Source organism: Bradyrhizobium sp. T-1 (assembly GCF_053592855.1).
Genome location: NZ_JBSGOX010000002.1, coordinates 574605 through 981918, shown reverse-complemented (window position 1 = coordinate 981918; position 407314 = coordinate 574605). Strand labels below are relative to the sequence as shown.

Here is a 407314-nt window from a genome sequence, read left to right as displayed (position 1 = left end):
CTTTCCAATCCAAAACGGTTTTTGCAGCTCAGACGGCGGATTACCGTCTGCAGACTCAACACGATTCCCGAGTCGGCGCAAGAATGAAAGGATTAACTTTGCGCGCTCGCTCCTCCAGACCCATTCATCGCCGACCCCCCGCCACCCACAGCCACCTTAGCCGTCGAGGCATTGTGCGCGGCAGCGCCAGCGATCAAGGTGTCACCGGCCGGCGTTGGCCGCATCCTGCCCCGCTTTGGATTAAGCCGCATACGGATCTGGAACTGGCGGGCCGGAGCGCCGCTCAGCCCGGCGGGGCTTCCGTACCGACGTTAGAGGCTTCGCCAGATTCTCAGTACCGGCTATCGCATCACTCATGATTCCCAAAAGGGGACAGCCGCGGCGCCAACCATGAGTTCATCCGCGTCGCGACGCGAAGCTTCGTGCCTGGCTTTTTCCCAAATCCGCCGTGACGAGGAAAGGTGCGGTGCCTTTCTCAACACGATGTCATCACCTACTTTTGCGGCCTCAACATCCGGCATGAGCGACAACGGCTTTGTTATCGCGCCAAGCCTTCGCCAAGGGAGAGAATGGCGGTCACTAGGCCCGGCCACAAAGAAACGGGAAAGACCGAGCGCATTGCAGGCTTCGCTACGCGAGCGGCCACGCGCCTAGGACCCGCTATAACATGGTACCGTCCGCACGCGGCCCGAGGCCAAACCACCCGCCATGACCACGGATGACCTCCTCACCGCCTTAACTCCGGAAGAGGTCCGAGCGGTGAATTAGTTGGCGGGTTTTCTGATGCTCGCCGTTGGTTCAGGGCTACCTGGGCCACCCCGGACTCCTCCTTGGTCGCTCGGGGCTTCTGAGCCTAGCGAAACGAGCGGCAGGTGAACGGACCCCACGCTCCACGGTTGCCACGGCACTGTTGTCAGCTGACAACATGCGGGACAACTAGCGGCAAGGGAAACGGATGACGCCTGGAGACGGCGAATGGCGCTAGCGTTCGCGTTGCGCTGTCCAATCCATCAAGCGGGCAATGGTGCGGCACGAGCGAGGAATGCGCCACCCGCTGCTTGCATGCCGGGCGGGGGGCTGGATGGGTACAGACCGGGCTGAGTGCTGACAGATTAGACCGGGTTGATTCCTGACAGGCAAGGCTCGTCTGATTCGAAGGAGGATCAGGCGATGCCTTTCAGGGAGAGCAGTCCTGTGGAGGAGCGTGTCGCGTTGTTTCGAGAGTACGAGACGGGGGCATTTTCGGTGACGGAGCTGTGCGCGCGGCACGGCGTCAGCCGAGAGACGTTCTACGTCTGGAAGCGGCGTCGGGAGAGCGGGGAGCGGCGCTGGTTCGAGGAGCGCAGCCACGCGGCGGCGAGTTGCCCGCATGCGACGGCGGGGCGGCTGGCCGATCGCATCGTCGCGACGCGGCAGCGGTTTCCGCATTTCGGCCCGAAGAAGATCAAGGCATGGCTTGAGCATGAGCGGCCGGAGGTCGACTGGCCGGCAGCCTCGACGATCGGCGACATCCTGAAGCGTGAGGGCCTGGTCGAGGCGCGTCGGCGCCGACGCCGGGCGATTGCGCAAGGCGAGGTGGCGGCGCCGGCAAGCGCACCCAACGAAGAATGGGCGATCGACTTCAAGGGCTGGTTCCGAACCCGCGACGGCAACCGCTGCGATCCGCTGACCATCACCGATGCGGCGAGCCGCTATCTTATCGAAGTGCGCATCGTCGATCCGACGGGGGCGGGCGTCAGGAGCGCCCTGGAACGTGTTTTCAAGGACATCGGCCTTCCCGCCGCGATCCGCTCCGACAATGGTGCACCGTTTGGATCGACGGGGGCGGGCGGCCTTTCGGCGCTCTCGGTATGGTGGCTCAAGCTCGGTATCGAACCGCGCTACATCCCCCCGGCGAGCCCGCAGGACAACGGCCGGCACGAGCGCATGCACCGCACGCTGAAGGCCCAGACCACGAAGCCGCCCGCGGCAACGGTCGCCGAGCAGCAACGCCGCTTCGATGCCTTCCGCCACCACTTCAACCAGGAGCGGCCACATGAGGCGCTCGACCAGATGCCGCCCGTCAAACTCTGGCAGTCGCCCTCGCGCACCTTGCCACGCCGTCTCGATGACCCTTGGTACGACGCCGATCACGAGGTTCGCCGGGTGCGTCCCACCGGCGATATCAAATGGCGCGGCGAGCACGTTTTCGTTGGCGAGGCGCTCGCAGGTGAGCTCGTCGGCCTCTGTGAGCACGACACTAGCGGCCACCTCGTGCGCTTCTGCGGTCGCGATCTCGGGCTGATCAATTGCGAGCGGCGTTTCCTGCGCTTTGCTCCGCCGCGCGCGCGGCTCCGCATCGCGCAGGAAACGCCGCAGACAGGAGAACAATGATCGAATATTGTCAGGCATCAGCCCGGTCCAAAATGTCAGGAATCAACCCGGTGGACCATGCAACCCGCGCGATTGAAGTACTCGCATACCACGCCACTGCCCCCGAAGGGGCCTCCAACTTTTGGTCGAGCCTCGACAGTCCCAGCGGGGACTAGACTGCACCCCAAACCGACACAGATGGACTGGTCGGGTAAGGCGCTTGAGGAAACTACATTGTTGATCCGGCAATTTACCGCTCGGATGGATCCATCCCGCTCGAGACGATCCCCGCTCGGAACCGGCTCAAGAGCCTTTGTCTCGTAGTCTGCGGTCGGCCCCCGTACTGTTGTCAGCTGACAACATCTTGTGCGATGTGGGGGAGGGCAAAAGAGGCGCGATGAGAAAGCAGGCGAGTCGGCGTTGTCAGCTGACAACACCTCCTAGGTGATCTGCAGAATTCCGACGGGTCGCCCATTCGAGCACTTGTAGCCCGCGCGTCCGGCGAAACATGGTTAATGCATTTTAATGGTGAATCCGACACCAACACTTCGCAGCAAAACGTTGTCAGCTGACAACACAGCCTAGCTCAATCTAGGCCTTTGATACAGGCGTTCTCACGACTGGCCAGAGCGAGTGAAGGCCCGCGAAGCTCCAAATCGAACTACGGTTGGCTAATCGTTCGAACCCTTCTTGAAGAAGTCTCGTAACCGTTCTTTGACCATCCGCCGATACGCCGTTAGCTGGTCGGAACTGAACTCTTCAAGACGACCGTTGCCACGCCTACTCGCCAAATCTGGCTGCTATCTCCGCGAGGGGTAGTTCTCGATATGACCTTCGCACCGCCGCTACAGACTGCCTAATCATGCGCCAGACTCATGCGGGGCCCAGTGGGGGGCCATCGCCGCTTGTAGATGAGCCGCCCAGCAACTGCCCCCGCCGGTAGTAATGATGCCAACCGGGTTGCTCTACAGCTCTACAGGCGGACGGCCGAGGAAGGAGAATAGAGGCTAGGACTCCGACATCGGTTTAAAGACCGATCGGCACTAACGCTTGCACGCTCATCATAGCAGTTGAAGCTATGTCGCTATGACGGAAATTAGCGACATGATAGCTTCCGTGTCGCCGATTCTCATCAAAGTTATCAAGGCGTTGTCTAGTAGCTACAAAATACCAGAACCGTTGCCCTGGTCGGCGATTGCACTTCCGCTCGCAGCCGCGGAAGATGCTTTAGCCCGTCTAGATGAGCGCCTTGCGAAAAGCCCAATCCGAGACGGTTGGATTAGTCGGACGCACTTCACCGACGCATGCGCCACTCTATGGCTGGAAGGCGAACTCGTCCACCTCGAAGATCTCGTTCTTCATGACGCTGGCATGGATGTTCGTGCGCCAACTCACGAGCTGAGCCGAGCTCGCGATGTACTCCGCGCCCGCCGGCGCATTCACCGCGAGGGCCCCGACTGGGCTCTCTCGTCCGTCGGGATCACCGATCTGCGCGGGTTAGCCGGCACAAATGGAATAGAAGAGGAGGACTGCGAACCGCCGAACATCGGAACTACGCATCATGAGGCGGAGCAGGACAGCCATGTGCCGAGAACCCACGACTACTCTTCTGTAACTCAGAGCAATGACGGACTCGCGCAGGCTTTCGCAGAAATCGACGCCGCGATCGCCAAGACCGACCAGATCTTAACCAGCGATCTCCGTCGAATGACCGAGCGGGATCCACTGGTCTACGACCCCGATTGGGACGAAGAAAAGCGTCTTGCCGTCTGGAGACGCGGCCTTCAGCAAAGCAGGAGCCTGCCTCCGACGCTCGCGGCGGCCATTGCCGCGGACAGCTGGCGCAGTCTCGAGCCCCTTCAGCACCGACCCTGGCTTGGCCAGCTGCTTACGTCTGCGCTGCTAGGTCATCGGAGAAAAGCACGCTCACACCTGGCTTGCCTGCATGAGGGGCTGAAGACGATCCCGCGTGAGCGACGCCGCTCGCGCGACCTTGCAACCCGTCTCGTCGCGGAGCTTGAGGCCATCACGGCCGCTGGTGAGATTGGCCTGAAGACGCACGACAGGTGGCTGAACGAACGCACTCTGATGCTTCGAAGGGTGGCCGGCCATCGATCGACGTCGAAATTGCCGGCGCTTATCGATTACGTCTTCAGCCGGCCAGTCGTTTCTGCCGGCATGATCGCAGAAGAGCTGGATATCACACCGCGTGCAGCATTGAGTCTCGTAAATGAGCTTGGTCTGCGCGAGACCACTGGACGAGGGCGTTACCGAGCCTGGGGTGTTCTCTAAAAAAGATAACCTACCCGAGTGCCAGCAGACGACCAATCTGCCGGTTCCTAATGCCCGCAGGATCAACCCCGCCATCGAGAATTCCCGAGACTCTTGAAAAATACAGCTTGCGCCCAAGCGGGCCTCCGCACCGATTGATCCCCTCCTCCATGACTCGGACTCAACAAGAGAGATGGACAAACGGCCGATCTGCCGCAGGCTTCGTTCTCGTGACCTTGGAACGGCCTAAAGTCCTGCTGCCCATGCCGTTGCGGCGCTTGAGCTCGGCGGCTCTCCTAAGCTCAGCCTGCCGCGAACGGACAGGGGACTCGATGCTCGTGACCACCCACAGGCGAAAACGATAGCGGGTGGTGGGCTTGTCGATGGGGCTAAGGCCCATGTATCATCTGCATCCTTTCCTTGGGCTCCGGCGCTACGAGAATGACAGGGTATCCCGACCGCGGCAATCGTATCCCGTTGCGTGGTGTCGCTGGCGGCGATCACCGCGATCGTAGGCAGGAGCCGGGCAGATCAGCTGGCGATTGCCGGAGGGCTGAAGGCTGAAGGCTGCATCATTCATTGGCAGCGGTTTACAGAGTCATGCAACAGCCGCGTTGGACGGCCCATTCATCATTATTTTGCTCGAGCGGGATCGCGCCGATCAGGCGTACGATGGCGTCTTCGTTCAGGAAGATGCCGACCACCTCGGTGCACCGCTTAATCTCGTCGTTAAGGTCCTCGATTGGGTGGTGGAGTGCTGCTTGGTCCGGGGCTGCGGCGAGAAGGTCACATAGGCCAGCACATCGGTCCAAGCCTCGCCAGCAAGCGCGCAAGCTTGGGCAATTTTGGCGGAGCTGGTCGGCGACCTTGCACCATTGCGCCTTTTCTGTCTCCGCATCGTCTGGGCAAACGCAGTAGCAATGAACGCTGAGACGACGCGGCGTCCACTTTTTTGCCGGCATGCGCCGGGGCGTTGTTAGAGGCAATGCCGGAGACGCCGATGTCAGCGTCCGCCGAACGCCCTGAAATAGTGTTCGATCAAAAATTGCTGCAGATCCTCGTCTGCCCGCTGACTAAGGACCCGCTGGAATTTGGCTCGGCCAAGCAGGAGCTGATCTCGCGATCGCGCAAGTTCGCTGACCCGCCCGTTTTCATAATCCGTTAGGCAAAGCGGCGATCTGGCACGGGATTTGATCTCAAGAGCCTGGGTGCTCGGGTAGTGAAACTTTACCGTCGTGGCGAACAAGTCGAGAAACGCCCGGCCACTTCCGGGCCGGGCCCAAGCGGGGATAGAACCCATGAAAATGGTTATGGCAATTATCAAGCCATTCAAGCTGGAAGACGTCCGTGACGCCCTGACCGACATTGGTGTTCACGGTCTCACGGTGACAGAAGTCAAGGGATATGGCCGTCAGAAGGGCCATACGGAAATCTATCGCGGCGCCGAATATGCCGTGAACTTCCTGCCCAAGATCAAGATCGAGGTCGCTGTCGCTTCTGATCAGGTCGACAAGACCATCGAGGCCATCACGTCCGCTGCGAAAACCGGGCAGATCGGCGACGGCAAGATCTTCGTCATCAATCTCGTCCACGCGGTCCGCATCCGCACCGGAGAGACCGACGCCGCGGCCCTTTGATTTCGCGGCCTGGATCTACCTTTCGATAACCCGAGCTTCGGTGTGGTGCCGTGCCAGTTCGCGCGCAGTTCTTCCGGATCGGAACCGTGTTTTTCGCGAGATGCACCGCGGCCTATCGACAGCGGCTCGGGTCGCTGTAGTCCGATCGCGCAAACCGGCGCCGCACTCGCTAGAGCTGGCCCTCGATCGCTTTCTCGGAACCGGAAGCATCGCGTCGGGAGCATTCCTTCAATGCGGCGGAGGAACTCGGGCCGATTGCTGAGCAGCACGTCGTGCTGTTCAGCAGATCGCCTATGCGCCGCATTGCGGACCGTGTCACTAAAGGTACCGTCGCGTTCGCCAACAGTTTGGCACGTTCCAGACAGTAGGCGCGTTTGCGTTCCGACGGAAACGGGGCGGCCGTGTGGCGGTCGGCGATGATGTTTTTGAGCGTTGGGCATTCTCGTGATGAGCGCCACATCTGACCGCTTCCCGCGACAATGAGGCGCGGGAGAAGAATGCTTCGACCATGAGATTGTACCCTCGCGAGCTCCCGGGCATGCATGTAGAGGAGAGTGCCAAGCTACGATGGTCAACTTCTTGCAAAGTCCTTCGAACAACGTCGGCGCGTTTCGACATTCAGTCCAGGCGCCAGAGCATCACGCGGCGAAGTTTTCACAACTTATGCCGTCCCGCTGCAGCGAGCCTCGGGCTTTGACAGCTCGTAGCCGCCGTACTGCCTGAGCTCTTAAGACCAAGCTGCGCATCTGCGTAATCTGTATGCACGGGCTCAAGTGCACTTGCTGCCTGGAGAGCTTTATGCGGATCATCGCAAACCGCCGCTTAAGGAAGCGGGGCTGTCGATGATCTCGCTCGGCGCGACGGGCTATCATGGCGGCCGCTGGAGGCCAACCCGAGGCAATCTTTCCGGCAAATGCGGGCCAAATGTAAGGGCCAAGTACCTCGCGGCTCAAGACAATCCACCGCATCCAGACAAGTGCTAACGTCGCGGGCATTTCGATGCCGGCCGGTTGGCCGAGAATGGACGACGAGCAGGCTAGCAAGGGCTATTGCCTCTACAAAATGGCTGCAAGGGGAAACCACCTAACGCTTGCTCGACCAGAGTGCGCAGCAATTCGGTATTGAGAACACCATGGCGACGTTCGTCCATGCGGCATGTGATGGGGCTGAAATGCCTTACGAGCAAGCGCGGAAGCGCCGCCCACGAATTCAGTCGAACTCAGAGAGTACAATGATGGGCATTCAGACGCCCAACCGATTCACGCTCGGTAACTCCAGCGAGGGCGATCTTGTCGATCCGCTGACCAGGATCGAATTCACCTGCTTATCGAGGTGAATGTCGATTCCGATAATGTGATCCGCAACGCGGTCTCAACGAGACGATGCGGCGTGGTATTGGGCGCGCGATGCCTTGGCGTTCACCGAGCGAATTTGCTGGGTCTGTACCGGCACGCACGCGCCGGCACCTGCGCGCAGTAGTGAACCGCTTGGCATCGTCATCCGGGAGATTCCCAGTTTAAACCTGTTACATCATGCAACTATGCATGACTATCTCGTGCATTTTTTGTCACGTGCATGCTCTGGATTGGGCTGGCTTCGGTCGGCGCGGTCTTCGCAGTCGAGGCTGACGCCAAGGCGGCCTCAGCACTTGCGCAATCGATCTCATTCGTCGCGTTACTGCTCACCAGGCTCACCAGGCTCGTGCAAACAAAGAAACTCGATCCATTCAAGAGCGCATTTTCGAGGCACCCAGCGTACAAGCTTTCGCCGTAGGCGAACCTAATGGCGGTGGCACATTGCCTGCAGGCGCTCGATCTCTAGAAGGACGTCGACAAACTCCACGTGCTGTTACGGCGGCAAGAACCCGCATGCGAACTGGCTAGTTGGAGTGCACCCAATGTCGAAAGAGGAATACAATGAACGGGTCGCAATTCGAGCGCGGAAACATCGTGGCAGAAGAGCTGTCGGCGACGGTCGCCTCGAAAACGACCGATCCGATTCAGGAACACAATTCCCGCCCCAAAGCCGAAGGCCTGTACGATCCGAGCCTGGAGAAGGATTCCTGTGGCGTCGGCTTCATCGCCAACATCAAGGGCCAGAAGTCGCATGAGATCGTCTCGGATGCGCTGAGCATCCTCTGCAATCTCGAGCATCGCGGCGCCGTCGGCGCCGACCCGCGCGCCGGTGACGGCGCCGGCATCCTGGTGCAGATCCCGCACGCCTTCTTCAGCCGCAAGGCCAAGGAGAACAAGTTCGAGCTACCCGCGCCGGGTGAATACGCCATCGGCGCGCTGTTCATGCCGCGCGACACCGCCTGGCGCAACGTCATCAAGAGCATCATCGCCGACCAGATCAAGGCGGAGGGCCTGACCCTGCTCGGCTGGCGCGACGTGCCGACCGACAATTCCTCGCTCGGCGTCACCGTGAAGCCGACCGAGCCTGCCTGCATGCAGGTGTTCATCGGCCGCAATGGCGTTGCCAAGACCGAGGACGAGTTCGAGCGCCGGCTCTACATCCTGCGCAAGTCGATCTCGCAGGCGATCTACCAGCGCCGCGACCGCGGCCTCGCCGGCTATTACCCCTGCTCGATGTCCTGCCGCACCGTGATCTACAAGGGCATGTTCCTCGCCGACCAGCTCGGCAAGTACTACCCTGATCTGCACGAGAAGGATTTCGAGAGCGCGCTGGCGCTGGTGCATCAGCGCTTCTCGACCAACACCTTCCCGGCCTGGTCGCTGGCGCACCCCTATCGCATGATCGCGCATAACGGCGAGATCAACACGTTGCGCGGCAACACCAACTGGATGGCGGCGCGCCAGGCTTCGGTGAGCTCCGAGCTGTACGGCAAGGACATCAGCCGGCTCTGGCCGATCTCCTACGAGGGACAGTCGGACACCGCCTGCTTCGACAACGCGCTGGAATTCCTGGTGCAGGGCGGCTACTCGCTGCCGCACGCCGTCATGATGATGATTCCGGAGGCGTGGGCCGGCAATCCGCTGATGGATGAGAAGCGCCGCGCCTTCTACGAATATCACGCCGCGCTGATGGAGCCGTGGGACGGCCCGGCCGCGATCGCCTTCACCGACGGCCGCCAGATCGGCGCCACGCTCGACCGCAACGGATTGCGGCCGGCGCGCTATCTCGTGACCAAGGACGACCGCATCGTGATGGCGTCCGAAATGGGCGTGCTGACCATCCCCGAGGACCAGATCATCACCAAGTGGCGCCTGCAGCCCGGCAAGATGCTGCTGGTCGACCTCGAACAGGGCCGCCTGATTCCCGACGACGAGATCAAGGCCGAGCTCGCCAAGAGCCATCCCTACAAGGAGTGGCTGGAGCGGACCCAGATCGTGCTGGAAGACCTGCCGAAGGTGCCGACCACGGGCGTGCGATCCAACCTCTCGCTGCTCGATCGCCAGCAGGCGTTCGGCTACAGCCAGGAAGACATCGCGATCCTGATGACGCCGATGGCGGCCACGGGGGAGGAAGCCGCGGGCTCGATGGGCAACGACACGCCGATCTCGGCGCTGTCGGACAAGGCCAAGCCGCTGTTCACCTATTTCAAGCAGAACTTCGCCCAGGTCACCAATCCGCCGATCGACCCCATCCGCGAGGAGCTGGTGATGAGCCTCGTCTCGATCATCGGGCCACTGCCGAACCTGTTCGACCTGCAGGGCATGGCCACCACCAAGCGCCTCGAAGTCCGTCAGCCGATCCTGACCGATGCGGACCTGGAAAAGATCCGCTCGATCCCGGAAGTGGCCGAGTCGCACTTCAAGCCGCGCACGCTGGACACCACGTTCCACGCCGGCCTCGGTGCGGCGGGTATGGACCAGGTGCTGGACGAGCTCTGCGCACGCGCGGAAGTCGCCGTGCGCGAAGGTGTCAACATCATCATCCTGTCCGACCGCATGGTCGGCACCGACCGGGTGCCGATCCCCTCGCTGCTGGCCTGCGCCTCCGTGCATCATCATTTGATCCGCACGGGCCTGCGCACCTCGGTTGGCCTCGTCGTCGAATCCGGCGAGCCGCGCGAAGTGCACCACTTCGCTTGCCTTGCCGGCTACGGCGCCGAAGCGATCAATCCTTACCTCGCGTTCGAAACCATCATCGCGATGAAGGACCGCCTGCCCGGCTCGCTCGACGACTACGAGATCGTCAAGCGCTACATCAAGTCGATCGGCAAGGGGCTGCTCAAGGTGATGTCCAAGATGGGCATCTCGACCTACCAGTCCTATTGCGGCGCGCAGATCTTCGACGCGGTCGGCCTCAAGGCGGATTTCGTCGGCAAGTTCTTTGCCGGCACGCATACCCGCGTCGAGGGTGTCGGTCTTGGCGAGATCGCGGAAGAGGCGGTGCGCCGCCATGCCGACGCGTTCGGCGAGGCTCAGGTCTACAAGACCGCGCTCGATGTCGGCGGCGAATATGCCTATCGCAGCCGCGGCGAGGACCATGCCTGGACCGCCGAGTCGGTCGGCCTGCTGCAGCATGCCGCGCGCGGCAATTCGCTGGAGCGCTATCGCGCCTTCGCCAAGATCCTCAACGAACAGTCGGAGCGTCTGCTGACGCTGCGCGGCCTGTTCCGGATCAAGAACGCGGAGGAAGAAAAGCGCAAGCCGGTGCCGCTCGACCAGGTCGAGCCGGCCAAGGACATCGTCAGACGTTTCGCCACCGGCGCGATGAGCTTCGGCTCGATCTCGCGCGAGGCGCACACCACGCTCGCGATCGCCATGAACCGGATCGGCGGCAAGTCGAACACCGGTGAAGGCGGCGAGGAAGCCGACCGCTTCAAGCCGATGCCGAACGGCGATTCCATGCGCTCGGCGATCAAGCAGGTCGCCTCGGGCCGCTTCGGCGTCACCACGGAGTATCTCGTCAACTCCGACATGATGCAGATCAAGATGGCGCAGGGTGCCAAGCCCGGCGAAGGCGGCCAGCTGCCCGGCCACAAGGTCGACGCCACCATCGCCAAGGTCCGGCACTCGACGCCGGGCGTCGGCCTGATCTCGCCGCCGCCGCACCACGACATCTACTCGATCGAGGATCTGGCGCAGCTCATCTACGACCTCAAGAACGTCAACCCGACGGGCGACGTCTCGGTCAAGCTGGTCTCCGAGATCGGCGTCGGCACGGTCGCCGCGGGCGTCGCCAAGGCGCGCGCCGACCATGTCACCATCGCGGGCTTCGAGGGCGGCACCGGCGCTTCGCCGCTGACCTCGATCAAGCACGCCGGCTCGCCGTGGGAGATCGGCCTTGCCGAGACCCATCAGACGCTGGTCCGCGAGCGGCTGCGCAGCCGCATCGTGGTCCAGGTCGACGGCGGCTTCCGCACCGGACGTGACGTCGTGATCGGTGCGCTGCTCGGGGCCGACGAGTTCGGCTTCGCCACCGCGCCCTTGATCGCGGCCGGCTGCATCATGATGCGCAAGTGCCATCTCAACACCTGCCCGGTCGGCGTCGCGACCCAGGACCCCGTCCTGCGCAAGCGCTTCACCGGCCAGCCCGAGCACGTCATCAACTACTTCTTCTTCGTCGCCGAGGAAGTGCGCGAGATCATGGCCTCGCTCGGCTTCCGCACCTTCAACGAGATGGTCGGCCAGGTTCAGCTGCTCGACCAGACCAGGCTGGTCGCGCACTGGAAGGCCAAGGGCCTCGACTTCTCCAAGCTGTTCGTCAAGCAGAAGGAAGAGAAGGGCCAGAAGATCTATCACTCCGAGCGCCAGAACCATCATCTGGAGGCTGTGCTCGACCGCACGCTGATCGAGAAGGCGACGCCTGCGCTCGACCGCGGCGCGCCGGTGAAGATCGAGGCCAAGATCAACAGCACCAACCGCTCTGCCGGCGCGATGTTGTCGGGCGTGGTCGCCAAGATCTACGGCCATGCCGGGCTGCCGCACGACACCATCCATGTCGGCCTCAAGGGCACTGCCGGCCAGGCCTTCGGCGCGTGGCTGGCGCAGGGCGTCACCTTCGAGCTCGAAGGTGAAGCCAACGACTATGTCGGCAAGGGGCTCTCGGGCGGCAAGATCATCGTCAGGCCGCCGGCCAACAGCGGCATCGTGCCGGAAGAGAGCATCATCGTCGGCAACACCGTGATGTACGGCGCCATTCAGGGCGAGTGCTACTTCCGCGGCATCGCCGGCGAACGCTTTGCCGTGCGCAATTCCGGCGCGGTGGCGGTGGTCGAGGGCGCGGGCGACCATTGCTGCGAATACATGACCGGCGGCATCGTGGTCGTGCTCGGCAAGACCGGGCGCAACTTCGCGGCCGGCATGTCCGGCGGCATCGCCTATGTGCTGGACGAGACCGGTGACTTCGACAAGCTGTGCAATCTGTCGATGGTCGAGCTCGAGCCGGTGCTGTCGGAAGAGCTGATCAACGCCGGCACCTACAACCACTCCGGTGACCTCGAGGCGCATGGCCGGGTCGACGTCTTCAAGAACCTGCTCGACTCCGACGTCGAGCGGCTTCACGTCCTGATCTCGCGCCACGCCAAGGCGACCGGCTCCAAGCGCGCCGCCGATATCCTTGCCAACTGGAAGGAATGGCTGCCTAAATTCCGCAAGGTGATGCCGGTCGAGTACCGGCGCGCGCTGCGCGAACTGGCCGCCAACGCGGACGCCGAGCCGAAAATCTAAATCGGGGCGTAAGAAAACGATCTCATGGTGAGTGGGGCGCGAAGACCGCCTCGTAAATACACAAGGCCGTCGCCGACAGCTTTAATTACCAAATCAAACTGATCGCGATGCAACATTGAGGCGTGTTAGGCCTCGCCAGACGGACCGTGTTTCTTGGCGGCGGATCGAGGTCAAGCGACTGAAGACGCTGGAGGAGGAGAATGCGAAGCTGAAGAAGCTTCTGGCCGAGCAGATTCGATGCGGCTGCCCTTCGCGAGCTCCTTTCAAAGAAGGGGAGGGGGCCCCCCCGCCACGCGCGCTGCCGTCTGCAGGCTGTCATGAGCCTGTCGGTGCGGAGCGCCTGCTCAATCATCAGCGCGGACCGGAAGATGATCCGCTATCAGTCCAGCCGCCCGCTGGATGCGGAGCTGCGCGGCCGGTTGCGCGATCTCGCCACCGGGCGGCGGCGGTCGTTCGGCTACCGCCGGGTGTTCGTCCTCTTACGACGGGAAGCAGAGCCATGGGGGATCAGCCGGATCTACCGGCATTATCGGGAAGAAGCACTCGCGTCCGCAAGCGGTGAGCTCGCCGCAAGGCCGTGGGGACCCGGCCCCGATTCTGGTGCAGGCCAGGCCCAATGCACGCTGGTCGCTGGACTTCGTTCATGACCAGTTCGGCATGGACGGCACTTCCGCATTCTCAACATCGTCGATGACGTGACCAAAAAGTGCCGGGGGGCTGTTCCGGATACGTCGGTCTCGGGCCAGCGCGTCGCCCGCGAGCTGACGTTCGTCGAGCGACGGGGCAAGCTACGGATGATCGTGTCCGACCATGGCACCGAGTTTCACCTCCAATGCCATGCTGCCTGGTGCAAAGGACACAATCATCGACTGGTACTTCATTGCGCCCAAAAAGCCGATGCAGAACGGCTTCATCGAAAGCTCCAACGGCTCGATGCGTGACGAACTCCTGAACAAGACCCCGTTTTCGATCTTGACGACACCCGCGCCAAGATCGTCCGCTGGGTCGCTGACTACGATATCCGGCGCCCTCACTCGTCGCTAAATACCTCACCCAGCGGCCTATGCCGTCCAACTCACCGCAAGGACGACCGGTTACGCAAACCCGACCAGCTCCGCCGATCGTCCGCTGCTACACACGCGCCGCTCAGCGTACAAAACCCTGAGCCTCTAACCGCTGCCGGATGAGTGGCAGGTCATGCCGATTATACAAGGATTGATCTGTCCAGGATCAACTTATCGCCCCGCCGCTCGGGGTACTGCGATGCGTCTCGTTTGGATGCCGAGCCACGAGATGCTTGCGGATTTCCAGGCTGTTATGGCTCAAGCCGAAGGTAAGAACTGCTGAATCGCGCGCTGTTGGCATGTGATCACCAAACAGTTGCGGGGAGACTTGATATGAATGGGCTGCTTCATCAGGTCTGACAGCTGTTTAACTGCATCGATGATCATCACTGGTCGACTCCCGGCGGACCTCCTGATGTGAGGCGGCCTAATGGGCACGTCACCTACGACTCGCTGGAGAGTTTGATTGATTGTCTCACTAGCGACGCGCCGATCAGACGAGTGACTCCTCGCCTTCCGTATTTGAAAGGAACAATCAGGCGTTGGTACGACAGCTGAACTTTGTCGTTCAAATGGGGGCGAAGAATCTTGGCATCGACCTCATCTAGGCGAGGTTGGTGCGTTTCTAGGACGGACTCGTACATACGATGCACCCATCGCCCATATTCATAATCCGGTTGTTCATCAACCGGAATGCCGGGCGCATTCTCCCGCCAGGTCTTGCTGAAGATTTCGAAGCCGGCTCCGAGATCGATAATGGTGAGGCGACCAGCCACGGCCTCAATTGCGGCGAACCTGACCGCGGCTGGGGAGCACAACGCCTTCTTCAGAGCTGTCAGATCGGCGGTTCGGTCCGAACAGTCCCAGTAGGACAAAAGCATGGATAGTGGACCTTGGCAGCCTACCAAAGTCTCAATCGGCATCTGCCTGTATCGAATGTTTGTCGCCGCTCGCTGGCAAGGCTCGCCTAGCCGCTGATTTATATATGTGACCGCTTGCGAACGAGTTGAAAACAACTTGTCGGCGAGGTCTACCGAATTTGAAATGACCATTCGCTCCACCCCAAGGTCGCTGACAAGATTGATCGCCGCAGCAACGCTGACTGGGGTGGCAGTCTCAAACCGGATTCGTATCTGTGCCGACCCGGGGCGGAACAGAGCAACTGTCACGAAACCCATATTATTGATGAGATAACTCAGGAAATCGAATTCGGTCACTGGGTAGTGTAGAAAACATTTACGCAGAGCTGAAGAACATGCGTCCCAAGCGTGGCCGCGATCGTCCAGTACGATTGTCCGCATGAGGGCCTCACGGCAAATCTGAGTGCCATTGTTTGCGCCAACTATGCGACTACAAAACATCGCGCCCGCGCGCTTGCACAGTACCGCCGGCAGCTGGCAGCTGCGAAACAAGATGCCAATCCAATGCAAGCATCAACCTGCCGAAGTTGGTAGCCCAGAATGGGCCCGCACGACGGGACCTCATTGGCTGCGGGACATTCCTACCAGGGCTGGTCATTGATCGTCTGTAGCGGTCGTGTATCAACTCGTGAATGATGAAAACGGTCGGGAAATGGTCGTCTGATACTGAAATCAGTCGCCGAACAACCCGCAGAGAGTTCTTATGCATTTCCAGTCAATATCGCTCATCCCCGACACTCACGACGATCTGATTCTAATCCCCAGGGTCGAGGCGGAGATCGCGCGATATGGCATGAATGAGAGGCTGAGTCGCGCCTATACCGTCCCTTCGACGATCAGCCCGATCCAAGGCCGCTACCGGAGACCAGGATCATTACCGGCGCTGTTGCAGACATGTTTGACGCGCTGGTTGCGTCATTGAGCGATACCCGGCTGGAGCCCGACCTCGATGATCTCCTCTGGCCGACGGTCAACCTGTTCCATCGCGCCGTCGAACGCATCGAGCGCCAGCTCGACGTCAACGAACAGGCGCAGCAGAAGAGCCAGCGCGAGCAGAACGGCTCGGAAGTGCGCTCGGTCGAGCTTGAGCGCCTAACCGCCGAGGGCATCTCGCTGATCGAGCGCCGCAACTGTCTCGAACTCTTCCGCGACCAGGCGATCGAGCGCTTCGAAGTCCACACGGGGTCTGCTTGGCGCCCACGGTCGGGATCACTGGTCAGCCATCGCACGCTCACCGCGGCGATAATCGATTCCCGCGACTTCATCGCAGCCAAGCGCCGCTCGGAAACCGAGATCATGGTGCCGCCGGGTCCGAAGATCGCCCTGACCGGTGGGCTCGACTTCAACGACTATAGCCTCGTCTGGGATCGGCTCGACAAGGTGCACGCCAAGCATCCCGACATGGTTCTGCTGCACAGCGCTTCACCGAAAGGCGCCGAGCTGATCGGCTCCAAATGGGCAACCAGCAAGTGCCACAGATCGCATTCAAACCGGATTGGACCAAACACGCCAAGGCAGCGCCCTTCAAGCGCAATGACGCGATGCTCGAACTGCTGCCGATCGGCGTCCTGCATTTCCCCGGCACGGGCATTCAGGACAACCTTGCCGATAAGGCAAAGCGGCTTGGCATTCCGGTCTGGAAGTTTGGCGGCGCGTGAGCGCCGTCTTGCCGTCAACCGACGAGTGGCGAGGCCGCACCCGCCGTAACTCCGCCTCGTTTTGTTTATACGTCGGCGGCTGGGCTGCGGTGGTGGTGGAAGGCGCGAGCGCTCACACGCGTGCCTTGGAGCCACCACCATGCTCGCCCTCGGGCTTCTTCTCAATATTGCTGGTATCGGCCTATTTGCTGGCTGATCGTTGTGCTAGCGGTCTATGCGCTGCGCTTTTTGTTGCGATCAATATCGGATTGATGGCGTTCAACAGCGGTGCGGGCATTGTCGGCGCACTGCTCGTCGGCACAGTTTGCGCTGTGCTCACACTCGCAGCCGGCCAGCTGGCCATTACCCTTAGCCGCCACGTGGCCCTGCGACTTGCAATTGCGGCCGTGTTCGTCGTTCCCGCGGCCGTTGCCGGCTATCACGTGGTGTTCGCGCTCTCACAGATCGGAGCGCCGTCGCTGGCTTGGCGCGAGGTCTTCGCATGGCTGGGCGCGGTTTGCATCGGCTCGTCAACATTCACGCGCTTGACGCTCATCTCGAAGACCCGCCCGATCGAGCCGGAAAGGACGGGCGGAGAGCCGTCCCGCCCCGTTCTCACGGCCGCGGCAAACGAGGGATGAACTTTCCGCGCTTTTGTCGTCGAACAGGTCGCAGAATAAGCACCCTCGACGATGGATGATGCTCACCAGAGCAGAGGAGGCGGACGGTCCTCTCAGAAACCTTCGAACACGTGCTGGAGATTTCCGATCCGGCACACATAGCTGCCACGGCTGGACCCGCCGCACCGCTTGACCGCTTTGCCGGGACGATGCCGCCCATTCCCGCAGATTGTTTCTCTTCCTTCCCGAACCGTTCCGACCTCTTGTGCAGAGGAACCGAAATTCGCCAAGCTTCTCCCCGGGTTTGAGGTTCAGCACGCGGACGCACGAGGCCTCTTTGATGGCTCGATCTGGCCGAAGACCGGCTGCGCCTCGATCGGCTGAGCCGCAACGCCGTTGCTGCGACTTTCTTCCCCTGGGCTCACGCCCATTCCTCGCGAGACAAGAAAGTCTCTTCAACGGCGTCCTCCGCTGCGCTTCAGCCCGCGAGCGGGTGCGTCGCCGATCGTCCTCGCCCTTGAGATCGCCATCGAGGCCGCGGTGGTCGCGGGCTCGAAACACAACGGAGAAGCAAGATGGCTAATATCGGAACTTTCAAGAAGGTCGGCAATGATTTCCAGGGCGAGATCGTCACGCTGAGCTTGCAGGCTAGGGGCGTCCGCATCGTCGCCGAGACCAACCGCTCCAACGAGAACGCGCCCAGCCACCGCATCTATGTGGGTCGGGCCGAGATCGGCGCAGCCTGGTCGAAGCGCTCCGAAGAGGGCCGCGACTACCTCTCGATCAAGCTTGACGATCCCTCCTTCAACGCGCCGATCTACGCGAGCCTGTTCGACGACGAAGGTGGCGAGGGCTACAACCTGCTCTGGTCCCGGCCGCGCAAGAACGGCGAGTGAGATCCTCCGCCAAGCCCCGCCCGGTTCGCCGGGCGGGGTAATATCTCCATCGGAGAAGCATCTCGCTAATACGCGACACTGCGGTCGCATCCGCCGGTTGTCCGCAACTGCGGGCGTCAAGCTATCCCCGAGCAAAACCCTCGATCGTGCGGCGGACACGCACTTTGCCGGGACCAACGTGGTAGTCTTTTATCACAGCGCCTTCCAGAGCTTGCTCGGCCATGGTGGAGCGGTTGCGCTGGCGCAGGTAGTCGTGCCAGGTGTGGAAGTGATAGCGCTCGATCCACGCTTCTGGGTCTGCCATGTTTTGTGCGATCGACCAACCGTAGGCGCCATTGCGCTGCCTGACGAGCCGAAGCTCTTGCATGGCCTCCCGAAAGTCCGGAGCGTTTTTCTGCTCCACCCGATATTCGATCTCGATCACCACAGGTCCGTCGCGCCCCCTGACCGGCAACCGCACCTGCGGATCTTCGAGGAGGCTTCCCTCTTCGGCACCCTCACCAACAGAAGGCATCCGCAATCGTAGGCCGACCAGAGGAGATGCCAGCATCAGCGAGGCTGCGACAAGCAGCGCTGTTTCAACGCCGGCGATGTCGGTGAGATGTCCCCACCCCCAGCTGCCTATGGCAAGACCGCCGGATGCGGCGGCCTGGTACGCCGCCAGAGACCTCGCGGCAACCCAGCGGGGTGCAGAAAGCTGTACGCCGATGTTCAAGAGCGTCCAAGACAACGTCCACCCTGTACCAGCCAGAACCAATCCGAACGCAGCCATCAACGGATTGTGGCTTAGTGCCAGAGTTGCAATACCCGCTGCCATGGACAGCGTGCAGCATCTCATGGCGGCTTCGCTACTTAAGCGCTCGCGCACCAGCGAGATATTGATCGCTCCCAAAATGGCTCCCAGGCCAAAGGCGCCCAGCATCACGCCGTAAGTTGGCGCGCCACCGAGAAGGCGATCACGTACGACCACTGGCAACAGCGCCAGGATAGCTCCGCTGACCAACCCGAATATGATCGTTCGGACCAACACGATCATAATAGGTGGCGAGTTCGTGATGTACCGGACGCCCAACAGGATGGCATGGCCGAGCCGTTCCGGTGGGAGACGCGACCGCTCACTTGCGCGCTTCCATAGATAGAGCGCGGCGATAAGTGGCACGAACGAGATCGTGTTGAATGTGAACGCGGCTACGGTCCCGGCGGAGGCCACAATGATACCCCCGACTGCCGGACCTACGCTCCGCGCGATGTTGTAGCTGATGCCATTCAACGCAACTGCGGCGGGCAGGGCTTGTGGAGGCACTTGCTCGCCCACTGCCGCCTGCCACGCGGGTCCCAACATCGCGGTGCCACAGCCTGCTGCAAAGCAGAGACCAAGCAAGAGGTCCGGCGTAAGCAATCCCAGCAAAGCGAGTACCGCCAGCGTAGCGCTGGCGGTCAGTGCAATACCGAGTGAAATCAATGCCACGATGCGCCGGTCATGCAGGTCAGCAATTGCGCCGGCCGGAATCGCAATGAGCATCACCGGCAATCCGAGAGCGGTTTGGACCAGCGCGACCTTGTCCGCTGACGATGACATTTCGGTCATAGCCCAGGCCACCCCGACTCCCTGTACCAAACTACCGAGATTTGACACCAGGCTGGCGGTCCAGATGCGGCGGAACGTGCGGTGCCGCAGAGGGGCGGTAATGCGATCGGCCTTGGCAGAGTGGAGGCGAGCTTCAAGGTCAGGCGAGGTTGGCTCAGCTTCCTCGGTCGTCGACCGCTCTTTCGGCTTGCCCGGAGCCAGGACAGGGCCGTTCAATGAGCGAAGCGAATTATCTGGACACACGAAGGTCTGCCTTTCGGCGGACCTTTTCGCGGTCCTACCGATCCCTTAGAATCACACATTATACCCATGCCCGCCGAAGAATTGCAGTGACGAAGTCCTACTTCGCGCCGGATTGCCGCACCGAGAACAAATGCCCGTGAGGCGGGATAAAACATATCTGACATGTGCAGTGGCTCGACGATGAGCTGAGGGCCGCGATATCTGGTTCTCGGCGTCCGGGGGCCGTACTGATCAGTTCTCGCAGATGTCCTGCGGTACGTGCACGCAGCACTGGCCTGGGTCATCACCTGAATGGCCTTAATCTGCAACGGTGAGGCAGCGTTCACATGGATGACGCTGCTAGGATAGACGTACTCGACTGGACGGCCGAGGCGGTGAACTACCGACTCACCCAGTTATTGCGGCCGCGATGCGCAAAGCCGGACCGTTAGGACGTTCCTCATCGTCATACAGATTTCTAAGATTGGTAGCCGACGAGGCATGATGTCGTGTGAGCAGCTTAACGGCTTGCCTATGAAGTGCTACGAACAAGCAGCACCGATTATCACGTCTCGCCCCACATAGCTCCGGCGCCGGGACGAAGCGCACCGCTTGACCGGCTTTGCGGGGACGATGCCGCCCATTCCCGCAGATTGTTTCTCTTCCTTCCCGAACCGTTCCGACCTCTTGTGCAGAGGAACCGAAATTCGCCAAGCTTCTCCCCGGGTTTGAGGTTCAGCACGCGGACGCACGAGGCCTCTTTGATGGCTCGATCTGGCCGAAGACCGGCTGCGCCTCGATCGGCTGAGCCGCAACGCCGTTGCTGCGACTTTCTTCCCCTGGGCTCACGCCCATTCCTCGCGAGACAAGAAAGTCTCTTCAACGGCGTCCTCCGCTGCGCTTCAGCCCGCGAGCGGGTGCGTCGCCGATCGTCCTCGCCCTTGAGATCGCCATCGAGGCCGCGGTGGTCGCGGGCTCGAAACACAACGGAGAAGCAAGATGGCTAATATCGGAACTTTCAAGAAGGTCGGCAATGATTTCCAGGGCGAGATCGTCACGCTGAGCTTGCAGGCTAGGGGCGTCCGCATCGTCGCCGAGACCAACCGCTCCAACGAGAACGCGCCCAGCCACCGCATCTATGTGGGTCGGGCCGAGATCGGCGCAGCCTGGTCGAAGCGCTCCGAAGAGGGCCGCGACTACCTCTCGATCAAGCTTGACGATCCCTCCTTCAACGCGCCGATCTACGCGAGCCTGTTCGACGACGAAGGTGGCGAGGGCTACAACCTGCTCTGGTCCCGGCCGCGCAAGAACGGCGAGTGAGATCCTCCGCCAAGCCCCGCCCGGTTCGCCGGGCGGGCTTTCCGCACATCGGCGCGAATTCCATGGGCTCGGAATGCGAATCTTAATTTTGCGATGGATTCAGCACTAGCCACAGGTCGGCGCCACTGAGATCGGCAAACCCCTTCGCACCGGCCTGTTACGATCAGGGCCATCTCGCTCCAAAGACGGCCCACGCGTTACACAAGCGACGTAGGCGTATATCCCGCGATTGTCGAAACAGAGGGTGTTATTTCTTCTTGCGGTCAAGTCGGGTCGATTTGCGCCCTTTAGGCAATGTTTTATGGATCGTAGCGCCCTTTGGTAATGGAAGGAATAACTCGTTGAGTTGGACACCGAGGGTGTCAGCCAACCGGTCAAGCAAATCAATCGTAGGATTTTCCAACTTCCGCTCAAGACCACTCATATACGAACGATCTATTCCCGCGTCATAAGCCAATTGCTCCTGCGGAATACCGCGATCGACGCGTATCCGGCGTATATTCCAGGCTACGAGTGCGCGAGCTTTCATTTGCGCAGGCAGCCATTTGGTGGCCCATTAAACCACTGGATATGGCCCGACTATTTAAGTAGGCTCTCGATAGAGAGACCGTTCAGCACGCCATCACCAGAACATCCCGTGTCTCCCAAGGAGGTTGCTGGCGCAGCTGAAACGGTAAGACTTTTGTAGGCCGTTGGAGCCGTCGACGTGCGAACAGTGCTGTCCGAACCATCGTCGCACCTGTGGGAAGCGTCCTACCCTCACTTGGGGCAGGTGCTTTGGCTTTTTCGGAAACAGTTACTTCCGCTTGGCCAGTTTTCCTTCGTTTCGCGCCTCCTCGTCCGGCGCGATGAGATCAACCGGAGTGACGCCCAACGCACTGGCGAGCTGGAACAGGCTTACGACGGTTGGATTGCGGCGGCCGCGTTCCAAGTCGCTGATGTATTGTTGAGTAAAGCCGGACAGGTCGGCGAACTTCTCCTGCGTAAAGCGCTTTTGCTTCCGCAGCTTTGCGAAATTCCGGCCGACCAACTTGCGCATGTCCATTCGCGCAAGTTGCGTCTTACATACTATGAGGTTTATCTCCTATAGTATGTATCTGCACCGACCCCGGAATACGACTAAAATGAGACCGCTCGTCAATCGCGCGTCCAGGAACCTTGCAATTATTCGATGTTTGTTGTCAGCCCATGACCAAGTTCAACTTAAATCCCGAAGTGGCCGATGCCCCTCCCGCTGGGGACGCCATGACCTCCTACGACGAACAGCATGTCGTAACCTACATGCGCCTTCTGCAGGCGGAGAGCGAGGGGGCCGATTGGTCCGAGGTCGCTCGGATCGTGTTGCACATCGACTCCGATCGCGAGCCGGAGCGTGCGCGTACTGCATACCAGACACATGTTCAGCGCGCGAAGTGGTTGACCGAACAGGGACGTCTGTTGCGCGGACCTAGATCAACCTAGAATAGTTTTCTAGACGGCTTTGGTTCTGACGACACCTTTTTCTCGGCACTCGGGCGTGGTGACTCACGTGCACCACGTGGTGACAAGCTGGCATCTTTTCCCAAAGGCCTGTTCGCAGCTATTGCGCCGTCATCGTTGTTAGCTCTTTGCAATGAGGCGGATGTTATGGCCCAAGTCGATTGGCGCTCCCCGGACTCCTACGACTACCTGAATAATGCTGACCCCACTGATATCGCTTGGGAGTTCGTGCGTCGCAATCCTGAATACCAACGTGACTACCAGGCTGTGATCGCCAAGAGCCCGACGGGTGAAGTCACCGAGGAATTCAGGAGGAAGTGGGGCATCTGCTTTCGCCCATGACCCGCAGCGGTCCTTTGATCAACAGACAATCTTTTGGGCGCCCGAGGCGCTGCCGGATGTCGTCCCGGTTGCGGTAACGACGTCAGGCGCTGACCCGAGTGCGCCAGATCTACCTCTATTCAACGTCTCGACGGCCGAAATGCGTCGCGCCGCTGATGGGTGGCACGCCGTGCTGCGCATCGGGACCGTGAACCACCGTGTCTGGTTGAAGGATGAACCTTCCATTGGTCATCGCTATGCCGCCAAACTTCCCTTCGATGAGAACTTGCCGCCGCGAGCGCATGCAGCTCGCAGATTGTGGCGCGCGCTCAACGGACGCGCGGCAGGCCCCGCTTTCCACGAACTTTCCAAACAGCGCCGGGATCGCCTAAGGCAAGTCGCGCGTGCGCTCGACGCACGTCATGCCGGTAGCAGCTATCGTGTGATCGCGTTGGCACTGCTTGGAAAGAAAAGCGTCCCAAAGCAAGCCTGGAAGACCCACGATTCCCGTAGCCTCATCATCCGTCTGGTACACGACGGCTTCTCCTTGATGCGGGGCGGCTATTGCAGGCTTCTGCGCTCCGGGCGCAGGAACAAATAGCCTCATCGCGGGGGTGTCGAAACATGCACCCCCGATCTTCGGCATCCCCCTCCGAAGCCCTGCTTCTCCAAGATGACCACACCCACGCCGGCGCCCTCATGGGTGGTGCGCCGCCATCTTGGAGCTCTCAAATGCCCGATCCGACCGCCGGACTTCCTCCGCGTTTCCTGCGCACTCCCGAGGCTGCACGCTACCTCGGCCTGTCTGGCCGCACGCTGGAAAAACATCGCACTTACGGTACCGGGCCGACCTACCGGAAGATCGGCGGCCGCGTCGTCTACGCCTTGGACGACCTGAAAGCGTGGGCCGATCTCGGCGCCAAAACGTCCACTTCTGACCCTGGCAAAGACACGGTGCTGCCGGCCAAAAAGCATTCGCAACTACGTCGTTATGCCGGCCAGGAACACCGCTGATGGTCGCTCTGAAGGCAATCATCATGCGACGCATTCAGCAAGCCGACCGCCATCAGCTTGAGCTTTTCCGCGCCCTGCCGGGAGATCTTGCTCCACGCGATGCGCAGGATCTGATGGCTTATCCATTCTTTTCGCTGGCTAAGACCAAAAGGATCGTGCCCATCGATTTCTGCGCCGGAACAACCTCAATCCGCGTCGAAGCTGTCCCGGAGCACGGCATGGCAACGATCTGGGACGCCGACGTCCTGATTTGGGCTGCCTCCCAGATCGTCGAAGCTCGCGATGCCGGTCTGAAAACATCACGCCTGATAGCCGCAACGCCATATGAGATTCTGACGTTCGTCGGCCGCGGCACCAGCGCACGCGACTACGACCGGCTGAAGGCAGGTCTTGACAGACTTCAGTCAACGACCGTGCTGACCTCGATCCGTCAACCCGCAGAACGGCGGCGGCACCGCTTCTCCTGGATTAACGAGTGGAAGGAAGCCGCTGATGCATATGGCAGACCATTTGGGATCGAACTGATCCTGCCAGATTGGTTCTATGCCGGCGTGATCGATGACGCTCTCGTTCTGACGATCGACCGCGCCTATTTCGACCTGACAGGTGGCCTTGAGCGCTGGCTTTACCGGCTGGTGCGCAAGCACGGCGGCCGGCAGCGCGGCGGCTGGAGCTTCGACCTTGCCCATCTTCATGCCAAGTCCGGCAGCCTCTCGCCGCTCAAGCATTTTGCCTACGACGTTCGACAGATTGTCCAGCGGCAGACATTGCCGGGCTATCGGCTCGTCCTCACGCGCGATCCAAACGGCCGCGAGCGGCTGAACTTCGCCTCGATCCCAAACCTTCCCGTTACGGCGCGCCTGTCGGCGCGTCGTTCGGGACCAATTTCAGGGGACAACCTGTGAATCAGCTCGTGCTATCGGGGACCGCAACCCTCGTGCCATCAGGGACCAGATCATCGTGCTATCGGGGACCGAAAGCGAACCTAAAGGCTTGTGAACGCGCGCTTTCCTGGCCCCCTAACTTTACTAACCAGAAATCCTTCGGATTTCTTCTAACGGAACTCGCTGTTGCCCACATTGTGGAAGAGCGGCAGTGGCACGGACGGTCGAGCTGCCTTCAGGTTCAAATCCCGCAATCGTCCGTCCTCATCACTAGCCGTTGGCTTTTCGAGCTTCCGGGAGAGACAGCATGAGCGATCTCACCGAGGTGGAAGTGCTGTGGCTGGAGAAGCGGATCGAGAACCGGGTTCGATTTGGCCGCAATGTCGAGGAACGGAAGCTCGATCGCCATCGTCGCGTCCTGGCATTTGCTCCAGGCAGCATCTTTGCGTTCGTTCGTTGGACGTCGAATGATTTCGGGACGGTGATTTCGCGCATTGATATCCTGCGTGCCGTCGCCGCGGGTCAGCGCTGCTCGACCGTGCCCTATGTGAAGCCAGGAGGCGACATTCTGCTTCGCCTTTCTGGCTGGCCGAAGGTCGAGCGCGTGCTGCAGATGATCGATGCCGTCGAGGCACTTGGTATCGATCCGGCTGATGTCGCCCCAGATCATTGGCAGCATGTCCACAACCGTCTTTCCGTCAATGAAAGCCCACGTCCCTACACGAAAGCTCGCCATCAGGCCTGGCTTCGCCGGCGGAGGATCATCCGATGAGAGGGCGGATGATGACGCTGCTTGCGATGTGCGGGGCTGCCGCAGCGATCGCCGTAACCATCGTGGAAGGGCGAACGCCGGCCTTCATCTGGAATGCATCGCCGAGCGTGCCCATCGGCCTTTACCGCCTGCGTTCCGCAGAGACTTTGTATGTCACGGAGCTGGTTGCGGTTCAGCCGCCTGAACCGCTGGCGAGCTTCCTCGACCTGAAGGGCTATTTGCCGCTCGGCCTTCCTATGCTCAAACGTATCCTCGCGCTCCCCGGGCAGACGGTTTGCAGAACAGGCCTCGCCATCTCGGTGGACAACATTGCTATGGGTGAGGCGCGTGAGCGTGACGGCCGCGGCCGTCCGCTGCCAGACTGGCAGGGCTGCCGCGTCGTCGGGCCGGCCGAGCTCTTTCTCATGAACTGGCAATCGGATGAGTCCTTCGACGGCCGGTATTTTGGCTTTCTTCCAGCCGCAGCCGTGATCGGCCGTGCGGACCCGGTGTGGACCTCGGAGGAGTGATGAGGTGTGTTCGTCATATTCATTTCACCATGCGCTTGTTCGATGGACCGCAAGGCCCTTTCTCCATTCCGGCTCCTCCATGCAAAGGCGATGTTAGGGAGGAACACCTCCCGCTGCTGAATGGCGCGCACAAAGGCTTTCTCCATCGGGAAGAGGCGCGCAGGAGGACGTACCTGGCACAGTTTGGCGCGCGCCTGTTCGCTGCACCCTTCCTGTTGCTCGTGCTCGCGCTTTGCAGTGCTTCGGTCGCCGAGGAGACAGCAACAGGGGCGGAGCACGAAGGGGCCCAGCCATTCGAAACCTTCATCATCGAAGCTTCACAGCGTTTTTCCATTCCAGTCTCCTGGATTGTCGAGGTGATGGCTGTCGAAAGCACTGGAGACGTTCGTGCCAGATCGCCCAAAGGCGCCATGGGGCTGATGCAGCTCATGCCCGACACCTGGGCCGAATTGCGCCGCCGGCACGCCCTCGGCAGCGATCCGTTCGACCCCCGTGACAACATCCTGGCAGGAACGGCGTATCTGCGTGAAATGCTCGACCGCTTCGGACCGAACGGCGTATTTGCTGCCTATCACGCAGGACCGCTGCGCTATCAGGAGCATCTTGCCGGGCGTCCATTGCCTGTCGAAACCCAAGCCTATGTGAAGAGGCTTGGGTCCGTGCTGGACGTCGATCAGCAACCGACCTGGAAGGCTGGCGTCACGTCATCAGCATCGTCGCTGCTCATTCCGCAGTCAACTCATAAGCCAACTGACATGCCGAGAACGGACGACCGGTCGATAAGGATTGTGCCTTCGGCAGACATCATGAACGCTATCTCCTCGCGAGATATTCTGCGGATCGTTCCAAGCTCGACTGGTCTATTCGTGGCGCGGACCGATTCTCGCACCATGCAATGATCAGAAGCGCGGTTGCGGAGCGGAACACATGTCAGCGAGCGATCGGCGAGAAGTGAGAGGGGCGGAGGTGAACGACCGTAAGCGTCCGGCATCTGCATACGGCATATGGGCGATGCCTTCGGCCCGCGCTCTACTCGTCGCTTCGCTCCTCACCGAGCCACCCTATGGGTGTCTCGGCCCTTCGGGTAACGATCGCTATCGCAAGCGCTCGCAAACAGTGTGCGCTTCGCAAACTAACTGCCACGTCGCGGCTGTTTTTTTCCCAATGAATCGGCCACCAGCCGACGTGTTTCTGCAGGCGCTGTTGGAGGATCCACCACAATGAATCCCAACTGCTCTTTGCCGTAAATCTCCCTCCTTTGCAGGCGAAAAGGCAGGAGATTTGTCTGCTGATCCGTGGACCAGCAGACGAAATGTTCGTCAACTAGAGGAAGGAAGAGCGAGTAACAAAGAACGACGGGCTAGGGCAAGATAAAAGCGGCTCGCCCGTCGAACGCCAAGCCATTGCCATGGCTTGGGTTCTGGCGTGCCGATCGGTCGTGGCGCGTGCCGCGCTTTGAACATTCACAAGCAAATTCAATGCATCTTTCGGTACTGACTAAGATTTACGAGGAAAGAACGACCGTGAATACCAAGGACAGCGAACTTCACATCCGGCCCGGCCGCATCCGCAGCACGCGCGCGCCCAAGGCCAAGAGCTTCTTCAATCAGGTACTGCAAGCGGCGCAGAAGGCGGGCCACACCTCCGCCTCCTCGATGAGCCGCGGAGGACGCGTCGGGCGCTCGACGTTCGGCCGCGGCCGGCTCCAGTTTGCCCGCAACCGTCTGTTTAGCGCTGCGCGCCGCGTGACCGTGAAGGCGCGGGTCGCGCGGCATAAGGGATTGGCATTCGGCTCGGCATCACTCGCGGCGCATATCTCGTACCTCCGGCGCGATGGCGTGACCCGCAGCGGCGAGAGAGCCTCGCTGTTTGACGCCGAACGCGAAGAGGTTGATGGCAGCGCCTTCGCCGAGCGTTGCAAGGGCGATCGGCATCATTTTCGATTCATCATCGCACCCGAGGACGGGGGCGAGATGAGCGATCTGAAAGCGTTCACGCGCGATCTCGCCAGGCAGATGAAGGCGGACCTCGGCACACGGCTCGACTGGGTCGCCGTCGATCACTGGAACACGGACAATCCACACATTCACCTGCTTGTTCGCGGGGTCAGCGACAACGTTGAGGACCTCGTGATCTCCCGCGACTATATCAGCCAGGGACTACGCTCTCGCGCGGAAGAGCTGGCATCCATCGAGCTCGGGCCCAAAGCCGAGCACGAGATCCGCAGGGCTCTCGAACGCGAAGTCTTCGCCGAAAGATGGACACGGCTCGACCGCGAGATCCGTCTGGCTGCCGACGAGACCGGCTATCTCGACCTGCGGCCCGATCGGGAAGGGATATCTGACCCCGAAATCCGCCGCCTTATGATCGGGCGCCTTCAGCATCTGCAAAAGATGGGCCTTGCCTCATCGGCGGTACCCGGTGAGTGGATGGTGGGTTTGGACGCAGAACCCCATCTCAGAGACCTTGCAATTCGGGGCGATATCATCAAGACCATGCATCAAGCGATGACAGAGCGGGGACAGGAACGAAGTCTCTCGGAATTCGCCGTTACGGGGGAAAGAACGACCGCACCGATTATCGGGCGATTATTGGCAACCGGGCTACACGACGAGCTCACCGGCGAAGCCTATGCGCTCATTGATGCGACCGACGGACGGCTCCATCACGTCCGCTTTCGTGGTCTTGAGGCATTCGAACAGGCGCCCCCCATTGGCGGCATTGTCGAAGTCAGGCAGTTCGGTGGGATGGACGAGCAGCGGCCGACGCGCGTGCTCGCCAATCGCTCGGATTTCGATCTTCCCGCGCAAATAGGTGCGCCGGGAGCAACCTGGCTCGACCACCGACTGGTCGAGCGCGATTCGATGCCGCTCGCCTTGGGCGGCTTCGGGCGGGAGGCTCGGCAAGCGATGCAGGCGCGAGCCGAACATCTTGCAGAAGCAGGGCTCGCACACCGAGCGGGAGGGCGCATCATCCTGCAACGCGATCTCCTCAATACGCTGCGGCGCCGGGAGCTAGAGGCGGCCGGTGCCGAAATCGCGGCCGAGACCGGCTTGCCTCACGCGCAAGCCGCAGTCGGTGAGCAGGTCGCAGGAACATACCGAAAGAGCCTGTCCCTCACGTCGGGCCGCTTTGCATTGATCGACAATGGGCTTGGCTTTCAACTCGTCCCCTGGACGCGCGAACTGGAAAAACGCCTCGGCCAGCATGTGACGGGAAGCGTTAGGGATGGCGGTGGGATCGAGTGGAGTTTCGGCCGCAAGCGCGACCTCGGTCTTTGATTTCCTTGGCCAGAGCGTCATTCAGCGAAGGAGAGCCTTGTCGATGTCCGGAACCAAGATCTTGTGGGGGCAGCTCGTGGCTGTCGGCGCGATCGTCCTGCTCACGATCTGGAGCGCGACGGAGTGGACGGCCTGGCGCTTGGCCTTCCAACCCGAGCTCGGTCTGCCCTGGTTCAAGATGTATGGATTTGCGGTCTATTACCCGCCCGAGTTCTTCTGGTGGTGGTTCGTGTTCGACGCCTATGCACCTGACGTATTCACCGAGGGCGCCTACATCGCCGCCTCTGGAAGCTTTCTCTCCATCGCCGTGGCCATCGCCATGTCTGTCTGGCGCGCCCGGGAGGCCAAGGACGTTGCCACCTATGGCTCGGCCCGATGGGCCAAGCTTGAGGAGGTGAGGGCGGGAGGTTTGCTGAGCGCGGACGGGGTTGTGCTTGGCCGACTGGAGAAGAACGACCTGCGTCACGATGGGCCCGAGCACGTCCTCTGCTTTGCTCCAACGAGGTCCGGCAAGGGCGTCGGGCTCGTCGTCCCCTCGCTGCTGACATGGCCGCACTCGGCCATCGTGCACGACATCAAGGGTGAGAACTGGCAGCTCACAGCCGGGTTTCGGTCGAAGCACGGCCGTGTGCTGCTGTTCGATCCGACCAATGCCAGATCATCAGCCTATAATCCGCTTCTGGAGGTCCGGCGCGGGGAGTGGGAGGTCAGGGACGTCCAGAACGTCGCAGATGTGCTCGTAGACCCCGAGGGCTCGCTCGACAAGCGGAACCATTGGGAGAAAACCAGTCATTCCCTGCTCGTCGGGGCAATCCTTCACGTCCTCTATGCCGAGCCCAATAAGACGCTCGCCGGCGTCGCCGCTTTTCTATCGGATCCCAAGCGGCCGATCGAAACGACGCTGAACGCGATGATGACGACAGCACACCTCAAGGACCAGGGGCCGCATCCGGTCGTCGCCTCTACGGCAAGAGAGCTGCTGAACAAATCCGAGAATGAACGCTCGGGTGTGCTTTCGACAGCGATGTCCTTCCTCGGACTTTATCGGGATCCCGTCGTCGCCGAAGTGACAAGCCGCTGCGATTGGCGGATCGCCGACCTTATCGCAGACAACTGCCCCACCACGCTCTACCTGGTCGTGCCGCCCTCGGATATTTCGCGAACCAAGCCACTAGTCCGCTTGATCCTCAACCAAATCGGGCGGCGGATCACCGAGGACCTTCAGGATAAGGATCGCCGTCACCGCGTGTTGCTGATGCTGGATGAATTTCCAGCTTTGGGACGACTTGATTTTTTCGAGTCGGCACTGGCTTTCATGGCCGGCTACGGCATCAAGGCGTTCCTCATTGCCCAGTCGCTCAACCAGATCGAGAAGGCCTACGGCCCGAATAACGCGATCCTAGACAACTGTCATGTCCGGGTAAGCTTTGCGACCAATGATGAGCGCACCGCAAGGCGCGTCTCCGATGCGCTAGGCACGGCAACCGAAATACGCTCCATGAAGAACTACGCCGGCCATCGGCTCAACCCATGGCTCGGCCATCTCATGGTCTCTCGCCAAGATACCGCGCGGCCGCTTCTGACCCCGGGAGAGGTCATGCAGCTGCCGCCGTCAGAGGAGATCGTGATGGTGGCAGGCACTCCTCCAATCCGTGCGAGAAAAGTGCGCTACTACGAGGATGAGCGATTTGCCGAGCGCGTACTTCCCCCGCCAGATCCCGTCAAGATCCGAAGGTCTTCTCGCGCCGACAGCTGGTCAGGGCTGAAGGCCGCTATTCCCGATAAGACGCCCGCGGACATTGGCGGTGGCGACGCTGACACGGCCAATGGCGGACTGCGGCGAGAGCCCGAGCTTCCGGATCACCTCGCCATCGTTAAGGAAACGACGGAGGTCGCGCCGGCCGAGGAATTCGCCGTGCTGGAAGACGACGAAGATGCCGCGCGCCAGTCGCGCCTGCTGCGGCAGAAGATGCGCGGCGTTGCGCGGCAAGCCGCACTCGACCCGAATGATGGCATTGAATTGTGAGAAGATCATGCGCAACCGCATGAACGTCTACTTCCCTCCAGAGCTGTTGGCACAGATCACGGAACTTGCCGATCGAAAAAACATCTCACGCTCTGCAATCGTCGAGGCGGCAGTCAGCTCGTTCCTGTCCCCAGATGGCTCGGACCGGCGGGAAGCCGCCTTTTCGCGTCGTCTCGACAGGATATCGCGCCAAATGCAACGCCTCGAACGCGACCTCGGACTTACCGCTGAAACTCTGGCTCTGTTCGTGCGGTTCTGGTTGACAGTCACGCCCCCGCTTCCCTCCGACGCCCAGGCTGCCGCCCAAGCCAAGGGGCGTGAGCGCTTCGAGGGTTTTGTCGAGACGCTCGGCCGTCGCCTGCAAAAGGGGCAGAGTTTTCTGCGCGAGATTCCCGAAGATATCGTTCGGCAGCCGGCGGACGGAGACAGCAACTGACATCGGTTGTTGAGGCTTTGCGCCAATGTTTCTCTTTCTACGCTAGCCTACGATCCGACGAGCCACGTTGTTGCGTCATCTTCCATCGTGGTTTTTCTAATCGTCCCCATCTGAGGCGCTCGTGGGGGGCGCTCTCAAGCGAATGGGGCTCTCGTGATAATCCAGTCGGCTCAAGCGGAGGCGATCTCGCGCGGCGCGCGCATGCTGCGCAGCGCGCTCGGGCCTGCGGTCGCGCGCTATCTCGAAGACGATGCCGTCATCGAAGTGATGCTCAATCCCGATGGGCGGCTCTGGATCGACCGCCTGTCCGGCGGTTTGGAGGATACCGGCCAGCAGCTGTCACCTGCGGACGGGGAGCGCATCATTCGGCTGGTCGCGCATCATGTCGGTGCAGAGGTCCATGGAGCTGCTCCCCGGATCTCGGCCGAGCTGCCGGAAACCGGAGAGCGGTTCGAGGGATTGTTGCCGCCGGTCGTGGCTCGGCCGACCTTTGCGATCCGAAAGCCAGCGGTCGCTGTCTTTACGCTCGACGATTACGTCGCCGCCGGGATCATGCGCGCCGGTCAAGCCGCGATGCTGCGGGACGCCGTTGCCGGGCGACAGAACATCCTCGTCGCGGGCGGCACGTCGACAGGCAAGACCACGCTGACCAATGCGCTGCTGGTGGAGGTTGCCAAGACCTCCGACCGGGTCGTTCTGATCGAAGATACCAGGGAGCTGCAATGCCTGGCAGCAAACCTCGTGTCTCTGCGAACCAAGGACGGCGTGGTCTCGCTGTCTGACCTCGTGCGCTCTTCACTTCGGCTGCGGCCGGATCGAATTCCAATCGGTGAGGTCCGAGGCGCGGAGGCGCTCGATCTCCTCAAGGCCTGGGGCACGGGGCATCCCGGCGGCATCGGCACGATCCACGCAGGTTCTGCGCTCGGGGCGCTACGTCGCCTGGAGCAGCTCATCCAGGAGGCGGTCGTCACCGTCCCGCGCGCGCTCATTGCCGAGACCATCAATGTCATCGCCGTCCTTTCGGGGCGCGGCGCCGATCGCCGCCTTGCCGAGCTCGCCCGCGTCGAGGGCATCAGTGCGGGCGGCGACTACAGTCTTTCACCAGCAGGAGATCTCAAGTGAACCATCGCCTCCAGACTTCGCAAGCTTTCACCCTGGCCTTGATTGCCATGACCACGACCGCTACCCCCGTCATGGCCGCCGGCTCCAACATGCCCTGGGAGCAGCCGCTCAACCAGATTCTGCAATCGGTCGAGGGGCCTGTCGCCAAGATCATCGCGGTCATCATCATCGTGGTCACAGGCTTGACGCTGGCCTTCGGCGATTCGTCCGGCGGCTTTCGCCGGCTGATCCAGATCGTCTTCGGCCTGTCGATTGCCTTTGCGGCTTCGAGTTTCTTCCTGTCGTTCTTCTCGTTTGGCGGCGGCGTGGTGATCTGATGCAGGAGGGCGTCGCAGGCTTCCTCGTGCCGGTGCATCGCGCATTGACCGAACCGATCCTGATGGGCGGAGCGCCGAGAGCTGTTGCGATCGTCAATGGCACGCTCGCAGCGGCACTTGGATTGGGATTGCGCCTGTGGATCGCGGGCCTGCTGCTCTGGGCGCTCGGCCACGCCGCAGCTGTATGGGCCGCAAAGCGCGATCCCGCTTTCGTCGAGGTCGTACACCGCCACCTGCGAATTCCCGCTCATTTCGATCTTTAGGAACCTTTCCCATGTTGAATCTTGCCGAATATCGCAAGTCGAACACCCGCCTTGCGGACTTCCTTCCCTGGGCCGCGTTGGTCGATGAGGGCATTGTCCTGAACAAGGATGGCTCGTTCCAACGCACGGCCAAATTTCGCGGGCCCGATCTCGACAGCGCGGTACCGGCGGAGCTCGTCGCAGTCGCCGGCCGGCTCAACAATGCGCTGCGCCGCCTTGGCTCGGGCTGGGCGGTCTTCGTCGAAGCCCAGCGTCACTCCGCGGGAGCATACCCGCCGAGCATGTTCCCGGACGTCGCCTCCGCGCTCGTTGACGCCGAGCGCAAGGCCCAGTTCGAGGAGGAGGGCGTCCACTACGAGTCGAGCTACTATCTTACGCTCCTTTATCTTCCGCCGCCGGAAGATGCCGCAAGGGCCGAGCGGCTTCTCTATGAGGGCTGCGCTCGCAACGAAGATGCCGATGCGCGGCAGGTGCTGGCTGGCTTCGTTGATCGGACGGCGCGCCTCCTGCAGTTGATCGAAGGCTTCATGCCCGAATGCCGCTGGCTCGATGACAGCGAAACACTGACCTATCTTCACGCGACGATCTCGACAAAGCGCCATCGTGTCCGCGTCCCGGAGATCCCGATGTACCTGGACGCTCTGCTGGCGGATCAGCCGCTCTCGGGAGGGCTGGAGCCGATGCTGGGAGCGGCGCATTTGCGGGTGCTCACGATCGTCGGCTTCCCGACCGCCACGACCCCTGGGATTCTTGATGACCTCAATCGGCTTGCCTTCTCCTATCGCTGGTCGAGCCGAGCCATCATGCTCGACAAGCTAGAAGCCACAAGGCTGCTAACCCGAATTCGCCGGCAGTGGTTCGCCAAGCGGAAGTCTATTGCCGCGATCCTGAAGGAGGTGATGACGAACGAAGCATCCTCGCTGCTGGATACCGATGCGCACAACAAGGCGATGGACGCGGACGCCGCGCTCCAGGAACTTGGATCCGACGAGATCGGAGAGGCCTTTGTCACCGCCACTGTCATCGTTTGGGATCTGAATGCAAGGGCGGCCGACGAAAAGCTACGCCAAGTGGAAAAGGTCATTCAGGGTCGCGATTTCACCTGCATGGTCGAGACGGTCAATGCCGTCGAGGCGTGGCTCGGCAGCCTCCCCGGCCATGTCTACGCCAATGTTCGGCAGCCTCCGATCTCCACCTTGAATCTCGCGCACATGATTCCTCTCTCTGCCGTCTGGGCAGGCGAGGCGAGGGACCAGCACTTCAACGCGCCGCCGCTGCTCTTTGGCAAGACGGAAGGCTCGACGCCATTCCGCTTCTCCCTTCACGTTGGCGACGTCGGGCATACTCTTGTTGTGGGACCGACCGGCGCCGGCAAATCGGTTCTGCTCGCGTTGATGGCCCTTCAGTTCCGCCGCTATCCCGGCTCGCAGGTGTTCGCGTTCGATTTTGGCGGCTCGATCCGGGCGGCCGCGATCGCCATGGGCGGCGATTGGCACGACCTTGGTGGCGCGTTGTCGGCCGATGATGGCGCACCGATCGCATTGCAGCCGCTGGCCTGGATCGACAATCCCGCCGAACGGGCCTGGGCGACTGACTGGGTGGCCGCTCTTCTTACACGAGAGAAGGTCGATCTTTCTCCAGAAGGCAAGGACCATCTGTGGTCGGCCCTGACCTCGCTTGCCTCGGCACCGGTACCCGAGCGGACGCTAACCGGGCTTTCTGTCCTTCTGCAGTCGAACGTCCTCAAGCGCGCTCTCCAGCCCTATTGTCTGGGTGGGCCCTATGGGCGGCTGCTGGATGCAGAATTCGAGCGGCTTGGGGAAGCCTCAGTCCAGGCATTTGAGACCGAAGGACTGATCGGAACGGGGGCTGCGCCGGCCGTACTCGCTTATCTTTTTCACCGGATCGGTGACCGGCTCGACGGCAGGCCTACATTGATCATCGTCGACGAGGGGTGGCTAGCGCTCGATGATGCCGATTTCGCAGGACAGTTGCGGGAGTGGCTGAAGACGCTCCGAAAAAAGAACGCCTCGGTGGTGTTTGCCACCCAGTCCCTTTCCGACATCGACGGCTCGGCAATCGCCCCCGCAATCATCGAGAGCTGCCCGACGCGGCTGCTCTTGCCAAACGAGCGCGCGATCGAGCCGCAGATCACAGCCATCTATCGCCGGTTCGGGCTCAATGATCGCCAAATCGAACTCCTGAGCAGGGCAACGCCGAAGCGCGACTATTATTGCCAGTCTCGCCGAGGCAACCGCATGTTCGAGCTTGGCCTCGGCGAGGTCGCACTCGCCTTTACAGCCGCATCAGCCAAGTCCGATCAACTCGCAATCGAGCACCTGGTCGCCGAGCACGGCGCCGAGGGGTTTCTAGCGGTCTGGCTTGAGCACCGCGGAGCAAGCTGGGCTATCGACCTCATCCCGAATCTGAAAAATCTGGAGTCATCACGATGAGCCTTCGACGCTTGCGTTTCGCCATCACGATCCTTGTTGCATCGGCTTTTTCTAGCGGCACAGCGCGTGCCCAGTGGATTGTGTTCGATCCCAACAATTACGTTCAGAACGTGTTGACCGCCGCTCGCGAGCTGCAGCAGATCAGCAACCAGATCACCTCGCTGCAAAACGAAGCGCAGATGCTGATCAACCAGGCAAAAAACCTGGCGAGCCTGCCCTATTCTTCGCTTCTGCAGCTTCAGACCTCCATCCAGCGCACCCAGCAGCTCCTTGGTCAGGCGCAGCACATCGCCTACGACGTCCAACAGATCGACCACGCCTTTGCCACAAGCTATGCGCCGGCAACAAGCAGCCAGTCCGATGCCGCGCTGTTTGCGGGAGCGCAGGCGCGCTGGCAGAACTCCGTCGGAGCGCTTCAGGACGCTCTTCGCCTCCAAGCCGGCGTTGTGGGCAACCTCGACACCAATCGCATTCAGCTGTCCGCCCTGGTGAGCTCGAGCCAGAGCGCCAGCGGCGCGCTCCAGGCAACCCAGGCCGGTAATCAGCTCCTCGCTCTTCAGGCCCAACAGCTCGCCGATCTCACCGCGACCGTCGCGGCCCACGGCCGGGCACAGGCTCTCGAAGCAGCCCAACGCGCAGCGGCCCAAGACCAGGGCCGCGAACAGCTGCAGCGCTTTCTGACTCCTGGGCCCGGCTATCAATCCTCCAACGTACAGATGTTTCACTGATGAGGGATCCGAAAACTATCAAGGCGGTGTCGATCGCAATCACCGTCTTTGGCGGCATAGTGGCGATCATCGCATGCACGCTCACGCTGCAGAATCATGCGGGTGAGCTCGAACACCAGCCGATGACCGCCCAAATACCGAGTGTGCACGAGGCTGACCTGATCCGTTGCCGTGCCGTGACATCCACGCAAACTGATGCCTATGAGACTTGCCGGAAGGTCTGGGCAGAAAGCCGCCGGAGCTTCCTTGGGCAGAAGACGGACTCGAAGGGTTCGTCAGTTGGCTCTTCGGCGGAAGAGGCTTTGGAAGCAAAGGATCAGAGCCGATTGCCTCAAGGCTATCTAGCCCGTCCTGCGGTAGGGGGCGACCAATGACCGGCACGGGCATCATCGACCAATTCCTGGAGACTTTTACACGCTACATCGACAGCGGCTTTGGTCTCGTGGGCGGGGAGGTCGGTTACCTCGCAACGACCCTCGCTGCGATCGACATCACGCTTGCAGCGTTGTTCTGGAGCTGGGGCGCGGACGACGACATCATCGCGCGGCTGGTCAAGAAGACGCTCTTCGTCGGGGTTTTTGCTTACCTGATCGGAAATTGGAACAGTCTCGCCCGTATCGTCTTCGAGAGCTTTGCGGGCCTTGGGCTGAAGGCCTCCGGCACCAGCTTGTCGGCCGGCGATTTCGTGCGGCCGGGCAAGATCGCGCAGGTGGGCCTCGATGCAGGCCGTCCGCTCCTGGACTCGATCTCCAGCCTGATTGGCTACATCAGCTTTTTCGAGAACTTCGTCCAGATCGTGGTTCTGTTGTTTGCCTGGGCAATCGTGCTTCTTGCCTTCTTCATTCTGGCCGTTCAGCTTTTCGTGACACTGATCGAGTTCAAACTCACTACATTGGCCGGATTTGTGCTGATTCCCTTCGGCCTGTTCGGCAAGACCGCCTTTGCGGCAGAGCGCGTCCTCGGCAACGTGGTCTCATCAGGCATCAAGGTGCTGGTGCTGGCTGTGATTGTCGGCATCGGCTCAACACTGTTTTCGCAATTTACGTCGGGCTTCAACGGCGCCCAACCGACCATCGAAGATGCCATGACATTGGTTCTTGCGGCGCTCTCGCTGTTGGCGTTGGGGATCTTCGGACCGAGCATCGCAAGCGGGCTGGTCTCCGGTGGGCCGCAACTCGGCGCAGGATCTGCGGTCGGTACAGCACTTGCCGCAGGCGGCGCCGCGGTGGCGACAGCCGGGCTTGCTGCAGGTGCGGCAGGTCTCGCCGGCGGAGCGCTCGTGGGCGCCGGCAGGATGGGCGCAAGCGCTGTCACGGGCACCGCAGCGGCATATCGCAGTGGCGGCCTCACGGGCGTCGCAAATGCGGCCGCCTCTGCAGCAGCAAGTCCACTTCGCAGGATGGCCTCGACGGTTGGCGGAGGCGGTCAATCGACGAGCACTTCAGCTCAGACCGCGAGCGGTAGCCCCACTTGGGCTCAGCGCATCAAGCAAGGTCAGGGCCTTGATCGGGGGGTATCGGCGGCAGTTCATGCAGTCAAATCCGGCGATCCCGGTGGCAGCGGCAGCTCGGTCGATCTCTCCCAGGAAGAGCGCCGATGAGAGGGATTTCCGAGAACGGCGCATGGCCGTCGAACTCCGCTCGGCCTGTTCCGATGATCAGCTGTTCTCGTGGGTCCTCTGCAGTGCGTCGGCTGGGTCGTCAATGCGTCATTCAAGCCTCTCGCATTCTGTCCTTGACGCTGACGCCAGCTCTGATCTGGCAAGCGATCCATGGCCAGATCCCGTCCGACACGTCGCTGCGCCAACGGCCCCTTCTTCTCGGTGTCGCGGGTGCGAAGGCAGGATTGGGCTCGGTTCTTTTGCCGCGCAATCCGGCGCAGCTCCCGGAAGTAAGGGGACTCAGTCGCAGCATTCGCCGCCGGCGGTGCAGAAGCTGCCACATCGTACGGTGCTTGTGCGTGTTCGCGCGCGTGATCCGCATCGAGCAGCCGACATGAGCAAAACGCCGTCTGCTGCCGGCTCGCTACGATGGATCAGGGATACTCAGGGGAAGTTCAATGTTTAAGAGATCAGCAACGCATTATGGCCGCGCGCCGGCGGCACTCACCCCTTATCAGAAGGCAGGTCAAGTCTGGGACGAGCGCATCGGCTCGGCCCGCCTGCAGGCGAAGAACTGGCGCTTGATGGCGTTCGGCTGCCTTGCTCTGTCTTGCAGCCTTGCCGGCGGGCTGATCTGGCAATCGACACAAGGAACGATAACGCCGTGGATCGTCGAGGTCGACCGGCTCGGTCAAGCTCAGCGGGTCTCGCCTGCAAGTTCCGACTACGACCCGACGGATCCACAAATTGCCTGGCACCTGGCGCGGTTCATCGAAGATGTGCGCGCCCTGCCATCCGATGCCATCGTGCTGCGGCAGAATTGGCTCCGGGCCTACGACTTCACGACCGATCGCGGGGCCGTCGCACTCAATGAATATGCCAGGGCAAACGACCCATTCGCCGGGCTCGGCAAGGCGCAGATCTCGGTGGAAGTCTCCAGCGTCATACGGGCCTCGCCCGACAGCTTTCGTGTCGCATGGATTCAGCGCGCTTACGAGAACGGCTCGCTCGCCTCGACCGAGCGATGGACAGCCATCCTGAGCATCGTCATCCGAACGCCGCGTGATGCCGATCGGCTGCGCAAAAATCCTCTCGGAATCTATGTGAATTCGATCAATTGGTCCAAGGAGTTGGGGCAGTGAAAGTATATCCTTGCGAGTTCAGGACAGCGCCAATGAAGAGGGGCATCACTTCCGCAGCCGTCATGCTTGGCTGCATGCTCAGCGGCTGCTCGACCTTCATTCCACCCGAAATCAGCTATGACACAGATGTGCCGCCGCTGCCTGTGGCGGCAGCGCCGGCGGATGATCGTCCGCGTCCCCTGCATGTGCCTCCATCCTGGAAGCCGTCGCTTGGCGGCAAGCCGGGCACCAAGGAGGATGTCGAGCCGGTCAACCGGATCGAAATCGCCAACAGTGCGGCGCGCGTCGAGCCGAGGCGGAGAGGCTATTTCAACGCCGCACAGATCTACAGCTATAGCCCGGGCGCGCTCTATCAGGTCTATGCCGCGCCGGGACAGATCACCGACATTGCTCTTGAGGAGGGGGAGCAGTTGACCGGCTCCGGCCCGCTCGCAGCCGGCGACACCGTGCGATGGGTCATCGGCGACACCGAAAGCGGCAGCGGCGAGGAGCGCAGGGTGCACGTGCTGGTCAAGCCGACGCGCGCCTCCATCGAAACCAACCTCGTGATCAATACTGATCGGCGCACCTATCTCCTCGAGCTCCGCTCGCGCGAGAAGCCCTACATGCCATCGGTCGCGTGGTACTATCCGCAAGATCGGATCAAGCGGCAGCAATTGACTCCTGTTCCGCTGCTCCCAGAGCTTGCACAACGGCGCTTTCGGTATGCGATCGAGGGGGACAATCCGCCGTGGCGCCCCCTTGCAGCCTACGACGACGGCCGAAAAGTCTACATCGAGTTCTCGCAAGGTATCGTCCAAGGCGAAATGCCGCCGCTGTTTGTGCTCGGGCCTGACGGTAAGAGCGAAATCGTCAATTATCGCACCTTTGGCAGCGTCCTGATCGTCGACCGCCTGTTTGCGGCTGCCGAACTGCGGCTTGGTGGAGAACATCAACAAAAGGTTAGGATCGTCCGCACCGACGGGAGGTTTTCGTCATGACGGAAGAACACCGCGAAGATGAGACCTCCCCGGACGGCGAACAGGAGACAGGTGAGCTCGAGGATGGGTTTCGGCTCCGGCCCGAATACCCGAGCGTCACCCGCTTGTCTCGCAAGGTGCTGCTGACCGGATCCGCGCTCTGCCTGGCGCTGGTCGCCGCGGCGGCGACGTGGGCGCTCCAGAAACAACGGCCGCGTGAGGCCGCTTCCGAGGAGCTCTATCTGGCTGAGCGTCACAATGTTGCTGAGAGCGTCACAGCGTTGCCGCCGGACTACTCGAAGGTCACCCCTCCTGTCCCCCAGCTTGGTCCACCTCTTCCCGGCGATCTCGGCAGACCAATCCTGGCCGCCAAAGGCCAGATCGCCGCGCCAGGCGCTGCGGCCGACCAGGAACAGCAACGCCGTGACCAGGAACAAGAGGCGGCTCGTGTAAGCCGACTGTTCGCCTCTACCAATGTGAGGGACACGGCAGCGTCGAGCGGAGCCCAAGCAGGTGGCGCCAATGCTCCCTCCCTGATCCCCAGCAGCGAGGATGGGTCACTGCAAAACGCTCAGGACCGGAAGCTCGCCTTCGTAAATGCGGCCACCGATCGACGAACGACCAGTCCAGACCGCCTCGTGAAGGCGCCATCACCTTACGTGGTGCAGGCCGGATCGGTTATCGCCGGGGCCCTGATCACCGGCATTCGCTCCGATCTGCCTGGAATGATCACAGCTCAGGTAAGCGAGAATGTTTATGATACGCCCACCGGGCGCTTTCTCCTCATCCCCCAGGGCGCCAGACTGACTGGCATCTATGACAGTCAGGTGAGCTTCGGCCAGAGCCGCGTGCTGCTCGTTTGGACCCGGTTGATCATGCCGAACGGCCGCTCGGTCGTCTTGGAGCGCCAACCGGGGACAGACACGCAAGGCTATGCCGGCCTTGAAGATCAGGTTGACAACCATTGGGGTGAGCTGTTCAAGGCGGCGGCGCTGTCGACCTTCCTGGCTGTTGGCTCGGAAGCGGGTGCAGGTTCCGATGCGAGCAATAGCAACAGCGCAATCATTGGTGCCCTCAGGCGCGGTGCATCAGATTCGCTGAACCAGGCCGGCCAACAAGTGGTCCGCCGTAGCCTCAATATCCAGCCGACCTTGACGATACGCCCGGGTTACCCGGTCCGCGTCCTGGTCAACCGTGATCTCATTCTTGAACCTTATAGAGGCTAGCCGCATGCCTAAATTGAAGATTGCAGCGCTTGTGGACGATCGGCCTGTCAAAATGACGGTCGAACTCGCGGCCCATGTTCACCGGGATTTGCACGTCTATGCCGATGTGCTGGCGAAGCAAACCGGACAGGCCGTCGAACCTGCCAAGCTCATTGGCCCGATGTTGGCGCGCTTCATGGCGACAGACCGGGCTTTTGCGAAATCAAAACGTCAAGCCCGCTCTTCCCCTCCTGAAGAATAACATTCTCTCAGAAGGGCTAGGAAGTGGGCGACAACAGATCTTTCATCGCCGGTTCTGACATGAGCTGACATTGTGATCCGACTGGGTCCCCTTGCGTCGTGCAGTTCGCGATACACCACCCCTGGGAATCCGGCGTGAGCTTCGGATGCCAATAACGGCGTGACGCCGCGGCCAATGCTGACGAGACTGGTCAGCTTGCTGCGGCTCACGTCGCAGGCTTCGATTAAGGCCCCGTTTCCATGAGCCGCCAGTTTGCAGACCAGAAGGTCTTCGACTTCTCTTGCGGGATCATCGCGGCTGACGAGAACGGTTCGACTGTGCAGATCGGCGCAGGAGACCGACTCGTTCTGAGCTAACTCATCATTCTTGGCGAGTGCGATGAGAATACCTTCACGCCATAGGGGAAAGGCCGCCGTGAGCAGCATGGAAGATAGACCGTCTGGCGCGATGGCGATATCGAGCGAGCCCGTCTGAAGCGCGATCAGGAGTTCCGGCATGACGCGTTCAAGGACGGCGACCTTGATTTCCGGATAACGGCTTTGAAACTCGGCGATCGCAGGTGTTATTCGTCCTGCGGAGACGAATGGGCAGAAGCCGATAGCCAGGTGATCCGCCCGCTTGGACAGGGTCAAGACTGTCGCCTTCGATAATGAATCGACCTGCTCGATGATAAGCTTTGCCGTCCTCAGGAATGTCGTACCAGAGGCTGTTGGATTCATCCCGTATCTCGATCGCTCGAACAAGCGGGTACCAACCAGGCATTCCAATCGTCCGATCGCCCGACTGATGGCCGAGTGTTCGACACCCAGCACCCTGGCTGCGCTCCGAATGCTGCCCGCTTCATTGACTGTCACAGCAACGCGCAGATGTTGTAAACTTATTGGATTGGATATTGGTCGCTGTGTCTGACAGGCAAGGTGGTCGATTGGAGGCATTTACAAATCAAGGTGCGGCGATTTAAGTCGGATGAGTTCTGCGGGCAGCGAGCCGGCAGTCAGGCGGCGTGCGACAGGACTGGAGTCCAGAGAACTGGGCCGGCGAGTCCACCGGCCGCACGTATCCTGTCCAAAGCATTGAGCGTGATTTCCAGGTGGCCGGCGACAGCAAGCGTGTTTCCAATTTCACAAGGCGATGCAATCCGGCGAAGCGGCCATCCTGCGCGCCTCAGAATTCGCTCCATCCGGACGTCGGTGACTGTGACGATGCTCGTGAGCTGTCGAGACAGACCAAACTCAATCATGCCCGCGAAGAGTTCGTAAGTTGCCCTCGCAAGCCCGTGTGCCGCCTTCGGAGCATCTGAAGGAAGATCAACTGCAAAGCGGCTGCTCTCCCACACATGAGGATCCGATGGGGCAGGGCACTTTCCCAGGAGCACAGAAAAGGTGTCGCGGATCATCGTCGGGCCGGTTGTCGGCAAAAGGCGAACCGACCCCTGCACCAGTCCCTCGACCGACGTTTGGACGAGATATACCGGACCTAGCGCGTCAAACTCGTCGGTCTCCATCTCGCCGGAACTGTGAACGCTCCAATCTAATCTTTGCTTGAAGACGCGATGCCGCAGCCTGTGCATGGCCGCTAGCGTTTGGGAGAACGCGCCGTGAAATGGTTCGGCAATCAGTTGAATCATGACCCCTCCTGTCCGGATTTCGACTATATGGGAGAGCCGGGTGCAAATGGCACCACGTACAACTAGAGGGGCGGCGCGGCCCTAATCTTGCCTAACTGCCTTAGCAGCGCCAAGTCGTGAAGTCGCTTCGGCCAATGTCCTCACGCCCAGCTTGTTCTTTGCATTATTCAAATAGGACTTCACGGTATTTGGCGATATCTGCAGGATCTGCCCAATCTCCCATGTGGTCTTGCCCTTTGCGACCCAGTCGAGGCACTCCATTTCGCGACGTGAGAGTTCAACGTTAGCGATCATCAGTTCATGAGAAAGCTTTTGCCGCACGCGCCGGTCGAAAGAAATGGCCATGAACTGGAGGACCTCCGAGCGGCGCTCTATGCTCAATTGAAATGCTCGGTCATTCTGGTCGGTGGCAAACGTCAAGGCGGCCATGGAGGCGCCGTTGTGGATTGGAACGGTGAATCCCAATCGGATCCCACACTGAGCAGCTTCGTCGAGCAAGCTTCGCTGCGCCCGAGAAATCAATCTATGAGGTTCCCTGTGGTCCCAGCTAAAGGGCTCCGTGGTCTCCAGCGCACGCTCGATAATGGGGTCGAGGCGCTCATAGTGACTGCGCACATAATGCGCAACCCAATTGGCGGGATACGTGGAAATCACGAGGGCGTTCTCACCCCGTCTCTTCGGCCAGGCCAGATAAGCCAAACATGGCAGCTCAAGTGCGCGTCCGGTGACCGCCAAGGCGTCGCTAAAGCCATCAGCGTGGTTCGCGTTGATCAGCAGATTGAGAAAATTTTGGAAGATACGGTGCGTGCTCATTCGCATACGATTCGGTAGAGAAGATGAGCGACGTTACGAGTCCCTTTGCTGCGTAAAGGCAAGTTGTTCGAAAGTCTCGCGACGTCACACTGTTAACCGACCAGCGATCGAGCTGCACCTATTCAGCTCACGTCCACTTTCGACACGGCGCAACCGACATCACTGTTCTGGGCGGTTCTGTAGGCGAGAACCGCCAAAGAGCGCAAGGACGACAAGCCCTGATAGTTTGGCGGTCATCTTCCACACACGCAACTACACTTAGAGGCCGCAGTCCTGCGCTCATCGCAGAATTTGGCAGGATAAATGCGCGTACGCCGGGATTCTTCGCGGATTTACTCCCAAAGTGGTCCTACGTTCTCTACGGCAGGCGAGGCGGGGCTGAGGAAAAGCTAAGAGATAATTTTTCGTAGGCAGACGGGGCCGTGCGCGTCAAGCGCCGCCCAGCGTTCTGCTCGCCGTCCAGTTGGAGACTTTTCTATGCGTCGTCGAAGCGGCCTTTCGAAAATGCCTACACTTTTGCGATCATTGCTCTCGATCGCCAACTAAGGGGACGACGGCAAGAGACGGGGTTCTGAAGTGCATGAATTGATCAGGCAGACCGCCTGCAGTGTTGTCGAAAAATTGCGGAATGGCGAAGTAAGCCCCCTGGAGCTGCTGGACGCGCTGGAGCAGCGGATCGGGCAAGTCGACGGCAAGCTTAACGCGCTGCCCATCCTTTGTTTTGATCGCGCGCGCACACATGCTCGTACGCTGATGGAGCGACCTACCGGCGCACGTGGGCTGCTGGCCGGTCTTCCCGTTCCCATCAAAGATCTGATTGACGTTGCCGGCACTCGCAACACACAGGGCTCCCCGATCTTCAGGAACAAAATAGCTGAGACGTCGGACATCTTGGTCGAGCGCATCGAGCAGAATGGTGGTGTTGTTTATGCAAGATCGAACACCCCCGAGTTCGGAGCGGGGGCCAACACGGTCAATGAACTCTTCGGAGCAACGCTCAATCCGTGGAATCCAGCTCGCTCTGCTGCTGGCTCGTCCGGAGGTGCCGCGGTTGCGATCGCCGCCGGCATGGCTTGGGTTGCGCATGGCTCTGACATGGGGGGCTCACTCCGAAATCCGGCGAGCTTTTGCGGTGTAGTGGGTCTTCGGCCGAGCTTGGGCCGAGTGGCCCGAACTCCCAAATCTAAAATCGACCGCAACCTCGGCATACACGGACCAATGGCGCGCAATGTCGAGGACGTTGCGCTCCTGTTGGACGCAATGAGTGGTGAGCATCCTGCCGATCCACTGTCCTTGCCGGCACCCGCAGAATCGTTCCTGACGACCACGCGCACGGCAAAGAGACCAAGACGGGTTGCCTATTCGGCCGATCTGGGCATTACACCCGTGGATCCTCAAATTGTGGAAATTACCCGCGGCGCTGCAGCGCGCTTCGTCGAACTTGGTGTAATCGTCGAAGAAGCTCACCCCGATCTTCGAGAAGCTCAAGAGTGCTTCCACGTTCTCCGCGCATTCGATTTCGCTATTAGCAAAGCTGCTCTACTTCGAAGCCATCGCGATCTGCTCAAGCCGGACGTCGTTTGGAACATCGAAGAAGGGCTGAAGCTTTCTATCGAGCAACTCGAACGCGCCGAGGAGCAGCGAGTTGCCATGGTGGTGCGCGTACTTAAGTTTTTCGAGAAGTACGATCTTCTCTTGACGCCGGCAACAATCGTAGAGCCTTTCCCCGTGGCCAACAGCCACGTCATGGAGTGCGACGGCAGACAATTTGAGAATTACGTGGATTGGGTTGCCATCGCTTTTGCAATCACCCTCGTCTGTTGCCCCGCGATGTCTCTGCCCTGCGGTTTCACGAGTTCCGGCCTTCCGGTAGGCTTGCAAATGGTCGCTCCCCCTCGAGCCGACGGGCAGTTATTGGCCGGTGCTAAACTGCTTGAAGATAGTTTGGGGCTACTCGGCAGTACGCCGATCGATCTGGGGCTCGCAACATGAATGGCACAATCGCGGTTCTCGGCTGCGGGCTTATAGGCCAAAGCTGGTCGGCGCTATTCACTGCCTATGGTTATGACGTCGTCGGCTGGGATCCAGCGCCAAAATCGCAGTCCCTGTTGCAAGAAGCGATTTCTCGATGTCAGAAGCAGGTTTTTCGTCCCTCGGAACTTGAATCAGGCCTTGGTTCCTTTCGCCTTGTCGAGACACCGGAACAGGCGGTTTCCGACGCCTTTTGGGTTCAGGAAAACGCACCCGAAGTGCTCGAGTTAAAAGGAGAGCTCTACGGCCGCGTTGAGGCGGCAGCCCATCCCGATACGGTACTCGCAAGCAGTACATCCTCTCTAACTTGGTCACAGCTTGCCACCAGCCTAAAACGAACCTCGCGATTCATTACTGCTCATCCCTTCAATCCTCCACACATCATGCCGCTAGTGGAGATTTATGGGGCCGATGCTGATCTTCGGACGACGGCTGTGTCGTTCTTTCGCGGGCTCGGCCGCGAGCCAGTTCTTTTAGCCCGCGACGTAGTAGGGCACATCGCCAACCGGCTTGCTTCAGCACTCTGGCGTGAAGCGGTCAACTTAGTCGCCGAGAATATTGCTGATGTCGCCGCTGTCGACGCGGCGCTCGTGCATGGACCTGGGCTGCGCTGGTCAGTGGTCGGTGCACATATGGCCTACCACCTTGGTGGGGGTCCTGGGGGAATTGAGCATTACCTGCGACATCTCGGGCCTAGCCAGGAACGCCGATGGGCCACGCTAGGTCAGCCACAGCTTACTCCCGATGTCTGTACCCGTCTGGTCGCTGGCGTCCATGCAGAGGCGGATGGCAGATCGATTTCCGAATTAGAAGGTGAACGTGATCGCGCACTCTTGAGACTCCTTGCCGCGCGGAGTTCAATTTAAGCATATGGACAAGCTCAGCGTGGGTTGACTTCAGCGACAATTGGAAGACAACCTGTACATCCGAGCCGGCGCTCGCAGGACTGACGCGCCGTTGACATTGGCCAAAGCTGTTGCCTGACGGCGCTATCAAGCGTGAATTGCACCAAACAATCATCATTGCCAAGCCGCCGACGGCGCGTGGCACGCTCCCTCAGTCTGAGCTGCTGCCGGTTTGATGGACACCGAGATTAGGTGTTTCATGAAGCCGGAGGTGGGCGATGAAGAGACGGAAGTTTAGTCGCAAGTTCAAGATCTAGGCGGTCAAGCTGGTCCGGAAACGCGGGGTGTCGGTGGCACAAGCCGGCCGCGACCTGGACGTTCATGAGAACGTTCTGCGCAAATGGGTCAAGGAGTTCGGCTGCTGATTCCGCTTGATGTCGCCCACCATTCCGGGATGATGTCGCCCGGGGTATCGCAAGAGCGAACCCGGGGTGACGAGGCCTCTTCTGGCTCCGATACGGTCCCGCCTTTCGTTGCGAAGGGGGACCTGGATGCCGACGGAGAGGCTTGCGATGCGCCATGTGCGCGATGTGATCAGATTGAAGTCGGCTGGGATGCCGACCCGCGAGATTGCGCGGCGGTTGGGGACGGTGCCTTCGACGGTGCGGTTGACGATCCGCCGGTTTGAAGCGGCGGGGCTGACCTGGCCATTGCCCGACGGCATCACCGACGCTGTGCTGGAAGCCCGGTTGTTCGCCAGCGCGGGAGCCGGTCTCGGCACCCGGCGTGGCCATCGCCGGCAGGCGGAGCCGGACTGGGCGGCGGTGCACCGCGAGCTCCGGCGCACGCACGTGACGCTGTCGATCCTGTGGGAGGAGTACATCGCGGGCGAACCCGGCGGGTATCGCTATTCGCGGTTCTGCGAGCTCTACCGGGCCTGGGAAGGCCGGCTGTCGGCGACGATGCGCCAGTCGCATGCAGCCGGCGACAAGCTGTTCGTCGATTATGCGGGCGACGGCGTGCCGGTGGTGATCGACCGGTTTACCGGCGAGCGGCGCACCGCGCAGATCTTCGTCGCGGTGCTCGGCGCATCGAGCTTCACCTGCGCGCAGGCGACCTGGACGCAGGGGCTCGCCGACTGGATCGATGGCCACGTCGGCGCCTTCGAGGCGATCGGCGGCGTGCCGGCACTGCTGGTGCCGGACAACACCAAGGTCGCCGTGATCAAGGCCTGCCTGTACGATCCGCAGATCAACCGCAGCTACGCCGACATGGCGGCGCAATACGGCACCGCCATTCTGCCGGCCAGGCCCACGGCGGCCACGGGACAAGGCCAAGGTCGAGCAGGCGGTCCTCATGGTCGAGCGCTGGCTGCTCGGACGGCTGCGCCATCGGACCTTCCACAGCCTCGCCGAGGTCAACGCGGCGATCGCCGAGTTAATGACCCGGCTCAACGAGGAGCGACCGATCCGGCGGCTCGGCGTGACCCGCCGCAAGCTGCTGGAGGAGATCGACCGGCCGGCACTCAGGGTCTTGCCGGAGAGCCCTTACGTGTTCGCCGAGTGGCGGATCTGCCGGGCCAGCATCGACTACCACGTCGAGGTCGAGGCGCATTACTACAGCGTCCCGCATCGCTTCGTCCGCGCCGAGGTCGAGGTGCGCTTCACCGCCCGCACCGTGGAGATATTCCACAAGGGCGAGCGGATCGCCGCGCATCAGCGCATGAGCGGCAACCACAAGCACACCACCGTGCCGGAACACATGGCGTCCAGTCATCGGCGCTACGCCGGCTGGACCATCGAGCGCATCCGCAAGGAGGCCGCCGCGATCGGGCCGGCCACCGCCGCGCTGTGCGACCTGATCCTCGATGAACGCACGCACCCCGAGCAGGGCTTTCGCACATCGGCGCGCACCTACGGCTCAGTCAAATCGATCCTCGCCAACAATCTCGATCGGCGGCCTTCACCCAAGCGGCCCGCGGACGACGCGCCGATCCTCCATCCCAACAACCGCGGGCCGCGCTACTACAACTAGGAGATCACGCCTTGCTCACGCATCCGCCCCTCGATCAACTCTACACGCTCGGCCTGCATGGCATGGCGAAGGCGCCTTCGCCGACATCGAAGCCGGCGGCGAGGCCGCAAGCCTCGGCCACGCCGAATGGCTCGCGCTCCTGCTCGAACGCGAAGCGTCGCTGCGACGCGACAAGCGGCTGTCGAAGCGGCTGCAATACGCCAAGCTGCGCCAGGAGGCCTGCGTCGAGGACATCGACTATCGCACCCCGCGCGGCCTCGACCGCAGCCTGCTGACGATGCTGGTCGAAGGGCAATGGATCGACGACCACGCCACCTTTTGATCTGCGGGCCCTCCGGCGTCGGTAAGAGCTGGCTCGCCTCAGCGCTCGGCAACAAGGCCTGCCGCGACAATCGCTCCGTGCTTTATCAGCGCGTCCCACGGCTGTTTAGCGATCTCGCTTTGGCGCGCGGCGACGGCCGCCACTCCCGCCTGCTGCGCGCGCTTGGCCGCGTCGATCTCCTCATCTTTGATGGTGTGGACGGCCTCACCTCAACGGCATCATAGTGCCAAGGCGTGGTCGCCAGAGCGCCACAAAGAAGGGGGACCGTCCGAGATGAAGTTTATTAGAATAGGCGTTGATCTCGCCAAGAACTATTTTCAGATTAATGCGCTGTCTAGTGAGGATGCACCAGCCGTAAAGCGCAAGCTGACGCGCCGGACGATGCGCGAGTTCTTCTCGAGGATCGAGCCGTGCCGCGTTGGCATGGAGGCTTGCGGCTCAGCCCACTATAGGGCGCGCGAACTGAAGGCCATGGGACACGATGTGTCTCTGATGCCGCCGGCCTACACAAAACCCTATGTCAAGCGAGGTAAGAACGATGCCGTCGATGCGGAAGCCATCTGTGAAGCGGTCTCGCGCCCTGCCATGCGTTTTGTGCCGATCAAGAGCGCTGATCAGCAAGCGACCCTGATGTGGCACAAGACGCGCGAGCTGCTGGTCAAACAGCGAACGATGAGCGTGAACGCTCTACGCGGCCATTTGGCCGAATTCGGTCTTGTCGTCGCCAAGGGCACCGGCCGCGTCGACGAGCCTTTAGGCCTCGCAGAAGGCGATGCGACTCTTCCCGACGCCGCTGTCCTGGCCGCGAGGGTTCTCGGTCAGCAAATTGATGCGCTCGGAGGCGCACTCGATGATTTGGAGAGGGAGATCGCCAAGGCTCACGCGCTCAGCGAGACGAGCCGTTCGCTCGGAGAAATTTCCGGCGTTGGCAAGCTTGTTGCCTCGGTAATTACAGCCAGTGTACCAGACCCAAGCGTATTCAATTCGGGACGGGATTTTGCTGCCTGGCTGGGTCTGACGCCCAGGCAAATTTCAAGCGGGGGTAAACCAACTCTCGGAACCATCACCAAGGCGGGTAATCGATATATAAGGAAGTTACTCGTTCTCGGAGCAACATCGCTTCTAAACGTTGTGGAAAAACGCCGCGGCGGCTTGCGCGACTGGATTGTCGGGCTTTTGGCTAAAAAAGCCGGCGCGGCTTGTGACCGTCGCCCTCGCCAACAAGCTTGCTCGGATCATCTGGGCAATGATGAAAACCGGAGAATGCTTCCGCACCGAGATGTTCGCCAAACTTTGAGTGTCGGACAGCCGCATCGAAGAGTTATAAGCTTGGTAAGTGCAAGAAAGGCATGATGAAAGACAACGGTCGCCACCGAAAACCAGGAAAACCCGACCAGTCGTGTGAGCCTCAAAGCTCGCATCCTTGATGTGACCCCTTGGTTGTCGGACTTCATCAGGGCCAGCGGAGATATGATCCGCGCTAAACGCCGGACATACGATCGCAGCCGTCCAAGTCGTTCGAAGTGCCAAATTGTGCTTGCCATCAGAGGCCGTCCACATACGACGACTGGGGCCTCGAGCCGCTTGACGCCGCGGCCCGCCACGACCTCCTGGAGATCCTCGAGGACCGCTACGGCCGCGGCTCCACCATCGTCACCAGCCAGCTCCCGATCGATCAATGGCACGCGCTGATCGGCGAGCCGATGACTTCATGATGCCTCCTCCTTCGAACGCTTGGTGTGTTGTACTCGATTGCGAAGCTGACTGATTTGTTCGTCTGAGAGCTCGATCTGCCATGGCTGGCCTTTGGTTAACTGACGACCTGCCAGCATTCCGCGCGCGAGATAGTCGAATACCGTCTGCGGGGTTACTCCAAGCTCAGCCGCTGCGCCCTGAATCGAGAAGCTGCCGTCGGGCCAGCGCATCGGATTCTTGTCTACGCCGTTGATTTTGACCGTGGGAATGCCCCAGCGGGTGCGCAACAGCCGGACGTTCTCGCCTTTGAAAGCGCAGCCTCGGGCCGCGACAAAGCCTTCCTGATTGAGGATTGCCGCGATCTCGGCATCCATTTTATGTTCAGCATTCAACTCGACGATCCGTCGCCGCAACCGATCAATGTCAATGTAGTTGCGGTAGGTATGAACGCGCCGTTGTACGTGATGCTCGCTGGTTGTGGCGGTCTGCCAGACGACGGGCCAAGCGAGAAGCGTCGAGGCTCACCACAAGGCCGGCGTTGCCAAGGCCGATCTCGGCAATGAGCTTCTGGAAACCATGACGATCCACAGCGCCAGCTCCGGACTTGCCCAGATCCTCGTCAATGACCTGGACGCGCTCCGGCGGCCAGCCCAGACCGATGGCCCGATCGACGAGGCGGTACTGCAGCTCGGTGCTCTCCTGGTGCTGGCGCACCTGGTTCACGGATGACTGCCGCACGTAGACGTAGGCCAACTTGGCTCGGTGTGCGGTCGTGAGCCGCTCGTCAGCGACGGTCGAGCTGATCAGCACGACCCAGTCTCCTTCCGGCCGTGCCGGGAACCGCTTGCATTCGCCGCAGCAGCGTGGCGAGGATTTGAGCGATCTGGGTTTGCGTCGCGGTCGACAGATTCGGCCACAGGCGCGGAATGTCGGCCGTCGGACGGCGGGGTGGATTTGCCAATATCGGCAGGGGTCGATACGCAACGCGACCTGGAAGCGGTCGGTGGGTCATCGCGAATCACCTTCTCGTCGAGAAGGCTCAGACTCGCGCTCAAATGTTGCATCAATGGGATCAGCGTACGGGCACTGATGCGCGGCAGATCGGCGGCGTTCGGGCGAGGCGTGATCGGCGTCTCGACAAGATCCGTCGACGCGATCCGAACTGCCCGCGGCCGGCCGTCCGGCAGCGCGACAACGACGTAGGCGGGACCGCCCCCGACCGCTCCTTCAGCACCTCAAGCCGGTGCCCAAAAAGAAAATGATGCGGGTCAGTGATCGTGACGTGAGACACGACCCGTTCCAAAATAGGGGCACTCTGTTGTGTTTGGTGATCCCACCTACGCCGACGCCGTCCTCGACCGCCTGGTCCATAACGCCCACCGGATCGATCTGAACGGCGAAAGCATGCGGCGAACCCGCAAACCTGACCGAAAGGCCTGAGCCTGTGGCGCTGTGGACATGCCGCTACGCTTGGACAACGCAAGAGCGTTGCCCACATGCCCACAGCAGGAACAACAGAAAAACCCGCCCGTCGAGCCGCGATTCAAGATTGACCACGCGGCTTCGCCGATGCCAGAAACCAGACAGCCAGAACGCCTCGCGCCCCGGGCGACATCAAATCGGAATGGTGGGCGAGATCATCTCGGAATACTGGAGGGTTCAAATAGGTCCCGCGTCGCAGATCTCGCCGCAAGTCCAGCGCGGGACCTATTTGAAGCTGGATTGAACGAAGCCGCGTCTTGTGAGCGAGGACCTATGGGGGCTCGATCTAGGCGCCGGTAGGCGCGATTGACCCGATGTCGGGCCCGCGAGCGAGTGTGGCCGCAGATTGCCGTTGATATTGGCAGCAGAGGATGCCGGCGTCGATAGCGTCGAACGGCGCGTCAAGCCCAAGCGGCTGACTATCGCCCGTTCGCCGCGCGTTGTGAGCGTGCTTGATCGTTCCGACGGAGAACGTCGGCATGGCGATGCCTGCAGTGGGAGCGAACAAGTCGAGGTAGTCGGTCATGATGTATCGCAGCGAGGTGCTGCGCGTCGCGGCGTTTGCGCACGCGGCACAGGCCCAATCTCGACCATGCGGCCTCCGCAGATGGGGCACAAGTCGAGGCGGTGACCAATGAGGATGGCGCAGCGCTCACGATAGTCGACAGCTTCGGCAGGCGGAGGCGGCTCTGGCGCCTTTAGCGCCGCTCGGATGCGCGCGAGTTTGGCGACGCGGCAGGCGTTCGCCAGGAAGCCAAAATGACGGATGCGGCGAAACCCCTTCGGCAATACGTGGAGCAGAAAGCGACGAAGGAACTCCTCAGTGTCGAGCGTCATCACTTTGGATCTGTTGCCAGCGCGATAATCCTTCCACCGGAAGCGGACGTGGCCCTGGTCACAGGTAAGGAGCCGGCCGTTGGCGATTGCAACGCGATGGGTGTAGCGCCCGAGATAGGCCAGAACCTGTTCTGGTCCGCCGAAGGGACGCTTGGCGTAGACGACCCACTCGACCTTGCGGAGGGCGGTTAGATGGCGGGCGAATGCCGCTGGCTCGACGAGGTGCGCGAGATGGCCGAAGAACTGGAGCTTGGTGCCATTGAACGCCGCCTGCAGGCGCTCCAGGAACAGCCGACGATACAATCGTGACAGGACGCGAACGGGAAGGAAGAAGCCGGGGCGACAATGAACCCAGCTTCCATCAGGGGCGATCCCGCCGCCTGGCACGAGGCAATGGGCATGCGGATGATGCGTCAGGGTCTGGCCCCAGGTATGGAGAATGGCGATCATCCCGGTCTCGGCACCGAGATGCTTCGGGTCGGCGCTGATGAGACGGATCGTCTCGGCTGCTGCCTTGAGCAGGATGTCGTAGACCGCCGTCTTGTTCTGCAGCGCGATGGCGGCCACCGGCGCCGGCACGGTGAAGACGACATGGAAATAGGGGACCGGCAGCAGGTCGGCCTGGCGCTCGGCGAGCCATTGGGCGCGCGCGAGCGCTTGGCACTTTGGACAGTGCCGATCGCGACAGCTGTTATAGGCGACGCGGACCAGGCCGCAGTCGTCGCACCGCTCGACGTGGCCGCCGAGCGTCGCTGTGCGACACGCCTCGATGGCCGCCATCACACGGCGCTGATCGGAGGACAGCCGAGGACCCTGCGCGGCACGGAAGGCGCCGCCGTGGCGGCGGAGGATGTCCGCCACCTCGAGCACGGGGCGCATATGCGCAGCTCAGTCGGGTGGGATCACCCTGACGGAGAGTCCATCGAATGGGCTGGTCGTGCGGGCGAGCAGGTTGGTCGCAACCTGAGCGTAGCGCGCGGTCGATCCCAGGTCGGCATGTCCGAGCAGAACTTGAATGATGCGAATGTCGATCCCGCTTTCCAGGAGATGGGTCGCAAACGAGTGCCGGAGCGTATGGACAGTAATCGGCTTGGCAAGCCGAGCGCGGCGGCGGGCGGCGCGGCAGGCCGCCTGGACGCAGCGGACGCTGACATGTTCACTTGGGTCTTGGCCTGGAAATAGCCACAGCCCCGGTCGGGCTCGCATCCAGTACGTACGCAGAATCTCCAGCAGTCGCGGAGAAAGCATCGCGTAACGATCCCTGCCGCCCTTACCGTTCTCGATGTGGATCAACATTCGCTTGCTGTCGATCGAGCTCACCTTCAGGCGGACGACTTCACTAACCCGTAAGCCAGCCGCATAAGCCGTCGCCAGCACGACGCGATTGCGCACCCCTGTAACCGCGTCCAGGAAGCGCTCGATCTCTTCGGCACTAAGCACGAGCGGGAGCTTGTCGGGCTTCTGGCCACCAATGATCCGCTCGAATGCCTCCGTCTGCCCGAGTGTGACGCCGTAGAAGAACCGCAGCGCGCAGGCCACCTGATTGATGTGGGACCACGAGCGCTTTTGGCCGATGAGATGTAGTTGGTAGGCGCGGACCTGCTCGAAACTCAACCGGTCCGGGGCATAGCCGAAATGGCGGCTAAACTTTGCGATCGCATAGATATAGGATTGTTGAGTCGACGGCGACAGATTGCGGACCGTCATGTCCTCGATCATGCGCTGCCGAAGAGGGCTCATCGTAGCCATCTGGGTCTCCTGTCTTGAGAGGGGTGGTGCGAAGACCAACATCCTCTCAGACAGGACACCTCAGTTCAGCAGGTTTGCCCCCTACTGCCGCGTAGCGGGTTCGTTCAATCCTGGGCGAGATCAAATCGGTACACCCCGGCGAGATCATTGGAATCAGCAAGTTCGGCTCCGACCCGGTGCAGGCCTTTCCCGGTCACGGGCAGATGAAGCCGGAGCAGCAGGAGATCGAGCGGCTGCGCCGTGAGGTCGCCAAGCTGAAGGCCGAGCGGGATATCCTAAATAACTGTCCAGCGTCGTGGCGCGCCTGCGCGGGATAGAAACAGCCTTGTGCTATCCTTTAGCTCGGAGGGTAGCGGCCGTCAGCTTATTGGAGGCACTGTCCCCGTTAAAAAACGTGGTCCATGGGCGCATGCGGACTTGAGAGTGGTGACGCCGTTTCGACGGCGATCCCGATTAGGAAGATGACAAATTGGCATAGCCCTGACCCTCCAGCCCATCATCGGACGGAGGAGTTGCGATGCCTAACAGGACAACCGACCGCGGCCCGGACCTAAAGCTGGTCAACCTCAGCCCGGCCGCTATCGATATCGGATCAAAGATGCACATGGCCGCGGTAAACCCGGCCTGCACCGACAAGCCAGTGCGTGCATTCGGCACATTCACGCAAGACCTGCATGAACTGGCGGACTGGTTCAAGATGTGCGGCGTGACCAGTGTCGCGATGGAATCCACTGGGGTCTATTGGATCCCAGTCTACGAGATCCTAGAACAGCGCGGGTTTGAGGTCATTCTGGTCAACGCGCGGTACGCCAAGAATGTACCTGGCCGTAAAACCGATCTCAGCGATGCCGCTTGGTTACGCCAGCTCCACTCCTATGGCCTGTTACGGGGCAGCTTCCGACCGATGCCGAGATCGCAACGTTGCGAGCCTATCTACGCCAGCGCGAGCGGCTCGTGGAATATGCTGCCGCCCATATCCAACATATGCAAAAGGCTCTGATGGAGATGAACCTGCAGCTCCATCATGTTGTGTCGGATATCACCGGCGCGACCGGCATGCGGATTATCCGAGCCATTGTTGCAGGCGAACGCAATCCCGACGTCCCGGCAACCTATCGGGACGTGCGCTGCCACTCATCGATCGAGACGATCCGCGCAGCGCTCGTAGGCAATGACCGCCACGAACATGTTTTCGCGTTAGCTCAATCACTGGAGCTCTACGACGTTTATCAGGCAAAGATGCTCGACTGTGATCGCAAGCTCGAAGTCCTGATCAGTGCATTGAACACCAAAGGAGCAAGACCGGTCGGAAACCTAGCCAAGCCGCGCGTAAAGACCAAGCAGGTCAACACCCCCACCTTCGATGTCAGGACCGCACTGTACAGAGTGCGGGGCGTCGATTTGACTGAGATCCACGGGTTGGGTCCGTCGCTCGCATTGAAGCTCATTGGCGAGTGCGGTATCGATCTAACGGCATGGCCGAGCGCCAAACACTTCACTTCCTGGCTCTGCCTCGCACCCGGCAACAAGATCTCCGGCGGCAAGGTGCTGTCTTCGCGCACACGGAGATCTTCAAGTCGCGCAGCTGCGTTGTTGCGTTTGGCAGCCACAACCGTGGGGCGGAGCGAGACAGCGCTGGGAGCATTCTATCGCCGGTTGTCAGCACGTGCGGGTAAATCGAAGGCGGTGACGGCGACGGCTCGCAAGATTGCGGTTTTATTCTACAACACACTCCGGCACGGCATGAGCTACAAGGATCCTGGCGCCGACCAATATGAGCAGCAATATCGTAGCCGCGTCCTCGCCAACCTACAGCGCCGGGCGAAATCGCTAGGCTTCGTGTTGCAGGCCATCCCGGGCGACGCCAATCCGGCTGTTTCTTAGGAAGGCCGCAGCCTACTTCGCGAAGGAAGCGACATGAAGTTCCCCTTCGTTGCGAAGCACCGGACGATCTGGCCGGTGGCATGGCTATGCGATGCGCTGGGGGTGTCGCGGTCGGGCTTCCATGCTTGGCTGAATCGTTCGCCCAGCGCCAGATCCCGCAGCGACGAGGAGCTCGGCGGCAAGGTCAAGGCCAGCTTCGCCGCCAGCGACCGCACCTATGGCGCACGCCGAGTGTGGCGCGACCTGCTCGCCGAAGGGGCGGATTGTGGCCTGCACCGGATTGAGCGGCTGATGCGGCTGCAAGGCTTGCGGGCGCGGCCGCGACGTCGGCGCTTGCCGAAGGACAGCGGCGATCGACAGCTCGAGACCGTACCGGCGAACCTCCTTGACCGGCAGTTCGCCGCCGAGCGTCCCAACCAGAAATGGATCGCCGACTTCATCTATCTCTGGACGGCCGAAGGCTGGCTCTATGTCGCAGCGGTGATCGACCTGTTCTCGCGCCGCGTGGTGGGCTGGTCGATGAGTGCCGCCATGACCGCACAGCTCGTGACGGACGCATTGTTGATGGTCGTCTGGCGACGCGGCAAGCCGGATGCGCTGTTGCATCACTCCGACCGGGGCAGCCAAGGCGGATTCAAGCGGTCGTCGCAATACCAATTGTGTTCACTCACGATAGCAACTCGTCAAGGGCCTCTGCCGGCGTTTTCCAACCCAGGGTTTTTCTCGGTCGAGCATTGAGGGCCGCGGCCACAGCGGCGATCTCGTCGGCGCCGTGGACGATAAGGTCGGTGCCTTTCGGGAAGTACTGACGCAGCAGCCCATTTGTGTTCTCGTTGGTGCCACGCTGCCATGGGCTGTGCGGATCGCAGAAGTAGATTTGGACACCCGCGTCGATCTTAAGACGATCGTGCTGAGCCATTTCAGCTCCCTGATCCCAGGTCAGCGAACGACGCAGCTCTTCGGGCAAGCTGATGATGGTGCGCGTAATCGCGTCGCGCACCGCTTCAGCTCCGTGCCCTGCGAGAGTAGGCCCATTCTTCATGCGCGGAGCTTCGCCATGCCCCGCAAGCCGGGGAAGATGCAGCAACATCGTGAAGCGCGTCGTACGCTCAACCAGCGTGCCGATCGCCGAGCTGCCAAGACCAAGGATGAGGTCTCCCTCCCAGTGACCCGGCACCGCGCGATCGGCCGCTTCGGCGGGGCGTTGACTGATCATGATCTCCGGCGAGACAGAGCTCCTGTCTCGCCTGCGTACGCGCGCCCTGGGTACCCGCAACACGCGCCCCGTTCGCAAGCAGGCCGACAGTTCGCGGCGTAGCGCTCCCCGCCCCTGAACGAAGAGGGCTTGATAGATGGCTTCGTGGCTGATGCGCATCGTCTTGTCGTCCGGGAAGTCGATCGGCAAGCGTCGGGCAATCTGCTCTGGGCTCCAAGCCCTGGCCCATCGCCGATCCTTGCGCGGGCGGGCGGCCCTTCCACGGAACGGCGGGACCAGGAACGGCAGCGCCACTCAGGGTCGTGACGACGCCAGCCAGCGCTGCTCCCCATAAGTGCGCAAGGTTGTGTTGAGCGCAAGCTTGCTCGGTTTGGGTCGACGGGCCGATCGCTCGGCGTGCCATTGGGCTGTCGACGCACGATACTCCAGGCCGCCGCTGCTCGTCGCGGCATTGCGTCGTAGCTCACGGGAGATAGTCGAGACGGATCGGCTAAGTCGGCGCCCGATCTCGCGGCTCGAAAGGCCCTGAACGCGAAGAAGTGCAATCTCCTCACGTTCCGCAAACGAGAGGTACCGCCCGGACGGCGGCTTGGTCGAAGTACTGAACATCGCTGGTGCCATGCCGCCCGCGTCGGAACAATCTGGTTCCGACAGGCTGCGACATACCAGCCGCCAATGCAGCATCCTCGCTGGTCATCCCCTGCGCGATCCCCAACCAAAATCGCTGGAGTGCAGATCGCCCCGCTACCGGCGGTCGTCCCCGTGACGGCAACGGCGCCCGTCCAGAACGGTGTGATCGTCGCTTTCGAATCCCATCGCAACCTCCTTCGTTCAGGTGTTGCGACGACCGCTTGAATCCGCCCAGTACACAAGCGAGCAGTTCCAGCGCCTGATGGCCGACAACGGCATCGTTTGCAGCATGAGCCGCTCCGGCAACGTCTGGGACAACGCGGCGATGGAAAGCTTCTTCTCCTCGCGCAAGACCGAGCGTACGGCCAACAAGATTTATCGAACCAGAGACGAGGCACGCGCCGATGTGTTCGACTACATCGAACGATTTTACAACACGACGCGCAGGCACTCGACCATCGGCTATCTCAGCCCGGTTGAGTTCGGGCGTAAGGTGGGATTAGCTTGACCGGGTGTCCATCAAACCGGCAGCAGCTCAGTCACGTGTTTCTGTTTAGAATGCACGAGCCGCTCAACAGACACGCCAGATTGTTCATCCATGCGACGCCTTCGGAGCCACTTGATCTAGGACTGACAAAGCCTATAGCGCGCCAATCAGGATGAGAGCGCGTATTGCCTCATGTACTGATGCTCCCGGGTGCGATCGGTTGCCTCATTTATTTTGCTCCTGGCTTGAGTTGAGGAGGAGACCGGGTGCGGAGATGGCCGGGGTTTCGGAGCGCCCGGCCTCCTCCGCTGGTACCTCGCACGTCATTGGAGTGTTGTGACCTCGTACCCTGGCGGCATTTTCTCGCTAGGAGCGAACAGCAGCGCGTTCGCTTGCTCGCTGCGCCAGGATTTCAGCCGACGTTGAAGCGTTCGAAGAAGCTTGTTCGGATAGGCTCCAGGATATTCCTCCTGCAAGCGCGAGAGCAGTTCGCTGCCAGTCCGCCAAGGCTCGGTTTCAAACCATTTTCGCAACTCTGGCGTTGCTCGGATGTGCGGGTCGGGACGACGTCGGCCTCTCTCCGCCTTCACGAGTGGCCGATCCGTCGGTCGCATAGCTCCGTCCTTCCAGGCCGTGCGCAGGCTTGCCAGGAAGCGATCGATCGATTGCGATGCCGCAGCAGGATGGCCGATTGGTTGGGTGTCCCCGAGGACCGCGAGGCGCTCCTGCACGTCGCGGATGTCGCGCAACAACGCGACTGGATCGAGGGCGGCATAGATTTCTTGGAGATGATGGCGGACAGCGTCAGGCGTGCGGGCGTCCGCTGCCAGGCGCTGGTGTGGTGTAGCCGGCGCGCTGTATGTCTTGCGTACACGGGCACCGTCGCGCTGCTTGGCTATCAATTTGAACGAGGGTTGGAAGAAGTTCACGAACAGCCGCGCCGATCGATAGAGTTCAGCCAGCAGCTTGGCCGCTTCCAGGCGCCCTCGAACCGACGATAGCCGACTATCCTGCGCACGACGGCGCCGTTCTTCTGCTCGACGAACGCCTGGTCATTTTTTCGGTAGGGCCGGCAACGCGTGAAGACGATGTTGGCCGCCTCGCAGTAGGCTTTCAGCGTCTCGTTCATGAACACGGTATCATTGTCAGTATCGAAGCCGAGCAGCGCAAAAGGCAATTGTTTGCGCAATTCCGTCAGCACCGTGCTCAACAGCGTTTGTTCGCGCACGATCAGAGGAGCGCACTCCGTCCAGCCGGTAGCAATGCCGGTGAGCACGAGGGTCTGGATGAAGCTGCCGCGCGCAGATGGACCGCTATGCGCGACAAGGTCGGCCTCGACGAATCCGGGCGCCGGATCATTCCAATCTGCCGACGTCCTTATTGGAGCCCTGCGACGCAGGGAATGCGTCGCGTGCCGCTGTCGGGCGACATGGAAAATTGACCCCCTGACGACACGAGGAATTGCCCCCCTCGCGACACGGTCAGAACGGGGGTTTTTATGCAGCGACTCAGTTCAGGTCCTCTGCGGTTCAAAGATCCGCGGAGGGAGGCCATGCTGGAGCCGGACGAGGTTTCGGCGATACTCCGGCTCAACGAGCTGGGGTGGGGTAGCAAACGGATTGCCCGGGAGCTCGGGATTAGTCGCAACACGGTGAAGGACTACGTGGCGGCCGGCGGCTGGACACCCTATCGGCAGCCGCAGCGCAAAAAGGCGCTCGATGGCCAGGAGACCTGGCTCAAGGAGCGCCTGCGGCAGCACCACGGCAATGCCGATGTGATTCGCCAGGAGCTGGCAGCCGAGAAAGGCATCATCGTCAGCCTGCGCACGGTCGAGCGGGCGGTACAGCGCTATCGCCAGGAGCTTGCGGCCGAGGCGCGCGCGACGGTGCGGTTCGAGACACCGCCCGGCAAACAGCTGCAGATCGATTTTGGCGAGCGGCTGGTCGAGATCGGTGGCAGCAAGGTTCGCGCCTACCTGTTCGTCGCCACGTTGGGCTACTCGCGCCGGCACCATGTCAGAGCATTCCGCAACGAACGGCAAGAGAGCTGGTTCGATGGCCTGGAAAGCTCCTTCGTGAAGTTCGGTGGCGTGCCCGAGGAGGTACTGTTCGATAATGCGCGTGCGTTGGTCGTGGAGCACGATGCCGCGATGCGCACCGTCGTGTTCAATGACAAGCTGACCGCGTTTGCCAAGCACTGGGGGTTCCGGCCACGGGCCTGCGCGCCATATCGAGCCCGCACCAAGGGTAAGACCGAGAATGGCGTCGGCTACGTCAAACGGAACGCGGTCGCCGGCCGCACCTTCCCGAGCTGGGAAGCCTTTGAGGCGCATCTTGAAGCTTGGACGCGGGAGATCGCCGACCTACGCCAGCATGGCACGACTGGCGAAGCACCAATTGAGCGCTTCAGGCGCGCTGAGGCGCACGCGCTGAAGCCCATCGCTGGGAGGCCGCCCTTCCAGGCCGCACGTGAACTGATCCGGCGCGTGCAGGCCGACTGCGCGGTCGAGATCGATGGCAACGCCTACTCTGTGCCATGGCGGCTGATCGGCGAGACGGTGAGAGCGACGATCGCCGATGGCGTGGTGCGCATCCACCACGGGATCCATGAGGTGGCCGCTCATCCGATCTGTGTCGGTCGGCGCCGTCGCGTCGTTGACCCTAAACACTTTGAGGGCCTGACTGGCTTTAAACCGAGCCGTGCTGGCGAGCTCGCGTTATCGCCTGTCGCGCCGCCGTCGCCGACGCTGCTGCGGCCACTCGGCGAGTACGAAGCGATTGTGGGAGGGGGCTTCTGATGCGAGCCATTGTCCCCGACCGCCTGAGCGATATGCTGACGCGCCTGAAGCTGACGGCTGTCCGCGACCAACTGGATGGGTTGTTGGATGAGGCCGGTCGACAAGAGCTGAGCCTACGCGAGACTCTGGTGCTGCTGTGCGAGCGCGAGATCGCCCGCAAGGATGAGCGGCGCATCGAGATGACGCTCAAACTTGCTCGCTTCCCGTTCGTTCGCGATCTGTCGGGCTTCGACTTCTCGGCCCAGCCCTCGCTGGATCCGAAGCAGATACGCGAGCTTGCGAGCGCCCGCTGGATCGCCAATGGCGAGAACGTGCTGCTCCTTGGGCCACCTGGCGTTGGCAAGACGCACCTTGCGGTCGCGCTTGGGCGCGAAGCGATCCTGGCTGGGCATTCCGTTCAGTTCGTCGCAGCCACGACTGTCGTTGCGCAGCTTGCCAAAGGTCACAGCGAAGGCCGGCTCGAGGAGCGACTCGCGCAATTTGCCAAGCCAAAGCTCCTGATCATCGACGAGCTCGGGTATCTGCCCTTTGAACCCGATGCCGCGCATCTGTTCTTCCAGCTCGTTAGCCGTCGTTACGAGAGAGGCGCGATCCTGCTGACCAGCAACCGCAGCGTCGGCGAGTGGGGCTCGGTCTTCAGCGACCCCGTGGTCGCCACCGCGATCCTTGATCGTCTGCTGCACCACAGTCACGTAATCACGATCCGCGGCGACAGCTATCGCTTGAAGGAGAAGCGCCGCAGCGGACTTCTGCAGAAGCCCGCTGTACCAGAAGCCAAATCGGAGAAGAAGTCGTGACGCAAGCCGCTCGCTCGCTACAGCGCTATGAAGGGCGCGCTTCGCGAGCGGCTTGCTTCAGTCCTGCAAACAACAAGGGGGTCGCTTCCTCATGTCGTTGCGGGGTCAAATCCGGACGTCGCTTGACAGCCGCCGACGCTTGCGACCTAATCCTTCTCGGACCCCCACCAATGCGCGGTCGATCGTCGCAGCGCTCATTGCCAAAAGTTTGTCGCGGATCTCGGGGGTAAGGTCGAGGTGGCCATGCCGTTCCATCGCCTCAATCAACGCAGGCATTAACGCCTTCAGCCGCTTCCCGCAGATCCGGTCTGACGCCTCCCAAAGGAGCACGAGCGCGTTGTGTTCTACCTCATTATACATTCGACGTCGCGCCCTTCGGCTTGGGCGCGCGTCTTCCTCACCTCGAAGTAGTCGCATCGCCTGCTTGCGATGGAATCCGGTGATGTCGACGAACTCGTCCAATATCCGCGTCTTCTTCGCGCGATCCGAACGCCGATAGCGCGCGCCTGCTGCCGCCGTCAGTTCCTTCCGCGTTGCCATGCTTAGCCACCCCATCTTCGCCCCCGCTCGCTCCCGATCCAAGGGAGCAATTTACGTGAGGCAACGGCTCAGCATTTGGTAACAATTAGGGCGAGACAATGCGGAGTCTCACCCTGATCGCCGCCGCGCAAAAGCCAACCGATCGGAGGACGAGGCAAGGCTTAGGCAGTTTATTTTTGCTGTGCGAAGAGCCTTGGCCTCACACGTCTGCAAATGAAGGAGGCCGGCGCTCACACCACGCTTTTAGGCCCTCTCGGGCATCAGGTGATGTTAGGCTTTCGAAAAACTTCGCATTGATCTCGACCGGGTCAGCAGTGCCTCGACGAATTGAATTGAGCGACGTCTTCAGGCCCCGGAGAGAAGCCGGCGAACGCTGGGCGAGCATCCCGGCAAAATGCTCTAATCGCGCTTCAAGCGCATCCGAAGTACACACCTCGGTAAGATAACCCATCTGTAACAACGTGATGCTGTCAACTTGCTCGCCTGTTAGAAAAAGGCGTTTCGTTTGCGACAGGCCAAGCCGCTCCACGTAACGTCGTAAACCAGAATAGTAGTACTGAATACCGAGGCGAGAAGGAGACATTTGCAAGAGACATCCCCGCGTTCCGATACGAAAATCACATGCAAGCGCGAGGTCAGTAGCGCCTCCGTAAATGTTTCCATTCAGGCCGCATATAGTAGGAAAGGGGCATTCTTCGACAAGATCGCACATCGCGGCGAACAGGGCTGTACATGCCGCCGCACGATCACTCGACAATGTATCCAGGTCAAATCCTGAACTAAAACTTGGACCTTGAGCCGTTATCATTAGTACTCGCACGCTCGACTGCCGAGCCAAAGTCGCGACGATTTCAGAGAAAGTCTCGATGTCTGTTGGCTCGAACCGATTGTGCTGCCGAGACCGGTTCAATTGAATTCTCGCGATCCCTTTTGACACATGCAAGGTCGGCAAGTTCCCGAGCTCAGATGCTTCTTCATTCCTTTGTTTCCCTGCTGCGACCTCACTTCCAAATTTATTCATTCGATTCCCTCGACTGGCGAAACCTGCGCTGCAGGGACGGGTAGGTGAGGCGCGGTTGTCAACGATGAAGCACAGAAGCTTCGGCCCTATGCCCTCAGCCCCTCCGTATTCTTTTTACGTTGACAGATATTTTTTTTACATTCAATAGAATATCTCGGAAACTGGCCCTGCCGGCAGCGCGGCGAGGAGAGGCGTAAGTCATGTCCAACCGCAATTTCTATGTCCTGGTTGAGGGGAGGGCCGAGGCAAACCCGACAGACGTGCTCCTAGAGCTTGAGAGCGGCGAAACGCTATCCGCTCAGTGGCTGCACAAGCTCTGTGGTAGCTATGCCAGCGTCTTCCGGCGGCTCGGATGTGCGGTCGGTGATCGCGTGGCCGTCCAGGTCGAGAAGTCCGCACATGCTTTCGCGCTCTATCTTGCCTGCCTCCGTGCTGGGCTCTGCTATTTGCCCATCAACACAGCTTATCGCTCAGCTGAGTTGGCCTACCTTCTAAAGGACGCGCAGCCTTCCTTCCTTCTCAGAGGACCAAATACGGAAGCTCTTCCCGACATGACGGTGCCTCGGTCAACCAAGGTCTTAACGTTTGGCATCCGGGGTGAAGGAACATTCGCATCACTTGTCAAAGCAGGAGAGACCTCGTTTAGCACCGTCGAACTCAATGGTGCGGCTCCCGCAGCTCTCCTCTACACCTCAGGCACAACCGGCCGGCCCAAGGGTGCTCTGATCAGCCATGCTGCGCTCTCGTACACCGCTCAAACGCTGAGTCGATTGTGGGGCTTCTCGTCTTCGGATGTTCTGCTACATGCGCTGCCGATCTTCCACAGCCATGGTCTATTCATCTCATTCAACGTCGCGCTGGCAGGCGGAGCGCGAATTCTCCTGCAAAATAAATTCGATGTAAGTCCAGTGCTCGACGCAATTCCTCGCTCAACCGTTTTTATGGGAGTGCCAACTTACTATCATCGTCTATTGACCTGCCCTTCGCTGGCCAGCTCTCTTTGCCGAAACATGCGACTGTTCATATCCGGTTCGGCACCACTATCGGCTCCGATGCATCGCGATTTTGAAACTCGGACAGGGCACCGTATCCTGGAGCGTTATGGTTTGACCGAGGCAATGATTCTCTGCTCGAACCCCCTGGAAGGTGATCGTCGACCAGGTTCGGTAGGGCTACCGATTCCCGGTGTTGATTTGCGTATTGCAGGCGAGCGAGATGAAGCTCTGCCTGTCGGACAAGTAGGTATCATTCAAGCGCGAGGACCGGGGCTTTTCTCCGGTTACTGGAACAATGCTGAGCAAACCAAAGCCGAGCTCACAGCAGACGGGTTCTTCCGTACCGGCGACATGGGTCTCGTCGACGAGAAGGGATACGTCTCGATTACAGGCCGCGCCAAGGATCTCATCATCAGCGGCGGATACAACGTCTATCCCGCAGAAGTTGAGGCTGTAATCGATGAACTGACTTCCGTTAAGGAGTCAGCCGTTGTCGGAGCAACTCACGCGGATTTCGGAGAGTGCGTCGTTGCCTTCGTAATTGCTAGCGATAAGAGCGACCCACCGAGCGAAAGCGAGGTGATTCAGCAGGTCAAGCGAAACATGGCAAGTTACAAAACCCCCAAGAAGGTCATCGTAGTCGATGATTTTCCACGGAATGCTATGGGAAAAGTCTTGAAGAAGGAGCTCCGGACGACACTAGCGGACTTTCCCACGCTTGGCTCGGATAACGCCAATAGATAATCGGCCTCCCTAGGCTAACTGGAGATTGCACACTTGTGCGCATACCATCCCGCTGAATTTCAAGCGCTGACATTTCATGATGCGGTACCCGCCTTCAGAGAAGGACGAGATAGCCCGCGCAAATACCTTGAGCGCTGTCTCGAAACGATCGACGCTCGCGAGCCCACCGTGCGAGCTTGGGTCGAAATGAACGTGCGAGAGGCGAGGTCCGTGGCTGATCGATCCACAGCGCGTTACCTCGCGGGACGAGAGCTTTCGACCATCGATGGCATGCCGGTCGGGATCAAAGACCTCTTTATGACAAAGGATATGCCCACGCGTATGGGATCTCCCTTGTTCAGAGACAATCACACTCATCAAGATACGGCTTGCGTCCAGGCATTGAGAGCCGCGGGCGCCATCGTGCTCGGTAAGACAGTGACGACGGAACTCGGCATGTCCTACCCTGGACCGACTACCAACCCGTTCAGCCATCGCCATACCCCCGGCGGATCGTCGAGCGGATCGGCAGCGGCCGTCGGCGCGCGGATGATACCTGCGGCAATCGGAACGCAAGTGGCTGGCTCGGTGATTCGACCAGCGAGCTTTTGCGCGAACTATGCGATCAAGCCGACAATGGGCGCCATCCATCGTGGGGAGCGTCTGGCACTTAGCCAAAGCCACGTGGGGATCCATGCTGGCGACCTTCGTGACATGTGGCATGTGTCGATTGAAGTCGCAAAGAGATCAGGCGGCGATCCCGGCTATCCCGGCCTTTACGGTGAGACAACTCTTCATCCGGCAACCCGGCCACTACGAGTGATTGTGATGGAGGCCCAAGGTGCGGCAGAATTGGACGACGATTCCAGAGACGCATTTGAACGGTTCCTCACTCAGCTTCGCCACGCCGGCGTCCACACCATCGACAGAACCAACCACTCGCTGGTCGACTCGTTCGAACGTGCCATCGACGAAAGTCTTGAAATTACTCGTGACGTTTGTGCCTACGAGATGCGCTGGTCACTGGAGAACCTTGTAGAAAGGTTTGGCGGAGGGCTGAGTGACAGCTTGACCTCTCGTCTGGAACTCGCGAGAAAGATGAGCATAGATGACTATCGTCAACTACTCGCCCAGCGCGATAAGGCAAGAGCAGCCCACGCCGCAATTGCTCATATCGCCGACGCTATCGTTGCTCCGTCCTCCGTTGGACCAGCTCCAAAATTAGACAATCAAGGACTTGACTCGGGCATCTCACATACAACAGGCCTGCCGAGTTACAATGCTGTTACCTCCGTCTTAGGGGCGCCAACTATCACGCTTCCGCTTCTTGCGGTGAGGGGAATGCCTCTCGGAATTCAGGTTATTGGCCAGCAGCATACCGATCAGCACCTTGTAGGTTTAGGGCGTTGGATCAGCGAGACTATTCCGGCGCGATCGGTCTAATCTCTGCTGGCTCATTCTGAGTTCGACCGGCATGGGCCCTTGGCGAGGTAAATTCGGCAGCATCTGATCTCGGGCCCGTATGTTCGTCGATCGTCTCACCATAGGTAGGGGAAGTAGCGCCTAGGTTGAGCGCCGGGCCGGCAAATCGCGTGCTCCTTCGAGTATTGTTGGGCTAAAGGTTCGAGCCTTTGAGCTACCGGTTGACGAACCGGTCCGCCTCTCGTCGCGATACAATTGCGAAACTTTTCGCTATCTACTCGCGGATCGTGGTATGAACTCCCATACCCGCGGGCAGGACCGTGCTCAAATTCAACCGAACTAGCGAAATCGCCAACTGGATCAAGACCGAAATTGATTCCGGTGCTTTGCAGCCAGGATCCAAGCTTGATGAAAAGCAACTCTCCGACAGGTTTAACGTTTCGAAGACCCCTGTCCGGGAAGCCCTGATACAGCTGGCATCGCGTGGCTTGGTAGATCTGAAGCAGCGGAGGGGTGCGACCGTCTCGGTTCTGAGTGCGGAGCAAATTGTCGCTATGTTCGAAGTTATGACGGAGCTTGAGGGAATGTCTGCAAGGCTGGCCGCGGCGCGAATGCCGACGGACCTACAGGCGCGCCTCCGCGACATACACTCTCGCAGCGAAAGCGCGCTTCACAATGCGCAGCTGTACGATGCAATTAATAAAGAGCTCCATGAAACTATCTACGAGGGTGCGCAAAACTCATATTTGGAACAGTCGATAAAAGAGACCCGCGCTCGCCTGCGTCTCTATCGTCGGTACCCATTCCAAAAACCAGGTCGCATTCAACAGTCCTATCAAGATCATTGCTCAATTGTGGCAGCGATCACCCGAGGAGATGCCATGGCGGCTGCTCAGGCTATGCACGATCATCTCACGACTGGCGGACGCGTTTTCGCAGATCTCGTGGCGGAAGCCGCTCGTTTTGCGAATACACCTGATAAGGCGGCGGGATAACCCCGCCCAATTGCCTCCACCTACTCGGCAACTCTTCTCGTCTTCTAACCCGCGTGGCGCGATATGGCGCGAGCAGCAATGTGGAGCACGAACTATCACCGGTCACATAAAACCTACTGATCAACTCAACCGACGAATTGATGATTTTCTCGCTTGCCGATGACACATCGATCGGATCGTATTACATCATCTGCTTCACCTTCCAGGCGCCATCCCTCGCAAATCCCACAAGGGCTGCAGGAATTCTTCAAGTCGGCAAGAAAATGCGACGCAAATCTCTGTACGATACTAGTATCCTAAGCGCATGGAATATATCGGAGACGACCTCGCGGGGACCGACAAATGACGCTCCAATCGAACAGTCACAACAGCCCGCAAGCGATTGGCGCTACTCCAGTACACGAGCATCTCTACCATTTCCATCGCCGCGATTTTCGTGCCGGGCGGCTCTTCTTGTTGGCCCGTAGGAAGCGGGCACGCACAGAGACGGGCCAACCGCCGATGTTGCTCGCCGTAGCGCCGGCGACACAAAGGCGGCAATCACCGCGGCTGAGCGCTCATTTCCGGTCCGCCGAATTCTTGCCTGCAAAAGCGCAGCAATTCTGAGGTCGTGGGCCGGACTAATGCGGAAGAGCTGGCGCTTCTGGTCGCGAGCGAACAGGGCCAGTTATGGATGAACCCGCGATAAGAAAACACTCTTGTGAACGAGCAACAGGCAGCCCGCTCTTGATCAAGGCTTTCCAACGAAACTTGGCTCATAGGCCGACCGAAGGTCGGTCTCAAGAAGCGCGAGTCGCCGTCACATGATAGGCCCAGGCCCGATGGAACGATCCTTGCTAGATTGATCGGAAGGGTAGATCAAACCCAGGAGCGATACATGAAGAATTATGACGGCCCCATTGACCCTCAAAAAACAGCATTGCTAGTTGTCGACCTGCAGAACCACGAGATTTCTGAGGAAGAACAGCGCAAATATCCGGAGTACGTGGACCGCGTGAAACATCAGATCGTGCCGAACGTCCAGCGGCTACTGCAAGCCGCGAGGTCGTGCGGCGTGGAAGTGATGTACACGGTAATCGAAAGCCTCACCAAGGATGGGCGCGATCGTTCGCTTTGCCACCGTAAGCTAGTCATCCCAAAGGGGTCATGGGGAGCTCAGGTAATTCCCGAGATAGCGCCTGGCGAAGACGACATCGTCTTACCAAAGACAGCTTCTGGGGTATTCAGTTCGACCATCCTGGAGCGGGTTCTTCGTAACATGGGCATTGAGGAGGTAATTGTTGTTGGCGTTTTAACGGATCAATGCATCGATATGGCGCTGCGCGACGGTGTAGATCGCAGCTTCCATATGATTTGCGTCACCGACTGCTGCGCCGCCTATACTGAAGAGAGACACAATTACTCTCTTCGTATGCAATATGGCGCTGTCCGGAAAGTGACGACGGAGGAGATTGTATCGGAACTCTCAGGCAAGTTATTCGCCCGAAACAGCTGAGATTTCCCTTCTTGAGATTCCCTCAGTAAGCCGAGCGGTTTGTTTTCTGTCTCTTTTCCGCTGAGCAAGAGATGCAAAACGAGATCCTAACGTCTTACCCCTGAGAGGGAATCTCGAAGAGCTGCGTTGAAGCGTATGACACGCGCGTCAACGTTAACACCTGTGGCGCTTGTGCATTGCGGAGACTTCGGATGCGAAAGAGCCTGGTTTGCGTGCTGCGCAGACTATAAACCGTAGATCAAAAGCCATGCGACGAGGAGATGCAAGCCGTGCCGCGTAAACTTCCCAACACGCCTGTTGATGTCTGGCGCACAACTCCGGAAACGTTGGACCTGGCGGAAAACGCCAAGCGATTTGGCTGGTGGGATTTTCCGCTCGAAAGCGCTGCAACAGATTCGGCAGAAATGGATGGAATTGACCGCGCGTACTGGTTCTATAAAAGCGCGCGCCCAATTACGAGAACATCACGGGATGTTTCTGATGCGTTGTTCTTGAACGACAAGTCTATTGTGGAATTACCGACTGCATTTCGAAAGCAGCAGACTGCGACTCTGAGTGCACTGGGGGATCTGATCCAGGCGCGCGGGCTAGAACACTCTAAGGATCTTTTGTTCGAGAGCATCGAAGCCGCTGTCTTCAATGCCGATATCTCTTTCGCGAATTATGAATCTGTGGTGGCAGACGATCATGTCGTGAGCGAGGCTATAGGCGACGGCCGCTCTTCGATGATGTGTTGCTCATCGGCCCAATATTCCGCATTAACAGAACACCAGGGTAGACGTTTCACGATTCTTAACCTCGCGAACAATCACTCATTGGACTTGGGCGTTCAGGGTCTTCGAACCACTCAAGAGCTCTGCAGAGCGAATGGGATCATTGAAATCGGCGCCCCTCGATGCGCCGAGGAGTACGGCCGGGGCACGGTTTTCACGAAGAGGGGCATCAGGTTCGGGTTCGTGTCGGTCACATTCGGTCTCAATGGGCGACCCCTACCCGACGGTGAACATTATTGTGTGCACGCGTCACCGCTCATGTCCAAACGTGTCGTGGCCGATCTTGAGCTACTCAAATCGCAAATAAGGAGCTGTAAACATCAGAATGCCGATGTCATCATCGCCTCAATCCATTGGGGCTTCGAATTCGAGTTTTTTCCAAGACGAAAGCAAATTGAGCTCGCTCATGCGCTTGTGGAGGAAGGCGCCGACATAATTTTGGGCCATCATCCTCACGTAGTTCAGCCGATCGAGTACTACCGCACTACACGTGATCCCAACCGAGTTGCGGTCATCGCTTACTCCTTGGGTAGCCTAACTTGGGACTGGTATACGGCTCCACATTTAATTTTGAGCTTGATGCTGAACTTTCAGTTCGCAAAAGGTGATACAAGTGCAGGAAGCCGTACTTACATCGAAAGTGTCACCGCTACTCCTTTGTTTAGAAATATCTTCTACAGGGGCGATAACAAAGTGATGCGCATTGAACAACTTAGAGACCACCTGGATGCGAAAAATGCCGACTTCGGTCACTTAGAACAAATGCAACAATACGTAGACTTGATTTCGGGCCGCGGAGCCCCGGTTTGACGAGCTCGCGACAGCCTCTCATCCAAATGCTCTCCGCCATCAGGTGCGACCGTGAATGTGTAAGCGGAGTGACCTGCCACTGAATGTTCATCCAGCGGCAGTTAGAGTCTCGGAGTTTTGTGCAGCGAGACCGAACTTTGGACCACCCGGAACTAGAGTTTTGCGCCTCTGATCACGTTGGCGGGCTGGTGTCGCCGACGTGATTTTGCAGCAAAATCGGCGGCCGATTGCCGATCGCCCCGTGGGGCCGTTCTTCGTTATAGTATCTTCGCCAAGTCTCCACCTTTTGCCGGGCATCCGCAAGGGACAGGAACCAATGGGTGTTGAGGCATTCGGCCCGGAAGCGGCCGTTGAAGGCTTCGATGAAGGCGTTGTCGGTCGGCTTGCCGGGTCGTGAGAAGTCCAGCGTGACGCCGCGCTGGTAGGCCCAGAGGTCAAGATCGCGCGACACGAACTCGCTGCCTTGATCGACCCGGATCGTCGCCGGGAGTCCCACTTCATTGCAAACCCTTTCCAGTACCTCCACGACATCGGTGCCGCGGAAGGTGAGCCGCGGCTCCAGTGCGGGCGAGAAGCGGGAGAAGATATCGACGATCGTGAGCACCCGGAGATTGCCGCCGGTGGCCAGCTGGTCATGAACGAAGTCCATCGCCCAGATCTCGTTGACCCGCGTCGCGGGCCGTCGGTCGTCGCGCAACTTGGCCTTGACCCGGCGCTTGGGCGATTTGTTGCGCAATTGCAGGCCCAATTCGCGATAGATGCGACGGGTCTTGTTCTGGCCGTGACGCCATCCCTCGCGGCGCAACAGCACATGGACGCGGCGATAGCCGTAGCGGATGCGAACATGGCAGATCTCCTTGATCCGAGCTTCGAGGGCCGCCTGGCCGGAGCGACGAGATTTGTAGTGATAGGTCGATCGATCGAACTCGAGGGCCTTACAAGCCTTGCGGATCGAGACCTGCCACTCCCCGCAAACCTCATCGACGAGCTTGCGCTTCCGACCAGGCTTCACAGCTTTCGGCGGATCACGTCCTGCAGCATCTCCTTGTCGAGCGATAGGTCCGCCACCAGCTTCTTCAGCTTGGCGTTCTCGTCCTCGAGCTGCTTCAACCGGCGCATCTCGGTCGGCAGCAGTCCGTCGTACTTTTTCTTCCAGTTGAAATAGGTCGCCTGGCTGATCCCGGATTTGCGGCAGATCTCCGCAACCGGGACCCCGTCGTTGCCCTGCTTCAGGATAAACGCCTTCTGGGCGTCCGAAAACTTCGAGGCCTTCATCGTCGTCCGCTCCTCCCAGCCGAGGGGATTCGGCAGCGCAAGACTCTAGCCAAAATTGGTCCAGTTTGCCGGCCTCAGGTCAGCGGTAGCTGAAGCGCCGCCGCTCGTTGGCGAAATCGCGCAATCGGCCACGCAGAATTGCGTCCGGCGGGCGGCTGGAGCGATAGCGGATCATCTGTAAGCGCGATTTTCTCCGCACGCCGGCGGTTTTGATGGACTGCCTTGAATCGGGCGATGCGGGGCCGTTCAGGCGGTGGCGGCTTTGTGGAAGTTGAAGGGCAGCAGGTCTGCAATATCGGCGTCGCCGGCGCGCTGAGGCGATTCGGTGAGGACGTGGCGCAACCACGCTAACGGCACGACACGTGAGGCGCGGCAGGTCAGCATCAGGCTATAGACGACGGCGCTGGCCTCGGCTCCGTCCACGGTATCACTGAACAACCGTAAGCGGTACGAGCAGACCACGGACCTGGCGTGGACGGCCTACGCGCGCCGCTGGAAGCGCATAGGCATCCAGAACTGCCGCAGGGCCTCAACGGCTATTGGAATGTCGCGCCAGGCGTTTTGAGCGACGGGCAGCGTTGCCAGCGTATGGCGGGCCGGGGGTAGCAAGGGTCGACCGGCGTCATCGATGCAATGGACCAGGATCGGCCGCAGCATAAGGTGTTCGGTTCCGTTCGGGGAGAGAAGCCGCGACCAGACGAGAAGCCGAAGCTTCATGACGGCGTGGAAGCCCATGCACCAGGGCTGCGGGTCGACGTCGCCGTCCGGCGATCGCAGGAACAGCGGCTCGAAGCTCTCCGGTCTCGTCGACAGCGTCTCGCTGATCGCGTTGTGGCGCATCAGCGTGGCAGCGATCGCCGAGAACTCCTCGGTGTCGTGATTGAAGGCGTCGGGATCTACGCCAAGGAGCGGGCACACCCATTCCTCGGAGGCCATCGAGACCGGCCCGGCGACGACAGCGGCCACTGCGCCGTCGAGCATGGAGAGCGACGTCGCCCGCGGATGCCGAAGCGTCGGCGACCTGGCGCGCTCGCTCATCCATTGCCCGAGCCGCTCGAATGACATGGCATAGTTCGCCATCGTCGTCTTGCGTGCTTTTCGCGTTCCCCGCCGTTGCTTCGGCTTCGTCATGCCACGGCTCGCTTTTCGGCTTCGCGTGCGGCCTTCCAGTTCCAGGCCAGAAGTTCGTGCAGCTGGTTGGCCTTCGCGGCGCCGCTCACCATGCGCTCGAGAACGTCGACGAGATAGGCCTCGGGGTCGAGGCCATTCAATTTGGCCGTGTTAAGAAGCGAAGAAAGTATCGACCAAGTCTCGCCTCCGCCTTCGTCACCACTGAACAACGAGTTCTTTTTTCCGATCGCAATCGGCCTGATTGATCGTTCGACCGTGTTGGTGTCCGCCTCGAGCCGCCCGTCGTCCAGGAATGCCGTCAGGCCCTGCCAGCGTTCGAGCATATAATCGATCGCCTTGATGAGCGTCGAGCGGCGGGAGATCCCGTCCTTCACCGCGATCAGTCGAGCCTTCAACGCCTCCATGAGCGGCTTCGTCTCGGCCTGTCGCGCCGCGCGGCGTTCCCCGGCGCCGAGACCGCGGATCCTCTCCTCGATCGCGTAGACGGCTGCGATGCGCTCGATGACCTCCGCGGCGAAGGGTGAGTTCGTCGTCTTGTGCACCCTCACGAAGTTGCGGCGCGCGTGAACGAGACAATACGCCAGCTGGATCTGCCCGGCACCTTCGCATCGCCCACCAGCGAGGCGTAGGCGGCATAGCCGTCGACTTGCAGCACGCCTTCGAAGCCGGCCAACTGCGCCACGATCTCCTTCTTGCCGCGACCGTCTGCGAACACGTAGGCGACCGCCGGCGGCGCCGGACCCTTCCACGCCCGATCGTCCGTCGCATGCGCCCAGAACTGGCAGATCCTCGTGCGGCCGCGTACCGGGTCGAGCACCGGCATCGGCGTCTCATCGCAGAACAACCGCTCAAAGCCGTGCATGGTCTTCAGTTGCAGGTCGTAGAGGCCCCTGACCAGCCACGCCGCGCTGCCCATCCAGCGCGCCAGCGTCTGACGATCGACGACAACACCTTGGCCCGCCAGGATCTGCGTCTGGCGGTAGAGCGTCGATTGCCAGGCATATTTGGCCGCGGCGATATGCGCGATCAGCGCCGTCGTCGCCATGCCGCCCTCGACGAGCCGCGCTGGTGCCGAGGCCTGGACGATCGGGCCCTCACAGGCGCGGCAGGCATATTTGGGAGGGATCGTGCGGAGTACACGCAACCACCCGGGAAACCGAACCGCAGAGTCGGAGATCGCCCCTTCATCCGGTAGGTGGCCGCTGAACAGCGCCTACGATTCACGTGACTAGTGCGCCAAACAGCTTGCTAAGACGTTCCCGTTCAGAAGCGGAAGCCGGCCGCGGACGGTATCCCCAAAGGGCCGGCCATCAGACACTCGCTTGCTCAAAGCTCGATCCCAAACCGGAAACTCACGCCAGACGTAAACCGGCTGTCGGCACATGATGAGATAATGTGATAAAAGGCCCGCAGTTCAGTGGGATCGGACGTTCCTAACCCAACGGTCACAGGACCTATAACGAGACCTAGACCAGGAGCAGGGAATATTCAGCCGACTGTCGCAATCCTGCGCAATCGCTGGGAATACGCGTAATTGCTGCAGAGGACGCCCTGAATTCGCAGCCCACGGCAGCCCTCGGCCGGCAAACTGCAGCAAAAAACGGCCGAAGCCTGTCCGATGTGATAGCCCACATCTAGCGGCGCAGTTTACCCTGCGATCAAGAGAGGAATGTCCCAAATGCCGAAATCCACTGCGCGCTGTTTCATTCACAGACCAGCCCGTCTCAAGCGGCGTTTTGCCGCCATAGCAAGCGTGGCGGCACTACTAATGACCGTCTCACCCGGGGGCGCGGAAACGCTGAAATGGGCTCGGAGCTTGGACGTTCAGACTCTAGACCCTCACGCCTATAATGAGAACGTGACCTTTGCGTTCAATCGGCAGATGTACGAAGGCCTTGTGGAGCGCTCCGACGACGGAAAGCTCATTGGAGTACTAGCGACCGAATGGCGGATGTTGCCTGATCACCCCGACGTTTGGGAGTTCAAGCTTCGCCGGAACGTTACGTTCCACGACGGCGCACCATTTAAGGCCGACGACGCCGCATTTTCAATCCAGCGAGCTATGGCACCAACCTCGAATGTGCGGACCTATCTGGCTGCCGCCGCGGTTGAGGAAGCCATCGCGAAGGACGACTACACCGTGCAGGTCAAGACAAAGGGACCCAGCCCTCTTCTGCCCGAAAACTTGGCAAGCATCTTCATAATGAATAGAGCATGGGCCGAGAAGAACGACTCCGTTGTTCCGCAGGATTTTAAAGGCGGGAAAGAAAACTATGCTGCTCGCCATGAGAACGGCACTGGCGCCTATCGCCTTGTAAGCCGAGAATCGGATCGCCGTTCGGAGTTGGAAGCTTACGATAAATACTGGGGTATCGGCCAGTTCCCAATCGATATCGATCGGATCATCTATACCCCTATCCAGTCGGCCGCGACGCGTGTATCCGCATTGATCAGCGGAGAAGTTAATTTTCTCCAAGACGTCCCCCCCCAAGACATTTCACGGTTGGAGCAGAATGAAAGCCTTCGGGTGGTTCGCGGCCCAGAGATTCGCACGGTTTTTTTAGGCGTCAATACAAGCGCGAACACACTTGCCAGCGGGGAAGCAAAGGGAAATCCTTTCGCCGACAAGCGGGTGCGCCACGCAATGAACATGTCCATTGATCGTCTAGCGATCAAGTCGGCAATCATGCGAGGGGAGTCGGTTCCGCTCGGTACAATCATTTCGCCGATCGCCGACGGCTATACGGAAGAATTGGGTAAGTTCCCAAAGCTCAATATTGACCAAGCCAAGCAGCTTATGGCCGAGGCAGGTTACCCCAACGGATTTTCGGTCACTCTAAACTGTCCAAATGACGGCATGGTGAACGACGAGCGCATCTGTCAGGCCGTGGTGGCAATGCTCGCCAAGATCGGTGTCACCGTGCATCTCGATGTCCAACCCAGCGCAGTCGTCTGGCCTCTAGTTCTCAATAGGAAGACCGACTTTTACCTGATGACGTGGGGCTCATACGATTCTCAATTAATCTTCGATAATCTCGTCCACTCTCGGGGCGCCTGGGCTGCAGCGAATTACAAAAACCCGGAGATTGATGCCAAAATTGAATTACTCCGGTCGGAAGCCGATCCTCAAAGACGTAAAACCATAATCGCCGAAATTTGGAAGACCGTTCAGGACGAGTGTTTCTATCTACCGATTCACGCGCAGGTGTTGGCGCGTGCAACGCAGAAGAAGATTCACGTTACGCCAAACGTTGGTAATCAGATCTCCGTGAAAACCATCAAGGTGGACAAGTGACAGGTTTCTTTCTGCGCAGATTGCTGTCCGTGTTGCCGGTGATGCTGATGACGGCGTTTCTGTCGTTCGCCGCCTTTCATTTTATCGGCGATCCGCTCCAGAATATGGTCGGACCGGAGGCGACCGCGCAGGACCGCGCGCGGCTAGCGGCGGAACTCGGGTTCGACCGCCCCTTTTACATCCAGTTCTTTCGTTTTATCAGTTCGGCACTCCATGGGGACTTCGGCATTTCCACTCGCGTTGGAAGGCCGGTGTTGGATTTGATCCTGGAGCGGCTGCCTGCGACTCTGGAACTAGCTATATTATCGTTTATATTTGCAATGATAGCGGGAGTCGCCCTTGGCGTCGTGACAGCATTGCGGCCGCGCTCCATATTATCGGGCTTCAGCTTGACGGTCTCGCTGATCGCAGTATCCCTGCCTAACTTCTTAATCGGCATCGGCCTCATCTACGTGTTCGCGGTCAAACTTGGCTGGTTGCCGTCCTTCGGACGGGGCGACACGGTGAAGATCGGCTGGTGGACCACCGGGTTACTGACTAAGACCGGCTGGCAGGCTATCATCCTTCCCGCGATTTCACTGGCCACCTATCAACTCACGCTGATCTTGCGTTTAGTCCGCACTGAAATGCTTGAGGTCATGCATTCCGATCATATCCGGTTCGCACGCGCGCGAGGGCTGCCAGACCGGCTCATCTATTTTTCTTACGCTTTGAAGAACACGATGATTCCGGTCGTCACGGTTGCAGGTTTGCAGTTGGGATCCATCATCGCATTCGCCGTCGTTACTGAGACAGTATTCCAATGGCCAGGCGTTGGGCTGCTCTTTATTAATTCCATTAGATTTTCCGACGTCCCAATCATGGCCGCATACCTTCTCATCGTGTCGATCATTTTCGTTACCATCAACATGGTCGTGGATTGCGTCTACTACCTTCTAGATCCTCGCCTGCGGACGGGAGGAGTAGTCAGATGACCATTCACAAGCTTTCCGCATTGTTTAACTCTGATATCGGGCACTCTTACATCCGTTCCCCCAGAGCAGTTCTGTCTACGCTCGCACTGCTAACTCTCATTGTCGCGGCCCTGGGAGCTCCTTTATGGGCACCACAGAACACTCTCGACGCCAGCACGTTCGATCTGCTTTCGTCAAATACACCGGCCTGGAGCATCAATGAGTTCACGAACCGCTTCTACGCTTTCGGCACAGACGATCAGGGACGTGACGTGCTTTCAGCGACCCTTTATGGAACACGGGTTTCACTCCTAGTGGGCCTTGCCTCTGTTTTGGTTTCAATGTCGATCGGCGTCAGCTTAGGCCTGATATCCGGTTATTTCGGGGGACACATTGACGCAGCGATCATGCGTATCGCAGACATCCAGTTGTCCATCCCCGCCATTTTTATTGCGCTCCTTATTTCCGGCTTAACGCGGTCGCTACTGCCACCGAGCGCGCGCGAAGCCCTTGCTGTCTACATGGTAATATTGGCGATTGGAATTTCCGGATGGGTCACATATGCCCGCACGGTGCGCGGCGCCGTGATGGGGGAGAAACAGCGAGAGTATGTGCAGGCAGCCCTAATGATAGGCCTTCCGACGGGCACAGTGCTGGTACGGCACATATTGCCAAACGTGCGTCGACCGATCCTCGTGATCGCGACAATCTCACTTGCGCTTTCAATTATTACCGAAGCCACGCTGTCCTACTTGGGCGCAGGTCTGCCCCCCACCCAACCATCTCTTGGAACATTGATCCGCAGTGGGCAAGACTTTCTTTTTGCTGGGCAGTGGTGGATCCTGCTGTTTCCTGCCGCCACCCTTCTTACACTCGCGCTGGCCATTAACGTCTTGGGCGACTGGTTCCGGGATGTAATCAACCCAAGGGGCATCTGATGACAACAACTGCCCAGCCTTGCGTTCTTTCCATTCGGGGACTTAGCGTCGACTTTCCTAGCCGGCATGGCGCCTTGCAAGCCGTATGCAACGTCAGCCTAGACATCGCGCCAGGCGAAATACTCGGCATCGTCGGCGAATCGGGCGCGGGCAAATCGACCGTTGGAGCTGCCATCACGGGCTTACTACAGGCTCCCGGCCATATTAGTGCGGGCGAAGTTCGGCTTTCCGGAGATATCATCGATGCGCGCGACGTTAAGGCGATGCGGGCGTTACGCGGCAAACGCGTCTCGACTATTTTCCAAGATCCACTGACCAGCTTAAATCCACTTTTCACAATTGAGAGACAACTGGTCGACACGATCCGAACTCATCTCGCCTTATCACGCAGCGACGCAAGGATCGAGGCGGTGCGTCAGTTGGAGGCGGTAGGGATTCCAGAGCCAGCCCGGCGCGTGAAGAACTGGCCACATGAATTCTCGGGTGGCATGCGACAGCGCGCAGTTATCGCGCTTGCTCTCTGCTCACAACCCGAACTCATTGTCGCGGACGAACCAACAACTGCGCTCGACGTGACCGTTCAGGCACAGATCTTGAAGCTAATCAAGAACTTGGCTCGTGAACGTCAAGTGGGTGTGATGCTCATCACCCACAACATGGGCGTGATTTCCCAGGTCACTGATCGCGTCGCGGTGATGAGGGCAGGCGAAATCGTCGAACTAAACGACACTGCGGCTGTTCTTGGAAATCCATGCCACGAGTACAGCCAAGCATTGATTTCGGTTGTGCCGCGCGGCGACATTAAGCTGCATCGCTTTCCCGTGTCTGGCGCCGCTCGAAATATCGATGCGGCCATGCAGTGGCTGCTGGAAAGAGACATGCCGCAAAGTTCAAGCCAGCCGGAGGCACTTGTAGAACTCCGGGGTGTGGAGCGCGTATATGGGGCGACAGGCATGTTCGGTGGTTCCGCTCGGCGAGCCTTTAAGGCCCTGCACGATGTGAACCTGAGTATCCGCCCCGGAGAAGTCATGGGCCTTGTTGGCGAATCCGGCTCTGGAAAAAGCACGATCGCAAGAGTCGTTGCTGGGCTTGCCCGCCCGAGCAGCGGCCAACTGATTTATGGCGGAAAAGATGTTTATGCAGCCAGCCTTGAAGATCGTCAAGATATTCGGCGTCAAACTCAAATGGTGTTTCAAGACCCGTACTCGTCTCTGAATCCACAGATGCGCGTGGGCGAGATTATCATGGAGCCAATGATTCACTTTGGACTAGTAAAGGATAAGCGAGAGGCCGAACCGATAATGTTAGAGCTGCTGAAGGCCGTTGGTCTGGAGCCCACCGTCGCCCGCCGTTATCCGCACGCCTTCTCAGGCGGTCAGCGACAACGTATTTCAATCGCACGAACCTTGGCAAGTCGCCCGCGGTTCCTCATCTGCGATGAACCTACCTCGGCACTCGATGTCTCGATCCAGGCGCAGATCCTAAATCTTCTGAAAGACCTTCAAGAGAATCTATCGCTGACGATGTTATTTATCAGTCACGATCTCCCTGTCGTGCGTCAGATTTGCGACAGAGTTACAGTACTACAGAATGGGCAAATTTGCGAAAGCAGCGAGACGGAACAGTTGTTCAAAGCGCCGAAGCACTCTTACACAGCATCGCTCTTGTCCATGATACCGAAGATGCAGACCCCAGAGTGGATCGTCAAGCCGTCTGAGATCCCATCACAGTCCATCTGCTAGCCCCGGACGCGTCCGCCCGGGTTGTCAGATATCTGATGGTCATGCGGCAGCAGCCGATGGCTTTATACGCCCGCCGTACGCTCATCCCGTGGGCAACCATGAGATACGCGACAGCTTTCCGCTTGCCCGCGGGCAAAAAGCGGGCTTCGTGCCCGAACCATTTATCGCGAACGGCGTGCGCGGATCTCGTCATGGCCTGGCTGCAACAGCAGTCCACTCGCGAGAGGCCGGATACATTTATGCAATTGGAAGCGTCATTTTTGCTGTTACGAACCCTTGCACGGACCGGGGCGGACCATACATTCTTTCCCACGAGATCCTTGGGCGCCGCATTGTCCAGCACGGCATCAGCCACCAACCGCTTCAGCCGTGTGTTCTCGTCCTCCAGCGTCTTCAGCCGCTTGGCCTCCGACACTCCAGTGGCCTTCCATTTGTAGATGCTGGGGTCGCTGACGCCGCGCTTGCGGCACAGATCGGCAACCGAAACCCCGGCCTCATGCTCCTTCAAAATCCCGATGATCTGCTCTGCCGAAAAGCGGCTACGCTTCATGCTCTGGTCCTTGTTTGGGCCAGCGCGAACTTCAATCTGGATTAAGCCTGTGGGGCAAGGTCATTCACGTCCTTGAGGGTTATCCTGATCCGGACGGCGGTCGTGTTCAGGCTCATGCTGCCAGCCTCGGATCGTGCGCATGCATCCTGTAGGTCGATGCCCAGGGAGGCAGTTTGTCCAGTCGCGCCGCAGGCCAGCCATTGATGAGTTTTGCGAGCACGCCGGAGAGCCAGGGCTAGGCGCTGACGACATTGAGCCTACACGTTTCAATGAGCGAGGCCAGCAATGCCCAATTATCGGCACCCTCGTCGCACCCAGCGAACAGGGCATTCTTGGCATCGAGTTTGATTGGCCGCATCGCACGCTCGACCGCATTCGTGTCCATCTCGATGCGCCCGTCATCAAGGTAGAGCGTCAGGCCGTCCCAATGGCGCAGCGAATAGCGCAGAGCCTTCGCCGTGTCGCTCTTCCCCGCAAGATGATCAAGAGTTGCCTCAAACCACTGCTTCAAGGCTGCTGCCAGAGGTCTGGCATGAGCTTGTCGACCCGCGCAGCGCTCGGCAGCAGAGTGGCCCCGAAGTGCCTTCTCGACCGCGTTGAGCTGGGCGATGCGCTTAAGGGCCTCGCGGCAAACTGGAGCTGGCGCCGGAGCAGCCTCACGCGCGATCTTCACAAACTAGCGCCGTAGATGCGATCAGCAGAAGGCGAGCGGCCCAGACAGGGCGCCCGCACGCGTCTCCCGGGTCATGGTCTTGTAGGCCTGATAGCCTTCGCAATAGATGATACCGCGATAGCCCCAATCAGCGATGGCTTTGGGTGTCGCGTGCGAGGTCGGCCGTCCCGGACCGCGTTTTCCGTCGAGCGCGGTGCGCCTGCGATAGCTCTCGACTGTAGCGCGGCGATCTGGGAGAGAGGTGCGCGACAATCTGGATGAGAATCTGGTGTCGCGGCGGATGTGATGATCCGCGGGTTTGATTGACGCGCGCAAGTGCTTTGTCAGGTTGATTGTCGCGGCGCGTCAATCAGGGGCGATATTGGCGGGTGTGGCGTATGACGCTGGGCGTCCAGGTCCCTTTTTGCGCTCAGCGGCCTCGCGGCGTCGGTAGCTTTCGACATTCATCTCGAAGATGGTGGCGTGATGAACGAGCCGGTCGACCGCGGCGAGCGTCATAGCGGGGTCCGGGAAGATCTTCCCCCACTCGCCAAAGGGTTGGTTGGCTGTGATCAGCATGGAGCGCCGTTCGTAACGGGCGCTGATCAGCTCGAAGAGCACACTGGTCTCGGCCTGGTCCTTGGTGACGTATGCGAGATCATCGAGGATGAGCAGGTCGAACTTGTCGAGCTTGGCCAGCACGCTCTCGAGGACGAGGTCGCGGCGGGCCTGCTGCAGCTTCTGGACGAGATCTGTGGTGCGGGTGAACAGCACCCTGTAGCCGTTCTCGATGAGGGCGAGACCGATCGCCGAGGCGAGATGGCTCTTGCCGGTGCCGGGCGGGCCGAACAGGAGCAGGTTTGCGCCTTTCTCCAACCAGGTGTCGCCGGCGACGATGGCCATGACCTGAGCTTTGGAGACCATCGGCACGGCGTCGAACTCGAAGCTCTCGAGGGTCTTTCCGGGCAGAAGGCGGCCCTCTGTGAGGTGCCGCTCGATGCGGCGGCGATCGCGCTCGGCCAGTTCGTGCTCGGCGAGCACAGTGAGGAAGCGCGCGGCGGGCCAGCCCTCCTTGTCGGCCTGCTCGGCGAACTGTGGCCAGATCACCTTGCTGGCGGGCAGTCGCAGCTCGTTAAGGAGCAGGCTGAGCTTGGCGGGGTCAATCGAGGCGCTCTTCATGCTGCGTCTCCCAGGCTGGCGCCGATGAGCGCTTCGTAGGCCTGAAGCGGCGCCAGGCGGACGACTACGTTGGGTAGGCGCGCGGGATCGGGCGCGAAGCGGGCACGCAGCGCGGCCATGTCGGGGAGCCGGTGATTGTCGAGGCAGATGGACAGCTCCTCGGCCAGTTCGCTCTCGCAGCCGCGCTCGTGGGCGAGGCCAAGAAGCTCGACCATGATGCGGCAGGCCTGGCGCTCGGGCAGACGCTCGACGAGGAGATCGAAAGTCCGCCGGTAGGCCTCGCGCGGGAAGAGCCGATCGCGATAGACCAGATTGAGCAATGCCATCGGCTTCCTTCTGAGCGAATGGATGACGTGCCGGTAGTTGACGACCTGGTCATGCTTGCCGGACGGGGAAGCACGCCCGCGCGGCAGCGTCATGAGATGCGTGCCGCCGATGAAGACATCGAGCCGATCGTCGTAGAGGCGCACGCGCAAGCGATGGCCGATCAGGCGCGAGGGCACCGTATAGAAGACCTTGCGCAGCGTGAAGCCGCCTGAGGAAGTGACGCGCACGCTGAGTTCCTCATAGTCGGTGGTGCGCCGCTCAGGTAGCTCCCGAAGCTGGGCGCGCTCGGCATCGATGCGCTTGGCGTTGCGGGCATTGCGGCGGCCGACGATCTCGTCGACGAAGCGGCGATAGGAGGCGAGATCATCGAAGTCGACGGTGCCACGCAGCAACAGTGCATCCTCGATCGCCCGCTTGAGATGGCCGTGCGGCCCCTCGATCGAGCCGTTCTCGTGGGCGATGCCGGCATTGTTGCGTGACGGTGTCATGCCGTAATGGCTGCACAGCTCGTTATAGCGGCGGGTCAGGTCCTCGCGCGCGTCCTTGTCCAGGTTGCGGAAGGCGGCGGACAGGCTGTCCGAGCGGTGCTCGCGCGGCACCCCACCGAGGGACCAGAGTGCGTTCTGTAGGCCTTCCGCCAGCGCCACGAAGCTCTCGCCGCCGAGCACGACATGGGCGTGCTCGAAGCCGGAATAGGCGAGCCGGAAATGATAGAGTCGGTGGTCGAGCGGCTGACCGGCGATGGTGATGCCGAACGAGGCCACCTCGGTGAAGTCCGACAGACCGAGCCTGCCGGGTTCGTGCGCCTGGCGGAAGATGACCTCCTGCTCCTCACCGTGGATGGCACGCCAGCCTCGGATGCGCCGCTCCAGCGTCCGGCGCACGCCCTCGCCCAACTCGGAATGGCGCAGCATCATCTCCTCGAAAATGGCCACGGGCCGGATGCCGGGCGCTGCCCGCAGCAGCGGCACGACTTCAGAGTCGAAAATGTCGGCGATTGGATCGGGACGCCGTCGTGCGCGCGGCTCCTTCTTCTGCGAAGGTAGTACTGGATCCTTCTCGATGCGGTAGGCCGTTGCCACGCTGATCGACGCCTTCGCCGCGGCGACAGGCGTCGGATGGGTCTTCCTGAGCTTCATGTAGAGCCTTCTGTGGTTGCCGCCCGCAATGCAAGAAGTTTCTGACCCTTTGGCGTGTGATCGAGTGCGGTCTTCTGTCAGGCCTTCCTTTACGGCATTTTCAGAAGCCGCTGGCCGGTATGGTGATCCGCGGACCAGGTCCAATTCTCATCTCCGAGCACGTCGGCTCTTTGGCTCTAGCTGGTTTCCTGATCCAGATCTGTTCGATCGTTGCGCCCATTCGGGTCGTCGCCTTCTCACACCCCCTTCGCCAACGTCAGGCTATTTCGTGCTGCATGCAGTCATGCCGTCACTGCCTGCGCTGGGTTCCGATAATCCTCCTTCCGGGTGAGCATGGCCCAAATCGTCCGAGCCATCTTGTTCGCCAAGGCGATCGCCACAAGCATGCGCGGCTTCCTCGCCAGCATCTGCGCCAGCCAGGATCCGCTAGGGATCGACTTGCGCCCGAGCCAGTTCAGCCGCGACATCGCCCCAACGATGAGCAACTGGCGAATGTCCGCCTGTCCTTCCTTCGAAACGCGTCCGAGCCTTTCCTTTCCCCCTGAGGAATGTTGCCGTGGGACCAAGCCGAGCCAAGCCGCGAAGTCTCGGCCACGTCGAAAGGCCGCCATGTCGGGCGCGAAAGCCTCGATCGCGAGTGCGGTCAGCGGGCCGACCCCCGGCATTGTCTGCAGCCGCTGCGCCGTGACCGTCCGCGTCGCCAACTTCTTGAGCTGCTCTGCCTTGGCATCGATCCGCTCCGTCTTGTAGGCGATCTGATCAATGAGACTCCGACATTCCTCGCGGACCAGTTCTGGTAGATCGCTGTTCGGATCTTCGAGGATTGCGTCAATGCGTTTAAGTTGTTCGATTCCTTGCGGGATGATATGGCCGAATTCGTAGAGAACAGAACGCAGCGCATTCACCAGATCGGTGCGCTGATGAACAAGGCGCTTCCGAGCCCGAAAGAGCACTGCCCTGGCCTGCTGTTCTTCCGATTTCGGCTCGACGAAGCGCATCTCGGGGCGCTGTGCCGCGATCACGATTGCTTCGGCATCAGCCGCGTCGTTCTTTTGGCGTTTCACAAAAGGCTTCACATATTGCGGAGCGATCAGTTTCACTTCATGGCCGAGCTTGACCATCTCCCGTGCCCAATAGTGGGCGCTGCCACAGGCTTCCATCACCACCACTGCCGATGGGTGGCCCGCCATGAACTTCCGAAACTGAAGCCGCGACAGTTTCTTTCGAAATTTCAAGTGTCCCGCCATTGACGCCCCGTGGAGCTGAAACACATTCTTGGCTAGATCCACTCCGATCACCGTATCCATCAATTTGCCGTCCTCTTCGCTTCGGGGTTCAAACACTGCGTTCTTGGCACATTACGATGCCGTCTGGGGAGGGCGGCAACCATCCCATCTCAATTGATGGACGGTTATGTGGCGGCCGGGCACAAAAGTGATTCCTCCGAATCGGAAAAACCACCGGCATACCGGCCGACCGCGACCACCTGAGGCCTCGAAAAGGCCGCCGCCGCTGGACGGAAACTCCGGTCGGGCTACGCCCTCCCGACGTTCCCGTCCAGTGGCGGCATTCTCATCTGGATTGACGCTGCACTCTCACTTTGATCGCCGCGCCGCACTTATAGCGCGACAATCAGGATGAGAGCGCGTATTGCCTCATGTATTGATGCTCCCGGGTGCGATCGGTTGCCTCATTTATTTTGCTCCCGGCTTGGGTTGAGGAGGAGGCCGGGTGCGGAGATGGCCGGGGTTTCGGAGCGCCCGGCCTCCTCCGCTGGCGTCTGCCACATCATTGGGTTGTTGTGACCTCATGCCCCAGCAGCGTTTCCTCCGTAGGAACGAACAACAACGCGTTCGCTTGCTCGCTGCGCCAGGATTTAAGCCTACGCTGAAGCGTTCGAAGAAGCTTGTTCGGATAGGCTCCAGGATATTCCGCCTGCAACCGGGAGAGCAGTTCGCTACCAGTCCGCCAAGGCTCGGCTTCAAACCATTTTCGCAAATCTAGCGTTGCCCGGATGAGCGGGTCGGGACGCCGCCGGCCTCTTTTCGCTTTCACGATTGGCCGATCCGTCGGTCGCATAGCTCCGTCTTTCCAGGCGGTTCGTAGGCTTGCCAGGAAGAGATCGATCGGTTGCGATGCCGCAGCAGGATGGGCGATTGGCTGCGTATCAGCGAGCGCCGCGAGGCGTTCCTGCGCGCCGCGGATGTCGCGCAACAACGCGACCGGGTCGAGAGCGGCATAGATTTCTTGGAGATGGTGACGAATCGCATCGGGCGTGCGGGCGTCGGCGGCCAAGCGCTGGTGTGGCGTTGCCGGTGCGCTGTATGTCTTACGCACACGAGCACCGTCGCGCTGCTTGGCCATCAGTTTGAATGAGGGTTGGAAGAAGTTCACGAACAGCCGCGCCGATCGATAGAGTTCAGCCAGCAGCTTGGCCGCTTCCAGGCCCTCGAGCCGACGATAGCCGACCATCCTGCGCACGACGGCACCGTTCTTCTGCTCGACGAACGCCTGGTCGTTCTTCCGGTAGGGCCGGCAACGCGTGAAGACGATGTTGGCCGCATCGCAGTAGGCTTTCAGCGTCTCATTCATGAACACCGTATCATTGTCCGTATCGAGGCCGACCAGCGCAAAAGGCAATTGTTTGCGCAATTCCGTCAACACCGTGCTCAACAGTGTTTGTTCGCGCACGATCAGAGGAGCGCACTCCGTCCAGCCGGTAGCAATGTCGGTGAGCACGAGGGTCTGGATGAAGCTGCCGCGCGCCGATAGACCGCTATGCGCTACAAGGTCAGCCTCGACGAACCCCGGCGCCGGATCGTTCCAATCTGCCGACGTCCGTATTGGAATACTGCGACGCAACGAGTGCGTCGCGTGCCGTCGGCGCTTGCGACCTAATCCTTCTCGGACCCGTGCCAACGCGCGGTCGATCGTCGCAGCACTCATTGCCAAAAGTTTGTCGCGGATCTCGGGAGCAAGGTCGAGGTGGCCGTGCCGTTCCATCGCTTCAATCAGCGCAGGCATTAACGCCTTCAGCCGCTTCCCGCAGATCCGGTCTGACGCCTCCCAAAGCAGCACGAGCGCGTTGTGTTCCGCCTCATTATAGATCCGACGTCGCGCCCGTCGGCCTGCGCTTACGTCTTCCTGGCCTCGAAGTAGACGCATCGCATGTTTGCGATGGAATCCGGTGATGTCGACGAACTCGCCTGGAAGCGGCCGAGCTGCTGGCCGCACTCTGTCGATCAGCGCGGCTGTTCGTAAACTTCTTCCAACCCTCGTTCAAACTGTTAGCCAAGCAGCGCGACAGTGCTCGTGTACGCAAGACATACAGCGCGCCGGCAACGCCTCACCAGCGCCTGGCAGCGGACGTCCGCACGCCTGAAGGGTCAGATCGCCGCGGAAAGCCTTGAGCCGGGTGCGATTGCAATCGATATCGCCCGCCGCCATGGCTGCCGGACACAGCAGGTACATGACTGGCGACGCCGGGCGCGTTCAACAACTGGTGCTGCCGGCTTCGGCAGATGCAATATCGTTCGTGCCTTTGGTGTCGGAATCGTCGCCACCGGCGGCTGCGGAGCCTCCGCCAGCATACACTTCGATACGCGGCGACAATGGTCCTCTTATGTCGTCCGAATGGTCTCCACTATGAGCACCCTTGCCGCCAATCCCAATTCGTGCGCGCTGCGCGACGTCGTCGATGCCGAGCAAATCCTCACTGCAATGCGTCGACTCATAAGTCAGCACCGCCACCTTTGCAGACGGGGGAGCTGGCGCAGCCGTTGCGAGCATCGATGCAGACGTCGCTAAGTGCTTGAGCGCCTGCGCTCGGCGTGCGAGAAATCGCTGTGATCCTACTCGAGTGGGCTAAATTTCCATTGTCGCACCCGCAATCCGCCGAATGAGCAAACTTCCGGTTTTTGACATCGTGGTCCTGTACCGGGGTCGTGGTCGAGTAACTCAGCCATTCGGCTTCGCCCTCACAGATCCGGGCGGGCAGACTTCCCGCACCCGGCTCTTCCCGAGCGTAACCCGCGTCATATGCGCGCCTGCGCCCTCGAGTGATGCGTGGAACGGAAAGACGGAAGCGAGCCGTCAGGGTCTCGAACTCCGGCCATCTCTTGCGCGAGATGATCGGCTTTGCTGCCCAGCGGCTGATGGAGCTGGAAGTCGAAGGCCAGGTCGGTGCAGCCTACGGCGAGAAGAACCCCGAGCGTCTGGCCCAGCGCAACGGTGAGCTTCGACCGGACCTGGGAGACCTGGCCGGCACGGTCGAGCTTCGCATCCCAAGCTGCGCAAGGGCTCCTACTTCCCGGGTTTCCTGGAGCCGCGCCGGATGGCCGAGAAGGCGCTCACCGCCGTGGTCTGTCGATTCCGAGGTCATCGCGCGCACCGTACCGATTTGATGGCGCGCGGAGTTCCGAAATGATCGCGCGCTTCGTTGCGGTCATGGGCGCATCCAGCTTGTCATTCCCGCTAGCGACGTGGACCGAGCAGCTCGGCGACTGGATCGCGGGAAACGACGCGGCCTACAGCTTTTTTGGTGACGCGACGCAACTGCTGGTGCCCACAACGCCAAGATCGCGGTGATCGAGGCCTGCCTCTGTGACCCCATAGTCGACCGCAGCTACAGCGATATGGCGCAGCATTCCGGCACGGCCGCCTCGCCCGAGAGATAAGGCAAAGGTCGAGGCCTGCGGTGGGAATCATCGAGCGTTGGCTGCTGCGGCGGTTGCGCAACCGAACTTTTTACAGCCTGGCCGAACTCAACCGCGCGATCGCCTAGTGGCTGGCCAAGCTCAATGACGAACGGGTACTGCGTCAGTATGGCCGCATACGGCGCCAGCTTTCGAGGAAATTGATGCGCCAATTCTCAAACCGCTTCCGGGCCAGCCGTGGGTCCATGCCGAATGGCGGGTCGGGCTCGACTATCACGTCGAGATCGAACAACACCATATTCGGTGCCCTATCGCTTCGCCCGCCGCTGAGTTAGACTAGAAGCGCGGATCAGCGCACGAACGATTGAACCCTCCTTGGAGGCGAGCGTGCATATGCGTGGCAGTGGCAACGGGCGGCACACGACGATCAGCGCCACATGCCCTCCAGCCACCGGCGCTATGCGAGTGGACGCCGGCAAAGATCTGCAGGGAGGGAGGCCGGTCCGGCCCGATACTGCGCTAGTCGACCGGATCATCGAGGACCTGAAGCGAAAGATCTTAACCATGCCCGCCAACAGTTATACTGGCTGACTCGTTCTGCTCGCTACGAATTCATGAGAATCTCCGCAGCCAGCTCGCCGAGCGCCACGTCAGTCGTGGGCCGTAGCGGAGCGCTTTTGGTACAGCCAGCATACCCTGAGCGGAAAGCAGCGGATCGATGTAGGCTAGCGCACCTCCTATTGCGACATCCCGCACGATGAGGGTAAACGAGGTCACCGCGTAGATGCCCTCGCACGCGACGACCGTTCCAATGGCGTCCCGGATTTCCGCGCCTCATGTGCTCGGCTGTCCACAATACCGGCCGATGCCTCGCCTTGCGTGAAAGCCTGGAGCTGGGGTACGGAGCTGCGACGTGTCGCAATGATATTGTCATTTGCAGCCGCAATTATTTTGAAGGCCGGCGCCATATTTGCCCAAAGACCCACCATTTCCTTCGGCAGAGGCGCGAACGAGCAGCGCTGGAGCGGCCGATCGACTGGAGAGCATTCAGGGAGCAGGGCGCAGGCCTCGGATAGAGGATGACCAAAGAGCTGAGAAGCTGACGGCTCCGGGGCCGTGATGGTAGTCCCGATCGACAGGCGCGCCGTTAGCTTGTTTTGGTTGTGCAGGGCCTCTTCCGAGGCCCTGCGATCCGGCGCCCGCCAGGATCAGATGCTCTCAGATTGTGCGCATCGGACGACAACCTTGCAGCATTGCTGCGCGATAGCCACGCTAGTCGCTGCTCCCCGCCTACCCGACCTGCTACATTGACTCAAGCGTCAACTGGAAGGCCGCGAAGATGAAGAGGACTACAAACACAAGCGCAAACAATCTGCTTTCCAGTTCCGAAAAGGACGTGGTGATCGAAATGCGGCATGCTATGCATCGCGAGCCGGAGCTTTCCAACAACGAGTGGAAAACTCAACAGCGGATCCGCGAAACGCTTGAACGGTTTGGGCTGTTCGATGCGAAGACCTTTCACAAAACCGGCCTTTACGTCGACATCCACGGTTTAGCCTCCGGGCCGCAGCGCTCCGTCGCCATACGGGGCGACATCGATGCCTTGCCGATCCAGGAAACCCGGGACGACTTGTCCTATCAGTCCCGGGTCCCAGGTCATATGCATGCGTGCGGTCATGACCTGCATGCGTCGATCGCTATGGGTACCGCACTTGCGTTTCATCGGATGCGAGAGAGCTTTTCTGGCAAGCTTCGCGTGTTTTTCCAGCCCGCCGAGGAGGCGGAGCCACTCGGCGGACGATCAGTGGCTGAGCAGGGCCTGCTTAGCGGCTTCCACGCTGCTGTTGGGTTCCACGTCAAAACTGATTTGCCCGCGGGGATGTTCGGCGCACGCCCAGGCGCTGTGACACAATCCGCCGATCAGTTCGCGATCACACTTATCGGGACCATGGCCCACGGCGCGAGGCCGCATGCGGGCGTGGATGCAATTGCGATGGCCGGGGCATTCATCAATGAGGTCCAAAAGGTCGTGTCGCGGGAAATGCCCTTCGATGACGGGGCGATCGTCACAATCGGGACGATTGCAGGTGGCGAAGCCACAAATATCATTTGCCCGTCAGTTACGATGACCGGAACTATCAGAACAAGCCGTTGTGAGCGGAGAGAGCTCCTGGTTCAGCGCGTGCGAGAAATAGCTGAAGGGGTCGCGACGATGCACCGCGGGAAAGCGGAGTTCTCCCACAAATTCGGTGAACCGCCGGTCATTAACAACGACGTGATGGTTGACAGGTTTCGGCGGCTGGTGGTCGAGACCGTGGGCAAAGACAAGTTTTCCGACCTGAAGTCGTCGAGCGCAGGCGGCGGCAGCGACGATTTCGGATTCTACTCCGCGTGCGTGCCCTCGATCTACTTCTGGTTTGGCAGCAAGGAGCAAGGCAACGAGTCCGGCGTGCACACGCCAACTTTCGGAGCCTCGGACGATCTGCTCGTTCCGACAGCTGAGCTCGCGATCAGGTACTGCTTGGAGATGCTGAATTCGTAGCGGCGCCGATGTACGATCCCGCCACAAATGACACGAAAAGATCCGCCGGCCCGCCCTCGATCCACGCGAGAGAACGACCCACTCTTTCCAGAAGGAGTTTGCACATGGCAATGCCTAAGGCTTCGCAAGCATTCGCCCGCGGCGGGTATCTGCGGAGATTATCCGCCGTCAAGTCGGAGATAGAGCGGCGAAGGTCGAAGCGGTGGTCACGGCTCCGGCTAACATCATATATCTCTCCGGATACACTTCGAGGTCGGGCTATGTTCCGCGGGGGCTGGTCGTGACTTTAACGGATGAGTAGCCGACCTTCCTGACGCGCAGAATGGTCTGGCCGGCGGCGATCCATCAGATGTTTGTCGATCGCAGTCGTGTCACTGGTTATTCGGAGGCGCTCATCGCTACCCCGAACGGGAGGAGACCATCGACTTCATCTTGGACGATGGCGTCGGCCGCAAATGGACCGGTCTGGAAGAACGGCTCTTGCCCGCTGACAGTTAAGAAGTTCAAATCTCGCTCGACAGGCGCGAACATCGTCTACTGCACTAACGCCGTGACCCGGATCCGCGGCGTGAAATCGGACTCGGAATTCGCGATGATGCGGGAAGCTACCGCTATTTCCGACGCCGGCATGCTCAAAGCGAGAGACGTTATCCGCTCAGGCGCGCGCGAGGCCAATGAATCCGCCGAGGTCATTGCAACATTGGTGCGCAGCGCTAACGGCAAGCCCAGCACGGATTTTGCGGGCCTCTTCTTTGCGCTGCGCACGCATCTCCACGTGTCACATTCGCTGGACCGAAGACGTCTTCCAGACGGGCTCGCAGAGCAATTTCGAGTTCAGCGGCGGGCGTCATGGCTAGACCTCTCCGCTGATGCGCACGATGTCGCGATCGGTAAGCCGTCGGATCACATACGCCGGTTGCATGAAGGGAACGTTGCCAGGTTGGAAGCTGCACTTGCCGCCGCCAAACCCGGCAGGACCTGCAGCGACGTCGCCATAGCTTTCAACTCCAACTTGAAAACGCGATGGCTTGGTGAAGGAGTCTCGGTGCGGCTACGCCGTCGCGATAGATTGGACGGAACCTACAGCTAGCTTGAAGGACGGCGATAACACGGTCCTCAAGCCGAATACGACATTTCACCTCATGCTTGAAAACTGGATCGATGAAGACGTGGTTATGTGATCAGCGAAACCTTCCGCATACCGACGTTGCAGGTGAACCATTCACGAAGTTGCCGCGCGAGCTATTCGAACTCTGACGCGCAATCCGCTGCGGCCTCAGCGATTCCAGGCCTGCCGCTAGTGCGTTAAGGTCTCTCAAAGGAGAACAATGGGCCACTCTCGCTCGCAGCACTCGCCTTCTTGCACGAGGACACCGGTTTTCAACACTAGGCGTCCGCAGATAGGTGGCCCGGTCGCGGTGCTGATTGCGCCGAGCCGTAGTCCATCGCAATATCCCGGGCTCGCGCCTGCGCTCGTCATCACCAAGACCGAAGGTGGACGCGATCGTCACAATCGGAAAGGCCGCTTTCGAGCGATCATTGACAGCCGCTCCATGATGCTCACAATCTCTGAGCGTATCGTTGCCATTCGATCGGCGAGCCCTGGCGGCATGCGCGCGTTGCTGGGCAACTGTTCCGCCATAAATATCCGCCGGGATTCATGCAGCTTTTGCGTGGAGCGGGACAGAGGGGATGTTTCGCCCAGAGCCCCGTGGAGGAACCGAAGGCCGTTAAATACGTGAAAATCGCTGTGCGAAACTTCCTTTGGATCGATGTGTCGGCTGCCACTGTGCCGATTGCGGCGCCAGGAATAGCAAACCATCACCATCTCGCGCACTCTGCTGGAATTGTGCGCAAGAACGCCGAGGTTGCTGAATTTCTGCGTCGTTCGCCGGTCCCTTCTCAATTTCACCGCGTGGTTCCGATTAGAAGTGGTTCAGCAAAAGCGGAGATTGCAAGATGCAAGTCGGTGTTCCCAAGGAAATCAAAACACACGAATATCGCGTGGGCCTGACCCCTGGAGCTGTCCGGGAATATGTGGCTGCCGGCCACCAAGTATTGGTGGAGGCCAATGCCGGCGCTGGCATCGGGGCAAGCGACGAGGAATACCGGAAGGCCGGTGCAACAATCGCCGCGGCTGCTCGGGAGGTGTTTGCATCGAGCGAGATGGTAGTCAAGGTCAAGGAGCCGCAGCCGTCCGAATGGGTCCAGCTCCGAGAGAATCAGATCCTCTTCACCTATCTGCATCTGGCGCCCGATCCGGAGCAGGCAAAAGGACTGCTGAAATCGGGTTGCACAGCGATCGCCTATGAAACCGTCACCGACTCGAACGGGGGCTTGCCGTTGCTTGCGCCAATGAGCGAAGTCGCGGGCCGGCTCACGATCGAGGCTGCCGGCGCGGCCCTAAAACGGTACAGCGGCGGGCGGGGGTTATTGATCGGCGGCGTGCCTGGCGTTCAGCCCGCTCGTATCGTTGTCATCGGTGGCGGTGTCGTCGGTACGCATGCCGCCCGAATGGCAGCCGGTTTGGGTGCGGAAGTCACCGTCATCGACCGTTCGATCAACCGCCTTCGCGAACTGGACGAGCTATTCGAGGGCCGCGTCCGCACCAGGTACTCGACCATCGACAGCGTTGAAGAGGAAGTCTCTGCCGCAGACGTCGTTATTGGCGCCGTGCTCGTCCCAGGAGCCAGTGCACCGAAGCTGGTGTCGCGCAAGATGCTGAGCTCGATGAAGCAAGGCTCTGTGGTCGTTGACGTCGCGATCGATCAAGGCGGTTGCTTTGAGACGTCGCGTGCCACCACCCATGCTGATCCAACCTACGAAGTCGACGGCGTGATCCACTATTGCGTTGCCAACATGCCCGGTGCAGTCCCGCTTACCTCAAGTCAGGCCCTCAACAACGCAACTTTGCCTTTTGGCTTGGCTTTGGCAAACAAGGGCTTTGCGGCCGTGCTTGAAAATCCGCACTTGCGCGCTGGCCTGAACGTCTATCGGGGCCGGTTGACCTACAAGGCAGTGGCAGAGAGTCTCGGCCTACCATTTTCACCGATCGAACAGGCTGCGGCCTGATCTCCCAGGCCCCCTAGGGGCGTTTCCTCCCTAACTTGAAGGGGCCACCCTTGGAGTGGCCCCTCCTTTTTTTGCTTTCAAGCACCATTCTGGCACGTAATTCGACCAAGCCCACTGGGGCGAGTTCGTTAGGCCTGTTTTGGGTTGAAGAGGATTGTGAGAAGTCAGAATTGTCAGAGCTTTCGGTATGGTTCTCATTCTTTCACGAGTGCTCAAAACAGCTGGACCGTCGGGACGTCGCGATCAAAGATCGCTTATCTGTCCGGTGGCATTTCGATTGGAACTGCAAACCCCGATTTTACGCGGTCCATGATGACCATGGTTTTGAACCCCTTAATATCGGGGTTCTCGTAAAAGAAGCGTCTGGTGAAAAGCTCGTAGTCCTCCATCGTGCGAGCCGTTATGTACAGAACGAAGTCTGCATCGCCCGTGACATAGAAGCCATTTACGACTTCACTCGACGTTTTGATGGCCTTCTTGAATTTGTCGATGATATCGGAGCGCTCCCGCTCGAGATTCACGAGGACAAGCATCTGAATCGGCCTTCCCACTGCTCTTGCCGAGACGATGGACACATCCGACTCAATGATTCCTTCCGAACGGAGCCTCTTCAACCTTCTCTGACACGCCGTGGGGGAAAGCCCCGCCATTTCGCCAATGACCTCGGACGTGAGGCGATTGTTTTTTTGCACGATCTCCAGGATGCGTGCATCTATCCGATCGTAACGCATAGCGGTTGTCTCCAGCCCTAAGCTGCGTTTCGTCGCAAGGCATCAATGCTTTGCAGGAATTCATCCCGCGCACCGAAAATGCGACGCAAATCTGTTTGCGTCACTAGTATCCTGATTACTCCAGCAATTTCAATAAGTGACGGCGCGGGAGTTTCAAAATGGGTGTTCAAGGCTTTCGGCACAGACGCCCGGAGTGGGGTGGCCTCGCTATGCGGCACCTTCGAACTCTCAGACGACGAGACTTTTTAGCGGGGGCAGCGTTCATCGACGGCAAGTGGACGGACGGCGGGCAGAAGGACGCGGTTGTCGACCCCGCGACGGGGGAGGAAATCGCGGAAGCTGCCCGTTGCTCGGCGGCCGACATGGAGCTGGCAATCGGAGCAGCAGAGAAGTCGTTTGTTGCATGGAGGCGTCTGCTGCCCACCGAGCGAGGAGTGATCCTCAAATCTTGGGCGTCCCTGATCCGCGGCCATTCAGAGGATCTCGCCGTTCTTATGACCAGCGAGCAAGGAAAGCCTCTGGCGGAGGCACGCTACGAGATCACATATGGCGCGGGCTTTCTGGAATGGTTTGCCGCTGAAGGCGAGCGCACCTATGGCGAGACCATTCCGAGTCACAAAGCGGGAAGCCTGCTTCATGTGCGAATGCAGCCAATCGGTGTTGCGGCGGCGATCACGCCATGGAATTTTCCAATCGCGATGATCACGAGAAAGGCGGGAGCTGCTCTTGCCGCGGGCTGCCCGATCGTCGTGAAGCCGGCTCCCGAGACGCCATTGTCGGCCCTTGCCCTGGCTAGGTTGGCCGAAGAAGCTGGTATTCCGCGTGGCGTATTTCAGGTGCTTGTCGGTGATTCAATCGAGCTTTCGAAACCACTGTTGCGCGATACGAGGGTGCGAGCTCTTTCGTTTACTGGTTCTACCGAAGTTGGGCGCCTGCTTCTGGCAGAGGCGGCACAAACCGTGAAGAAAGTGTCGCTTGAGCTGGGGGGCCACGCTCCGTGCATCATCTTTGACGACGTCGATGTCGACAAGGCGGTTAAGGGAGCGATGGACGCAAAGTTCACCACTTCGGGCCAGGACTGTCTCGCCGCCAATCGCATCTACGTGCATAGAAAGATCTACCGCGCCTTCGTCGAGGCGTTTGCCACCCCTATTTCTCAGCTCAGAGTCGGGCACGGCCTGGAAACGACAACTGATATAGGGCCGATGACAAAGCTGTCGGTTGCCAACAAATGCAGGGCCCACATCGACGACGCCGCAAAAAAGGGGGCGCGGGTGTTTTGCGCCGACAAGGGCGCAAGTTTGGGTGCAAACTTCGTTCCTCCGACGTTGCTCAGCGATGTCACCGACCACATGCTGATCACGCATGAAGAAACCTTCGGGCCGGTTGCTGCCGTGCTCCCGTTCGATTCTGAGGCGGAGGTTGTATCCAGGGCGAACGCCAGCGAAATGGGGCTGGCTGGATACATCTACACAAACAACCTTCGCCGGGCGCTCCGCCTTTCTGAGCAGATCGAGTGCGGCATGCTCGGAATCAATACAGCTTCCTTTACTGGACCGCCCATTCCGTTCGGAGGCTGGAAGCAGTCCGGACTCGGACGAGAAGGGTCGAAGCACGGTTTAGCAGAGTACATGGAACACAAATACGTCTGTTTCGGCGATTTGGCGGCATAGGAGAACTATATGATTGATATCAAGACCATCGCTGAGCGAGATCGTTCCAGTGTTCTGCATCCCTTCACGCAGCTGAAGGATTTCGCGAGCGGCAAGCTTGGCGATCCCACAATCGTCACAGGTGGTAAAGGGATATCCATTCGGGATGCGGAGGGCCGAACATACATCGATGGCTTTGCCGGTCTCTACTGTGTCAATATCGGCTATGGGCGTACCGAAGTTGCCGAGGCCATCGCAAGGCAGGCCTATCAGCTCGCATATTACCACACGTACGCTGCTCACACGACCGAAGAGCTCGCAAAGCTTTCGCATCGCCTCGTGCAAATGGCACCGGGAAACGCCAGCAAAGTCTTCTACGGACTTTCCGGATCGGATGCCAACGAAACTCAGGCCAAGCTCGTCTGGTATTACAACAATCTGCGTGGTCAGCCGAAGAAGAAGAAGATCATCTCTCGCGAGCGCGGTTATCACGGGTGCTCGGTCATTTCTGGATCAATGACGGGAATGTCGTTCTATCACGATCAAATGGACCTTCCGTTTCCGGGTATTCTGCACACAGGCACTCCCCACCATTATTGGGGCGCTGAGCACGGGGAATCGGAGGAGGCCTTTTCTCGTCGGCGTGCGGCCGAACTCGAAGAGCTAATTGTGCGGGAGGGCGCGGAAACGGTCGGCGCGTTTATTGCCGAGCCTGTCCTTGGTACCGGAGGCATCACACCGCCGCCCAGCGGGTATTGGCGGGAGATTCAGGCCGTACTCAGGCGGTATGACGTTCTTCTCATCGCCGATGAGGTGATCTGTGGATTCGGGCGAACCGGGGCCGACTTTGGCAGTACTCTATACGGGATGGAGCCGGATCTCGTAACGGTCGCCAAGGGGCTCACCTCGGGCTACATGCCGCTCTCGGCAGCCATCGTGGGGGAGAAGGTTTACTCTGTTATGGAGGGGGCCGCCGATCGCGTTGGCGCATTCTCACACGGTTACACCTACTCGGGTCATCCGATCGCTGCCGCCGCCGCCAACGCAGTGCTCGATATCGTTGAAAAGGAGCAGCTCAGCAATCGCGCCAGGGTGGTCGGCGCGCACTTTCAAAAGCGGCTTAAGGAAAGGTTCGCTCAATTGGAGATCGCTGGCGAAGTTCGCGGCGTCGGCTTGCTCGGCGCTATCGAGTTTGTCGCGGACCGTCACACGAAGCGACGGTTCGACGCCCAGCTCAAAGTCGGCGCCCGCATCTCGAAGGCTGCTCGCGAGCGGGGACTTATTGCTCGGGCAATGCCGCATGGCGATATTCTGGGTTTTGCTCCGCCTCTTGTCGTCTCGGAAGGCGAGATTGATGAGATTGTCGAGCTTGCCTATCAGGCAACCAGGCAAGTCATTGACGAACTCGCCAGGGAGCCCGCAAGCGTTTAGAAACTCCGCATTCCACGCCCGGCACGTGTCGCACATCGGGCGCGCTTCATGAGTGAAGGTCATCCTCACCGTGAGGCGACCCGATCCGTTCTGAGCTAACTCAAGTAGCACCGGGCCGCCGCGGCAAATGCCCAGTTACACGGACTTTGTCAATCCTAGGAACTACGTCCGAATGGGGCAGGTCGCGCGCCCTAACGACCCAATGGTGGTGCGGAAGGTGCTGGCAAACGCGAGCGGAGAGATCTTCTCGCCCTTCGACTGGGCGCAAGCCATTTATCGCACCTCTGGCGGCGGTGGCCCTTCAGTTCATCTGAAGAAGGAGAGCAGGTGACTCTGTGGTATTCCTCCGTTGCGGGCCGTCTTGTTTGACGGACGCGAACGCTGCAGGTCCTACGGGTAATCCTGGGAGAAGCACTATGCCGATTTCGAGGGGCGGAGGTGATCACATCGGCCGAGCGGCGGCGCCGGTGGTCGCAGGATGAGAAGGAACGGCTTGTTGCAGCACTGGGCGAGGATGTGACCGAGACGTTGGGAGATCCCGCGCCGGTTCAAGGTCATCGAGACCGTGCGAGAGAAGTTCACTTGCCGCGATTGCGAGAAGATCAGCCAGCCGCCGGCACCGTTCCATGCCACGCCGCGCGGCTTCATCGGTCCGCAATTGCTGGCGACGATCCTGTTCGACAGTGGGGTCGAGGACTGGCGCGCCGCTTAACCAGTTTTCCCGGTCATGCACGTTTCCAGCCCCCGCCACATCGCACGCAGCATGCAGATTTCCCGCACTACGCGCTCCCATTTGCTTCATGACAAGGCTTATGGACCTATCATGTTGGAGCAGCTTTTACTTCGGCGGCACTCGCCCGGTAGCCGTTGAACAGCTTCAAGGTGTCGTACAGCCACGAGTTACTCCACTGCTTCCAGCCGAAGCCCTTTTGTTTCCGTGCCTTCGCCAGATGGCGTCTGACCTTCCTCTCTACCCAGTCTCTGATGTAGGGAAGCATTTACTGGAATCGCCTATCCGGAAGTAGTTTACCCATCCTCGGAGCTTTGGATTGATCAGGCTTATCACCCGACTAATCGGTTGCGACCGATAGCTGCCAAACACTTCCTTGAGCCCCCGCAGAAGCGCCGTCCGCTTTTTGAGCTTGGGCGTGTAATACGGCCGCATCACTCCGCGCAGACTGCGGAGATAGCGGAAGTCGATTCCCAGGAAGCCGAAGCTCTCGCCTCGGGCCAGGTCAACTATGCGACTCTTCTCATCATTCACCTCAACCTGTAACTTGGCGAACTCCTCCCGCAAGCGCTTGTTTATAGCGCCGAGCAGCCAGTCATGTCGCTGGTGGGCATAGATCAAGACAACCATATCGTCAGCAAAACGTGCATATTCGATATTGGTGTACTTGCCGCGACGTGTAACTTCACGTGCTCGCTCCAGCATCTTGTCCACCTCATTGAGGTAGAGGTTACTGAGCAAGGGTGAAAATTACGCCGCCTTGCGGAACGCCTTTCTTGCCAGAAGCTTTCAGCACAAGCCGCAGAAGATGCATGACGTCCCCATCATCAACCCGCAGGGCTACCTTCTCCAGAATCCGATCATGCCGGACGTTGTCGAAGTAGGCCCGCAAATCAAGATCGAGAACCCGCGTCTTCCGCTCAGCTATTGCTTTAGCAACTCGCTTGATCGCTTCATGTGTTGTCCGCTTGGGAACGATCCCGGTTGGAAATCCGCCTCGAATACAGGTTCGAGTATGAGCTTGAGCGCCCCTGTACCTCTCTGTCGCGGATAGCCGGAATCGACAGAACGCGGACCTTGGAGCCCCCGTCCTTCGGTATTTCCCGCTTCCTTGATGGAAGTGGCTTATAAGTGCGCTCGATCAGTTCGTCTCGTAATTGCTCGAGCAGAGACTCCACGCCTCGCGCTTCGATGGCTTCGAACGTCACCCCGTTATAGCGCGACAATCAGGATGAGAGCGCGCATTGCCTCGCCTTAATTGTTACCGGATGCTGAGCCGTTGCCTCACGTAAATTGCTCCCCTGGATCGGGAACAAGCGGGGGCGCAGATGGGGTGGCTGAGCATGGCAACGCGGAAGGAACTGACGGCGGCGGCGGGCGCGCGCTATCGGCGTTCGGATCGTGCGAAGAAGGCGCGGATATTAGACGAGTTCGTCGACATCACCGGATTCCATCGCAAACATGCGATGCGTCTACTTCGAGGCCAGGAAGACGTAAGCGCAGGCCGACGGGCGCGACGTCGGATCTATAATGAGGCGGAACACAACGCGCTCTTGCTGCTTTGGGAGGCGTCAGACCGGATCTGCGGGAAGCGGCTGAAGGCGTTAATGCCTGCGCTGATTGAAGCGATGGAACGGCACGGCCACCTCGACCTTGCTCCCGAGATCCGCGACAAACTTTTGGCAATGAGTGCTGCGACGATCGACCGCGCGTTGGCACGGGTCCGAGAAGGATTAGGTCGCAAGCGCCGACGGCACGCGACGCACTCGTTGCGTCGCAGTATTCCAATACGGACGTCGGCAGATTGGAACGATCCGGCGCCGGGGTTCGTCGAGGCTGACCTTGTAGCGCATAGCGGTCTATCGGCGCGCGGCAGCTTCATCCAGACCCTCGTGCTCACCGACATTGCTACCGGCTGGACGGAGTGCGCTCCTCTGATCGTGCGCGAACAAACACTGTTGAGCACGGTGTTGACGGAATTGCGCAAACAATTGCCTTTTGCGCTGATCGGCCTCGATACGGACAATGATACGGTGTTCATGAATGAGACGCTGAAAGCCTACTGCGATGCGGCCAACATCGTCTTCACGCGTTGCCGGCCCTACCGGAAGAACGACCAGGCGTTCGTCGAGCAGAAGAACGGTGCCGTCGTGCGCAGGATGGTCGGCTATCGTCGGCTCGAGGGCCTGGAAGCGGCCAAGCTGCTGGCTGAACTCTATCGATCGGCGCGGCTGTTCGTGAACTTCTTCCAACCCTCATTCAAACTGATGGCCAAGCAGCGCGACGGTGCTCGTGTGCGTAAGACATACAGCGCACCGGCAACGCCACACCAGCGCTTGGCCGCCGACGCCCGCACGCCCGATGCGATTCGTCACCATCTCCAAGAAATCTATGCCGCTCTCGACCCGGTCGCGTTGTTGCGCGACATCCGCGGCGCGCAGGAACGCCTCGCGGCGCTCGCTGATACGCAGCCAATCGCCCATCCTGCTGCGGCATCGCAACCGATCGATCTCTTCCTGGCAAGCCTACGAACCGCCTGGAAAGACGGAGCTATGCGACCGACGGATCGGCCAATCGTGAAAGCGAAAAGAGGCCGGCGGCGTCCCGACCCGCTCATCCGGGCAACGCTAGATTTGCGAAAATGGTTTGAAGCCGAGCCTTGGCGGACTGGTAGCGAACTGCTCTCCCGGTTGCAGGCGGAATATCCTGGAGCCTATCCGAACAAGCTTCTTCGAACGCTTCAGCGTAGGCTTAAATCCTGGCGCAGCGAGCAAGCGAACGCGTTGTTGTTCGTTCCTACGGAGGAAACGCTGCTGGGGCATGAGGTCACAACAACCCAATGATGTGGCAGACGCCAGCGGAGGAGGCCGGGCGCTCCGAAACCCCGGCCATCTCCGCACCCGGCCTCCTCCTCAACCCAAGCCGGGAGCAAAATAAATGAGGCAACCGATCGCACTCGGGAGCATCGATAGGTGAGGCAATACGGAGTCTCACCCTGATCGCCGCCGCGCACCCCGTCTATTCCCGGTGCGCCGTCGTTTTCTTTCGCCATCTCATACGCTGCGCGCAGGGTCTCCATCTTGCACACGTGGACGTATAGACCCCAGAAACGCCAGGACGGTTCAGCCTTCGCCTTGACGTATAGTCTCCGCCTCAGGTCTTGCAAATCGATGGACGCCTTTATCATCTCGTCCTTGCCTTCCTTACGTTAGAGACATCACAAATGGCAGGGACCCTTTGCTCCACGGGAGTTACTCCGCTTCATCGCTACTCCAGTCCCGGCCGCCACCTTCTCATCTTCGGTCGATTTCCCGGGATCTCCGGTTATACGACCTACCTTCTTCCGGCGATTTCTCTCCGGGATGAAGGCTTCTCCAGTTGCTCGGCATGTCCTTGTCACCGTGCTGTCGCTTTCACCCCGCCGAAATGACCCGTCGTGTCAGTTAGCATTCGATGGATCATGCTGCCTTCGCCCCTAAACTGCAGGCTCGACTTTCGGTTTTCAGCATTTTCGAGGCCACAACGCGTTCTCTTTTGATACGGCCCGATGACTCGTGGTCTCCCCAAGGGAGTTTTGTCGATAGGCTTCAAAGGTTCTATTTCTATCTCCTCTGCTACCCACACTACGGGGAGCTAACTTTTTCCCCGGCAGGACTTACTCCTGCTGAACATGCCAGCCTTCGCTGGACGCACAGTTCGGCATGCATATCCCGCTCAACCAAGTGCGAGAGGATCGACCTGCCATTGTCGACGCTCGCTGACCAGGTCGGCCACGGAACCTTCGCCATCATGCCGCTCTTCCAGCTGATCGAGCGTCATGTACTCGCAGTCGAGCGCCTTCATGGCGACGACACCACCATCCGCGTCCTGGCGAAGGGCAAGTGCACGACCCGCCGGAGCTGGAGTTATGGGCGGGATGACCGGCCCTTCGGTGGGCCGGCGCCGCCGGCTGCGGTCTATTACGCCTCACCCGACCGGCGAGGCCAGCATCCCCAGAGGCATCTGGCCGCCTTCGCCGGCATCCTGCAAGCCGATTGCTATAGCGGCTTCGAGCCGTTGTTCGACCCGCAAAGGAAAGCGATGCCGATCACGCCGGCATTCTGCTTCGCGCATGCGCGGCGGGGCTTCTTCGAGTTGGCCGATATCGAGAAGAACGCCAGGGTAGGCAGCAAGGGTAAACCAGCTCCCCGATCGCGCTAAGCCGCTGCTCGACGACATGCACGCCTGGCTGCTGCGCGAGCGAGAAACCCTCTCGCGCTCCTCCGAGGTCCTGAAGCCCACGAATTACATGCCAGGCGCTGAGCCGACTTTGCCCGCTTCCTCGACGATGGCAGGATCTGCCTCAGCAACAACGCCGCCAAAAGAGCGTTGCGCGGCATCGCCTTGGGAAGGCGCAATTGGACCTTCGCCGGCAGCCTGCGCGGCGCCGAACGCGCCGCCATCATGCTGACGATGATCACCACCTGTCGTCTTAACGATGTCGATCCCAAAGCCCGGCTCTCCGACGTCCTCGCCCGGATCGCCGATCTTCCCGCTTCGCGTCTGCGCGAACTGCTGCCTGGGAATGGAAGCTCCCGCGCCAAGCCGACTAACTGTAACCGGCATGAGCTCCCACGACCGCAGTGATCATTGAGCGCGGGCGTAGCGGATCGGCATCCAGTATTGCCGCAAGGCTTCGACCGCCGCGGGAATATCGGCGTGGGCGTTACGCAGAAATTTCTTGGTCTCGCGGCCGCTTCGTGGTGGTCCAAGCAGCGGTCGGCCCTGATCGTCGCGACAGTGCAGCAGGATAGGTAGAAGTAGGCCGTGATTGACGTTGCCGGTGTCCAGCAACGGTGCCCACGCCAATAGCTTGAGCCGCATCGCGGCGTAGAAGCCTTGGCACCATGGTCGCGGATCCACGTCTCCACTGGGTTTACGCCGGTGCATCGGCGCGAACCTGTCGGGTGCGGTCGAGAGGGTGTTGCTGATGTCGTTGTGACGCAGGGCGACAGCCGATATGGCTGCAAACTCCGGGGTGCCGCTGTGGTTGAAGGCATCGGCATCGATGGCGAGCAGCGGGCAGATCCAGTCGAGTGGGCTCATCGACACCGGTCCGGCCACGATTGCGGCGACGTAGCCGTCGAGCATGGGGAGATTGGTGGCGGCAGGTTGCTGATCGACCCGAGCCTGCAGCCATCGCTCGAGCTCCTCAAGTGGCATCTCGGCTGCGGCCATTGACGACGCTGCTTTATGACGACGCGGGCTCATGCCGCGGCCTGTGCGGTGCGCTGGCGCGCCGCCTTCCAGTGCCAGGCGAGCAGTTCGTGCAGTTGATGGCTCTTGGTTCCACCGGAGACGATGCGCTCCAGCACGTCGGTCAGATAGGCTTGCGGATCGAGCTCATGGAGCTTTGCGGTGTTCACGAGCGACGCGAGGATGGCCCAGCTCTCGGCACCACCTTCGCTACCGCTGAACAAGGCGTTGCGTCTTCCCATGGCAATCGGGCGCATGGAACGCTCGACCGTGTTGGAATCGACCTCGACGCGGCCGTCGCTGAGAAACAGCGTCAGTCCGTCCCAGTGATTGAGCGCATAGTTGATCGCCTCTGTCAGCTTCGATTGGGAAAACAGCTGACCTACCATCTCAATCAGTCGCGCATTGAGCGCCACCATCAACGGGGCGCTCCTGGTGCGGCGGGCGGCCAGCCGCTGCTCCGCACTGCTGCCGCGGATCTCTGCCTCGATCGCATAGACCGCCTGCAGCCGTTCAATCACGTCGCGCGCGAATGGCGACTGCGTGGACTTGTACACCTCGACGAATTTGCGTCGAGCATGGGCGAGACAAAAGGCGAGCTGGATCGCGCCGCCATGACGGCGGGCCAGCGCCTTGTAGGCGGCATAACCGTCCACCTGCAGAACGCCGCAAAAGCCCATCAACTGTCCGGCGATCTCCTCGGTGCCGCGGCCGTCGGCGAATACGTAGGTAACCGCCGGCGGCGAGGGGCCACCCCATGGCCGGTCATCCATAGCATGCGCCCAGAACTGGCAGATGCGGGGACGATGTCGTCCTGGATCAAGCACCGGCATCGGCGTCTCGTCGCAGAACACGCGCGGCGCAGCCTGAATGATCCGCAGCTGCAGCTCATAAAGGCTCCTGAGCCACAAGGCGGTACGTTTGACCCAACCGCGAGTGTCGCGCGGTCAAGATGGATGCCGTGGCCGGCCAGGATCTGAACTTGCCGGTACAGCGGCAAATACCGGGCGAACTTCGAGACCACCACATGGCTCACGAGGGCCGTCGACGCCATGCCGCCCTCAATCAGGCGCGGCAGCACTTTGGCTTGGACCACGCCATCGGTGCAGCCGCGGCAGCCGTATTTGGGACGGATCGTGCGCAGCACGCGCAGGAGCGCCGGGATCACTCCAACACCTCGCTGACGTCCTCGCCGATCTTGTGAAGCTGGCCCTGGCAGCACGGGCAGGCCGTCACCTCCGGCTCCAGGACCTGCTCACAGCGCGGCAGATGCTTGGGCAACGCGCCGATGTTGCGGCGCGCCTTCTTACGTAGCTTATCGGACGGCTTCACCGCAGGTGCATCGTCGTTGGCAGCTGCCGGCGGCGTGACACTGGTCTCAAGATCGTCAAGCTCAAGCTCAAGCTGCTCGGCCACGAGCGTGGCAAGCCGTTCCGAGCGCTTCCCGAAGATCATCTCCTTGAGCGTCTGCATCGCAACACGCAGCTTCTCGTTCTCGGCGTCGAGCGCGAGCACCATCTCTGTTAGAGCGGCGGGATCAGTCGAGAGGACGTCCGGGCGAATCGCCATAAATGGACCATACATCCGCGCGGCGCAGGCTCCAGCGAAATCCTCTCCTCTCAGCCGACAACGGCCGGCTGCTTCACCGGCTTGGGCGAGACGCGCGTCCACTCGAGTCCGTCGAGCAGCATCGCGAGCTGTGTCGCAGTCAGATGCACCACGCCTTCGCGGATCGGCGGCCAGGTGAAGTGCCCCTGGTGCAACCACTTCGTCATCAGCACCATGCCGCTGCCGTCCCACGCCAGAAGCTTCACTCTGTCCGTGCGTTTGCTGCGGAACACGAAGACGTCCCCACAACACGGATTCGCACGCAGCGCTTCGCTCACCAGTGCCGACAGCGTATGCACCGACTTGCGGAAATCGACCGGCTGTGTCGCCAGCACCACCTTGAGGTCAGAGCGTAGCGCAATCACCGGATACCCCGAAGCGCCGCCAGCACGGTCGACAGCGTCGCCAGCTCAACGTCCGGCTCGACCCGGATGCGCGCCCCGTTCACCTCGATCTCGACAACTCCGCAAACCTTGGCCGGCGGCGCGGCGATCTCCAAAGGCCTCGTCTGTAGCCCGGAAATACGTTCATGCTCGCCCGCTGTCCCGCGATCGATCCCCGGACCAATTTGGATTGGCACGAAGTTCGGTGCCTTGCCCCCCACCGCCGCCGCAACTTGGCGGCGCCACACCGTAAGCAGCCCGCGCGAAACGCCATTGCGCCGCGCAACCTCGGAGATGTTCGCACCCTCCTCAAAGCTCTCCGCCACGATCCGGGCCTTCTCCTCGCTCGTCCACCGACGCCGTCGGCGCTCCCCGGTGATCACTGAGCGTGCTGCCGGTTTGATGGACACCCCGTTAAGCTAATCCCACCTTGCGCTCCATCTCGACCGAGCTGATATAGCCGATGGCCGAGTGTCCGCGGTGTTCGTTGTACAACAACGTTTGAGAACGGCCACAGGACCGTTCTTCGCGAGGTTCTTTATCGGCATCATCCATGGTTTGGGCGCCGAGTTTGCGTTCATGGAGCCGTCGACAAGGCTTTGATGTTGTTTTTCGCTGCACCTTGGACGGATCGCAAGGAGATCGTTGGCTGGAAGTGCCAGCAGGGATGTTCGACCGGACGGCATGCCCTGACGCCGAGCTTTTGACAGCTCAACCGTTTGTCAGCATCGATGCGCTTGCGGCGCTTTCTGCGCTTCTCGATCTGGCGTTGAAGGATCGAACGCCATCAGCTGCCCTGCTTTCTGGCGCATCCAGAGGCTCTCACGGTCAGAATCGGGGAGCGACTCATGTCACGCCAGACGGCAATGCCAGGGAGCGGATACCGACACAATCAACAACCGCGGCCGCAGCAGATGGATCTGTTCGGGAGCGGCCTGTCGAGCGGCGCCACCGGTGCGCCCACATGGTCGGAGCTTCCGGCGGAAGCGCAGGCGGCCCTTACGAGTCTGATGACGCAGTTGATCCTCGACCATGCCGCGACGACAGCGACGCCGCGCGCGAAGGAGGTCGGTCATGATCTCTGACAAGGTCAGGCCTCATCATCTGGAGAAGGGGATACTTTACGTGCGTCAATCCTCAGCACATCAGGTGCTACACAATCGCGAGAGCGGCGCGTTGCAATACGCCATGCGGGACCGACTGACGGCACTCGGATGGTCAGAGGTTGAAGTGATCGATGATGATCTCGGTCGCTCAGCCGCCGGCGGCGTACAACGCGCCGGCTTCGAGCGGATGGTAGCGGAGGTTTGCCTCGGTAAAGTTGGTGCGGTTTGCGCCCGCGAAGTCTCGCGCTTCGCTCGCAACAGACGGGATTGGCAGCAACTCATCGAGATGTGCCGCGTGGTCGATACCGTTCTGATCGATCAGGAGACGATCTACGCGCCAAGGCACGGTAACGATCGCCTGTTGCTCGGGCTCAAGGGCAGCCTCAACGAGTACGAGCTGGATCTGTTGCGCCAGCGCTCGCTCTCGGCCCGCTACGAGAAGGCGCGCCGGGGCGAGTTGGTTGTGGCAGCGCCCGTCGGCTTCGTGAAGGCCGGCGACCGTTATGAGAAAGATCCGGATCGGCGTGTCCAGGAGCGATCAAGCTGGTGTTCGACAAGGTCGAGGAACTCGGCAGCGCGCGACCGTTCTGCTGGCTCCACGAGTACAATCTCGATCTGCCGGTGAAGCGGACCAACGGCGCAACGGCCTGGCGGCGACCGAGCTACTCCGCCATCCACCGGATCATTGAGAACCCGGTCTACGGCGGCGCCTATGCCTATGGTAAGACGGCTGTCGCGGCGGGATACAGCGCCGTGGGTGTGAGCGTGAAGATCCGCCGCAGGCGCGGAGCGAATGGCTGGCGCTGAAGCCCAACACCCACGACGGGTATGTGAGCTGGGAGAGGTTCGAGGCGATCCGCACCATGGTCAGCAGCAACGCTCCCACCGGTCGGCATCACGGCGCGCCCAAGCATGGTGACGCGCTGCTGGCCGGTCTGATCCGGTGCAAGCGCTGCGGTCGCAAGCTCACACTCCGGTACTCCGGCATGAACCACCATATCCCGCGCTATAGCTGTAGCCGCGCCTGGATGGACAATGGCGGCCCTCACTGCATCGGCTTCGGCGGACTGCCCGTCGATGATGCAATCGAGGAAGCACTGCTTGGCGTCATCGGTCCGGGCGCTATCGCCGCCGCAACCGCTGCCGCCAAGGAAGCCAGGGGAACGGCGCGATCAGGTGCGCGATGCTCTCAGTCGCGATCTCGAAGCGGCGCGCTATGCCGCCGACCAGGCTTTTCCGGCAATACGATGCCGCTGACCCCGCGAGCCGGCTGGTGGCGGGCGAGCTTGGAGCGCGCTGGAACAGGACGCTCGCTCACGCAGCGGAGGTCGAGGGCAAAATCGCCACGCATAATGCGGCGATGCCTGCCCCCATTGCTGATCCAGCCTCGCTCGGCGTTCTGGCCTCGAACCTCAGAACGGTCTGGGATGCGCCGACGACGGATGCTCGCCTCAAGAAGCGCATTGTGCGCACCCTCATCCATGAGGTCGTAGCCGATATCGATGATGCGGCCTCCGAGATCGTCCTCGTCGTCCACTGGGTTGGCGGCGTTCACAGCGAGATACGCCTGCCCAAGCGTGAGCAAGCGCGCTATGAGGCCACTCGGGCTCGTCGGCGATATGAGGCTGTCGATCCCGACAATCGCCTGGTCGCCGGCGAGCTGGAGCGACGTTGGAATGAACGTCTGCTGGCCGTCCGCGCGCTCGAGGAAGAGCGCGGTGCACTGTTGGCCAAGCCGGAGAGTCCTCTGAGCGAGGCGGATCGCGAGCGGCTGCTTGCGCTTGGCTCCGATTTGGAGCGGGCCTGGAACAGTCCTGGGGCGACGCCTGCCACGCGCAAGGGGATCATCCGAACCTTAATCCACGAAATCGTTGTATGCGTCGGCGATGCGGCAATTGAGCTTGTGATCCACTGGCAGGGCGGCGATCACACAGCGCTAGAGACCAGAAAGAACCGCACGGGCCAACACCGCTGGAGCACATCCGCAGATGTCATCGATCTCCTGCGTGTTCTGGCACGCCAGATGCCCGACGGCACGATCGCGGCGGTCCTCGACCGAGCGGCAAGTCGACGGGGCACGGTAACAGCTGGACCCGCGCCCGCGTTCGTCACTTGCGCAACCAGCAAGCTATCGCACCCTACCGGGAAGGCGAACGCATGGAGAGAGGAGAAATTACTCTGGATGAAGCCGCCGCTGCGTTGACGGTCAGCCCATCGACGGTTCGCCGTCTGATCGCGGAGCGAAGCTTGCCCGCGCACCAGCTGTGCAAGGGCGCACCCTGGGTGATCAAGGCGCCTGATCTGGAGCACCCCGAGGTCAGGAACGCCGCGCAGGCGCGGCGCTTCCGGCGCCCGTCGTCTGGCGATCTCCGCCAAAGAGAGCTTGAACTATAATGGCATAACGAGGTGGGCAGTATGAATCGGACTCGGGCGGCCCGAACAGGAGCAAATTGGCACCCTTACCCAACCAGCTGTCACCGGCGGCGAGCGCCATCACCTGCGCCTTGGAGATCATCGGCACGGCCTCGAAGTCGAAGCCGCCGAAGGTCTTCCCAGCAGACAGCCGCGCCTCGACGAGATGGCGCTCGGTGAGCCGGCGACCGCGTTCGGCGATCTCGTGCTCGGCAATGGTGGCGAGGAAGCGGGCCGCTGGCCAACCTTCCTTGTCGGACTGCTCGGCAAATTGCGCCCACAGCACCTTGATGGCCGGGAGGCGGAGCTCGTTGAGCAACAGATTGAGGCGCGCGGTATCAACGGTATTGGCTACGCTCATGCGGCACCTCCGATCTCGGCAGTACCGATGAGGCATTCGTAGGTGGCAAGGGGGTGCGAGCTGCACCACGACGTTCGGCAGGTGGGCGGGTCAGGAGCGAAGTGAGCGCGCAGCCGGTTAGGTTCAGGCAGTCGGCCGGCCTCGAGGTCGGCGGTGAGCTGATCGGCGAGTTCGGTCTCGCAGCCGCGTTCATGAGCGAGCGCGAGGAGATCGACCATGATCCGGCAGGCTTTTTTGTCCGGCAAGCGTTCGCGCAACCGATCGAAGGTCTTCCAATAGGCATCGCGCGGGAACAGCCGATCTCGGTAGACCAGATTGAGAAGCGCCATCGGCTTGCGCCGCAGGGAATGGATCACGTGCCGATAATCTCGAGACGATCATCGTAAAGGCGCACCCGCAGCCGGTGACCGATCAGGCGCGATGGCACCGTGTAGAACACCTTGCGCAGGGTGAAGCCGCCGGACGATGTCACGCGGACGATCACCTCTTCGTAGTCGGAGGTGCGCCGATCGGGCAGCTCCTGCAACACCACGCGCTCGCTATCGATCCGCTTGGCGTTGCGGGCATTGCGGCGGCTGACGATCTCGTCGATGAAGCCGCGATAGGTGGCAAGATCGTCGAAGTCGACAGTTCCGCGCAGCAGCAAGGCATCCGCGATTGCTCGCTTCAGATGACCGTGGGGCCCTTCGATCGAATCATTCTCGTGAGCAACGCCTCGATTGTTGCGGGAATGCCCCATGCCGTAATGGGCACAAAGGGCCTCGTATCGCTGCGTCAGATCATCCCGAGCATGGCAATCGAGATTGCGGAATGCGGCCGACAGGCTGTCGGTCCGATGCTCCCGCGGCGCCCCACCGAGCGACCAGAGGGCATTCTGCAGGCCTTCGGCCAGGGCAACGAAGCTCTCACCGCCAAGCACGACGTGGGCGTGCGCGAACCCGCAATAGGCCAAACGGACGTGATAGAGACGATGATCCAGCGGTGCGCCGATTTGTCGCCAGTGATGCGTCGCCTGGTGGGCGCTCGCTTCGCCGATCTCCGCCGCCTCGAAGAACGGATCCGCGAATTGACACAGGAGATCGAAGCGGTTGCCGATCGAGAGGACGTCACCCGCCGGCTGATGACAATTCCTGGTATCGGCGCATTGGGTGCGACCGCCGTACTTGCCGCGATCGGTGATGGGCTGCAGTTTCGCAAGGCCCGCGACCTTGCTGCCTGGCTGGGGTTAGTGCCCAGGCAATACTCGAGCGGCGGAAAACAGACGTTGCTTGGCGTCAGCAAACGCGGCAACCGTTATCTGAGAAAGCTTTTGGTGCAGGGCGCGCGATCCTGCTTCCGGCATTTGGACCGGACGCGCGATCGCCTAGGAAGCTGGCTCGACGGGCTCCAGGCTCGGATGCATCCGAACAAGGCCGTTGTCGCTCTAGCCGCCAAGATGGCCCGCATTGTGTGGGTGGTCTTGAACAAGCCCGGAGCACTCTACGAACGCAGAGATCCTGCCTTGCCTGACGCTTCTGGCTTCGATTGCAAGGCTCGGGAACAGTGATGACGAAACAGTGGATCAACATGCCGTAAGCCCTGTGCAAAAAAGCGGGCTTCCTGCCCGAACTATTTATTGGGAACGGCGTGCGCGGATCTCATCATGGCGTGGCTGCAACAGCAGTCCACTCGCGAGAGGCCGGATACATTTATGCAACTGGAAGCGCTGCATCGCGAATCCGTGCCAGATGGTCGGCTCGAGGACACGCCTGATCAATCAGACGCGGGCTTTCTGCCTCGAGTACGGTGTACCTTTGCGTCAGGGTGCCGGAATATTCAATCTCGAGTTGCCGCGCGTTTGAATGACGAAGGAAACGCGCTTGAAGATCCACTTGGTCCTCCTCCTTCACGGCAACGAAGCGCATTGTCGGTCGCGTAGCGGCCTCAGCGATCGCCTCGGCGTCGATGATATCGTTCTTGTTTGACTTCACGTAGGGCTTCACGAATTGCACGGGGATCAGGCGCACCTTGTGACCAAGTGCCTGTATCTTCCGGGCGAGCCACTGTGGACCGACGCAGGATTCCATGCCAACTATGCTTGGTTGTGCGCGCGCAAAGAACTGAAGAAGGGTGTCCCCTCGAAAGCGAAATTTCTGAACAGGTGTGCCGTCGCAGCTCAGGCCAACGACGTGGAATAGGTTCTTGCCAATGTCGATTCCATAGACAGCCGCGGGTCGCGGCAAATTGCGATCGGCCATGATACTCTCCTCTTTAGTCTGCCCTTCCTATGATGAGGGAGGAGGACGGGGCGGTCCATCCCATTAATGGTGACGCCCGCGGGCAAGCGGAAAGCTGTCGCGTATCTCATGGTTGCCCACGGGATGAGCGAACGGCGGGCGTGTAAAGCCATCGGCTGCTGCCGCATGACCATCAGATATCTGACAATCCGGGCGGACGATGCCGTCCTACGGCAGCGCATGCGGGCGATCGCCCACGAACGCCGTCGTTTTTGTTTGTCGGCGCCTGCACGTGCTGCTCAACCGGGAGGGCTACCTGGTCAAACCACAAGAAGCTGTTCCGGGGAAGAGAGGCTTGCGGTACGCCGCCGCGGCGGCCGCAAGCGGGCCGCCCTTGGGACCCGGGCGCCAATGACGGTGCCGATGGCCCGCAACGATCGCTGGTTGCTCGACTTCGTGTCGGATCAGCTGACCTGCGGCCGCCGCTTCAGCGTCCTCACCGTGGTCGATGACTGCACCCGCGAGTGCTTGGCGCTAGTCGCCGATACCTCGCTCTCCGGCATCCGCGTGGCGCGGGAACTGGACCGGCTGATGTTCGAGCGCGGCGAGCCCAGGATGGTGGTCAGCGACAACGGCACCGAGCTCACCAGCAACGCCATCCTGACATGGGCCGATCAAAGCCCCGTCGGTTGGCATTACATCGCGCCGGGCAAGCCCATGCAGAATGCGTTCATCGAGCGCTTCAATGGCCGGCTGCGGGACGAACTGCTCAACGAGACGCTGTTCACGTCACTGGCGCAGGCCCTCGTCGCGCTCGGATGCGGGCGGGCCCACTACAACGACGCACGACCACACTCTCAGCTCGGATGGAAAACGCCGTCCGAGTTCGCCGACACCTGCCATCCGCGACGGGATCTGGCGCTGTGCGTTATGCCGAAGGCTCTGCGCCAGCTCCCGTCGCTCCCCCAACTGGGCAAATCCAACGACCGGGGCGAACTCAGGGCTGGATAAAACTTGGGGCAAGGTCAGCACGTGCGGATGCAGGTCAATGTGTTGGGTGCCGAGCGTCGGCGGCGATGGAGTTACGACGAGAAGGTCCGTCTGTCGAGGAGACGTTTGCAGGCCGGCGAGACGGTCTGCGGCGTCGCGCGCCGGCATGGGGTGGCTCACGACTTCCAGCTCTTCGAACGTCAGCGCCAACTGCGCTTGCGGGTAAATCCGCGCACCGTCGTCGGTTTGCCACAGCCTCTTCCGCCGCCAGCTCGTCCCCGGTGGCGTCAGATCTGACGCTTTAGCTTGGCGATCTGCAACTTCTGCTGCGCAATCAGTGCCTCGCATAGCTTGCTGTTCCGGCAGGCGCGCCAAGCCGCCTGGGCGGTGATGCGGTGCCAGCTCTGGTTCCTGTCGAGATCACACGTGCACCGGCATCGATCAGCACGTCGCAACTGGCGTCTTCGCCTCCTAAGCAACGCGCAACGGCTGGAATCATCGAGATCGAGCTTAGCGGCGGCTGTCGTGTTCGCGTTGATCGCGACGAGCTGCAGCGGGTTTTTGAGCTTCTGCGACGACGATGATCCCGCTCCCGAGCGGCGTCAGGGTATGGATCGCGACTGGCCACACCGACATGCGTCGGGCCATGCAAAGTTTGGCGCTTGCGGTTCAGGAAAGCTTGGAGCGCGATCCCCATGCCGGCGATCTCTATATCTTATGGGGCCGCCGCGGCCTTCTGGTCAAGATTCTCTCGCATGACGGCTTGGGCATGTCGCTCTATGCCAAGCGCCTGGATCACGGCAGGTTCATCTGGCCGTCGACGTCGGTCGGCGCGGTGTCGATCTCGGCAGCGCAAATGGCTTACATGCTCGAGGGCATCGACTGGTGGACTCCCCAACTGAGCTGGCGGCCGCAGAGCGGGGGCTAATCCAGGAAAATCCTCATATTGCCGACATTTGGGAGTCCCAATGCATTCAATCTGTGATTCACTGCGTCGCATGAATGCGGATCGCGACGCCGCTCCGGATGACGTTGCCGCCCTGAAGGCGGCGCCGGCAGCCGAGCGCGCTAAGGGTACGGAGATCGCCGCCGAGCTCGCGGTCGCCCGTGCGAAAGCGTCGGAAGACGCGCCGAGTGGCCAGACCTTCCCGGAGCACCTGAACTCAGGACTGGATAACACTTGGGGGCGAGGTCACGATAAATGTCAGTGGCTAGTTTGATGATGTTGTCGCAGCCGCTACCGCCGGGAATGTCCGAAGTTTTGTGTAAGCGATTTCTGTGAAGGTGGGTTTTGCGTTTGAGACATTGAAAGCTGGCATCGACGGCATGGCCGATAATTCTGCTTGGCCGGACCGAGCGGTCAAGCCCCGAAGCCGCGCAGCGGCGCGCCGCAGGCGCGGGGCTTGACGGCGAAGGTTCGGTCCAAACGATCATGGTCGGCGCCGTGATGTCGGTTGTGATCATCAGCGCGCTGTTCCGGGAAACCGCGCGCCGAAGTGGATGGCGAACTGCCCCATCGCGGCAGTCCATTCAACCGGTCGCCGCCAATAAACGCCAGCGTTCCTGAGGGCGAGATACAACAGCTTGAGCGCCGCCTCGTCGGTCGGGAAGCTGCCGCGGGTCTTGATGATCTTGCGCAGCGAACGATGTAGCGCCTCGACCCCGTTTGTCGTGTAGATCATCTTTCGGATGCCAGGCGCGAAGGCGAAGAACGGCACTACGTGCTCCCACGCTTTGCGCCAGATCTGGCCAATGGCGGGATAGCGCTTGCCCCATTCGGCCTCGAACTCGGCAAGCCTCAGCGCCGCCGCGTCGGCACTCTCAGCCCGATAGATCGCCTTTCGAGGGCAGGATCGCCTTGCGGTCCTTCCAGGAGACGAAGGCAAGGCTGTTACGGATCAGGTGCACGATGCAGGTCTGCACCAGCGTCTGCGGGTAGACCGATGTGATCGCCTCGGGAAACCCCTTCAGCTCGTCGACGACGGCAATCAGGATATCGTTGACGCCGCGCGCCTTGAGTTCGTTGACGACCCGCAGCCAGAATTTGGCGCCCTCGGTCTGCTCGATCCAGAGCCCGAGCGTCCTTCTCGCCATCGGCATTGTAGGCGAGCGCAACGTAGACCGCCTTGTTCTTGACCAGCCCTTCGTCGCGTATCTTGACCCGCAGCGCGTCAAAAAAGACGATTGGGTACACGGCGTCGAGCGGCCGGCTCTGGCATTCCCGGACCTCATCGAGGACGGCGTCGGCCACCCGGCTAATGAGATCGGGCGAGACCTCGGCGCCTTAGAGCTCGGCCAGGTGGCCCTGGATCTCCCGCACCGTCATGCCGCGGGCATAGAGGCTCAGGATCTTGTCGTCGAAACCATCGAACCGGGTCTGCCCCTTGGCGGTCAACTGCGGCTCGAAGCTGCCGGCCCGATCGCGAGGCACGGTAATCTCGATCTCGCCATCCTCCGTCAGGATCGTCTTCGAGCTTGTCCCGTTGCGGCTGTTGCCTGAGCCCCGGCCGGCAGGATCACCCTTCTCGTAGCCCAAATGCTCGGTCAGCTCGGCTCCAAGTGCGCGCTCGATCAAGGCCTTCTTGAGCTGCTTGAACAGCCCATTCTCGCCGGTCAGGTTTTCGGGCTTGCTGTAGTTCGCAAGAAGCTGGTCCAGCAGTTCAGGGGTAATCGTCGTATCGGTGGTCATGTGAGTCTCCAATTAAGGTAAACTCACAGAAACCTCCTTACACATCGTTCCGGACACCCTCCTACCGCCCCGCTCGCAGAGGAGGTCCGTAACGCACAGAGCCGTGGCACGAGCCACTATCGGTCGCAGCTATTTTATCAGACAAGACTCTGCATAAGAGTCGTTGAGGTCCGCGATCGCCTTGCGGATGGCCCCGTTGAGTTCGTCAAGCGAGAAGAAGCGCCGGTTCCGCAGCCGCGCCAGCACAAACCGCTGGACGATCTGCACCGCCACTTCCACCTTCGCCTTGTCGCGTGGTTTGCGCGGACGCGTGGGCAGGATCGCGGTGCCGTAGTGCTCGGCCAGCTCCTGGTAGGTGCGGTTGATGCCCGGCTCATAGCGACAGGTGGCGGTGACGCCGGCCTTCAGATTGTCGCAGACGATCGCCTTCGGCACGCCGCCGATCGCGCGCAACGTATTGGCGTGCAGCCCGATCCAGTCGGCCAGCCCTTCCGACCAACGCGCCTCGGCAAAGGTGTAGTTGGATGCTCCTAGCACCGCGACGAAGACATGGGCCAGCCGCTGCGCGCCGGTCGCGGCGTCGAACACCGGCACCGTGTCGCCCGCGAAGTCGACGAACAGCTTCTCTCCAGGCCCATGCGTCTGCCGCATGGTCGGCGAGATCGCCTCGCTCCATTCCCGGTAGAGATCGCAAAACCGGCTGTAGCCATAGCCGTCGGCGTGCTCCGCGCGATATTCCTCCCACAACAGGAGCAACGTCACGCTGCGCCGCTTCAGCTCCCGGTGCACCGCCTTCCAGTCGGGCAACGGCCGCGCCGGCTTCTCCTCGAATGTCGGCGGCGTGAACAGCCGGCGCTCGAGTTCGCCGTCGTCCATCCCTTCCGGCACCGGCCAGGTGATGCCGATCACGGCAGCCCGCCGCAGATACTCGCCAACCGTCGATCGGCTGATGCCGACCGTGACGGCGATCTGCCGCTCGCTCACGCCAAGGGCGTGCCGCAGTCTCAAAACTTCTCGAACCTTCCGCATCGGCGCTCTCTCGGCGGGCATCAGACCTTCCCTTGCTTGGTCGCAAAGGTGGGCTGGTCCGCGATTCGATCGCCGTCTTCGAGAGCGTCAGGCGGTCTCAACAGGGTGGCCGGCTTCGATCGGAATGGGTGGCCGACTTCCGTCGGAATCGGTGGCCGGATTGCGTCGGAATACTGGAGGGTTCAAATAGGTCCCGCGTCGCAGATCTCGCCGCAAGTCCAGCGCGGGACCTATTTGAAGCTGGATTGAACGAAGCCGCGTCTTGTGAGCGAGGACCTATGGGGGCTCGATCTAGGCGCCGGTAGGCGCGATTGACCCGATGTCGGGCCCGCGAGCGAGTGTGGCCGCAGATTGCCGTTGATATTGGCAGCAGAGGATGCCGGCGTCGATAGCGTCGAACGGCGCGTCAAGCCCAAGCGGCTGACTATCGCCCGTTCGCCGCGCGTTGTGAGCGTGCTTGATCGTTCCGACGGAGAACGTCGGCATGGCGATGCCTGCAGTGGGAGCGAACAAGTCGAGGTAGTCGGTCATGATGTATCGCAGCGAGGTGCTGCGCGTCGCGGCGTTTGCGCACGCGGCACAGGCCCAATCTCGACCATGCGGCCTCCGCAGATGGGGCACAAGTCGAGGCGGTGACCAATGAGGATGGCGCAGCGCTCACGATAGTCGACAGCTTCGGCAGGCGGAGGCGGCTCTGGCGCCTTTAGCGCCGCTCGGATGCGCGCGAGTTTGGCGACGCGGCAGGCGTTCGCCAGGAAGCCAAAATGACGGATGCGGCGAAACCCCTTCGGCAATACGTGGAGCAGAAAGCGACGAAGGAACTCCTCAGTGTCGAGCGTCATCACTTTGGATCTGTTGCCAGCGCGATAATCCTTCCACCGGAAGCGGACGTGGCCCTGGTCACAGGTAAGGAGCCGGCCGTTGGCGATTGCAACGCGATGGGTGTAGCGCCCGAGATAGGCCAGAACCTGTTCTGGTCCGCCGAAGGGACGCTTGGCGTAGACGACCCACTCGACCTTGCGGAGGGCGGTTAGATGGCGGGCGAATGCCGCTGGCTCGACGAGGTGCGCGAGATGGCCGAAGAACTGGAGCTTGGTGCCATTGAACGCCGCCTGCAGGCGCTCCAGGAACAGCCGACGATACAATCGTGACAGGACGCGAACGGGAAGGAAGAAGCCGGGGCGACAATGAACCCAGCTTCCATCAGGGGCGATCCCGCCGCCTGGCACGAGGCAATGGGCATGCGGATGATGCGTCAGGGTCTGGCCCCAGGTATGGAGAATGGCGATCATCCCGGTCTCGGCACCGAGATGCTTCGGGTCGGCGCTGATGAGACGGATCGTCTCGGCTGCTGCCTTGAGCAGGATGTCGTAGACCGCCGTCTTGTTCTGCAGCGCGATGGCGGCCACCGGCGCCGGCACGGTGAAGACGACATGGAAATAGGGGACCGGCAGCAGGTCGGCCTGGCGCTCGGCGAGCCATTGGGCGCGCGCGAGCGCTTGGCACTTTGGACAGTGCCGATCGCGACAGCTGTTATAGGCGACGCGGACCAGGCCGCAGTCGTCGCACCGCTCGACGTGGCCGCCGAGCGTCGCTGTGCGACACGCCTCGATGGCCGCCATCACACGGCGCTGATCGGAGGACAGCCGAGGACCCTGCGCGGCACGGAAGGCGCCGCCGTGGCGGCGGAGGATGTCCGCCACCTCGAGCACGGGGCGCATATGCGCAGCTCAGTCGGGTGGGATCACCCTGACGGAGAGTCCATCGAATGGGCTGGTCGTGCGGGCGAGCAGGTTGGTCGCAACCTGAGCGTAGCGCGCGGTCGATCCCAGGTCGGCATGTCCGAGCAGAACTTGAATGATGCGAATGTCGATCCCGCTTTCCAGGAGATGGGTCGCAAACGAGTGCCGGAGCGTATGGACAGTAATCGGCTTGGCAAGCCGAGCGCGGCGGCGGGCGGCGCGGCAGGCCGCCTGGACGCAGCGGACGCTGACATGTTCACTTGGGTCTTGGCCTGGAAATAGCCACAGCCCCGGTCGGGCTCGCATCCAGTACGTACGCAGAATCTCCAGCAGTCGCGGAGAAAGCATCGCGTAACGATCCCTGCCGCCCTTACCGTTCTCGATGTGGATCAACATTCGCTTGCTGTCGATCGAGCTCACCTTCAGGCGGACGACTTCACTAACCCGTAAGCCAGCCGCATAAGCCGTCGCCAGCACGACGCGATTGCGCACCCCTGTAACCGCGTCCAGGAAGCGCTCGATCTCTTCGGCACTAAGCACGAGCGGGAGCTTGTCGGGCTTCTGGCCACCAATGATCCGCTCGAATGCCTCCGTCTGCCCGAGTGTGACGCCGTAGAAGAACCGCAGCGCGCAGGCCACCTGATTGATGTGGGACCACGAGCGCTTTTGGCCGATGAGATGTAGTTGGTAGGCGCGGACCTGCTCGAAACTCAACCGGTCCGGGGCATAGCCGAAATGGCGGCTAAACTTTGCGATCGCATAGATATAGGATTGTTGAGTCGACGGCGACAGATTGCGGACCGTCATGTCCTCGATCATGCGCTGCCGAAGAGGGCTCATCGTAGCCATCTGGGTCTCCTGTCTTGAGAGGGGTGGTGCGAAGACCAACATCCTCTCAGACAGGACACCTCAGTTCAGCAGGTTTGCCCCCTACTGCCGCGTAGCGGGTTCGTTCAATCAGTGGCCGGCTTGCATCGGATTACGCATGCTGGGGCCGGCAGCCATGGCGACGGGCGACGTCTGTGACAACCGCCCCCAGCTCGAGGCTTTCCGCGGCAATCTGTGCCTTCAATTCATCCGGCCACCGCTTGCGACCTGCGCCAGCGAACACTTCAATACGCGGTGACAACGGTCGTCTTATGGTAAGCGCGAATTTCTCCGCACCTTTTGCTTTTGAGTGCCGTGATGCATGAGGTGTCCACCAAAATAGGTGGACACTGAACCTCCTCCGAATGAGTGGACACCTGTAGTAGGCTCGTTGAGCCCGGAGGTGTCGAATGGAACGTCAACGTCGGTCGTTTACCGAGGATTACAAGCGTCGGGCCGCCGAACTGGTCGCGTCGAGCGGTCGCTCGATCGGGTCGGTTGCTAAGGAGCTCGGTCTGCGGGATTCGGTGCTGCGACGGTGGGTAGATAAGCTCCGGCAGGAGCCGGGATCGGCGGCGTGGCGACCCACCACGCAGGCGACGCCGATGCCGGCGGACCAGGCTTCGGAGATCGCCCGCCTACGTCAGGAGAACGAACGGCTGCGCATGGAGCGCGACATTTTAAAAAACTGTCCAGCGTCGTGGCGCGCCTGCGCGGAATAGAAACAGCCTTGTGCTATCCTTTAGCTCGGAGGGTAGCGGCCGTCAGCTTATTGGAGGCGCTGTCCCCGTTAAAAAACGTGGTCCATGGGCGCATGCGGACTTGAGAGTGGTGACGCCGTTTCGACGGCGATCCCGATTAGGAAGATGACAAATTGGCATAGCCCTGACCCTCCAGCCCATCATCGGACGGAGGAGTTGCGATGCCTAACAGGACAACCGACCGCGGCCCGGACCTAAAGCTGGTCAACCTCGGCGCGGCCCTATCGATATCGGATCAAAGATGCACATGGCCGCGGTAAACCCGGCCTGCACCGACAAGCCAGTGCGTGCATTCGGCACATTCACGCAAGACCTGCATGAACTGGCGGACTGGTTCAAGATGTGCGGCGTGACCAGTGTCGCGATGGAATCCACTGGGGTCTATTGGATCCCAGTCTACGAGATCTTAGAACAGCGCGGGTTTGAGGTCATTCTGGTCAACGCGCGGTACGCCAAGAATGTACCTGGCCGTAAAACCGATCTCAGCGATGCCGCTTGGTTACGCCAGCTCCACTCCTATGGCCTGTTACGGGGCAGCTTCCGACCCGATGCCGAGATCGCAACGTTGCGAGCCTATCTACGCCAGCGCGAGCGGCTCGTGGAATATGCTGCCGCCCATATCCAACATATGCAAAAGGCTCTGATGGAGATGAACCTGCAGCTCCATCATGTTGTGTCGGATATCACCGGCGCGACCGGCATGCGGATTATCCGAGCCATTGTTGCAGGCGAACGCAATCCCGACGTCCCGGCAACCTATCGGGACGTGCGCTGCCACTCATCGATCGAGACGATCCGCGCAGCGCTCGTAGGCAATGACCGCCACGAACATGTTTTCGCGTTAGCTCAATCACTGGAGCTCTACGACGTTTATCAGGCAAAGATGCTCGACTGTGATCGCAAGCTCGAAGTCCTGATCAGTGCATTGAACACCAAAGGAGCAAGACCGGTCGGAAACCTAGCCAAGCCGCGCGTAAAGACCAAGCAGGTCAACACCCCCACCTTCGATGTCAGGACCGCACTGTACAGAGTGCGGGGCGTCGATTTGACTGAGATCCACGGGTTGGGTCCGTCGCTCGCATTGAAGCTCATTGGCGAGTGCGGTATCGATCTAACGGCATGGCCGAGCGCCAAACACTTCACTTCCTGGCTCTGCCTCGCACCCGGCAACAAGATCTCCGGCGGCAAGGTGCTGTCTTCGCGCACACGGAGATCTTCAAGTCGCGCAGCTGCGTTGTTGCGTTTGGCAGCCACAACCGTGGGGCGGAGCGAGACAGCGCTGGGAGCATTCTATCGCCGGTTGTCAGCACGTGCGGGTAAATCGAAGGCGGTGACGGCGACGGCTCGCAAGATTGCGGTTTTATTCTACAACACACTCCGGCACGGCATGAGCTACAAGGATCCTGGCGCCGACCAATATGAGCAGCAATATCGTAGCCGCGTCCTCGCCAACCTACAGCGCCGGGCGAAATCGCTAGGCTTCGTGTTGCAGGCCATCCCGGGCGACGCCAATCCGGCTGTTTCTTAGGAAGTCGATCGCGATCTTCGTCGGAACCCGGACATGAGCTTCCGCTTCATCGAAGACCATCGCGAGACCTATCCGGTCCGCCTGATGTGCGCCGTGCTCGAGGTCTCGCCGGCCGGCTATTACGCCCGGCGCGAGCGCCCGGTGAGCGAGCGGGCAAAATCAAATGCCACGCTCCGGGCAGCGATCCGGCTGGTCCATCAAGACAGCAGCGGACGCTACGGCAGCCCCCGCGTCCATGCCGCCCTGCGGGCGCAGGGCCGTGGTCCCAGTCGCGGTCGAATTGAACGGATGATGCGTCGGTACGGTATTCGCGCCATCATGGCACCGCCGCGCCGTGTGCGCACCACCGACAGCCGCCACGGTCTGCCGATCGCACCGAACCTGATCGCGCGGGACTTCACCGCGGAAGACCCGAACCGGGTCTGGCTCGCCGATATCACCTATATTCCGACCGCTGAAGGTTGGCTGTATCTGGCGGCCGTCATGGACCTGTTCAGCCGAAAGATCGTCGGCTGGGCCATGCGGGATCATATGCAGGTCGAACTTGCATCTGCCGCCCTGACGATGGCGATCCAGCAGCAACTCGCGCTCAAGTCCAGAGCGATATCTTCGCCTTCATCGAGGGCTTCTACAACCGAACCAGGCTCCATTCCGCCATCGGATATATCCCCCCGATCGAAATGGAGCTAAAAGCCGCTTAACCCGTCCACTTTTTCGAGGGAAGATCAGGATCGCTTATTATGGGCAATACACCCGCTCAGCGCTTTATCCGTTGGCGCGCTACATCAACCAGACGTTAGGTATTTGGTTGAAGCGAAAGTACAAGCGCTTCCATCACCGTTTAGGACGCGCGCGTCTCTTCCTGGAGAAGATCGTGCGTGAGAACCGCAGGCTCTTTGTGCATTGGCAACTCGGCGGTGGCGGCAAGCTTGCCTGATGGGAGCCGGGTGAGGCGAGAGTCTCACGCCCGGTTCTGCGAGAGGCTGGAGGTGAAATCCCTCCGGCCTACTCACCCCACCATCCGGATCCTGGCGAAGGGCAAATGCACGACCGGCCGGATCTGGACGTATGTGCGGGATGACCGGCCGTTCGCCGGGCCTGCGCCGCCGGCGGCGGTCTATTATGCCTCGGGCAACCGACGGGGCGAACATCCTCAGATGCATCTGGCCGCCTTCGCCGGCATTCTGCAGGCGGATTGCTATGGCGGCTTCGAGCCGTTGTTCGATCCAAAAAGGAAAGCAATGCCGATCACTCCGGCATTTTGCCTGGCCCATGCGCGGCGGGGATTCTTCGAGCTGGCTGACATCGAGAAAGCCGCCCGGGAAGGCAAGGGCAAACCGGTCTCCCCGATCGCGCTGGAGGCGGTCAGGCGTCTTGACGCCCTGTTCGAGATCGAGCGCGCCATCAACGGCCGTGGTGCCGACGAGCGGCGTGCTGTGCGCCAGGAGCGGAGCAAGCCGCTGCTCGACGACATGCACGCCTGGCTGCTCCGCGAGCGAGAAAGCCTCTCCCGCTCCGCCGAGGTCCTGAAGCCCATGAACTACATGCTCAAGCGCTGGGACGGCTTCGTCCGCTTCCTCGACGATGGCAGGATCTGCTTGATCAACAATTGCGCTGAGCGTGCATTGAGAGGCATTGCCTTGGGAAGGCGCAACTGGACCTTCGCTGGCAGCCAACGTGGCGCCGACCGTGCCGCTATCATGCTGACGATGATCACGACCTGTCGCCTCAACGACGTCGATCCCAAGGCTTGGCTCGCCGACGTCCTCGCCCGGATCGCCGATCTTCCCACCTCGCGTCTGCGCGAACTGCTGCCCTGGGAATGGAAGCTCCTTCACCAAGCCGGCAAGTCCGCCGATCAGCAAGCCGCCTGACCTTCACGCAACGCCATCGTAGAACTCGCCGTGCTCGCGCGCATGCGTCAATCAGGCGGCCTTCGTCGTATGCGTACGCTCCTCAAGCGGTGGAATTGGTGAAAGCTCCTGTCGCGGCTTAGCCCCGGCGGATACCGACAGGCTTGGCACCACGATCGATGATTTCGGCGCGAAAGCCGTCGCCGTCGTACCCTTTGTCACCAATGAGGGCAGACATCGGTGGCGCGAGTTCCAAAAGGGCCGGCGCTGCGGCTATATCTGCATCCTGGCCTGGAGTGAGATGAAATGCGCAAGGTCTGCAGTCAGGGTCGCTCAGCGCATGGATTTTCGTGGTCCGCCCACCGCGCGAGTGGCCGATCGCTTGTTCATGCTCCCCCCCTTTTCCGCCGCTCGCCGAGCGATGCGCTTGATCGAGGTGGAGTCGATGGATAAAGTCACGCCGTCCTTGCCACAGCGGGCGAGCGCTTCAAAGATCGCCTGCCAATGTCCACGCTTGGCCGAGCGATTGAACCGATTGTAGATCGTTGTGTAAGGACCGTAGTCGGGCGGACAATCGCGCCAGCGTGCGCCGCACTGAAGCATGTGAATGATACCGCTGATGATGCGCCGATCGTCATCGCGCGCCGGGCCGGTCTGGTTCATCGGCAGATGCGGCTCTATCTGAGCCCACTGCTTGTCGTTAAGCCAAAACAGCCCTTTGCGCATCGAAGTCCCCCGTGCCGAATCAACTCGGTGCGAGGGAATCAGAACCGGCTAATTAGGTACAGACCCTAAATCCAAAGATCAAATCGCTCAAGCGGCGCGCTGCACGGGGGTCCGTCAGTGGCGAACAAAACACGCTTGCTTAGATCCATAATGATGGCGGAAAGGGTACTATTCGGATACTGCGTATCCTGGTTCGGGTGACAGCAAATGGATGCCGGGTAAGAGAAATGGTCTTTGAGGCCCAACAAAATATGATCCACATCCACCTGCCCGAGCCTTGAGCGCAGATGTCGACCAAAGCGACGGGACCGAAACGGACTGTCGGGCACAAAGCGCTCCCATTCTGAAGGTATTCGTGTTCCCGGCTCAAAATGATTTGCGTGTGAAATTACCCCATCCTCAGGATAAATGTACCGTTTGTCATTGGGGGAGCTCTCAATGTTGATAATCTCGCCATCAGCATGGCCAATCAGGTAGTTCATAGAGATGTTTCGATCAGCGCGGATAATCGCGCTTATCGCGCGGTCGAATGTCGGCGCCTGAAGGATGGACCGGCACCTCAGCTTAAACGGGGCGGTCATGAGTGCCGAGCCATCAATAGGCGAAACCAAGCTGTTGCAGACTAGCCCGATCCCAGCTTCATTCAGTCCCGCTATGGGGCCGGCGCAGCCTGCTTCGAAGATGCCCAGCCATTGCGGGTTAGCGGGCGTCACTACTTTGCCTACAAAAAGGGTGCCCCGAACTGCCGCTTGCCCATCGATCGTTTGCGCCAGCATTGTTGTATTTTGCGCGGTTACCTCGGGCATTAATCCGGCAGACGTGCAGCCATCCAAAATCCCATACGATAGATCGGCGGCTCGACGTGCCATCAGGCGTAGCCAAATCTCATGCCGGACGTTAAGCATCACAACCGTATAGAGGGGCATAAAGGCAGCGTCGGCAATTCCCCTCAGCTCTTCAACGTAGTCGGGTCGTAGATCTTCAAGGAAGCGCAACCAACCAGTTGCTTCAGCTTGAATTTGCGCAAGATTAGTTCCGTTAGCGCAAAAGCGTTTTAAATAAAAGTCAGCATTGGCCGCGATTTCCGATCGCATCAGCTCTCCTTGCTGCTGTCCCCTTTCGCGGGGTATCGCAGTAAAGACGGTAAGCTTAAGACTCATTGAAAGATCTCCTTGCATTGGTATGTCCGCTTCTACGCGGTGGGCGGAGCGACGCGATAACTCGGATCGAAGTCGTGAGCCTTGTACGGTGACCCGGATGGTGTATAGAGATCCGATGGAGAGGCTGCTGGTAGCTGAAGTGCTTGGCACGCTCATTAACTCACAAGCGTATGGCATCTAGTCTAGAGAGCGGCAATCGGTGGGGCGTTAGCTCAAGACCTTCGTCGCCGGTATTGTTCCGGCCCGCAGCCCGCAAATGCAACGACGTTAGACGATCAGTTCAGGTCCGGCGTTACGTCTAACAATTGCTTAAGTTCATAGCCTGTCATCCAGAACAGCCAATCGTTAGCGACGATATTCTCTTGCACCAGGTGAATGTCTGCTCCGCCTGGTTCATTGTGAACCGGATCATAGACGTTCTTATCCAACGACCACCGCCCAGCTAGGCCACAGAGAAAGTCGGGAGCCCACATCGCAAGACTGACGCCACGCATAGTCCCCGTCATGATCTTGAGCAGGCCCGAGCCCCTGAAGTCGGGGCGGATCCAGATATCCCCGTGGTACACCACTTTACCTGTAATGCTGCGCGCCATCTGAGCAGTACAAACGCAGCGATCTTCAGGATGTGCATCTATCGTCGGATTCGCATAGAAGAACTTCAGCGTTTCGAGGTGTGCTGCAAGGGTGGTTTGCGACAGGTCATAGAAGCGCGCGGCCTCGACGAGCGCCACTTTGTTTTCCTTATCAAAACCCACAAGCCAATACCCTTCGCCCGTTCGAATCGGTGAGCGGTCTGGCCGAAAGATGGGATAAGTATTGGGTTTGTCTGCTAGCGAGGCTGTGATCGCGATGTACTCGTTGAAATCACACCCAATGGAAAGCCTGATGCCCATTTTCGCGGCCGCGTCATCGTAAACCTGGAGAAAGCGCAGCAAGGGATTCAAGGTGTATGTCATATTTGTTAGTCCTCTGTGTGAGGCTGGTTGTATCCTTTTATCGATCCTCACTGCTCGGCCGCAAGAGATTCCTGCCTATCTACTCTTGTAGGGTGAGTGATCTAGGCCGACCGCTCGTAGCTAGGAAACGTTCTCTTCCTGGATTGCCTAAGGAAAACCATGCTGTGAAAGCGACGGCCGTGCGGACGGCATGTCCTATCGTTAGGAGCAATAGGATTGAGGCGACGCCGATCCTATGCCAGGATCATGCGTAAACTCGGCGTGAGCCGCAACGAGCTGTTCGCACAGATCGACAAGCCGGCGCTCAACGCCCTGCCGCCGATGCCATATCAGTATGCCGAGTGGAAGAAGTGCCGAGTCGCGCCCGACTATCACGTCGAGATCGCCGGTCACTACTACTCGGTGCCCTCGCGTCTGATCCGCGAAGAGCTCGAGGCGCGCGTCACCGACAGGACGGTCGAGATCCTGCACAAGGGCAGCCGGGTTGCCAGCCACGCCCGCTCTGACGTACCCCAATGCCACACCACGATCCCGGAGCACATGCCGAGCGCGCACCGGCGTTATGCCGAATGGACCCCGGCGCGGATCAAGCGAGAAGCCGCCAAGATCGGCCCTGCCACGATCGCTCTCGTCGAAGCAATCATGAAAGCCAAACCACACCCCGAGCAGGGCTTCCGGGCTTGTCTCGGCATTTTGCGGCTCGCGCGCAGCTACGGCTCGGCCCGCATCGAGGCCGCCTGCCAGCGTGGCAACGACATCGGCGCGACCACCTACGGCTCGATCAAGTCGATCCTGCAGCACGGGCTCGATCGCGCCTACGCCAACGAGAGACCGCCAGACGGCCCACCGATCCGACACGGCAATATCCGCGGCACCGATTACTACCAGTGAAGAAAGGAGAGACGATGTTGACACATCCCACCCACGACCGCCTCGTCGCGCTCGGGCTTACCGGCATGGCGAAGGCCCTCGACGAACAGCAGCGACAACCCGACATTGCCGCGCTGGCCTTCGAGGAGCGCCTCGCACTGCTCGTCGACCGTGAAGCGACCGAGCGCGAGAACAAGCGGCTGGTTGCTCGGTTGCGGTTCGCAAGTCTCCGGCAGAACGCCGTCGTCGAGGATATCGACATGAAGGCGCCGCGCGGGCTCGACAAGCCGCTGTTCCAAAAGCTCGTCGCTGGCGAGTGGATCGACCGGCATCAGAACCTGCTCATCATCGACCCGACCGGCGTCGGCAAGAGCTGGATTGCTTGCGCCTTGGGCCACAAGGCCTGCCGGGACAACCGCTCCGTGCTTTATCAACGGCTGCCGCGGCTGTTCGAGGCGCTCACTCTCGCGCGGGGCGACGGCCGCCACGCTCGCCTGCTCAGGACCCTGGCGCGCGTCGAGCTTCTGGTCCTCGACGACTGGGGACTTGCCCCGATGACTGCCGAGCAGCAACGCGACCTGTTGGAGATGATGGAGGATCGCCATGGCCGCGGCTCGACCTTGGTGACAAGCCAGCTCCCGGTCGAGCATTGGCACGAGCTCATCGGCAACCCAACCATTGCCGACGCTATCCTCGATCGCCTCGTACACAACGCCCACAGGCTCAATCTCAAGGGCGAGAGCCTGCGCAAAGCCGCCGCCAAGCGTCAGACGCTTGACGACGAGCCCGCCAACTGACCTGATGACGACGTCGTCGCGAGACCCCGCCTCGGCAGGCGGCCGGGATCATCGGAATCCACGGCCGGCTTCAATCGGTACAGGCGGCCGGCTTCGCCCGGAATCCGCGGCCGACTTCGTCGGAATACGCACCCAGCAGGTGCACGACTGGCGACGCCGGGCACGTTTGGGCCAGTTGGTGCTGCCGACTTCGGAGACGCTGTCGTTCGTGCCGGTGGTATCGGAATCGGCGCTACCGGCGGCCGCAGAGCCGACCAGGTCGCCGGAAGCAGCCATTGTGACGGTTGAGCTCCAGGGAGCACGCGTGGAGGTGCGGGGGGCGCCTGGCCTTGCTGTGTTGAGCGACGTGTTCTTAGCGCTTCGACGGACACGTTCATGCTGACGCCGCCCGCGAGCCTCATGCTTTACGTGGCGACGCAACCTGTAGACTTCAGAAAAGGTGCGGAGGGCTTGGCGCTGTTGGCGAAGGAGACGCTGGGCCATGACCCGATGAAGGGTGTGCCGGTGGTGTTCCGTGCGATGCGCTCTAACCGGGTGAAGATCGTCGTCTGGGATGGCAGCGGCCTTGTGATGTACTGGAAGCGGCTCGATGGCAGCGGCTTCAAATGGCCTCACATTGTGGCCGGCGTGATGCGGATGAATGCCGCCCAGCTGTCGGTGCTTCTGGCTGGCATGGATTGGACGCGCATGCATGCGCCTCGCGACGCACCGCCGAAAGCACTTGCGTAAAGATACAAATCTTCGCTGCATCGGGGCGCGAAGCATGGCAGACTCGGGGCAATGAGTGATTTGCCTGATGAACTGCCGAGCGATCCGGCCGAGTTGCGGGTCTTTGCCGCGGCTCTGCTGGATCGCTGCGCCAGGCTCGAGCGGTTGCTCAAGCTTGCAAAAGATGCGCAGTTCGGTCGGTCCTCGGAAAAGCTGGACGCTGATCAGCTGCAGTTTGTTCTGGAGGATATCGATCAGGCCGTCGCCGCCCTCGAAGCAGCCGAAGATCGCCCCAATCCCAGAGTTTGCGAGAAGAGAGCTGCCGCGCGCAGAGCCAACAGGGTTTAACTTCCGTGGCATTTGCCGCGCATCGTCGAAATCCTGATGCCAGCGGAGACCAGTTGCCCGTGTTGTAACGGCGACCTCTTCGAGATCAGTCACGATGAGAGTCAGAGGCTCGATGTCGTTCCGGCGCAGTATCGCGTCATCGTAACCCGCCGGCCCAAGCTGGCCTGCCGCGCCTGTCACGGCGTCGTCCTCCAGCAGGCTGCGCCCGAGCGACTGATCAGGGGAGGATTGCCCACCGAGCGGCTGGTCGCGCATGTGATCGACGCCAAGTATCATTGGCATTTGCCGCTTTACCGCCAGGCGCAGATGTTGGCGACCCACGGAATAGCGCTGGATCGTTCCACGCTCGCCTTCTGGGTCGGCTATGCGGCCCAGGAATTGAAGGCATCGTCTGCGCCAGCTTCTGCTCGCCTCCTCGAAGCTCTGTGTCGATGAGACTCCCGCACCGGTGTTAGATCCGGGGCGCGGCAGGACGAAAACTGGCTACTTCTGGGCGCTGTCACGCGATGACAGGCCCTGGGCCGGACCTGACCCACCTGGGTGGTTTACGCTTATGCACCGGGCCGTGGAGCCGTCCGGCTTGAGGCTGCTCGAAGGCTATCGCGGCATCATCCACTGCGACGGAGCTTACAAGACGATGATCCGAGAGAGGCGTGCGGACGCCCTGTCCGGGACGCTCGCCTTCTGGTCGCATCTGCGGCGCCAGTTTGTGAAGATCGAGCGCGAGGCTTCGCCGGCGCCAGCTCCGGTTGCCCGCCAGGCTCTTGAACGCATCGCCCAGCTTTACGCAGTCGAGAAGGCCCTCCGCGGCCGATCGGATGCGGAGGGCTGTGCCGGCAGGCAGGCGCATGCTCGGCCTCTCGCTACAGCCTTGAAGCAGTGGGTTGAGGCCAAGCTTGATCACCTTGCACCGAAGAGCGACACGGCGAAGGCCTTGCGTTACGCGCTCCGTCATTGGAGCGGCCTGACACTCTACCTTGATGACGGGCGCATCGAGATGGACACGAATGCTGTCGAGCGTGCGATGCGGCCGATCAAGCTCAACGCCAAGAACTCTCTTTTTGCCGGGTGCGACGAGGGCGCCGAGGATTGGGCAGTCCTGGCTTCGTTCATTGAGACAGCCCTATGCCGCGCGCGGCATAGGGCTGTTTATGCCGCCCGCCGAACTATGCCGAGTCGGGTCGTTTTCCCCAGATTTCTGGCTGACCGGCGTTTGGTCGGTTCGGCATAGTTCGTTCTGTGCCTCCGCTTTCAACAGCGGAGAACAGGAAGATGGAAGTTGAAAAGTACTTGGGCAGAAGCCGGCTGTACCGGCGTCTCAGAAGCGGGCCGCACGGACAACTCGTCGAGCGCTACGCCGCTCGTCTCATCGAAGAGAGGCTCGTTCGGCACGGCACGTGGCGTTGCCTCAACGTGGTTGGCGGGCTCCTGAGTTGGATGGCGGGCCGTCGCTACAAGCTGGTCGATCTCGATGAGCAGGTCGTTGAGCGGTACCTCCGGCATCGAGGCGGAAGGCAGTCTATCCAACCCGGTGACCGGGCCGCGCTCAAGCGATGGCTGTCGGTGCTGCGCGAGGAAGGCGTGATCGCGCCGTCGGTGCTGCCGCCTCTCACCCCGCACGAACGGATCTTCAAGGAGTTCGATGCCTACCTGCGATCAGAGCGCGGCTTGGCCCCGAGGTCCATCGTCCGCCATCTCCCGGTCATCCGCAGGTTCCTGCACGAGGTGTGCTCCGGCGGCGCCGCCCTGGGCAAGATCAGCCAAGAGGACGTGATCCGCTACATTGAGCGCCACGCCCAGGATTGGAGCCCGGGAACAGGCAAGGCGATGTGCTGGTCGTTGCGCGCCTTTCTCCGTTACCTCCACCATCGGGGGCTGAACGCGCGCCCGTTGGCGGATTGCGTTCCATCGATGCGGCGATGGAAGCTCGCAACTCTGCCGACCTATCTGCCTGCGGCACAGGTGCGGAAGGCTCTCGACGGTTGCGACCGAGAGACAGTGATGGGACGGCGGGACTACGCCATTCTGTTGTTGCTAGCCAAGCTCGGCCTGCGGGCCGACGAGGTCGCGACGCTCACCCTTGATGATATCGACTGGCGCGCCAGCGAGATACTCGTTCGCGCCAAGGGCCGACAGCGTGCACGGATGCCGATACCGCCAGACGTTGGCGCGGCCATCGTTGCATATCTCCGCAATGGCCGCCCAAAGTCGTCGTGCCGACGATTGTTCGTCCGTACGCTCGCGCCACACGTCGGCTTTGCTTCCGGATGTGCGATCACCATGATCGCCAAGGCCGCTCTCGATCGCGTTGGAATCGAAGGTTGCGCACATCGCGGCGCCCATATCTTCCGACACAGTCTCGCTACCGAGCTTCTCCGATCTGGCGCCACCTTGTCGGAGATCGGACAGTTGCTGCGGCACGAGAACCACGACACTACCCGGATTTACTCGAAGGTCGACATCGATGCGCTGAGAACATTGAGCCTGCCCTGGCCGGGAGGCGTGCAATGACCAATCTGCGCGCCGCACTCGATAAGTACCTGAGCATGCGCAAGGGTTTGGATACAAGTACGAGCACCAGACCCGTCGGCTCGCCGACTTCGTCGCCTTCATGGAGAAGCGCAAGGCGAGGATCATCACGACGAAGCTGGCCATGGAATGGGCAACGCTGCCGCCCGATCGTCATGCATCCTGGGCGCTGCGATTGAGCGACGTGCGCGGGTTCGCGCGCCATGTCGCCAACTTCGACCCGAGAACGGAGGTGCCGCCCGTCGGCATGCTGCCCGGATGGAAGCGCGCCAAGCCCTATGTTTACAGCGACGCGGAGATCGATGCGTTGCTGACGGCAGCGCTGGCTCTGCCACCAGCGGACGGGCTGCGCCGATGGACCTACCATGCCTTGTTCGGGCTGATCGCGGTGACGGGCATGCGTATATCCGAGGCGATGGGCCTGGAGCGTGATGACGTCGACCTCGACGCCGGCGTGCTGACGGTCCGGCTGACCAAGTTCGGCAAGTCGCGGCTCGTGCCATTGCATCCGACGACGAGAACCGCGCTGCGCGACTACGCCCACCGGCGCGATGCGCTGCTCGGGTCACGCTGCGGCTCGACCTTCTTCGTTGCCGAACAGGGAGGCCGCTTGCTGCACCAGTACGTTCATCGCGTCTTCTGGCGATTGTCCAGAGAGATCGGGCTGCGGCGCCCAGGTGATCGTACCGGGCCACGCGTGCATGACTTCCGTCATCGCTTCGCCATCCGGACGCTGCTCAACTGGTATCGCGAAGGCAAGAACGTCGAGCAACAACTCCCAGTGCTCTCCACTTACCTCGGCCACGTCTGCGTGCGCGACACTTACTGGTATCTCTCGGCCTGCCCCGAGTTGATGGAGGAAGCCGCGCGGCGTCTCGATCGGCGATGGGAGGTGACGCCATGAAGCCCGCTTGCAATGTCGCCACGTTGATCGAGCGCTTCTTCACCGAGCGCCTCATGCGCCAGCGCAATGTTAGCGGCAACACGATCGCCTCCTACAGAGACACGTTCCGGCTGCTGTTCATGTTCGCTCGGGTGCAGCTGCGCAAGTCCCCATCGGCCCTGACGCTCGCCGATCTGGATGCAACGTTCATCGGCGCGTTCCTCACCGATCTCGAGGTAACGCGCGGCGCCAGTGCGAAGACGCGTAACCTGCGTCTGACGGCCATCCGATCCTTCTTCAGGTTCGTGTCCTTCGAGGAACCGGCACACAGTGCGCTGATCCAGCGCGTGCTCGCCATACCGAGCAAGCGTCACGACAAGCGAAAGGTGCACTTCCTGACGCGCCCCGAGATCGAGGCGGTTCTCGCAGCGCCCGATCGAACGACGTGGCTTGGCCGCCGCGATCACACCTTGCTGTTAGTCGCGGCCCAGACAGGCTTACGCCTCTCAGAGCTGACTGGCCTTGACCGGGATGCCGTCCACCTCGGGTCTGGCGCACACGTGCGATGCGTCGGTAAAGGGCGGAAGGAGCGGACCACTCCGCTGACCACACTCGCTCGGTGTGCGCTCCAGGCATGGCTCAAGGAACCGTTGCGGAAAGGAGCAACAGCGTTGTTCCCGAACGTGCACGGGGGCCGGCTCAGTGCCGACAGCGTCCAGTCCCTGCTGGGAAAGCATGTTCGTGTCGCTCACAAGAGTTGCCCGTCTTTGAAGGCCAAGAGCGTGTCGCCGCACGTGCTGAGGCACAGCGCTGCGATGGAACTGCTGCAAGCCGGCGTCGACTGTTCTGTGATCGCGCTGTGGCTCGGTCATGAATCGGTCGAGACGACGCAGACGTACCTGCACGCCCACCTCGCCCTCAAGGAAGCTGCCCTGGCGAAGCTCAAGCCGTACGAGCGCGGCAAGCTAACCCGCTTCCAGCCGAACGACCGCCTGCTCGCCTTTCTGGAGGCGCTCTGAACGACCAGACTATGCCGAATGGAATGGGGCTGCCCTGCACGCGATCGGCGGTGCCAGCGTGACAACGGCGTGCCATACCAACTCCGTTCGGCATAGTTCGGCGGGCGGCATAAACCTGTAAGCTCAATGGCGTCAGTGCCGAGCACTGGCTCGCTGATGTTCTCGCCAATCTCGTCAATGGTTGGCCTGCGGCGCGACTGGACGAACTGCTCCCTTGGGCATCGATCTACACGATGCTTCCATACGATCCGAGGCTGGCGGCATGAGCCTGAACACGACCGCGGTCCGGATCAAGGTGACCTCAAGGACGTGAAACCGGAGGTGATGCGTCGCCTCGTCGTACCCGTCACCCTGCGCTTGGATCGGCTGCATCTGTCGCTTCAGGCGGCATTTGGCTGGACGAACAGCCACCTCTTCGAGTTCTTCGCTGGTGAGGTCCGTTGGGGGATTCCAGATCCTCACAACGATTACGCCCACCAGCCCATGGATGCCAGCAAAGCGCGGCCTTGCGATGTCGTTCGCGAGACTGGCGCCAAGACGATCCATTATCTCTATGACTTCGGCGACAGCTGGGACCATGTGATCAAGCTCGAAAAATGGTTCGAGAACACCACGACGGAGGGACTTCCCTTCTTGCTCGAAGCCGCCGGTCGTTGTCCTCCGGAAGACGTCGGCGGTGCGCCGGGTTATGCCGAATACCTTGAAGCCATCAGAGACCCTGCCCATCCGGACCACGAACATATGCGCCTCTGGGGTCCGGCGCGGTTCGATCCCAACATCGTCGACCGGAAGGCGCTCGAAGCCGCCGTCAACGCGCTGTCCGACACATGGAAACCGCGGCGACGCGCGACGCGAACAAAATAGGCGTCAAGGGCCAGTCAAAAGCCGCAGAACTGCGCTTACGGTTAAGGCAACGCAGCCGCGGATAAAATGTCCTCCAAATTTCGTAGTCCGATTCGCGGCGCATTGATCAGAACAGCCATGTTTCCGGGCCTGTGCTGATTCTTCCACATCTTCGTATGCGCTCGCGCAACTTCCTCCCACGGCAGGACCTCGCTCATACTCGGGTCGATTCGGCGATCGAGCACAAAACGGTTCGCAGCATTTGCCTGTTTGAGATTCGCGAAATGAGAACCTTGAATTCGCTTCTGGCGCATCCAGATATAACGGGCATCGAAGGTAAGATTGAAACCTGTTGTGCTGCCGCAAACGACTACCATGCCACCGCGCTTTACGACGATCGTCGAGACGGGGAATGTTTGCTCACCTGGATGCTCGAACACAATATCGATATCGCGCTTTCCAGTAACATCCCAAATTGCCCTTCCAAACCGCCGCACCTCCTTGAGCCAAGGCCCGTATTGAGGTGAATTTACTGCCGGCATAGGGCCCCAGCAATTGAATTCAGTGCGGACTATAACACCCTTTGCACCAAGCGATCTTACATAATCGGCCTTAGTCCGATCGGAAACGACTCCGATTGCATTGGCGCCGCATGCTGTTGCAAGCTGCACTGCAGATACCCCGAGCCCGCCCGTAGCACCCCAAATCAGCACGTAGTCGCCAGCCTTTAGAATGTGCGGCGGGTGTCCGAACAACATCCGGTAAGCCGTTGCAAGCGTTAGCGTGTAGCAACAGGCCTGCTCCCAGCTGAGGTGAGCTGGCTTCGGCATCAATTGCCGTGGCTGCACGCGGCAGAACTGGGCGTAAGAACCATCAGGCGTCTCGTATCCCCAGATCCTCTGGGAAGGTGAGAGGAGCGGTTCGCCACCATTGCAATCCTCATCATCCCCGTCGTCCTGATTGCAGTGGATGACCACCTCGTCCCCAACCCTCCACCGGCGCACCCTTGCTCCTACCGCCCAAACCACTCCAGCCGCATCCGATCCGGCCACATGATAGGAGCATAGGTGCACATCAAAGGGGGACATCGGCGCCCCTAACGCCGCCCACACTCCGTTATAGTTGATGCCTGCAGCAGCGACCATGACCAATACTTCATCCTCGCCGATCGGCCAAGTCGGCACCACTTCTACCAGCATCGAACTCTCTGGCGGCCCGTGGCGCTCGCGCCGTATGGTCCACGCGTACATACGTTCGGGAACGTGTCCGAGGGGCGGCACTTCGCCGACCTTGTACAAATCCTTCTGGCGGGAGGCCTGTCGTGATGTATTGGGGTCCAACTTCAACTCCTCTGCGCTGTGATGTGGTGCGCGGGCAGAGTGCTCTCCGCCTTAGTACAGTCGTCGGCCTGCGCAGCCTCTCCAAGCAAGCAGCAATTAACGTGCCGCCACAGTGAGAGGAGTAGACGGAGGCAAACGCTTAACGTGGACACGATGCAAACGGGACAGCTTCACCTTGCACCAGGATCGTCGACCGCGCCTGTCGAGGCTGCACGAAACGCTTCCATTGGAGACTTCGACTTCTAAGTCTATCTGCCACCATCCTAGCACTACGACGTCGGTAAGTCGGAGTGGACACCTCATCGAACGGTAGACCCATCCAGCCGCTTCGTCGCGGCCACAGTCAGCGTAGAGAGGACCAATCAACCCTTCTGTCATCGCGCATCCCGAACTGACGACCTTGCGACAGAGGAGATCCATGACGGCAACCAATTGTAGCTAGCGACCCTCAAGCCGAGGGCCCACGGGCAGAACAGTGCCTTTTCAGATGCGGGGTTTTGTTCCGTCTCGAGTCCTCTCAAATCCTGCGTCCTGACTTCTCCCAATAAGGATCTTTCAGCAGCCTCTTGAATAACTTGCCAGACTCTTCACGCGGAAGGCTGGTCCGGATCTCGATTATTTTCGGAATCTTGTAGTCCGCCAACACCGTCTTCAACTTCTCGCGGATGTCATGGACTCTAAGCACCTCCCGTCGGCGCGGTTCGATCACCGCCATCAGTGCCTCGCCAAAGTCCGCGTCCGGAACGCCAAACACAGCACAGTCTTGAACGCCCGGTATCATATGGAGAGCCGCTTCGATCTCCGCGGGATAAATGTTGACACCGCCTGAGATTACAACCTCCCGTTTTCGGTCACAAAGAAATACATATCCATCAGCGTCGATATAACCGAGGTCACCGGAAGCAGTGAAACCGTCGTCATCGGCCTCGGCAGAGCTCCCAGGTCGATTGTGGTACTTGAACTGTGGGTACCATACGTTGCGTGAACAGATTTCTCCTATTTGTCCGGCCGACAATTCTCTTCCGTCTGCACCAATCACACGCAGCTGAACGTGCTCTAGCGGCTTGCCGACCGTTCCCGGCTTTGCAAGTGATTCTCGCGAACTCGCAAATGTTACCGCACCGGCCTCCGTCGAGCCGTAGAACTCGCATATAATGGGGCCCCACCAATTTATCATGGCATTCTTCACGATCGGGGGGCAGGGCGCAGCCCCGTGGACTACGTGTCGCAAGGACGCGAGATCATAGCTTCGTCGAATACTGTCGGGCAGCTGCAGAAGGCGAATAAACATAGTCGGCACCATCAAGATGGTGTCGATCCTCTCCGCCTCTATCAGCCGCAACAACTCTTCAGGCTCGAACCGCGGCATCAGCACAAGCGCACCACCGCGGCGGCTGAACCACATTCCAAATAAATTCGGCGCTGAATGATAAAGCGGGCCTGGGAGTAGCGCGCGAGTGCCAGATCCATAGACTATGGCTCGCATTTCCTCCAATCCGATCGCCTGCTCGCTGGTTGGTGGGCTACGACGCACGCCTTTAGGACAACCAGTCGTTCCTGAGGTGTAGATCATCGTCATCGGCTGCCGCGCGGGCGCTCCTGCAAAGAGCGGCTGATCCGCTATCCACTCTTCAAAATCCCGCGCGAAGTGCGGCACTTTGAGGCGCGTCCCTTCAATCTTGTACGCCTCTGCTACTTCGGGCGGCGTCGGAACGCTTAGAATTGGCAATCTGCTAGCGAGATCGGCATCCAACAAATGCAAGAGGTCCGCGTGGCCTATTAGCAAACGTGCTCCACAGTCGGCCAGAATGTACCCGATCTCCTGTCGCTTGAAATGCCAGTTTACAGGTACTGCAAGGGCTTCGGCTCTCATGATCCCATCGGTAACTTCGACGAATGCGATATCATTCCGCATTAAGATGCATACACTGTCCCCTTTCCCAATGCCGAAGCGCTTGAGCCCCCCAGCAACGCGAATTGCGCGATCTGAAACCTCAGAATGACGGCGGCGCCTCTTACCTGAGATAATACCCCGAAATCGTTTAGACGGCTGATACATCGCTCTTCCTTTAGTGGAGAAGGGCGACGTCGACGATCCGGCCGTTGGCTGGACATGCCCGAGACACGTGCCCTGCCTTGCCTCAGAGCAAAGCGCGTGCCGATTTCATACAAATTGGGACAGTGTAGAAACGCAAGAGACACCTCAGCTGCTCTGACAACTACTATGCTTTTTCTGACACTCGTGTTTGTCCGCCGCACGCGGGTACCTTTTCATCCGGCTTCACCACTCTGGAGCCCGCGTCGACATTATGGCAAGGCGCGTCGGCCCCCTTTTCCTGCAACACAAGCTCGCAATCGGAGAACTAAACTCAATCCCATTCGATGTGTTGGAATCGGCTTACTGACCGGCGACGACTTATCTGATGTCGGTCCACAGACTTGGTTGTCCCAATATCGCGATCATGATGATGATGGAGATCGACCTGAAGTCGCTGACGAGGGTCGAAATACAGTGCAGGCTAGCTGCGAACCCGGGTCGTGTTGGCTTTCTTGCAGAGGGCAGAACCAGAAGGAGACGACCACATGGACCTGAAGTCCGAAATGGGAGAAGTGGCGGCGCCCGATTCCCGCATCGAAGCCGGTGATCGCGCGAGGGAAACTGCCCCAAGACGACCAACCATCGGAGTTTTCGCGGCACGGTAAAGGCCAGCGGCGGCCGGTATCGACATGCACCGCATTCGCCGGCCTTCCGGCTCCCCGCGCCTCGGATCAGAGAGATTCAGGCTCGACCGATCCGTACGTCTTGATCGACATTCGCGATGCCGTCGGATTTTAGGGCTCCCCAAGGATCGTTTCGTGTGCGGACACACAGTAGTAGCCTCAAGTCATGCTTTGGGCCGCAGCGCGCCGATGTTGCCGATGCGTCCTGGCCACCCAGCCGCAAGGAGCCATGACTACAAGCTGCATGGCGCCAAATCGCTATTCACGTTTAACATTGCGAGGCAAACGCCGAACTGGCACTGCGAATAACCCGAAAGAAACACCTAGATACTACTCAGTAACTGGTTTCAAGTTATTATTACAGCCGCCTCAGGCTTTGAACCGCAGGAGGTCATGGCCCGAAGCTGACTTGAGGCTTTAATCGTTAGGTTGTTTGGACCACAAAGAGTTGACCGTGACACTCTGCGCGGCTGGTTGGATTGACCGCAAGTGCCAGCCCTGAGTGACCCAGCAGCCCCGCTCTTCCCAACGGGGACTGTCGCAGATGCGACAGCTGTCCGCCTCATGGCGCCTTCCCTTCGGCAAATTCACTCAGACTTTCATTGTGGCACAGGTTTTGAAAGGACTTGCTCATCTGCCGGGACGGTAGAAAACGCCCCAATGACAGAGCACTACCTTACGGCACTTCGGCGCATCCTACACTGCGCACTTAACCTCAAGACTAGCTGGACAGCGTTAGCGATACTTTCTTGGAGAGAGAGACGCACCAGCGCGCGGCGCTCACTATGGCGGCTTCCGTACGTTCATCATGTCTTCTTCCAAACCAACATGCACCTTAGCACGTTGATCGCGTTTTCGTTGTCAACGGACACAGGCTCGCTTGGGCCTACCAATGACGGCACTAGCATCGAACCGGGGCACCGTATCCTGAGGGCTGCGACGCACCTGGTTCTACCTTCTTTACAGAATCAACACCTTTTGCACTCGACGCCCAACATCGCGGGACCGTGGGCTCGAGGCGGGCAGGCGTCTTCACCGAGCACGAAATACACCAAATGAAGCAGCTTTCTGCCTTGCGTCGCAATCCAAGGACACGAACGGTTTTGAGTAGATTCGCTGTCGAGCTCCGTGCGACCGCGGTGTTGGCTTGGCCAATGGCACTGGCGCAGCTTGCTCAGGTCGCAATGATGGCGACGGATCTTGCCTTTGTTGGTCGTCTTGGGCCCCGGGAGCTCGCGGCCGCAGCATTGGCCACCACCCTGTATGTCATAAGCTTCACGTTCGGCGCCGGGTTACTGACGCCGATCGCACCTTTGACGGCACAATCTCTTGCCGGCAAGGGTGCGGCCGATGTGCCGCGTGCACTGCGCATGGGGCTTTGGCTGGCCCTGCTTTTCTCGTTGCCTATTATGGCTGTTTGTACGGCAGGCGAACAAGTTCTGCTCGCCCTCGGTCAGGAACATTGCGCAGCACGGCTATCTCAGCAGTACCTGCTTGGACTCGCGTGGGGCGTGACGCCAGCGCTGTGGTTTCAGGCCATTCGACATTTCATGGGCGCAGTGGGACGGCCGCAACCGATCTTCCGAATTACCCTGGCCGCTATCCCGGTCAACGCGGCCATTGTTTATCTTCTGGGCTTCGGAAAGCTCGGGCTGCCACCACTAGATCTTCTTGGCGTCGGCATTGCGACCGCCCTCGTAAATTGGGGCATGTTCGTAGCAGCTCTATGGCCCGCAATAGCTTGCCGCCCGTTCCGCGACTACCAGGTGCTTGCGCACCTGTGGCACTTCGACTGGCCGCTCCTACGAGCGATCATTTTGATCGGAGCGCCGATCTCGGTAGCAGTCATCATGCAATACGGCGTGTTCGCCGCCGCCGCACTCCTTGTAGGTAGGATCAGCCCGAGCGCGCTTGCCGCTCATCAGATTACGATGCAGATCGCCACAATCGCCTACACGGTGCCCTTCGGCATCAGCATGGCGGCCGCAGTGCGGGTCAGTCATGCGGTCGGGCACAATGACGCCTCCGGTATCAAGCGCGCAGGCCTGGCTGCGATCCTGCTCGGTGTTTTGGCCTCTGCGCTTGTGACGGTTGGGGTCATTGCGACGCGTTTTCGGATCGCCGCGTTTTTCTTAAACAAGTCACTGAACGACACGGACACGGCAATCGGACTGACGTCATCCCTCCTTATGGTTGCCTCAAGCTTTTTCGTAGCTGATGCAGCGCAGGTCATTGCGGGTGGCGGGCTCCGTGGGCTGAAAGACACGGCAAAACCGCTTCTGTTCGCAATCTTTGCGTACTGGCTAATCGGCTTCCCGGTCAGTTTCGCCTTGAGCTGGGTCTTTGGTGCAATTGGAGTCTGGATCGGGTTATCCGCCGGCGCAATTACCTATGCAGGTTTCCTCGTCACCCGTTTTCTGTTGCTGGCAAGTCGCTTTACTGTATAGGCCGCTCCTATGCCTCTTAAACCCAAGGAGAAGATTCCGTGCTCGCGCGTGCCTCCGGGGTGAACTTCATGTTCGGCCTTTAAGCAATGAAACGCTGACTGCAGCAGCATTTTTAGCGTTTCGACGGGAGATACTCTCATTACGAAGGCCGCCTTACGAATCGGAGGAGGCCGCCGGCCACGAAAACAGTCATACAAAAACGGGGTTGCACACCGTCCTCACCATGAGCTTACCATCGGGGCTCCCAGTGACTGAATACATCCGTCACAATCTGAGCCCCGATGGTAAGCTCACGGTGCGGGCGTCGAAACTAGCGGCCGGGATGACGCAGCCGGAACACCAGGACGAATTCCTGTGCGAAGTCCCGGAGGGTGCGAAGTTCGTATGGGATCAGTAAATCGAGGGTGTGAGTGACGCTCGATGTAGATGTGATCTGTACTGCGGCCATATTCCATAGCTCGTGTGGCAGCGAGCGAACGGGGCCTTCGTTCAGAACCGTCGCTCATATAAGAGCGCGTATTCCGCTTTTAAATGACAACGGGCAAATATCCCGGCCTCCTCGGTTGTTGATTTACTCAGCGCAGCGGCAGGGCGCTATTTTCGCGCCGTTGGCGCACGCGCAACAATAGTCCCCTTCCTACAAGGAAAGAGCGATCATGGCTAAAGTCCCTCCATTCCATTCGATCAAACCCTATTCAACGAATGTCTATCATGACAACGACAAGTGCACTGAAGGCAACAACATCGAATGGCAGTATCGCCTTCTGGCGCAGCCGGTCGGCCCCGTTGCGAGCCACTGCATCCGGCTTGCCTGACTTCAACGGTGGTCGTGGTGTACGGCGCAAGCAGTCCCACGCTTCGTGATTATCCAATGCGGCACCGAACAACCTTGTTGGGGAGCACGTCCGCTTCCATCACCATCGGAAGCAATATTCGCGCTTTGGCGGCCTTCTTTCCGGCGATAGTTAGCGCAAAACGCCGACAAGTCGCATCCGATATGGATTCTAGCCTGCCCGAGCCGCCCCTGTCTTCAAAGGCTCGGGTCCTGTCGCAAACGCAACACTATAGCGACCGTATCGCACCACGCTCCTCGGCGGCAGGTATTCTAATAAGTTGGGCAGTTCCGAGGTCTGTTTGGGCGAGCTACGAGATCGGTTTGCCCTTAGCAAGTCGGCACATGCAAGACAACTGTGGGTCCACGCTGCTTCAGGCCAGCCTTTGGCAAGGATTTCGCAGGAGATCCCAGCAGATATTGCCGGATTCGCCAAGAGAGCCGATGCCCATCAATGATGAATTGGCTGCCATGCGTAGTCATCGTAACCGCATTCACCGCTACAGCCAGCTCCTGGAACGCGAGCTGCCAGAGCACGATCGCAGCTATTTGGAAGGACGCTTGTCTGAAGAATGCCGCGCGCTTAGACGCCTGACAGACGCCGTTTTTCCCATCGCGCTTGGACTCCCGCGCAGAATTACTCTTTCCGTACGGTCAGCCGAGTAGAGTAGGCGGCTAGCACGTGGCTAAAATCCAGGTCACGCTGCCCGACTGTGCCATACCGTAAACCCAACGGCTCGCCACTCGTAAGCTAGTCCCCCGTGAAGTAACGCGAACAGCCTGAAGTTACGGGCTAGTTCGAGGAATGCCGGCGATTGATTTTGCCGGCAATCGCGATGGCGAGGCCGATTTCCTTGCAAGATCGAATGAGGTATTCCGTCGAATTCAATCGTGATCCTCTGCTCGTCGGAGTGCATGAGCGGAGGTTTTGATGCGGCCACGGGAGCGGCGCGAGACCGGCGAGCAGGATCTGTTTCGCTCCCTGCTCGATCAGATCATCGATAGAAAGCATTCGCTGGCGACGCTGGCGCGCACGGTGGATTGGGGCTTCCTGGAGCAGGCGTTCGGAATGGTCTACACGGACGGTCCTAGCCAGTCGCCGCTGCCGACGCGCTTGATCGCAGGGCTCGGGATCCTTAAGCACACCTATGACCTGTCCGACGAGGTCCTGTGCGAGCGCTGGGTGGAGAACCCCTATTACCAGTTCTTCTGCGGCGAGGAGTTCTTCCAGCACCGGCTACTGGTGTTCGATCACTCGTCGTTGAGGCGCTAGCGCAACCGTATGGGCGAGGAGCGGCTTCAGGCCCTGCTAAGAGAGCCTGTCGGTTGCCGTCAGGACCAAGGCGATCGAACCGTCGGAGTTCTCCCGGGTGATGGTCGACACGACGGTGCAGCCCAAGAATGTGATGTTTCGGACTGATGCCAAGCTTCTGAACCGAGCGCGCGAGAAGCTGGTGCGGCTGGCGCAGCTCACCCGGGTGCGTTTACTCCAGTCCTATGCGAGGGTGGGCAAGTTCGCCCAGATAAAACATTAGCGCTACGCCCATGCCAAGCGGTTCAAGCGTGCCAGGCGGGCGCTGAGACGATGCGTACCTATTTCGGCCGGGTAATGTGTCATTGTCAAGCTCACATTTTTGAACTCTCCAACGGCAAGGTGGTAGCGCTCGTGCCGTCGCAGCTGGTCAGGGTTGCGGAGACGGCACGGGCGCGGGTGATACATGGTTTGCCGGCCAGGCTTGGGATCGCTCGGACCGGTTGACGTCGTCGCTGGGGTCATGGTCCTTTCCGAGGTCGCGCAGCGCCTCATGATGATGTCCGGGTCGGGTGCCTCAACGTCTGCAGCGGAGTACGGTCAAGCCGCCACCAGCCGAATGAACGAGGTCGCCACAACACCGTCCCAGCTGGACATCGCCAGTCCGGCGGACCGGACCAGGAACTTCACAAATCGGATCAGGCTTCCTTCGCCTGGCCCCAGTCGAACGATGTGCCGTCTACCCAGATACAGTGAAGAACTAGGGCGATCTTCCGCGCGATAGCAACCTTTGCCTTTCTCATGCCAATCCGCTTGGCAAGCTTCATTCCCCAAGCCTTGAGAGAAGACCATTTCTTCGTCCGATAAAGCAGAACTGTCGCCGCTTCGAACAGGTAAGTTCGGAGAAGACGGTCGCCCCATCGGGATATCTTGCCATTGATATCCGTTTCGCCAGACTGACTGCGCCGCGGTGTAAGACCCAGATAGGCGCCGACGCTCGATGCTGATCGGAATCGCGATGGGTCATCGATCGTATGCCGGAACGTCAAGGCAGTCACCACACCAACACCAGGAACCGTCATTAAGCGACGCGTCGTCTCATCCGACCTCGCAAGCTGTCGGACTTCATCGTCGAACTTGCTTTGCTGCTTGCAGATCTGCTCATGGATCGACAGAAGCGGCGCGATCACACCGAGGAGCTGATGACCGTCAGCCAACAGGTCACGGACCAGATTGCGGAACTGCAGGCCTATCGCGCGTGGAAACAGCAGCCCGGATTCTTTGATCAGGCTGCGGACCTGGTTTTCGATATCTCGACGAATGGCCACGAGCCGGGATCTCGCGACGAGTATCGCGCGAATCTTCTGACTTTCCTCGCTCTTGACTTTGACTTCTCGATACCAGCCAACTCGCACCAGTTCGGCCAGACCTCGAGCATCATTCTGATCGCTCTTGTTCATGCGTACCGACAAGGCCGCGTGGGCATGCCGAGCGTCGATGCAAACCACCGGAAGATCGACCCTGCGAAGTTCATGCCACAGCCAACTCGCCATCGCGCCGGTCTCAAAGCCGATGCGCTCCGCCTGTGGCGCCCGCTTGCGAAGCAGTGCCGTGAGCGCCCCCGGGTCGGACTTGGCCTTCCCCTCGAACAAGACCTCGCCCTCTTCATTGACCACGCACATCGAAGTTTCTTTTTGCGATACATCGAGTCCGACATATTGCTTCATGACAGGTTCTCCGAATCGGTTGATTGCGAGAGCTCGATTCTAATGGAGCTTTTCGTGCCCACGAGCGCTGACCGCAATTACGTCATCGTTTGCAATATTGACCCCCCGTATTGCCTCACCTGAGGATGTTACTTTCGCTTGACGGATGTAGACCCCACTGTCAGCCGGTCCGAGGTTGCGTCATTGCTCGCAGGATCGGAGGGACTGGGGGACGTCGCGGAATGCCCATCACACGCAGCGGCGGCCCCAGTCCCGGGATCACCGGCCAGTGCCGCACCCTCAGCCGTGCGCGGGATGATCGTCTCGGCTGCTTTGCGTCTGAGCGATCGCAACAATCGCTGCACGATGGTGTGCTGCGGCGGACCGAATTGTTCGGGGCGTTGTTCAGCGAGGCGACCGAGAATTGCCAGCGCGGTTAGACGGGGCTCGGCCGCCAGCCAGCGCTCGATGTCGGCGAGGTGCGGATCGAGCATTGATGGCATTCTCATGCGCTTTTTGTATGGCTTGTGCAGACGCCGATGGATGATGCGCTGCTCCCCCAAATGCACATCATTGCCGAGCCTCTTCGCGAACGCTGCTGCGTTCGTTGTCGGTACCGGTGGGCTGGCTGCTGCCACGAGCTTGCCCGCTCGGGCGTCGACGCGCGTGCCGAGCTCCGCCTGGGCGTCTCTCATCTCGGCCAGCAGGGCCACAGGATCGAGCGTGCGATAAAGCTCTCGAAGACGCCGTTTGACGACCTTGCTCAACCTCGGATGCGCCAGTGCGCGTTCATAGGGCGTGGCTGGAACATGATAGCGCTTGATCACTTTGGCGCCCTCGCGTCGCTTGTCCTTCAGCTTGGGGAATGTCCGAAGTTTTGTGTAAGCGATCGACGACGGCAATCAGGATAGAAGGCAAAGGTAGCCGTTGCCCGGAAGATCGCCGTAATCCTGCACTGTATCTGGGTCGACGGCACATCGTTCGACTGGGCCAGGCGAAGGAGGCCTAACCCTATTTTTTAAGTTCCTGGTCCGGCCTGCCGGACTGGCGATGTCCGCTGGGACGGTGGTCGTGGCGACGGCTCCAGCATCTGCTGGTGGGCTTCGATCGGAATGCTGCTGTATGTTGGAGGGCTCTCGAAAAGATCCCCCTGACGACGCAGTTGCCCAGTGTCGCCCGATCAAGCCGCAGGCCCTGGCGCGCATAGATCTCGGACTGGCGGTAGAACGGCGTATGGTCGCCAAACTTGGAGACGATGTAGCGCGGCAATCTGGGTAGGAGGTGCGCGGCGATCAGGATGGCGAGGCAGTGTCGCGGCCTGATGATGATTGCCGCGATGATTGTCGCGCGCAAGAGTTTTGTTGAACTCTGATTGTCGCGCAGCGTCAATCAGCGACGGTTTTAGGTGTCGCGTGCGATGGCGGCCGTCCTGGACCGCGTTTTCGTTCGAGGGCGGTCCGTCTGCGATAGCTCTCGACGTTCATCTCGACGATGGTTGCGTGGTGAACGAGGCGATCGATAGGCGAGGGTCATGGCGGGATCCGGGAAGACCCTGTTCCATTCGCCGAATGGCTGATTGGCGGTGATCAGCATCGAGCGGCGCTCGTAGCGTGCACTGATGAGCTCGAACAGCACGCTGGTCTCGGCCTGATCCTTGGTGACGTAAGCGAGATCATCAAGGATCAGGAGATCGAAGCGATCGAGACGATTGATGGCCGCCTCGAGGGTGAGCTCGCGTCGCGCCAGCTGGAGCTTCTGCACGAGATCGGTGGTGCGGGTGAAGAGGACGCGCCATCCGTTCTCGATGAGGGCCAGGCCAATCGCTGCCGCCAAGTGGCTCTTTCCGCCGCCGGGCGGGCCGAACAACAGCAAATTGGCGCCCTTGCCCAGCCAGCTGTCACCGGCGGCGAGCGCCATCACTTGCGCCTTCGAGATCATCGGCACGGCTTCGAAGTCGAAGCTATCGAAGGTCTTTCCGGCGGGCAAACGTGCTTCGACAAGGTGTCGTTCGATCCGACGGCGTCCGCGTTCGGCGATCTCGTGCTCGGCGATGGTCGCGAGGAAGCGGCCGGCCGGCCAGCCTTCCTTGTCGGACTGTTCGGCAAATTGCGCCCACAGCACCTTGATGGCAGGCAGACGGAGCTCATTGAGCAACAGATTGAGGCGCGCGGCATCAACCGTGTTCGTTACGCTCATGCGGCACCTCCGGTCTCGGCGGTACCGATGAGGCATTTGTAGGTCGCAAGCGGCACGAGCTGCACCACGACGTTCGGCAGGTTGGCGGGATCGGGGGCGAAGTGAGCACCTAGCCGGTTGAGGTCGGGCAGTCGGCCGGCCTCGAGGTCGGCGGTGAGCTGACCGGCGAGTTCGGTCTCGCAGCCGCGTTCATGAGCGAGCGCGAGGAGATCGACCATGATCCGGCAGGCTTTTTTGTCCGGCAAGCGTTCGCGCAACCGATCGAAGGTCTTCCGATAGGCATCGCGCGGGAACAGCCGATCTCGGTAGACCAGATTGAGAAGCGCCATCGGCTTGCGCCGCAGGGAATGGATCACGTGCCGATAATCGACGACCTGGTCGTACTTGCCATTGGGATGCGGCCGCCCACGCGGCAGGGTGACGAGATGGGTGCCGCCGACGAACACGTCGAGACGATCATCGTAAAGGCGCACCCGCAGCCGGTGACCGATCAGGCGCGATGGCACCGTGTAGAACACCTTGCGCAGGGTGAAGCCGCCGGACGATGTCACGCGGACGATCACCTCTTCGTAGTCGGAGGTGCGGCGATCGGGCAGCTCCTGCAACACCATGCGCTCGCTATCGATCCGCTTGGCGTTGCGGGCATTGCGGCGGCTGACGATCTCGTCGATGAAGCCGCGATAGGTGGCAAGATCGTCGAAGTCGACAGTTCCGCGCAGCAGCAAGGCGTCCGCGATTGCTCGCTTGAGATGACCGTGGGGCCCTTCGATCGAGCCATTCTCGTGGGCGACGCCTCGATTGTTGCGGGAAGGCCTCATGCCGTAGTGGGCACAAAGGGCCTCGTATCGCTGCGTCAGATCGTCCCGTGCATCACGATCGAGATTGCAGAATGCGGCCGACAGACTGTCGGTCCGATGCTCCCGCGGCGCCCCACCGAGCGACCAGAGGGCATTCTGCAGGCCTTCGGCCAAGGCAACGAAGCTCTCACCGCCAAGCACGACGTGGGCGTGCTCGAACCCGCAATAGGCCAAACGGAAGTGACAGAGACGATGATCGAGCGGGACCCCCGCGATCGTCACACCCAACTCGCCCATGTCTGTGAAGTCGGAGAGCCCTAGTTGGCCAGGCTCGTGGGTTTGGCGGAAGATCACCTGCTGCTCCTCGCCGTGGATCGCCCGCCAGGCACGGATACGGCGTTCCAGGGTACGACGGATACCGCTGCCGAGATCCGGATGACGTCGGAGCATCTCCTTGAACACCGCCACCGGGCGTAAGCCAGGGGCCGCCTTCAGGATCGGGACGATCTCGGTCTCGAACACCTCGCTCAACGGGTCCGGTCGTCGCCGGCCGCGGGGCGCCTTCCTTTGCGATGGAAGTCGGGGGTCTCTCTCGATCCGATAGGCGGTCGACGTACTGAATGACGCCTTGGCCGCCGCCACTGGCGGGCTATCGGTCTGACGGTACTTCATGTAGAGCCTTCTGTGGTTGCCGCCCGCAATGCAAGAAGTTTCTGACCCTTTGGCGTGTGATCGAGTGCGGTCTTCTGTCAGGCCTTCCTTTACGGCATTTTCAGAAGCCGCTGGCCGGTATGGTGATCCGCGGACCAGGTCCAATTCTCATCTCCGAGCACGTCGGCTCTTTGGCTCTAGCTGGTTTCCTGATCCAGATCTGTTCGATCGTTGCGCCCATTCGGGTCGTCGCCTTCTCACACCCCCTTCGCCAACGTCAGGCTATTTCGTGCTGCATGCAGTCATGCCGTCACTGCCTGCGCTGGGTTCCGATAATCCTCCTTCCGGGTGAGCATGGCCCAAATCGTCCGAGCCATCTTGTTCGCCAAGGCGATCGCCACAAGCATGCGCGGCTTCCTCGCCAGCATCTGCGCCAGCCAGGATCCGCTAGGGATCGACTTGCGCCCGAGCCAGTTCAGCCGCGACATCGCCCCAACGATGAGCAACTGGCGAATGTCCGCCTGTCCTTCCTTCGAAACGCGTCCGAGCCTTTCCTTTCCCCCTGAGGAATGTTGCCGTGGGACCAAGCCGAGCCAAGCCGCGAAGTCTCGGCCACGTCGAAAGGCCGCCATGTCGGGCGCGAAAGCCTCGATCGCGAGTGCGGTCAGCGGGCCGACCCCCGGCATTGTCTGCAGCCGCTGCGCCGTGACCGTCCGCGTCGCCAACTTCTTGAGCTGCTCTGCCTTGGCATCGATCCGCTCCGTCTTGTAGGCGATCTGATCAATGAGACTCCGACATTCCTCGCGGACCAGTTCTGGTAGATCGCTGTTCGGATCTTCGAGGATTGCGTCAATGCGTTTAAGTTGTTCGATTCCTTGCGGGATGATATGGCCGAATTCGTAGAGAACAGAACGCAGCGCATTCACCAGATCGGTGCGCTGATGAACAAGGCGCTTCCGAGCCCGAAAGAGCACTGCCCTGGCCTGCTGTTCTTCCGATTTCGGCTCGACGAAGCGCATCTCGGGGCGCTGTGCCGCGATCACGATTGCTTCGGCATCAGCCGCGTCGTTCTTTTGGCGTTTCACAAAAGGCTTCACATATTGCGGAGCGATCAGTTTCACTTCATGGCCGAGCTTGACCATCTCCCGTGCCCAATAGTGGGCGCTGCCACAGGCTTCCATCACCACCACTGCCGATGGGTGGCCCGCCATGAACTTCCGAAACTGAAGCCGCGACAGTTTCTTTCGAAATTTCAAGTGTCCCGCCATTGACGCCCCGTGGAGCTGAAACACATTCTTGGCTAGATCCACTCCGATCACCGTATCCATCAATTTGCCGTCCTCTTCGCTTCGGGGTTCAAACACTGCGTTCTTGGCACATTACGATGCCGTCTGGGGAGGGCGGCAACCATCCCATCTCATCTGGTGATCTGTGATGTGTCGGCCGGGCACGCGAGTGATTCCTCTTGGCGGAAGAACCACTTGCATAATCCCGACCGGCCGCGATCACCAGTCGGCGCGGTCCTCCTAGGGATCGCGCCGACGCTGGGCTCGTAACTCCGGTCGGGCTACGCCCTCCCTACGTCACGAGCCCAGCGAAACTCTCTCACCTTGATTGACGCTGCCTTCCATCCTGATCGCCGCGCGACAAGACGATCACGTGCGCAATGGCCGCTTCGGTCGGCGGCCCGCTGAGTACGACGTGCTCCGGCGCATGCGCCTGCACGACAGTGCCGGAGTAGCGGCGGCAGATGTATTTCGGGCGGCGTGTGACCAGCACGCGCCATTGCGCCGGGATCACGTCAAGGCGCTTGCTGACGTCCTCGCCGATCTTCGTCATGGTCCGCAACCGCACGGGCAGAGCGTGCTCGCAGGCTCGATGATCCGTTCCACGCGCGGCAAATGGGCAGGCAAGCAGCCGCGATTGCGATGAGAACCTTGATCCGGTACGCTCCGCGATCGGCCCTTGATCACAGCCTCGGCTCTCTCCTGCGCCGCGTCCAGGATGCCTTGCGCGATCTCCACGTCTTCCAACGGTAAATGATACTGATCTGGCCGCAGCTTCTCGGATTTCGCGCCGAACCTGTCGCGCCGCAATTCGCCGAGGATGACCTCCAGCCGACGCTGCGCTTCCTCCGACGCCGCCAGCGCCCCCTGATGCTCGCTCAAGGCCGCCCGCGTTTGCGCCAAAAGGGCTTTCAGTTGTTCATTTTCGTCGCGCAGCGCCGCGATGCTCATGCGCTATTTCGAGCACATCGCCGCCGCGCGTGCCACGCTCAAAATAGCTGCCGAGTCATTCTGCCGCAGTTATCCCGCCGCCTGGGGGCGCCGTGCTTCTTCCGGGCGGACCAACCTCCAATCCAGCCCCTCGAACAGTGCCGCGAACATCGCCGGTGATATCCGCATCACGCCGTCTGCGATCGTTGGCCAAACGAACTTGCAACCTTCAAGACGCTTGTGCACCAACACCAGGCCCGTTCGATCCCAGACAAAAGTCTTGATCCGGTCCGCTCGTTTCGATCGGAACGCGAAGGCGCCTCCGCTGAATGGATCAAGACGAAGTATCTCCTGCACTTCGCCGTAAGCCCATCGTGGCGACAGTGGAAGTCGATCGGCCGGTTGCAATGTAACTCTTATCAGCAGCGGCCGCGATCATCGTGACGCTCGCACCTTGCGGATCACCCCGGACAGCTGCTCGCCATCTGTCGCCGTATCCGTCTGCAACACGACATCGTCGATTGCGGCGTCTCAAGCTTGATCGCGGAACTTGACACTCCTCCGACGCATCTCCCACGATCAGCGGCGCGAATGTCGGATGCGACTCGGATAAGTCGCCGAGAGTCTGTTATCCCGTGTCGCGGTGGCCGAGGGGCGCGCAAGCACGGAGCGACGCGCTAGCAGATCTACGATTGGCGACGGCAGTTTCGGGAGCGAGGCGTGTTGCCGCCGTGCGAGGCGGCTCTCAGCCTCCGAACGCACGCGGCGCCCCGAAGGTCCTCCAAGAACCTCCAGCCGGCTCACCGACCTCGCCGATGAGACGTCCAAATGGACATCCTTTTTGCCGTCTAATCCCATCTAAACCTCGATCCAAGCCGGACGCTTCTTCGCACAGCTATCCGCTCTCGCTAAGCGCTTACGCGCTCTCGTTCCGCATTCAACAAAAGCCTATAACGGCGTATACATCCGGGCCGCAGCCGGCACGCACTGTCAGCTATCATTTGCTACACGAGCCAACACGCAACATCGAGCGCCGCAGGCGCCTTCGTTCGCCTCGAATTCCGACGCCTGCGCGCCATGCTCGCACTATCTCTTCACAACCTGACACTACGTCAGGTTCGGCTCTGCTATCGTCGAGCTCTGTTGCACTTCAGGTACAGCAATTCGCGTAAGCGCTGATACAACGGCCACACTGGGGGCCATTAAAGAGAGTAACAACCGAAATGAAAAAGCAGTCACTCGTTTGCGCGAGCATTCTTGCGATGGCCGCTGCGACGTCCGCGTCTGCCGCAGATCTCGCCGCGCGTCCCGCATTTCCGAATACGCCGACGCCCAGCCCGGCTGTCATCGCGCTCTACGACTGGAGCGGCTTCTATGCCGGCGTCAATGGCGGCTGGGGCTCGAGCCATAACTCCTGGGATTTTCTCGGCTCTATCCCCGAGGGCTCTCACGACGCAACCGGCGGCACAGTAGGGGGCCAGATTGGATATCGTTGGCAATTCGGCAATACCGTGCTCGGACTCGAAGGGCTGGGCAACTGGGCCGATCTCAGCGGCTCAAACGTTAGCATTGCCAACCCGGGCACCACCAATCACACAAACATCGACGGTTTCGGCTTGCTGACCGGCCAGATTGGCTATTCGGCCGGCAACGTACTGCTCTACGCCAAAGCGGGCGCGGCTGTGGTAGGGAGCACTTATCGGATCACTAATTCGGCTGGCTTTCTGGGCGACGCGGATACCACACGTTGGGGAGGTACGGCCGGTGCCGGTCTTGAGATTAGCCTAACACCGAACTGGTCAGCTGGCATCGAGTACGACCACGTGTTCATGCCGGCTAGTGACGTTAGCTTCGCAACAGGACTAGGAAACGACCGCATTCGTCAGGACTTTGATCTCGTCACCGCCCGCCTCAACTACAAGTTTGGCTGGCCACTCGCGAGCAAATAAGGATCTCAGTTTCTCAATCAATGATCGAGGGCCCCGGCGCCTGCCGGGGCTCTTTGTCCAGGGTCATCGTCCTGTATCGCCGTCGGCCTTTCAATAGGTGTTATCAGCTCTCTTGATCCATGAGGGCTGCGTATAATTAGGCTCGCTTCGCCCGGCGATCACGGTCTGGCCTCCGACGAGTCCCTATATCGCCGCCTCAAGCTCGATGTTGGAAGCTTGATATTGCCACGGCGAGCCGTCCGGCATCGGCAACAGTGCGCATGCCAGCCGTATTCAAGCCGCGCTTAGTGAATGGCCTCCTGACCAAACCGCAACAGCGTCGCACCGGCTCGACGATTCTCCCTCGCTCGACGAGGGACTACCAACGCTGAGAGGTTTAATATTCCGCATGGTGGAGTATGTCACGTGCACCAGCCATATTCATGGACAAAGTGAAGGTGCGATCATGAATAACTCTGCCGACCCCTCACGTACTCTTCGAACGTTAGAAACGTTGGAATCCAACGTTCGCCTGTACTCGCGTCTCTTCCCAGCGTGCTTTAGTCATGCGCGCGGGCCCTTTCTGCTAAGCGAGACGGGCGAACGGTTCATCGACTTCTTTTCCGGGGCTGGAGCGCTCAATTACGGCCACAACAATCATCAGCTAAAGGCAGCTATTACAGAATATCTGGGATCTGATGCTGTCGTTCACGGCCTCGATATGGCCACTCCGGCCAAGGTCGACTTTATGGAGACTTTCAACTCAGTTATTCTTCGTGAGCGGGGCTTGGATTATCGATTTCAATTTACTGGACCTACAGGTGCCAATGGCGTTGAGGCGGCATTGAAGCTGGCGCGTAAAGTAACCGGGCGCCACAACATCATTTCATTCACACGTGGTTATCATGGCCTCAGTCTCGGCGCCGCGGCTGCGACCAGCAGTCGCTTTCTTCGCGAAGCCAGTGGAGTCCCCCTGTCCGGCGTCACGATAATGCCCTATGATGGTTATCTTGGAGATGAGATTGATACGGCGGAGCACCTGCGGAACATATTGCTGGACTCTAGCAGCGGCATCGATGCGCCAGCCGCCATTCTCCTTGAAACAGTACAGGGGGAGGGCGGCATCAACGTCGCTCAAAAGGAATGGCTACGATCCGTACAAGCCCTAGCGGCAGAGATTGGAGCCATATTTATCGTCGACGATATTCAGATGGGTTGCGGCCGTACTGGCGATTTCTTCAGCTTTGAGTTCGCCGAGTTGTCACCAGATGTCGTAATATTGTCGAAGTCCTTAAGTGGATATGGTCTGCCGTTATCCATGTTGTTGATCAAAGAGGCAATTGATATATGGGAACCGGGAGAGCACACGGGCACCTTTCGAGGAAATAACCTAGCGCTTGTCTCTGCAACTGCAGCTTTGAATATCTACTGGCGCACTGAGATCTTTTCGCAAAGCATTTATCGACTGGGAACGCTGATGCGTCACCGGCTTAATGCTATTGCGCGCGCGCATGGAGACCACTTCACTGTCCGCGGCCGCGGAATGGCGCTCGGCTTTGATTGCCGAAATACTCACCTCGCTGAGACTGCAGCACGCAAGGCGTACGATAGGGGCCTCATCATTGAACGATGCGGCCCGGCGGACGAGGTCATCAAATTCTTTCCTCCGCTAACGATCGACCCGGAGACGCTGACTAAGGGTTTGGACATCTTTGAAGATAGCTTAGCGGAAGCAGCCCCGCTCTGACATGACATCTGCATCGGGCCTCGCTGCCTCGGCGAGGCCTCACGCCAGACGCTTGATCACCGCGGCAGGCTAGCACCTGTTCCGCATCTCGCTGGTGCTACACTTCGAGTACCACGACCGTCTAACTCTTGTTTCTCCCTGAACATGTTCCAGCTTCAGTCGACTAGCTCCCTGGGGACGGGCCTAGTCGTCGGGCAGGTCGCCTACCCGCATCACACTGCGGCCCAGGTCAACCTGGACTCGGATACGGATACGCTAACCGCCCGCACTCACGGTGAGCCCGGCTACAGAACCAGTAGGCTAACGAAGGCCGTTTGCATGTTGGGCGCGCGGTAATTGGTTGCGCATCACTTGCCTGGCAGGCACCTGGCAGATCGTGCGTTCTGGCGTTGCGTAACTCAACTGCCCAGTAGCGGAATGCACTTATCGAAGGATCGGTCCGCTCGGCGATGGTCATCGTGACAAGCCATCTCAAGACTTCTACAAGGGAGGTGAAGTTGCCGCTGACGACTCATTTCCGCGGTGAGTAGCCGGCTCTCCCGACCTGCAGCGCGGTATATCGCCAATCAGGAGGTGATGGCTAGTGAGGTGCTTCCACCCCACTAGTGCGGAGCTCTGCATGGACCCTCTGAGCACAGTAAGAAGCGGCCTCAAGATCTCGCAATTCGTATGTCTTTGGCTTGGACCCGGTGAGCGCTAAAACAACAATCTTCTGCGCACTCCTCACGGGGTGGATGCCTTCCCGATGCAGAGCGGTAAGCGCGGCCTCCGCGTCATGCGTCAAATACCCCTCGGGGCTTTCATCCTGCTCGAGATCGATCCACATGATACCAAGCCTTCGTAAAACGTCTTCAGCATTACGTTTTTCGAAGACGCTTTGAAATGCAACCCGTGTTGCTGACGGGTTGATGACCACGCAAACCCCGCCTCCTGCGTCAGTCACCAAAGTACCGGCCATCTCATTCGGCAGTAACGATTTGCAGGAGATGGCTATTCTCCGGCCGGCAGCATAGTCGATTGCGCCATGGTGAAGCACTTTCGCCCCGCAGCGTGCTATCCGACTTGCGTTGGCATAGGAGACTGTCGGGAGCAGCCTTGCTTGCCTCACAATCCTCGGATCGGCGGAGTAGATGCCACAGACATCCGAGTAGACTTCGCAAACGCCACTTCCCACCATATCGGCGGCTATTACCGCAGTCAAATCCGAGCTATTGCGGCCGAGCATTGAGACCCGTCCACCTTCATCCAGACCCTGCGCTCCGGCAAGGATTACCACGCGGCCATAATCGAGCGCCTTTAGCAGCGGTTTGTTGTCGACCTCCTCGATGACCGTCCTACCTAGAACCAAGGATGTCTTGATTCCAATCGAATAGCCAAAGAGCGATGATGTCGGCACCGAGTGTCTTTGCAATGCTGCCTCAAGAAGTCCAGCGGAAATCATTTCTCCCGCTGTCAGGACGGTGTCCAAGGCAACGGTGCTGCAGATTTCATTCACAGAGAGCGCTAGAGACTTCAGTACGTCCGTCTGGCCGTGCATCGCGCTAACGACGACCACGACTTGCCGCGCGTCATTTGCAAGCCTATCTACTATATGTCTGGAGACAGCGCGGTACGCCTCCGCATCACGAAAGCTCGATCCCCCACACTTCATTACTTTGATTGACATGCGCCGTGGCCCAACGTGCGAGATCACTTGCTTTAACTCACCCGGCGCCGCATTAGATCAGACGACGAGCCGCTTCGCGCGCTCGACATCCGGCTGCTTCTTGAGAGCTGCTCCTCGCGCTAGGCTTGTCATCGTCGCAGCAATAGCTGTACCACGAGATAGCTCACGATTAGCGCCGCCCGGCATCTCGCTGGCGGCTTGGGCGTGTTGCGGCAGCACAGGACGATGCACCTAAACAATGGCGCGCTAGTTGCCTGAGACCTCCATCCCGCGTTGTTCGATGTCGCCCATCTTGATTGTTGCGGTTGCCACAAAGGTCGATCGGGCCGCTAGTTCACACACCGCAGCGAGCTCCGTCGTACTGCATCACTACCTGAGATCATCAACAAGGGACATGAGCGGCATCCGGCGTACTGGCTTGGCACACCTCTTGCTGATGCTTCCACTGAACAGATCTCGGGAGGCCTCTTGCTCAGTCCGTTGAATGATGTCCGGCACGCCGCGTTGTTGCTGCCCGGTCTCCGGCACTTGCCGCCCCAGACCTGCGATGGAGCGACGTGTTTCGCCCGGTTCACTCGAACGGGCGACCCACTGCGCCGAGCCAGAATTTGGCCAAATACGGCCTTGCACGGAAGAGCTCGCCTCTGGGAACGCGTTCCCAAGATGGTGCTGCGACCGCAGCGGCAAGCGGAGCGTTGCAAAAAGCGCTCCGGACCCTATGCCACCCTCGGCGGGGACAGCACCAAGCGATTATATGCGCTCTACCTCAGCCCGGGCCCCGCCGGGACACAAAGCCCTCGCTTTTTTTCAGCTGGAGCGACCACCGCCGGTAAGCAGTCCGGTCCTGCGCCTGTTAACAATCGAGGCGCGCCAATCGTGTCAGGCCAAGAACGTATTGTGTGGAAAGGCCGGACGATGACACACGCCTGCGGCGTAGGTCGCCGCGACAACTTCGATGCGAAACCCGGCAAAAACTATGGCCTCTGGCAATCAGAACGCAGATTCTATTTGCCAACTGGACAGTTCATTGTCGTGGCGCCCTCGTCTCGGTTCACCAGAACCAGACTATCAACAGCAGGCCGCATCCTTGGCCTCCCCACAGGCGGCCATCAAACATTCTATGAAGATAGAGCGAGAGGGGACTCTGCGCCTGTAGGGCGGGAGATCGCCTTGCGCTTCCATATCCACAACCGTCTGCGTGCCGAACATCAATTGGTAACTCGCATACAGACGCCGTACATCAGCCGGGGAGAGACCTTACAATGAGCCTGGGATATCAGCAGAATGTTCGGCAATCGCAATCAGCCGTACTATCGCCGCGCCTGGCGAAGGCGATAAAGCTGCTGAAATTGTCTAATCTCGATCTGGCTGATTTCGTGGAGGAGGAGCTCGAGTGCAATCCATTGCTGGAGCGCGACATAGACATGCTGACGCAAGAGGATGCCGGAACAACGACCGACCTCTTCAGCGAAGCCAGCGGTCCGGACGACGCTAGTGATCTTGACAGCGACGCGTTCGACAATAGCCAACAAGACGGCTTGAGCGTAGACCCTGGCACTCGCCCCGAGCTCGACGCGGCGCCCAGCCCGGAGCTTGACGATCTTCATTCCGAGCCATTTGATGAGGACATTCCTCAGAATTCGGACCAAGATCGGCTGGACGTCGGCACAGAGGCGTCCCGCAGCCGATCTTGTCAGGAAGACTATAATCTAGAGGCGTGCGTACCGAAAGAGATCACCCTCCGCGATCATTTGACCGAGCAGCTCGGACTCGCGCTGACGTCGCCCACAAAGCGACTCATCGGACGCTATCTAATCGACCTCGTCGATGACGCCGGATACTTGCCGCAAGACCTAGGAAATGCCGCCAAACGGCTGGGGGCCTCGCAAACAGATGTTGATCTCGTTCTGGCAACATTGCAGACGTTTGACCCTCCTGGCGTCTTCGCTCGTTCTTTGAAAGAATGTTTCGCGATCCAGCTGCGCGAGCGCAACCGCTATGACCCAGCGATGCAGGCACTGGTTGAGAACCTCGCTCTTGTACCTGAGGGGGTTCCTGCCCTGCGCAGCGTTTGCGGAGAGAGCGATGAGGACATCGCCGATATGATTGCGGAACTTCGGTCACTCGACTCGAAGCCGGGACATAAGTTTGGTTCGGTGCGCCTGGAACTTTTGATCCCAGATGTCTTTGTTCGCCGGGGTCATCACCACAATTGGGTAGTCGAGCTGAACAGTGAAGCGTTTCCCAGCATTTCGCTGAATCAGGTTTATTATCGCGATTTCAAGGGCAAAATGCGCAACCGTAATGACAAGGCCTACCTGGCCAATAAGTGGTCTGATGCACGCTGGCTGGTAAGTTCACTTGAGAGACGTGCGAACACAATCTTGAAAGTTGCGAGCGAAATTGTGCGTCAGCAACATGACTTTTTCTCCTACGGCGTAGAGCATCTACGACCCCTCAATCTGAAAGCAGTGGCCGACGCCGCGGGGGTGCATGAGTCCACCGTTTCACGCGTAACGAACAACAAGTACATGGCCTCCAATCGTGGACGGTTCGAGCTCAAATACTTCTTCAAACCATCCATTGCTTCAGCCGTCGGCGAGACGGCTCACTCGGCAGAGGCTGTTCGCCACCGCATTAAGAGGCTCATCGACTCCGAGGCCCAAGCATCAGTGCTCTCAGATGACGCAATCGTCGAGCTATTGCGTTCCTCTGGGATCGATATAGCGCGCCGGACGGTCGCAAAATACCGTGGCAAAATGGGCATCCCTCCGTCCGTGGAGCGACGGCGCCAGAAGCAAGCTGCTCTCGGCTATGTTTCCTCAACGACTCCGCTCAATTCCCCAGACCGTACGGAGGCGGCTTGATCCTATTGAAGGATTTCGTTCACAGCGGCGGAGAAACGCATAGTTGAGCTGTCAGGCAGGACCATCAAGCTTGCTAGGCGCCGGGGATTGCCCCCAACCGCCTAAAGCCCTTAGATTGAAGACGGCCAATTGGGGCGTTAAGTCGCCCCGACGGCCGTTCTGCTAGGCTCAGGGGCAACGGCTGCATCCTTTCGCAGCCCCGATGGCCCCGCGTGAGCGTGATCCTCTCTCAGGCTGCTACGCGATTTTCATAAGCAAGAAATGGGTTGACTGGTTTAAGCAGGGCATCCGAAGCATCGATTGGAGCTCTGCCGCTAAATTGCTTGGTCAACCCTGCACTGATGAACCATAAGATGCCATCGGCGAGCATCCTGTGGGACGCTTGAACACTTCGTCTCACAAGATCGCCGTGTTGATGCCTAGGCCGCTCCTCGACGGGTAGATACCGCGCCTCAAATGCTGAGAAACGAAGAGACGTTCGATCCAATTGACGCAAGCTCCGCTGCCAGCACCCTGCCGGGGCATGGTGTAGCTGACGGTAGGTTACCTGCGATTTTCCGGCAGGCGGGTCGGAAGGCATCAGCCTGCCACGTCGGGCAGACCGACGATGAATTCATCGCTTAATGGCGCGATGCTTTCCGGCGTCATGTAGCGGGCGCCTGGACCGCACATTCGTCGTTCTGCTCGACAGGGTCGCATCGATTAGGTCGGCGATTGCGTCTCCGTTAGGGAAGATGCCGACGACCTCGGATCGCCGCTTGATCTTGCCGTTGAGGCGCTCGATCGGATTGGTAACCGGTATTTGAGTTTCTCGGTGCCGATGTCCCGCTGCGATATTCAAGATAGTGGCGTATGGTGCAACCATCGGGAGAGAGGCACCGGGAGCACCAAGGTGCGGGCAGGCCGATGCATACGATCAGCCACGAGCTCGGGTTAGTAGCTGGCCGCCTCTGCGACCAGCCCGGTTGCGCTGAGAGCGCGCATCCGTAGTTGTCGTGTCGCCCGTAGCTCCCGTCATGTGGTCTGATTTGGCAGGAGGTGCAAGTGCGACGGGTGATTGACATCGACGTCCGAACCTCGGAGAGGTGGTGGTTTGGGAGGATGGCAGCCTCCGACATGCGGGCCGTATTGATATAGACGCGGACTGCGTTGGACGGTTTTGGCAAGACCCTGCTGGCCAGTGATGCGGTGGTGGTCGAAGCGACCGCGAACAGAGTGGCGGTGTCGCCGGTTCTGGCGTCGTTCGTGGCACGCGTGATTGTCGCCAATTCGCATCAGGTGAAGGCGATCGCCCAGGCTCAAGTCGAGACCGACAAGATCGATGCCGGCACACTCGCGTGTCTGCAGGCGCCCGCGGCACCTGCCGCAGATCCGGACGCCTGACGCAGAGACGGAACGCAAGCGTCGGCTAGCGGCGCGGCGCTACCAGGTCGTGCGGCATCGCGCGGCTCAAGAACGAGGTGCAATCGATCCTGCACGCGCACCTGATCCCGAAGTGCTCCAGGCCTGCTCGCGGTCCCCGAGATCGTCCGCGCCACTTGTCGGGCCAAGCGCGCGTCCGCCGGGTTTCAGCAACGGTGCGCTTGATCTAACACCAGGCAGTACGATTATTGTTAGTTTTGCGCCAGCTGCCCATGTTAGATGTCCAACGATGGCAGCATGGGCGCTGCAACTGCTGCCGCGCATACCGTCATGGACCGCCTACATGCGGCAAGAGCCTCTCCCTCATAGCGCCAGGACCTATCTCAGGAGATTGAGCGTCACTCTCAAGCTTCTGGGCAACGGCCCAAATGTTCTGCGGCCGAGGCAATGCTGCGAGCAGGAGCATAGTCTCTCCCACACTCCTACATCACCAGAACCAAAACGGCAGAGCAACCTAGTCGGCAGTTGGTCCCGTTGTCATAAGGCGCGGCACGCTACTTGCTTAACGGCCAATGAGAATAGATGCATTGGTCTCTCGCGAGAACAGGTGCTCGATGACTTTTGTCAGGATACTTCTGCCAACACTTTGGCGCCGAGGCGCTGCAATCGCAAGCGGCGGTGCATCTTATATCCGAAGTAGCGACATGAGCTCTCGCTTGGATTCCATGCGAGCGGCCACAGCTGCCCCCACTAGCGCCGTGTCCGCTTTCACCGCCGTAGATCTCATCCAAACCGACCGGCGCACTTGCTCGACCGCTTTGCGCCGAGCGGTGCGCCTGACGGCGAATGACGGTCACCACCACCTTTCACTCTTCTTCCAACCTGCGTCGCTCGGACATGCGATAATGACGCCTTGCGTTGAGCAACGGCAAGCTGACAGTGCACCAAAGTCCGCAATCTTGTCGCGCCGCGATCGCACTTTTCATGGAGCACAAGCGAGCGCATCAAGTGAGATACGCAATTGTATGGCATACCGACGGCTTTTTACCTTCTTTCGCAATCTTACATTGTTCTACAGCGCCCTTGCGTGCGGCATGAGCTTCGCTGGCTGAGTGCGTACTTTTTGTTAGCTTTTGAAGACGCCGGAGTTCGACACATGGCAACAGGTATCGTGAAATGGTTCAACGCAAGAAAGGGATATGGCTTCATCAGACCGGATGACGGAGGTCCGGACGTATTCGTACACGCCAGCGCGGTCGCAAAAGCCGGAAGAAGCGACTTAGCCGAAGGCATACGAATTTGCTACGAGCTCAGGACCAGTGCGGCAGGCCGAACCTTTGCAGAGGACCTCAGCATCCCCTAGACCCTTTGTCCGCCCTGTGAGGTGACGGGCGGCCCCGCGGCAAGCTCCTATCGAGGGTTGCGCCGGATGGTCCGGCGCCGAACCCCAAGCATGGGGAGCGGGCCTGATGAACCATAGCATTTTCGTAGGGCTGGATGTACACAAGGCAACGATTTCGGTTGCGATGGCCCAAGGAGTGCGCGGCGAGGAAGTTCGCAACTTAGGGATCATCCTAATCGCGCCGACCAATCAACAAGCGGGCAAAGAGCCCAGGTCAAGCTGTGCATCCTCTATCACCCCTTGTCGGCGGCCAGCAAAGCCGGGGTGATCGTCACCACCGCCATTGCACGCGAGATGGTCGGCTGCCTGTGGGCGACGCTCTTCAAGTAAGAACTCGGCCCGGCCGCGTGTGAAGAGCGCTGGTCGAGCGTATCGGTGCCAGGGCGGGAGGCAGGGCGCGGTGGGGACTCCTCGTATGAGCCGGCATTGTCGACGCTCGCTCGCAGATCTCGCCGCAAGTCCAGCACGGGACCTATTTGACGCTGGATCGAACGAAGCCACGTCTTGTGAGCGTGTAACTATGGGGGCTTGATCTAGGCTGTAGCGCGGCAATCTGGGTAGGAAGTGCGCGGCAATCAGGATGGCGAGGCGTGTCGCGGCCTGATGATGATTGCCGCGATGATTGTCGCGCGCAAGAGTTTTGTTGAACTCTGATTGTCGCGCAGCGTCAATCAGCGACGGTTTTGGGTGTCGCGTGCGATGGCGGCCGTCCGGGACCGCGTTTTCGTTCGAGGGCGGTCCGTCTGCGATAGCTCTCGACGTTCATCTCGACGATGGTGGCGTGATGAACGAGGCGATCGATAGCGGCCAGGGTCATGGCGGGGTCCGGGAAGACCCTGTTCCATTCGCCGAATGGCTGATTGGCGGTGATCAGCATCGAGCGGCGCTCGTAGCGTGCACTGATGAGCTCGAACAGCACGCTGGTCTCGGCCTGATCCTTGGTGACGTAAGCGAGATCATCAAGAATCAGGAGATCGAAGCGATCGAGACGATTGATGGCCGCCTCGAGGTTAAGCTCGCGTCGCGCTAGCTGGAGCTTCTGCACGAGATCGGTGGTCCGGGTGAAGAGGACGCGCCATCCGTTCTCGATGAGGGCCAGGCCGATCGCTGCCGCCAAGTGGCTCTTTCCGCCGCCGGGCGGGCCGAACAACAGCAAATTGGCGCCCTTGCCCAGCCAGCTGTCACCGGCGGCGAGCGCCATCACCTGCGCCTTTGAGATCATCGGCACGGCTTCGAAGTCGAAGCTGTCGAAGGTCTTTCCGGTGGGCAAACGTGCTTCGACAAGGTGTCGTTCGGTCCGACGGCGGCCGCGTTCGGCAATCTCGTGCTCGGCGATGGTCGCGAGGAAGCGGCCGGCCGGCCAGCCTTCCTTGTCGGACTGTTCGGCAAATTGCGCCCACAGCACCTTGATGGCAGGCAGACGGAGCTCATTGAGCAGCAGATTGAGGCGCGCGGCATCAACCGTGTTCGTTACGCTCATGCGGCACCTCCGGTCTCGGCGGCACCGATGAGGCATTCGTAGGTCGCAAGCGGCACGAGCTGCACCACGACGTTCGGCAGGTTGGCGGGATCGGGGGCGAAGTAAGCACGTAGCCGGTTGAGGTCGGGCAGTTGGCCGGCCTCGAGATCGGCGGTGAGCTGATCGGCGAGTTCGGCCTCGCAGCCGCGTTCATGAGCGAGCGCGAGGAGATCGACCATGATCCGGCTGGCTTTTTTGTCCGGCAAGCGTTCGCGCAAGCGATCGAAGGTCTTCCGATAGGCATCCCGCGGGAACAGCTGATCTCGGTAGACCAGATTGAGAAGTGCCATCGGCTTGCGCCGCAGGGAATGGATCACGTGCCGATAATCGACGACCTGGTCGTACTTGCCATTGGGATGCGGCCGCCCACGCGGCAAGGTGACGAGATGGGTGCCCCCGACGAACACGTCGAGACGATCGTCGTAAAGGCGCACCCGCAGTCGGTGACCGATCAGGCGCGATGGCACCGTGTAGAACACCTTGCGCAGGGTGAAGCCGCCGGACGAGGTCACGCGGACGATCACCTCTTCGTAGTCGGAGGTGCGCCGATCGGGCAGCTCCTGCAACACCACGCGCTCGCTATCGATCCGCTTGGCGTTGCGGGCATTGCGGCGGCTGACGATCTCGTCGATGAAGCCGCGATAGGTGGCAAGATCGTCGAAGTCGATAGTTCCGCGCAGCAGCAAGGCATCCGCGATTGCTCGCTTGAGATGACCGTGGGGCCCTTCGATCGAACCATTCTCGTGAGCAACGCCTCGATTGTTGCGGGAAGGCCGCATGCCGTAATGGGCACAAAGGGCCTCGTATCGCTGCGTCAGATCGTCCCGTGCATCACGATTGAGATTGCAGAATGCGGCCGACAGACTGTCGGTCCGATGCTCCCGCGGCGCCCCACCGAGCGACCAGAGGGCATTCTGCAGGCCTTCCGCCAGGGCGACGAAGCTCTCGCCGCCAAGCACGACGTGGGCGTGCTCGAACCCGCAATAGGCCAAACGGAAGTGATAGAGACGATGATCCAACGGAGCACCCGCGATCGTAACACCCAACTCGTCCATGTCTGTGAAGTCGGAGAGGCCGAGTTGGCCAGGCTCGTGGGTTTGGCGGAAGATCACCTCCTGCTCCTCGCCGTGGACCGCCCGCCATGCACGGATCCGACGTTCCAGGGTACGACGGATACCGATGCCGAGATCCGGATGACGCCGTAGCATCTCCTCGAACACCGCCACCGGGCGTAAGCCAGGTGCCGCCTTCAGGATCGGGACGATCTCGGTCTCGAACACCTCGCTCAACGGGTCCGGTCGTTGCCGGCCGCGGGGCGCCTTCCTTTGCGATGGAAATCGGGGATCTCTCTCGATCCGATAGGCGGTCGACGCACTGAATGACGCCTTGGCCGCCGCCACTGGCGGGCTATCGGTCTGACGGTACTTCATGTAGAGCCTTCTGTGGTTGCCGCCCGCAATGCAAGAAGTTTCTGACCCTTTGGCGTGTGATCGAGTGCGGTCTTCTGTCAGGCCTTCCTTTACGGCATTTTCAGAAGCCGCTGGCCGGTATGGTGATCCGCGGACCAGGTCCAATTCTCATCTCCGAGCACGTCGGCTCTTTGGCTCTAGCTGGTTTCCTGATCCAGATCTGTTCGATCGTTGCGCCCATTCGGGTCGTCGCCTTCTCACACCCCCTTCGCCAACGTCAGGCTATTTCGTGCTGCATGCAGTCATGCCGTCACTGCCTGCGCTGGGTTCCGATAATCCTCCTTCCGGGTGAGCATGGCCCAAATCGTCCGAGCCATCTTGTTCGCCAAGGCGATCGCCACAAGCATGCGCGGCTTCCTCGCCAGCATCTGCGCCAGCCAGGATCCGCTAGGGATCGACTTGCGCCCGAGCCAGTTCAGCCGCGACATCGCCCCAACGATGAGCAACTGGCGAATGTCCGCCTGTCCTTCCTTCGAAACGCGTCCGAGCCTTTCCTTTCCCCCTGAGGAATGTTGCCGTGGGACCAAGCCGAGCCAAGCCGCGAAGTCTCGGCCACGTCGAAAGGCCGCCATGTCGGGCGCGAAAGCCTCGATCGCGAGTGCGGTCAGCGGGCCGACCCCCGGCATTGTCTGCAGCCGCTGCGCCGTGACCGTCCGCGTCGCCAACTTCTTGAGCTGCTCTGCCTTGGCATCGATCCGCTCCGTCTTGTAGGCGATCTGATCAATGAGACTCCGACATTCCTCGCGGACCAGTTCTGGTAGATCGCTGTTCGGATCTTCGAGGATTGCGTCAATGCGTTTAAGTTGTTCGATTCCTTGCGGGATGATATGGCCGAATTCGTAGAGAACAGAACGCAGCGCATTCACCAGATCGGTGCGCTGATGAACAAGGCGCTTCCGAGCCCGAAAGAGCACTGCCCTGGCCTGCTGTTCTTCCGATTTCGGCTCGACGAAGCGCATCTCGGGGCGCTGTGCCGCGATCACGATTGCTTCGGCATCAGCCGCGTCGTTCTTTTGGCGTTTCACAAAAGGCTTCACATATTGCGGAGCGATCAGTTTCACTTCATGGCCGAGCTTGACCATCTCCCGTGCCCAATAGTGGGCGCTGCCACAGGCTTCCATCACCACCACTGCCGATGGGTGGCCCGCCATGAACTTCCGAAACTGAAGCCGCGACAGTTTCTTTCGAAATTTCAAGTGTCCCGCCATTGACGCCCCGTGGAGCTGAAACACATTCTTGGCTAGATCCACTCCGATCACCGTATCCATCAATTTGCCGTCCTCTTCGCTTCGGGGTTCAAACACTGCGTTCTTGGCACATTACGATGCCGTCTGGGGAGGGCGGCAACCATCCCATCTCATCTGGTGATCTGTGATGTGTCGGCCGGGCAAGCGAGTGATTCCTCTTGGCGGAAGAACCACTTGCATAACCCCGCCGGCCGCGATCACCAGTCGGCGCGGTCCTCCTCGGGATCGCGCCGACGCTGGGCTCGTAACTCCGGTCGGGCTACGCCCTCCCTCCGTCACGAGCCCAGCGAAACTCTCTCACCTTGATTGACGCTGCCTTCCATCCTGATCGTCGCGCGACACTAGGCGCCCGTCGGCGCGATTGACTCGATGTCCGCGAGCGAGTGTGGCCGCCGGTTGTCGCTGAACTGGCAGCAAAGAACGCTGCCTATACCGGGACGCGACTTGCACGAGCGGCTCAGGCGCCACAGTTTGCTCGTTTTGACCGATGGCGGCGACGGTGCGAGGAACGCGATGCTCCAGCTGAAGCGGCAGGCCTGCTGTAGAGTGAGGGCAGCTGTGCTACGTCTGATTATGGGATCAACACCAGAACGCAACTGACGTCCCCGTCTGTCAGACTCGGGACAGTTGTCGCACTAACATGGCGTCGCGACGCTCTCGCAATGGTGCTCAGAATCCCCTAACTCATTTATACGTGTCAGAACTGTCATGCTCCCGCCGATGGCATCGGACTTGCTGATCCTCTCCTTGAGAGGCTTGCCCGGAGCTACTCCGGGGAGGTTTATTTGGCCCTGGAGGGGAATTGTAAATGGCGGAGAAGGCGTGCTCGAGATGCGGTCGATATCAATAAGATCAGGCTACGCGCTGACCAATACGTCCATTATCCAAGATACTGTTCGACCGATCCCACCTTCGGGCGCTCACGACCGCCTAAAACGGTAAAGCATGGAGCGCGCGGTGATCTTGGCACTCTGCGTGGCCGCTCTCGCAGCCGGTGGAGTGCTGCTTTCGTTCGCCAAGCAAGCGCTATACGTCTTGGCATTGGGGTAGGAAAGTAGCGTAGCGATCATGTGGCTGTGGCACTTGATTGGCGGCAGCCAATATTTGGATCAGCAGCACTGGCTGCGCAGGCCGCCAGGCGGGAGCTTTTTGACGACATCTTGGAGCCGACTGTCGAAACGACCGTGATAAGGAGTCGAACGATGAGCAGCTGGAAGTCCCTATTGAGCTGTACGGTGGTGGGAGTCCTGATGGTTGTCCAGTTGGAGCTGGCGACGGCAGCGCCGATGCCGAGGAGTGTCGGAGTCGTGCAGGCCTTTCCTGGAGGCACGACCACGATGTCCCCTGTCTCTCACTGCAACTGCGAACGGAGGATCTCCAGTCTTGCAAGAGCCGAACTCTTCCGTGGCGCAAGTACGAGCGGCGGCTGTTATGGCCCTTATTGCGTATATGCGGAGCCGCCTTATGGATACCCTCCGGTCAGTTATGGCTGCAGTCCGTACCATACCGGCCCGCGGTCGTACCCGTTCCGCGCATATCCCTGCCACGGTTATAGGCACGGTTGTTACGGACGCCACTGTTGTTATCGCCAGTACGACTGCCCGGATTTGTGACCGACCGGCGAGACGAAACTGTCGGCTACTGGTGAAGCGGATCTATAGCAAGGAGCAATATAAATGACCCCGATGTATGGTCCGGCCGTGCGTTGCAAGTGGTTTCGCCGAGCTGGCGGTGAGCGGTCTTGCATCAATGTATCCGGCCTTTGATTGGAGCATTTGCTCCGGCCACCATGGATATCAGCGCGCGTGCGTTCTCGTTAGCGGACAGGCCTCGATTGGACCATTCGGGTCACCAGTGTTCGCATGCGCCGGGAAGACCGAACCTCCATCTCGTCTCATCCTCTCGCAGACCTCGGCTGGAAATTATTGATAGGGGCTTACGTCATCGCTTGCTCCTCATTTTGCTCAGTTCCTTTGTTCGAGCCAAGGGCCGTTCCTTCGTCCCGGCCCGCAGAACGTCGATCGCGTCGCGCGCAGGGGCGGTCAAGGCCAGCCGTCGCGCTTGGCTTGCGGCTGGCTCCGGCGTTGCCAGGCTGCGCCTTGACCGCGCCCAGCACGGCGCGAGGATCAAGCGGGTCGGACGCCTGCATCGTCAGTCCTCGTCAGCTCGAAGGCGCGTCCTTTGGCCAGCACCGCCCAGGCGATGCGGGCAAGCTTGTTGGCGAGCGCGATCGCGAGCACGTTGTGGTGCAACCGCCTTTTGGCGGCTTCGATCCAGGACTTGAGCCCATAACTTTCCCAGTTCTTTATCCTGACCAGCACAACGCACGCCGCCTGCACGAACAGAACGCGCAGGTAGCGATTGCCGCGCCTCGAGATTTTGCCGAGGATCGTGCGGTCTCCCGTCGAGATCTGCTTGGGCAAGCCAAGCGCCGAAGTCGCGGCCTTTGGAGAATACGTCTCCGGTGCCGATCGCGGCCACCATGGCGCTCGAAATGATCGGCCCGATGCCAGGCACCGTCATTAGGCGCGAGCATGCCTGATCTTGACGGGCCAATGCTTCAATCTCGCCGGAGAGGCCATCGATGCGCTGATCCAGCCGGTGCCAGTCGCCTGCCAGCTCCTCGATGACACGCAACATGCGTGGCGACAGGGCATCGGCGCGCGTCGCAAGGATGGTGGGCAGTTCGGTGCGCAAGAAGCCGATACCTTGGCGCACGGCGATCCCGCGCTCCAACATGAAGGCGCGAATCTGGTTGATGATGCCGGTGCGTTGCGATACCAGCCGCTCGCGCACCCGGTGCAGCGCCTGCAGATCCAGTTGCTCCGCGGTCTTGGTCGCCACGAACTTCATCGTCGGGCGCTGCACGGCTTCGGCAATCGCTTCGGCGTCATTGAAGTCGTTCTCCTGTCCCCTGCTATAGGGGCGGACATATTTGGCCGGCATCAACCTCGCATCGTGACCAAGCGATGCGAGTTTGCGGCTCAGGTGATGTGCGCCGACGCAGGCTTCCATACCGATCAGGCAACGCGGCAGATTTGCGAGCCGCGCCTCCACTTGCCCACGCGGTCACTTTTGACGCAGAACGATGGCGCCGCGCGCATCGTGGCCGACGACGTTGAACGAGTTCTTGCCGATATCGATGCCGATCACGGCGATCGCGGTATTGGGTGTCTGAGACATGGTGTGCTCCTTGTCTTTGCCGCCCCTTACCAGCTTCGCTTGCTGGCGGGGGCAGGAGGCCCATTAGCGGAGCTCGGAAGAGGAGGCGAACATGCCGTCGATATCGGGAGAATCAGGCTCCGCGATGACCAATATGTCCGTGAGTTTATTCGAACCTGATAACGACGTTCCAGGCGGCAAGCAATTGTAAAAGAGAACGCATGGAACACGTGGCGTCTAGGCACTCCGGGGCGTCGCTCTGTCGAGGAATGTCTTGGCCATCTCGCTGTCAGTCATGCAGGTATACGTCGGCATTCATCTCCAGTGCCGGATCGAGGTCTGCATCCAGGTGCATCTCCGGCGCCGACATGCTCCGGCAACACTATCCATGCCTGTTGCGAGTGACTGTCGAGTTACGAAGAACTCATGACCGCACATGGACGCATGGAGCACGCAGAGCATGCTTTGCTGATCGCCGTGCTGGCGCTATTCCGGTATCCTGGGCGATCTCGGACAAGCTCGGTAAGAGTGCACAAACCGAAGCGATCAGCAAACCTGTGGACGCCGTCATCGACTGGGCCTTGTTCATGGCCAAGACCAGCCGCCGCACAATGGTGGAGATGGTAGCTGAGCTGGAATCTCCTGCGGCGTCTATGTCACGCGTTCGCCGAGCTTCGACAAGCCAGGCCGATCGCCAGGACGGGCACTACGTTGGGGCCGGCAGCAATCACGCCCTCCCGCTCGATGCCGTCGGGAGCGCTGACCTAAGCGATGTCAGGTTGATACTTTGTGCCTCCGTTATGAAAAGGCTTGAATCGCACCTAGCGTCACATTGTACGATCCTGGAATGAAGTCGAGACCTCTGGTGAACCAACGCCGGCTACTCCTTAGCACCTGGGATGGCATACTTGGCTGTGGAGTTCTCGTATCTGTTCTAGTGGAAACCGGATGAAACGCGCGCTTTTGACTACGGCCGCACTGCTTTTGTTGGTAGGCACTGCTTCAGCCCGCACGCAAGAGGGCCCACCGGAAGGCGCGCAGGAGCCCCCCGCCCGGGAGACTCCCTGGGACCCTGATGACCCGGGTGCGGCGTGCCGCCGGGTGCCGGTTCCTTGTTCTGAGGAAGAGAGAATTAAACATCCAGGCCGGCTGATTTGCGGCCATCAACGGCGCGGCAACTGCCGCACCTGACAAAGAGAGCCCGCCGACGACCGTGCAACTTGATCGATCGGCCGCTATTTGGACTTGTGTTAGTTACCGCCGTCCACATCGAGCCTCGACGTCAGCACACCGAGGCCTACTCACCGCGCCGCAACCTAATCTCGGCAGAGGCTACACTTATCGATGCGGAGATTCCGTTCCGGACAGCAGGGACCATAAGAGCCCGTCGATGGGGATAGTGCTCTAGGGTTGGGTGATGGCTCCGCGACAGCTGCAATGTCGCGGTCGATCTCTTGCGCAAGCGAGGCCAGTTCGCTCCTCGCAGTATCCACGATCCATTGATCGAGACCGAAAGCATCTTTGCCCCCATAACAAAGCCGTGAGCCGTCGAGCGAGCTCGCCGGCGGTGACGAACTTGCATTCCAGATGACTACTGTCCTGACTCACAAGTTCGCAATCGTAAAATCGCATTGGATTCGCTTGGTTGTGCCAGAGCTGGGTGCTGGAATAGCGACGAAGGATTTGATGTCGGTCCAGCTACTTGCGCCCCTGATATTGAGCGATGATGAGCGTGCCGCACTGACGTCACTGACGAAGCGGCGGAACACGGCGCAGGCGCTGGCTCTGAAAGCCCGGATTGTGTTGACCTGCGCGGAGGGAGGACAGAACAAGAAAGTGGCGGCCAAGCTGCGCCTGGAGCGGCGGGACGGTAGGCAAGTCGCGCCACCGTTTTTGTAGAGCAGCGCGTGGCCGGGCTTCACGACGAGCCGCGTTCCGGGGCTCCGCGCACGGTTGATGATGTCCGAATCGAAGTCGTGACCGTGCGAACGCTGGAGAACTGCCCCGCCACGCATTGGAGCTCCCGCAGCATGGCAAAGGCGAGCGGTCTGTTGGTGTCGACGGTTCAACGCATCTGGCGGGCCTTCGGGCCAGCCGCATCGGATGGAGACGTTCAAGCTCTCGACAGACCCGTACCTACTGGCCAAGGTCCGCGACGTCGTCGGCTTTACGTCTCGCCGCCGCAGCACGCCATCGTCCCGTGTGTGAGCGACAAATCCCAAATCCAGGCTCTGGATCGCAGCCAGCCGATGTGGCCGATGCGACCTGGCCAGCCGGCCCGAAGGAGCCATGACTACAAAAGGCATGGCACCACCTCGCTGGTCGCGCCCTCGATATTGCGACCGGACGGGTCATCGGCAAGTGCTACCGACTTCACCGCGCCGCCGAATTTTGCAAGCTCCTCGACGAGACCCAGCCCGCGCCGGCTCGACGTCCATCTCGTCATGGACAACTACGCCACGCACACGACCCCGCTGATCCGGCGATGGCTAGTTAAAAGGCCGCGTTGGCATGTGCACCTGACCCCGACCAGCTCGTCATGGCTCAATCAGGAGCGCTTCTTCGAGCTCCTGACCGACAAGAACATCAGGCGCAGCGTCTATCGGAGCATTGCCGCCGTCAGGGCCGACATCGCTTCATTCATCGAACGGCACAACGCCGATCCAAAACCATTTCCATGGACCAATTCAATCGAGCGCTTCTGCCGATCCAATGCTCTGGTTCAGGACACTAGACTTGCAGCAGCACCCAGTGTGGGGCTCTGCGCATTTGGCCATAACGTTAATCATGGGCATGTACTCGAAGAGCGACCAAACACAGTTCGGCCCGCCGAACGGAATCGAGGCAAGAATGTGTCGACCCACGATCACGAGGATAAGTCTGGCCAGACCGCCCAACTGCTCGCAACGGCCAGGCCACTGAATGCCGAAGTGATACTTCATTGAAAACAAGAACGCCGCGGCATTGCTTGGTCGATTTCGGACAAGTCTGTCGAATTAGCCACACATCGGTGTCGCAACGGGTGAATACATAAGCCTTCCCTTCACCAGCCACGTGACTGCCGCCGGTCAGGATCGCGGTCGCTATACGGACCTCGTTTGCGATGGCACAACTATTGCTACCCCTTTACTCTGACACTCCATCTAACAATCGAGGAAGTACATGAAAGAGGCCTTCTCCGTAAACGAGAACAAGGACGAGTGCGTGGACGAGTGCGTCGACGAGTGCGTGGACCAGTACATGGATCACGAATTCCATCTTAATGCTGCGCTGTGGGCGCGGAGCGGCACGACCTTCCTCCCAGTCTCTGACGCTTCCTTGGAATTGCCAGCAGGTGCTTATCGCTGCCGCGAAAATAGTTGCACCGTTTTTTTCGAAAAGGTGCCGACTGTAACTGACACGCTCTTGAACTTGCCGGACACCGCCGCGGAGAGGCTTTTGGTCGAGTTCGACAAGTTCTGGGCTCTGCGCGAGGAGTACGTCGAGTACGGCTTCACGCACAAGCGCGGCATGCTCCTGTGGGGCCCTCCCGGTAGTGGCAAGACCTGCGCAATCGGACAAATGACACAGGTCGTTGTCCGAGATCATAATGGCGTAGTTGTCTTTATCGATCGCCCGCAACTGGCTAGCGCGTGTGTCGGTCTGCTGCGTCGCATTGAGCCCGAGCGGCCCGTGGTCATGGTTATGGAGGATCTGGACGAGCTCGTGGAAAGATGGGGCGCTGAGCACTTTCTTGCGTTGCTCGATGGCAACGCGCAAACTGCGAACGTGCTGCACGTTGCGACCACCAACCACCCTGACCGTCTGGACAGGCGCTTTGTCGATCGCCCTTCTCGCTTTGACACCATCATGGAAGTTGGTATGTCGTCCGCCCAGACCCGCCGCGCCTACTTCAAAGCCAAGGAGCCATCGCTTGACGATGCTACGCTCGACCGCTGGGTCGAGCAAACCAAACGCTACAATATAGCACATCTGCGAGAAGTCATCATTGGCATTAAGCTCTATGGCCAGAATGAGCGATCAGTGTTCGAAAGGTTGAATAGCATGCGTCAGAATCGCTTCGACTGCGAGAGCGAGGACAAAGAATGATGTCTTACTCCTAAGCTATGGCGACGCTGATCCTGTTTTAGGACCCGAATAGCTCGGCCGGAAGGTGGTGGCTCGGCACGCGTCATCCGGGTGTCAACTCGGGGGACGGACAATGGAGCCCTGCCGCCTGAGGCAAACGTACGCTACGCTCCATTGATCCTGACGAACCTCTGGCGGGGGTACGGTCACCCTGCGGCACGTTTCGTCGGGCCTTCCGCTGGCGCTACCGAAGCACGGACGCGTCGATCAAAACAGCGGTCTTCGAGCTTTGAATACCCGGGAAGGAGTACGTAGCTTGATCGTTCCCGTCATTAGTGTGACCGTCGCACTTCAAACATGATGCGGAGCCGAACCATGGCGGATGAGCAGCGAGCTTCTGTCCAAACTGCACGCAGGATACTCTATTTTACAAGGTCCTACTAACCCTTCAGCGTCGCCTTAACTCTTCGCGAAACGAGCAGGCGAACGCGCTGCTGCTTGCATCGGCCGTCAGCACAGCACGAACTGACGACGTCGCAAATGCCTAGTAACGAAAGGAGCCGGTCATTGCGCAACCCCGGCCAGCTCCACGGCCGGCCTTCTCCTCCGTTCCCCCCGGGGGCGAATTTGCACGGGGCAACCACCGCACGTTCGGGAGCCTCCACATACGCTCTCACCCTGACCGTCGCGCTAGGTCGTTCTCGATCCGATCATGAGAGACCGTGAGATATCGTATGGAAGAGTTCACTCCTGCGCGCCTTTTGCTTCGTGGTCTCAATCCAGGAGTGTATAACGATGCCTGCCCTGCGGGCCAGCCGAGAGGCCTCAATCAAAACCACGGCGCCAACTCGCCCTTCGCAAATGCGGCGAGCAGCTTCTCGAACCCGCGACGCGCGGTGCCACCACCAAAGCGACCGAGATCATGGTCGATCACGCTCACCTCGCTCCAGCCAAGCTGCCGCGCACCGTCACCTAAGCCTTACTGCCGGCGCGGTCCACTCGGTTGTTGATAACCTGGTCGTCCGCCGACTGACGAACGTGCACGATGGCCCGGCGAGGAGCGTGCTCAGGCGTGTTCTTGCTCACCGCTGTCCTCCTCATGTCGTTTGCGTCGGTCACCCCGTCGGTGAGCGATTCGGTAGGAAGCTCCTTCAACAGCTCCAGCGTTGCTGGCAAGTTTCAATCGGAATGCTGCTGCATCTTGGAGGGCTCTCGAACCGATCTCCCTGTGAGGTGACGCGCTCGCCACGACGACGTCCCCACAAATGGGACGAATAACCCTAAGAGGAGGATAAAACCGCGTCGACAAGAGCGCGCACCTCCAGCGACCGTCCACCGCAAGCCGCGGAGCAGGGATCAATCGGAAGGACGCGGTGGTGCACCGTCCATGCCGGCAGGAGCGTTAACATCCCATCAGGTTGCCTGATAACTAAATCGGTCTCACCCTCAAGCCGCTTGCAAGGTGACAACGACGACTAACGCTGCGCATTGCGGATGGAACGGGGAGGATCTCAATCGGGCTCCTAGACATCGGCCAACGCTGGTTGCCCCGGGGACTGGCAAGACTAACCTCGCGATCGCAATTGCCCGCAGCTGTGTCCGCGCTGGCGCCCGTGGCCGCTTCTACAAGGACGTCCACCTCCTCAACAGGCTAGGAGCCGAGGTCCGCGATGGCCGCCAAAGACGGCTCGCCGATCACCTGACCCGGTTGGACTTCGTTGTTCTCGACGAGCTCGGCAATCTGCCATTCGCCCAATCCGGTAATCAGCTCCCTGTTCCACCTCATCGGTCGCCTACGAGCGCACTCGTGCTGGTGACCACCAATCTGGTAGTCGGGAATGGCCGAGCGTCCTTGCGGACACACCAAGATGACCACCGCGCCGCTCGACCACCTGAACCTTCATTAGGATATTATCGAAAGCGGAATCGACAGTTGGCGCTTCAACAGTCGGGAAGAAGATCACGCCCGAACGCGCGCTCCCCGCGTCTCCGCAACCCCGAAATTGTGAACGTTAATCGACATTCCGACATTCCGAACTTGACGGCCACTTCTCGCCTTAGGGGGAAAACCATCGCATTCGCGTTCAAGACGCACCGCCCACCGAATCTCCCTTATTCGGCAATAGTCAGGAAGCGGACGCCGGAAGCGTACGACTCGCCCACGCTCAGCCTTTAGGGACCAGGGCCGAGAGTTAAACCCGCCGAAGATGTTCGGCGACCGCTTCATGATCAACGATGTGCGACTTCGCCCGAGCGCCTCAACTGGAAACAGCTTTCACTTGAAACTGCGCAGTAAGATGAGCGCGTCGGCAGGATTTGGCCGCCAAGATTAACTGCACTGAACATCAAGGAGCCTCCGTCAACGCACGCGTGCATCGCAATTGCAAGAGTTCCGATTAGGACGTAACGTGTACCGCGAGTGCAGGCGATTATCTCAGACTCACCAATTCCGTTGAGGTGCTTTCCGCAAAGAGTGGTCGCTTTCATTTCCTTGTGTCGTCAAGTCCTTCGAGCGCTGCAATGAGGCAGTTGATCAATGTCATTGTGGTAAATGGTTTAGCGAGAAGGCAAATACCGCCAGCTTCGATTGCGCGGGCGCGAACTGATCTCTCTGCATTGGCCGTAATGAAGATAAACGGCGTTTGACGACCGTCGTTTCGCATTTGCCGTAGCAGCTCAAGCCCGTTCATGAAAGGCATCTGGATGTCGGCGATTACACACGACGTGGCAGCCAGCACCTCCGAGCGTAGAAACTCTGGGGCGGATGCAAACACTTGAACGTCGTAGCCGCGAGAGGACAGAAGGTTGTTCGTGGCGGCACGAACGGACGGATCATCGTCAATGATCGAGATGAGATGAGGCATTATAAGCGGAAAGCCTTTAGCTGCAGCGCTATCCAACCGAGAGCCGCCGCTCGTACTCAGGTTTGCACGTTTCCATTTGAGCGGGACAGGCCCAGCAACTCAATCATTCTTATGAGATCGGCGAGCGACTTAGCGCCGACTTTGCGCATGGCTTGGCCACGGTGGACTTTGACGGTGATCTCGGCGAGGCCGAGCTCACCCGCTACTTGCTTGTTCAAGAGCCCTGACGCAACCAGCGTCAGAATATCACGCTCTCGCTGCGTCAGACCTTCAAAGCGTGAGCGCACGCCGGCTCGCATCTTCTCAAGCTCTCGCCTTTGTCGATCTCTTTCGATTGCAATCTGGACTGCGCGAAGCAAATCCCGATCGCGGAAAGGCTTTGTCAGGAAATCAACCGCCCCCCCTTTCATTGCCTGTACCGTCATTGGAACATCCGCATGACCCGTTATGAAAACAATTGGCGTATGCATATTCGCGCTAGCGAGACCGGATTGCAGCTCGAGACCGCTCAATCCAGGCAACCGAACATCGAGCACAAGGCAGCTCGGCCCCTCGGGGCGGTCCGCTTTTAATATCTCCGCGGCGGAGGCAAAGTCCTTCACTTTCAAACCCGCCGATTGGAAAAGGTTCGTAAGAGCCTTCCGTATCGAGGCATCGTCGTCGACAATCAGCACCACTGCTTCGTTGTGATCCGGCACCAATTGCGATGCTTGCAAGCGCTCGTTCACGTGCCATCCTTTCAAACAGAACCATGGCAAATCCAAAAAACCTAGATTCTCGGCCTTATAACGGCTCTGCTTGGTCCGGGATGAGGGCCGATTACTGCTCTCGCCCAAAACCTACGGACTTCCGATTATAGGCCCGCTCCGGTATACACAAGTATGACCCGGGCCCTCACTGCTTTCTTCTCGAGCTACCCCTCCGAATTCGGCAATTCAACCTGACGTAGAGAACAAAGCCGCAAACGAGCGCGACCAGCCCAGACTTCCCGCTCAGGACTTCGCCTGCCCGAAGATCACCGTGCTCCGATATTCCTGGCACACCTCGATCGACAGTACCACGTTCCAACATACCAGCAAAATCAACAACCTGAATCCTTGCCGCATGAGGTGGCAAGGTACCTTGCAGCCGCCACTTGGGTTGTACAGGTCGAGGCAACTTGTTTCAGCTGAAACGGCCTGATTGAGGCAGATAGGGCAAGCCGGCGCTCCTGCGACTACCCGCTGAGAGGCGAGCATTTACACCATCTTTGCTTGCATTGCGCATACGTCACACCTTTTGGCGTTGGATTCCGACGCGGTACTCGCAACTGGCTTACCTCCTTAATCTCGGAGTGACGAGAGTGGGGTCGTGTCCCAGGGAGTGGTGTAGCTCATTAGCAAAGCCGCTCGCGACGCGCGCTCCCCCATAGCGCTGTAGCGAGCGAGCGGCTTTGCGAGTGGTCACCGATGATTCGTCGGTAAGGTTTGGATTGCGACAGCCAACCTGACTCGAGGAACCACCGATGACCGACGACATGATGAACCTGCGCACGCTCGTAGAGAAGATCCCCGATGCTGATCTGTTGCGCGAGATGATCGGCTTTGCTGCCCACCGGCTGATGGAGCTGGAGGTCGAGGGCCTGACCGGAGCCGCGTACGGCGAGAAGAGCCAAGAGCGGCAGGTCCAGCGTAACGGCTACCGCGATCGGAGCTGGGAGACCCGCGCCGGCACCGTCGAGCTGCGCATTCCCAAGCTGCGCAAAGGCTCCTACTTCCCCGGCTTCCTGGAGCCGCGGCGGATGGCCGAGAAGGCGCTCACCGCGGTGGTGCAGGAGGCCTATGTCCACGGCGTCTCGACTCGCTCGGTCGACGACCAGATGCAGGCGAAGGGCATGAGCGGCATCTCCAAGAGCCAGGTGTCGCGGCTGTGCGGTGAGATCGACGACAAGGTGAAGGCCTTCCTCAACCGCCCGATCGAGGGCAATTGGCCCTATCTGTGGATCGACGCCACCTATGTGAAGGTGCGCCAGAACGGGCGCATCATCTCGGTCGCGGTGATCATCGCGGTCGGCGTCAACAGCGACGGAAGGCGCGAGGTGCTCGGCATGGACATCGGCCCGTCCGAGGCCGAGACGTTCTGGACCGCGTTCCTGCACAAGCTGGCGCGGCGGGGATTGCGCGGCGTCAAGCTGGTGGTCTCCGACGCCCACGAGGGGATCAAGGCGACCGTGGCCAAGGTGCTCAACGCCTCCTGGCAGCGCTGCCGCGTGGGGTCGTTGAAGAAGTGGCCCATAGATTCGCGCGATGCAGCGACCGGCCTATCATGGCCCTCGCGTCAAAGCCCGCGCTACGGCGCGATCTGAAGCCGCAAACGCATTTTGAGGGACAATCCAAGACAGAATAAGCGCAAGGAGAGCGGTTGCCAGCCGCTTGAGGTTGATGGCGGCGGCCGTCAGGTAGGCCTGGATCTTCATATTCGGTAGACCGCGCCGTACGGCGCGCGCCAGCCCATGCCAAGTTTTGGCTTCGCCGTGGAATCCCTCTGAGCGCCAGCGATGGCGTTGATAGAGATGTCGATCCTGCTTACTCCATCGCTCGCGACGGCGGCGGGCGCGCAGCAGTGCCGGATAATGGTCACCGACAACGACCGCTTTGTTAACCCGCCCTTTGGATAGGCAATCCCGCTTGAGCGGACACCGGGTGCAATCCTTCGCCTTCGCGTAAAAGAAACGGCCGTGCTTGATGGGCCGCGCGGGGCGCAAGATACGTCCTCGCGGGCACTTCAAGATGTCGTTCTTGGCATCGTACCGGAAGCGTCTGAGCGGTACGCGACTCTTGATTGGTTCGGCTTTAGCTGGGATGAGGGCATCAATGCCGCGCCGCTCGAGCGCGCCGTAGACTTTAGCGTAGGCATAGCCCGCATCGGCGGTGACGACCTTGATGTCGATGCCCGTAATCGCTTCGATCTCATCGACTTGCGGCTCGATCATCTCTCCTTCGTTCGTTTGTTCAGTCGTGACCGCGACATCCAGAATGACACCGACCTTGTCATCGACGGCAGTGTGCTGCTTGTAAGCGGGTTCCAGCCGCCGGTTTCGGGCATTCGTAGCCATTGTCGCATCGGGATCAGTCGTGCAGACCTTTTTGTACTTCCCGCTTTGCCGGCCCTTTCTCTCATCCTCGCTTTCATCTTCGCTTTGATTTTCGCTCAGCACATCCACCGCATGCTGCTCGGTGAGGCTATCCCAACTCACGTTGGCGCGGATTAGCGACGCATCGATGTGAACCACTTCGGCTGTTGCGATCTTGGCCTTCAGACAGGCCTGGACCGTGCGTTTAAAGATCCTACGGAATCGCTCTTCGCCCCAGCGCTGGCGGATGCGCGTCAGGCTGGAATGGTGCGGTAGCCGCTCATGCAGGCCATAACCAGCAAACCAGCGAATGGCGATGTTAACCTGAGCCTCTCGGATCAGCTTGCGATCGTGTACGATGCCGGTGAGCAGACCCGCGAGCATCAGGCGGACCGCGGCCTCCGGATCGACGCCCGGCCGACCGTCGTTCGCGCTATAGCGGTCGGAGACCTCTTCCCTTAGCCAAGATAGGTCGAGCACACGATCGACCCGTGCCAGCACGTGCTCATCTGGGACGAGCTGTCTGAGCGAGCCAGTGATGAAGAGCTCCAACTGATCCCGCTCCTTGCGCCCCAGCATCTCGTTTGCTCCGCCAATCGCGAATCGCCGACGAGAACGGAATCAGCCAATTGCAGCTTTTTCAACGACCCCCGCGTGCACTTCATGCGCAACGCGCTGGCGCATGCCGGCAAGAGCGGCCGGCGCGTCGTCTCCTCCTTCATCGCCACCGCCTTTGCCCAGGACCATGCCGAGGAGGCGCGGGCGCAATGGCGGCGCATCACCGACCAGCTCCGCCCCAAGCTCCCGAAGCTCGCCGCCTTCCTCGACGAGGCCGAAACCGACGTGCTCGCCTACATGAGCTTCCCAGCCGCGCATCGCGCCAAGCTGCACTCGACGGATGAGATGGACAAGCGATTTCTTCAGACCGAGACGACGACTGCGAAAATCGCTGTAAGTCCATTCTTTTGTTCGGTCGCGCGGGTCATTCTTCCGTCCCGGCCACCGATCACGCAGCCGCCGCGCGCAGGGGCGGTCAAGGCTGGCCGCATTTGCGGCTACCGCAAGGCTTGGCCATGATCCGCCCGAGCACGGCGGCTGCGTGGAACGGGACTGGCCCGGCTGGAAGTTGCCGTCAGCTGCGATTATGATTGTTGGGCGCGGGCGACCTCGTGGCGAAGCGTGACGCGTCGGCTGCAAGCGTCACCGGACTGCCCTATTTTGTCTTGCCGAACTGAGGCGCCCGCGCGCCGGTTTTTGGCCGCCGCGCTTTCCATTGCGACATGAACCGTTCGTAGCTTCGCTCCGCCTGGGCGGCAATCGACATCTCGCCATCGCGCAGCGCCTTGATGTTGCAGGTATAGGCTGGTCCACGCCGGTTGCCTTTCTGTTGCGGATGTCCGGCTTGAAGTTGCATCGCGCGGGTCTTATTGGCGACCATCGCTGGGCGGGCCCACAGGTAATCTTCGCCCCTTGTCAACAAATGCCAGCAGAGCACAGTGAGCTTCCGAGCCACGGCGACCGCGGCGATCTGGTGGCCACGCCGCGCACGGATGCGCACGAAAAACGCATGCAGTGGACCGGGCGCCTTGGCCGCTGCCCAGGCCGCCTCAACCAGTATGGCGCATGCGTGACTGCGGCCGATCTTGCTGATTCGACCGTGATGGGCGGCTCCCAGTCCCGACTGCCGCACCCTCGGGTTCAGCCCGAAATAGCTCACCAGCTTCTGCGGGCTGCTGAACCGGCTGATGTCGCCGATCGCCGCCACGATCCCGGTAGCGACTGTCACATTCACGCTGGTGATCGTCATCACTCTGTTGACCGCGGAATCGTCGATGGCGTCCTGCGCGATCTCGCGGTCGAGCAGGGCCAAGTCCTCCGCCAGCCGGTCGAGCTCACGAACGTGCCGATCGATCGCCGCGCGCTCATCGTCCGGAAACTGTTGAGCGGCCAGCCACGCCCGGCCGCGGGCATTGAAAAGATCGGCATGCGAGCACTTTGGGATCAGGTGCGCATTCAGGATCGAATGCACTTCGTTCTTGAGCCGCGTGCGATGCCGCACGACCTGGTAGCGCCGCGCCACCAGCCTGCGCTTGCGTTCGGTCTCCGCATCAGGCGTCCAGATCTGCGGCAGGGAGCCCGCCGCCTGCAGGCTGGCGAGTGTACCGGCGTCGATCTTGTCAGTCTTGACGTGCGCCTGAGCGATCGCCTTCACCTGCAACGGATTGGCGATAGTCACCCGCGCCACGAATGGCGTCAGCACCCGCGACACCGCCATGCTATTTCCAGTCGCCTCGATCACCACTTCGTCGGTCGACCGCAGACTCTTGCCCATCCTTCAAGGGCGGCCCGGGTCATGTCGACCCGGCCCGCATGTCGAAGGATGCCGTCTTTCCAGATTACCACCTCGCCGAAGGTTCGGTGAACATCGATACCAATCACGCGTCGCATCTGCGCGTCCTCCCTTCCGTTGATTATTGCGGGAGCGGCGGGCGACACGACAACTACGGACTCGCGCTCACGGCGCAACCGGGCAAGTCGCAGAGGCGGCCAGCTACTAACACGAGCTCTCGGCTCATCGTGTGTATCGGCCTGCCCGCACCTTCGTGCTCCCGGTGCCTCTGTCCCGATGGTCGCACCATACGCCACGATGTCGAACACCGCAGCGGAACGTTGGCACCGAGAACTCTCATACCGGTTACCAATCCGCTCGAACGGGTCAATGGCGAGATCAAGCGCCGCACCGAAGTGGTCGGCATCTTCCCCAATGAAGACGCCATCGACGCCTCGTCGGTGCGATCCTGCTCGACCAGAACGACGAGTGGGCGGTCCAGCGCGGCCGCTACATGACACTGGAAACCATCGCCCCGTTGGGCGATGATCCCGCCGTCAGCTTCCCGGCAATCGCCAGCGACCGATCCGGCCCATGCCGGCGAACGCGGTGACCCGCACTCAGCTACACCACGCCACGGAACACGATCTCGAATTGGTCGCAAATCATAAGAGTTTGTCGCTGATCTCGTAGCTGCAGAACTCCAAGGCCGGCCCCAATTAGACTCGAGCCAGGCTGAGTGTCAGCGCTTTTGGGTTGAGGCGCAAGGGAGAGCATCAATTTTGCCCCACGCATCGTCGCGCGGCTCTGGGCTCTTACATCATCACGCGCCCAATCGAGACCGTAACTCCACGTCCCACTGATTGGGCCGCACGAACGAGTACGGTCCATCAGGAACTTGCTGCGAGGTCCTCGAAGCAGCACAGTTCTTCGAGTAACAGAACGTAACAGCTACTCGTTGCACTACAAGCTTCTACTCTGTTGAAGCGAACCAGCGGACACTTCGCTTCTGATCGAGGCAATCAAAGGCAGCCGCGAGGATGAGCGACGGCATGCCACAATACCCATGCTCCTACCTAACACAACGGCAGACAGCGCTTCGAGATCGCCGAGAGAACAAGTCGATTCGGCTCCATCAACGAGCCCTCGTTTGAGACCCGACAAGCGGTCCTTTGGCACCCCTGCAAAGCGAGCTCGCGAACCAGCCCCTTGCGCGCGGATTAACGGCTCGATCATCCACCGCTAAACGCGCCATCTTCTCGCAGATCACAAGACGTTCGGCGTCACGGAGCATGGAGCGAACTGCGACCATGCAGCAAGGACACAGCGCTTTGCACGGCACGTGCCGCGAATCACAAATAGGTTGGCCTAAGGCCCACTCTCATCTGTTATCGTCTACGATCGTCGGGGCGGTCCGGCAGCAGCTGGTCGTGCCGAACCCGCCCCTAACATCACCACAAGGGAGGCGGGATGGTGATGCTTCTTTGTAGGCAGCAAGAGCCGTGCCTCGACTAACCAAGAGAGAAGAGGGGGACACGCTGAGAGGCGACAAGATGAACTCACTGCCCTGCATGCCGTCGCATAGAAGTAAGTTGCCAAATGAGCGTCGAGTTCTGGCCAAGACTAGATAAATTCCATGCGATGGACAGGCAGCCCGACCACGGAACGCTCTTCTGGCATTTCCTTCGAAGCGAGCCCACCGGCCATGACCACCGTTCCGCAACCATCCTTGTATTTCCCGGGGAGCGAGGCCAGCCGAGGTACGGTTGCGATGGCATTCGCGCAAGCGGTAGTCACCGCTGAGATCAGGAGCGAAACGAGCGGCCGAGGACGGTGGGCCGGCCGAGCCGGGTCCCTTTTCGTACAGAGGCGTTGGATAGCGCGCATGCGACGTTTTTTTGGGGGCACACCTCTGTGCTCCTCGTCTGAAACGAAACACCTCACCGCGCCAGCCGTGCTCGGCTGACTTGAATGAGCTAAAGCGAGAGCCCCTTGGGTCCCAACAACTGTTTGTTTTAGATCGCTCCATAACTAGCGTTGATCTCTCACAATTTGTCTTGGCTCAGCAGAGTGACTGACAAGACGCTTACCTCCCAATATTCCGCTAAAGCAAGGCCTCGCTAGACGGCGTAAATCGCCGCATCTGAGCACCGTATACGCTGGTGTTATTAGCCGCTTGACGGTGCCTTCGATACCGCTGAGAGCGGGCACCACGCTTAGCCCGGGCATGCGGCGGCCAAGAGATCTCACGATAGAACATTGCAGCGCGCCCGACTGTCATGCCCGAAGATCGGCGATCGTCTTTTGAGAACGGAACCCAAATCAACACACCTGATTCAAACGTGCCGCTTAGGTCAGGGTCTCTCGGCCAGAGCCGCTCCTAAGCGATAACGGATTTCCTCAGGAAGTTAGCGAGCTCTGGGCAACTGCGCTCGCGTGGCATCCGATCGATACCCCTTGGGCCATTTCGGCTGACCCATAGTCCCTGTTTCATTGTGATCGCCTGCTCGCGATCACAAGCGAAGACTTCCATCTTCAAGAACAGAAGTCACCGCTCTCGCCCATCAGCTGTGCATTACCCGCTAGTTCTATTGTGCTCCTAAGCACGCGCATCACCACGGCATTCTTAACAACAATCGTAACATGGCGCCTGCATGCAGCTGGTCGACCCAGCGGCACGCAACTTGCTCACCGAGCATAAAAGCGTTGGAGATCCACATGAGCAATGGCTTCGTAGCTTGTCCCCACTCAGACACCGAACAGCGGCGCATACGCAATAGGAACACCGCAAGAAAGCGCGTCAAACCCGGTCATAGAGTTGTGAATGCTCACGACAACCGCGCGACGCTGACCTCGCGATTACCTAAAAAGTTACGTCTTTGCGTTCATCCGAGCCTATGTGGACGCCGCACGCGCCTTAAACAAAGCAGGGCCTTTAGGCAGCACGTCGTTAGTTTTGCTCGCCGGCTTCCGCAGCGCCGGTCCGCCGGATACATCCCGCTCGTCCTGCACGAGTCGGAACAAGCGGCGCATCACACCGTAGGAGCGACGCCACCGCCCGCACCCAGTCTTATGCCAAAGCGCCAAGAAAGGCAGTCGCTACTACCGTCTCGGAGTGAGGACCTACAACCAAGCCCGCTGGTCCTCATCTCGGCGGCCACCGGGAGACGGATGACAGTCGATATCAGTCGGACCGCTCGTCTACCCCGCAATCAACTCCCCAAGCATGAACCCATCGCGTGGCAGCTATGAACTACGACTTGATCAATTGCGCAGCCAACACGCAGTCGCTTTCACCTCTGTTCCAAATGCTGGTAAGCAAAGCAGGAAAGCTGGGCTTCGGTTCAGTAGCATATGCGGCAGTAACATACGCCCCGCCCAAACGCCTTCGTGAAAGTCCTGCCCCCATGATCGCCTCGAACTTTCCATCCCACTGGAGTAAGCCCTACGCAGAACACGAATACGGCAATATAGACCCCGCAATTCATCGATCACGGCGTTTTTCACGCCCAATATGCTGGGAGGAGCTGTCTGCACGATGTCGATTGCTGCCAGAAGAGCAACGCGCACTGGATTTCTACAAAATAGCGGGCTTTAAGCGCGGCATAAGCGTTCCCCTTTTCGCAGCGCAGGGCCATGTATCCGTGGCGCTGTTTGCCTCCGAAAGCGATCGGGCTGATCCGAAAGGCTCCTTACTTCACCTCGCCGCACTGGCCTCTCAATTCCACATCGGTTATGGCCTTATCGCGCCCCTACCAGATGAGAACCGATATCTGAATGTTACTTTCACTCCACGTGAAAAAGAGATCCTCTTGCACGCGGCGGAAGGCAGGTCTTCCTGGCATATCGGCCGGCTCCTCCACATCAGCGGGAATTCAGTCGACTTCCACATGAAGAACATTATGCGAAAGATGGGTACAAGTACGCGCACTGTGGCAATCAGAGAAGCCTACCGCGCCGGCCTTATTCACTACGCTTCCCCAACGAACGAGGAGTGCCGCTTCTCAAAGGGACATACAGTGAAATCGAAGAACCGTACTTTGGCAAGGCAATGAAGCATGGCCGCTGCCGGGTGCCCACAAGTTCAGACGATCCCCTGAGCTTTTCTGGTCCTGATCCGACGGATGCCCGGCGCGCGAACTGCTCAGAGAATAATTCCGGTGCTACCGATCCAACGCTGCGCTTGGTCACGTCCGGCTAAGTGAGAACAACCATAGCTTGCACCCGAAGTGATGGATAGTTCGCTTACAATGCTCGACACTGCGCCGCCTAACTTGCGTGGGAGATCAACACGTTCGCTGCGCCCCGATTTCTCAGGCTCATGCCGCGCGGCAATTAGGGTGGAAGCTCCCCACCCAGATTGTCGCGCTATACAGGCTCACTTGCTTTCAAGCGAGAGGAACGGTTGATGCGACTGCGAACAGATACTCCCGATCCATCATGCGCTCGCAAGTCCCGACTGTTCGCGGATCAATCCTTGCTGATGATGCAAATGCGACGCTGGCACATTCAGGCGCTTCCCCCGGGGTGGCGATAAAAGATGCCGCCGAAGACATGCCGCTCTTCACGAATGAGGCTGGCACGGCCGCCGACTAGCGAATGCATCCCAGAAGTGCTTGTAAGCCTTGGCAAGACCGGTGCCTTCCTGATATTGTTCGCGTAAATAGGACACCGGAGCAAGTATGGCAAAACAGGTAAAAAAGAAGATTGCGCGACGCGAGTACAGTAGAGCGGACGTGAAGGAACTCCGCGCCCATTCAAGGGCCAAAACACCGGTCATTCAAATTGCAAAGCTTACAAAGCGTACCGTTGGGTCGCTGCGTCAGAAGGCGCGAAAACTTGGCTTGCCTCTCGGTCACCGGCGCTAATCAGGGTCCTAACTCGATGGCTCTCTATTATTATCCCTCTCGTAACCACGCCATTGATGATGGCATTAGCTAGTGATCCGCCCTTCAGGGGGCCTGCGCCCGAAGCAGCAGTCGTGGGCAACGACAAACCTTCGCTATCGGGCCAGTGCAATTCTCTCGTGTTCCATGTGGATTGGAACGTGCGGGGTCGTTCCCGTATTCCACAACATCTCGGTAAATTCGTCGCCCCCCGGGCAGGATGCTGCATCTCGTTCACCCTTGAAGGGAAGGGCGCAAATAGAGCTTGAGCCCCCCTAACCCGATTTGGCGGTTTCGCGATCGCATTTGATGTCTGTATCTCGTCTGGCTTGCCCAATCACAAGCGTCACATTATGCAACTCTCAAAGCATGGTGCCCCGCGGACCACACGAGCTCTGCGCCTGCCGTCACGACATCGCGTTTTGACGAGTTGAGTCTGGATTAGTGCGCTGCATCGCTCGGCTCTCACGAGCTTATCGTGGTGCGGTGATCCATTCATGTGTGTCTACCTTACAGCGATCAGGCGCGAGCATCTCCTGCAAATGGGACGCTATTTAACTTGCTCAGCCGCGAATTCGTCTCTCTTATCTTTCTGATATCCCCTGGAGCTCGCGTACGGTTTTCGATTTAATCCACCAGGTGTGTGCGGCTACCAAGTGGGTTTCAGATAGGTCGGGTAAGAGTGGATGATCGCGCTAGCTCCTGTCACCATGCGCACGGCTCTGCGGGGCTGGTTGAGCGATCCACGAGCCGAATAGCCGGCACTAGCCGAGCCGCGGCAGCGAGGGAGAGCCCCGGCAACTAACCGGATCTAGTGACTTTTATCGCGGGAAAGGCCCCCCGTCCGCCAGCGGCGGGCTCGCCACAAAGCCGTGGGACCGTGCCACGACCCTTGTCGAGGCGTGGCCCAACGCGAGCCGTCGCTGGACTTTGTGCAAGACAGGTTCTCCAGTGGATCTCAGGATGGCGCGTCGCCCGCGAACTGACGGCGATCGTCGAGCGACGCGACAAGCCAGGAATGATCGTGTCCAACCACGGCACAAGTGTAAGCGGCAGGGTGAGGCCGTCAGATGGCGTGGTTCCATGGCATAAGGGCGTGGATTTCGCTGCTCAGCCAGCCGTTGGCGATACGCTGAAGCGTGAGAGCAAGCCAGCGAGCGGATCGACGTTGTTCTTCTTCGCTGTCTGCAACAGTGTCGCGATGGTCGCCCAGGTTCGTCTGCCGCCGTCGCTGCCGGCAAACAGACTATTCTTTCTCGTAATTGTTTGTGGCCTGATGGCGCGCTCGACGATGTTGGAGTCGAGCTCGATGCGACCATCGGTCAGGAAGCGTTCGAAGATGGCACATCTGGCGTCACGACGCTAAACGCTTCTGTCCCAAACGGAGGCCACACGGCCAATAGCGATCCGAGTAGCGCTCCGGCGACACTCCCAGATCCTTCGAAGGCCGCGCACAATCCACTGAATCGCTGCGGCGATGACAACAATTCCCGCCCCTAGCGCCGCAGCGATTGCGATTCTAACTGATAGCTCGAAAGGTCTTTCAAACGAAATAAAGTCCATCAAGCGGAACACGGCGCCCTGGATCAGATAAAGGACCAGCGTACGCTGCCCAAGACCTACCGCAACGAAGAGAACCACGCGACTAGAACAGCCAAAGCGCCAGACCTGCAGCAACACTTCCATTGCAATTGCCGAGGCAGATGCAGAGCCAAGAAACATAAGCAACACTTGCTTTGTATCGTGAACCAGTACTAGGTTGTTGTAGGCGTAGGTTGTTTTGTTCCAGTTGAAATAGCACGCACAAGCCATTCCACTAAGCAAGACCATCAAGAGCGATTTGTATCGTGAGATTATGGCCGTCCGCCATTCCTTCGAATGAGCGAACACGACTCCAAGGCAAAAGAATGGGTAAGTGTATCGCGCCAATGGCACTATCGAAACTGTCAACGGAGTGAGGGCAACAAAGATCGCTGACGTGCCAATCACCCAGGCCGATACCCGGCCGCACAACGCGAAAAGACTCCTCATGACGAGGAATGAGGCAAATGTGGTCCAAATGAACCAATATGAGCCTACTAGCTCCTTCGCAAGGTCAAACAGTACATCACGCAGGCTTGTTGGCACTGACCCCGTAGCTAGCTTGAACGCCCCCAACTTGATTGCTTCGAGAAGCGTGCCGCAAAATAGCGCCGGCAGCAACAATTGCTTCACACGATCAGCGACGCTGCGCGACAGCGACTTGTAAACTAGCGCTCCGTGGGACAAATAGCCGCTTATCGCCATGAAGAGCGGCATGTGAAACATGTAGATGAACTTGAAGTAAGGCGAATGCCAATATTCGTTATTTCTACAAATAACGTATTGTATCAAATGTCCGATGATCACCAAGATGATGAGCATGCCTTTAGCAAAATCAAGGCTTAGGTCTCGCGGCGCTCCTTTGAGCGCCTGCGAACTACACTCGGTTGATTGTGCTGAGCAATGAAACATGATGCCTCGGCATGCGATTTACGACCCGCGGAGCGCCAGTTGGGCTGACCCGATCGGGCTCGAAGGCTTCCCGACCGATTGGTGCACCCTCCGACGAAACTGACGTAATCATTGCAACGAATGCGACAATTCCGCCGTTCCGTTCCTCGTCTTTGCTCATCTTTCCAGATTGGTACAATCGGTTGTATTGATGCGACACATCCAGATGGTGAATGATGTGAGACGATCGCCGCCCGGCCACCGTTACCAGAGCTCTTGCACAATTAGTCGTCTTGCTACCCGCAATCAATCGGCTGCGTTTACGCACCCCATGGTCTCCGCAATAATAAGGCTCTCCTTGAACAGTAACACTCGTGGCACGCAGTTTGCTCTTTTAGGGCAAAGCTCACGAGAATAGGGGAGGTCCGCATGCACACTTCGTCTGCATGATCCAGATGCCCGGGAATAACCAGATTCCTCATCCCGTTACTATCATGCGCCACGCAGCCTGATCGATCTCGAAGAAGAACGCAGTCTTCTCTAGCGAGGCGCCCTTAGACATTGGATGCAGGAACGTGAAATAGTGAAGTACCTGCGCTTACGCCCACAGACCCTCTTGGCGGAACGCTGCGACTGGGAGATGAAGGTCGTGATTTTGGATCACCTAGACTGGGAGCGTGTAAGGCAGCTATTGCCCGCTGACCGGTGGCGACGAGGCTGCGCAAAAACAGCTCAATCGCTGGCTCTTTTTGGTTTGATCCACGACAGCCTAAAAATACTCGAATGAACTCGGGATCGGCCTGAGGCGAAACCGCTTAAGCCGCCTTCCTGAGCACGCCCACATGCCCCAATAACATGCCGGCCACTATGCCTCACTGGCGCTGCCAACGCCAAAGCTCGTTCTGCACACTGGGAGCCGATCGCCAGGAAGGATGGAGACATGACCAAACCCATTGGAGGCGTCGGGCGCGCCGAGCAGCCGCGTGCCGGAGCCCGCTCACATAAAATGCTATATGTCCAGGTTTTGGCGGCAATTGCTCTCGGCGGCATCGTCGGCTGGCGCTGGCCGCACCTGGCCACTAATGACTGGATCAAGGCGCTGGGCGAGGGCTTCATCAAGTTGATCAAGATGGTGATCGCTCCGATCGTCTTCTGCACCGTCGTCTCCGGCATCGCCCATATCCATGATGCCAAGAAGGTCGGACGCATCGGCGTGAAGGCGTTGGTCTATTTCGAGGTCGTCTCCACCTTCGCGCTCATCATCGGCCTCATCATCGGCAATGTCGTGAGGCCGGGCGCGGGCTTCGGCAGTGCGGCGGCCAACGCGCAGGCGGTCGCCAACTACGCCAAGCAGGCCGAAGGCCAGAAGTCGGTCGACTTCATCCTGCACATCATTCCCGACACCGTGGTCGGCGCCTTCGCGCAAGGCGAGATCCTGCAAGTGCTGCTGTTCTCCGTCCTGTTCGGCTTCGCTATCCTGGGGCTCGGCGAACGCGGCCATTTGATCCGCAGCTTCATCGATGATGCCGCGCATGCGGTGTTCGGCGTGATCTCGATCGTAATGCGCGCGGCGCCGGTCGGCGCCTTCGGCGCGATGGCCTACACGATCGGCAAGTTCGGGACCGGCGCGATCCTCAATTTGATGGGCCTGATCGCGACCTTCTACGTCACTGCGGCCCTATTCGTGCTCCTGGTGCTCGGCATTATCGCGCGCCTTGCCGGCTTCTCGATCTTCAAGTTCCTCGCCTACATCAAGGACGAGCTGCTGATCGTGCTCGGCACCTCGTCCTCGGAGAGCGCGCTGCCGTCCTTGATGGAGAAGCTGGAACGTCTCGGCTGCTCAAAATCGGTGGTCGGCCTCGTGGTGCCCACGGGTTATTCGTTCAATCTCGACGGCACCAACATCTACATGACGCTAGCGACGCTCTTTATCTCGCAGGCGCTCGGCTACGATCTGACGTTCAGCCAGCAACTCACGATCCTGCTCGTGGCGATGCTGACCTCGAAGGGGGCCTCTGGCATCGCCGGTGCAGGCTTCATCACGCTGGCGGCGACGCTCGCGGTCGTAGATCCACGGCTCGTGCCGGGCATGGCCATCGTGCTGGGCATAGACAAGTTCATGAGCGAATGCCGCGCGTTGACCAACCTCTGTGGCAACGGCGTGGCCTGCGTGATCGTTGCCTCGTCCGAGGGCGAGCTCGACCGAGAGACCTTTAATGCGGCTCTGAGCTATTAGTTGCAGCCGTTATGGCCGTCATCTCGCACCCTGTCATGGCGCGGCGGCCTGCACGGTGCACAAGTTGGTATGAACATAGGTCTTGAAACCGAGCACCGGAGCCGTTCACTCGGCAGTATGTCAACGGCCATTGATGCCATCTTTGTAAGTGACGTGCCATCGTGGTGTCGCACATCAACTTAGAGAGGGCAGGGCATCGGGTCCCCACCTAAGTTTGAATGACCATAATCATCGCGAGTGCGGGTGGCCCCGTACGCCCGGCAGCACGCGGCCAGACCCCAGGCGCCACCATCGGACGGTGATTGCGCGTGTGTTGTATTTAAATGACCTTTTCGCTGGCCTCTGGAGGCCAACTATCCATTAGCCAAATATAGCCCATCATTGAAATCGATTGTACAGCCGAGGGTGGGCCGCGCAATAGTAAGCAGCAGCTCGGTGCGAGCTCGCAAATAGAGATCCCTCAATGAATATTAGGGCGCAGAACGCTACCGGAAACACGATTGTTGATACGCTCCTATTTGCCTACTGCTTGGCCAGATCTCACCGATTGTGGACGCTCTATCCAACCATAGGGTTGCCTGTCTCGCCTCCGATCGCGTGCTCTCGGGTAGCCGCACCGTTTCCTCGACCTCGCAATTTCCACTTGTGAACGCGGCTCTGAGCCAAAGGCTACTTACCCCGGTCAATGATCCGCCAGAGCCTCGCAACAGAGCTGCCATTGCCCTCTCAACGTTGTTACTCGTTACTCGACGAGTGCCCTTATTGAGCAACCCGCCAGCACCTCCCAGGCTCCTGGTTCCACCGGTTAACACACATCGCAACGAAAAGGATAAGGACAGATGCTAGAGTCGTTACCTACACTGGAAATACACCAGAAGATCGTTTCTCATCTTCGGGTCACATGCCCGGTTATCTTGGACATTGGATGCAATGATGGTAGCGACACACAGCGATTTCTTGAGCTGTGTCCAGACGCCAGCGTATACTGCTTTGAACCTGACCCTCGCGCAATAGCTCGCTTCAAGGAGAATAAGCGTCTGGCTCGACCCAACGTGGCGCTCATGCAGCTCGCCATCAGTGATCGAAACGGTACCATCGAGTTTCATCCGAGCAATGGGGACGGAGATGCGAGGGGGTGGGACTTATCGGGCTCCATACGTAGACCCAAAAATCACCTTTCAGAATATGATTGGGTTCGCTTTGATGACTCGATTCTGGTCGAGACCCAGCGACTGGATGACTGGAGCGGCGAAGCTGGTCTCAGCGGCCCTGTTGATCTAATCTGGATGGATGTTCAAGGAGCTGAGTCGGACGTAATCGCTGGCGGTCAGAAAACCCTGGGCAGAACACGGTTCATCTACACCGAGTATAGTGACCGCGAACTGTACGAAGGCCAGCTTTCACTGCGCTCCATCCTTGACCTCCTTCCCGCGTTCGAAGTGGTTACTCTGTATCCGCGAGAGATTGAGGGCGACGTTCTGCTTAGAAACAAGGTGCTCCGGTCTGTTTGAGGAAAGCCACGCTCGGCAGAGTGGATGACCGACATGCGCGGTTCGCGGGCTTGTTTGTACCGCAGCACTCCTATCGCGGGGCCGACGATGAAGTGGCAAGTTGCCGAAGCTTTGTTTGCATACCGCCTAGGGTGGCTCGTTGGCTATCCAAAGCGCGCCAGGATACGGCTCAGACAATTCCCAGCCCGGAGGCATGCATGGGCAGATCGCAGGTGGCGCATAGATCGATGCGTTCCCGTGGGAGATGCTCCGCCAGTGGCCGGCGGGCTGGCTTGCGGCGCTCGAACGATGGCACCGCCATCTTGTCCGCAGCCACCTGAGACCGGTCTGGACTGCCCAGCTTTTTCCTCCAGGCCAGCGAGCTGCAGCTCGAGCCAGTCCAGCAATGCGCCTCGCTCCGGAGGACTGTCCGAACTGCTCGTGCTGGAGCTTCTTGAGCGTGAGCTTCTCGATCTCTCGATCAGCTAGGTCCCCGCTTGCCTTCCGCCCCGCCGGCGAACCGGACTTACGTCCGCCGCGCAGGCTGTCTGCAGCGTCCGAACCGCTGATCGCGCAACCGATTTAACTCCATTGAGCGCGGCAACTCCAAGATGGTGGTCAACGACAACAGCGAGGCCGACAGCAATGGCATCATGTCGTGGGCTGATCAGAGCCGCCTAGCCTGGCACTAAATGGGGCCCGGCAAGCCTATGCAGAATGCGCATCGAAGACTTCAATGGCCAGCTGCGGGGCGAGCCGCTGTTTACGTCCCTGCCCAGGCCCGTGTCGTGCCTGGGTGCCGGCGGGCCGATTACAACGACGCGCGACCACACTCCCAGCTCGGATGGAAGACCCCGTTCGGGTTCGTCTTCACCTGCCGGGATCTGGCACTGCGCTATGCGAAGGCTCCGCGTCAGCTTGTCGCGCGGCGATCAGGATGGAAGGCAGCGTCAATCAAGGTGAGAGAGTTTCGCTGGGCTCGTGACGTAGGGAGGGCGTAGCCCGACCGGAGTTACGAGCCCAGCGTCGGCGCGATCCCGAGGAGGACCGCGCCGACTGGTGATCGCGGCCGGCGGGGTTATGCAAGTGGTTCTTCCGCCAAGAGGAATCACTCGCGTGCCCGGCCGACACATCACAGATCACCAGATGAGATGGGATGGTTGCCGCCCTCCCCAGACGGCATCGTAATGTGCCAAGAACGCAGTGTTTGAACCCCGAAGCGAAGAGGACGGCAAATTGATGGATACGGTGATCGGAGTGGATCTAGCCAAGAATGTGTTTCAGCTCCACGGGGCGTCAATGGCGGGACACTTGAAATTTCGAAAGAAACTGTCGCGGCTTCAGTTTCGGAAGTTCATGGCGGGCCACCCATCGGCAGTGGTGGTGATGGAAGCCTGTGGCAGCGCCCACTATTGGGCACGGGAGATGGTCAAGCTCGGCCATGAAGTGAAACTGATCGCTCCGCAATATGTGAAGCCTTTTGTGAAACGCCAAAAGAACGACGCGGCTGATGCCGAAGCAATCGTGATCGCGGCACAGCGCCCCGAGATGCGCTTCGTCGAGCCGAAATCGGAAGAACAGCAGGCCAGGGCAGTGCTCTTTCGGGCTCGGAAGCGCCTTGTTCATCAGCGCACCGATCTGGTGAATGCGCTGCGTTCTGTTCTCTACGAATTCGGCCATATCATCCCGCAAGGAATCGAACAACTTAAACGCATTGACGCAATCCTCGAAGATCCGAACAGCGATCTACCAGAACTGGTCCGCGAGGAATGTCGGAGTCTCATTGATCAGATCGCCTACAAGACGGAGCGGATCGATGCCAAGGCAGAGCAGCTCAAGAAGTTGGCGACGCGGACGGTCACGGCGCAGCGGCTGCAGACAATGCCGGGGGTCGGCCCGCTGACCGCACTCGCGATCGAGGCTTTCGCGCCCGACATGGCGGCCTTTCGACGTGGCCGAGACTTCGCGGCTTGGCTCGGCTTGGTCCCACGGCAACATTCCTCAGGGGGAAAGGAAAGGCTCGGACGCGTTTCGAAGGAAGGACAGGCGGACATTCGCCAGTTGCTCATCGTTGGGGCGATGTCGCGGCTGAACTGGCTCGGGCGCAAGTCGATCCCTAGCGGATCCTGGCTGGCGCAGATGCTGGCGAGGAAGCCGCGCATGCTTGTGGCGATCGCCTTGGCGAACAAGATGGCTCGGACGATTTGGGCCATGCTCACCCGGAAGGAGGATTATCGGAACCCAGCGCAGGCAGTGACGGCATGACTGCATGCAGCACGAAATAGCCTGACGTTGGCGAAGGGGGTGTGAGAAGGCGACGACCCGAATGGGCGCAACGATCGAACAGATCTGGATCAGGAAACCAGCTAGAGCCAAAGAGCCGACGTGCTCGGAGATGAGAATTGGACCTGGTCCGCGGATCACCATACCGGCCAGCGGCTTCTGAAAATGCCGTAAAGGAAGGCCTGACAGAAGACCGCACTCGATCACACGCCAAAGGGTCAGAAACTTCTTGCATTGCGGGCGGCAACCACAGAAGGCTCTACATGAAGTACCGTCAGACCGATAGCCCGCCAGTGGCGGCGGCCAAGGCGTCATTCAGTGCGTCGACCGCCTATCGGATCGAGAGAGATCCCCGATTTCCATCGCAAAGGAAGGCGCCCCGCGGCCGGCGACGACCGGACCCGTTGAGCGAGGTGTTCGAGACCGAGATCGTCCCGATCCTGAAGGCGGCACCTGGCTTACGCCCGGTGGCGGTGTTCGAGGAGATGCTACGGCGTCATCCGGATCTCGGCATCGGTATCCGTCGTACCCTGGAACGTCGGATCCGTGCATAGCGGGCGGTCCACGGCGAGGAGCAGGAGGTGATCTTCCGCCAAACCCACGAGCCTGGCCAACTCGGCCTCTCCGACTTCACAGACATGGACGAGTTGGGTGTGACGATCGCGGGTGCTCCGTTGGATCATCGTCTCTATCACTTCCGTTTGGCCTATTGCGGGTTCGAGCACGCCCACGTCGTGCTTGGCGGCGAGAGCTTCGTCGCCCTGGCGGAAGGCCTGCAGAATGCCCTCTGGTCGCTCGGTGGGGCGCCGCGGGAGCATCGGACCGACAGTCTGTCGGCCGCATTCTGCAATCTCAATCGTGATGCACGGGACGATCTGACGCAGCGATACGAGGCCCTTTGTGCCCATTACGGCATGCGGCCTTCCCGCAACAATCGAGGCGTCGCCCACGAGAATGGCTCGATCGAAGGGCCTCACGGTCATCTCAAGCGAGCAATCGCGGACGCCTTGCTGCTGCGCGGAACTGTCGACTTCGACGATCTTGCCACCTATCGCGGCTTCATCGACGAGATCGTCAGCCGCCGCAATGCCCGCAACGCCAAGCGGATCGATAGCGAGCGCGTGGTGTTGCAGGAGCTGCCCGATCGGCGCACCTCCGACTACGAAGAGGTGATCGTCCGCGTGACCTCGTCCGGCGGCTTCACCCTGCGCAAGGTGTTCTACACGGTGCCATCGCGCCTGATCGGTCACCGGCTGCGGGTGCGCCTTTACGACGATCGTCTCGACGTGTTCGTCGGGGGCACCCATCTCGTCACCTTGCCGCGTGGGCGGCCGCATCCCAATGGCAAGTACGACCAGGTCGTCGATTATCGGCACGTGATCCATTCCCTGCGGCGCAAGCCGATGGCACTTCTCAATCTGGTCTACCGGGATCGGCTGTTCCCGCGCGATGCCTACCGGAAGACCTTCGATCGCTTGCGCGAACGCTTGCCGGACAAAAAAGCCTGCCGGATCATGGTCGATCTCCTCGCGCTCGCTCATGAACGCGGCTGCGAGACCGAACTCGCCGATCAGCTCACCGCCGACCTCGAGGCCGGCCAACTGCCCGACATCAACCGGCTACGTGCTTACTTCGCCCCCGATCCCGCCAACCTGCCGAACGTCGTGGTGCAGCTCGTGCCGCTTGCGACCTACGAATGCCTCATCGGTACCGCCGAGACCGGAGGTGCCGCATGAGCGTAACGAACACGGTTGATGCCGCGCGCCTCAATCTGTTGCTCAATGAGCTCCGTCTGCCTGCCATCAAGGTGCTGTGGGCGCAATTTGCCGAACAGTCCGACAAGGAAGGCTGGCCGGCCGGCCGCTTCCTCGCGACCATCGCCGAGCACGAGATTGCCGAACGCGGCCGCCGTCGGACCGAACGACACCTTGTCGAAGCACGTTTGCCCACCGGAAAGACCTTCGACAGCTTCGACTTCGAAGCTGTGCCGATGATCTCAAAGGCGCAGGTGATGGCGCTCGCCGGTGACAGCTGGCTGGGCAAGGGCGCCAATTTGCTGTTGTTCGGCCCGCCCGGCGGCGGAAAGAGCCACTTGGCGGCAGCGATCGGCCTGGCCCTCATCGAGAACGGATGGCGCGTCCTCTTCACCCGGACCACCGATCTCGTGCAGAAGCTCCAGCTAGCGCGACGCGAGCTTAACCTCGAGGCGGCCATCAATCGTCTCGATCGCTTCGATCTCCTGATTCTTGATGATCTCGCTTACGTCACCAAGGATCAGGCCGAGACCAGCGTGCTGTTCGAGCTCATCAGCGCACGCTACGAGCGCCGCTCGATGCTGATCACCGCCAATCAGCCATTCGGCGAATGGAACAGGGTCTTCCCGGACCCCGCCATGACCTGGCCGCTATCGATCGCCTCGTTCATCACGCCACCATCGTCGAGATGAACGTCGAGAGCTATCGCAGACGGACCGCCCTCGAACGAAAACGCGGTCCCGGACGGCCGCCATCGCACGCGACATCCAAAACCGTCGCTGATTGACGCTGCGCGACAATCAGAGTTCAACAAAACTCTTGCGCGCGACAATCATCGCGGCAATCATCATCAGGCCGCGACACGCCTCGCCATCCTGATTGCCGCGCACTTCCTACCCAGATTGCCGCGCTACATCAGCTCCCGTCGCTACGACCCCAATCGGGAATCCAACAGCCAGAGTGTACTCAGGGCTGGATAATCGTTGGGGGTCAGTCAAAGTCTACGGCTGCTGATGTAGTTCCAGAAGTTCCAAATGGGAGTCGCCAAGTTCCATGCCTTTGTCGGAACGAGCCGCCCGTCCAACAGTCAAGCACGGATGACGCCAGACTGGGGACAGACGCCGGCACTGTCGTCCCCGGAATGTCTACTGAAGGAGCAACAACGGCTCACATCTAGGGCCAAGTAATCTCACCCCACGCGCCAAATTGCTACCTCTCGGTAACATGGCATGATCCAATCCGTCGGGCAGGAATGACAAATTGGGGTTCGCTTGCTGGCTGTGGGCCCATCCGGTTTGGACCGTGCAAACCACAGCCACGGCAATCGAGGACGACGAACCGTCCGTGATGACGACTACCGCATCCTGCTCGCATCTCGACAAAAGCTCGACAAGTTCACAAACCTTCATCTTCCTAACCAACTTCTCGCCATCTAACCTCCTACTACAACAGCTTCTGTCTCTCTTTGACATTTCGCATTGCTCGGCTGACTGATCCGCCCTCAGTCGGTCGTCACTCTCCTGTTAAATACAGAGCCCACCTCGAGGTCATCGGACCTCGCCACCTTGCGAGGCACCACCACTCGCTCGTTCAGCGCCCGGAAAGCCCGCCGAATGAGCAGACCTGGAGTACTCACCCGCGCCGCCTGGGACAACCATGCTTCGAACACTTGATGTGCCCGCTCGACTGCACTAGGTGCAGCCGAGCGGGCATCCGCTTCACAGGCGCTCGACCTGGCGCCGCAGCGCCTGTCCAGAGAGGATCATGGGCTTCAGCCCACCGAAAGGTTTATCACTCTTATCCTAAGAGGTTCATGGGCCGCCTCCCGCCATAAGTTCGGACCGGAGAATAGTCGCCGTGTTCAAGGCCGCAACAAGCGGGAGATCGCCAAAGGCCACTTGGCAGAGAAGATAGTTAGCTCCCGCTTGCTCCAGGTGATCAATAAGGACACTTCGCACAGAAGCGGCGGTTCCGACAACGCACAATTCACTTTCAATTGCTGCTTCGAAGGTTGGCGGAAGGTTCGGAGGGGCAGGTACCCCGCTGAGATCATAAAGGACCCTAAAGCTCGTGAGCCATCTGTCGTAAGCCGCTGCAGCTAGCGAATACGCATGAGCTTCCGAAGTGTCTGCTACAATCATGCGAAGCAAACCGACAAGCGGAGCCCCTCCGCGCCAATTGCACGCGCGGTACGCGTCAGTCGATTTCCGAACCATAGAGGCCGGGCCAATGCTCGCGATATTGGCACCGATCTCAGCGGCCGCTCGCGCAGAGCCGGGCTGGCTCACGGGAATCCAGGTCGGTGGATGGGGACGCTGATAAGGCGTAATTGCTAACGGCACTTCGTGGAGGCGATAATGCTGACCTTCGTAGGACAAGGTCCCGCCTCGCATCGCTCTGGTCAAGATCTCCATTCCTTCGGAATACAGCTCGCGAGCGCTCTCTGCGCTAACCCCGAAGTACCCCAATTCAATCGGTAGAGAGCCCCACCCGATACCGAGCTCAAGACGACCGCCGCTCAAATGATCCAGCATGCATGCCTCTTCATAGGCCCGAAGGGGGTGCTGAAGGCTTAGCAGCATGACCATCGGCCCGATGCGGAGCTGCTTCGTACGCTGCGCAACGCTCGACAGAAATACGTTAGGCGAGGGCGATCGCCCGTGCGGTGTGCAATGGTGCTCGGCAAGATGGTACGCGTGGTATCCCAACCGGTCACACGCTTCGGCCAACACCAGTCGATCGTTATACTGCTGCGATAAGTCGAGACCGTCTTCGTCCAAGTGGTCAAAGATTCCAAGCCGTATTCGACGTGATACATTTGTCACGTTAGTCCTCCCGATTTGACGAAATCGTTCTCATTAATCAGATCAGCCCCCCAGCAATGCCACTGACCACAGATAAACAGGTGTCCATCTGCTCCGCCGCACCTATTGAGATTCTTATGAAGCCCCCAAGGTCCCCCTCGGGAAACACCGCAACGTTCACATTCTTCCTCTCTAAGGCTTGCTGCCACCATCTACCGTCGTACCCAAGCGGTACGCGAGCCAATACAAAGTTTGCATGTGATGGCAGGACATAGAATCCAAGCGCCGACAGCGCCACCATAGTTCTCTCCCTTTCCTGAACAATGCATTCAATGCACTGATCGTAGGCATTACGATGCTCGAGGATGCTGACGCCAACGGACTGGCTAATCACGCTCATGTTGAAAGGGTTCTGTATGCTACGCAGTCTTGCAATCACCCGCGGGTTACCGAGGCCAAAGCCGATGCGAAGGCCCGCTGCAGCGTAACTCTTCGAAAACGTCCTTAGCAGCAGAAGATTCTGATATCGGTCGATCAGACCCAGTGCATTGTCTGGAGCAAAGTCGACATACGCCTCATCGAGCACGATAAGCTGATCCGTTTCAGCGACCAGTCGCTCAATTTCCGCGATCTGAACGAATGTCCCTGTTGGGTTATTTGGGTTGGCGAGCACGATGAACTTTGCGTCTCCTGCCGCCTGCCGAACACTTTGGCTCGCCGGCAGAGCATTGTGATCGGCCCAATCAACTTCAAGCAAGCGCGCTCCGTTCACCGCCGCCAATTTATGATTGAACGAAAAGCCGGGCGACAACATTCCGACAGTATCGCCAGCGGCAAGAAACCCCCGGTAAATAAGTGCGAGAATCTCCGATGAGCCATTTCCTGCGATCACCTGCTCGACAGAGACCCCATAGGCTCGCGCGGCCGCTGATCGTAAGCCGCCGCTGTCCTCCTCCGGATACCTATTGTGGGTTCCAATCGCGGCAAACGCAGCCCGCATGACTACGTCAGGCATCGGGAACGGGTTTTCGTTCCTGTTGAGGTTCACGCATGGCAGCGAGTACGCAGCGATCCCGGCGGATCTGCCTTCCGCGAGACTCCTGTCTGCCATAGCATGTCGATGAAGGTATTCCTCGTCACCTGACATCCAGATCCTCCTCTATGCAGCCCGACATCCGCCTGCTGCCGCAGGTCGCGCTGCTTTCCCTATCTCTGTTGCGGACCAGCCGCACCTCACCTCTTGGTTTGTTCAAAGCCGGTCACAGTGCCCCACATTGGGCTCTATGGGTTCGGTTGAAGACACTCGAGGCTGTCACACAGCAAGGCGTCAAAATGCAGCCCTAACCGACAGCATCTAGCGCGATCGCCATAGCCATTGCTTACCAATCGAGCTCACTCGGCACGCCTGTGCGCTTCCACCTTTTCCGTGTACAACCTGACCCTGCGGTCGATTCAAGTGGTTTATCCCAAGGCCGCTCCTGCAGACCGACATTAATCAGCTGGAAGCACACACAATCCGAACCAATAATGCCGCCGTTCACAGATCACTCCTTTCGCCACAGGGCCGCCAAAAGCAAACCGCCTGCCCCCCGGCCTGTTCAAATGACCTGTTGAGCCTCTGCCGCTGAATGCCGCACCGATCAGAAACAGCCCGGTGCCACACCGCACATTGGCTCCGGATATTACCGATCTCCCTTGTTGCACCCGTGAACCTCCTCCGAATTGATGGACACCTGTAGTAGGCTCGAAGAGCCAGGAGGTGTCGGATGGAAGGACGTCAGCGTCGGTCGCTTACGGACGACTACAAGCGGCAAGCGGTTGATCTCGTAACATCGAGTTGGCGCTCGATCGGATCTGTTGCCAAGGAGCTTGGCTTGCGAGAGTCCGTGCTGCGGCGGTGGGTGGAGCAGCGAGGGGTTCGGCTGCAGCCGACGGCGGCGGCGCGGCGCCCCACGACGCGGGCGACGCTGCCGTCGGCGGACCACGCGGCAGAGATCGCGCGTTTGCAGCGAGAGAACGAGCGGCTGCGCATTATGCCTGGCGCTCGCGCCCGGGGAGCCGACGATCTGCTGCCAATCGTGACCTCGTCGACGACATCAGGCGGGTCCACCGCGACACCCGCGGGCGTTATGGCAGCCCGCGTATCCATGCCGAGTTGAAGGATCAGGGCCGCGGGGCGAGCCGTGGTCGCATCGAGCGGTTGATGCGGCGTCACGGCAGCAGGGCCATCATGGCGCGGCCACGTCGGGTGCGGACCACCGACAGCCGCCACGACCTGCCGATCGCCCCCAATCTGCTCGACCGCAACTTCATCGCCACTGCGCCGAACCGGATCTGGCTGGCCGATATCACCTACATCGAGACCGATCAGGGCTGGCTCTATCTGGCTGCCGTCATGGATCTGTACAGCCGCAGGATTGTCGGCTAGGCGATGGCGGATCATTTGCGCGCCGAGCTGGCCTTGGCGGCGTTGCGGATGGCGATCGCGGCGCGGCGGCCAAGTGCCGGCCTGATCCACCATTCCGATCGCGGCGTTCAAGGCGGATTCAAGCGGTCGTCGCAACACAGATTGTGTTCACTCACGATAGCAACTCGTCAAGGGCCTCTGCCGGCGTTTTCTAACCCAGGGTTTTTCTCGGTCGAGCATTGAGGGCCGCGGCCACAGCGGCGATCTCGTCGGCGCTGTGGCCGCTCAGGTCGGTGCCTTTCGGGAAGTACTGACGCAGCAGCCCATTTGTGTTCTCGTTGGTGCCACGCTGCCATGGGCTTTGCGGATCGCAGAAGTAGATTTGGACACCCGCGTCGATCTTAAGACGATCGTGCTGAGCCATTTCAGCTCCCTGATCCCAGGTCAGCGAACGACGCAGCTCTTCGGGCAAGCTGATGATGGTGCGCGTAATCGCGCCGCGCACCGCTTCAGCTCCGTGCCCTGCGAGAGCAGGCCCATTCTTCATGCGCGGAGCTTCGCCATGCCCCGCAACCCGGGGAAGATGCAGCAGCATCGTGAAGCGCGTCGTACGCTCAACCAGCGTGCCGATCACCGAGCTGCCAAGACCAAGGATGAGGTCTCCCTCCCAGTGACCGGCACCGCGCGATCGGCCGCTTCGGCGGGGCGTTGTCGCTTAAACTCGCTCCTCTAGGCGGGGGCACCTGAGAGCTTCTCCGTGCCCGGGCCGAGGAGCCTGCGTTTTTTCAAGTCTCCGGTCCTACGCGCCCCAGGTCCGTCTCCGTTCTGCCTCATAGCAGCCAAACCCCTTTGTAAGGAGCCGCGCCGACGTGACGGATTTGAATACAAGCTAAGGGACCACGTTGCATATGCCAGGCCGCATCTATACTCCCGAAGACCTCTTAATGCTCGGACGTCTTCTTGATGAGGCCGTCGTTGCGCTCCCCGATTGCATGCGAACTCCTGCGAATCGCACAGCACTCGCGACGCTCATTCTTGAACGCACGTCCGCCGCGGACGATCTGCGTTCATTTGTCAGGCTGATGCAGCTTGTAGCGCCCTCAACGTAGTTCAGGCCGGATGCGCTATTAGCGCAATATTGCGCTACATGGCCTGCCGCAACACCCGCGTATCGCAAGCTTCGTTCGATCTACGACACGCCGCCGCCCTGCCAGGCAAGCGGTCCGAAAGCGCTTGAACCTCCCCTGGCGTCAGGTTGTACAGGTCCGGCTATGAACAGGCCTTCATTCTATAAGCGTCGGTGGCGGCGCATTGGTGAACTTGCAGATGCCACCGGCGTCACGGTGCGGGCATTGCGTCACTATGAGCAGACAGGACTGCTCACTGCTTCTCAGCGTACGTGCGGCGGCCATCGCATGTACGACGCCGACAGTTTGACACGCGTTTACCACATAGTCGCACTTCGCCGGCTCGGCCTTTCGCTTCAGGAAATCCGGAGCGCTCTTGAAGGACGCTCGTCTCTTTCGCGTTTGTTGAGCGAGCAGCTGGAACGTGCAGAGCGCGAAGTGATGCGCGCAACCGCCGTCCGCGATCTGCTGCGCCGCCTCGCTCAGAATGTCGACGCAGATGTCCGGCTAGACGAGCTACCCAACCATCTGAACCGACCTCCGGGTAAAGTCGACATGTGAGTACCTCTGCTCGAACGGCGCGCTCGGCGGCAATCAGAGTGGGGCCGTCGCCTGTCTGGACGCCGCTGCGCGACACCGTTTCCGACGACCAACAAGGGCATGCGGGTCATTTGCTGCGGCCAACCCGTGTCACGTGGAGGCCAGTAATTGAAGGCTTAGCGCGACATGCTCCGCCGCGTCTGAACGGCCCCAATTGGGGGACGCGCTACTCAGGAGCCAGGCTTGGTTCCTCCTGTGACGAACCGAGGCGAGCGGCTTCCTCAAGCAAGACCTGGCGCATCCACTTGCTTGCAGGCTCATTGTTGTGCAGTGCAGGCCATTGCAGCGTCTCCGTAAAGCCAGGCAACGGCAGGGGAAGCTTTGCAACGCGCAAGGGTAGCGATTTTGCGAAATGCCGCACCAACGTTGCCGGCATGGTCGCTACCCGGTTCGTCCCGACGAGCATGTGGGGCATCATGCTGAAGCCCTGAACCACGACCTCCACGCGCCGCTTAACTCGATGCTCCTGCATGAACCATTCGTCGATTGACGGGACGCGAGAACGGCCGAACCGGACAGCAACGTGCCCCATGGACATGTAGCTTGAGAACGTCAGCGGTCGCGCCAATCGCTTGTTGGAACGGCAGCCCACGCAAACCAGCGTCTCATCAAATAGCGTGGCCTTCGGATGCTCATCCGTCGTGTACACGTCGGGAAGAATGATAAAGTCGACCGCACCCCGCTGAAGGGGGTGGTCGAATGGATCGGCCAGTGGCATCAGCTCGAATTTGATGCCGGGCGCCTCTCGCGCGACGCGCTCAATCACCTTGCGAATAAGCACGATAGCCGCGAAATCGGACATGCAAAGGCGAAAACGGCGATTTGATTCGTCCGGCCTAAAGGGCTCGCGAGACGTGATGGAAAGCTGAATGTGCAGTAACGCTTCGCGAGTAGGTGAGGCGAGAGCCTCTGCGCGTGGGGTCAGGACAAGTTCACGGCCGCTCATCGTGAACAACTCGTCCTTGAAATACGCACGCAGGCGGGCGACCGCCGCACTCATTGCGGGCTGGCTCAAGTTGATGCTGCGTGCTGCTGCCGTCAAGTTACGCTCTGCTATCAGGGCATCAAGAGCGACGAGCAGATTTAGATCTAGGCCACGAAACCGCATTGTTCATTCATCCGCAGTGTAGATGTAACTCATCTAAACAATCGATTTTACCCGCGCGCGCCACGATGGAATAAAAGTGACGTGTCCGACGCAACACGTTAGATTTTGGAGACCACGATCGTGGCGCTGCGCATTGAACATAGTGAACCGCGAATCATAGCGACACCGCCCCAGGCATTTCTTGAAGCTCACATATGGTCTCAGCCCTGCAGACCCCTTGGTCTCGCGACCCAGTTATCAAGCGGCAATGGGCTCTTTACAACGATCAATCGGACAGCGCGCCCCATCCAATCGACACCACCATGCGTGCCCCTTGCAAACAGCAACAGGCGCTATCCCAGTTCGAGCGCGCCATGTCTTACATTAGTAGCCCGTACCAGTTCACACATTCAAACCACCTCGATCACCCCATCAAACATCTTTAAGGCGAGTAATACATCAGAGGTGCTTTGTCTCGCAACTCGCAGGACGCCGATATGTCCGCGAAAGGACGCCGATATACCATCGTATATTGTACAACCTGACCGCACCCACCTTCTTTCTAGCAGGATTCCTGTAGGGCTCCCGCGGCCTGCTACGCATTGCGCCGCATTCCCAAGTCGTTCTTCGCCGAACCGCAGGAGAGCGCCTGCAGCAGCCCCGTGCGCTCGATTCCGTGCGCACCCTGCTGTAGCGCCTCACCTCATGCATACACGGCAATGAAGCCAAACGTAGGAGATGGGTCGATGCGCCCCCCAATACAGTGGCGGACGTGCTGGGAGAATGAGTTGGAGCTATCGGATCATATCCAGCTCTCGGCATTCTTACGAGCGGCTTACGGACCGACCGGAACGTTCAATGCACGTCCCTTTGAGGGCTATCGGAGCTGGGCGGGTGCGAGGCCCGAGCTCCGATGTGTCGGCTACGACAGCAGGGGCGTTGCGGCTCATCTTGGCGCGCTGCGACGGTTCATCAAGGTCGGCGATGCCGACGTGTTGGTGGCCGAACTCGGATTGTACGCGGTACGCCCCGACCTAGAGGGTCTGGGAGTGCCACACTCTGTACGCGCAATGTATCCTACACTACACCTGATGGGCGTTCCTTTCGGATTTGGCACAGTCCGTCATGCGCTCAAAACGCACATCACGAGGTTGCTCGATCGCCCAGGGCTGGCCTCGATCATTCCGGGTATACGCGTCCGTTCTACGCTGGCGGAGGTCTATCCTGCTTTGCCGCCCACGCGAACAGACGACGCTCTTCTCGTCGTTTTGCCTGTCGGAAAGCCGTTGAGCGAATGGCCGCCCGGAACGACAATTGAGCGAAACGGGCCCGAACTGTGACAGGCCTCTCTATGCACTTAACAAGCGTTGGCGATGGCAGGCAGTATGCTGACTCACCAAGCGTCCACTTGACGTTCGACGACGGGCCGCACTCTTTTTATACCCCGCACATCTTAGACATCCTCTCCCAACATAACGTGCCGGCGACGTTCTGCGTCATCGGCAGATATGCAGCAGAACATCCGCACATTACGCGCAGGATAGTTTCCGACGGACACGAACTCGCAAACCACACCATGAACCATCCCGATCTCTCGAAATGCGAGCCAACGAAAGTCGCGTCGGAGATTGCACACGCGAACTGTGCCATTAAGTCGGCTTGCCCGGAGGCTCGGCTCCGACATGTGCGTGCGCCATATGGGCTCTGGACCGAACATGTGCTCTCCTGCGCCGCGAGCGCTGGGCTCGGCGCACTTCACTGGTCTGTAGACCCTCGCGACTGGTCTCGGCCTGGTGCGGATGCGATCGTCAGCGCGGTACTGAGCTCCATCCAACCTGGAGCCATTGTTCTTTTGCACGATGGCTGCCCTCCCGATGAACGCAATTGGGGTCATGATCAAAGGCTGCGCGATCAGACAGTATGCGCCGTCAGCCAGCTAATTCCCGCATTGCACAGTCGCGGCTTTGCAATTCGTCCCATTCCTCACTTTCACTGAGACCAGAATGAGCCTGCTTGTGACCGCCAGCACTGCCGCGATTGGATCATACACAATCCTTTCAGCGTTTTATAAGAGCGCTCAAATGATCTATGCAATAAAGAGCCGGGCCTCATCGCCGCCACTCACGGACGTCGATCACGAAACGATGCCCAGTGTCGACGTTATCGTTCCTTGCTACAATGAAACGCCAGACACCCTGTCGGCGTGCTTAGGCTCGATTGCCGCCCAGGATTTTACTGGACGACTGCGCGTCTATGTCGTTGACGATGGCTCTCAAAACCTCGCTGCTGTCAAAGCTGTCCACGACGCTTACGCGCAAGATACACGATTTCGCTTTATCATTCTGCGAAAGAACGTAGGCAAGAGGAAGGCGCAGATTTGTGCCATCCGGCAGTCATCTGGAGACCTGGTTCTCAACGTCGACTCTGATACGACGCTCGCAGTCGATGTCGTCACAAAACTAGCAGCTAGCATGCACGAGCCGGAAGTTGGTGCCGCTATGGGCCATCTGGTCGCGACCAATCGGGATCGCACTTGGCTCACGCGGCTCATCGACATGGAGTACTGGCTTGCTTGTAACGAAGAACGCGCTGCACAAGCCAGCTTCGGTGCTGTTATGTGCTGCTGCGGACCCTGCGCCATGTATCGCCGTTCGGCTCTTACATCGCTGCTCGACAAGTATGAAACGCAATATTTCCGCGGGAAGCCCAGTGATTTCGGCGAGGATCGTCACCTCACAATACTTATGCTGCAGGCAGGGTTTCGAACTGAATACGTTCCAGATGCGATAGCCGCAACCGTCGTTCCCGACAGGCTCGGACCTTATTTGCGTCAACAACTACGCTGGGCACGCAGTACGTTCCGCGACACGCTGCTAGCACTGCGGCTGCTGCCTCATCTTAATGGCTATCTCACATTAGATGTTATCGGACAGAACCTTGGCCCTCTTCTTTTGGCTCTGTCCATAATGACCGGGCTCGCTCAGCTTGCGACCACGCACACCATACCATGGTTGACGATCGTTGCTATTTCATCGCTAACGCTGATGCGGTGCACCACAGCGGCGATTCGTGCTCGTGAGGTGCGATTTCTTGGCTTCGCGTTGCACACGCCAATCAATCTGTTCCTAGTGCTTCCCTTGAAAGCCTATGCATTGTGTACATTGGATAACAGTAACTGGCTCTCCCGTACGACGCCTCCGGCATCACTCTGCGGGGCTCCGGAAACGATCCACGAACGTGACGCCTGTCACCATGATGCCGCTCGGCGACAGCCGGCAGCGCTGGCGGTCACCGGGGAGGGGACCACCCGTTAAGGCGCTCCAACGCTCGGCCTGTGATCTAGGACCGCGCTCAAACGCGGCGAAAACAAGCGCACTAAAGTAAGGAAGGGTGAATGACATTCGATAAGGTACTGCGCTTGCTCGAGCGGGAGATGGAGGCGGACGACCCGTGGCGGCTCAACGCGAACCCATTCGAGCAAGAGCGCCACGCGCACTTGCTCCGTCTGTGCCTCGCGGAAGGCGCGGTCGGTAACGCGCTTGAGGTGGGTTGCGCAGCGGGCGTCTTCACGGCAAAGCTGGCGCCCCACTGCCAGCAACTCGTAGCAATCGACGTTCTGCCGCGTGCGATCACTCGAGCAAGGGAGCAAGCTCAATGGCCTCATATCGCCTGGCACATCTCTGACGTGCGGGACCTCAACGCAACTAATCCATTCGACCTGATCGTGGTGGCGGAAGTGCTTTATTATCTTGAAGATACCGGCCAGATGGGTGACGCCATCGAGAAGCTCACGCGAATGCTGGCGCCCAGCGGACGGCTCGTTTTCGGATCAGCGCGTGACGCCTCTTGTCAGCGTTGGGGGCATCCTGCGGGTGCCGAAACAATGCTTGATGTTTTGAATGAACATCTGGTCGAGACTGAGCGCGTACAATGCCGTGGCGCGAGCATCGACGAAGATTGTTTGATTGCGTCTTTTCGCACTAAGTCGAACTTGCCAGACTAGTGCATTCGCTGCGGCGAACACGGAGTGACTATGCGAATCTGTGGAATCAAGCTGACACATGACGGAGCGGTTGCCGTTGTGGAAGATGGGCGCTTGCTCTTCTGCATAGAGCAAGAAAAGAGAGCCAATAATCCACGCTATCAAGCCATCACCGACCTCTGCGCAGTCACTCTCGCGCTGGCCGAACACGGCTTAAGGCCCACGGATGTTGACCGATTTGTCATCGACGGCTGGGACGGGCTGACGCACTCGCAATTTGATGTCCTAAGTGAAGGGGTGCCGCTCACCATTAAGGGAGCGCCATATATCGAGTCCCACGAAAACACGCTCCTCACGCCCTATGCCGGGTCGGGCCTCGTCCTCGATCGGGTGCCTTTACGTTATCATAGCTATGCTCACGTAGCCGGCCACGTGGCCGGCGCTTACTGTACCAGTGCTTTCGCCAAAGCCCGAGCCCCTGCATTGTGCTTAGTGTGGGACGGCTGCATCTTTCCGCGCCTGTATCATGTAGATCCGACCGGAGCCCGCTTCCTCGACACTCTTTTCCCTTTCATCGGCCATGCCTATGCTATCGCTGGGCAGCACTTCGGGCCCTATCGTCAAGCCAGCAGGGCAGGCTGGGATCTTGGTGTCGCAGGTAAGCTTATGGCGTATATCGGGCTAGGCGCTCTCGATGAGGGCATTCTGGCAGTCTTTCAAGAGATGTATGAAGCGTGTCTAGCCGGTCCTTCCGAGCGTGCTCGCGCTTACCGTGCCAGCATAAACGATCCTGAAGCCTTACTTGCCGCCACTGACTGGTTTTTCGAGGCATGCGGTCGTCGGCTCACCGGTACGCCTTCCGAAGATGTACTCGCATCTTTTCACGTTTTTCTGGAGCGGCTGCTGGAGCAAGAAATAGGACTTGCTCTGCTACGGCACTCAGGTCTTCCGGGCTTACGGCACCTGTGCATCGCTGGAGGGTGTGGACTTAATATAAAGTGGAATAGTGCTCTGCGCGCGACGGGATTGTTTGATTCAGTTTGGGTACCCCCGTTTCCAAATGATAGCGGCTCAGCAATTGGCGCGGCTTGCGCCGCCATGGCCGAGCCAAACGCTTTGACTCCTTTGGAGTGGTCAGTTCACAGCGGACCGGCCTTGACCGGAAGCAACCCATCAGGCCAATGGGAGGCTTTGCCCTGTACCATCGTAGAGCTTGCGGCTCTCATCGCTACAGGCAAGCCCGTAGTGTTCCTCACCGGCCTCGCGGAGCTCGGACCCAGAGCACTCGGCGGCCGCAGTATTATTGCGGCTGCAACCTCCAAGGAGATGAAAGACCTTCTGAACGATATCAAGCTACGGGAACGATTTCGTCCCGTCGCTCCTATTTGCCTCGAGGACCGGGCTGCTGAAATTTTCGATCCCGGCAGCCCAGATCCTTACATGCTCTTCGACCATCAAACCCGTCGCGAATGGCGGACAAAAGTTCCCGCTATCGTGCACCTGGATGGTTCTGCCCGATTGCAAACAATCTCCCGAACGTCTCCGCAAAAGATCGCTGCTCTTCTGGTCGAGTATGAGAAACTTACAGGAATTCCGCTGCTCTGCAACACGAGCGCCAACCATCCTGGCCGGGGGTTTTTTCCTGATGTTGCTAGCGCTTGTGACTGGGGTCGCGTCGACCATGTTTGGTGCGACGGCTTTCTCTGGCAACGATCCGTCGAAGCTGGTCTGACATTATCCAATTCCGCTCTGGTCACTGACTAAGACAGCCTATGTCCAATCCAGCGATTCAACTGACTGACGTCCAAAAGACTTATCATGATCGAGGCGTCGTACGGGGTCTGACCTTTAGCGTCGCTAAGGGAGAGTGTTTCGGGCTACTCGGTCCAAATGGGGCGGGTAAAAGCACGATCGTTCGGATGATCCTCGGCCTCATATCGCCCGATGCCGGCCGGATCACTGTTTTGGGTGAGCAGGTGCCGGCACGCGCCCGTTTGGCGCGCGCGGGCATCGGCGTCGTCCCACAAGTTGATAATCTCGAGGATGCGTTCACTGTGCGCGAAAATCTCCTCATATTTGGACGGTACTTTGGACTGAATACGCGCGAAAGTGAGGAGGCTGTGCCTTCGCTGCTCGAATTTGCGCGACTTGAGGGTAGAGCAGAGTCACGGGTCGCGGATCTGTCCGGCGGCATGAAGCGACGTCTCGTGCTGGCCCGTGCCCTGATCAACGATCCACAACTGCTCATCATGGATGAACCCACGACCAGCCTCGATCCCCACGCCCGCCACTTGATTTGGGAACGCCTGCGTCTTCTGCTCGCTCGAGGAAAGACTATCCTGCTGACGACCCACTTCATGGAAGAGGCTGAACGACTTTGCGATCGCCTCTGCGTGCTAGAGAATGGACGTAAGATCGCCGAGGGTGCGCCCAATGCTCTGATCGACTCTCAGATTGGCTGTGATGTCCTCGAGGTCTACGGCGGAAACCCACTCGAGCTCCGTGCGATAATAGAGCCTCACGCTTCGCGCATCGAGGTGAGGGGAGAGACGCTGTTTTGCTACGCGCCGGATCAGGCGGCGGTGCGGCTTCGGCTTCGTGGATGCACCGGTCTGCGCCTTCTGGAGCGGCCGCCTAACCTGGAAGACGTCTTCCTGCGGTTGACGGGACACAGGATAGACGCATGAAGACGATATCCAAAGCAGCCTTGCCATCGGACGCACTCAGTTGGATCAGCGTGTGGCGCCGCAACTATCTGGCATGGAGGAAGGCCGCCGCTGCTTCGCTGCTTGGCAACTTGGCCGACCCGTTGACCAACCTCTTGGGTCTCGGCTTTGGGCTCGGCCTGATTGTCGGCAATGTAGACGGTCACTCATATGTCGATTTCTTGGTCGGCGGAATGGTGGCAACCAGCGCTATGACCGCGGCAAGCTTCGAAACTCTGTACGGAACGTTCGCTCGCATGCGCAGCCAACGAACCTGGGACGCAATGATGTGCACTCCGCTCACGCTGGGTGATATCCTCCTCGGTGAATTGGTTTGGGCAGCAAGCAAGGCCACTTTGGCGGGCACCGGAATCGCGCTTGTTGCTACGGGGCTTGGCTATGGCACCTTATTATCCACGTTCTATTGTTTCCCCGCTCTCGCCCTCACCGGCCTTGCGTTCGCGAGCGCGGCGCTCGTCGTTGTCGCGATTGCCCCAAGCTACGACTATTTTGTGTTCTACCAGACTCTCATCTCGACCCCTATGGTGTTCCTATCCGGGGCAGTCTTTCCCGTTGCGCACCTTCCGCCCGCTCTCCAGTTGGCTGCAGCCGCGTTACCTTTGGAACATTCGATTGCGCTAATACGGCCTGCAATGCTCGGGCTACCACTCGATAGCATCGGCGCGCATGTTGGTGTCCTTTTCGCTTACGCAGTACTGCTCTTCTTACTGTCGGCAAAGCTATTTCGGCGACGCTTATCACACTGACGATGCCCAGCCGCTTAATGAACGCACACCCTGTTTCTCGGCCTGCGCTTGCCGGCCTATTCGCGTTCAACGTCGCGGACGTTTCATTACCCGGCCGCCCTAAAGATCATGATTACTACCACACTTGCTGGAGGATAGAATGCTGTGTCTTGGATTGAGCGGCGGATTGGATAAGGTCCATGAATATCGACCTGCACTCTCGCACACATTCTTGCATGATGGCGCAGCTGTCATGGTGCGTGACGGGCGTGTGTTAGCCGCGGTTGAAGAAGAACGCCTAAACCGAATTAAGCATTCCAACAAATTTCCCGCCCAGGCCATCCGCTACTGCCTGGCTGCTGCGGGAGCGCAATTAAAGGACATCGATCGCATCGCATTCTATGCAACCGAGTCCTATTGCAACGCGATGCTTCGGCTTTTGTTTGGTTCGGAGACGCAGAGTGGCATCCCTCTCGACGCCAGAACCCTTCTACAGCTTATGCTATCGCAGGAGTTTGATACAGAGATCGAGCCATCGCGCTTGTCATTCGTCAGTCACCATCATGCGCATGCAACAAGTGCTTTTGCTGTGTCCGGCTATGACGAAGGTCTAGTCTTGGCAATCGACGGCGGCGGTGATTTCCTCTCCGGGATGGTGGCCATTGGATCGGGAAGTCGTCTTACTCAACTACATACCTTCCCAGAGGACGGTTCCCTCGGATTGTTTTACTTAGAGGCAATCAAGTGCCTCGGTTATGGCTTGTTCGACGAGTACAAGGTTATGGGCCTTGCTCCGTACGGGGACTCCTCGCGTTTCCGAGAACTATTTCAGCAATTCTACGAATTAAAGGAGAACGGTGGCTACAAGATACATTTGAACGACATCGCTCCGGCGTTAGAGCACGACATACACGTTCGCGGCAAGGGAATGCCGTTCACCCAAGAGCATAAAGATGTTAGTGCAGCCTTGCAGGAGGCCTTGGAACGTATTGTTTTTCATGTTCTCAGGCATTACCGTGAGGTGACCGGCATGAAGCGGCTATGCTTGGCTGGTGGTGTCGCCCACAACTGCACCATGACCGGTAAGTTGCTCTATACAGGACTATTTGATGATATCTTCGTGCAGCCCGCGGCGCACGATGCTGGATGCGCACTCGGCGCTGCTCTCATGGTTTCCGAAGAACAAGGACGTCCCGCACCCCGTGAGCGGCTTCAGCATGTCTATTGGGGCCCGGCACTTGGGGATGACCATGCTGTAGAGCGAGAGGTTGCTGCATGGCGCGGGCATATCGACGTGCAAAGAAGCGCGAACGTGGCGAGCGTGGTAGCTGAATGGATAGCCAACGGTTCGGTTGTTGGCTGGGTCCAAGGCCGCTCCGAATTTGGACCGCGCGCCCTCGGTAACCGCAGCATTGTTGCTGACCCCAGACCAGCAAAGAATAAGGACCGCATAAACGCCATCGTTAAAAAACGCGAGGGCTACCGGCCGTTTGCACCTTCCGTATTGGAGGAACATGCCGCTGAGTTTTTCGATCTTCCTAAGACCGCGGGAGCTTTTCCGTTCATGAACTTTGTCGTTCAAGTTCGTGATTGCAAGCGAAGTGTGCTTGGTGCGGTTACGCACGTCGATGGTACAGCACGGCTGCAGACGGTGTCACGTAGATCGAACCCGCGGTACTGGGAGCTGATTAATCAATTCCACAAGCGGACGGGCGTCCCTGTCCTCCTCAATACATCTTTCAACAACAATGTCGAACCGATCGTGCAGTCGGTTACCGACGCAATGGTCACGTTCCTTACGACAGATCTTGACGCCCTCGTGATCGGATCGCTTCTCATCACGAAGCGCGTCGCCACGCCGGAGGACTGGGCTGCGCTCCGCGTTTCCTTACCGGCCTACACTTCACTTCGCCGTACCCCGGATCACGTCACCGCAGAGTGTCGGGAGATCGTCTGCGAGACTTATACCACCTTCTCCGATGGCGGCGCTGTGCGCATCTCGCCCGATCTATTCGAGTTGCTGCATGGAATCAAAGGGGACGCCGCCCTCGGCGAGCTTCTCGCTCACGTAAAGGGCGAGCGGCGCGACGCAATCATCCTTGAACTTCGGCAGTTGTGGGAAAAGCGCCGCATCTGCTTGCGTCCCGCCGCCAACAATCTGGGAGATCTGCGCGATCAGGCGCATGCGACTTGATAGGTATCTCTTTGTCTAGCTAGCGAACGGCAATCCATAACCGACCTCTTGGTCGCGAAGCGGACAAGCTCTCGCAACCTAACATACGGCTCGCGACGGCCTGGCGGACGATAACACTGCCGGTACTTTCCTGCCGTCCAGGGTGAGCAACTTATTCAACTGCCGGAGCAATGGATTCAAGATGACTCATCAACAGCGCTTCGTCATTTCCAGGCGTCGCACCGGTTTCGGCGATTGCTTATGGTCGCTCGCGTCAGCCTGGCAATACTCCAAGCGAACAGGGCGCACTTTGGTCATTGACTGGCGCGGATCTTGCTATCTCTCTGACCCCTTTACAAACGCCTTCAGCGTGTTCTTTGAGCCGCTCGACAACATCTCGGGCGTACCCGTTATCTGCGACGATAAGATCAATCAACTCTGCTTTCCTGGGCCGTTTTTTCCACATTGGTGGAACAGGCCTGCAATTGACGGCGTTTACCGGTCGGATGACCAAATTTTCCACGAGCGTGATGAGCTGCGCAGGTTGTTGGTAACGTCAAGGGATATCCAGGCGAATACTATCGTTTGTGACGCTTGCTTAATGTGGGGCTGTGATCAGGAGGCCGAGCGCAACATATTCCAAAGCATCACACCACGCCAGGAGATCAGGCGTCGCATCGACGATGTTTACCATCGAGCGTTTGAGGGGCACGATGTAATCGGGATACACGTTCGGCACGGGAACGGTGAAGATACTATGGGTCATAGGCCTTATTGGACCGACCCACGAGTCGCTATGGAGCAGGTATGCGCTGCAGTTGAACGGGCAAAAGCATTGCATCATACACGACCGACAAGGCTCTTTTTGTGCACTGACAGTCCCAGCGTCGCTGATCACCTTTCGGCTGTCTATTCTGAGCTCTTCAGCATTCCCAAACGCTTCCGAGCGAACGATGCTGGCCCGCTGCACACTGCAGATCTTGGAGTCGAGGGCGGATTCGCTGCTCTCGTGGAAATGTACCTCCTGGCCTACTGCCATACCGTTATCCGATTTCCGTCGACAAGTGCTTTCTCGCGCTACGCAAGCCTAGTCGTCCCCCAAGTAATCGAATTTAGCTTGGACGATCCAAGCCACTTGATCTTAGCCGAAAGGTCATCCGCCGAGCACGCGCCAGATGCGCGCTCTCTCGCCGGTCCTCACGAGCGGCGGCCAGCGAAGCCGGCCTTTTGATGCTTGCCACAGGACGTCAAGCCCCACCAGCGCCAAGAAAGGCTTAAATGAGCCTAGCACTTACTTCAGCAGTCACCAGGTACAACGCCTCGGTGCCATATCTGGACATCGGTTCGAAGCCATCCAATGGACTCCGCGCGAAGCGAGGGTGCGACACTGCTGTCGTAATGTCTCACCGACCTATGCCGTTCTCCGACGGAGCCGGCTCGGTTCGTATCCCAAGCACCTTGTTTGGTGAAGGCGAGTGCTGCGGATGAAGGTGCGGCGGGAGTAGATTTCTCAAATGAGTTACCGATGCCCATACCTGGAGATAAGGTGGTCACACATTGTGCTGGACCTCTCTATGCACACGAGGGAAGGGCGCCGAGCTCACCTCGCGCGGGTTGATGCCGGATGCAGGCCTCCCAGGATCGTTAATTCAGGCCCCAACGTACTTGGTATTCCTTGCTGCTTTCACCACACAGCGCCTTGCCAACTTCTCCACGGCTGAGAGATGGTGGAGCCAGGGCGCGCCGCCACACTTCCCCGGAATATGAGCACTAGCGCCATAGTAGGTTGACCACGCCGGACGATATGTCAGAGGGACAGGCTTCGGCCGTTGCTGGAAGTCGGTAGGCCCCTGAGGCATTTGGGAGCATTTGTGAATATGGCTGAGCGCGTCGCTCTCATCACCGGCGTAACCGGGCAAGACGGGGCTTATCTCGCCGACTATCTACTGTCGCTCGGCTATGTTGTGCACGGCATCAAGCGCCGCTCGTCCTCGTTCAACACAGCGCGCGTCGATCACCTTTACCAGGATCCGCATGTCGGCAAGGTCCCGTTCCTGATGCATTACGGCGACATGACGGATTCGACCAATCTGATCCGCCTGATACAGCAAATCCGGCCGACTGAGATCTACAATCTCGCCGCCCAAAGCCATGTTGCCGTCAGCTTCGAGAGCCCGGAATATACCGCTAATGCGGACGCAATCGGGGTGCTGCGCCTCCTGGAAGCAGTCCGCATTCTTGGAATGGAGAGGCACACGCGGTTCTATCAGGCTTCGACCTCGGAGCTTTATGGCCTGGTGCAGGAGATTCCGCAGAAGGAGACGACCGCATTCTATCCACGCTCGCCTTATGGCGTCGCAAAGCTGTATGGCTACTGGATTACGGTAAACTACCGCGAAGCCTATGGCATGTTCGCCTCCAACGGTATTCTGTTCAACCATGAGAGCCCGATCCGTGGCGAGACCTTCGTGACCCGCAAGATCACGCGTGCCGTCGCGCGCATCGAGGTCGGCCTGGAAGATGCGCTCTATCTTGGCAATCTCGAAGCCAAGCGGGATTGGGGCCATGCCCGCGACTATGTGGCGGGCATGCATTTGATCCTGCAGGCCGATAAGCCAGACGACTTCGTGCTTGCCACCGGAGAGATGCATTCCGTGCGGGAGATGGTCGAGCTGGCCTTCGCGCAGGTCGGCCGCCGCATCGAATGGCGGGGCGTGGGCGTCGAGGAAACCGGCCTCGACGCTAGAAGCGGCAAGACCGTGGTCCGCATCGATCCGACCTATTTTCGCCCCACCGAGGTTGATCTTTTGGTCGGCGATGCCAGCAAGGCGCGCACCAAGCTCGGGTGGAAGCCAAAGCGGAGCTTTGTCCAACTGGTTCAGGAAATGATGGCGAGTGATCTGGCCGAAGCAAAACGGGACGCCGACAATGGCAGCCACTTCCTTTGAGCTGAAGGTCACACGCGTCTACGTCGCCGGTCATCGCGGCATGGTCGGCAGCGTGCTGGCGCGCCGGCTCGCGCAGGAGGAGGTTGAACTTGTGACTGTCGACCGGCACGGTCGACCTCTGCAACCAGGCCGCCGTATTCGACTGGTTCGCAAAGAAGACGCCGCAAGTCGTTTTTCCTTGCCGCGGCCAAAGTCAGCGGTATCCTCGCCAACAATACGCGGCGCGCTGAGTTCATCTACGATAATATTGCCATCGCGCCGAACGTGACCCATGGCGCGCATCTGAATAGCGCCGAGAAGCTGATGTTTCTTGGCTCCTCCTGCATCTATCCGAAGCTGGCGCCACAGCCGCTTCGCGAGGACTCACAGGCCAGCTGGAGCCGACCAATGAGCCCTACGCCATGCAAAGATCGCCGGGATCAAGATGGCCGAGGCCTATCGCAGCCAGTATGGCAGCGACTTCGTCAGTGTAATGCCGACTACTCTGTACGGCCTTGGCAACAATTGTCATCCAGAATACAGCCACGTCGTAGCCGCGCTGATCCGGCGCTTTCACGAAGCGACGCTTGCCGGCGCGAAAAACGTTGTGGTCAGGGACACCGGCTTGCCACGCGCAAATTCCTTTATGTCGACGACATGGCGAATGCCTGCCTCCGTTTGATGAAGCGCTATTCTGAGTCCGAGCTCGTCAATATCGGGAGCGGCGAGGACATCATCATCGCCGAGTTCTCCCGCCTCGTCGCCGAGGTCATCGGTTATCGAGGCGAGATCAGCTTCGACACCTCGCGTCCCGGCGGCATGCCACGCAAGCTGCTCGATCTCCGCCGCCTTGACAAGCTCGGCTAGCGGGCGACGACGTCGCTTCGCGACGGCTTGATGCGCGCCTATGAATCCTATCAGGCGTTCACTCGGCTCCCGCCGCAAACCTAGATACGATTACCACAAGCAGGAGTTAGCCGCAGGGAGCAGGAACGACATGCCACACGAGGCTGCCACGCGGTCGTGGCGATGATGCTCACGATCATCTAGGCGCTCATTCTATCGCGTGATGCCTGGGTCTCGGTGTCGTTCGACTCGTCCTGCTGTCCCATGACGCACCCCCTCAGGGTGGAACCGCGGACGAGCTCTATCCTGAGACGCCGCTCTGCGATTCGCTTCTTGGCAACGGTAGTAGCAATGAGAGGCGCTCCGTGGTTGCGGACCAACGCGCACCATCGCCTTACACTCCCTCGTTTGACCTTCTCGCCATTGCGACGTGCCGGTTCCAGACTCAACCGCCCTGACGGCCCTCGTCAGCGGACGTTTCGTAATCGGCCATGCTGACATACCGGGCGCCCTCCAGTGGAGACACGGGATCAGTCGCATCAAGCCGTTGAGCGAACACGCGGAGGACCGCGTCACCGGCCGCGCAAAGCGCCTTTGCCCGACCGCCTCACTCTGCCATTTTGCATGCAGCCTGTCAGTAAATCACTCTAGGTCGACGGCACCAATGCTTCGTCAATAGGCCTCCGACCGTGAAACCACCGCTTACGGGCGCGGTGTTGACGGCTCGAGGCGACCGAGTCAGCCGGCCATTGCGAATGCTTCGTCAGCGTCCTGCGAATCCGGCACAGCTTTAAGCGTCGGAGCGACGCGCTGCGGCCAAAGGAGGTCAAGGAGCACGACGACCTCGCAAACCAGTCTGGTGCCTGATTACGTGTCTCGAGCGAAACGTCCCGGCTCCTACAGCTGCCTCTACAGCTGTTACGGCCATTGTTCTCGCGTAAATCACAGTACCCGGACCTCGTCCGAACGCACTTTTGCCCGACTACGGCTGAGCTCGCATGCCGCGCCTCTCGCAGCCCTCCCAATGGGCAGCAGCGCGCTGAAAGCGATTTGCGGTGGCACCTTCATCGGTACACCAGTCCAGGACGAGCGGAGCGAGCTGCATGACCACGACTTTGAAAGAAGTCCGATTGTCACCAATCGGAAATGGCGGCCCTCGCAGCTTCGCCGAACCTGTTCACCTGAGCCTAGATGCTGCCCGCAGTAGGGACCGGCATGGACGACAGACGACCTGCTATCTCTGAAAGCACTCGAGGATCATTTGCATAAGATGCGCCAATATGGCGCACTCCTTGCGTTAAAGGACCTCACATATTCAAACTGGCGACGCTGCACCGGAGCAAATCTCTCGTCCAGGGCTGACTCTTTAATCATGGTTGGCCTTGTCGTCGCTGCACGAAACGTTGTTAGGTCCGCGACAGCGCAGGCGCCACGGCCGGCGTAACAACGATCGGCGGAAACCGGACAATATGACTAGCGACATTTTGTCTTCAACATCACAGTTCAAGTCACCGGGAGCGGAGGCCTCTCGCAGCGACGCTCAATGGGCACACCCGAAAGTGCCTGAGATCCTGCTGCGCATAGCGGAACAACTCGCCGCGCCCTTTCGGCTCGAGCTTCGGCTGGAGGCCGTCGTCGCGTTAATACAGTCTCAGCTTCAGATGCAACATTGTGTGGTCTGTCTGCATGCCGGTCACAACGCTCCGGCGATTGCCGTGGGCGCGGGCTGGACTGAAGGGAGCGATCAGCGTTTTCGACTCCGCCTGCCGCAAGGAGCTGTCGAGCGCGTGCTCAATACGGCCACACCCCTTATAATAACCCCTACGCAACCGAACAATTCCCAGACCACAAGCGATTCAGGTTCATCTGACGCCACGGCACATAGTCGATTGTCGTTCATCGCCGTTCCAATCGCTGTCGAGAGCACGACCGTCGGGGTGCTCTCGGCCGAGCTGTTCCGGGACGGGTCCCCATCGTTAGATCCCAATTCACACGTGACCCTTCTCCTCGCTATCGCGAACATGCTCGGCCACTTTCTGAGGTCATACCTCTCCACGGCCCACGATGACAGCGAGCCGCCTCTTGCGACCGATGGCAACCAGACAACGTTGCCGCAGGATGATCAAGCCGAAGCGGACCGCAACCTAACGCTACCTGGCGTAGTTGGTCGCAGCCCGGCCCTGCGCAAGCTCCTCCGCAAGATCAATGTGGTCGCTAAATCAAATGCAACGATACTCTTGCGAGGCGAGTCCGGTAGCGGAAAAGAGGTTGCTGCACAAGCGATCCACGACCTATCGCCCCGAGCCAACCGCCCATTCGTCAAACTAAACTGTGCGGCATTATCGGAGACTATTTTGGAATCTGAGCTGTTTGGACACGAGAAGGGCGCCTTTACCGGAGCCATCAATTCGCGCAAAGGGCGCTTCGAGCTGGCTGACAAAGGCACGCTGTTTCTCGACGAGATTGGTGAAATCTCACCTTCTTTTCAAGCGAAGCTGCTGCGAGTGCTACAACAGCAGGAATTTGAGAGAGTCGGCGGTACACACACGATAAGAGTTGACGTTCGACTCATAGCAGCGACTAACAAGGATCTAGAGGTCGCCGTTTCGCAGACACAATTTCGCGCGGATCTCTACTACCGTCTGAGCGTCATCCCTTTGCTTGTCCCACCATTGTGTGAGCGCCGCGACGATATTCCGTTGCTCGCTACTGAATTTCTTCGCACGTTCAACTCCGAAAACGAGCGCTCGTTGACTTTCGAACCAAGCGCGTTCGACGTATTGAAAAGTTGCGAATTTCCCGGCAATATTAGGGAGCTTCACAATTGCGTTCAGCGGACTGCCACCATGGCGGCCGGTCCAGCGATTAACAGTCGCGATTTCGCCTGCAAATCCGATGGTTGCTTCTCCGCTCGACTTTGGAAGAGTAAGCAGCCGCTATCGATGCCGTCACAACCGCTGCCGCATACGGGGCCATGCGATGCTTCATCCGAACCCGCTCACGGAACCACGCTCTCGCACCTGCAGGTTACGAGAGGTGAGCGAATAATTGATCGCGAGCACCTTATCGCGGCCATGGAAAGGGCGGGCTGGGTACAGGCGAAAGCAGCACGGCTACTCAAACTGACGTCGCGCCAAATAGGCTACGCACTCAAAAAACACGGAGTCGAGCTAAAGCACTTATAATCACCCTTGACTGCAACCGGGGGATCGTTTGAAAGCACAGGTTCACGCTTCAGCTTACCGGGCCACTAAGGCACGAGCAAATCACACGCAGACTCCGCCGGATGCTTCTCGTAAGATAGACCGCTTTCAAGGCAGAGGCGCAGTTCAACCGATCATCTACACCACGGTGCGCCAGCGACAGCTCACACCGTTGCTCATCTGATGCTTTCGTGTGGCGGCCCACCTTGACTAACCACTTAGCGACTCTGCTCATCTAGCACCCGACCACACTGGTTCAATGAATTCGCTCCGCCAGGCGCCTTTACTTCGACGATACATCAGGCCCCTTAGGCTGGATACTCGCTTGCAATCCGACGCCACGTACATCTCCTGGACACGCTGCTCACCGTGCGTCGAACGCCGGACGTAACCGACCGCGCTACTTAGTGTCAGCCAGCGCCAACACCGTACGACAATCTATATGATCGCCGGCTCACTTTGATACACCACTCGGCCGCTCGCGGGTTGACAGAACCAAGCGGCATTCCGCACTCACACCGGCCACGTTTGACTTCAGACACGAAGTGATTGCGTTCGCATCAGGTATGGCCGCGCTACAGAGCCGAAAGACGTCGGCGATACACGCCTGCTTTTCCTGTTCCGTGGGTAGAGGCCCGCCGGCTTTGGCGTACATGAATGACAACGAGTTTAGCGCGGCAACAATACTAACCGTTAGCATATAGTACTTGAATCTGTCGCTCCAGCAAGATGAGTTGAGCTGCCTTCGACGCATGATATCCTCTCAAGGTAGGTCGGCTTAGGTGGACACGGTGTGCTATAACGTTTGTAGGTCGCAAGTCGACGACTTCGAGTGCTACCGAGAGGGTATGGCTCGAACGGTTGCTTAGTGGGCCATCGTAACCTGATTGAATCCATCTGCACGGACGATGACCATCAATTCATTGATCCCGGTTTATCGACCGCACGGCCAATCCAAACCACGAGCAGCGCCCCTGTTTGTGGAGCCGCCCGATCTGGCTCACGATGCCCGGTACATCGCCCAAAGATAACACCATTGCGGCCTCGCGCGTCTCGTCTCGAACTGCTCATTTGCTTCACATCGTACAATCTCTCGCTGCGTCCGATTCAACCCCTCTCTTAACCAACTGAGCACATTTGTAAGCAGCCGTGCCCGCGCCCCACACTCGCCGCCCCGGTTCAACGAGCCGGCACCTCAGAGAGTTCTCAACGGCCACCATCATTGCCTCGGGAGCTGTATCTCGCAATCAACAGCCAGCACCGGCCACGTTGGCCTGACTATAGCGCCCGCTTTTCGCAATGCCCTTTCGCTCGGACCTACACTTAGATCGGCGCGGGTCGTGGACAGAGCGCACAGCTGATCCGTTGGATCTGCGCAGGATCTTCTTGATTCTCTCGTTACGTCACGTTGTACGCATCATTCGCCGAATTGCGAAAGGGACACTTCGATGCTTCAGCAGAAATTCACGTTCATCGGGAGCACGCGATCGCGTCAACTTCCATCGCCACTCTCCATTGATCGGCGTGCTTACAACTCAGGTGGGCACGAGCCACGTTCTGACAGTGTGCGCGAGGAGGCGCAGTACGTCTGGCAATTGTGCCTTTCCCCTCAAGAGCGGATAACGTACATTCGAAACAATCGCTCGTATTTTGCTTTTGACAGCTATCGAGAGATGATCGAGGTTGTCCGCGGCCGTCGCTTCAGCGGTTGCGCGCCGCAACTTGTGAATTGGCGCCGCCGATTCAGAGCGGGAGTATGGCGCTTCGCCGCACTGTACTGCCTTGCGACATGGATATTTATTTTTTTTGCTCTCCGCTTGCTTCTCTCCTGATGGCAATACTGCGAGGTTTCCGATCCATAGACCATGAGCGGGCGTACGGCCGTCCGCTCTGAAGCGATTCTCCAGAGAGCCAGGGAGGAGGCGGCGATCCAACATGCGCAGCACCGGAGCGCAGAAAGGTTGTCTGCCCGCTACGACACTATGCGATTGCAACCCGCCCTGCCCAGTCGACTAACAGAAAACGTCAAAGCCGAGCACATCGGCATCTCCTCACAACGCGAGCAATCGCGGCTGCGCTACTTCGGAAACGATGTTAGGTACAGTCACATCTCTTCGGCGGCGGCAGCAATCGCAGCGACGCACTTGATGAAACGATTAAACTCGACTTTGGTTTCAGATGTCCGGCCGAGGATAAGTTTAGCTATATCTGTTCTATGGCATTGCGTCCGCAAACTCGGAGTTAACGCCGATACCGCTTTGTCAAAAAGATGGCCCAATCTCAAGAGCCTTTCCGGCTCATAGATGTCGCTCATTTCTACCGGAGCACGGTTAGCGAAGCGATCCGTCGCCTCAGTAGTGACGCATTTGACTTTGGAAACAATCCCGAGCTGCGCGAGTATGAGTTGATTTGTCAACTCAGTGAGATGGCGGGTTGCTTCGCCTGGCGCTTCACCTCCGCCCACTAACCTGCCAATCTCCGCAACTTGCGCTTCGATATTTTGCCTGAGACGTTCCTGAGAATCGCTCGGGTCAGCCGCATCAGGCGGGTCAGCAAGCGATTCGAGGTGGGGCCGCCGGGAAGGTAAGGGGCTTGTAAACAGTCGCCACCACGACAGATAGTGCCTCAGTTTCGGCAACCACAACGTTAAGGCCTGATCTCCCATGCTGATTTGTTCCGCCGAGGTCGAGTTTCTGGTACTGTTCATCATCATCATCACGTCCACCCGTTATATGGTTCTGTACCAGGACGCGCGCCGTGAGTGAAACGGCTAGTCAGCGTATAACGCACGCCATGCGGCCCCTGCGACCTGAGTACCAGGCTTGATCGACATCAGTGAAATCGATTGTTCTGATAGAGCGCATTCATATTCTGAATTGGTCGGCCGCACTGACATCGAGGCCATGCAGCGAACGCCTCCTCCCACCCGCTCGCGTCTGCCTTTCCCCCAAGACACGCTTTTTGCAAATATGGCAGAACAAATGGTGGTGCAGCATTGCGAGCATGGCCAGCGCTATGCAGTGTTTGGTCCAAGGCGCTCTACGGACGCAGGGAGCGGCGCTGGCCGTAGCTCTGATCCGCCGCAATCGCATTCGAGCGATTAGGGCCGTAACCTCCTGTCCGCGCCAACGTAACTCGTCACGATCTCTCGATCGCTCCGAACCTGATCGCGCTCGACTTCACCACCACAGCTCCACACCGGCTCTGGCTGGCTGACATCACCTATATCCCGCCTGTCGAGTGCCGGCTGTATCGCGCCGCCATCACCGACCGGTTCGGCCGCAAGATGGTCGATCGGCCCATGTGCTATCACATGCGGGCTAACTCCCCTGTGCTGTGATAACGACGATCCGCCAGCAGCCTCTGACGGACTGATCCATGATTGAGGTCGGAGCGAGCAGTACGTTCCACATATCGCGTGCGGAGCCCTGCGGCTGCGGGCTGTACCCGATCGACGCGCCACAAGGGCGACTGCTTCTACAATGCTTTGATGGAGAGCTTGTCCACCACCCTGCCGAGCTCGTTCACGATCGTCAGGAGGAGACTCGTGCCGATGCACCGCGTGTATATCTCCGCGTTCGTTCGTGACTGCTACATTCCCGCCCGGCTCCATTCCACCATCGGATCGCCCCTCCGATCATCGCCTCAAAAGCCAAAGTGGCTACGATCCATCATTTAAATGGGCCCCATCCAAACACTCAATTTTACTAAGCTCGGACAAACGCGCATACGCGAGACGGGCATTCGACAAGCTGCGCGGGGCGCGACCCAGCTGTTTTCTGATCGGTCACTTGAGGGACTTCGATGCAAGCCAATTGCGTAAATAGGTCGTACCCTCCGGGTGACTGCGACGGGCAGACCGGAAGACAAAGGCAAATACGGTCATAGTATGCGGACGTAGCAGTACATTCGGATGGCTAAATGACCCGCCAGCGATTTCGTTCGACTCCGGGAATAGGGAGACGTCTGCGGTCGTCGCTTTCCACCAGCGCACTTCCGCCGGATGGCCATCCGTTTCACCACGCGGCAATTGCACCCGCATCTACAGGTTACGAGACTTGCACAGCCGTAGCGACCGCCCGCACTTGCCTGCCTATGAAACCAATGGAGTGGCAATGGCCGCCCGTTTCCGCTACCTAGCCGCAGTTTTCATACTTGCGGTCGGGCTGCTTTCCGCCGCGTCTCAGGCAAAGGATCGCCGCAATGTTCGCGAACCGGCCGCGCCTAAAGGGGTATGCGCGCGCCTAGACCCGTCAGGTGGAAATGACACTGCCAGATTGCAAGCCGCCATAGACCATTGCGTCCCAAGCGCCGCCGTATATCTAGGCCCAGGGCCGTTCCTTTCGGGTCCAATCGAAATGAAGTCCGGCACAACACTGTGGCTCGCTGGGGGCGCGATACTGACGGCTGTAGCCGACCCAAAAGCATACCAAAAGAGCTCGGGAAGCTGTGGCCACATCGATCGGAGCGGTGATGGCTGTCGGCCCCTCATCAGTTTCACGAAGACTAAAGGCGGCGGTCTCTATGGATACGGTACAATAGACGGCGGAGGCGGGACCTTGATGGCGGGCACGGCTGAGACTTGGTGGCAACTGGCCCGTCGTGCACAAAGTGAGGGCGCAAAACAAAACGCGCCTCGATTGATCCAAATGGACCGTGCTGAGGACGTCTCTGTTCATGGCATCACCTTGCGCAACGCAGCAAACTTTCACATTGCGATGAGCCACGTGGAACGTGCTACCATCTGGGCGGTCATCATTGATACACCCGCTGATGCCCGCAATACCGACGGAATAGACCCAGCCGCAAGCGAGGATGTGACGATAATCCACTCCTTTATCCGCACCGGAGACGACAATATCGCGATCAAGGCTGGCACAAGCGGCCCTGCACGCCACATTTCCATTTTAGACAACCAATTCGGCTGGGGGCACGGCATGTCGATTGGTAGCGAACTGAATTCCGGTGTCAGTGACGTGCTGGTTCGCAACCTGACCTTGGACGGCACGACATTTGGTCTGCGCATTAAAAGCGATCCCAGCCGAGGCGGCTTAGTTGAGCGGGTTAATTACGAGAATATATGTATGAGAAATAACAAATGGCCCATACACTTCGACACGCGCTACGGCCCCTTCGCTGGCAATAACTTGCCACTTTATCAACAGATCGTCCTAAGGCACGTCTATGGGACTGATGGTACGCTCGTAATGCGAGGCTTTGATCAACAGCATCCGCTCGATATTGCGATGGAAGATGTGCGCTTTTCTCCCCGCGCAACTTGGCAAGTGGAGAATGCAACAGTGACCGCGGTCAATGTATTTCCATCTCCGCCAGGTGCCGCCGCTACTCCACATTACGGCGCATCGAACCCGTGCGTAGTTGCCTTCCGCCCGTTCCCTGAAGCCACCAGTAGCAAAAACGGTGGCATTGAGCGCGACCCTCGGGCCGCAGCTCCAATCGATCGCTGACGATCACAAAGGATTGGCCGGTGTAAAAGCCGGATTGCATGGTTGCGGTCAGCTTCGTACCCGCCGTGCTTGGTACGCAACTCGCACCAGTGCTTCCTGATACTCACGCTCCCACACAGATGGTCCCAATTCGGGCCCGCCAAGACAGCCCGTCTGCAGGCCTGTCGCTAATCGGCACCGGCGCGCTGCTATTGCGGGCACTCCCGCTGCGTTCTATCGCGCTTGCGGGATCCAGCTCGTATCGTGCGAGAAGAATGTCTGGAGCGACCATTGCATTGCCTCCCGATCGCTTAGCTGGCGCGCATATCTTTCTCTTCCTCTAGGATCGGCACCAGTACCGGAGGATCTGTATTCAGCATAGTAGGCGTTCATTAAGCGGCGGCTCTTGCCCGGGTCCCATTCCACCCACCCCTCAGCCATGACCGGCGCATTAATCTGCGACGATAAGAAGATCACCGCAGCATAGGGACGCCATGGACGCCCAAGAGCAATGTCGCGCGCGCCCTTGTCGGCTGTCAGCGTGCAATGATCAAACACAAAGGCGCTGTCTTCGTCCGGGAAGGCTCTGCTTTGTGCGGTATAGACGACTGCGTGGTTTGCAACACCGTGTAGCTCACATTGCCTAAAGTAGGCCTTGGCGTTACCAAATATAAAATCGATATGGCCTTCGACGTAGCAGTTTACGAAGAACTGACGACTGGCGTTCCTGTTCGGCCCCTTGTTGACAAACAATGTGTCTTGCGCACCAAGTATTCTGACGTTTGCAAAAACATCCTTGTCGCCGGTGACAGAAAGTGCCACTGCCTGAGATGCTGGATTGCCCGAATTGGCAGAATAGTCGTTCCAAACAGTCAGATTTTCGAGCCGGAAGTTATCGCCCGACGCATCTAAGGTCGCGGAACGGACAGTCCCACCCGCAGTGACGGCGCTATCACCGTAGACAATCACCGCTTCATCCGGCCCACCACCGGCGCCCTTGATATTGACATTGGGTTTCGTCACTCTAACCTTTCCGCGATAGGTACCCGGCGCGACTACTATACTTCCACCAGCCTGAGGTAGCGCGTCTACCGCGTCTTGTATTGACCTATACGCGCCCTTTTCAGATAACGATACCTTCAGTTGCTCGGCATCGCCTGAGCGAACACTCGCAATCGTTGCCATTAATGCGACGACGCACAACACCATCTTCAACTCGATCTCCTCCTGTTTTGGCTTGCGGTGGGGCTTGATTATCCGCTTGCCTGGAATAGCGCAATGACACTGCTCGCGACCACTCTCCCAACCGGCTGAGCTACTCGTCGAACATGGCCGCGCGTATGTGGCGCACTTTAGATTCACGTGACTAGCTAGTCATCTGGAACGCAAGTTCGTCACATTAGTTGATAGCTGAACTTCCTCCCGAATGAGTGGACACCTGTAGTAGGCTCGTTGAGCCTGGAGGTGTTGAATGGAACGTGCACGACGGTCGTTTACTGAAGAGTACAAGCGCGAGGCGGCAGGATTGGTGGTGTCGAGCGGCCGCTCGATCGGGTCGGTCGCCAAGGAGCTCGGTCTGCGCGACTCAGTGCTGCGGCGCTGGGTCGATAAGCTCCGGCGCGAGCCGGCATCGGCGGCGTGGCGCCCCACCACGCAGGCGACGCCGATGTCGGCGGACCAGGCTTCGGAACTCGCCTTGCTGCGCCAGGAGAACGAGCGGCTGCGGATGGAACGCGACATTTTAAAAAACTGTCCAGCGTCGTGGCGCGCCTGCGCGGGATAGAAACAGCCTTGTGCTATCATTTAGCTCGGAGGGTAGCGGCCGGAGAGTGGTGACGCCGTTTCGACGGCGATCCCGATTAGGAAGATGACAAATTGGCATAGCCCAGACCCTCCAGCCCATCATCGGACGGAGGAGTTGCGATGCCTAACAGGACAACCGACCGCGGCCCGGACCTAAAGCTGGTCAACCTCGGCGCGGCCGCTATCGATATCGGATCAAAGATGCACATGGCCGCGGTAAACCCGGCCTGCACCGACAAGCCAGTGCGTGCATTCGGCACATTCACGCAAGACCTGCATGAACTGGCGGACTGGTTCAAGATGTGCGGCGTGACCAGTGTCGCGATGGAATCCACTGGGGTCTATTGGATCCCAGTCTACGAGATCCTAGAACAGCGCGGGTTTGAGGTCATTCTGGTCAACGCGCGGTACGCCAAGATTGTACCTGGCCGTAAAACCGATCTCAGCGATGCCGCTTGGTTACGCCAGCTCCACTCCTATGGCCTGTTACGGGGCAGCTTCCGACCCGATGCCGAGATCGCAACGTTGCGAGCCTATCTACGCCAGCGCGAGCGGCTCGTGGAATATGCTGCCGCCCATATCCAACATATGCAAAAGGCTCTGATGGAGATGAACCTGCAGCTCCATCATGTTGTGTCGGATATCACCGGCGCGACCGGCATGCGGATTATCCGAGCCATTGTTGCAGGCGAACGCAATCCCGACCTCCTGGCAACCTATCGGGACGTGCGCTGCCACTCATCGATCGAGACGATCCGCGCAGCGCTCGTAGGCAATGACCGCCACGAACATGTTTTCGCGTTAGCTCAATCACTGGAGCTCTACGACGTTTATCAGGCAAAGATGCTCGACTGTGATCGCAAGCTCGAAGTCCTGATCAGTGCATTGAACACCAAAGGAGCAAGACCGGTCGGAAACCTAGCCAAGCCGCGCGTAAAGACCAAGCAGGTCAACATCCCCACCTTCGATGTCAGGACCGCACTGTACGGAGTGCTGGGCGTCGATTGAGGCGGTGACGGCGACGGCTCGCAAGATTGCGGTTTTATTCTACAACACACTCCGGCACGGCATGAGCTACAAGGATCCTGGCGCCGACCAATATGAGCAGCAATATCGTAGCCGCGTCCTCGCCAACCTACAGCGCCGGGCGAAATCGCTAGGCTTCGTGTTGCAGGCCCTCCCGGGCGACGCCAATCCGGCTGTTTCTTAGGAAGTCGATCGCGATCTTTGCCGGAACCCGGACATGAGCTTTCGCTTCATCGAGGACCATCGCGACACCTATCCGGTGCGGCTGATGTGCGCCGTGCTCGAGGTCTCGCCGGCCGGCTACTACGCTTGGCGCGACCGCCCCGTGAGTGAGCGGACAAAATCCCATGCCGCGCTGCTGGCCGAGATACGGCAGGTCCATCAGGACAGCAGCGGCCGCTACGGCAGTCCGCGCGTCCATGCCGCCCTGCGCAGGCAGGGACGCAGCGCCAGCCGCGGCCGGATCGAGCGGACGATGCGCCGGCATGGCATCCGCGCCATCACCGCAAAGCCACGCCGTGTGCGCACCACCGACAGCCATCACGACCTGCCGGTCGCACCGAACCTGATCGCGCGCGACTTCACGGCGGAAGCCCCGAACCGGGTCTGGCTCGGCGACATCACCTACATCCCGACCGCCGAGGGATGGCTTTATCTGGCCGCCGTCATGGATCTGTTCAGCCGAAAGATCGTCCGCTGGGCCATGCGCGATCACATGCACGTCGAGCTCGCCTCCGCAGCCCTGACGATGGCAATCCGGGAGCGGCGGCCGCAGGCCGGATTGATCTGCCACACCGACCGGGGTGTGCAGTACGCTTCGCACGCTTATCGCAGCACCCTTATGGAGGCCGGCATGACGGCATCAATGAGCCGCAGGGCCGATTGCTACGACAACGCCCCGATGGAAAGCTTCTTCCATACCCTGAAGACCGAGCTCGTCCATCATCGCAACTACAAGACCCGCGCCGAAGCTCAACGCGATATCTTCGCCTTCATCGAGGGATTCTATAACCGGACAAGGCTCCATTCCGCACTCGGATATATCCCCCCGATCGAGATGGAGCTAAAAGCCGCTTAACCCGTCCACTTTATCGGGGGAAGATCAGATCCAGGTCAATGTGTTGGGCGCCGAACGTCGGCGGGATAGAGTTACTTCGAGTAGGTCTGCCCGGTCGAGGAAATCTTGCAGGCCGGGGAGAGGGTCTGCGGCATCATGCGGCTGGGATGGCTCATAGGTTCTGTTCACATGGTGTCGGATAACGCCCTATCGATCAGGACGGCGCAAATGACTTACATGCTAGCAGGCATCGGCTGGCGGAGTTCCACATTGAGTTAGCAGCCGCAGAGCGCAGGCTGAGCGCGGACTCTGTCGCTTCTTGCATTTTGGTGAATCCCACCGCGTCCAATTGCTTATTCACTGCGTCGCACAAATGTAGATCGCGACGCTGTTCGGGATCCCGTTCCCACCCCGAAAGCGGCGCTGGCAGCCGAGCGTGCGAAGGTTTGGCGATCGGCGCTGAGCCGTTCGCTGTGGCCTACGCCCAACAGCTACCTTACGGAAGAATGTCGGAACCAAAAGAACTCGAGCCATTTTCTGCGGCCACCACAATGTCTGAAGATCCTCGGCATTCATTCAGTTCCCGAGAACTGCCGGGCGCCGGGCCGGCCTTAGCGAGGCACCTATGTTGTATGCCGCATGAGAGCTCAAGCCCGCCGAACTCCCTGGGAAGCAGCGATCATCACTGCAGGATCGATGCGCCTTTGAAGACTGCTCAGAGACGTTCGGCGGATTTTGCCGGCGCGACGATCACGATGTTCGCGCGCCGGGGACCTTCAGATTGCCGATTGCAAGACACAATCGGTGGCTTGATCGGCGCAATAGCAAAATGGCAGCTCCTGGCTCGACGAACCCACGGCTTGACATCTGTACTACTAGCGCCACTCTTTCCGCTCGCTGGCCTCCGGCCCAAAGCAGCTTTTTTAATAGACAACTGTGAGACCTTCTCACTTATGATCAAAACGCCGATTGGCCATTCCACGCCCACGCGTCGAGCCTATCTAGCCGTCACTTGCACATGAACTTCGCCTCCAGCCGAGCTCTCAATGATTGCGCTTCAAAAGCACAAGGCCATAGCGGTCGGCCGGCTTGTCCGCAAGTCAGCGGCAACAACATCTTTGTGCAGCAGGAGACGGCCGTGATGCCAAGACATACACAACTACCAGGAACGAAGGCGGACACCCGATGGCATCGATGACGGTGCGTCGGGACGCTGCGGAGAAACTCTCTCGCTCGTGTCCTCGGGCGTCCTGTAGCGACCGCTGCGGCGCCGGGTACGCCAGCGTGACCCGAATCGGCGCTTACCAGTAAGCTGACAGGATCATACCCAATGAGCGCCGGTTTTCAGTTTCATGTAGCGGCCGTGCCGTGCCGTCTAGACGCCGTTCTGTTCAAGCGGGATCTGTCGACGAGCCTCGCTTGTTGGAGTGTGATGACGCGGCACGCCACGCTCCGAATCAAAGCGGCCCGCCTCGTCCTACACTCTACATGTCGCGTAAGCGACATCGAGCCGCGCACATCGCGACTACCGGCCAGGAGACGCGTGGCCCGGGTCCTGCAGGGCCACCTGCTAGCATCATTAGAGTGCGCCCGCCGAGGCGCTATCAGGAGCTTCGCGTGACCCTCAATCTGCTGGACCGCCAAAATGTAACAGATGGCGCGCCAGCGCCCGCCGCGTGCCCATCTAGCAATAAGCGGCGCACTCAAAATGCCGAGGGGAAGACGCTCGTATTGACTGGTGCTTCCCGCGGTATAGGCCACGCGACCGGCAAATTGTTTTCGGCAGCTGGATGGCGGATCATCACGTGTTCTCGGCAGCCATTCGAGGGTAGCCGTTGTCCTTGGGAAGCAGGATTGGACAACCATATTCAAGCCGAACTTAGCGACTCTCGAGCGTTGCAGCACGCGATCGCGGAGATCAAGGAGCGGCTCAATGGCGGCCCTCTGCATGCGCTTATCAACAATGCGGGCATTTCCCCGAAGGCCGCTGACGGCACCCGATTAAATTCGCTGAACACTCCGGTCGACACCTGGAAGAGCGTGTTCCATGTCAATTTGCTCGCACCCATCATGTTCTCGCAGGGGCTCTTCCATCAGCTAACGCTCGCTTCTGGTGCAATCGTGAACGTCACCTCGATCGCCGGATCGAGAGTGCATCCGTATGCCGGTACTGCCTATGCGACATCAAAGGCGGCACTTTCGTGCTTGACCCGCGAGATGGCGCATGACTATGCGCCTTACGGGATTCGCGTCAATGCTATTGCACCAGGCGAGATCAAGACAGACATTCTGTCGCCGGAGACAGAAACCAATTTGATCCCAACTATCCCGATGCACCGGGTCGGAACACCGGACGAGGTCGCGAAGGTTATCTTCTTCCTTTGCTCGGAGGCTGCCAGCTATGTCACAGGTGCCGAAGTGCCTGCAAATGGAGGGCAGCATGTGTGATCAGACACCAAGAAGAGTTACTCACGCGCGATCGATTAATTGGCAGCTCCCGCATGGAGCGTTGAGCGCTCGCGTTACTCCCGACTAGCAATTCCTGATTCCGCAGTTTCGATCCAACGGCCACGCCGTACGAGCCAGGATAGCGCCGTTGCTCGCACGCCGCGGCGCGACCGCGATGGCACGCCTCTCGCCTGAGAGATACCACGTTTTGGCCCACGTTCCATTCCGGCCGCAGGAACATTTTTTATGAGCTGCCACATAGACGCTAGCCCCGATGCCCAAGGGGCGGCGGCCAGAAGGTGAAATTTATTAAGCGCGGCCTTTATAAAACAAGTCCCGCTAATATGGCTCGACGGGGCATGTCACATTTCGAACAATGCTACGAGTAAGAACATATCAGCACGCGGCTACGTCCACTTTGCGACAATCGGGTGCATCGACGCTGTCTGCCTCCGACCTTTTTCCTTCCTATCCGTCGGCACACTTGTTGCAAACGCCTTCTAATGCAGCCTCGCGTTAATAGATCGCCAGAAGCGCGCGCCGCGCAAGGCGCCCGATCGTTCAAGCACCGCATCCGAGGAATTCGTATGAGCATAGTCACTACCCAGAGCGCCGCGGAGATGAAGGCCCGCAACAAGCAACTGATCGATGAGGCCTTAAAAATCTACCCGGAAAAGACCGCCAAGCGCCGCGCCAAACACCTGAACGTACACGAGGCGGGTAAGCACGATTGCGGGGTTAAGTCGAACCTGAAGTCGATCCCCGGAGTAATGACGACTCGCGGCTGTGCATACGCTGGCTCCAAGGGGGTCGTGTGGGGCCCGATCAAGGACATGATTAACATCAGCCACGGTCCGGTCGGCTGCGGCCAATATTCCTGGGCTGCACGCCGCAATTACTACATAGGCAAGACCGGAATCGACAGCTTCGTCACCATGCAGTTCACCTCCGACTTCCAGGAGAAAGACATCGTGTTTGGCGGCGACAAGAAGCTCGGTAAGGTCATTGACGAACTTCAGGAGCTCTTTCCGCTCAACCACGGCATTACGATTCAGTCCGAGTGCCCGATCGGCCTTATCGGCGACGACATCGAGGCTGTGTCGAAGGCGAAGTCAAAGGAACACAATGGCAAGACCATTGTACCGGTTCGCTGCGAAGGGTTTCGCGGCGTCTCGCAGTCGCTTGGCCACCACATCGCCAACGATGCGCTGCGGGACTGGATCCTGGACAGAGTGTCGCCGGAAGCGACACCCGCGTTCGAGTCAACGCCCTACGATGTCACGATCATCGGCGACTACAATATCGGTGGGGACGCTTGGTCATCGCGTATCCTGCTCGAAGAGATGGGCCTGCGTGTGATTGCGCAATGGTCCGGCGACGGCAGCCTCGCCGAACTGGAAGCAACGCCCAGGGCGAAGCTCAACCTATTGCACTGCTACCGTTCGATGAACTACATCTCCCGACACATGGAGGAAAAGTTCGGCATTCCATGGTGCGAGTACAACTTCTTTGGCCCTTCCAAGATCGCCGATTCGCTGCGCAAAATTGCCAGCTTCTTCGACGAACGCATCAAGGAAGGTGCCGAGCGTGTGATCGCCAAGTACCAGCCGCTGATGGCCTCGGTAATTGAGAAGTACCGCCCCCGCCTCCAGGGCAAGACAGTGATGCTGTTCGTCGGCGGCTTGCGTCCCCGCCACGTAATCGGCGCCTATGAGGACCTTGGTATGGAGGTCGTAGGAACGGGCTACGAATTCGGCCATCATGACGACTACCAGCGCACTGCTCAGCACTACTTAAAGGACGGCACACTGATCTATGACGACGTCACGGGCTACGAGTTTGAGCGTTTCGTCGAGACCATTCAGCCAGATCTCGTCGGCTCCGGCATAAAGGAGAAGTACGTCTTCCAGAAAATGGGCATTCCATTCCGTCAAATGCACTCCTGGGACTATTCCGGTCCTTATCACGGCTATGACGGCTTCGCGATCTTCGCTCGTGACATGGACATGGCAATAAACTCGCCCGTCTGGAAGAAACTCAAGGCACCTTGGAAGGATACTCCAGCGCCAGGCCTAATGGCCGCGGAATAAAGGAATGCACAGATCTGGCTCCGCCTATGCGAGAAGGCGGGCCAACCTAGTCGATAAACCAATCGCCGAAAAGGAGAGTGCCGCGTTGACACAGAATGCCGAACACGTCCTCGATCACTTGGATCTATTCCGAGGTCCGGAATATCAGCAAATGCTCGCCAAAAAGAAGGCGCTGTTCGAGAACCCGCATGACCAAAGGGAAGTCGAGCGGATCAGCGAATGGTCAAAGACGCGAGAATACCGCGAGAAGAACTTCGCGCGTGAAGCATTGACTGTGAACCCCGCCAAGGCCTGCCAGCCACTCGGTGCGGTGTTCGCTGCCTCCGGTTTTGAGGGCACGCTGCCCTTCGTTCACGGCTCACAGGGTTGCGTCGCATACTACCGAAGTCATCTTTCGAGACACTTTAAGGAGCCAAGCTCCTGCGTCTCTTCCTCGATGACTGAGGACGCCGGGGTGTTCGGTGGTCTAAACAACATGATTGACGGGCTCGCTAACGCTTACAACATATACAAGCCCAAGATGATCGCGGTTTCCACCACGTGCATGGCCGAAGTGATCGGGGATGACCTGAACGCCTTCATCAAGACAGCGAAGGAGAAGGGGTCAGTCCCGGCACAATATGATGTTCCCTTCGCTCATACACCTGCCTTTGTCGGCAGCCACGTGACCGGGTATGACAATGCGCTGAAGAGCATCCTTGAGCACTTCTGGGATGGCAAGGCAGGCACCGCCTCCAAACTAGAGCGCAAGGTGAACGGCAAGATTAATTTCATCGGTGGGTTCGACGGGTACACGGTCGGGAACATCCGGGAAATTAAGCGCGTCTTCGAGTTGATGGGAATCGAATATACTATACTCGCCGACAACAGCGATGTCTTCGATACTCCGACCGACGGCGAGTTCCGCATGTATGATGGCGGCACCACGCTGGAGGACGCGGCTAACGCGATCCATGCCAAAGCCACGATCTCCATGCAGCAACACTGCACCGAGAAGACACTGTCCTTCGTCGAGGGGCACGGTCATGAGGTTGCCGCCTTCAACTACCCCATCGGTGTCAGCGCGACGGACGAATTCCTAATGACTGTGTCCCGCATGACCGGCAAGCCGATCGCGAAGGCATTGGAGCGGGAGCGCGGCCGTCTCGTGGACGCCATGGCAGACTCCAGTGCGTATCTGCACGGCAAGAAGTTCGCGATCTACGGCGATCCGGATCTCTGCTACGGGCTCTCTTCATTCCTCCTGGAGCTCGGTGCAGAGCCGGCTCATGTGCTGTCTACGAATGGTGGCAAGGCTTGGGCAGAGAAAATGGAGGAACTGTTTGTTAGTTCACTGTTTGGCAAGAACTGCTCTGCATATCCCGGCAAAGATCTCTGGCACATGCGCTCCCTATTATGCACTGAGCCGGTCGATTACCTGATTGGCAACACCTACGGGAAGTACCTCGAGCGCGATACCGGGACGCCACTGATCCGCATCGGTTTCCCTGTGTTCGATCGGCACCATCAACATCGGTATCCCGTCTGGGGTTATCAGGGCGGCATAAACGTTCTTGTCAAGATACTGGACAAGGTCCTGGACCAGATGGACAGGACTGGAGCGGACTATAGCTTTGATATCATCCGCTGACGTAAATGATTTGGTCTAGCGCCGGCCAGAGCAGGGTCGACGGCCGGTGTCTAGCCAGAAAGATCCACGTCGCGGCACAAGGCTCGCGCGGCGGGTCGAAGAAAATAGGAGATACGTATGAGCGTCGACACGTCCGCCATCGAGGACGTCTTCAACGAGCCGGGTTGTGGCAGAAACGACAACAAGACGGCGGCCGAACGTACTATGGGGTGCACTAGGCAGTTGAAGCCAGGAGAGGCGGGCGGCGGATGCGCATTCGACGGCGCCAAAATCGCGCTACAGCCGTTCACCGACGTTGCGCATCTGGTCCACGGCCCAATCGCCTGCGAGGGCAATTCCTGGGACAACCGAGGCAGCGCCTCCTCAGGCTCCGATCTCTGGCGCCGAAGCTTCACGACCGACATGAACGAAACCGATGTAATCTTTGGCGGCGAAAAGCGCCTTTATCAAGCGATCGGGGAGGTGATCGGCAAGTTCGATCCGCCGGCTGTCTTTGTTTACCAAACCTGCGTGCCAGCCGCGATTGGCGACGACATCAAGGCCGTGTGCAAGGCTGCCGTGGCCAAGTTCGGTAAGCCTATCATTCCTGTAAATTCGCCGGGGTTCGTCGGGTCCAAGAACCTCGGAAACAAGCTTGCCGGCGAGGCGCTGCTTGAGCATGTGATCGGCACTGAGGAACCGGACTATACCACTCCCTACGACATCAATATCATCGGCGAATACAACTTGTCCGGCGAGTTCTGGCAGATCAAACCGCTGCTCGATGAACTTGGCATCCGCATCCTTTCTTGTATCTCCGGCGATGGGAAATATCACGAGCTGGCCTGTTCGCATCGCGCAAAGGCTGCGATGCTAGTGTGTTCCAAGGCGATGATAAACGTCGCCCGTAAGATGGAGGAACGCTACGGCATTCCCTACTTCGAGGGCTCGTTCTACGGCGTGCAGGATTCCAGCAACTCCTTGCGGACGATCGCGCGCATGCTGATCGAGCGCGGCGCGCCGCTGGAGCTTGGAGGGCGTACCGAGGCTGTCATCATGCGTGAGGAAGCAAGGGTACGCGCGGCGATCGAGCGCTTCAAACCACGATTCAAGGGTAAGAAGGTTCTGTTGATCACCGGCGGTGTTAAGTCGTGGTCGGTGGTCGCGGCGCTGCAGGAGGCCGGTCTAGAGATCGCCGGCACCTCCGTGAAGAAGTCCACCAAAGAGGACAAAGACCGCATCAAGGAGCTGATGGGCCGGCACGCCCTTATGATCGAGGAAGCGGCGCCGCGCGACATCTACAAAATGTTGATGAACTCCCGGGCTGATATGATGCTCTCCGGCGGCAAGTCGCAGTTCGTCGCGCTGAAGGCGATGATACCTTGGCTTGACATCAACCAGGAGCGTTCTCAGGCGTACATGGGGTATATTGGCATGGTCAAGCTGATGGAGGAGATTGATAAGGCGCTCTACAATCCAATATGGACCCAACTACGCCGTCCCGCGCCTTGGGACGAAGCGGAGGTCAATCGGCAGACCAACATCCCGCACACGGATTCGCACGCCGCAGAGAATTCCACCGCCGTGCGAGGTCATTCCAGCGCCGCCGGATTCAAGGAACGCGCCAATGCCTCGGGCAGGTGGGTCGTTGGGCACATTTCCGCTGCGCAGGCAACATGCGCCGTCCAGGCGTCGGAATAGGGCGTCTGCCAATGGCCATCGTCTCCACCTCCGAGAAATCCTGCACGGTCAATCCGCTCAAGATGAGCCAGCCGATCGGCGGCTCTTTCGCCTTTATGGGCCTTCGCGGCGCGATGCCGCTGCTACACGGCTCCCAGGGCTGCACCTCGTTCGGCCTGACCCTGTTCGTGCGGCACTTCAGGGAGGCAGTGCCGATGCAGACCACCGCAATGAGTGAAGTCGAGGCCGTGTTCGGCGGTCAGGAAAATGTCGAACAGGCGATACTTAACATCTACAATGGTGCGAAACCGGAAATCATCGGGATCAATTCGACCGGCCTGACCGAGATAAAGGGAGAGGACGTCGAACGATTCATTTACCTGATTCAGCAAAAGCACCCACAGCTCGAAAGGCTTCCGCTGGTTTACGTCTCGACCCCGGATTTCAAGGGCGCGTTCCAGGACGGCTGGGACAAGACGGTCGCACGAATGGTGGAAGTCCTGGTCCATCCCGTCGAGACGGGTCGGGCGCGGGATCCCGCTCGCATCAATGTTCTGCCGGGCTGCCACCTCACGCCAGGCGATCTCAATGAGCTGCGGACGATCCTGGAGGATTTCGGACTGAAACCATCCTTCCTGCCGGACCTGGCCGGTTCGCTCGACGGTCAAATTCCCGATGAGTTCACGCCCACCACGATCGGCGGCATCGGGGTCGACGAGATTGCGACAATGGGGCAGGCGGCATGGACGATCGCGATCGGCGCGCAGATGCAACGTGCGGCGGAGGCCATGTATGCGAAAACAGGCGTACGATTTCGCTTGTTCGAACGCCTCTGCGGCCTCGTTCCCAACGACGAGTTCATCGCGTTTCTGAGCAAGATCAGTGACCGGCCAGTTCCGCTAAAGTACCGCCGGCAGCGCGGCCAACTCGCGGATGCTATGTTGGATGCGCATTTCTACATCGGGGGCCGTAAGCTGGCGATCGGCGCCGAGCCGGACTTGCTCTTCGATCTCTCCAGCATGCTGTACGACATGGGTGCCAATATCGCAGTCGCCGTGACCACAACAGCCTCCCCCGTGTTGCAGCGTATCAGGACGGAGGAGGTCCTGATCGGAGATCTCGAAGATCTCGAGGAACTTGCCAAGACCCACGGCTGCAATCTCCTCATCACCCATTCGCACGGCCGCCAGGCGGCCTCGCGCCTTAACATCCCGTTTTTTCGCGCTGGCTTCCCGATGTTCGATCGTCTTGGCGCCGGCCACCAGCTCTCAGTCGGCTACCGCGGCACGCGCGATCTCATCTTCGGCCTCGCCAATCTTGTCATTGCCGATCGCGAGGCGAAGCACCAGCCGACGCCCGATACTTGGCGAAGCGTTGACCGCGACTTCAAGACCGTCCCGTCCTACCCGCAATAACCCAATAAGGAGAATAGATCTTGAAAGTCGCTTTTGCCACCCAGGATCTGAAGTGCGTGGATGCGCATTTCGGTTGGGCCAAGAACATCGCTATCTACGACGTCACTCCGGACGCTCACCGCATCCTTCAGGTCATCGAGTTCGGTGACGATCTCACGGAAGATGGCCGCAAGGATAAGCTGACGCGGAAAATCGACGCCATCAAGGACTGCACGATCCTTTATGTCGCTGCGATCGGCGGCTCGGCCGCGGCACGCGTCGTTGCCAACAAAATCCATCCGTTAACGGTGATCAAGCGCGAGGCGATCGAGACCCTCTGCATCAAGCTCGAAGATGCGCTGAAGGGCTCCCCACCACCCTGGTTGCGCAAGGCGCTCGGAGGTACGAGCAAAGCCCCCCTCCATTTTGACGACTGCAGGACGCTTCCATGACAGACGCTGCTTAACCCGCTTTCTCCCGCACTGCGACTCGAGTCGGCCGCGCTCGCAATCGAGAAAGCGACTGGCGTCATGATCTTGACGATACTTAGAGATGCACCTCGAAGAATTTGAGCGCATGGACCTGCTCGGCGGCCGGTTCATCGTCATCAACAAACAACCGCGCGACGTGAACCGCTTAGACTTCGACGATTTCGGCACGCTCGCAGCCACGGTTAATATGTCTGTCGGCCGAGCGGCGTAGGCCAATCGGACCTGCACGATCTATCGACGGCGCTTACGCCGAACTTGGCCTCGATCCTGAGCGTCGCGCAGAAGGCTCATGATGCCTTCACCAAGCTTGATCGCAAGCGCAAACAGAAGAGACAGAAAACAGCGCAAAATGATCGCAATCATGTCCTACGTAACCCGCGACGGACGCGCCTGGATACCGGACTATCTGGTATCAATCGATACCCAGAAGTGCATCGGCTGCGGCCGCTGCTATAAGGTTTGCGGCCGGCAAGTCATGACGCTGAAGGGCATCAACGAGGATGGCGAGGTCATCGGCCTCGATGATGATGATGGTGACTTAGAGAGGAAGGCCATGGTGATGCAAGACGCCGGTGCATGCATCGGCTGCGGCGCCTGTTCGCGGATCTGTCCTGCGAACTGCCAGACTCACACCCGGCCGCTTGAACTCGGGCCGGAGTGGACGAACCCGCAAGTCGATCCGCCGCCGTTTTAGGCAGCGTTCTTGGCCTCCGCAAGCCATCTGTCGGCCCGTGGGCGGCTCGGCGCCGGACATCACTGCGACGAACCCGATCGCACCCGTTCCCCCGCGTAACTTTTCTACTTGGAACTGTGAACACACCGAGCCCGGTGAACCTGACGACGGTCTGCTCTCTCGTGCGACCGTGCTCTGAGCCTCGAGGGCTTGTCCTTGAACAGACCGAACCCGCTAGCCGGCGTTGTGCGCCTGTACCACCATGCTCCGGTGCAAGTTGTTTTGCCGCAACCAGTGGGCAGCTCCTGAGCACGTTGTTCTTAGTGCTATGGAGCTTAGGTTAGCGCGGATGTGCTTAATGCCTAAGGCTCGGCAAACGCATCGCCGACAGCGAACTATTCGTCACCACGCCGATCATCGCTTACGACGCCCTGACCGTGACGCCCTAGCTTTGGGGTACGCCACGGCAGCGTTGAGACAACGAAAAAGAGCCGTTCGTGTCTGGTCCGATCGACCTCCAAGAAGGCGACGCGGGATGGGATGATAGTACACATCTATGGACGAGTCCGCCGACAGCGCCAGAGTTAGCGCCGCCGACCTGTCACAGGCGCGATGGTTTTCGGCCGCCTTAGTCCGCCGGCGTCGACGAACGTTTCCATACATGGGATTCCGGACTGCTGTGTGCGGTACGCCCGGTACAGCTGTGCCATTCCGCTTCTCGTGCGCCACCGAGGCCGGTTGTCGCAGATCCGACACGCGAGGCGGAGCAACGGGCGGTGGCGGCGAAATGCCAGTGATTTCCGTCTTCTGTGTGCTCTGGCACGAGAGTTGCGATCTGTTGAACGATCCATAACAGCGGGACGTGCGATGATTGATTTGACGGAGAGCGCGGTGAATGCGGTGAAGGCAGCGATCTCGATGGCGCCGCAACAAACGAGCGGTTTGCGCATCATAGTCGAAACCGGCGGCTGCGCCGGGTTCAAGTACGTGATGGCCCTCGCCGTGGAAGCCAATCCGGACGATACTGTTATCGAGCGTCACGGCGTCAAGCTGTTCGTCGATCGCAAGAGCCTGACGCACCTCAACGGCACCACCATGGACTTCGTCGTGGGTCTAGATGGCTCCGGTTTCACGTTTGATAACCCCAATGTGAACTCACACAACGACTAACGAAGTAGCGATGTGATGCACGCACTGCCCGAGTCCCTATGGAATCAGAGAGCATCGCATCCGCCGTGCGAAGAGCGCACGAGCAGCGGCTCCCGCAACCAGAAGTTCAGATCATGAAAGTCACGATCCGCCGCTCAACGGAGACCGGTCTGTCGATTTACGTGCCGAAGAAGGATCTCGAGGAGCCAATCGTCGAAGCCGAGCACGAGACGCTGTGGGGCGGGTGGATCAAGATCGCCAATGGCTGGGTGCTCGACCTGCCGCACATGGCCTCCGACACCCAGTTGCCCATCACGATCAGCGCCAGGAAGCGGGGCGGAGAGGGATAGGAGTGATGAATGCGCTCGCCCCATACACGAATTCGCCGGCCCCACCCCGGCGCTGAAGCACATCAGAAGACCTCACCAAGTCCGCCCATGCCCCGTGAGAAGGCACCCCTGCAAGCGCCTTCGCCAAGCCACATTCGTTTTCGCCGCTTAAGTTGCCGCCAATCAGAAGAGGCTAGTAAAATTGCGCAACGGGAAGCCCTCTTCGCCGGGCGCTGCCATTTGACCCCGCCCACCTGGCGTAGCCCGCACCGATCTCGGCGATGATCGCTGGTACGGTTTTTTTTATGGCAAGCCGCGAAAGAAGGATGGACCACAGTCATAAGGCGTGCTGCATCGGCTACGGTCTTCACGTTTTTCGCCTGCAGCAGAAAACGGGCAACTCCTGCGCACCTACCGGGCTGTTGAAGAACTCAGCCGCGTCTACAGCGAACGCAAAGTCGTCGCCAATGTGGATCTAGAAGTGGCTCATCGCCGACACATGACAACTCGGTGCGGGGCGATCCGTGGCGGGTGACTTGGCAGCCATCAAGGAAGCCCTTCAGGGCAGCGAAGGCACATTTGTTGTCGGGCTTGTCCTCGAAGGTGAGATGCGCCTCTTCGACAAGATCGAGAAACTCTCTGTCCCGGTTGTCCATCTTGACAATGTTCGTCAGCGACCGGCCAAGCCCCAGCCGAAGCCGTGCACCTTAGCCTTCAGCCCGGTCCCGCGATAAGATTCGGCAATCGCACCAGCTTGTAGGCGGTGGCAACGAAGATAGAGGCCCATTTGGCGCGCTCACCACCATGAAACCTGTCTCTTGCCCGGCAACCGTATTGATCCCGCCGAATGCCTCCCGACCCGCTTGCAGATGCGCTGGCTTACGGCTAGTGACCGACCCAAACTCAGAGCTACGGCCGCTGGTATTCTGTGAAACATGCGCGTCACGTTCATCGAGCGCGGCTCATTGACGAACTCTTCCGCATCGTGGGCCGGCCATTCAGCACGCGGCTCCATCATGTGCAGCGCTGCGATGCATTCGGCATGCCCGCCAGCATGAGGCAGGCGTCGGCCAGCCGGTCGTGGCGGTTCTGCATCAGCCCGTGTCCACAGTGGCGTCCTCTTGCCTTTGCCCTTCCTGCAGCGCGGTAGCGCCTAGCATCGGGACTGGTGGTCGACGCATGGAGGTCCTTCCAGCGTGTTTTGGCTATGGAAGTCGGGCCGGCGGCTCGCCAGAGTCGTCCTTCGGACTGCCGATTGAGCACCCGGCCGCCGTTTTTCGAGAACATCGAACATCCCGGACCACGTCGTCACCCCCGATTGCGACAAACCAGCGGACAGCGGGCGGGTATTCCAGCCGCTCTTCACAAGCCGTTCCGCGCGGATCAAATAAAACGCCTGCAACAGCGTCGCCCGCAGCAGCTTCACTCTGCGAGATCGCAGCCCGTCCAATCGTCGAATAGAGCGCAGCGCAGTCCCGCTCCAACGCCGACAGCGCCTCGTTCACAATCGTTAGAATCGCGGCGGATGATCACGCCGCACCCGCGTCTCCAGATCAAGCTAGCTATACAGCTCGCCCATTCGATTATCGCCGCGACCCAGGCACCATCTCCGAAGTTTGTCGGAGCCGCCAATGGATCACGGTACCACCATCAGCGGCGAGCGACTTTTTTTCAACGGCCTGCTAGAACGCGACGGACGCCCCTACGCTTGGCGGGCGTCCCCCTTCGGCGCGCGACCAAACGCTGTCTTTAGAGCGAACTCCTCTTTGCGCCCTGGGCTTCAATTCGATTCATTTTAATTTGCGCGCGCGGCCAGGTTCGGGCTGACGCTCTGGCTCATGATAGCCAGATACGATCGGTCGAACCGGGGATGCGCAGACCATTTTCGTAAAAGCGCTCTCTGGTAACGCCAAATTCGTCCATTTTCCAACGTGCGTCGGCTACCCGACATACTCGACTTCTGTAACGACCAATCTTGCAGGCGCAAACCAGCGCATGGACCCAACGCTGGCATAGAGGTTGCTGAAGGCCGTTCTAGAACGACGCATCAGACGCTTGGCAAGATCCGAGCTTCCAATCTATTCGGTCTCCAGGGAGAATGACCAAATGTACGCTTCAGCTCAACACGGCGCTAGCAGGAGCGATATCCTCACCGCTCTCGGCGATACCAAGCAGGTCGGGCGCAAGAGCTGCAGCACCTCAGGTTGTTGCGGTCAAGGAAAGTGCGGATCGCAAAAAGGGCAGGGAGATCTGCCGTCCGGACTCTGGGACAAAGTGAAGACCCATCCATGCTATAGCGAGGAGGCGCATCATCACTACGCGCGCATGCATGTCGCGGTGGCACCCGCTTGCAATATTCAGTGTAACTACTGTAATCGCAAATACGACTGCGCAAACGAGTCGCGCCCTGGCGTGGTCAGCGAGAGGCTGTCGCCCGAACAAGCTGTCAAGAAAGTACTGGCGGTCGCCTCGGCCGTCCCGCAGATGACGGTGCTCGGCATTGCTGGCCCGGGCGATCCGCTGGCGAACCCCAAAAGGACGTTCAAAACCTTCGAGCTAGTCAAGACCGCGGCCCCCGACATAAAGCTGTGCCTGTCCACAAATGGGCTTATGCTGCCGGATTACATCGACGCCATTTCCAATTTCAACGTCGACCATGTCACGATCACCATCAACACGGTCGATCCTGAGATCGGCACTCGGATCTATCCTTGGATCTTCTATAAGCACAAGCGTTACACCGGCCATGAAGCGGCTAAGATTTTGACTGAACGCCAGCTTCAGGGGCTTCAGATGCTCACCGAGCGCGGTGTCCTCACCAAAGTCAACTCTGTAATGATACCGGGGATTAACGACCATCACCTTGCGGAGGTCAACAAGGTAGTGAAATCGCGCGGCGGTTTTTTGCACAACATCATGCCGCTTATCTCCTCACCGGAGCACGGCACTGCTTTCGGCGCCAGCGGTCAGCGTGGCCCGAGCCCTCAGGAGTTGAAAGCCGTTCAAGACTCCTGCGAAGGCGAGATGATTATGATGCGGCACTGCCGTCAGTGCCGCGCTGACGCTGTCGGTCTGCTTGGCGAGAGCCGCACCGCCGAGTTCACCATCGAGAGGATCATGTCAATGGAGCTGAACTACGATATGGACACCCGTAAGGCTTACCGAGCCAAGGTCGAGAAGGAGCGCGCCGCTATGATTGTGGCAGGGCATGACGCGCTTGTCGGACTGGCGGATGTGTCAAGCGACATCAAGGTGCTGGCTGCGGTCGCGACTAAGGGCTCTGGTCTGATCAATGAGCACTTTGGCCACGCTGCGGAGTTCCAGGTTTACGAGCTCTCGAAGGCAGGGGCGAAATTCGTAGGCCACCGCCGCGTCGATGTCTATTGCCAGGGCGGCTACGGCGAGGAGGGCAGCTTGGCTTCGATTATCAGCGCAATCAATGATTGCCACGCAGTGTTCGTGGCTAAGATCGGCGCCTGCCCGAGGGAGGCCCTGATCAAGGCAGGCATCACGCCAGTCGATCAATTCGCCCATGACTTCATCGTCAAGTCGGCGATCGTGTGGTTCACAGCCTATCTGAAGAAAGTCAACAGCGGCGAGATTGCACACGTGCAGCGCATTCAGGCCGGCAGTCGCAACGCCACGGTTATTTCTGCAGCTTGAGGAGACATCAATGCCATTCAAGATCGTTTCTTCGCAATGTACGGGCTGCTCCGCCTGCGAGCTGGAATGTCCGAATGCAGCAATCTTTGAGAGGGATGGCTCTTTCGTAATCGATTCAAAGAAGTGCACTGAGTGCATCGGGCACTTCGACGAGCCGCAATGTGTGGCCGTTTGTCCTGTGGACAGAACCTGCGTCATCGATACCTCGCTACCGCGCTACCAAGCGCCTGCTAGAGGGGAAACAGCATGACCTTCATGGTCATACCGACAACGCGCCAATCGACGTCAAGAATGCCCCGCAGCGACCGCGGCATTGGAGGCAGCTTTCTGCTCGGGCGACTGCTCCCAGCCTGGCAGCCGCCCGAGCGTAACCGCTGAGCCCCGACCGGCGGGCCGGGTCGCCGAGCGGCGGCTCGAGATCCAGGAGCTACTGGAGCTCGACCCCAGCGATACAATCGACGCCAAGGTTTTGCTGAACGTGTTCGAGAGGACAGACACTATGATGAGTTATGGCGGCGTCGAGGCTCTCGACCGGAACGCCAGGTCGACGCAATCGTTGTCTGAATTGGCGGTCCATGGCGCGGGCGCCTACCAGATCAGTCGCGCTTAGGTGTACCATTGCTAGCACCGCACCGCCTTTTCCTCGCCCAGCGCCTCGACGAGGCCCACCCGCCATATTCGCGTATCGTCGCTGCGCAATCGCAGTAGGGCTCTCATTCTGGTCTTGCGTCACCTCTGCTGGGCGATCTCGTCAACAGATCCGCGGGCATCCCCTCAACGCCTGGCCGAGCAATTTGGTGTGCCGTCGCGAAACGCTCCGCATCGCGCGACGAAGATGCGAGTTCGAAAGCCGATCGAGAATGGCAGCCTGCAGCCGATCGTTGCCGGCGAGGCCGGCGAAAACTCAGATGCTAGCATGTACCGGCTAACACCGGAGCTCCCTGGAGGGATAATCAAGACGAGGCCAATGTCCACCCGGTCGTGGCCCAAGGCATTTTACGCATGGCTACCCGGCATGCTTACCTAACGCCACGCTGCAGTGCACTTGACGGCCCGCCATCCGACATCCATTTCAGCGTTACGGCTCGTGCCGTGGCTGGCGAGCTCATGGTGCGGGGCGAAAGCCATGATAGCCTCGTGCAAAACGCGCGCGGCCGCCGGCCACCCCTCCGCTGGAGCGAGGAAATGCGAGTATGAGCGACCACGTGAACGACGACGACTTTATCGAGCTAACGGCCCAGCCGTTTTTCAGCTATGGAGAGAAAGTGCGGGCAACGCGCACCATTCGAAATGATGGGACGTATGCTGGCAAGGAGATCGGCGAGGTTCTCGCTGTGAAGGGCGAGATCGGCTATGTCGTCTCGATTGGCACCTTCCTCCAGCGATTCTACATTTATGGCGTCGATTTCATCGAAAGCGGTCGCCGCGTCGGGATGAAGCGCAAGGAGCTTGATCGCGTTGCGCCGCGCGACGGCATCAGGCACGTCCAGTTACCGGACGAGTGCTGATAGTCGCGCTGGATTGACAATTGTTAGTCGCCGGCACGTAAGGGGCAGTCGATCGGCACCACGACCGCGTCTTTTCCAAGAATCGACCGACGATGTCTAGGCGCGCGCCGACCAACTAGGCGCATTATGTTGCTGACCGACACTATGCAGACCTGTCGATCCAAATCGTTGATTCCGCGGGTGGCGGTCGGTCGCCTCCCAGGCGAGAAAGCGGGCGGTACGCATGCGCTTGCGGCACGAAGGCATCACCGGATGCACATCGAAACATGAGAGGGCACACGAGCGACGCATCTACGTACGATTATTCCAGTGAGAACGTGCTTTTATGGAAGATCGCACACACGGCGGTGCTTCTGCACGGCAGGACAACGGCGGCCGGTGCACACTTCCGGCTCTTCGCTGGCCAATGGCCGGCCTGAGGCCTCGCGATCGACGCTCGCTTCAGCGCTCGTCAGCCAGGGGTAAGACCAGAATATCCCAGAGCATTGGCGTAACTAGGCGCCGCCGCATCCGACCCGGCTCGCTCTATCTCGGCTCTCGGGTTTCCCTGCCGCGGCCAGTCCAGCCATAACGTGACAGGCGTCTTCCTAAGGAAGCCGCACCATCGCTGTGCGGTCCATTGCTCGCGCCAGAAGCTCCTTCTTATCGCGCTTTGGCGAGGCGCCTGCAGTTCAGGTTGCCCGAACGTCTTCAAGCACCTGCATGATTGCAACAGCCGTTAGCGCCAGTATTCATCGCTTATCCGTGGCTTCGTCGCACTTGTCGACGACAGCGAGATGTTCGCGCCGGGAGCGCGCTTCCTGCCTTAGGCGATCGGTTTAACGCTGCGCTCCATCAAGAAGGCGCCGAACAGCAGCCGAGCAGGGTTCAGCCAGCCCACGCCCCTTTCGGGAGAGTCGGCCTCCGCCCGAGGCGAGGCTGTCGCTCTCGATTCCCGCATGCGACAGGCTCTGGGCGGCATAGCTGATCCACTTTCGTCCGTCACAGACATTGGACAATGGCTCCTTAACTGTCGCAATACCGATCTGCACCGACGCGTCTAAACGCTAGCGCCCAACCTGAAGCAACCTTTCCCCCGCCTATGGCGGCGCAGATACGCTGTGATCTTACCATGGCGGCGCTCCTTTGTCTGGATCCTCACACTGGCCTGACTTTCGTAGAGGCGACATCCCTTCCAACTTCGGCTCCGGGCGAACCACTTTGCGAGCGTACTCAGCGCCTTAGTCCGCGCGGAGCCAACGGCACACCAGTTGCACTTCGCATACAGCAACACGGTGGGAGCTGAGAGCTCGGCTGGCGGCTCCAAACTCTCCCTACCGAATCCTCGGGTCGCCGCTTCTGACGGTGGCTCAATGCGACGCGAGACTGCGCGGTGCTTTTGGCACCCGCTTAATGGAGATGAACATGTCGTCACTGAGGCAAATCGCATTTTACGGCAAAGGTGGTATCGGAAAGTCGACTACGTCCCAGAACACGCTCGCAGCGCTTGCTGAGATGGGCCACAGAATCCTTATCGTGGGATGCGATCCTAAGGCGGACTCTACGCGCTTGATCCTGCACGCTAAGGCGCAAGACACCATTCTCAGCCTCGCCGCCAGTGTCGGCAGCGTCGAAGACCTTGAGATCGAGGACGTCATGAAAATCGGATATAAGGACATCCGCTGCGTGGAGTCCGGTGGTCCAGAGCCTGGCGTCGGTTGTGCTGGGCGGGGGGTCATCACCTCCATCAATTTTCTAGAACACAACGGTGCCTATGAGGACATCGACTACGTATCCTACGACGTGCTCGGCGACGTCGTCTGCGGCGGCTTCGCAATGCCGATCCGCGAGAACAAGGCGCAGGAAATCTACATTGTGATGTCCGGCGAGATGATGGCCATGTACGCCGCCAATAACATCTCCAAAGGCATTCTGAAATACGCCCATTCAGGCGGCGTCCGTCTTGGGGGGCTTGTCTGCAACGAGCGTCAGACCGACAAGGAGCTGGAGCTAGCGGACGCGCTGGCGAAGAAGCTGGGAACTCAGCTCATCTACTTCGTGCCGCGAGACAACATCGTGCAGCATGCTGAGCTGCGCCGCATGACGGTGCTGGAGTATGCGCCGGACTCCAAGCAGGCGGATCATTATCGCAACCTTGCATCCAAGATACACAACAACGGCGGGAAGGGCGTTGTTCCGACCCCGATCAGCATGGACGAGCTGGAGGATATGCTGATGGAACACGGGATCATGAAGGCGGTAGACGAGAGCCAGATCGGCAAAACCGCGGCCCAGCCCGCGACGCCATAAGGATCCTGCCGGTCTCCTCGTCTCATGGGGCCGGCTATCCAGCGGTCTTTCCAATAGCGGCGGGGCATTTCTTGGCTGAGGTGCAAGCGAGTAACATGGAAGTGTCGAACTCTCGATCGGCTGAGCCGAGCGCCGTTGTGCAACAGGTCGGAATCGCGCTCTATCGACTGCTCACGGGCAGCAACCCAGCGGAAGCCGAAATCAGCGCCGACGATGATTTCGATCGTCATGCACTGGCCTCAATCCTGGTCGCTGCCGCGTTGGATGGCGGCTCGATCGTAGAACGCGTTGGAATTCCAGAGCATGCCCTGAGAAAACTGCTCGCCGGCTTTTTCCCGGCGGCCGCGGCCCGCGCCTTCACATGGATACCAAACTCATCCTCCGACGTCCATGACGAAACCGCTGTCCTGCGCGAGCTCCTGCTCGCGCAGCGTTCGACTGCCGGCGACGTCGGCCATTGGCTCGCGGCAATGGTAGCGCGACGTGCAATGGAGCCTCACCACCTCTGGCAGGATCTCGGGCTGCGCGGGCGTACGGAGCTGTCCCGTCTCCTGACGCGCCATTTCGCGCCACTGGCCCGCCGGAACACCGGGAATATGCGTTGGAAGCGCTTCTTCTATCGCGTGCTCTGCGAACGCGATAGTTTAGGTATGTGCAGGGCGCCAGTCTGCACCCAATGCGCCGATTTTGGTCGTTGCTTTGGCGAAGAGAGCGGTGAGAGCCGCCTGGTCGAACGCAAGCTGTAGCTGAGGTGGCACGTGCATTGCTCACTTCGATGATTGGAATGAATATGGAAAGACCCAGATGACGGCACCCCGCCCGACACCATCAGACCTTGATCAGTCCCGATCTCTCGTCGACCAACAACATCATCTCGACCGATGGCACACCAAGCGCCAACCTCCAGAAAGCAAGACGGTGCCGATCGCATCAGCGCTAATTTCCGCAAGCATCAACAACGCCACAGCTTCATGGGGAAGTGACGGCCTTGCGCGAACACCGGTCCGTCGTGCCAGCCAACTCGTCCGACGACGGTCGGCTCCGGACTACCAGCATCGGCCACTGTTGCCGACGCCCGGAGTGAGCGCGCCGATGCGGACTCGCGGCGTGCAGATCGCCACCAATTAGATCGCACCGGGCCGGACGTTGAGGCGCAACGCTCGCTCGGCATATCAGCGCACCCGCGAAGCAGACCCGGCCGGTAGAGACCGCAGAGTATGAAGGAACTTGAATGTCTGATGGAATTATCGCGCGCCTCAGCAAAGCCGCTTCTGCCGAAGAGTTCTTCGCTCTGTTAGGCGTCGACTACGATCCTAAAGTGGTCAACGTTGCGCGGCTGCACATTCTCAGGCGCATGGGCGAATATCTTGCTAAGGAGAGCCTTAGCGATCTGGCGGACGACAGCGTTGCTAAACGGTGCAAACTCGTGCTTGAGCGCGCATATTCAGATTTCGTCACGTCACCGCCGATTGAACAGCGCGTGTTCAAGGTCTTAAAGGACGCCGCGCCCGACACCAAGCCTGTACCCGTACTAGTGCAGATTGGTAACGAAATTGAACTGCCCTCTGTCGGACTGGCTACGCCTAGTCGCAGCGGCGTACTGCCCTCCGGGCGCCTAGCGGTTACACCCGAAACCTCCGCCGACTGAAACGTTCTCGTTCTCGTTGGTGTGATTGCCATTCCACTCTGAACTGTTTTGGGGAGATTAGTCTTGGAGAAGATCATGCACTTGCTCGTTTGCATCAAGCAGGTTCCAGACTCCGGACAGATCCGCGTGCATCCCGTGACAAATACCATCATGCGTCAGGGCGTGCCGACCATCATCAACCCGTACGATCTCTTTGCATTGGAAGCTGCCCTTGAGCTACGCGATCAGTTCGGCGGCGAAGTCACGGTGTTGACTATGGGCCCCCCTTCTGCCGAGGACAGTCTTCGCAAGGCGCTCACCTTCGGCGCGGATCGTGCGGTGCTCCTGACCGATCGCTTTTTCGCGGGCGCGGACACCCTAGCCACAACCTACGCTTTGGCGACAGCGATCCGTAGGATCTCGAGCGAGTTCGGCGCCCCTGACATTGTCTTCACAGGAAAGCAGACCATCGATGGAGACACCGCACAGGTCGGCCCTGGCATCGCAAAACGGCTTGGCCTGTTTCAGCTCACCTATGTTGGCAAGATCAGCGCACTGGACTTGCATGCCCGCACCATCGACGTCGAGCGACGCTCTGAGGGTGGCGTCCAGTTGCTTCGGACACGGCTCCCCTGCCTGGTCACGATGCTCGAAGCGACGAACCAGATCCGCCGCGGTGCGATGGCTGATGCGCTGCGCGCTGCCCGCGCGACGATCCTGAAATGGAGCGCGCAACAGGCGGGGGTTGATGACATTTCACAATGCGGCTTGCGGGGCTCGCCCACCGTCGTCAAGCGCGTTTTCGCACCAGCCGCCCGCAACGAGAAGGCCACGATGATAGAGCCTGACGAGCAGCCCGCGGAGGCATTGATCAACGCTATTTTCAGGTGCCGGCCGGCCCTCGAGATCGAGCTCGCGGCACTGGCGCGCGGCTATTGAGCTAAAGAAAGGCGCAACATGAATACCGCATCTGAAATCGGCGCTTCCCCTTCGAGTCGCGCCGCGGCTAAGAAGCAGCTGTCTGACCGCTTCAAGACCTACAAACATGTGTGGGTCTTCATCGAGCAAGAACGCGGCCAGGTCCACTCTGTATCCTGGGAGCTAATGGGCGTTGGCCGCAAGCTTGCTGACAAGCTCAAAGTTGATCTCGCCGCAGTGGTGATCGGGCAAGAGGGCGAGGCATCGCAGGCCGCCGCTACCGAGTCGTTCTGCTACGGAGCCGACCTTGTCTATATGGTCGCCGATGATCTGCTCAAGGACTATCGCAACGAATCCTATATCAAGGCGCTCACCAAGCTCGTCAATAGCTACAAGCCCGAGATCTTGCTCCTAGGCGCGACCACTCTAGGCCGCGACCTAGCAGGTTCAGTCGCAACGACATTGCGCACTGGTCTGACTGCCGATTGCACAGAGCTCGACGTCGATGCCGACGGTTCCCTCGCCGCGACGCGTCCGACCTTTGGCGGCTCGCTGCTATGCACGATCTATACGCTGAACTACCGTCCGCAGATGGCTACAGTCCGGCCGCGCGTGATGCCTGTGCCAGAACGCTGCGCGCGCCCGATCGGCCGCATCATCACCCTCCCGCTTGGACTTGTCGAGGACGATATCGTAACGAAGGTGCTGTCGTTCCTACCGGATCGCGATTCCGCACGATCCAATCTCGCTTATGCCGATGTTGTCGTTGCCGGAGGCCTCGGCCTTGGTTCGTCTGAAAACTTCCGGCTCGTGCGCCGGCTCGCCGACGTGCTAGGTGCCGAGTTTGGCTGCTCGCGCCCCCTGGTGCAAAAGGGTTGGGTCACATCCGACCGGCAAATTGGCCAAACCGGCAAAACCATCAGGCCAAAGCTCTACATCGCCGCCGGAATCTCCGGAGCCATTCAGCACCGCGTCGGTGTCGACGGCGCCGACCTTATCGTCGCCATCAACACCGAAAGGAACGCGCCTATCTTCGAGTTCTCGCATTTAGGCATTGTCGAGGACGCGATCCGGTTGCTGCCAATCCTGACCGAGGCGTTTCGCGCCCGGCTGTCGCCGCATTCGCGCGACCGGATCGCAGGATAGGACAAGGAGAGACCTCGTGACCGCGGAAACATTTGACATCATCGTCGTCGGGGCAGGTATGGCCGGCAATGCAGCGGCGCTCACGCTTGCCAAGCACGGCCTGAAGGTTCTTCAGCTCGAGCGTGGCGAATATCCCGGGTCGAAGAACGTGCAGGGTGCGATCCTCTATGCCGATATGCTGGAGGCGCTTGTCGCTAACTTTCGACAAGACGCGCCGCTTGAGCGGCATCTGGTCGAACAGCGCTTCTGGATGATGGATGACCGCTCTCACACCGGCCTGCACTACCGCTCCGACGACTTCAACGAAGAAAGGCCGAACCGCTATACTATCATCCGCGCTCAGTTCGATAGGTGGTTCTCGCAGAAAGTTCGCGAAGCTGGCGCCACGGTGCTATGCGAGACAACGGCAACCGAACTAATGCAAGATGCTAACGGCAAGGTGGTGGGTGTGCGGACTGACCGCGCCGATGGCGAGATCCATGCTGGCGCGGTGGTCCTCGCGGAAGGCGTCAACGGCCTTCTTGGCACGCGGGCCGGCGTACGCAAGCGGCCTACGCCGGACACGGTCGCACTCGCCGTGAAGGAGATGCACTTCCTACCGCGCGAAGTTATCGAGGCCCGCTTCAATCTTAAGGGCGATGAAGGGCTCGTCATTGAGGCTGCGGGCACCATCTCCCGCGGCATGACAGGCATGGGCTTCATCTACACCAATAAGGAATGCATCTCCCTTGGCATCGGATGCCTGGTCGCGCACTTCACAAGCACCGGGGAAACACCGTATGGTCTGCTCGATCGCTTCAAGCGGCATCCTTCGGTCGCTCCGCTGATCGAGGGATCGGAAGTCAAGGAATATGCCGCTCACCTCATTCCCGAGGGTGGCTTCAAGGCCATTCCGCAGCTATATGGCGAGGGCTGGGTCGTCGTAGGCGACGCCGCTCAACTCAACAACGCTATGCATCGCGAGGGCTCAAACCTCGCAATGACATCGGGGCGACTCGCGGCCGAAGCGATCATCCAAGTCAAGTCGCGCGGCGCCCCAATGACAGCGACGAATCTGTCAATTTACAAGACGATGTTGGACCATTCGTTTGTCATTAGGGACCTAAGGAAGTACAAAGACATGCCCGCGCTGATGCACACCTACTCCCGGAACTTTTTTCTGACATATCCGGAGCTCGTCTCGGAATCGATGCAGAATTTCTTGCGGGTCGACGGGACACCAAAGGCCGAAAAGGAAAAGCAATCACTAAACTCCTTCGTCAAGAGCCGTTCGTGGAGCGGCCTGCTCGGTGATGCCGTTCGCCTCGCGCGCGCTTGGCGGTAACGCTTCTCTCACACCCCCATGAGGGCTAACCATGTCGACCGACCGATCCGCGCGCGTCGAGGACAGGCTATTCTACAACCGCTACCTGCTTGATCCTGGGCACCCTCACATCAAGGTGCGGCCACACACGATGCCATCCTCGGAGCTCGTGAGCATGCTGACAACCTGCCCGGCTCACTGCTATGTAGCTAACGACAAGCACCAGATAGAAGTCGCCGTGGACGGCTGCATCGAGTGCGGCACTTGCCGCGTGATCTGCGAGGAGAGAGGTGACATCGAGTGGAGCTATCCGCGAGGTGGTTACGGCGTACTGTTCAAGTTTGGCTAATAATTCGGCTCAACGTAGCTGTGATCTTTCAGGAAGTGCCCATCCGTTCTGAACCGAGAAAGCTGAGTTTCCGAAGCTGCAGTGTTCTGGGAGAGACCGGATGAACACCCACAAGAATGCGCCGTTGATGCCCAAAGGTCGATAGGCGATGCTGCGGAGGAGTAGGCTGCCGCAAGCCGATGGCTGACCTGTGAAACATCTTGCCGAAGACGATTGAAAATAGGTCAAGCGGTTCCGCGCGGAAGGTGTTGCTTGGTTGCGCAATCGCTCCTCCAGACCCTTTCGTCGCCAAGTCCCGCCAGCCACATGTGCAGGCTTCGACGCATTGCGCCGACATCTACACCGGCACGCAGATCGCCGACCAGGTCGAAGTGTCGACGGCCGCCGTCAGCCATCCTCGTCGCTTAGAATTGAACCGGATCGCGAGGAGCTGACTGAGCGGGGAAGGCCGATATGAGCGTGAAAGCCCAGGCGAGATCATTCACATCGACATCATAACGCTGTGGCGTTTTTGGAGGGATCGGAGACGGCATTACCCGGCGCTCCCAGCCCGTCTACATTGACGACCACTCCCGTGTCGCCTTTTCCGAGATCAAGCCATTGGCGCCCAAGGGACGCTGCTGCCTTTCGGACGTCCCTAAGACCCGCGCGGCATTTTTGGTTCGGCGTGCAATAGACGTGTTTCTGTTGCCTAACCTCGTCTGCAATGTCCCCGGCCGCGCGCCGCAAGCCGTCCATCACCGGAACAGTTGCGCCCCTCCACGTGCTCAACGCCGCGGGATTTGGTTACGCGAAGAAGTACTCACACCATGATCGCGCAATCATCAAAACCTCCGGCCTGCTGATGTTGCCATTCAGAGAGACATTTTCTCTTTCTTAAATTGACCATTGACCCATTTCTGTCGTCTCCCCTAAGAAGCGCAGCTGCAACGAATGCGGATTGAACACAACCGGGGATCGCAGATGAGCCACATATCTCAAGCGCCCAGTGCGCGAGTGACGATTCCGCTCCTTCAACAATGGAAGGAGGAACGGCGGCGCATAACGATGACCACCGCCTATGACGCCGTGACAGCGCGGATTGCCGATTCCATCGTCGATATCCTCCTCGTGGGCGACAGCGTCGGCAATGTCTGTCTCGGCTACGACAATACCCTTCCGGTCAGCATGCCGATGATGAACTATCATCTGGAGGCTGTCGCGCGCACAAGACCTCGTGCGCTGCTCGTGGCTGATATGCCGTTTCTCAGCTTCCATGTCAGCCCGCAGGAAACTATCCGCAACGCAGGTGGCTTCCTGCAACGGGGAGCAGATGCCGTCAAGCTGGAAGGGGGCGCCAAGCGCATCGACATGATACGCGCGCTGGTCCAATGCGAAATCCCGGTGATGGGACACCTCGGCCTCACCCCGCAAAGCGTCAACGTCATGGGCGGCTTCAGGGTGCAGGGTCGCACGAGCGAGGCTGCATTGCAACTGCTCGAGGACGCGCACCGGTTAGAGCAAGCGGGATGCTTTGCGCTCGTGCTCGAGGGCATTCCGGCCGAGCTTGCAGCGCGTGTGACCGAGATCCTGAAGATTCCGACCATTGGGATCGGCGCGGGAGCGAAATGTTCGGGCCAGGTACTCGTGTTCCACGACGTGGTCGGATTGACGGAGGGGCACCGGCCGAAATTCGTGCGCCCCTATTCGAACGGATTTCAGGTCTTGCAGGATGCCCTCGCAAGCTGGGCGACCGATGTCCGGGAGGGCACATTTCCGGACGCTCAGGAGTCCTACCGTTTGCCGGAATCCCTGGCGGAGGTCGTCGCAAACTGGACGCCAGGCGAGCGGGACGGAATTTAGCGTCGTGCGCACCATAAAAACCGTCCGCGAGCTGCGCCGCGCCCTCGCTGGTCACAAACCGAATGGTCGCGTCGGATTTGTGCCCACAATGGGATACCTGCACGATGGTCATCTCGCGCTTGTTAAAGCGAGCCGGGCACGCTGCAACACCACGGTCGTCAGCATCTTCGTCAACCCGGCCCAGTTTGGCCCGAAGGAAGATCTCAGCGTGTATCCACGGGACTTCCCCCGAGACGAACGACTGTGCCGCGAGGCTGACGTCGATATTATCTTTGCTCCCGGGGCGGAGGAAGTGTATCGGTCGGGGTTCGACACCTTTGTCGAACCGGGTGCACCGGCACAGCCCCTCTGTGGCCCGTTCAGGCCCGGCCACTTTCGGGGTGTTACGACCGTCGTCTGCAAGCTGTTCAACATGGTGCAGCCTGATCTGGCGTTCTTCGGACAAAAGGACTTTCAGCAATGTGCCGTAGTGCGGCGGATGGTCACCGATCTCAATCTCCCGATCGAAATCGTCACCGTCCCGACGGTTCGCGATCCGGACGGGCTCGCCATGAGCAGCCGGAACCGCTATCTCAGCGCTCCTGAACGCAGCAGCGCCCTTTCCATCAGCCGCGGCCTTTTCGCAGCAAAGGCTGTCTTTCAGGCAGGCGAGCGCGATTCCATCCGGCTGTTGTCACTCGCCAGGCAGACTATAGAGATCGACGAGCTGCAATACCTGGAAATCGTCGATGCCGAAACGCTCACGCCAGCTACAAGCGAGCTGACGCGTCCTGCTGCGATTTGTGTCGCAGGTTATGTTGGCTCAACCCGGCTGATCGACAACATCCTGCTCGATACCACGGAGGCTCGCAGGCTGACCGCGCGGTGATAAGCGAGCACGATCTCCGTCGCGCCAGGAGGCAGGGCGGTGCTCCAGCGCGCGTGCTGATCCCAGCCGCGCTCACTGCGATGATGTTGCAGCTCGTTCGACCTTTTGCACCTTGAGTGCACGACGCTTCATTGTCGCCGTCAGCTTTTTTGCTTTTGCCGGGCGAGGTTTCTTTGGAAAAACGATGCCGGCTTGAGATAGCTCCTTCGGTCCGCGCTTCGTCATCATCATTCTCCGAACATATCTGGTTGATTTCGGGACGGCGCCGCAGCAGCTAACGCCGCACACCTGGCCGCTCGCCAGCTCGCGGCGGTGAAGCTGGATGTCGCGCGCCGCCTGGCGCGCTGAGCAGCAAAAACAAAGCCCTGTTAGCCTCATACCGGGCGGCCAGCCGGCTACGTTTTGAACCTGCCATGACCAGCATCCCTTCATCCGTCGAGAGCGACCAGAACCAGCCGCGGCCACGGCGAGTGAGCAAAATCTCATAATAGGGAAAACGGTCGGACATCGAATCCATTGTTCGTCTGCGCGCGGCGAGTTCCGGACCACCCGCTCGGCCGCGCCTGCCTAGCGGATGGGTTCACATCCAACCGTTGGGGGGCGTGCTGAACAGCTGGATCGGCCTGTTGCAATCCCGCTGCGGTGAAAATCATCAACAAATCCCAGTTCAACGCCGAATTCCGCCAGGACAGCCGGGTCCGTTCTTGCCCCTAGTTGCGCAATGTCGTCCGTGTTCGTTGACACCCGGCCTGGGTGCGTCATCCGGGCTAACAGTTTATATTGTCCTACTTTCAGACGAAAGATCAAATTTGCAACGTGCCTGCTCGTGCCCTTATTTTCCTTCACGTTTTCGGAGTCGCCCGTGTTGGACCCAGCGACGAGTGTCCTTCTCCGCGCCGTGCTTGATGAGGTCTGCCAGGAGATCTCCCGCAGTGAAACTGGCCTTCGTGCCCATGTCGCCTCCAAGTTGATCGAAGCCGCAACCAAGGGTGAGACAACAGCGGAGCGCCTAAGGCAGGTCGCGCTTGAGGCACTTCGCTCGACGCCGACGATGTGGCGCTAGGGAAGGGCGTGGCTGTGACTTTCAAGGTTCGTGTTGAACATCCTGGCCACCGGCAAAGACGGCCTCGCACAGATGCCGGATCTCAAGCAAATATACCAGGTTTAGCTACGGTGGATCCGATTAGGCCAAGCGCTCGAGAAGAATGATCGCATACTTGAGCTAGCCTTTTCTCAGAAGTTGATCGAGCGCATCGATCGAGATAGCGCGTCACCGAACAGAGCCCCGTGCCCTGGAGGCGATGGAAGTAAAGTCGCCTGCTGTCAGCGAGGGCACCAATATCAACAGCGCTTTTCTCGATGCGATTGTAGCTGGCGAGCCGCAGCGCATGACAACAAGCAAGCCGGTGTTCTAGCGACGCCTTTGGCTGCACGCGGATGGAGCCGGTCGCCAAGGCGGCCGGCAGCGGCCCGCACGTCTGCATCTAAACGCATCATACGCTCGTGAAGGTAAGATCGTGCTGAGGGGAAATTTAGCTAGGCCTTCCGGCCTTCTGAGGTTGGAGCGCGCTAATTTTGCTCGGGCGCATCTCATGCCTCGCCCTGGTTATTGGAACATGCTGGCTTCTGGGCGGTTCAATGAAAGGGCCCTTGTGCCCCCACGGTCCTGCCGCATACCCCCAAAGCCCCCCAAAGGCGGGACCGTGCCCCCGCGGAGTCCGCCATGGCATTCCCGACCGAAGAGCAGATCAAAAACAAGGCCCACGAGCTCTGGGAGAAAGCAGGCAGGCCGGAAGGGCGCGAACTCGAATTCTGGCATCAAGCCGAACGCGAGCTGCAGGAGCAGGCAGAGCGCGGCGCTCCGGAAAATGGCTCGCCTGACGCGATTTAGCCGCCGCCGTTTGGCACTCTCTACACGGGATCATGTTGTGCGTGCCCGCAAGACCGCCCGAGCGGAGTGAGCGACGAGCAGACGGGTGGAAACGGTTCGGCCGGGTTATTCGTCAACGTCAACTCTCATCTCGCGTGAGCTCTGCACGTCTGATTGGACGGGCCTCAAACCGCTGGCCATTCAGATCCACGTCCGTCTTCCTCTTCTTCAATGCCGGTCGTTGTCGATGGCGTCGTTCGTTCCGCGCTCGCTCGGCATGTTTTCTGGCTTGGAGCGCGGATCAATCGCTCACGCGCACATTAAAGCGCGATGAGAATGAGATGAATCCTCGTCGCGCTTTAGGTTATTGTTTGAGCCTCCGAAAACCGCTGCACACTTCTCGGGATCATGCTCTAGAAGTTTTCAGTGTTTTGGCAGTGGTGAGGATAACCCGAGCAGCCCCAGAATTTGAAATGGGTTGTGTGATTCTCCCGGATTTTCATAGAGCGACCGCAGGCGGGGCAGGTCTTGCGAGCAAATACCCGCTGGTCCTTCGCCAGCGTCATGATCCTGACTTCGCCGGCGCCGCTGGCGGCGAGTGTCCGGACACATTCCCCGGTGGTCTCCCCGGTCGTGTAGACATCGTCGATCAGCAAGATCTTGTTATTGTTCCATCTGAAATTAGAATGGAAAGCGCCTTTGATTGCTTCGGCGCGCTCCAGCGAATTCATCTGCTTGTAGCCCTCGATTTCCTTGACGACACGCAGGCCCTTCAGCTCCAGTTCGATGTCCTCATCGAAATGATCTGCTGCCTCATTGAGCAGCAATTCAAAGCGATTGCGCTGTTGAGAAGGCTTCATCGGAACCGGCACAACATAGTCCGGTGCCCAGTCGAGGGTTGCGATGGCTCGACCTACGGCCTCACCGAGAATCTTGGCGTGGGTATCATCACTCTTCAGCGACAACACGGCTGCGCTCACGCTTCGCCAATATAGCCGCGGCCAGGAATGTTCGCGTCTCAGCAAGGTGGATGCCTTCGACATGAAGACGTCCGGTGCACTGGAGGAAAGCTCGAAGATTGACGTAGGCCCCCATCGGACCGCAACAGAAGTCACCCCGGCATGGTAACTGGCTTCGATGTCACCGACATCATCACCGATGTAGAGCGTTTCCGTCGTCGCAGCCACGCCGACACGACGTAGCGCTTCCAGGATCGGCTCGGGGTCGGGTTTGTGGTTCTGGGTATTGCCGTAGCTGACCAGCACGTCGTAAGGGATGCGGAATTGCTGGAGGACTGAAGTCGCGTACCATTCAGGCGAAGAGGTGACGATGCCGATCCTCTGTCCGTCCGCCCTGAGAAGGGCGGGAAGCTCATGAGGCGCCGCGCGGCCTTGCGCGGGGAACGGCCGGATCAGATGCATATTCTGCCGGACATTGTCCCACATCTGAAAGCGACGTTGCTGCGCAATGGCCGAGCTATCGAAAAGCGTCATGTCGAGGTCAAACAGGAACATCCCAGCCGTTAGAGCATCGACATCTGCGTGGGTGACGACGGCGGAGCGACTGTTTGGGTTTCGCCACCAGCCAAGCGGCTTTCCAATAAGCCAAGCATGGAGGCGTAGTCTTCCTTGCTGGCTAGCGGCACAGCCACCGGGCGGTTGCCATACCTCTCGGCGAGTATGCGTCGGTAGTCACCTTCAGCCCGCACAGCTTCGGCGAAGCGGCTCGCGGGCAACTGCGTCATGGCCAAGATGCCCTGGCTCTTAGGCTCTGTGGCATGACGGCCCTGCGGCACTGGCGCAAACAGCACGCGGTCCTGTTGGATCGTGAAGCGCACCGTGTGCATCGAGCCGCCCTTGATGTCTGTCTGCATGACAAAGGTTGCTATCGAAAGCCCGCTTTGCAGGCGATCGCGCTGCACAAGATTGCGCGGGGATGGCGGCACGCCGAAAGGCTGCTCGCTGATCAGCGCGCCATCCTTTTCCAGAATCTCTTCGGCGAGCTTGCTATTCTGCTTCGGGTAAATGCCCTCAAGACCACCCGCCATCACAGCGACGGTCCGCCCGCCGTGATGCAATGCGCTTTGGTGGCTCAACGTATCGACGCCGATCGCAAGGCCACTCACGATCGCCCAATTGGCGCCGACCAGTGTCTCCACGATCCTATCGCTGACGATTTCGCCGAATTCGGACGGCTCGCGCGTGCCGATGCAAGCGACGCTGCGGCGCGGCGGAAGCTGGCCCTTCACAAACAGGATGGGCGGGCGATCGGCAAGAGAGCGCAGAGCCACTGGATAATCCGTATCGAAGATCGACAGAACACGCACCCCACGCCGATCCGCCTCGTCGAGCACTCGCTGTGCCTTCTCGCTGGCTTTAACAATGGCGGCGGGCTCCTGAAGGCATTCAGCCACCGCGGCCGAAACGACCGATCGAAGCTTCGCAGGCTCGGCGCCCAAAATCGCTTCAAGAAGCGAGAATCGTTCAGCGAGACGCTCGGCCGTAGCAGGGCCGATACCGCGCAAAGCGGTGAGTGTGAGAATGCCGGCTGCAGTTCGTGTCTCGGTGCCAATCATCGCATTCAACGCCTTTCAAATTGCCCTACTTCGGCGTTCTAGAACGACAGTCTCTCTTAAGGACGAGGATGAACGAGTCCGAGGTTAACGCAGTAAATGGCGAGCACCCTAGGAGATCGGCGGCGGCGAAGGATCAAGATTGCCGTGAACACGAACTTGCGCTTGGCATCCGCACATCGATGGACATCTGCACAATAGGTCATCACAGCGTAAGCAGGCAAGCCGGCCTACTCGATCAGCAGGTTGATAGAGCCGATCACCCGTGTTGAGGAAGCCTCAGCAACGAGAGTTCTTGTCTCGACGAATTAACGACGTCGATGTTGCGGTTAAGTTGCGTTGAGAGGATCTTCTCAAATGCTTCTTCCTCCTCATCCTTCCCGTTCCGCCATCAGCTGTGTGTGTCAACGAGCGAGTAGCTGGTGCTTCTGCCCCCGGCGGCATCTTTCTTAAGGATGCCATGTTCGATCAATTCCTCAATGTCCCTTGCCGCCGTCGCCTGGGAGACCTTCGTTAGCTTTGCCCACTTTGAGGACGTTAGCTTGCCCTCAAATCCATCGAACAGGCAATTAAGCACAGTTCGTTGACGTTCATTGAGCTGGCGAGCCGCATGACGATCCCAGAAGTCCGCTTTCTGGAGAATTCTCCCGAGAATGGCATCCGCGTTGTCAAAGGCGCGATCTAAGCAATCCAGGAACCACGCCATCCAATCGGTGATGTCGAGGTTTCCTTTCTGGATCCGCTCGAGAATTGAGTAGTAGTCGTTCCGCTCGCGCCGAATCTGCGCGGACATACTGTAAAACCTTTGCGGGCTCCGCTCTGATCTTGCCAGCGCAAGGTCAGCGATCGCACGCGCAATACGACCGTTGCCGTCTTCAAATGGATGGATGGTCACGAACCAAAGATGAGCGAGAGCGGCCTTCAACACGGGATCGATGCTAACGATATTACGGTTAAACCACTCCAAGAAGGTCTGCATCTGCGCATCGAGACGCTCGGCCGATGGAGCTTCATAGTGTACGCGCTCGCGACCCATCGGGCCCGAGACAACTTGCATGGGTCCAGTCTCGACCGTCCGCCACGCGCCGACGACTATCTTGGTCATACCGCTGCGCCCAGTGGGGAAGAGCGCGGCATGCCAGCCGAAGAGGCGTTCGGCAGTTAGCTCCTCGGCATAGTGTTCGGTGGCGTCGAGGATCATCTCGACCACGCCTTCGACGTACCGGTCGGCAGGGATAAGGCCCCCAATGTCCATACCAAGATGACGAGCGATGGAGGACCGAACCTGCGCATGATCGAGGATCTCACCCTCGATCTCACTCGACTTCACCACTTCTTCAGTGAGGGTCTGAAGAGTAGCCTCAGTTTTGAGGGGGAATCCGAGCCGCTCCATCCGGCCGAGCAGGCGGCCCTGCTTATGACGGACCGCCGCCAATCGGTCTGCAATCCGCTGCATATCCCAAGTGAATGTGGGCCAAGCAGGCAGTTCATGAATGTAGGCCATAATCTCATCATCTCTTGCAGAGATTATGCAAGCTAATCATTGCGCTGACAAGCTATTCTCTGCAACAAATGATGAGAAAATTGCCATAATCTCAGCAAGAGAATTCGGGGACCTGCGTAATGAGAGTCCGGAGAAGATAACCGTCTCGGGCGGGCGGTAATCGCTTCGAAGGGTTGGATCACACTTCGCCAGCGCCGGAGAAGAGCACCGTCGGCGGCGTTGCGCGGGGCGGCGGGAGGGACCGAACGCCTGGCGATCCCGGTCTGCTCTTCAGATCGTAACGCTGGGCGAGGTCGAGAAGCCGCCGCTTGGTGAATGGGTCGGCTTTCTCTGCTAGATCGCGCGCCCGCTGCGCAAAGCCACTATAGAACTCTTCCACGACGCCCCCCCGCAACATCACTGATAACCCGAATATCATTGCCGGATGCGCGTTCCGTCAAGGGCCTGCTGATGCGTCGGACGGATTTAAAGGATCTGCTTGAGCTCACGGCGCCAGAGAAACTAAGCTCACAGCGGAGGTGTAGCGCGGCAATCTGGGTAGGAAGCGCCTTCCATCCTGATCGCCGCGCGACACGGGGGGAAATCCGATCACAAGGCTCTACGCAAGCCGAAACCCTGTGCCCGACCTGCGGCAAGCCGATGACGGCCGTGCCTGACGACGAGGCGCCCGGCCGGCCGGGCTACGTCTGCCTCGCCTGCGGAGGCGATCCCCTGCACGATCCAGCTGCGCGGAAGTGGGCGGATAGCCCGCTGTGGCCGCCGTCCAAATAGCGCAACAACGAAACCGTCCCCGAGAGCTGGAGCCGACGGTCCTCTCATCTCGTCCAAATGCTTCGTCGTCGACTGCATTTCCAGCCTTGGTTTCATCAAACGAGCTGGCGGTGCTGTAGCAGCCGACGCCACCTCTAGGACGCAAATAAGGGCGCAGAAATATCAAATCAACGGCGGCGTTTCGCGTTGCCTTCGAGAGATGAACAAAGTTGTGATCGGACGCGTCTGTTGGTCAACGCTCGCCTCACATCACGAATCTCCAAGTGCATCCTCAAGGATGGCTTTCAATCGCGCAGCTCCCTTTGCCAGCTCGCCATCAAGATCTGATTTGACGGCAGCGGCATACTCCGCTCCGAGCTCAATGGGATGACCAGCGTCGTTCTGCTCCGGCGCACCTTGAGGCAGAAGCTGATAGGCCCTTATCCCGAGCGCATGGGTGTCATTGGCCCAAGCAGCGATGCGTGCCTCATCATAGGGAGCGGGCTCAACCGCCGGCAACGATGCACCGTCGATTGCGTCCGCATAGCTTCCCCACGAATAGGCCTGAAGGTCGATCAGAGAATCATCCCACATGCTGTGAAACGTCGATGCGCGCGTGTATGACGTTCCATCCGAGCGTTTGGCACGCAATATGACGTGCAACTTGTTACCACCCTGGTCGCCATCCCGTTCACTTGCGTGAAGCGGTTGCTCAAGATCACCCGCAAGATGAACCACCAGCTTGAGCGCACGCAGCCTGTCGTCCTTACTGCGCGAAGTGTCCTTTAACACCGCAATCGCCTCAGGCAGGCCCCGCACGATGCAAGTGCCCTGATTGTTTGCCTCATTGCAGTCCAGCGCGGAATCATAAGTGGCGCGGGCGACATCGATGTCGACGAAGTGCCAGCGATACGTGTTCTTCCCTTCTGCCGTGAACTTGTAGTCGTCAGCCCAGTTCGAGATCGACGCCAACGAGGTCTCTCCGATCAGGTCCTTGAGCTTGGTCGTGGCAGCCGGGGTGAGATGTCGCTGCGCGAGCTCAGCAATCACGGAATGCCCGAGCTGTCCCCACGCGAGCGCAGTCGACGTGCTGCCCGCCAGGATGGTAATGCAGGCGGGAAGTAGAACTCTAAGCTTTGTCACGGCAACCTCCAAAAAACGCATCGCATGTCAAACAGATGGTTGTGTCGGCTCTCGCCGCATCTCGCGGGCACGGCGGAACGTTTCCGCGGATTGGGCTGTCTCAACGCTTCCGATAGCGCTGCTCACCGCGCTCTGCCCTCGACCGGCGCCGGCGGATAGTTCTTCGAATCTGACTGACGAGATAAACGCCCCAAATGATCAGCATCTTGCCAACGCATTCCTTGCTCCCGCCAAGCCTTAAGGTACGTTGACAGGCGGCATGGCTTCCGTCGGACGCAACGCGACACTCTCACGCTGGTGTCCGCGCACGGCCAAGATAATTGCAAAGATGGCAAGGACAATCAGAGACCCACGCATGTCGAAAGGATACTCCCGAACTCTTATCGCAATTATGAAGCCGCTCACATCTACCTGGACGGAGGTTCTGGACCATCTTGTACGGCCAACGTCCAAGCAGCTTAAGTCGTATGCCAAGCCTTAAACGAGGCCTGCTGCTGCAACACGCCTCAGTCGTCTCGAGCAGTGTCCAAAAAATGCATTTTCAACGCGCAATAGCCGAAAAAGTGCGAGCAAGCGGGCTAACAACAGCCGCTCCAAACCTGCTCTGATTCGAAGCTGGCAGAGACAGCTGAGGCACTCATGCGCGAACATGATCTCATCTCAGGAAGCTTCCTGGGCCTGACTGGAGCGGGATTTGTCCTCCTGTGCGCAAGCCTGTTTGCATTCACCTTTTTATAGAGAACCGCTAGATCGGAGCCGGCGCGGATCAAGCCACAGTTACTTTGATGTTTCGGTCTGGGCAGAGACGTGCGCTGGCCTTCTGCTCTTCGACTTCTAATTGCAATGATTTTGTTTGAAGGCGCCGTCAGGCGGAGTCTTGATGCTCCCGACCAAGAGAGGAACCCGATTCGTCCGTTTTGAACATGAACATCGGATGACCCTCCTGGCAGCGGACGGGCGATGGTGGCGCAACTGTATACTAATCGAGGCGTCCGAAACTGGCGCCCGCGTTCTTATCGACGGATCGCCAGACGTGCTGCGATCACGGCATTTTTTCTTGCTGCTTTCAACGACTGGCTTGGCGTTTCGGCGCTGCGAATTGGTCAGGCTGGACGGTTCTGAGGCGGACATTCTGTTCAAAACCGGCAACGCACCTTGCTGAAGAGACGACGTGCGCACGGCCCGACTGGTTTTCCACCCTCACGCAATGGCCCGCACGGCGCCCGAGAACAGGCTGGCCGGGCGGCTCAAACCGTAGTGATCGCGCAGACTGCTGCCCGCATAATCACGGCGGAAGAGGCCGCGCTTGCGCAAGATCGGCACGACCTGTTCGGCGAACAGGTCGAACCCGCCCGGCAGCCACGGAGGCATGACGTTGAAACCGTCGGCTGCGCCGTTCTCGAACCAGGTCTGGATGTTGTCGGCGATCTTTTCCGGGGGGCCGGCGATGACCCAATGCCCGCGCGCACCGGCGAGGCGCTGCACCAGCTGGCGGATCGTGGGCTTTTCGCGATCGATGATGTCGACGATCAGCTTGAAGCGGCTGGCAACGCCATGCGCACCGTCGGTATCGATCAGGTGACGTGGGAAGGGGCCATCGAGATCAAAGCCGGCGAGGTCGAGCCCGGTCATCTGGCGGAGCTGGGCGAGCGAGAACTCCGGCTGGATCAGCGCGTTGAACTCGTCCTGAAGCCGGTCGGCCTCCGCTTGTGTGCTGGCGATGAACGGCGAGATGCCGGGCAGGATCTTGATCTGGTCAGGGCTGCGATCGAACGCACGCGCCTGCCGTTTGATGTCGGCATAGAACTCCTGCGCGCTCGCCAACGTCTGGTGCGCCGTGAAGATGGCCTCGGCAAAGCGCGCTGCGAAGGCGCGTCCGTCCTCGGAAGAGCCGGCCTGGACATAGACGGGCCGGCCCTGCGGCGTCCGTGAGACGTTGAGCGGGCCGCGCACGCGGAAGTATTTCCCTATATGGTCGATCGCGTGGATCTTGCTGGTATCAGCGAAAATGCCGGAGACGGGGTCATTGACGAGCGCATCGTCCTCCCAGCTGTCCCATAGCGCGGTGACGACATCGAGATATTCGCGCGCCCGCTCGTACCGCTCGTGATGCGGAGGATGCTCAGGCAGGCCGAAGTTCTGCGCTGCCTGTGGCGAGCTTGTCGTCACGATGTTCCATCCTGCACGCCCGCGGCTGAGGTGATCGAGCGACGCGAACAGCCGAGCGAGATTGTAGGGTTCGGTGTAGGTGGTTGAAGCGGTCGCGATCAGGCCGATGTGCGTGGTAGCCGACGCGATCGCGGCGAGAAGCGTGATCGGCTCGAGCCGGAAGCGCTGCGCGTAGCGGACGTTATCCGAGAGCACCGGCCCGTCGGCGAAGAAGACCGCGTCGAACTTGTGCGCTTCGGCGCGTTGCGCCAGTTCCTGATAGTAGGTGACGTCGAGAATGCGGTCCGTCGTCGAGGCCTTGTGCCGCCACGCGGCCTCGTGATGACCGTCCGGATAGATGAAGAAGTTGAGGGAAAGCTGGCGTTTGCTCATCATCTGGCTCGCAATGGTTGGTTATCTCCGGATCGCGGCGTCACCGCGCGCGTTGCAGTTGACTCTATGTCGATGCTCGCAAAGCTGTCGATGTAATGAATTTGCGTTGTTGTCGGCGAAGCGAGCATGAACGATACGAGCGCGTCGCTAGCGGGAGATGAGTGCGTTCGTGCTGGTGATCAAGGCAAATGAACCGCGTCGTTTCGTGCGTCCGTTGGCTCGATTTTGCTCGTCTTCGCGCATGTGAGGCGCTCGCATGGGCCGTCATGATCGCAAATCTTTCCGTGCTCGCCGTCCCAACGAAGCGATCATTGCGCGGCGCCGAAAACAACGCTGGTTTCGTTTCATTGACTGGAGCGCCATCGCTTTTACCATCGGCAACGTCCAAGCGAGGTCGTTCACCATGCGGCAATCCGATCCAAACATCGTTCGCAATGTGGCCCGGCTAATGGTGCTGTGCGCATCGCTTCGCACTGCGGCGATGGCGGAGAGCTGTACCGCCGGGATCCGCCTGCTGCCGACTGTCTAGCCGCCGACGTGATCCCCTAGGGCCAACCAGGAAACCACCCGTCACTGTCCGCCGCCGCCGGCATGACCGGCGTATGGCGGAGCTTTGTCCACGAATTCAATGAGAGATACGATCATGAGCAACCCGATCACCATCGACAACGTCATTCCGCGCGCCGATATCGTCAAACGTGCGGCCCGGCTCGGTGCCGAAATCCGGAACGTCAAATTATCAGGCGATTTGTCCGACGACGTCATTCGCGCCATCAATCATGTGCTGCTGGAGCACAAGGTCACCTTCTTCCGCAACCAGGGGCATCTCGACGATGCCGAGCAGGAGCGCTTTGCTATCAGGCTCGGTAAGCTCGTGCCGCATCCGACGGTCGGTGCGACCAAGGGCACTTCATCGATCCTGGAGCTCGATTCAGGTCGTGGCGGCGGTCGTGCAGACCAGTGGCACACGGACGTCACCTTCGTCGATGCCTATCCGAAAATCTCGGTGCTGCGTGGCGTTGTGATCCCGCCATACGGCGGCGATACCGTGTGGTCGAACACGGCGGCGGCCTATCTCGACCTGCCGGCGCCGCTGCGCAAGCTTGCCGACGAGCTCTGGGCGGTCCACAGCAACGCTTACGACTACGCGGTGAAGACGCCCGCGAGCGAAGCGGATCGCAAGCATTTCGACGAGGTTTTTACCGGCACGATCTATGAGACGGAGCATCCGGTCGTGCGGGTTCATCCCGAAACCGGCGAACGCACCCTGGTGCTCGGCAACTTCGTGCAGCGCTTCGTCGGCTTGCCGAAATATGATGGCCAGAAGCTGTTCGAGCTTTTCCAGTCCCACATCACCGCGCCCGAGAACACCGTACGCTGGACCTGGCAGGCCGGTGACCTCGCGATCTGGGACAACCGGGCAACCCAGCACTACGCCGTCAACGATTATGGCGATCAGCACCGCGTCGTCCGCCGCGCCACCATCGATGGGGAAGTGCCTGTCAGCGTCGACGGTCGTCACAGCGTGACGCGCGTCAAGGCGCCGAAGGCGCAGGCGCCCAAGGCCGCTTGATCTCCAACACTTGACCGGGTTTGACACATGAACTCTCTGTTTCAATTTTTTCAAGCGCGGCATCGTGCTGCACGGAGCGCCGCACGGCGGCTGCTTGTCAGCGCGCTGGCATTGGGCCTTGCCGCTCCCGCCTTCGCCGAGCCGCCGCTCGACAAGAGCGAGATCCGGTATCAGGGCTGGGCGGGGCAGGTGACCTTCATCGAGCTCGCCGACGACCTCGGCTATCTGGCGCCCCTGAAGCTGAAATGGGTCGGCAACACCATCAGCGGCCCACAGGACATCCAGACCGTGGTGACCGGGGATATCGACATCGGCGGGGCTTTCTACGGCGCGATCCTCAAGCTGATCGCGGCAAAGGCGCCCATCAAGGCCGTGGTCGGCTATTACGGCTCGGACGCCAACACCTATAACGGCTACTTCGTCAGGGACGACAGCCCAATCAAGACCGCGCGCGACCTGATCGGCAAGAAGGTCGCCGTCAATACGCTCGGTGCCCATCTGGAATTTGTGCTCCGCGAATATCTCGCCCGCAACGGCTTGACATCAGCGGAAGCCAAGCAGGTGACGCTGGTCGCGATCCCGCCGGTCAGCGGTGAACAGGCCTTACGCCAGGGCCAGGTCGAAGTGAGCACCCTTAGCGGCGTGCTGCGCGACAAGGCACTGGAGCGTGGCGGCATCCACTCGCTGTTCAACGACACCGGTCTGTTCGGCAATTTCACCGGCGGCTCCTACGTCCTGCGCGACAAGTTCATCAAGGACAATCCGGAGGCCTCACGCAAGCTGATCGAGGGCATTTCGCGCGCCATCGCTTGGGCGCAGTCGACGCCGCCCGAGGAGGTGCGCGCGCGCTTCGGGCGCATCATCGCGGAGCGCAAACGTAATGAGGACGCGACGCCGATCAAATACTGGAAGAGCACGGGCGTCGCGAGCAAAGGCGGGGTGATCTCGGATGCCGAGATCCAGGTGTGGATCGACTGGCTGGAGAAGGACGGTCTGTTCAAGCCGGGCCAGGTCAAGGCCTCCGAGACCTACACCAACGCCTTCAACTATTTCCGTCCCGGCAAGACGGCGGAGGCCCAGTGACCCAAGCGAGCCCGATCAAAATCAGCTTCGAACACGTCCGCAAGGAATTCGTGACGCGCGGCGAGGGAGGCGGCCCGTTGGGCCGTTTCACCGCCCTCGAGGACATCACGCTCGATGTTCGCACTGGTGAGTTCCTGGCCCTGGTCGGTCCCAGCGGCTGCGGGAAATCGACCCTGCTCGATCTGTTGGGTGGGCTGACGACGCCGACCAGCGGCCGCATCCTGCTCGACGGGCGGCAGATCAAAGGGCCCGGCCGCGACCGCGGCATCGTGTTCCAGCAATACGCGCTGTTTCCCTGGCGCACCGCCCTGGAGAATGTCGAGTTCGGGCTCGACATCGCCGGGCTGAAGGCCGCGCAGCGACGCGAGATCGCGCGGCATTTCCTCGACCTCGTTGGCCTGTCCGGATTTGCCAGCCGCTATCCGCACGAGCTCTCCGGCGGCATGAAGCAGCGCGTCGCGATTGCCCGCAGTCTTGCTTACGATCCCGAGGTGCTGCTGATGGACGAGCCGTTTGCCGCGTTGGATGCCCAGACGCGCGAGACGCTCCAGACCGAGCTGCTGCGGATCTGGCGCGCCACCGGCAAGACCATCGTCTTTATCACCCATGGCATAGACGAGGCCGTAGCGCTTGGCCAACGCGTGGCCGTGATGACCTCGCGCCCGGGCCGGATCAAGCAAATCTTCGACATTCCGGCCTCGCTGCGCAGCGAAGATGAGGACGTGCGTTCGCTGCCGGAGTTCGGTCAGGTCAGGCACGAGATATGGAGCCTGCTCCGGGAAGAGGTGCAGAAGGCGCAGCAGGGACAATCGAGCCGCCCCGCCGATGTCCGTCGCGGCAACAGTGACGTGAAGGAGATCGCGCATGTCTAGCCTTGAAACGCTGACGCTGCTGGAGCTCGCGCATGGGCGTCCGAACGCGTTGTCAGGCGGAGATCGCGCATCCCCACGGATCGCCGGCCGGCTTCATGCTGCCCTGCGCGCGCTCGGCGCATTGGGGCATCGCTCGCTGCTGCTCATCGTGCTGCTGTCGGTGTGGGAGGTTGCCCCGCGACTTGGGGTGGTCGATCCGGTATTCCTGCCGCCGTTCTCCGAGGTGATTGCCGCCGGCTGGCAGCTCGCACAGAGCGGCGAGCTCTATGACGACGTGTCAGCAAGCCTGCTGCGTGCCTTGAGCGGGTTTCTGATCTCGGTTGCCTTGATCGTTCCGCTTGGCCTTCTCGTCGGCTGGTACGCGCGGCTCGGCAATCTCCTGAACCAGTTCATCGAAATCTGCCGTAACACCGCGCCGCTGGCGCTGCTGCCGGTCTTCATCCTGCTGCTCGGCATCGGCGAGATGTCGAAGATCACGATGGTAATCTACAGTTGCGCCTGGCCGCTGCTGCTCAACACGATCGCCGCCGTCAAGCAGGTCGATCCGCTCCTGATCAAGTCGGCGCGCACCATGGGCGCGAGCCCGCAGCAATTGTTCCGCAAGGTCATTCTTCCGGCAGCGCTTCCGACCATCTTCGTCGGCATTCGCCTCGCCAGCGCCTCTGCCATGCTGGTGCTGGTCGCCTCCGAGATGGTCGGGGCGAAGGCGGGGCTCGGCTATCTCATCATCAACAGCCAGTACAGCTTCCTGATCCCGCAGATGTATTTCGGCATCCTGGGCATCACTGTGATCGGGCTGGCGTTCAACGCTGTGCTCGAGGTGATCGAGCGGCGCTTCATGCGCTGGAAGGCGCCGGTTTCGGCGTGAGCGCGCCAATTGTAATGGTTCGAACTTGGGGACGTGTTCAATGACCAACCAAATCCATCGCGCCGAGCGTAGGTCCGCACCTTCAGGATCGGTCGAATATGATGCAGACGTGCTGGTGCTGGGTGGCGGGCCCGCGGGCACCTGGGCAGCGGTAAGCGCGGCCGAACGCGGCGCGCGTGTTGTTCTCGCCGATAAGGGCTTTTGCGGCACCTCGGGCTCGACCGCGGCGGCGGGAACCGGCGTCTGGTACGTCGATCCCACGCCGACTGACCGCGAGGCGTCGATGGCGAGCCGCGAGAAGCTCGGCGGATATCTTCAGGACCGCCGCTGGATGGTCCGCACGCTCGATCTCACTTTTCAGCAGAGCAATCGCCTCGCCGAATGGGGCTATCCCTATCCCGTGGATGACCACGGCAAGTCGCAGCGCAACTCGCTGCAAGGCCCCGAATATATGCGCTTGATGCGCAAGCGGACCAAGCAGGCCGGCGTCACCGTCCTCGATCACAGCCCGGCGCTGGAATTATTGCTCGACGAGGCCGGGGCGGTTGCGGGCGCGAGCGGCCTGCGTCGCCAGAAGCAGGATCGCTGGACCGTGCGCGCCAAAGCGGTGGTGATTGCGACCGGCGGCTGTGCGTTTCTGAGCAAGACGCTAGGTTCGAACGTGCTCACCGGTGACGGCTATCTCATGGCCGCCGAAGCCGGCGCCGAATTCAGCAGCATGGAGTTTTCCAATCCCTACGCGATCTCGCCGGCGTTCGGCTCGGTCACCAAGACGCTGTTCTATGGCTGGGCCAACTTCACCTATGAAGACGGCAGCTGGTGCTGCATCCAAAGGCGGTCGTTCCGCGATTGCCCGAGCCCTGCTTCGGGGGGCCGGTCTATGCGCGGCTCGACAAGGCCGACGCGGACGTCCAGCTGCACATGCGGGCCTCGCAACCGAATTTCTTCCTGCCCTTCGACCGCACCGGAATCGATCCGTTCAAGGATCGTTTTCCGGTTACGCTGCGACTGGAAGGCACCGTGCGTGGCACCGGCGGCCTTCGCATCGTCGACGAGACCTGCGCAACCACCGTCCCCGGGCTCTATGCCGCCGGAGATGCGGCGACGCGCGAATTGATCTGCGGTGGCTTCACCGGCGGCGGCAGCCACAACGCCGCCTGGGCGATGACGTCGGGGACGCTGGCCGGGCAGGGCGCCGCGGACTACGCGCGGCAAGCCGCTGACGGTCGAGAGCTGTCCTCGGCTGGAACGGTCGGCCTCCGGAGCCGGTCGCGGCGCGCATTCGAGCCGGCCGCGCTGGCGCGAGCCGTCCAGGACGAGGTCTTCCCCTATGAGCTGAATTATTTCCGCGAGGCCTCACGGCTCGGTGGTGCGCTGGCGCGCCTCGATGCCGCCTGGCGCGATGTCTCGGAAGCAGGCGCTGCCGGCGCGGCCGAATTGCTCCGCACGCGTGAAAGCGCGGCGATGCTGGCCACAGCGCGATGGATGTACCGCAGCGCACTGGCGCGTCAGGAAAGCCGCGGCATGCATCGTCGTGACGATTTCCCCGAGCAGGACCATCGGCAGCGCCACTACCTGACATCGGGCGGCCTTGACGAAGTCTGGACCGCCGTCCGGCCCCATGCCGAGGCGGCTTACGCGGAGGCTGCGGAATGATCGAGGTCATCGATAGCGAGCGCTGCACCTCTTGCGACATTTGTGTCGCGGTATGTCCGACCAACGTATTCGACAAAACGGACGGGCTTCCGGTGATCGCGCGGCAGAGCGATTGCCAGACCTGCTTCCTCTGCGAGCTCTATTGTCCTGAGGACGCGCTCTACGTCTCCCCTTTTGCCGATGAGACAGAGCGGGTCGATCTTGTCACCGTCAAGGAGGCCGGGGTGATGGGCAGCTATCGCCGTGCCGTCGGCTGGACCGACGAGACGAGCAATCGGCGCAACGCTGATCGCAGCTACCTCCTCTTTGTGCATTGAGGACAGTGCATGCATTCGCTCCCGCTCCGCCATCAATGCGACTAACGTTGCGGCGTAGGTGCGTAACGCGATGGAGGCAACTTCGCTGGGATCGACGCATAGATCTGATAGAAACCGTCAATGACGGTCTACTCGCAACTCAAGAATTTCATATCCAGCGCCGGGCGAGGCTCGCCTGACCCCACAGTCCGCGCGCAGGGACTTCATCGAATTCAAATAACCAGTGGGAAGGAAGCGTCTCTCACTCTATTCTGTCAGAAACCCCGGCTATTCAAGCCTTAGAGCTCCTTGTAGATCGGGATCGTCTCGGTATGTGCATCGATGACTTCGATGACTTGTCGTTGCAGCGGGAGTTCTGTCTTGCGCTCCTTCCAAAGTTTCTTGAAGCGCTGCACCGTTTCCGCAGCCGTTTCGAGCGCAAGCGTCTCCGACATCTTCGCCTTGGCAGCCAGATGCGCCAGCTCGTCCTTTGAGAATTCGGCCATCTTCTTCGTGCGCGAATAGTTCAACGCCATCTTGTCGTCCGGGATGTACGCAATAGTCGAGAGCAGATCGTAGGCGGGCGACAGGACGGGTGTCCGCCCATCAGGGTAGATCAATGACCAGTTCTTCAGGTGCATGTCGGCGTTGCCGATCAGTGTGCTGAATACGAGTCGTCGGACGAACTCGGCGAGGTCGGCCTCACCAGTCTCAATGCCGAGGACACGCGCGATGCTTCGGTAATTCGCCTTGTCGTATTTTTCATCCGGAAAGACGCCGAATACCTGAGCGAAATCCTCCATGTGGACCGGAGCATCAGCCGTGCGGTCGAACCGCTTCACGGCAAACGCCCGCCCCTCGAGTTCGCCGATTCCGTCCGGAAGACCTTTGATTGCCTCGACGTCGATCAGTTGAAGCTCGGGCACATCCATGCCGATGTCCTTCGCCAGGGTCATCATGGAGTATTCGTTCTCAGGCACGCCGATATACTGATGTGACGGTAGCTTGACGATCCATGAACCGCCGACACCTTCGACCGGAATAGTGAGTCCGCCCTTCTTGGGATCATTCTTGAGCGCGGAGAACTTCAGCTGCACGCCCGCAAGCGAGAAGCGCATCATGTTCTGCCGTTTATCGGGCGTAAGATTCTCCTCGACCTGGGGGGGCAGCGCGTCTCCATCGGCCGGGTGGACCGACAGGGCACCCGGAAGGTCTCGGCCCAGCATCCACAGGAGGAAGAACTCGCGCCGTTCCTTCACGCCCGCCCGTTCCGCAAGATAGCGACGAAGCGGCCCTTCCGGCAGAAGATTGGAGAAGAATGGCGCGAGAACTTGTTGATACGGTTTGAACGAGGTGAGCAGATTCCCGAACGAGTCCTTGAAAGACAGGCTCAAGGTGGAACGGTGGGCGTCATCGATGTAGGTCTGATTGAAGGCGAGCAGCGAACGATCGCCCTGCACGAGTGTGAGAGTCGCGATCGGGGTATCGTGCAGGTGGACATTTAGAACGGATACGTCAGGCATCGTCGTCCTCATCGTCGAGAGCGTAGGCGGGGCGAGGGGCTTCTTCGGGATGAGCGACCCTGTTGCGTACACCCTGTAACGCGCCTGCAGAATCTTCCAGCAGAGCCCTGGGTATAGGTTCGACGCTATAGGGACGCAGGCTCTCGACGATATCTGAGACAAGTGCCAGGTCGGTTTTTGAAAGATGGACCTGTTTCAGAAAGCGAAAATATTCGGCGATGCGGTCGAGGGTGGCTGAACTGCCATAGCGTTTCCTTTGACCAGAGACGATGCGTTCGGCCTTGCTGAAGACATCCGACGATCCTTGTTCGGACGAGAATTCGGCAGCGTTTGATCGCAGTAAGCCCTCTATCGCGGGAAGAAGTTTCTTCGGCACAAGGACGAGCTCCAGGTCGAGCGCCCGCGCCATCTGCATGAAGCTCGACAGGCCCGGTTCGAGGCGACTGGTCTCGATTTGCGAGATGTGCGCCTGGGTCATACCCGCGCGGGCCGCCAGCGCGCGTTGGCTCATGCCCGCCTTTGCGCGCTGAGCGGAGGCGGCTTTGATGAGCTCTTCACTTTGGTAAGTCACAATATATTATCCTGATCAAATAAGTCATTCGATCTGTATTATATATCGAAACGCCGACATGTCTCAAGCTGACCGATCAGTATTGTTATCAAGCAGCCATCATGATAAGTAAAATTATCGATGAAGCGCGGACGAATTTCGCTTGCGCGCGGCCTTCGCCGGGCCGGCTCTTGACTAGGCCGCCCGGCCCAGGCCCTGCGGCGTTCCCGCCCGCGCAAGAAACTGCGAAAAACCTAGCTGCCTAGACGATCATCGCTGCCATAGCCGAGAGGCGAACGGATCCATCGTGGACCGATAACGAAAGAGACTTTGAGAGCCTCAGATCCATCAACCCGCTTTGCAAAGGCCGGAACTCATAAACACGAGGGAATTGCTTCCTTGCGAACCAAAATAAAGCCTCAGCGATCGCGGTGTGTTATGGTTTTTTGCAACAACCCAAAATATAACTAGCAAAATTAGCCTCTTAGTTTGGGTTCCATGAAGCGTAGCGATCTCAGCCGCACCATCCGGGAAACCCTAAAACGGCTTCCGCCACCCTACGATTCCCACTACGGGATCGTTCCACCGGCACCTCCAGAGGACGGCGTATTCGCCCCCGGTGCAGCGAAAGCCCTGGAAGCGGCACAAGCGGCATTCGGGACGGTCAACGCCATCCTTACCAGGCGCGAGGCGGTCAGTTCCTCGTCGATCGAAGGCACCCAGAGCACTCTCGACGAACTGCTTTCCGTCGAAGAGACGGGCGATGACGGCGCCCGCAACGAGGCACGCCAGGTCTGCAGCTACGCCGTCGCCCTCGATAGGTTTGTCCCGCGGGCCACCGAGCTTGGCTACGGCGTCTTCACTATTGATCGATCAAGGATCTCCATCGCGCGTGATGAAGGACGACCCGGATTATCAGGACGATCCCGGCGACTTCCGAACGCGCGTAGTCTGGATCGGCGGGAACAAAGACATCGCATATTCAAGTATAAATCCTCCACCCCCACCCGACGTGCCAGATTGCCTCGCTCAGGCGGTCGACTACCTCCGGAACGAGGGCATGCAGCAGATGACTCAAGGGTTCATCACGCGCATGGCCATTGCGCACGCCCATTTCGAAGCGGTACACCCCTTTCGCGCCGGCAACGGTCGCGTGGGTCGTCTCCTCCTCCCGCTCATGATGGCGGCGGAGAAGCGTGTACCGCTGTACCTTTCTCCCTACATCGAAAGCAAGAAGGGCACGTACTACGCATCCCTCAAGAACGCCCAGCAGCGGCTCGACTGGGAGCCGATCATCACGTTCATGGCCGACGCCGTGACCGCCACCGTTGAAGAGCTCATCCGCACCCGGCAGGCGCTGTCGGAGTTGTCCGAACGCTGGAGGGGTCGCCGGAAATTCCGTAAGGGTTTCTGCGGCTCTTCGGGCGCTGGACGAGCTTCACAACTATCCGGTCGTGACGGCGAAACGGCTCCGCGAACTTCTCGACATCTCTACCGCCCAGATCAACCAGGGCATCGCGCAGCTGGAAGAGGTGGGCATCCTACGGGAGCGGACCGGCTACGCGCGCAACCGCGTACGCCGCCTCGGAGGCGCTTGCCATCATCAACCGCCCGTTCGGCGAAGAGCCGGTTCTCGCAAACGTCAGTCCCGAGGTCGGTCCTGACAAGATCTCGGTCGGCCCCAAGGGGCCATAGAGCGAATTCCGGAAGATGGCTGCGGCTCAGAATCGAAGAGGCGCTCCGGCTGCTTCATCGAAATAAATCCGTTCTCTTATGCCGGTATTGGCGGATGAAAAATTTAGAACTGGCAAATTTGGAACTATGGGCAGGCAAACTATGCCGCGAGAGCTAAGCGGATCGTCCAGGTGGTCCACGGCCATGGATGCTCGCGTCATGTTCAACCGCGGCCTTCTTCGCATCCGTCGCAACTGGCCGACCACTGTCCACGCCGCCGGCCTTTATTCGGTATTGGCTATCCGTTGAGCCTACGGCTGGCCGTCTGACAACGAAATCGGCCCCCGCAACCGAATTGCTGCCGGAGCCGGAATTCACCTCGTCCAAATGCTTTCGCCATCAAACTGCAATCCCACGCCTCGTTCCATCGAACGTGGCTCACGGTGCTGTCGACGCAGATCAAGGCGCGCAGGCTCGGAGTGCCGAGGAGTCCGGGGGTGCAACGTAACAGTGCCGGGGACCACGCTCGTGCCGATCGGCAGAATTCAACCTGCGTCTCGGCATGTCGCTTTGAACAGCGTCAACATCGCATCGGCCCACATAGCGGTGCCCATTCCGCAATGCGTCCGTCTGATCGTATTGCGGTCTTTTTCGAATGAACTCAGAGCCTTGATTTAGGCTGCTTCTCCTATGAGTCTCTTCGCGGCCTGAGTTAGGAGGCCCGATCTCGTAAAGCCGTGCGCTTCAGCATATTTGTCGATCTGATTCAGAACGTCCTCAGGAAGGGTGACATTCACACGTATAGCCTTTGGTTGTTCGGGTTTGACCGACACCAAAATAGCTACCCCAGTTCGATGATCAGGATCTGCCATAACATCCTCTAGAGTAGAGGGCTCCGGAATGGCTTCTCCATCTTCAGCAAGACCCTCGATATGAAGGGTGAGGGCTTCCTCTGCCATAGCACGAGCGTCATCAAGGCTTTTGCCTGCCGTGATCACTCCGGGGAAGTCTGGAAATGAGACGCCGAAATCGCTGTCGGCATCCTTATGGATAAGACCAATATAGTTACGCATGGCGCTTACCTCAGTTTGAGACCTGACTGCTTTTCAATACTCTTCAGTGTCCCGAGTGGGACATCCCGTTCGGGGTGCGGAACAATTACGCGACCCTTCTTGAATGGATGTTTGAACTGCACATGGCTGCCTTTCCGGCCCACCTCAAACCATCCATCCCCTTGAAGGATCGAGATAATTTCCCGGCTTTTCATAGTGTGTATTTATACACACTATGTGTAGACTGTCAACCCAATGGTAACCGGTATGAGCTCCCACGTCTGCAGTGATCAGCCTGTGCGAGCGTAGCGGGTCGGCATCCAGTACTGACGCATGGCCTCGACGACGTCCGGAATGTCGGCATGGGCGTTGCGCAGGAATTCCTCGGTCTCGCGGCCTTTCCTTGGTGGTCCAAGCAGTGGACGCCCTTGATCGTCGACGCAATGCAGCAGGATGGGCAGGAGCAAGCCGTGGTGTATGTTGCTGACGTCGAGCAGTGGGCCCCAGGCTGATAGTCGCAACCGCATGGCGGCATGGAATCCCTGACACCACGGCCGCGCATCAACGTCGCCATTCGGCTTGCGGCCATGGACCGGTGCGAACCGATGTGGTGCGGTGGAAAGAACATTACTGATGTCGTTGTGGCGCAGCGCGACGGCCGAAATCGCGGCGAACTCCGGCGTGCCGCCATGGTTGAATGCGTCGGCGTCGATGGCGAGCAGCGGACAGATCCAGTCGAGCGGACTCATCGACACCGGCCCGGCCACGATCGCGGCGACATAGCCGTCGAGCATGGGAAGACTGGTGGCGACGGGATGCTGCTCGGCACGAGCCTGTAGCCAAGGCTCAAGTTCGTCGAGCGGCATCGCGGCTGCCGCCATCGATGATGAAGATGATGAACGGCGGCGGCGGGTCATGCGGCCACCCGTGCGCTGAGCTCGCGGGTCGCCTTCCAGTTCCAGGGGAGAAGTTCGTGCAGCTGGTGGCTCTTGGTCTGACCGGAGACGATGCGCTCCAGCACATCGGCCAGATAGGCCTGCGGATCGAGTTCGTGGAGCTTTGCCGTATTGACCAGCGACGCAAGGATTGCCCAGCTCTCGGCGCCGCCCTCGCTGCCGCTGAACAATGAGTTACGGCGCCCCATCGCAATCGGGCGCATTGAACGCTCGACGGTGTTGCTGTCGACCTCGACGCGGCCATCGCGGAGAAATAGCGTCAGTCCGTCCCAGTGATTGAGCGTATAGTTGATGGCCTCCACTAGCTTCGATTGGGAGAACAGGTGGTCGAGCATCGAGGTCAGTCGCGCCTTCAGCACCTCCATCAGCGGTGCGGACCTGGTGCGGCGGGCGGCAAGCCGCTGTTCGGCGCTCAAGCCACGGATCTCGGCCTCGATGGCGTAGACCGCTTGCAGGCGCTCGATCACTTCGTGAGCGAACGGCGACTGCATCGTCTTGTACACCTCGACGAATTTGCGTCGGGCATGCGCGAGACAAAAAGCCAGCTGGATCGCCCCGCCTTGACCGCGGGCAAGCGCTTTGTAGGCGGCATAGCCATCCACCTGCAGAATGCCGGAGAAGCCGGCCAATTGCCCGGCGATCTCCTCGGTGCCGCGGCCATCCGCAAACACATAGGCGACCGCCGGCGGCGATGGGCCACCCCATGGGCGATCATCCATCGCATGCGCCCAGAACTGGCAGATACGAGTGCGATGTCGTCCGGGATCGAGCACCGGCATCGGCGTCTCGTCGCAGAACAGCCGCGGCGAAGCCTGGATCGTCCGCAGCTGAAGCTCATAAAGACTCTTAAGCCACCATGCCGCACGCTTCACCCAGCCGGCGAGCGTCGCGCGGTCGAGATGAAGGCCCTGACCGGCCAGGATCTGCACCTGGCGGTACAGCGGCAGATACCAGGCGAACTTCGAGATCACCACGTGAGCCACGAGTGCCGTCGATGCCATGCCGCTGTCGATCAGACGCGGCAGCACCTTCGCCTGCACCACGCCGTCGGTGCAGCCGCGGCAGGCGTATTTGGGACGAATCGTGCGCAGTACCCGCAGGATCGCCGGGATCACGTCCAGTACCTCGCTCACATCCTCGCCGATCCGGTGCAGAAGGCCCTGGCAGCACGGGCACGCTGTCGTGTCTGGCTCGAGCACCTGCTCGCAGCGAGGCAAATGCTTGGGTAGCGCGCCGATGTTGCGCCTCGCCTTCTTGCGCGGCTTCCCAGCCGGCTTCGTCGCAGGCAAATCGTCGTTGGCTGGCGCAGGTGATGTGACGCCAGTCGCGAGATCGTCCAGTTCGAGCGCGAGCTGCTCGGCCACGATCGCCGCCAGCCGCTCTGAGCGCTTGCCGAAGATCATCTCCTTCAGCGTCTGCATCGCCACACGTAGCTTCTCGTTCTCGGCGTCAAGCGCGAGCACCATCTCGGCCAGAGCCGCTGCATCGGTCGGAAGAGCTTCGGGACGAATCGCCATGATCGAACGATATATCCGCCCATCACAGGCTCCAGCAAAATCTTCGCCTCTCAGCCGACAACGGCCGGCTGCTTCACAGGCTTGTGTGAAACACGCGTCCACTCAAGTCCGTCGAGCAGCATCGCGAGTTGTGTCGCACTCAGATGCACCACGCCGTCGCGGACCGGCGGCCAGGTGAAGTGTCCCTGGTGCAGCCACTTCGTCACCAGCACCATGCCGCTACCATCCCATGCCAGAAGCTTCACTCTGTCCGCGCGCTTGCTGCGGAACACGAAGATGTCGCCGCAATACGAGGTTCGCGTGCAACGCTTCGCTCACCAGCGCCGACAGCGTGTGCACCGACTTGCGAAAGTCGACTGGCTGTGCCGCCAGCACCACCTTGAGGTCAGACCGTAATGCAATCAACGGATGCCCCGAAGCGCCGATAGCACTGTCGAAAGCGTCGCCAGCTCCACTCCGGGCTCGACCCGGATGCGTGCCCCGCCCAGCTCGATCTCGATCATTCCGCCAAGCTTGCCTGGAGCCGATGCCATCTGCGGCGGCACCTTATGCGCGCACGCTAACCGGTCCGACTCGTCTGCCGTCGCCGGACCGCTCTCGGAAGCGATCCGGACCGGCACGAAGCCTGGCGCCTGAAAGCTCACTGCCGTCGCGAACTTGCGCCGCCACACCGTCAGCAACCCACGGACAACGCCATGGCGCCGAGCGACCTCGGAAATATTGGCCCCTTCCTCGAAGCTCTCGGCCACGATCCGAGCCTTCTCTTCAGCCGTCCAGCGCCGTCGTCGACGCTGCCCTGTGATCACCTCGATCCGACGATAGGAGCCGCTTTCCTGCCTGGCATCAAGCCTGGCTTCATGCATGGCATCTGCCATAGCCCACCTCCAAAAAACAGTTCATGCCAGGCTGTATCGCAGCTCATTCGCGCGATGCCCAGGTGGGGGGCTCATGCCGGTTACACCCAATGTTGACCCCAGGGTTCCGCCTTCGATACCGGAATTTCTGAGGCGGCGGTAACAGGACCGAATCTGCAGCGGGCTGGCGTGTGGCTCTAAGCGGTTGGCTGATACAGTGTTGGAAACCAACGATCGACAACCGCAGTTGGGAAGCCGAGCTTCACCGGCGAGCGTGTTGTGGACGAGACGAGGTAACCCTTTTCAATAAGGGAGTTGAGCACCGCCCGCGCCTGGCGCTCTTTGTAGCCGGTGAGGCCGCGCGCAGGGCCCCGAGCATATTCGCCCGCCATGACCGCTTCGCGCAGCAAAGGCCATGAACCCTTTGGAAGGCGCTTTGCACGCGTCTCCTCCTCGGTCCAAATCTCCATCCGCCTCAGTAATTCTTCCGGCTCCAAAAGCCCGGCCATGAAGTTGACCTGGTCAACACAGGTGGCCAGGAAGAATTTGCAGAAATCAAGAAGCCCTGCCATCGTAAGATTGCCTCGGCTATCGAGGTCGCCGCGACGCGGCTCGTCAGCAGCCTGCAGATAGGCGTGGTATTCCTCGTGAAGCCAAGTCAGTCGATTACCTCCACGCTTTCCTATTCGATCGCATCAAAGTCGATCGCCCCTTCGTCGCGGAGCTTGGAACCAACCAGCGCTCCGACGCGATCATGCGTGCCATCGTGAGCAGGACCAGGAGTCTTGGAATACCGCTGCTGGCCGAGGGTATCGAAACGGAGCAGCAATGGTCGTGGTTGCCCAAACTCGGCTGCAACGCAGCACAAGGCTATTTGATCGGTAGGCTAAAACTGCCACACGCCGTTTTGTCCCACATGATGAGTGGCAGGTCACGTCGACGAAAGATGGGGCTTGGGCACTCCGTGTAATGCACATTGTAGCATACCGTTCGGGACCGTGAAGATCATGAAGTCTGCTTGATTTGCCGATGACAGCAGATCTTTCTGGTCGCTTTCCGTGACGCGCCTTTTCTTATCATTTTTCGAAATAATTTCGATCGGGAAGTGGGCATTGCGACGACGGCGCCGGAAGGCGCGCGACCAAAAAATTCGACGGTTGCGGGCGAGGGGGCCAGACGGCTTGGCCGGCAGGTCACTACACCCCGAAACACGCCAGTTGGCTCATCATGGTCGAGTGCGAGATCAGCGTGTTTCAGCGCCAGTGTCTTGGCCGCCGCATCGACGACCCCAAAAGGTCCCGAAACGAGATCGCAGCATGGCAAAGCCGGCGAAGCAAAACTCGAGCTCGCATCAAGTGGATGTTCGCAACCTGACAAAGCACGCGCCAAACTCGGCCGCGCCTATCCAGCCACCGCAAAGAGTCAAAATCACTGAGCTGAACCACTAGGTGCTCGCGCATTTTAGTCGTTCCAAAAAACGTTAGGGTGATCCCGCTCAAATTTCGGAGTTTCAGTCGTTTCCGACACCGATAAGCCGGGCTAGTAAGAGCAATAACCAGAAGGCACCGTTCATTCGAACACTCCCTTCTTCTCTACGCCGAAACGACGCACTCCATCCTGCTTCGATCCGTCGCGGAACGAGGAGCGGAGCTCCTCGCCGGGGGCGCTCGGGAACGGCATGCATGCCTATCTGTAGGTTCAATCCTAATTCGGACTCCGTAACGATGAATTAGGACACCGCGGTTAGGCGGAGATCGTCGGGTGCTTCCTCAGTCCCACCCGACACAGCTTAAATGCGTATATCGGAAAAGGGAGGTCCCGGCGGCAAACCGGGGCTTTTTCGTTTGGCTCAAGGCGGTAAACACAAAAAGGCAAAAACGCCGCCCGCTTGAAAAACCGATGCGAGCGGCGTTTAGCCAGCCAAGGGAAGGTGATGCAAAATCCCAGCGAGCACTAGTATGCACAGACTGTAACACGATTTTGTGTCGGGGAAAGGGACACCCGCCAGACGAGTACCTGCTATCTCGCAGCAGGGTATTGTGTGTGAGCAGACTTGGTGGAGACGCACGCATTGCTAAGCGCTCATGTCACGGCATGCACAACGTCATATTCTGGCCGCCGCCAAAGCTCCCGCGTAAATACCCGCTCGATCACCTCGATTGCTCTCATCACTTCGGCCTTGCCGATATAAAGCGGGGTGATACCGAACCGCATGATGTCGGGCGCCCGAAAGTCGCCGATCACGCCATGGGCAATCAGGGCTTGCATCGCTGCGTAGCCCCTTTCAAATGCGAACGAAACCTGTGAGCCTCGCTCTTCATGCGAGCGCGGCGTCACCAGCCTGAGCTGCGGGCAGAGACGCTCGACTTCGCCAATCAGCAGATCGGCGAGCTCGAGCGAGCGAGCGCGGACTTCATGCATGTCGATGCGGTCCCAGATATCGAGCGAGGCTTCCAGCGCTGCCATAGCGAGCACGGGCGGAGTGCCGATCCTCATGCGCTCAATGCCAACTGCTGGTGCATAGCCGAGATCGAAGGCGAAGGGCTTGGCGTGGCCCATCCAGCCCGACAGAGCAGGCCGCGCGTGATCAGCATGGCGCGGCGCAATGTAGAGAAACGCCGGCGCCCCAGGGCCGCCGTTGAGATACTTGTAGGTGCATCCGGCCGCGAAGTCGGCGCCAACGCGTGCGAGATCGACGGGCAACGCGCCGGTAGAATGTGCGAGGTCCCAGACAGTGACGATGCCCAGTGCGTGGGCTCTTGCGGTGAGCTCGGCCATGTTATGACGCCGCCCCGTGCGATAGTCCACCTCCGTGATATAGAGCACCGCGATTTCCTCGGACAGCGATTCCTCTATCTCCTCAGGCCGAACGAGCCGCAATTGGTGCCCGCGTCCCAAGGTCGCGATCAAGCCTTCGGCCATATAAAGATCGGTCGGGAAATTGCCGGTATCCGACAACACGATTTTGCGATCACGATTCATCTCGAGCGCGGCGGAGAGCGCCTGATAGACCTTCAACGACAGCGTATCGCCAACGGTGACAGACCCAGTTTCAGCGCCAATAAGCCGTGCAATCCGATCACCCAGCTTGCGCGGCTGCACATACCAGCCGGCAGTATTCCAGGCGCGGATCAGCTCGACGCCCCACTGCTGCTGGATGACGCGGCCCATTCGATCAGCCGTGCTAAGCGGCAGCGGACCAAGCGAATTGCCATCCAGATATGTCACACCGTCCGGAATGTTGAACAGCGGCTTTGTCTGTTCGTAAACGCGCAATCTGTTTTCTGTAGTGCTCATAGGACCGTTCGGACGCGCCAGAGTTCCGGGAATAGTTCGACCTCCAGCATTCGCTTGAGATAGCTGACGCCGCCGGTGCCTCCCGTACCTCGTTTGAAGCCGATGATGCGCTCCACGGTGGTCACATGGTTAAAGCGCCAACGGCGGAAATAGTCCTCGAAGTCGACGAGCTTCTCAGCAAGCTCGTAGAGCAGCCAATGCGTTTCCGGCGCCTCATAGACACAGCGCCAGGCCTCGACCACTGCATCGTTGAGGCGATGCGTTTCACGGACATCACGTTCCAGTACGGAGCGCGGAATCGCAAGCCCCTTGCGGTTGCCGAGGCGCAGCACCTCGTCGTACAGGCTTGGGATTGTGAGCTCCCTCTCAAGAAGCCGTGTCGCCTCCGCATCATGCGCGTGCGGCTTCAGCATGGCTGGATTGCGATTGCCCAAAACATATTCGATGAGGCGGTACTGACGGGATTGGAAGCCGGACGACTGTCCGAGCTTCGCCCGGAAATGCGTATACTCGCTTGGCGTCATCGTGCGCAGCACGTCCCATGCGCTGTTCAACTGTTCGAAGATACGTGAGACGCGCGCCAGCATTTTCATTGCCGGCGCGACGGCGTCGCGTGCAATCGCGTCGCGGGCCGCACCCAATTCATGAATGGCAAGTCGCATCCAGAGCTCCGAGGCCTGATGCTGCACAATGAACAGCATCTCATCGTGCGCATCCGACAGCGGATGCTGCGCGCTGAGAATGGTCTCCAATCGCAGATAATCGCTATAGGACATCCGCGCAGCGAAATTCGTTTCTGCGCCTTCTGCTGTTGGATCGTAGTCATTGTTGGCCATCGCGGGCGTCCTTAGTCAGACCGATCAGACAAGGGGTGAGCTCTGACCAGGGATCTCTTAGTGGGACGACTGCGCCTGCAGGGGTTGCGATTTGGCTCGACGACGAGACGACTCGGAACCTCCCGCCTGATCCGGACATCCCCCATCAGCTCGGCTTGGCAACTTAAGCTGAGACGTTCACCGCCGCCCACCCGCGCTGCGAGCGTGCCAAATTGCGCATTCATCGTCGCTGTTCCATCATCTGCCGGTCGACGATTTATGCAGATCTTTCGAACTGCGGCTGCCAACGCAAGAGGTATGATTGCAAATATTGTACAAGCAGCGCCAGCATGGTTCCGACGATCATCATTATAAAGATCGCGACCATCATTTCGCTGGCATTGGCGCGTGCCTCTGCCTCAATGATGAGCTTGCCGAGGCCACGTTCAGCGCCGATAAACTCTCCGACGATCACGCCGACAAGTGCAAACGACACTGCAGGGAGCAGAGACGCGAACACCCAGGCCAGCGCAGACGGAATGACAACGGTACGCAAGATGGTCAGCTCGCTCGCGCCCAATAGGCGGGCGGCGGCAATTTGATCTCTGTCGACCGCCCGCGTGCCTTCGAACGTATTAAAGAACACGATGAAGAACACGACGAGTGCGGCGGTCACCACCTTCGACACATCGCCAAGGCCAAACATGAGAATGATCAGTGGCACGAGCGCGATGCGTGGGATCGAATTGAACGCCAGAATGAACGGTCCAAATATGCGCGCAAGAACGTCCGAGCGTCCGAGGAGGAGGCCAACGACGATGCCGGCGGCCGAGCCGAACAGAAATCCCCACCAAGTATTCTTCAGCGTGACAAGCGTCGCTATCCAAAGATTGTTATCGGCATTCCTGAAGCAGACCAGAAAATCCGATGGGTCGTTGAGGCAGCTAAGCCGCAAGAAGCTCTGCCAGATCAATGACGGCTTCGCCACGAAATACGGGTCGAGAATCTTGGGAACATAGGCTCTTGGCAGAACTGCTTTGCTCCATTCAAAGCCCCATTGCCAAATCACAAGCAGAAAAGCGAAAATTGCGATCTGCCAGAGCACGATCACCTGACGACGGGTAGCCATGATCAATCGGCCTTGGTACGGCGAAACTCTTCGCCAAGCGAATGCCAGATGTGAGAATACAGGCGGCCGAATTCGGCCGTTTCGCGCAACCCGACTGGATCTCGCGGACGAGGAAAGGGCACCTGGAAGTCATCCTTCAGCCGTCCGGGCCTTGCGGACAGGACGATGATGCGGCTGGCCAGTGTAAGCGCCTCGCCGAGGTCGTGAGTTACGAACAGCACAGTCTGCCGTTCGCGCTCCCAGATATCGAGCAATGTCTTGTGCATTTCCAGCTTGGTATGAGTATCAAGCGCGCCGAAAGGCTCATCCATCAGGAGAATTTCAGGTTCGAGGATGAGGGTGCGCATTAAGGCCACCCGCTGACGCATCCCGCCCGAAAGCATCCGAGGAAAGCTCTGGCCGAAGCCAGTCAACCCGGCCTTTCCAATCGCATCGGCAACCCGCGCGGAACGCTCCGTCTTCGTGATACCGGAGATTTCGAGCCCGTAGCCGATATTCTGCTCGACCGTTCGCCAAGGAAATAGTGTGTCGCGCTGAAACACGTAACCGACGTTGGAATTTACCTTGCCGGTATCAACTAAGTCGCCGTCGACGAGAATTCGGCCGCCTGAATGTGGCAAGAGCCCGGCCACCATGTTGAGGATCGTGCTCTTTCCGCAGCCGGAGGGGCCGAGCAAGGCAACGAATTCGCCTTGGCGAACCTCGAATGATACATTGTCGACGGCAGCAAAATCGCCTCGACCGGCGCTGAAGCGCTTAACTAGTCCTTGCACAGCAATCCGAGTGCGACCAGCGTCCGCATTCGTCGTTTCTCGGGCAACGGCGAGGCTGGGGCCAGGCGCGGACATCACTTGTATTTTGCCTTCGCTACATTGAGAAAGCTCATATCGACAACGTCCTCGTATGCAGTCTCCGGAATTTCTGTACCCTTGCGGGACCGAATTCTGCTGCCCCGATCATAGGCGGCTTTGTCGATGTTTCCGTCATATGCCCAAGTCAATTTGTCAAAGCCAAGCTCTGCGCTAACGGCGGTGGGATCGATTCCAGAAAACCACTTGGGCGCAACCAGTGCCTGGACTTCGGCGAGCGGCGTCGTTTTGACCCACTTCATCGCCCGATAAATCGCGTTCACGAAGGCCTGTACCGTCGGCTTGTCCTGCTCGATCGTGTCCGCCAGCGTGTAGACGACCAGCACCGGAACCGTGCCCCCGAAATCTTTCTCAAACATCCCCGGTTGGGAGGTATCGTAGATCAGAGTGCCAAAGCCCTTTTTCTTGATTTCGATGATCCAACTTGGCGGTGCCATGATGGCATCAAACTGCTTGGTTTCGAGAGACGGAAACATGATCTCCTGCCCGCCGCCAGCGACCCAATTCACTTTTCCGCCAAGCCCTCGTGCTTCAAACAGATAAGTGCCATAGACCCAACTGCCCGATCCGATGGCCGTGGCCGCGATGATCGGCTTGGCCCCGTCTGGGCGCTTGTAGGCCGCTAGCTTCTCGAGCGACGTGATGCCGCTTTCATAGAGGTCTTGCCGCACAACAACATTGGCGTACGAGCACGCCATTTCAGTTGCGAGCAGAATTTTGCATGCCTTGCCGCGCGCCGTGAGTTGAAGGGGGTGACTGGCGTCACCGTGGGCGAACATCGCTTGGTCCGAAGCGAGCATCTGGCGACCGAAACTGCCCGAGTTGCCTGTAATCAGTTTCGAATTGAGTCCTTCATCCCTGAAATAGTTCTTGAGCTCGGCGATCATGCCGATGGCATAGATTGGCGTTGTGGGGCCGAAGGCGAGGGTGACCGGCTTGCCTTGAGCGCGCGACTGGCTCGGCAGCAACGAGGTGCCCGCAAATGCGGAGCCCGAAACAAGGACTCGGCGCCGTGTGATGGTCATGCATTACTCCCCTGCTGCTTGTTGCGAACCAGGCGCTTAAGATCCGTCATACGGCCGACGAGGCGATTGTCCCCGCTTTTTCTAACGCAGCGATTTCGTTTGTCGAAAACCCGATATCGCCGAGGATGTCGTGTGTATGTTCGCCGACCTGAGGCGGGTCATTGCCATTTGCGAGGCGGCGGCCGTCGAGCGATATCGGCAGCAAGGGGGTTTTGGTGTTACGGCCATCGGGCAAGCGGATCTCGGTCAAACCACCCGATTTATTGAGGTGGGGATCGCTGAACAAATCACCCGGTTTGTTCACGGGCGCATAGGGCAGCTCAAGTTCTTCCAGCTTCGCGGCAAGTTCGGCCTTGTTCCAGCCGCCAAATATCTTGGCGACTTCCGGGATCAGCCAGTCGCGATGATCAACTCGACCTTGAGCCGTGATGAAACGCGGATCGCTCAGCCAGGCAGCCCGATCAAACGCGAGGCAGAACGCCTGCCATTGCTCCTCCCCAACGACAGTGACGAAAAGCTTTGATCCGTCCTTTGTATCGAACAGGTCATAGATCGGCCAAGGACTGTCCTTCACCGAGTACGGAATTGAAGGGCGTCCGGTGACGACCTCGCACATCATCGCCTGTGCCATTAGAAAGACGTTGTTCTCGAAGAGGGCGCTTTGGATGTAACGACCGCGGCCGGTGCGCTGTCGTTCGGCGAGCGCGGCTTGGATCGCGATCACCCCAAACATGCCACCCATGACGTCATTCACTGAGGCGCCCGCGCGCATTGGCTGGCCCGGCAGGCCGGTCATGTAGGCGAGCCCGCCCATCATCTGAACGACTTCATCGAGCGCAAGACGGTTCTCGTAGGGTCCGGGGAGATATCCCTTGAGTGAGCAATAAATCAGCCGCGGCGCGAATGCGGCCACTGAATTGTAGTCGAGACCGACCCTCTTCATCAAACCCGGTCGGAAGTTTTCGATCAAAACATCGCTGCGCTCAGTGAGCCGGCGCGCCACCTGTTTGCCTCCCGGGCTCGACGTGTCGAGCGCGATGCTGCGTTTGTTCCTGCTGTATGTCGCAAAAAAACCCGCGGCAGGCCCCTTGAAATAGCGAGTGCGATCGCCCTTGAGCGGCTCGACTTTGACCACATCGGCGCCCAGGTCGGCGAGGATGAGCCCACAGGTAGGGCCCATGACCATCTGACTGAATTCAACGACGCGCACGCCTTCGAGGGGGCGGGGAATTGTCGGCCCTGATGTGGGATTGCCGCCCATCATGCCACCCTCCGCAACACCCTTGGAATTCCAGCCTCGTGCAGATGACCTGTCAGGTGCTTCTGCTCAACGTGCCGGGCGAGAATTTCGCGTGTCGCCATCAACCGATCCAGATCGATCCCAGTGGAGAGGCCCATCCGTTCGAGCATGAACACGAGATCCTCAGTCACAATATTGCCCCGTGCGCCCGGTGCGAAGGGACAGCCGCCAAGCCCCGAAACAGCAGCATCGAAGCGCCGGACATCCGCTTCGAGCCCCGCGACGACGTTGGCAAGACCGGCGCCAAGCGTGTCATGCAGATGTAGCCTGAGCATCATTTTTGGGCCGGTCTCGTTGCGAACCGCGCGTACGATCCGCTTAACCTGCGTTGGGGTGCCGTAGCCGACGGTATCTGCTAGTCCGATCTCGTCCGCACCCGCCTCGGCGAAACCCTGCACAAGGCGACACACCGCGGCCTCACTGACGTCGCCTTCCATTGAGCAGCCAAAAGCTGTCGCTACAGCGCCCACAAGATGCGGCCGCTCAGGAGCTTTTTGCGCGTTGATCCTCGCACGAACTACACGGAATGCTTCGAGCTGTTCCTCAATCGTGCGGCGCACATTCGCCCGGTTGTGCGTTTCGCTCGCCGAGATCACGAAATACATGCTGTTGACTCCGGCCGCGAGCGCGCGCTCAGCACCTTTAACGTTCGGTACGACCGCGCCGATGGTCGTAGACTTATGGGTCAACGCGTGCGCAACAACTGCTCCAACGTCGCCGAATTGCGGCACGACCGTAGCCGGTACAAATGAGCCCGCATCGACCTCGCTCACCCCCGCGGCGACGATCGCACTGATCAGCTCGCATTTTGCGCCTGTTGGCACAATGACATCCAAGTTTTGAAGGCCATCGCGCGGTGCAACTTCGCAGATGTGCACATCCGGTGAATTGTCCATTGGCGCCCTATTGTATATTCTTGCATTAAAGAACAATATGTGACATCATCTGTCAATGAAGATTCCGAACCGCTTCGGGGGCCCCGGAACGAGGCTCTGCCGGTGGGCGGCCAGGACATGATCCGCTCGCATTCCGCGGAATTCTATTTTCGGGTGAGGTTTGCATGGATTATCCTGTTGGCTGAACTGCCTGGCGCTGCCTGTTCGCGCGCCGCGCGGCGATATTCATCGGGCGTCCGCTTCAGGGGTGCATCCCGACGGAATCCTTTCGCCCTGCGGTTCTGGCGTAAGCCAAATAGCGTTCTTGGTGAAACGGAAGCGCCGCACCAAGAATGCCTTTCGTCCACGAAGCCACGCCCGTGCCCGATTGAAGAGGCGCGCCAACTCCAGCCCTCATTGCATAGAGCCAATGAGCCGCACAAACGATCGTTCAGTAAGGAGAAGCTATGTTTCAAGCCCTGCCTGATCTGCCGGCCGACGCCGTGTTGGCGTTAGCCGAGGCATGCCGCAACGATCCTCGGCGGGACAAGATCGACCTGAGTGTGGGGGTCTATCGAAACGATAACGGCGTTACGCCCGTCCTGTCCGCGGTGAAGGCCGCCGAACATCTCTTGGTCGAGGGACAGGACACCAAATCATACGTAAGCCCACTCGGTGACACAAAGTTCGTCAGCCTTATCCGCGAGCTCGCGATCGGAAACATCGAGGTGGATCGACTAGGTGGCGTTCAGACACCTGGCGGCGGCGGTGCGGTCCGGTTAGCTTGCGAGGTCATAAAGCTGGCGGCACCCTTTAGCCGGATATTTGTGGGCCTGCCGACATGGGGCAACCACATTCCAATCTTTGAGGCCGTGGGATTGGAAATAGGTACGTACACCTATTACGACGTCATTTCTCAAACGCTTCGCTTCGACGAAATGCTCTCATCGCTCAAGAGCGCAAGGAGAGGGGATATCGTGCTGCTTCACGCGACTTGCCACAATCCATCGGGCACGGATCTTAGCCTTGATCAATGGCGGGCGATCGCGCAACTTGTGGAGGAGAGAGGCCTCATTCCTCTCATCGACTTTGCCTATCAGGGATTCGGTGATGGTTTAGAGCAGGATAGAGAAGGACTAGAAATAGTGCTGTCCAGCGTGAGCGAAGCGTTCGTCGCTTATTCTTGTAGCAAAAACTTCGGACTGTATCGGGAGCGGACCGGAGCGCTCTTCGTCTATGGCACGAACCCGGTCTCAGTAGGGCGGACTGTTCAAGCCATGGCTGCCCTAGCGAGAGTTAACTGGTCCATGCCGCCCGACCATGGTGCTGCGGTCGTCGGCACTATCCTGTCGAACACCGCCCTTCGTCAGGATTGGCTTCGCGAGCTCACGACGATGCGGGAAAGAATTTTAAAAATTCGTGCGGCCGTCGGACGGGGTATGCCCGAATTTTCTCAGCTCGGGGCGCAAAAGGGAATGTTCTCCACCTTACCCTTGCATTCTGCCACGATCGACCGTCTCCGCAAGGATGATGCGATCTATATCGTTGGAAACGGCAGGATCAATCTGGCCGGCCTTACAACTGACGACGTGCCACGCTTTGTCGACAGTGTCCGGCGAGCAGTTTAAGCTGTCGAAATGCAACTCGGAAACGGATCCGCCTGTGGCACCTATCTGAAGACGTACACCTTAAGCGGGCGTCGAATATGACGCATCATCAGAGCCGATGCATCAGCATACCGGCGGGCCTCCAGGACGTCGAGCAGCCTCAGGTGTTCCTTCACGTGCCGGCGCATGCCGTCGCGATCAGCGAAGCTTCGGTATGCAAACAAGCGACGAATCGAATTTACGCGCTTAAGTGACTCGACGAAGAAGGGATTCTTGGCACCGCGCGCGATCTCCTCATGGAAATCACATCCCCATTGAAACACTTCACCTATCGTGAATTTTTCCAGCTCGCCATCAAAAATGCGCAGCTGGCGCTCGCGAAGTCGCTCGATGACCTCTGGCGCCAGAGCGTAACCAGGTTGAGCAATTGCTGCTGGTTCGATCACCGCGCGGAACGCCATAACTTGTGTCTGCGCTTCGGGACTTGATACAGTTTCAGCAAAACGCCACCCGTAGCCCGGTGAGCGCGCGATCCACCCTTCCGCTGCGATCCGATCCAGCAGTCGTTGTAATTCGGTGCGTGTTAGATCGTAACGGCGCAGCAATTCGGCTTCCGTGACATCGGCGGGAAGGCGCTTTGCGACCACGTCCGTTGCAATCGTCGCGTAGGCCTCTTCCGCGCGGCTTACCGCCGCCAGTGTGGATTGTGCGGCTACGCTCGTAGGGTCTCTTGTCAAGACAAAGCCGCGGTGCAATTCACCGCGCGCGAACCCCGCCTCTTCTAGAGCCTTTAAGCCTAGGCGAATTGGCGCGCGCGACAGGCCAAGCGCATCGGCAAGCTTTTGCTCGATGAGGCGATCGCCGGTCTTCATCCCATCGCGACGGACAACGGACAAAATGAGCCCAGCCAAGTGCTCGGCACGACCGAGCGGGCTCTTTTTCTTGGGCCGTCGTGAGATGGGCGACAACGGCCGAGCATCTCGATTCAAAGGTCTTTCTTTCCCGTTTGCCAGCATGTGGATGTAACTCGTGGCCAAGAGCGAAGTCAACTTGGAGCTATTGTACTAAGGATGCGAACATTGCCGCTGTGGCAAGGCTCCAAGTCCGCCGCCTTCCAACTTAAGGAGGCGCAACGCGAAGTTTGGCGAAGCCAGTTGCGGCTTTCGGATGGACGCGTCTGATTTCGCGCTCAATCTCGTCGAGGCGCACTTCGATCCGGCGTACTCCTGGTTCGCGTCCTCCTTTCTACGTAGATGCATCGACAAACTCGGTAACAATCTTATGCGCGAGATGCTGGCATAGCCCTCCTAATCTTGAACGCCTCAAGCCCATCGAGGTAGATTGCGCGACCGTCAACACAAGCCTTCGTCCATGGATCGAGATGAAGCGTCGGCAGATAGAACAGCCGGCGTTCCAGTTCGATGTCCTCTGATGCGGTACTTCCGGCTGCGCTCATGGCACCCCTCAACGTAACCTAATTTTTTGCGAGCAGCGTCAGCTATTTCCCGGAAGGGTATTGCTGCGGCAAGATCGCCAAGAAAGTGCCAGATCCCGAGCTGTCGTTCCAGGAAAGCGGACTTGAGGATGTCAACCATCTGGTTCGGCTGCACCCGTCCTCGGAGCTTGGGTTGCGTCTATGGACTTCTGGCCTGGGCTGCCATTCTTAATGCCGCCCGACCCGCGGGCGCGTCTCACCGCGCCCCAAATACAACCCTCCGCGGACGCACACGCCTGAAGGGGCGGTCGGCTCGGCGAGCCACGGTGAGGAGCAGCCGAATAGTCGCCACTGGTCTGCTGATCTTTCACCGGGAAAATACGGGACCGACGGCATTCATCTCCTGCTGAAATGGCCAAGATTCTGGAGAGGGTAAGATCAAACCGGAAATCAAACGGAATATTTACGCTTCGCCGAAGTGGTCCGGTAACGCATAGAAACTATACTGCCGCTTGTCCGAGTGGCAGGTTGGAATGAACGAGATCGCAGTAACATTAGCTTCCGTCGACGCCTGCGTGAACGGGCGACGGACGCGATCGATCAGATTCCCCCCGGACATCGAACGGCAATTTGAAGCCGACATGCACGACAAGCGGTGTAAGCGCTTGACGATCGGACTGCTCGTTTCGGCTCCCCTCTATAACCTTTTTCTGCTCGGAGATTGGCTGCTGGTCCCGGACGTCGTGCGGCTGGCCATGTGGGTACATTTCTCAATAGTGACTCCGTGGATGCTATTGGTCGCCTGGCTCGTATCGCGCAAACCGAGGCCCTTCGTACGGGAGCTCCTAGCAGCCAGTGTTCCGCTACTCATCATCTTGCAGATCGACCTCGGTTTTGCCCTGACGGCGAGCGAGAGCGCTGCGCACTACCAGTACGTGGTGATTCCAACTTTGCTCTACACCAATGTCTCACTGCACAGACTCGAATTCCGCTTCGCTCGTGTCGTGACTGCCGCGATCCTGTTGCTTCACACCGCGTTCGTCATATCCGCAAGCTACATCTCCGCCCCGATAGCGGTGACCATCATCGTTCAGCTCCTCATCTGCGGTTACATCACTCTGATCGCAAACTATACAATGGAGCGCGATCTCCGTAGAGCCTACCTCTATTCGCTGAGAGATCGGCTCAGGCACGCCGATGCGGACGCCGCTTCACGCCGCGATCCATTGACGGGGTTAGCAAACCGGCTGCATCTTGATGATGAACTGTCGCGAGTTTGGTCTCGCCCCGAGTGCCGAGCATCGCCCGTTTCAGCTGTCATGATCGATATCGACCATTTCAAGCACTTGAACGATCGCTACGGACATGCTGCAGGCGACCTCTGCCTGAAACGAGTCGCCGCCATACTTCAGGCAGAGATACGAAGGACGGGTGACCTCGTCGCCCGATATGGAGGCGAAGAATTCCTGATAATCCTGCCGGATATGGCGATGATGGATGCCGTGCGGCTGGCCGAACGCATTCGCCGATCGATCGAAATTGCTGCGATCCCCAATGAAGGCCGGAGCCTCTTAGGCATCGTCACCGCCAGTTTTGGCGTCGCAGCTTGTTCGCCGTCGGATTTGTCTCCTCTGGAATTAATTGCTGCGGCCGATCACGCCCTGTATGCCGCCAAAGGCAAAGGACGTAATCAGGTCTGGCCTCCACTTGTGGCCGACGCCACCGTTCGCTCGTTGACTGAACCATTGACGTTTATGGCGTCGTCCTCAGAAGCAGCACGAGGGGTTTGATTTTCCTGCTTGGGCAAACCCGTGGGAAGCTGCGTAAGCCAGGGACATACGCTAAGCTCTCGATTGCTTCCGTGCCTCCCCCGATCCGGGCTGGGGTAGCCGATCTCGCGTCGAGTCTGATCCACTTGAGCAGTCATATTCAGATTCCAGGATCTGAAAAAGCGATACTCGCTCGCTGCACGGCAGAGACTTGGCTACGGCTCTGCTTTGCCAAATGAACCTGCGTATAACTGTTCAATCCTCTCGACTTCCTCTTGGGTCAGCGCCGCGAACTCATTGGCTCGTGCGCGGTTTGATAGCTTACCTTGATTTTGCCGAAGAAAGCCGAAGAGGTTATTCAGCGTCCTCTCGGGCATATCGACTAAACGCTCGACGCCGGCGCAGAACGTGTCGAACCCTTGAAGAACTCTGGCTTCATTCGGAAGATCTTTCTCAGTTCAGCTCTCGACCGAGCAGCCACTCATACAGGAACCAGATGCGACGCCTGTAAAGACCGGTCAGCTTCTGTTTGACCAGCTCGACGATTTCGCCTTCGGCCACAGCAAGAAAAAGCCGCTTCAGGACGGCAAGATCCACGCCCTCGTATTTCAGCGCAATGTTAGATGCGCCTCAAGGGAAGCTTCTGGGGCGTGCCGAGGTGTGTAAAGGCGCCAGCCATCCTGCTCTAGGATACGATGCTTGGTCCCGATCGCCGAGAGCGTCCGTGGAATTGGAGCGGAGAGGTGATAAGCGTCGATGAGGGCGGCATAGCCGGCCGGAGCACCGGCTTCGGGCAAACGCCGGTCATGAAAAATCGTCCCTGCTCCTGAAAACTGTGCGCTCAACGACATATTCCCGAAAGTTCAGCGGCATTAGAGGAGGCGGACGTCGCCGATCTTACGAGATGAGATTCTTCAAGGCCGGATAGCTCGCGCCGAACACGAAACCGTCCACGCTGCGGGAATCGAAGGCGAGCAACCAGAGACCTTGGGCTTCATTGCCTGAGAACCTGAGAATTTCAAAGGTGCAAAAGCTGCGCCGTTTGGCCCGGGATTTCAACCTCTTGGATTGATGCGGCACCTCCGGGCACCTTAGGCAGGCCCATCGCTGGTGAGATCCGTCTTTCAAAGGTCGAGCACAATCGAGCTAGCGGACCGGAACGGCAATGGGCGGCGCAATCCGCGCTCGAGCCTCATTGTAGACCTCAATGATGCCTGGCATGGCTACGGTTACAGCAACGCCGAACGGAACTTGCTCGTCTATCTTGCTGCCTCTGTCAGGCTCGCGTTGAATGATCAGCTCGATTTCAGAATCGACTGTCAGAGCCGGCGCCTTGTCGCCCAGCCAGCGCCGAGAGAAAACGGTCCCCTTGCTTGCCTGATTGACATCAGGCTGCGTCTTGGATGGCTGCACGCGGAACTGATCGATCTCATCTGAACTCGCCAAAAGCGAAAGCTTCACTGAGCGATACGATTGTCGACCGGGATGCACGGGCGTGAACCATGCAAGCGTTGCGGTCACCGAGTGGGGGAGAGATTGGCCGCTCATGCAAGCCGGTAACGGAACAACAACCGAACGTCTTGTCTCCTGCGCCAGCGTTCCGACGGCCCAAAACGTCGCCCTGTCGGAAGCGCAATAAATTGCATCGTCCGGACTAACAACGCCGTAGCCTAAGAAGCGCCGGATATTATCCTTCTGCCTGACGAATTGCTTTGCATCAGCTGGACCTAGCACGCTCTTGATGAGCTCGGCGCTATCTTGCGGCCACGAGGCTGTATGCACTAACAGCGCCTTGAGAAGCGCGGCGCGCTGATGGTGGGGCAGGGACAGAAAGTCCTGCCCGTACGTGTCTTCCAAAGCGTCATGAATTCTGTGAGCCGTCCTGGAGGCCAGAGCTGCCGCAGCACTTGTGCCGGAAGTGTAATGCTCCCAATTGCTGCTGCCCTCGCGCGGCGGAGCTGCAACCTTGAGCCCATGCGGTCGAGCAGGTCCACTTGGCCTTACAGCAAGCGCCGTTCCACTGGCCACCATGGTTAAATGCTCACGAGAGCCAGGCATCAAAATATCCGGTTTGACGCCGTTTGCAAATCCTGGACCCAATCCGCTGGATGGATTGGTGATGATCATCGGATGATACGGATCGACCCTGCCTCTAGCGCTACGGCGATCGGCTGCGCTAACGGCGTCGATATTGGCGGAGCCTACCGTGATCCCGTTCACTGTTTCCGACGGTGAAAGCAGCCGGCGAGAAGTGATCAATCGCGACAGCGCGGACAACGTATGTCTGGCCCGATCGGGCTGGTCCGTCGCTTCATAAGCAGCCATGGTGGGGATGGATGCTATCTCGAATGAGCCGGCGTGATTGCCGGCACTCACGCAGAACAGAATTCCATATCGATGGGCCAATCTGTCGACCAACCTCGCCCAGGGCGACAGCCGCCCATGAAATGGCTTTCGGACATTGCCGAGCGAAAGATTGACGATCACAACTGACGGAGCGCTCGGATCGTCGTTGCGCCGCATCGAGACCACAGCTTGATAAACCAGGTCGACAATCAGCCGGTCCTCAGGAAATTGATCAGCAGCCCCCAAGAGCGGTATGCAATGGATGCGGCGCGCCAGCGGCGGCTCATTGGTGTTTCGGTCGCCATGCACGATCAGAGAAGCCATAGCTGTGCCGTGAGCCCTTTCAGCCACGACGGCTGCGCCCTCTAAATCGAATTGATCGTCGACATTCATTCGATCACGAAGCAGAGGGTGCTGGGAAACGGGCACGCCATCCAATAAGGCCAAAATTGGTTGGCCTTCAGAAGGAAGCGGTCCCAGTCCGCCTTGGAGCTGACTGGCGTCTTCGACTTGCACCGGCGCAACAATACTCTGTGGCCGAATGTGCATGACCGGGTCCATGCCGCTCAACCCGGTCGCGGAGCGCTCGGTAATTTGCCGGATCGCGGCAACTGGCAGGTTAGCCAAAAGGGCATGATAGGCGATGTCCGGGATCCGGCACTGCGTCACAAGAGTGCCACCGACCGCCCTAATCTCGCTGATGACTCCTTGTTGGTTCGAAGCCGCCATGTCCTCCGACGATCGAAACACAAGCTCGATCTCAACGGGGAGAATTTCCTCATCTCCCATGAGCTCGATCTCGTGCGCAAGGATCTCTCGATCACCATCTTGAACACGATCTCCCGGCCCCCATACTCTGATGTCACGGAGCGTCGCAAAGACATCCCGCCAGGGTGCGAACCCCTCCCCAATTGCTTGCCCGGATACCCATCTCTTCCAGAGCGACAGGATGTTCTGCAAAGCCGTGACATCTGGCACAAGAAGATAGGCCTCAGGCGACTTGTCCTTCTCATCGCCCTCCAGCTCCTCTTCATCGATGAGCTCCAGACCAGGCACTCTTCGGATCGCATTCGCAAAATTCGCAACTGCCCCCCGAACCTCAAAAACCAGCAGCCGCTCTGGCGCCAGCGCGGACGGGTCTGATCGCAAAGTTAAGCCGCTTGGGTCTCGACCCAAGACTTGTTCGAGGCGACGGAAGCGGGGGCCAAATGCTGCATTCTGTGCAGCAGCCGTGAATTTAGCCGGCCTGGGGATCGGTTGCGGCCTGCCTTTTGGTCTTGCCGCCTGATTGCCTGGCGTCAGTCGCAGCAGAGGCTTCGTTGGATCGGCCGCCATGCAGGTTCTCTGGCTTTACTCTCGATGACCAAAATTCGAGTTCAGTCTTGACCGCAGAATCGATCGAGATCTCACCAAGACCAAGAATTTGTCGCCGTCGAACGTTCTGACAGAAATCAAGCACTTCAGCATAGGAGGTTGCGTCAATCTTTTGCGCGAGTTCAAAAGCCGACAGCGAAGGGCGCTCGGGCCAGCCCATATAAATTCGTTCTATGAAATGTGCGATTTCCGCAACTTGCGGAGCGGGAAATGCAATCTTTATCTGAAAACGTCTCCATACGGCTCGATCAAGCAATTCAGCATGATTCGTAGCCGCTATTGTTACCACGTAACTGGGAAGTTTATCGATCTGCATCAAGAGAAACGAAACAACGCGCTTGATTTCGCCCGTTTCGTGATCATCTCCACGCTCTTTTCCAATCGCATCGAACTCGTCGAAAAACAAAACGCAAGGTTGGGTTCGCGCATAGTCGAATAGCGCGCGAAGACGCGCGTTTGTTTCGCCTAGATAGCTTCCTACGAGCGCGTCGTACCGCACCACGAAAAACGGCAGAGAAAGGCCCTCTGCAATCGCTTCTGCAAAGGAAGTTTTGCCGTTGCCTGGAGGACCAGACAGGAGAACCCGATGCCGCGGCTCATATCCGCTTGCCCGCAGCACGTCTGCCCGCACATGCTCCTCGATCAGCTGCATCCCTTCGGCGCGCGCAGGCAAGGGTAAAACCAGCTCATCGAGAGATATGCGTGGCGTAACTTCTAAAATCGTGTCGCGCCCAGCAGCTTGCGGAGACCGCTGAGAGGCAACCAGACTTGGCGGCGTCACAGCTATCGTCTGCAGCGCTCGCTCAAGCCGATCGGCCAGCGCGTGATGACTCTTTGCGCGCTCATCAGCCACAATCGCTTCGACCGCCGAGCGCATCATTGGCCGATCGCCGGTCACACCGGCGCGCACGAGAGATATGAGTAAGTCGCTCTTGGCCATGACAGACAGCCTATTACAGGATTGCGCGCCCACGCTGCTAGAAATGGTCCCAGCTTGTGAACAACTCGCCGATAACCAAGGTTCCTTGCCGGGGTCGCTCGGCGAGCCTATCCGGCGGGGATTAACATATTGAAAAGCTGCAACAAATAAGACTTCTCGTCCGCCGTCATGACTGGTCGAGTCTGTTCTGCCTGCTCAAGCATTCCCCGTCATCCTGTTGACTGCCTGCCTCTGACAAAACTAGCCAGCCTTCATAGCTAGCGCCGACCGAAAGTCCGGCAGAGCCTTCGAGCACTCGCCTCGCGCGCTTTGGCGCTTTATGCCCATCCGAGAGGGGTCGTCAGGGGATTGTTCACTTTTTGTTCAATGCCGTCAAGTCGCAGTCCAATACCGGCGTTCGACCTGTTCCGGAGCGAGAATCGTGAGCAAATGGATCAAGCCCACCGGGGGCGCCGATGCTCGTATCCGTGCATAGTCGAGCTGCTGCAAGCAATGGATGACCCTAATCCCTAAAAGGCGTTGGAATCGCATGCGCTGAACTTTCTCGCGTCGATGCAAATATTCACGGCCGCCGAGCAAAGTAGCCCCCTATCGAAAGTCATGGTCCCGATTGACCTAAGCCGCAACACTTCCGCTCGCGGAGATCAGCAAATCCGCTGGAATATGGAAACGTTCGCGCAGACGCTTCACCATCGTCATGCTCAATTCGCGCTTGCCGGACATGACCTCACTGACGCGACTAGCAGTGCCCAGAAGCGGCACAAGATCAGCGCGCGTCAAACCATGTTGTTCCACCAGATAGGTTAGCAAATCGGGCAACGGCGGCGCTTTGCGCGGCCAGCGTGCGCGTTCATAAGCCTCGATAAGGCGAGCCTGAGCTACCATACGCGCTCGATCGGCAGCCTCGTTAGATTGCATCAGCTTGCCGACAAGCGCCTTGGCCGCCTCATGATCGGCCTGGTTCTGGATAATTATCAATGTTGCCTTCATCACACCGTCTCCGCGTCCACCTTGTCACAGTCTTCATGACTGCCGAAAAAGCGGATCATCAACACGCCATCACGATATTGAACCATGGCGATCAGGCGGTAGTCATTGGCCTTGATGTTGAACACCACGCGTCCGCCTTTCAGGATGCTTGCCTTGGGATGCGATCGCTTCACCTGTTGCGGCGTCCGCCAGTCCGAAGCCTCAGCAATTGCCAGCCATGCCCTGTATTGAGCGCGCGCTGCATCGATGCCCCGATGACCAGAGCGTTCGGCAAAATAGCGCTCACCAAGGTCCGTGCCGACCACCAGCATGAAGGGATACTACCGTCGATTTCCCAAAAATGGAAGAGGGGAATTTCCATTTTTGGGAAACGCATGCCGCCCGCCGACAGTAAGATAGTCTTGCCACTCGGGGCTAATTCACGATCCGATCGGCTCGCACTTTCGCGGCGAAGCCGAAGCCCGCCGCGAACGCTTCTAGGCACGCCCCGCGGTTGATAAATCAAAATCGCATTTCGAACTCAGAATGACGCGGTCAATTGCGACTGGACAATTTTGTGCGTTAGAAGCAAAAGAATCGTCTCGCCGCAGATGCTCTCAAGACTTCCGCTAGGGAAGATTGGGCGGCTGACCAATTCGCTCCAGATCGGCGAGACACTTGTCCAGGTTGCTTTTGGCGTCCTGCAGGAACCTGCTCGTTTCGGCAAGCCGCCTGAGATCAGGCTTGACCGGTCCCTCGCTCACAGCGCTCAGCTGGTGGCAAACAGTTGCAAGATCACCCGAGATGTCTTCGAGGACGAAGGCGAGGTTTTCCAGCGGCACGAGCTCCGAAAAGAAAGACTTCAAGGCGCTTTCGTCCTGGCCAGAGGGACCTTCGAATCTGACTTCGACCAGTGGCACCAACACCTCGCGGTTGTCGCGCCCGACCCTTCCCATGCTCATGATGAGCGAGCTGAACGTCGTCGAAACAAAGGTCAACCGATCGAGCAGGGTGTTTCCATACAATACTAGCGATTCCGATTCGCCTTGCGCCTGCTCCGTTGTCGAAGCCCCGAGATCCTCATTCGACATGCTCGGAGTCCTCTCCTGCGCTCAAGTGCAGCATACCCGAAGGGAACGAGACGGGCTTTGGACTGTTCACCGCCTCAATCGATGTGGAGGCGCCGTGACCTTCGGCTTTCTTCACCTGCACGACCGTCACCGACGAGCCATGATACGAGCTCTTCGTTCGCGCCTTCATATAGCCGGGAGCTGTCGGTGCCGGCGGATGAAGCAGGTAGTCCTCCATCACCTGACGGACGCCAAGCGGGTCACGCATCACTAGTCCCGCCGCATGCAACGTAGGATGCATCGGGCTCGGCAAATCAAACAGGCTGCGAAGAACGACATTTTCTTCAGCCGTGAGGGCAGGGTGGGTTCTGAGACCCATTTTCCTGCGCATAAGCTGCGCCAATTGGCCAGCGCCCCTTGCTGTGGGCCCTTCGTGCCTTTCAAGCGCCATAAGGCCATCGCGCGTCAGCGCGAAATGAGCAAACTTTCCAGCCGCCGTTCGTTCCACAAAACGCGCATTGGTCATCAGGCGAAGAATGCGGCTGAGATTGGCATCCTTCAGATCCAGTTTCTTAGCAATGACCGTCTTCTCCAGCTGACGCGACGGTGCATCCCGCAACAACCGAAGTATCTCGACGACATGCTGACGGTGCATGACCTCGCTTGGACGAGCAACCTTGGCGGTGTTGATCGACATCTGCAGAAGATCGTAAAACGCTCTGAAGCGCTCGGCATAGGCGGCATTCTTCGGCGCGAGCGAGGCGCTCACCCGACGCAGAATATCAAACCATTCCCGCAGCTCCGGATCGCGGCGCCGGCTCTCCAGAGAATTCCAGAGCCAAGCCCCAAGTGTTGCGTAAATACGCTCCAGGCTGCTTTCGGATCCCTCTTTAAGGAATTCCGAAATGACGCTCCGCGCCTCAGTCGCGGTGGCCTCGCCGCTCTCTATCTTTTCCAATGCTACGTCCGACATGGCCATACCCTACGTCACAACCCTTAAGATCATTTTACAACGCTTTACTCTGATTTTAGTCTCTGAATCTAGGGTGTCACCGGCCCCATTTGTAGGCAGTCCAAACGGTCTTTTGACCGAGTTCCCGGGCGGAAACAGCGTTCGGCTCTTTGAGGAGGGGTAATATAGTACCAAGCCGGCCATCCCCGTAGCGGTTGTGGGTGGGATGTTGCACGACAAAACTTCGCGTGCCGAACTTCACTTCCACCTGGCTCGCAGTCGTCTGGTGGCCCTGCATGGTGCGGTCGTTCCCCATCGAGGGGACCAGCATCACATCGACATCCAGGTCCCTGAAGGGCGTGTCGCAGACGTCACAGAAGTCGAGGCAAATTGCGACGCCAATCAGGGCGCCTTCAGTCGCAAGCACGCACATCCGCTCGCCAGCAGTTATGTTTTCGATCCCCCAGTCGTCATCGGCGTAAGGGGCGATCTTGTCGTAGACGAGCCGCTCCTCGCCATAACCGTCATAAATCCGGGCCCGATTCACAATCTCCTTGCCTGCCACCTCGTGCCACGTTCCCGGAATGACGATCTCCGGAGGCTCCAGCGGGTCGGCCACATCTCGCTCGCGGATGAACTTGACGATCTTTTCTCGCAGTCCTGGTGGTACCGTGAGCTCGGGCCAGACGATTGCGATGCAGTTCTCCTGCAACGCGTTCGCCATCTGAAGCAAGACCGCGTTCCCCGCCGCCGGCGCATCGACGCCGCTGACGATGAAACGCTTGTCCCCGTCTACCGTTGCGAACTCCGCCTCAAGCTTGAGCGCCTCGAAAAGGCAGGCGCCCATTTTCCAATTCGTGGGGTCTTGAGCGGCACTATGCAAGGTACGGCTATCGACCACCTCGACGGCATAGCCGTCAATGAAGGTGGGCAGGATCCGATGAAATAGCAGGCCTCGCTTTGAATAGGCTTGGCTCCGCCGGGCAGGGCGGCCGGCGCTCACGCCCTGTCGCGGAATGAACCAGCATCCGAGCGCCTCCAGGCGCCACTCGCCCGATGCAATCGGCCATTGCGACCGCCGCTCGAGCAGCACGCGGTCGATGGCCCGGATGAGACCTCCAAGCGACACAGCAACCTGCTCGGGGGTCTCCTCGGAAACGGACCAAAGGAGGCGGCCTTCTCCGACGCTGTCACCGAAACTCCGGGCAGATTCTTCAAGACGCCGCTCCGAAAGATTGCGGTAAGCCTTGTACACGCTCGGCGGCGCCTTGCGGAACAACTTGTCGAGCTCGATCAGAGCCTTCCTCAGTTCGTCCCTTCTGGCATGCGTCATCGAGGCCTGTGATTGAGCAAGCTCACCAGCTGCCTTCTTCCACTTGCCGAACTCCGTTGTCTTCAGGCGGCTGTCCGCAGGCCCAGGCAAACGACTCGTCCAAACGACTTCGCCAATATGTGCCATTGATAGGCGTACGGTTCGCTATTTGCAATCGGCCCGACTGTGACTTACGCGCGTCTCATCATCTAGCTGCGGGCGCAGTTGCTCTGAATGTCAGAACGCGCAGAAACTCTGCATCGAATTATACGATGGCAACGAAAAGCTGCATATGGCTTCCGATACTCTTGACGAAGCACGAGCAAAGCATTTCAATCTGGGCGGGAGATCCGCGCGCGAGCGACGCGAAGCGGACAGGGGGCACAATCGATGTGGAAGATCAGCCGGGCCGCGGCTTGCCTTGGCGCCTGCTTTGCGATGGGCGGATGCACCAGCCTGTACTATGTGCACGATCCGCAGACTGGCGTGATCACAGCCGGCGAACTGCCATATTTTCTCAAATCGATCCGGTGCGAGGTCGTCACCTTTTATCAGATCGAGCGCGAAAGGCGGAAGCACTACCTCAAGATCTACAAGACCAGGCCGGAAGAGGCGTTCGACCGCTTCGCCCATTTCGACATCGACCCGTTCCTATACGGCACCTTCTTCCTGGAACTGAAAGTAACCGATACCGGCGGTGTCGGGTCCGGCACCGCCTTCGACTATAAGCGCGTTCTAAGTGCCACCACCGCCGAAGTGACCCATGTCGGCCCCACGGCTTCGGCGCAGGACACCTACGACCTGATCTGGTCATTTCTCTTGAAACAGAATGCCGAGCTTGCGTCTGATACCTTGCCGCTGGCATCTAGCCCGGCAACATATGAGCGCGGCTGCTACCGGGGAACGCCGACCGAGCTCCTCGAGCTCGAAGCTCTCGCCGAAAACAAATATCCGGAACGGGCCGCTTTCAAGCGCATCACCGTCGATGCCTCCAAGCCATTGGCGGCCTGGCTGCGCGACAATGCAATTTTGATCGCCGCCAACAACCTGACGCCGGCTATGCCATCGGAAATAGCTGAGCCAGCGCAGATGACCTATACTTTTTCGATCCAAGTGACCGGAGGCATCGAGGCCAAATACTCCCTTACATCGGCGCGCTGGACACCGGCCGCCATCCAAGCCTCCGCATCTGCGCAGCAATTCAGCAATCTCGGTATCTACATCAATGGGCCGAATGCCGTCTTGGCCAACGGAGCAAAGTCTGGCTCGGCCAGCTATGCAGCCAAACAGCCGGCGCTCGGATCAAAGGACAATCCGATTTACACGACACCAATCCCGGGAGGGGAAAAGTCGCAGGAGTTGCCGGAGAGCGGGGGGGCCGCAGCCCGCCGGCCAAGGGCTGGTGGTGGCCCGCGGACGAACGGCTTTATCTTCGCGCCGGTGCCAGTCTTCCCGCCATCTCCAACGCCTACTCAATAAAACATGACTCGTTACTGCCTGCTCGGATTGCTGGTTCTTCTCGTGCTCCTCCCCTGCAGCAGCGCGAAGGCTCAGCCTGCGCTTCCCTCAGGGGTGTCGGAGATGGAGCTCTTCGGAACTGTGATCCGCAGCTCCAAATGGGACGTGAAGGAAATCCCGGTCTGCTGGGAAAACCTCAATCCTCATGACCAGAAATATGCAGAACTCGTCCGAAAAGCCGTGGCCGAGACCTGGGAAAGCGCAGCACAAGGAGGCGTTTGGTTCGCCAAGACCTGGCCTGCCTGTAAAGAGGGCGCAGCCGGCGTCCATGTGCGCATCGCCGACGAGGGCGCGCACACCGACGTCGTCGGCAAGTATCTCGATGGCAAGTCTTCGGGCATGACCTTGAATTTCAGCTTCAATCATTGGAGTAAAGGATGCATCAATAAGCGCGAATTCTGCATTCGTGCGGTCGCTGTCCACGAATTCGGGCACGCGCTCGGCTTTACTCACGAGCAGAACCGCGACGATGCTCCGGAACAGTGCCGCAACGAGAAATTTTCAGGATCGGTCGGCGACTACAAAGTCACTAAATACGACCCCAATTCCATCATGAACTATTGTAATCCAGCATGGAACGGAAGCGGACAACTCAGCCCACTCGATATCGCAGCCGTCAGAACGTTTTATCCGTCCTGACCCTCGCCTTGCTCTTTGTCATCTCCGGGCAGGCGCTAGCCGATCGCGCCGCGGTGCAGATCGCCGCGCGCTATAACGTCAGGACTGTTCATGTCCAGTTTGTCGGCGTTATGTACAACGGCAAGCAGGAAGTCGGAGGCGGCTCCGGCCTTCTGATCGGCGACAACCTCGTGCTCACCAACAGCCATGTGGTCGGACGCGAGGAAAACTACAAGAGCTTTGAGGTCGATGCTCGCCTTGGCTCGCGCAACGCAAACCCAATCAAAGTCAGCGCGATTCACCGCGACGACGCCAACGATCTTGCCCTTCTCGAGTTGGCCCAGCCGGCCAGCAACAGCGGCGGAGCATCGCGCTGCCCAATGCCGGTCATCAATGAAAGCCAGCAGGCCCCAATGGGAACCCAACTCTATCTGCTCGGCTATCCCCTCGACCTGGATCTGAGCATATCGAGCGGCCTGATCAGCAATCAAACCAGCCCAAATGGGCGCTGGCAAACCGATACTGTCATGAACGTCGGCAACAGCGGAGGTCCCGCGTTCAACGAGTTCGGCGCGCTCCTCGGTATCGCTGTCGGCGGCATCGTCAAATGGAACGATGCCCAGGTCAACGGAGTGAATTTCATCATTCCTGCCACGGTCATAGCCGCGAGTCCGCTCTACAAGCTGATTGCGGCTATCCCCCAACCATCCGTCTGCTGGACCAAATGGGTCGACACTACAATCTCATTCGAGAACTGGAGCAAGCTCAACTCGACCCATGTGCAGACGCAAGCCAATCAGGGCGTGAAAATTCCCGAGATCCTGGCCGGCGCGCTTCACACGTTGCTTCCAGAAGACCGGCGGCTCATCGTCAATGTTCCGCTATCGCAACTCGTCGAGCTCAAGCAGATCGAGCGCTCATACACCGTCGACAAGACCAAGGATGATCATCCCGTCGTGTTTGCCGAGCATTCGGCCGACTACGCCGAGACGTTCCCAGCCGAGCCGGGCTACCGTATCACCGGCTGCTCCTGGCATGTCGAGACGGCAAACGGAGCCGGCAACATTGCTTGCGCCATCAACGATGGCGGTGCAGAGGCGCGCTTCACCTACAAGCTGACCAGTGGACCCGCCGTCGATCGGTACCGTGGATGGCTCGGTGCTACCGTCAATCTATCTCAAGTTCTTGCGAAGTAAGGAGGAGGGGCCATGGTCGTCTCGACATTGCGAGCCGATTCTTCAAATGCGCTGCACTGGCTCTCGTCGTTCCGGCAGCTCCGCGCGGCTTTAATTGCTCTGGTCTGCATGTTTGTCGTCGGCTGCGCTCATCAAGCACCTATCTCGAGACCGTCAAAGCCCCAAGCCCAAAACACGCATCAGCACCACGGGCGTGCATTGACAGGATATCACCATCATGCCGCAAGGTATTACGGCCCGAGGTATTATGGTCCGAGACGCCATGATTATGGCTATCATCGCCCCACAACGGGTGAGGCAAGTGAGGAAGCACCTCCCGAGAAACCGACGCCAACTGGCGCCGAGGCTCCCAACAAGCCCGCCATCAAGGGCTTGGTGCCCGTTTATTTTGCGACCAACCGCGAGGTGATGGGAGGCCCGAATCTGCAGCTGAAACAGATCACCTATGATCGTTCGGCCACGAATACCTATGGCTGCGTGACTGTGAGCATACCGATCGTTCACAAGATGGGCGAAGTCGAAACGCCAAAGACATATCTGTACGGCATTTGGACAGAGGCCGAGCAGGACGGAAAGCACTTTCGAATCCAGACTCTATCGAAGCTCTCACGAGAGGAGTTTGCCTCCGCGATCGCCAATCCTGCCGACAGCCTGATGCTGTTCGTCCATGGCTACAATGTTCCTTTCTCGGATGCAGCGTTCAAGGCCGCTCAGATTGCCTTCGATGCAAATTACAAGGGCCGCGTCATGATTTATTCCTGGCCCTCGAAAGGCGGGTTGGCGGATTACGATTACGACCGCGAAAGTGCTTTGCATGCCACCGATGGATTGTTCGATCTTCTCAAGCTCATCAAGACGGAGGGGAACGTTTCGCGGATCATCCTGATCGCACACAGCCTTGGCAGCGAAGTGGTATTGGGCGCCTTGCAGCAGGCAGCGCTGAGCCAAACAGCGCTTGGCATTACCGAGCTGATTTTCGCAGCACCCGACGTCGACCGTGACCTCTATCTGGAGCGGGCTAACCAGATCAAAGCGGCCGCGGGTGCGGTGACCGTGTACGCCTCGTCAACTGATCTGGCTCTGCTCGCCTCGATGAAGAAGGCGCAGTCGAAATCGCGAATGGGCTATGTGACTAAGAGCGGTCCAACTCTCGTCTCGGGCATCGAGACGATCGATGTCTCTGCGGTCGGAAGCGAAATGTTCGCGCTCAATCATAGTACCTATTCAACGAGCCGGGCGGTCCTCGACGATATCGGCCGGATCATCTCCTCATCTAGCCACCTCAAGCCACCGCAGCGGACCCCAACTTTGCGCTCGATGCCTAACGAGCTCAACGCGACCTATTGGATGTATCCTTACTAGTCATCTGGAACGCAAGTTCATCACATTAGTTGATGGCTCGAATCTTTGTAGAGGAGAGCGCTTGTGGGGAATGCAGGTGTGAGAGGCCGGCCGATCGCGCCGTTAGTGCTCAGTCCGCAGGAGCGCACGTACCTAGAGAGGCAAGTTCGTCGTCATCGTGTCGCGCGGTGCTATCTGAGCGATGCCGCGCGATCCTGCGATGTGCGGATGGCCTGCCAAGCAAGTCTGTGGCTGCTGAACTCGGCATCCATGAACACACCGTTGGCAAGTGGCGCCGTCGGTTTTTTTAGAAGGATCGCTGTGATGGCCTGCTTGATGAAGCCCGCCCGAGCCGCCCTCGCACCATCGACGACGATCAGGTTGCTGAGGTAATCGAGCGGACATTGCGTACGACGCCGGCCGACGCGACGCACTGGTTGATCCGCTCGATGGCTGCGGAAACTGGCTTTTCCCACACCACGATCCGCCGAATGTGGTCGGCGTTCAGCTTGCAACCGCACCGTAGCCAGACATTCAAGTTGTCGAGCGATCCACTGTTCGTCGACAAGGTACATTGTCGGCCTTTATCTATCCCCACCGAACCGAGCCGTTGTCCTCAGCGTTGATGAGAAAGCCAGATCCTGGCACTCGATCGCGAGCAGCCGGTCTTGCCGATGATGCCTGGGATGCCAGAACGTCGCACGCACAGTTATGTGCGACATGGCACGACCACACTGTTTGCCGCGCTCGATGTCGCTTCCGGCTTTGTCATTGGCAAATGCTACAAGCGTCATCGGGCGGTCGAGTTCTTGAAGTTCCTCAAGGAAATCGACGCTCAAATCCCCGAGGGGCTTGCGGTCCACATCGTCATGGACAACTACGCCACCCACAAGACACCTAAGATCAAGGCGTGGCTCGCTCGCCGGCCGCACAACCATGTCCACTTTACGCCGACTTCCGCGTCATGGATCAATCAGAACGAGCGCTGGTTCGCTGAACTCACCAGAAAGCAGATCCAGCGAGGTGTTCACACCTCCGTCAGACAGCTCGAGGCCGACATCCGTACCTTCATCGAACTGCACAACAATAACCCGAGGCCCTTCAAATGGACCAAGTCTGCAGACCAGATCTTGGCTTCCGTCAAACGCTTCTGCCACAAAGCCCAGCAGACTTTATGCGGCGAACTTTAGATTCACGTGACTAGGGGGGCGTGCGCATTAATCCTCGTTGATGTGCGGCTCGTTCCTATTTCGAAGCCTTTATGTAACGGCAGCAAATGTCGCGCAGCTTTCGCGGAATCGAGCAGTCTTGCACGATAGTGAGAAGCGGGCCGTGGTGAGATCGGGGACCGTACATGCATGCGCCCGGGAAGACCACAGTTTGGATCGGGATAGCGCGCATCTCGTCGTACGAGTGCCGCTTACTCAGTTGATGGTAAAAGTCCGTTCGGGCTTTTGATGTTTGAGCGTGCGACGCTCCATCATAACAGCCAGCCTTTGCGCTTTTTAGGTCTTGCCGAAGGAGGCGCCCTCTGGGTCCTCTGGCCGGGTCCGCTCTTCAGCATGAAGCCCATCAGAATGAGAGCTGAATACAGGGCTGCGCCGTCACCGCACTTGATCGCGGGGCGAGCATCTCTGAGGGGCCGCTCAGTCCGTGGTGGCGGCGCAAAGATCCGGCAGGCCAAAAGCATGATGGGCAACGACTGCAGTGTCCGAACGGATCCTCCGCTATTAATACTTCCATTATAATGGGTTGATTCTTGAGCTCACCTGCCATATACATCCCTAAAGGGATTTGTAAATGGACCTGACTGTAGAAACTTTCATAGAAGGCACGTGGCACGAGGCGGCCATTGTCAACTTGGAAGCCCCCGAAAAGGGCTACACGACGCCTTCCAGAACTAGCTACGAAATGGGCTATTTTGCCAAGTTCGGCGCCATTCCATTTGCGGAAGACCGTCCCCTTAAAGGCGTACATGCTTACTCGATCAACGCCCCAGTCGATCTGGTGGATCGCGCAGCAAGCACCTGGCCAGCTTTTCTACTGGACCTAATTCCTCAAGGTCACCACGCCGAGAGGATCGCGCGATTTCTGAACCTTCCGGTCGAGGCGCCTTCTACCCAAGTCCATCTTCTCATGAGAGCTGCGAGTTCTCCCGTCGGCAATATTCGCATCAAAGAAGCATATGATCAGGAGGTCGAACGTCTTCAGGACATATCGGTCGCGGGAATCACTATGGAAGAAATTCTCGATCGGAGCGATGCGTTTCTCGAAGTTGCTGATCGCTTTTCCTTGCTTGCCTCGGGTTCGAGTGGGCTGCAAGGTGACTGGCCCAAGGTGTCACTGACTCGCTCCCGAGACGGACTTTGGTATCCGAATTCGATGGTCCCGGACGCGGACGCCCTCGAATTTATCATCGTAAAGCTTCTGCGTAGTGATGAGCCGGTGGATCAGCGGATCCTGGAGTCTGAATCGGGCTATTCGGTGGTCGCAAAAGAGTTTGGCGTCAACGTCGAACGCACGAGCACCTACGGCAATGGTGTGCTTGTCATTCCACGGTTTGACCGCAGGGTGACGTCGGGTGGTCTAATCCGCTACGGACAAGAGAGTCTGGTCTCTGCGATTGGCGTTGCGGAGTTTGCATTTCAGAGCAGGCACGAAACTTATCTGAAAACAATCCAACAGGTCTCGTCGTGTCCGCTGGAGGACACGACGGAGTATCTGCTGCGAGATGTCTTGAACCTGGCTATGGGCAATCCCGATAATCATGGTCGAAACGCCGCGCTTAGAAAATTCCCGGATGGAAGCATACGTCTCGCCCCCTTGTTCGATTTCGCACCAATGAAGATCGCGACAGCGGGCATCGTCCGTTCCACAAGGTGGGGGTGCATGCTCGATGGTGGAGGACAGGACACCAATCCTGATTGGAGGCTCGTCTGTGAGACAGTTTCTAGCCCCAAGGTGCCCGCCCACAAATTGATGTCCGCTTTGGCAGCTAAGGAAGATCTTCTCCGGGCCCTTCCAGAGATTGCAAGAAAGTGCGGCGTGCCGGTCTCCGTCGTGACGAATGCAATCATTCGCAACGAAGATATGGCGAACGGTGTTGCCAAACTGCGCAATGTGACAGATTAGGCGAGCCTCATGGCCAGATGGCGTAAACCTACGAAAGAGGAGATCCGAGATCGTCGCGCCGCAATTGCAGCCAAAGCGCGCGCGGGTACTCTCCGCTTGCCGGAGGCTGTCGCCGAGATGCGTCAAGCCCTCGGGCTCACCCAGATTGAGTTCGCCCGACTGTTTAAGCTGACACCGCGCCAAGTCGCCGACATTGAAAGAGGAGCGGCCAATCCTACTGCGCAAACGCTAGACAAAATAGGTCGCGCATTCGGTTTCCAAATCGGCTTTATTCCGATCGCTGCTGGGGCGACAACGGCCTCTCGCGAAGATGAGAAATCTGCCGGGCCACATTGATGATGAGCGCGTCTCGAACCGAATAGATTCTTCCGAATGGCCATTCGTGAGGAATCTCTTTGGCGTGTTCGCAAACGGTCCGTAATGCTCTGGAGTTTTGAGGAGGCGCAAATCCGGTACGCTGGTCTATTTCAAGATGACACTGCCGGTGTGCCGGGCGAGCCCTTGGCCGACCAAAGGAGCGACGCTGATCGCAAAAAACAGCGGCAAGAGGTTGCGTCGAAGTGCAATTCTGCGAGATCTTGGCCTCTTTTCATCCACCTTGGTCGCCTTCGAACATCTTCGGCCGGTCGGCTTCCCCGTGGCGTTGCTGCAAGATCTTCGTTCAAACTTGACTGGAGGACGAATGTCTTGAACTGAAGAACTGACCTCGTACCCAGGAGGACAATGTCATAATCTTGAGCCGTGGGGTTCACAAACAAAGACAGCGCTCCATATCCCCAGCGAAAGTCGCGAGGCTTTTCGCATAGGAGAGAAGCCGAGCCCGGGCTGGATGCGCGTTAAACCCAAGCTCGCTCCAAGAGATTCGTATCATCAAATGTCGTGGAATGCGTAACCATTTGCGTCTTTTCGTTTCCGCTAGCGTTCACCGGACGACAGAGCCTTGAATTGCCAAGGCTCCCACCACGAAACTGACGTCATCAGCTCTACGGCGATCGGCCAAAAGATGACGTGGGGCGACGCATCCATGGCCGCGCGACCCCGTCGAAGGCCTCGAATGCGTCGATATCGCTGACATAACGCAGCGTCAGCTGGATATCGTCGAGCCCTTCAAGCAATGCTGTCCGACGCGAAGGCGACACGACAAACGGTATCGATAGCGAACACGACATCCTGATCTCACATCGCTCAAGATCGACCTTAATTTCACGCCCGGGGTCTTTCGCAAGCGCGCCTAGGATTTGCTCATAGTCGGCTTTGGGCAATGTGATCGGAAGAACGCCATTCTTGAAGCAGTTCTCGAAGAATATTTCCCCGAAGCTCTCGCGATAACGCAGCGAATACCAAATTGCTTCAGCGCCCAGACTGCTGCTTCTCGCGAGCTGCCGCAGCCAAAGTTATCGCCTGCCACGAGGATCGAGCTGCTCCGAAATGGCGGAATATTCAGCACAAAGTCGGCGCGTTCGGATCCGTCGTCCTGAAATCGGCTGTTGGCGAACAGGGCCTTACCCAAATTAGCGTTCGCAGAACGCATGAAGCGGGCAGGGATAATTGCATCTGTATCAATATTCGGGTCCGCCAGCACTGCGGCGACACCTTCCAACGTCACAAACTTTTCCATTTGCCGCCTCTATGCGTGCGCGAGCTTGCGAACGTCGGTGATGACACCCGTCACGGCGGCCGCCGCCACCGATGCCGGACTTGCAAGATGCGTGCGGCTATTTGGTCCTTGGCGATGCTCGAAGTTGCGATTAGAGGTCGCCATGCAGCGCTCACCTGGCGCGACTTGGTCGTCGTTGATCCCCAGACACATTGAACACCCGGCCTCTCTCCAGTCGAAGCCTGCATCGAGAAATACTTTGTTTAGACCGAGGGCCTCAGCCGCGCGCTTGACCGACGTCGATCCAGGCACAACCAGCGCCCGCACGCCTTTGGCGACCTTGCGCCCCTTGACGATGGCCGCTGCCGCCTGAAGGTCCGATAGGCGGCTGTTGGTGCAGGATCCAATGAAGGCGACGTTGATCGGAATGCCTTCAAGAGGCTGATTAGGTTTGAGGCCGATATAGTGCAGCGCCTGCTCCGCCATGGCGCGACGGACAGGATCGCCAATCAACACGGGATCTGGGATGTTTTCGTCGATACCTACGACATCGCCAGGTGTTGTCCCCCACGTCACCTGGGGGGCAATCTCGCTACAGTTAACCCTGATTTCCTTGTCGAAGAGAGCTTGCTCGTCTGTGTTAAGAGTGCGCCACTGATCTAATGCGGCCTGCCAATGCGCACCTTTGGGAGCATAGTCGCGGCCAGCGATATATTCATACGTGGTATCGTCCGGCCCGATCATGCCAGCACGTCCACCAAATTCAATGGACATGTTGCAGATCGTCATCCTGCCTTCCATGGACATCGCACGAATGACGGGTCCGCAATATTCGATGGCATATCCGCGCGCCGCCTGTGTTCCCTCTTTGCCGATCAAGTAAAGTATGAGGTCCTTGGCACAGACATCCTTTCCCAGACGTCCGGCGAACGTCACCCGTAGCGCCTTTGGCTTGCGCTGAAGTACGGTTTGGGTTGCTAGAACGTGCTCGACATCGCTTGTGCCAAAACCCCACGCATAGGCACCGAGCGCGCCATTTGTTGGTGTATGGCTGTCTGCGCAAACAACAGTCATCCCTGGCGTGATAAGCCCGAGCTCCGGCGCCACGACGTGTTCGATACCCTGCCTGGCATCAGCCAAGTCAAACAGCTCAATTCCGTGTTCGCTGCAGTTCCGTTCCATCAAGGTGATTAGCTCGCGCCCCTCGGGGTTCGAATCGACCGTGCGCCCAGGACGTGTCGAAACGATGTGATCCGTGACACCGAAAGTGAGATCAGGTCGACGCACAGATCGCGAGGCGCGCCGTAGCCCATCAAATGCTTGTCCGCTCGCCGATTCCTGGATGATGTGGCGATCGACATAGAGCAAGAAGACGCCGTCACCCATTTCCCGGATGACATGACTGTTCCAGATCTTTTCAAAGATAGACCGCGGTTGGATCATGTTACACCATGGCCGAGTTGCTCCCACGCTAAGAGCGGGTAGGCTTCACGCCAATTGCGTGATCGGCGACACCGGTCTTGATGCAGGAGGAGCTCGTCGACTAGTAAGAAATTGCAATTTCGAGCGGATGAGGGCTTATGGTCCGGTCGCCCACTTTTTGATATTTAGTCCTTACCCCTTCAGGCCCGATGCACCGGTAACACGGGACGGCTCTCGACTGAGCAGTCGAAACTTCTCAACCCAAGACTTGGCCTGGAACGCCAATGCGCGAGCGTCAGTGGAAAGCGTGACGAATCGAAAGCCACGCGTGACCATGCGCCACGCTTGTTCGGGACCAGGTGCGAAAATGCCTGCAATCAGACCCTTCTTAATGCACCCCTTCAAAACGCGATCGATGGCAGCGTCCACCTCGGTATCAAACTCCTCCAGCTGCGGCTTCCTGTTCAGGGACAGCGAGAGATCGCCTGGTCCGATATAGACACCATCCAGACCTGGCACATCAAGAATACTCTCGATGTTGGCGACGGCTTCAGCGGTTTCAATCATAGCGATGACGCTGAGCTCCCGGTTCGCATGCGCAGCATAGTCCTCGCCATAGGCCGTCGCCGCACGGACGGGGCCTAAGCTGCGCTGGCCCATCGGTGGATATTTGCAATATTGGACGAGGCGCTCAGCGTCCGCTGCCGTGTTGACCATAGGGCATGTCACACCAAGAGCACCTGCATCAAGCGCTTTCATGATGATTGCCGGGTCGAGCCAGGGGATGCGTACCAACGGGAGCACGTCCACGGCCGTAATGGCTTGTAGCATCGCGACGGCGGCATCGTACCCGATGAGACCATGCTGCAGGTCAAGCGTGATTACGTCGAAGCCTTGTCGAGCATAAAGTTCTGCCGAAAACGCATCGGGGATCGCGCAATAGCCGTTCAGTAAATGGCCATTTTCGGCCATGCGGCGATTTAGTCCTCGAAAGGGGGCCATAAGGAAGCTTTCTTTGCTGTGAATATGACGACTGGCCTCGATATCCTGTTGACGGCTGCTGGCATCGGAATGTCGTCGACGCCGCGCGCAACAAGTACACCACTGACCGCGTGATCACTTGACTGCTCCGATTGCGCCGGCAACCGCGCCTTGTTGTGCGCCGGAGCGGATTAGACCCTCAAGAACTCTAGACAAGCTTTTGCAAAAGGTCTGTCGCCAGTGGCGAACTTCTCATGCGCTCGATTTGCCAGCTAGCTGGTGGCTACCGCAACATAGCGCTTTGGCGTCACGCCGTGGACACGCTTGAAGTGCTTCGTGAAGTGACTTTGGTCAACGAAACCGACCTCGTAAGCTACTTGTGCCGCTGGCTCTCCCTGAAGAAGAAGATCAGCGCCGCGCGCGACGCGCCGTTTTATCAGATAGGCATGGGGCGTTACTCCCAAATCTCTTCGGAATGCCCTAATCAGTTGAAAGATACTTGCGCCCGTCTGACGCTCAAGATCGCGAAGCGTAATCCTGATCTCAGGGCTCTTCTTAATAAACGCGAGCGCAACTTCTGTAATGCTTCCGTCAGGGTCGCCGGGCGGAGCAGAGAATGCGTCTGCCGATACGACTGCCGTTTCCATCCCACAAGTCATGTCCAACTCTTGCTGCAGTGGACGAGTTTCATCGCGGGGCTGAGGATGAAGGCGATCAGCATGCCGCGCAAAGCAAGTTAACTGATGACTTGCATGAGTTTTTGCGATATAAGCGAAAACCTAGGGAGAATAATGGGTTATGGGCCAATACTTGCCCATGAATGCGCTACGAGCCTTCGATGCTGCGGCGCGTCATGGCAATTTCAGTCGAGCGGCGGAAGAGCTTTGCATTACCCAAGGGGCCGTCAGCAGGCATATCGCGGTACTTGAGACCCACCTCGGAATAAAGTTATTTGTTCGTAAGCATCGTCGCATCGAACTGACGGAAGAGGCTCGACGATATCATAAGCGGCTTCAGGTTGCGTTTGACGAGATAAGGTCCGCGACGTCCGAGATCTGCGCGTCGTCAAAACACAATGTCCTAAAGCTTAGGTGTTTACCCACCTTTGCCATGCGCTGGTTGATCCCTCGCCTCGCGAGGTTTCGCGAGCAATATCCGCAGGTGGAAATTCAGGTCTCAACCTCACAACAATCCCCTGCCAATTTTGAAGCGCAAGGCATCGATGCCTCGATCGAGTACGGATTGGGCCAGTGGCCTGGGCTCGAGGCCAAACATCTGTTCGACGAACTGCTCATCGTCGTATGCGGCCCCAAGCTTGCGAATGGAATGCCGGTCCCGCGCTATCCGCACGAACTCGATCATCACGTTCTTCTCCATTCCTTGCAGCGCCCGGATTTTTGGCGGCAATGGCTCCAGACTGCAGGCGCGCCGCAGGTCCCGGCCAACACGGGCCTACGATTTGAAAACTCGGGGCTCGCGTGCCAAGCAGCTATCGACGGCCTTGGTATTGCAATTGTGCATCTTCCCTTGATTGAAAGGGATCTCGAAACCGGCCGACTGATCGCACCGTTCAATCTCATTGTCCGCAACCAGATGGCATTCTATCTCGCTTATCCAACCGAAAAGAGCGATTTGCCGGCACTTGTCGCGTTCCGCGCAATGGCTGCTCGGTGAGGCGGCGGCAACCGTCAGATCCATCGATCTGAAATGGACGGGAAAGAAGCGACTCTCAGCCCCGGACATGGACCTTGTGACATCCGCGTAATATAGCGTGAGCAGCCCTTAACTGGTCTGCCCTCCGCGACCTGCGACTAACAGTCCCGGCGTCCCGCAAGATTATACAAGAATGCACTCCTCTAATGCCCTCTATCTGGGCCGAACGATGGGCGCAGTCGTCGCCTTGCTTGCGGCGCATGGCGGTGCACAAATAGGGGGACGGAAACAATGAAGCGCTTCAGCTTGCTGGCCTTCGCGGCGGTTCTTGCCTCACTGTCCATTTCTACAGATGCGCATTCTGCCGAGGTCAAGATCGGCATCATCGGCTCTTTTAGCGGCCCCTATGCCGAGTGGGGCGTCCAATTCAAACGAGCCGTTGACCTCTATGTCGAGAAGCACGGAGGAAAGCTTGGAGGCCACACCGTTGAGGTCCTCTATCGTGATTCTGGCGGCCCAAATCCCGCTCGAGCGAAACAACTCGCTCAAGAGCTGATCACCCGAGAGGGGGTACAATTTCTCGGCGGTATGGACTTCACGCCTAACGCGGTAGCCGTTGCCGATGTTGTGACGCAAGCGAAAATTCCCTTCGTCATTTTCAACGCAAATACCGCAGATACCACACGTAAATCGCCATATTTTTTAAGAGTGGGCTGCACCATCTGGCAATTGGCGTATGGCATCACGCGCTATGCTATTGATCAGGGCAAGAAGAAAGCTGTTGTCTTTGCCGTCGACTACGCCCCCGGTCACGACGCAATTGCAGCTTATGATGCCAATTACGGCAAGCTCGGCGGCAAGATCGTCGATGTCGTAAAGGTGCCTTTGGATACAACTGACTTCTCCAGCTACTTCCAGCGGCTGCAGGACGCGAACGCTGACGTTCTATTTACGTTCGTCCCGAACGGGCCCATCTCCGTTGCACTGTTCAAAGGGTATTTCGAGCGCGGCTTGGCACAACGGGGCTTGCAGTACTTTGGCCTCGGTGAAACCGAGGAGGCACCCCTCGCGGCATTGGGACAAACCGGCGAACTGGCCATCGGTGTATATTCCTCTCTCTTTTATGGTCCTCATTCGCCAGAAAGCACCGCGAATAAGGAGTTCGTCAATGCGCTGGAAGCAAAATACGGGAAGGGCGCCATACCTAATATCGGGACCGTTGAGGCGTGGGACGGCATACACCTGATCGCCCATATGACCGAAGCAACCGACGGGAAACTTGATGGTGAAAACGCCTTGGCGGCCGCCAAAGGGTACTCCTGGGAGAGCCCGCGCGGATCGATCCGGTCGAACGGGACCTGATCCAAAACGTCTATATCCGAAAGGTCGAGAAGATCGACGGCGTCCTCGTAAATAAACAGGTCGCCGTAATTCCGAATCTCAAAGATCCCTGGAAGGAGGCCAATCCTGCCTCGCGCTGACGACGTTTAGGCGCGCGAAAATAGGGGAGTAGAATCAGGCCGCATGACTCCAGGCCAATGCGGCGGGACGTAATGGCCATTGGCAGCATGCTTGTGATGCAGGCGGTGTTTGAGGGATCAAGTGAATAGCTACTGGACGACGGGTATATCGCTTTTGATCGACGGCCTGTCCTTCGGGATGATCCTCTTTCTGATCTCCTCTGGCCTGACGATCACGCTCGGCGTGATGCGTCTTCTAAACATTGCACATTGTGGTTTCGCCATGATCGGCGGTTACACTGCACTCTCGCTCGTCAATCATTTTGGCCTGGGTTTGCTCGCCGCGCTTCCGATTGCTGTTGCAATCACGGCGATACTCGGGGCCATTCTTGAACGGACCGTATATCGATGGATCTATGAGACGAGTGCTCTCGGTCAAATCCTGATGACAATTGGCCTCACATTCATAATGATCGCCTCGATCAACGCCGGTTATGGCTCGCTGACGCATACATTACCAACGCCTGAATTCCTGGCGGGAGCATGGCATTTTGAAGAGATATCGATTTCTGCTTACCGTAGCTTTCTTTCAATCGTCAGCCTGACAATCGCAGGCCTGATTTGGTACGTCATCGAACAGACCGATTTTGGCGCCCGCTTGCGCGCCTCCGTCGATAATCCGCGCATGGCTCGCTGTGTCGGGATCAATGTGCGGCGGGTGTTCGCTCAGACCTTCGTTGCTGGGTGCGCGTTAGCGGCCATAGCCGGCGTACTTGGAACGCAGATGCTGCCGCTGCAGCCATACTATGCCACGAACTATATGGTCATGGTTTTGATCGTCGTTGCGGTTGGCGGCTTTGGCAGTCTCAAAGGATCGCTTATCGCCGCGCTCGGCTATAGCATCTTCGATACCTATTTTCGCTATCTCTTTCCGGCGGCCGGCGCTTTCGGCATCTACATTCTTCTGGCCCTCATTCTGTCCATTCGACCTTTTGGGCTTTATGGCCGTGCTTAAGGTAACTCCCTCAAAGGACACACCTAAACGGGACATCGCCGCGTCCTTTGGATCCCACCGCTTGGGACTTAGCGATGCGCTGGTGTGGGCGCTTGCAATTTTCGCTTATTTCTTCTTGGGCGCCTATCACCAGCTCGGCACCCAAGTCATCATCATGATCATCTTGGCTCTGTCGCTCGATCTCGCCATCGGTTACTCTGGAATCGAAAGTTTAGGTCATGCCGTCTTTTTTGGTATCGGAGCCTACGCCGCCGCCCTTTTTGCGCTCAATGTTTTATCTGAACCCTTGACCGGCCTTGTGGTAGGAGGGCTAGCTGCCGGCGCGTTCGGCTTCGTCACGGGTTTGCTGGTTCTTCGTGTTCGCGGCTTGACTCAAGTCATCCTCACGATCGCCATTGGTGCCGTCGTCCTCCAAGTTGCGACAACCTGGAAATCAGTAACGGGCGGAGATGATGGCCTTGCGGGGTATCAGGTCGCACCCATCTTGGGACGTTACTCGTTCGACCTCTATGGCCATACTGCCTATCTCTATTCGCTTTGCGTGCTGGCCTTCGTGTTTGCCCTTGCCCGGATCTTGGTAAACTCGCCATTTGGATATGTTCTGCGTGGGATACGCGACAACGACCAACGCATGCGCATGCTAGGCGTACCGGTCGCCGCACGGTTGCTTCTCATCTATTCGATTTCGGCAGCAATAGCGGGTGTGGCCGGTGCAATTTCCGCACAAGTCACCGGGCTTGTCGCAACCGACTCACTCTCATTCCTGCTATCCGGAAACGTCCTCATCATGTTGCTAATCGGCGGGATGGGGCGCCTGACCGGCGCATTCATTGGGGGCATTATTTTCGTCATTTTTTCTGATCGGGCCGCGGCGATAGACCCCTTCAATTGGTTGTTTATGCTGGGTGGACTCCTCATTCTCGCCGTCAGGTTTACACCTCAAGGCGTTGGTCCCTGGATTGATCGTATGGGTGGCTATCTCCTCGATCGCAGGCGGAAACCATGAATGATACGGTCCTCGAAATCGTCGGTCTGCACAAAAGCTTCGGTGCTCTCGCCGTCACGCGTAATATCAACTTCCGCCTTGAGATTGGTGCAAGACACGCTCTGATTGGTCCGAATGGCGCAGGAAAGACCACCCTTGTAAATCTCATCACGGGAGCGTTGGCTCCATCCTCTGGGTCGATCCGACTTGAAGGACGTGACATCACACGGTATTCGCCGCAACGCCGAGTCTCTCTGGGGCTCGCGCGAACGTTTCAAATAAACTCGCTATTCCCGTCCATGACGGTGGTCGAAAATATTGCCCTCGCGGTCGTTGCAAATATGCATATCGACGCAAAACTGTGGGGCGCGCTCAATAGGCGCAAGCAGGTTCTGATCGAACTCGAGCGGCTCCTAGACGTTTTTAACCTCAGTGGTTCGGCATGCCAATTGATTTCCAATCTCGCATATGGTCAACGGCGGCTCGTTGAGCTCGCGCTGGCGCTGGCTCTCAAGCCAAAGGTGCTCATTCTCGACGAACCTGCTGCTGGCTTGCCGAAAGAAGACAGCGGAAAACTTTCGGAATTGCTGCGGCGGTTGCCCGCCGACCTCGCAGTCATCGTCATCGAGCACGACATGCAGATCGTTTTTGGTTTCGCTGACCGTATCACGGTGTTGGCAGAGGGAAGCGTGCTGACGCAGGGAACCCCGTCCGAGATTCGAGCAGATGCTAAGGTACGAGAGGTTTACCTCGGACAGGCGCGCAATGACTGATTTGCTGAGACTGGAAGCTGTCACCGCAGGATATGGCTATGGCGCCGCGGCTATTGAAAACGTGGCTCTTTCGCTCCCGAGAGGGTCGTCATTGGCCGTGTTGGGACGCAATGGTGTCGGCAAGACGTCCCTGCTTGCGACCATTATGGGCCTAACGCAAATGGCCTCCGGCAAGATCACATTTGACGGCGGCGAGATCGGAGGCATCGATACCTACGAGCGGGCTCGCCTGGGCCTCGGTTACGTGCCTCAGGAACGAGAGATCTTTCCTTCCCTGACGGTAGAGGAAAACCTTTCCGTTGCAAGGGTTGATCGGGGAAAGTGGAACATTGAATCCGTGTTTGAGCTATTCCCCCGGCTTGCTGAGCGACGGCAGAACTTCGGAAATCATTTGTCGGGTGGAGAGCAGCAGATGCTGGCTGTCGGCCGAGCGCTCGTCAGCAATCCCGCTTTGCTTATTCTCGACGAGCCGTTCGAAGGATTGGCTCCGGTCATTGTTGACCAGCTTGTGGAAGCGCTCAAACGCATCAGAAAAGAAAGCGATATGACGTTTATCCTCGTAGAACACCATGTTGATCTAGCGCTGTCACTAACGGTCCAGGCCCTAATTCTGGATCGAGGCCAAGTGGTTTGGAACGGCAAAAGCAACGATCTGGCGGGCAATAAGTCCGTTCTATCGAGCCTCGTTGGCATCAGCTAGGGAGGTAGACGACCTCCGATTACATACCTACCGGCAACGATACCAGTGCCGAGGTTACGGTACGGGACAATTGCCTCCATCGACATTAATGGCTGTTCCCGTTACGAACGAGGCTAGGTCCGAGGCTAGAAAGCAGGCCACATTCGCAACCTCGGTCACAGTTCCAAGCCGACCGAGACGCACGCTCTTTCCTTTCTGCAAAACGAAGTCTTCGTAGCTCGCTTGCGGTGCGGTGGACCGGTGCATTCGTTTCCACTGGTCGGTTTCGATCGATCCAAGGCAGATGGCGTTGATAAGGACGTTATCCGGCGCGCATTCGTTAGCCAGCAGCTTCGTCATGGATAGGCCGGCCGCCCGGCTCAGCGCCGACGGAGCGGCGCCGGTACCGGCCTTTGCCGCAATGCTGAGAATATTGACAACTCGTCCCCAGCGTCTTGCTCGCATTCCAGAGAGGCAACGCTGAGTTAAGTAAAGTGCCCCTCCGACTTTCAGCATGAAATCGGACTGGAGTGCGTCCCACTCAACTCCCGATATTGGCTCGTGGGCAGCGTTGCCTGCGTTGTTAACGAGGACGTCAACATGACTGAAGTCGGGGGAGAGCCTCGACCAGGCCTGGTCAATCTGCAATTTGTTTCCGAGATCACATGAGATTCCAATCACGCGCTGACCGGTTGTGCTACTTATCTGGTCGGCGGTATCACTCACTTGTTGTTTATCTCGGGCGAGAATTGCAACAGAAGCGCCGGCCTCGGCGAACGCCAGAGCTATCGCTCGGCCAATGCCTCGGCTTCCGCCCGTTACGATTGCGGTTCGGCTTTTCAGCGAAATCTGCACTAAACTATCCTTGCTTGCTCTAGCACCGAGATTTCCATCGCAGCAGTCCGAAAATGCGGAACCGCGGACGAGTTACGTGGCGGGCGCAGAGGCCTGGGACCGGGCAACTTTGTCGAGCGCCTGCCAGTCTCGAAGTCCGACCGCCTCAGCAAAGGCCGCGCGAGCCGCCGGAAAATCGGCCAGTGCCGGGAGAGGGGACCCGTCGGCCGTGGACAACAACAACCCTGCGAGCGCGCTCGCCATCGCTTCTGTGGTCCGCAGCATCAAATAACTCGGATAAGCGATAAGATCGTAGCCCATCACAAAGAGATCTTGTGCCCGCGGCAGTTGCGCTTTCCCATCTTCAGTTAGGGCAAGCAGCTGGTGTTTCCCCCGGAAGGCACTCCCAACCGTCACGAGATCGTCATGTGCTTTCAATCCTGGAATAAATACACCATCCGCGCCCGCGGCTAAGCTGCGCTCCGCTCGCTTTAGGGCGCCATCTAGGCCAAGCGTTGTTAAGGAGTCCGTGCGGGCGATAATCAACATGTCGCCTGAACTGCGGGCATCAACAGCTGCCCGAAGCTTTGTTTCGAATTCTGCCATCGCGACAACAGCAGGAGCAGGATTATCGCCGGGTTGCTTGCTCGGGCGAGCCTGGTCCTCCAGGATCACGGCGCCAACACCAAGCGCCTCGTACGCGCGGATCATGCGAACAACGCTCTTGATGTCACCGTAGCCGTCATCGCCATCGGTGATGAAGGGTAGATCGGAGGCCGCCGCAATATCCTGAATACCGGCGACCATCTCGCCAAGCGCCGCAATGCCTAGGTCCGGCAACCCGTAACGGGCAGCAAGCATTGCCGACCCACCAATTGCAAACGCTTTGAACCCAGCCCGCCCTATCAGCCGGGCGGCAAAAGCATCTTGAGCAACCGGAAGGACGAGCGGTCGTCCGGCTTCCATGACCTTGCGCAGAGGAATACGAGCTTTCAAAAGACACCCAATGATGCGAGTACGGCAACGACGCGAGTCCGACAACCGTGAAAGCGGTTAGTGAAGGTCGCTCCAGTGCAGAAGACCATCGTTGGACTCAGCACGTTTCATAAAGCACGTGTACTATCAACCGACAGGCGCCGGCATCACTAGGAGAAAATTGCACGATGGGCTGCCCCGATAGCATTGCAATTTCTTGCTAGCGGATCAGCGCCTAAAACCCTGTACTCGCGCAAAATCCTGTGGCGACACGGCGGGCCTCAGGGCTAGTACTGCTCAAGCCAGAGGAGAACGTCGCACTCTTCTTTCATGGACGAGGTCGCATGACGAGTGGCCACCTTAGCTAGCCAAAGGGTGCGCCATGCCATAGTGCACTCAGCCAAGCGCGTGGTCTCTTGGTTCGCTGGGTCAGTGTCCGACGTGACGACATGGAGTAGATCTCGACAGGCGCCAAGGCCGGTCGAGCCTGGCCTTTTACTCAACCGAGCTCGCAAGGCACACATCTGGGCAGCTCAGACTAATGTTGCGTCCCGATGCGTGTGGCCGGTTCTGTCAACAATCCCATTCAATCGACCAGACACGGAGACTTCCACGATGACAGGACACACCAAACAGGAGCCTCGCCTGGCGGGAGGCGAAGATGCGTCCCTCCGGGGCAAGGTTGCGATCGTAACGGGCGCAAGCCGAGGCATCGGTGCTGCCATTGCGCTCGAGCTCGCGCAAGCAGGCGTCGATTCCGTTATCGTCGCCCGGGATGAGGCCATGCTCAACAGCGTTGCCGAACGCGCACGATCATTTGGAACAAGGGTAGAGGTCGTTGCTGGCGACCTGCGAAACGTGGAAACCGTTTCCTGGACGATCGACCGGGCCTTGGCCGCTTTTCAGAAGATTGATATTCTTGTCAACAACGCCGGTGCGACCACGCGGGGGCACTTCCTGGAGCTGCCCGATAGTGATTGGGAGGATGGTTTCGGCCTAAAATTCTTTGGTGCAATGCGCCTCTGTCGGGCGGCCTGGCCTACACTTGTTCAGACGAGTGGATCCGTCGTGAATATCGCCGGTGCAGGCGGCCGAACACCCGACATCTATTTCGCTATCGGTTCGCCAGTGAATGCCGCACTCAATAGTTTCAGCAAATTCCTCGCCGAGCTTGGCATTAGGGACGGCGTGAGGGTCAATTGTATCAATCCCGGCTTGGTGAGGACAGACAGATTGACAAAGCGCCTGACGCTGGAGAGCCGCGAACGACGCATCGACCCTGCCGAAATGGAATATCAGCTCAGCCGCGAGTTGCGCATTGCGCGAATCGGCGAGCCTGAGGATATCGCGGCGCTGGTTAGATTTGTCTTGTCAGATCGCGGTCGTCTCCTGCAAGGGGCTGCTATCGATGCGGATGCAGGTCTGACAAAAACGCTTTAGATTCGCCTAACCGCGCAACTCTGGTTCGTCGGCCCCACTCAGGGAGAATGCCGAGGTTCAGGTCGCGCGTATAACCAGGGCTGGCACGCTCGGCTCTTCTGCTGGAAGTCCTCAATGTCGGCGACGAATCTTAGCGTTTGACCAATCTCGTCGAGGCCCTCTAGCAGCGTTGCGCGACGGGCAGTTGGAATGTTAAAAGCGATTGTCCTGTCGTTCGGTAATTCGATGGTGCAGCTTTCGAGATCCACCGACATCGTCGGATCGTTCGTGGTCGCCAGGTGGTGATGGATCTCATCAACCTCTGCCTGCGGTAACGTGACGAGTAGCAGCCCGTTCTTGAACGAGTTTTCGTAAAAAATGTCGCCAAAGGTGGGTGCAATCACGCAGCGAATACCGAACCGTACCAGGGCCCAAACCGCGAACTCGCGGGAGCTGCCACAACCAAAATTGGCTCCCGCAACAATAACTTTGCTCTTGCGAAAGGGGGCGCGGTTCAAGATAAAGTCCGGCACCTCTTGGCCTTGCAGATCATACCGCCAGATCGCAAACAGGCCTTCCCCCGGATTGCTCTTCAAGCTGCGTTGCCAAGCGACCGAAATGATCGCGTCTGTATCGATGTTAGGGCGCGGGAAACTGGCCGCGACACCCTCGACACGTGTGTATTTCTCCATACGAATTCTCCGGCGGCCTAGGTTAAGTACCTTCTGACGTCCGTTACCGCCCCGGCAATCGCAGCGGCGGCCACCGAGGCGGGACTGGCTAGGTGGGTGCGACTCTTTTGGCCTTGGCGCCCCTCGAAATTGCGGTTCGACGTAGAGATGCAACGCTTACCGGGTCCTACAAAGTCATCATTGATGGCGACGCACATGGAACATCCGGCCTCCCGCCACTCAAACCCAGCTTCCAGGAAGACTTTGTCGAGCCCCAGAGATTCAGCGGCATGTTTAACCTGCGCTGAGCCGGGTACCACAAGCGCGCGTACATGCGAAGCGACCTTGCGCCCCCGCACGACTTCGGCGGCAGCCTCTATATCGGAAAGGCGGCTGTTGGTGCATGAACCGATAAACGCCACGTCGACGGTGAGCCCTTCGAGAGACTGACCGGCCTCAAGACCGAGATAAGTCAGCGAACGGTCCATTGCGGCGCGACGCGCAAGGTCGTTAACCGCCGCGGGATCAGGAATCGGATCGCTGACGCTGCCAACATCCTCGGGGGTCGTCCCCCAGGTGACCTGCGGGCCGATGCTCGTGCAATCAACATCGACCTCTCGATCGAAAACCGCTTCTGGGTCGGTCGGGAGCGAACGCCAGTAAGCCAATGACTGTTCCCACATTTCTCCCTTGGGCGAATAAGGCAGATCGTGGAGATATTCGAATGTGACGTCATCGGCAGCTATAAGTCCAGCTCTCGCACCGAACTCGATCGACATATTGCAGATGGTTTGGCGTTCTTCTATCGACAAAGACCGTATGACGCTGCCGGCATATTCCACAGCGTAGCCACGTCCCGCCGCAACGCCGATCTGACCAATCAATCTCAAAATGAGATCCTTGGCGTATACCCCTCGGTTGAGCTTGCCTTCGAAATTGATACGCATGCGTTTCGGCCGCCGCTGGACGATTGTCTGGGTCGCGAGCACATGCTCCACCTCGCTGGTGCCAATGCCCCAAGCCCAACAACCAAGTCCTCCACACGTTGCCGTATGGCTGTCGCCGCATACCAGTGTTGTGCCGGGCAAGACGATGCCGAGCTCAGGTGCGATTACATGGACAATGCCTTGCCGAGGATCGTCAACATCAATGAGTTCAATCTTATGAGCCTGACAATTTTCACGTAACAGCTGCACGAATTCCCGACCACCAGCGAACGTCTCTCCCGTACGACCTTTCGCCGTGGAAAGGATGTGATCGACAACAGCATAGGTCAGTTCGGGATTACGGGTCTTGCGGCCAGCACGCTTCAAGCCCTCGAAGGCGGCAGCCGATGTGCATTCATGAACCATGTGCCGGTCCACATGAAGAAGAAACACGCCATCTTCAATCTCCCGGATAACATGCGACAGCCAGATCTTGTCGAACAGAGTTTCGCTGTTTGCCATGGCGCTAATCGACTTGTCCCAAGGGGCTTGAATTCTCACGAGGTGAGCGAGCCGTACACGAGCTTTGGGAAGTTAAGAACCTCGGACATTGCCCAATAGGAGAAAATTGCAAACACCCCTTTTGCCCGGCTAGCAAATCGATGCTGTGCGTCAGATGCGCTTAAGTACTCGCGGTCCACGCAAAATAGAACGATCGGCCTGCATCAGGCCTGCGCTATCTACAAGAGCAACTTTCTGGAAACGCGGAGCGAGCCAACGGGTATTGCCTGCGCAAACAACTACGCCGGGCACAACGATTGCAAGAGGCGAAAGCTGCCTATTGACGTCCGTTCGGATGATCTTCTTGGCGAGCCAAACCGAAAGGTTCCAATATAGGCTGATCGCTTGTCCGGAACAGAATCGATTTCTCATACGCAATATATTCGCACCACGACCAAGCCGGCTCTGCGATCACATCGCGCTCTGACCATTCGTGCTTGACGCCATCGATAATGGTGGCACCGCTTCCCTTCGCAACAACACAAAGACTACTCGATGTGCGTCGTCGTGCCTTCGAGTGGAAGCCTTTACGGAATCCGTTCACGTGACAGGCGATTGTCGGCATGACATGCCCACCCGTGATAGGATTTACGTATTCGTAAACGACACCCTCGTACGGGTCATCATCGTCGCGGTCCAGTCCGGCTTGTATCATTGCTTCGGCGGCAGCCCATTTGTACACCAACTGGGGCGAGGCCGGCGGTTGCGCGCGCGTCCGACCTTGTAGCATTCCGAGCGCGCCAATATCTTCGTAAGAGCCCACAGTATTGGTATAGGGTTCTAAGGATTTGCTAGGATGCATCTCGAAACAATCGGCTCGCATGTATGAAACGAATGGGGTATCGAGCGCATCGAACCAAACCATTGGCTCCGTCCCGCCATTGTGCGCGTGACTATGCCAGCACCCTCCAGGCGTGAGCAAAAGATCAAGCTCGTGCATATCCGCGCGCGTGCCATCGACGACCGTGAACGCACCACTTCCCGACAAGATGAAGCGCAGCGCTGAATAGGTGTGCCGGTGCGCCGGTGCGACTTCGCCAGGTAGGATCATCTGCAACGCGCCATTGAGCGTAGGCGTTGCTGCTGCGGACCGTGGCATCCCGGGATTCTCAAACAGAAGAATTCGGCGCTCAGTGCCCGGCCCGGCCAATGATGTCTTAACAGCTTCCTCGAACTCAGCGTGCAAGTCGCGCCACCGCCATACATGGCCGCGCGCCTTGTAGCCCATCTCTTCGGCGACCCCGCTGGTATTCCAGATGGGAATGATACTCAGCCGCTTCATACGATCGGCCCGCTCGGCTGTGGGATCGGCATGTTTCGGATCTGGCTGAGCCGTGCTGTTCGACATTTTGGTTCCTCAACTTTAGTTCGAGCTTGCCGCCACGCTGCGGTTGATTAGACCTGCCGGCTAGCATGAAATTGCAGGACGAGGACTGCGCCTCCTCTAATTTTTGGCTATGCGCGGTGATCGGAGCATTTCGTCCGCCGACCAATCGCCGGCCTCGATCAGGAGCGTCATTTCGCCAATATCCTGTACGCCAACGACGACGCGGTCGCCCGGTACAATTTCGGATACTCCTTCGGGAGTGCCGCTCATGATGATGTCGCCGGGATGAAGTGTATAATAGGCGGACGCGAACGCGATCAGCTTGGGAACCGACCATATGAGGTGTCGCGTATTCGATCGCTGCTTCTCCTTGCCGTTTATGCTCAGATAAAGGTCAAGAACCCCGGGATCGGGAATCTCATCTCGCGTAACCAACCAGGGTCCCAAGACGGAATAGGTGTCGATTGATTTCCGCAGGCTCCGCTCTTCGGGACCACGGACAACCGCGTCGACAGCAACGGCGTACCCAGCGACATACTGCAAGGCGTCTGCCTGCGGGATGTTGCGACCCCGTCGACCTATAACAACACCCAACTCGGCTTCGGGGTCGTGCCTTCGCGTCGGATCGCCCAGTCTGATCAGCGATCCCGGGCCCACTAGCGAACTATTGGCCTTCAAAAAAAGACCGGCTCTGTCGATCGTCTGAACCTCCGATCGGCCCTGCCGCAATTCTTGATTGTTCGTCCCCTCGTCGAGATGGAGCTGATAGTTGACAGGGGCAGCGATGATCTTAGACGGATTAGCGACGGGGCTATCAAGCCGAACCGAGCTCACGGGAATGCGTCGAGCGCGCCCGGCCAGCTCCTGTGCCTTGGCGATGACGCGGTCCAAATGCTCGATCATGATGTCGTGCTGCGGAAACGGCCACTTGAGGCTGGGCAGCACGTCCAGCGCCTCGGTAACGACGAGAATTTCGCCATCTCGCACGATACCAAGCTGATTTCCATCGAAACGACAGAGCCGCATATTATTCTCTCCTATCCAGATAGAGCGGTTAGGGCAGCCAAGCCGCCGGCTTATGCCCTAACCCTATGGCGTCGCCCCGACGTAAGTGTTGGAGTGGGCGTGGCGCCGAATCGCGCGAAAGAACTCGTCCGTCTCCGGCAGAAACTCGAACAGCGCAAAACTATGAATGCTATCGTCGAACAAGTGCAGTTCGGCATCTCCGCCCGCCGATTTAGCAGCAGCGACCAATGCACGAGCGTCGTCAGCGAGGGCTTCTCCACGCGCCGCAAAGACGCGCATCGGTGGTAGCCCGGCAAGATTTCCGCGAAGCGGCGAAATGGCGGGATCATCGGGCTCTCGGTCTTGGATGAACGCACCAGCCAAAGTCAGTAGTCGCCGCCGGGTCATCCAGGGCTCGGTTCGTCTATTGCCGTCGATACTGGCCGCCGTCAGCGTGAGATCGGCAAAGGGCGACAGGAGATAAAGGGCGGCGGGCCGAGTGACATTCTCGTGACGGAGCTTTGCGGCGAGACTTAAAGCAAGACCACCGCCCGAGCATTCGCCACTGACTGCAACTGGGTCTGCGCGCCGCGAAAGCCACGCAAAGGCCGCTCGCACATCCTCCTGCATTTGCATTGGCGTATGTTCCGGGACAAGTCGGAACTCGGGTACCAACGCCCAGCCACCGATCGCGCGCGCTAGACCAGCTGCAAGCAAAACCGAGCTCTTAGCCGAACCAAACACATATCCTCCCCCATGAAGATGAAGAACGGCAGGACCACTTTTCCCGCCGGGGGGAATGACGCATAACGCAGGCACCCCGTCGCAGTCGACGGTTTCTACCGACACATCCTCTGGCAACGCACATAGACTCGACATGAACCGCTCGTAAGCAGCCCGTTCGCTCATCCAGTCTTCATCTTCGAACTTGAGAGCATTCGACCAAAGATCGAACGCGCGGGCGGCGGCCGGCCGCGACGGCCGCACCAATGGACTGGCGTTAAACAGGTCGAATGGCTTGTTTGATTCGGCGACTTCATCATAGCCATAGAGCCACGCAAACCGCTCATACCCAGCTTGGTCGAGCTTCAGCATGCCCCGCCCCATCCGTCCGTAAGCCGCCTGACGCTCGGGTGCCTTTTCATGAAATGCCGTAAGATCGCCGCGACTTTGGTGAAGCAACCGAGTGGTCCGCGGCTTCCGCCGCGCTTGAAACTCGGAAAAAGCGGCTTCCAAGTTGCTCCCGCTCCGGTGCAAACAAGCCGCCAACGCCACCGAATCTTCGAGCGCCATCGCCGCACCGGAGCCGGATGTCGGCAGCACCGGGTGGGCCGCGTCGCCAATCAGAACTATTCGCCCGCGATGCCATTCTGGCAGGGGATAACGATAATTGATCGCCGTGATGAAAGCTTCGGTTACAGCCTCAGTGATCTCTCGGACGTCTTTGCAGGCGTCCTTAAATGAGGCGCGCAAATCCGCGACATCCCCAGCTGTGGCCCAGTCCTCACGATGGATCTCATCGGCAGGTACGTAGAAGGCTGCATAAAACTGTTTGCCGCGACGAATCGGATAGCAAACCACGTGGCGACCCGCACCGCTCCACACATTGGTATCCAATGTTAGCGCTTTGCTGAGAAGCGTCGTTGGTAGAACGGTCCGCCAGGCGAGGAGGCCCGTAGATATCGACTCGCTTTCTCCAAAAATTGCGCTTCGCACCTTGGAACGCAGGCCATCGGCTCCGATTAGGAGATCGCCAAGAACAGCCTCACCCCTCTCGAGAATGACGGTAACACTTCGATCATCTTGCTTCACATCGACAACAGAGCAGTTGAGCCGGATCTCCGTTCCGTCCAAATGTCTTGCAAGAGCGTCGATCAAATCGCGGCGATGCGTCTTGTAAAGCGGGGCGCCATACAGCTTGGCTCCCGCTTCGCCCAGTTGGGTGCGATTGCGTACCTCACCGCTCACCATATCATAAAATGTAATCGTCTCGGGCGGCTCATCCGAGCGCTTTATCTCCGCCGCAATGCCCAGCGATTCAAGAACGCGCATAGCATGAGGTCCAAGGACAACACCTGCTCCAACCTCGCTTAACTCCGCCGCTCGCTCGATGACGGTCACGTCGATGCCGTTACGACGCAAAGCAACCGCCGTAGCCAGTCCGGCCACTCCGGCTCCGACAATCAGGGCACGCATAGCCATCCTCCCGTAGTTGGACATCTGTGACCGATATCCTTTATTCGCAGGTTAAGCTCACCAGTCGTCGAACCGACCAGAGCGCTGCGGGTTAAGGCGAGCTTTCCGGGCTACTCACTGCCCGGTCAATCATCGACCTACGTCGCGCTGCCGCCTTGTCATTTTGGTAAACGTGTTTCCTATTCTGTCGTTTGTCAAGCAGCGCCCAGTCCTGGCGGCAAACCCCAAGCCAAACTCTTTCCGTCGCACAAGTATGCGGCGCAGTATTGTCCTATTCCGCTAGTCGCACCGATTGTAAGTTCCGGCGATACCCTCAAGCCCTGCGGCATGCATACGCCCGCCGCTACACAACTTTTGCTGACCTATGAAACAGCTGATCTCTCCTGTTCGGTGCAGCTTTCCACTATGCGGGGCCGTTCAAAGCGCACCGCCGCCACATAGCAGTGCGACGTGCACCAATCGATGCGACCCTGCTGCGAGCGAGGTTAAACAATAATGGCTGGCCGTCTGGCTGGACGTCACATTTTGATCTCGGGCGGCGGAAGCGGAATCGGCCATGCCACCGCCATGCGATGCGCCGAGGAAGGAGCGGTGGTGACTGTTGTCGGACGGCGGCTCGATTGCTTGAAAGAGGTCGCCAGGTTGACGCGAGGACACGCTATTGCGGCGGATCTTACCGACGAGGCGCAAGCATTTGCCGCGGTGAACGACGCCGCGGCCCTTATGGGCTGTCTCGATGGTATCATCAATTGCGTCGGCAATGCCGAGGCCGCTGTTCTAGAAGATATCGACTTAGCTCGTTGGGACGCGAGTCTTCGCACCAACCTTACGTCTCACTACCTGGTCTGCAGAGCAGCATTGCCACATCTTCGAAAGACTCGAGCAGCAGCCATCGTCAACGTGTCGGCACTGGCAGGTATACGACCCGGTGTAAGCAGCGCGGCGTACGGAGCCGCAAAGGCCGGCGTCATCCAATTTACCAAGACACTTGCTGCCCAGTTGGCGCCCGATATACGAGTGAACTGCGTCTGCCCGGGGGCCGTCGATACTGAGATGATGGACCGATTTTTGGCCGGAAAGTCAGCCTCGCAACAAGACGCTTTTCTGGCGAGGTACGCGCTGAGGCGGCTGGCAATTCCCCTAGAAATAGCAAATCTCTTGCTGTTCCTGGTCAGTTCGGAGGCTCAGTACATCACAGGCAGCAACTATGTCTGCGACGGAGGTCGGGCCTATCAGTGATAGGGAGGTCCTACCGAACGGAACTTGTCACCTGTCCAGTCGACACTGGATCATGACGGCTAGGCTAAGGCTGGCACGCTTGGATAAGGCGACCAGCCTAATTTGCAGATGAGATCGGGCCTAGACAGGCCCGCGATGGCTCGGTGTCGACAGAGCAGGCATGGCGCGCTGCCAAGCCCGCTCAGCCCTTTTGAAAGATCTGACAGTGCGAACCGCGGGTCGGACCGCTTGAACTAGGTCGGCAGCCGCGAATTCGCGGGGACGATCCGCGGCGGCCCCAGAGCGCCACGCTGGGTGCGCGGCTTCTTCACGAAGTCTGCAAACTCGGCATCGACGCCGTATGGCCAGCTGCGCTTGAGAGGGTCCTCCACTAACGTCGTCAGCCGACCGAGCCCCGTTATTTCCTGAACGATGGTATCGCCATGCTGCATCGGACCTAAACCCTGACGGTTGCAGCCTGTCGCGATTATATCGCCTGGGAAGAACGTATTGAACATCGAGGCCTTGTGAATGAGCGCCGGGATTCGATGGGCCATGTCACTTGTGTGGTAGTCCTGCCGTAGCTCGCCGTTGGCCCAAAGCCGGACCTGCAGATCGTGAGGGTCCCGCACTTCATCCTTTGTCACGACCAAGGGACCAAGAGGCGCAAACGTATCCCAATTCTTTTGCGTGAAAAATGACATCTGACCGTTCGACAATATGCCGCGTGCGGACCCGTCTTGAACGATCGTGTATCCAAAAACATAATCCAACGCTTCGCTCTCCGAGACGTCCTTGCAGGTCTTGCCTATGACCACGCCTAGTTCCAATTCGTGATGGACGATGGTCACTTCGACCTTAGGAAGAATCATTGTGTCGCCATCGCCAATGATCGCAGATGGCGATTTGTGAAAGAACTCAAGATCGCTGATATTGCCTTCGATCCCCTCTTTATAGTTCGCTGCGGCGCACAGAATTTTAGATGGTCGCGGCAGCGGCGCTCTCAGCCGCACTTCGGAGACTGGGCGGCCCTTCGTGCGCGACACGTAATCCTCCAAGAGCGGCCGGTAGGTCGCCCAGTTAGTCATCAGACCTTCCATCAGGTATTGAGGCCCGCATTTCGCGAGCGCGGAAACCGGCTTTGTGATGTCGACAATTTCATTCTCTTTGATTGCCCCGGGTATGAACTCGTTGAACAAAGCTAGTTTCATCGAAGTACTCCTCGCATCCCGCTGAAAGCCGCCGCCTAAGGTGCATAAACCAAGGCGCATCCGACGCTGCACGTCGCGACCGACGCAATGTCACTAGGCGTCAAACCCACCAATCAAAATAGTATGGAATTTTGCAAGCGCTGGAACAGCGCAATTTTTTACTCGAATTGCACAGCGAAGCACCGAATACTCTGATGTAAAGCATGGCAGGTCGGGGCTTGCATGACGGTAAGGAGAGCGGCCTCGGAAAGGCGACCGGACCGTAGCTCGCGGCCAAGTCTCTGACGGGAGGGGAGTGAAGGAGCGAGCCCGCCACCTGCGCTCGGCTTCACCTCGTCTGCGGCCATTGGCTTCCATGACCGAATGTGGACGCTGCGGCGCGGCGTGTCGAGCGGCAAGCCAATGATTGGACTTCCACAACATTCGTCCAACTGCTGGCTCTTGCGAGACCAATGCTCCTAAGTTGGCGGCTCGGCTAGGCCGCCCAGGCGCCGCGAAGCTGCTTGCGCGGCGGCGCGGAGCTTCTTTTGAAGTGCAGGTTCGCTATTGATGGACGAACCATGGACTGACCCAAAAAACGTGAGGGCCATTGGCACACGGCCGCGATGATCGAAAATCGGCGCTGCTGTGGTTTCCAATCCTAGTCTGATGACTGTGGGAAATACGGGGTCGAGCAGACCATTGCGTTGCTGCGATGGAACCGATGCTGAGAGACCGAACTCGCGAACCGCCGCACACATGCGCGTCACGTCCTGGCGCCGAATCTGCTGTTCGGGGTTCTCGCGATTCCACACGGCAAGCTCTTGCTTCACCAGCGGGGCAATTTCCCCTCCCTCGCGATAGGCCATGAGCACGCGCCCGGTTGCCGACCATAAGAGCGGGAGCACGCGGCCTTCGTCGATCCGGAAATGATAGCCCAAGCGTCCGGATTGCCAACGCACCACCGTCGGACCAAATGAGCCCCAAACGGAGAGATGTCCGTCAAAGCCGGTCTCCTCACTGAAGGCGACGAGCGCATCCACGCCGATCCGAATGTGATCCAATTGACCGAGGGCAACCAATCCTAATTCGACAACGGCTTGCCCCAAAGCGTAATGGCCTGATCTGACGTCCTGCTCCATAAAGCCCGCCGCGAGCAGGCTTGACAAATACCTATGAGCCCGGCTCGGGCTGAGTCCGCTGACGGTGGCAACATCCTTAAGCGGAAGCGGCCGGCGCTCCTTCGCGATCGCCTGTAGCATTGATAGACCAACGAGCATGGCACGGATGCCGTTGCCGGCCTCTTCCCCGTCCTCCCGTTCACGCAGCGGCATTCCCTTTGACCGGAGCCTGCCGCCAGCTGGAAGGCCCTTAGCTTTTTTCGGATCCGAGCGGAGGTTCTTTTTTCGGGCCATGTCTTTGATAGCGGTGGCTGCGCCGTGGTTCGGATCAAGATCGTTATTCGGTTCCGTGCCGTGCTTCAAGCGGCGGTCGGTTGAGACTTGGGGAGCGAGTGGCTAAAAGCCCGAGAGAAACTAACCGGCCGCTGGGCTGTTTCAAGCGCCAGGCACAACTGGGCAGCCTATCAAGATTACTGCCGGCTGAATGGCCGTGTGAGAGCGCAAACTTTGGTAGCTCCTCTGCTGGAGTAGCCGATCTGGAAGCGCAAAAGAGCCGATGTCGCCCTGCGCGGTGGCAGGTTTTGCTAGGCTACGTCGGATCAACAAACCGGACCGATGATCGTGACAGCGACGATATCGCGGGCCGTGCCGAGCCTGGAAGGACACGAACCGACGTCACGAACGTCGCACGTAGAAGGCGCCCCAGCCAAGGCCGAGCGTCACGGCTATGGCCGAGCCCAACAACACGCCCAATTTTGCTGCCCTTAAAAAACCTTCACTGGAGAAGGCCAGCATCGAGATGAAGATGGACATGGTGAAGCCGATGCCCGCTAGCAGTCCGACGAGAAAGACGCCGCCCCAAGAAACCCCGGGAGCAAGGCAGCAGAACCCCGATCGTACGGCGATCCAGGCCGCTCCGAAAATGCCAAGCGGCTTTCCCACTATCAAAGCAAGTGCGGTGCCCATCGTCACCAGCAGGCCGGCAGCGGGTAGATCCGCGCCCTTTATGCTGACCCCCGAATTCGCCAGCGCAAACATTGGCATCACTCCGTAAGCTACCCACGGATGAAGTACCATCTGCACGCGCGACGCGGGCGGCAAAATCTCACGGTGAGCTATGCGAAGGTCGCGCAACGGCTGCTGCAACAAATGCAGATCTCCTGTTTTCATCGCATCGCCAGTTTTCAACTGTCCGAGCGCTTGCGACGCCACCTCCAGCGGAGGTTCTCGCATCGCTATGGGGCGAGCCGGAGTCATCAACCCGAGCACCACTCCAGCAAGTGTTGGGTGGACCCCGGCAACGAACAATCCGACCCAAACCAACAAACCTGGCACCACATATGGCGATGCCGCACCGATCCCCATCCGCTGGAATCCCAAGACCCCGAGAACGCCAACGGCTGCGATAGCAAGGCCGCCTAATTGCAGAGTTTCGGTGTAAAAGACGGCGATGATCAAAATCGCAATGATGTCGTCGATGATCGCTAGAGCGAGTAGGAACACTCGCACATTGACCGGGATTCTTCGTCCAAGCAGGGCGAGGACGCCAACAGCAAAGGCGATGTCCGTCGCGGTCGGCACGGCCCAGCCGTGTCCCCGAGCAGCATCATTGTTGAGGCTTAGATAGATAAGCGCGGGAACGAGGACGCCACCGGCCGAAGCAATCAGCGGCAGAACGGCCTGGTCAAAGCGGCTCAGTGCGCCCTCATGAACCTCCCGCCGAATCTCCATGCCCACAACAAGGAAGAAGACGGTCATCAATGCGTCATTCACCCAGAAATGCAGCGACTGGGAAAAGACGTACTCACCAAGGCCAATGGTGACAGGGAGAGTCCAAAAGAGGTGGTAACTCGGGGCCGCGGTCGAATTCGCCCAGATCAAGGCCGCGGCTGCTGCAACGAGAAGCACCGCGCCGCTTACTGCCTCAATATGCAGAAATCGGTTAAGTGTGTTCGCAGCCTGTTCTGCCAATCGCTGAGCTGTCGGAAGATCGCCGAATTTAGGATCGTGGTTCATAGGCGCAGATCGTCCGCGTGGCGGCCCGACCATCGCGTTACCTGACGCCGCCCCAATGCAGCGAACACCCATGCGTCCCTATACAGGGTAATGGTGGCAATTCAACGTCGGGACGAGACCCTGGAACAAGGGCCAGCGGCAGATGGCTGTAAACTGCCGAGGGTCTTCATTTTGACTGTGCTCTAGATGCCTTGGCTGGCTCAGTGGCGCGCGACAATTCGCCGGCCAATTTTCGATAGGCTTCCATAGCCGTCAGCTTCAGGTCGCGCGAGAGTCGAATGGCAGATAGCAGGCAGAATTGGCGATGATTGCTCTGTGCCGGCTCCGGCAAACGGAAACGATCAACAAAATCGACCAAGTGTAGGTTGATGGCCGCTATCTCTCCTTCAACGAGCTCGATTTGCCGGTTGAGCACGGCCACAGCTTCACTGGGCGGAAGCAACCGCAATGCCGCCATCTTTACGCTGAACTCGTCCCGGACAGGCACATGGGTCGGACCTTTTCTCGCCCACTCCTTGAGAGCTTCGAGGCCGCGCTCCGTAACCTCGTAGACCTTCTTGTCCGGTTTGCTTTCCTGCGCAATGTCCTCGAACGTGACATAGCCGTGTTCCGCTAGCAGCTGCAGCGTCGGATAGACTTGGCTGTGCTTGGCCTCCCACATGTAATTGCGCGGGGGGCCCATCAATTGAGTCAGCTCATAACCGGTATGAGGATGGTGGGCCAAGCTCGTCAGAATGACATAACCAAGCGTCGGAATTGCTGGAGGAGTTGCCGCAGGGGCCTTCCGTTTTACGGTCGTCTTCTTCTTCGCCATCGCTAGTTCCAAGCTCGCCTAATCTCCAAGCACAATCACGCTCTTACGGAGCATTCAGTGACCTTGCCCTGACCCTGCATAGTCTGGAGGGCGAGCTTTTACCATCGGCAACATTTGACATATGCACATTCGCCTGTTACTCACATATGTAATATATGACATATGGAGGAAATCGATGCTTCCCGGCGTCGAATGCCCACTAAGCCCCGTTGCGCAGCCGGCGTTCGGGTTATTGCGAGGGCCTCTGAAGAATGAGTGGCATGCCCGCAGAGGGACGTTCCGGAGAGCAGCGCGCCCGGCCAATTCTCAAAAATGCAGGGCAGGGGCATGCCTCTTGGAAAGCCTCGGTCGCTGCCGAAACACCACCTCTAGCGCCGCAGCCCATTGACCGGTGCGGCCAGACGGTCTCCGGCGAGCAGTTCAATTCAGGAGGAATGTCCGTGGAAACGATCGATACGCCCGTCTTGATAGTCGGCGGAGGGCCGGTCGGCTTGTCGCTTGCAATCGATCTCGGTTGGCGCGGTGTCGAAGCGCTGCTCATAGAGCAGGAGCGGCCGACGGCCCGGATGGTTCATCCTCGCATGGACAATGTCGGCATTCGCACTATGGAATTCTGCCGACGCTGGGGAATTGTCGAGGCCATCGAAATGGCCGGGTTTCCTCGCGATCTGCCGGTCAGCATCGTCTATGCGACGGGGGTCCTCGGCCACGAACTGGCGCGCGATGTCTACCCTGATAAAGCGCACGCGGTCCCGCCACCGTTTAGCCCGCAAAAGCACGAGCTATGCCCTCAAAATTTTTTCGACCCCGTACTCCAGAACGCAGCTTCGAGCTACTCGACCAACCAGTTGCTGTATCAGCACCGCCTAGAGGAATTCGAGGACAAGGGCGACCACGTCATCGCTCACGTGCGCCCGCTGCTTGGTGGCGAACCACTATGCGTGCGTGCGCAGTACCTTGCCGCCTGCGATGGGGCAAGCAGCACAGTCGCACAGCGACTCTCGCTTGGTCCGACAAACAGCAAGGTATTGAGTTGTAGCACGAACATCTTCGTTCGGTGTCCGGCTCTGGCGCAGAAGACGCTCGCCCAACGGGCGTATCGGTACGTGTTAGTCGGGCCTGAGGGGGTTTGGGGAAGCTTCGTCAATATAGACGGGCGCGATACCTGGCGGCTTCAACTGCTCGGCGACGAGACCTGGCCCAATTGGAGCGAGGCGCAGATCAACACTTTTGTGCGACGAGGAATCGGAGCCGATGTTGACTACGAGGTGCTCTCTTGGTTGCCGTGGTCCCGTCGTGAGATCACTGCGCCGAAGTTCAGCTCCGGGCGCTGCTTCCTCGTCGGCGATTCGGCCCATCAGCTCTCTCCGACCGGCGGATACGGCATGAATACGGGCATTGCCGAGGCGGTTGATCTGTCATGGAAGATCGCAGCTGTGTTGGAGGGGTGGGGCGGCCCCACACTCCTGGAAAGCTACGACACAGAGCGGCGCCCGATCGCCATGCGCAACGTGTCGCAGGCGTCCGCGAACCTAGCCGCGATGCGCTCGGTTCCTCCAGAGCCGATGCTGCTCGACCAAGGCCCTGCGGGCGAGACGGCGCGGCGCGCAACAGGAGCCTATACCCAGCAGGCCATGCAGCGGGAATGGAGGTCGTTCGGAATTCATCTTGGGGCGGTCTATCGCAATTCGCCGATCGTCGTCGCTGAATCGTTCGAACGAGCCGAGCCCGATGTCGCGAACTTCGTGCAAGTAGCCGAGGCCGGCGGCCGCGCACCTCATGTTTGGCTCTCGCCGGGCCACTCCACGTTAGACTTATTCGGTCGTGGGTTCGTGCTGCTGGAGTTCGCATCGGAGGTGGGTGCTGCTGTGGGCGGTCTGACCCGTGCGGCGCACGCGGTTGGGCTGCCAATCCGTCATCAGCTCATCCCGGAGCCAAACACCATCGCCGTCTACGGGCGCCGCTACGCTTTGGTCCGCCCGGACGGACACATCAGCTGGATTGGGGACGCTATTCCTGAAGAGCCGGCGCGGCTCATTGATCGCATCCGCGGCGCGGGCGGCGTGCAGGGCACGTCGGCATTAAGAACGCTTCCCTTGAGCATGGGCAGCGTGGCCTCATGAGTCTGACCGGCAAAACCCTGTTCATTACCGGCGCAAGCCGAGGCATTGGGCTCGCCATTGCGCTGCGAGCCGCGCAAGACGGCGCCAACGTTGCAATTGCAGCCAAGACTGTCGAGGCGCACCGGCATCTTCCCGGCACGATCTATTCTGCCGCCGAAGCCATCGAGCGAGCTGGGGGCAGGGCGTTGCCGCTGGCCGTCGACGTCCGTGATGAATCCTCCGTCGAGGCCGGCGTTGCCCAAGCGGCAAAGACGTTCGGCGGCATCGACATTTGCATCAATAATGCATCAGCGATCCATCTGGCCGGCACCCTACAAACGGATATCCGGCGCTTCGACTTGATGGCTCAAGTCAACGCACGCGGGACCTTCATCACTACCAAGGCATGCCTTCCGCACCTGATGAAGGCAGCTAATCCGCATGTCTTGATGATATCTCCGCCGCTTGACATGACGCCCAAGTGGTTCGCGCCGCACACCGCCTACACCATGGCGAAGTTCGGCATGAGCATGTGCGTGCTCGGCATGAGCGCGGAATTTGCCGATCGCGGTATTGCTGTCAATGCTCTCTGGCCCCGAACCGCCATTGCGACGGCTGCCATCCAATTTGCATTGCTCGGAGAGAACGGAATGCGTCATTGCCGCAAGCCGGAGAGCATGGCCGACGCAGCCCATGCCATCCTCTCAAAGCCTGCGCGCGCCTTCACGGGCAACTTTCTGATTGACGACACGGTGCTCTATGACGAGGGGGTGCGCGAGTTTACGCATTATAGCGTGGATCCGGCGCTGCCTTTGATGGGAGACATGTTCGTTCCGGGCGACTTGCCGGCCCCACCCGGCGTGCAGATCAGCTCCGCTATCGATACCGCACGGAGCTAATGCCGGCGTGCCGGAAAGTCTTTTGCGCCAGCGCATCCAATGGAGTTGCGAATGAGTAATTCCTCTATCTCGCTCGATGATCGTTATTCCAAGCGCGGCGGAACAGTTCTCCTCGGCGGAGTGCAGGCGCTCGTCCGCCTGATGCTATTACAGGCCGAGCGAGATCGGATGAATGGCTTGTCGAGCGCGGGTTTCGTCAGCGGTTATCGGGGTTCACCCCTTGGTACGCTCGATGCCGCGTTTGCCTCTGCGAAGCGGCTAACGAGCGACCAAAAGATTGTGGTGCAGCCGGCGGTCAATGAAGAACTCGCGGCCACCGCCGTGGCCGGTACGCAGCAGATCCATCAATCACCCGGCGCCCGGGTCGATGGTGTTTTTGCGTTGTGGTACGGCAAGGGCCCTGGACTGGATCGCGCGGCGGACGCGATTAGGCACGGCAACTCGCAAGGTTCTTCGCCGAACGGCGGGGTGGTCGTCGCCGTGGGTGACGATCATCTGGCAAAATCCTCAACGGTCGCCTGCTACAGCGACGAGACTGTCGCCAGTCTCCTCCTCCCGCTGCTCTACCCGGCTGATCCCGGCGAGATCGTCAGCTATGGACTCCACGGCTTTGCCATGTCGCGGCTGACGGGATCTTGGGTTGCGCTAAAAGTGCTGACGGAAGTGGCCGACAGTACACGCACCGTGCCGGCCGCAGAATTAGGTAATTTGCCCGTTCGGCCCGACGTCACTGTGCCGGACATTGGCCTGCATAACCGCTGGCCTGACTTGCCGCTCGATCAGGAACGGCGGCAGCATGAATTCCGTTTGCCGGCTGCGCTTGCTTATGTCCGGGCAAACGGTCTCGATCGCGTCGCGGTGAGGCCTAAGGACGCGCGGGTCGGTTTCGTCGCGGCCGGCAAATCTTGGAATGATTTGCGCGAAGCACTCGACCTGCTGGGCCTTCACGATTCACGGCTGATCGAGCTCGGGCTGGCTCTCTACAAGCCGGCGATGATCTGGCCGCTAGAGCCTCAGGGCCTCACAGCCTTTGCCGAAGGCCTGCAGGAGCTCGTCATCGTGGAGGAGAAGGCGCCGCTGATCGAGCGCCAAGTAAAGTCTATACTCTACGGCCGGTCACAGGCTCCCTCGGTTTGGGGCAAATGTGGACCGGAGCAACACCCGATGTTTTCTGCAACGGGCGATCTAACGCCCGAGCAGATTGCTGTCCAGATCGCGGCGGTCATCGCAAGGATATCCGGTGATCAGGTCGTAGCAGCACGAGGCGAACGCTTGCGCCGGCACACGAACCAACGCGGATTTGCAGATGTGCCCGCATCCCGGCGTCCATTCTTCTGTTCCGGGTGTCCGCATAACCGGTCGACAGCCGTGCCAGATGGCAGTCGAGCTCTCGCTGGGATTGGCTGCCACGGTTTAGCCGCGCGCAATCGCCCTGACACGTTCAGCTATTCCCAGATGGGCGGCGAGGGAATCCACTGGCTCGGCCTCGCTCCGTTCACCGACGAATCGCATGTGTTTTCGAATATGGGCGATGGCACGTATTTCCATTCAGGCCTGCTCGCAATCCGCCAGGCGGTCTCTGCTAAGCTGAACATCACCTACAAGCTGCTCTACAACAGTGCTGTCGCGATGACAGGCGGTCAAGCAGTCGATGGCGACCTTTCCCTCGAGCGGCTTCTGCGCCAGCTCCGGGCCGAGGGCGTCAGCACAATAATTTTGGTCACCGATGATCTGGCGTCCTATCGTGAGCATGCCGAGGTCCACTCCCTGGCGGGAGAGGTGGTGGATCGCGACGAACTTGATGCCGTACAGCTCAAATTGCGAGCCCAACCGGGTGTAAGCATCATCGTATATGACCAGATGTGTGCTACCGAGCGCCGGCGGAAACGCAAACGTGGCCAACTGAAGGAAACCAGCCGCCGCGTCTTCATCAATCAGCTGGTCTGCGAAGGCTGCGGCGATTGCTCGATCAAGTCAAACTGCCTATCCGTGGAGCCGGTCGACACTCCACTAGGTACGAAGCGAAGAATCAATCAATCGAGCTGCAACACCGATCTCAGTTGCATTCGAGGCTTCTGTCCCAGTTTCGTAACTGTCGAGGGTGCCCGTGTGAACCGCGGGCCAAAACCGCAGCTTACGATCGACCAACCATTGCTGCCCCTGGTGAGCGCTGCGCCGCCGCAACACAGCCGCATTCTTCTTGCCGGCGTAGGTGGGACCGGAATCGTGACGACGAGCGCGGTGCTGGCAATGGCCGGACACCTGGCAGGTCGAGGGGCCGCGGTGCTGGACCAGATCGGAATGGCTCAGAAGGGCGGGGCGGTTACAAGTCACGTTCATCTTGGCGGCCCCATTCATGCTTTGCGGATTCCAGCGGAGCACTGTGACCTTCTCCTGGCTTGCGACCAGATCGTCGGCAATGCATCGGACGTGATGGCATCTCTCAACCGAGGGCGGAGCCGCGTCCTCGCCAATGCTGACGTGTCCATCACTGGAGATTTCGTCACTAATCGTCAGGCCGTCGTGAATTCGAGTTTGCTGACGAGACGGCTGAGCACACAAGTTGAACCGGAACATTTCGCGGTGTTTCCCTTCACGGCTTTGGCACAATCTTTGTTCGGCGATTCGATCGCCGCCAATTTCATGATGATCGGGTGCGCTTATCAGAAAGGCTGGCTTGGCCTTAACCTTGAGGACCTCCACCAGGCGATCGAACTCAATGGCGCCGCCAAGGAGGCAAATCTCGCTGCGCTTGAGTGGGGGCGTCGGTTAGCTTCCGACCCTCAATTCGTCTTTGTTGCAGCAGGCCTGGCCGAAAAGACTGAGCAGCGCACCCCTGAGGCGGAGATCCAAGATCTTACGACATTTCTTCGCAACTATCAGAGCAATGACTACAGCCAGCGTTTCCTTGATGTCATCAACCACATCCGTGAGGCGGAGACTAAGGTTCATACTGGCCATTCGCTAACGCTGGCTGCTGCGCGATCCCTGTTCAAGCTGATGGCCTACAAGGATGAGTACGAGGTTGCCAGACTCTATACGAGCGGAGAGTTCGAGCGGGCAGTCCGATCTCAGTTTGATAGCTTCGCAAAGCTGTCAATCTATCTTGCACCGCCTTTTCTGTCTCGCCGCGACAAGACAACGGGAGAGCCGCGCAAGATCCGGTTCGGAGCTTGGATCTTGCCCGTCTTCAGAATCTTGGCGGCCTTGAAGATCTTGCGCGGAACACCCTTCGACGTCTTCGGAAGGAGCGCCGAGCGCCGCACCGAGCGTGCTCTGATCGCCGAATTCATCGATGCCTTGAACCGCTTACCCCGTCGATTGTCAGCGGCATCGCTTCCACAGGCTGTCGCCATTGCTGAGCTACCGCTCGAGGTGCGTGGCTTCGGCCACGTGAAGCAAAAGGCGATCGAATTGTTCCGGCGGCGCCTTGGGGAGGCGCTCGCAGGTTACGAAAATGCGGCGCCTCACTTGGACGCTAGCGCGCGCACTACGCTAAAGGCATGAAAACCGAGGTGACAAATGACGAAGCGTTTCCCTGACGATCCGATTTATCATGGCTTCGACGCTCCTGGCCGTGTAGAGGCACACGTGTTCGATCTTGACGTTGAAGGACGCATTCCAACCGATCTCGACGGCACCTTTTTCGTGTAGCTCCCGAACCACAATGGCCGCCGAGCTTGGCCGTGACATCTTTTTTAACGGCGATGGCATGGTTGGCGCCTTCCGTTTCAAGGATGGTCATGTCGACTTTACGTCGAAATATGTCCTGACCGACAAGTTCGTTGCGGAGCGGGCGGCGCGCCGCGCCCTCTACGGCGCCTACCGCAATCCGTTCACTGACGATCCATCGGTTGCCGGTACTATCCGAAGCACGGCCAATACCAACGTCGTCGTTCACCATGGGCTGTTGCTCGCGCTGAAGGAGGACGGACCGCCGGTCGCGATGCGGCCAGATACGCTTGAAACGATCGGTAACTACCGTTTTGACGGAAAGATGACCAGTCAGACATTTACGGCTCACCCCAAGATCGATCCGACCAATGGCGAGCTGATTGGCTTTGGTTATGCCGCCAAGGGTGTGACGACCACCGATATCGCCTATTACGTCATCGATCGCGGCGGACACGTGGTGCATGAAGCTTGGTTTAATGCGCCGCGGGCAGCGATGATACACGACTTCGCCGTGACGGAAAACTATGTCGTCTTTCCCGTGAGCTCGCTGACGTCGGACATCGAACGCCTGAAGCAGGGCGAACCGGCCTTTGCCTGGCAGCCGAATGTGGACCAAATCTATGGGGTTCTGCCCCGCCGCGGCAGCGGAAAAGATATTCGTTGGTTTACAGTGCCGACGAACGGCTTCCAGGGCCACACCATCAATGCATGGGACGAAGGACACAAAGTCTATCTCGACCTGCCCGTCGTCAATGACAACGTGTTCTGGTTCTTCCCAGAATATAGTGGGCACGTGCCTGATCCCCGGTCCCTGCGTCAAGCCATGACGAGATGGACATTTGATCTATCTAGCAACAGCCCCGTTCCTCAGGCCGAGATCTTTACCCAAACGATGGGCGAGTTCCCCCATGTGGACGAGCGTTACGCCACGCGGCCCTATCGTCATGCCTTTCTCGCCCTTATCGACCCCTTCGCTCCGTATGACGCGGATCGCTGTGGCCCGCCCTCGGTCAACGCTTTCCTCAACGGCCTCGCTCACCTGGATATAGCGACCGGAAAGAGCGAGCGCTGGCTACCCGGTCCCACCTCGTCTGTCCAAGAACCGGTGTTTGCTCCCCGATCCCCTAATGCGCCGGAGGGAGACGGCTACGTCATTGCGCTCGTCAACAGGCTCGACGAAAGGCGGAGCGGCCTCGTCATCTTGGACACTCAACATTTTGCAGATGGCCCGGTCGCAGTCGCTCACTTACCGCTGCGGCTACGCAACGGCTTGCACGGCAACTCGGTGCCTTCAAGCGAGCTCACTGCACCAAACTGACACGGCTCCACTACGGACAGCAACCAGCTGACCTCAGCCACAGGCAACCACAAGAGGATGTAACATCTCTTGTGGTGACCTGCCTGTGGCTGATTTCGCTCGTGAGGCGACCGTCGCGCCAGGGACGGCGATCTTGGACGGCCTTGCATGTTGCCGCTTCAGCATGACGGGCGTTTGATCATTCACGAACAAGCGCCCGCGCTCAACTCCAGACAAATGCTGCATGGCGCCATATGTAATAGTTGACATATCGTCGAGCCCTGATAACCTAGAACTATAAGTCAAAAGTGTCATATGAGGAATCTGTCCCCATGAGCGTCCAATCGCTACCCGCCGACCTGCACAAGGCAACCTCCGCGCTGCCTTCGCCGCGCGTTTCGGAGATCGTTCTGCAAACTGCACAGTACGAGCTGATGCGCGACTGGTACTCATCTGTGCTGGGATTGAGCTGGAGCATCACAAATCCTGGCGGTGCCCCGGAAAACCGGCGCCGTTTCGCCGGCTCGCCCAAACAGACCCGAGCTAGCGACGTGCGATCCTGTTTCATGTTCTTGGACCGCTCGCCGGTTCATGGGCAGGTCCTGGCGCTATTCGAGCTGCCAGAGCTATCCGACTCGCCCAGCCGCGATCCCGGCTTGAATCACTTTCAATTTCGTCACGCAAATCTGGCGGCGCTGCTGGATCGCGTGGAATTGTTGCTCGGCGCTGGTCTGCAAGCCCACCGCGCTTCCAACCACGGTCCAGTGACAAGCTATTATTTCTCAGATCCAGACCAGAACGTCGTTGAGCTTTGCTGCAACAATTTTGACGACGCCGAGAAACTCAAGGCCTTCATCGACTCTGACGCTTTCAAGAACAATCCCTCTGGCATTGATGTCGACCCGAAGGATTTCTTGGCGCGCTTCCGCGCCGGCGAGCCATTAGACCAGCTGCTTAAGATCTGAGGGCCCATGCAGCGGGATAGGCTAGAACGAGCGGCGGATATCCTCGAGGCTCAAGCGACGGTCTTGAGCTTCATGGAGCATTTTGACTATGGCAATGCCGAGGCCGCTGCAGGGCTCTTCACAGAAGATGGTGTCTGGCACCGCGGCGATGGCCTTGTACGCGGCAAGGGCATGCTTGTTGATCTTATCAATCGCCGCGATCGCAACCTGGTCGTCCGACACCTGATCTCCAACATCAGATCGGAATGGCTGAACGAAGATCGCATTCTTATTCACGCGTACGTAACTCTGCTCAGCCAGCGCAGTGAGACCACTCCTCAACAGTTTCCTCTGCCATTTGATGGCGTAGCAGGATTTGGCCGTTACGAAGACGAGCTGCATCGGAGCGACGGGCGCTGGTTGATCGCAAGAAAGAAAACGGTGACCGAACTCAAGAAAAAATAAAACATGAGCTGAAAAGGGGAGGAAGATGATGACGAGCGTTAATACGCCTGCGCTGCCGGCCGTTGGCGACCTGTCGCCGCAGGTTCAGCTACGTGGAATAGAGGCAACAAAGGTCGTGCTCGGTTCCGGAATTGGCATGTTGACCAATTTCGGGCCGATCGTAATCTATACTTTCGGAACATTCCTGCTGCCAATTGTCAACGATACGGGCTGGTCGAGGGCCAGCGTGGCTGCCGCTCTTGCGCCAGCTGCTCTCTGCTCCGGCTTCTCGCAGCCAATCGTCGGGTGGCTGGTCGACCGATATGGGCCGCGCGTCTTTGCAGGCTTTTCTTTCGCTTTGTTTGCGCTCGGCCTGATTGCACTCGGTCAACTTCCACGTGATCCCTTAAGTTTTGCAATCTTTATGGGCCTGCTCGGACTCCTTGGCGCGGGGCAAGGGATCACGGCTTTCACCTACATAGTCACTCGGACTTTTTCGACCTTTCGTGGGTTTGCGCTCGGCATCATTAATGCAGCCTCGGCCGCCGGCATCATGTTAATGCCCGCGATCGCCACCTTTTCCATTGCAGAATACGGCTGGCGCAACAGCTACGCAGCGATCGGCGCTGGGGTCGCAATCCTTGGCGCAGTAGCCGTCATCTGGCTCATTCCCGGCAAGGAGCGCTTTCAGAAGTCCGCCGCTTCCGCGCAATCCTCCAAGCTTGTCTTCGGTGAGCTTTTGTCTGCTCCAATTTTTTGGATGCTTGCGTTGGCATTCCTACTGATGACGCTCGCCATTCAAGGTATGATTGTCCACATGACACCGTTGTTGATCGATCGCGGCTTTCGGCCCGTCGATGCGGCGGCTGTGATGGCGACATACGGCATGACGATGCTGGTAGCCCGCTTCTTGCTCGGGTCCATGCTTGATCGATGGTCTCCACGGTTGGTAGCGGTCGTTGGTTGCCTCGGTCCTGTGGCTGCCGGACTGCTGTTGGTCTCGACACGGCAGACTTCTATGGTTTATTTGGCCGCAGCTCTTCTTGCGCTTGGAGCGGGAGCAGAGTCGGATCTCATCCCATACACTGTCGCACGGCAATTCGGCGTTGCCCAGCTGGGGCAAAAGATCGGGCTGTTTATCGTCGTGTTCGCCATTGGCGTAGCCATTGGCCCGCTGATGTTTTCCGCGGTTCAAGCCTTGCGGGGAAACTACGACATCGCGCTCATCGCCAGTAGCGCCCTGATGCTGGCGGCGTCAGTCATCTTTGCTTTGATCCCATCCGCCTCGTTAAGCCAAAACGGCGAAAAGAGCGGCTGAGTCAGCCTTCATCAGCGCCTCAAAAAAAGAAGGTATCTCAATGAAAGTAGCTCGATTTGCTCGGAATGGCTCGGTCAGCATCGGCCTTGTGAAGGGCGACGGCATCATCTCCCTGTCGCCGTTTGATAAAGGCCTATCTGATATCGATGAAGTAGTGGCTGCGGAAGGCTGGGCTCGCGCAGAAAAGCTTATGACACGCGAGCCTGACCTGAAGATTGGTGACGTTGAGTTTCTTCCTCCCCTGTCTGCTAGGGCCAGGGTGTTCTGCGTTGGCTTCAACTATAAAGCTCACGTAGACGAGACCGGAAACGAGGCGCCTGCTTACCCGACTTTTTTCCAGCGAACGCACGAGAGCTTCGTTGGGAATCGCCAGCTGCTGCTTCGGCCTAAAGTGTCTGAGCGCCTCGATTACGAGGGGGAGCTTGCTCTCATCATCGGCCGGACGTGCCACAGAGTGGAGGAGGGAAGGGCGCTCGACTACGTCGGCGGGTACACCTGTCTAAACGAGGGCAGTGTCCGAGATTACCAAAAACACTCTGCCACTGGCATGACGGGCAAGAATTTCGATTCGAGCGGATCCATAGGACCCTGGATCGTGGCGGCGACTGACGTCCCGCATCCGGACCGCCTCGCGCTTTCCACGCGCTTAAACGGCGAGGTGGTTCAACAGGCATCGACGAGCCAGCTGATCTATGGGTTACCGCGGCTTATAAGCTATCTGTCCAGTGTTCTCAGGCTCCTGCCAGGCGATATCATCGCGACCGGTACTCCAGCAGGAGTTGGGTCGCGTCGCGTTCCGCCGCGTTGGCTGCGCGCTGGCGACCGGGTCGAGGTGGAGATCTCAGGCGTCGGAATTTTGGAAAACGCGGTGATCGACGAACCGACGTGAAAGCTCGCCCGAAAGCGGCCGCTTAAAACCTTCCCGATAGGCGGACCCAACAATCTGCTTTCAACAACGGCCCGCGGTTAAGCGCGCCAATACGACCTTACCAATTCAGCGCACGGAGGTGTTCATGCCCGCAGCCATGATGAAAGCTGTTCAAGTCGAAAAGCCGGGAGGACCCGAGGTCCTCAAATACATCGATCTGCCAATTCCCACACCGGCGGCTGGGCAAGTCCTCATTCGGACCGACACCATCGGGGTCGGGAAATACGATGCGCTGGTCAGGACTGGACGCTACCCGTGGCCCGTGGAGTATCCGGAGGTGCCGGGGATCAGTGTAACCGGCTATGTTGAGCGGGTGGGAGATGGTGTTGAAGGCTTCTCCCCGGGCCAGCCCGTTCTCGCATGGAAGTTTTCTCGCCGATGTTACGCCGAATATGTCGCCTGCGATGTCCACGAGATCACGAAGCTGCCTGAAGGCATAGACATTGAGGGCGCGGTCGCAATTCCCGACTATCAGGTCGCATGGGGCATGTTGAATGACGCTGCAGATCTGCGCCGGGTAAAGGTCGCCTCCATCAACGGAGCTACTGGCGGCGTCGGCTGCGCCATGATCGATCTTTGCCGCGCTGCTGGGATACAGCTGATAGCTGTCTGCCGGGCCCCGAACAAGGCAGCGTTCGCCTTGGAGCGGGGTGCAAGCTATGCGATCGACAGCAGCTCTGAAGCGGTTGGTGCCCGGATCTTGGATATCACCAAAGGTACGGGCGTCGACTTGATGTTCGACCAATTGGTCGGTCCGGATTTCCGCGACAACATCAAGCTCGTTGCTCCCTTGGGACAGATCGTCACGTTCAATGCGCTGTCGGGACTTCCATCGTCCGACCTATTCGCGGACTTGCGCAAGAACATGGACCGCAGCATCTCAGTGCGTGCTTATAGCGTTCACGTCTACGATCCATTTCCTCAAGAGCGCGTACGGATTGCGTCAGAGGTCTTCAAACTCGTGGAAGCAAGAGCCATCAATCCGTCCGTGACGGTGCGATTGCCGCTTAGGGAGGCTGTGCAAGCGCATCGAATGCTTGATGGCCGGGAAGTTATGGGCAAGCTGGTGTTAAAGCCGTAGCGAGGGATGCATCACCGCACACCCGAGACGCCGTGATTCGCCGCCTTCCATTTCCTGTCGATGGCAAGGAGATGCGGCGCAATCGACGACACGACAATTCTATACATAGGCATACCGCCACCAAGATGCGTCCCGGACTTAATGATGAATTAGCGAGAGCGCGATAGGTTCTCGGAAACTTATGCGAAATGTGGGGTACGCATGCGAATCGGAAAGCTCTTTGCGCTGTCGATGCTGACGGTGACCACGTTTGCGGTTATTCTCGGCGCCGAGGTTCTGCTTCCGCAGACGCGCATCTTCGTTAGTCGCTCCGAATCCATCAAAATGGTCGAGGCTTTCGGCGCGGTGCTGATGGTCAGTCAACACCTGGCGGGCCTTCGTACACCCTACATCACGATCTTTCAGGAAACGCCCGCCACGCCGACCCAGATCGAAGCGATGGGCAAGGCGTCGAGCGCCGCCGATGCGGCCTTCGACCTGGCCCGCAACAGTTTGCTGGCCCTTGATGGTGGCGAACCGATGATCCAAAGCCTGGACCGTACCGGGCGCCGTTTCAAGGATGTTCATGCGGCGGCCGATCGGGCCGTGCGCGTATCCCTCGGATCGCGCGATAGTGCGGTGGTCAAAGAACTCCTTCCCACTGTTGCCGAGATGATCGGCGCGATCGAGCCGATCCTGAATCGGCTGGAGGGGCAGGTGGTCAGCGCCGATTCTTCACTTGCAACGCTGCTGAGCCTGGCGCGAACCGCGCAGGATTTGCGGGTGACCGCCGGCAGCCACGCCTCGCCACTGTCGCCGGCCTTGAGCGCCTCGCGTCCGCTCACTCCCGCTGAATTTGCGCTGATGGATCGTATGCAGGGCCGCTTAGATGCCGACCGAGAACGCATCGAGGGCACGATCGACCAGCTCGGCAATCCGCCCCGCCTTGCCACGGCCATGAAAGCGGCCGTCGAAGCCTATTTCGGAAAGGCGATTCCGGTCGTCGAGAAGGAAATGCCGGCGGCCAGAGGCGACGGCAAATACAGTCTCAGTCCCTCCGACATGGCCAAGGTCATTGTGCCCGCTATCCAGATGTTCTTCGGCGTCCGCGATGCCGCCTTGGCCGAAGCTGCCGAGCGCGCCTCGGCGGTCCGTGACGGCGCGCTGGGGATGCTGGTGCTTGCAGGAGTTGCAGTGCTGGCCCTGCTCGGTACGCTCGCTGGCGTGACCATAATGCTGCGCCGACGCGTGGTGACGCCGCTAGGCCAGCTTGCGGAGGTGATCGGCACTCTTGCGGCCGGAAACCATGACGTCGAGATCCCATCGACCGGCCGGAATGATGAAGTCGGCCAAGTTGCCGGCTCGCTACAGCATTTCAAAGACAAGCTAGTCGCCCAAAAGGCTGCCGACGCCGCGGCCGCCAGCGAAGCCGAGGGCAAACTCAAACGCGGCCAACGCTTGGACCAGATTGCGCGCGAATTCGAGGCCATGATCGGCGATGTGATCAGGACCGTTTCGTCCGCCTCCGCGGCGTTGGAAGCGTCGGCCGGTATGCTGACTAGCACGGCCGAGCAATCCAAACAGATCACGGCTGCCGTGGCTGGCTCCTCCGAACAAGCTTCGACCAACGTGCAGACCGTGGCGGCGGCCGCCGAGGAGATGTCGTCGTCCGTCGACGAGATTGGTCGCCAAGTGCAAGATTCAGCCCGCATTGCTGGCGAAGCGGTGCTGCAGGCGGGACGGACCAACGAGCATGTCGCCGAACTCGCCAAGGCGGCCCGTCGGATCGGCGACGTAGTCGAACTCATTAGCCAGATCGCAAGCCAAACCAACCTATTGGCCCTCAACGCCACTATAGAAGCGGCACGCGCCGGGGAGGCCGGCCGCGGGTTCGCGGTGGTGGCGTCGGAGGTCAAGGCTCTGGCCGAGCAGACGGCCAAAGCAACCGACGAAATCGGTCAGCAGATAACAGGCATTCAGAGCGCAACCCAGGACTCGGTCGGCGCGATCAAGTCGATCGGAGACACCATCGGCCGCATGTCAGAAATCGCCTCCACGATCGCGGCGGCGGTTGAGGAGCAGGGCGCGGCAACGCGCGAAATCTCCCGCAACGTGCAGCAGGCGGCGCATGGTACCCGACAGGTTTCGGCCAGCATCGTTGATGTACAGAGGGGCGCCAGCGAGACCGAAACGGCGTCATTCAACGTGCTCGCCGCCGCGAAGTCACTGTCCGGCGAAAGCAACCGGCTAGAGACCGAGGTCGCCACATTCCTGGAAGCGATCCGCGCAGCCTAACGGGCCTAACACGGATCACCTGTCCTCGCCGGAACTCTCCGGGCTGAACGTCTCATTGCTCGTCTTGAACGGGCACTCACCACAAGGTCACCTGGACACACCGTCGATAGTCATGTCGGGATAGCACTCAATATGTTTGCCTCGAGTTCGTTGCGGAAACCCCGCAGACTCTGATCGTCCGCTGGATAACAATTGAGTGACAGGTCAGCACCCACACTAGTCACGACCGCCGCCTCACAAACTTTGCTGGCGGTGCAGCTGTGAGCCGTGTCGTGGAAACGTTGCGATCACGACGTGGCTGGGCAGCCTCCTACTTCCTTTTGGTAAACTCAGGCGGCGACGACATTCTCTTTTTCGCCCGTCGATCGGCTACTAATTCAGCAGCCTGCTAGGCGTTTTCGGGACACATCACTGCGCTAATGACGGCGATCAGCTCCTTGCGGAATTGCTTGTCGTCTTTAGCAACCGGCGCAAATCGCGCGATGAATTGCCGGTTAGCCATGGACATCGACATCGCGCCGAGGGCGGCAAAGAATCGCAAGTTCGGATCGACTTTCCGGCTGTTGCCACTCCGATTGACTGCTGCGATCAAGGGTACCAAGGTTTCTCGGAGTGGCTTAGTTAGGGCATTGTGAAAGAACTCAAATCGCTCGCTCTGGTCGATCCCGGCAACCTCGTTGATGACAAATCGCGCAAATTGCGGCTTACGCTGGCCCACATTGATCAATTGTTCAATCGTAAGCTCTAGGCGCTCCCTCGAAGACACTTCTGCCCCATCCGATCGCACGGATGCGAGCAGAGCCATCGCCTCCCCCGAAAACGACTCGATTACGGCCTTCCATAGTTCGAGTTTTGATCCGTAGTGGTAAGAGATCAGGGCGACATCAACTTTCGCGGCAGCAGCGATTGAGCGGAGGTTTGCCTTTTCGAAACCGTGCTCGGCAAATGCGTCGAGCGCTGCATCGAGAAGGTTGTCGGCCTCTAGTTCTGAGCCCTTCCGTGGTCGACCGCGCGTTCTCACGGCTTTTCGAGACATCCCTCCTCCTCCATCGACCATTCCGACCTCTTGACGTTTAGAACGATGCAACTAAATATTCAACGCCTGTTGAATATTACGCCTTGGAGTTCTTTGGCGGGGCGCTCAGACAACTTGAAACTTTGAGTTAAATCAGCATGTTGCAAATGCCCAGCGAAGAAGGGGACCTAATGCCGCGGCTGGCCAACAGGGCGCAATTCCGCACGTCGCTCGCGCTCGTCGCGACCGTGCTTACAGCGTTCCCGAACTCGATGGCGCGAGCGGGTGACAAGTCTTCGGCGCTGTTGCGCGTGACCGTCGCCACCGCCCGCCGGCAACACATCACGCCAGACCTTCCCCTCACTGGGACGATCCAGGCTCGCATCCTTTCGAACATTGCATTTCAGACCAGTGGACGAGTTGTCCGTCGCGACGTCGAGGTTGGGCAGTATGTCAAAGCAGGTCAAACTCTCGCGCATCTTGAACGGACCGAGCAGCAGACCGATGTTACCAGTGCTGAAGCAGCGCTGAATGCTGCGAATGCGCAGTTGCTGGAAGCCCAACGAAATTTCGAGCGACAACAGTCTCTGCTTAGCAGTGGCTCTACCACACGTGAGCGATTCGATCAGGCGTTAGCCACGCTTCGAACAGATGAGGCGCAGGTCAACAGCGCACAAGCTGCCCTGAATACGGCACGCGAGCGGCTAACCTACACGGAATTGAAGGCAGGACGGGACGGCATCATTGTCTCACGTAGTATCGAAGTCGGCCAGGTTGTGCAGGCCGGACAGACGGCTTTCGCCCTTGCCGAGGATGGCCCGCGGGATGCGGTATTCCAAGTTCCCGAGATTCTTGTCACCAATCCGCCAAACGACAGGACTGTCGACATCACCTCGCAATCGATGCCGAATGTAACTGTTGCCGGCTCTGTGCGCGAGATCTCGCCGATTTTGGATCAGGCCACCGGCACCGTTACGCTCAAGGTCGCGGTCGAACGAGCGCCGGCCGATTTGACACTCGGTTCGGCCGTCGTCGGTAGAGCCCGTTGGGAGTTATCGCCTGCCTTTGTCATTCCATCGAGCGCGCTGTTTGCAGCCAACGGTAAGCCCGCAGTCTGGATATTGGATAGCGAGAACAAGGCCCGGCTTCGCGGGGTCGTCGTGCAGGAATATCTCACTGGAGCGGTCGCGTTGGCCGCCGGATTGGAAGAAGGCGAGCGTGTCGTAACTTCCAGCGTACAACTGCTGTATCCAGGGAAGGTTGTCGCGGTCGCCTACGGAGCCGAGCCATGACGTCGCCCGCACCCACGGTCTTGCGGCTGCTACTTTTCGCCTGCGCCGCGGCGCTTTCCGGGTGCGAGGAGAAGAGCCTCGAATCGCCCGTCATTCGTCCCGTGCTCACCATGGTTGTGCAACCGGCCTCGTAGAGGATCGACACCTTCACCGGAACGGTGCAGCCTCGGTACCAGGCCGAGCTTGGCTTTCAAACAATGGGGCGAATGAGCTCGCGCGACGTCAATGTGGGAGATCTCGTTGCCAAGGGGCAAAGACTCGGGTCCCTTGATTCGACCGTCGCGCAGCTCGCGATCGTCTCAAGCCAGGCCGATCTGGCCAACGCTCGAGCGGTCCTTGCCAATGCCGAGGCCACTCTGGAACGAAAGCACAAACTGTTCAGCACGGGCAGCGGGACACAGGCGGACCTCGATGCGGCAACAGCAGCCCAGCAGAGCGCCCAATCACGCGCCACGCAAGCTGAGGCGAGTCTGCAGAAGGCGACCGAACAACTCGGCTACACGACCCTAAACAGCAGCTATGACGGTGTCGTCGTCTCCTGGTCCACGGAAATCGGCCAGGTCGTCTCGGTAGGCCAGACGGTTGTCACCATCGCTCGCCCAACTTTTCGCGACGGTGTGTTCGACATACCGGACGACCGAATTGGCCAATTCATCGAAGGTTCATCCTCTCGGGCATCGCTCCTCGTCCAGGATAGCATCGCAGCCAAGGCGGTCGTCCGTGAGATCGCGCCGCAGTCGGACTCCTCGACCAGAACTCGGCGCATTCGGTTCACCATCGAAGATCCACCTGAAGCGTTTCGGCTGGGAACCACGATCCGCCTCGCGGCTGCACAGGAGGGCCAAATGGAGATTCCGGTTAGTGCTCTTTTGAAAATCGAAGGTCAGGACGCCGTCTGGATCGTGGGAGCAAACAAGAGGGCTCTAGCACGTCCTGTGATGCTCGGCGCCCACAGGGGAGACCGCGTGGCAGTTACATCCGGCTTGTCGATTGGCGATCGCGTCATCACTGCCGGCGTGCATTCCCTCTCCGAAGGACAACTCGTCAAACTTTTGCAAGAGAATCAGTCGTGACCTCCTTCAATCTATCTGAATGGGCCCTAAAGCATCGCTCGTTCGTTTGGTTCCTGATGATAGCGTCCGCGATAGCGGGCCTGCTCGCCTACCGCAGCCTCGGTCGCGAGGAAGATCCTCCGTTCACCATCAAGACTATGGTGATCCAGCAACAATGGCCCGGCGCGACGGTTGACGACATGCTCAATCAAGTGACCGACCGGATTGAAAAGGAGGTGAAACAGATCGGCGCGGTCGACTACGTCAAGAGCTACACGACGCCCGGTCAGACCACGATTTTGGTCAATCTGAAGGACACCACCAAGCCAAAGGACGTGCCGTGGCTATTCTATGAGGTCCGCAAACATGTTCAGGACATCCAGTACACCCTGCCTTCAGGCGTAGGCGCAGCCTCCTTCAACGACGAATTTGGCGATGTCTTCGGCAACATCTACGCGTTTACGTCCGACGGACTCAGCCCACGGCAATTGCGCGACTATGTCGAGCGGGTGCGCTCGGAACTTCTCACCGTGCCAAGCATCGGCAAGATCACGGTGATCGGAGCACAAGATGAGGTCATCTATCTCGACATCTCCACGCGCAAGCTGGCGGCACTCGGTCTTAATATGCAGTCGCTCATCAAGACACTGCAAAATCAAAACACAGTGCAGCCGTCAGGCGTCGTACAAGCGGGCCCAGAACAAGTTTCGCTGCGCGTAAGCGGTCAATTCGCTTCGGAAGAGGCCCTTCGAAGCACCAACCTGCGCATCGACAACCGCTTCCTTCCGCTTAGCGACGTCGCGACCATCACCCGTGGATATCGCGATCCACCCGATCCGCTATTTCGTGTCGATGGAAAGCCTGCGATCGGGCTCGGCATCGCGATGATGGCCTCTAGCAATGTGCTTCAATTTGGTGAGGCGCTGAGAGCAAAGATGCGCGACATCTTGGCCACGCTTCCGGTAGGCGTCGAACTCCACCTGGTTTCCGATCAGCCGAAGATAGTTGAGCAGGCAGTCGGCGGCTTCACCGAAGCGCTCGTTGAGGCCATAGCCATCGTGTTGGTGGTAAGCCTGATCAGTCTTGGAGTGAGGGCAGGGCTGGTGGTCTCGTTCTCAATTCCGCTCGTGCTGGCGGTCGTGTTCGTCATCATGCAGTATTTTGGAGTAACGCTGCAGCGCATTTCCCTAGGTGCGCTGATCATCGCGCTTGGACTGCTCGTCGATGATGCAATGATAACAGTCGAGATGATGGTGCACCGCCTTGAGCGCGGGGACAATCTCTATAACGCAGTGACCTTTGCTTACACCTCGACCGCATTTCCGATGCTAACCGGAACCCTGGTAACTGTCGCAGGCTTTATCCCGATTGGGTTCAACGGCTCATCGGCTGGCGAATACACCTACACTCTGTTCCTCGTAATCGCAGCATCGCTACTAACCAGCTGGGTGGTAGCCGTTCTGTTCGCTCCACTGATCGGCGTCATGGTCCTTCCAAAAACCATGAAACATCACGACCATATCGGTGTCGGCCGGCTATCCCGCTACTTTGTCGTTCTACTGGAGGCCGCGATGCGCTTCCGCTGGGTCACAATCGGCGGAAGCCTCGGTCTGCTCGCGGTGGCAATCGTCGGTATGGGATTTGTGCAGCAGCAGTTCTTCCCGTCGTCAGACCGGTCCGAGCTGCTCGTCGACTTGACGCTTCCGCAGGGCAGCACGATCCTTGAGACCAAGAAGCAGATCGACCAGTTCGAAAAAGGGCTGGCCTCCGATCCTGACGTCGAAAGCTGGAGCTCTTATGTTGGGCAAGGTGCGATCCGCTTCTATCTGCCACTCGACCAGCAGATGGCCTTTAACTATTTCGGCCAGGTGGTCGTCGTAGCCAAGTCACTTGAAGCTCGCAATCGGATCGAAAGCAGATTGCGAAAGACCGCGGCCGATCAATTCATCGGGATCGACGTCTTCATCCACCCGCTCGACCTTGGACCTCCGGTTGGACGTCCGCTGCAATACCGCCTCAGCGGGCCGGACATCCAGCAATTGCGCGCCAAGGCACTGGAGATCGCCAAAATCATGAGCGACAACCCGCATCTTGACCCTCCGACATTTGATTGGAACGAGCCAGGCAAGGTCGTTCAAGTCGAAATAGCGCAAGACAAGGCGAGGCAGCTCGGGCTCGACTCCGTCGATGTTGCCTCGATACTGAACGGCCTTGTCGGCGGGACGTCCATTACACAGATGCGCGATAGCATTTATCAGGTCAACATCGTTGGGCGCGCCGCAAACGACGAACGCAGCCGAATCGAAACGCTGCAGTCGTTGCAGATCCCGACTGGCAATGGACAGGTGGTCCCGTTGCTCTCGTTCGCAACACTTCGCTATGACCTGGAGCAGCCCATTATTTGGCGACGCGACCGTGTCCCAACAATCACGATTCGAGGCACCATCCACGATGGCACGCAACCGGCAACTGTCGTCCAACAGCTTGCGCCGGCTATCGAGACCTTCGCCGCGAACCTGCCGGCGTCGATGAAGATCGCAACCGGAGGCGCCGTCGAGGAGAGCTCAAAGGGTCAGGGTCCAATCGTTGCGGTCGTGCCTGTGATGCTGCTTGCGATGGCGTTCTTCATTATGGTCCAGCTGCAAAGCTTTGCGAAGCTGTTCCTTGTCGTAAGCGTGGCTCCCCTCGGCTTGATCGGCGTTGTGTTCGCTCTCCTCGTATCCGGAAAACCGATGGGTTTTGTCGCGATTCTCGGTACGTTAGCCCTTATCGGGATCATCATTCGCAATTCGATTATCTTGATGGCGCAGATCGACGAAATGCTTGACGAGGGTCACGATCAATGGTCGGCAGTCGTGCTGGCAACACAGCATCGCATGCGGCCAATCCTGCTGACGGCCGCCGCAGCAAGCCTCGGCATGCTTCCGATCGCGCCGCAGGTCTTCTGGGGTCCTATGGCGCTATCGATGATCGGTGGCATCATGGCTGCGACCTTCCTGACTCTCTTTTTCTTGCCGGCGCTTTACATCGCCTGGTTCCGTGTAGAAGCCCCACTAAAGGACTCTTCTTCGCGCCAGGAGGAGCCCAGCAGGCTCGCCAGGGCCAGCTCACCATAGGGAAGCCCGAGCGCGATGCCACAAGGCCTTTGGCGTCCTGCTTGGTAACCGCCACGCTCCGCGCCGGTTTGTACCGGGAGTTCGTGATGCCTTTCCCTGCACCGGATCCGACCGTAGAGCTCTTCGGGCTTGGCGATCCGGTGCACGACGATCGGCGATTGCCGGCAGCGTCGCACGACGTTCACCGCGCTTTCACAATCCACGAGCGTCGTGAAATGATGTCACCGCCGTAGCTGTCGAGCTACCGAGTGATGGTCCTTAGGAGAATCAAACAATCGATCGCGAGACCGAGCACCAGAACGACGTTAAAAAAGCTCGCCACATCATCGTCCTGAATGTCTCTCCCGTAGCGTCCACGGCTATCGAAAGCGCAGCGCCACTGAATTGATCAGGAGCGTGGCACATTGGTCTCGTCTCAGAATGCCGGTGACGCGTCGAACTCGGCCCAGCTACAGTCGACGTGGCTCGGACGTGCGTTTCCGACCGTGCTTATGAAAGCGCACGGCGCAACATGGGTATGGTCGAGAACAAGACCACTGCTAGCAATGTCGTAGACCTTCTTATCAGGTCTGCTCTCCTGCCAGACGTTGTCGAATGCGACGACATCAGCCGTCCCAATCGGCGTATTCTCGTGGGCACAACAAAAGCCCCAAGCTTCAAATCTGGCGCTCTTTGCGGTTCTGCATAGTTGCCGGCCACGCGCATCCATACGTCAGATTTGACATATATGTTCATGCCTGCTAGCCAGTAAGTAATAAATGACATATGGAGGAAGGCCGTGAATTGCCGCTCGGGGGTGGACGCACCTGACCTGTTCGGAATGACGTCCGAACTCTGCACCAAACGCTCTGACCGGTGCTGGGTATCCTCAATTGCTGATCAACGGTGAAGCCATTTTCGCAAGCAGCTGCGCTTTGTGCAGATGCCATTGGTAATTGGCCGCGATGGCTAGTTGAAGCAACGGGCAATCGTCCCGTCTAGAGCTCTCATCCATGATGCTCTCGATGGATAGCAAAGCACTCTGTGAGGCGCGCGCCGGCAGCTCAAGAGTTTCGATGGCAGTGGGGAGCGAGCGTCGCGGCTCTCCATAGCTGTCGGATGCCTTCATCATGCCTGCATCGGTGCGGAGCTGCAATTCACGAGGGCCGACTATCATACGGGAGGAAAAAATGGCGCAGATTAACTCGTTGGGGTCAAAGATTTCATTAGTGACAGGGCACATGGCTGGGATGATAGACCAGCCCGCACTTCCGATTTGGGTCGGTGTTCTGATCTCGGAATATGCGTTTTCACCGGCGCGAGCGGGGGCGCTTCCGACCCTCTTTCTAGGAGCCATGGTCTTTGCAAGCGTTACACTATCGCCATTCTTCCATCGCGCTCCGGGGCGCTGGATGCCGACGCTGGGCTTCGGCATCAGTGCCGGGACCTTCTATGTGATGGCCGGCTTCACCGAATTTAGCATTCTGGCAGTTGGCCACTTCGTCGCTGGATTGGCGACAGGAGTCGCACGGATAACCCACATCGTGTCTTTGCAATGGGGGGGTTAACGCTTGGAGTCTTCGCGGTAATATTGCTCGGCGCATCGGCGACTCTCATCACGAAATTCGGTCCACCAGCCATCTTTGAGGTCTTTGCCGCAGTTACGGCCGTGGCAGCCGCAATAGCGACTTTCTTCTTTCCCTCTGCTTCCATCAGCGAAGACCTCGTCAGGGATGCCGCTGGATTCACACGCCCTGTGTGGTTCATTATCACTGGAATCGTCCTGATGTCGCTCGTCCAGGCAATGATATTCAGTTTCCTACAACCGATGGGCACCGATCGCGGACTGTCGCCTGTCCAGATCCAAAGCGTTCTGGTCACGTTAGGTCTGGTGGCTATGACACCGACCCTGCTCGCCGCGTTTCTCCAAAAGCGGCTTCCGCCGATGCGGGTCGCGATGACTGGAACCCTGCTGCAGGGAGCGGTAGCTGTCCTAATCTCTTGCTCTAGCGGTTTCTTGCCGTATGCGGTCGGAGCGGTCGTTTTCCCGTTCATAATGTTGTTCACGCATACTTTTGTCTTCGGGCATCTCGCGCGCCTTGATCTCACCGGGCGCGCGGTTGCTGCGACCCCAGCCATGTTGGTCGGCAACATGATTGGACCGCTCCTGGGCGGGACATTGGTCCAGACGACTGGCTATCTTGGTCTCGGGTCGGCGGCAGCGGCCGTCGATCTCATTGCTCTCTGCTGCTTCATTGCTGCATCACAGAGAGCCACATCCGCTATCCAGCCGTTGCCGCAGCTAAACCAGTAGGCAGATCTCTTGGCTTGCCGGAGCCTGACGAGAGCCAACGCTACGCGCGGATTCGAAATGCTGAAAGACGTTGAGATGCCGATCTAGTTTCTGCGAGCAGCCAAGTTCTCATTCGCTTTTATCCAATTCGACGCAACCCCTTTGGCAAATTCCCCAGGTGCCTGGCACCGGTGCGAGCGAGAGATGTCGAAAGAGGTATAGGGGCCGGGCTCAAAGAGGCCTCTCCGCCAATACGTTCTCGCGGGGACGCTCTCTCGCCGCTGTTACGCCGAATAGGGTGATTGCGTCAGGCACAATCACGACCCTTTCCGCGACATGCACATAAGGCGCAGTCGCCATGATCGCTTTTGCCGAGAGGGCGGCATTCAGCTGATAATGATCCGCCGGCTCCGGAGACGGCATGGTTCGAATTGGAGCAGGGTTGCGAGCTTTGCTATCGACAACAACATCTCGGATGTCAGTCTCGGTTCTTCGAGTTGACCAAAGGTGTGAGCATTAATCTGATGTTTGACCATTTCGTTGTTCGGTTTTCGCGACGACACTCGCTGGTCGCATCGTTAAGTCAGATATTAACGTTCAACACAAGTCCGGACGTTCTTTCCTCGGAGCTGCGCAAGAACATCGACGGAGGCACCTCCGTCTAAGCTCGCATGAAGTGCGAAGTCTACGATCCTTTCGCCGAATAAAGTGACCGCATCGCCAGGGAAGTCTCATCGCCTAGGCGGCCATCGCGCCATCCGTGATCACGTCGATGCCGACTAAGGTTCGATAGGGCAATCGTGGTAACTTCTTCCTACCTTCTTGTTTGCCGCTACTGCTCGGCGGTTGCCACGGCGAATTCTTCGCGTTCATACCTTTCAATCAGGCAATCGGCGAGCGCGGTACACACCTCGCCGCCCCGCATTCGGGAATTCCGCTTTGCTGAGCAGAAACAGAAAAACATAAGGTTGGTCCACCGGCAGGTAATATGTAAGGATTGCCATATGCGATAACCTGATGTATTCTTACTATAAGTCAAAACTGACATATAGGAGGATCCGTCCGATGGGCTTAGTCCGCCTGTTCGAGCAGTCGAAGGCTCCGTCAGGCTCAAGTCGGAGCGTCCGGATTGTGTGTGCTGGTCTTAAGGATCAGCCAACATTTGGTTCGCTTGACCGAGTAGCTCATTTCGAGCGACGTCCCGATTGGTCGCCTGTTTCCGCGCGCTTTCGATTTTTCTCACTCAAGTCGATGCACAGCCGCCGGCAAGCTCCTCCCGCAGCTTGCGCAGGGCCCCGGCACGAGTTGTCGCGGCACCGCATTTTGCAAGAGCGCCGCCTAGGTGCTCAATCGCCTTTGCAAAATCAGTTTGAAGTTCGTGTCTGCGCTACTGGTTGCGCGCATTGGGGAAACGCCGGTCGACTCCCTGCGTATGCGATGCGGCTCTTTGTACAAGCCGAGCTCCGCGCCAAGCCGCGAAGTCATGGAATGGCGGAGTAACGATCATGAAGAAGGGCTACAAGTGGATCAACAGGAGGATCGAGCAACTCGATCCGCACGTCGATTATGCTGAAATTTGGCGGCTATCCAGCTGTTACGGCCTGACGGATTTCATACAGAATTTTTCGTATTGTTTCACATTTCCCAACTTCGTAGTGACTGAGTGGGGCGCTCGGGCCGTTTGGCGCGAGGATGGCGGAAAGCTTCTTTATAGAGCCACTCATCGCGCCGAACAGACCGGAATCAACAACACAACCTGGTGGTATTACGGTCCTCAGGACGATCGCACCATCAAATCCGTCGAAAACATCAACAAGCTCCACGCCCATTATGCCAAACAGTACCCGGGCGATTTTTCTGATCACGAAGATTAGATCTACACGCTTGCCTTCACGGCGATCGCCATGGATCTGGCATTCAAGGCGATGGGATTGAAGGGCTTCAACGAGAAGCAAAAATAGCAGCTCACAAGTTTTGGGGTGAGATGGCAAAGCTATTCGTCGCCGAAGGTGGCGTACCTTTACACGGGTATCCTAAGGACTGGGACGGTCTCGTTGCATTTTGCCGGGATTTCGAAAGCAGGGAGCGATCAGTGACCGAGAGAGGGAATCTGATCGTCAACGCGCTCTTCGATCAGTTCAGCTATCGCTATTTTCCGCCAGGCTTGCGGTGGTTGGGTCACCAGATGTTGCGATCAATGGCGCTGCCTTCGACGCTGAAGGCGCATGGCATTCCGCCGGCGCATCCCTTGGCTCAAGTACTCATACCGCGATCGTTGGGCTGCGTGGCCTGGATTGCAAAGACGCTCCTTCCTGATCCGCGGATCAGCTACATGGAACAAAGGAGCAGTATGCCGGCGGAAAACAGGAAGAAGCTGCGTAATCGGATCAATGTCCTTGATGAACAGTTTCCATCCTACTTTATCGGACGTCATGCCGAGGATCAGGCATGGGCTGGCTGTCCCTATCATGCTGCGCTGAAGTGCACCTGGACAATCCGCCCCCGCCGTTCAGGTGAGGGCTCTTGAGAAGCAGTCGAGCGTGCTCGACGCCAATTGACCCGGGACATTTTGGAGAATGAAAGAAATGGTTAGCGACAACATCGTGGCAGGCTCGGTGCTGACTGGGCAATTCTTCACGGGCGAATGGTCATCTAGCAAATCCGCCTTTGAGGCAGTCGAACCTGCGACCGGTGCGGTGATTGGTAAGGTTGGTCTTGCAAGCGCGGTCGACATTGGGAGCGCTTCTGCGAATGCACGGCAGGCGCAGGTCTCGTGGGCCGCGACGGCGCCAGATGCACGCGAAAACATACTTCTAAAGGCGTGCGAAGTCGGCGAGCGTTATAGGGATGACATCGTCACCTGGATCATGCGAGAGAGCGGCGCGGTCCGCTTGAAGGCTGAGATCGAGCTCGCAGGTACGCTCAAAGCAATCCGGCTTGCGGCTGCGATGCCCTCGCAAGCTCAAGGGAACGTGCTTCCAAGCCCGGGAGGGCGCATCAGCTTCGTGCGGCGACGCCCACTCGGGGTGATCGGCGTGATATCACCCTTCAATTTCCCGCTCTACCTTGCCGAGCGCGCCATTGCGCCGGCCCTGGCCGTCGGAAACGCGGTGGTAGTCAAGCCGGATCTGCGGACTGCTATTTGTGGTGGCTTCGTTATTGCGCGCCTCTTCGAATTGGCGGGTGTGCCGAAAGGCGTTCTTCAGGTGCTGCCCGGTCGAGAGGATGCTGGTGAGGCTCTGTGCAAGGACCCCAATGTGGCGATGATCCAATTTACCGGGTCGAGCAGGGCGGGGCGAATGGTCGGACAGGTGGCTGGACAGCATCTCAAGAAGGTGTCCCTCGAACTTGGCGGCAAGAACTCACTTATCATCCTAGACGACGCAGATCTGGATACCGCCGTTCGTGCCGCCGCCTTTTCGGCGTTCTTTCATCAAGGACAAGTTTGCATGAGCGCTGGACGCATTCTCGTGCAGAGAAACATCTTCGACGCTTTCAGCGATGCGCTCGTCAGATATGCGAAGACTTTGAAAGTTGGCAACCCTCTCGACCCTTCCGTTGCCCTCGGTCCGATGATCAATCAGCATCAGCTAAATCATGCACTAACCCTGATTGACCGCTCCGTCACCGAGGGAGCTCGGCTGCTAACGGGAGGCAAGGCGGAGGGCCTGTTTCTTCAGCCCTCCGTGCTGGCGGAGATCTCACCCACCAATCCGGCCTATCGTGACGAGCTCTTCGCTCCGGTCGCGGTGCTTGTCCCATTTGAGACGGATGTACAGGCCGGGCAAATGGCGAATGATACCGAATATGGGCTCTCTGCTGTGATCATCTCGCGCAACATCGGCAGGGCAATGGCAATTGGCGAGCAATTACGAACGGGTTTGCTACACATCAATGATCAGACGATCAACGACGATGTGGTCAATCCCTTCGGCGGCTCCGGCACATCGGGCAATGGCACATCGATCGGCGGTATCGCTAACTGGGAAGAGTTCACTCAATGGCAATGGGTGACGATCAAAGCTGAGCTGCAGCCCTATTCACTCTAAACTCGACACTCGATCACTGACTGAATGACCAATGCGCCCGTGGCGCTGATTGTTTCTCTAAGTTCCCGGCGGAGTGTTCACCAAGCTCCCTCCCACTTGGCCGTACTCTACTACCAAGAGTACGGCCTCTCTTTTCGGATCAAGGCAAGATCTGTTCGAAGGCTATCGAGTTGATCCGGACTCGTAAAGCTCGATCAACGTCTGTCTTCGACACACGCAAATCTTTTTTGGGTAGATTGGCCAAAGCCTTGGCCATCCCGATCTTAGCTTTGAGCAATAGCAGGAAGCGCTCGCTCGCGGCGGCTTGACCTGCCACTGAATTTTCATCCAGCAGCAGTTAGAGTCTCGGAGTTCGCGCCAAGTGAGGCTGCTGCGCGCGCGTGGAGAAAGAGTGCGGTTGCTACGATTAGGTGAAGCCCAAAGCGGAAACGCCAATGGTATCGCTATAGCGCACCGAAACCTGATCTCGCCCTGCACGCTTGGCGCGATACAAAGCTTCGTCTGCAAGGCCAAGTACTTTCGACAATCCCTCGCTTCCCTTGGAAACCGCCAGCCCAATGCTAACCGTGACCTTGGTCAAGGCACCATTTCGGGCAACTTCTCTCTGCCCGCAAGCCTGCCGCAACTGCTCAGCGAGTAAAACTGCATCGCTCGGAGATACGCCCAACAGCAGCGCCGCGAATTCTTCGCCTCCATGCCTGCCAATCACGAGGCTATGCTCCTTCGCGAACGACTTGAGCACGTCCCCGATTTCAACCAGCACCGCATCACCGAAATCATGACCGTATTGATCATTTATGCCCTTGAACCGATCGATATCCATCATCAAGCCTATAGCGGGAAGGTGACGATCGTATGCCTCTGCGAGAGCCTTGGCTGCAACCTCGTTAAATCCTCTTCGATTCAAGAGACCGGTGAGTTGGTCAACTCTCGAAAGTCTTAGGAGCTCGGCCTGGGTCGCGATCAACTTTTGCTGCAGCAGGTTGCTGCGCAGGCTCATGGCGCCTCCAATTCCAATGGAGGCGAGCGTACCAAGCAGAGCGACGCAACCTGTCGCATAAAGGCTGCTCACGTTGCCCTCCGGTCCGAACAGATAGGCGTATGCTAGCCAAACCAGCGGAACAGTTAAGACAAGCCCGATCGCAACGTCGCGAACCGTCCGACGGTACACATCTCCCAACGTCATTAAGGGATCATTCATCAATCGCGCTCCGTGACTTTTTGAAAGCCTAGGAGGGATCGACTGGTCGTCATCTTAAAATGCTTGGGGACTTAACAGCGTTACTAACAGGAGGTTAAATTCGGAGCCAGAAATAGGCATTGACGCTCTCCTGTCGAGTCGCCTGCCGGCACGCGCCCGGCGCAGGCCCGCTGCCACGACCGGTATGCGCAACATGCATGGGCTAATTTCCACTATTGGCAGGCCTCTAGACCGCCTGCAGCTTCCTTGAAGCCAGAAACTGCGTGAATCGCAAAGCCGAGCCATCGTCTGCCGAGCAGACGCGTCTCTAAATTCAAGCCTTGGCGCCGCTCTCGCGCGTTTGCAGCGCATGGTAGCGCAACTTCTTCCGTGTCTCGTCGAGGCGATCGCCGCGCAGCACGGCTTCGCGGATCTTCTCCTCTGCGGCTGCGATCTGTCCGGCGACTTCGATCACCTCTTGGACGCGGCTCGCCGGGATGCAGATCACGCCGTCGCCATCCCCGACCAGCCAATCGCCAGGCGCGATGCGGATACCGGCAATTTGCACGGTCACATTGTAGGCGTCGGCAGTGACGCGATCCTTGCCAGTCCGCATCGTGTTGGCCCGGGCATAGATCGGATAGTCGAGTTCGATGCTGCGGTCGATATCGCGGCAGACGCCGTCAATGACGGTGCCGCCGATGCCGCGGCGGTCGGCGACCAGGGTCAGAATGTCGCCCCAGACCGTGGCGTCCATGCGACCGTCATTGTCGATGACGACGATCTGGCCGGGCTGCACATCATCGATATAGTCGCCGACCGAACCGCCGCTCTGGCCGGTCGGTAGCATTCGGATCGTAAAGGCCGGGCCGGCAAGACGCATCGAGCGCGCAAACGGCATGATCCCGAGACACTGCCCCTCGATGCCCAGTCGATCCAGTGCATCTGACAGGGTCGTCACCCCGAATGTCTTGAGGTTTTCAGCCGCGTCCTGTGTCATTTGCTGCGCTACCCTTTCAGCATATCTTCGTAGTTCCCGGCCATGACGTTGCCGATCGCTTCGCCGCGATCGATGGCTGCCGCCATCGCCCGCTCGCGCCCAAAAATGTCCTCGGCTCCGTAGCGATGATCTCCTCGGCGCGGAGTTGGTCGACGAACACCACGCCGCTGCCATCGGCTAGGACATAGTCTCCCGGCTTGACGGCGACGTTGCCGAACGTGATCGGCTCCTGGAACGAATGCTCCGCGATCCGGCCGCGAGCGGTCACGGGTACGGCTGCGCGCGCAAAGACCGGAAGCCCGAGCGCGCGACTTTCATCAAGGTCTCGGCAGGCGCCGTCAATCAGAATAGCGGAAACGCCCTTCTTGACGGCGCCGAGGCTGAGCAGGCCGCCCCAGCCAGACACATCGGTCCGTCCGCGATGCTCGACGACGATGATGTCGCCACGTTCTGCCGCCATCACCGCTCCCGCGCCGAGGTGGCGTTTCGGGAGGTTCGGCAGAGGTGCGCCGAGCTTCGTCGTAACGGCTCGTCCGGCGACTCGCGTCGGGCCGGTGAGGGCCGAGACTCCGATGACAGCGCCCGGCAAGTTGAGCTTGTCGAGCGCGTCGGACACCGCGCAGGTGTCGAGTTCCATCAGTCTGGCGACAATGTCAGATGTCGTTGAGGTGGTCACTCGAGAACCGCCATGGCATCGCATTGGACCAGCATGTTGGCCGGCAGATGATCGTTCTGGAATGTATGCCGTGCAGGTCGCGAAGCTGCATCGGGGAACGCTTCCAGCCAATGCTTGTTGACGGCCGGTCGGGCTTCCGGAACCTTGACGTAAACCGTCATCTTGACGATGCGATCCATCGCACCTCCGGCTGCCGCCATGATGCGCTTGAGATTGTCGAACATCAGTTCAACCTGTTTCTCGACCTCGTCAGGAATCTTTCCTGCCGCGAGATCCAACCCATAGACACCGCCGGTCATGACGATATTGCCGACGCGAGACGCTGCGGGTATCGGCTGAGCGCCATGGCTGAAGCCTTCGATTTCGATGCTGCGGCGTGCAGTCATTGCTGCTCCTCCCCAACCGGTCAGACGTCAAGCCGCGCGAACAGACGGCGCGCGTTGCCTTCGAAAATGCCCTTCTTGTCAGCTTCGCTGATCTCGGTGATCGATTCGATTACCGGCCTGATGTCGTCATAGGGCTTGCCCGAATTTGGATCGATGCCGCCGCCGCTGCCCGGCCGCTCGGTGCCGAAGACGCACCGATCGGCGCCGACCACGTCGAACAGCAGCTCCAGCGATTTCTTGTAGTGCAGTACCGTATCGAACCAGAAGCGCTTGAGCGTCTCGTCGAAAGTCTCGGCCTTCGCCCCCGAGGCGGCGGCGAACATTTGGCGATTCGAGCGCCAGCGACCGACTTGATACGGCACGGAGCCGCCGCCATGGCTGATCAGCAGCTTCAAGCTGGGAAAGCGCTTGAACACGTCGGACCGGGAGATCGAGGTGATGGCAAGGCTCTCTTCCGTGATGAAGTGCTCGTCATACGTTTCGCGGCCGCAGCAGGCGCAGCTGTGGATGTGACCAGGGATATCGTGCTCGCAGAGGAATTCGTATAGGGGATACCAATAGGAATCGCCCATCGGCGGCGACTTGCCGGCCCCCTCCGAAGGATCGGGATTGATCAACACGCCCAGAAAGCCGAGATCGTTGATGCACCGCTTGATCTCGTCGAACATCTTTTCAACCGGCACGCCCGTCGCTTGAGGCAGGCCGCCCACGCCGCGGAAGCGCTTGGGGTGCAACTTGATCGTGCGTGCGATCATGTCGTTGTTGTCCTGCGCCCAGCTGACGATGTCGTCCCAGCGGTTCTCGCCATGCAGCATCATGAAAGGCCGGGGTGAGAGAACCTGGATGTCGGTGCCGACGCCGTCCATGATCTGCACGTTCTGGGCTGCTGATTTCTCAAGCTCTGCATCCGGGATCTTGGCGTGATAGATGCCGTATTGGCCGCGCGCGACCTGGAGATTTCCGCGATGGGCGTAGAAGCTCGGCGGCGCGACGAGATGCGCGTGGGCGTCGATGATCATGCGGACATTTCTCCCTGGATGGATAGCGCGGGTCTTGCGACCACTAAATCTTCCACATGGTATAATTAAAAAGCGACCGTCGCAAGCCCTGGGAATTGCGTCGAGGCGATTGCCATTCGCGATCGCTCGTAGCAATATAGTCCATCTGGTAAAATTAAAAGAGAGGAAATGTCCAATGGCGAAAATCGTTCTCGGCCTCGCCGCGTCGCACACCCCCATGCTCGCGCTGGAGGGAAAGCGTTGGAGCGAGCGCGCGGCTGACGATCTCAAGAACAAAGCTCTCAATCTCTCCGATGGCCGCTATGTGTCCTACGACGAGCTCGCCCGCGAAAACGGCGCTCCTTATGCGGCGCTGGCGACCGAGGCGAAGTTCCTGGAGATCGAGGCCGCATCGCAGAAGGCTCTGGATTACATGGCCGACCGCCTGGCGCAGGTTGCACCCGACGTCGTGCTGATCGTGGGGGACGATCAGGCCGAATTGTTCAGCCTATCCAACATGCCCGCAATCTCCATCTTCTATGGAGAGGAGATCCTGACGCATGAGCGCCATCTCACGCCGCAGACGCCGAATTGGATCGGCACGGTCATGAAGGGATATGCCATGGATGCAGTCCATACGTTTCCGGGCTGTCCAGAGCTCGCCCGCGAGCTGATCCATGGTCTGATCGAGAACGACGTGGACATCGGAGCAGCAGCGAAGGTGGATGACCCGCACAAGGCCGGATTCGGCCATGCCTACGGCTTCATCATCGAGCGGCTGTTCAAGGGAAAGTCCATTCCGGTTCTGCCGGTCCTGCTGAACACCTACTTTCCGCCCAATGCCCCGACGGCACGACGCGCCTATGGCGTCGGACAGGCGATCGCGAGCCTCATTTCACGGTCGAAGTTGGATGCCCGAGTGGCCGTGGTGGCCAGCGGCGGCCTGAGCCATTTTGTCGTGGACGAGAAGCTCGATCGCAAGGTGCTCGATGCGATCAAGCGCAAGGACGTGTCCGTCCTCAAGTCGCTGACCAGGGGAGAGTTGAACTCCGGCTCTTCGGAACTCCTGAATTGGGTGATGGTCGCGGGCATGTCCGAGCATCTCGACAACGACTGGACGGAATACTATCCAGGCTATAGGACCCCGGCCGGTACAGGCACGGGTATCGGCTTCGCCGTCTGGTCCTAAATTTCCCGGCACAGCGAGCGACTGCCGCCGGCGAGGCGACTTGCCGGCGGAGTTCACGCCTGTGTCGCTCCGGTCTGTGTGTTCCGCTTGTGCGCGTCGGGCGCGGTGTTGACAAACCGGTCGCTCCGGCGGATAGGCTTCGTGCGGACATGGCATGCCACGCGGAGCTGTTTTGGCGACGGATCTGACCAAGGAAACCCTCGACGAGGTCGTGAATCAGCGCCGGCGCCAGCAGCGTTCCCTCGACACAAGGGAACGGATCCTGGAGGCCGCTTTCGAGGAATTCGCCGAGCGTGGCTTTGAGGGAGCGTCGACACGGACGGTTGCAGCCAAGGCCGGCGTTCAGCATCCGCTCGTGACTTATCATTTCAAGAACAAGGACGGGCTTTGGCGCGCCGTCCTATCAACGACGAGCGTGAATTTCAGCCGGCACTTCCAAGACTACCTTGCCGGCGTCTCTAAGCAGGACGAGGTGGGACAGCTCAGGGTTCTCCAGGAGCAGTTCATCCGCTTCGCCGCTGCCAATCCGAACTTCCATTGGCTGATGTCACACGAGGGAAAGCGCGAGAGCGAACGGCTGACCTGGCTAGTCGAAGATCGGGTCCGCAACTATTTCAACGTCGTCGCGAAGCTCATCCGTGCGGCTCAAAAGCAAGACCGTTACGTCGAGGGCGATCCCTATCATCTCCAGTATCTGTTCATCGGTGCGGTAACGCGTATCTTCATGCTTTCGGCCGAGGTCCAGCAGGTGATGGGCCACTCGCCTTTTTCAAAGAAATTCGTTGATGAGCACATCCGCACCTGCTGCGCGCTGTTTTTCCGCGAGCCGGCAGAGCAACCTCGCCGGCGTAAGCTCGCTCCGCGAAACAAAGACGCAAAACGCGTTACCAAGCGAGCGGCAAGCTCCTGAAGCCGCGCACCATCAGGTGACGAACACGAACTGCGCGGGCGAGGTCAATCTCGAAGTCCCCGAAAGTGCTCAGCACTTTCGGCAGAATGGTGCGGAGCATGGCGCGTGTCGCGGGGGCGCCGAGGCAAATATGCGGCCCCGAACCGAAGCCGAAATGGCGAACCTTGCCCCGGTCGACATTGAAGGTCTCGGCATTTGTAATTGCGCTCTCATCGCGATTGGCGGAGCCGTAAAGCAACACCACCCGGCTGCCTGCTGGAATGTCGGTTTCGCTGAGGGCGACCGGGCTGGAAGTGATCCGCGCGAAACACTGTGTCGAGGTATCCCAGCGCACACCCTCTTCGATGGTAGCTTCGACCAAGCTCTGATCGGCCAGGATGCGCGATCGCTGCTCGGGGTGGCGCCAGAGCGCATGGACCAGGTTGGGTAGAAAGTGGCCGATGGAGGCATTGCCGGCCAGGAGCACGGTCATCATGTTTGCGACGATCTCGGTATCCGTGAGGGGCGCTCCATCCTGTTGAGCAGCGATCAGGACCGAGAAGAGATCGTCCCCACGTTCGACACGCCGGCGTTCCAACTCCTCGGACAGCAGCGCAATGACCTTGGCGCGTTCTTCCTCGGAGAGCGCAGGCCCCGCGGGGCCGGAATTCCCGCGAAATAAACGCTCCGACAGCTCGGCTGCGCGCTGCGCCGAATCGGGTCCCAGCCCCAGCATCCTGCCTAGCGCGCCGAACAGCACCGGGCGGCTCACTTCGGCGACAAAGTCGCATCGGCGCCGGGTGCCAAGCGCTTCCAGGCCCTTAGCGAGAGTATCGCGGATCCAGGGCAGAACCAGCTCGATACGCGCCGGGCTCAGTCCCCGCATGATGATCCGGCGAAGCTCGTCATGCCGTGGCGGGTCGATCGAGCCGAGCGTCTTGCCCACGCGCAGCGGAGAATCGCTGAGGGCGTTCCCGGCGGAGGACGAGAGCAGGACGGGATTGTTCAGTGCATAGGCGATATCCGCATAGCGGCTCACGAACCAGAGCTTTGTGGTAGGGCAATGATAGACCGGACATTCGGAGCGCAGGCGACGATAGGTCGGATAGGGGTCATCGAGAAACCCATTGCCGGTGAGGTCGAACTCGCTCACCTCGTTCACCAGCGGATCGTCAGCTTGTAAAAGCCGCGTACCATCATGTGAGCGACGCGTTCGGCGTTCGCGACGTCGAGCTCATAGTCGCCGAGCGCCGGCAGCAGAGGGGTCATGACCGTTCGCATCATGGCCCGTGCTGCGGGCGCCCCAAGGCAGATATGGGGGCCGGAGCCGAAGCCAAAATGCCGGGTCTTTGGCCGGCTGATGTCAAAGCGGTCCGGATCCGGGATAGCGCGTTCGTCGCGATTGGCGGCCGCGAAACAGACCACGAGCCGGCTGTCTGCCGGAATTGCGATTCCGTGCAGCTTGACCTCCTTCGTGGTCTGCCGTCCGAAAGCCTGGGTTGACGTATCCCAGCGAACGCCTTCGTTCACGGCGGCATCCAGCAGGGCCGGATCGGCCTGCAACTTGCGACGCTCGTCCGGATTGGTCCAGAGCGCGTAGATCAAGTTAGAGAAATAATGCCCGATGGACGCGTTGCCCGCGAGCAGGACGGTCGACATGTTGCCCAGAATCTCGCCGTCGGAAAGTGGTGCTCCCCCCTCCTGTGCGTCGAGCAGGAACGAGAACAGATCGTCACTGCGGTCCTTGCGACGTCGCTCGAGCTGCTCGGTGAGCAGTTCAAACACCCCTTCCATCAAGCCCGGCCTCGCAGCCGGGCCCATCGGTCCCGTATCGGTATGAAAGATGTCCCGCGACAAATCCGCCGCCCGGTCCGCAGCTTCGCCGTCCAACCCGAGCATCCGCCCGAGTGCGCCATAGAGGATGGGCCTGCTGATATCTGCCATGAAGTCGCACTCACGACGGGTGCCGAACTTGTGCAGCAGTCGATCGACGTCGCGCTGAATGGCGGGCAGCATGGATTCGATGCGCGCGGGCGTGAAGCCCTTCATCACCACACGGCGAAGTTCGTCATGACGCGGCGGATCGGTCGATCCGAGCGTCCTGCCCACCCGCAAGGGTGAATCGACCAGCGCATTGCCACGCGCCGAAGAGAAGACCTCGTAGTCGTTGAGGATGCGCGCCACGTCCTCGTTTCGCGTGATGATGTAGAACCCGCTCCCTTCGTGCAGATAGACCGGATGGTCGTCGCGCAACACCTTGTAGGTGGGATAGGGGTCGTCCACGAAGTTCCGCTCCTCGGGATCGAAACGAAAGGCCATGTGGTTCTCCCAGGAAATTATTATTACGCTAAATCTACCATATGGACAGTATAATGAGCAAGCCTTCGGCTACGCGGCGCGACCGGGTTTGCGGATGCCGACATATTGTTCGAGGGCACCGCGATCCGCCGCAATAGCGCTGCTTTCTCCGTTGCGAACGGCAATGCCGCGCTCCAGGATGATCGCCTGCCGCGCCAGCCTGAGCGCGAAGCCTGCGTGCTGCTCGATCAGAATGACCGCCATGCTCTCGGTCTCGGTGATCGCGGTGATGCAGCGCGCGACGTCCTGCGCGACGACGGGGGCGAGGCCTTCGAGCGGCTCGTCGAGCAGCAGCAAGCGCGGGTTCGTCACCAGGGCTCGACCGATCGCCAGCATCTGCTGTTCGCCGCCCGACAGCTGATCTCCGAAATTGGTGCGACGTGCCTTCAGACTTGGAAACATCTCGAAGATGCGCTCGATTGTCCAAGGTCCGTTCGTCGCGGCAATCTGCAGGTTCTCCTCGACAGTGAGGGGGGCGAATATCTCGCGGCCTTGCGGCACCCACCCGATGCCCAGTCGGCATCGCCGGTGTGGCGCTAGGTCGGCGATCTCGTTGCCGCGAAAACGAATTCGCCCCGAGCGGGGCGTGAGATGACCCGCAAGGGCGAGCATCAGGGTTGATTTTCCGGCCCCGTTTCGGCCCAGAACCGCAAGAGAGCCGCCGGCCTCAATCGCGAAGGACAGTCCGCTGATGACGATTCCTTCACCATAGCCCACGTTGAGCTGGTCGACCTCGAGCAGCGGCTCAGTCACGGTCATCTCCGAGATAAATCCGCCGCACCTCCGGGTCGGTCGCGATCTCGCCGGGCTTGCCTTGGCGAAATACCGAACCGGCGACGAGAACGGTGATCGTGTCGGCAAAACGAAAGACCAGATCCATGTCGTGCTCGATGAAGAGAACGGCGATCTGATCGGGGAGGGATTCGATAGCCTGCATCAGCTCAAAGCTCTCGCCGGCGGGAACTCCCGCCGCCGGCTCGTCCAACAGCAGCACGCGGGGACGGCCGGCGAGGGCGAGAGCAATCTCCACAAGGCGCTGGCGACCGTAAGATAGTTCGGCAGTCCGCCGCAGGCAGTCGCGGTCAAGCCCGACCGAACGCGCCAACTCATACGCCTCGTCCGTGGTGTCGGGCTGCCGATGTAAGGCCTGAAGAGGCCTGCCAAGCCGTCCGCGGCGCCGGGCGACCGCGAGCATGATCGATTCCAGCGGCGTCAGATGCGGGAACAGGGCGTTAATCTGGAAAGTCCGCCCCAATCCGCGTGCGACACGCTGATCGGTGCTCAATCGATCGATTGGCTCGCCCTCCAGCAGAATGCTGCCGCTGCTCGGGGCCAGCACGCCGGTGAGCAGGTTGATCAGCGTGCTCTTGCCGGCGCCGTTCGGCCCGATCAGGGCATGTCGACCGCCTGCCTTTAGCACGAGGCTGACGGCATTGGTGACCTTCAAGGCGCCAAATTGCTTGCAAAGGTCGCGTGTCTGGAGCGCGGCAACCGTCATCTCGCTCGCCTCCAGCGCACGATCTTGCTCCGAACCAGGCTCACGACGCCGAGTAGGCCGCCTCTAGCCGTCAACACGATCGCGATCAGCACCAGGCCGAGCCAGAACATCCAATATACAGGATTGACCGTCGACAGCAGGTCGCGCATCCAGATGAACGCGGCAGCCCCAATGAAGCCGCCGATAAGCGTGCCAATTCCGCCGACGATCAGCATGACGAGGGCCGACACCGATCGTTCGAAGCTCAACGTTTCCAGTGCGACGATCTGTGTGGTCTGCGCCAGCAGCGCGCCTCGCCGCCGATATCGTGAAAGCGATCATCTTGCGCCGTGTGATGGAGACGCCGAGCATCGGAACGCGGGTCTGGTTCTCGCGAATGGCCTGCAGCGCGAGACCCTCCGGCGAGTGGACATAACGCCGGGCGACAAGATAAAGCGTCAATGCGCTGCAATAGGCATACCAGAACGCGGTTCGGCCGAAGAGATCGAACTCGAACAGCCCGAGCAGCGGCCACATCTCGATTCCCTGGAGACCGCTGTCGCCGCCGGTGAGCCAAGGCAGGCGGCTTGCGCCTTCATAGAGCAGAAGCCCGATGCAAAGCGTCACCATGAGCACTGCGGCGCCGCGGACTTTTGCAATCAGCGTGCTGAAGGCGAAGCCGAGAGCGCCGGTCACGAGCCCGGCAGCAAGAACGCCGGAGATCGGCTCGCCCCAGCCATGCGCAGCGAGCAATCCCGCCGTGTAGGCGCCGAGTCCGAAAAAGGCGGCATGTCCGAAGGACGGAATCCCGCCATAGCCGAGCAACAGATCGAGCGACATCGCAAACAGGCCGCCGATTAGGATCTGTGTGAGAAGGACGAGCTTGCCGGGAAAGAGGACATAGCAGGCCGCTGCAGCGATCCAAAAGACCAGCTCGACCAAGGTCCATCTGGCGCGAAAGCGCACCGCAGTTCGCGCGAGGTCGAGAGTGATGTCGCTCATTGCGGACGGCCGGCTAGGCCTTGCGGGCGCACCGTCAGGACGGAAAGCGCCGTTGCATAGATGATAAACGCGCCGATCTCCGGAAGCAGATATTTCCCGGCCACGTCAAGGACCCCGAACATGAGGCAGGCGGCAAACGTTCCGCGCAAGGAGCCGAGCCCGCCGACGCTGACCACGATCAGCAACTCCGTCAGAAATTTGATGGGGAAGTTCGGGTCGAGGCCAAGGAGCTTCACGCTGAGCGCGCCGCCTAGTCCAGCAAGCGCGGAGCCGAGAGCGAAGGCGAGGGCGTACAGTCTTGCGACGTCGATGCCGCAGGATGCCGTCATCCGCCGGTTGAAAACGGCCGCCCTTATCCTGGCGCCAAAATTCGTATGATCGATCAGAACAAGCAGCGACAGAAGAAGTGCCGTGCCGAAGCCGATCAGAAAAAGCCGGTAGCGGCTGACCTCGACAGCGCCGATGCGGACGTTTCCGTCCAGCCATGAAGGCACCGCGATCGCCATCTGCTCTGGACCGACCAGATAGGTGGCTGCGGCAATCGACACGTAGACGACGCCGATCGTCAGCAGGACCTGTTCCAGCTCCGAGGCCTCGTACAGTCTCCGGAAAAGGCTGCGCTCGAGGATCGCACCCACGGCGGCCGCGATGGCGGCAGCCGCTGCCACCGCCGCAAGGAACGGCCACCCGGCCTTGCCGATCAGCAATGCCGCCGTGTAGCCTCCAACCATGGCCAGCGCCGCATGCGCCATATTGGCGAAGCCCATCAGCCCGAGCGTGATGGAGAGGCCACCAGCCATCAGAAACAGCACGAACCCATAAGCGATGCCGCCGATCAGAACGTTGACGAAGCCGACCATGATCTAGCGCGCCGATCCAGGATCCTTGACGTCGGGAATGGTCGCAAACTCCAAATTGACCATCTGTCCGTCCCGATTCTCGACCCTTCGGAAGTAGATGTTCTGCACGATCTCACGGGTCGACGGGTCGATCGCAATCGGGCCGCGCGGGCTTTCGAATCTTGTTTGCTTCAGAAGCTCGATCGTGCGCTCGGGATTGAGATCGCCCTTCTGCGCATCAACGACCGTATAGATGGCACGCAGGACGTCGTAGCTGACGACCGGTATGAAACCGAGCGGCCGGCCCTGCGCGACCGCGTTGAACGCGGCTGCGAACTCTCGGTTGACCTCCGAATCATGCGTCGGGGTGTAATGGAAGGCCGTAACAACTCCGAGAGCGGCCTCGCCCGCGGCAGGTAGTGACGATTCGTCCGTGATGTCCCCGATGCCGATGATCTTGGCCGGATCCAGCCCTGCCTCCTTGAACTGGCGGAGAAAGATCGGCGTCAATTCGCCGGCAGCCATGAACACGAAGATGCCATCCGGGTTCGCGTCCTTGATGCGCTGGATATAGGCGGAGAAGTCCGTGGCCTTGAGCGGCGCCCGCACAGATCCGGCAATCACGCCGCCGGCCGCTTTGTATTCACGGACGAACATCGCCTCCGCATCGAGGCCCGGCTCGTATTCATGCACGAACGTATATACGGATTTCAGCTTTTGCTTGGCGGCGTAGAGCGCGAGCTGCTGCGCCATTTCGGTGGTCGTGAAGCCGAACCGAACGGCGAAGGGATGCTTGGCGAGGATGCCCGAAGTTGCCGAGTTGACGATGAGGAGGGGCACCTTGGCGCTGGTCGATAGCGGCGCAACAGCCATTGTGTTGGGCGTGTAGTCCATTCCTGCGAGGAAATCGACATTCTCGCTGACGATCAGCTCCTGGGCCAGGCGGCGGGCCACGTCAGGTGCGGGTCCCGTCGTGTCGCGCTTGATGATCTCGATCCTGCGACCGGCGACCGTAGTGCCGAACTTGCGGAAAAACACCTGGATCGCGGCATCGGACGCGGCGCCGGCCGCGGCGCCCGGCCCGGTATAGCTCATCAGCCAGCCGATCTTCAGCGGACGGTCGTCGGCCTTTGCCTGAATGCTGACGGCCAACATGGCCGCGGCCACGATTGCGATCCTGGCGATCATGCCGCTTATCCTCCCTTAGACTGATCATGCGGGGTCTCTCCCGGACCCTTGATACAAATTAGACCATATGGAAAATATATGCAAGATAGCGCGAGGCCGGTGGGGCTGCCCTAGCAGGACACGGTCTGACAGAAGCGAGCACAAGGGAGGGGAGATGAACGCAGATATCGGAGTTACGATCGCGAAAGCCCGCGAGCATTCGATTGGCGATCTCTTGCGCCGCTCGGCTGCCCGCGAGCCGAGCAAGCTAGCCTTGAGCTGCGGCGCGGTGCGCTGGACGTTTGCCGAACTGGACGCGATCTGCAATCGACTGGCGCGTGGCCTACCCGGCCTCGGCGTCGGGAAGGGCGACCGTCTCGCCGTGCTGTCGCGCAACTCGCATGCCTTTGCGGCGCTGCGCTTCGCGGTAGCGCGGATCGGCGCGGTGCTGGTGCCGATCAACTTCATGCTCAATCCCGACGAGATCAATTTCATCCTGAAAAGCTCCGGCGCCAGGCTGCTCGCGACCGGCCCCGATTTCGTCGAGGCCGCACGCGCCGCGAGCAGTAAGGGCTGCGCGGTGGAGAAGCTCATCTGGTTGCCGGGCGAGGATCCCGCTGCGCAGCCGGCGGGCCTCACCAGCTTCGACGATCTTCTCGATGCCGACAGCTCGTTGTTTGAGGCCTCCGTCGACAGCCGCGATCTCGCACAGATTGTTTACACCTCGGGCACGGAATCCCTGCCCAAGGGTGCGATGCTGAGCCATGAAGCCGTGATGTGGCAGTATGTGAGCTGCATCATCGACGGCGGCATGAGCGCCGACGATAAAGTGCTGCACGCGCTGCCGCTCTATCATTGCGCTCAGCTCGACGTCTTCCTCGGCCCGCAAGTCTATCTCGGCGCCTCCGGCGTGATCACGGGCAAGCCGACCGCAGACAACATTCTGGCGCTGATCCAGGCGCACGGGATCACCTGCTTCTTCGCGCCGCCGACGATCTGGATCGCGATGCTGCGCTCGCCAAATTTCGACAAGAGCGATCTGTCGTCGCTGCAAAAGGGCTATTACGGCGCTTCGATCATGCCGGTGGAGGTGCTGCTCGAGCTCCAGCGCCGCCTGCCCAACGTCAAGTTCTGGAACTTTTACGGTCAGACCGAGATCGCGCCGCTTGCGACCGTGCTGACGCCCGAGGACCAGCTCCGCAAGGCGGGCTCCGCCGGCAAACCCGCCATCAACGTCGAGACCCGCGTCGTCAACACGGCAATGGAGGACGTTGGCGTCGGCGAGATCGGCGAAATCGTACACCGCTCGCCGCATCTGTTGTCGGGCTATTACAACGATCCCGTGAAGACCGCGGCGGCTTTCGCTGGCGGCTGGTTCCACTCCGGCGACCTCGCCACCGTCGATGCCGAGGGCTACATCACCGTTGTCGACCGCGTGAAGGACATGATCAAGTCCGGCGGCGAGAATGTCGCCAGCCGCGAGGTCGAGGAGATGATCTACAAGATCCCGGCGATCTCCGAGGTCGCCGTCGTGGGCCTGCCCGATCCGCACTGGATCGAGGCCGTAACCGCGATTGTCGTGGTTAAGAGCGGCGAGAAGCTCGACGAGGATGCCGTCATCACGCATTGTGCGGGATCGATGGCGCATTTCAAGGTGCCCAAGCGCGTGATCTTTGTCGACAGCCTGCCGAAGAATCCGTCCGGCAAGCTGCTCAAGCGGGAATTGCGCCAGCGTTTCATCGGCGGCGAGACGCTCGACAAGGCGATCCAGAAAAACTTCGGGGCTTGAGGCGGCCACCCAGCCGCTCGCGGCAGGTTGGGGCCTTCGCCAGGGTTTATTGAGGTCTGTTAATGCGACACGGTCAGAAGAAGATTCCGAGCACGATTCTCATTTTCGGTGCAGCGGCTCATATCGGCGGCCCACTTGCGCACTTCTTGCGCGAGGAGGCGCCGCAGATCAAGCTGCGCCTCGTAACAAGCAATCCCGCCAATTGTGACGTCCTTCGCCGCGAGCACCCGCATGCGGAGGTCGTCATTGCCAGCTATTTTGATCTCGCATCGCTTGAGAAGGCGGTCGACGGAATGGAAGGAATCTTCGTACTGACCAGAAGCGGCACGAACGAGGCCGACGCGATGACAAATCTCGTTGTCCTGCTCAAGAAGGCAAGGTCCGCCGTTCACGTTATACGTCTTGTCGGCCTACAACCCGAAGCGAATCGAAGGCGAATTCCTCAGTCTCTCCGCGAGCATGGTCTTGGTTTACCCATCCAACACCCCATCGCAAAAGAAATCCTCGACGAAAGCGGTCTGCCTGTCACCTACCTGAACATCGGCGCAACCTTCATGGACAACTTCTACTGGATGAAGGACGGCTTGAGGAAGGAGCGAAAGCTGATCTGGCCCGAACGCTTGATTCCCTATATCGATCCACGCGACATTGCGGAAGTGGCCGGACGTCTTTTCCTGTCGAGCAATCATCGGCACATTGGTCAATTTCACACTCTGAACAACGGACAGGACATACTGAGGTTCAGCGACGTCGCCGATCTCATGACCAAGGTTTTTCAGGAAAGAATTGTTCACGACGGCAGCAGAGCGGGCTTCTTCGAGGCGTACCGGGAGCTCGGAGAGATCCGGCTGCACTATCTCTGGGATTTCTTCCAGTACGAAGAACAGAACGAGGTGGTTTGGGCGCGCAATGACTTCGTTGAGCGCACCCTAGGACGGATGCCCGTCTCCTTGAGCGAATGGCTGGCCGAACATCGGCAAGCCTTGCTGTTCGGAATATAGGCCTAAAGCGCCCTCGCGCGATGGAGATCTAGGGATCATTGCCCAGCGGGACCTCCGCTATATCGTACTCATGAAACGCTTTAAGTGGCGCGCAACTGGACACCCGGTTTGCCTGAGGCTGATTGCTGCTACCATCCATTTGGAGGGGCGAAGACATGCTGCGATGAGCGAAGCTGCATCGTGGGAGCGTGCCGCCGGGATAATTCGACGCCAATCGATCCCCTGAGAGCCTTCGGGAAGCACCGCCATGGCTGGTTAGGAGCTCGGCATCAGGATCGGCGCGGCGCGACCGGTATCTTGCGCCCGCGCCCCCAGACAACAAAGACGCTAAGGGCCAGCAAGATGAAGTTGAGAGGCGTGAGCTCGGCCTCGCCGCGAGAGACATGAAAAACGATAGCGAAGACCTGCAACACGGAGCAGCCAAGCGCGGCAAGCACTGTCAGCCGCGGCATAATCCGGGTTAACGCAGGCACGAGAACGCCAATTCCTCCGGCGAGGTCGATCAGTCCGATGACCCGGACAAATGCTTCAGAGTGCTGACCTGTCCATGGCATCATTGCCGCTAACTGCGGAATCGGCATGAACAGCTTCGCGAGCCCGGACGAAGCGAACACGCAAAAGAGGAGGGCTTGAGCGATCCAAAGGCTCACGCATAGGGGACGTTCCCGCGGGGCGGCTTGGGCGGTGGCGGTGGACATGGCAGGCACTCCGACGATCACAGGGCTGTCACCATGTTTGGTCGCTTCACGATTTTGGATCATTATCTGTTTTGGGATGGATTCATTTCCTATATGTTGATGATCTGAATGGATACGCTGGTCAGCATGAAGGTCTTTTGCCTGGTTGCCGAGCTCAAGAGCTTTGCAGCCGCGGCAGAGCGGCTGGGCATCTCGCCCGCCATGGCGAGTAAGCATGTGATGCAGCTTGAGAAGCGTCTGGGCTCACGGCTGCTCAACCGCACGAGCCGACGCGTCAGCCTGAGCGAAAGCGGCGCATTATATTTCGAGCAGACGCGTCAAATGCTCGAGTCCCTGGATGAGGTAGAGGCGGCCGTCAGCAACGTGACCGTAGTTCCTCGCGGCACATTGCGGCTAACCGCACCGGTCTGGATGGCCAATCCGAAGTTTTCGAAAGTCTTGGCAGACTATCAGGCTCGCTATCCACAGGTGCGGCTGAACATCGATCTCAGTGGACGATTGGTCAATCTGGTCGAGGAAGGTTTTGACCTGGCCTTGCGTGCGACGGGCACGCCTGACGAGGCATTGATCGCGCGGCCGATCACAAGGGTCCCATTTTATATGGTTGCCACGCCCGCTTATCTCGATCGCGCAAAGCGCCCGAAGAATCTGGCTGAATTGTCCGGACACAGCCTCTTGCACTATGCGCTGCACTCTCCAGGCGAGAGTATCACCATCCAGGGCGAAAGTGGGACGCAGACTATCAAATTCAACCCCGTTTTGCTCAGCGGCAACGAGACTCTGCTGCACCTGGCCGCCCTGGAAGGCATGGGGCTCGCGGTGCTGCCCAAATGGCTGATCAGCGAGGATCTCGCCGCCGGGCGCCTGGAACAAGTGCTGCCGGAGCAGAGCATCTTCGAAAGCCAATTGTTCGCGGTTTATCCGACGCGCAAATACCTCTCAGCCAAGGTCCGGACATTTATCGACTTCATCGCTGCTGATAAGCGACTGAGATAGCCGGGCCAAAAGCGTGACTGCTGCGGCATCAACTTTACTTACGTCATCGTGAATGTGTGGCTGCTTTCTCGATGTGCTGCCAGAATGCCTCCGCCGCCTGGGCGAGCCGCAGTTTAGGCCGGAATACGTGGATCTCGATCGGCACGTACCACTGCTGCCCGCCTGCCGCGACAATCTCGCCAGAGGCAAGCTGATCACTGATCAGGCTTTCCGGCAGCCACGCCATGCCCCGGCCTGCCTGAACCATCGTGACCAAAAGCTTCGCCAGATGCGACGTGAATGTTGTGTGAAGATGAGCTTGCAAGGGGGAGGTGGCACGCACCGCTTCCAGGATCCGTCCCATCCCTGATTCTGAACGGAAGCTCAAGAACTGTACAGGCGCGCCCTCCGTTCCCGGAAGCTTGAAGCGAGGCTTGCGGTTGCGGCGCGAAACCGGCACCGATGCGGGGATCAGCCGATCGTCACCAACATGCAGCGAGCGAAAATGCGACGGCGTCAACGCCGTCGTGGCGGCCGGATGATAATGGCAAAGCAAAAAATGGGCATCGCTCGCCAAGAGGATCCGTTCGCAGCCTTCCATATGATTGGCAACGAGCTGTACGTTGGGCACGAATGGTAGCTCGGTCTCGATGCGACGCAGCCAATCCGGAAAGAACGTCAGCGACAGCGCATTGGTCGAGGCGAACTTCAGTACGTCCGAGGCACCGCGCGCCCGCTCCTGCGCCTCGAGCCGGCCGGCACTCAATCTGCGCACGATATCGTCAGCAGTGTGACGAAAGGCTTCACCAGCGGGCGTCAGATTGACGCTGTGCGTGGTGCGATCGAGCAGCGATGCGCCAGCCCAGACCTCGAGCGCCTGTATCCTCCGGCTGAGCGCCGGCTGGGAACAGTTTCGCTCCTCTGCGGCCCGTGAAAAACTGCGCGCTGTCGCAACCGCGATGAAATCGTATAACCAGTTGATCTCCATGGAGAGCTCTCGTTTATGCAGGCCTTGCATAACGATATCAGCATCCGGCATTGGATTTCTAGTCGCGCGCGCGTCACGGTGGCCGGAAAGAAGCTTTGGAGGAAGGCGGGATGGCCGCGCGCACGTTGTATGACAAGCTGGTGGACTCCCATGTGGTCCGCAATCTGGATGATGCCGGGCTCGTCCTGCTGTACGTCGACCGAACCGTCCTCAACGAGTATACCAGCCCCCAGGCGTTTGCCGGCCTGCGCGCCGCGGGGCGGAAAGTTTGGAATCCCAAAGCGGCGCTGATGGTGGTCGATCACGTCAACCCTACAGCCGCACAACGCACCCGCGCCATGCCGGATAGCGGCGCCGCGCGCCAAGTTGACTACTTCGCTGAAAACGCCCGGGATTTCGGCATCGAATATTTCGATATTCTCGATCCGCGCCAAGGCATCGAGCACGTCGTCGCCCCCGAGCAGGGCCTCGTCATGCCAGGTATGGTCATCGCCGCCGGCGACAGCCACAGCACCGCCTATGGCGCCTTCGGCGCGCTCGGCTATGGCATCGGGACCTCCGATATCGAGCACTATCTTGCAACCTCGACGGTGCGCTACCGACGCCTCAAAACGATGCGCATCCACCTCACCGGAGACGTCCCGTTCGGGGTCACGCCGAAAGATATCGTCATGGAGATCATCCGGCGGATCGGCGCCGACGGGGCTACTGGCTATGCCGTTGAGTTCACTGGCCCCGTCGTCTCAAACATGAGCGTCGAAGGCCGCATCGTCATGTCCATCATGATCGTCGAAGCGGGCGCGCGTGGTGTCGTGGTCGCCCCGGACCAGAAGGTGCTGGACTATTTAAAGGGCCGGCCGCGCGCGCCAAAGGGCGAGATGTGGGAGCGAGCGGCCAAGAAATGGCTGACGCTCGCCTCGGACCCCGATGCCCGGTTCGACCGCGAGGTTGCGCTCGATGTCGCGGATGTCGCCCCTCTCGTCACCTGGGGAACCAGCCCCGACCAGGCAATTGCAGTGACCGATATTATCCCCGATCCTGCGCAACAGGTGGCGCCTGAACGCAAGGCCGCGGCCCTTCGCGCCCTGAGCTATATGGGGCTTCGAGCCGGTGATCCCATTCAATCCGTCCCGATCGATTTTGCGTTCATCGGCTCCTGCACGAATTCGCGCATCGAGGATTTGCGCGACGCGGCCGAGGTCTTTCGTGGCCGCCGTGTTGCGGCCGGTGTACGGGCAATCGTAGTGCCGGGATCGACCCACGTCAGAGCGCAAGCCGAGGCTGAAGGCCTTGCAAAAGTGTTCACGGATGCCGGCGTCGAATGGCGGCAATCCGGCTGCTCGATGTGCCTTGCCATGAATGACGATGTGCTCAAGCCCGGAGAGCGGTGTGCGTCCTCGACCAACCGAAATTTCGAAGGCCGCCAGGGACCAGGCGCCCGCACGCATCTCATGAGTCCGGCAATGGTGGCCGCGGCCGCGGTCACCGGCCACATCGCTGACGTTCGTTCACTGCTGGGAGTTGCAGGCCAATGATGCCATTCGATCAAGTTTCAGGCGTCGCTGCACCCATGATGTCGCCAAACATCGACACCGACGTGATCATGCCCAAAATGTTTCTTAAGGGCGTGGACCGGAGCGGGCTGGGCGAGGGCGCCTTCAATCTGCTGCGCTTCTCCGCCGGTAAACCCAATCCCGAGTTTATTCTCAATCAGGACGGTTATCGCAACGCTTGCTTCCTCGTGGTCGGCCCAAATTTCGGCTGCGGTTCGAGCCGCGAGCACGCGGTGTGGGGGCTTCAACAGCTCGGCATCCGGGCATTGATCGGCACCAGCTTCGCCGGGATATTCAATGACAATTGCGGCAACAACGGCCTGTTGACGATCTCGCTCGAACCCGATCTCGTAGCTGAGATCGCTAACGCTGTGGCACATCGTGAGCGCAACGACGTCTTCGTTGATCTTGCAGCGCAGACGATCCGCTTCGACCGTGGCCGCCGCCCGATCAAATTCGACATCGAGCCGACGAGGAAAGAGGCGTTCCTGACGGGCCGGGATTTCGTCGCATCAACCCTGGTCCTTGCTGACGACATCCGCGCTTTCGAAGCACGCCATGCTGCGGAGAATCCCTGGATCTTCTGACTGGCAAGCCAGTCCTCGCGGCCAGCAGACTGGCCGCAGCCCGGATGACGAAAATAACAAAATTGGAGGGAACTTTGGTTGACACGACTTTTCGTCCGGCCGCGCCGGAGGCAATCCCTTCGACGAAGCTCAACGGCGTCAAGATCGGCCCGTTGCCAATCAGCATATACGTCGGAGCGGCCATCGTCTGTGCTGCCGCGGTTTACTCTGGAAAGCTCCCGAACGATGTGATCGGCGGTCTCCTGGTCCTCATGCTGCTCGGCTTTCTGCTGGGCAAGCTTGGCCAGACGATACCGGTTCTCAAGCAGATCGGTGGGACCGCGATCCTATGCCTGTTCGTTCCGGCAGCACTGGTAAGCTATGGCTTGATGCCGGATGCCGCCCTTAAAGCAATCACCACGACGTTCCGGACCGCCAATTTTCAATACTTCTTCATCGCCTGTCTCGTCGCAGGCTCAATCCTCGGAATGCCCTACCGCGTCTTGGTTCAAGGCTTCATCCGCATGTTCGTTCCGCTTCTGATCGGGACCATTGCCGCCGTCTCGGCCGGCATTCTGGTCGGGCTGGCATTCGGGTATACTCCCAAGGACACGTTCTTCTTCATCATCATTCCGATCGTCGGCGGCGGCCTTGCCGAGGGCGTATTGCCGCTCTCCATTGCTTATTCCGAGATCTTGCAGCGGCCGCAAGCCGATCTTGTCGCACACATGGTGCCTGCGGCATTGCTCGGCAACGTGGTCGCAATCGTTTGCGCCGGGCTTCTTGCGCGCCTTGGCGAGAGACGGCGCGATCTGAGCGGGCAGGGCATGCTGGTCAAGACCGGCGACAATGACATCCTAGGCGACGTGCGGCCCGATCGGCCTATTGATCTCGGATTGCTGGGAGCAGGTATGGTGCTGTCCTGCGGTCTATTCGTGCTTGGCATGACCCTAGCGCCATTTACAGGGATACCTGGACCGATCATGATGATCATCGCGGCGGTCGCGTTGAAGCTGACCAAGATCCTACCGAACGAGATGGAGCTCGGCGCCTACCAGATCAACAAGTTCATGTCGACCAACCTGACCTTTGCGATCCTCGTCGCCATGGGCGCATTGCTGGTCAAATGGGAACAACTCGTCGCCTCCTTCAACCCGGGATACATCATGATCTGCACCGCGACCGTGCTGGCCATGATTGCCTCCGGCTTTTATGTCGGCAAGTGGCTAAACATGTATCCGGTCGAGGCTGCGATCGTCACCGCCTGCCATTCGGGACTGGGCGGCACCGGGGATGTTGCCATCCTTGGCGCCGCCGATCGCATGGGCCTCATGGCATTCGCCCAGATCGCCACTCGTGTCGGCGGGGCGATCATGATTGTGATCGCGACCCTGCTGCTGAAGTCGCTATCCTGATCTGGCGTGTTGGAGATGCAACAAATGGATCGGCGCGACTTTACAAAGGCCCTATTGGCCATGTCCGCCAGCGCTGGCATGTCAGGTGCAGCGGTCGCGGAGCAGGAGCCAAGCGGCGGCGTCCCTTCGCTTGCCGTGCGCGTCAACGACAAGATCAGGCTGGGTGGCCAACGCAACTTCGACAGAGGACCGGTGACCTCGCGGCAGAACATGCAGTGGCACCAGCGGTGGGGCATTCGCTATCTCGATGTCTCGCTGGAGACGAGAAACGCCGCTCCGGACGTCTTTGGAAGCGATACGCCCGACGAGGGTGCGCTTGCTCGCGCTCAGGCGCTCGGCACGGGCATGGGAGGCGCGCGGCTTCAGCCCACCACGCGCTGGAGCCTCGAAGGCATGATGCGCATCGCCGACACGCTGCAGAAAAACGATCTCATCTGGGAGAGCATCCGGATGGATTCGGCGTACATCGCGATGGCGCCGGGGCCGGAACGCGACCGTTATCTGGATCTGATTTGCGAAAACGTCCAAACCGCCGGCCGCGCCGGGGTCAAGATCATCAGCTATCATTGGAATTTGACCCCGATCCGGCGCAATCGCAAAGTTCAGGGCCGTGGTGGGTCGGAATACGACGCGTTCAAGCTAGAAGACAATTGGCGCGACCTCCCGCCGACCCCTGCAGGCCGTGTCTCAGCGGACGACTATTGGGAGCGCCTGCATGTTTGGGCGTCCCGCGTCATCCCCGTGGCCGCGGAGAGCGGGGTCAAAATGGCTTGCCACCCCTACGATCCGGGCGGCCTGCCTCTCGGCTATCTCGGTGTCGACAGCTTCGATGCCGGCGATTATGCGAACGCGCTGCTCAAATACGAGAAGCTGTACGATTCACCTCATAATGGCTTTCAATACGATACCGGGGTCTCACGGGAATCGATGCCTGAAGGGGTTGATCAGCTTGCGCTGTTATACGGTTTGATCAAGAGAAAGAAGATTCATCAGATCCACTTCCGCAATGTCCGCGCCAGCCAGAACGACTTCGTCGAGGTCTATCATGACGAGGGCGATGTGGACTTGTTCAACATCATTCGCCTGCTTCGCGACAGCGGCGGCTCACTGCTGGCCGATCATAGTCCGCGTCATCAGGATGATCCCTCTTACGTGATAGGCTTTGCGTTCGCAAACGGCTACATTCTCGGCCTCCTGCGCGCTGCCCATGAAGAGGCGCTCAAGTCCATCGCACGATAGCCCGTTATGGAACCAGATCGGATGAAGAAAATGAACAGGCTGCTAAAGCTCAATCCCAACAGGTTCACAATGAAGTCGGTGCTCGCAATCTCGATCCTTTCGGCCTTGGCATTATCCGAGGCCTTCGCGCAGAACACCGCGCTGCCGACTGGCCCCCAATGGGGCGATCAAAACCTATCGGCTTTTTATCGTTGGACCGATCCGCTGCCCACAAGGCCGGGCGTGATGCTGCGTGAAGAGCCAATGAAGGCCCAGCCGGAGATCACGAAAGCGGCTCTCGCCGAACGCATTCTCTACAGTTCGACGGATGTACGTTGGCACGCCGGGATCGTACCGGTGAGCGGGACACTGTATCTGCCGGTTGGAGAACCGCCGGCCGGAGGCTGGCCCCTCGTGGCCTGGGCTCATGGCACGCTGGGCGTTGCGGACGTGTGCGCGCCGTCCTGGGCCGGGCACAAGCCGCGCGATGCAACCTACATCCAAAAATGGCTAGAGAATGGGTTTGCGGTCGTTGCCACCGATTACCAGGGTCTCGGCGGTCCCGGCCCGCATCCTTACCTGATCTGGGAAGCTGAAGGGCATTCCGTGCTCGATGCCGTCCGGGCAGCGCGCGCCGCCCATGGCGACAAGCTCGCTCCCAAGGTCTTCATCAGTGGTCAGTCGCAAGGCTCAGGCGCAGCTTTGGGCGCAACAACGGTCGCACCGAACTATGCGCCAGATGTACCCTTGCTCGCCACAGTCGCCACAGGGGTCGTGTCGACCTTTCCCGACGGCCCTTACCGGCCTGCGGAGGCATTCAAGGTTGGCTCGCCGATTTACCTCACCCTCATGATGCTCGGCGGTTCGCTTCCCGATGAGGCACCCCCCGTAGACAACCTCGTGACTGACAAGGGAAGGCTCGTCTTACGCGCAGCACGAGAAGGCTGCACCGGCGAGATGCGCGCGATCGCGCAGAAAGATACTGTCACCGCCGACAACGCCTATGTCCAACCGATCGCGAACATCGAAGCGAGCCTTGCGTCTCCGACCGACATGAAGCCCGTGCGGCTGCCGGTGCCCGTTCTGCTTGGCACGGGTCTGGCCGATTCAGTACTGCCGCCCCGTCGCCAATATGCAGCCGTGGCGGCCTTATGCTCGGCCGGAAACGAGGTCGTTTGGAACACCTATCCTGGTGCCACTCACAACGGGGGCCTGATTGCCGCTTTCCCGGACGCATTGGCGTTCTTCAAACAGACACTTGAAGGCAAAAAGACGCCAAGCAACTGCGCGCGCATTACCGAGCCGGGGCTTCCGACGACACCGGCGCCTGGTATACCCTTCAATGACTGACTAGCGGTTCTTTGCATCTTAGCGCATCGGTTTGCACGAACCGATGCGATCCAAGCCAGGCAGTCCTTTCTGAGAAGCTCTGGGCTGCCGGTTTGACCTGCGCCTTCGGCTAAATTGAGCCCCTTCCAAGTGCGCCAGGGGAGGCTTTCGTTGGGTTAGTCTCGTCGAGCGCGATCCTTTCGATTTCTAGCGCTCGCGCCCGTGACGACCGGCGGCTTATTTCTTGTTTCTTATCGGTCGGCATATGCCGCGACCGTCTCTCCGCTCTTGAGGTAGAAAGCCATGTCAGGAACTTTAGCCATCGTCGCGCGCTTTGTCGCGAAGGCGGGTTGTGAGGAGGAATTGAGGGCTACACTACTAGAGGCTGCGGCAATCGCCCTGGCGGAGGAGCCTGGCTGTCGTCGCTTCGAAATCCTGCAGGCGGTTAATCCTGATGGCGTGGTGCTGCCGGATACTTTCATGTCCAATGAACTCTTCGACGACTACGAGGCCGTCGAGGCGCACCGTAACTCCAGGCACGCTCCCGTCCGCAAGGCTCGGATCCGTGCTCTTGTGTCGAGCCAGACCCGGATCGAGATGGGCGCTGTGATTGATGAAGTCTGATGACGCTCCCCCGAGATCGAGCATCCAAAATGAGCCGCTTTGCAACGAGGCAAGCACAGGGTGCTTATGGCTAGGACAATGTGATGGAACATAGGGGTGTCGGCCGTTCAGGGCTGAGGATCCCAGCCCTGGCCTTTGGGACAGCGACTTTCGGCGGTGGGAACGAGTTCTTTCGCAAGTGGGGCACGACCGATCTATCGGAGGCCCGACGGCTCGTCGACATATGCCTCGATGCGGGGCTGAATCTCTTTGACACCGCCGACGTCTACTCGATGGGCGCGGCGGAAGAAATCCTCGGAAAGGCTCTGGGCTCACGCCGATCGCAGGCCCTGATCGCCACCAAGCTCGGCTACCGCTCGCATAGCGGGCCGAACGGAATGGGGGCGAGCCGGCAGCACATCATAATGGCGTGCGAGGCCTCGCTGAAGCGACTTGGCTGCGATCACCTCGACCTGCTGCAACTCCACGGCTATGACGAAAATACACCGATCGAGGAAACACTGCGCGCCTTCGAGGAACTGATCAAGGCCGGGAAGGTCCGCTATATTGGGGCGTCTAACTTCTCCGGATGGCAGCTGGCCAAGATGGCCACCACCGCTGACTGGCTTGGCTTGCCGCGCCCCATCTCGCATCAGGTCCACTATTCCTTGCTGTGCAGGGACTATGAACACGAATTGATGCCCGCGGGTTTCGATCAGGGCATAGGCGCCATCATATGGAGCCCGCTATCCGGCGGCAAGCTTAGCGGCAAGATCAGCCGTGACCGGCCGCCGCAGGCCGACAGCCGAGCGGCGAAATTCGGAGGCCTGACCGAGCGCGACGCCAAGCTCTTTGACATCGTGGATGCGCTCAACGATATCGCGCAGGAGCGCGGGACAAGCGCGTCTCAAGTTGCGATCAATTGGCTACTCGCCCGGCCAACCGTCTCAAGTGTCGTCATTGGCGCCCGCACGGCCGAACAGCTCGTTGAAAACATCGCAGCCCTCGACTGGCAACTTTCCATCAAGGAGGTGGAGCGCTTGAACCAAGTGAGCGCCTCGCCAGCACCCTATCCCTATTCACATCAGTCTATGTTCCCTGAATTACTTCGTCCGCTCAGCGGAATCTCTCGGTAATGCATGCAACTGGCAGGCTAGGGTCTCGCAATGTTTGGCACTTTCGAACAATGCTCGCCTGAACGGTCCATCCCTGCCGGGGCGCGGCGCTTGCAAAGGGAGACCAAATGTCCGACGCCATCCGCAGCTTTGACCATCCGCGGCTATCAACTCATGGAAATCACAACAGAGCCCTTCAGCTCGTCTCCGGGTTCCAGAATCACAGTTCCAGTGTCAGCACAACCGCGAGCGAACAGGTTGAACCCGTCCGCAACGTGGCTGACGGGCTCTGCGCATAGATGTGCGGCATCAGCGGGCCGATGCAGCACAAAATGCGAAAATGCAGGATCCCCTCGCATTTCAATCCGATCACCATTCGAGCGGTGAATAACGCAGAGCCCGCGCCATCCACTGCGATAAAGCGTCACCTCACCGGGCGGCAATGAATCTGCTGTGGGCCCGGCAGAATGGGCATCCGGCAGCGCGGCGAGATAGTCCGTCGTCACGGCCCAGTCGATCGGTGCGTCAAACTCTATGTTGTCATCGACTTGGTGCTCGAAATAGGGATGCAGGCCGATTCCACCCGGCATCGGCGTCTGCGCCTCGTTTCGAAGATTGAGACAAAATATGGCACGCGAGGGTTCAAGTTCGACCTTAAGAGTTGCGCTGAACGCCCAAGGCCAGTCGGCGCCTCCCTTGTGCGAGTATCGCATCGTCACCTGCGATGGCGTCAGCGAGATCGTCTCCCAAGGCATCCTGTGCGCATGCCCGTGCAACGTATGCGGCAGCGCGTCGGGATGGGCCGCAAGCTCGTACCGCTTACCCTGGAAGAGAAGAACCCCATCCCTCACGCGGTTGCTATAGGGGACGAGGGGATAGATACCACCCTTGGGCCAGCGCAGTAACTGAGCGGGCTCTACCCCGGCCGGGAACGGACGCAAGACCCGTCGCGGCAAGCCGCTACCCTTGCTGCTGCACAGCTCGAGAGAGGTCACGCGTCCGCCAGCGGACGCCGAGAAGCCAAGTCGAGCCGCACCGGCCGTCAAAAGCTGGTTGGTGATCATAGAACGCCATTCAAACCATTTGAGATGGACCGTTTGAGCGCCCGTTCACTGCCGCAGCTTAATGCTCAGCTGATTCGGCGACGAACGCCGCCAGCTCGGGCGTCGCAGGCATCCGCAGGATGTCCGACGATCCCATTTCGTGCACCTTGCCATCGCGCATATAAATGACGCGGTCCGCCACCTTGCGGGCAAAGGCCATTTCATGGGTCACCAGGATCATGGTCATGCCGTCGGCCGCGAGCTGCTCCATGACACGCAACACTTCTCCCGTAAGCTGCGGGTCGAGCGCTGAAGTCACTTCATCGAACAGCATCAACTTAGGCTCCATGGCAAGGCTGCGGGCAATGGCTACGCGCTGCTGTTGCCCGCCGGAAAGCTGTTCCGGATAGCAGTCCATCTTCTCCCGCAGCCCCACTTTGGCGATCACAGTATCCGCAATTTCGCGGGCCTGCCGCTGCTTCATGCCTTTTACCATGCGCGGGGCCAACATGATATTTTCGGCCACGGTCAGGTGCGGGAAGAGGTTATAGCTTTGAAAAACGATTCCGACATCGCGTCTCAAAGACTTCAAGTCGATGTCGTCATCATGGAGCTCGTGGCCGCAGATCAGCATCGAGCCGCCTTGGATGGTCTCCAGGCGATCCATGCAACGTAGCGCCGTGCTCTTGCCCGATCCGCTCTGGCCGATGATAGCGGCGACTTCGCCCCTGTTCACCTCAAAGGTGACACCTTTAAGGACTTCCAGCTCGCCAAAGCTCTTGCGCACGTCCTTTAATTCAACGATTGGCGACATTGAGTTTCCTTTCGAGGGCTCTGCTTTGAACCGACAGCGGATAGCAGATCGCAAAGTACATCAGGGCAGCGATGCCGAAGTAGAGAAACGGCTCAAATGTTGCGTTGTTGATGATCTTTGCGTTGTAGGAGAGCTCGGCGTATCCGACCACAAGTGAGGCGATCGATGTGTTCTTGACGATCTGGACCAAGAAGCCGACTGTCGGTGGAATGGCAATGCGCAGAGCTTGCGGCAGGATGACAGCCCTCATGCGCTGCCAGCGCGTCAGGCCGAGGCACTCTGCGGCTTCCCATTGCGGCTTCGCCACCGCCTGAATGCAGCCGCGCCAGATCTCGCCCAGATAGGCGCTGCTGTAAAGTGTGAGCGCGAAGGTCGCTGCCGTCAGCGGAGATAAGGAGTCGTAGCCCAAAATGCTCGGCCCGTAAAAGCACAGACCCATGAGGACGAGCAACGGAAGTCCCTGCATGATCTCGATATAGGCCGCCGCCCCGCGCGAAATCGCCCAATTCCGCGAGATGCGTGCCAGAGCGACGATGAAGCCGGCGATGCCGCCAAACAGGAAAGTTAACAGGCTCAATACGACCGTCGCCCATAGCCCCTGGAGCAACGAGAGAATGTAGGCGCTATTCATCTGCTATCTCCATGCTCACAGCGGGGTTCCGAGCTTGCGGCGGCGAGGAAACATCGCAAGCCCGAGGAGAGCAAAACCCCCACGTACCAGTATGGCGAGACCTAGATAGATGCCGCCGAGCACGACGAAGATTTCGAAATTGCGATAAGTCTCGCTCTGGATACGGTTAGAGATCCCGAATAGCTCCTCAACGCCAACCGAGGACACGATGCTCGAGGCCAGCATCAACAGAACATACTGGCTCGACAGCGCCGGATAGACGCGCTCCAGCGCTGGCCGAATAATCACATGCAGATAGGTTTGGGTGCGCGACAGTCCAAGGCAGGTCGCCGCCTCAAGCTGGCCGCGATGGATCGATTCAATGCCCGCACGCACGATCTCAGTCGTATAAGCTCCGATATTGACCGTCAGCGCGATGGTCGCACCAACCAGGATGGGCAACCGAATTCCCATGCTCGCAATGCCAAAGATTAGGAAGTAGCACTGCACGAGCAGCGGCGTATTGCGGATGAACTCCACATACAAGGAGACGATCCAACGGGCCCAGGTTGGCCCGCCGGTCCGGACCACGGCGCAGGCACCACCTAAAAGGATGCCGAACACCGTGCAGAATAAAGTGAGCCGTAGCGTCGTCCAGATACCCTCCAACAGGAGCGGCCAATAAGCCAGCACGGCTGCGAAGTCGAAATTGTAAGTCATAGGACTTTGCTCGTTTCAAGGGCCGTAGGCCATGTCATTGAGACGCGGCGATGACTTCCTGGGGCAGGTCGGCGCCCTGAAACTTCTTGAAGATCGCTTGGAGTTTTCCGTTGGCGATGTTCTTCTTCACCCAGCTGTCGACCCATTCCTTCAGATCCGTATCCTCCTTACGCATGCCAACACCCATAGGCGCGGTCCGAAGCGGCAGCTTCAGCTCAAGCTCTTTGGCCGGGTTCTTCTTATTGATCAGGTCGACAAGGGTCGGCACCTGCGCGACCAAGTCAAGCTGGTTGGACACGACCGCCGTCATGGTCGTTGCTTCATCCTCAAAGCGCACGATTTCCGCATCTCGCGGGGCCGCCGCAGTCACATCCGCATCGTTCGTCGTGCCGCGCGTGACGGCAATGCGCTTTCCCGACAAATCAGCGAACGTCTTGATCTGCATGCTCTTCGGTGCTGCCACATAGGACGTCGCTCCAGAATATGGCAGCGAGAACGCGATCAGCTTCTTGCGCTCATCAGTGATCGACAAGGCCGAAAGGACTGCGTCTGCGCGATGCGACATCAGGAAAGGAATGCGATTGGCGCTGTTCGTCCCCACGATCTCCATCTTCACGCCGAGATCGGCAGCCAAGAGCTTAGCTGTTTCGACTTCCGAGCCAGTGGGATTGAGGTCTTCGTCCTTGAATGCCCAGGGAGGGACACTGAGATCGACGGCGATGCGAATGATACCCGCGGACTTGATCTTCTCAAGCGTCCCGGCTGTCGCTGTTTGCCCCAAGAGGGCCAGCGAGACAACAGCAGCTGTCAAAACTCTAGCAAGAGTCTTCATTTTCAATCCTCCCGATGGCAATTGACTGTTCGAATTAGAGCTACGCCCAGATTTTCGGCTAGAAGAGGTCGATTCGGACTCGGTATTCGGAGCGCATCCGCTTCCGCCCCGGCGTTATTCTCGTCGCGGCGGTGCCAGGCAGAGCGACCACTCAGGGAGCAGGCGGCGATCGATTCCTTTGGCCCGACCGCCTCGATGGCGTTCGCAAGTGTCTCCTCCAGAGTGCCAAGTATTGTTGTTATGATTGCGCGAAACGTTAGCGAGCGCGGCTTTCAACGTGAAGCCCGTCTTTCATTGTCCGCGAGAGATCGTCTCACTTCGTGAGACTGTCGCCGTTAGTGAGCGGTCTGATGCTCAATGACCAGAGGTCATGAAGGAGAACAGAAGCGCGATCTGTCCATCCAGCATGTGCGTGCCGTCTCGCGTGGCGCAGCCAATCTTGGCTGCCTCCGACAGGAGCCTTGTCGGGACCGGATCGGTGATAACGTCGGCAACGATCATGTGCGGCGCAAGTTGAGCGGGATCGACTGGTAGCGGGTCGCCGTCCCGCAAGCCTGCCGACGTCGCATTGACGACAATATCGCAATCGCGAGGAACGGCAGTATCGATGGAGACCTTGCCTGGATATGCCTTACTAAGCCTGTCAAACAGGCTGTTCTGGTTTGACGCGTCGAGGTCGTGGAAGGTCAACCGGCGGGCGCCTTCTTCGAGCATGGAGACGCCGATCGAGGAGCCTGCACCGCCCGCGCCGACCATGAACACGTTTTTGCCGGCGATGGCATGGCCCGCCTTCTTCAATCCGGCAGTCAGACCGGCACCGTCGAAATTGTCGCCGAGCCAGCGGCCGTCCTGTTCTCGTCGCATGGCGTTGATCGCCCCGAGGACCTTGGCGCGATCAGACAGGCGGTCGCAATGCGCGATCGCCCCGAATTTGTGTGGCAGCGTGATAAGAATACTGTCGATGTTGAGCATTGCTTTGAGGGCCGCCAGAGCCGTGTCAAGATTGCCTCTCTCGACCTGCAGCGGCACCAGCACACCGTCATATCCGGCATCCTCCATTCGCTTGGTCAGCCAGCCCGGTGCCAGCACCTGCGAAATAGGCGAGCCTATTAGCGCATGAACGCGTGTCTTTCCGGTCAGTGAGGTCATGAACAGGCCCGGGCGCTTCAGGACAATTTGGGCGGAGGCGAGGGCGGCGCCATGGCATAGCCCCTGGCCTCATAGTCGAAGTCATGCAGCTTGTTGACTGTCTCGGCCTTGTTGACGGGAGAGGCATAGTAGGCCCGGATCTCGGCAATCCGTGTGACGTCGTCGTTGAAGACGTACCATTCATCGCCGCGCAGCACCTCACCAAGGGCCGTCTTCCAATGGGTCCATTCGATCACCGCTTCGTGGCCGTCCGAGCTGGCCAGAACCTTCTCAATGGTCCAGCGCGATCCCATCGTTTTGACACACCAGACCCAGCCGTCGGCTATTGCCTGAGCGCCGCGCCAGGGCGCACCAGGCAGGCCGGGTGGGAAATAGTGGACAGCATTGCTCGTGAAGCAGTCCAGCAGCGCCTGGTGATCGGCATCGTTGCAGGCTTGAAAGTATCGGCGGATCAAGGCCTCCGCCTGCGCGGCTTTCGTGAGCGCACCCATCGCTTTACTCCGCCGCTCGCCGGGCTCGCCATTCCGCGTATTCCTTCAGCGTTGCCTCGTTCGGCGGGTAGGTGCCCCAAAGAGGCGCGCCAGCATCGATCTTGGTGAATAGAAATCTCTCGCGCAGCTCCTGCTCATGAGACTCCTCCGCCACCTCCTCGGCGATGGCACGTGGGATGACGACGACGCCATCGCTGTCCCCGACGATGATGTCGCCGGGGTAAACGGCAACATCGGCGCAGCCGATTGGCAATTGCATGTCAACCGCGCGATGATAGGCAGGGCGCGTCGAGGCCGTGTTGGCCCTGCAGTAAGCGGGAAACGCCATTTTTGAGATTTCTGTCCCGTCGCGGAATGCGCCGTCGGTAATGGCTGCCGCAACGCCCTTGCGCATCATGCGCGTCATCAACATGTTGCCGGCCGATGCGGCACGCGGGTCGTTGCGGCTGTCGATCATCAGGACTTGGCCTGCACCAATCGCCTCCACGGCCTCCCACTGCATATTGTCCTCACCCCGCTTGCGGAGATCAGAAAGATCCCAGTCCTTGTCTTCCCGCGAGGGAATGAAGCGCAAGGTGAAAGCCTCCCCGGCAAACGCACCAGCGCTCGGATTGAGCGGCGTGATCCCAACCAGGAATTGCTGACGATAGTTGCGCTTGAAGAGCTGCGTGGTCAGCGTCGCTGTCGAGCAGGCCTTCAGCTTTTCGAGGGTTTGGGAAGCAATCGGAGCCATGCGTATCTACCTCCAAGAACGGAATCTAAACCAGCGCAAGCAGTGCAATGCTTGCCTTCAGGCATCACCATAGCGGCAGCAGTGCTCGGCGGAAGGCCTATCAAGCTCGCAGCGAGTGCGCCGTCTCACATGTTGAGATCAGGTGCGGGGAGCGTAGCGCTTGAGGACATCGAGATCTGGTTCAAAGCCGATGCCGATGCGATCAGATGCGCTGACAACCCCCTTCACCGGCTTCGGTGTGCTCGCGAGCCACACTTCAGGGTCGACGAACAGGAACTCGATCAGCGTCTTCTCCTGCATCAAAGGCAGCATCGCCAGGGTCGCAAGATATCCCGGCCCGAAGTAAGGCGTATGTGGCATGACGCTCTTACCGTGTCGCTCGCATGCGGCCAAGATCTTGACGAATTCGGAGATCCCGCCGACTTTTGTCATACTCGGCTGTGGATAGGTAACAGCGTTGATGATCCGCATGAAATCAAAGGCCGTGCTGGCGTTCTCACCGCTGCCAACGGGGATTGCGGCCTTCTCAATCTCCTCCATACTCTTGTAGTCGTCGGGCGGGAATACCGGCTCCTCCACCCACAAGGTGTTGCAGGCGCGGAACGTTTCTCGCAAAGCGATCGTCTCCTGCATGGACCAGGCGCAATTGGCGTCAACCATCAGCGCGACACCGGGCCCGATGACCTCGCGCGCGTGCCTGATTACATCCGGGGCGATCTCGTGAAGCTTGATGTGCCGGTAGCCGCGCTCGAGCGCCCGCTTGCATTGCTCAGCGACGAGGTCCTTGTCGCCATACCTGACGAGGCTCGCATAGGCCGGCCGGTGCGTCGGCGCATTCGCCCGGAAAAGCCGCCATAGCGGCACGCCCTGCCGTTTCGCCTTCAAGTCCCACAGCGCGATGTCGACCCCTGACAGCGCGAACATGGTTATGCCGTAGCGTCCAAAGAGATGAAGTTTCTTTTGCACCTCCAGGTTCCAGGCAGCGATATCGTCGATGGCTGCCTCGGTCACAAACGGCGCGATCATGTGATCGACGGCCGCGCGCACCGCCTCCAAGCAGAAATAGGCAAAGGCATCGCCCCAGCCGACATGCCCATCCTCATCTTCGATACGAATCAGCACCATGTCGAGGCGATGCCAGCGGGACGGCGTGCCGCCCGTGCCCGGGCCGCCATCGGCGAACGGAATGCGCACCGGAAAGGTTTGCAGTGAGATGATCTTGGGTACGGTGTTGCTTTGGGGCATAATGCGAGTGGCCTGGGTCAAAGCCTTGCGACTGGATCGGCGAGGCCGCGCTCGCCGACATCGATCGACAGGAGGTGTCCCGAAAGAGGAGCATTGGCGAGGCTTTCGCGCGACAGGCCGGTGCGGGCACTGGTCACGAAGAGCTCGGACAGGGAGGCTCCTCCAAACGCGATACCGGTTGGTCTTGGCACGGGGAGGGCGACGGTTCGCTCAATCTCTCCGCTCTCATTAAGCTTCACGACGCTCCAGCCGTCCGACAATCCAACCCATGGGTTAAATTGCTCGTCGACGGCGAGGGCGCAAGGAGCGCCCGCGACCTTCGGAATATCGGCGAATTTTCGCTTTCGCGCCGCCTTTCGCTCAAGCAGATAGACGCATTGACGCGATGGCTCCGTCGCGAACAGGCCGGCATCACCGCAAAAGGCGATGTCGCTCACCTGGCCTTGCACTTCGAACACCGGTTCCATCCCCGATTGCCGTCGCCACGGTCCAACCAGGCTTATGTTGGCCTCGGCGCTGTAGGCTGCTGCCCAGATCTCACCAGCCTCCGAGACGCGCAGCACTTTGAAGGAAATACCCGGCTTTCCTTCAATGCGCTCCTGGCCGCCCGATAAATTGTCGATCACGATGTCATGGCCAACTGAATAGGCGACGCCGCCCTCGACAAGGCACAGCGAGTTGATGCCCTCAGAGAGCGCCTGCAGCGAGACGGTGAAGGGATGCCCGCCGTCGGCGCGGATAGCAGGCGCCAACAGGTCGGCCCAAACCAAGTTCTGCGCGCGCGCATCCCAGCGCGGCGCCGCGCCCACAAAGGCTGTGCTCTTCGTCCAGACCTTGTAATTTCCCGGATCATGCCGAGCGCTCTTGATGGCAGGTGCGAGCAGGCTCGAAATCCGTCTTGCGACATCAACGAGCTCTTGCCCTAATCGTTCGGCGCGCTCGGCGGTGATGCGAAAAGTCGGGCCGGCCACGCTGATGGCCGCAAGCGGTTTGCCGGCGGGATCGAGAATAGCCGTTCCGACGCAGCGGGTGCCGAGAACTATCTCTTCGTCATCGATCGCATAGCCGCGCGCACGGACGATGGCCAGATGTGCCTTCAACTGCTCGCCGTCACAAATCGTCTTCTCGGTAAACTTGGCAAGCCCGTCGCGGACCACCAAGTCGAGTTGCGCGTCGGAGAGATGAGCGAGGATCGCCTTGCCCTGGCTTGTGCAATGCATCGGTTTAAGCGCGCCGAGCCTCGCATTGGATCGCTCGGAATGTGCGCTCTCGAAGCGGCCGAGCGAGAGCACGTGGTGACCGTCTTGAACCGCGAGATAGGCGGTCTCACCGGTCAAATCGCGTAAGCGCCTCAACTCTACGGACGCAATTGACGCAAGGTCAGACGACGACCAAGCATTCTGTGCAAGATCGAGAAAGTTGAAACCAAGCGTGTAGGCCTGGGTGCGCGGATCTGCCCGGATCAGTCCACGCGAGATCAGCGCCGCAAGGATGCGATACAGGGTCGCCCTGGGGATGCCCGTCTGGTCCGCAAGACGCGCCTGGTCGAGGACGCCGGGTGATCTGCCGATCAGCTCGAGAATATCGCAGGCCTTTCCCAGAAGCGCCGTCCCGGCGACATTCTTAGGATGGATCAGCTCCGGCGACCACTCGACTTCGTGTTCAGACATGGCCCAATTTTAGGTTCACGAGACGAGACCATCCAGCCTGTCGCAGGCTTGGTGCGCCTCATCCAGCCGGGTTGCCCACATGGTGAGACCCGGAGGGGCAGATTCCGAGCCAGTGAAGCGAGGGGTTATGTGCTTGGTTTCAAAAAGGCATTTGTCTTGTGGGAACGTCGCATTGATATAACTCCTTGTGCAAAATCTTGACACTTGCAAGGTTTTGTATCATGCGGGTTTCCATGAGGAAGCAACCACAACGCCAGAGGGATAGGGCGATCTCGCTTCTTCAGAAGCGGGGCATGATGCGCCTTTCTGAATTTCTCCAGGAAGGGATCACGGCCGCAACCATTTCCCGAATGGAACAGAAGGGCACGCTCAATCAGCTCAGCCGCGGCCTTTACCAGCTACCCGATGCACTGCTCGACAGTAACCACTCGCTCGCAGTTGCTGCGAAACTCATTCGAAACGGCGTCATCTGTTACGAGTCTGCGCTCGCCTTCCATGAGCTGACAGACCGCATCCCGCCCTATGTATGGATGGCGATCGGTCCGCGCGACTGGCGGCCCAAGATTGCGCGGCCTCGCATTCAAATTACGCGCTTTGGTCCCAAGGAGTTTGACAAGGGGATCAAGCATTACACCATCGAAGGGATCTCGGTACCGATCTACACACCGGCCAAAACTATCGTCGATCTCTTCAAGAGCGGCCAACGTCAAAAAGCCTTCTACAACGTCCCCACAGGCCTTGCGCACGCCACGCAAGCGATGAAAGACGCGATCAGACTGCGCAAAGCGACACCCTCCGAAATCGCAAAATACGCCGCCGAAGCCGGCATATGGGACAAAATCGTTCAGCCGCGCCTTGAGACGCTGACCTTGAATGCGTAGGCCGCTGACGAATGTCGGAGCATCCATCCGTGGCCGCCTGCTCAATCTTGCAAACAGCGTAACGAGCCTTTCGATCTCTTGCTCACACAGTATGCGTTCGAACGGCTGCTCTACAGGCGAAATCTGCGGATCCCTGCTGTTGATTCCGACGTAGACCGAGTTAGCTAAGGAAAGCGCCTTGGTTTAGTTAGGGTTTGCCCGATGGTGGGCCGGGCATTTTATGATCGCGCGAAAGCGATGAGGGGCCCGAAATCATGGTTGTCGGCAGCCTGAAGCGCTGCAATGTAGGCCCTGCGTGCGGTGCCGGCTGTCTGCAAGCCGGCGGCGCCCCATGTAAAGCGCCGGCCCCCAAGCTGCACGATCAACAAGTCAGCAGCCAATCGTGACCAGCGACCGTTGCCGTTTGGGAACGGATGTACGGATACGAGGCGGTGATGGAAGCGAACCGCAAGTTCGTCCGGTGGATAGGTGTTGTTCTCAATCCAATACCTTGCGTCGTCGAGCACCTGATGCAGCGAAATTTCGATCAGATGTGGCGCGACACCAAGATTGCGCTCCGTCGTTCGAAATTTTCCAGCCCAGCGCCAGACGCGTTCGAACATGCGCCGATGCAAACTCTTGAGAAAACTTTCCCGCGTCGGAACCTTGCGGCGGCCAAACGCCCAGCGGTTTGCCGTCGCGATGTTCTGCTGCTCCAGTTCGTTCAACTCGCTACGTAAGGTAATGTGCGTTGGGATAAGATCTTCGCGCTCCTGAGGGGTCAGCGGTGTCGCGTGATCGTCGGCGGCATGCAGATCAGTCTCAGTCATTCGTCGTCCCAGAGGCGCGCGGGGCGTTTCAACAAATCCTCGATCGCTTGTTCCCGAAGCGCGCGGGCAGCCTGATTGTCCTCCACCGCTTGGTCCTCGAGCCGCATCGTTTGCTCGATAGCTCGTGATTGCCGCTCGGCGACCTCAGCAGCTCGCTTGGTTACAACTTCTGCGAGGGGGCGGTCGGGTACAAGCACATAGACCAGCCTGCAGCCGAGGGCCTCGGCCGCGCGTTGAAGCGTATTGAGGGTTACGCTGCCGCCTTGCTCGGATTTTTCGAGTTCCACGATGCGTGGCTGCGAAACCCCCAGCCTCTTGGCATATTGGGCGGTGGTCATGCCGAGGGCGTCGCGGATCGCGCGAATCCAGCCCTTGGGAGGGCGCTGGGAGTGCGAGAGCGCTCGGAGCGCGGCAAAGCGGCTGTCGAGATGCCGGATAGCGTCTTTCATCCGATAAGATATACCATATAACGAGCTGATAAATCTATAAGGAATACCATATTAATATTTCCCGCGGTAATAAGCTTTTTCTTATAATACACAAGGTTGACAATAAGATAAATCTTATCGAAGTGACGCAGGGCCTTCACTACGACCTTTCGTCAACCATTTAACATCATTGCAGAAGTAAGCGACGAGCCACCCCAGGGCGGCGGTGGC

General features: G+C 59.4%; 307 protein-coding genes and 68 pseudogenes. 222 read left to right on the top strand and 153 right to left on the bottom strand.

Going from position 1 to position 407314, the window contains the following annotated elements:
• The first annotated feature begins 1170 nt into the window (after positions 1-1170).
• Both ACWAT4_RS44000 and ACWAT4_RS43995 read left to right on the top strand, forming a co-directional pair.
• Positions 1171-2373 carry an integrase core domain-containing protein gene (locus ACWAT4_RS44000; RefSeq protein ID WP_128929795.1) on the top strand — a complete coding sequence of 401 codons (1203 nt, stop codon included), beginning with the start codon at positions 1171-1173 and terminating at the stop codon, positions 2371-2373.
• 1083 nt (positions 2374-3456) lie between these two features.
• Positions 3457-4644: an RHE_PE00001 family protein gene (locus ACWAT4_RS43995; protein WP_128929796.1), complete on the top strand. Its 1188-nt coding sequence runs from the start codon at positions 3457-3459 to the stop codon at positions 4642-4644.
• A gap of 590 nt (positions 4645-5234) precedes the next feature.
• On the opposite strand, the pseudogene ACWAT4_RS43990 reads toward ACWAT4_RS43995, so the two are convergent.
• Positions 5235-5585 (bottom strand): annotated as a pseudogene (locus ACWAT4_RS43990) (transposase); the annotation flags it as partial.
• Positions 5586-5623: 38 nt separating this feature from the next.
• Here ACWAT4_RS43990 and ACWAT4_RS43985 point away from each other — a divergent pair.
• From ACWAT4_RS43985 to ACWAT4_RS43950, 8 genes and pseudogenes are all read left to right on the top strand, one after another.
• Positions 5624-5788, top strand: coding sequence for a Trm112 family protein (locus ACWAT4_RS43985; protein ID WP_128929798.1), 165 nt, complete (start codon positions 5624-5626; stop codon positions 5786-5788).
• A 133-nt stretch (positions 5789-5921) separates the two neighbouring features.
• Positions 5922-6260 (top strand): P-II family nitrogen regulator, encoded by a 339-nt coding sequence (gene glnK, locus ACWAT4_RS43980; protein WP_128929799.1) that lies wholly within the window; start codon positions 5922-5924, stop codon positions 6258-6260.
• Positions 6261-7392: 1132 nt separating this feature from the next.
• Positions 7393-7596 carry a hypothetical protein gene (locus ACWAT4_RS43975; protein ID WP_232995619.1) on the top strand — a complete coding sequence of 68 codons (204 nt, stop codon included), beginning with the start codon at positions 7393-7395 and terminating at the stop codon, positions 7594-7596.
• A 75-nt stretch (positions 7597-7671) separates the two neighbouring features.
• On the top strand, positions 7672-8043 hold the full coding sequence (locus ACWAT4_RS43970) for a nickel-dependent hydrogenase large subunit (RefSeq protein WP_232995620.1): 372 nt from the start codon (positions 7672-7674) through the stop codon (positions 8041-8043).
• 133 nt (positions 8044-8176) lie between these two features.
• Positions 8177-12898, top strand: a complete 4722-nt coding sequence (gltB, locus tag ACWAT4_RS43965; RefSeq protein WP_128955105.1) for a glutamate synthase large subunit — start codon at positions 8177-8179, stop codon at positions 12896-12898.
• Between the two features lie 317 nt (positions 12899-13215).
• Positions 13216-13545 (top strand): hypothetical protein, encoded by a 330-nt coding sequence (locus ACWAT4_RS43960; RefSeq protein WP_371746377.1) that lies wholly within the window; start codon positions 13216-13218, stop codon positions 13543-13545.
• Between the two features lie 48 nt (positions 13546-13593).
• On the top strand, positions 13594-13839 hold the full coding sequence (locus tag ACWAT4_RS43955) for a hypothetical protein (RefSeq protein ID WP_371746376.1): 246 nt from the start codon (positions 13594-13596) through the stop codon (positions 13837-13839).
• Positions 13736-14085: pseudogene (locus ACWAT4_RS43950) on the top strand (integrase core domain-containing protein). The gene ACWAT4_RS43955 and the pseudogene ACWAT4_RS43950 overlap by 104 nt, the downstream one beginning before the upstream one ends.
• Before the next feature lie 135 nt (positions 14086-14220).
• On the opposite strand, the gene ACWAT4_RS43945 reads toward ACWAT4_RS43950, so the two are convergent.
• Together ACWAT4_RS43945 and ACWAT4_RS43940 are read right to left on the bottom strand one after the other, a co-directional pair.
• A complete protein-coding gene (locus tag ACWAT4_RS43945; RefSeq protein ID WP_256438973.1) occupies positions 14221-14352 on the bottom strand; it encodes a hypothetical protein in 132 nt (43 codons plus the stop codon).
• 53 nt (positions 14353-14405) lie between these two features.
• On the bottom strand, positions 14406-15263 hold the full coding sequence (locus tag ACWAT4_RS43940) for a hypothetical protein (protein ID WP_128929800.1): 858 nt from the start codon (positions 15261-15263) through the stop codon (positions 14406-14408).
• Between the two features lie 438 nt (positions 15264-15701).
• Between ACWAT4_RS43940 and ACWAT4_RS43935 the strand changes: the two are divergent.
• The 3 genes and pseudogenes from ACWAT4_RS43935 to ACWAT4_RS43925 form a co-directional block, all read left to right on the top strand.
• A pseudogene (locus ACWAT4_RS43935) lies at positions 15702-16540 on the top strand (DUF2493 domain-containing protein); the annotation flags it as partial.
• A complete protein-coding gene (locus tag ACWAT4_RS43930) occupies positions 16537-17160 on the top strand; it encodes a hypothetical protein (protein ID WP_313753974.1) in 624 nt (207 codons plus the stop codon). The pseudogene ACWAT4_RS43935 and the gene ACWAT4_RS43930, both read left to right, overlap by 4 nt.
• A 554-nt stretch (positions 17161-17714) precedes the next feature.
• A complete protein-coding gene (locus ACWAT4_RS43925; RefSeq protein WP_128929802.1) occupies positions 17715-18035 on the top strand; it encodes a DUF736 domain-containing protein in 321 nt (106 codons plus the stop codon).
• Between the two features lie 121 nt (positions 18036-18156).
• Here ACWAT4_RS43925 and ACWAT4_RS43920 read toward each other — a convergent pair whose 3' ends face one another.
• A complete protein-coding gene (locus tag ACWAT4_RS43920) occupies positions 18157-19725 on the bottom strand; it encodes an MFS transporter (RefSeq protein WP_232995657.1) in 1569 nt (522 codons plus the stop codon).
• Positions 19726-20844: 1119 nt separating this feature from the next.
• On the opposite strand from ACWAT4_RS43920, the gene ACWAT4_RS43915 reads away from it, so the two are divergent.
• Positions 20845-21165: a DUF736 domain-containing protein gene (locus ACWAT4_RS43915; RefSeq protein ID WP_128929802.1), complete on the top strand. Its 321-nt coding sequence runs from the start codon at positions 20845-20847 to the stop codon at positions 21163-21165.
• Between the two features lie 247 nt (positions 21166-21412).
• On the opposite strand, the gene ACWAT4_RS43910 is transcribed toward ACWAT4_RS43915, so the two are convergent.
• Complete coding sequence (locus ACWAT4_RS43910; protein WP_128955107.1) at positions 21413-21694, bottom strand: helix-turn-helix domain-containing protein; 282 nt, start codon at positions 21692-21694, stop codon at positions 21413-21415.
• 267 nt (positions 21695-21961) lie between these two features.
• Entirely contained in the window at positions 21962-22210 is a 249-nt protein-coding gene (locus ACWAT4_RS43905; protein ID WP_128929805.1) for a helix-turn-helix domain-containing protein, read from the bottom strand.
• Positions 22211-22353: 143 nt separating this feature from the next.
• Between ACWAT4_RS43905 and ACWAT4_RS43900 the strand changes: the two genes are divergently transcribed.
• The 22 genes from ACWAT4_RS43900 to ACWAT4_RS43795 all read left to right on the top strand — a co-directional run bounded on the left by ACWAT4_RS43900 (position 22354) and on the right by ACWAT4_RS43795 (position 41938).
• A complete protein-coding gene (locus ACWAT4_RS43900) occupies positions 22354-22626 on the top strand; it encodes a DUF2285 domain-containing protein (RefSeq protein ID WP_128929806.1) in 273 nt (90 codons plus the stop codon).
• A gap of 165 nt (positions 22627-22791) precedes the next feature.
• Positions 22792-22986 carry a transcriptional regulator domain-containing protein gene (locus tag ACWAT4_RS43895; protein WP_128929807.1) on the top strand — a complete coding sequence of 65 codons (195 nt, stop codon included), beginning with the start codon at positions 22792-22794 and terminating at the stop codon, positions 22984-22986.
• A 139-nt stretch (positions 22987-23125) separates the two neighbouring features.
• Positions 23126-23566: a DUF2285 domain-containing protein gene (locus ACWAT4_RS43890; RefSeq protein WP_188637459.1), complete on the top strand. Its 441-nt coding sequence runs from the start codon at positions 23126-23128 to the stop codon at positions 23564-23566.
• 131 nt (positions 23567-23697) lie between these two features.
• Entirely contained in the window at positions 23698-23979 is a 282-nt protein-coding gene (locus ACWAT4_RS43885) for a helix-turn-helix transcriptional regulator (protein ID WP_128929809.1), read from the top strand.
• A gap of 23 nt (positions 23980-24002) precedes the next feature.
• Positions 24003-24884 (top strand): replication initiator protein A, encoded by an 882-nt coding sequence (locus tag ACWAT4_RS43880; RefSeq protein ID WP_128930181.1) that lies wholly within the window; start codon positions 24003-24005, stop codon positions 24882-24884.
• 286 nt (positions 24885-25170) lie between these two features.
• Positions 25171-25635 carry a DUF2840 domain-containing protein gene (locus tag ACWAT4_RS43875; protein ID WP_128929810.1) on the top strand — a complete coding sequence of 155 codons (465 nt, stop codon included), beginning with the start codon at positions 25171-25173 and terminating at the stop codon, positions 25633-25635.
• Entirely contained in the window at positions 25632-26144 is a 513-nt protein-coding gene (locus tag ACWAT4_RS43870) for a S26 family signal peptidase (RefSeq protein ID WP_128929811.1), read from the top strand. Before ACWAT4_RS43875 ends, ACWAT4_RS43870 begins: the two co-directional genes overlap by 4 nt.
• Entirely contained in the window at positions 26144-27043 is a 900-nt protein-coding gene (locus tag ACWAT4_RS43865) for a lytic transglycosylase domain-containing protein (protein WP_232995621.1), read from the top strand. Before ACWAT4_RS43870 ends, ACWAT4_RS43865 begins: the two co-directional genes overlap by 1 nt.
• A 579-nt stretch (positions 27044-27622) precedes the next feature.
• On the top strand, positions 27623-29425 hold the full coding sequence (locus ACWAT4_RS43860; RefSeq protein ID WP_249798557.1) for a relaxase/mobilization nuclease domain-containing protein: 1803 nt from the start codon (positions 27623-27625) through the stop codon (positions 29423-29425).
• A gap of 43 nt (positions 29426-29468) precedes the next feature.
• Positions 29469-31451 carry a conjugal transfer protein TraG gene (locus tag ACWAT4_RS43855; protein WP_128955108.1) on the top strand — a complete coding sequence of 661 codons (1983 nt, stop codon included), beginning with the start codon at positions 29469-29471 and terminating at the stop codon, positions 31449-31451.
• 7 nt (positions 31452-31458) lie between these two features.
• Positions 31459-31887 carry a ribbon-helix-helix domain-containing protein gene (locus tag ACWAT4_RS43850; RefSeq protein ID WP_128929814.1) on the top strand — a complete coding sequence of 143 codons (429 nt, stop codon included), beginning with the start codon at positions 31459-31461 and terminating at the stop codon, positions 31885-31887.
• A 201-nt stretch (positions 31888-32088) separates the two neighbouring features.
• Positions 32089-33009, top strand: a complete 921-nt coding sequence (gene trbB, locus ACWAT4_RS43845; RefSeq protein WP_128930183.1) for a P-type conjugative transfer ATPase TrbB — start codon at positions 32089-32091, stop codon at positions 33007-33009.
• A gap of 47 nt (positions 33010-33056) precedes the next feature.
• Positions 33057-33326, top strand: a complete 270-nt coding sequence (locus tag ACWAT4_RS43840) for a TrbC/VirB2 family type IV secretion system protein (RefSeq protein WP_232995658.1) — start codon at positions 33057-33059, stop codon at positions 33324-33326.
• Positions 33326-33589 (top strand): VirB3 family type IV secretion system protein, encoded by a 264-nt coding sequence (locus ACWAT4_RS43835; RefSeq protein ID WP_128929816.1) that lies wholly within the window; start codon positions 33326-33328, stop codon positions 33587-33589. Before ACWAT4_RS43840 ends, ACWAT4_RS43835 begins: the two co-directional genes overlap by 1 nt.
• A gap of 11 nt (positions 33590-33600) precedes the next feature.
• Positions 33601-36042, top strand: coding sequence for a conjugal transfer protein TrbE (trbE, locus tag ACWAT4_RS43830; RefSeq protein WP_128929817.1), 2442 nt, complete (start codon positions 33601-33603; stop codon positions 36040-36042).
• Complete coding sequence (gene trbJ, locus ACWAT4_RS43825) at positions 36039-36770, top strand: P-type conjugative transfer protein TrbJ (protein ID WP_128929818.1); 732 nt, start codon at positions 36039-36041, stop codon at positions 36768-36770. Before trbE ends, trbJ begins: the two co-directional genes overlap by 4 nt.
• Positions 36770-37144 carry a putative entry exclusion protein TrbK-alt gene (gene trbK-alt, locus ACWAT4_RS43820; protein ID WP_128955109.1) on the top strand — a complete coding sequence of 125 codons (375 nt, stop codon included), beginning with the start codon at positions 36770-36772 and terminating at the stop codon, positions 37142-37144. Before trbJ ends, trbK-alt begins: the two co-directional genes overlap by 1 nt.
• Positions 37141-38370, top strand: coding sequence for a P-type conjugative transfer protein TrbL (gene trbL / locus ACWAT4_RS43815; RefSeq protein ID WP_128929820.1), 1230 nt, complete (start codon positions 37141-37143; stop codon positions 38368-38370). Before trbK-alt ends, trbL begins: the two co-directional genes overlap by 4 nt.
• Before the next feature lie 458 nt (positions 38371-38828).
• Complete coding sequence (gene trbF / locus ACWAT4_RS43810; protein WP_128929821.1) at positions 38829-39512, top strand: conjugal transfer protein TrbF; 684 nt, start codon at positions 38829-38831, stop codon at positions 39510-39512.
• Positions 39513-39544: 32 nt separating this feature from the next.
• Positions 39545-40492 carry a P-type conjugative transfer protein TrbG gene (gene trbG, locus ACWAT4_RS43805; RefSeq protein WP_128929822.1) on the top strand — a complete coding sequence of 316 codons (948 nt, stop codon included), beginning with the start codon at positions 39545-39547 and terminating at the stop codon, positions 40490-40492.
• Positions 40489-41697 (top strand): TraB/TrbI/VirB10 family type IV secretion system protein, encoded by a 1209-nt coding sequence (locus tag ACWAT4_RS43800; RefSeq protein WP_128929823.1) that lies wholly within the window; start codon positions 40489-40491, stop codon positions 41695-41697. The genes trbG and ACWAT4_RS43800 overlap by 4 nt, the downstream gene beginning before the upstream one ends.
• A gap of 4 nt (positions 41698-41701) precedes the next feature.
• Complete coding sequence (locus tag ACWAT4_RS43795) at positions 41702-41938, top strand: DUF2274 domain-containing protein (RefSeq protein ID WP_128929824.1); 237 nt, start codon at positions 41702-41704, stop codon at positions 41936-41938.
• Here the strand turns inward: ACWAT4_RS43795 and ACWAT4_RS43790 are convergent.
• The 3 genes from ACWAT4_RS43790 to ACWAT4_RS43780 all read right to left on the bottom strand — a co-directional run bounded on the left by ACWAT4_RS43790 (position 41908) and on the right by ACWAT4_RS43780 (position 44378).
• Positions 41908-42873: a LysR family transcriptional regulator gene (locus tag ACWAT4_RS43790; RefSeq protein ID WP_128929825.1), complete on the bottom strand. Its 966-nt coding sequence runs from the start codon at positions 42871-42873 to the stop codon at positions 41908-41910. The two genes, ACWAT4_RS43795 and ACWAT4_RS43790, sit on opposite strands and share 31 nt — an antisense overlap.
• A 59-nt stretch (positions 42874-42932) precedes the next feature.
• Positions 42933-43565, bottom strand: a complete 633-nt coding sequence (locus ACWAT4_RS43785) for an acyl-homoserine-lactone synthase (RefSeq protein ID WP_128929826.1) — start codon at positions 43563-43565, stop codon at positions 42933-42935.
• An 81-nt stretch (positions 43566-43646) separates the two neighbouring features.
• Entirely contained in the window at positions 43647-44378 is a 732-nt protein-coding gene (locus tag ACWAT4_RS43780; RefSeq protein ID WP_128929827.1) for a LuxR family transcriptional regulator, read from the bottom strand.
• Positions 44379-44954: 576 nt separating this feature from the next.
• Here ACWAT4_RS43780 and ACWAT4_RS43775 point away from each other — a divergent pair.
• From ACWAT4_RS43775 to ACWAT4_RS43745, 7 genes and pseudogenes are all read left to right on the top strand, one after another.
• Complete coding sequence (locus ACWAT4_RS43775) at positions 44955-46370, top strand: amidase (RefSeq protein ID WP_128955110.1); 1416 nt, start codon at positions 44955-44957, stop codon at positions 46368-46370.
• Positions 46367-47275: a 3-hydroxyacyl-CoA dehydrogenase NAD-binding domain-containing protein gene (locus tag ACWAT4_RS43770; RefSeq protein ID WP_128929829.1), complete on the top strand. Its 909-nt coding sequence runs from the start codon at positions 46367-46369 to the stop codon at positions 47273-47275. The genes ACWAT4_RS43775 and ACWAT4_RS43770 overlap by 4 nt, the downstream gene beginning before the upstream one ends.
• Positions 47276-47532: 257 nt before the next feature.
• Positions 47533-47667, top strand: a pseudogene (locus ACWAT4_RS43765) (transposase); the annotation flags it as partial.
• Positions 47668-47826: 159 nt separating this feature from the next.
• A pseudogene (gene istA / locus ACWAT4_RS43760) lies at positions 47827-49288 on the top strand (IS21 family transposase).
• An 11-nt stretch (positions 49289-49299) separates the two neighbouring features.
• Positions 49300-49801 (top strand): annotated as a pseudogene (locus ACWAT4_RS43755) (ATP-binding protein); the annotation flags it as partial.
• 82 nt (positions 49802-49883) lie between these two features.
• A pseudogene (locus ACWAT4_RS43750) lies at positions 49884-50907 on the top strand (IS110 family RNA-guided transposase).
• A 265-nt stretch (positions 50908-51172) separates the two neighbouring features.
• Positions 51173-51313 (top strand): annotated as a pseudogene (locus ACWAT4_RS43745) (ATP-binding protein); the annotation flags it as partial.
• Positions 51314-51319: 6 nt separating this feature from the next.
• Here the strand turns inward: ACWAT4_RS43745 and ACWAT4_RS43740 are convergent.
• Both ACWAT4_RS43740 and ACWAT4_RS43735 read right to left on the bottom strand, forming a co-directional pair.
• Positions 51320-51679, bottom strand: coding sequence for a hypothetical protein (locus tag ACWAT4_RS43740; RefSeq protein WP_128929830.1), 360 nt, complete (start codon positions 51677-51679; stop codon positions 51320-51322).
• Between the two features lie 49 nt (positions 51680-51728).
• On the bottom strand, positions 51729-52115 hold the full coding sequence (locus tag ACWAT4_RS43735) for a recombinase family protein (RefSeq protein ID WP_128929831.1): 387 nt from the start codon (positions 52113-52115) through the stop codon (positions 51729-51731).
• Between the two features lie 510 nt (positions 52116-52625).
• On the opposite strand from ACWAT4_RS43735, the pseudogene ACWAT4_RS43730 reads away from it, so the two are divergent.
• Positions 52626-52745: pseudogene (locus tag ACWAT4_RS43730) on the top strand (ATP-binding protein); the annotation flags it as partial.
• Positions 52746-53073: 328 nt separating this feature from the next.
• On the opposite strand, the gene ACWAT4_RS43725 reads toward ACWAT4_RS43730, so the two are convergent.
• The 3 genes from ACWAT4_RS43725 to ACWAT4_RS43715 are packed head-to-tail and all read right to left on the bottom strand — an operon-like array spanning position 53074 to position 55373.
• Positions 53074-53313 (bottom strand): hypothetical protein, encoded by a 240-nt coding sequence (locus tag ACWAT4_RS43725; protein WP_128929832.1) that lies wholly within the window; start codon positions 53311-53313, stop codon positions 53074-53076.
• The gene (locus tag ACWAT4_RS43720; RefSeq protein ID WP_128929833.1) at positions 53310-54503 is read right to left on the bottom strand and encodes an IS91 family transposase; all 1194 of its coding nucleotides are present in this window, start codon (positions 54501-54503) and stop codon (positions 53310-53312) included. Before ACWAT4_RS43720 ends, ACWAT4_RS43725 begins: the two co-directional genes overlap by 4 nt.
• 9 nt (positions 54504-54512) lie before the next feature.
• Complete coding sequence (locus ACWAT4_RS43715; protein WP_164935788.1) at positions 54513-55373, bottom strand: tyrosine-type recombinase/integrase; 861 nt, start codon at positions 55371-55373, stop codon at positions 54513-54515.
• Positions 55374-55890: 517 nt separating this feature from the next.
• Here ACWAT4_RS43715 and ACWAT4_RS43710 point away from each other — a divergent pair.
• Both ACWAT4_RS43710 and ACWAT4_RS43705 read left to right on the top strand, forming a co-directional pair.
• Positions 55891-57257, top strand: a pseudogene (locus tag ACWAT4_RS43710) (IS110 family RNA-guided transposase).
• Positions 57258-57884: pseudogene (locus tag ACWAT4_RS43705) on the top strand (IS3 family transposase); the annotation flags it as partial.
• A gap of 40 nt (positions 57885-57924) precedes the next feature.
• On the opposite strand, the pseudogene ACWAT4_RS43700 reads toward ACWAT4_RS43705, so the two are convergent.
• Positions 57925-59284, bottom strand: a pseudogene (locus ACWAT4_RS43700) (IS30 family transposase).
• Between the two features lie 42 nt (positions 59285-59326).
• Here ACWAT4_RS43700 and ACWAT4_RS43695 point away from each other — a divergent pair.
• A pseudogene (locus ACWAT4_RS43695) lies at positions 59327-59611 on the top strand (IS3 family transposase); the annotation flags it as partial.
• A 302-nt stretch (positions 59612-59913) separates the two neighbouring features.
• Here ACWAT4_RS43695 and ACWAT4_RS43690 read toward each other — a convergent pair.
• A pseudogene (locus ACWAT4_RS43690) lies at positions 59914-61013 on the bottom strand (ISNCY family transposase); the annotation flags it as partial.
• Positions 61014-61088: 75 nt separating this feature from the next.
• On the opposite strand from ACWAT4_RS43690, the gene istA (ACWAT4_RS43685) reads away from it, so the two are divergent.
• On the top strand, positions 61089-62387 hold the full coding sequence (gene istA, locus ACWAT4_RS43685) for an IS21 family transposase (protein WP_164934316.1): 1299 nt from the start codon (positions 61089-61091) through the stop codon (positions 62385-62387).
• Positions 62387-63184, top strand: a complete 798-nt coding sequence (gene istB, locus ACWAT4_RS43680) for an IS21-like element helper ATPase IstB (RefSeq protein WP_128929835.1) — start codon at positions 62387-62389, stop codon at positions 63182-63184. Before istA (ACWAT4_RS43685) ends, istB (ACWAT4_RS43680) begins: the two co-directional genes overlap by 1 nt.
• 129 nt (positions 63185-63313) lie before the next feature.
• Here the strand turns inward: istB (ACWAT4_RS43680) and ACWAT4_RS43675 are convergent.
• Positions 63314-63739: pseudogene (locus tag ACWAT4_RS43675) on the bottom strand (ISNCY family transposase); the annotation flags it as partial.
• Positions 63740-63923: 184 nt separating this feature from the next.
• On the bottom strand, positions 63924-64745 hold the full coding sequence (locus ACWAT4_RS43670; protein ID WP_128929836.1) for an enoyl-CoA hydratase/isomerase family protein: 822 nt from the start codon (positions 64743-64745) through the stop codon (positions 63924-63926).
• A gap of 200 nt (positions 64746-64945) precedes the next feature.
• Between ACWAT4_RS43670 and ACWAT4_RS43665 the strand changes: the two genes are divergently transcribed.
• The 5 genes from ACWAT4_RS43665 (at position 64946) to ACWAT4_RS43645 (ending at position 71958) form a co-directional block, all read left to right on the top strand.
• A complete protein-coding gene (locus tag ACWAT4_RS43665; protein ID WP_128955112.1) occupies positions 64946-66484 on the top strand; it encodes an AMP-binding protein in 1539 nt (512 codons plus the stop codon).
• A 33-nt stretch (positions 66485-66517) separates the two neighbouring features.
• On the top strand, positions 66518-67906 hold the full coding sequence (locus ACWAT4_RS43660) for an amidase (RefSeq protein ID WP_128955113.1): 1389 nt from the start codon (positions 66518-66520) through the stop codon (positions 67904-67906).
• Between the two features lie 299 nt (positions 67907-68205).
• Positions 68206-68880: a GntR family transcriptional regulator gene (locus ACWAT4_RS43655; RefSeq protein ID WP_128929839.1), complete on the top strand. Its 675-nt coding sequence runs from the start codon at positions 68206-68208 to the stop codon at positions 68878-68880.
• Between the two features lie 877 nt (positions 68881-69757).
• Complete coding sequence (locus ACWAT4_RS43650; RefSeq protein ID WP_128929840.1) at positions 69758-70375, top strand: cysteine hydrolase family protein; 618 nt, start codon at positions 69758-69760, stop codon at positions 70373-70375.
• Between the two features lie 269 nt (positions 70376-70644).
• On the top strand, positions 70645-71958 hold the full coding sequence (locus ACWAT4_RS43645) for a CapA family protein (protein WP_164934300.1): 1314 nt from the start codon (positions 70645-70647) through the stop codon (positions 71956-71958).
• A 172-nt stretch (positions 71959-72130) separates the two neighbouring features.
• Here the strand turns inward: ACWAT4_RS43645 and ACWAT4_RS43640 are convergent.
• The 5 genes and pseudogenes from ACWAT4_RS43640 to ACWAT4_RS43620 form a co-directional block, all read right to left on the bottom strand.
• A protein-coding gene (locus ACWAT4_RS43640) for an IS3 family transposase (RefSeq protein WP_128929842.1) occupies positions 72131-73233 on the bottom strand; the annotation gives its coding sequence in 2 pieces (ribosomal slippage) (positions 72131-72972 and positions 72972-73233; 1104 coding nt in all).
• Positions 73234-73479: 246 nt separating this feature from the next.
• Positions 73480-73671 (bottom strand): annotated as a pseudogene (locus tag ACWAT4_RS43635) (transposase domain-containing protein); the annotation flags it as partial.
• Positions 73672-73713: 42 nt separating this feature from the next.
• Positions 73714-74364 carry a UPF0149 family protein gene (locus ACWAT4_RS43630; protein ID WP_237867281.1) on the bottom strand — a complete coding sequence of 217 codons (651 nt, stop codon included), beginning with the start codon at positions 74362-74364 and terminating at the stop codon, positions 73714-73716.
• Positions 74361-74906, bottom strand: coding sequence for an IS66 family transposase (locus tag ACWAT4_RS43625; RefSeq protein WP_128955114.1), 546 nt, complete (start codon positions 74904-74906; stop codon positions 74361-74363). Before ACWAT4_RS43625 ends, ACWAT4_RS43630 begins: the two co-directional genes overlap by 4 nt.
• A 2-nt stretch (positions 74907-74908) precedes the next feature.
• The gene (locus ACWAT4_RS43620) at positions 74909-75409 is read right to left on the bottom strand and encodes an IS66 family transposase (protein WP_128955115.1); all 501 of its coding nucleotides are present in this window, start codon (positions 75407-75409) and stop codon (positions 74909-74911) included.
• 633 nt (positions 75410-76042) lie between these two features.
• On the opposite strand from ACWAT4_RS43620, the gene ACWAT4_RS43615 reads away from it, so the two are divergent.
• From ACWAT4_RS43615 to ACWAT4_RS43600, 4 genes are read left to right on the top strand one after another with little or no spacing between them, the layout of a single operon-like run.
• On the top strand, positions 76043-77659 hold the full coding sequence (locus tag ACWAT4_RS43615) for an ABC transporter substrate-binding protein (RefSeq protein ID WP_164934301.1): 1617 nt from the start codon (positions 76043-76045) through the stop codon (positions 77657-77659).
• Complete coding sequence (locus ACWAT4_RS43610; protein ID WP_128955116.1) at positions 77656-78633, top strand: ABC transporter permease; 978 nt, start codon at positions 77656-77658, stop codon at positions 78631-78633. The genes ACWAT4_RS43615 and ACWAT4_RS43610 overlap by 4 nt, the downstream gene beginning before the upstream one ends.
• Entirely contained in the window at positions 78630-79550 is a 921-nt protein-coding gene (locus ACWAT4_RS43605; protein ID WP_128929847.1) for an ABC transporter permease, read from the top strand. Before ACWAT4_RS43610 ends, ACWAT4_RS43605 begins: the two co-directional genes overlap by 4 nt.
• Positions 79550-81292 carry a dipeptide ABC transporter ATP-binding protein gene (locus tag ACWAT4_RS43600; protein ID WP_128929848.1) on the top strand — a complete coding sequence of 581 codons (1743 nt, stop codon included), beginning with the start codon at positions 79550-79552 and terminating at the stop codon, positions 81290-81292. Before ACWAT4_RS43605 ends, ACWAT4_RS43600 begins: the two co-directional genes overlap by 1 nt.
• 10 nt (positions 81293-81302) lie before the next feature.
• Here ACWAT4_RS43600 and ACWAT4_RS43595 read toward each other — a convergent pair.
• The 7 genes and pseudogenes from ACWAT4_RS43595 to ACWAT4_RS43565 form a co-directional block, all read right to left on the bottom strand.
• Positions 81303-81431, bottom strand: a pseudogene (locus ACWAT4_RS43595) (IS3 family transposase); the annotation flags it as partial.
• A gap of 159 nt (positions 81432-81590) precedes the next feature.
• Positions 81591-81842: pseudogene (locus ACWAT4_RS43590) on the bottom strand (transposase); the annotation flags it as partial.
• A gap of 112 nt (positions 81843-81954) precedes the next feature.
• Positions 81955-82638, bottom strand: a pseudogene (locus ACWAT4_RS43585) (IS66 family transposase); the annotation flags it as partial.
• Positions 82639-82860: 222 nt separating this feature from the next.
• Complete coding sequence (gene istB, locus ACWAT4_RS43580; RefSeq protein WP_128929849.1) at positions 82861-83673, bottom strand: IS21-like element helper ATPase IstB; 813 nt, start codon at positions 83671-83673, stop codon at positions 82861-82863.
• A complete protein-coding gene (istA, locus tag ACWAT4_RS43575) occupies positions 83670-85139 on the bottom strand; it encodes an IS21 family transposase (RefSeq protein WP_128929850.1) in 1470 nt (489 codons plus the stop codon). The genes istB (ACWAT4_RS43580) and istA (ACWAT4_RS43575) overlap by 4 nt, the downstream gene beginning before the upstream one ends.
• A 281-nt stretch (positions 85140-85420) precedes the next feature.
• Entirely contained in the window at positions 85421-86446 is a 1026-nt protein-coding gene (locus ACWAT4_RS43570; protein WP_164934317.1) for an IS110 family RNA-guided transposase, read from the bottom strand.
• A 481-nt stretch (positions 86447-86927) separates the two neighbouring features.
• Entirely contained in the window at positions 86928-88385 is a 1458-nt protein-coding gene (locus tag ACWAT4_RS43565; protein ID WP_371746383.1) for an ISNCY family transposase, read from the bottom strand.
• Between ACWAT4_RS43565 and ACWAT4_RS43560 the strand changes: the two are divergent.
• From ACWAT4_RS43560 to ald, 7 genes and pseudogenes are all read left to right on the top strand, one after another.
• Positions 88346-88522 (top strand): annotated as a pseudogene (locus tag ACWAT4_RS43560) (ISNCY family transposase); the annotation flags it as partial. The gene ACWAT4_RS43565 and the pseudogene ACWAT4_RS43560 overlap by 40 nt on opposite strands.
• Positions 88446-88946 (top strand): transposase, encoded by a 501-nt coding sequence (locus tag ACWAT4_RS43555; RefSeq protein WP_128929851.1) that lies wholly within the window; start codon positions 88446-88448, stop codon positions 88944-88946. The pseudogene ACWAT4_RS43560 and the gene ACWAT4_RS43555, both read left to right, overlap by 77 nt.
• A gap of 254 nt (positions 88947-89200) precedes the next feature.
• A pseudogene (locus tag ACWAT4_RS43550) lies at positions 89201-89502 on the top strand (transposase); the annotation flags it as partial.
• 71 nt (positions 89503-89573) lie between these two features.
• Positions 89574-90302, top strand: a pseudogene (locus ACWAT4_RS43545) (Mu transposase domain-containing protein); the annotation flags it as partial.
• 831 nt (positions 90303-91133) lie between these two features.
• On the top strand, positions 91134-92336 hold the full coding sequence (locus ACWAT4_RS43540; RefSeq protein WP_128929852.1) for a M20 family metallopeptidase: 1203 nt from the start codon (positions 91134-91136) through the stop codon (positions 92334-92336).
• A 349-nt stretch (positions 92337-92685) separates the two neighbouring features.
• On the top strand, positions 92686-93426 hold the full coding sequence (locus ACWAT4_RS43535; protein WP_245502108.1) for a M24 family metallopeptidase: 741 nt from the start codon (positions 92686-92688) through the stop codon (positions 93424-93426).
• Positions 93427-94295: 869 nt separating this feature from the next.
• Entirely contained in the window at positions 94296-95408 is a 1113-nt protein-coding gene (ald, locus tag ACWAT4_RS43530) for an alanine dehydrogenase (RefSeq protein WP_128929853.1), read from the top strand.
• Between the two features lie 254 nt (positions 95409-95662).
• Here the strand turns inward: ald and ACWAT4_RS43525 are convergent, their stop codons facing one another.
• Positions 95663-96139, bottom strand: a complete 477-nt coding sequence (locus ACWAT4_RS43525; protein ID WP_128929854.1) for an Lrp/AsnC family transcriptional regulator — start codon at positions 96137-96139, stop codon at positions 95663-95665.
• Positions 96140-96297: 158 nt separating this feature from the next.
• Between ACWAT4_RS43525 and ACWAT4_RS43520 the strand changes: the two genes are divergently transcribed.
• From ACWAT4_RS43520 to ACWAT4_RS43510, 3 genes and pseudogenes are all read left to right on the top strand, one after another.
• Entirely contained in the window at positions 96298-97812 is a 1515-nt protein-coding gene (locus tag ACWAT4_RS43520) for an NAD-dependent succinate-semialdehyde dehydrogenase (RefSeq protein ID WP_128929855.1), read from the top strand.
• Positions 97813-97821: 9 nt separating this feature from the next.
• Positions 97822-99222 carry an aminotransferase gene (locus ACWAT4_RS43515; RefSeq protein ID WP_128929856.1) on the top strand — a complete coding sequence of 467 codons (1401 nt, stop codon included), beginning with the start codon at positions 97822-97824 and terminating at the stop codon, positions 99220-99222.
• Positions 99223-99717: 495 nt separating this feature from the next.
• Positions 99718-99904, top strand: a pseudogene (locus ACWAT4_RS43510) (IS66 family transposase zinc-finger binding domain-containing protein); the annotation flags it as partial.
• Between the two features lie 288 nt (positions 99905-100192).
• Here the strand turns inward: ACWAT4_RS43510 and ACWAT4_RS43505 are convergent.
• Positions 100193-100657, bottom strand: a complete 465-nt coding sequence (locus tag ACWAT4_RS43505; RefSeq protein WP_232995625.1) for a group II intron maturase-specific domain-containing protein — start codon at positions 100655-100657, stop codon at positions 100193-100195.
• Between the two features lie 623 nt (positions 100658-101280).
• Between ACWAT4_RS43505 and ACWAT4_RS43500 the strand changes: the two genes are divergently transcribed.
• A complete protein-coding gene (locus tag ACWAT4_RS43500) occupies positions 101281-102795 on the top strand; it encodes an ISNCY family transposase (protein WP_128955117.1) in 1515 nt (504 codons plus the stop codon).
• An 883-nt stretch (positions 102796-103678) separates the two neighbouring features.
• Positions 103679-104544: pseudogene (locus tag ACWAT4_RS43495) on the top strand (IS66 family transposase); the annotation flags it as partial.
• 34 nt (positions 104545-104578) lie between these two features.
• Here ACWAT4_RS43495 and ACWAT4_RS43490 read toward each other — a convergent pair.
• From ACWAT4_RS43490 to tnpA (ACWAT4_RS43475), 4 genes and pseudogenes are all read right to left on the bottom strand, one after another.
• Positions 104579-105169, bottom strand: coding sequence for a UPF0149 family protein (locus tag ACWAT4_RS43490; protein WP_128969528.1), 591 nt, complete (start codon positions 105167-105169; stop codon positions 104579-104581).
• A gap of 29 nt (positions 105170-105198) precedes the next feature.
• Positions 105199-106756, bottom strand: a pseudogene (gene tnpC, locus ACWAT4_RS43485) (IS66 family transposase).
• Between the two features lie 50 nt (positions 106757-106806).
• Positions 106807-107160 (bottom strand): IS66 family insertion sequence element accessory protein TnpB, encoded by a 354-nt coding sequence (gene tnpB, locus ACWAT4_RS43480; protein WP_128955119.1) that lies wholly within the window; start codon positions 107158-107160, stop codon positions 106807-106809.
• Complete coding sequence (gene tnpA / locus ACWAT4_RS43475; protein WP_128955120.1) at positions 107157-107588, bottom strand: IS66-like element accessory protein TnpA; 432 nt, start codon at positions 107586-107588, stop codon at positions 107157-107159. The genes tnpB (ACWAT4_RS43480) and tnpA (ACWAT4_RS43475) overlap by 4 nt, the downstream gene beginning before the upstream one ends.
• 438 nt (positions 107589-108026) lie before the next feature.
• Between tnpA (ACWAT4_RS43475) and ACWAT4_RS43470 the strand changes: the two genes are divergently transcribed.
• From ACWAT4_RS43470 to ACWAT4_RS43460, 3 genes and pseudogenes are all read left to right on the top strand, one after another.
• The gene (locus ACWAT4_RS43470; protein WP_210326194.1) at positions 108027-108263 is read left to right on the top strand and encodes a hypothetical protein; all 237 of its coding nucleotides are present in this window, start codon (positions 108027-108029) and stop codon (positions 108261-108263) included.
• Positions 108253-110487: pseudogene (locus ACWAT4_RS43465) on the top strand (recombinase family protein). The gene ACWAT4_RS43470 and the pseudogene ACWAT4_RS43465 overlap by 11 nt, the downstream one beginning before the upstream one ends.
• Positions 110442-110678 (top strand): helix-turn-helix domain-containing protein, encoded by a 237-nt coding sequence (locus tag ACWAT4_RS43460; RefSeq protein ID WP_232995628.1) that lies wholly within the window; start codon positions 110442-110444, stop codon positions 110676-110678. The pseudogene ACWAT4_RS43465 and the gene ACWAT4_RS43460 overlap by 46 nt, the downstream one beginning before the upstream one ends.
• A 34-nt stretch (positions 110679-110712) precedes the next feature.
• On the opposite strand, the pseudogene ACWAT4_RS43455 reads toward ACWAT4_RS43460, so the two are convergent.
• A pseudogene (locus tag ACWAT4_RS43455) lies at positions 110713-111057 on the bottom strand (ATP-binding protein); the annotation flags it as partial.
• A pseudogene (locus ACWAT4_RS43450) lies at positions 111054-112045 on the bottom strand (IS21 family transposase); the annotation flags it as partial. The pseudogenes ACWAT4_RS43450 and ACWAT4_RS43455, both read right to left, overlap by 4 nt.
• Here ACWAT4_RS43450 and ACWAT4_RS43445 point away from each other — a divergent pair.
• Positions 112046-112603: pseudogene (locus ACWAT4_RS43445) on the top strand (IS110 family RNA-guided transposase); the annotation flags it as partial.
• A 313-nt stretch (positions 112604-112916) separates the two neighbouring features.
• On the opposite strand, the pseudogene ACWAT4_RS43440 reads toward ACWAT4_RS43445, so the two are convergent.
• A pseudogene (locus tag ACWAT4_RS43440) lies at positions 112917-113294 on the bottom strand (IS110 family transposase); the annotation flags it as partial.
• Positions 113295-113360: 66 nt separating this feature from the next.
• Between ACWAT4_RS43440 and ACWAT4_RS43435 the strand changes: the two are divergent.
• The 3 genes and pseudogenes from ACWAT4_RS43435 to tnpB (ACWAT4_RS43425) all read left to right on the top strand — a co-directional run.
• A pseudogene (locus ACWAT4_RS43435) lies at positions 113361-114284 on the top strand (IS3 family transposase); the annotation flags it as partial.
• A gap of 27 nt (positions 114285-114311) precedes the next feature.
• Positions 114312-114413 (top strand): annotated as a pseudogene (locus ACWAT4_RS43430) (hypothetical protein); the annotation flags it as partial.
• A 430-nt stretch (positions 114414-114843) separates the two neighbouring features.
• Positions 114844-115191: an IS66 family insertion sequence element accessory protein TnpB gene (tnpB, locus tag ACWAT4_RS43425; protein ID WP_128929859.1), complete on the top strand. Its 348-nt coding sequence runs from the start codon at positions 114844-114846 to the stop codon at positions 115189-115191.
• 535 nt (positions 115192-115726) lie between these two features.
• Here tnpB (ACWAT4_RS43425) and ACWAT4_RS43420 read toward each other — a convergent pair.
• The 6 genes and pseudogenes from ACWAT4_RS43420 to ACWAT4_RS43395 form a co-directional block, all read right to left on the bottom strand.
• Positions 115727-116952, bottom strand: a pseudogene (locus ACWAT4_RS43420) (IS256 family transposase).
• 129 nt (positions 116953-117081) lie between these two features.
• Positions 117082-117981 (bottom strand): IS21 family transposase, encoded by a 900-nt coding sequence (gene istA / locus ACWAT4_RS43415; RefSeq protein ID WP_164934314.1) that lies wholly within the window; start codon positions 117979-117981, stop codon positions 117082-117084.
• 291 nt (positions 117982-118272) lie between these two features.
• Entirely contained in the window at positions 118273-118512 is a 240-nt protein-coding gene (locus tag ACWAT4_RS43410; RefSeq protein WP_128929832.1) for a hypothetical protein, read from the bottom strand.
• Entirely contained in the window at positions 118509-119702 is a 1194-nt protein-coding gene (locus ACWAT4_RS43405; RefSeq protein WP_128929833.1) for an IS91 family transposase, read from the bottom strand. The genes ACWAT4_RS43410 and ACWAT4_RS43405 overlap by 4 nt, the downstream gene beginning before the upstream one ends.
• A gap of 9 nt (positions 119703-119711) precedes the next feature.
• Positions 119712-120572, bottom strand: coding sequence for a tyrosine-type recombinase/integrase (locus ACWAT4_RS43400; RefSeq protein WP_164935788.1), 861 nt, complete (start codon positions 120570-120572; stop codon positions 119712-119714).
• A 130-nt stretch (positions 120573-120702) separates the two neighbouring features.
• A complete protein-coding gene (locus ACWAT4_RS43395) occupies positions 120703-120834 on the bottom strand; it encodes a transposase (protein ID WP_371746382.1) in 132 nt (43 codons plus the stop codon).
• 166 nt (positions 120835-121000) lie between these two features.
• Here ACWAT4_RS43395 and ACWAT4_RS43390 point away from each other — a divergent pair, with 166 nt between their 5' ends.
• The 5 genes and pseudogenes from ACWAT4_RS43390 to tnpC (ACWAT4_RS43370) all read left to right on the top strand — a co-directional run.
• Complete coding sequence (locus tag ACWAT4_RS43390; RefSeq protein ID WP_128929863.1) at positions 121001-121312, top strand: transposase; 312 nt, start codon at positions 121001-121003, stop codon at positions 121310-121312.
• Between the two features lie 262 nt (positions 121313-121574).
• A complete protein-coding gene (locus ACWAT4_RS43385; protein ID WP_128929864.1) occupies positions 121575-122879 on the top strand; it encodes an IS110 family RNA-guided transposase in 1305 nt (434 codons plus the stop codon).
• Positions 122880-122909: 30 nt separating this feature from the next.
• Positions 122910-123569: pseudogene (locus ACWAT4_RS43380) on the top strand (IS3 family transposase); the annotation flags it as partial.
• Positions 123570-123651: 82 nt separating this feature from the next.
• Entirely contained in the window at positions 123652-123816 is a 165-nt protein-coding gene (locus tag ACWAT4_RS43375) for a hypothetical protein (RefSeq protein WP_164934318.1), read from the top strand.
• Between the two features lie 79 nt (positions 123817-123895).
• Positions 123896-124753 (top strand): annotated as a pseudogene (tnpC, locus tag ACWAT4_RS43370) (IS66 family transposase); the annotation flags it as partial.
• Positions 124754-124889: 136 nt separating this feature from the next.
• Here tnpC (ACWAT4_RS43370) and ACWAT4_RS43365 read toward each other — a convergent pair.
• From ACWAT4_RS43365 to ACWAT4_RS43355, 3 genes and pseudogenes are all read right to left on the bottom strand, one after another.
• A pseudogene (locus ACWAT4_RS43365) lies at positions 124890-125458 on the bottom strand (IS5 family transposase); the annotation flags it as partial.
• 65 nt (positions 125459-125523) lie between these two features.
• Positions 125524-126618 carry a C45 family autoproteolytic acyltransferase/hydolase gene (locus tag ACWAT4_RS43360; RefSeq protein WP_164934298.1) on the bottom strand — a complete coding sequence of 365 codons (1095 nt, stop codon included), beginning with the start codon at positions 126616-126618 and terminating at the stop codon, positions 125524-125526.
• Between the two features lie 275 nt (positions 126619-126893).
• Positions 126894-127574: a hypothetical protein gene (locus ACWAT4_RS43355; RefSeq protein ID WP_128929867.1), complete on the bottom strand. Its 681-nt coding sequence runs from the start codon at positions 127572-127574 to the stop codon at positions 126894-126896.
• 216 nt (positions 127575-127790) lie between these two features.
• Between ACWAT4_RS43355 and ACWAT4_RS43350 the strand changes: the two genes are divergently transcribed.
• The 10 genes and pseudogenes from ACWAT4_RS43350 (at position 127791) to ACWAT4_RS43305 (ending at position 135592) form a co-directional block, all read left to right on the top strand.
• Positions 127791-128465: a transposase gene (locus tag ACWAT4_RS43350; RefSeq protein WP_164939080.1), complete on the top strand. Its 675-nt coding sequence runs from the start codon at positions 127791-127793 to the stop codon at positions 128463-128465.
• Between the two features lie 14 nt (positions 128466-128479).
• Complete coding sequence (gene istB, locus ACWAT4_RS43345; protein ID WP_128929869.1) at positions 128480-129241, top strand: IS21-like element helper ATPase IstB; 762 nt, start codon at positions 128480-128482, stop codon at positions 129239-129241.
• Positions 129242-129616: 375 nt separating this feature from the next.
• Positions 129617-129970, top strand: coding sequence for an IS66 family insertion sequence element accessory protein TnpB (tnpB, locus tag ACWAT4_RS43340; protein ID WP_128929870.1), 354 nt, complete (start codon positions 129617-129619; stop codon positions 129968-129970).
• A gap of 51 nt (positions 129971-130021) precedes the next feature.
• On the top strand, positions 130022-130297 hold the full coding sequence (locus ACWAT4_RS43335) for a transposase (protein ID WP_232995629.1): 276 nt from the start codon (positions 130022-130024) through the stop codon (positions 130295-130297).
• Between the two features lie 36 nt (positions 130298-130333).
• Positions 130334-131528 (top strand): annotated as a pseudogene (gene tnpC, locus ACWAT4_RS43330) (IS66 family transposase).
• A gap of 41 nt (positions 131529-131569) precedes the next feature.
• Positions 131570-132808 carry a tyrosine-type recombinase/integrase gene (locus ACWAT4_RS43325; protein WP_128929871.1) on the top strand — a complete coding sequence of 413 codons (1239 nt, stop codon included), beginning with the start codon at positions 131570-131572 and terminating at the stop codon, positions 132806-132808.
• Positions 132805-133730 (top strand): annotated as a pseudogene (locus ACWAT4_RS43320) (tyrosine-type recombinase/integrase). Before ACWAT4_RS43325 ends, ACWAT4_RS43320 begins: the two are co-directional and overlap by 4 nt.
• Entirely contained in the window at positions 133727-134728 is a 1002-nt protein-coding gene (locus ACWAT4_RS43315; RefSeq protein ID WP_128929872.1) for a tyrosine-type recombinase/integrase, read from the top strand. Before ACWAT4_RS43320 ends, ACWAT4_RS43315 begins: the two are co-directional and overlap by 4 nt.
• A gap of 113 nt (positions 134729-134841) precedes the next feature.
• Positions 134842-134994, top strand: a pseudogene (locus tag ACWAT4_RS43310) (transposase domain-containing protein); the annotation flags it as partial.
• A 43-nt stretch (positions 134995-135037) separates the two neighbouring features.
• Positions 135038-135592: a plasmid pRiA4b ORF-3 family protein gene (locus tag ACWAT4_RS43305; protein ID WP_232995630.1), complete on the top strand. Its 555-nt coding sequence runs from the start codon at positions 135038-135040 to the stop codon at positions 135590-135592.
• 41 nt (positions 135593-135633) lie between these two features.
• Here the strand turns inward: ACWAT4_RS43305 and ccrA are convergent, their stop codons facing one another.
• Positions 135634-136911: a crotonyl-CoA carboxylase/reductase gene (ccrA, locus tag ACWAT4_RS43300; RefSeq protein WP_232995631.1), complete on the bottom strand. Its 1278-nt coding sequence runs from the start codon at positions 136909-136911 to the stop codon at positions 135634-135636.
• Positions 136912-137428: 517 nt separating this feature from the next.
• Positions 137429-138970: an acyl-CoA synthetase gene (locus ACWAT4_RS43295; RefSeq protein WP_237867202.1), complete on the bottom strand. Its 1542-nt coding sequence runs from the start codon at positions 138968-138970 to the stop codon at positions 137429-137431.
• A gap of 1717 nt (positions 138971-140687) precedes the next feature.
• Here ACWAT4_RS43295 and ACWAT4_RS43290 point away from each other — a divergent pair.
• The 4 genes and pseudogenes from ACWAT4_RS43290 to ACWAT4_RS43275 form a co-directional block, all read left to right on the top strand.
• Positions 140688-142079 (top strand): MATE family efflux transporter, encoded by a 1392-nt coding sequence (locus ACWAT4_RS43290; protein WP_128929874.1) that lies wholly within the window; start codon positions 140688-140690, stop codon positions 142077-142079.
• Between the two features lie 656 nt (positions 142080-142735).
• Positions 142736-142894, top strand: coding sequence for a hypothetical protein (locus ACWAT4_RS43285; RefSeq protein WP_164934297.1), 159 nt, complete (start codon positions 142736-142738; stop codon positions 142892-142894).
• Between the two features lie 461 nt (positions 142895-143355).
• Positions 143356-143577, top strand: a complete 222-nt coding sequence (locus ACWAT4_RS43280) for a hypothetical protein (protein WP_128929875.1) — start codon at positions 143356-143358, stop codon at positions 143575-143577.
• A gap of 265 nt (positions 143578-143842) precedes the next feature.
• Positions 143843-144523, top strand: a pseudogene (locus tag ACWAT4_RS43275) (transposase); the annotation flags it as partial.
• A gap of 338 nt (positions 144524-144861) precedes the next feature.
• On the opposite strand, the gene ACWAT4_RS43270 reads toward ACWAT4_RS43275, so the two are convergent.
• Positions 144862-145890, bottom strand: coding sequence for an IS110 family RNA-guided transposase (locus tag ACWAT4_RS43270; RefSeq protein WP_128929876.1), 1029 nt, complete (start codon positions 145888-145890; stop codon positions 144862-144864).
• Between the two features lie 128 nt (positions 145891-146018).
• The gene (locus ACWAT4_RS43265) at positions 146019-146696 is read right to left on the bottom strand and encodes a hypothetical protein (protein ID WP_128955123.1); all 678 of its coding nucleotides are present in this window, start codon (positions 146694-146696) and stop codon (positions 146019-146021) included.
• 84 nt (positions 146697-146780) lie between these two features.
• Between ACWAT4_RS43265 and ACWAT4_RS43260 the strand changes: the two are divergent.
• Positions 146781-146891 (top strand): annotated as a pseudogene (locus ACWAT4_RS43260) (IS110 family transposase); the annotation flags it as partial.
• A 132-nt stretch (positions 146892-147023) separates the two neighbouring features.
• On the opposite strand, the pseudogene ACWAT4_RS43255 reads toward ACWAT4_RS43260, so the two are convergent.
• The 6 genes and pseudogenes from ACWAT4_RS43255 to tnpB (ACWAT4_RS43230) all read right to left on the bottom strand — a co-directional run.
• Positions 147024-147126, bottom strand: a pseudogene (locus tag ACWAT4_RS43255) (IS66 family transposase); the annotation flags it as partial.
• Between the two features lie 140 nt (positions 147127-147266).
• Positions 147267-148065 (bottom strand): annotated as a pseudogene (gene istB / locus ACWAT4_RS43250) (IS21-like element helper ATPase IstB); the annotation flags it as partial.
• Positions 148062-149534 carry an IS21 family transposase gene (istA, locus tag ACWAT4_RS43245; RefSeq protein WP_128955187.1) on the bottom strand — a complete coding sequence of 491 codons (1473 nt, stop codon included), beginning with the start codon at positions 149532-149534 and terminating at the stop codon, positions 148062-148064. The pseudogene istB (ACWAT4_RS43250) and the gene istA (ACWAT4_RS43245), both read right to left, overlap by 4 nt.
• A 281-nt stretch (positions 149535-149815) precedes the next feature.
• A complete protein-coding gene (locus tag ACWAT4_RS43240) occupies positions 149816-150841 on the bottom strand; it encodes an IS110 family RNA-guided transposase (protein ID WP_164934317.1) in 1026 nt (341 codons plus the stop codon).
• 283 nt (positions 150842-151124) lie between these two features.
• Positions 151125-151750 (bottom strand): annotated as a pseudogene (locus ACWAT4_RS43235) (transposase domain-containing protein); the annotation flags it as partial.
• 69 nt (positions 151751-151819) lie between these two features.
• A complete protein-coding gene (gene tnpB / locus ACWAT4_RS43230) occupies positions 151820-152086 on the bottom strand; it encodes an IS66 family insertion sequence element accessory protein TnpB (protein WP_367401008.1) in 267 nt (88 codons plus the stop codon).
• Positions 152087-152952: 866 nt separating this feature from the next.
• Between tnpB (ACWAT4_RS43230) and ACWAT4_RS43225 the strand changes: the two genes are divergently transcribed.
• Complete coding sequence (locus ACWAT4_RS43225) at positions 152953-153678, top strand: outer membrane protein (RefSeq protein ID WP_128955124.1); 726 nt, start codon at positions 152953-152955, stop codon at positions 153676-153678.
• A 445-nt stretch (positions 153679-154123) separates the two neighbouring features.
• Positions 154124-155404, top strand: a complete 1281-nt coding sequence (gene ectB, locus ACWAT4_RS43220) for a diaminobutyrate--2-oxoglutarate transaminase (protein WP_128929879.1) — start codon at positions 154124-154126, stop codon at positions 155402-155404.
• Between the two features lie 580 nt (positions 155405-155984).
• On the opposite strand, the gene ACWAT4_RS43215 is transcribed toward ectB, so the two are convergent.
• Complete coding sequence (locus ACWAT4_RS43215) at positions 155985-157070, bottom strand: amino acid kinase family protein (protein WP_237867293.1); 1086 nt, start codon at positions 157068-157070, stop codon at positions 155985-155987.
• 1262 nt (positions 157071-158332) lie between these two features.
• On the opposite strand from ACWAT4_RS43215, the gene rpoN reads away from it, so the two are divergent.
• A complete protein-coding gene (gene rpoN, locus ACWAT4_RS43210; RefSeq protein WP_128929881.1) occupies positions 158333-159937 on the top strand; it encodes an RNA polymerase factor sigma-54 in 1605 nt (534 codons plus the stop codon).
• Positions 159938-160516: 579 nt separating this feature from the next.
• Here the strand turns inward: rpoN and ACWAT4_RS43205 are convergent.
• A pseudogene (locus ACWAT4_RS43205) lies at positions 160517-160778 on the bottom strand (transposase); the annotation flags it as partial.
• Positions 160779-160981: 203 nt separating this feature from the next.
• On the opposite strand from ACWAT4_RS43205, the pseudogene ACWAT4_RS43200 reads away from it, so the two are divergent.
• Positions 160982-161436: pseudogene (locus tag ACWAT4_RS43200) on the top strand (IS110 family transposase); the annotation flags it as partial.
• A gap of 1019 nt (positions 161437-162455) precedes the next feature.
• Complete coding sequence (locus ACWAT4_RS43195) at positions 162456-162662, top strand: cold-shock protein (RefSeq protein WP_128929882.1); 207 nt, start codon at positions 162456-162458, stop codon at positions 162660-162662.
• 706 nt (positions 162663-163368) lie between these two features.
• On the opposite strand, the gene istB (ACWAT4_RS43190) is transcribed toward ACWAT4_RS43195, so the two are convergent.
• From istB (ACWAT4_RS43190) to ACWAT4_RS43175, 4 genes and pseudogenes are all read right to left on the bottom strand, one after another.
• Positions 163369-164181, bottom strand: coding sequence for an IS21-like element helper ATPase IstB (gene istB, locus ACWAT4_RS43190; RefSeq protein ID WP_206736872.1), 813 nt, complete (start codon positions 164179-164181; stop codon positions 163369-163371).
• Positions 164178-165650, bottom strand: coding sequence for an IS21 family transposase (gene istA / locus ACWAT4_RS43185; protein ID WP_128955127.1), 1473 nt, complete (start codon positions 165648-165650; stop codon positions 164178-164180). Before istA (ACWAT4_RS43185) ends, istB (ACWAT4_RS43190) begins: the two co-directional genes overlap by 4 nt.
• Before the next feature lie 281 nt (positions 165651-165931).
• Positions 165932-166957, bottom strand: coding sequence for an IS110 family RNA-guided transposase (locus tag ACWAT4_RS43180; protein ID WP_164934317.1), 1026 nt, complete (start codon positions 166955-166957; stop codon positions 165932-165934).
• A gap of 2105 nt (positions 166958-169062) precedes the next feature.
• Positions 169063-169951 (bottom strand): annotated as a pseudogene (locus ACWAT4_RS43175) (IS110 family RNA-guided transposase).
• 1833 nt (positions 169952-171784) lie between these two features.
• Here ACWAT4_RS43175 and ACWAT4_RS43170 point away from each other — a divergent pair.
• The 4 genes from ACWAT4_RS43170 (at position 171785) to ACWAT4_RS43155 (ending at position 176342) form a co-directional block, all read left to right on the top strand.
• On the top strand, positions 171785-171997 hold the full coding sequence (locus tag ACWAT4_RS43170) for a hypothetical protein (RefSeq protein WP_188637460.1): 213 nt from the start codon (positions 171785-171787) through the stop codon (positions 171995-171997).
• Positions 171998-172128: 131 nt separating this feature from the next.
• Complete coding sequence (locus ACWAT4_RS43165) at positions 172129-173043, top strand: transposase (RefSeq protein ID WP_128929885.1); 915 nt, start codon at positions 172129-172131, stop codon at positions 173041-173043.
• Positions 173044-173260: 217 nt separating this feature from the next.
• The gene (locus tag ACWAT4_RS43160; RefSeq protein WP_237867165.1) at positions 173261-174187 is read left to right on the top strand and encodes an AAA family ATPase; all 927 of its coding nucleotides are present in this window, start codon (positions 173261-173263) and stop codon (positions 174185-174187) included.
• A gap of 1441 nt (positions 174188-175628) precedes the next feature.
• Positions 175629-176342, top strand: a complete 714-nt coding sequence (locus ACWAT4_RS43155) for an ATP-binding protein (protein WP_128929887.1) — start codon at positions 175629-175631, stop codon at positions 176340-176342.
• Between the two features lie 307 nt (positions 176343-176649).
• On the opposite strand, the gene ACWAT4_RS43150 is transcribed toward ACWAT4_RS43155, so the two are convergent.
• The gene (locus ACWAT4_RS43150) at positions 176650-177030 is read right to left on the bottom strand and encodes a response regulator transcription factor (protein ID WP_128929888.1); all 381 of its coding nucleotides are present in this window, start codon (positions 177028-177030) and stop codon (positions 176650-176652) included.
• Between the two features lie 56 nt (positions 177031-177086).
• On the bottom strand, positions 177087-177758 hold the full coding sequence (locus ACWAT4_RS43145; RefSeq protein ID WP_164934295.1) for a response regulator transcription factor: 672 nt from the start codon (positions 177756-177758) through the stop codon (positions 177087-177089).
• 776 nt (positions 177759-178534) lie between these two features.
• Between ACWAT4_RS43145 and ACWAT4_RS43140 the strand changes: the two are divergent.
• Positions 178535-179281 (top strand): annotated as a pseudogene (locus tag ACWAT4_RS43140) (IS256 family transposase); the annotation flags it as partial.
• A 51-nt stretch (positions 179282-179332) separates the two neighbouring features.
• On the opposite strand, the gene ACWAT4_RS43135 reads toward ACWAT4_RS43140, so the two are convergent.
• Positions 179333-180721 (bottom strand): transposase, encoded by a 1389-nt coding sequence (locus ACWAT4_RS43135; RefSeq protein ID WP_128929889.1) that lies wholly within the window; start codon positions 180719-180721, stop codon positions 179333-179335.
• 72 nt (positions 180722-180793) lie between these two features.
• Between ACWAT4_RS43135 and ACWAT4_RS43130 the strand changes: the two are divergent.
• Positions 180794-181043 (top strand): annotated as a pseudogene (locus ACWAT4_RS43130) (transposase); the annotation flags it as partial.
• Positions 181044-181355: 312 nt separating this feature from the next.
• On the opposite strand, the pseudogene ACWAT4_RS43125 reads toward ACWAT4_RS43130, so the two are convergent.
• A pseudogene (locus ACWAT4_RS43125) lies at positions 181356-182572 on the bottom strand (IS110 family RNA-guided transposase).
• 252 nt (positions 182573-182824) lie between these two features.
• On the opposite strand from ACWAT4_RS43125, the pseudogene ACWAT4_RS43120 reads away from it, so the two are divergent.
• Both ACWAT4_RS43120 and ACWAT4_RS43115 read left to right on the top strand, forming a co-directional pair.
• Positions 182825-183084: pseudogene (locus ACWAT4_RS43120) on the top strand (transposase); the annotation flags it as partial.
• A gap of 2635 nt (positions 183085-185719) precedes the next feature.
• Positions 185720-186526 (top strand): helix-turn-helix transcriptional regulator, encoded by an 807-nt coding sequence (locus ACWAT4_RS43115; protein WP_128929890.1) that lies wholly within the window; start codon positions 185720-185722, stop codon positions 186524-186526.
• 1897 nt (positions 186527-188423) lie between these two features.
• On the opposite strand, the pseudogene ACWAT4_RS43110 reads toward ACWAT4_RS43115, so the two are convergent.
• Both ACWAT4_RS43110 and nolL read right to left on the bottom strand, forming a co-directional pair.
• Positions 188424-188710, bottom strand: a pseudogene (locus ACWAT4_RS43110) (transposase domain-containing protein); the annotation flags it as partial.
• Positions 188711-188719: 9 nt separating this feature from the next.
• Entirely contained in the window at positions 188720-189850 is a 1131-nt protein-coding gene (gene nolL / locus ACWAT4_RS43105; RefSeq protein WP_128929892.1) for a nodulation factor fucose acetyltransferase NolL, read from the bottom strand.
• Positions 189851-190835: 985 nt separating this feature from the next.
• Between nolL and dctA the strand changes: the two genes are divergently transcribed.
• Together dctA and ACWAT4_RS43095 are read left to right on the top strand one after the other, a co-directional pair.
• Complete coding sequence (gene dctA, locus ACWAT4_RS43100; protein ID WP_206733223.1) at positions 190836-192065, top strand: C4-dicarboxylate transporter DctA; 1230 nt, start codon at positions 190836-190838, stop codon at positions 192063-192065.
• A gap of 839 nt (positions 192066-192904) precedes the next feature.
• Positions 192905-193576 carry an FkbM family methyltransferase gene (locus tag ACWAT4_RS43095; protein ID WP_128929894.1) on the top strand — a complete coding sequence of 224 codons (672 nt, stop codon included), beginning with the start codon at positions 192905-192907 and terminating at the stop codon, positions 193574-193576.
• A 169-nt stretch (positions 193577-193745) separates the two neighbouring features.
• Here ACWAT4_RS43095 and ACWAT4_RS43090 read toward each other — a convergent pair whose 3' ends face one another.
• Positions 193746-193892, bottom strand: coding sequence for an IS66 family transposase (locus tag ACWAT4_RS43090; RefSeq protein ID WP_128929895.1), 147 nt, complete (start codon positions 193890-193892; stop codon positions 193746-193748).
• 355 nt (positions 193893-194247) lie between these two features.
• Between ACWAT4_RS43090 and ACWAT4_RS43085 the strand changes: the two genes are divergently transcribed.
• From ACWAT4_RS43085 to istB (ACWAT4_RS43070), 4 genes and pseudogenes are all read left to right on the top strand, one after another.
• Positions 194248-194556 (top strand): integrase core domain-containing protein, encoded by a 309-nt coding sequence (locus ACWAT4_RS43085; RefSeq protein WP_128929896.1) that lies wholly within the window; start codon positions 194248-194250, stop codon positions 194554-194556.
• Positions 194557-194794: 238 nt separating this feature from the next.
• On the top strand, positions 194795-195820 hold the full coding sequence (locus ACWAT4_RS43080; protein ID WP_164934317.1) for an IS110 family RNA-guided transposase: 1026 nt from the start codon (positions 194795-194797) through the stop codon (positions 195818-195820).
• A 281-nt stretch (positions 195821-196101) separates the two neighbouring features.
• Positions 196102-197574 (top strand): annotated as a pseudogene (gene istA, locus ACWAT4_RS43075) (IS21 family transposase).
• Positions 197571-198455 (top strand): annotated as a pseudogene (gene istB / locus ACWAT4_RS43070) (IS21-like element helper ATPase IstB); the annotation flags it as partial. The pseudogenes istA (ACWAT4_RS43075) and istB (ACWAT4_RS43070), both read left to right, overlap by 4 nt.
• A gap of 948 nt (positions 198456-199403) precedes the next feature.
• On the opposite strand, the gene ACWAT4_RS43065 reads toward istB (ACWAT4_RS43070), so the two are convergent.
• Both ACWAT4_RS43065 and hisC read right to left on the bottom strand, forming a co-directional pair.
• Positions 199404-200417 (bottom strand): LLM class flavin-dependent oxidoreductase, encoded by a 1014-nt coding sequence (locus tag ACWAT4_RS43065; RefSeq protein ID WP_128955129.1) that lies wholly within the window; start codon positions 200415-200417, stop codon positions 199404-199406.
• Positions 200418-200454: 37 nt separating this feature from the next.
• The gene (gene hisC / locus ACWAT4_RS43060) at positions 200455-201507 is read right to left on the bottom strand and encodes a histidinol-phosphate transaminase (RefSeq protein ID WP_232995662.1); all 1053 of its coding nucleotides are present in this window, start codon (positions 201505-201507) and stop codon (positions 200455-200457) included.
• A 655-nt stretch (positions 201508-202162) separates the two neighbouring features.
• Between hisC and ACWAT4_RS43055 the strand changes: the two genes are divergently transcribed.
• The 3 genes and pseudogenes from ACWAT4_RS43055 to ACWAT4_RS43045 all read left to right on the top strand — a co-directional run bounded on the left by ACWAT4_RS43055 (position 202163) and on the right by ACWAT4_RS43045 (position 202824).
• Complete coding sequence (locus ACWAT4_RS43055; RefSeq protein ID WP_128929899.1) at positions 202163-202555, top strand: transposase; 393 nt, start codon at positions 202163-202165, stop codon at positions 202553-202555.
• A pseudogene (locus ACWAT4_RS43050) lies at positions 202489-202629 on the top strand (IS3 family transposase); the annotation flags it as partial. The gene ACWAT4_RS43055 and the pseudogene ACWAT4_RS43050, both read left to right, overlap by 67 nt.
• Positions 202627-202824, top strand: a complete 198-nt coding sequence (locus ACWAT4_RS43045) for a DDE-type integrase/transposase/recombinase (RefSeq protein WP_167506288.1) — start codon at positions 202627-202629, stop codon at positions 202822-202824. The pseudogene ACWAT4_RS43050 and the gene ACWAT4_RS43045, both read left to right, overlap by 3 nt.
• Before the next feature lie 151 nt (positions 202825-202975).
• On the opposite strand, the pseudogene ACWAT4_RS43040 reads toward ACWAT4_RS43045, so the two are convergent.
• A pseudogene (locus ACWAT4_RS43040) lies at positions 202976-203514 on the bottom strand (IS30 family transposase); the annotation flags it as partial.
• Positions 203515-204074: 560 nt separating this feature from the next.
• Between ACWAT4_RS43040 and ACWAT4_RS43035 the strand changes: the two are divergent.
• Positions 204075-204491: a MerR family transcriptional regulator gene (locus tag ACWAT4_RS43035; RefSeq protein ID WP_128929901.1), complete on the top strand. Its 417-nt coding sequence runs from the start codon at positions 204075-204077 to the stop codon at positions 204489-204491.
• Positions 204492-204696: 205 nt separating this feature from the next.
• On the opposite strand, the gene ACWAT4_RS43030 is transcribed toward ACWAT4_RS43035, so the two are convergent.
• Positions 204697-205638 (bottom strand): LysR family transcriptional regulator, encoded by a 942-nt coding sequence (locus ACWAT4_RS43030; RefSeq protein ID WP_128929902.1) that lies wholly within the window; start codon positions 205636-205638, stop codon positions 204697-204699.
• A 725-nt stretch (positions 205639-206363) separates the two neighbouring features.
• On the opposite strand from ACWAT4_RS43030, the gene ACWAT4_RS43025 reads away from it, so the two are divergent.
• The 12 genes and pseudogenes from ACWAT4_RS43025 (at position 206364) to nifA (ending at position 222181) form a co-directional block, all read left to right on the top strand.
• Positions 206364-206957, top strand: a complete 594-nt coding sequence (locus ACWAT4_RS43025) for a NodA family N-acyltransferase (RefSeq protein WP_128929903.1) — start codon at positions 206364-206366, stop codon at positions 206955-206957.
• 11 nt (positions 206958-206968) lie between these two features.
• Positions 206969-207613, top strand: a complete 645-nt coding sequence (gene nodB / locus ACWAT4_RS43020) for a chitooligosaccharide deacetylase NodB (RefSeq protein WP_128930191.1) — start codon at positions 206969-206971, stop codon at positions 207611-207613.
• A gap of 7 nt (positions 207614-207620) precedes the next feature.
• Positions 207621-208931, top strand: coding sequence for a chitooligosaccharide synthase NodC (gene nodC / locus ACWAT4_RS43015; RefSeq protein WP_128929904.1), 1311 nt, complete (start codon positions 207621-207623; stop codon positions 208929-208931).
• A gap of 80 nt (positions 208932-209011) precedes the next feature.
• Positions 209012-209620: an SAM-dependent methyltransferase gene (locus ACWAT4_RS43010; RefSeq protein WP_128929905.1), complete on the top strand. Its 609-nt coding sequence runs from the start codon at positions 209012-209014 to the stop codon at positions 209618-209620.
• Positions 209621-209650: 30 nt separating this feature from the next.
• Entirely contained in the window at positions 209651-211363 is a 1713-nt protein-coding gene (nodU, locus tag ACWAT4_RS43005; protein ID WP_128930192.1) for a nodulation protein NodU, read from the top strand.
• Positions 211364-211371: 8 nt separating this feature from the next.
• A complete protein-coding gene (gene nodI, locus ACWAT4_RS43000; RefSeq protein WP_128929906.1) occupies positions 211372-212286 on the top strand; it encodes a nodulation factor ABC transporter ATP-binding protein NodI in 915 nt (304 codons plus the stop codon).
• Positions 212283-213071, top strand: coding sequence for an ABC transporter permease (locus ACWAT4_RS42995; RefSeq protein ID WP_128929907.1), 789 nt, complete (start codon positions 212283-212285; stop codon positions 213069-213071). The genes nodI and ACWAT4_RS42995 overlap by 4 nt, the downstream gene beginning before the upstream one ends.
• Positions 213072-213210: 139 nt before the next feature.
• Positions 213211-215244, top strand: a complete 2034-nt coding sequence (locus ACWAT4_RS42990) for a carbamoyltransferase family protein (protein WP_128929908.1) — start codon at positions 213211-213213, stop codon at positions 215242-215244.
• Positions 215245-215425: 181 nt separating this feature from the next.
• Positions 215426-216454: a nodulation protein NodZ gene (locus ACWAT4_RS42985; RefSeq protein ID WP_128929909.1), complete on the top strand. Its 1029-nt coding sequence runs from the start codon at positions 215426-215428 to the stop codon at positions 216452-216454.
• Positions 216455-217100: 646 nt separating this feature from the next.
• Positions 217101-218171 (top strand): GDP-mannose 4,6-dehydratase, encoded by a 1071-nt coding sequence (gene gmd / locus ACWAT4_RS42980; RefSeq protein WP_128929910.1) that lies wholly within the window; start codon positions 217101-217103, stop codon positions 218169-218171.
• Positions 218152-219101 (top strand): annotated as a pseudogene (locus ACWAT4_RS42975) (GDP-L-fucose synthase family protein). Before gmd ends, ACWAT4_RS42975 begins: the two are co-directional and overlap by 20 nt.
• 1364 nt (positions 219102-220465) lie before the next feature.
• Positions 220466-222181, top strand: a complete 1716-nt coding sequence (nifA, locus tag ACWAT4_RS42970) for a nif-specific transcriptional activator NifA (RefSeq protein ID WP_128929911.1) — start codon at positions 220466-220468, stop codon at positions 222179-222181.
• Positions 222182-224303: 2122 nt separating this feature from the next.
• Here the strand turns inward: nifA and ACWAT4_RS42965 are convergent.
• Entirely contained in the window at positions 224304-224915 is a 612-nt protein-coding gene (locus ACWAT4_RS42965; protein ID WP_128929914.1) for a hypothetical protein, read from the bottom strand.
• 1642 nt (positions 224916-226557) lie between these two features.
• Here ACWAT4_RS42965 and ACWAT4_RS42960 point away from each other — a divergent pair.
• Positions 226558-227667: a glycoside hydrolase family 28 protein gene (locus ACWAT4_RS42960; protein WP_232995663.1), complete on the top strand. Its 1110-nt coding sequence runs from the start codon at positions 226558-226560 to the stop codon at positions 227665-227667.
• A gap of 213 nt (positions 227668-227880) precedes the next feature.
• Here ACWAT4_RS42960 and ACWAT4_RS42955 read toward each other — a convergent pair whose 3' ends face one another.
• On the bottom strand, positions 227881-228855 hold the full coding sequence (locus ACWAT4_RS42955; RefSeq protein ID WP_128930193.1) for a pectinesterase family protein: 975 nt from the start codon (positions 228853-228855) through the stop codon (positions 227881-227883).
• Between the two features lie 262 nt (positions 228856-229117).
• Between ACWAT4_RS42955 and ACWAT4_RS42950 the strand changes: the two genes are divergently transcribed.
• The 15 genes and pseudogenes from ACWAT4_RS42950 to ACWAT4_RS42880 all read left to right on the top strand — a co-directional run bounded on the left by ACWAT4_RS42950 (position 229118) and on the right by ACWAT4_RS42880 (position 244129).
• Complete coding sequence (locus ACWAT4_RS42950) at positions 229118-229429, top strand: transposase (protein ID WP_128929916.1); 312 nt, start codon at positions 229118-229120, stop codon at positions 229427-229429.
• Positions 229430-229569: 140 nt separating this feature from the next.
• Positions 229570-230659 (top strand): annotated as a pseudogene (locus ACWAT4_RS42945) (IS110 family RNA-guided transposase).
• Between the two features lie 9 nt (positions 230660-230668).
• Positions 230669-231553 (top strand): annotated as a pseudogene (locus tag ACWAT4_RS42940) (IS3 family transposase); the annotation flags it as partial.
• 1596 nt (positions 231554-233149) lie between these two features.
• On the top strand, positions 233150-233980 hold the full coding sequence (locus tag ACWAT4_RS42935) for an SDR family NAD(P)-dependent oxidoreductase (protein WP_232995639.1): 831 nt from the start codon (positions 233150-233152) through the stop codon (positions 233978-233980).
• A gap of 587 nt (positions 233981-234567) precedes the next feature.
• Complete coding sequence (nifD, locus tag ACWAT4_RS42930; protein WP_128929919.1) at positions 234568-236070, top strand: nitrogenase molybdenum-iron protein alpha chain; 1503 nt, start codon at positions 234568-234570, stop codon at positions 236068-236070.
• A gap of 85 nt (positions 236071-236155) precedes the next feature.
• Positions 236156-237700 carry a nitrogenase molybdenum-iron protein subunit beta gene (gene nifK / locus ACWAT4_RS42925; RefSeq protein WP_128929920.1) on the top strand — a complete coding sequence of 515 codons (1545 nt, stop codon included), beginning with the start codon at positions 236156-236158 and terminating at the stop codon, positions 237698-237700.
• A gap of 117 nt (positions 237701-237817) precedes the next feature.
• Complete coding sequence (gene nifE, locus ACWAT4_RS42920; RefSeq protein ID WP_128929921.1) at positions 237818-239380, top strand: nitrogenase iron-molybdenum cofactor biosynthesis protein NifE; 1563 nt, start codon at positions 237818-237820, stop codon at positions 239378-239380.
• 11 nt (positions 239381-239391) lie between these two features.
• Positions 239392-240774: a nitrogenase iron-molybdenum cofactor biosynthesis protein NifN gene (gene nifN, locus ACWAT4_RS42915; protein ID WP_128929922.1), complete on the top strand. Its 1383-nt coding sequence runs from the start codon at positions 239392-239394 to the stop codon at positions 240772-240774.
• Between the two features lie 20 nt (positions 240775-240794).
• Positions 240795-241205: a nitrogen fixation protein NifX gene (gene nifX, locus ACWAT4_RS42910; RefSeq protein WP_128929923.1), complete on the top strand. Its 411-nt coding sequence runs from the start codon at positions 240795-240797 to the stop codon at positions 241203-241205.
• A gap of 100 nt (positions 241206-241305) precedes the next feature.
• Entirely contained in the window at positions 241306-241455 is a 150-nt protein-coding gene (locus tag ACWAT4_RS42905; protein WP_232995640.1) for a DUF269 domain-containing protein, read from the top strand.
• Positions 241456-241466: 11 nt separating this feature from the next.
• Positions 241467-241700: a CCE_0567 family metalloprotein gene (locus ACWAT4_RS42900; RefSeq protein WP_128930194.1), complete on the top strand. Its 234-nt coding sequence runs from the start codon at positions 241467-241469 to the stop codon at positions 241698-241700.
• On the top strand, positions 241606-241938 hold the full coding sequence (gene fdxB, locus ACWAT4_RS42895) for a ferredoxin III, nif-specific (protein ID WP_128929924.1): 333 nt from the start codon (positions 241606-241608) through the stop codon (positions 241936-241938). The genes ACWAT4_RS42900 and fdxB overlap by 95 nt, the downstream gene beginning before the upstream one ends.
• A gap of 846 nt (positions 241939-242784) precedes the next feature.
• Positions 242785-243087, top strand: a complete 303-nt coding sequence (locus ACWAT4_RS42890; protein WP_128929925.1) for a HesB/IscA family protein — start codon at positions 242785-242787, stop codon at positions 243085-243087.
• Between the two features lie 113 nt (positions 243088-243200).
• Complete coding sequence (gene nifT, locus ACWAT4_RS42885; RefSeq protein WP_128929926.1) at positions 243201-243416, top strand: putative nitrogen fixation protein NifT; 216 nt, start codon at positions 243201-243203, stop codon at positions 243414-243416.
• A 515-nt stretch (positions 243417-243931) separates the two neighbouring features.
• On the top strand, positions 243932-244129 hold the full coding sequence (locus ACWAT4_RS42880) for a hypothetical protein (protein ID WP_164934261.1): 198 nt from the start codon (positions 243932-243934) through the stop codon (positions 244127-244129).
• Between the two features lie 122 nt (positions 244130-244251).
• On the opposite strand, the pseudogene ACWAT4_RS42875 reads toward ACWAT4_RS42880, so the two are convergent.
• Positions 244252-244947: pseudogene (locus ACWAT4_RS42875) on the bottom strand (transposase); the annotation flags it as partial.
• Between the two features lie 554 nt (positions 244948-245501).
• Between ACWAT4_RS42875 and nifB the strand changes: the two are divergent.
• From nifB to panC, 13 genes and pseudogenes are all read left to right on the top strand, one after another.
• On the top strand, positions 245502-247058 hold the full coding sequence (gene nifB, locus ACWAT4_RS42870; protein ID WP_128929927.1) for a nitrogenase cofactor biosynthesis protein NifB: 1557 nt from the start codon (positions 245502-245504) through the stop codon (positions 247056-247058).
• A gap of 10 nt (positions 247059-247068) precedes the next feature.
• Positions 247069-247308 carry a 4Fe-4S binding protein gene (locus ACWAT4_RS42865; protein WP_128929928.1) on the top strand — a complete coding sequence of 80 codons (240 nt, stop codon included), beginning with the start codon at positions 247069-247071 and terminating at the stop codon, positions 247306-247308.
• Positions 247309-248251: 943 nt separating this feature from the next.
• On the top strand, positions 248252-248566 hold the full coding sequence (locus ACWAT4_RS42860) for a nitrogen fixation protein NifZ (RefSeq protein WP_128929929.1): 315 nt from the start codon (positions 248252-248254) through the stop codon (positions 248564-248566).
• 1404 nt (positions 248567-249970) lie between these two features.
• Positions 249971-250855 carry a nitrogenase iron protein gene (gene nifH / locus ACWAT4_RS42855; RefSeq protein ID WP_128929930.1) on the top strand — a complete coding sequence of 295 codons (885 nt, stop codon included), beginning with the start codon at positions 249971-249973 and terminating at the stop codon, positions 250853-250855.
• Between the two features lie 95 nt (positions 250856-250950).
• Positions 250951-251601 carry a nitrogen fixation protein NifQ gene (locus ACWAT4_RS42850; protein ID WP_128929931.1) on the top strand — a complete coding sequence of 217 codons (651 nt, stop codon included), beginning with the start codon at positions 250951-250953 and terminating at the stop codon, positions 251599-251601.
• 485 nt (positions 251602-252086) lie between these two features.
• Positions 252087-252398: pseudogene (nifW, locus tag ACWAT4_RS42845) on the top strand (nitrogenase stabilizing/protective protein NifW); the annotation flags it as partial.
• A 180-nt stretch (positions 252399-252578) separates the two neighbouring features.
• On the top strand, positions 252579-253421 hold the full coding sequence (locus ACWAT4_RS42840) for an electron transfer flavoprotein subunit beta/FixA family protein (protein WP_128955188.1): 843 nt from the start codon (positions 252579-252581) through the stop codon (positions 253419-253421).
• 18 nt (positions 253422-253439) lie between these two features.
• On the top strand, positions 253440-254546 hold the full coding sequence (locus ACWAT4_RS42835; protein WP_128929933.1) for an electron transfer flavoprotein subunit alpha/FixB family protein: 1107 nt from the start codon (positions 253440-253442) through the stop codon (positions 254544-254546).
• On the top strand, positions 254521-255870 hold the full coding sequence (locus tag ACWAT4_RS42830) for an FAD-dependent oxidoreductase (protein WP_283810024.1): 1350 nt from the start codon (positions 254521-254523) through the stop codon (positions 255868-255870). The genes ACWAT4_RS42835 and ACWAT4_RS42830 overlap by 26 nt, the downstream gene beginning before the upstream one ends.
• A 31-nt stretch (positions 255871-255901) precedes the next feature.
• Complete coding sequence (locus ACWAT4_RS42825; RefSeq protein WP_128929935.1) at positions 255902-256198, top strand: ferredoxin family protein; 297 nt, start codon at positions 255902-255904, stop codon at positions 256196-256198.
• Between the two features lie 200 nt (positions 256199-256398).
• Complete coding sequence (locus ACWAT4_RS42820) at positions 256399-256632, top strand: hypothetical protein (protein ID WP_128929936.1); 234 nt, start codon at positions 256399-256401, stop codon at positions 256630-256632.
• A 529-nt stretch (positions 256633-257161) separates the two neighbouring features.
• Positions 257162-258040: a 3-methyl-2-oxobutanoate hydroxymethyltransferase gene (gene panB / locus ACWAT4_RS42815; protein WP_128929937.1), complete on the top strand. Its 879-nt coding sequence runs from the start codon at positions 257162-257164 to the stop codon at positions 258038-258040.
• A gap of 4 nt (positions 258041-258044) precedes the next feature.
• Positions 258045-258908, top strand: coding sequence for a pantoate--beta-alanine ligase (gene panC, locus ACWAT4_RS42810; RefSeq protein ID WP_164934262.1), 864 nt, complete (start codon positions 258045-258047; stop codon positions 258906-258908).
• Between the two features lie 72 nt (positions 258909-258980).
• On the opposite strand, the gene ACWAT4_RS42805 is transcribed toward panC, so the two are convergent.
• Complete coding sequence (locus ACWAT4_RS42805; protein ID WP_164939081.1) at positions 258981-259139, bottom strand: hypothetical protein; 159 nt, start codon at positions 259137-259139, stop codon at positions 258981-258983.
• 1492 nt (positions 259140-260631) lie between these two features.
• On the opposite strand from ACWAT4_RS42805, the gene ACWAT4_RS42800 reads away from it, so the two are divergent.
• Positions 260632-260799 carry a DUF2934 domain-containing protein gene (locus ACWAT4_RS42800; RefSeq protein WP_128929940.1) on the top strand — a complete coding sequence of 56 codons (168 nt, stop codon included), beginning with the start codon at positions 260632-260634 and terminating at the stop codon, positions 260797-260799.
• A gap of 392 nt (positions 260800-261191) precedes the next feature.
• Here ACWAT4_RS42800 and ACWAT4_RS42795 read toward each other — a convergent pair whose 3' ends face one another.
• The 6 genes from ACWAT4_RS42795 to ACWAT4_RS42770 all read right to left on the bottom strand — a co-directional run bounded on the left by ACWAT4_RS42795 (position 261192) and on the right by ACWAT4_RS42770 (position 269291).
• Positions 261192-262292, bottom strand: a complete 1101-nt coding sequence (locus tag ACWAT4_RS42795; RefSeq protein ID WP_128929941.1) for an HAD-IA family hydrolase — start codon at positions 262290-262292, stop codon at positions 261192-261194.
• 8 nt (positions 262293-262300) lie between these two features.
• Positions 262301-263353 carry a DNA-processing protein DprA gene (locus tag ACWAT4_RS42790; RefSeq protein WP_128929942.1) on the bottom strand — a complete coding sequence of 351 codons (1053 nt, stop codon included), beginning with the start codon at positions 263351-263353 and terminating at the stop codon, positions 262301-262303.
• Positions 263354-263741: 388 nt separating this feature from the next.
• Positions 263742-264854, bottom strand: a complete 1113-nt coding sequence (locus tag ACWAT4_RS42785) for a Fic family protein (protein WP_128929943.1) — start codon at positions 264852-264854, stop codon at positions 263742-263744.
• Positions 264855-265032: 178 nt separating this feature from the next.
• Positions 265033-265233 (bottom strand): hypothetical protein, encoded by a 201-nt coding sequence (locus tag ACWAT4_RS42780; protein WP_128929944.1) that lies wholly within the window; start codon positions 265231-265233, stop codon positions 265033-265035.
• Positions 265234-265874: 641 nt separating this feature from the next.
• Positions 265875-266747 carry a S1/P1 nuclease gene (locus ACWAT4_RS42775; RefSeq protein WP_164934264.1) on the bottom strand — a complete coding sequence of 291 codons (873 nt, stop codon included), beginning with the start codon at positions 266745-266747 and terminating at the stop codon, positions 265875-265877.
• Positions 266748-267947: 1200 nt separating this feature from the next.
• On the bottom strand, positions 267948-269291 hold the full coding sequence (locus ACWAT4_RS42770; RefSeq protein WP_128929947.1) for an LLM class flavin-dependent oxidoreductase: 1344 nt from the start codon (positions 269289-269291) through the stop codon (positions 267948-267950).
• 253 nt (positions 269292-269544) lie between these two features.
• Between ACWAT4_RS42770 and ACWAT4_RS42765 the strand changes: the two genes are divergently transcribed.
• The 7 genes and pseudogenes from ACWAT4_RS42765 (at position 269545) to ACWAT4_RS42735 (ending at position 275657) form a co-directional block, all read left to right on the top strand.
• Positions 269545-269817, top strand: coding sequence for a hypothetical protein (locus ACWAT4_RS42765; protein ID WP_128929948.1), 273 nt, complete (start codon positions 269545-269547; stop codon positions 269815-269817).
• 114 nt (positions 269818-269931) lie between these two features.
• A complete protein-coding gene (locus ACWAT4_RS42760; RefSeq protein ID WP_128929949.1) occupies positions 269932-270861 on the top strand; it encodes a TauD/TfdA dioxygenase family protein in 930 nt (309 codons plus the stop codon).
• Positions 270862-270888: 27 nt separating this feature from the next.
• Positions 270889-271944 carry an ABC transporter substrate-binding protein gene (locus tag ACWAT4_RS42755; protein WP_128929950.1) on the top strand — a complete coding sequence of 352 codons (1056 nt, stop codon included), beginning with the start codon at positions 270889-270891 and terminating at the stop codon, positions 271942-271944.
• Positions 271941-272816 (top strand): ABC transporter ATP-binding protein, encoded by an 876-nt coding sequence (locus ACWAT4_RS42750; protein WP_206733218.1) that lies wholly within the window; start codon positions 271941-271943, stop codon positions 272814-272816. The genes ACWAT4_RS42755 and ACWAT4_RS42750 overlap by 4 nt, the downstream gene beginning before the upstream one ends.
• Positions 272809-273684, top strand: coding sequence for an ABC transporter permease (locus tag ACWAT4_RS42745; protein ID WP_128929951.1), 876 nt, complete (start codon positions 272809-272811; stop codon positions 273682-273684). Before ACWAT4_RS42750 ends, ACWAT4_RS42745 begins: the two co-directional genes overlap by 8 nt.
• 40 nt (positions 273685-273724) lie before the next feature.
• A pseudogene (locus ACWAT4_RS42740) lies at positions 273725-275340 on the top strand (FAD-dependent oxidoreductase).
• Positions 275337-275657, top strand: coding sequence for a 4Fe-4S dicluster domain-containing protein (locus ACWAT4_RS42735; RefSeq protein WP_128929952.1), 321 nt, complete (start codon positions 275337-275339; stop codon positions 275655-275657). The pseudogene ACWAT4_RS42740 and the gene ACWAT4_RS42735 overlap by 4 nt, the downstream one beginning before the upstream one ends.
• A 278-nt stretch (positions 275658-275935) precedes the next feature.
• On the opposite strand, the gene ACWAT4_RS42730 is transcribed toward ACWAT4_RS42735, so the two are convergent.
• Together ACWAT4_RS42730 and ACWAT4_RS42725 are read right to left on the bottom strand one after the other, a co-directional pair.
• Positions 275936-277159, bottom strand: a complete 1224-nt coding sequence (locus ACWAT4_RS42730; protein WP_128929953.1) for a type II toxin-antitoxin system HipA family toxin — start codon at positions 277157-277159, stop codon at positions 275936-275938.
• Positions 277152-277670, bottom strand: a complete 519-nt coding sequence (locus ACWAT4_RS42725) for a helix-turn-helix domain-containing protein (RefSeq protein WP_249798546.1) — start codon at positions 277668-277670, stop codon at positions 277152-277154. Before ACWAT4_RS42725 ends, ACWAT4_RS42730 begins: the two co-directional genes overlap by 8 nt.
• A 537-nt stretch (positions 277671-278207) precedes the next feature.
• Here ACWAT4_RS42725 and ACWAT4_RS42720 point away from each other — a divergent pair.
• Positions 278208-278468, top strand: a pseudogene (locus ACWAT4_RS42720) (Fic/DOC family N-terminal domain-containing protein); the annotation flags it as partial.
• Positions 278469-278472: 4 nt separating this feature from the next.
• Positions 278473-279561, top strand: coding sequence for a Fic family protein (locus tag ACWAT4_RS42715; protein WP_308421745.1), 1089 nt, complete (start codon positions 278473-278475; stop codon positions 279559-279561).
• Between the two features lie 496 nt (positions 279562-280057).
• Here the strand turns inward: ACWAT4_RS42715 and ACWAT4_RS42710 are convergent, their stop codons facing one another.
• The 7 genes and pseudogenes from ACWAT4_RS42710 to ACWAT4_RS42680 form a co-directional block, all read right to left on the bottom strand.
• Complete coding sequence (locus tag ACWAT4_RS42710; RefSeq protein WP_128929955.1) at positions 280058-280456, bottom strand: type II toxin-antitoxin system HicB family antitoxin; 399 nt, start codon at positions 280454-280456, stop codon at positions 280058-280060.
• Between the two features lie 5 nt (positions 280457-280461).
• Positions 280462-280650, bottom strand: coding sequence for a type II toxin-antitoxin system HicA family toxin (locus ACWAT4_RS42705; RefSeq protein WP_128929956.1), 189 nt, complete (start codon positions 280648-280650; stop codon positions 280462-280464).
• Between the two features lie 75 nt (positions 280651-280725).
• On the bottom strand, positions 280726-281352 hold the full coding sequence (locus ACWAT4_RS42700; RefSeq protein ID WP_232995571.1) for a UPF0149 family protein: 627 nt from the start codon (positions 281350-281352) through the stop codon (positions 280726-280728).
• The gene (gene tnpC, locus ACWAT4_RS42695) at positions 281349-282908 is read right to left on the bottom strand and encodes an IS66 family transposase (RefSeq protein ID WP_128929539.1); all 1560 of its coding nucleotides are present in this window, start codon (positions 282906-282908) and stop codon (positions 281349-281351) included. Before tnpC (ACWAT4_RS42695) ends, ACWAT4_RS42700 begins: the two co-directional genes overlap by 4 nt.
• Positions 282909-282958: 50 nt before the next feature.
• Positions 282959-283313: pseudogene (tnpB, locus tag ACWAT4_RS42690) on the bottom strand (IS66 family insertion sequence element accessory protein TnpB).
• Positions 283310-283783, bottom strand: coding sequence for an IS66-like element accessory protein TnpA (gene tnpA / locus ACWAT4_RS42685; RefSeq protein WP_128929538.1), 474 nt, complete (start codon positions 283781-283783; stop codon positions 283310-283312). Before tnpA (ACWAT4_RS42685) ends, tnpB (ACWAT4_RS42690) begins: the two are co-directional and overlap by 4 nt.
• A 176-nt stretch (positions 283784-283959) precedes the next feature.
• Complete coding sequence (locus ACWAT4_RS42680) at positions 283960-284334, bottom strand: hypothetical protein (RefSeq protein ID WP_188637391.1); 375 nt, start codon at positions 284332-284334, stop codon at positions 283960-283962.
• A gap of 68 nt (positions 284335-284402) precedes the next feature.
• On the opposite strand from ACWAT4_RS42680, the gene ACWAT4_RS42675 reads away from it, so the two are divergent.
• Complete coding sequence (locus tag ACWAT4_RS42675; protein ID WP_128930197.1) at positions 284403-284732, top strand: EAL domain-containing protein; 330 nt, start codon at positions 284403-284405, stop codon at positions 284730-284732.
• Positions 284733-284956: 224 nt separating this feature from the next.
• A pseudogene (locus ACWAT4_RS42670) lies at positions 284957-285197 on the top strand (IS630 family transposase); the annotation flags it as partial.
• A gap of 647 nt (positions 285198-285844) precedes the next feature.
• On the opposite strand, the gene kynU reads toward ACWAT4_RS42670, so the two are convergent.
• The 7 genes from kynU to ACWAT4_RS42635 form a co-directional block, all read right to left on the bottom strand.
• Positions 285845-287059 (bottom strand): kynureninase, encoded by a 1215-nt coding sequence (gene kynU / locus ACWAT4_RS42665; protein WP_128929957.1) that lies wholly within the window; start codon positions 287057-287059, stop codon positions 285845-285847.
• A complete protein-coding gene (gene kynA / locus ACWAT4_RS42660) occupies positions 287056-287895 on the bottom strand; it encodes a tryptophan 2,3-dioxygenase (protein ID WP_128929958.1) in 840 nt (279 codons plus the stop codon). The genes kynU and kynA overlap by 4 nt, the downstream gene beginning before the upstream one ends.
• Positions 287896-288151: 256 nt before the next feature.
• On the bottom strand, positions 288152-289003 hold the full coding sequence (locus tag ACWAT4_RS42655) for an ABC transporter permease (RefSeq protein ID WP_128929959.1): 852 nt from the start codon (positions 289001-289003) through the stop codon (positions 288152-288154).
• Between the two features lie 2 nt (positions 289004-289005).
• A complete protein-coding gene (locus tag ACWAT4_RS42650; protein WP_164933581.1) occupies positions 289006-289851 on the bottom strand; it encodes an ABC transporter ATP-binding protein in 846 nt (281 codons plus the stop codon).
• Positions 289851-290897 carry an ABC transporter substrate-binding protein gene (locus tag ACWAT4_RS42645; RefSeq protein ID WP_237864943.1) on the bottom strand — a complete coding sequence of 349 codons (1047 nt, stop codon included), beginning with the start codon at positions 290895-290897 and terminating at the stop codon, positions 289851-289853. Before ACWAT4_RS42645 ends, ACWAT4_RS42650 begins: the two co-directional genes overlap by 1 nt.
• Positions 290898-290943: 46 nt before the next feature.
• A complete protein-coding gene (locus tag ACWAT4_RS42640) occupies positions 290944-292158 on the bottom strand; it encodes a CaiB/BaiF CoA transferase family protein (RefSeq protein WP_128955189.1) in 1215 nt (404 codons plus the stop codon).
• Complete coding sequence (locus ACWAT4_RS42635) at positions 292158-293093, bottom strand: hydroxymethylglutaryl-CoA lyase (RefSeq protein ID WP_128929962.1); 936 nt, start codon at positions 293091-293093, stop codon at positions 292158-292160. The genes ACWAT4_RS42640 and ACWAT4_RS42635 overlap by 1 nt, the downstream gene beginning before the upstream one ends.
• 446 nt (positions 293094-293539) lie before the next feature.
• Here ACWAT4_RS42635 and ACWAT4_RS42630 point away from each other — a divergent pair, with 446 nt between their 5' ends.
• On the top strand, positions 293540-294700 hold the full coding sequence (locus ACWAT4_RS42630) for an amino acid aminotransferase (RefSeq protein WP_128929963.1): 1161 nt from the start codon (positions 293540-293542) through the stop codon (positions 294698-294700).
• Between the two features lie 41 nt (positions 294701-294741).
• On the opposite strand, the gene ACWAT4_RS42625 is transcribed toward ACWAT4_RS42630, so the two are convergent.
• The gene (locus ACWAT4_RS42625; protein ID WP_232995542.1) at positions 294742-295551 is read right to left on the bottom strand and encodes a GntR family transcriptional regulator; all 810 of its coding nucleotides are present in this window, start codon (positions 295549-295551) and stop codon (positions 294742-294744) included.
• Between the two features lie 1096 nt (positions 295552-296647).
• Here ACWAT4_RS42625 and ACWAT4_RS42620 point away from each other — a divergent pair.
• Positions 296648-297904, top strand: coding sequence for a GGDEF domain-containing protein (locus ACWAT4_RS42620; RefSeq protein WP_128929965.1), 1257 nt, complete (start codon positions 296648-296650; stop codon positions 297902-297904).
• A 435-nt stretch (positions 297905-298339) separates the two neighbouring features.
• Here ACWAT4_RS42620 and ACWAT4_RS42615 read toward each other — a convergent pair.
• From ACWAT4_RS42615 to ACWAT4_RS42580, 8 genes and pseudogenes are all read right to left on the bottom strand, one after another.
• Positions 298340-298734, bottom strand: a pseudogene (locus tag ACWAT4_RS42615) (Fic family protein); the annotation flags it as partial.
• A gap of 295 nt (positions 298735-299029) precedes the next feature.
• Positions 299030-301564: a S8 family serine peptidase gene (locus tag ACWAT4_RS42610; RefSeq protein ID WP_128929966.1), complete on the bottom strand. Its 2535-nt coding sequence runs from the start codon at positions 301562-301564 to the stop codon at positions 299030-299032.
• Positions 301467-302543, bottom strand: coding sequence for an AAA family ATPase (locus ACWAT4_RS42605; RefSeq protein WP_128929967.1), 1077 nt, complete (start codon positions 302541-302543; stop codon positions 301467-301469). The genes ACWAT4_RS42610 and ACWAT4_RS42605 overlap by 98 nt, the downstream gene beginning before the upstream one ends.
• Positions 302544-303158: 615 nt before the next feature.
• Positions 303159-303533 (bottom strand): helix-turn-helix domain-containing protein, encoded by a 375-nt coding sequence (locus ACWAT4_RS42600; protein ID WP_074274398.1) that lies wholly within the window; start codon positions 303531-303533, stop codon positions 303159-303161.
• Complete coding sequence (locus ACWAT4_RS42595; protein WP_128929968.1) at positions 303533-303844, bottom strand: type II toxin-antitoxin system HigB family toxin; 312 nt, start codon at positions 303842-303844, stop codon at positions 303533-303535. Before ACWAT4_RS42595 ends, ACWAT4_RS42600 begins: the two co-directional genes overlap by 1 nt.
• A gap of 297 nt (positions 303845-304141) precedes the next feature.
• Positions 304142-304603 carry a hypothetical protein gene (locus tag ACWAT4_RS42590; protein WP_128929969.1) on the bottom strand — a complete coding sequence of 154 codons (462 nt, stop codon included), beginning with the start codon at positions 304601-304603 and terminating at the stop codon, positions 304142-304144.
• Entirely contained in the window at positions 304593-305555 is a 963-nt protein-coding gene (locus tag ACWAT4_RS42585) for a helix-turn-helix domain-containing protein (RefSeq protein ID WP_128955131.1), read from the bottom strand. Before ACWAT4_RS42585 ends, ACWAT4_RS42590 begins: the two co-directional genes overlap by 11 nt.
• A 76-nt stretch (positions 305556-305631) precedes the next feature.
• Positions 305632-306957 (bottom strand): carbon-nitrogen hydrolase family protein, encoded by a 1326-nt coding sequence (locus ACWAT4_RS42580; RefSeq protein ID WP_128929971.1) that lies wholly within the window; start codon positions 306955-306957, stop codon positions 305632-305634.
• A 279-nt stretch (positions 306958-307236) separates the two neighbouring features.
• Between ACWAT4_RS42580 and ACWAT4_RS42575 the strand changes: the two genes are divergently transcribed.
• From ACWAT4_RS42575 to ACWAT4_RS42545, 7 genes and pseudogenes are all read left to right on the top strand, one after another.
• Positions 307237-308325, top strand: a complete 1089-nt coding sequence (locus tag ACWAT4_RS42575; protein WP_128955132.1) for a hypothetical protein — start codon at positions 307237-307239, stop codon at positions 308323-308325.
• A gap of 102 nt (positions 308326-308427) precedes the next feature.
• Positions 308428-309003, top strand: a complete 576-nt coding sequence (locus ACWAT4_RS42570; protein ID WP_237864942.1) for a M12 family metallopeptidase — start codon at positions 308428-308430, stop codon at positions 309001-309003.
• Positions 308937-310178: a S1 family peptidase gene (locus ACWAT4_RS42565; RefSeq protein WP_449731339.1), complete on the top strand. Its 1242-nt coding sequence runs from the start codon at positions 308937-308939 to the stop codon at positions 310176-310178. Before ACWAT4_RS42570 ends, ACWAT4_RS42565 begins: the two co-directional genes overlap by 67 nt.
• A gap of 12 nt (positions 310179-310190) precedes the next feature.
• A complete protein-coding gene (locus ACWAT4_RS42560) occupies positions 310191-311540 on the top strand; it encodes an alpha/beta hydrolase (protein WP_128929974.1) in 1350 nt (449 codons plus the stop codon).
• Positions 311541-311603: 63 nt separating this feature from the next.
• Positions 311604-312709 (top strand): annotated as a pseudogene (locus tag ACWAT4_RS42555) (IS630 family transposase).
• A 610-nt stretch (positions 312710-313319) separates the two neighbouring features.
• Positions 313320-314651, top strand: a complete 1332-nt coding sequence (locus ACWAT4_RS42550; RefSeq protein ID WP_128929975.1) for a type II toxin-antitoxin system HipA family toxin — start codon at positions 313320-313322, stop codon at positions 314649-314651.
• Positions 314652-314660: 9 nt separating this feature from the next.
• A complete protein-coding gene (locus ACWAT4_RS42545) occupies positions 314661-314987 on the top strand; it encodes a helix-turn-helix domain-containing protein (RefSeq protein WP_128929976.1) in 327 nt (108 codons plus the stop codon).
• A gap of 647 nt (positions 314988-315634) precedes the next feature.
• On the opposite strand, the pseudogene leuD (ACWAT4_RS42540) reads toward ACWAT4_RS42545, so the two are convergent.
• The 4 genes and pseudogenes from leuD (ACWAT4_RS42540) to ACWAT4_RS42525 all read right to left on the bottom strand — a co-directional run bounded on the left by leuD (ACWAT4_RS42540) (position 315635) and on the right by ACWAT4_RS42525 (position 319298).
• A pseudogene (leuD, locus tag ACWAT4_RS42540) lies at positions 315635-316269 on the bottom strand (3-isopropylmalate dehydratase small subunit).
• Between the two features lie 9 nt (positions 316270-316278).
• On the bottom strand, positions 316279-317688 hold the full coding sequence (gene leuC, locus ACWAT4_RS42535; protein WP_164933598.1) for a 3-isopropylmalate dehydratase large subunit: 1410 nt from the start codon (positions 317686-317688) through the stop codon (positions 316279-316281).
• Between the two features lie 174 nt (positions 317689-317862).
• Entirely contained in the window at positions 317863-318642 is a 780-nt protein-coding gene (locus tag ACWAT4_RS42530) for an HpcH/HpaI aldolase family protein (RefSeq protein ID WP_206733115.1), read from the bottom strand.
• A 281-nt stretch (positions 318643-318923) separates the two neighbouring features.
• On the bottom strand, positions 318924-319298 hold the full coding sequence (locus ACWAT4_RS42525; protein ID WP_164933582.1) for a helix-turn-helix transcriptional regulator: 375 nt from the start codon (positions 319296-319298) through the stop codon (positions 318924-318926).
• A 151-nt stretch (positions 319299-319449) separates the two neighbouring features.
• On the opposite strand from ACWAT4_RS42525, the gene gcvA reads away from it, so the two are divergent.
• The 6 genes from gcvA to ACWAT4_RS42495 all read left to right on the top strand — a co-directional run bounded on the left by gcvA (position 319450) and on the right by ACWAT4_RS42495 (position 325237).
• Positions 319450-320325, top strand: coding sequence for a transcriptional regulator GcvA (gene gcvA / locus ACWAT4_RS42520; RefSeq protein ID WP_128929980.1), 876 nt, complete (start codon positions 319450-319452; stop codon positions 320323-320325).
• Between the two features lie 270 nt (positions 320326-320595).
• A complete protein-coding gene (locus ACWAT4_RS42515) occupies positions 320596-321666 on the top strand; it encodes an ABC transporter substrate-binding protein (protein ID WP_237864941.1) in 1071 nt (356 codons plus the stop codon).
• 240 nt (positions 321667-321906) lie between these two features.
• Positions 321907-322779, top strand: coding sequence for a branched-chain amino acid ABC transporter permease (locus tag ACWAT4_RS42510; protein WP_128955133.1), 873 nt, complete (start codon positions 321907-321909; stop codon positions 322777-322779).
• Between the two features lie 61 nt (positions 322780-322840).
• Complete coding sequence (locus tag ACWAT4_RS42505; protein WP_206733114.1) at positions 322841-323785, top strand: branched-chain amino acid ABC transporter permease; 945 nt, start codon at positions 322841-322843, stop codon at positions 323783-323785.
• The gene (locus ACWAT4_RS42500; RefSeq protein ID WP_128929984.1) at positions 323782-324537 is read left to right on the top strand and encodes an ABC transporter ATP-binding protein; all 756 of its coding nucleotides are present in this window, start codon (positions 323782-323784) and stop codon (positions 324535-324537) included. The genes ACWAT4_RS42505 and ACWAT4_RS42500 overlap by 4 nt, the downstream gene beginning before the upstream one ends.
• Positions 324530-325237: an ABC transporter ATP-binding protein gene (locus ACWAT4_RS42495; protein ID WP_128929985.1), complete on the top strand. Its 708-nt coding sequence runs from the start codon at positions 324530-324532 to the stop codon at positions 325235-325237. Before ACWAT4_RS42500 ends, ACWAT4_RS42495 begins: the two co-directional genes overlap by 8 nt.
• A 54-nt stretch (positions 325238-325291) precedes the next feature.
• Here ACWAT4_RS42495 and ACWAT4_RS42490 read toward each other — a convergent pair whose 3' ends face one another.
• Together ACWAT4_RS42490 and ACWAT4_RS42485 are read right to left on the bottom strand one after the other, a co-directional pair.
• The gene (locus tag ACWAT4_RS42490) at positions 325292-326071 is read right to left on the bottom strand and encodes an SDR family NAD(P)-dependent oxidoreductase (RefSeq protein WP_128955134.1); all 780 of its coding nucleotides are present in this window, start codon (positions 326069-326071) and stop codon (positions 325292-325294) included.
• Positions 326072-326143: 72 nt separating this feature from the next.
• Complete coding sequence (locus tag ACWAT4_RS42485; protein WP_128929987.1) at positions 326144-327046, bottom strand: isocitrate lyase/PEP mutase family protein; 903 nt, start codon at positions 327044-327046, stop codon at positions 326144-326146.
• Positions 327047-327640: 594 nt separating this feature from the next.
• Between ACWAT4_RS42485 and ACWAT4_RS42480 the strand changes: the two genes are divergently transcribed.
• Positions 327641-328465, top strand: coding sequence for an SDR family NAD(P)-dependent oxidoreductase (locus tag ACWAT4_RS42480; RefSeq protein ID WP_128929988.1), 825 nt, complete (start codon positions 327641-327643; stop codon positions 328463-328465).
• A 38-nt stretch (positions 328466-328503) separates the two neighbouring features.
• On the opposite strand, the gene leuD (ACWAT4_RS42475) is transcribed toward ACWAT4_RS42480, so the two are convergent.
• The 5 genes from leuD (ACWAT4_RS42475) to ACWAT4_RS42455 all read right to left on the bottom strand — a co-directional run bounded on the left by leuD (ACWAT4_RS42475) (position 328504) and on the right by ACWAT4_RS42455 (position 335130).
• Positions 328504-329136: a 3-isopropylmalate dehydratase small subunit gene (leuD, locus tag ACWAT4_RS42475; protein WP_128929989.1), complete on the bottom strand. Its 633-nt coding sequence runs from the start codon at positions 329134-329136 to the stop codon at positions 328504-328506.
• Positions 329137-329153: 17 nt separating this feature from the next.
• A complete protein-coding gene (leuC, locus tag ACWAT4_RS42470; protein ID WP_128929990.1) occupies positions 329154-330563 on the bottom strand; it encodes a 3-isopropylmalate dehydratase large subunit in 1410 nt (469 codons plus the stop codon).
• Positions 330564-330879: 316 nt separating this feature from the next.
• A complete protein-coding gene (locus ACWAT4_RS42465; protein ID WP_128929991.1) occupies positions 330880-331950 on the bottom strand; it encodes a cupin domain-containing protein in 1071 nt (356 codons plus the stop codon).
• A gap of 96 nt (positions 331951-332046) precedes the next feature.
• Positions 332047-332955: a fumarylacetoacetate hydrolase family protein gene (locus tag ACWAT4_RS42460; RefSeq protein ID WP_128929992.1), complete on the bottom strand. Its 909-nt coding sequence runs from the start codon at positions 332953-332955 to the stop codon at positions 332047-332049.
• Positions 332956-333018: 63 nt separating this feature from the next.
• Positions 333019-335130 carry an alpha/beta hydrolase fold domain-containing protein gene (locus ACWAT4_RS42455; protein ID WP_164933583.1) on the bottom strand — a complete coding sequence of 704 codons (2112 nt, stop codon included), beginning with the start codon at positions 335128-335130 and terminating at the stop codon, positions 333019-333021.
• Positions 335131-335625: 495 nt separating this feature from the next.
• On the opposite strand from ACWAT4_RS42455, the gene ACWAT4_RS42450 reads away from it, so the two are divergent.
• Positions 335626-336369, top strand: a complete 744-nt coding sequence (locus ACWAT4_RS42450; protein WP_128929994.1) for an SDR family NAD(P)-dependent oxidoreductase — start codon at positions 335626-335628, stop codon at positions 336367-336369.
• A 233-nt stretch (positions 336370-336602) separates the two neighbouring features.
• Here the strand turns inward: ACWAT4_RS42450 and ACWAT4_RS42445 are convergent, their stop codons facing one another.
• From ACWAT4_RS42445 to ACWAT4_RS42430, 4 genes are all read right to left on the bottom strand, one after another.
• Positions 336603-337559, bottom strand: a complete 957-nt coding sequence (locus ACWAT4_RS42445; RefSeq protein ID WP_164933584.1) for a fumarylacetoacetate hydrolase family protein — start codon at positions 337557-337559, stop codon at positions 336603-336605.
• Positions 337560-338017: 458 nt separating this feature from the next.
• Positions 338018-339022 carry an IclR family transcriptional regulator gene (locus ACWAT4_RS42440; RefSeq protein WP_128929996.1) on the bottom strand — a complete coding sequence of 335 codons (1005 nt, stop codon included), beginning with the start codon at positions 339020-339022 and terminating at the stop codon, positions 338018-338020.
• 312 nt (positions 339023-339334) lie between these two features.
• Positions 339335-340675 carry a Na+/H+ antiporter NhaA gene (gene nhaA, locus ACWAT4_RS42435; RefSeq protein WP_128929997.1) on the bottom strand — a complete coding sequence of 447 codons (1341 nt, stop codon included), beginning with the start codon at positions 340673-340675 and terminating at the stop codon, positions 339335-339337.
• 166 nt (positions 340676-340841) lie between these two features.
• Entirely contained in the window at positions 340842-341489 is a 648-nt protein-coding gene (locus ACWAT4_RS42430; protein WP_128929998.1) for a PadR family transcriptional regulator, read from the bottom strand.
• A gap of 440 nt (positions 341490-341929) precedes the next feature.
• Between ACWAT4_RS42430 and ACWAT4_RS42425 the strand changes: the two genes are divergently transcribed.
• The 11 genes from ACWAT4_RS42425 (at position 341930) to ACWAT4_RS42375 (ending at position 356451) form a co-directional block, all read left to right on the top strand.
• Positions 341930-343612, top strand: coding sequence for an FAD-dependent oxidoreductase (locus tag ACWAT4_RS42425; RefSeq protein ID WP_164933585.1), 1683 nt, complete (start codon positions 341930-341932; stop codon positions 343610-343612).
• Entirely contained in the window at positions 343609-344490 is an 882-nt protein-coding gene (locus ACWAT4_RS42420) for an SDR family oxidoreductase (RefSeq protein ID WP_128930000.1), read from the top strand. Before ACWAT4_RS42425 ends, ACWAT4_RS42420 begins: the two co-directional genes overlap by 4 nt.
• Positions 344491-344541: 51 nt before the next feature.
• Entirely contained in the window at positions 344542-347997 is a 3456-nt protein-coding gene (locus ACWAT4_RS42415; RefSeq protein ID WP_164933586.1) for an indolepyruvate ferredoxin oxidoreductase family protein, read from the top strand.
• 15 nt (positions 347998-348012) lie between these two features.
• Entirely contained in the window at positions 348013-348144 is a 132-nt protein-coding gene (locus ACWAT4_RS42410; RefSeq protein ID WP_276575769.1) for a hypothetical protein, read from the top strand.
• A gap of 13 nt (positions 348145-348157) precedes the next feature.
• Positions 348158-349483 carry a carotenoid oxygenase family protein gene (locus tag ACWAT4_RS42405; protein ID WP_206733113.1) on the top strand — a complete coding sequence of 442 codons (1326 nt, stop codon included), beginning with the start codon at positions 348158-348160 and terminating at the stop codon, positions 349481-349483.
• 311 nt (positions 349484-349794) lie between these two features.
• A complete protein-coding gene (locus ACWAT4_RS42400) occupies positions 349795-350427 on the top strand; it encodes a VOC family protein (RefSeq protein WP_128930002.1) in 633 nt (210 codons plus the stop codon).
• A gap of 6 nt (positions 350428-350433) precedes the next feature.
• Complete coding sequence (locus tag ACWAT4_RS42395; protein ID WP_128930003.1) at positions 350434-350871, top strand: nuclear transport factor 2 family protein; 438 nt, start codon at positions 350434-350436, stop codon at positions 350869-350871.
• A 25-nt stretch (positions 350872-350896) separates the two neighbouring features.
• Positions 350897-352168, top strand: a complete 1272-nt coding sequence (locus tag ACWAT4_RS42390; protein ID WP_128930004.1) for an MFS transporter — start codon at positions 350897-350899, stop codon at positions 352166-352168.
• 40 nt (positions 352169-352208) lie between these two features.
• The gene (locus ACWAT4_RS42385) at positions 352209-353057 is read left to right on the top strand and encodes a fumarylacetoacetate hydrolase family protein (RefSeq protein WP_128955136.1); all 849 of its coding nucleotides are present in this window, start codon (positions 352209-352211) and stop codon (positions 353055-353057) included.
• 124 nt (positions 353058-353181) lie between these two features.
• Positions 353182-354177, top strand: a complete 996-nt coding sequence (locus tag ACWAT4_RS42380) for a quinone oxidoreductase family protein (RefSeq protein WP_128930006.1) — start codon at positions 353182-353184, stop codon at positions 354175-354177.
• A 201-nt stretch (positions 354178-354378) separates the two neighbouring features.
• Positions 354379-356451, top strand: coding sequence for a methyl-accepting chemotaxis protein (locus ACWAT4_RS42375; protein WP_128930007.1), 2073 nt, complete (start codon positions 354379-354381; stop codon positions 356449-356451).
• Between the two features lie 388 nt (positions 356452-356839).
• On the opposite strand, the gene ACWAT4_RS42370 is transcribed toward ACWAT4_RS42375, so the two are convergent.
• Entirely contained in the window at positions 356840-357487 is a 648-nt protein-coding gene (locus ACWAT4_RS42370; RefSeq protein WP_164938227.1) for a TetR/AcrR family transcriptional regulator, read from the bottom strand.
• A 170-nt stretch (positions 357488-357657) separates the two neighbouring features.
• On the opposite strand from ACWAT4_RS42370, the gene ACWAT4_RS42365 reads away from it, so the two are divergent.
• The 3 genes from ACWAT4_RS42365 (at position 357658) to ACWAT4_RS42355 (ending at position 362926) form a co-directional block, all read left to right on the top strand.
• On the top strand, positions 357658-358758 hold the full coding sequence (locus ACWAT4_RS42365) for an efflux RND transporter periplasmic adaptor subunit (RefSeq protein WP_164935433.1): 1101 nt from the start codon (positions 357658-357660) through the stop codon (positions 358756-358758).
• Positions 358759-358895: 137 nt separating this feature from the next.
• Positions 358896-359831 (top strand): efflux RND transporter periplasmic adaptor subunit, encoded by a 936-nt coding sequence (locus tag ACWAT4_RS42360; RefSeq protein ID WP_128930010.1) that lies wholly within the window; start codon positions 358896-358898, stop codon positions 359829-359831.
• The gene (locus ACWAT4_RS42355) at positions 359828-362926 is read left to right on the top strand and encodes an efflux RND transporter permease subunit (RefSeq protein ID WP_128930011.1); all 3099 of its coding nucleotides are present in this window, start codon (positions 359828-359830) and stop codon (positions 362924-362926) included. The genes ACWAT4_RS42360 and ACWAT4_RS42355 overlap by 4 nt, the downstream gene beginning before the upstream one ends.
• Before the next feature lie 868 nt (positions 362927-363794).
• On the opposite strand, the gene ACWAT4_RS42350 is transcribed toward ACWAT4_RS42355, so the two are convergent.
• Positions 363795-364037, bottom strand: coding sequence for a hypothetical protein (locus tag ACWAT4_RS42350; RefSeq protein ID WP_128930012.1), 243 nt, complete (start codon positions 364035-364037; stop codon positions 363795-363797).
• 58 nt (positions 364038-364095) lie between these two features.
• On the opposite strand from ACWAT4_RS42350, the gene ACWAT4_RS42345 reads away from it, so the two are divergent.
• The 5 genes from ACWAT4_RS42345 (at position 364096) to ACWAT4_RS42325 (ending at position 369247) form a co-directional block, all read left to right on the top strand.
• Positions 364096-364473, top strand: coding sequence for a hypothetical protein (locus tag ACWAT4_RS42345; protein WP_128930013.1), 378 nt, complete (start codon positions 364096-364098; stop codon positions 364471-364473).
• Between the two features lie 23 nt (positions 364474-364496).
• On the top strand, positions 364497-365219 hold the full coding sequence (locus tag ACWAT4_RS42340) for an MFS transporter (RefSeq protein WP_128930014.1): 723 nt from the start codon (positions 364497-364499) through the stop codon (positions 365217-365219).
• Between the two features lie 1484 nt (positions 365220-366703).
• Positions 366704-367072: a hypothetical protein gene (locus ACWAT4_RS42335; RefSeq protein ID WP_128930015.1), complete on the top strand. Its 369-nt coding sequence runs from the start codon at positions 366704-366706 to the stop codon at positions 367070-367072.
• 110 nt (positions 367073-367182) lie between these two features.
• Positions 367183-367725 (top strand): hypothetical protein, encoded by a 543-nt coding sequence (locus tag ACWAT4_RS42330; protein ID WP_128930016.1) that lies wholly within the window; start codon positions 367183-367185, stop codon positions 367723-367725.
• A gap of 49 nt (positions 367726-367774) precedes the next feature.
• Positions 367775-369247 carry a benzaldehyde dehydrogenase gene (locus ACWAT4_RS42325; protein ID WP_232995548.1) on the top strand — a complete coding sequence of 491 codons (1473 nt, stop codon included), beginning with the start codon at positions 367775-367777 and terminating at the stop codon, positions 369245-369247.
• Positions 369248-369653: 406 nt separating this feature from the next.
• On the opposite strand, the gene ACWAT4_RS42320 is transcribed toward ACWAT4_RS42325, so the two are convergent.
• The 5 genes from ACWAT4_RS42320 to ACWAT4_RS42300 form a co-directional block, all read right to left on the bottom strand.
• A complete protein-coding gene (locus ACWAT4_RS42320) occupies positions 369654-370448 on the bottom strand; it encodes a GGDEF domain-containing protein (protein ID WP_128930017.1) in 795 nt (264 codons plus the stop codon).
• Between the two features lie 313 nt (positions 370449-370761).
• Positions 370762-371427 carry an RraA family protein gene (locus ACWAT4_RS42315; protein ID WP_128930018.1) on the bottom strand — a complete coding sequence of 222 codons (666 nt, stop codon included), beginning with the start codon at positions 371425-371427 and terminating at the stop codon, positions 370762-370764.
• A 16-nt stretch (positions 371428-371443) separates the two neighbouring features.
• A complete protein-coding gene (locus ACWAT4_RS42310) occupies positions 371444-372103 on the bottom strand; it encodes an RraA family protein (RefSeq protein ID WP_206733112.1) in 660 nt (219 codons plus the stop codon).
• Positions 372100-372489, bottom strand: a complete 390-nt coding sequence (locus tag ACWAT4_RS42305; protein ID WP_128930019.1) for a RidA family protein — start codon at positions 372487-372489, stop codon at positions 372100-372102. The genes ACWAT4_RS42310 and ACWAT4_RS42305 overlap by 4 nt, the downstream gene beginning before the upstream one ends.
• A 20-nt stretch (positions 372490-372509) precedes the next feature.
• Positions 372510-373508 carry an amidohydrolase family protein gene (locus ACWAT4_RS42300; protein ID WP_128930020.1) on the bottom strand — a complete coding sequence of 333 codons (999 nt, stop codon included), beginning with the start codon at positions 373506-373508 and terminating at the stop codon, positions 372510-372512.
• A gap of 109 nt (positions 373509-373617) precedes the next feature.
• On the opposite strand from ACWAT4_RS42300, the gene ACWAT4_RS42295 reads away from it, so the two are divergent.
• On the top strand, positions 373618-374676 hold the full coding sequence (locus ACWAT4_RS42295) for a DODA-type extradiol aromatic ring-opening family dioxygenase (protein ID WP_164935432.1): 1059 nt from the start codon (positions 373618-373620) through the stop codon (positions 374674-374676).
• A gap of 172 nt (positions 374677-374848) precedes the next feature.
• A complete protein-coding gene (locus ACWAT4_RS42290) occupies positions 374849-375586 on the top strand; it encodes a TetR/AcrR family transcriptional regulator (protein ID WP_164933590.1) in 738 nt (245 codons plus the stop codon).
• Here the strand turns inward: ACWAT4_RS42290 and ACWAT4_RS42285 are convergent.
• From ACWAT4_RS42285 to ACWAT4_RS42255, 7 genes are all read right to left on the bottom strand, one after another.
• Positions 375561-376718 (bottom strand): cytochrome P450, encoded by a 1158-nt coding sequence (locus ACWAT4_RS42285; protein ID WP_128960202.1) that lies wholly within the window; start codon positions 376716-376718, stop codon positions 375561-375563. The genes ACWAT4_RS42290 and ACWAT4_RS42285 overlap by 26 nt on opposite strands.
• Positions 376719-376723: 5 nt before the next feature.
• Positions 376724-377884 carry a cytochrome P450 gene (locus tag ACWAT4_RS42280; protein WP_128930024.1) on the bottom strand — a complete coding sequence of 387 codons (1161 nt, stop codon included), beginning with the start codon at positions 377882-377884 and terminating at the stop codon, positions 376724-376726.
• A 69-nt stretch (positions 377885-377953) separates the two neighbouring features.
• Positions 377954-378676 carry an ABC transporter ATP-binding protein gene (locus ACWAT4_RS42275; RefSeq protein WP_232995550.1) on the bottom strand — a complete coding sequence of 241 codons (723 nt, stop codon included), beginning with the start codon at positions 378674-378676 and terminating at the stop codon, positions 377954-377956.
• A complete protein-coding gene (locus ACWAT4_RS42270) occupies positions 378669-379421 on the bottom strand; it encodes an ABC transporter ATP-binding protein (protein ID WP_128930026.1) in 753 nt (250 codons plus the stop codon). Before ACWAT4_RS42270 ends, ACWAT4_RS42275 begins: the two co-directional genes overlap by 8 nt.
• Before the next feature lie 63 nt (positions 379422-379484).
• Positions 379485-380402: a branched-chain amino acid ABC transporter permease gene (locus ACWAT4_RS42265; protein WP_128930027.1), complete on the bottom strand. Its 918-nt coding sequence runs from the start codon at positions 380400-380402 to the stop codon at positions 379485-379487.
• Positions 380399-381262 (bottom strand): branched-chain amino acid ABC transporter permease, encoded by an 864-nt coding sequence (locus tag ACWAT4_RS42260; protein ID WP_128930028.1) that lies wholly within the window; start codon positions 381260-381262, stop codon positions 380399-380401. Before ACWAT4_RS42260 ends, ACWAT4_RS42265 begins: the two co-directional genes overlap by 4 nt.
• 3 nt (positions 381263-381265) lie before the next feature.
• Complete coding sequence (locus ACWAT4_RS42255) at positions 381266-382429, bottom strand: ABC transporter substrate-binding protein (RefSeq protein ID WP_128930029.1); 1164 nt, start codon at positions 382427-382429, stop codon at positions 381266-381268.
• Between the two features lie 154 nt (positions 382430-382583).
• On the opposite strand from ACWAT4_RS42255, the gene ACWAT4_RS42250 reads away from it, so the two are divergent.
• Both ACWAT4_RS42250 and ACWAT4_RS42245 read left to right on the top strand, forming a co-directional pair.
• Positions 382584-384197, top strand: a complete 1614-nt coding sequence (locus ACWAT4_RS42250; RefSeq protein WP_128930030.1) for an acyl-CoA synthetase — start codon at positions 382584-382586, stop codon at positions 384195-384197.
• 62 nt (positions 384198-384259) lie between these two features.
• Positions 384260-385198 (top strand): SDR family oxidoreductase, encoded by a 939-nt coding sequence (locus ACWAT4_RS42245; RefSeq protein WP_128955140.1) that lies wholly within the window; start codon positions 384260-384262, stop codon positions 385196-385198.
• A gap of 269 nt (positions 385199-385467) precedes the next feature.
• Here ACWAT4_RS42245 and ACWAT4_RS42240 read toward each other — a convergent pair whose 3' ends face one another.
• Entirely contained in the window at positions 385468-385896 is a 429-nt protein-coding gene (locus tag ACWAT4_RS42240) for a DoxX family protein (RefSeq protein ID WP_128930032.1), read from the bottom strand.
• 108 nt (positions 385897-386004) lie between these two features.
• Between ACWAT4_RS42240 and ACWAT4_RS42235 the strand changes: the two genes are divergently transcribed.
• Positions 386005-386892 (top strand): LysR family transcriptional regulator, encoded by an 888-nt coding sequence (locus ACWAT4_RS42235; protein ID WP_128930033.1) that lies wholly within the window; start codon positions 386005-386007, stop codon positions 386890-386892.
• Positions 386893-386935: 43 nt separating this feature from the next.
• On the opposite strand, the gene ACWAT4_RS42230 is transcribed toward ACWAT4_RS42235, so the two are convergent.
• Positions 386936-387910, bottom strand: coding sequence for a LysR family transcriptional regulator (locus ACWAT4_RS42230; RefSeq protein ID WP_237864940.1), 975 nt, complete (start codon positions 387908-387910; stop codon positions 386936-386938).
• A 59-nt stretch (positions 387911-387969) separates the two neighbouring features.
• Here ACWAT4_RS42230 and leuC (ACWAT4_RS42225) point away from each other — a divergent pair, with 59 nt between their 5' ends.
• The 7 genes from leuC (ACWAT4_RS42225) (at position 387970) to ACWAT4_RS42195 (ending at position 395679) form a co-directional block, all read left to right on the top strand.
• Positions 387970-389394 (top strand): 3-isopropylmalate dehydratase large subunit, encoded by a 1425-nt coding sequence (leuC, locus tag ACWAT4_RS42225; protein ID WP_128930035.1) that lies wholly within the window; start codon positions 387970-387972, stop codon positions 389392-389394.
• Entirely contained in the window at positions 389391-389999 is a 609-nt protein-coding gene (leuD, locus tag ACWAT4_RS42220) for a 3-isopropylmalate dehydratase small subunit (protein ID WP_128930036.1), read from the top strand. Before leuC (ACWAT4_RS42225) ends, leuD (ACWAT4_RS42220) begins: the two co-directional genes overlap by 4 nt.
• A 74-nt stretch (positions 390000-390073) precedes the next feature.
• Complete coding sequence (locus ACWAT4_RS42215; RefSeq protein WP_237864939.1) at positions 390074-391393, top strand: 2-hydroxycarboxylate transporter family protein; 1320 nt, start codon at positions 390074-390076, stop codon at positions 391391-391393.
• 24 nt (positions 391394-391417) lie between these two features.
• Complete coding sequence (locus tag ACWAT4_RS42210) at positions 391418-392632, top strand: mannonate dehydratase (protein ID WP_164933591.1); 1215 nt, start codon at positions 391418-391420, stop codon at positions 392630-392632.
• Positions 392633-392653: 21 nt separating this feature from the next.
• Complete coding sequence (locus tag ACWAT4_RS42205; RefSeq protein WP_232995552.1) at positions 392654-393961, top strand: lipase family protein; 1308 nt, start codon at positions 392654-392656, stop codon at positions 393959-393961.
• A gap of 282 nt (positions 393962-394243) precedes the next feature.
• Positions 394244-394564, top strand: a complete 321-nt coding sequence (locus ACWAT4_RS42200) for a putative quinol monooxygenase (RefSeq protein WP_128930039.1) — start codon at positions 394244-394246, stop codon at positions 394562-394564.
• Between the two features lie 83 nt (positions 394565-394647).
• Positions 394648-395679: an aldo/keto reductase gene (locus tag ACWAT4_RS42195; RefSeq protein WP_128930040.1), complete on the top strand. Its 1032-nt coding sequence runs from the start codon at positions 394648-394650 to the stop codon at positions 395677-395679.
• 146 nt (positions 395680-395825) lie between these two features.
• On the opposite strand, the gene ACWAT4_RS42190 is transcribed toward ACWAT4_RS42195, so the two are convergent.
• The 10 genes from ACWAT4_RS42190 to ACWAT4_RS42145 all read right to left on the bottom strand — a co-directional run bounded on the left by ACWAT4_RS42190 (position 395826) and on the right by ACWAT4_RS42145 (position 404965).
• Positions 395826-396722: an aldose epimerase family protein gene (locus ACWAT4_RS42190; protein WP_128930041.1), complete on the bottom strand. Its 897-nt coding sequence runs from the start codon at positions 396720-396722 to the stop codon at positions 395826-395828.
• 58 nt (positions 396723-396780) lie between these two features.
• Positions 396781-397515: an amino acid ABC transporter ATP-binding protein gene (locus ACWAT4_RS42185; RefSeq protein WP_128930042.1), complete on the bottom strand. Its 735-nt coding sequence runs from the start codon at positions 397513-397515 to the stop codon at positions 396781-396783.
• Positions 397499-398146, bottom strand: coding sequence for an amino acid ABC transporter permease (locus tag ACWAT4_RS42180; RefSeq protein WP_128930043.1), 648 nt, complete (start codon positions 398144-398146; stop codon positions 397499-397501). Before ACWAT4_RS42180 ends, ACWAT4_RS42185 begins: the two co-directional genes overlap by 17 nt.
• A gap of 15 nt (positions 398147-398161) precedes the next feature.
• Positions 398162-398845, bottom strand: a complete 684-nt coding sequence (locus ACWAT4_RS42175) for an amino acid ABC transporter permease (RefSeq protein WP_128930044.1) — start codon at positions 398843-398845, stop codon at positions 398162-398164.
• A gap of 34 nt (positions 398846-398879) precedes the next feature.
• A complete protein-coding gene (locus ACWAT4_RS42170) occupies positions 398880-399677 on the bottom strand; it encodes a transporter substrate-binding domain-containing protein (protein WP_128930045.1) in 798 nt (265 codons plus the stop codon).
• 354 nt (positions 399678-400031) lie between these two features.
• Positions 400032-400826 (bottom strand): shikimate dehydrogenase family protein, encoded by a 795-nt coding sequence (locus tag ACWAT4_RS42165; protein WP_128930046.1) that lies wholly within the window; start codon positions 400824-400826, stop codon positions 400032-400034.
• A 17-nt stretch (positions 400827-400843) separates the two neighbouring features.
• On the bottom strand, positions 400844-401317 hold the full coding sequence (locus ACWAT4_RS42160) for a nuclear transport factor 2 family protein (RefSeq protein ID WP_128930047.1): 474 nt from the start codon (positions 401315-401317) through the stop codon (positions 400844-400846).
• Positions 401318-401321: 4 nt separating this feature from the next.
• Positions 401322-402050 carry a ribonuclease activity regulator RraA gene (locus tag ACWAT4_RS42155; RefSeq protein ID WP_128930048.1) on the bottom strand — a complete coding sequence of 243 codons (729 nt, stop codon included), beginning with the start codon at positions 402048-402050 and terminating at the stop codon, positions 401322-401324.
• 138 nt (positions 402051-402188) lie between these two features.
• Positions 402189-403295 (bottom strand): mandelate racemase/muconate lactonizing enzyme family protein, encoded by a 1107-nt coding sequence (locus tag ACWAT4_RS42150; RefSeq protein WP_128955142.1) that lies wholly within the window; start codon positions 403293-403295, stop codon positions 402189-402191.
• A 17-nt stretch (positions 403296-403312) separates the two neighbouring features.
• Positions 403313-404965, bottom strand: coding sequence for an IclR family transcriptional regulator domain-containing protein (locus tag ACWAT4_RS42145; RefSeq protein ID WP_128930050.1), 1653 nt, complete (start codon positions 404963-404965; stop codon positions 403313-403315).
• Between the two features lie 221 nt (positions 404966-405186).
• Between ACWAT4_RS42145 and ACWAT4_RS42140 the strand changes: the two genes are divergently transcribed.
• The gene (locus ACWAT4_RS42140; RefSeq protein WP_313753859.1) at positions 405187-405846 is read left to right on the top strand and encodes a type IV toxin-antitoxin system AbiEi family antitoxin domain-containing protein; all 660 of its coding nucleotides are present in this window, start codon (positions 405187-405189) and stop codon (positions 405844-405846) included.
• A gap of 218 nt (positions 405847-406064) precedes the next feature.
• Here the strand turns inward: ACWAT4_RS42140 and ACWAT4_RS42135 are convergent, their stop codons facing one another.
• Positions 406065-406655 carry a mobile mystery protein B gene (locus ACWAT4_RS42135; protein WP_128930051.1) on the bottom strand — a complete coding sequence of 197 codons (591 nt, stop codon included), beginning with the start codon at positions 406653-406655 and terminating at the stop codon, positions 406065-406067.
• Positions 406652-407104, bottom strand: coding sequence for a mobile mystery protein A (locus ACWAT4_RS42130; protein WP_128955143.1), 453 nt, complete (start codon positions 407102-407104; stop codon positions 406652-406654). The genes ACWAT4_RS42135 and ACWAT4_RS42130 overlap by 4 nt, the downstream gene beginning before the upstream one ends.
• Positions 407105-407314 lie beyond the last annotated feature (210 nt).

Coding starts and splice junctions, on each gene's coding strand:
- ACWAT4_RS43940 (WP_128929800.1), bottom strand. CDS start 15,263: ATGCGGACAATCGTACTGGACGATCGCGGCCACGCTTGGGACGCATGT.
- ACWAT4_RS43405 (WP_128929833.1), bottom strand. CDS start 119,702: ATGCGCCCCGTGCTCGAGGTGGCGGACATCCTCCGCCGCCACGGCGGC.
- ACWAT4_RS43490 (WP_128969528.1), bottom strand. CDS start 105,169: ATGGCCGCAGCCGAGATGCCACTTGAGGAGCTCGAGCGATGGCTGCAG.
- tnpB (WP_128929870.1), top strand. CDS start 129,617: ATGCTGACGCCGCCCGCGAGCCTCATGCTTTACGTGGCGACGCAACCT.
- ACWAT4_RS43295 (WP_237867202.1), bottom strand. CDS start 138,970: ATGTATCAGCCGTCTAAACGATTTCGGGGTATTATCTCAGGTAAGAGG.
- ACWAT4_RS42235 (WP_128930033.1), top strand. CDS start 386,005: ATGGATACGCTGGTCAGCATGAAGGTCTTTTGCCTGGTTGCCGAGCTC.
- ACWAT4_RS42255 (WP_128930029.1), bottom strand. CDS start 382,429: ATGATCGCCAGGATCGCAATCGTGGCCGCGGCCATGTTGGCCGTCAGC.
- ACWAT4_RS43780 (WP_128929827.1), bottom strand. CDS start 44,378: ATGAGCACGCACCGTATCTTCCAAAATTTTCTCAATCTGCTGATCAAC.
- ACWAT4_RS43325 (WP_128929871.1), top strand. CDS start 131,570: ATGGAAGTTGAAAAGTACTTGGGCAGAAGCCGGCTGTACCGGCGTCTC.
- ACWAT4_RS42345 (WP_128930013.1), top strand. CDS start 364,096: ATGGCGCAGATTAACTCGTTGGGGTCAAAGATTTCATTAGTGACAGGG.
- ACWAT4_RS42730 (WP_128929953.1), bottom strand. CDS start 277,159: ATGCCTGACGTATCCGTTCTAAATGTCCACCTGCACGATACCCCGATC.
- ACWAT4_RS42415 (WP_164933586.1), top strand. CDS start 344,542: ATGAGTAATTCCTCTATCTCGCTCGATGATCGTTATTCCAAGCGCGGC.
- ACWAT4_RS42300 (WP_128930020.1), bottom strand. CDS start 373,508: ATGATCATCGACGCCCACGCGCATCTCGTCGCGCCGCCGAGCTTCTAC.
- ACWAT4_RS43900 (WP_128929806.1), top strand. CDS start 22,354: ATGACCAAGTTCAACTTAAATCCCGAAGTGGCCGATGCCCCTCCCGCT.
- ACWAT4_RS43470 (WP_210326194.1), top strand. CDS start 108,027: ATGTCACGCCAGACGGCAATGCCAGGGAGCGGATACCGACACAATCAA.
- ACWAT4_RS43390 (WP_128929863.1), top strand. CDS start 121,001: ATGGAACGTCAACGTCGGTCGTTTACCGAGGATTACAAGCGTCGGGCC.
- ACWAT4_RS42645 (WP_237864943.1), bottom strand. CDS start 290,897: ATGACCATCACACGGCGCCGAGTCCTTGTTTCGGGCTCCGCATTTGCG.
- ACWAT4_RS43915 (WP_128929802.1), top strand. CDS start 20,845: ATGGCTAATATCGGAACTTTCAAGAAGGTCGGCAATGATTTCCAGGGC.
- ACWAT4_RS42700 (WP_232995571.1), bottom strand. CDS start 281,352: ATGACCCGCCGCCGCCGTTCATCATCTTCATCATCGATGGCGGCAGCC.
- ACWAT4_RS42190 (WP_128930041.1), bottom strand. CDS start 396,722: ATGATCACCAACCAGCTTTTGACGGCCGGTGCGGCTCGACTTGGCTTC.
- ACWAT4_RS43045 (WP_167506288.1), top strand. CDS start 202,627: ATGGCGCGGCCACGTCGGGTGCGGACCACCGACAGCCGCCACGACCTG.
- ACWAT4_RS42390 (WP_128930004.1), top strand. CDS start 350,897: ATGATGACGAGCGTTAATACGCCTGCGCTGCCGGCCGTTGGCGACCTG.
- ACWAT4_RS43740 (WP_128929830.1), bottom strand. CDS start 51,679: ATGGATGCCGAGATCGCGGCAATCCTCAATCAGGAAGGCTTTGTCGCG.
- ACWAT4_RS42840 (WP_128955188.1), top strand. CDS start 252,579: ATGCACTTGCTCGTTTGCATCAAGCAGGTTCCAGACTCCGGACAGATC.
- ACWAT4_RS42565 (WP_449731339.1), top strand. CDS start 308,937: ATGGAACGGAAGCGGACAACTCAGCCCACTCGATATCGCAGCCGTCAG.
- ACWAT4_RS42495 (WP_128929985.1), top strand. CDS start 324,530: ATGACTGATTTGCTGAGACTGGAAGCTGTCACCGCAGGATATGGCTAT.
- ACWAT4_RS42795 (WP_128929941.1), bottom strand. CDS start 262,292: ATGTTCCTGTTTGACCTCGACATGACGCTTTTCGATAGCTCGGCCATT.
- ACWAT4_RS42145 (WP_128930050.1), bottom strand. CDS start 404,965: ATGTCTGAACACGAAGTCGAGTGGTCGCCGGAGCTGATCCATCCTAAG.
- ACWAT4_RS42155 (WP_128930048.1), bottom strand. CDS start 402,050: ATGGCTCCGATTGCTTCCCAAACCCTCGAAAAGCTGAAGGCCTGCTCG.
- ACWAT4_RS42130 (WP_128955143.1), bottom strand. CDS start 407,104: ATGAAAGACGCTATCCGGCATCTCGACAGCCGCTTTGCCGCGCTCCGA.
- leuC (WP_128929990.1), bottom strand. CDS start 330,563: ATGGCAAACAGCGAAACTCTGTTCGACAAGATCTGGCTGTCGCATGTT.
- ACWAT4_RS42385 (WP_128955136.1), top strand. CDS start 352,209: ATGAAAGTAGCTCGATTTGCTCGGAATGGCTCGGTCAGCATCGGCCTT.
- ACWAT4_RS43870 (WP_128929811.1), top strand. CDS start 25,632: ATGAGAGGGCGGATGATGACGCTGCTTGCGATGTGCGGGGCTGCCGCA.
- leuD (WP_128929989.1), bottom strand. CDS start 329,136: ATGGAGAAATACACACGTGTCGAGGGTGTCGCGGCCAGTTTCCCGCGC.
- trbJ (WP_128929818.1), top strand. CDS start 36,039: ATGAGCCTTCGACGCTTGCGTTTCGCCATCACGATCCTTGTTGCATCG.
- gcvA (WP_128929980.1), top strand. CDS start 319,450: ATGGGCCAATACTTGCCCATGAATGCGCTACGAGCCTTCGATGCTGCG.
- ACWAT4_RS43905 (WP_128929805.1), bottom strand. CDS start 22,210: ATGGACATGCGCAAGTTGGTCGGCCGGAATTTCGCAAAGCTGCGGAAG.
- ACWAT4_RS42160 (WP_128930047.1), bottom strand. CDS start 401,317: ATGGGTGCGCTCACGAAAGCCGCGCAGGCGGAGGCCTTGATCCGCCGA.
- nifD (WP_128929919.1), top strand. CDS start 234,568: ATGAGCATAGTCACTACCCAGAGCGCCGCGGAGATGAAGGCCCGCAAC.
- ACWAT4_RS42640 (WP_128955189.1), bottom strand. CDS start 292,158: ATGGGCGGCAATCCCACATCAGGGCCGACAATTCCCCGCCCCCTCGAA.
- ACWAT4_RS42610 (WP_128929966.1), bottom strand. CDS start 301,564: ATGGCGGCCGATCCAACGAAGCCTCTGCTGCGACTGACGCCAGGCAAT.
- ACWAT4_RS42210 (WP_164933591.1), top strand. CDS start 391,418: ATGGATCGGCGCGACTTTACAAAGGCCCTATTGGCCATGTCCGCCAGC.
- ACWAT4_RS42165 (WP_128930046.1), bottom strand. CDS start 400,826: ATGACCTCACTGACCGGAAAGACACGCGTTCATGCGCTAATAGGCTCG.
- ACWAT4_RS42460 (WP_128929992.1), bottom strand. CDS start 332,955: ATGCGGCTCTGTCGTTTCGATGGAAATCAGCTTGGTATCGTGCGAGAT.
- ACWAT4_RS43650 (WP_128929840.1), top strand. CDS start 69,758: ATGAAGAATTATGACGGCCCCATTGACCCTCAAAAAACAGCATTGCTA.
- ACWAT4_RS42280 (WP_128930024.1), bottom strand. CDS start 377,884: ATGGCCTTTCGTTTCGATCCCGAGGAGCGGAACTTCGTGGACGACCCC.
- nhaA (WP_128929997.1), bottom strand. CDS start 340,675: ATGAACCACGATCCTAAATTCGGCGATCTTCCGACAGCTCAGCGATTG.
- ACWAT4_RS43280 (WP_128929875.1), top strand. CDS start 143,356: ATGCCCATCAATGATGAATTGGCTGCCATGCGTAGTCATCGTAACCGC.
- hisC (WP_232995662.1), bottom strand. CDS start 201,507: ATGGCAGACAGGAGTCTCGCGGAAGGCAGATCCGCCGGGATCGCTGCG.
- ACWAT4_RS43165 (WP_128929885.1), top strand. CDS start 172,129: ATGGCAAAGGCGAGCGGTCTGTTGGTGTCGACGGTTCAACGCATCTGG.
- trbE (WP_128929817.1), top strand. CDS start 33,601: ATGTTGAATCTTGCCGAATATCGCAAGTCGAACACCCGCCTTGCGGAC.
- ACWAT4_RS42410 (WP_276575769.1), top strand. CDS start 348,013: ATGACGAAGCGTTTCCCTGACGATCCGATTTATCATGGCTTCGACGCT.
- nifB (WP_128929927.1), top strand. CDS start 245,502: ATGTACGCTTCAGCTCAACACGGCGCTAGCAGGAGCGATATCCTCACC.
- ACWAT4_RS43835 (WP_128929816.1), top strand. CDS start 33,326: ATGCAGGAGGGCGTCGCAGGCTTCCTCGTGCCGGTGCATCGCGCATTG.
- tnpB (WP_128929859.1), top strand. CDS start 114,844: ATGATCCCGCTCCCGAGCGGCGTCAGGGTATGGATCGCGACTGGCCAC.
- ACWAT4_RS43400 (WP_164935788.1), bottom strand. CDS start 120,572: ATGGCTACGATGAGCCCTCTTCGGCAGCGCATGATCGAGGACATGACG.
- istA (WP_128955187.1), bottom strand. CDS start 149,534: ATGAAGTACCGTCAGACCGATAGCCCGCCAGTGGCGGCGGCCAAGGCG.
- ACWAT4_RS43505 (WP_232995625.1), bottom strand. CDS start 100,657: ATGCTGGAGCGAGCACGTGAAGTTACACGTCGCGGCAAGTACACCAAT.
- ACWAT4_RS42140 (WP_313753859.1), top strand. CDS start 405,187: ATGCGGGTTTCCATGAGGAAGCAACCACAACGCCAGAGGGATAGGGCG.
- ACWAT4_RS42270 (WP_128930026.1), bottom strand. CDS start 379,421: ATGACGGTTGCCGCGCTCCAGACACGCGACCTTTGCAAGCAATTTGGC.
- ACWAT4_RS44000 (WP_128929795.1), top strand. CDS start 1,171: ATGCCTTTCAGGGAGAGCAGTCCTGTGGAGGAGCGTGTCGCGTTGTTT.
- ACWAT4_RS42595 (WP_128929968.1), bottom strand. CDS start 303,844: ATGCTGGTGGTCGGCACGGACCTTGGTGAGCGCTATTTTGCCGAACGC.
- ACWAT4_RS43670 (WP_128929836.1), bottom strand. CDS start 64,745: ATGAATAAATTTGGAAGTGAGGTCGCAGCAGGGAAACAAAGGAATGAA.
- ACWAT4_RS43975 (WP_232995619.1), top strand. CDS start 7,393: ATGGCGACGTTCGTCCATGCGGCATGTGATGGGGCTGAAATGCCTTAC.
- trbG (WP_128929822.1), top strand. CDS start 39,545: ATGAAGAGGGGCATCACTTCCGCAGCCGTCATGCTTGGCTGCATGCTC.
- nodI (WP_128929906.1), top strand. CDS start 211,372: ATGTCCAATCCAGCGATTCAACTGACTGACGTCCAAAAGACTTATCAT.
- ACWAT4_RS42635 (WP_128929962.1), bottom strand. CDS start 293,093: ATGGACAATTCACCGGATGTGCACATCTGCGAAGTTGCACCGCGCGAT.
- ACWAT4_RS42990 (WP_128929908.1), top strand. CDS start 213,211: ATGCTGTGTCTTGGATTGAGCGGCGGATTGGATAAGGTCCATGAATAT.
- ACWAT4_RS42550 (WP_128929975.1), top strand. CDS start 313,320: ATGGACCTGACTGTAGAAACTTTCATAGAAGGCACGTGGCACGAGGCG.
- ectB (WP_128929879.1), top strand. CDS start 154,124: ATGAATAACTCTGCCGACCCCTCACGTACTCTTCGAACGTTAGAAACG.
- leuC (WP_128930035.1), top strand. CDS start 387,970: ATGGCCGCGCGCACGTTGTATGACAAGCTGGTGGACTCCCATGTGGTC.
- ACWAT4_RS43925 (WP_128929802.1), top strand. CDS start 17,715: ATGGCTAATATCGGAACTTTCAAGAAGGTCGGCAATGATTTCCAGGGC.
- ACWAT4_RS42150 (WP_128955142.1), bottom strand. CDS start 403,295: ATGCCCCAAAGCAACACCGTACCCAAGATCATCTCACTGCAAACCTTT.
- ACWAT4_RS42835 (WP_128929933.1), top strand. CDS start 253,440: ATGAATACCGCATCTGAAATCGGCGCTTCCCCTTCGAGTCGCGCCGCG.
- ACWAT4_RS42175 (WP_128930044.1), bottom strand. CDS start 398,845: ATGACTTACAATTTCGACTTCGCAGCCGTGCTGGCTTATTGGCCGCTC.
- nifH (WP_128929930.1), top strand. CDS start 249,971: ATGTCGTCACTGAGGCAAATCGCATTTTACGGCAAAGGTGGTATCGGA.
- ACWAT4_RS43410 (WP_128929832.1), bottom strand. CDS start 118,512: ATGACCGACTACCTCGACTTGTTCGCTCCCACTGCAGGCATCGCCATG.
- ACWAT4_RS43095 (WP_128929894.1), top strand. CDS start 192,905: ATGCTAGAGTCGTTACCTACACTGGAAATACACCAGAAGATCGTTTCT.
- ACWAT4_RS42755 (WP_128929950.1), top strand. CDS start 270,889: ATGAACTCTCTGTTTCAATTTTTTCAAGCGCGGCATCGTGCTGCACGG.
- gltB (WP_128955105.1), top strand. CDS start 8,177: ATGAACGGGTCGCAATTCGAGCGCGGAAACATCGTGGCAGAAGAGCTG.
- ACWAT4_RS43520 (WP_128929855.1), top strand. CDS start 96,298: ATGGGTGTTCAAGGCTTTCGGCACAGACGCCCGGAGTGGGGTGGCCTC.
- ACWAT4_RS43890 (WP_188637459.1), top strand. CDS start 23,126: ATGCGTCGCGCCGCTGATGGGTGGCACGCCGTGCTGCGCATCGGGACC.
- ACWAT4_RS42560 (WP_128929974.1), top strand. CDS start 310,191: ATGGTCGTCTCGACATTGCGAGCCGATTCTTCAAATGCGCTGCACTGG.
- ACWAT4_RS42800 (WP_128929940.1), top strand. CDS start 260,632: ATGGCATTCCCGACCGAAGAGCAGATCAAAAACAAGGCCCACGAGCTC.
- istA (WP_128955127.1), bottom strand. CDS start 165,650: ATGAAGTACCGTCAGACCGATAGCCCGCCAGTGGCGGCGGCCAAGGCG.
- ACWAT4_RS42325 (WP_232995548.1), top strand. CDS start 367,775: ATGAAAGAAATGGTTAGCGACAACATCGTGGCAGGCTCGGTGCTGACT.
- ACWAT4_RS42455 (WP_164933583.1), bottom strand. CDS start 335,130: ATGCGTGCCCTGATTGTCGGAGCCGGAGTGGCCGGACTGGCTACGGCG.
- ACWAT4_RS43195 (WP_128929882.1), top strand. CDS start 162,456: ATGGCAACAGGTATCGTGAAATGGTTCAACGCAAGAAAGGGATATGGC.
- nolL (WP_128929892.1), bottom strand. CDS start 189,850: ATGTTTCATTGCTCAGCACAATCAACCGAGTGTAGTTCGCAGGCGCTC.
- kynU (WP_128929957.1), bottom strand. CDS start 287,059: ATGAGCACTACAGAAAACAGATTGCGCGTTTACGAACAGACAAAGCCG.
- ACWAT4_RS43665 (WP_128955112.1), top strand. CDS start 64,946: ATGTCCAACCGCAATTTCTATGTCCTGGTTGAGGGGAGGGCCGAGGCA.
- ACWAT4_RS43800 (WP_128929823.1), top strand. CDS start 40,489: ATGACGGAAGAACACCGCGAAGATGAGACCTCCCCGGACGGCGAACAG.
- ACWAT4_RS43600 (WP_128929848.1), top strand. CDS start 79,550: ATGACAACAACTGCCCAGCCTTGCGTTCTTTCCATTCGGGGACTTAGC.
- ACWAT4_RS43515 (WP_128929856.1), top strand. CDS start 97,822: ATGATTGATATCAAGACCATCGCTGAGCGAGATCGTTCCAGTGTTCTG.
- ACWAT4_RS43850 (WP_128929814.1), top strand. CDS start 31,459: ATGCGCAACCGCATGAACGTCTACTTCCCTCCAGAGCTGTTGGCACAG.
- nodU (WP_128930192.1), top strand. CDS start 209,651: ATGCGAATCTGTGGAATCAAGCTGACACATGACGGAGCGGTTGCCGTT.
- glnK (WP_128929799.1), top strand. CDS start 5,922: ATGAAAATGGTTATGGCAATTATCAAGCCATTCAAGCTGGAAGACGTC.
- ACWAT4_RS42525 (WP_164933582.1), bottom strand. CDS start 319,298: ATGGAAACGGCAGTCGTATCGGCAGACGCATTCTCTGCTCCGCCCGGC.
- ACWAT4_RS42765 (WP_128929948.1), top strand. CDS start 269,545: ATGGGCCGTCATGATCGCAAATCTTTCCGTGCTCGCCGTCCCAACGAA.
- ACWAT4_RS42260 (WP_128930028.1), bottom strand. CDS start 381,262: ATGGTCGGCTTCGTCAACGTTCTGATCGGCGGCATCGCTTATGGGTTC.
- ACWAT4_RS42955 (WP_128930193.1), bottom strand. CDS start 228,855: ATGGTGTTGTGCGTCGTCGCATTAATGGCAACGATTGCGAGTGTTCGC.
- ACWAT4_RS42320 (WP_128930017.1), bottom strand. CDS start 370,448: ATGAATGATCCCTTAATGACGTTGGGAGATGTGTACCGTCGGACGGTT.
- ACWAT4_RS43720 (WP_128929833.1), bottom strand. CDS start 54,503: ATGCGCCCCGTGCTCGAGGTGGCGGACATCCTCCGCCGCCACGGCGGC.
- ACWAT4_RS43605 (WP_128929847.1), top strand. CDS start 78,630: ATGACCATTCACAAGCTTTCCGCATTGTTTAACTCTGATATCGGGCAC.
- ald (WP_128929853.1), top strand. CDS start 94,296: ATGCAAGTCGGTGTTCCCAAGGAAATCAAAACACACGAATATCGCGTG.
- istB (WP_128929835.1), top strand. CDS start 62,387: ATGCGAGCCATTGTCCCCGACCGCCTGAGCGATATGCTGACGCGCCTG.
- rpoN (WP_128929881.1), top strand. CDS start 158,333: ATGAGCCTGGGATATCAGCAGAATGTTCGGCAATCGCAATCAGCCGTA.
- ACWAT4_RS43085 (WP_128929896.1), top strand. CDS start 194,248: ATGGGGCCCGGCAAGCCTATGCAGAATGCGCATCGAAGACTTCAATGG.
- ACWAT4_RS43080 (WP_164934317.1), top strand. CDS start 194,795: ATGGATACGGTGATCGGAGTGGATCTAGCCAAGAATGTGTTTCAGCTC.
- ACWAT4_RS43910 (WP_128955107.1), bottom strand. CDS start 21,694: ATGAAAGCTCGCGCACTCGTAGCCTGGAATATACGCCGGATACGCGTC.
- istB (WP_128929849.1), bottom strand. CDS start 83,673: ATGAAGAGCGCCTCGATTGACCCCGCCAAGCTCAGCCTGCTCCTTAAC.
- ACWAT4_RS42365 (WP_164935433.1), top strand. CDS start 357,658: ATGCCGCGGCTGGCCAACAGGGCGCAATTCCGCACGTCGCTCGCGCTC.
- ACWAT4_RS43290 (WP_128929874.1), top strand. CDS start 140,688: ATGAAGCAGCTTTCTGCCTTGCGTCGCAATCCAAGGACACGAACGGTT.
- dctA (WP_206733223.1), top strand. CDS start 190,836: ATGCTATATGTCCAGGTTTTGGCGGCAATTGCTCTCGGCGGCATCGTC.
- ACWAT4_RS42655 (WP_128929959.1), bottom strand. CDS start 289,003: ATGGCTACCCGTCGTCAGGTGATCGTGCTCTGGCAGATCGCAATTTTC.
- ACWAT4_RS43335 (WP_232995629.1), top strand. CDS start 130,022: ATGAGTGATTTGCCTGATGAACTGCCGAGCGATCCGGCCGAGTTGCGG.
- ACWAT4_RS43525 (WP_128929854.1), bottom strand. CDS start 96,139: ATGCGTTACGATCGGATAGATGCACGCATCCTGGAGATCGTGCAAAAA.
- ACWAT4_RS43535 (WP_245502108.1), top strand. CDS start 92,686: ATGTTTGTCGATCGCAGTCGTGTCACTGGTTATTCGGAGGCGCTCATC.
- ACWAT4_RS42500 (WP_128929984.1), top strand. CDS start 323,782: ATGAATGATACGGTCCTCGAAATCGTCGGTCTGCACAAAAGCTTCGGT.
- ACWAT4_RS43540 (WP_128929852.1), top strand. CDS start 91,134: ATGAAGAGGACTACAAACACAAGCGCAAACAATCTGCTTTCCAGTTCC.
- ACWAT4_RS42240 (WP_128930032.1), bottom strand. CDS start 385,896: ATGTCCACCGCCACCGCCCAAGCCGCCCCGCGGGAACGTCCCCTATGC.
- trbB (WP_128930183.1), top strand. CDS start 32,089: ATGCTGCGCAGCGCGCTCGGGCCTGCGGTCGCGCGCTATCTCGAAGAC.
- ACWAT4_RS42135 (WP_128930051.1), bottom strand. CDS start 406,655: ATGACTGAGACTGATCTGCATGCCGCCGACGATCACGCGACACCGCTG.
- ACWAT4_RS43460 (WP_232995628.1), top strand. CDS start 110,442: ATGGAGAGAGGAGAAATTACTCTGGATGAAGCCGCCGCTGCGTTGACG.
- ACWAT4_RS43115 (WP_128929890.1), top strand. CDS start 185,720: ATGAACTACGACTTGATCAATTGCGCAGCCAACACGCAGTCGCTTTCA.
- ACWAT4_RS43855 (WP_128955108.1), top strand. CDS start 29,469: ATGTCCGGAACCAAGATCTTGTGGGGGCAGCTCGTGGCTGTCGGCGCG.
- ACWAT4_RS43785 (WP_128929826.1), bottom strand. CDS start 43,565: ATGATTCAACTGATTGCCGAACCATTTCACGGCGCGTTCTCCCAAACG.
- ACWAT4_RS42200 (WP_128930039.1), top strand. CDS start 394,244: ATGTCAGGAACTTTAGCCATCGTCGCGCGCTTTGTCGCGAAGGCGGGT.
- ACWAT4_RS42735 (WP_128929952.1), top strand. CDS start 275,337: ATGATCGAGGTCATCGATAGCGAGCGCTGCACCTCTTGCGACATTTGT.
- ACWAT4_RS42350 (WP_128930012.1), bottom strand. CDS start 364,037: ATGATGAAGGCATCCGACAGCTATGGAGAGCCGCGACGCTCGCTCCCC.
- ACWAT4_RS43135 (WP_128929889.1), bottom strand. CDS start 180,721: ATGCTGGGGCGCAAGGAGCGGGATCAGTTGGAGCTCTTCATCACTGGC.
- ACWAT4_RS43860 (WP_249798557.1), top strand. CDS start 27,623: ATGCATCTTTCGGTACTGACTAAGATTTACGAGGAAAGAACGACCGTG.
- ACWAT4_RS42330 (WP_128930016.1), top strand. CDS start 367,183: ATGGCAAAGCTATTCGTCGCCGAAGGTGGCGTACCTTTACACGGGTAT.
- ACWAT4_RS43790 (WP_128929825.1), bottom strand. CDS start 42,873: ATGCCTCCAATCGACCACCTTGCCTGTCAGACACAGCGACCAATATCC.
- ACWAT4_RS43985 (WP_128929798.1), top strand. CDS start 5,624: ATGTCAGCGTCCGCCGAACGCCCTGAAATAGTGTTCGATCAAAAATTG.
- ACWAT4_RS43500 (WP_128955117.1), top strand. CDS start 101,281: ATGGGGTGGCTGAGCATGGCAACGCGGAAGGAACTGACGGCGGCGGCG.
- ACWAT4_RS42395 (WP_128930003.1), top strand. CDS start 350,434: ATGCAGCGGGATAGGCTAGAACGAGCGGCGGATATCCTCGAGGCTCAA.
- ACWAT4_RS42865 (WP_128929928.1), top strand. CDS start 247,069: ATGCCATTCAAGATCGTTTCTTCGCAATGTACGGGCTGCTCCGCCTGC.
- ACWAT4_RS43010 (WP_128929905.1), top strand. CDS start 209,012: ATGACATTCGATAAGGTACTGCGCTTGCTCGAGCGGGAGATGGAGGCG.
- istB (WP_206736872.1), bottom strand. CDS start 164,181: ATGAGCGTAACGAACACGGTTGATGCCGCGCGCCTCAATCTGCTGCTC.
- ACWAT4_RS42205 (WP_232995552.1), top strand. CDS start 392,654: ATGAAGAAAATGAACAGGCTGCTAAAGCTCAATCCCAACAGGTTCACA.
- ACWAT4_RS42650 (WP_164933581.1), bottom strand. CDS start 289,851: ATGTCCGCGCCTGGCCCCAGCCTCGCCGTTGCCCGAGAAACGACGAAT.
- ACWAT4_RS43215 (WP_237867293.1), bottom strand. CDS start 157,070: ATGTCAATCAAAGTAATGAAGTGTGGGGGATCGAGCTTTCGTGATGCG.
- ACWAT4_RS42265 (WP_128930027.1), bottom strand. CDS start 380,402: ATGAGCGACATCACTCTCGACCTCGCGCGAACTGCGGTGCGCTTTCGC.
- ACWAT4_RS42985 (WP_128929909.1), top strand. CDS start 215,426: ATGACTCATCAACAGCGCTTCGTCATTTCCAGGCGTCGCACCGGTTTC.
- panB (WP_128929937.1), top strand. CDS start 257,162: ATGAGCCACATATCTCAAGCGCCCAGTGCGCGAGTGACGATTCCGCTC.
- ACWAT4_RS42230 (WP_237864940.1), bottom strand. CDS start 387,910: ATGCCGGATGCTGATATCGTTATGCAAGGCCTGCATAAACGAGAGCTC.
- ACWAT4_RS42790 (WP_128929942.1), bottom strand. CDS start 263,353: ATGATTGGCACCGAGACACGAACTGCAGCCGGCATTCTCACACTCACC.
- ACWAT4_RS42180 (WP_128930043.1), bottom strand. CDS start 398,146: ATGAATAGCGCCTACATTCTCTCGTTGCTCCAGGGGCTATGGGCGACG.
- ACWAT4_RS43620 (WP_128955115.1), bottom strand. CDS start 75,409: ATGGCGACGACGGCGCTGATCGCGCATATCGCCGCGGCCAAATATGCC.
- ACWAT4_RS43570 (WP_164934317.1), bottom strand. CDS start 86,446: ATGGATACGGTGATCGGAGTGGATCTAGCCAAGAATGTGTTTCAGCTC.
- nodC (WP_128929904.1), top strand. CDS start 207,621: ATGAGCCTGCTTGTGACCGCCAGCACTGCCGCGATTGGATCATACACA.
- ACWAT4_RS42770 (WP_128929947.1), bottom strand. CDS start 269,291: ATGATGAGCAAACGCCAGCTTTCCCTCAACTTCTTCATCTATCCGGAC.
- ACWAT4_RS42445 (WP_164933584.1), bottom strand. CDS start 337,559: ATGAAACTAGCTTTGTTCAACGAGTTCATACCCGGGGCAATCAAAGAG.
- ACWAT4_RS43770 (WP_128929829.1), top strand. CDS start 46,367: ATGAATGGCACAATCGCGGTTCTCGGCTGCGGGCTTATAGGCCAAAGC.
- ACWAT4_RS42965 (WP_128929914.1), bottom strand. CDS start 224,915: ATGATGATGATGAACAGTACCAGAAACTCGACCTCGGCGGAACAAATC.
- ACWAT4_RS42715 (WP_308421745.1), top strand. CDS start 278,473: ATGACGGCGCCCGCAACGAGGCACGCCAGGTCTGCAGCTACGCCGTCG.
- ACWAT4_RS43725 (WP_128929832.1), bottom strand. CDS start 53,313: ATGACCGACTACCTCGACTTGTTCGCTCCCACTGCAGGCATCGCCATG.
- ACWAT4_RS42245 (WP_128955140.1), top strand. CDS start 384,260: ATGCGACACGGTCAGAAGAAGATTCCGAGCACGATTCTCATTTTCGGT.
- nodB (WP_128930191.1), top strand. CDS start 206,969: ATGCACTTAACAAGCGTTGGCGATGGCAGGCAGTATGCTGACTCACCA.
- istA (WP_164934316.1), top strand. CDS start 61,089: ATGCAGCGACTCAGTTCAGGTCCTCTGCGGTTCAAAGATCCGCGGAGG.
- tnpC (WP_128929539.1), bottom strand. CDS start 282,908: ATGGCGATTCGTCCCGAAGCTCTTCCGACCGATGCAGCGGCTCTGGCC.
- ACWAT4_RS42430 (WP_128929998.1), bottom strand. CDS start 341,489: ATGGCGAAGAAGAAGACGACCGTAAAACGGAAGGCCCCTGCGGCAACT.
- ACWAT4_RS42405 (WP_206733113.1), top strand. CDS start 348,158: ATGGCCGCCGAGCTTGGCCGTGACATCTTTTTTAACGGCGATGGCATG.
- ACWAT4_RS42725 (WP_249798546.1), bottom strand. CDS start 277,670: ATGAGCCAACGCGCGCTGGCGGCCCGCGCGGGTATGACCCAGGCGCAC.
- ACWAT4_RS42960 (WP_232995663.1), top strand. CDS start 226,558: ATGAAGTCCGGCACAACACTGTGGCTCGCTGGGGGCGCGATACTGACG.
- gmd (WP_128929910.1), top strand. CDS start 217,101: ATGGCTGAGCGCGTCGCTCTCATCACCGGCGTAACCGGGCAAGACGGG.
- ACWAT4_RS43170 (WP_188637460.1), top strand. CDS start 171,785: ATGTCGGTCCAGCTACTTGCGCCCCTGATATTGAGCGATGATGAGCGT.
- ACWAT4_RS42185 (WP_128930042.1), bottom strand. CDS start 397,515: ATGTCGCCAATCGTTGAATTAAAGGACGTGCGCAAGAGCTTTGGCGAG.
- istB (WP_128929869.1), top strand. CDS start 128,480: ATGTTGACACATCCCACCCACGACCGCCTCGTCGCGCTCGGGCTTACC.
- ACWAT4_RS42250 (WP_128930030.1), top strand. CDS start 382,584: ATGAACGCAGATATCGGAGTTACGATCGCGAAAGCCCGCGAGCATTCG.
- ACWAT4_RS43030 (WP_128929902.1), bottom strand. CDS start 205,638: ATGCGGTTTCGTGGCCTAGATCTAAATCTGCTCGTCGCTCTTGATGCC.
- nifA (WP_128929911.1), top strand. CDS start 220,466: ATGACTAGCGACATTTTGTCTTCAACATCACAGTTCAAGTCACCGGGA.
- ACWAT4_RS43285 (WP_164934297.1), top strand. CDS start 142,736: ATGGCTAAAGTCCCTCCATTCCATTCGATCAAACCCTATTCAACGAAT.
- ACWAT4_RS43225 (WP_128955124.1), top strand. CDS start 152,953: ATGAAAAAGCAGTCACTCGTTTGCGCGAGCATTCTTGCGATGGCCGCT.
- ACWAT4_RS42950 (WP_128929916.1), top strand. CDS start 229,118: ATGGAACGTGCACGACGGTCGTTTACTGAAGAGTACAAGCGCGAGGCG.
- ACWAT4_RS43875 (WP_128929810.1), top strand. CDS start 25,171: ATGAGCGATCTCACCGAGGTGGAAGTGCTGTGGCTGGAGAAGCGGATC.
- ACWAT4_RS42710 (WP_128929955.1), bottom strand. CDS start 280,456: ATGCGTAACTATATTGGTCTTATCCATAAGGATGCCGACAGCGATTTC.
- trbF (WP_128929821.1), top strand. CDS start 38,829: ATGTTTAAGAGATCAGCAACGCATTATGGCCGCGCGCCGGCGGCACTC.
- ACWAT4_RS42585 (WP_128955131.1), bottom strand. CDS start 305,555: ATGTCGGACGTAGCATTGGAAAAGATAGAGAGCGGCGAGGCCACCGCG.
- ACWAT4_RS42315 (WP_128930018.1), bottom strand. CDS start 371,427: ATGACACAGGACGCGGCTGAAAACCTCAAGACATTCGGGGTGACGACC.
- istA (WP_164934314.1), bottom strand. CDS start 117,981: ATGCGGAAGGTTCGAGAAGTTTTGAGACTGCGGCACGCCCTTGGCGTG.
- ACWAT4_RS42195 (WP_128930040.1), top strand. CDS start 394,648: ATGGAACATAGGGGTGTCGGCCGTTCAGGGCTGAGGATCCCAGCCCTG.
- nifN (WP_128929922.1), top strand. CDS start 239,392: ATGGCCATCGTCTCCACCTCCGAGAAATCCTGCACGGTCAATCCGCTC.
- ACWAT4_RS43180 (WP_164934317.1), bottom strand. CDS start 166,957: ATGGATACGGTGATCGGAGTGGATCTAGCCAAGAATGTGTTTCAGCTC.
- ACWAT4_RS42995 (WP_128929907.1), top strand. CDS start 212,283: ATGAAGACGATATCCAAAGCAGCCTTGCCATCGGACGCACTCAGTTGG.
- ACWAT4_RS42745 (WP_128929951.1), top strand. CDS start 272,809: ATGTCTAGCCTTGAAACGCTGACGCTGCTGGAGCTCGCGCATGGGCGT.
- ACWAT4_RS42705 (WP_128929956.1), bottom strand. CDS start 280,650: ATGAAAAGCCGGGAAATTATCTCGATCCTTCAAGGGGATGGATGGTTT.
- ACWAT4_RS43360 (WP_164934298.1), bottom strand. CDS start 126,618: ATGAGTCTTAAGCTTACCGTCTTTACTGCGATACCCCGCGAAAGGGGA.
- ACWAT4_RS43315 (WP_128929872.1), top strand. CDS start 133,727: ATGAAGCCCGCTTGCAATGTCGCCACGTTGATCGAGCGCTTCTTCACC.
- tnpA (WP_128929538.1), bottom strand. CDS start 283,783: ATGGCAGATGCCATGCATGAAGCCAGGCTTGATGCCAGGCAGGAAAGC.
- ACWAT4_RS42620 (WP_128929965.1), top strand. CDS start 296,648: ATGAACGAGATCGCAGTAACATTAGCTTCCGTCGACGCCTGCGTGAAC.
- ACWAT4_RS42530 (WP_206733115.1), bottom strand. CDS start 318,642: ATGGCCGAAAATGGCCATTTACTGAACGGCTATTGCGCGATCCCCGAT.
- leuD (WP_128930036.1), top strand. CDS start 389,391: ATGATGCCATTCGATCAAGTTTCAGGCGTCGCTGCACCCATGATGTCG.
- ACWAT4_RS42785 (WP_128929943.1), bottom strand. CDS start 264,854: ATGGCCTACATTCATGAACTGCCTGCTTGGCCCACATTCACTTGGGAT.
- ACWAT4_RS43840 (WP_232995658.1), top strand. CDS start 33,057: ATGACCACGACCGCTACCCCCGTCATGGCCGCCGGCTCCAACATGCCC.
- ACWAT4_RS42680 (WP_188637391.1), bottom strand. CDS start 284,334: ATGGCAGGGCTTCTTGATTTCTGCAAATTCTTCCTGGCCACCTGTGTT.
- ACWAT4_RS42370 (WP_164938227.1), bottom strand. CDS start 357,487: ATGTCTCGAAAAGCCGTGAGAACGCGCGGTCGACCACGGAAGGGCTCA.
- nifT (WP_128929926.1), top strand. CDS start 243,201: ATGAAAGTCACGATCCGCCGCTCAACGGAGACCGGTCTGTCGATTTAC.
- ACWAT4_RS43630 (WP_237867281.1), bottom strand. CDS start 74,364: ATGACGAAGCCGAAGCAACGGCGGGGAACGCGAAAAGCACGCAAGACG.
- ACWAT4_RS42850 (WP_128929931.1), top strand. CDS start 250,951: ATGGAAGTGTCGAACTCTCGATCGGCTGAGCCGAGCGCCGTTGTGCAA.
- ACWAT4_RS42605 (WP_128929967.1), bottom strand. CDS start 302,543: ATGGCCAAGAGCGACTTACTCATATCTCTCGTGCGCGCCGGTGTGACC.
- ACWAT4_RS43865 (WP_232995621.1), top strand. CDS start 26,144: ATGAGGTGTGTTCGTCATATTCATTTCACCATGCGCTTGTTCGATGGA.
- ACWAT4_RS42590 (WP_128929969.1), bottom strand. CDS start 304,603: ATGTCGAATGAGGATCTCGGGGCTTCGACAACGGAGCAGGCGCAAGGC.
- ACWAT4_RS42305 (WP_128930019.1), bottom strand. CDS start 372,489: ATGACTGCACGCCGCAGCATCGAAATCGAAGGCTTCAGCCATGGCGCT.
- ACWAT4_RS43995 (WP_128929796.1), top strand. CDS start 3,457: ATGATAGCTTCCGTGTCGCCGATTCTCATCAAAGTTATCAAGGCGTTG.
- ACWAT4_RS43715 (WP_164935788.1), bottom strand. CDS start 55,373: ATGGCTACGATGAGCCCTCTTCGGCAGCGCATGATCGAGGACATGACG.
- trbL (WP_128929820.1), top strand. CDS start 37,141: ATGACCGGCACGGGCATCATCGACCAATTCCTGGAGACTTTTACACGC.
- ACWAT4_RS42375 (WP_128930007.1), top strand. CDS start 354,379: ATGCGAATCGGAAAGCTCTTTGCGCTGTCGATGCTGACGGTGACCACG.
- ACWAT4_RS42890 (WP_128929925.1), top strand. CDS start 242,785: ATGATTGATTTGACGGAGAGCGCGGTGAATGCGGTGAAGGCAGCGATC.
- ACWAT4_RS43025 (WP_128929903.1), top strand. CDS start 206,364: ATGCGCCCCCCAATACAGTGGCGGACGTGCTGGGAGAATGAGTTGGAG.
- fdxB (WP_128929924.1), top strand. CDS start 241,606: ATGTCCTACGTAACCCGCGACGGACGCGCCTGGATACCGGACTATCTG.
- ACWAT4_RS42825 (WP_128929935.1), top strand. CDS start 255,902: ATGTCGACCGACCGATCCGCGCGCGTCGAGGACAGGCTATTCTACAAC.
- ACWAT4_RS43270 (WP_128929876.1), bottom strand. CDS start 145,890: ATGAAGCAATATGTCGGACTCGATGTATCGCAAAAAGAAACTTCGATG.
- ACWAT4_RS42420 (WP_128930000.1), top strand. CDS start 343,609: ATGAGTCTGACCGGCAAAACCCTGTTCATTACCGGCGCAAGCCGAGGC.
- ACWAT4_RS42625 (WP_232995542.1), bottom strand. CDS start 295,551: ATGAAGACCGGCGATCGCCTCATCGAGCAAAAGCTTGCCGATGCGCTT.
- ACWAT4_RS42630 (WP_128929963.1), top strand. CDS start 293,540: ATGTTTCAAGCCCTGCCTGATCTGCCGGCCGACGCCGTGTTGGCGTTA.
- ACWAT4_RS42760 (WP_128929949.1), top strand. CDS start 269,932: ATGAGCAACCCGATCACCATCGACAACGTCATTCCGCGCGCCGATATC.
- ACWAT4_RS43795 (WP_128929824.1), top strand. CDS start 41,702: ATGCCTAAATTGAAGATTGCAGCGCTTGTGGACGATCGGCCTGTCAAA.
- ACWAT4_RS42805 (WP_164939081.1), bottom strand. CDS start 259,139: ATGATGATGACGAAGCGCGGACCGAAGGAGCTATCTCAAGCCGGCATC.
- ACWAT4_RS43885 (WP_128929809.1), top strand. CDS start 23,698: ATGCCCGATCCGACCGCCGGACTTCCTCCGCGTTTCCTGCGCACTCCC.
- ACWAT4_RS43895 (WP_128929807.1), top strand. CDS start 22,792: ATGGCCCAAGTCGATTGGCGCTCCCCGGACTCCTACGACTACCTGAAT.
- ACWAT4_RS42480 (WP_128929988.1), top strand. CDS start 327,641: ATGACAGGACACACCAAACAGGAGCCTCGCCTGGCGGGAGGCGAAGAT.
- ACWAT4_RS42450 (WP_128929994.1), top strand. CDS start 335,626: ATGGCTGGCCGTCTGGCTGGACGTCACATTTTGATCTCGGGCGGCGGA.
- nifE (WP_128929921.1), top strand. CDS start 237,818: ATGAGCGTCGACACGTCCGCCATCGAGGACGTCTTCAACGAGCCGGGT.
- ACWAT4_RS42575 (WP_128955132.1), top strand. CDS start 307,237: ATGTGGAAGATCAGCCGGGCCGCGGCTTGCCTTGGCGCCTGCTTTGCG.
- ACWAT4_RS42515 (WP_237864941.1), top strand. CDS start 320,596: ATGAAGCGCTTCAGCTTGCTGGCCTTCGCGGCGGTTCTTGCCTCACTG.
- ACWAT4_RS42545 (WP_128929976.1), top strand. CDS start 314,661: ATGGCCAGATGGCGTAAACCTACGAAAGAGGAGATCCGAGATCGTCGC.
- trbK-alt (WP_128955109.1), top strand. CDS start 36,770: ATGAGGGATCCGAAAACTATCAAGGCGGTGTCGATCGCAATCACCGTC.
- ACWAT4_RS43035 (WP_128929901.1), top strand. CDS start 204,075: ATGAACAGGCCTTCATTCTATAAGCGTCGGTGGCGGCGCATTGGTGAA.
- ACWAT4_RS42905 (WP_232995640.1), top strand. CDS start 241,306: ATGCACCTCGAAGAATTTGAGCGCATGGACCTGCTCGGCGGCCGGTTC.
- ACWAT4_RS42570 (WP_237864942.1), top strand. CDS start 308,428: ATGGAGCTCTTCGGAACTGTGATCCGCAGCTCCAAATGGGACGTGAAG.
- ACWAT4_RS42600 (WP_074274398.1), bottom strand. CDS start 303,533: ATGAAGGCAACATTGATAATTATCCAGAACCAGGCCGATCATGAGGCG.
- ACWAT4_RS43615 (WP_164934301.1), top strand. CDS start 76,043: ATGCCGAAATCCACTGCGCGCTGTTTCATTCACAGACCAGCCCGTCTC.
- istA (WP_128929850.1), bottom strand. CDS start 85,139: ATGAAGCTCAGGAAGACCCATCCGACGCCTGTCGCCGCGGCGAAGGCG.
- ACWAT4_RS43160 (WP_237867165.1), top strand. CDS start 173,261: ATGAAAGAGGCCTTCTCCGTAAACGAGAACAAGGACGAGTGCGTGGAC.
- ACWAT4_RS43240 (WP_164934317.1), bottom strand. CDS start 150,841: ATGGATACGGTGATCGGAGTGGATCTAGCCAAGAATGTGTTTCAGCTC.
- ACWAT4_RS42860 (WP_128929929.1), top strand. CDS start 248,252: ATGAGCGACCACGTGAACGACGACGACTTTATCGAGCTAACGGCCCAG.
- ACWAT4_RS42465 (WP_128929991.1), bottom strand. CDS start 331,950: ATGTCGAACAGCACGGCTCAGCCAGATCCGAAACATGCCGATCCCACA.
- kynA (WP_128929958.1), bottom strand. CDS start 287,895: ATGGCCAACAATGACTACGATCCAACAGCAGAAGGCGCAGAAACGAAT.
- ACWAT4_RS42335 (WP_128930015.1), top strand. CDS start 366,704: ATGAAGAAGGGCTACAAGTGGATCAACAGGAGGATCGAGCAACTCGAT.
- ACWAT4_RS43055 (WP_128929899.1), top strand. CDS start 202,163: ATGGAAGGACGTCAGCGTCGGTCGCTTACGGACGACTACAAGCGGCAA.
- ACWAT4_RS42170 (WP_128930045.1), bottom strand. CDS start 399,677: ATGAAGACTCTTGCTAGAGTTTTGACAGCTGCTGTTGTCTCGCTGGCC.
- ACWAT4_RS43150 (WP_128929888.1), bottom strand. CDS start 177,030: ATGCCTCATCTCATCTCGATCATTGACGATGATCCGTCCGTTCGTGCC.
- ACWAT4_RS43960 (WP_371746377.1), top strand. CDS start 13,216: ATGAGCCTGTCGGTGCGGAGCGCCTGCTCAATCATCAGCGCGGACCGG.
- ACWAT4_RS42400 (WP_128930002.1), top strand. CDS start 349,795: ATGAGCGTCCAATCGCTACCCGCCGACCTGCACAAGGCAACCTCCGCG.
- ACWAT4_RS43880 (WP_128930181.1), top strand. CDS start 24,003: ATGCGACGCATTCAGCAAGCCGACCGCCATCAGCTTGAGCTTTTCCGC.
- ACWAT4_RS42380 (WP_128930006.1), top strand. CDS start 353,182: ATGCCCGCAGCCATGATGAAAGCTGTTCAAGTCGAAAAGCCGGGAGGA.
- ACWAT4_RS43355 (WP_128929867.1), bottom strand. CDS start 127,574: ATGACATACACCTTGAATCCCTTGCTGCGCTTTCTCCAGGTTTACGAT.